General features: G+C 47.8%; 326 protein-coding genes, 4 tRNA genes, 1 pseudogene, 1 riboswitch and 1 other annotated feature. Of the genes and pseudogenes, 278 read left to right on the forward strand and 53 right to left on the reverse strand.

Annotated elements, in window-relative coordinates:
* Positions 1–151 precede the first annotated feature (151 nt).
* Positions 152–1,435 carry an extracellular solute-binding protein gene (locus AAIH57_RS17370; RefSeq protein ID WP_430022510.1) on the forward strand — a complete coding sequence of 428 codons (1,284 nt, stop codon included), beginning with the start codon at positions 152–154 and terminating at the stop codon, positions 1,433–1,435.
* On the opposite strand, the gene AAIH57_RS17375 is transcribed toward AAIH57_RS17370, so the two are convergent.
* Both AAIH57_RS17375 and AAIH57_RS17380 read right to left on the reverse strand, forming a co-directional pair.
* On the reverse strand, positions 1,427–2,506 hold the full coding sequence (locus AAIH57_RS17375) for a coiled-coil domain-containing protein (protein WP_430022511.1): 1,080 nt from the start codon (positions 2,504–2,506) through the stop codon (positions 1,427–1,429). The two genes, AAIH57_RS17370 and AAIH57_RS17375, sit on opposite strands and share 9 nt — an antisense overlap.
* A gap of 199 nt (positions 2,507–2,705) precedes the next feature.
* Positions 2,706–2,942: a DUF2626 domain-containing protein gene (locus tag AAIH57_RS17380; RefSeq protein ID WP_095289941.1), complete on the reverse strand. Its 237-nt coding sequence runs from the start codon at positions 2,940–2,942 to the stop codon at positions 2,706–2,708.
* A gap of 315 nt (positions 2,943–3,257) precedes the next feature.
* On the opposite strand from AAIH57_RS17380, the gene AAIH57_RS17385 reads away from it, so the two are divergent.
* From AAIH57_RS17385 to AAIH57_RS17570, 38 genes are all read left to right on the forward strand, one after another.
* Positions 3,258–3,908 carry an RsfA family transcriptional regulator gene (locus AAIH57_RS17385; protein WP_175397523.1) on the forward strand — a complete coding sequence of 217 codons (651 nt, stop codon included), beginning with the start codon at positions 3,258–3,260 and terminating at the stop codon, positions 3,906–3,908.
* Positions 3,909–4,050: 142 nt separating this feature from the next.
* Positions 4,051–5,013 (forward strand): ketopantoate reductase family protein, encoded by a 963-nt coding sequence (locus AAIH57_RS17390; RefSeq protein WP_430022512.1) that lies wholly within the window; start codon positions 4,051–4,053, stop codon positions 5,011–5,013.
* Positions 5,013–5,387, forward strand: a complete 375-nt coding sequence (locus tag AAIH57_RS17395; protein WP_175397525.1) for a DUF3397 domain-containing protein — start codon at positions 5,013–5,015, stop codon at positions 5,385–5,387. Before AAIH57_RS17390 ends, AAIH57_RS17395 begins: the two co-directional genes overlap by 1 nt.
* 151 nt (positions 5,388–5,538) lie before the next feature.
* The gene (locus AAIH57_RS17400; protein ID WP_430022513.1) at positions 5,539–7,236 is read left to right on the forward strand and encodes a peptide ABC transporter substrate-binding protein; all 1,698 of its coding nucleotides are present in this window, start codon (positions 5,539–5,541) and stop codon (positions 7,234–7,236) included.
* Positions 7,237–7,426: 190 nt separating this feature from the next.
* Positions 7,427–8,359, forward strand: a complete 933-nt coding sequence (locus AAIH57_RS17405) for an ABC transporter permease (protein ID WP_095289949.1) — start codon at positions 7,427–7,429, stop codon at positions 8,357–8,359.
* A 47-nt stretch (positions 8,360–8,406) separates the two neighbouring features.
* Positions 8,407–9,288 (forward strand): ABC transporter permease, encoded by an 882-nt coding sequence (locus AAIH57_RS17410; protein WP_376768976.1) that lies wholly within the window; start codon positions 8,407–8,409, stop codon positions 9,286–9,288.
* 17 nt (positions 9,289–9,305) lie between these two features.
* The gene (locus AAIH57_RS17415) at positions 9,306–11,075 is read left to right on the forward strand and encodes an ABC transporter ATP-binding protein (protein WP_175397528.1); all 1,770 of its coding nucleotides are present in this window, start codon (positions 9,306–9,308) and stop codon (positions 11,073–11,075) included.
* A 152-nt stretch (positions 11,076–11,227) separates the two neighbouring features.
* Positions 11,228–12,859 (forward strand): bacillithiol biosynthesis cysteine-adding enzyme BshC, encoded by a 1,632-nt coding sequence (bshC, locus tag AAIH57_RS17420; protein ID WP_430022514.1) that lies wholly within the window; start codon positions 11,228–11,230, stop codon positions 12,857–12,859.
* 59 nt (positions 12,860–12,918) lie between these two features.
* Positions 12,919–14,184 carry an adenosylhomocysteinase gene (locus AAIH57_RS17425; protein ID WP_430022515.1) on the forward strand — a complete coding sequence of 422 codons (1,266 nt, stop codon included), beginning with the start codon at positions 12,919–12,921 and terminating at the stop codon, positions 14,182–14,184.
* A gap of 273 nt (positions 14,185–14,457) precedes the next feature.
* Entirely contained in the window at positions 14,458–14,895 is a 438-nt protein-coding gene (mraZ, locus tag AAIH57_RS17430; RefSeq protein ID WP_017687291.1) for a division/cell wall cluster transcriptional repressor MraZ, read from the forward strand.
* Between the two features lie 18 nt (positions 14,896–14,913).
* On the forward strand, positions 14,914–15,864 hold the full coding sequence (gene rsmH, locus AAIH57_RS17435; RefSeq protein WP_175397531.1) for a 16S rRNA (cytosine(1402)-N(4))-methyltransferase RsmH: 951 nt from the start codon (positions 14,914–14,916) through the stop codon (positions 15,862–15,864).
* A 27-nt stretch (positions 15,865–15,891) separates the two neighbouring features.
* Positions 15,892–16,320, forward strand: coding sequence for a hypothetical protein (locus AAIH57_RS17440; RefSeq protein ID WP_175397532.1), 429 nt, complete (start codon positions 15,892–15,894; stop codon positions 16,318–16,320).
* A 12-nt stretch (positions 16,321–16,332) separates the two neighbouring features.
* Positions 16,333–18,651 (forward strand): penicillin-binding transpeptidase domain-containing protein, encoded by a 2,319-nt coding sequence (locus AAIH57_RS17445; protein ID WP_430022516.1) that lies wholly within the window; start codon positions 16,333–16,335, stop codon positions 18,649–18,651.
* 92 nt (positions 18,652–18,743) lie between these two features.
* Positions 18,744–20,708 carry a stage V sporulation protein D gene (locus tag AAIH57_RS17450; RefSeq protein ID WP_175397534.1) on the forward strand — a complete coding sequence of 655 codons (1,965 nt, stop codon included), beginning with the start codon at positions 18,744–18,746 and terminating at the stop codon, positions 20,706–20,708.
* A 124-nt stretch (positions 20,709–20,832) separates the two neighbouring features.
* The gene (locus tag AAIH57_RS17455) at positions 20,833–22,320 is read left to right on the forward strand and encodes a UDP-N-acetylmuramoyl-L-alanyl-D-glutamate--2,6-diaminopimelate ligase (RefSeq protein WP_430022517.1); all 1,488 of its coding nucleotides are present in this window, start codon (positions 20,833–20,835) and stop codon (positions 22,318–22,320) included.
* Positions 22,320–23,735, forward strand: coding sequence for a UDP-N-acetylmuramoyl-tripeptide--D-alanyl-D-alanine ligase (locus tag AAIH57_RS17460; RefSeq protein ID WP_430022715.1), 1,416 nt, complete (start codon positions 22,320–22,322; stop codon positions 23,733–23,735). Before AAIH57_RS17455 ends, AAIH57_RS17460 begins: the two co-directional genes overlap by 1 nt.
* A gap of 12 nt (positions 23,736–23,747) precedes the next feature.
* Complete coding sequence (gene mraY / locus AAIH57_RS17465; protein WP_095289967.1) at positions 23,748–24,716, forward strand: phospho-N-acetylmuramoyl-pentapeptide-transferase; 969 nt, start codon at positions 23,748–23,750, stop codon at positions 24,714–24,716.
* Between the two features lie 3 nt (positions 24,717–24,719).
* Positions 24,720–26,141 (forward strand): UDP-N-acetylmuramoyl-L-alanine--D-glutamate ligase, encoded by a 1,422-nt coding sequence (gene murD, locus AAIH57_RS17470; protein ID WP_430022518.1) that lies wholly within the window; start codon positions 24,720–24,722, stop codon positions 26,139–26,141.
* 48 nt (positions 26,142–26,189) lie between these two features.
* Positions 26,190–27,287: a stage V sporulation protein E gene (gene spoVE, locus AAIH57_RS17475; protein ID WP_430022519.1), complete on the forward strand. Its 1,098-nt coding sequence runs from the start codon at positions 26,190–26,192 to the stop codon at positions 27,285–27,287.
* A gap of 7 nt (positions 27,288–27,294) precedes the next feature.
* Positions 27,295–28,404, forward strand: a complete 1,110-nt coding sequence (gene murG / locus AAIH57_RS17480) for an undecaprenyldiphospho-muramoylpentapeptide beta-N-acetylglucosaminyltransferase (RefSeq protein ID WP_430022520.1) — start codon at positions 27,295–27,297, stop codon at positions 28,402–28,404.
* 140 nt (positions 28,405–28,544) lie between these two features.
* Positions 28,545–29,450, forward strand: coding sequence for a UDP-N-acetylmuramate dehydrogenase (murB, locus tag AAIH57_RS17485; protein ID WP_430022521.1), 906 nt, complete (start codon positions 28,545–28,547; stop codon positions 29,448–29,450).
* Between the two features lie 17 nt (positions 29,451–29,467).
* Entirely contained in the window at positions 29,468–30,751 is a 1,284-nt protein-coding gene (murA, locus tag AAIH57_RS17490) for a UDP-N-acetylglucosamine 1-carboxyvinyltransferase (protein WP_430022522.1), read from the forward strand.
* 65 nt (positions 30,752–30,816) lie between these two features.
* Complete coding sequence (locus AAIH57_RS17495; protein ID WP_175397542.1) at positions 30,817–31,584, forward strand: cell division protein FtsQ/DivIB; 768 nt, start codon at positions 30,817–30,819, stop codon at positions 31,582–31,584.
* Positions 31,585–31,879: 295 nt separating this feature from the next.
* A complete protein-coding gene (gene ftsA, locus AAIH57_RS17500; protein ID WP_430022523.1) occupies positions 31,880–33,160 on the forward strand; it encodes a cell division protein FtsA in 1,281 nt (426 codons plus the stop codon).
* Between the two features lie 149 nt (positions 33,161–33,309).
* Positions 33,310–34,422, forward strand: a complete 1,113-nt coding sequence (gene ftsZ, locus AAIH57_RS17505) for a cell division protein FtsZ (protein ID WP_175397544.1) — start codon at positions 33,310–33,312, stop codon at positions 34,420–34,422.
* Positions 34,423–34,673: 251 nt separating this feature from the next.
* A complete protein-coding gene (gene spoIIGA, locus AAIH57_RS17510) occupies positions 34,674–35,654 on the forward strand; it encodes a sigma-E processing peptidase SpoIIGA (protein WP_175397545.1) in 981 nt (326 codons plus the stop codon).
* Between the two features lie 11 nt (positions 35,655–35,665).
* Positions 35,666–36,388, forward strand: a complete 723-nt coding sequence (gene sigE / locus AAIH57_RS17515; RefSeq protein ID WP_095289983.1) for an RNA polymerase sporulation sigma factor SigE — start codon at positions 35,666–35,668, stop codon at positions 36,386–36,388.
* A 111-nt stretch (positions 36,389–36,499) separates the two neighbouring features.
* Positions 36,500–37,282, forward strand: a complete 783-nt coding sequence (gene sigG / locus AAIH57_RS17520) for an RNA polymerase sporulation sigma factor SigG (RefSeq protein WP_095289985.1) — start codon at positions 36,500–36,502, stop codon at positions 37,280–37,282.
* Positions 37,283–37,534: 252 nt separating this feature from the next.
* On the forward strand, positions 37,535–37,927 hold the full coding sequence (locus AAIH57_RS17525) for a YlmC/YmxH family sporulation protein (protein ID WP_246310997.1): 393 nt from the start codon (positions 37,535–37,537) through the stop codon (positions 37,925–37,927).
* Between the two features lie 51 nt (positions 37,928–37,978).
* The gene (gene pgeF, locus AAIH57_RS17530; protein WP_430022524.1) at positions 37,979–38,878 is read left to right on the forward strand and encodes a peptidoglycan editing factor PgeF; all 900 of its coding nucleotides are present in this window, start codon (positions 37,979–37,981) and stop codon (positions 38,876–38,878) included.
* Between the two features lie 6 nt (positions 38,879–38,884).
* Positions 38,885–39,586, forward strand: coding sequence for a YggS family pyridoxal phosphate-dependent enzyme (locus tag AAIH57_RS17535; protein WP_430022525.1), 702 nt, complete (start codon positions 38,885–38,887; stop codon positions 39,584–39,586).
* Positions 39,577–40,044, forward strand: a complete 468-nt coding sequence (locus tag AAIH57_RS17540; RefSeq protein WP_175397548.1) for a cell division protein SepF — start codon at positions 39,577–39,579, stop codon at positions 40,042–40,044. Before AAIH57_RS17535 ends, AAIH57_RS17540 begins: the two co-directional genes overlap by 10 nt.
* 7 nt (positions 40,045–40,051) lie before the next feature.
* Positions 40,052–40,315 (forward strand): YggT family protein, encoded by a 264-nt coding sequence (locus AAIH57_RS17545; RefSeq protein ID WP_281366150.1) that lies wholly within the window; start codon positions 40,052–40,054, stop codon positions 40,313–40,315.
* A gap of 19 nt (positions 40,316–40,334) precedes the next feature.
* Positions 40,335–41,117, forward strand: coding sequence for an RNA-binding protein (locus AAIH57_RS17550; RefSeq protein WP_175397549.1), 783 nt, complete (start codon positions 40,335–40,337; stop codon positions 41,115–41,117).
* Positions 41,118–41,238: 121 nt separating this feature from the next.
* Positions 41,239–41,391, forward strand: a complete 153-nt coding sequence (locus tag AAIH57_RS17555) for a hypothetical protein (RefSeq protein WP_175397550.1) — start codon at positions 41,239–41,241, stop codon at positions 41,389–41,391.
* Entirely contained in the window at positions 41,363–41,872 is a 510-nt protein-coding gene (locus AAIH57_RS17560) for a DivIVA domain-containing protein (RefSeq protein WP_056696170.1), read from the forward strand. Before AAIH57_RS17555 ends, AAIH57_RS17560 begins: the two co-directional genes overlap by 29 nt.
* A 58-nt stretch (positions 41,873–41,930) precedes the next feature.
* Positions 41,931–42,220: a binding site (T-box leader), on the forward strand.
* Between the two features lie 86 nt (positions 42,221–42,306).
* On the forward strand, positions 42,307–45,405 hold the full coding sequence (ileS, locus tag AAIH57_RS17565) for an isoleucine--tRNA ligase (protein ID WP_430022526.1): 3,099 nt from the start codon (positions 42,307–42,309) through the stop codon (positions 45,403–45,405).
* Positions 45,406–45,549: 144 nt separating this feature from the next.
* Positions 45,550–45,900, forward strand: a complete 351-nt coding sequence (locus AAIH57_RS17570; RefSeq protein ID WP_175397551.1) for a DUF5665 domain-containing protein — start codon at positions 45,550–45,552, stop codon at positions 45,898–45,900.
* 16 nt (positions 45,901–45,916) lie between these two features.
* Here AAIH57_RS17570 and AAIH57_RS17575 read toward each other — a convergent pair whose 3' ends face one another.
* Positions 45,917–46,666 carry a TraR/DksA C4-type zinc finger protein gene (locus AAIH57_RS17575; protein WP_175397552.1) on the reverse strand — a complete coding sequence of 250 codons (750 nt, stop codon included), beginning with the start codon at positions 46,664–46,666 and terminating at the stop codon, positions 45,917–45,919.
* Positions 46,667–46,885: 219 nt separating this feature from the next.
* Here AAIH57_RS17575 and lspA point away from each other — a divergent pair, with 219 nt between their 5' ends.
* The 8 genes from lspA to AAIH57_RS17615 all read left to right on the forward strand — a co-directional run bounded on the left by lspA (position 46,886) and on the right by AAIH57_RS17615 (position 53,459).
* Positions 46,886–47,380 (forward strand): signal peptidase II, encoded by a 495-nt coding sequence (lspA, locus tag AAIH57_RS17580; protein WP_430022527.1) that lies wholly within the window; start codon positions 46,886–46,888, stop codon positions 47,378–47,380.
* 55 nt (positions 47,381–47,435) lie between these two features.
* Complete coding sequence (locus AAIH57_RS17585; protein WP_430022716.1) at positions 47,436–48,356, forward strand: RluA family pseudouridine synthase; 921 nt, start codon at positions 47,436–47,438, stop codon at positions 48,354–48,356.
* A gap of 109 nt (positions 48,357–48,465) precedes the next feature.
* Positions 48,466–49,719 (forward strand): LL-diaminopimelate aminotransferase, encoded by a 1,254-nt coding sequence (locus tag AAIH57_RS17590; RefSeq protein ID WP_110821237.1) that lies wholly within the window; start codon positions 48,466–48,468, stop codon positions 49,717–49,719.
* A gap of 180 nt (positions 49,720–49,899) precedes the next feature.
* The gene (locus tag AAIH57_RS17595) at positions 49,900–50,814 is read left to right on the forward strand and encodes a decaprenyl-phosphate phosphoribosyltransferase (RefSeq protein WP_175397556.1); all 915 of its coding nucleotides are present in this window, start codon (positions 49,900–49,902) and stop codon (positions 50,812–50,814) included.
* A gap of 32 nt (positions 50,815–50,846) precedes the next feature.
* Positions 50,847–51,479: an HAD family hydrolase gene (locus AAIH57_RS17600; protein ID WP_175397557.1), complete on the forward strand. Its 633-nt coding sequence runs from the start codon at positions 50,847–50,849 to the stop codon at positions 51,477–51,479.
* Positions 51,476–51,796, forward strand: coding sequence for an EamA family transporter (locus AAIH57_RS17605; RefSeq protein ID WP_430022717.1), 321 nt, complete (start codon positions 51,476–51,478; stop codon positions 51,794–51,796). Before AAIH57_RS17600 ends, AAIH57_RS17605 begins: the two co-directional genes overlap by 4 nt.
* On the forward strand, positions 51,783–52,103 hold the full coding sequence (locus tag AAIH57_RS17610; protein ID WP_430022528.1) for a permease: 321 nt from the start codon (positions 51,783–51,785) through the stop codon (positions 52,101–52,103). Before AAIH57_RS17605 ends, AAIH57_RS17610 begins: the two co-directional genes overlap by 14 nt.
* A 54-nt stretch (positions 52,104–52,157) precedes the next feature.
* Positions 52,158–53,459, forward strand: a complete 1,302-nt coding sequence (locus AAIH57_RS17615) for a DUF6080 domain-containing protein (protein ID WP_430022529.1) — start codon at positions 52,158–52,160, stop codon at positions 53,457–53,459.
* A 137-nt stretch (positions 53,460–53,596) separates the two neighbouring features.
* Here AAIH57_RS17615 and AAIH57_RS17620 read toward each other — a convergent pair whose 3' ends face one another.
* Positions 53,597–56,272: a YhgE/Pip family protein gene (locus tag AAIH57_RS17620; protein ID WP_430022530.1), complete on the reverse strand. Its 2,676-nt coding sequence runs from the start codon at positions 56,270–56,272 to the stop codon at positions 53,597–53,599.
* Between the two features lie 657 nt (positions 56,273–56,929).
* On the opposite strand from AAIH57_RS17620, the gene pyrR reads away from it, so the two are divergent.
* From pyrR to AAIH57_RS17695, 15 genes are all read left to right on the forward strand, one after another.
* The gene (gene pyrR, locus AAIH57_RS17625) at positions 56,930–57,493 is read left to right on the forward strand and encodes a bifunctional pyr operon transcriptional regulator/uracil phosphoribosyltransferase PyrR (RefSeq protein WP_413035634.1); all 564 of its coding nucleotides are present in this window, start codon (positions 56,930–56,932) and stop codon (positions 57,491–57,493) included.
* Positions 57,493–58,404, forward strand: coding sequence for an aspartate carbamoyltransferase catalytic subunit (locus AAIH57_RS17630; RefSeq protein WP_430022718.1), 912 nt, complete (start codon positions 57,493–57,495; stop codon positions 58,402–58,404). Before pyrR ends, AAIH57_RS17630 begins: the two co-directional genes overlap by 1 nt.
* 125 nt (positions 58,405–58,529) lie before the next feature.
* Positions 58,530–59,834 (forward strand): dihydroorotase, encoded by a 1,305-nt coding sequence (locus AAIH57_RS17635; RefSeq protein ID WP_413035633.1) that lies wholly within the window; start codon positions 58,530–58,532, stop codon positions 59,832–59,834.
* Between the two features lie 390 nt (positions 59,835–60,224).
* On the forward strand, positions 60,225–61,367 hold the full coding sequence (gene carA, locus AAIH57_RS17640) for a glutamine-hydrolyzing carbamoyl-phosphate synthase small subunit (RefSeq protein ID WP_413035632.1): 1,143 nt from the start codon (positions 60,225–60,227) through the stop codon (positions 61,365–61,367).
* A 1-nt stretch (position 61,368) separates the two neighbouring features.
* Entirely contained in the window at positions 61,369–64,587 is a 3,219-nt protein-coding gene (gene carB / locus AAIH57_RS17645; protein ID WP_175397564.1) for a carbamoyl-phosphate synthase large subunit, read from the forward strand.
* A gap of 101 nt (positions 64,588–64,688) precedes the next feature.
* Positions 64,689–65,429 (forward strand): orotidine-5'-phosphate decarboxylase, encoded by a 741-nt coding sequence (gene pyrF, locus AAIH57_RS17650; protein WP_430022531.1) that lies wholly within the window; start codon positions 64,689–64,691, stop codon positions 65,427–65,429.
* The gene (gene pyrE, locus AAIH57_RS17655; protein ID WP_430022532.1) at positions 65,426–66,067 is read left to right on the forward strand and encodes an orotate phosphoribosyltransferase; all 642 of its coding nucleotides are present in this window, start codon (positions 65,426–65,428) and stop codon (positions 66,065–66,067) included. The genes pyrF and pyrE overlap by 4 nt, the downstream gene beginning before the upstream one ends.
* A 439-nt stretch (positions 66,068–66,506) precedes the next feature.
* Positions 66,507–67,280, forward strand: a complete 774-nt coding sequence (locus tag AAIH57_RS17660) for an ABC transporter ATP-binding protein (RefSeq protein ID WP_430022720.1) — start codon at positions 66,507–66,509, stop codon at positions 67,278–67,280.
* Positions 67,243–68,358, forward strand: coding sequence for an efflux RND transporter periplasmic adaptor subunit (locus AAIH57_RS17665; protein ID WP_430022533.1), 1,116 nt, complete (start codon positions 67,243–67,245; stop codon positions 68,356–68,358). Before AAIH57_RS17660 ends, AAIH57_RS17665 begins: the two co-directional genes overlap by 38 nt.
* Positions 68,358–71,282 carry an ABC transporter permease gene (locus AAIH57_RS17670; protein WP_430022534.1) on the forward strand — a complete coding sequence of 975 codons (2,925 nt, stop codon included), beginning with the start codon at positions 68,358–68,360 and terminating at the stop codon, positions 71,280–71,282. Before AAIH57_RS17665 ends, AAIH57_RS17670 begins: the two co-directional genes overlap by 1 nt.
* A gap of 2 nt (positions 71,283–71,284) precedes the next feature.
* Entirely contained in the window at positions 71,285–72,148 is an 864-nt protein-coding gene (locus AAIH57_RS17675; RefSeq protein ID WP_175397568.1) for an ABC transporter ATP-binding protein, read from the forward strand.
* 20 nt (positions 72,149–72,168) lie between these two features.
* Positions 72,169–73,617 (forward strand): ABC transporter substrate-binding protein, encoded by a 1,449-nt coding sequence (locus tag AAIH57_RS17680; RefSeq protein ID WP_175397569.1) that lies wholly within the window; start codon positions 72,169–72,171, stop codon positions 73,615–73,617.
* 143 nt (positions 73,618–73,760) lie between these two features.
* Positions 73,761–73,925: a hypothetical protein gene (locus AAIH57_RS17685; protein WP_175397570.1), complete on the forward strand. Its 165-nt coding sequence runs from the start codon at positions 73,761–73,763 to the stop codon at positions 73,923–73,925.
* A 71-nt stretch (positions 73,926–73,996) separates the two neighbouring features.
* A tRNA-Met gene (locus tag AAIH57_RS17690) sits at positions 73,997–74,070 on the forward strand.
* Positions 74,071–74,126: 56 nt separating this feature from the next.
* Positions 74,127–74,200 (forward strand) — tRNA-Ile (locus AAIH57_RS17695).
* A gap of 91 nt (positions 74,201–74,291) precedes the next feature.
* Here the strand turns inward: AAIH57_RS17695 and AAIH57_RS17700 are convergent.
* Complete coding sequence (locus AAIH57_RS17700) at positions 74,292–74,963, reverse strand: SOS response-associated peptidase (RefSeq protein ID WP_430022535.1); 672 nt, start codon at positions 74,961–74,963, stop codon at positions 74,292–74,294.
* A gap of 242 nt (positions 74,964–75,205) precedes the next feature.
* Here AAIH57_RS17700 and AAIH57_RS17705 point away from each other — a divergent pair, with 242 nt between their 5' ends.
* The 5 genes from AAIH57_RS17705 to AAIH57_RS17725 all read left to right on the forward strand — a co-directional run bounded on the left by AAIH57_RS17705 (position 75,206) and on the right by AAIH57_RS17725 (position 79,083).
* On the forward strand, positions 75,206–75,631 hold the full coding sequence (locus AAIH57_RS17705) for a hypothetical protein (RefSeq protein ID WP_175397572.1): 426 nt from the start codon (positions 75,206–75,208) through the stop codon (positions 75,629–75,631).
* A 196-nt stretch (positions 75,632–75,827) separates the two neighbouring features.
* Positions 75,828–77,384: a tetratricopeptide repeat protein gene (locus AAIH57_RS17710; RefSeq protein WP_430022536.1), complete on the forward strand. Its 1,557-nt coding sequence runs from the start codon at positions 75,828–75,830 to the stop codon at positions 77,382–77,384.
* 298 nt (positions 77,385–77,682) lie between these two features.
* Positions 77,683–78,369 (forward strand): hypothetical protein, encoded by a 687-nt coding sequence (locus AAIH57_RS17715; protein ID WP_430022537.1) that lies wholly within the window; start codon positions 77,683–77,685, stop codon positions 78,367–78,369.
* Between the two features lie 94 nt (positions 78,370–78,463).
* Positions 78,464–78,589: a YjcZ family sporulation protein gene (locus tag AAIH57_RS17720; RefSeq protein WP_430022538.1), complete on the forward strand. Its 126-nt coding sequence runs from the start codon at positions 78,464–78,466 to the stop codon at positions 78,587–78,589.
* 164 nt (positions 78,590–78,753) lie between these two features.
* Complete coding sequence (locus AAIH57_RS17725) at positions 78,754–79,083, forward strand: DUF1904 family protein (RefSeq protein WP_430022539.1); 330 nt, start codon at positions 78,754–78,756, stop codon at positions 79,081–79,083.
* Between the two features lie 93 nt (positions 79,084–79,176).
* Here the strand turns inward: AAIH57_RS17725 and AAIH57_RS17730 are convergent, their stop codons facing one another.
* Both AAIH57_RS17730 and AAIH57_RS17735 read right to left on the reverse strand, forming a co-directional pair.
* Positions 79,177–80,412, reverse strand: coding sequence for an MFS transporter (locus AAIH57_RS17730; protein ID WP_430022540.1), 1,236 nt, complete (start codon positions 80,410–80,412; stop codon positions 79,177–79,179).
* A gap of 172 nt (positions 80,413–80,584) precedes the next feature.
* Positions 80,585–80,773 (reverse strand): DUF6199 family natural product biosynthesis protein, encoded by a 189-nt coding sequence (locus tag AAIH57_RS17735; protein WP_175397578.1) that lies wholly within the window; start codon positions 80,771–80,773, stop codon positions 80,585–80,587.
* Between the two features lie 286 nt (positions 80,774–81,059).
* Here AAIH57_RS17735 and AAIH57_RS17740 point away from each other — a divergent pair, with 286 nt between their 5' ends.
* Both AAIH57_RS17740 and AAIH57_RS17745 read left to right on the forward strand, forming a co-directional pair.
* A complete protein-coding gene (locus tag AAIH57_RS17740) occupies positions 81,060–82,214 on the forward strand; it encodes an ATP-binding protein (protein ID WP_430022541.1) in 1,155 nt (384 codons plus the stop codon).
* Between the two features lie 115 nt (positions 82,215–82,329).
* Entirely contained in the window at positions 82,330–82,815 is a 486-nt protein-coding gene (locus AAIH57_RS17745) for a NucA/NucB deoxyribonuclease domain-containing protein (protein ID WP_175397580.1), read from the forward strand.
* A 78-nt stretch (positions 82,816–82,893) separates the two neighbouring features.
* On the opposite strand, the gene AAIH57_RS17750 is transcribed toward AAIH57_RS17745, so the two are convergent.
* Positions 82,894–83,130 (reverse strand): hypothetical protein, encoded by a 237-nt coding sequence (locus tag AAIH57_RS17750; protein ID WP_175397581.1) that lies wholly within the window; start codon positions 83,128–83,130, stop codon positions 82,894–82,896.
* Between the two features lie 220 nt (positions 83,131–83,350).
* Here AAIH57_RS17750 and AAIH57_RS17755 point away from each other — a divergent pair, with 220 nt between their 5' ends.
* The 7 genes from AAIH57_RS17755 (at position 83,351) to AAIH57_RS17785 (ending at position 89,843) form a co-directional block, all read left to right on the forward strand.
* Positions 83,351–83,809 carry a general stress protein gene (locus tag AAIH57_RS17755; protein ID WP_175397582.1) on the forward strand — a complete coding sequence of 153 codons (459 nt, stop codon included), beginning with the start codon at positions 83,351–83,353 and terminating at the stop codon, positions 83,807–83,809.
* 292 nt (positions 83,810–84,101) lie between these two features.
* Positions 84,102–84,187 (forward strand) — tRNA-Leu (locus AAIH57_RS17760).
* A gap of 262 nt (positions 84,188–84,449) precedes the next feature.
* Positions 84,450–87,371 carry an insulinase family protein gene (locus tag AAIH57_RS17765; RefSeq protein WP_430022542.1) on the forward strand — a complete coding sequence of 974 codons (2,922 nt, stop codon included), beginning with the start codon at positions 84,450–84,452 and terminating at the stop codon, positions 87,369–87,371.
* 306 nt (positions 87,372–87,677) lie between these two features.
* Positions 87,678–88,346, forward strand: coding sequence for a uracil-DNA glycosylase (gene ung / locus AAIH57_RS17770; RefSeq protein WP_175395746.1), 669 nt, complete (start codon positions 87,678–87,680; stop codon positions 88,344–88,346).
* 18 nt (positions 88,347–88,364) lie between these two features.
* Positions 88,365–88,784 carry a hypothetical protein gene (locus tag AAIH57_RS17775; RefSeq protein WP_175395745.1) on the forward strand — a complete coding sequence of 140 codons (420 nt, stop codon included), beginning with the start codon at positions 88,365–88,367 and terminating at the stop codon, positions 88,782–88,784.
* Positions 88,785–89,008: 224 nt separating this feature from the next.
* Entirely contained in the window at positions 89,009–89,596 is a 588-nt protein-coding gene (locus tag AAIH57_RS17780) for a TIGR00730 family Rossman fold protein (RefSeq protein WP_175395744.1), read from the forward strand.
* Positions 89,597–89,711: 115 nt separating this feature from the next.
* A complete protein-coding gene (locus AAIH57_RS17785) occupies positions 89,712–89,843 on the forward strand; it encodes a YjcZ family sporulation protein (RefSeq protein WP_217506391.1) in 132 nt (43 codons plus the stop codon).
* A gap of 172 nt (positions 89,844–90,015) precedes the next feature.
* Here AAIH57_RS17785 and AAIH57_RS17790 read toward each other — a convergent pair whose 3' ends face one another.
* On the reverse strand, positions 90,016–90,309 hold the full coding sequence (locus AAIH57_RS17790; RefSeq protein WP_430022543.1) for a hypothetical protein: 294 nt from the start codon (positions 90,307–90,309) through the stop codon (positions 90,016–90,018).
* Positions 90,310–90,547: 238 nt separating this feature from the next.
* Here AAIH57_RS17790 and AAIH57_RS17795 point away from each other — a divergent pair, with 238 nt between their 5' ends.
* The 5 genes from AAIH57_RS17795 to AAIH57_RS17815 all read left to right on the forward strand — a co-directional run bounded on the left by AAIH57_RS17795 (position 90,548) and on the right by AAIH57_RS17815 (position 94,905).
* Positions 90,548–91,285 (forward strand): glycerophosphodiester phosphodiesterase, encoded by a 738-nt coding sequence (locus AAIH57_RS17795; protein WP_430022721.1) that lies wholly within the window; start codon positions 90,548–90,550, stop codon positions 91,283–91,285.
* A 234-nt stretch (positions 91,286–91,519) separates the two neighbouring features.
* Positions 91,520–92,575 (forward strand): FecCD family ABC transporter permease, encoded by a 1,056-nt coding sequence (locus AAIH57_RS17800; protein WP_430022544.1) that lies wholly within the window; start codon positions 91,520–91,522, stop codon positions 92,573–92,575.
* 2 nt (positions 92,576–92,577) lie between these two features.
* Entirely contained in the window at positions 92,578–93,606 is a 1,029-nt protein-coding gene (locus tag AAIH57_RS17805) for a FecCD family ABC transporter permease (RefSeq protein ID WP_175395740.1), read from the forward strand.
* A 291-nt stretch (positions 93,607–93,897) separates the two neighbouring features.
* Positions 93,898–94,212: a hypothetical protein gene (locus tag AAIH57_RS17810; protein WP_175395739.1), complete on the forward strand. Its 315-nt coding sequence runs from the start codon at positions 93,898–93,900 to the stop codon at positions 94,210–94,212.
* Positions 94,213–94,317: 105 nt separating this feature from the next.
* Entirely contained in the window at positions 94,318–94,905 is a 588-nt protein-coding gene (locus AAIH57_RS17815; protein ID WP_430022545.1) for a DUF3221 domain-containing protein, read from the forward strand.
* Positions 94,906–95,076: 171 nt separating this feature from the next.
* On the opposite strand, the gene AAIH57_RS17820 is transcribed toward AAIH57_RS17815, so the two are convergent.
* Complete coding sequence (locus AAIH57_RS17820) at positions 95,077–95,979, reverse strand: manganese catalase family protein (protein WP_175395737.1); 903 nt, start codon at positions 95,977–95,979, stop codon at positions 95,077–95,079.
* 274 nt (positions 95,980–96,253) lie between these two features.
* Between AAIH57_RS17820 and AAIH57_RS17825 the strand changes: the two genes are divergently transcribed.
* From AAIH57_RS17825 to AAIH57_RS17835, 3 genes are all read left to right on the forward strand, one after another.
* Complete coding sequence (locus AAIH57_RS17825; RefSeq protein ID WP_430022546.1) at positions 96,254–96,574, forward strand: DUF3889 domain-containing protein; 321 nt, start codon at positions 96,254–96,256, stop codon at positions 96,572–96,574.
* A gap of 263 nt (positions 96,575–96,837) precedes the next feature.
* Positions 96,838–97,050: a hypothetical protein gene (locus AAIH57_RS17830; protein WP_175395735.1), complete on the forward strand. Its 213-nt coding sequence runs from the start codon at positions 96,838–96,840 to the stop codon at positions 97,048–97,050.
* Positions 97,044–97,325, forward strand: a complete 282-nt coding sequence (locus AAIH57_RS17835; protein ID WP_430022547.1) for a hypothetical protein — start codon at positions 97,044–97,046, stop codon at positions 97,323–97,325. The genes AAIH57_RS17830 and AAIH57_RS17835 overlap by 7 nt, the downstream gene beginning before the upstream one ends.
* A gap of 192 nt (positions 97,326–97,517) precedes the next feature.
* Here AAIH57_RS17835 and AAIH57_RS17840 read toward each other — a convergent pair whose 3' ends face one another.
* From AAIH57_RS17840 to AAIH57_RS17850, 3 genes are all read right to left on the reverse strand, one after another.
* Positions 97,518–97,754 carry a DUF3892 domain-containing protein gene (locus AAIH57_RS17840; RefSeq protein WP_175395733.1) on the reverse strand — a complete coding sequence of 79 codons (237 nt, stop codon included), beginning with the start codon at positions 97,752–97,754 and terminating at the stop codon, positions 97,518–97,520.
* 109 nt (positions 97,755–97,863) lie between these two features.
* Positions 97,864–98,307, reverse strand: a complete 444-nt coding sequence (locus AAIH57_RS17845; protein ID WP_175395759.1) for a GNAT family N-acetyltransferase — start codon at positions 98,305–98,307, stop codon at positions 97,864–97,866.
* A gap of 237 nt (positions 98,308–98,544) precedes the next feature.
* On the reverse strand, positions 98,545–98,793 hold the full coding sequence (locus AAIH57_RS17850) for a hypothetical protein (protein ID WP_175395732.1): 249 nt from the start codon (positions 98,791–98,793) through the stop codon (positions 98,545–98,547).
* 139 nt (positions 98,794–98,932) lie between these two features.
* Here AAIH57_RS17850 and AAIH57_RS17855 point away from each other — a divergent pair.
* The 9 genes from AAIH57_RS17855 (at position 98,933) to AAIH57_RS17895 (ending at position 103,825) form a co-directional block, all read left to right on the forward strand.
* A tRNA-Val gene (locus AAIH57_RS17855) sits at positions 98,933–99,005 on the forward strand.
* A 314-nt stretch (positions 99,006–99,319) separates the two neighbouring features.
* Positions 99,320–99,739 carry an organic hydroperoxide resistance protein gene (locus tag AAIH57_RS17860; protein WP_175395730.1) on the forward strand — a complete coding sequence of 140 codons (420 nt, stop codon included), beginning with the start codon at positions 99,320–99,322 and terminating at the stop codon, positions 99,737–99,739.
* A gap of 191 nt (positions 99,740–99,930) precedes the next feature.
* The gene (locus AAIH57_RS17865; RefSeq protein ID WP_430022548.1) at positions 99,931–100,494 is read left to right on the forward strand and encodes a YdhK family protein; all 564 of its coding nucleotides are present in this window, start codon (positions 99,931–99,933) and stop codon (positions 100,492–100,494) included.
* Positions 100,495–100,594: 100 nt separating this feature from the next.
* A complete protein-coding gene (locus tag AAIH57_RS17870; protein WP_175395728.1) occupies positions 100,595–100,777 on the forward strand; it encodes a hypothetical protein in 183 nt (60 codons plus the stop codon).
* Positions 100,778–100,928: 151 nt separating this feature from the next.
* Positions 100,929–101,582, forward strand: a complete 654-nt coding sequence (locus AAIH57_RS17875) for a TetR/AcrR family transcriptional regulator (protein WP_430022549.1) — start codon at positions 100,929–100,931, stop codon at positions 101,580–101,582.
* Between the two features lie 4 nt (positions 101,583–101,586).
* Positions 101,587–102,327, forward strand: a complete 741-nt coding sequence (locus tag AAIH57_RS17880; protein ID WP_430022550.1) for an SDR family oxidoreductase — start codon at positions 101,587–101,589, stop codon at positions 102,325–102,327.
* Between the two features lie 99 nt (positions 102,328–102,426).
* Positions 102,427–102,627, forward strand: coding sequence for a hypothetical protein (locus AAIH57_RS17885; RefSeq protein ID WP_175395726.1), 201 nt, complete (start codon positions 102,427–102,429; stop codon positions 102,625–102,627).
* A gap of 227 nt (positions 102,628–102,854) precedes the next feature.
* The gene (locus AAIH57_RS17890; protein ID WP_175395725.1) at positions 102,855–103,409 is read left to right on the forward strand and encodes a copper amine oxidase; all 555 of its coding nucleotides are present in this window, start codon (positions 102,855–102,857) and stop codon (positions 103,407–103,409) included.
* Between the two features lie 98 nt (positions 103,410–103,507).
* The gene (locus AAIH57_RS17895) at positions 103,508–103,825 is read left to right on the forward strand and encodes a DUF1292 domain-containing protein (RefSeq protein WP_095290091.1); all 318 of its coding nucleotides are present in this window, start codon (positions 103,508–103,510) and stop codon (positions 103,823–103,825) included.
* Between the two features lie 183 nt (positions 103,826–104,008).
* Here AAIH57_RS17895 and AAIH57_RS17900 read toward each other — a convergent pair whose 3' ends face one another.
* A complete protein-coding gene (locus tag AAIH57_RS17900; protein WP_175395757.1) occupies positions 104,009–105,484 on the reverse strand; it encodes an aminotransferase class I/II-fold pyridoxal phosphate-dependent enzyme in 1,476 nt (491 codons plus the stop codon).
* Positions 105,485–105,661: 177 nt separating this feature from the next.
* On the opposite strand from AAIH57_RS17900, the gene AAIH57_RS17905 reads away from it, so the two are divergent.
* Entirely contained in the window at positions 105,662–106,954 is a 1,293-nt protein-coding gene (locus AAIH57_RS17905; protein ID WP_430022551.1) for an MFS transporter, read from the forward strand.
* 120 nt (positions 106,955–107,074) lie between these two features.
* Here AAIH57_RS17905 and AAIH57_RS17910 read toward each other — a convergent pair whose 3' ends face one another.
* Positions 107,075–107,701 (reverse strand): YktB family protein, encoded by a 627-nt coding sequence (locus tag AAIH57_RS17910; RefSeq protein WP_430022552.1) that lies wholly within the window; start codon positions 107,699–107,701, stop codon positions 107,075–107,077.
* Between the two features lie 218 nt (positions 107,702–107,919).
* Between AAIH57_RS17910 and AAIH57_RS17915 the strand changes: the two genes are divergently transcribed.
* The 3 genes from AAIH57_RS17915 (at position 107,920) to AAIH57_RS17925 (ending at position 110,853) form a co-directional block, all read left to right on the forward strand.
* On the forward strand, positions 107,920–108,519 hold the full coding sequence (locus AAIH57_RS17915; protein ID WP_430022553.1) for a hypothetical protein: 600 nt from the start codon (positions 107,920–107,922) through the stop codon (positions 108,517–108,519).
* A gap of 171 nt (positions 108,520–108,690) precedes the next feature.
* Positions 108,691–110,100, forward strand: coding sequence for an NADP-dependent phosphogluconate dehydrogenase (gndA, locus tag AAIH57_RS17920; protein ID WP_430022554.1), 1,410 nt, complete (start codon positions 108,691–108,693; stop codon positions 110,098–110,100).
* 243 nt (positions 110,101–110,343) lie between these two features.
* Positions 110,344–110,853 (forward strand): shikimate kinase, encoded by a 510-nt coding sequence (locus tag AAIH57_RS17925; RefSeq protein ID WP_246310846.1) that lies wholly within the window; start codon positions 110,344–110,346, stop codon positions 110,851–110,853.
* 223 nt (positions 110,854–111,076) lie between these two features.
* On the opposite strand, the gene AAIH57_RS17930 is transcribed toward AAIH57_RS17925, so the two are convergent.
* Positions 111,077–111,382 carry a rhodanese-like domain-containing protein gene (locus AAIH57_RS17930; RefSeq protein ID WP_175395719.1) on the reverse strand — a complete coding sequence of 102 codons (306 nt, stop codon included), beginning with the start codon at positions 111,380–111,382 and terminating at the stop codon, positions 111,077–111,079.
* A 146-nt stretch (positions 111,383–111,528) separates the two neighbouring features.
* On the opposite strand from AAIH57_RS17930, the gene aroA reads away from it, so the two are divergent.
* The 4 genes from aroA (at position 111,529) to ptsP (ending at position 117,166) form a co-directional block, all read left to right on the forward strand.
* Complete coding sequence (gene aroA, locus AAIH57_RS17935; RefSeq protein ID WP_430022555.1) at positions 111,529–112,824, forward strand: 3-phosphoshikimate 1-carboxyvinyltransferase; 1,296 nt, start codon at positions 111,529–111,531, stop codon at positions 112,822–112,824.
* A gap of 36 nt (positions 112,825–112,860) precedes the next feature.
* Positions 112,861–113,295 (forward strand): CoA-binding protein, encoded by a 435-nt coding sequence (locus AAIH57_RS17940; protein WP_175395717.1) that lies wholly within the window; start codon positions 112,861–112,863, stop codon positions 113,293–113,295.
* A gap of 233 nt (positions 113,296–113,528) precedes the next feature.
* Positions 113,529–115,409: a glucose PTS transporter subunit IIA gene (locus tag AAIH57_RS17945; RefSeq protein WP_175395716.1), complete on the forward strand. Its 1,881-nt coding sequence runs from the start codon at positions 113,529–113,531 to the stop codon at positions 115,407–115,409.
* Positions 115,406–117,166: a phosphoenolpyruvate--protein phosphotransferase gene (gene ptsP / locus AAIH57_RS17950; protein ID WP_175395715.1), complete on the forward strand. Its 1,761-nt coding sequence runs from the start codon at positions 115,406–115,408 to the stop codon at positions 117,164–117,166. The genes AAIH57_RS17945 and ptsP overlap by 4 nt, the downstream gene beginning before the upstream one ends.
* A 119-nt stretch (positions 117,167–117,285) precedes the next feature.
* Here ptsP and AAIH57_RS17955 read toward each other — a convergent pair whose 3' ends face one another.
* Positions 117,286–117,816 (reverse strand): type 1 glutamine amidotransferase domain-containing protein, encoded by a 531-nt coding sequence (locus AAIH57_RS17955; protein ID WP_175395714.1) that lies wholly within the window; start codon positions 117,814–117,816, stop codon positions 117,286–117,288.
* A 238-nt stretch (positions 117,817–118,054) separates the two neighbouring features.
* Between AAIH57_RS17955 and AAIH57_RS17960 the strand changes: the two genes are divergently transcribed.
* From AAIH57_RS17960 to AAIH57_RS17975, 4 genes are all read left to right on the forward strand, one after another.
* Positions 118,055–118,498 carry a hypothetical protein gene (locus AAIH57_RS17960; RefSeq protein WP_430022556.1) on the forward strand — a complete coding sequence of 148 codons (444 nt, stop codon included), beginning with the start codon at positions 118,055–118,057 and terminating at the stop codon, positions 118,496–118,498.
* Between the two features lie 122 nt (positions 118,499–118,620).
* Positions 118,621–118,968, forward strand: coding sequence for a bacillithiol system redox-active protein YtxJ (ytxJ, locus tag AAIH57_RS17965; RefSeq protein ID WP_430022557.1), 348 nt, complete (start codon positions 118,621–118,623; stop codon positions 118,966–118,968).
* A 92-nt stretch (positions 118,969–119,060) separates the two neighbouring features.
* Positions 119,061–120,068 carry a catabolite control protein A gene (gene ccpA, locus AAIH57_RS17970; RefSeq protein ID WP_095290204.1) on the forward strand — a complete coding sequence of 336 codons (1,008 nt, stop codon included), beginning with the start codon at positions 119,061–119,063 and terminating at the stop codon, positions 120,066–120,068.
* A 141-nt stretch (positions 120,069–120,209) separates the two neighbouring features.
* Positions 120,210–120,905 (forward strand): 5'-methylthioadenosine/adenosylhomocysteine nucleosidase, encoded by a 696-nt coding sequence (locus AAIH57_RS17975; protein ID WP_175395711.1) that lies wholly within the window; start codon positions 120,210–120,212, stop codon positions 120,903–120,905.
* Positions 120,906–121,083: 178 nt separating this feature from the next.
* Here the strand turns inward: AAIH57_RS17975 and AAIH57_RS17980 are convergent, their stop codons facing one another.
* Positions 121,084–121,716, reverse strand: coding sequence for a GNAT family N-acetyltransferase (locus AAIH57_RS17980; RefSeq protein WP_430022558.1), 633 nt, complete (start codon positions 121,714–121,716; stop codon positions 121,084–121,086).
* Positions 121,717–121,986: 270 nt separating this feature from the next.
* On the opposite strand from AAIH57_RS17980, the gene acsA reads away from it, so the two are divergent.
* The gene (gene acsA, locus AAIH57_RS17985) at positions 121,987–123,711 is read left to right on the forward strand and encodes an acetate--CoA ligase (RefSeq protein WP_175395709.1); all 1,725 of its coding nucleotides are present in this window, start codon (positions 121,987–121,989) and stop codon (positions 123,709–123,711) included.
* A 143-nt stretch (positions 123,712–123,854) separates the two neighbouring features.
* On the opposite strand, the gene AAIH57_RS17990 is transcribed toward acsA, so the two are convergent.
* Both AAIH57_RS17990 and rpsD read right to left on the reverse strand, forming a co-directional pair.
* Positions 123,855–126,971, reverse strand: a complete 3,117-nt coding sequence (locus AAIH57_RS17990; protein ID WP_430022559.1) for a transglycosylase domain-containing protein — start codon at positions 126,969–126,971, stop codon at positions 123,855–123,857.
* A 219-nt stretch (positions 126,972–127,190) separates the two neighbouring features.
* The gene (gene rpsD / locus AAIH57_RS17995; protein ID WP_175395707.1) at positions 127,191–127,790 is read right to left on the reverse strand and encodes a 30S ribosomal protein S4; all 600 of its coding nucleotides are present in this window, start codon (positions 127,788–127,790) and stop codon (positions 127,191–127,193) included.
* Between the two features lie 466 nt (positions 127,791–128,256).
* On the opposite strand from rpsD, the gene AAIH57_RS18000 reads away from it, so the two are divergent.
* The 5 genes from AAIH57_RS18000 (at position 128,257) to AAIH57_RS18020 (ending at position 133,313) form a co-directional block, all read left to right on the forward strand.
* Positions 128,257–130,236 (forward strand): sensor domain-containing diguanylate cyclase, encoded by a 1,980-nt coding sequence (locus tag AAIH57_RS18000; RefSeq protein ID WP_175395706.1) that lies wholly within the window; start codon positions 128,257–128,259, stop codon positions 130,234–130,236.
* A gap of 127 nt (positions 130,237–130,363) precedes the next feature.
* Entirely contained in the window at positions 130,364–131,233 is an 870-nt protein-coding gene (locus AAIH57_RS18005; protein ID WP_430022560.1) for a hypothetical protein, read from the forward strand.
* Positions 131,234–131,339: 106 nt separating this feature from the next.
* A complete protein-coding gene (locus tag AAIH57_RS18010; protein WP_430022561.1) occupies positions 131,340–132,455 on the forward strand; it encodes an aminopeptidase in 1,116 nt (371 codons plus the stop codon).
* Between the two features lie 96 nt (positions 132,456–132,551).
* Positions 132,552–132,797 carry an HPr family phosphocarrier protein gene (locus tag AAIH57_RS18015; protein WP_175395703.1) on the forward strand — a complete coding sequence of 82 codons (246 nt, stop codon included), beginning with the start codon at positions 132,552–132,554 and terminating at the stop codon, positions 132,795–132,797.
* Between the two features lie 222 nt (positions 132,798–133,019).
* Entirely contained in the window at positions 133,020–133,313 is a 294-nt protein-coding gene (locus AAIH57_RS18020; RefSeq protein WP_095290224.1) for a YlaN family protein, read from the forward strand.
* A gap of 178 nt (positions 133,314–133,491) precedes the next feature.
* Here AAIH57_RS18020 and cax read toward each other — a convergent pair whose 3' ends face one another.
* Positions 133,492–134,562: a calcium/proton exchanger gene (cax, locus tag AAIH57_RS18025; protein ID WP_175395702.1), complete on the reverse strand. Its 1,071-nt coding sequence runs from the start codon at positions 134,560–134,562 to the stop codon at positions 133,492–133,494.
* Positions 134,563–134,745: 183 nt separating this feature from the next.
* Between cax and AAIH57_RS18030 the strand changes: the two genes are divergently transcribed.
* A complete protein-coding gene (locus tag AAIH57_RS18030) occupies positions 134,746–135,108 on the forward strand; it encodes an Asp23/Gls24 family envelope stress response protein (RefSeq protein ID WP_095290227.1) in 363 nt (120 codons plus the stop codon).
* Between the two features lie 126 nt (positions 135,109–135,234).
* Here the strand turns inward: AAIH57_RS18030 and ftsW are convergent, their stop codons facing one another.
* Together ftsW and AAIH57_RS18040 are read right to left on the reverse strand one after the other, a co-directional pair.
* Positions 135,235–136,524 carry a putative lipid II flippase FtsW gene (gene ftsW / locus AAIH57_RS18035; protein WP_430022562.1) on the reverse strand — a complete coding sequence of 430 codons (1,290 nt, stop codon included), beginning with the start codon at positions 136,522–136,524 and terminating at the stop codon, positions 135,235–135,237.
* 13 nt (positions 136,525–136,537) lie between these two features.
* Positions 136,538–136,885, reverse strand: a complete 348-nt coding sequence (locus tag AAIH57_RS18040; protein WP_175395700.1) for a YugN family protein — start codon at positions 136,883–136,885, stop codon at positions 136,538–136,540.
* Between the two features lie 210 nt (positions 136,886–137,095).
* On the opposite strand from AAIH57_RS18040, the gene AAIH57_RS18045 reads away from it, so the two are divergent.
* From AAIH57_RS18045 to AAIH57_RS18080, 8 genes are all read left to right on the forward strand, one after another.
* A complete protein-coding gene (locus tag AAIH57_RS18045) occupies positions 137,096–138,265 on the forward strand; it encodes a M20 family metallopeptidase (RefSeq protein WP_175395699.1) in 1,170 nt (389 codons plus the stop codon).
* A 182-nt stretch (positions 138,266–138,447) separates the two neighbouring features.
* Positions 138,448–140,139, forward strand: a complete 1,692-nt coding sequence (locus AAIH57_RS18050; protein WP_175395698.1) for a DNA repair helicase XPB — start codon at positions 138,448–138,450, stop codon at positions 140,137–140,139.
* Positions 140,140–140,184: 45 nt separating this feature from the next.
* Entirely contained in the window at positions 140,185–141,960 is a 1,776-nt protein-coding gene (locus tag AAIH57_RS18055) for a helicase-associated domain-containing protein (protein ID WP_430022563.1), read from the forward strand.
* Between the two features lie 124 nt (positions 141,961–142,084).
* On the forward strand, positions 142,085–142,525 hold the full coding sequence (locus AAIH57_RS18060; protein WP_175395696.1) for a YlbF family regulator: 441 nt from the start codon (positions 142,085–142,087) through the stop codon (positions 142,523–142,525).
* An 87-nt stretch (positions 142,526–142,612) separates the two neighbouring features.
* The gene (locus AAIH57_RS18065; protein WP_095290540.1) at positions 142,613–142,876 is read left to right on the forward strand and encodes a YlbG family protein; all 264 of its coding nucleotides are present in this window, start codon (positions 142,613–142,615) and stop codon (positions 142,874–142,876) included.
* Positions 142,877–143,426: 550 nt separating this feature from the next.
* Complete coding sequence (locus AAIH57_RS18070; RefSeq protein ID WP_175395695.1) at positions 143,427–144,416, forward strand: ABC transporter permease; 990 nt, start codon at positions 143,427–143,429, stop codon at positions 144,414–144,416.
* A 13-nt stretch (positions 144,417–144,429) separates the two neighbouring features.
* A complete protein-coding gene (locus tag AAIH57_RS18075) occupies positions 144,430–145,338 on the forward strand; it encodes a carbohydrate ABC transporter permease (RefSeq protein WP_175395694.1) in 909 nt (302 codons plus the stop codon).
* Between the two features lie 39 nt (positions 145,339–145,377).
* Positions 145,378–146,997 carry an extracellular solute-binding protein gene (locus AAIH57_RS18080; protein ID WP_175395693.1) on the forward strand — a complete coding sequence of 540 codons (1,620 nt, stop codon included), beginning with the start codon at positions 145,378–145,380 and terminating at the stop codon, positions 146,995–146,997.
* A gap of 99 nt (positions 146,998–147,096) precedes the next feature.
* Here the strand turns inward: AAIH57_RS18080 and AAIH57_RS18085 are convergent, their stop codons facing one another.
* A complete protein-coding gene (locus AAIH57_RS18085; protein WP_430022722.1) occupies positions 147,097–149,379 on the reverse strand; it encodes a helix-turn-helix domain-containing protein in 2,283 nt (760 codons plus the stop codon).
* A gap of 142 nt (positions 149,380–149,521) precedes the next feature.
* Between AAIH57_RS18085 and AAIH57_RS18090 the strand changes: the two genes are divergently transcribed.
* From AAIH57_RS18090 to AAIH57_RS18120, 7 genes are all read left to right on the forward strand, one after another.
* Entirely contained in the window at positions 149,522–150,808 is a 1,287-nt protein-coding gene (locus AAIH57_RS18090; RefSeq protein WP_430022564.1) for an alpha-L-fucosidase, read from the forward strand.
* Between the two features lie 14 nt (positions 150,809–150,822).
* A complete protein-coding gene (locus AAIH57_RS18095) occupies positions 150,823–151,860 on the forward strand; it encodes a carbohydrate-binding family 9-like protein (RefSeq protein WP_430022565.1) in 1,038 nt (345 codons plus the stop codon).
* Positions 151,857–154,511: a transglutaminase domain-containing protein gene (locus tag AAIH57_RS18100; protein ID WP_430022566.1), complete on the forward strand. Its 2,655-nt coding sequence runs from the start codon at positions 151,857–151,859 to the stop codon at positions 154,509–154,511. The genes AAIH57_RS18095 and AAIH57_RS18100 overlap by 4 nt, the downstream gene beginning before the upstream one ends.
* Positions 154,508–155,554: a glycoside hydrolase family 18 protein gene (locus AAIH57_RS18105; protein WP_430022567.1), complete on the forward strand. Its 1,047-nt coding sequence runs from the start codon at positions 154,508–154,510 to the stop codon at positions 155,552–155,554. Before AAIH57_RS18100 ends, AAIH57_RS18105 begins: the two co-directional genes overlap by 4 nt.
* Before the next feature lie 319 nt (positions 155,555–155,873).
* On the forward strand, positions 155,874–156,311 hold the full coding sequence (locus AAIH57_RS18110; RefSeq protein WP_175395687.1) for a hypothetical protein: 438 nt from the start codon (positions 155,874–155,876) through the stop codon (positions 156,309–156,311).
* Positions 156,312–156,446: 135 nt separating this feature from the next.
* Positions 156,447–157,376 carry a selenium metabolism-associated LysR family transcriptional regulator gene (locus tag AAIH57_RS18115; protein WP_175395686.1) on the forward strand — a complete coding sequence of 310 codons (930 nt, stop codon included), beginning with the start codon at positions 156,447–156,449 and terminating at the stop codon, positions 157,374–157,376.
* Between the two features lie 39 nt (positions 157,377–157,415).
* Positions 157,416–158,273: a PHP domain-containing protein gene (locus AAIH57_RS18120; protein ID WP_175395685.1), complete on the forward strand. Its 858-nt coding sequence runs from the start codon at positions 157,416–157,418 to the stop codon at positions 158,271–158,273.
* Between the two features lie 101 nt (positions 158,274–158,374).
* Here the strand turns inward: AAIH57_RS18120 and AAIH57_RS18125 are convergent, their stop codons facing one another.
* Positions 158,375–160,120, reverse strand: a complete 1,746-nt coding sequence (locus AAIH57_RS18125; RefSeq protein WP_430022568.1) for an Rqc2 family fibronectin-binding protein — start codon at positions 160,118–160,120, stop codon at positions 158,375–158,377.
* A 441-nt stretch (positions 160,121–160,561) separates the two neighbouring features.
* Between AAIH57_RS18125 and AAIH57_RS18130 the strand changes: the two genes are divergently transcribed.
* The 19 genes from AAIH57_RS18130 (at position 160,562) to spoVM (ending at position 181,972) form a co-directional block, all read left to right on the forward strand.
* On the forward strand, positions 160,562–163,375 hold the full coding sequence (locus tag AAIH57_RS18130; protein WP_430022569.1) for a calcium-translocating P-type ATPase, SERCA-type: 2,814 nt from the start codon (positions 160,562–160,564) through the stop codon (positions 163,373–163,375).
* Positions 163,376–163,525: 150 nt separating this feature from the next.
* Entirely contained in the window at positions 163,526–164,359 is an 834-nt protein-coding gene (gene dapF, locus AAIH57_RS18135) for a diaminopimelate epimerase (protein WP_175395682.1), read from the forward strand.
* A gap of 139 nt (positions 164,360–164,498) precedes the next feature.
* On the forward strand, positions 164,499–166,388 hold the full coding sequence (locus AAIH57_RS18140; RefSeq protein WP_175395681.1) for a bifunctional homocysteine S-methyltransferase/methylenetetrahydrofolate reductase: 1,890 nt from the start codon (positions 164,499–164,501) through the stop codon (positions 166,386–166,388).
* A gap of 19 nt (positions 166,389–166,407) precedes the next feature.
* Entirely contained in the window at positions 166,408–167,307 is a 900-nt protein-coding gene (locus AAIH57_RS18145; RefSeq protein WP_430022570.1) for a YicC/YloC family endoribonuclease, read from the forward strand.
* 51 nt (positions 167,308–167,358) lie between these two features.
* A complete protein-coding gene (gene remA / locus AAIH57_RS18150; protein WP_006209218.1) occupies positions 167,359–167,619 on the forward strand; it encodes an extracellular matrix/biofilm regulator RemA in 261 nt (86 codons plus the stop codon).
* 14 nt (positions 167,620–167,633) lie between these two features.
* On the forward strand, positions 167,634–168,206 hold the full coding sequence (gmk, locus tag AAIH57_RS18155) for a guanylate kinase (protein WP_090901057.1): 573 nt from the start codon (positions 167,634–167,636) through the stop codon (positions 168,204–168,206).
* Positions 168,207–168,363: 157 nt separating this feature from the next.
* The gene (rpoZ, locus tag AAIH57_RS18160; RefSeq protein WP_024631120.1) at positions 168,364–168,579 is read left to right on the forward strand and encodes a DNA-directed RNA polymerase subunit omega; all 216 of its coding nucleotides are present in this window, start codon (positions 168,364–168,366) and stop codon (positions 168,577–168,579) included.
* Positions 168,580–168,698: 119 nt separating this feature from the next.
* Positions 168,699–169,934, forward strand: a complete 1,236-nt coding sequence (gene coaBC / locus AAIH57_RS18165) for a bifunctional phosphopantothenoylcysteine decarboxylase/phosphopantothenate--cysteine ligase CoaBC (RefSeq protein ID WP_430022571.1) — start codon at positions 168,699–168,701, stop codon at positions 169,932–169,934.
* 2 nt (positions 169,935–169,936) lie between these two features.
* Positions 169,937–172,486: a primosomal protein N' gene (gene priA / locus AAIH57_RS18170; protein ID WP_430022572.1), complete on the forward strand. Its 2,550-nt coding sequence runs from the start codon at positions 169,937–169,939 to the stop codon at positions 172,484–172,486.
* Between the two features lie 171 nt (positions 172,487–172,657).
* The gene (def, locus tag AAIH57_RS18175; RefSeq protein WP_095290270.1) at positions 172,658–173,146 is read left to right on the forward strand and encodes a peptide deformylase; all 489 of its coding nucleotides are present in this window, start codon (positions 172,658–172,660) and stop codon (positions 173,144–173,146) included.
* 6 nt (positions 173,147–173,152) lie between these two features.
* The gene (gene fmt, locus AAIH57_RS18180; RefSeq protein ID WP_175395677.1) at positions 173,153–174,112 is read left to right on the forward strand and encodes a methionyl-tRNA formyltransferase; all 960 of its coding nucleotides are present in this window, start codon (positions 173,153–173,155) and stop codon (positions 174,110–174,112) included.
* The gene (gene rsmB, locus AAIH57_RS18185; RefSeq protein ID WP_430022573.1) at positions 174,109–175,605 is read left to right on the forward strand and encodes a 16S rRNA (cytosine(967)-C(5))-methyltransferase RsmB; all 1,497 of its coding nucleotides are present in this window, start codon (positions 174,109–174,111) and stop codon (positions 175,603–175,605) included. The genes fmt and rsmB overlap by 4 nt, the downstream gene beginning before the upstream one ends.
* 189 nt (positions 175,606–175,794) lie before the next feature.
* Positions 175,795–176,835, forward strand: coding sequence for a 23S rRNA (adenine(2503)-C(2))-methyltransferase RlmN (rlmN, locus tag AAIH57_RS18190; RefSeq protein WP_175395675.1), 1,041 nt, complete (start codon positions 175,795–175,797; stop codon positions 176,833–176,835).
* Positions 176,836–176,842: 7 nt separating this feature from the next.
* Entirely contained in the window at positions 176,843–177,619 is a 777-nt protein-coding gene (locus AAIH57_RS18195) for a Stp1/IreP family PP2C-type Ser/Thr phosphatase (RefSeq protein WP_175395674.1), read from the forward strand.
* The gene (gene pknB, locus AAIH57_RS18200) at positions 177,616–179,799 is read left to right on the forward strand and encodes a Stk1 family PASTA domain-containing Ser/Thr kinase (protein WP_430022574.1); all 2,184 of its coding nucleotides are present in this window, start codon (positions 177,616–177,618) and stop codon (positions 179,797–179,799) included. Before AAIH57_RS18195 ends, pknB begins: the two co-directional genes overlap by 4 nt.
* A 91-nt stretch (positions 179,800–179,890) precedes the next feature.
* Positions 179,891–180,808, forward strand: a complete 918-nt coding sequence (gene rsgA / locus AAIH57_RS18205) for a ribosome small subunit-dependent GTPase A (protein WP_175395672.1) — start codon at positions 179,891–179,893, stop codon at positions 180,806–180,808.
* 1 nt (position 180,809) lies between these two features.
* Positions 180,810–181,469 carry a ribulose-phosphate 3-epimerase gene (rpe, locus tag AAIH57_RS18210; protein WP_095290279.1) on the forward strand — a complete coding sequence of 220 codons (660 nt, stop codon included), beginning with the start codon at positions 180,810–180,812 and terminating at the stop codon, positions 181,467–181,469.
* A 3-nt stretch (positions 181,470–181,472) separates the two neighbouring features.
* A complete protein-coding gene (locus tag AAIH57_RS18215; protein ID WP_175395671.1) occupies positions 181,473–181,724 on the forward strand; it encodes a hypothetical protein in 252 nt (83 codons plus the stop codon).
* Positions 181,725–181,891: 167 nt separating this feature from the next.
* Complete coding sequence (spoVM, locus tag AAIH57_RS18220; protein WP_019424875.1) at positions 181,892–181,972, forward strand: stage V sporulation protein SpoVM; 81 nt, start codon at positions 181,892–181,894, stop codon at positions 181,970–181,972.
* A gap of 195 nt (positions 181,973–182,167) precedes the next feature.
* Here the strand turns inward: spoVM and rpmB are convergent, their stop codons facing one another.
* Positions 182,168–182,356: a 50S ribosomal protein L28 gene (gene rpmB, locus AAIH57_RS18225; protein WP_024631107.1), complete on the reverse strand. Its 189-nt coding sequence runs from the start codon at positions 182,354–182,356 to the stop codon at positions 182,168–182,170.
* A gap of 294 nt (positions 182,357–182,650) precedes the next feature.
* On the opposite strand from rpmB, the gene AAIH57_RS18230 reads away from it, so the two are divergent.
* The 10 genes from AAIH57_RS18230 to glsA all read left to right on the forward strand — a co-directional run bounded on the left by AAIH57_RS18230 (position 182,651) and on the right by glsA (position 194,693).
* The gene (locus tag AAIH57_RS18230) at positions 182,651–182,869 is read left to right on the forward strand and encodes a hypothetical protein (protein ID WP_175395670.1); all 219 of its coding nucleotides are present in this window, start codon (positions 182,651–182,653) and stop codon (positions 182,867–182,869) included.
* A gap of 125 nt (positions 182,870–182,994) precedes the next feature.
* Complete coding sequence (locus AAIH57_RS18235) at positions 182,995–184,803, forward strand: DAK2 domain-containing protein (RefSeq protein ID WP_175395669.1); 1,809 nt, start codon at positions 182,995–182,997, stop codon at positions 184,801–184,803.
* Between the two features lie 32 nt (positions 184,804–184,835).
* Positions 184,836–185,699 carry a DegV family protein gene (locus tag AAIH57_RS18240; protein WP_175395668.1) on the forward strand — a complete coding sequence of 288 codons (864 nt, stop codon included), beginning with the start codon at positions 184,836–184,838 and terminating at the stop codon, positions 185,697–185,699.
* 10 nt (positions 185,700–185,709) lie between these two features.
* Positions 185,710–187,755 (forward strand): ATP-dependent DNA helicase RecG, encoded by a 2,046-nt coding sequence (recG, locus tag AAIH57_RS18245; protein WP_430022575.1) that lies wholly within the window; start codon positions 185,710–185,712, stop codon positions 187,753–187,755.
* 113 nt (positions 187,756–187,868) lie between these two features.
* A complete protein-coding gene (locus tag AAIH57_RS18250; protein WP_095290289.1) occupies positions 187,869–188,156 on the forward strand; it encodes a stage VI sporulation protein F in 288 nt (95 codons plus the stop codon).
* Between the two features lie 778 nt (positions 188,157–188,934).
* The gene (locus tag AAIH57_RS18255) at positions 188,935–190,602 is read left to right on the forward strand and encodes a sensor histidine kinase (protein WP_175395666.1); all 1,668 of its coding nucleotides are present in this window, start codon (positions 188,935–188,937) and stop codon (positions 190,600–190,602) included.
* A 10-nt stretch (positions 190,603–190,612) separates the two neighbouring features.
* The gene (locus AAIH57_RS18260) at positions 190,613–191,404 is read left to right on the forward strand and encodes a LytR/AlgR family response regulator transcription factor (RefSeq protein WP_430022576.1); all 792 of its coding nucleotides are present in this window, start codon (positions 190,613–190,615) and stop codon (positions 191,402–191,404) included.
* Positions 191,405–191,639: 235 nt separating this feature from the next.
* Complete coding sequence (locus AAIH57_RS18265; RefSeq protein ID WP_430022577.1) at positions 191,640–192,929, forward strand: L-lactate MFS transporter; 1,290 nt, start codon at positions 191,640–191,642, stop codon at positions 192,927–192,929.
* 226 nt (positions 192,930–193,155) lie between these two features.
* On the forward strand, positions 193,156–193,638 hold the full coding sequence (locus AAIH57_RS18270) for a GNAT family N-acetyltransferase (RefSeq protein ID WP_175395663.1): 483 nt from the start codon (positions 193,156–193,158) through the stop codon (positions 193,636–193,638).
* A 113-nt stretch (positions 193,639–193,751) separates the two neighbouring features.
* A complete protein-coding gene (gene glsA, locus AAIH57_RS18275) occupies positions 193,752–194,693 on the forward strand; it encodes a glutaminase A (protein ID WP_430022578.1) in 942 nt (313 codons plus the stop codon).
* A 243-nt stretch (positions 194,694–194,936) separates the two neighbouring features.
* Here glsA and AAIH57_RS18280 read toward each other — a convergent pair whose 3' ends face one another.
* Positions 194,937–195,278, reverse strand: coding sequence for a YolD-like family protein (locus AAIH57_RS18280; protein ID WP_430022579.1), 342 nt, complete (start codon positions 195,276–195,278; stop codon positions 194,937–194,939).
* Positions 195,275–196,519, reverse strand: a complete 1,245-nt coding sequence (locus tag AAIH57_RS18285) for a DNA polymerase IV (RefSeq protein ID WP_430022580.1) — start codon at positions 196,517–196,519, stop codon at positions 195,275–195,277. The genes AAIH57_RS18280 and AAIH57_RS18285 overlap by 4 nt, the downstream gene beginning before the upstream one ends.
* An 862-nt stretch (positions 196,520–197,381) precedes the next feature.
* Between AAIH57_RS18285 and AAIH57_RS18290 the strand changes: the two genes are divergently transcribed.
* The 6 genes from AAIH57_RS18290 to AAIH57_RS18315 all read left to right on the forward strand — a co-directional run bounded on the left by AAIH57_RS18290 (position 197,382) and on the right by AAIH57_RS18315 (position 205,539).
* The gene (locus AAIH57_RS18290) at positions 197,382–199,607 is read left to right on the forward strand and encodes a hypothetical protein (RefSeq protein WP_430022581.1); all 2,226 of its coding nucleotides are present in this window, start codon (positions 197,382–197,384) and stop codon (positions 199,605–199,607) included.
* 26 nt (positions 199,608–199,633) lie between these two features.
* On the forward strand, positions 199,634–200,842 hold the full coding sequence (locus tag AAIH57_RS18295) for a HEAT repeat domain-containing protein (protein WP_413035536.1): 1,209 nt from the start codon (positions 199,634–199,636) through the stop codon (positions 200,840–200,842).
* A 22-nt stretch (positions 200,843–200,864) separates the two neighbouring features.
* A complete protein-coding gene (locus tag AAIH57_RS18300) occupies positions 200,865–202,262 on the forward strand; it encodes a glycosyltransferase family 2 protein (RefSeq protein ID WP_430022582.1) in 1,398 nt (465 codons plus the stop codon).
* A 107-nt stretch (positions 202,263–202,369) separates the two neighbouring features.
* Complete coding sequence (locus tag AAIH57_RS18305; RefSeq protein WP_430022583.1) at positions 202,370–203,176, forward strand: response regulator transcription factor; 807 nt, start codon at positions 202,370–202,372, stop codon at positions 203,174–203,176.
* A gap of 63 nt (positions 203,177–203,239) precedes the next feature.
* Entirely contained in the window at positions 203,240–204,607 is a 1,368-nt protein-coding gene (locus AAIH57_RS18310) for a nucleotide sugar dehydrogenase (protein WP_430022584.1), read from the forward strand.
* Positions 204,608–204,633: 26 nt separating this feature from the next.
* Positions 204,634–205,539, forward strand: a complete 906-nt coding sequence (locus AAIH57_RS18315; RefSeq protein WP_430022585.1) for a hypothetical protein — start codon at positions 204,634–204,636, stop codon at positions 205,537–205,539.
* 109 nt (positions 205,540–205,648) lie between these two features.
* Here the strand turns inward: AAIH57_RS18315 and AAIH57_RS18320 are convergent, their stop codons facing one another.
* Positions 205,649–206,521: an AraC family transcriptional regulator gene (locus AAIH57_RS18320; RefSeq protein WP_430022586.1), complete on the reverse strand. Its 873-nt coding sequence runs from the start codon at positions 206,519–206,521 to the stop codon at positions 205,649–205,651.
* Between the two features lie 438 nt (positions 206,522–206,959).
* Between AAIH57_RS18320 and AAIH57_RS18325 the strand changes: the two genes are divergently transcribed.
* The 6 genes from AAIH57_RS18325 to AAIH57_RS18350 all read left to right on the forward strand — a co-directional run bounded on the left by AAIH57_RS18325 (position 206,960) and on the right by AAIH57_RS18350 (position 213,644).
* Positions 206,960–208,162: an LLM class flavin-dependent oxidoreductase gene (locus tag AAIH57_RS18325; RefSeq protein ID WP_430022587.1), complete on the forward strand. Its 1,203-nt coding sequence runs from the start codon at positions 206,960–206,962 to the stop codon at positions 208,160–208,162.
* 30 nt (positions 208,163–208,192) lie between these two features.
* Positions 208,193–209,467, forward strand: a complete 1,275-nt coding sequence (locus AAIH57_RS18330; RefSeq protein WP_430022588.1) for an ABC transporter substrate-binding protein — start codon at positions 208,193–208,195, stop codon at positions 209,465–209,467.
* 3 nt (positions 209,468–209,470) lie between these two features.
* Entirely contained in the window at positions 209,471–210,343 is an 873-nt protein-coding gene (locus AAIH57_RS18335; RefSeq protein WP_175395650.1) for a carbohydrate ABC transporter permease, read from the forward strand.
* 43 nt (positions 210,344–210,386) lie between these two features.
* Complete coding sequence (locus tag AAIH57_RS18340) at positions 210,387–211,202, forward strand: carbohydrate ABC transporter permease (RefSeq protein ID WP_175395649.1); 816 nt, start codon at positions 210,387–210,389, stop codon at positions 211,200–211,202.
* Positions 211,203–211,314: 112 nt separating this feature from the next.
* Positions 211,315–212,532, forward strand: a complete 1,218-nt coding sequence (locus AAIH57_RS18345) for an MFS transporter (protein ID WP_430022590.1) — start codon at positions 211,315–211,317, stop codon at positions 212,530–212,532.
* A 524-nt stretch (positions 212,533–213,056) separates the two neighbouring features.
* Positions 213,057–213,644: a cell wall hydrolase gene (locus AAIH57_RS18350; protein ID WP_430022723.1), complete on the forward strand. Its 588-nt coding sequence runs from the start codon at positions 213,057–213,059 to the stop codon at positions 213,642–213,644.
* Between the two features lie 165 nt (positions 213,645–213,809).
* Here AAIH57_RS18350 and AAIH57_RS18355 read toward each other — a convergent pair whose 3' ends face one another.
* Positions 213,810–214,583, reverse strand: coding sequence for a hypothetical protein (locus tag AAIH57_RS18355; RefSeq protein ID WP_430022591.1), 774 nt, complete (start codon positions 214,581–214,583; stop codon positions 213,810–213,812).
* Positions 214,584–214,920: 337 nt separating this feature from the next.
* Between AAIH57_RS18355 and yaaA the strand changes: the two genes are divergently transcribed.
* The gene (yaaA, locus tag AAIH57_RS18360; protein WP_430022592.1) at positions 214,921–215,673 is read left to right on the forward strand and encodes a peroxide stress protein YaaA; all 753 of its coding nucleotides are present in this window, start codon (positions 214,921–214,923) and stop codon (positions 215,671–215,673) included.
* Between the two features lie 183 nt (positions 215,674–215,856).
* On the opposite strand, the gene AAIH57_RS18365 is transcribed toward yaaA, so the two are convergent.
* Both AAIH57_RS18365 and AAIH57_RS18370 read right to left on the reverse strand, forming a co-directional pair.
* Positions 215,857–217,077 carry a right-handed parallel beta-helix repeat-containing protein gene (locus AAIH57_RS18365; RefSeq protein ID WP_430022724.1) on the reverse strand — a complete coding sequence of 407 codons (1,221 nt, stop codon included), beginning with the start codon at positions 217,075–217,077 and terminating at the stop codon, positions 215,857–215,859.
* Between the two features lie 476 nt (positions 217,078–217,553).
* Positions 217,554–217,776: pseudogene (locus tag AAIH57_RS18370) on the reverse strand (catalase); the annotation flags it as partial.
* Positions 217,777–217,950: 174 nt separating this feature from the next.
* Between AAIH57_RS18370 and AAIH57_RS18375 the strand changes: the two are divergent.
* Complete coding sequence (locus tag AAIH57_RS18375; protein ID WP_430022593.1) at positions 217,951–219,933, forward strand: ATP-dependent DNA helicase; 1,983 nt, start codon at positions 217,951–217,953, stop codon at positions 219,931–219,933.
* 134 nt (positions 219,934–220,067) lie between these two features.
* Here the strand turns inward: AAIH57_RS18375 and cysK are convergent, their stop codons facing one another.
* From cysK to AAIH57_RS18395, 4 genes are all read right to left on the reverse strand, one after another.
* Positions 220,068–221,018, reverse strand: a complete 951-nt coding sequence (gene cysK, locus AAIH57_RS18380; protein WP_430022594.1) for a cysteine synthase A — start codon at positions 221,016–221,018, stop codon at positions 220,068–220,070.
* Between the two features lie 118 nt (positions 221,019–221,136).
* On the reverse strand, positions 221,137–221,523 hold the full coding sequence (locus tag AAIH57_RS18385; RefSeq protein WP_430022595.1) for a hypothetical protein: 387 nt from the start codon (positions 221,521–221,523) through the stop codon (positions 221,137–221,139).
* A 392-nt stretch (positions 221,524–221,915) separates the two neighbouring features.
* Positions 221,916–222,149, reverse strand: a complete 234-nt coding sequence (locus tag AAIH57_RS18390; RefSeq protein ID WP_095290332.1) for a hypothetical protein — start codon at positions 222,147–222,149, stop codon at positions 221,916–221,918.
* Positions 222,146–223,183, reverse strand: coding sequence for a nucleotide-binding protein (locus AAIH57_RS18395; protein WP_175395642.1), 1,038 nt, complete (start codon positions 223,181–223,183; stop codon positions 222,146–222,148). The genes AAIH57_RS18390 and AAIH57_RS18395 overlap by 4 nt, the downstream gene beginning before the upstream one ends.
* An 841-nt stretch (positions 223,184–224,024) precedes the next feature.
* On the opposite strand from AAIH57_RS18395, the gene AAIH57_RS18400 reads away from it, so the two are divergent.
* The gene (locus AAIH57_RS18400) at positions 224,025–224,747 is read left to right on the forward strand and encodes a YitT family protein (protein WP_175395641.1); all 723 of its coding nucleotides are present in this window, start codon (positions 224,025–224,027) and stop codon (positions 224,745–224,747) included.
* 124 nt (positions 224,748–224,871) lie between these two features.
* On the opposite strand, the gene AAIH57_RS18405 is transcribed toward AAIH57_RS18400, so the two are convergent.
* Positions 224,872–225,324, reverse strand: coding sequence for a DUF2188 domain-containing protein (locus tag AAIH57_RS18405; RefSeq protein ID WP_430022596.1), 453 nt, complete (start codon positions 225,322–225,324; stop codon positions 224,872–224,874).
* A 204-nt stretch (positions 225,325–225,528) separates the two neighbouring features.
* Between AAIH57_RS18405 and AAIH57_RS18410 the strand changes: the two genes are divergently transcribed.
* Positions 225,529–226,329: a lipid II flippase Amj family protein gene (locus AAIH57_RS18410; RefSeq protein WP_430022597.1), complete on the forward strand. Its 801-nt coding sequence runs from the start codon at positions 225,529–225,531 to the stop codon at positions 226,327–226,329.
* A 164-nt stretch (positions 226,330–226,493) separates the two neighbouring features.
* Here AAIH57_RS18410 and msrA read toward each other — a convergent pair whose 3' ends face one another.
* Positions 226,494–227,456, reverse strand: a complete 963-nt coding sequence (gene msrA / locus AAIH57_RS18415; protein WP_175395638.1) for a peptide-methionine (S)-S-oxide reductase MsrA — start codon at positions 227,454–227,456, stop codon at positions 226,494–226,496.
* Between the two features lie 238 nt (positions 227,457–227,694).
* Complete coding sequence (locus AAIH57_RS18420) at positions 227,695–228,306, reverse strand: TVP38/TMEM64 family protein (protein WP_175395637.1); 612 nt, start codon at positions 228,304–228,306, stop codon at positions 227,695–227,697.
* A gap of 198 nt (positions 228,307–228,504) precedes the next feature.
* Between AAIH57_RS18420 and AAIH57_RS18425 the strand changes: the two genes are divergently transcribed.
* Positions 228,505–229,443, forward strand: coding sequence for a Gfo/Idh/MocA family protein (locus tag AAIH57_RS18425; RefSeq protein ID WP_430022598.1), 939 nt, complete (start codon positions 228,505–228,507; stop codon positions 229,441–229,443).
* Between the two features lie 46 nt (positions 229,444–229,489).
* The gene (locus tag AAIH57_RS18430) at positions 229,490–229,804 is read left to right on the forward strand and encodes a hypothetical protein (RefSeq protein WP_430022599.1); all 315 of its coding nucleotides are present in this window, start codon (positions 229,490–229,492) and stop codon (positions 229,802–229,804) included.
* A 21-nt stretch (positions 229,805–229,825) separates the two neighbouring features.
* Here AAIH57_RS18430 and AAIH57_RS18435 read toward each other — a convergent pair whose 3' ends face one another.
* A complete protein-coding gene (locus tag AAIH57_RS18435) occupies positions 229,826–230,644 on the reverse strand; it encodes a helix-turn-helix domain-containing protein (RefSeq protein ID WP_430022600.1) in 819 nt (272 codons plus the stop codon).
* A 159-nt stretch (positions 230,645–230,803) separates the two neighbouring features.
* Here AAIH57_RS18435 and AAIH57_RS18440 point away from each other — a divergent pair, with 159 nt between their 5' ends.
* From AAIH57_RS18440 to AAIH57_RS18465, 6 genes are all read left to right on the forward strand, one after another.
* Positions 230,804–231,916: a Gfo/Idh/MocA family protein gene (locus AAIH57_RS18440; protein WP_175395633.1), complete on the forward strand. Its 1,113-nt coding sequence runs from the start codon at positions 230,804–230,806 to the stop codon at positions 231,914–231,916.
* 211 nt (positions 231,917–232,127) lie between these two features.
* On the forward strand, positions 232,128–233,096 hold the full coding sequence (locus AAIH57_RS18445; RefSeq protein ID WP_175395632.1) for a sugar phosphate isomerase/epimerase family protein: 969 nt from the start codon (positions 232,128–232,130) through the stop codon (positions 233,094–233,096).
* A 24-nt stretch (positions 233,097–233,120) separates the two neighbouring features.
* Positions 233,121–233,849 carry a ThuA domain-containing protein gene (locus AAIH57_RS18450; protein ID WP_413035503.1) on the forward strand — a complete coding sequence of 243 codons (729 nt, stop codon included), beginning with the start codon at positions 233,121–233,123 and terminating at the stop codon, positions 233,847–233,849.
* 322 nt (positions 233,850–234,171) lie between these two features.
* Positions 234,172–234,468: a winged helix-turn-helix transcriptional regulator gene (locus AAIH57_RS18455; protein WP_148565210.1), complete on the forward strand. Its 297-nt coding sequence runs from the start codon at positions 234,172–234,174 to the stop codon at positions 234,466–234,468.
* Between the two features lie 232 nt (positions 234,469–234,700).
* On the forward strand, positions 234,701–235,429 hold the full coding sequence (locus AAIH57_RS18460; RefSeq protein WP_175395630.1) for a hypothetical protein: 729 nt from the start codon (positions 234,701–234,703) through the stop codon (positions 235,427–235,429).
* A gap of 187 nt (positions 235,430–235,616) precedes the next feature.
* Positions 235,617–236,327 (forward strand): hypothetical protein, encoded by a 711-nt coding sequence (locus tag AAIH57_RS18465; RefSeq protein ID WP_430022601.1) that lies wholly within the window; start codon positions 235,617–235,619, stop codon positions 236,325–236,327.
* A gap of 90 nt (positions 236,328–236,417) precedes the next feature.
* Here the strand turns inward: AAIH57_RS18465 and AAIH57_RS18470 are convergent, their stop codons facing one another.
* Entirely contained in the window at positions 236,418–237,134 is a 717-nt protein-coding gene (locus AAIH57_RS18470; protein ID WP_175395628.1) for a Crp/Fnr family transcriptional regulator, read from the reverse strand.
* 431 nt (positions 237,135–237,565) lie between these two features.
* Between AAIH57_RS18470 and adhE the strand changes: the two genes are divergently transcribed.
* The 17 genes from adhE (at position 237,566) to AAIH57_RS18555 (ending at position 262,123) form a co-directional block, all read left to right on the forward strand.
* Positions 237,566–240,178, forward strand: a complete 2,613-nt coding sequence (adhE, locus tag AAIH57_RS18475; RefSeq protein WP_175395627.1) for a bifunctional acetaldehyde-CoA/alcohol dehydrogenase — start codon at positions 237,566–237,568, stop codon at positions 240,176–240,178.
* A 542-nt stretch (positions 240,179–240,720) separates the two neighbouring features.
* Positions 240,721–242,979, forward strand: coding sequence for a formate C-acetyltransferase (gene pflB, locus AAIH57_RS18480; protein ID WP_430022602.1), 2,259 nt, complete (start codon positions 240,721–240,723; stop codon positions 242,977–242,979).
* A gap of 121 nt (positions 242,980–243,100) precedes the next feature.
* Positions 243,101–243,850 carry a pyruvate formate-lyase-activating protein gene (pflA, locus tag AAIH57_RS18485; protein ID WP_175395625.1) on the forward strand — a complete coding sequence of 250 codons (750 nt, stop codon included), beginning with the start codon at positions 243,101–243,103 and terminating at the stop codon, positions 243,848–243,850.
* A gap of 262 nt (positions 243,851–244,112) precedes the next feature.
* Positions 244,113–245,477: an ABC transporter substrate-binding protein gene (locus AAIH57_RS18490; RefSeq protein ID WP_175395624.1), complete on the forward strand. Its 1,365-nt coding sequence runs from the start codon at positions 244,113–244,115 to the stop codon at positions 245,475–245,477.
* A 55-nt stretch (positions 245,478–245,532) separates the two neighbouring features.
* Positions 245,533–246,417: a carbohydrate ABC transporter permease gene (locus AAIH57_RS18495; RefSeq protein WP_175395623.1), complete on the forward strand. Its 885-nt coding sequence runs from the start codon at positions 245,533–245,535 to the stop codon at positions 246,415–246,417.
* Positions 246,417–247,247, forward strand: a complete 831-nt coding sequence (locus AAIH57_RS18500; RefSeq protein ID WP_175395622.1) for a carbohydrate ABC transporter permease — start codon at positions 246,417–246,419, stop codon at positions 247,245–247,247. Before AAIH57_RS18495 ends, AAIH57_RS18500 begins: the two co-directional genes overlap by 1 nt.
* A gap of 30 nt (positions 247,248–247,277) precedes the next feature.
* Positions 247,278–249,113 (forward strand): cache domain-containing sensor histidine kinase, encoded by a 1,836-nt coding sequence (locus AAIH57_RS18505; protein WP_430022603.1) that lies wholly within the window; start codon positions 247,278–247,280, stop codon positions 249,111–249,113.
* Positions 249,114–250,739, forward strand: a complete 1,626-nt coding sequence (locus AAIH57_RS18510; protein ID WP_430022604.1) for a response regulator transcription factor — start codon at positions 249,114–249,116, stop codon at positions 250,737–250,739. It begins immediately after the preceding gene.
* A gap of 20 nt (positions 250,740–250,759) precedes the next feature.
* Positions 250,760–252,349, forward strand: a complete 1,590-nt coding sequence (nagZ, locus tag AAIH57_RS18515) for a beta-N-acetylhexosaminidase (protein ID WP_430022605.1) — start codon at positions 250,760–250,762, stop codon at positions 252,347–252,349.
* A gap of 253 nt (positions 252,350–252,602) precedes the next feature.
* Positions 252,603–254,864, forward strand: coding sequence for a stalk domain-containing protein (locus AAIH57_RS18520; RefSeq protein WP_430022606.1), 2,262 nt, complete (start codon positions 252,603–252,605; stop codon positions 254,862–254,864).
* A gap of 370 nt (positions 254,865–255,234) precedes the next feature.
* On the forward strand, positions 255,235–255,699 hold the full coding sequence (locus AAIH57_RS18525) for a Fur family transcriptional regulator (protein WP_175395617.1): 465 nt from the start codon (positions 255,235–255,237) through the stop codon (positions 255,697–255,699).
* Between the two features lie 2 nt (positions 255,700–255,701).
* Positions 255,702–255,953 (forward strand): membrane protein insertion efficiency factor YidD, encoded by a 252-nt coding sequence (gene yidD, locus AAIH57_RS18530; protein WP_175395616.1) that lies wholly within the window; start codon positions 255,702–255,704, stop codon positions 255,951–255,953.
* A gap of 414 nt (positions 255,954–256,367) precedes the next feature.
* The gene (gene metG, locus AAIH57_RS18535; protein ID WP_430022607.1) at positions 256,368–258,419 is read left to right on the forward strand and encodes a methionine--tRNA ligase; all 2,052 of its coding nucleotides are present in this window, start codon (positions 256,368–256,370) and stop codon (positions 258,417–258,419) included.
* Between the two features lie 319 nt (positions 258,420–258,738).
* Positions 258,739–259,698, forward strand: a complete 960-nt coding sequence (locus tag AAIH57_RS18540) for a metal ABC transporter solute-binding protein, Zn/Mn family (RefSeq protein WP_430022725.1) — start codon at positions 258,739–258,741, stop codon at positions 259,696–259,698.
* A gap of 56 nt (positions 259,699–259,754) precedes the next feature.
* Positions 259,755–260,513 carry a metal ABC transporter ATP-binding protein gene (locus AAIH57_RS18545; RefSeq protein WP_175395613.1) on the forward strand — a complete coding sequence of 253 codons (759 nt, stop codon included), beginning with the start codon at positions 259,755–259,757 and terminating at the stop codon, positions 260,511–260,513.
* A gap of 46 nt (positions 260,514–260,559) precedes the next feature.
* Positions 260,560–261,363 carry a metal ABC transporter permease gene (locus tag AAIH57_RS18550; RefSeq protein WP_175395612.1) on the forward strand — a complete coding sequence of 268 codons (804 nt, stop codon included), beginning with the start codon at positions 260,560–260,562 and terminating at the stop codon, positions 261,361–261,363.
* A gap of 46 nt (positions 261,364–261,409) precedes the next feature.
* Positions 261,410–262,123 (forward strand): cytochrome c biogenesis CcdA family protein, encoded by a 714-nt coding sequence (locus AAIH57_RS18555; protein WP_175395611.1) that lies wholly within the window; start codon positions 261,410–261,412, stop codon positions 262,121–262,123.
* Between the two features lie 103 nt (positions 262,124–262,226).
* On the opposite strand, the gene splB is transcribed toward AAIH57_RS18555, so the two are convergent.
* Positions 262,227–263,297 carry a spore photoproduct lyase gene (gene splB / locus AAIH57_RS18560; RefSeq protein WP_430022608.1) on the reverse strand — a complete coding sequence of 357 codons (1,071 nt, stop codon included), beginning with the start codon at positions 263,295–263,297 and terminating at the stop codon, positions 262,227–262,229.
* A gap of 220 nt (positions 263,298–263,517) precedes the next feature.
* Between splB and mntR the strand changes: the two genes are divergently transcribed.
* The 3 genes from mntR (at position 263,518) to AAIH57_RS18575 (ending at position 266,843) form a co-directional block, all read left to right on the forward strand.
* Positions 263,518–263,946 carry a transcriptional regulator MntR gene (mntR, locus tag AAIH57_RS18565; RefSeq protein WP_175395609.1) on the forward strand — a complete coding sequence of 143 codons (429 nt, stop codon included), beginning with the start codon at positions 263,518–263,520 and terminating at the stop codon, positions 263,944–263,946.
* Between the two features lie 213 nt (positions 263,947–264,159).
* Positions 264,160–265,758, forward strand: coding sequence for a family 10 glycosylhydrolase (locus tag AAIH57_RS18570; protein WP_430022609.1), 1,599 nt, complete (start codon positions 264,160–264,162; stop codon positions 265,756–265,758).
* Between the two features lie 83 nt (positions 265,759–265,841).
* Positions 265,842–266,843, forward strand: coding sequence for a patatin-like phospholipase family protein (locus AAIH57_RS18575; protein ID WP_430022610.1), 1,002 nt, complete (start codon positions 265,842–265,844; stop codon positions 266,841–266,843).
* Positions 266,844–266,905: 62 nt separating this feature from the next.
* Here AAIH57_RS18575 and AAIH57_RS18580 read toward each other — a convergent pair whose 3' ends face one another.
* The gene (locus AAIH57_RS18580) at positions 266,906–267,250 is read right to left on the reverse strand and encodes a hypothetical protein (RefSeq protein ID WP_175395606.1); all 345 of its coding nucleotides are present in this window, start codon (positions 267,248–267,250) and stop codon (positions 266,906–266,908) included.
* Positions 267,251–267,255: 5 nt separating this feature from the next.
* Positions 267,256–268,248, reverse strand: a complete 993-nt coding sequence (locus tag AAIH57_RS18585) for a DUF1385 domain-containing protein (RefSeq protein ID WP_413035484.1) — start codon at positions 268,246–268,248, stop codon at positions 267,256–267,258.
* A 213-nt stretch (positions 268,249–268,461) separates the two neighbouring features.
* Here AAIH57_RS18585 and AAIH57_RS18590 point away from each other — a divergent pair, with 213 nt between their 5' ends.
* The 5 genes from AAIH57_RS18590 to AAIH57_RS18610 all read left to right on the forward strand — a co-directional run bounded on the left by AAIH57_RS18590 (position 268,462) and on the right by AAIH57_RS18610 (position 272,962).
* Positions 268,462–269,037, forward strand: coding sequence for a YqhR family membrane protein (locus AAIH57_RS18590; RefSeq protein WP_430022611.1), 576 nt, complete (start codon positions 268,462–268,464; stop codon positions 269,035–269,037).
* A gap of 77 nt (positions 269,038–269,114) precedes the next feature.
* A complete protein-coding gene (aroQ, locus tag AAIH57_RS18595; protein ID WP_076291868.1) occupies positions 269,115–269,558 on the forward strand; it encodes a type II 3-dehydroquinate dehydratase in 444 nt (147 codons plus the stop codon).
* Positions 269,559–269,597: 39 nt separating this feature from the next.
* Positions 269,598–270,671, forward strand: a complete 1,074-nt coding sequence (locus AAIH57_RS18600; RefSeq protein ID WP_430022612.1) for a M24 family metallopeptidase — start codon at positions 269,598–269,600, stop codon at positions 270,669–270,671.
* Between the two features lie 289 nt (positions 270,672–270,960).
* Positions 270,961–271,518 carry an elongation factor P gene (efp, locus tag AAIH57_RS18605; RefSeq protein ID WP_095290413.1) on the forward strand — a complete coding sequence of 186 codons (558 nt, stop codon included), beginning with the start codon at positions 270,961–270,963 and terminating at the stop codon, positions 271,516–271,518.
* Between the two features lie 190 nt (positions 271,519–271,708).
* Complete coding sequence (locus AAIH57_RS18610; protein ID WP_413035480.1) at positions 271,709–272,962, forward strand: aspartate kinase; 1,254 nt, start codon at positions 271,709–271,711, stop codon at positions 272,960–272,962.
* A gap of 74 nt (positions 272,963–273,036) precedes the next feature.
* Here the strand turns inward: AAIH57_RS18610 and AAIH57_RS18615 are convergent, their stop codons facing one another.
* Positions 273,037–273,786: a 2-phosphosulfolactate phosphatase gene (locus tag AAIH57_RS18615; protein WP_430022613.1), complete on the reverse strand. Its 750-nt coding sequence runs from the start codon at positions 273,784–273,786 to the stop codon at positions 273,037–273,039.
* 265 nt (positions 273,787–274,051) lie between these two features.
* Between AAIH57_RS18615 and spoIIIAA the strand changes: the two genes are divergently transcribed.
* The 26 genes from spoIIIAA to AAIH57_RS18745 all read left to right on the forward strand — a co-directional run bounded on the left by spoIIIAA (position 274,052) and on the right by AAIH57_RS18745 (position 297,291).
* The gene (gene spoIIIAA / locus AAIH57_RS18620) at positions 274,052–275,056 is read left to right on the forward strand and encodes a stage III sporulation protein AA (protein ID WP_175395600.1); all 1,005 of its coding nucleotides are present in this window, start codon (positions 274,052–274,054) and stop codon (positions 275,054–275,056) included.
* Positions 275,049–275,567 carry a stage III sporulation protein SpoIIIAB gene (gene spoIIIAB, locus AAIH57_RS18625; protein WP_430022614.1) on the forward strand — a complete coding sequence of 173 codons (519 nt, stop codon included), beginning with the start codon at positions 275,049–275,051 and terminating at the stop codon, positions 275,565–275,567. The genes spoIIIAA and spoIIIAB overlap by 8 nt, the downstream gene beginning before the upstream one ends.
* Before the next feature lie 29 nt (positions 275,568–275,596).
* A complete protein-coding gene (spoIIIAC, locus tag AAIH57_RS18630) occupies positions 275,597–275,800 on the forward strand; it encodes a stage III sporulation protein AC (protein ID WP_017687585.1) in 204 nt (67 codons plus the stop codon).
* Between the two features lie 32 nt (positions 275,801–275,832).
* Positions 275,833–276,222, forward strand: a complete 390-nt coding sequence (gene spoIIIAD, locus AAIH57_RS18635) for a stage III sporulation protein AD (protein ID WP_095359283.1) — start codon at positions 275,833–275,835, stop codon at positions 276,220–276,222.
* Positions 276,223–276,243: 21 nt separating this feature from the next.
* A complete protein-coding gene (gene spoIIIAE, locus AAIH57_RS18640; RefSeq protein ID WP_175395598.1) occupies positions 276,244–277,434 on the forward strand; it encodes a stage III sporulation protein AE in 1,191 nt (396 codons plus the stop codon).
* 29 nt (positions 277,435–277,463) lie between these two features.
* Positions 277,464–278,330, forward strand: a complete 867-nt coding sequence (gene spoIIIAF / locus AAIH57_RS18645; protein ID WP_430022615.1) for a stage III sporulation protein AF — start codon at positions 277,464–277,466, stop codon at positions 278,328–278,330.
* A 16-nt stretch (positions 278,331–278,346) separates the two neighbouring features.
* Positions 278,347–278,985: a stage III sporulation protein AG gene (gene spoIIIAG / locus AAIH57_RS18650; protein ID WP_175395596.1), complete on the forward strand. Its 639-nt coding sequence runs from the start codon at positions 278,347–278,349 to the stop codon at positions 278,983–278,985.
* A gap of 66 nt (positions 278,986–279,051) precedes the next feature.
* Positions 279,052–279,885: a SpoIIIAH-like family protein gene (locus AAIH57_RS18655; protein ID WP_175395595.1), complete on the forward strand. Its 834-nt coding sequence runs from the start codon at positions 279,052–279,054 to the stop codon at positions 279,883–279,885.
* Positions 279,886–280,023: 138 nt separating this feature from the next.
* Positions 280,024–280,491, forward strand: a complete 468-nt coding sequence (gene accB / locus AAIH57_RS18660) for an acetyl-CoA carboxylase biotin carboxyl carrier protein (RefSeq protein WP_175395754.1) — start codon at positions 280,024–280,026, stop codon at positions 280,489–280,491.
* Between the two features lie 56 nt (positions 280,492–280,547).
* Complete coding sequence (gene accC / locus AAIH57_RS18665; RefSeq protein ID WP_175395594.1) at positions 280,548–281,891, forward strand: acetyl-CoA carboxylase biotin carboxylase subunit; 1,344 nt, start codon at positions 280,548–280,550, stop codon at positions 281,889–281,891.
* Between the two features lie 223 nt (positions 281,892–282,114).
* Positions 282,115–282,525, forward strand: a complete 411-nt coding sequence (locus tag AAIH57_RS18670) for an Asp23/Gls24 family envelope stress response protein (protein WP_024630996.1) — start codon at positions 282,115–282,117, stop codon at positions 282,523–282,525.
* Between the two features lie 145 nt (positions 282,526–282,670).
* Complete coding sequence (gene amaP, locus AAIH57_RS18675) at positions 282,671–283,210, forward strand: alkaline shock response membrane anchor protein AmaP (RefSeq protein WP_175395593.1); 540 nt, start codon at positions 282,671–282,673, stop codon at positions 283,208–283,210.
* A gap of 14 nt (positions 283,211–283,224) precedes the next feature.
* Entirely contained in the window at positions 283,225–283,458 is a 234-nt protein-coding gene (locus AAIH57_RS18680) for a DUF2273 domain-containing protein (protein ID WP_175395592.1), read from the forward strand.
* 219 nt (positions 283,459–283,677) lie between these two features.
* Positions 283,678–284,130: a transcription antitermination factor NusB gene (nusB, locus tag AAIH57_RS18685; RefSeq protein ID WP_175395591.1), complete on the forward strand. Its 453-nt coding sequence runs from the start codon at positions 283,678–283,680 to the stop codon at positions 284,128–284,130.
* A 46-nt stretch (positions 284,131–284,176) separates the two neighbouring features.
* Positions 284,177–285,034: a bifunctional methylenetetrahydrofolate dehydrogenase/methenyltetrahydrofolate cyclohydrolase FolD gene (gene folD / locus AAIH57_RS18690; protein ID WP_430022616.1), complete on the forward strand. Its 858-nt coding sequence runs from the start codon at positions 284,177–284,179 to the stop codon at positions 285,032–285,034.
* An 8-nt stretch (positions 285,035–285,042) separates the two neighbouring features.
* Positions 285,043–286,407 carry an exodeoxyribonuclease VII large subunit gene (gene xseA, locus AAIH57_RS18695; RefSeq protein WP_175395589.1) on the forward strand — a complete coding sequence of 455 codons (1,365 nt, stop codon included), beginning with the start codon at positions 285,043–285,045 and terminating at the stop codon, positions 286,405–286,407.
* Positions 286,397–286,654 (forward strand): exodeoxyribonuclease VII small subunit, encoded by a 258-nt coding sequence (gene xseB, locus AAIH57_RS18700; RefSeq protein WP_175395588.1) that lies wholly within the window; start codon positions 286,397–286,399, stop codon positions 286,652–286,654. Before xseA ends, xseB begins: the two co-directional genes overlap by 11 nt.
* Complete coding sequence (locus tag AAIH57_RS18705; RefSeq protein WP_175395587.1) at positions 286,647–287,552, forward strand: polyprenyl synthetase family protein; 906 nt, start codon at positions 286,647–286,649, stop codon at positions 287,550–287,552. Before xseB ends, AAIH57_RS18705 begins: the two co-directional genes overlap by 8 nt.
* A gap of 284 nt (positions 287,553–287,836) precedes the next feature.
* A complete protein-coding gene (gene dxs, locus AAIH57_RS18710) occupies positions 287,837–289,744 on the forward strand; it encodes a 1-deoxy-D-xylulose-5-phosphate synthase (RefSeq protein WP_175395586.1) in 1,908 nt (635 codons plus the stop codon).
* Positions 289,745–289,808: 64 nt separating this feature from the next.
* Positions 289,809–290,654 (forward strand): TlyA family RNA methyltransferase, encoded by an 846-nt coding sequence (locus AAIH57_RS18715; protein WP_430022617.1) that lies wholly within the window; start codon positions 289,809–289,811, stop codon positions 290,652–290,654.
* Between the two features lie 82 nt (positions 290,655–290,736).
* Positions 290,737–291,225, forward strand: coding sequence for a hypothetical protein (locus AAIH57_RS18720; RefSeq protein WP_430022618.1), 489 nt, complete (start codon positions 290,737–290,739; stop codon positions 291,223–291,225).
* Positions 291,226–291,260: 35 nt separating this feature from the next.
* Positions 291,261–291,710: a transcriptional regulator AhrC/ArgR gene (gene ahrC / locus AAIH57_RS18725; RefSeq protein ID WP_175395584.1), complete on the forward strand. Its 450-nt coding sequence runs from the start codon at positions 291,261–291,263 to the stop codon at positions 291,708–291,710.
* Between the two features lie 54 nt (positions 291,711–291,764).
* Positions 291,765–293,501 carry a DNA repair protein RecN gene (gene recN, locus AAIH57_RS18730; RefSeq protein WP_175395583.1) on the forward strand — a complete coding sequence of 579 codons (1,737 nt, stop codon included), beginning with the start codon at positions 291,765–291,767 and terminating at the stop codon, positions 293,499–293,501.
* A gap of 102 nt (positions 293,502–293,603) precedes the next feature.
* Positions 293,604–294,935 (forward strand): SpoIVB peptidase, encoded by a 1,332-nt coding sequence (gene spoIVB / locus AAIH57_RS18735; RefSeq protein WP_175395582.1) that lies wholly within the window; start codon positions 293,604–293,606, stop codon positions 294,933–294,935.
* A 192-nt stretch (positions 294,936–295,127) separates the two neighbouring features.
* Positions 295,128–295,943 carry a sporulation transcription factor Spo0A gene (gene spo0A / locus AAIH57_RS18740; RefSeq protein WP_175395581.1) on the forward strand — a complete coding sequence of 272 codons (816 nt, stop codon included), beginning with the start codon at positions 295,128–295,130 and terminating at the stop codon, positions 295,941–295,943.
* A 310-nt stretch (positions 295,944–296,253) separates the two neighbouring features.
* Positions 296,254–297,291 (forward strand): NAD(P)/FAD-dependent oxidoreductase, encoded by a 1,038-nt coding sequence (locus AAIH57_RS18745; protein WP_430022619.1) that lies wholly within the window; start codon positions 296,254–296,256, stop codon positions 297,289–297,291.
* An 89-nt stretch (positions 297,292–297,380) separates the two neighbouring features.
* Here the strand turns inward: AAIH57_RS18745 and AAIH57_RS18750 are convergent, their stop codons facing one another.
* Positions 297,381–298,154, reverse strand: a complete 774-nt coding sequence (locus AAIH57_RS18750; protein WP_430022620.1) for a FlxA-like family protein — start codon at positions 298,152–298,154, stop codon at positions 297,381–297,383.
* A gap of 209 nt (positions 298,155–298,363) precedes the next feature.
* On the opposite strand from AAIH57_RS18750, the gene AAIH57_RS18755 reads away from it, so the two are divergent.
* Both AAIH57_RS18755 and AAIH57_RS18760 read left to right on the forward strand, forming a co-directional pair.
* A complete protein-coding gene (locus AAIH57_RS18755; RefSeq protein ID WP_246310842.1) occupies positions 298,364–299,008 on the forward strand; it encodes a hypothetical protein in 645 nt (214 codons plus the stop codon).
* A gap of 538 nt (positions 299,009–299,546) precedes the next feature.
* Entirely contained in the window at positions 299,547–300,023 is a 477-nt protein-coding gene (locus AAIH57_RS18760; protein WP_017687614.1) for a hypothetical protein, read from the forward strand.
* 170 nt (positions 300,024–300,193) lie between these two features.
* Here AAIH57_RS18760 and AAIH57_RS18765 read toward each other — a convergent pair whose 3' ends face one another.
* Complete coding sequence (locus AAIH57_RS18765) at positions 300,194–300,787, reverse strand: thymidine kinase (RefSeq protein ID WP_413035455.1); 594 nt, start codon at positions 300,785–300,787, stop codon at positions 300,194–300,196.
* A 179-nt stretch (positions 300,788–300,966) separates the two neighbouring features.
* Here AAIH57_RS18765 and AAIH57_RS18770 point away from each other — a divergent pair, with 179 nt between their 5' ends.
* On the forward strand, positions 300,967–301,179 hold the full coding sequence (locus tag AAIH57_RS18770; RefSeq protein WP_175395577.1) for a hypothetical protein: 213 nt from the start codon (positions 300,967–300,969) through the stop codon (positions 301,177–301,179).
* An 8-nt stretch (positions 301,180–301,187) separates the two neighbouring features.
* On the opposite strand, the gene AAIH57_RS18775 is transcribed toward AAIH57_RS18770, so the two are convergent.
* Both AAIH57_RS18775 and AAIH57_RS18780 read right to left on the reverse strand, forming a co-directional pair.
* The gene (locus AAIH57_RS18775) at positions 301,188–301,535 is read right to left on the reverse strand and encodes a potassium channel family protein (protein ID WP_175395576.1); all 348 of its coding nucleotides are present in this window, start codon (positions 301,533–301,535) and stop codon (positions 301,188–301,190) included.
* Positions 301,536–301,682: 147 nt separating this feature from the next.
* Entirely contained in the window at positions 301,683–302,000 is a 318-nt protein-coding gene (locus AAIH57_RS18780) for a DUF2627 domain-containing protein (protein WP_430022621.1), read from the reverse strand.
* 232 nt (positions 302,001–302,232) lie between these two features.
* Between AAIH57_RS18780 and lpdA the strand changes: the two genes are divergently transcribed.
* The 5 genes from lpdA (at position 302,233) to lipB (ending at position 308,119) form a co-directional block, all read left to right on the forward strand.
* Positions 302,233–303,657 carry a dihydrolipoyl dehydrogenase gene (gene lpdA / locus AAIH57_RS18785; protein ID WP_430022622.1) on the forward strand — a complete coding sequence of 475 codons (1,425 nt, stop codon included), beginning with the start codon at positions 302,233–302,235 and terminating at the stop codon, positions 303,655–303,657.
* A 140-nt stretch (positions 303,658–303,797) separates the two neighbouring features.
* A complete protein-coding gene (locus AAIH57_RS18790; protein ID WP_095290473.1) occupies positions 303,798–304,826 on the forward strand; it encodes a thiamine pyrophosphate-dependent dehydrogenase E1 component subunit alpha in 1,029 nt (342 codons plus the stop codon).
* 2 nt (positions 304,827–304,828) lie between these two features.
* The gene (locus AAIH57_RS18795; RefSeq protein WP_175395573.1) at positions 304,829–305,815 is read left to right on the forward strand and encodes an alpha-ketoacid dehydrogenase subunit beta; all 987 of its coding nucleotides are present in this window, start codon (positions 304,829–304,831) and stop codon (positions 305,813–305,815) included.
* 75 nt (positions 305,816–305,890) lie between these two features.
* On the forward strand, positions 305,891–307,294 hold the full coding sequence (locus tag AAIH57_RS18800; protein ID WP_281366033.1) for a dihydrolipoamide acetyltransferase family protein: 1,404 nt from the start codon (positions 305,891–305,893) through the stop codon (positions 307,292–307,294).
* Positions 307,295–307,411: 117 nt separating this feature from the next.
* Positions 307,412–308,119, forward strand: coding sequence for a lipoyl(octanoyl) transferase LipB (gene lipB, locus AAIH57_RS18805; RefSeq protein WP_430022623.1), 708 nt, complete (start codon positions 307,412–307,414; stop codon positions 308,117–308,119).
* 26 nt (positions 308,120–308,145) lie between these two features.
* On the opposite strand, the gene prli42 is transcribed toward lipB, so the two are convergent.
* On the reverse strand, positions 308,146–308,247 hold the full coding sequence (gene prli42 / locus AAIH57_RS18810; protein ID WP_095290480.1) for a stressosome-associated protein Prli42: 102 nt from the start codon (positions 308,245–308,247) through the stop codon (positions 308,146–308,148).
* Between the two features lie 84 nt (positions 308,248–308,331).
* On the opposite strand from prli42, the gene AAIH57_RS18815 reads away from it, so the two are divergent.
* Positions 308,332–309,465, forward strand: a complete 1,134-nt coding sequence (locus AAIH57_RS18815) for a M20/M25/M40 family metallo-hydrolase (RefSeq protein ID WP_175395571.1) — start codon at positions 308,332–308,334, stop codon at positions 309,463–309,465.
* 128 nt (positions 309,466–309,593) lie between these two features.
* On the opposite strand, the gene AAIH57_RS18820 is transcribed toward AAIH57_RS18815, so the two are convergent.
* A complete protein-coding gene (locus tag AAIH57_RS18820; RefSeq protein ID WP_175395570.1) occupies positions 309,594–309,728 on the reverse strand; it encodes a Z-ring formation inhibitor MciZ in 135 nt (44 codons plus the stop codon).
* A 122-nt stretch (positions 309,729–309,850) separates the two neighbouring features.
* On the opposite strand from AAIH57_RS18820, the gene AAIH57_RS18825 reads away from it, so the two are divergent.
* The 12 genes from AAIH57_RS18825 to sigF all read left to right on the forward strand — a co-directional run bounded on the left by AAIH57_RS18825 (position 309,851) and on the right by sigF (position 318,879).
* Positions 309,851–310,435 carry an NUDIX hydrolase gene (locus AAIH57_RS18825; RefSeq protein WP_430022624.1) on the forward strand — a complete coding sequence of 195 codons (585 nt, stop codon included), beginning with the start codon at positions 309,851–309,853 and terminating at the stop codon, positions 310,433–310,435.
* 2 nt (positions 310,436–310,437) lie between these two features.
* Positions 310,438–311,652, forward strand: coding sequence for an endonuclease Q family protein (locus AAIH57_RS18830; protein WP_430022625.1), 1,215 nt, complete (start codon positions 310,438–310,440; stop codon positions 311,650–311,652).
* Between the two features lie 132 nt (positions 311,653–311,784).
* Complete coding sequence (gene spoIIM, locus AAIH57_RS18835) at positions 311,785–312,414, forward strand: stage II sporulation protein M (protein WP_430022726.1); 630 nt, start codon at positions 311,785–311,787, stop codon at positions 312,412–312,414.
* A gap of 107 nt (positions 312,415–312,521) precedes the next feature.
* Positions 312,522–312,989, forward strand: coding sequence for a Fur family transcriptional regulator (locus AAIH57_RS18840; protein ID WP_024630961.1), 468 nt, complete (start codon positions 312,522–312,524; stop codon positions 312,987–312,989).
* A 155-nt stretch (positions 312,990–313,144) separates the two neighbouring features.
* Complete coding sequence (locus tag AAIH57_RS18845; protein ID WP_430022626.1) at positions 313,145–313,387, forward strand: DUF4227 family protein; 243 nt, start codon at positions 313,145–313,147, stop codon at positions 313,385–313,387.
* Between the two features lie 74 nt (positions 313,388–313,461).
* Positions 313,462–314,352 carry a tyrosine recombinase gene (locus tag AAIH57_RS18850; RefSeq protein ID WP_430022627.1) on the forward strand — a complete coding sequence of 297 codons (891 nt, stop codon included), beginning with the start codon at positions 313,462–313,464 and terminating at the stop codon, positions 314,350–314,352.
* Between the two features lie 183 nt (positions 314,353–314,535).
* A complete protein-coding gene (locus tag AAIH57_RS18855) occupies positions 314,536–315,360 on the forward strand; it encodes a purine-nucleoside phosphorylase (RefSeq protein WP_430022628.1) in 825 nt (274 codons plus the stop codon).
* A gap of 187 nt (positions 315,361–315,547) precedes the next feature.
* Positions 315,548–315,766: a hypothetical protein gene (locus AAIH57_RS18860; protein ID WP_430022629.1), complete on the forward strand. Its 219-nt coding sequence runs from the start codon at positions 315,548–315,550 to the stop codon at positions 315,764–315,766.
* Between the two features lie 275 nt (positions 315,767–316,041).
* On the forward strand, positions 316,042–317,163 hold the full coding sequence (locus tag AAIH57_RS18865) for a D-alanyl-D-alanine carboxypeptidase family protein (protein ID WP_246310849.1): 1,122 nt from the start codon (positions 316,042–316,044) through the stop codon (positions 317,161–317,163).
* Positions 317,164–317,306: 143 nt separating this feature from the next.
* A complete protein-coding gene (spoIIAA, locus tag AAIH57_RS18870) occupies positions 317,307–317,660 on the forward strand; it encodes an anti-sigma F factor antagonist (protein WP_036663380.1) in 354 nt (117 codons plus the stop codon).
* Positions 317,657–318,112, forward strand: coding sequence for an anti-sigma F factor (gene spoIIAB / locus AAIH57_RS18875; RefSeq protein WP_175395563.1), 456 nt, complete (start codon positions 317,657–317,659; stop codon positions 318,110–318,112). The genes spoIIAA and spoIIAB overlap by 4 nt, the downstream gene beginning before the upstream one ends.
* Positions 318,113–318,123: 11 nt before the next feature.
* Entirely contained in the window at positions 318,124–318,879 is a 756-nt protein-coding gene (sigF, locus tag AAIH57_RS18880; protein WP_095290500.1) for an RNA polymerase sporulation sigma factor SigF, read from the forward strand.
* A 70-nt stretch (positions 318,880–318,949) separates the two neighbouring features.
* Here sigF and AAIH57_RS18885 read toward each other — a convergent pair whose 3' ends face one another.
* A complete protein-coding gene (locus tag AAIH57_RS18885) occupies positions 318,950–319,897 on the reverse strand; it encodes a DMT family transporter (RefSeq protein WP_430022630.1) in 948 nt (315 codons plus the stop codon).
* Positions 319,898–320,006: 109 nt separating this feature from the next.
* On the opposite strand from AAIH57_RS18885, the gene AAIH57_RS18890 reads away from it, so the two are divergent.
* Positions 320,007–320,924 (forward strand): AraC family transcriptional regulator, encoded by a 918-nt coding sequence (locus tag AAIH57_RS18890; protein ID WP_430022631.1) that lies wholly within the window; start codon positions 320,007–320,009, stop codon positions 320,922–320,924.
* Between the two features lie 159 nt (positions 320,925–321,083).
* On the opposite strand, the gene AAIH57_RS18895 is transcribed toward AAIH57_RS18890, so the two are convergent.
* Entirely contained in the window at positions 321,084–322,445 is a 1,362-nt protein-coding gene (locus AAIH57_RS18895) for a TolB family protein (RefSeq protein ID WP_430022632.1), read from the reverse strand.
* Between the two features lie 147 nt (positions 322,446–322,592).
* On the opposite strand from AAIH57_RS18895, the gene AAIH57_RS18900 reads away from it, so the two are divergent.
* The 25 genes from AAIH57_RS18900 to AAIH57_RS19020 form a co-directional block, all read left to right on the forward strand.
* A complete protein-coding gene (locus tag AAIH57_RS18900; RefSeq protein WP_430022633.1) occupies positions 322,593–323,528 on the forward strand; it encodes a copper amine oxidase N-terminal domain-containing protein in 936 nt (311 codons plus the stop codon).
* A 303-nt stretch (positions 323,529–323,831) separates the two neighbouring features.
* Positions 323,832–324,488, forward strand: coding sequence for a stage V sporulation protein AA (locus tag AAIH57_RS18905; RefSeq protein WP_175395559.1), 657 nt, complete (start codon positions 323,832–323,834; stop codon positions 324,486–324,488).
* Complete coding sequence (locus AAIH57_RS18910) at positions 324,469–324,897, forward strand: stage V sporulation protein AB (protein ID WP_376768953.1); 429 nt, start codon at positions 324,469–324,471, stop codon at positions 324,895–324,897. The genes AAIH57_RS18905 and AAIH57_RS18910 overlap by 20 nt, the downstream gene beginning before the upstream one ends.
* Positions 324,898–324,983: 86 nt before the next feature.
* Positions 324,984–326,591, forward strand: a complete 1,608-nt coding sequence (locus AAIH57_RS18915; protein ID WP_246310848.1) for a spore germination protein — start codon at positions 324,984–324,986, stop codon at positions 326,589–326,591.
* Positions 326,592–326,694: 103 nt separating this feature from the next.
* Positions 326,695–328,026: a diaminopimelate decarboxylase gene (lysA, locus tag AAIH57_RS18920; RefSeq protein ID WP_430022634.1), complete on the forward strand. Its 1,332-nt coding sequence runs from the start codon at positions 326,695–326,697 to the stop codon at positions 328,024–328,026.
* 205 nt (positions 328,027–328,231) lie between these two features.
* Positions 328,232–328,663, forward strand: a complete 432-nt coding sequence (locus AAIH57_RS18925) for a peptidylprolyl isomerase (protein ID WP_175395555.1) — start codon at positions 328,232–328,234, stop codon at positions 328,661–328,663.
* A gap of 154 nt (positions 328,664–328,817) precedes the next feature.
* Positions 328,818–328,982, forward strand: a riboswitch (FMN riboswitch).
* Between the two features lie 355 nt (positions 328,983–329,337).
* Positions 329,338–330,441, forward strand: coding sequence for a bifunctional diaminohydroxyphosphoribosylaminopyrimidine deaminase/5-amino-6-(5-phosphoribosylamino)uracil reductase RibD (gene ribD, locus AAIH57_RS18930; protein WP_175395554.1), 1,104 nt, complete (start codon positions 329,338–329,340; stop codon positions 330,439–330,441).
* 47 nt (positions 330,442–330,488) lie between these two features.
* Positions 330,489–331,157, forward strand: coding sequence for a riboflavin synthase (ribE, locus tag AAIH57_RS18935; RefSeq protein WP_175395553.1), 669 nt, complete (start codon positions 330,489–330,491; stop codon positions 331,155–331,157).
* 43 nt (positions 331,158–331,200) lie between these two features.
* Positions 331,201–332,439: a bifunctional 3,4-dihydroxy-2-butanone-4-phosphate synthase/GTP cyclohydrolase II gene (locus AAIH57_RS18940; protein WP_217506384.1), complete on the forward strand. Its 1,239-nt coding sequence runs from the start codon at positions 331,201–331,203 to the stop codon at positions 332,437–332,439.
* An 86-nt stretch (positions 332,440–332,525) separates the two neighbouring features.
* Positions 332,526–332,993 carry a 6,7-dimethyl-8-ribityllumazine synthase gene (gene ribH, locus AAIH57_RS18945; protein ID WP_095290516.1) on the forward strand — a complete coding sequence of 156 codons (468 nt, stop codon included), beginning with the start codon at positions 332,526–332,528 and terminating at the stop codon, positions 332,991–332,993.
* A 102-nt stretch (positions 332,994–333,095) separates the two neighbouring features.
* On the forward strand, positions 333,096–333,896 hold the full coding sequence (locus AAIH57_RS18950; RefSeq protein WP_095290518.1) for a segregation and condensation protein A: 801 nt from the start codon (positions 333,096–333,098) through the stop codon (positions 333,894–333,896).
* Positions 333,865–334,530 carry an SMC-Scp complex subunit ScpB gene (gene scpB, locus AAIH57_RS18955; RefSeq protein ID WP_430022635.1) on the forward strand — a complete coding sequence of 222 codons (666 nt, stop codon included), beginning with the start codon at positions 333,865–333,867 and terminating at the stop codon, positions 334,528–334,530. Before AAIH57_RS18950 ends, scpB begins: the two co-directional genes overlap by 32 nt.
* Before the next feature lie 193 nt (positions 334,531–334,723).
* Positions 334,724–335,443, forward strand: a complete 720-nt coding sequence (locus tag AAIH57_RS18960) for a DUF2953 domain-containing protein (RefSeq protein WP_430022636.1) — start codon at positions 334,724–334,726, stop codon at positions 335,441–335,443.
* Positions 335,444–335,634: 191 nt separating this feature from the next.
* Positions 335,635–336,126 (forward strand): GerW family sporulation protein, encoded by a 492-nt coding sequence (gene ytfJ, locus AAIH57_RS18965; RefSeq protein ID WP_175395550.1) that lies wholly within the window; start codon positions 335,635–335,637, stop codon positions 336,124–336,126.
* Positions 336,127–336,261: 135 nt separating this feature from the next.
* Positions 336,262–337,449 (forward strand): D-alanyl-D-alanine carboxypeptidase family protein, encoded by a 1,188-nt coding sequence (locus AAIH57_RS18970; protein ID WP_430022637.1) that lies wholly within the window; start codon positions 336,262–336,264, stop codon positions 337,447–337,449.
* A 77-nt stretch (positions 337,450–337,526) separates the two neighbouring features.
* Positions 337,527–338,153 carry a nucleoside recognition domain-containing protein gene (locus AAIH57_RS18975; RefSeq protein ID WP_430022638.1) on the forward strand — a complete coding sequence of 209 codons (627 nt, stop codon included), beginning with the start codon at positions 337,527–337,529 and terminating at the stop codon, positions 338,151–338,153.
* Between the two features lie 7 nt (positions 338,154–338,160).
* Complete coding sequence (locus tag AAIH57_RS18980) at positions 338,161–338,694, forward strand: spore maturation protein (protein WP_175395547.1); 534 nt, start codon at positions 338,161–338,163, stop codon at positions 338,692–338,694.
* A 66-nt stretch (positions 338,695–338,760) separates the two neighbouring features.
* A complete protein-coding gene (locus AAIH57_RS18985) occupies positions 338,761–339,579 on the forward strand; it encodes a S1 family peptidase (RefSeq protein ID WP_430022639.1) in 819 nt (272 codons plus the stop codon).
* A gap of 228 nt (positions 339,580–339,807) precedes the next feature.
* Entirely contained in the window at positions 339,808–340,557 is a 750-nt protein-coding gene (locus AAIH57_RS18990; RefSeq protein WP_095290531.1) for a pseudouridine synthase, read from the forward strand.
* A gap of 132 nt (positions 340,558–340,689) precedes the next feature.
* Positions 340,690–341,217 (forward strand): redoxin domain-containing protein, encoded by a 528-nt coding sequence (locus AAIH57_RS18995; protein WP_175395545.1) that lies wholly within the window; start codon positions 340,690–340,692, stop codon positions 341,215–341,217.
* A gap of 14 nt (positions 341,218–341,231) precedes the next feature.
* A complete protein-coding gene (gene resB, locus AAIH57_RS19000; protein WP_430022640.1) occupies positions 341,232–342,905 on the forward strand; it encodes a cytochrome c biogenesis protein ResB in 1,674 nt (557 codons plus the stop codon).
* Complete coding sequence (gene ccsA, locus AAIH57_RS19005; protein ID WP_175395543.1) at positions 342,902–344,164, forward strand: cytochrome c biogenesis protein CcsA; 1,263 nt, start codon at positions 342,902–342,904, stop codon at positions 344,162–344,164. Before resB ends, ccsA begins: the two co-directional genes overlap by 4 nt.
* Positions 344,165–344,305: 141 nt before the next feature.
* Entirely contained in the window at positions 344,306–345,022 is a 717-nt protein-coding gene (locus tag AAIH57_RS19010; RefSeq protein ID WP_175395542.1) for a response regulator transcription factor, read from the forward strand.
* A gap of 55 nt (positions 345,023–345,077) precedes the next feature.
* Positions 345,078–346,475 carry an ATP-binding protein gene (locus tag AAIH57_RS19015; RefSeq protein WP_175395748.1) on the forward strand — a complete coding sequence of 466 codons (1,398 nt, stop codon included), beginning with the start codon at positions 345,078–345,080 and terminating at the stop codon, positions 346,473–346,475.
* Positions 346,476–346,671: 196 nt separating this feature from the next.
* Positions 346,672–348,333: collagen-like repeat preface domain-containing protein (locus AAIH57_RS19020; protein ID WP_430022641.1), on the forward strand; the 1,662-nt coding region annotated here is incomplete at its 3' end.

The raw sequence follows: 348,333 nt of genomic DNA on the forward strand, positions 1-348,333 counted from the left end.
AAATTGAAAAAGAGATATTACACAGAACTCTGTATTCTCTTAGTATGCAAAAGCTCAAAAATCTGTTTTTTGGCAGGATAGGACAGGAGCACTACTATTTTGTTACAATAAACTTTACAGGAAAAATATAGGGAGTGAGGAGGAGAAGTTAATGAAGCGTAGGCATCAGGTCGTATTATTCGCAGTGCTGCTGCTTTCTTTGACCATTCTGTCTCCGAGCTTTGACTTTAGAGGGACACCTCAGAACCAGGAAGGGGATCAGGATAATAGTTCGTTTCCTAATACTTCATCCCGCAATGAGAATCAGCAAGTCCCGGTTGAGATCGTAGTTTCCATGTCTGAGAAGGAGTTTCAGGTCTTTTCCAAGATTGCTAACCAAATAGCAGATGCGCGTATGGTCGAGATTGATCTTCGAAATCTGGAAACGGATACATATCAAAATGTGCTGGAGGATGAACTTGCGGTAGGGGACAGCGGGGATATTATCCTGCTTGATAGTGCGGAGGTGCAGGGTTATGCAAAAAGAGGGCATTTATATCCTCTGAATGCAACAAGCCTATCTAAAACACTCGGTGAATCAGTATCCCGTTTACGGGAAAAGACCGAATGGAATGGATATCAATGGGGGATGCCATTTGATTTTGACCCCTACGTGCTTGCATCAGGGTCTGATGTAGCTGCAGAGGCTGGTTTGGAGAGATTGCCACAAAATCTGGACGAGTGGACCAAGCTGCTGAATCAAATGGAGGAGAAGACCAGAGGATTGCTCACTATTAACATAAATGATCCTTTTGCCGCAGATGCTTGGTTAAATGAATTTGGGCCGGGAGTTGCTCCATCTACTGTAAGAAATATACCAGAGGCATCTACACATGTTGGAGATGAACAGGTGAAGAGGGTACTGAATCGGATTCAGCCTTATATAAAGCCTCTGGACGCTGACCCAGAGTTTAATGATTCGGCCATGCAGGAGCAATCATTGTTGATTGTGACACGGTTTTCCAAGCTGTTGGAGGGAGATCAAGGGCTAAACGGGGATAAAAGATCACCAACAAACCGGGTCATGTTTAAACCGCTCGCCGCCATAAAATCCAGAAGTTTTGTGATTACATCCGGTTCTCATGAAGCGGAGCAGGCAAGCCGATGGATCGAAGGCATGATATCCGCTTCAGCGCAGTCGGATTGGTACCAACAAGCCCATCATCTGCCTGCCAAACAGCAGCAATTGAACCTGGAGTCCAAAAAGCTAACGGATGGAGGACAAATGATCGGTGGTCAGGAATGGTTTGCGTCCGAGATATCTGAGAATGATGTTATTGAGAGCCCCATGCAGTTGTTACAGTACAAGAAGAAGATTCAACAGTTCCTTCAAGGAGAAATTTCAGCGAATCAGTATGTGAGTGGCATTCTTCAGATACATCATTCATCAAAATGAGATGGCAAGTTTAACTTCCAGTACACCTTTGCTTGTGGATACATCTGTAGCTTTCACAAAAGACAAAATTTTCTGTGGATAAAAACCGAGATCGAATTCCTTTTCAAGCATTCGTCGTGTCGTATCCGGTAGTTCCAACTGGTTAAAAACGAGTTTATCTACATGAAAACGGATGGAGTTTTGTGGCTCGTTTTCTACTGTATAGTGACCTTCGATGCTTAATTGTAACTGATCACGTTGTCCGGAAGCCGTAATTCGGTCCTCGTCAAATTGAAAGGCGAAATCTTCAAAGATCGGATTCTGCTCACGCAGAAATTGATTTAGGTCATCTTGTCCAATTTGGATCGTGTAAGCTGTTCCTGTCGTGGAAATTCCACCGTTCTGTTCTTGTATAAACTCCGGAAGATTCTGCATGGCTGTTGCTAATGCCCTGAAATAGCGTTTAACCTCGTGTATACCCACATTCTCCCAATAAATCGTCAACTCATCCATCAACTTTTGGATGGCCGCCGGATTTCCGCTGGCTGAAACTTGCCCGTCCACTTCCTTTTGCAATGCGACTACACGCTCCCGCTGACTCTCCAAATTGGATTTTAATTCGTCCAGTTCTGCTGTGGTCTGACTAATTTTGGCGGAGGTCTCCTGTATACTCTGATAACGATCCTGATATTTGTTTAGGACTGCCTGGTCTCTGCCAATGATAATTTGGTAGTAATCATAAAGGATGAACAGATCTTTAAGCGATCTGGCGCCAAGCACAGTCATAAGAAGGTTGTCCCGTTCCCCTGTGTAATAGGACCTAACTACAGCACCTGCCCGATCTTGCTGGATATGTATTTGCTCTTCCTGTTCCTTTAGCTGGATCTGCAGCTCTTGTTGTTGTAGGTCAAGTTCCTTTTGCCTGACCGCAATACGTTCAATTTCATGATCGATCTCCACGATGGACAGACTCTTTTGCAAAATTTCACGAGTTTCCTCTGGTGATGCTTCTCCAAAGGCATATGTCGATGTGAGCTGGACAAATAGTAGGGTGAAGATAAATAGGGCGCTAATGCTATATCGACGGTTCACCGCATCATTCTCCTTTCCATATTTCAATATCCATTGTACAGGCTTCTGTCTTTCAGACAATATATGAAATGAAATCTTAAAATATCCTTAGTGGATACATAACGCTGAAAACAATCATTTAATCAGATATCCTATGTATTGAGAAACAACAAAAAAGCGAACCGGCCTATGGCCGGATCGCTTTGATGCTGTTGGCGGATTAAAGCGGCAACCCCATTTGGAACACAGTCCAGTAGCTGAACCCTGTGAAGGTAACGATCATATAACCCCAGAAGAGCAATATGTACGTTCTTTCGGTAAATTTTAAATACCCCAAAATGACGAAAAACGCAGTCTGCAGGAAAAAAAGTAAAGCCATCTCGACCAGATCTCCTGCAAAAGCCATCAGGCCAATCGTAAGCGTGAAGAACCCGAGTACCCGAAACATGCGTGCCACGGTTAGTCCTCCTCTCTATGTACGATCATAGATTGTCTACACAACATTATACCGGGAAAGGAAAATGGTGTAAACAGAATTGGATATGAAAGCGAATTCTTTTTTTTGCTTCTCAGGAGTGTTTATAGGACATCTTTTGCATATATAACGTATGAGTACTGGCGAATATGGAAATACATTTTAGTATGAAATCAATTCTATGAACTCTATGAGAGGCATAAGAATGAATGAAGCAGCTTTTATACCTAATTCACAAGCCGGGAAACCGGTAATGAGGACGGTTATTTTAGGATGTTGTTAGGAGGGTATTATAGCATGACTGCAGTGAGACAGGATGCTTGGAGTACAGAGGACGATTTGATCTTGGCCGAGGTAACTTTGCGGCATATCCGGGAAGGCAGCACACAATTGGCAGCATTCGAGGAAGTTGGCGAAAAAATAGGCAGAACTTCTGCCGCTTGCGGTTTTCGCTGGAACAGCTGTGTACGCAAAAAGTATGAGTCGGCCATCAGCAATGCGAAGGCACAACGTCAAAAGAGAAGTTATCTTCGAAAACAACCGGCTTTGCTTGGACCCCAGGTCGCAGCTCTAACTACACTTGATACGGAAGAAAACTTGTATAAGGCCGATGGAGTATCGGAAGACTCGCTTTCTATTGATGCCGTGATTCGCTTTTTGCGCCAATGGAAAGGCACTGTACAGGAAAATGGACGACAACTCAAAATGCTCGAGAAGGAGCTTCGTGAAAAAGAAGATGAGCTCCATGAACTTCGCTGTGAGAATGACCGTCTGTCCAAAGAAGTGAATGAAGTACAGACTGATTATCGTGTGGTGAATGACGATTATAAAGCGTTGATTCAGATTATGGATCGTGCACGCAGGCTTGCTTTCCTGGCTGAGGAAGAAGAGGAACTCAAAACCCGTTTCAAAATGGACGCAAACGGAAACTTGGAACGAATTGAATAACGGATCAAGCTCTTTGAATGATGATTTTTGATCTGACCCGTCACATCTCCGTTACAAACGGCAGGTAAGACGGGTTTTTTGTTTGAAGTTTTTGTTCTATTATATATAGAAGTGATTATTGAGAGTGGAAGAGGGATGTCCCATGGTTATTGACGTTGTAGGAGCAGGCTCACTTGGCCTTTTATATGGAGGAAAACTTCAGGCAGCCGGATATCCTGTGCGGTTTTGGACCAGGACATCAGAACAAGCCGAAAAACTGCGTATGTACGGGTTAGATATCATGGAGCGGGGAGCGAAGGTAAAGTTGCTTCCTGAGTATATTCAGGCTTATCCGATATCGGAATTATCTGCCCGTTGGCATCATCAGCCTGGGGACTGGCTCCTCCTCATGGTTAAGCAGACAAGTATAGATGAGGTCCTTCATATCATGAAGACAATGAAGAATCATCTCATTAACATAGCCTGTTTTCAGAATGGGATGGGCCATATAGAGAAGATACATGCAGCCATGCCGTTGTCCCATCTATATCGTGCAGTAACTACTGAAGGTGCCAAAAGGGTGGAGAACGGGGTTGTTCGTGCTGGTGAGGGGGAAACCTGGATTGGCAGAGATGTACATAGTACAGCACTACACGAAGGCACAAAAGGAAATCTGGAAGACATAAGCTTGGAAGTACTATTGCAGCAGGCAGGATTTAACTGTACAGTGTCGAATCAAATCGATAAGCTGATATACAGAAAGCTGCTAATTAATGCTGTCATTAACCCTCTCACGGCCATCTGGAGAATAACAAATGGGGAGTTGCTTCAGAATGAGCAGCGTATAACAGTTATGCGCCAACTCTATGATGAAGCTGCAGCCATTTATAAAGCCAATGAAATCATATTGGATTTCAATATGTGGGAGGAAGTTTTGTCCGTCTGCCGATCGACAGCCACTAATACGTCTTCAATGCTTGCAGATGTTATGCATGGGCGGCGTACTGAAGTGGAATCGATCAGTGGGCATATAGTCAGCATGGCACAACGGACTGGTTTGACTGCTCCGCTGCATGAAACAATGCTTCATCTGATCGAAGGAATTAGGCCGGAAGGAGTGAGTTAATGGGATTTTTTATCGTGCTGAGCATACTGCCGTTTTTTCCGTTTTTTATTGTGTATTGGGCCATGTATGGGTGGAAAAAGGATAAACGAGCTTCACTTCGCACCGCGATGGATGTAACGACTGTATTTCTGATTTTCTCCGTATCGGCGTTATTCAACTTAACATTTGATTCGAATTTTGGTTTTTATTTGACATTATTACTCATACTAATTGCACTCGGATTGATTGGGGGAGCTCAAAATAGGTTGAAAGGGAAAGTTGATGGGGGTCGAATGTTCCGGGCCGTTTGGCGCATGGCCTTTGTATTGATGAGTTTTGGGTATGTCTTATTTACTATATTTGGCTTATTTAGATACTTAATGAAACAGATGTGAGGTTACATAACGCAAAAAGGCTAAAAAATGTGTCGATTTTGTCGAAAACTGAAAAAAACATTACTTTCTGAAAAAGTAATGTAGATTTTTTTGACCGGTGGTTGTATAATCTATAAACATAAACCACATCAATTTAGGGGGAAAGTGTTAGATGAAAAGGAAAAGTCTATTAGTCCTTTTGACGCTGATTCTGGCGTTCGGTACCGTACTTGCAGCGTGCGGATCGAAAAATGAAGGCACAAGTAACACGGGAACTGGCTCTGCAGGCGAGGAAAGCGGTCTCGCAAAAAATCAAGTGCTGAAAATTAACCTGACAGCTGAACCTCCTACGTTGGACCCGGCTCAGGCAAAAGACAGCCAAACCAACACTGTTCTGAAATTCTTGTATGAAGGTCTTGTACGCATCGACGAGAATGGTAAAGAAGCACCAGGCGTTGCGAATGACTGGAAAATTTCCGAAGATGGTTTGAAATATGTGTTCAACCTGAACCCGGATGCGAAATGGAGCAACGGTGATCCAATCACTGCTGAAGACTTCGTTCGTTCTTGGGAACGTGCACTGAAACCTGAAACGGCTTCTCCGTACGCGTACCAATTGTACTACATCAAAGGTGCTGAGGGTTTCAACCTGAGCAAAGACGAAACTTACAAAGGTACTAAAATCACAGATTTCTCCCAAGTGGGTGTAAAAGCTACTGATGAGCACACACTGGAAGTAACGTTGGAAAACCCAACACCTTACTTCTTGGGTCTGACAGCATTCTACACGTACTACCCAGTACACCAATCTGCTGACACAAATGATAAATTCTTCACAGACTACAAAAACATGATCGTTAACGGACCATTCACTATGGATCAATACGCTAAAGGTCAAAAAATCGTAGTTAAGAAAAACGAAGGCTACCATGCAGCTTCTGATATCAAATTGTCTGAAATTAACATGTCCTTGACAAGCAGCAGTGCTTCCGAACTGCAAGCATACAAGTCGGGACAACTGGATTACACAGGTGCACCTAACGGTGAAATCCCAACCGACCAAATTCCTTCTGTAAAAGCGGAATTGCCGGATGAGTTCAAAGCAACTGGTATCGCAAGTACTTACTACTACCAGTTCAACGTTAACGAAGCACCATTCAACAATGCTAAAATCCGTAAAGCTTTTGCAATGGCGATCGAGCGTCAACTGATCGTTGACAAAGTTACACAAGGTGGACAAGTTCCAGCTTACGGCTTTGTACCTCCAGGTATCCGCGGTGAAAACGGCGAGTTCCGTGATGAGCACAAAGACGACTACTTCACTGAAAATGTTGAAGAAGCAAAAGCATTGCTTGCTGAAGGTATGAAAGAAGAAGGATACACAACATTGCCAGCAGTTACACTGATCTACAACACTAGTGATGCTCACGCGAAAATCGCGCTTGCTGTTGCTGACATGTGGAAGAAAAACCTTGGTGTTGATGTGAAAACAGAAAACCAAGAGTGGGGCGTATTCCTTGAGAACCGTCAAAACCAAAACTTCCAAGTGGCTCGTGCGGGCTGGTCTGCTGACTACAACGATCCGTACAACTTCCTGGAAATGTGGACTACTGGTAACACAAACAATGACTCCAAGTTCAGCAACGAACAGTATGACAAAGATGTTAAAGAAACTGTGAAATCTGCTGATCCAGCTGCTCGTATGGCTGCATTTGCTGATGCTGAGAAAATCCTGATTCAAGATGAAATGGGCGTAATGCCAATCTATTACTACACTAACGTATCTTTGACTAAGCCTTACCTGAAAGGTGTACAACTTGATTTCAGTGGAGCAATTGACTTCACTCGTGCATATCTGGAAGAGAAATAAGTTGTTCTGAAGTCTATATGATTACTTCGGGATATATATGTGGAATTCCATATATATCCCGATTTTTTTGTATGTGCACCGATTTTCCTTATAATTCTTGAAATTTCCGATAAATGGATTGGACTTTATTCATGTCTAATTCTACAATCGATTTGTATACAAAATATTGTTTTTTGGAGGTGTGCAAGGGTTGGTTAAGTACGTGCTGAAAAAACTGCTATTTATGCTGCTATCGCTTTTCATACTCGCATCAGCAACCTTCTTCCTGATGAAGGCCATTCCGGGTGACCCTTTTACATCCGAGAAAAAAGTATCGCCTGAAATTCGGGCACTACTGGAAGAGAAGTATGGGCTGGACAAACCGATGTATGAACAATACCTGAAGTATATGGGTGGAATTCTCAAAGGTGATTTTGGTGTTTCGATGAAATATCTGAATCAAGAAGTAACCGACATGATCACTCAAACGTTTACAGCATCTCTGAAACTGGGGATCTTTGCAATTGTGATCTCAGTAGTCGTTGGGGTTCTGCTAGGACTTATCGCTGCGGTTTACCATCGTAAGCTGATAGATGATGTCACGATGATCCTGGCGGTAATTGGTATCGCAGTACCGAGCTTCTTGCTCGCATCCCTGCTTCAATACGTTTTCGCCTTCAAACTGGGCTGGTTTAACGTTATGGGATTCGACGGACCGCTTGACTATGTACTTCCGGTTGCGGCATTGTCTGCATCCCCGATTGCCTTTATCGCACGTTTGACGCGTTCCAGCATGCTCGAAGTGCTGCACGCGGATTACATCAAGACAGCTAAAGCCAAAGGTCTGAAATGGCCTGCAATCATGTTTAAACACGTTATTCGTAACGGTATTCTTCCCGTTGTAACTTATGTGGGTCCGATGACAGCTAACATCATCACGGGTTCCGTAGTTATTGAGCAAATCTTTAACATCGGGGGAATTGGTAAAGTATTCGTAGAAAGTATCACGAACCGGGATTATACAATGATCATGGGGATTACGATTTTCTATGGTATCCTCCTGATGTTGGCACGTTTCCTTACAGATATCGCATATGTGCTGATTGATCCTAGAATTAAGCTGGAAAGCCGGAAGGGGGCATAACGTTGTCTGGCACGAACAATAACAATAAAGCAACGGCGAACACTGCCCTGGATAGTCAGGCAGCGGTGAAATCGCAAGAAAGTGTATCGTTATGGAAAGACGCCATGTACAGACTTGCAACCAACAAGGCCGCGATGATCAGTTTGGGCGTTCTGGTTCTTGTTGTCATTTTCTCTTTGATTGGTCCAACTTCGTTGTTTACAAGTTATAATTATTATTCTAATGATTTGCTTAATGCCAATGCAGCGCCAAGTGCGGAGCACTGGTTCGGAACGGACGAGCTCGGTCGTGATGTGTGGGTAAGAACCTGGGTAGGTGCACGTGTATCCCTTACTGTAGGTTTGGCTGCTGCCTTGATTGACCTTGTCATCGGGGTAATCTACGGAGCGATTATGGGTTTCTACGGCGGACGTGTTGATGGAATCATGAACAAGTTCTCCGAAATCCTTTATTCCCTGCCGTACATGCTCGTTGTAATCTTGCTGCTGGTTGTTTTGGAACCAAGTCTTACGACCATTATCATTGCCCTTACGATCACGGGCTGGATCAGTATGTCCTGGATTGTACGTGGTGAGATCATGCAGTTGAAAAACAGAGACTTTATTCTTGCCGCACGGTCCATGGGTGCAAGCACAGGACGTCAATTGTTCCGTCACCTGTTGCCAAATGCAGTAGGACCAATTCTCGTAACGCTGACGTTGTCTATTCCAAATGCCATCTTTGCCGAAGCGTTCCTGAGCTTCCTCGGACTGGGTGTTTCTGCACCGAAATCTTCCCTGGGTTCTATGATCAATGACGCATTGACAGGCTGGACGCTGTATCCTTGGCGGATGTGGTTCCCTGCAGGTCTGATGGTACTCACAATGCTTGCATTCAACTTGCTCGGTGACGGTCTGCGTGATGCACTCGATCCGAAATTGCGTAAATAGAAATAGGAGGTGGGATTATGGAGCCAATCTTAACAGTCAAGGACCTAAGCGTGTCGTTTACAACACGTTCTGGTGAATTTGATGCCGTTAAAAATGTAAGTTTTGAACTTGGCAAAGGAGAGACGCTGGGGATTGTTGGTGAATCCGGTAGTGGTAAGAGTGTTACCGCCCAAACCATCATGAAGCTGATTCCCTCCCCGCCTTCGAAGGTCAAAAGTGGAGAGATTACTTTTCACGGGCAGAGCCTGCTTGGAAAAACAGATAAACAAATGGAAGCCATCCGTGGTAAAGACATCGGGATGATCTTCCAGGATCCAATGACTTCATTGAATCCTACAATTAAAGTCGGTAAGCAAATTACAGAAGTACTTCGTAAACACCAAAATATGTCCAAAAAAGAAGCTGAGAAGCGTGCTTTGGAAATGTTGGAGCTCGTGGGTATCAAAAATGCGGCAATTCGCATGAATCACTACCCACACCAATTTTCCGGTGGTATGCGTCAGCGTGCAATGATTGCCATTGCCCTGGCGTGCCGTCCATCCCTTCTCATTGCGGATGAGCCGACAACAGCACTTGATGTAACCATTCAGGCGCAAATCCTGGATGTCATGAAGGATATGCAGCAAAAGCTTGGAACATCCATCATGCTCATTACCCATGACCTTGGTGTAGTAGCTGGTATGTGTGACCGCGTTGTTGTTATGAAGGAAGGCGAAGTAGTGGAGACGGGAACGACAGCTGAAATTTTCAGCAATCCTAAGCATCCATATACAATCAAATTGTTGAACGCCTTGCCTCGTTTGGACGAGCCTAAGAAAGAAAAACCTACTCCGGTTGGTATTATCAAAGGTGCCAACAAGCCGCTAGTTGAAGTGAAGAACCTGAAACAATACTTCAATCTGGGTAAAGGTAACATTCTCAAAGCGGTTAATGATGTCAGCTTTGATATTTTTGAAGGCGAAACCCTTGGAGTTGTAGGGGAATCCGGATGTGGAAAATCCACAACGGGACGTACAATTCTTCGCCTTTATGAGCCAACAGGCGGAAATGTTAACTTTAACGGAACAGATATCTATAAGCTGTCTCCGCGCAAAATGAAAGAAATGCGCAAAGATATGCAAATGATTTTCCAGGATCCATATGCATCGCTGAATCCACGTTTCAACGTTATGGATATTATCGGCGAATCGCTTGATATCCACGGCCTGGCTTCCAGCGGTAAAGAGCGGAAGAGACGTGTAGAGGAATTGCTGGATCTCGTAGGTTTGAATCCAAGCCATGCGCTCCGTTATCCGCATGAATTCTCTGGTGGTCAAAGACAACGGATCGGTATTGCACGTGCGCTGGCAGTTGACCCTAAATTCATCATTTGTGATGAGCCTTTGTCAGCACTCGATGTATCCATCCAAGCCCAAGTGGTTAAGTTGCTTGAAGAGCTGCAGCAGCGTCTTGGTTTGACTTACCTCTTCATCGCGCATGACTTGTCCATGGTTAAGCATATCAGTGACCGTGTTGCGGTTATGTACATGGGTAAAGTAGTGGAGCTGGCTGAGAGTGAGGAGTTGTATTCCAACCCGGTTCACCCTTATACCAAAACATTGCTTTCTGCGATTCCCGTACCTGATCCGGAAGTGGAAGCAAACAAACGCCGCATTTTGCTGCCGGATGAACAGTCTGGTCCAATCCAAAATGCAGGCAGTGGTCCTGTAAACGATCCTTATAACCTGGAGAATGCTCAATTGATTGAGATTTCCAAAGGTCACTGGGTTTCAGAACCTTACGTATAAGAGATTATTACACCGCTTGAACTCATTTATGTTATCAAACCGTCGGCTTGTCCGGCGGTTTTTGTTTTTTCAATTACTTTCTTTTGACGAAGAGGCCTGTAATTCGGTACAATCAAGAAAGGCTCTTTGAAGCAGAATAGGAGGCAGACCTCATGAAGGCTATTACCGAGGCACTCCGCAGTGGAACGCAACTTGCAGAAGATTATATCTGCTCACGTGATGCTGCGCGGGGCCTTTACGAGTATGACATTCACTGGGAGTCTGGACTTCATGCGCGTGCCGAATGGTTGAATCAATCGGAGAACACACGTGTGAACCGCCAGAACCTGGTAGAGTATTTACGCATATATAACAAACGTTTGAATGATCACGAAGCTGTACATCACTCCATCTCCCGTCTGGCTGAGGAAGGTACGTTTGTGGTTACGGGGGGACAGCAGAGCGGATTGCTTACAGGTCCGCTATTCGTTATCTACAAAGCTGCGAGCGTGGTTGCAGCTGCCCGTGAAGCGGAGGCCACACTTCAGCGTCCGGTAGTTCCTGTATTTTGGATCGCTGGCGAAGATCATGACTGGGACGAAGTGAACCACACCTATCTGCCTGATCGCAATGGAGAAATGACCAAAGTCAAGCTGCATGGTCGATTTGATGGCCGGAATTCGGTGAGTGGTGTCGAAATTGCAGTGGAACAGTGGATGAACGTACTTGAGCAGGTGGAGCACCTGCTGCCGGATACTGTACATAAACCTGGATTAATGGAGATGCTCAATCGTATCCATCAATCCAGCTCGAATCTTAGTGATGCGTTTGCCAGAATGTTGTCAGCTTTGTTCGGCAATAGTGGACTTGTCCTTATGGATGCGGCAGATCCCGGATTACGCGAACTGGAACAGCCTGTATTTGAACGATTGATTCGTGAGAACACCTCGTTGCGCGAAGCTTATTTGCAAGGGGCAAGCATGGTGCAGGAGTCGGGGTACTCCATGCCGGCCGAGGTTGCTGAAGACGGAGCAAATCTGTTTTATATTCACGATGGGGCTCGTTTGCTTTTATTCCTAAAAGATGGTTTGTATACGGACCGAAAAGGATTAGTGTCTTTTACGGAAGAACGACTACTTCAGGAGCTTGGAGAACATCCCGAGCGTTTCAGTAATAATGTATTAACCCGTCCGCTAATGCAGGATTCCGTACTACCTGTAGCTGCGGTAATTCTGGGACAGGGTGAGATTGCATACTGGGGATTAACCAGAACTGCATTTCGCCAGTTTGGTCTGCAAATGCCCATCTTGCTACCACGGTTGTCTTATACCATCCTGGAAGATGTACATCACAAACATATGAATCAGTACGAGCTCTCTTTTCAAGATGTGCAATACCGTATGGAAGAAAAAAGAGAGCAGTGGCTCGCTGGACAGGAAACATTCCAAGTCGAGGAACAATTTGAACAGGTCCAGCAAACATTTGCTGAGCTCTATCGCCCATTGCTCGATCAACTTGCGCAAATTCACGCCGGACTTGATCGGATCGGAGAGACGAATCTGAGGAAGATTAATGAACAGATTCAATATCTCGAAAAGCAAACACAGAAAGCGATCATGGACAAACATGAGGTCGGACTGAGACATTGGAATGGCATACAGAATTCTCTCTTTCCTATGAATAAACCACAGGAACGAGTGCACAATGCGCTCTTCTATTTGAACCGTTATGGAACAAAGTGGATTGAGGAACTGATTGAGAACGGACGTGAATTCCGTGGGCAACATCAAGTGATTACGTTATAACCATGTGCTTAGCAGAAGACCTTTATAATAGAAGAAACAGATAAACGAGGAGGATGTGCATGACTACATCTGCATTGCAAAACAGTATTGTCAAGGATATGGGACTTGCTTCTGAAGGTCATCTGAAAATTGATTGGGTTGAGGCACATATGCCGGTGTTGAACCGGATTCGCCGCCAATTTGAACAGGATCTGCCTTTCAAAGGTTTAAAGGTTGCCATTTGCCTTCACCTTGAAGCCAAAACAGCTTACCTGGCCAAAGTTATTCAGGCTGGGGGTGCAGAAGTTACCATTACACACAGTAACCCATTGTCGACCCAGGATGATGTATGTGCGGCTCTTGTGGAAGATGGAGTTACCGTTTATGCCAAATACAATCCGGGGCCTGAAGAGTTCAAACAGCTGCAGCTTCGTGCACTGGAAGTTAAACCTGATCTGATCATTGATGACGGTGGTGATTTCGCTACCATTATTGCCTCTGAACGTCCTGACCTTGCTGCTACCATTCGTGGAGGCGCAGAGGAAACGACAACAGGGATTATCCGTCTGAAAGCATTGGCGAAAGAAGGACAACTGCAATTCCCGATGGTGGCAGTTAATGACGCTTATTGCAAATACCTGTTCGACAACCGTTACGGTACAGGGCAATCTGCTTTTGATGGCATCATCCGTACAACCAATCTGGTTGTAGCCGGAAAGAATGTAGTTGTAGCGGGTTACGGCTGGTGTGGCAAAGGCGTGGCGATGCGCGCCAAAGGGCTCGGAGCAAATGTAATCGTAACAGAAATTGATCCAATCAAAGCAGTAGAGGCACATATGGACGGTTTCCGCGTAATGACCATGGTGGAAGCAGCCAAACTGGGAGATTTCTTTATCGCTGTTACCGGCAATAAGGATGTAATCACGGGTGAACACTATGATGTGATGAAAGATGGAGCGATCCTGAGCAATGCGGGTCATTTTGATGTGGAAGTTAATAAACCTGAACTTGCCAAACGGTCAGAATCGATTCGTACGGTGCGTCGCAACATTGAGGAATATCGCTTCAAGGATGGACGCAAAATGTACCTTCTGGCAGAAGGTCGTCTTGTGAATCTGGGTGCAGCTGACGGCCATCCTGCTGAGATCATGGACACGACATTTGCATTGCAGGCTTTGGGTCTGCGCTATGTGAGCGAGAACTATGCTGCTTTGGGTAAGACGGTTGTTAATGTACCTTATGAGATCGACCAACAGGTGGCCAGCTACAAACTGGAAAGCCTGGATATTTCGATTGATTCCCTGTCATCCGAGCAAGAAAAATATTTGGATAGCTGGAGATTTTAGTGTGATCCAATAATTACAAGCTGATGAACTGAGTCAAAGGGTATAGAATAGTGTATTGATGATATGGCTCATATGCGGTTGTATGTAGGATAACCATTACTGGGGAAACGCCTTTGATCCTGAGCGACAGGATCAAAGGCGTTTTTTAATGCTGTAGAATGAAAAAAAATCAAACTGGCAAGAAGGGTTTTGATTTTTTAGTGCGAATCTATTATGCTTAGGTGGTGGAAAGTGGGGCAAAGTGGGAGAAACGGGTGAGGAGTGAGTGGGCCAATGTTTATGGGGGAGTTCCAACATAGCATTGATGACAAGGGTCGGGTTATTATTCCGGCCAAATTCCGCGAATCTCTGGGACCCTCTTTCGTTGTCACACGGGGTTTGGACCAGTGTCTTTTCGTGTACCCCATGGAGGAGTGGGGGGTCATGGAACAGAAGCTCAAAGCACTGCCTTTGATGAAGTCGGATGCACGTGCGTTTACCCGCTTTTTTTTCTCGGGTGCTACCGAATGTGAATTGGACAAACAGGGCAGGGTAAATTTGCCGGGCAATTTACGGGAGTATGCCAAACTGGACAAGGATTGTGTTGTTCTTGGCGTATCGAACCGGGTGGAGATCTGGAGCAAAGGCATATGGGAGAGTTATTTCAATCAATCCGAGGAAGCATTCAACGACATTGCCGAAAAGCTGGTCGATTTTAATTTTGATTTATAAAGTCAGGAGGGGTGCAGGTTGTTTCACCACATAACCGTACTCAAAGAAGAGGCAACAGAGGGATTAAACATCAAGCAGGACGGTATATACGTGGACTGCACTTTAGGTGGAGGAGGACATAGTTCCGTCATTGCTTCCAAGCTCGGTCCAGGGGGAAGGCTTATCGCACTGGATCAGGATGATTGGGCTTTGGATAATGCACGCGAAAAGCTTGCTTCATATGGAGATCGTGTCACGCTGGTTAAAACGAATTTCCGCGATTTGGAACAGGTATTGAAAGAACTAAATGTTCCAATGAAGGACGGCGTGCCACAAGTGGATGGCATTTTGTATGATTTGGGCGTGTCATCACCTCAATTCGATGAAGGAGAACGTGGGTTTAGTTACAATCACGATGCTCCGCTGGACATGAGGATGGATCAGGATGCATTCCTTACAGCCAAAGAAATTGTCAACGAATGGCCTGAAGAGGAGATTGCCCGGATTCTATACCGTTACGGTGAAGAGAAATTTTCAAGACGAATTGCGCGTGTCATTGTGGAGAAACGAAGCCAATCTGTCATTGAGACCACAGGAGAGCTAGTGGAGTTAATCAAGGAAGGCATCCCGGCAGCTGCTCGCCGAACAGGTGGCCATCCTGCGAAACGCAGCTTCCAGGCTTTGCGGATTGCAGTAAATGATGAGCTGGGTGCGTTCGAGGAAGGATTGCATCAGGCGGTTCGGTGCCTGGCACCAGGTGGACGTGTATCTGTTATTACCTTTCACTCGCTTGAGGATCGGATTTGTAAACAAATATTCAGCAGTTATCTGGAGAAGTGTACATGCCCGCCTGATTTTCCGTTATGTGTGTGCGGCGGTAAGGGCATATTGCGTTTAGTCAACAGGAAGCCGCTGATTCCAACGGAAACAGAGCTGGCCGAGAACTCCCGTGCACGTTCAGCGAAGCTGCGCGTAGCCGAGAAACTGTAATCCAAGAGCGAAGGAGAGAGCCTTTGTATGGCATATACACGTGGTAACCTTGCAGTAAAAGAAAAAGCAACCCAGGAACGTGTGACACAGCAGCGTTACAAGGAAACCACCAAAGTGGTTACTCGTCGTACCGGTCTTCCGGCACGCGAGAAGTTTCTGTATCTGATGACATTAATGATCTGTATTGTTATTGGTGGTGCACTGATGTGGCGTTATGCTCACATCTATGATCTGAACAAGCAGGCTCAAGTAACGCTCTCCGAAATGAGAGAAGCCGAGAAAACTATTGCAGATCTGCAAGTGGAAAAAGAGAAGCTGAACAATCTGGTCATCGAAAATGCACGTGAACTGGGCTATGTGGAGGCATCCGACAAGGATGTAATTTATGTGCCTCGTTCAACAAGTGCAACAAGCTCGCAGGATACAGAGTCGTCTTCGGATACAGCAAGTAAGTAAAGAGGTGTACCGATGGTAAAAAGAATAAAGATGCGCACGCTGCTTATAGGGGGATGTATTACCCTCTTTTTTCTTGTACTGATAACCCGAATCTTCTTCATTCAAGTTGTGAACAGCAGTACCTGGAAAGGATATGCATCCGAACTTGTGGAACGTGAACAGACCATTAAGGCAAGCCGTGGGTCCATCACGGACCGGAATGGCAACATTCTGGCAACGGATGCACCGGCATATACGGTATCGGTGAATCCCGAGTTGATCCATGAGCTTGGGATTGAAGATGTCGTGACAACAAAGCTTGCAGCGATACTTGGTAAAAATGAGAGTGAACTGCGTGCTCTGGTAACTGCTAAGAATAAAGATGGCGAATTTTACAAACAACGCGAAGTTCGAAGCGAAGGTTATAAAATAAGCCCGGAGCTTGCAGCAAAAGTAACTGCACTTCGTGAGGAACTGAAGGAAGATTACAAGGCTCAAAACGCCATTGTAATGGCACAGGAGTCGAAGCGGTTTTATCCGGAAGAAACGCTCGCTTCGCATCTCCTGGGCTACATGAGCCGTGATGGAAAAGCTGTGAACGGGCTTGAGGTTTCTTACGATGAAGAGCTGACGGGCACGGATGGTTACCTGAACTATCAAAAGGATGCAAAAGGTGTCAAACTTCCTGATTCCCAGGATAACTATCTTCCACCGCAGAACGGAAACAACCTGAAGCTGACGATTGATGATACCATTCAGTTTTACATCGAAGATGCAATGAGAGAGGCAGTTGCTCAGTACAATCCGCTGAGTATGACCGTCATTGCGGCAGACCCCAACACGATGGAAATACTGGGCATGGCGAACTGGCCGAATTTTAATCCTAATACGTACTGGGAAACACCGGACCAGAAAAACTTTATCAACCATGCAACACAGTCCATCTACGAACCAGGGTCAACATTTAAAATTGTTACACTTGCTGGGGCTGTAGAAGAAAAATTGTTTGATCCGAATGCAACGTTTGAATCCAAACGGATCTATATTGGTGGATATCCAATCAGTGATAATGGTCATGCTTATGGTCGGATTTCATATCTGGAAGGCGTTAAACGCTCAAGTAACATTGCATTTGTAAACCTGGGTTACAACATGCTTGGTGGCGAACGTCTGCGTCATTACATAGACGAATTCGGCTTTGGCCAAAAGACAGGCATTGATCTGCCAAGCGAGTCGGCTTCACCGATCAAACCATTGGTCTACAAGTCCGAAATCGCAACAGCAGCCTATGGTCATGGTCTGGTTCAAGTAACCCCAATCCAGCAGGTGGCAGCTATTTCGGCCATTGCTAACGGCGGTAAACTGATGGTTCCACATTTGGTGAAGGAAATCATCAATCCAAATGATGGAACGACTGAAGTGATTAAGCCCAAAGAGGTTCGCCAAGTCATTTCCAAGGAATCTGCGAAACTCGTAAGTGGATATTTGGAACAGGTTGTGGCTGACCAACAGATCGGCACTGGACGCAACGCTTACATTGATGGATATCGGGTTGCAGGTAAAACCGGTACGGCCAGAAAAGTGGTAAACGGGGAATACAGCAAATCCAAAGACGTTGTTTCGTTTATCGGATTTGCACCTGTGAACAATCCCAAAATTGCTATGCTGGTGGTGATTGACCAACCTAGTGGTTCCAATATTGGTGGAGGTACCGCCGCTGCACCTGTATTCAAGAAAATTGTAAGTCAGACACTTCAATATATGGGCGTTCCAAAAGATACAGCCAAGACGACGGACAAAAAGGCATCTACGGTCATCCAGACGAAGACTCCTGACTTGACTGGGAAAACAGCCAAACAGGCCAGAAGCCAGCTTCTGAACGCAGGAATTGCTTACGAGACCCTTGGGAAGGGCGAGAGTGTTATTCGCCAGTACCCTGCGGCAGGCGAATTTATGAACCCGGGCCAGCGAATCTACCTGCTCACGGAAGACAGCAGCAGTATGAAAGTTCCTGATCTGACAGGCGAATCACTTCGTGATGCCATGGAAGTTCTTTCACTCATGAAAGTAGGAGTGATCGTCAAGGGTGAAGGCTATGTTGTGAGTCAGAAAGAGCAGGTCTCAGGGGAACAGCGGACCATACAGCTCACATTGCAGACAGCCAAAGCAGCGGTTACAGGGATAGCGGATGAAGATCCCGAGTCTTCCGATACAGCACTGGAGGATGAAGGTAAGGAGACATCAGAAGAGTCAGGCAAAACAGGAGAAACGAGCAGCTCTGATGAAACCAAGACTTCAACCAATGAGACAGAACCGTCTTCCGATGCGGCGGTCGATCCCGTCCTTCCATAGCAATCCTTTACAGCTTGTTCTAACCCCCGGTTGTCCCGAATATTCATGAATGAACGAGGTCATGATTTTGGGACGAGTGGGGGGATCTTTTCGTGAAGGGTTCAAGTGTAAATCTACGGCGCAGACTGTTATGGAGTTTGCTCATTTTGGTTTTGTTATTTTCGGCCCTGGTCATCAGGCTTGCTTATGTACAACTCGGGAAAGGACCGGAATTGTCTGCAAAAGCGGAGGAGTCCTGGCGGCGTAATATTCCTTATTCAGCCAAACGGGGAGAGATTCTGGACCGCAATGGTACCTCTCTTGCCTATAATGTGACTACTCCGACGATTATGGCAATTCCTGCTCAGGTCAAGGAAGCAGAGACTACGGCGAAAGCGCTGGCGCCTTTGCTTGGAATGACGGAAGAGAAAGTGCTGGCAACCATCAAGAAAAGAGAACTGATTGTAAGACTACAACCCGGCGGCCGCAAAATTACGATGGAGAAAGCTCAGCGCATTCGTGATTTGAAGCTTCCGGGTATCGTTGTTGCAGAGGATAATAAACGCTTTTATCCTTATGATGACCTGGCTGCTCATATTCTTGGTTTTACAGGTATTGATAACCAAGGATTGACCGGAGTTGAGAAAAGATATGACGAGAAGTTGACCGGTTTAAATGGCAGTGTGTCCTACTTGTCCGATGCGGCCGGAAGGCTTATGCCGGGCTCATCTGAGAAGTATGTGGAACCAAGGGATGGTCTAAACCTGGAGCTGACCATCGACAAATCAATTCAGTCCATCATGGAGAGAGAATTGGATCAGGCCATGGTCAAATTCCAGGCTAATTCCGCTCTGGCCATCGCAATGAATCCCAAAACGGGCGAAGTGCTCGGCATGGCCAGCAGGCCTGGGTATGAACCAGCGGATTACCAGCAGTACCCGTCTGAAATCTATAACCGGAATTTACCGATTTGGATGACATACGAACCCGGTTCAACCTTTAAAATTATTACCCTGGCAGCAGCACTGGAAGAGAAAAAAGTAAATCTGCAGCAGGATCAATTTTTTGACCCAGGATATGTTGAAGTCGGAGGCGCCCGCCTGCGCTGCTGGAAGAAGGGTGGGCATGGCAGTCAGACATTTCTGCAAGTCGTGGAAAACTCCTGCAACCCCGGGTTTGTGGCCCTTGGTCAAAAGCTGGGAAAAGAGTCCCTGTTCTCTTACATCAAAGACTTCGGATTCGGAACCAAAACGGGTATTGACCTCAGTGGCGAAGCGAGTGGTATATTGTTTAAACTGTCTCGAGTGGGTCCTGTCGAACTTGCAACGACTGCTTTTGGTCAAGGTGTCTCCGTTACGCCAATTCAGCAAGTGGCGGCTGTATCAGCGGCCATTAATGGTGGCAAGCTCTACAAACCTTATGTGACGAAGGCATGGGTTCATCCTGAAACGGGAGAAGTCATGGAAGAAGTCAAGCCTGAGCTTGTACGGCAGGTCATCTCCGAGGATACCTCCAAGCAGGTTCGTGAAGCTTTGGAAAGTGTTGTTGCAAAGGGTACAGGAAGACCGGCTTTCATTGATGGATACCGGGTAGGTGGCAAAACGGGTACAGCCCAGAAGGTTATTAACGGACGTTATTCCTCTACCGAGCATATTGTATCCTTTATTGGGTTTGCTCCAGCAGATGATCCGCAGATCGTGGTGTACACGGCTGTCGATAATCCCAAAGGGATTCAGTTCGGGGGCGTTGTAGCCGCTCCAATTGTACAGAATATACTTGAAGACTCGCTGCATTACATGAATGTCCCGGTACGTAAGGATCAGGTCGCAAAAGAATACAAGTATGGTGAAACAAAAATTGTCACCGTGCCCGACCTGACAGGTGCAACGGTTGAGGATCTGTACGAAGATCTCAACATGAACTTTATGCTGGCAAAGTCCGGCAGCGGGAAGTACGTAATTAACCAGGCTCCGAAGCCTGGAGCAAGGGTAGAGCAGGGTTCAACCATACGAATCTACATGAGTGATGTGCTGAATGATGCACACGAGCATACGGAAGAAGAAGGACAGGAGCCTTAACCGGCTCCGGTTCCTACCGCAACAAAATTCAAAAAGTTGCGTTTCATTAAATGGCTATATGGACGATATTAATAAAATGAATTGCCCTGTGCAGAAGTAAACTTGGAGAAGTGAGGTTATTCATGTGCTTTTAAAACAATTTGCATCAAAGCTGACAACTGCCCGCCTGATTGGCGAGCCAAATACAGAATGCCAGAACTTACAGACAGATTCCCGCCAGGTACAACCGGGAGATCTGTTTATCTGTCTTCCGGGACATACCGTAGACGGACATGATTATGCAGAGAAAGCTGTTAACGCTGGAGCTGTAGCATTGGTTGTGGAACGACAACTGGAATTGCCTGTGCCACAGCTGTTGGTCAAAGACAGTCGTTTTGCAATGGCTGTACTGGCGGACTCCTTTTTTGACTCACCAAGTCACAAGATGAATATGATTGGTGTAACAGGAACCAACGGCAAAACAACAACCACATATCTGATTGAAAAAATCATGAGTGATCATGGACAAAAAACGGGTTTGATCGGTACCATTCAAATGCGTTACGACGGCCGTACCTATCCGATGTCAGGAACAACGCCAGAAGCTCTTGATCTGCAGCGGAGTCTGTATGATATGGTTCAAGCAGGCACGAATTGCTGTGTAATGGAAGTTTCGTCGCATGCTTTGGAGCAGGGACGTGTAAAAGGAACGGATTTCCGGACCGCTGTATTCACCAATTTGACCCAAGACCATTTGGACTATCACAATTCCATGGAAGAGTACCGCGCAGCCAAAGGTCTCTTCTTTGCAAGACTTGGCAACGAGTACACTGAGGATGCTTCCCGTCGCAAATTTGCAATTATTAACGCGGATGATCCTTCTGCAGATTATTTCAAATCTGTCACCGCAGCTGAAGTGATTACATACGGCATGGAAGAGGGCGCTGATGTACGGGCATCCAAAATCTCGATCACATCACAGGGCACGTCTTTCCATGTGGATACATTCGCAGGCAGTACAGATATTAGCTTGCGCATGGTAGGAAAATTCAACGTCTATAACGCCATGGCTGCAATCTCTGCTGCACTTGTTGAAGGTGTACCATTGGAAGAGATCAAACGCAGTCTGGAGACTGTGCCTGGTGTAGACGGACGTGTTGAAGCCGTAGACGAAGGTCAGTCGTTTGCTGTCATTGTTGACTACGCTCATACGCCGGACGGATTGGAAAACGTGCTGCGGACGGTAAAAGAGTTTGCAGAAGGACGTGTCATCTGCGTGTTCGGATGCGGGGGAGACCGGGATCGGACCAAACGTCCATTAATGGGGAAAATTGCAGCAAAGTACAGTGACATTGTTTTTGTCACTTCCGATAATCCACGGACGGAAGATCCGGATCTGATCCTCAAAGATATTGAAGTGGGTCTGGTGGAAGAAGGTGTATCATCGGATCGTTACCTCATGGTTGTAGATCGTCGTCAGGCGATTCATGAGGCTATTGAAATGGCAAGCCCAGCCGATGTAGTATTGATTGCGGGCAAAGGTCATGAGACCTATCAAATCATCGGAACAACCAAAACGGATTTTGATGATCGGATCATAGCCAAAGAGGCGATAAGGGGCAAATCCAATTGATAAAAAGAACATTGGCACAATTAGCCGAAATGTGCGGAGGAACATTAAGCGACCTTGCTGCTTATGGAGCAGTTCACGTTGAAGGCGTGTTTACAGATTCACGCAAGCCTGTAGAAGGCAGCTTGTTCATCCCGCTTGTAGGCGAAAGGTTTGACGGGCACGAATTTGTGCAAGCCTGTTTAGAAAAGGGAGCCGCAGGGGCATTATGGCAAAAAGACCATGGTGATGCCCCGCAGGGCGGTGGCGTCATTGTAGTCGATGACACGTTGACAGCTCTACAGACACTTGCATCTGCTTATTTAGCTGAAAGCAAAACCTCTGTCGTTGGCATCACGGGAAGTAATGGCAAAACAACAACAAAGGACATTGTGGATGCCATTCTGTCTACCACCTTCAAGGTGCATAAGACACAGGGCAACTTCAATAATCATATCGGACTGCCGCTTACGGTGTTAAGCATGGAGCAGGATACCGAGATTGTGATTCTGGAGATGGGCATGAGCGGCCGAAGAGAAATCGAGGCATTATCTTTGATCGCCCAGCCTGACATCGCCATTATTACAAACATTGGTGAATCCCATCTGCTGCAGCTTGGCTCCAGACTGGAGATTGCCAGAGCAAAAGCTGAAATTGCTGCAGGCATGAAACCAGGCGGACTGTTGATCTATAACGGAGACGAGCCGTTGATCAAGCAAGTGCTTGCTGAAGCGGAGACGAAGCAGCCCGAGGGTCTTGAGCGATTTACGTTTGGACTGCAAACAGACAATGATGATTATCCGACCGGACTCATGAATGCGCAGAACGGAGTTGTATTCACCACAAAACAATCCGGGGAACAGGCTCTTACGCTTCCTTTACTCGGCACACACAACGTCGTTAATTGTCTTGCTGCGCTTGCTGTTGCACGTCATTTTGGTGTGAAAGCTGAACAGATTGCTTCAGGGTTGTCGCAATTGAAATTGACGGGCATGCGCATTGAGGTTCTTCAGGGGGTCAGCGGACTGACGATGCTCAACGATGCATACAATGCCAGTCCAACCTCGATGAAAGCTGCTATTGATGTGCTGGATGGCCTGAAAGGGTATCATTCCAAAGTAGCTGTACTTGGAGATATGTTGGAGCTGGGGCCTCAGGAAAAAGAACTTCACCACGGCATAGGGGAATATATAACTCCAGCAAAAATGGACTTGGTGCTGACCTATGGACCGTTATCAGCAAACATAGCTGAAGGGGCAAAACTTCATATGCCTGCAGAAGCTGTACATTCATTTGAAAACAAGGAAGAGATGACCCGTTACCTGCTGGAGAACTTGCATTCCAGAGACGTAGTCTTGTTCAAGGCCTCCCGGGGTATGAAGCTGGAGGACGTGGTCGAATCACTAAAAATAGCACCATTACAGAATCGAGTAGACTAGAGGGGTGAACCCATGGATTTTCAGGTATTACTGTTAACAATCGGTGTTTCATTTATTTTGGCGGTGATTGCCGCACCGCTTTTGATTCCATTACTGCGCCGAATGAAATTCGGTCAGCAAGTTCGGGAAGACGGGCCGCAGAGCCATTTGAAAAAAAGCGGGACACCGACGATGGGCGGGGTTGTCATCCTGCTTGCCTTTACATTAGCCTTTTTGAAATTTTCGGCAGTCAAGAATACGGATTTTTACGTCCTGCTCGTAGCTACACTCGGTTTTGGACTGATCGGCTTCCTGGATGACTATATCAAAATTGTATTCAAACGTTCACTGGGACTGACCGCCAGACAAAAAATGCTGGGGCAACTGTTTTTCAGTGCAGTGATGTGTTTCTTGCTCATCCAGAATGGGCACAGCACAGCGATCTCCATTCCCGGAACATCTGTCTCCTTCGACTGGACTGGATGGTTCTATTATCCGTTTGTGGTGTTCATGATGCTCGCCATCACCAATGCCGTTAACTTTACGGATGGTCTGGACGGTTTGCTGTCCGGAATTAGCGCTATTGCTTTTGGTGCATTTGCAATTGTGGCGATGCAGGCAACTTCCATGCCGGCAGCCGTGTGTGCAGCAGCAATGATTGGTGCTGTGCTTGGTTTTCTCGTGTACAATGCGCATCCGGCCAAAGTATTTATGGGAGACACGGGCTCGCTCGGCATTGGTGGTGCCATTGGTGCAGTTGCCATTGTTACGAAGACAGAGCTTCTCTTTGTAATCATTGGCGGTGTGTTCGTCATCGAGATTCTATCCGTTATTATTCAAGTGGTTTCCTTCAAGACTCGGGGCAAGCGTGTATTCAAAATGAGTCCCATTCATCACCACTTTGAATTAAGCGGCTGGTCGGAATGGCGGGTTGTTATTACCTTTTGGGCGGTAGGTGCTATTTTGGCCGCTCTTGGACTTTATCTCAACAAGGGGTTGTAAATCATGAACCATCCTGAATCATATCGCGGACAACAGGTTGTTGTGCTCGGACTGGCCAAGAGCGGCGTGCAGGTTGCCAAAGTGCTGGACCGTGCGGGAGCGAAGGTCACAGTTAATGATAAAAAAGAGAGGGAACAGTGTCCCGAAGCATCCGAATTGGAGGCTTTGGGAATTTCTGTTGTATGCGGAGGTCATCCGGATGATCTGATTCACACCGGTGTGAAGCTGGTGGTCAAAAATCCGGGCATCCCTTATCAGGCACCTCCAGTGCAGCAGGCCCTTTCATTAGGAATCGAAGTCGTGACAGAAGTGGAAGTTGCATACCATCTCTGTGCTGCGCCAATGATTGGCATTACAGGCTCCAACGGTAAAACAACGACAACGACATGGGTTGGCAAAATGCTGGAGCAAGCAGGTTTGAAGCCAATCGTTGCCGGAAATATCGGTACGCCACTCAGCGAAGCCGCAGAACAGGCTGCTGCCGATAACTGGATGGTCGTTGAACTCAGCAGTTTCCAGCTTAAAGGGACTGTTGACTTCCGTCCTCGGATCGCGAGCTTGCTTAACGTTGCAGAGACACATTTGGATTACCATGGGGACATGGATGATTATGTGGCTTCCAAGGCCAAAATATTTGCCAATCAGCATCCCGACGATGTAGCCATTCTGAACTGGGATGATCCTGTGTGCCGGGGGCTGGTTCCTTATATTAAAAGCAGGCTGCTTCCGTTCTCCTTGACAGAGAAGCTGGATGCTGGCGTGTACGCTGATCCTCCTTACGTGGAAGGAGAAGATGATGATGTGAAGCGTCAGGTGATATATGCCGACGGGCAAGGCAATCATCACATTGTCATTGATGTGGAGGACATCGGCATTCCTGGACGCTTCAATGTGGGAAATGCGCTAGCCGCGGTAGCCATTGCTGTAGCGGCTGGAGCTGACCCTGCTGTGCTTGCGGGGCCCCTCTCCGAGTTTAAGGGGGTTGAACACCGTTTGGAGTATGTACTGCAGCATAACGGTGCAACGTACTACAACAATTCCAAGGCTACCAATTCGAAGGCTACAGTGATGGCACTGAACTCCTTCAAGGAGCCGGTTGTATTGATCGCTGGAGGACTGGATCGAGGCTCAGACATGATGGAGCTGTTACCTGTGTTCCAAGAACGGGTGAAAGCGGTCGTTGCTCTCGGAGAAACACGTCAGAAAATCGCCAAGGTTGCTGAGCTGGCGGGATTAAAGCAAATTAAGGTCGTCGATAATGAGGAGGATGCTGCCCGGACGTTAACCGCTGCAGTAACGGAAGCGTCGCTGCTTGCGGCCCCAGGTGATGTTGTCTTACTGTCACCAGCGTGTGCAAGTTGGGACATGTTTGCTTCTTATGAAGAGCGGGGACGCATTTTTAAAGAGGCGGCGCATAACTTGTAAGTAGGGGGGTGGAAAAGCCCCTACTTCCATGCAAGGGGTGGCCTCCTGATGAAACAGACGCGACCGGCGCCGGATATCTGGCTCCTGATTTGTATTGTGGCATTGCTTGCCATCGGCATTATCATGGTCTATAGTGCAGGCTCGGTGCTTGCCTTTCATGACTATGGCGATTCATTTTATTTTGTCAAAAGACAGCTGTTATTCGCAGGACTCGGACTGGCTGCCATGTTTGTTACAGCCAATGTGGATTACCGGGTCTGGCGGAAATATGCGAAGCCGATATTGATTGCCTGTTTTATTATGTTGATCGCGGTGTTGATCCCTGGGATCGGTGTGGTTCGAGGTGGGGCGCGAAGCTGGCTCGGCATTGGTTCATTCGGTATTCAGCCTTCTGAATTCATGAAGCTGGGCATGATTTTGTTTTTGGCCCATTGGTTAAGCAAGGAGCCGGGGAAGATCAAAACATTCACAACGGGCCTGTTGCCTCCGCTCGGATTGATTGGGCTCGCTTTCGGAATCATTATGCTGCAGCCCGATTTGGGGACAGGCACCGTGATGATGGGTGCATCCATGCTGATTATTTTTACGGCAGGAGCGCGGATGAAACATTTGCTGCTGCTTGCCCTTGGCGGTGCTGCGGGATTCGCTGCATTGATTGCGGCTGCTCCCTACAGATTGAAGCGAATAACGGCTTTTCTGGACCCCTGGTCAGATCCGCTTGGTGCCGGTTATCAAATCATACAATCGTTATATGCGATCGGTCCTGGCGGCCTGGCGGGATTGGGACTGGGGATGAGCCGGCAAAAATACAGCTACGTGCCTGAACCGCAAACGGATTTCATTTTTTCCATTTTGGCTGAAGAGCTTGGTTTTATCGGTGGTCTGATTGTACTCCTCTTGTTCCTGGAGTTGGTCTGGAGGGGGATGCGTGTTGCGATGACCGTACCGGATCCTTTTGGCAGTTTGCTGGGTGTCGGCATTATCGGAATGGTGGCAGTACAGGTCATTATTAATATCGGCGTTGTCATCGGGCTCATGCCGGTTACAGGGATAACCCTTCCACTGATTAGTTATGGCGGATCATCCCTAACCTTGATGCTGACAGCATTAGGCATATTATTGAACTTATCACGTTATGCGAGGTGACTATGCGATGCGAGTCGTACTAAGCGGCGGCGGTACCGGTGGACATATCTATCCGGCCGTTGCCATAGCAAGGCAATGTGAGGCGGAAAATCCCGACTCGACATTTTTATATATTGGAGGTACCCGCGGGCTGGAGAGCAAATTGGTGCCGCAGGAGAACATTCCGTTTCAATCCATTGATATTACAGGTTTTCGCCGAAAGTTGTCCGTGGACAATCTGAAGACGGTGATGAGATTTATTCAGGGCGTTCGTAAATCGAAAAAAATGCTGAAGGAATTCAAACCTGATGTAGTCATTGGTACGGGTGGCTATGTATGCGGACCTGTCGTCTATGCGGCAGCCAAGCTTGGTATTCCAAGTGTTATTCATGAGCAGAATGCGATTCCAGGCTTAACCAATAAGTTTCTCACTCGTTATGTAGATACCGTTGCGGTTAGCTTTGAAGGGTCCGAGAAGGCGTTCTCCGGTGCCAAAAGAGTAGTATACACGGGTAACCCGCGGGCAACTACGGTAGCCAAGGCCAGTCGGGATCGGGGCTTTGCCACATTGGGGGTGCCGATGGACAGCAGAGTTGTGCTGGTTGTTGGTGGCAGCCGGGGGGCAAAAGCGATCAATAAAGCGATGGTGGACATGGCTCCCATGCTCGAGAAACTGGACGATGTACATGTGGTTTATGTAACGGGCGAATCCTATTTTGACGAAACACGGGAAGCGATCCGCAGTTCACTTGGAACGATGCCAAACCATTTGCATGTGCTTCCTTATGTTCACAACATGCCTGAAGTGCTTGCCTGCACTTCGTTAATTGTGAATCGTGCAGGGGCTTCATTCCTGGCAGAAATTACATCGCTCGGCATCCCGTCCATTCTGATTCCGTCACCCAACGTGACAAACAATCACCAGGAAGCCAATGCGCGTACTCTGGAAGGCGGGGGTGCGTCAGTAACCATGCTGGAGAAGGATCTGTCGGGAAAGGTACTGTATGAAGCTATTGCCAGCATCATGAATGATGAAGCAGCACGCAAACGCATGGCAGCTGCTTCCCGGGAGCTTGGCAAGCCGGATGCGGCCGAGGTGCTGGTGAGTGAGATTCGAAGGCTTGCTGTACGCGAGTAAAGTGCGTTCTGGGCGATTGTCACACACAAGGCAGGACTGACATAAGATACCGTATAAATTGTGACAATCGTTCCATGGCGCCATATCACGGTTTGCTCAGAGACTGTGCTCGGCGGTTTGAGGCAAAGGAGGATTCAAGCATGCATCAGTGGATATCAATACTATCCCAGAATAATGTCGGTATGATCCTTGAAAACGAGCCGCTGGCCAAATACACCACATGGAAAATCGGCGGTCCTGCGGACGCGCTGGTTATACCGGAAAACAAGGAACAGATGGTTCATCTCGTTCAATTGCTGCATCACCATCAGATACCCTGGATGCAGCTTGGACGCGGATCAAACATGCTGGTGTCTGACAAGGGAATACGCGGCATTGTCGTGAAACCAGGGAATGGCTTCGATTACGCGGAGTTTCACGATGACGGCGTAACGGCAGGAGCAGCACATTCCTTTGTGAAACTCAGTGTGGTTGCTGCCAAAAAGGAGTGGACCGGACTGGAGTTTGGCAGTGGTATTCCCGGAACCGTCGGTGGAGCTGTGTATATGAACGCTGGTGCCCATGGATCGGATGTGTCACGCATATTTCATTCCGCTGAGATTGTGCTGGAGACAGGCGAATTGGTACGTTACAGCAAGGAGGACATGGAATTTGCGTATCGCCACTCTGTACTGCATGAACGGAGAGGCATTGTGCTTGAAGCTACATTTGTCCTTCGGCAAGGCGAGCGCAAAGTCATTTCGGAAACGGTGGCGGCTTACAAAGACCGCAGACGCCTAACCCAGCCACTGCAGATGGCTTGTGCAGGCAGTGTATTCCGAAATCCACCCGGTGACCACGCGGCCCGGCTGATTGAAGCAGCAGGGCTAAAAGGATTGACACAGGGAGGCGCACAGGTATCCACCATGCATGCCAATTTTATTGTCAATACCGGTCAAGCAACAGCAGAGGACGTTATCACCCTTATGCAGCAAATTCAGAGCACTATATCATCTCAAAACGGTATTAACCTGGTACCGGAAGTCTTCGTAGTGGGTGAGCGGTAAACCCCGGAGGTGATACATTGGACAAATTGGTGATTGAAGGCGGGAAACCCCTCTCAGGATCCATACGCATCCATGGAGCAAAAAATGCCGCTTTACCGATCATGGCTGCAAGTTTGTTGGCAGATGGAGAGGTTACCCTGCACAACGTTCCGCACTTGCTGGACATTGAAGTAATGCTGTATATCCTGGAACGGCTTGGATGCACGTGTCGGCATGAACAGGGAACAGTGACGATAGATACGTCGTCCATCCGGTCATATGATGTGCCTGAGGATCTAATGAAACAGATGCGTTCTTCCATTTTTTTGATGGGGCCATTGCTGGCTAAGTTTGGGCAAGTATCCGTGTATCAGCCAGGTGGTTGTGCTATTGGAGAACGCAAGATTGATCTTCACCTCCGGGGCCTGGAAGCGCTCGGAGCATCGATTGAAGAGCAGGATCAACAGATCATCTGCCGTGGACCTGAGCTGGTGGGTACCGATATCCATCTGGACTTCCCGAGTGTGGGAGCCACGGAGAATATCATGATGGCAGCCGTTATGGCTGAGGGCACAACTACGATATTTAATGCAGCCCGAGAACCTGAAATTCAAGATTTACAGCATTTTCTAAACGCTATGGGTGCAAGTATTATTGGAGCTGGTACCAATACAATCACGATTAACGGTGTGGATAAACTGAGTCCATGTTCCTATGAGATCATACCTGATCGGATTGTGGCTGGAACGGTTATGATTGCAGCTGCAGCAACACGAGGTAATGTCACCCTGACGCACTGTAACCCGGCACATCTTACTTCACTTATACATGTGTTGAAGCGCACTGGTGTTCAAATCACAGTCTGCAATGATATAATGACGGTGAGCTGTATGAGCCGTCCCAAATCCGTGGACCGCATTGTGACATCGCCGTACCCTTCGTTTCCTACAGACTTGCAGTCTCAAATCATGGTTTTGCTAAGTCTGGCGGACGGGTTCAGCGTGATGAAGGAGACGGTATTCGAGGGACGTTTCAAACACGTGGATGAGCTTAACGTTATGGGTGCAGATATTTCAGTCGATCTGAATGCAGCCTTTATCCGTGGTGTCCCCCGATTATACGGAGCTACAGTTGAAGCAACCGACCTGCGAGCAGGTGCAGCTCTGGTTATTGCTGGCCTTGCAGCCCAGGGAAAAACGGTTGTCGAGCAAGTGCATCATATTGACAGAGGGTACGACCGTATCGAGAAGCTGTTCCAAAGTCTTGGAGCTTCGGTTGAGCGACAGTCCCCCGTTTCGAAACAGCTGGATTTTGCCAATTAACGTCCTTTGAGTCCCCTTCTTCGTGAGTTGCGGGAGGGGACCGAAGGCTTTGTGGAGCGCGACCTATGCCTAAAAGTCAAATTCCGGTTCTGAAGAAGAACCGGCCCAAAGGAAACACAAGCCGTAAAATTGTTCTTATTCTGTTACTTCTTTTTATTGTATTGCTTGCCGTGCTGTTCTTTCGCTCTTCCATGAGCCGGATTTCGAGCATTGAGATTACGGGTAATGTATACACGACAACTTCCGAACTACTGGAGAAAAGTGGTCTGAAGGAAGGCGATCAGTTTTTCGGGACAAGCTCCGCTGAGGTGATCGAGCGTTTGAAGATGTTTAAGGCGGTAGCGAATGTAACGGTGGATAAACAATTCCCTGGCATTGTTCATATTAAGATTCAGGAGTACCCGACCGTTGCCTATGAACTTGGCTCGGATGGTACACTCCAGGCCATCCTGGCCAGCGGGACAAGCTTGACCGTCCCGGCCAATATTGGAATTGCTGTGGAGAAGCCCATTTTGACACAGTGGAAAGCGGGTGATCCGCTCAAGGAAAAGCTGAGTGAGACTCTTGCCAAGATTCCAAATGAATTGACGACGGATATATCGGAAATTATTCCAAACCCGACGCCTTCATTCCCGGATCAGATCCGGTTGTACACCAAATCACAGTTTGAAGTGATTACCACGATCTCTAAGCTGCCGGATAAGGTGGAGTATTTGAACCAGGTTATTGAGACCGAGAGGCCAGGGAAGATCACGATGCTGGAGGCAGATACCTATGTGCCTTTCATCGCAGATGACCCTGAAGATGATGCAGAGCTGGGAGCAACACCCTGATGTTCTTGCTAATCAGCTGCGACAGGTAATCAAAAGTCCAAGCAGGGTCGGGGTTTGACCCTGTTTCATCCGTGAAAGTTATTCTTTCTGAGATGGAGAAAAAATGATACACTTGAACTTATGGCACATCAGTTGTCTCCTTCTTTTTTCTTCAAGGTTTTATGTCTCGCAACCAGATCTTGCCACCCAAAAAAATTGTAGAAAAAAGAGGGAAAGCCTAACGTGTGTTGAATATGTTTTAAGAGTGTTTAAACCCGAACGTATTTTACTATTGGAGTCAGGAGGTGCCACAGACTTGAGCAACAATGACATCATTGTTAGTTTGGACATCGGTACATCCAAAATTCGCGCTATTATTGGGGAAATTAATAATGGAACCTTTAATATTATTGGAGTTGGATCTGCCGACTCGGAGGGAATTCGCAAAGGTGTAATCGTAGATATCGATCAGACGGTGCAGTCGATCCGCAATGCAGTGGATCATGCAGAACGTATGGTAGGTATTCAAATATCCGAAGTATATGTTGGAATCTCGGGAAATCATATCGGACTGATGAGCAGTCACGGCGTCGTGGCAGTGTCTAACGAGGATCGTGAAATCGGAGAAGAAGACATGGAACGGGTGTTGAAAGCAGCCGAGGTGATTGCGGTTCCGCCGGAACGGGAAATTATTGATGTTGTCGCCAAGCAGTATGTTGTAGACGGCTTGGAGGGCATACAGGACCCCCGTGGTATGATTGGTGTTCGACTGGAAGTTGAGGCAACGATCATTACGGGTGCAAAAACCGCGATACATAATCTTTTGCGCTGCGTTGAAAAAGCGGGTCTGAAGGTAAGCGATCTGGTGCTCATGTCACTGGGAGCAGGTCAGCTTGCTTTATCCAAGGATGAAAAAACGATGGGATCTGTTCTTGTTGATATTGGAGCAGGTGCAACAACCATCGCTGTCTTTGAAGAAGACAGTCTTGTTGCAACGTCAACGCTGCCTATTGGCGGTGAGTTTGTTACGAACGACATCGCATATGGATTGCGTACGCTAACAGATCAAGCCGAAAAGGTGAAGTTGAAGTACGGTTGTGCATGGCTTGATGATGCTGCGGCCGACGTCATGTTCAAAGTAACACGAATCGGTAGCAATGTGGACAAGGAATTCTCTCAGGAAGACCTCGCCGCAATTATCGAACCGCGTGTTCAGGAAATATTCCAGATGATTTCCCAGGAAGTGAAGCGCCTGGGTTACACAGAGCTTCCCGGAGGTTATATACTAACGGGAGGGACCGTCTCGATGCCAGGTGTTCTGCAAGTAGCACAGCATGAGCTTGCTGCATCGGTTCGAATTGCAGTTCCGGATTATATCGGTGTACGCGACCCGGGCTACACAAGCGGGGTCGGCATTTTACACAGTGTAATTCGCAGTTTGCGTATTCGTCCATCGATCAGCAGCGGCGGTGGCAGCAACAATAATAACAACAACAAGAAACCGACCAACCGTGTTAAACCGAGTGCGTCTCCGGAATCGGAGCAAAAACCGGGTTTGTTCGAACGGCTGAAAAATATGTTCAGCGAATTTATATAACAGGTTGAATCTATTTCATACTTCTAGAAGCCGTCTGAATGCGCTGGTATTAATATATACGCTTTCGTTCGTCGATATATGAAATTGATTCGGTTCAATCAAAAAATTGGACGGGCCATCCATGCACATTGAGGGGGAGATGGAATAATATGTTGGAATTTGATTTCGAGATGGAGAGCTTGGCTCAAATAAAAGTCATCGGTGTAGGCGGCGGCGGCAGCAACGCAGTCAACCGTATGATCGAAAATGGTGTACAAGGTGTGGAATTTATAACGGTGAATACGGATGCGCAAGCATTGCATCTGGCTAAATCCGAACATAAATTGCAAATCGGTGATAAATTAACTCGAGGTCTTGGCGCGGGTGCCAACCCGGACGTAGGTAAAAAAGCAGCGGAAGAATCCCGTGATCTGATCATGAACACATTGAAAGGTGCGGACATGGTATTTGTTACAGCCGGTATGGGCGGTGGTACAGGTACGGGAGCAGCTCCAGTTATTGCTGAGATTGCCAAAGAATGCGGTGCACTTACCGTTGGTGTGGTTACTCGTCCATTTACATTTGAAGGACGCAAACGCTCCAGCCATGCAGAGCAAGGGATTGAGGCTCTCAAGGAAAAAGTCGACACGCTGATTGTCATTCCAAATGACCGTTTGCTGGAGATTGTGGACAAAAAGACACCAATGCTTGAAGCGTTCCGTCAAGCAGATAACGTATTGCGTCAAGCGGTACAAGGTATCTCGGATTTGATCGCTGTACCGGGTCTGATCAACCTTGACTTTGCAGACGTAAAAACCATTATGACTGAGCGTGGATCTGCCCTGATGGGAATCGGGGAAGCAACTGGTGAAAATCGTGCGGCTGAGGCAGCTCGCAAAGCGATCATGAGTCCTTTGCTGGAGACGTCTATTGAAGGTGCGCGCGGGGTTATCATGAACATCACCGGTGGCATTAACCTGTCACTCTATGAAGTCAATGAAGCCGCAGAAATTGTCACGTCTGCTTCCGATCCGGAAGTGAACATGATCTTTGGTGCCATCATTGATGAAAATCTGAAAGAAGAAATCAAGGTTACGGTTATTGCAACTGGTTTTGAAGACAAGCCTGTTTCACCACCACCAGGACGCAAACCGACACCTGCGAGTGAGCCTGCTGAAAACCGCTCGCCGAATCTGCGCCCATTCGGGAATCAGCCGAGCAACGATCAGCTGGATATTCCGACATTTTTGCGCAATCGTTCACGCAATAATAACAACGACTAAAACTGCATTTATTTTCAATCCAAACCCGGTTCTCCTTATGGAGATACCGGGTTTTTCTGTCTATATACAGCGTATCACACACGAATGAACAAATTCTGAACAATGGGCATGAGGAATTCCGACAAAAAAAGTTGAAACGATGCCCCCATGATTAGACAGACTTTGAACAGGGAGCTCCTTATACTTGTGTGTATGCTCATAGAATATCGGAACAACGTTAACCCGATATTTGGTACGAGGCAGGTGAAGAGTTGGTCGTTTATGTAGATCTTATTTTTTTGACAAACCTGTGTATTGACGGTGCACTCATCGGACTTACAGCCTGGATGCGCAAAACGAAGCTGGTCTGGTGGAGATGGCTGCTGTCTTCCATTGTGGGGGCCCTCTATGTCGTCATGATGTTTGTGCCGGAGTTTGATTTTATGTTCACCTTTTTGATCAAGTTTGGTTTGTCACTGGTGATGCTGTTTATCGCATTTGGTTTTAAGGGCCTCCAGGTTTTCATGAGGAATTTGGGCACCTTCTATGTCATTAACTTCGTCGCTGCCGGAGGCATTTTAGGGATACACTATATGCTTCAGAGTACAGGCGAGCTGTTTAACGGTATCTGGTTTACAGCTTCGGGCGGAATGACTTTTGATCTGAAGATCGCCTTCTGGTTTACCTTTATCGTATTCTTTGCCGTGCTGTTTTTATTCAAAGCCGTGCAAAGTTCCAAGCGCAAATCAGACCGTATGACAACCTATCTGGGACAAGTGCAGGTTTTTATCGACGATGTAAATATTTCTTGTACAGGCCTCGTGGATACCGGTAATCAACTAACGGACCCCCTGTCCCGTTTGCCGGTTATGGTGATGGAGGTTTCACTGTGGCAAGACATGCTGCCAGCTTCCTGGAAAGGAAGGTTGAAGGAAGAATCGCCGGACAACCTTATCATGGAGCTGGATCAGGAGGACTTCCGCTGGCAGGGTCGATTAAGACTGGTGCCCTATCGAGGTATTAACAAAGGGACTGCATTTATGCTGGCGATCAAGCCTGATCGGGTGAGAGTGACATTGGATCAAATGTGTTACGAGACAACAAAGGTTTTAATCGGGCTGGATGGCGGAGTATTGTCGTCAGAAGGAAAGTACCGTGCGGTCATTCACCCTGAGCTTGTGCAAGACGCTGCCTCTGCGCAGTCTACGGCTCTCTCTGCGGGAGCAACAGAAAAGCCGCTGAATGTGGTATAGGAGGAACGTACATGCTTGTGAAATGGAAACTGGTGGCGCAGCTGCAGTATTACCGTCTGTTATTTCTGCTTGGTTTGAAAAGTGAGGAAATTTATTATATTGGAGGCAGTGAAGCCCTGCCGCCCCCTCTGACACGGGAAGAAGAAGAGTTTTTGCTGCAAAAGCTCTCTTCAGGGGATGCGGCGATTCGTGCCATGTTGATTGAACGAAACCTTCGCCTGGTTGTGTATATCGCTCGCAAGTTTGAAAACACAGGCATTAACATTGAAGACTTGGTTTCCATCGGAGCCATTGGGCTCATCAAGGCCGTCAACACGTTTGATCCGGAAAAGAAGATCAAGCTGGCAACGTACGCCTCCCGTTGTATTGAGAATGAAATATTGATGTATTTGCGGCGTAACAGCAAAATTCGTACAGAAGTTTCTTTTGACGAACCACTCAACATTGATTGGGACGGAAACGAGCTGTTATTATCGGATGTCCTCGGAACCGAGAACGATACAATCTATCGGAATATTGAAGAGCAGGTAGATCGAAAGCTTCTGCACAAGGCATTGGAAAAATTAACCGAACGCGAGCGAATGATTATGGAGCTTCGCTTTGGCTTGACGGACGGGGAGGAGAAAACGCAAAAAGACGTTGCGGATCTGCTCGGAATCTCCCAATCCTATATTTCTCGTTTGGAAAAAAGAATCATTAAAAGACTCCGCAAGGAGTTCAATAAGATGGTCTGATGGAGAGTAATTTTTATAATGGGTATTAATGGCAGGGATGCCAGGGACGAATAAAAAAGCCTGCCCCGGAGATAATGTACATTAATGTTTCTCCTTGGGAGGTAAATCACGATGACCCGAAACAAAGTCGAGATTTGTGGTGTGGACACCGCAAAATTGCCTGTCCTTACCAACACAGAAATGCGGGAATTGTTCCATTCCCTTCAGCAGCACCATGATCGCTCAGCAAGAGAGAAATTAGTGAATGGCAACCTGCGGCTTGTACTCAGTGTCATTCAGCGCTTTAACAATCGGGGGGAGTTTGTCGATGATCTGTTCCAGGTTGGATGTATCGGCCTGATGAAAGCCATTGATAATTTTGATTTATCCCAGAATGTCAAATTTTCAACGTACGCAGTACCGATGATTATCGGTGAGATCCGTCGTTATCTGCGTGACAATAACCCGATCCGGGTATCCCGTTCTCTGCGGGACATCGCATATAAGGCGCTTCAGGTTCGTGACAGCCTGACCAATAAAAATTCTCGTGAACCGACAATATTCGAAATCTCCGAAGCATTAAATGTGCCCAAGGAAGATGTTGTTTTTGCACTGGATGCCATTCAGGATCCGGTATCACTCTTCGAGCCGATCTATCATGACGGTGGAGATCCAATCTATGTGATGGATCAGATCAGTGATGACAAAAACAAGGATGTGTCCTGGATTGAGGAAATAGCACTGCGGGAGGCTATGCATCGTCTTGGTCAGCGGGAAAAAATGATTCTGTCCATGCGTTTTTTCGAAGGGAAAACACAGATGGAAGTCGCCGATGAGATCGGAATTTCCCAGGCTCAGGTATCCCGTCTGGAGAAATCCGCGATACAGCAGATGCAGAAACACGTGAAGACGTAAACTTGTCTTAATTCATGAAGACGATCAAACGGGTGTGATACTCGGTTGGTCGTTTTTTTATTTATAATTATTCGACATCAGAAATGAAGATAATCACAATCCAATAAACGCCATAAACAAAATGCTCAATCTCAGATCAAGGATTACTTATTTCAGCGAGGTGCCGAAAAACAGGACATTTTTCGCCCATAAAACATATATTGTATAGAAGCGGTGAACGGTATAAGCGGATTAGGCAGGGGGCGAGTACAGATGAAAGTGAACACAGGTGAGTCGGCGGCAAGAGGAATGAAGATCTCGGATTTTCAGACCAAAGATGTCATTAACATAACGGATGGCAAACGTCTGGGTCAGATTAGCGATCTGGAGCTGGATTTGAAGCAGGGGCGGATTGAGGCCATCGTTGTACCTGGATACAGCCGTTTCATGGGGTTGTTCGGAGGAGGCACGGATCTGGTTATTCCATGGAGGAACATTGTTAAGATTGGTTCGGACGTCATTTTGGTCAAAATGGATGAAGTCAGAGAAACGACCTACGATGAGCGAGATCGTGAAGCTCGAATGTATGATGAGCAGCAAAGCAGCCGCGTGGAGCGGGTCGAACGCCTTGAGCGATTGGACCGCTCCCAGCGCCGAACGATATAATCGAGACAGAACGTGGCTCATTTGGTACACTGGAAGCTGTGAGGTGAGATAATGGAACCCTTTATTCTGAACAATCAAAATTTCGAACGGGCTGAGGATCAACAGTCAAATGGAGGCCCAGATCCGTTGTTGTTATATGTGGAACCGTGGAGGCAACAGTTTAACCGGATGACGGCGGGATTTACTACAAGGCAGGGCGGAGTCGGTAGTCAACCATACGCCAGTCTAAACTGTGCGTATCATGTTGGCGATGATCCTTCAGACGTACTGACAAACCGCCGTCTTGTGGCTGAGAAGCTGGGCTTTTCCGTGGAAGCCTGGACGTGTGGAGAGCAGGTGCACGGGAAACATGTGGCTGTGATAAGGGCTGAGGATCAAGGCAGGGGCTTGCTGGATCGACAGTCAGCACTGCAGGATACAGATGGTCTTGTCACCAATGTACCCGGTTTGCTGTTGACTTCTTTTTACGCAGACTGTGTCCCGCTGTATTTTTACGACCCAGTGCAGCAAGCTGTAGGGCTTGCTCATGCGGGATGGAAAGGGACCGTAGCCGGTATTGCCCAGTCGATGGTGGAAACGATGGAACGTGAATACGGAAGTCGGCCGCAGGATATCCGTGCAGCCATTGGTCCGTCGATCGGGGATTGCTGTTATGAAGTGGATGAAGCCGTCATGCAGCATGTACGGGTTTGGTTTGAATCTTCTCCGGGTAATGATGAATACAATAACTCTGCGCATGGCCGCGTGTATCATTCATCTGGAAACGGGAAGACGATGTTAAACTTGAAAGAATGCAATCGACACATTATGATGAAAGCAGGAATATTGCCGGATCATATCGAATGTACAACGTGGTGTACAAGCTGCCACCCGGAACTGTTTTTCTCATATCGCAAGGAAAATGGAACAACCGGAAGAATGGCGAGCTGGATTGGGCTGGAAGAGAGGTGACCCTCTGTGTCATTGGAGGAGCGGATTCAACAGGTAAATCAGAAGATCGAAGCTGCGTGCCAGCGCAGTGGCCGTCAGCGCGAAGACGTGAATGTGATTGCGGTTACGAAATACGTCTCGCTTGAAACGACAGGCGCTGTGCTGGATAGCGGCCTTGAGCATATTGGAGAGAATCGCTGGCAGGATGCACAGGCCAAGTGGGAAGCATTCGGTCAGCAAGGGACCTGGCACTTTATTGGTCATTTGCAGACCAACAAAGTGAAGGACGTTATTGGCAAATTTCGCTACATACATTCACTGGACCGTTTGTCTTTGGCGAAGGAGCTGGACAAAAAGGCAGCTGCCTTAGGTACACAGGTGGAAACATTTTTGCAGGTGAATATTTCGGGTGAGGAGAGCAAATATGGATTGCAGCCTGAACAGGCGAGTTCATTTTTGCGTGAGATCAGTAACTTCAGCAACCTGAAGGTCATCGGTCTGATGACTATGGCTCCCCATGAGGAAGATCCGCAGCTTACACGTCCCGTTTTTCGTGGACTTCGTGAGCTAAGAGACCATTTGAATGGACAAGCCCTGACATCGGAACCATTGACTCAGCTATCGATGGGAATGTCCAATGATTTTGAAGTGGCCATTGAAGAAGGGGCGACATGGGTAAGGCTGGGATCAATTCTCGTAGGAAAAGAGGAGGGTTCACGATGGGCGTAATGAATAAATTTATGAATTTCCTTGGACTTCAGGAAGAGGAAGAAATTGTGGAACGCGAACGTCTGGCTGCACAAGAGGACTCAGAGCCGGATCAACAGGAAGCTGAAACCTCCAGTCTTGATAAACGTAGAAACCAAAGGGGGAATAATGTTGTGAGCATTCATTCCCAGAAAAATGTTAAAGTTGTCCTGTATGAACCTCGTTCCTATGACGAAGCTCAGGAAATTGCCGACCACCTTCGTTCACATCGTACAGTCGTTGTGAACTTGCAGCGGGTGCGCCAAGACCAGGCACTGCGTGTTATTGATTTCTTGAGTGGTACCGTATACGCACTGGGCGGGGGTATTTCAAAAATTGGCGGCAACATTTTTCTCTGTACGCCGGATACCGTTGAAATTCAGGGAGCAATTACGGAAATACTGGCTGACAGCGAGCAAGATTACAACAGAATGAGGTGAGCCGCTTTTGTATCAACTTCAACTCGTAGTGTTTTACCTGTTTGAGATTTATTTCTACATGATTATTGGATATGTATTGATGTCGTGGCTTCCGAATGCACGGGAGAGCGTCATTGGTGAGTGGCTTGCCAAATTGGTGGAACCGTATTTGAGTCCTTTCAGACGTTTCATTCCGCCTTTGTTCGGCATGCTGGACATTTCACCAATTGTTGCGCTAATTACTCTTCAACTGGCGAGATCAGGTTTGCTCTCGATCATCAGCTACTTCTGATAGGGTAGGGTGAACATAGATGAGTGGTGAAATTTACGAACATTTTAGCCATGATGAGCGTGATTTTGTGGATAAGGCCTCGGATTGGGTGGAACGTGCAGGCAAGCTTCATGACATGAAGCTAACGGATTTCCTTGATCCAAGACAGGCTTTTATATTGCAAACGCTTGTCAATCGTCGCAATGACGTCCAGATTCGTCTGGACGGAGGCTACGAGGGAGCTGAACGCAAACGTGCGTTGATTGCACCGGATTATCGGTATCTCGATGATGAGGATATGGGTATGCAGGTGCTCAGCATTACGTCAGACGATCAGAAAATTGCTGAGCTGGAGCATGGGGACTACATGGGGGCCCTGCTCGGGCTTGGACTGAAACGCGGCAAGATCGGAGATATCCAAGTGCTGGATGACGGGTGCCACACCGTGGTGGCCGCGGAAACCGGCGCTTTTTTATCGCTTCAATTGAATCAGGTACATCGGGTTCATGTGTTTACAGAGCTTCTTCCCCTGGATCAGATGAAATGGTCTGAGAGCAAGCTGGAGACGATGGATATTACCGTTGCATCCCTGCGTCTGGACGGAATTTGTGCGGATGTGTACCGACTGAGTCGCAGTAAAGTTCTGATTCCCATCAAGGCCGGTCGATGCCGGGTGAATTGGAAAGTGGAGGAAGATCCGTCCAAACCGCTGAAAGCTGGGGACGTGGTTTCCATTCAAGGTTTTGGCCGTTTTAAGGTACTGGAACAGGACGGTATGACCAAAAAGGGACGTTGTCGTGTAAAAATCGGCAAATTTGCTTAGCGGCGTTGCAGGAAAACCCGTTTTCTTGTCGAAATGTTTAAGATAAAGGTGTAAAAAACATTCGCTGTTTCCGATATACATTGAAGTACAAGGTTGTTGTGACCGTATTGGAATCAGAACGTTGATTCTGCAATTGCAAATCGTACAAGTTGCCAGATGGCAGCTTGTTCACGGCCCTTTGGGTCGTACCCATGTGCTGCAAACCTTCTCGGTACGGGAAGGAACTTTAACAGGAGGTGGACAGCATGCCATTAACGCCGCTGGACATACATAACAAGGAATTTTCCCGACGCTTGCGCGGGTATGACGAGGATGAAGTCAATGAGTTCCTGGATCAAGTCATCAAAGATTACGAAGGCGTCATTCGCGAGAACAAAGAGCTGAGCAATCAGTTGCTGTCCGTTCAGGAGAAGCTTGATCATTTTGCCACAATTGAAGAGACGCTCAGCAAAACGATTATCATAGCGCAGGAAGCAGCCGACGATGTGAAGAACAATGCGAAGAAAGAAGCGCAGCTCATTGTGAAGGAAGCAGAGAAGAATGCTGACCGGATCGTGAACGAGTCTTTGGCGAAGTCCCGCAAGATTGCTCTTGAAGTGGAAGAGCTGAAAAAGCAGGCTTCCATCTATCGTGCCCGTTTCCGTACACTTGTTGAAGCTCAGCTCGAACTGTTGTCCCAGGATGGATGGGAAGCACTGGAGAGTCGGGAACAGGAAGTCCGTGACCGTGAGCGGGAAATGAAGGAAATTTATTAGTCAGCCTGCCCGGTTGACTTTTGCCTCTAAAGAGGCTATAACTATATTCATAATGAATAATGATTCCATGACGGGTTCAGTACGTTATGATCTCATCCCTCAGAGAGTTGGCGTTTTGGTGCAAGCCAATGGATGAGTTATAGCCGAATATCTCCCCGGAGAAGTGACGCTGAAGCGGTAATGCATTGCCGTGCGTAAGCGAAACCGTAAGCCGAACGTTATATCGGCACCCTGCTGTAGTGAAGCGGGGCATAAGTGCTGTTGATGACAAAGCCTACCCATGTGATTGGATATGGTTTGTGATGAACAGAATTAGGGTGGTAACGCGAGCATAACCTCGTCCCTTTCCAGGGATGAGGTTTTTTTGTGTCCAAAAAAAGAAGTGATGTGAATTGTGGACGGTCCACGATCCAATTATTGAAAGGAAGATCATAATGCAAAGAGTGGATGTCAAAGAGAAAGCACGTGCCAGAGAACTGCGCATGTTGAACAAGTGGAAATCGGAAAATACGTTTAAAAAATCCATCGAAAACCGCGAAGGCAAACCGAACTTCGTCTTTTACGAAGGACCGCCTACCGCGAACGGCAAGCCGCATATCGGCCACGTGCTGGGACGCGTCATCAAGGATTTTGTGGGACGTTACAATACCATGAAAGGTTACCGTGTTGTTCGTAAAGCAGGCTGGGATACACACGGTTTGCCAGTGGAGCTTGGCGTGCAGAAGAAGCTGGGCATCTCCCACAAGTGGGAGATCGAAGATTACGGTGTGGAGAAGTTCATTAACGAATGTAAAGCGAGTGTATTTGAATATGAGCAGCAATGGCGTGATCTGACAGAAGGCATTGCTTACTGGACGGATATGGATAACCCATATATTACGCTGGACAACAATTACATCGAAAGCGTATGGAACATCCTGGCGACGATTCACGAGAAAGGACTTCTTTATCGGGGACATCGTGTTAGTCCATACTGCCCATCATGTCAGACTACCCTGAGTTCCCATGAAGTGGCACAAGGATACAAGGATGTCAAAGACCTTAGTGCCACAGCCAAATTCAAGCTGGACGACAGCGGCGAATTTGTACTTGCCTGGACGACTACCCCTTGGACACTTCCTTCTCACGTTGCACTTGCCGTTAATCCGGACATGGATTATTCCCGTGTACGTCAGGACAATGAAGTATACATCATGGCAACAAATCTCGTGGAGAAAGTCATGAAGGACTCCAAAGGCGAGTATGAAGTCATCGGGGCACTGAAAGGCTCCGATTTGGTTGGTAAAACGTATGATCCGCCATTCAACTACGTACAGGCTGAGAAATCCAATGTCATTCTGGGTGCAAGCTTTGTAACGGATGCAAGTGGTACAGGGATTGTACACATGGCTCCGGCACATGGTGAGGATGACTACCGCGTATGTCGTGAAAATGGCATCAGCTTTGTCAACATGGTGGACCTTGAGGGTAAGTTTGTGGCTCAGGTTACTGATTTTGCGGGACGTTTCGTGAAGGATTGCGATATTGATATCGTGAGATACCTGTCCGAGAAAGGGCGCTTGTTCAGCAAAGAAAAATATGAGCACAGCTACCCGTTTTGCTGGCGTTGTGATACTCCACTTCTTTACTATGCAATGGACAGCTGGTTTATCCAAACTACAGCGATCAAGGATCAGCTGATTGCAAATAATAGTGAAGTGGAATGGTACCCAGGACACGTCCGTGAAGGACGTTTCGGGAAATTCCTTGAGGATCTGGTGGATTGGAACATCAGCCGTGACCGCTACTGGGGCACACCGCTGAACATCTGGGTGTGTGAAGAAACAGGAGAACAATTTGCTCCACACAGCATTGCTGAGCTGCGTGCACGTGCTGTAGGAGATGTACCAGAGAACCTTGAACTCCACAAACCTTATGTAGACGAAGTCAAGGTACTCAGTTCCTGTGGCAAATATGAAATGAAACGTACACCGGAAGTGATTGATGTCTGGTTTGACAGTGGTTCCATGCCGTTTGCCCAGCAGCACTATCCGTTTGAAAATAAGGAAACATTTGAGCAGCAATATCCGGCTGACATGATCTGTGAAGGGATTGACCAAACTCGCGGCTGGTTCTACAGCTTGCTGGCAGTGTCTACCCTTTTGACAGGCAAGGCGCCGTACAAAGCAGTAATGGCAACAGGACACGTCCTGGATGAAAACGGACAGAAGATGTCCAAATCAAAAGGCAATGTTATCGATCCGTGGGAAGTTATTGAAGAATATGGAACAGATGCGTTCCGGTGGGCCTTGCTGTCTGACAGTGCACCGTGGAACAGCAAACGATTCTCCAAAGGCATCGTTGGCGAAGCCAAATCCAAAATGGTGGACACGTTGGTTAACACACATGCTTTCCTGACGTTGTATGCAACCATCGATGGATTTGATCCACAGGAGCATCCGTTCAAGCCATCAGCGCACAAGCTGGATCGCTGGATTCTGTCCAGATTGAACAGCCTGATTCTGGTTGTGGAAAAGGCACTGTCCGTTAATGACTACCTGAACTCTTCCAAAGCGATTGAAGCATTTGTTGATGAGCTGAGCAACTGGTACATCCGTCGTTCCCGTGACCGTTTCTGGGGCAGCGGATTGACGGAAGATAAACTGGATGCTTACCGCACACTTACAGAGGTGCTGGTGACTACAGCCAAACTGGTTGCACCATTCACACCAATGCTCGCGGAAGATATCTATCTGAACCTCACTGCAGGTGAGAGTGTGCATATGGAAGATTACCCGGCAGCAAATGAAGCGTTGATCGATCTGGATCTGGAGCAAGATATGGAGACAGCTCGCCGAGTGGTTGAGCTCGCACGTAACGTGCGTAACGAAACAGGCATCAAGAACCGTCAGCCGCTGTCCGAGTTAATCGTATCGCTCGATAAAGGATTTGATCTGGCAAGCTATGAAGAGATCATCAAGGATGAAATCAATGTCAAAGGTATTCGTACCGAGCATAACGATGCCGAATTCGTTAATTTTACTTTGAAGCTGAATCTGAAAGTAGCAGGGAAAAAATACGGCAAGAACGTTGGCTTCCTGCAGAATTTCTTCAAGGGCATGTCAGCGGATGAGACTCGTAAAGTGGTGACGGAAGGTGTGCTTAACGTGGTTTCTCCGGAAGGTGAGGAACTGCAAGTGACGAGTGAAGAGCTGCTGGTGGAAAAACAAGCCAAATCCGGTTTTGCCTCAGCGTCCGGGTATGGTCTGACGGTAGCCCTCAACACCGAAATCACAACGGCATTGGAACAGGAAGGTTGGGTTCGTGAAGTTGTTCGTTCCGTACAGGATACACGGAAGAAACTGGACCTGCCGATTGAAAAAAGAGTCCGTCTCACATTGGATGTTGATCCTGAGCTTCAGGCGGCAATCGAGGCATTTGATGAGGTGCTGCGTGAGAATGTACTCGTTACTGAAGTTACATTCGGTACCCATGCAGACATGCAACGCATTGATGCAGGTGGCAAAGCGATTGGGGTTTATATCGAGGTGTAATTAGGACAGAATATAGAGAATAAGCCAACGAGCCTTAGACGCAGGGAGGGATTCCCTGTATCTTGGCTCGTTTGGTTTTTGTGCAAATGGGCAATGATTTCTATTGTGCAGACTCTATAGATACCAAAGGAACTGAGCGAACTCATGAATGAAGACAAGCAGCCATCATCCACTTCACAATCTGCAACGTCAGAGAGCCATAATGACAAAATTGAGGAACTTCATACACTGACCAATCGGCTCGCGAATGAGCTTGAGCGTTCACGTATCGCACAGTATACGGAATTGCTGAATCGGCCGTGGAAACTGATAGGGCTCAATCTTTTGTCAGGTGCAGCGCGAGGTGTGGGGATCGCCATCGGGTTTACGTTTTTTGCAGCTACGATCATTTATGTGTTGCAGGTACTGGGTGCGCTCAATCTGCCGATCGTCGGAGATTATATTGCCGATATCGTACGCATTGTTCAGCGTCAGCTTGAACTGAACACATATTAGTGATCTTCAAGACAGGTTAGTACAGGTCGTTCGAATCCGGGTCCGAGTCCATATCTGGCTCAAGCAAGCCTTCACCCTCGCGATTCTCCATATACTGCCGGTACTGTCGGTTGCGAACGATAGACACGTCATGACCGTAAATATCGGTCGCGACAAAGCTCTCATATGCTTCGACGCAGCCCTCAACCTCGTCTGTAGCTTCAATGGCCATGACATCGTAACTGTCGATGTCGCGGCCTTCAGCCATGGCTGGTGTGTTTGACGTGCCCCAGCTCTCAACGATCTGCCAGGCATCTTCACCATCGAAGCCGTTTTGATCATCACGCTCATCAAGGCTCGTGCGTCCAAAGGCCGGAGCAAGAAATTCCTCCTCGACCGGACGATTATCGGAAACGACAGTTTCAGGCTGATGTTTTTTGCAGTACTTGGTGTAGGGAACAGCTTGCATCCGCTCATAAGGGATGGGCTGCTGACAAACTGCGCATGTACCGTAATGTCCTTCCTCGATGGAATGCAGGGCAGAGTCAATACGCTCCAGTTGAAATTCATCATGCTCTAAAAGGGAAATATCTTTCTCGCGGTCATACATCTCGGTGGCTACATCACCGGGGTGATTATCAATAGGAGACAATTCACCCGTCTGAAATCTCATTGACCCGCTAAGGCCATAATGGTCATTTTGCTCAAGCCGATGTTCAATTCCACGTTTCTCAACCAGCAATTGGGATCGTAAGGATTGTATTTGTTGTGAAGTAAGATGTGCCATCGTTTTCCCCTTTCTGTCCGAATGGAATCCGAAATTTGTCTCTGGTCTAGGATGTACCAATCAGCTCGGGAATACAGAAGGGAATTGTTATCGTTTTTGCCATTTGGATTGGGGAAAAGCACTTCGTGGACGACTTCCAAACAGCTGTGCTACAATGAACAAGTCTGGCGTAAAGCCTGGTATGGTTTGGAAAAGACGAGAACGGAGTGACGAACAAACGTGGTGTATTATATCCTCGCTTTTATCGTATTTTTGGTGGATCAGGGAACGAAGTATTTAATTGCGACCCGAATGGAGCTTAGGGAAGAGATCCCCGTCATAGGCAATTTCTTTGTTATTACTTCACACCGGAACACGGGTGCGGCTTTTGGCATTTTGCAGGACCAGCGTTGGTTCTTTATTGTTGTTACCGTGATTGTGGTAATTGCCTTGATCTGGTATTTGCAAAAGGTGAAAGATACTCCGCACAAATTGCTGCCTGTGGCATTAAGTTTGGTGCTTGGTGGTGCAATCGGCAATTTCCTTGATCGGGCTTTGACCGGAGAAGTTGTGGACTTTGTCCAGCTTAATTTTGGCAGTTACACGTTTCCCATCTTCAATATCGCCGATTCAGCGATCTGCATCGGGGTAGCGCTGATTATTGTGGAGACGTTTCTGGAGGGACGGCGCGAAAAAGCCGCCGCGAAGATTGAAGGGAATGAACATCATGAGTAAAATGCACAACGAAGAACAAACTAATGGGGACACGTCTGCACATGACGAGGACCTGATGAATGACAATGAACGACTGGAATGGACCGTTTCCTCTGAACACAAGAAGGAACGCATTGACAAATATATTACCGAAGCAATGGACGATGTATCCCGCTCCCAGGTTCAATTATGGATCGGAGACGGTCTGGTAACCGTGAACGGAACCGTAGTGAAGGCGAATGCCAAATTGGCGGAGGGTGATCTGATCGAGCTTCAGATTCCTGAGCCGACGGCTGTAGAGATCATTGCCGAAGATATTCCGCTGGAAGTGGTTTATGAAGATAGTGATGTCATTGTCATTAACAAACCGCGTGGTCTTGTGGTGCATCCGGCACCAGGACATACGTCGGGTACACTCGTTAATGCACTCATGTATCATTGCAAAGATCTTTCGGGCATTAATGGCGAGTTGCGTCCCGGAATCGTGCATCGGATCGACAAGGATACTTCAGGCCTGCTGATGGCTGCCAAAAATGATCGTGCACACGCCTCATTGGCTGCGCAGTTAAAAGACCACAGTGTAAACCGCCGGTATATTGCACTTGTCCATGGTCATTTAAGTCATGATCAGGGAACGATCGATGCACCCATTGGACGAGATACGTATGACCGTAAAATGTATACAGTGACAGAACGCAACAGCAAACATGCGGTCACGCATTTTAACGTTACGGAAAGAATCAACGACTACACTTTGCTCGAACTGAAGCTTGAGACAGGTCGAACTCACCAGATTCGTGTTCATATGAAATTTATTGGACATCCGCTTGTTGGAGATCCGATCTATGGACGCAACAAGGGCATCAAAATGAATGGGCAGGCGCTGCACGCGGCGATTCTAGGTTTTGTTCATCCAACCACAGGTGAGTACCTGGAATTCACCGCTCCGCTTCCGCAAGACATGGAAGATGTCCTTGCCTCACTGCGCAGTCGCTGACCACTCGGGAAAGTACAAATGTTCGGATACTTTGTCCATGGTTAAACATGGGCAAATGCTTCATATTAGATTGTAGAAATTTGCGTCAAATGAGGAGATGAACATAGGTATGAGTATCGATAAATATCAAGAAACTTACATTCAAACCAATTTTGCCGACCGTATTGGCGGCTCCAACTATGGTAAAGACACCAACATTTATAAATTCGAGAAAATCAAACGTGCGAAAGCTTCAGCCAAAAAAGATTTCCCGAATGTGGAACTGATTGACCTTGGCGTGGGTGAACCTGATGAGATGGCAGATGCAGGTATTGTAGCTGCACTGGCACAAGAAGCCTCCAAACCGGAGAACCGTGGTTATGCGGATAACGGGATTCCCGAATTCAAGGAAGCAGCTGCCGCTTACCTGAAAAATGTGTTCAACGTTGAAGGCATCGATCCGGCAACGGAAATTGTACACTCGATCGGTTCCAAGCCAGCTCTGGCCATGATGCCTTCCTGCTTTATCAATCCAGGTGACGTAACAATCATGACAGTGCCTGGTTATCCGGTTATGGGTACTCACACCAAATACCTGGGCGGCGAAGTGTACAACATTCAGCTGACGAAGGAAAACAACTTCCTGCCGGATCTGACAACGATCCCTGAAGATATCGCAAAACGTGCCAAATTGCTGTATCTGAACTATCCGAACAACCCAACTGGTGCAGGTGCAACGGTTGAATTTTTCACTAAAGTGATTGAATGGGCGAAAAAGTACAGCGTAGTTGTTGTTCATGATGCTCCATACGCTGCACTGACTTATGACGGCAATAAACCGTTCAGCTTCCTGTCTGTACCTGGAGCAAAGGATGTTGGCGTAGAGCTGCACTCCTTGTCCAAGTCTTACAATATGACAGGATGGAGAATCGGATTTGTCGCAGGGAACCCACTCGTTGTTAAAGCCTTCAGTGATGTGAAGGACAACAACGATTCCGGTCAATTCATCGCGATCCAGAAGGCTGCTGCCTACGGTCTGAACCATCCGGAAATCACGGAGAAAATTGCAGAGAAATATTCCCGTCGTCATGACCTGCTGGTTGCTGCACTGAATGAACTGGGATTCCAGGCCGAGAAACCGAAAGGTTCTTTCTTCCTGTATGTTGAAGCTCCAAAAGGTGTAGTAGGCGGACGTCGCTTTGAATCCGGGGAAGACTTCTCCCAATTCCTGATCCGTGAAAAATTGATCTCGTCTGTACCTTGGGACGATGCAGGTAACTTTGTACGTTTCTCCGTTACTTTTGAAGCCAAAGGCGAAGAAGAAGAGAAACGCGTAATTGCTGAAATCAAACGTCGCCTGAGTGACGTGCAATTCGAATTCTAATTGGAATTCACCTTGACATGTGAATAAGATAAAAGATAAGAGACCGGAGACGGTCTCTTTTTTTGTGCGAAAATAAAAAAAATTCCATTTACTCTCTTTACAAAATTATACAAGCAACATATGATTAGATCTTTACGTTATTTTATAGACAGAAGTAGTTTTAGAAGGGAGTCATGGAAATTGTTGTCTTCAAGAACAAATACGGTATCCTCACATGCAGCAGGAACTGGCAATGCCATTTCAGGTCTGTTCAAACTGCTGAGGCCGAAACAGTGGACTAAAAATTTGCTGTTATTTGCTGCATTACTGTTTTCCTTTGAGGAAATACGCACTGAAACCATTGTATCGACTTTGCTTGGTTTTATTTTATTTAGCCTTGTTGCAGGCTGCGTGTATATTTTAAATGATTACGTGGATCGGGACAGGGATCGGCAGCATCCAGTGAAGCAGTTCCGGCCGATTGCCTCTGGGCAGGTTCAACCTGGCTATGCTCTGTTGTTTGGTGTTGTCCTGTTGATCCTCTCGGTGGGAATTGCTTTTGTAATAAACCCGCTTTTCGGTGGACTATGTATAGTGTATTTTCTGTTGAATGTGTCTTACTCTTTTATACTGAAACATCTCGTGATTGTGGATATGATGACCATTGCAGCCGGATTTGTACTTCGTGCCATAGCAGGTGGAGTATTAATTCATGTGCCCTTTACGCCTTGGTTTCTGATCTGCACCATGCTATTGTCATTATTTCTTGCAATTGGCAAGCGGAGAAATGAACTGACACTGCTCGAGGGCAATACCGGATCGCATCGTAAGGTGCTGGATAACTACTCCGTCACATTGTTGGATCAATTTAATACCATTGTAACGACAGCGACCATTATTAGTTATTCCCTGTTTACCTTCACGTCTGACCGTACCATTCATCTGATGTGGACCATTCCGCTGGTGATATACGGCATGTTCCGTTATCTGTATCTCATTCATATGAAAAACCAAGGGGGCTCGCCGGACCGCGTTTTGTTTGAGGACAAGCCCATTCTGATTACCGTAATTTTGTATGTGATTAGTGTGGTCGCCATTTTTGCGATTTTTGAATGAAAATATAGATTGAGGGTTAGAGGGGGATCAGGGTGAAAAGCACCAAAATTGCCATCTTTGATATTGATAAAACGATTATACGCAGGGACTCCATGTTTCAGTTTGTGCACTATGGTGTTCGTCGCTACCCTGGTCAGGTATGGAGACTGCCGCTCATCGCCATTCATACTGCAATGTTCAAGGCAGGTCTGATGAGTGTGGAACAAGTCAAGCGTTCGTACTTTAAAAGCATTGAGCGCATGTCTGAGGAAGATCTGGAGCATTTTTTTGATACCCGGTTGCGTACCGCCATTTTTGCTGAAGCCAGTGTGGAGATGCAGCATCGCAAGGAGGCTGGTTATCATGTGTTGCTGGTAACTGCGTCTCCGCATGCCTATATGAAATATTTCAGCAGTTTCCCTTGGGTAGATCATGTGATTGGCACCGAACTGGTCCGGCATCAGAATGGATACACCTGTACCATTGAGGGCGTCAATTGCAAAGGGGAAGAGAAGGTGCGCCGCATACAGGCCTATCTGCAAGAGAAAAACATGGTCATCGATTATGAGCAGTCCTGCTCTTACTCGGATTCTCTGTCCGATCTTCCAGTGATGCAGCTCGTGGCACAGCGATATTTTATTAACAGACGTGTTCCGGAAATGGAGGCATTATCGTGGGGGAAATGAAGGGACGTCATACGGGCAAATGGTTCATGCTTGCATCCGCTTTTCTAACGGCAACGGGACAGCTGTTCTGGAAATGGGGGCTGACAGAGTGGAGCTATCTTGGCATTGGATTTGTCTGCTATGGGCTTGGAGCCATCTTGATGATTAAGGCCTTTGCTCTGGAAAAGCTGTCTGTGGCTTATCCGCTGATGTGTGCAAGCTATGTTTTTGCACTCATTTATGGTCACTTTTTGCTGGGAGAAGAAATGACGTTACAGAAGCTCGCAGCGGTTGTGCTGCTCGGAATTGGGGTGACATTAACCAGTGTTGACCGATAGCTGGATGGTGGTTGTACTGATTGCGATGACGCTGTGCGGAGCAATGGGTGGTGCTGGCTTGAAAGCCTATGCGACAAGCCGCAGAAAGCTGCATGTTCTCGTGGGGCTCGGATTTTATGGAACGGGCGCTTTGCTGAATATTGTGCTGCTGAAATTTCTTCCCTTGACCGTGGTGCTGCCTGCCAATGCGCTGACATATGTATGGACCCTGTTGATTGCAAAATTTGCTTTCAAAGAGACCGTTGGGCGGCTTCGCTGGCTGGGGGTGATATGCATTATGGGTGGTTTGTGTTTTTTGGTTTGGTAACGCGTATAAGAATAACGCAGAGAATTTTGAATATGACATACTGGATGTGATTGTATGAAGTTTCTGGATTACATATTTTATAATCGTAAAACGAATTGGACGGCACTATGCCTGTTTGCGGGATTCACTCTTTTTTACGCTCTGATGAATGCATCTTACGTGATGTACATTGCGGATCAGGGACAAGTTCTTGGAGCATATACACCATTTAATACTCATGAATTTCCAATCAATTTGTTTAATTTTGATCCTTCCATGTATTATGGTGCGAACAGCTCCTCGGTCATTCACCCGTTAATATCCTTTCTTGTTGTTACCCTGGGAGCCGCAGCGGAGCTGCTGGGAGGGAACTGGTTCTTTCTAATTCTGCAATCTCTCGTGAACGCCGGATCCGTGGTGCTGGTTTTTCTTTTTCTCAATCAAAAAGACAGACAGATCACCACACCACTGCTCTTCGCGCTGTTGTTTGGATGTAGTTCCTACCTGATGTTTACCGCACTGATTCCGGACTCCTATCCGTATGTGCAGTTTTTTATCCTGTTGTCGGTGCTTTACATGCAATATACGCGTGATCGAAATGACGTGCGTTATATGCCGAATGCATTGCTTGCATCCATCAATTTTGGGCTGACTTCCACGAATATCGTTCCTTATGCCGCTGCGATGTTTTTCAATCTGCGAACCTGGCGTAAGGCTTCCGCTTGGAAAAAGTACATCGGGATTATGGCACTCGCGGTTGCTTTCATTATCGTATTAACGGGTATTCAGTATGTTGCGTTTGGGGGAAGAAGCTGGGTTAGCAATTGGCTGCTCGGGATACAAAATGGAGGGACAAGCTATGCAACGCCTTTTCAGTTTGCAGTCCATTGGAAGGCATTGACTCTGTTGACGATTAATCCGATGCTGTCTCCCAAAGTACACCTTCTCGATCCGGGTCTGGTTGCATTTGTAACGGACCTGTCTCGTTCCAATCCAATCCATGTTCAGATTGTCGGTATTTTTATATTGCTGCTGGCGCTAGCCGGTTTTATCCAAGGTATTCGTGAACGTGAAGTGTGGACACTTGCTCCGTATATTTTATTCGCATTTTTGCTTCATATTGTAGTTGGGTTCGGGCTGGCTGTTTTCCAATATGATATGTATCTGTATGCAGGTCATTATCTGTTTGCGTTTTTCCTGCTGGGTGGGGGATTGGTGATCCGTCTTCATCCGGGACTCGGAAAAAAAGCAATTATTGGTATACTTTTCATATGTCTACTGGTAATGGTGACGAACAATATTTATCGTCATGTAGAGACATTGACCACAATCAAACAGTCTTACAATCAGTTGGAGAAGACGCACAACTTGAACTGATTGGAAGAAGTTTCTCGTGAGTTATAAAAGGGACAAGCAATTTGATGATATCCATAGGTTGTCTCTTTTCCTGATTTGATCTGAATGACAAAATAAACCCTCCACATACGTTATGCGGAGGGTTCTACTTATTTGAATTAAGCTATGATTTTGGTCTTCTTCGCATTCTCGGCTGAACGCTTGGTGAGACTGCTGAGGGGCCGTTTCAATACGAGAGCTAGGACGAGGCTAAGGGCAATAAATACACATAGCCAGAGAATATCCTTCAAGGCTGTAGACCACAAAATGCCACCAACCGATTCACGAAGAAGACTTATGGCATACGTGAAGGGCATGAATGGGTTCAATGCCTGGAAAAAAGGGGAAGTCATACTGATCGGAAACGTTCCTCCCGAGCTGGAGAACTGAAACACCATGAAGATTATGGCAATTCCTTTCCCGATGTTTCCAAATACGGACAGCAGGGTGTATGTGATCGTGACGAACACGGCACTCACCAGCATGGCAAATAAGACGAACCACACTTTATCCGCAACATAGGTTCCGAGAATCAACATATCTCCCAAGGTTACGCATACGGCCTGAAGCAGCCCTATCGTCAGGAATGTGCCCAAACGGCCGAGATACAATTGATATCCGCGAAACTTGCCGTCCGGATTTTCTGCTTCTGCCCGAAGCAGGGAAATCAGCAATGTAGAGCCGACCCAAAGGGACAATACGCCATAAAATGGCGACATGGCCGAACCGTAATTCGGGATGGGATACAATTGGTTTTCCTTGATGTGAACCGGACTTGCAAGGAAAGCACTCTCATCCTCGATATCACCGCGCAGCAGCTTGGCAAGTTCGGCAAACTGATTATTGCCTTCCACATCCCTGAGTTTATTTGCAGCCTTACTGATCGCACTTTCCAGAGCGGGCAGATCCTCTCGTACAAGTGTGGCCACGCGGTGCACGCCTTTTTCGACTTCAGGCAGCTGATGCTGTACAAAATCGGATGCCTTTCCAATCTGTTTCTCTGCAATGGGCAGGTCACTTCGGACAAAATCGGCTGCCTCGTTCAGCTTGGCTCCTACTTTGGGAAGGTCGTTCTGAATTAATGGAGCTACCGTGTTCAGCGCTTGAATGAAAGCTTCACTTTTGCTCTGAAGTGTCTCGGAAATTTCATGTATTTTGGTCTGGATTTGAGGCAGATCGCTTTGAATTTTTTTCAGTTCCGTCTGTCCAAAAGTAATCCCTTCCTTGGTTGCGGACAGTATGTCCGCAACATCCGGAATTCGGTCTTGGGCACCCTGTAAAGTGTCTGCTGATGCCGATAGGATGGATTTCAGTTTATCTGACTCAGCAGAAAGGGCAGGCGCGATTTCAAGATCATACACACCAAGGATTTGGCCAATGCCGCTGTTGATGTCCTCAGACAATGCATTGAGCTGAGCGATAATATCGGCAGGCGGAGTTGTATGGCGACGCATGGCATCACTGATGATGCCTGCGAGTTTTATTTGAAGTTGAAGCTTGTCCGAAACAGTGTTCAACCGGGTAATGTTGTCGGCTAACGGGTGGCTTGGAAGGAAGTTGTCCATTTTTCCTAATAATTCAGCCATACTATCAACCAATTTTACAGCTATTCCAAGCCGAACAGCTATTCTGTCCAGATCGTCTGCTGTTGGAAGTGCACTGAGGTCCGTATTTTGCAATCGTCCGAACATGTCTCCCCCAGCACCAGCGATTTGCTGTACCAGCAATAGATTTTGCCGGATAACCGGCCCGATAGCCTGAAACGCTTCTTCGCTCGAATCCAGGAAACGGTTCAACCCTTCAGATAGTTCTACTCCGTTTCCCGCGATGCTGGATAACGTGTCGAGATCATCCTGGGCAGCTAGTACGATGGTAAGGGCCTTGTCCATTTTGGATAATGCCGTATCGATGACACCTGATACTTCACCGAAATGTTGATCCACTTCCTGAATACGTTCCACGGCTTGGCGAATATCAGGGATTCGTCCTTGAATGGCGAGTACCTCGGAGGAAGCTTCCATGATCTGCGGCCAATATTTCTGTACCTTAAGTATATATTGTGCTGCTTCGTTAATTTCGGGCAATCGTTTTTCAATCTCTACAATTTTTTGGGCTTCTTCTACAATGGCTGGCATTGCTTTTTCGACTTCCAGCACTTTTTGTCCCGCAGACTGTATGGCTGGAAGATTGTTTTCTAGCGCAAAAATTCCATTCTCCATCTTACGCAGGGTTGGCAGCTGAGCATGGATCTCCACACCAGCTTCCTTTAATTTGGTCAACACTGCCTCGCTGACCGCTTCGGTAAAACTCTCATTAATTTGCGTTGTAATGGCAGAGACGCCAGAGCCTGTAATTTTGGGCGCAATGGCGTTGACCTTTTCATTGACCGTGTAGATGACTTCGGGGCGGTCCAGTTTTCCATCAACGATGCCGGTAATTTTAGATGAAAAGTCACCTGGGATCAGCAGGCTTGCATAATACTCACCAGTCTGAACGCCGCGATTCCCCTCAGTCTGATTCACGAATGTCCACCCCAGCTTATCGTTCTGCTTCAGGCTGGACACCAATTCTTCTCCAATATTAACTGTTGTCCCGGCAACTGTTGCCCCTTGGTCTTCCGTTGTCACCGCGATTTTAATCCCTTGTGTATTGCTGTATGGGTCCCAAACCGATTTGACATTGACCCAGTCATAAACCCCAGGCAGTAAAATAATCGCCACAATTAAAAATATGCCAGTAGGTACTTTTAAAATATGCAGCCAATCTGTTTTGTAAATACGCCATATGTTACGCATGATTTCCTCCTAATACCAATCAAAGTTCAGGTCCTATATCATTCCCATCTCGGGAATATACAAATCTATATGTATATCGGTTTCTTAGAACGGAATATAAACTGATCCGCGTATAAGTCTTTACCCTCTTCATTTGAGCATAATCGGACCTATATTCAATCTTTGATACGAAAACAGAAGGGTTATATTGCCTGCATCCAAGTTTGCAATTACCTATGGATAAATATACAGAATTATTGTATAATTATTAACAATGAATGAAATGTGAAGGTTGTGGATGCTTTTCAGCCGAACTGTTGATTCTAAGTGGAATACAGCAGGGGGGTTCGCCTGTTAAGGTGAGGTGTTGACAGGGGGTTGTCTTTCTGTCATAATTCATGAAGATAAACGGACATATTGATCAACAGCGCACTGTGAGGCACTGCGATATGAACGACATGAATAGCACCTTTAAATCAGTCCCGTGAGACTGGCAAGGTAACGTGAACGATACATCGTTTTTTGCTGCGGCAATAGAACGGTGCATCCCGAGAGTAAACTTTCTTCAGAGCGGTCTGAAGTTCGGAGACTCCTTGCCAATAAACACGGCAAGGAGTCTTTTTTGTTCTCCTGTCACGGGGCCATGATCTGGAGGGAAATCCTGAGGAGGCTGAACGCATGAGCACAGAAACACATGTCATTATGGATGAAACGGCGATCCGCCGCGCATTAACACGGATTGCCCATGAGATTTTGGAAAAAAACAAAGGGATCGACGGTTGTGTGCTGGTCGGGATCCGTACGCGGGGTGTTTATCTCGCAGAACGGATCGCCGCGAAAATTGAAGAAATCGAGGGCGCCAAGGTCCCCTGGGGAGAACTGGATGTAACTCCTTATCGCGATGACCGCCTGGACGATAACCAAGCGAATCGCAAGGAACTGTTGACGATGACACCTGAATCACTGTCGATTCATAACAAGAAAGTGATTTTGTTCGATGATGTGCTCTATACCGGAAGAACGATTCGTGCGGCGATGGATGCCCTGATGGACTGTGGTAGACCGCAGAACATTCAGCTGGCAGTACTCGCGGATCGCGGACACCGGGAACTTCCGATCCGACCTGATTTTATCGGCAAAAATGTGCCGACTTCCAAATCGGAGGAGATTGAAGTAGCACTGATGGAAACGGACGGACAGGACGAAGTCAAAATCATTCAGAACCGGGGGGAGCAGGCATGATGATTACACAGACAGCATTGAAGGACCGGAGCTTGCTTGGACTGAAGGAACTTAGTCGCAGTGAAATTGAATCGATTCTTAACAGAGCAGCCCACTGGGAAGCTCAGTCGAATAAATTGGTCCCCGTACTTGAATCACGCTTCGTTGCCAACATGTTCTTCGAGAACAGCACGCGTACTCGCTTCTCATTTGAAATGGCTGAGAAACGATTGGGTGCACAGGTGCTGAACTTCACGGCAGCTGCTTCGAGTGTAGAGAAGGGCGAGTCCATCTATGATACGGTGCGAACACTTGAGTCGATGGGCATTGATGCAGGAGTCATCCGGCTGAAACCGGCAGGTGTTCTGCAGCAGCTAGCTCAGAAGGTGAATGTTCCACTGGTAAATGCGGGTGACGGGAATAACGAACATCCAACCCAGGCACTACTGGATCTGTACACCATGCGAAAAGCTTTCGGTGAGCTGAAAGGTTTGCGTGTATCGATTATTGGCGACATCCTGCACAGCCGGGTTGCACGCTCCAACTTGTGGGCCCTGCAAAAGTTCGGAGCAGATGTACGCTTCTGTGCACCCCAGACGATGCAGGCACCGGAACTGGCAGAGCACGCTCCTTATGTAGGTCTGAATGAAGCACTGGATGCGGATGTAGTCATGATGCTTCGGGTTCAGCTCGAACGTCACAAACATGGTCTCATTACCTCGGCTGAGGATTATCGCGAACACTACGGATTGACGGAAGAACGGGCGGCACGCCTGAATCCCAACACCATTATCATGCACCCTGCACCAGTTAACCGGAATGTTGAAATCGACGATTCGGTTGTGGAAAGTACAGCATCGCGGATTTTCCCACAGATGGCGAACGGTGTTCCAATTCGCATGGCGGTTATGGAACGCGCATTAAAGCTGTAACAGGGTCTGGCTATGGGTCATAGGCTGACGAAGACGGAACTTTCTATAGGACGGTAAGAGTACACGATAAATCAAATTATCCGGATTCTCCCGGAATCCGGTCAGAACCGAAGCGGAGGGCAATTATGCTACAGATTATTAAAAACGCGAATGTCTTGAATGGTCAAGGGGAACTTGAACGGAAAACGATCGTTATAGATGAAGGCAAAATTCAAAAGATCGCTGGTGTGGAAGATGAAGTGGTTCTTAAAGCAGAACAATCGGCACACAGCGTAACGGATGCGTCAGGCAAATTGGTCATTCCCGGTTTGATCGACATGCACGTACATTTGCGTGAACCTGGATTCGAACACAAAGAGACCATAGAGACAGGTGCCCGTTCAGCGGCACAAGGCGGTTTTACGACAATCGCCTGCATGCCTAATACAAGACCGGTAACAGATAGCCCGGATGTAGTTAAGCTGGTTCTGGATAAAGCCAAAGAAGCCGATTTGGTCAAAGTGCTGCCTTATGCAGCCATTACCAAAAATGAGCTTGGCCGTGAACTTACCGATTTCGCAGCTTTGAAAGAAGCAGGGGCAATTGGCTTTACGGATGACGGTGTAGGTGTGCAAAACGCACAAATGATGAAAGACGCGATGAGCCTTGCTGCAAGTATGGATATGCCAGTCATCGCCCACTGTGAAGACGACTCATTGGTAGTCGGTGGGTATGTCACAGAAGGAGAATTCTCGAAGCGCCATGGTATCAAAGGCATTCCGAATGAATCCGAAGCGATCCACGTTGGCCGTGATATCCTGCTTGCCGAAGCAACGGGTGTCCACTACCACGTCTGCCACGTAAGTACGGAACAATCCGTTCGCCTGATTCGTCTGGCGAAGTCCATCGGCATTAAAGTGACAGCTGAGGTATGTCCTCACCATCTGGTACTGTCGGATGAAGATATCCCGGGCATGGATGCCAACTGGAAGATGAACCCGCCACTGCGCTCACCGCGTGATGTGCAGGCTTGTATCGAAGGTTTGCTGGACGGCACGCTGGACATGATCGTAACGGATCACGCACCGCACAGTGAAGAGGAGAAAGCCAAAGGCATGGAGCTGGCACCGTTCGGAATCGTTGGGTTCGAAACAGCCTTCCCGCTGCTGTACACCAAGTTTGTGGAAACAGGGCTCTGGAGCCTGGACTTCCTGGTTAAACGCATGACAGCCGATCCGGCACGGGTATTCCGACTGGATACAGGCAAGCTGGAAGAGGGAGCGCCTGCGGACATCACCATGATTGACCTGAACGAGGAAAAAGCAGTCGATCCTGCAACGTTTGCAACCAAAGGAAGAAACACCCCGTTCACAGGCTGGAAGCTGAAAGGCTGGCCGGTACAGACCTGGGTAGATGGCAAAAGCGTGTGGAGCAACACGGTACAACAGTAAATTGGTATCTTAGTAAATCGATAAACCTTACATCTTTAATTCTTTAAAGATAAATAAGTCTTAATAACTCTAAATCTACAACCTTACACCAGTAACATCTTTACAACTAACTTGAGGCAGATCATGCCGAGAGTTCAATATACGAAACAAGCAAGTTGAATGTCATGGTTTTGAACTTGGACACCAACGTAACTGCGGAGCGGACAGAAAAGACCCGAAGAAACGAAGTGTTCGCCTTTATCAACAGATTCAACCCTGTGAGGGTTAAATTCAAATGAATCTGTTGATAACAGCGATCGAAGGGTTTTCTGTCCGCGGAGCCGCACAAATGTAACTCCATGTTCAACTCGAGTGCATTCAACGTTGATAAACACAGAGGAGTGAAATGGGATGCAGGCACAGGCAAGATTATTGTTGGAAGACGGCACACTGTTCACCGGGAAAGCATTCGGTGCTGAAGGTGAAACGACAGGAGAGGTCGTTTTTAATACGGGAATTACAGGCTACCAAGAGGTGCTTTCGGATCCTTCTTATTGCGGTCAAATCGTAACCATGACGTATCCGCTGATCGGTAACTACGGGATTACGCGTGACGACTTCGAGTCCATCCGTCCATTCGTCCATGGCTTTGTGGTTCGTCGCCATGAACCGGTGCCAAGCAACTGGCGCGCTGAATACAGCGTGGACGATCTGCTCAAGGAGTATGGCATCGTGGGCATCAGTGAAATTGATACACGTATGTTGACTCGCCGGATTCGTCATCACGGAACAATGAAGGGAATTCTCACAACAGGATCGAAGCCTGTGGAAGAGCTGCTGGAGATGATGGGAGATACGAGCATCGCCGAGCTTCGCAACCAGGTTCCCCTGACGTCCACACAGCATGTATACAACAGCCCGGGAACGGCTGAACGCATCGTCCTGGTAGACTATGGTGCAAAAACAGGGATCTTGCGCGAACTCAGCAAACGCAACTGTGACGTTGTCGTTGTGCCTCATGATGTAACAGCAGACGAGATTCGTCGCCTGAACCCGGATGGCATTCAGCTGTCCAACGGCCCTGGGGATCCGAAAGACGTGCCACATGCCGTTAACATGATCAGTGAGCTGCTTGGCGAGTATCCGATCTTCGGTATCTGCCTCGGTCATCAACTGTTTGCACTGGCAGCAGGTGCTGATACAGAGAAGCTTAAGTTTGGACACCGCGGTGGGAATCACCCGGTCAAAGAACTGGAGAGCGGACGCTGCTTCATCACATCCCAGAACCATGGCTACACCGTTAACGAAGAGTCAGTGAAGAGCACTGACCTGGAAGTTACACACATCAATAACAATGACAAGACCATTGAAGGTCTGAAACATAAAACATTCCCGGCGTTTTCGGTACAGTATCACCCGGAAGCTGCGCCAGGACCTTACGATAACAGCTATCTGTTCGACCGTTTCATCGAAATGATCCGGGAGCACAAGATCACTAACCCGCAAAAGCCGCGTCAAGCCGTATTGGCAGCCGCAGTGAAAGGAGCGCAATAACATGCCGATTAACAAAGACCTCAAAAAAATCCTGGTGATTGGTTCCGGTCCAATCGTCATCGGTCAAGCGGCCGAGTTCGACTATGCCGGTACACAAGCTTGCCAGGCACTGAAAGAAGAAGGCGTGGAAGTTGTACTCATCAACAGCAACCCGGCAACCATCATGACTGATACCAACATGGCTGACAAGGTGTACATCGAGCCGATTACACTCGACTTCGTAACTCAGATCATTCGTCAGGAACGTCCAGACGGATTGCTGCCTACACTCGGCGGTCAAACCGGTCTGAACATGGCCGTGGAACTGGCTCGTGCCGGTGTCCTGGAACGTGAAAATGTGAAACTGCTCGGAACACAGCTTACGTCCATCGAGAAAGCGGAAGACCGTGACCTGTTCCGTGATCTGATGCGCGAACTGGAACAGCCTGTACCCGAGAGTGTGATCGTAACGACACTCGAAGAATCCCTTGATTTTGCAAATGAGATTGGTTATCCAATCATCGTTCGTCCTGCCTATACGCTTGGCGGAACAGGCGGCGGTATCTGCGCCAGTGAAGAAGAATTGCGCGAAACAGTGGTAGCGGGTCTGCGTTACAGCCCGATTGGCCAATGTTTGGTCGAGAAGAGCATTGCGGGTATGAAAGAAGTCGAGTATGAAGTGATGCGGGACAAAAACGATAACTGTATCGTTGTCTGCAACATGGAAAACTTTGATCCGGTAGGTGTTCATACAGGCGACAGTATCGTCGTAGCACCAAGCCAAACCCTGTCGGACCGTGAATATCAAATGCTGCGTTCAGCTTCCCTGAAAATCATCCGTGCCCTGAACATCGAGGGTGGATGTAACGTACAGTTTGCACTGGACCCACACAGCTTCCAGTACTATGTCATTGAAGTAAATCCACGGGTAAGCCGTTCCTCGGCACTGGCTTCCAAAGCAACCGGTTATCCGATTGCCAAAATGGCTGCCAAGATTGCCATGGGTTACACGCTGGACGAAATCGTAAACCCGGTAACAGGTCAAACTTATGCTTGCTTCGAACCAACACTGGATTATATCGTAAGCAAGATTCCCCGCTGGCCGTTCGATAAGTTTGTTTCAGCGAACCGCAAGCTGGGGACACAGATGAAAGCGACAGGCGAAGTTATGGCCATCGGCCGTACATTCGAAGAGTCGATTCACAAAGCAGTCCGCTCCCTGGAGATCGGTGTACATCGCTTGTATCTGAAGGATGCAGAAACGCTGGATGAAGCTACGTTGAACGAGCGTTTGGTCAAAGCGGATGATGAACGCATATTCCTGATTGCGGAAGCGTTCCGCAGAGGTTATACATTGCAGCAACTTCAGGATCTGACCAAGATTGACTGGTGGTTCCTGGACAAAATTGAGGGCTTGATCGGCTTCGAAGATCGCATTCGTGAGGAATCCGAGTTGTCTTCCGAGACACTGTATCAAGCGAAACGCCTCGGATTCACGGACCGTGCCATTGCTGAGCTGCGTGCTGAAGGTCAACCAGGCAGCAAGCTGACAACAGAAGCAGAGGTAAGAGCACGTCGTGAGCAGGAAAACCTGCGTCCGGTATACAAAATGGTGGATACATGTGCAGCCGAATTCGAAGCAACAACGCCATATTACTACTCGACTTACGAAACCGAGAATGAAGTGACCCCTTCAGACAAGAAAAAAGTGGTCGTGCTTGGTTCGGGTCCAATCCGGATTGGTCAAGGAATCGAGTTTGACTATTCAACAGTTCACGCGGTATGGGCGCTGCAAAAGGCAGGTTACGAAGCGGTTATCATCAATAACAACCCGGAGACGGTTTCTACGGACTTCAATACATCGGATCGTTTGTACTTCGAGCCTCTGTTCTTCGAAGATGTCATGAACGTGATTGAACAGGAACAGCCGGTAGGGGTTATCGTACAGTTCGGTGGTCAAACGGCCATCAACCTGGCAGCACCACTGCGTAATGCAGGTGTAACCATTCTCGGAACAGATTTGGAAAGCATCGATGAGGCAGAGGATCGCAAGAAATTTGAACGTCTTCTCTCCCGTCTGGAAATTGCACAGCCTAAAGGTAAAACAGTCATTTCCGTAGATGATGCGGTAGAGACGGCACAAAGCTTGGGTTATCCGGTACTGGTTCGTCCTTCCTACGTACTCGGCGGTCGCGCCATGGAGATTGTATACTCCGATGCCGAATTGCTGACATATATGGAACAGGCGGTTAAAATCAATCCGGAGCACCCGGTACTTATTGACCGTTACATGATGGGTAAAGAAGTCGAGGTTGACGCCATCTGCGATGGTGAAACGGTATTGATTCCGGGGATCATGGAGCATATCGAGCGTGCAGGGGTTCACTCTGGTGACTCCATCGCGGTATATCCTCCTCAACATCTGTCCCAGGATATGAAAGAGAAAATTGTAGAGATAACAATCAAAATTGCGAAAGAACTGAAAACGGTAGGTTTGGTCAACATCCAGTTTGTTATCCATGATGGCCAAGTGTACATTATCGAGGTGAACCCGCGTTCATCCCGTACCGTGCCATTCCTGAGCAAAGTAACCAACATTCCGATGGCGAACCTGGCAACACAAGCCATTCTGGGTGTGAAACTGAAAGATCTTGGTTATGTTGACGGTCTGTGGCCAGAGTCGGATCATGTATCTGTCAAAGTGCCGGTCTTCTCCTTCGCGAAGCTGCGTCGTGTGGAACCAACCCTCGGACCTGAGATGAAATCCACAGGTGAGGTTATGGGTCGTGACCCGAATTACGCCAAAGCGTTGTTCAAAGGCCTCATCGGAGCAGGAATGAAAATTCCGGCAACCGGAGCGATTGTAGTGACTGTAGCAGACAAAGACAAGGATGAAGCTGTACCATTGCTCGAAGGTTTCTACAGACTGGGTTACAAAATCATGGCTACTGGCGGAACAGCAGCTGCGCTTGAAGCAGCGAACATTCCGGTAACGACTGTGAACAAATTGAGTGAAGGTTCGCCGAACATTTTGGATATGATTCGCAGCGGCGAAGCGAACTTTGTCTTCAACACACTGACCAAAGGTAAAACGCCACAGCGTGACGGGTTCCGGATTCGTCGTGAAGCGGTAGAGAACGGCATTGTATGTATGACTTCATTGGATACGATTCGCGCCCTGCTGAGAATGCTGGAAACGATCAACTTCTCCTCTGAGGCCATGCCAGCCTTTGTTGAATAAGTAATCTCTGATGAAGGACATCAGTCAGCCTGAGGGTTGGCGGGATGTCCTTTATATCGGGCAAAAACGGAAAAACAAGCATGTGGAAGGAGCGGGACTGGATGAATCAACCTGAATTCAATGAAATGGCTGGCCGATTAATGGTCGCCCTGGATTATCCTGATGCGGAACAGGCGCAGGAACTGGTACAGGCATTAGAGGGCATTCCCTGTTATCTAAAAGTGGGGATGCAGCTGTTCTACGCAGCGGGTCCGGATTTTATCCGGGAGTTGAAAGCGAAAGGGTACTCCGTGTTTCTCGATGTGAAAATGCACGATATCCCCAACACCGTTCGCGGTGGTGCCGAAAGTATAACCCGACTTGGCGTGGACATGTTCAATGTGCACGCAGCTGGCGGTACGAGCATGATGCGTGCTGCACGTGAAGGAGCGGAAGCGGCCCTGGCTTCAAACCCTTCTCTTAGCCGACCGGAGATTATCGCGGTTACCCAGCTTACCAGTACAAGCCAGGAAACGATGAACCGTGAGATCGGCATCGAGGGAAGTGTGGAAGCGGCAGTGGTTCGTTATGCTGGACTGGCCCATGAGGCAGGTCTGGATGGCGTAGTTGCTTCTCCCCTTGAGGTGCCGGCCATTCGGGCAGCCTGCGGCAGTGATTTCCACACCGTTACTCCGGGAATTCGGCCAGCAGGAAGTGGGTTGGGTGACCAGACCCGTGTCCTCACACCGGGTGAAGCCATTGCCAGAGGCAGCCATTACATTGTTGTAGGCAGACCAATTACAGGTGACCCCAATCCACGTGAAGCAGCAGAAACCATTTTGAAGGAGATGTTGAACGCATGATCGCACTGAACGAGATTCCCAACCACATTGCTTCCCAACTTTTGAAAATTAACGCCGTGGCACTGCGCCCGCAGCAGCCATTTACCTGGACATCGGGTATAAAGTCTCCAATCTACTGTGACAACCGTTTGACGATGTCCTATCCGGAGATCCGCAATGATATTGCTGAAGCCTTCGCAAGTATCATTCGTGAGCAATATCCTGATGCAGAAGTTATTGCAGGTACAGCAACCGCGGGAATCCCGCATGCAGCCTGGGTGTCTCAGAAGCTCGATCTGCCAATGGCCTACATTCGTGACAAAGCAAAAGGGCATGGCAAGGAAAACCTGATTGAAGGCATCATTACCGAAGGTCAAAAAGTGGTTGTTATTGAGGACCTGATCTCTACAGGAGGCAGTTCCATCAAAGCCGCAGAAGCGGTACGTGCAGCAGGGGCAACGCCATTAGCCGTGCTTGCGATTTTCAGCTATCAGCTGGATAAAGGGGTAAAAGCATTTGAAGAAGCTGGCATTCAGCTGCAAACTCTTTCCAATTATACAGCTCTAATGGACGTGGCACTGGCTCAGGGGACGATCCAGGAGAGTGATTTTGAGCTGCTCAAATCCTGGCGTGAAGATCCTTCTTCATTTGGTAAATAATATCATCTGCTAATCAACAACTGCTCCTTTGTAAACAGTATCAAAATTGTAATGATTGGCGTTATAGAGGCAAATTCATGGAATAGGCAAGAAGCATCCCGCACTTTGGGATGCTTTTTTCGTTTGTTCATCAAAATATTAACTTTTTCCCGGCAACGTTGTAAAAAGCTTGTAACTTTTAGTTGGGATCGGTCGTTTATAATGCAGTGTAGTATGGAATAGATTTCTATTTTTAGTACCCTTAAAGAAATGAACGGGATGTTAAGAGAGGATGAGCGTGATTGCTGGCATGAAGAAGTTATTTTCCAGAACCAGATCTGCCAAAAGCCAGTCTGGAGAGACCCATGCAGAGGGACAAACGGAACAGCAGAACACAGCCGGGCAGGAGAACTTGGCATACATAAGTAAACCCGAAAGTCCTTCAAATAACTCGCAACCCATGACCGATGGAGCAAGCCAAGATGAGGTGGCTGTTGCCGCTGCTGAACCGGAAGCGAAGTCCAAGCCTGTGGAAAAGGCCAGTTTGCTGCCTCCGTATGATGGGCCTGTGCTGGAAGTTCGCAATGTACATCGCAGCTTTCAGACGGGCAGCCGGATTATCCATGTTCTCAAAGGCATTGACATGGAAGTCAACCCACAGCAGCTTGTCATGCTAAAGGGGAGATCCGGCTCAGGCAAAACGACTCTGCTTAATATGCTTGGTGGGCTGGATCAGCCTTCAAGTGGTGACATTTTATTTTCCGGGCAGCCTTTGCAGGATTGGGGTGACCGGAAACGGACTGCTCTGCGGCGCAAGGAAATTGGCTTTATTTTTCAGGCGTATGCACTGATGCCCTTGCTGTCGGCTTGGGAAAATGTCGAGTTATCACTGCGAATGGCGGATGTGCCTCGTTCAGAATGGAAGGAACGGGTAGGCCATTGTCTGGATCTGGTCGGACTGACCAAACGGGTGAAACACCGGCCATTCGAAATGTCCGGGGGGGAACAGCAGCGGGTCGCGATTGCCAAAGCCATTGCGCATAGACCCCGACTGCTGCTTGCGGATGAGCCGACAGCCGAGCTGGATTCCAAAATGGGCGCACAGGTGATGGCCGTATTTCGCAATATTATTGAAGTGGAACAAGTAACAATATGTATGACGACACACGATCCTACGATTTTGGAGGTTGCGGACCATGTTTATGAAATGGCGGACGGCAGATTTATCAAGTAAAGGGGCCGCTCCGAAAAGGGGGAAACGTGCAGCACTTGTTGTGATTGGTGCAATCGTGGCTGCAACGATGACAGGCTGCTCATTGCTGCCGGCAGAAACAGAGGAAGAAGTACTTCCGCCGATTACACCGCCTACGATTTCCAAAAAGCCGGAATATGAAGTCCGGACAGAAACACTGGAGAAAAAGGTTAGCGGCAGCGGCAAAATGATGAGTCAGCGGGAAGAAAAGGTGTATTTCACGCTGGACGGCATGCACATCAAGGAATTGAATGTGAAGCCGGGGGATAAAGTGAAAAAGGGCCAACTCCTCGCCGTACTTGATGTGGAGAGTGTGGAGAAGGAAATTCGAGCCAAGAAACTTCAGATTCGGAAATCGGAAGTGCAAATGAAAGAAACGCTTCGCAAGCGGGACGAAATGGATCCGGTGGAATTCGAAGAAGCCACCATCGCATTTGAAGAGCTGCGCCAGGAACTGGCTGATCTGGAGGAACAGATTGGCAAAGCGACGCTGACCGCTCCCTTTGGGGGAACGATTATTGCGGTCCAGGTGGAGAAAGGCGCAGCTGTCAAAGCCTATGATCCAATTGCAACCATTGCAGATACATCGAATCTGGTTGTAGCAGCTACGTTTGCGAAGGAAGATCTGGAAAAGTTCTCAGCTGGCATGAAAGCAGATGTGGACATCAACGGAGCAGGCAAGGTTTCTGGCAAAGTTAAAGTAATGCCTGTCGCTCAAGCAACTGGAAATGGAAGCGGAAACGGTGAAGGTAGCGGCGAAGGCGGAACGCCTCCGGTCAAAGAGACCCTCGACCAATATGTCATCGTCTCACTGACGAAAATGCCCAAGGGTGTGGAACGCGGAACCCCTCTAACGGTATCCATTGTAACCCAGCGTACGGAGGATGCCATTGTCATTCCTGTCTCGGCGCTGCGCTCCATCGGTTCCAGAACATACGTGCAGGTCGTTGAGAGCGATGGCAGCAAACGTGAAGTGGATGTTGAAGTGGGACAGCAGACCTCTACGGATGTAGAAATTCTGAAAGGTCTGACCGTTGGACAGAAAGTGGTGGGCCGCTAATGGGGCTGCCATTGCTCAGGCTGTTGTTCCGCAAAATGTGGAACACCCGTTGGATGACATTCAGCACGCTGATCGGACTGATTGTGGCGGTTGCGTTCACCGTCAGTATTCCGATGTATGCTGATGGTGCGTTGAAACGGGTGGTGGCACAGACCCTGCAGGATAACAGTGAGGGGTTGCCTGCAGGTTCATTGCTTATGAGTTATCAGGCACCGGGTGGAGTCAAGACAGACACGCTCGGTCTCGATGAGGTGGATCGTTATATTCGTGAGGATGTGCCTCGCGATATCGGTTTTCCGTTCCATACGTATGTAAACTCTAGATCCATTCGCAGTACGGAGGTGAATCCGGAGGATCCAACCAAGGTGGATGCCAGTCGGGTTCGAAGCATGACGCTTGGCACGATGAGCGGACTGGACGCACAGGTGAATTACTCTGCCGGTGTGAAGCCGGGCAATCAGGTCAAGGATGACATTATTGAAGCGGTCATGCTGGAGGAAGGCATGTATCGGAATGATCTGCACGTCGGAGACATTCTGGAATACCCGGTGTACAGTGGATTGGATATTACGCTGCGTGTCAAAATAACCGGCTCCTTCAAGGCGGATGATCTGAACAGCCCGTACTGGGTTCAAGGATTTGATGGCATGATGAACGGTCTGTATGTGGATGAGTCGGTATTTAACGATGTTTTATTGAAGGAAAAAGGGATTCCGCTTCAGAATTCGCGCTGGTATTATGCGTTTGATCTGAAGGAAATCCAAACCAGCCAGCTGCCGGGTCTGACTTCCATGCTGGAACGGCTTGATATTGATCTGTACCAGCGGCTTAAGGATACGAAGGTGGATATTACATTTGGCGATCTGCTGAAGCAGTTCCGCAGTCAGAGTCTGCAACTGCAGACGATGTTATTCACATTGGCCGCACCGATGATTGCCATGGTCTTTTATTTTATTGCCATGAATGCCAGGCAGTCACTGCAGAAGCAGGAAAGTGACATTGCGGTATTGAGAAGTCGCGGAGCTTCTGCCCGGCAGATTTTCTCCCTGTACCTGCTGGAAGGTATCTTTCTCGGGGCAATTGCACTGGTGATCGGACCCATGCTGGGTTGGTTCATGGCCAAAAGCATCGGTTCAGCCAGTGGATTCCTGTCATTCGTGGATCGCAAATCGATTCCGATCGGTGTATCAAAAGAAGCCATTCTGCTTGGCCTTGTGGCAGTGCTCGTAGCGATCATTGCTTCACTCATTCCGGCAATAACCTATGCACGAGCGACGATTGTTTCAGCCAAAAGACGTCAGGCACGTACGGATCGTGCTCCGGTATGGCAGCGCTGGTTCCTGGATATTGTACTGCTGGGTCTCGCAGGTTATGGATACTACCTGTTCTATGAGCGTCAGATGTTGACTTTCCAGACAGGCATGACGACAGATCAGCTGCAGGTACAGCCATTCCTGTTTTTTGTACCTGCACTGGCCATCTTTGCTCTGGGTCTGTTCTTTCTGCGGTTGTTCCCGTGGATTCTGAAACTCATACAGTTGATCGGGCGCAAGTTTTTGCCGGTTCCGCTGTACTTGACCCTGACGCAGCTGTCACGTTCATCGTCGTCATACTACCCATTGATGATTCTGCTTGTCTTGACTCTCGGGCTTGGTGTGTACAATTCGGCTGCAGCCCGGACGATTGATCTGAACTCCACCGAGCGTACGCTGTACCGTTACGGCTCCGATGTGATCATGCAAACGGTGTGGGAAGGGACACCCGAGGTTAAGCCTGGGGGTTCCGGTCAAAACGGCGGGTCAGGTGGAGGTCAACAGGGTGGTGGAAACGGTGGCGGTGGCGGTTCTGCTGGCGGCGGAGCTTCCGGTGGAGGCAATGGTGGTGGCGCCCCAGGTGGGGGCGGCGGAAACTCACAGCCATCCAAAGTCATCTATTCCGAACCGCCATTCGAAGTATTCCGCAGGCTGGACGGTGTGGAACATGCAGCAAGAGTGCTGCAGACGAAAGGGAATATCATTGTATCCGGCAAATCCGGCGGCCAGGGCATGCTGGTCGGGATTGATAATGTGGACTTTGCTAAGGTGGCCTGGTTCCGTAACGATCTATTCCCTGCACACCCTTATAAGTATCTCGATTTGTTGGGCAAATATGAAGGTGCGGTTTTGATCTCCTCCAAATTTGCCGATAAGTTCAAGCTCAAAACCGGGGATCTGCTCTCCATCGGTGTTCAGGGCCAGGCGATTGAATTTGTGGTCTTTGGCATCATTCCTTACTGGCCTGCCCAGTACCCGGATCAGACGCCATTCTTTGTGGCCAATCTGGACTATATCTATGATCAGGTGCCTCTGATCCCTTATGAGGTTTGGCTGAAAATGGAGCCGGATGCGAAGGTTGCACCATTGATGGAGAAACTTGCGGCGGAGGGCATTGAGCTATCGTCCGTACGAGATGTGCGTACTGAATTGGTATCCCAGGGCAAACATCCGTCACGTGGTGGTGTGTTCGGCATACTGAGTCTGGGCTTCCTGGTATCGGTCATTATCTCCCTGATCGGATACATCCTGTACTGGTTTTTCAATCTCTCAGGACGTGTCGTGCAGTTCGGGGTGCTACGGGCCATGGGATTATCACGTGCACAGCTGAGCGGTATGCTGCTCCTGGAGCAAGTGTTTACCGCTGGACTATCCATCCTGCTCGGGATTGGAATCGGCCAGGTATCCAGTCGTCTGTTCCTGCCATTCCTTCAAACGACGGACAATGTATCTGCACAGGTGCCTCCGTTCCGGATTGTGTTTGAACAACAAGACATGCTGCAGCTGTATGGCGTGACGGTGGTCATGCTGGTTGTTGGAGCAACAATGCTGTTGTGGCAGATTCGCAGACTGCGGGTTCACCAGGCGGTCAAAATGGGAGAGGAGAGGTAAACGTGATCCAATGCGAAGGACTTGTGAAAATTTTTAAATCCAGCGATGTGGAAGTCGTTGCCCTTCAAGGTCTCAACCTGACCGTCAATCAAGGTGAAATGATGGCGATCATCGGCAACAGCGGCAGTGGTAAATCCACACTGCTTAACATTCTTGGGGGGCTGGATCGCCCGACAGCCGGTACCGCAGTTGTGGGAGACTGGGACTTGCTCAAAATGACGGATGCCCAACTGGTAGAGTACAAACGTCATACTGTAGGTTTCATCTGGCAAAATAACGGACGTAACCTGCTGCCTTATCTAACGGCACTGGAAAATGTGGAAACACCCATGATTCTTGGGGGCAAGCGGGATCGCGCCTATGCGATGCAGCTGCTGGAGTGGGTTGGTCTCAAGGACCGGATGCACAACAAGCTGCATCAATTATCGGGGGGAGAACAGCAGCGGGTGGCAATTGCCATCTCGTTATCCAATCGTCCCAAAATTCTGCTTGCCGATGAACCCACAGGCTCGGTTGATTCCGAGACATGTGATACGATCATGAACATTTTTCGCAAGATGAACAAGGAACTGGGCGTTACGATCGTCATCGTTACCCATGACTTGACGCTTGCCGGCAAGGTGGACCGAATTGTAGCCATTCGTGATGGCTTGACCAGTACCGAATTTGTGAAGCGCAATCCGAATCTGGATGATGAACATGGACTATCTGAAGCAGGTGCGCCGGATATCCATGAAGCCTTTGTCATCATAGATCGGGCGGGACGCCTGCAGGTACCCAAAGAGTATTTGGAGGCACTGTCCATCGACAATCGGGCAACATTGGAATTTGACGGTGAACGTATTGTGATCACACCGCCAAGATAAATTTGAGGGGGAATTGGGAGATGAAGAACAGGTTTTGGGGAAAACGTGTGCTGGCCGTACTGGCTACAGCCAGTCTGGCATTGCCGCTGATTGCGGGCTGTACAGCAAGTGAGGCGAAGGATACAGAGCAGCGTGTATTGCGTGTGGCTACGTTATGGGGAAACCAGGATGATAGTTATTTCCGCCAGCAGTTTACCGATGCGTTTGAATTGACACACCCGAATGTCACGATTGAAGTGGTCGCCGCAGTAGACCAGGGAAGCATGTATGGTTATGGAAATCAGGAAGAACAGCAGGAAATGCCGGACAGCCTGGAAAATCTGAAGAAAATCATGACTGGGGATAATCCTGTAGATGTTGTCGTGGCTGACACGGCTACGATCAAATCACTCATCCAGGAAAATATGGTAAAACAGCTGGACCCGCTGATCCAGGAGGACAAATTCGACACCAGTGATATTGTGCCAAGTGTCCTTGAAGGCATCAAGGATTTGGGTGATCAGAGTATTTACGCACTGACACCGACCTTTTCTTCGTCCGCCCTGTTCTTTAATAAGGCGATGTTCCAAAAAGCAGGCGTAGAGCCGCCAACAGACAATATGACTTGGGATGATATTTTCAACCTGGCAACACGTCTTACAAAAGGTGAAGGCAAGGACCATGAGTTTGGTTTCTCCTTCACAACATATCAAGGAGGTTCTCCATACTACTCCATGCAGCAATACTATAATTCTTTGCAATTAAAAATATTTGATGACAAAGCAGAGAAGATGACCGTTGATTCGCCGCAATGGGAGAAAGTATGGAGTACCATCAGCAAACTCGCTATCGATAAAGTTATTCCTAAAGGTGACGAACCACAGGATCAGGATCCAAACGGGCGTTATAACCCCCTTCAAGGCGATCTGTTCCTGAGCAGCAAGGCAGCCATGGTAATTGGGGACTACAGCTACATTAACCAATTGATTGATGCCAACAAAAATGCAGATAAAATGGAAGGCTTCACTAAGGTAGACTGGGACGTAGTAACTCCTCCTGTTCACCCGGAAGCACCTGAAATCGGGGGCAACATCTACTTGAGCAGCCTGATGGCGATCAACAGTTCGGCTCAGAATCCGGATGATGCTTGGGAATTGATCAAGTATATGAACAGTGAGGATTGGGCGAAGATCAAGGCCCGCAGCAGCTACGAGATGGTCTCACGCAAAAGCTTCATTAAACCGAAGGACGGTTTGGATTACAATATCCAAGCGTTCTATACACTGAAGCCTGTGCCTCCGACCAATACGAACATGGATAAACTGTACCAGAAAATGCCTAATCTCTGGCAGGTGAGCGACAAAGGCATGGAATATTTCACTCAGGTGCTTGAAAACAAGAAAACACCAAAAGAAGCGCTGGGCGAGTGGGCCGCCAAGGGTAACGAAATGCTGGAGAAATTGAAGAAAGACCCTAAGGCTACATTCTAAAAGCTTTACAATTTTAATTTTATTTTTAAGCATCATAAAGAATTAGTCGCTGGAGTTTTGACCCTCCGGCGGCTATTTTTTTTGAAATTGGGGTACTCTACAATTAACAGAGATGAAACATAACTTCGGAAAGGAAGAGAAGGATGCGCTGGGTTTACTTCAGCAAGCTATATACAACCAAATTTCAGGCGGGATGTCTTGCCAAACGCATGGAGCAGGATGGGTGGATTTACGGTCATAATGAGCCAGCAGAGGTCGAGGTGTACCGCTCGAAAAAAGGAAGATACGGCGTACGTTTTATTCCCTGACATTACCCCTTGACTTATTAGGAGGTTATGGTGTATATTAATTAAGTCGCTGTTTTAATATTTTTTACTGACGCGGGGTGGAGCAGCCCGGTAGCTCGTCGGGCTCATAACCCGAAGGCCGCAGGTTCAAATCCTGCCCCCGCAATTTAGTTTCACCTGGATGATTCACAGCCATCATCTGCACGTTATACATTATGTCTAGGGCCCTTAGCTCAGTTGGTTAGAGCGGTCGGCTCATAACCGATTGGTCGGGGGTTCGAGTCCCTCAGGGCCCATTCTCTTAAAACCCTTGCGGCAGCAAGGGTTTTTTTCTGTTCCCTTTTAAGTAAACGGTAGAAACGTAGGGGTATGAAATTGCTGCTAATTCTATTCCACTGCCTTCAACAATTCTACTGAATTATTTCTAACGTTGCCTACATCCCTGGAAACCTTGTATGCCCGCATTTCAGAGGCTTTGTATGGCTTCAGCAGTCCAAGCAGGGAAGAAACATCGTTATGACTTCTTTCCAGCCATTCACCTTCATCCTGCGGTCGTAAGATAACCGGCATCCGGTTGTGTATACCTGACATCAATTCATTAGGTTCCGTCGTAATAATTGTACACGTGCTTAACTTGTTGCCTTCCGGGTCTGCCCAGATGTCGTATAATCCAGCGAGCGAAAAGATGCTTTCGTCCTTCAGCAGAATGCGGAGAGGCTGATTGTGGGTTCCTTCCTTTTTCCACTCATAGAAACCATTCGTGGGAATAATACAACGCTTGGAGCTAATGAGGTGTTTGAATGAGGGCTTCGTGTCTATGGTCTCTGCCCGTGCATTGATCATTTTGTTTCCGATTTTGTCATCTTTGGCCCATGCAGGGACCAAGCCCCAGCGGAGAGAACCGAGTCGATTTCCTTGTTTGCTACCGATTATGGCTGGAATGTATTGCATCGGTGCTGCATTATAATTGGGTTGGTATTCGAAGCCATCACTTATTGAAGCCATATACCTGTCCATTAATTCCTCTATAGGATCAACAATTGTAAACCTGCCGCACATACGAATCACCTCCTCAAGTATCATTATCATATTTAATCATACATCTAAAGGATTAAACACGGAAATAATTAGATGGGCAGCATCATTGTGAAGCCGAATAATGGTTAATGTCTGTAATACAATTTGATCTAAGCGGCCCGTATAAGTTTTCATATGTCTTTTTTTTCTAAAAATCATTGTCTGTCCATGCCATCTCTGTACTCTCGCATATACTATCCTATTCCAACATAGGAGGTAGATTCATGAGTCAATTTATTGATGCGAGAACTTCGCAGAATGCCAGCTTGGCAAACTCCATTTCCGTACCTATTCTAGTAACTAACACGCCCCAATTATTTGGACAAATTGGATTGGTAACGACTGCCGGCATTGGAGCGAACCCGCGTGTACAAATGAAAGGAACGGTCTCCGTACAGCTCCCATTGGCACTCGTAGGAATCACAATTACAGTTGTTCGTGGTACTGCTCCAACGGACCCAGTCATTTATTCCGCAACGTCCACATTCAGCTTAAGTGTTCTGGCACCTCAAGTTATTACGTTCTCCGCTGATGATTTCAATCCACCGGTTCTGCCGCAGCTGACGTACACTGCTTTTATCAGCTCCAACTTGCTGGGTACTGTTCGAGTAGGTCCCGAGAACTTCGATGGAGCACTGTACTCGGATTAATAGCCTGGCGTTCTTGCCTACCGGATGATTATAAAAAAGGTTATCGTCTAACAATAATTGAAATTCGTGTTTATCGCTGCCTGCCTGTTAAGGTGGGCTTTTTTGTAATGGGAAGCTGCCATCCTGGGGTCGTGTAATGCTTATGATATAATAAGAACCAGTGAATTTATTAGACAGAAGGCGGGTTTTATATCACATGATGAAAAACGAAGGACAGCGCTTCCGCTTCAGCGAAGCTCCGGTATGGGATTGGCAGCGGGCGTATTATGAACAAAAAGGATTGAAGGCCTGGACGGATAATCAGGTTCCGCAATACATTACGAGCAATCCCATGATTGCAACTGCCTATGCGGAAATGATTTTTGGGTTTCTCCAAGACCTGGCTGCCAAGGGGAAGACAACTGAGACGGTAACCATTCTGGAATTGGGAGCTGGTGTAGGTCGCTTGGCTTTTCAAATTTTGATTAAACTATGTGAGTTGAGGGACTACGCTGCCACAGAGCTGCCTTCCTTCCGTTATATAATGACGGATCTTGCCTCAGACAATGTTTTCGGCTGGAAGAACCATCCGTCCATGCAGTCTTTTATTCAGCAGGGACTGCTTGATTTTGCGCAATTTGATGCCATGCATGACACGGAACTGAACTTGGCCGCAGCAGGTACGGTTATTCGCCCTGGTGAGCTGATGCAGCCATTACTGATCATTGCAAACTACTTTTTTGATAGCATCCCTCAAGAATTGATTTATGTTGGTGAAGGCAAAATTTATGAATGTGATGTGATGCTCTCCAACGCTGACAGCTCCTCGAACCTTCAGCCTGTTGAAAGGTTGGAGAATATGGGGCTGAGTTATGCCTACCGCCCTGCCCCCAAATTCAGTGCAGATACCTATCCGTACAGGGACGTCATCTCACTTTACCAGGAGGAACTGGAGGATTCTCATATTCTGTTTCCGGCAGCCGGGCTGGCCTGTCTTGATCGTTTGGAGACGCTATCCCAATCAGGGTACGTGTTGATCACAGCTGATAAAGGGGATCATCGACTCGATAACTGGAAGTTTGCAGAGCCGCCTGAATTTGTTCTTCATGGAAGCTTCTCATTAACAGCGAATTATCATGCAATACAACACGTTCTGGAGCAGCGTGGGGCCCATACTTGTTTTACTTCACATCATTACAAAGATCTTAATATCGGATGTATGTTGATGGTGAAAGAGCCCATGAGCTATGTGAATACGAGGCTTGCCTATCTGCGGGAAGTGGAGCGTTTTGGGCCGGATGATTTTTTCAGTATAAAAGAATGGTTCGACCATCAGGTGAGCAGGATGGAACTCAAACAGCTCTTGCCTTTTTGGCGTTTGGGCAGATATGATGCGGAATTTTTGATACATAGTGCTCAGCGAATATCCGATCTCATTCCGGATGCGAGCGATGAAGAGATGCTCGATATCCAGCAGGGTATTCACACGATGTGGTCTTCCTATTACACTATGGAGCAGATGGGGGATATTGCATTTCTGGCAGGGCAATTGATGAATGAAATGGCTGTGTATGAAGATGCCAAGCATTTTTTGGAGTTGTCTCTGCAAGCCGATGAATTGAAACACAACCCGGCAGTATTATACGATTTGGCAGTTTGCTGTTACGAACTGGAACTGGAAGAAGAAGCGTTGGATTATACCCGCAAGGTGCTGGCTATGGATCCGGATCACGAAGAAGCGCGTTCCTTGCTTCAAAGTTTTGAAAGCAGATGATCGCTCTGTATTTCACCAGCATCCTTCAATGAAGGAAGATTACTTCGAGATGTGGTTACGGATTGAAGCTATCATGGACAAGTGCTATATGATAAACTAGAACACAGAAATAAGTAATCACATTCCTTAACCACATACCACGTGAACTGTAAAGCTAATTGTTTTTTACATGTTGTGTAATAGACAGTTACTCTTGAAGCGATGTGCAAGTAGCAGTGAATCTGCTGTGCAGCCTTTAAGCCGGTTTCGTACCTACACAGGTATGAACCGGCTTTTATTGATAAATGGGGGACATGAGATGAAGATTATGATCGGGCAACCGAAGCTGGAACAGGCACTTGTACAGTTGGAAGGAGAACTGAGATCCCATCCTGAAGTGGATATTTTGCTGTATCCGGAGGGTTATCTCAATCAAAATGTGGAAGAGGCATGCAGGTTGGCTGCGAGATATGAAACGATGATTATATCGGGGCACCGGAGATTGGACGAACGCCCCAAGGATCGAACTATCATCATCAACAAAACGGGAGAGATCGTTCTCGAAAAGGCAAAGTACACACCTGCTGCATTGATTGTGGAAGAGGGCTGGACCATCAGTACGTTGTTGTGCGACGAGATCGTGCTGCAGGGTTTTCGGAATGAGCATATTGGACATGTGCATTTAATCATGCACTCTATCGGTGTCGGGATGTTCAGTGAGGAGCAATATATGGAGTGGCTGGAGAAGGCGCGGCAGATTGCCGTGACTGAGCAGTCCGTTATCATGGGAACAAGTCATGCGGACGGGTCTTACCGGGATTGTGATACCAGTATTCCAATTGCCTACTGCATTGCGCCTAATGGTGAAATCCTCCTGCAGTCAAAAAAGGATACAAGAACCCGGATCATTGATCTGGAGTTGACGGGTATAGAGGATGGAGGCAAGGCAATAACAACTGGAACCGGTGTGAACATCAGTGTACGTCACGTGGGGGAATCCATATAGGAATGGGCGCTGCAGATTGGGGAGATGCCCGGTCATTTGTGCTGAATTGGCATATGTTATGGCATACCTTGAAATTCAAAGGAGGCCAATCAAAATGAGTCAAGTTGGATACGGTTGTAATAATGTAGGAGGAGCTGGGTACGGTATGTGTACTTCCACTGCCGCAATTCTGGTACTCTTCATCCTGCTCGTCATCATCACAAAATCCTTCTGGTGTTGAGTCACATTTAGTTAGAAATGGATGGTTACACCAAGCTCCGCTGAAATTTCAGCGGGGCTTCCTGTGTTAGCGAAGTGAGCAACAACGAGGCTTTCATTTGACAACCGAAAACAATGTGCTTAAAATCACATAAGAGACTAAATTTAGAGATTGAAGGGATCGTAATGCCGTTTATTCGCTTTAGAGGATTCACAGGTCACCAACTGGAGGAAGTTGTTCCCCGGATTACCGAGCAGATGGCTCTTATTTCCAATATTCCACGAGAAAGAATGAAGGCCGAGCGTTATGATGTACAAGCTCTTACGCCATCTCCCGCATCGGTAGAAATTTTAATGTTCCAGCGTGATCAGGACGTTCACAATCGCATTGCATCTTCCATCCATGGTATTCTCGCAGACGAAGGCCTTTCAGATGCTCATATTTTTTTCAATATCCTGTCCCCAACTTTATATTATAAGCAAGGCAAGCCGCTAACCGATTACCCATTGGATTAAATATGAATAAGACCAGTGCATGGTTTGCAAAATAAAATGGCTGTTCCGCCTGTGTTCGGAACAGCCTGGGACGAGCGGTAATCTGCTCGTCTTTTATTTTATCCAGGAAACACCTTTACCCCCATCGGAACTGCTCTGCTGGCGTACTTGGTTCAATCCGGACATGCATAGCACAGAGATGACTAACGGGGCTCCGCCAATGAAGTAGACCAGCCTCACACCAAACTGATCTGCAACAAATCCGAAGAAAAGGGCAGACAAGCTGATGGATGCAGTCAGGAGCATGCTTCGGGCTGCATATACATCGGACAGTGATGCTGCAGGAACAGCATTTTGATACGCATTCTGTAGTTCGGATTCCCGTATCTGGCTAGCGGAACCCATGAAGATGCTCAGTACAAGTGCTAGCCAGGGAAGGCTGTTTAACCCGAAAGCCAGGGTCGATAAGATGAAGAGAAGCGAACTGACAGCCATGCTGGAGATCAGGTGTCGCTGACCGAGGCCGGTCAGACAACGTGTGAGAAAAACGCCGAGGATGGCGCCGGCAGCGTAACTTGAATGAATGAGGCCCCACCAGTCCTCTCCTTGTCCAAGGGCTTCTTGGACAAAAGCGAGTGTAATGGCACCGGTCCAGATGGATCCGGCCAGTGCTTTGAACACATCCACATAGGTAAGCAGCCGCAAGGGACGATTATTCCGTAACAGAGACCAGCCTTCCCGCAGTATGTTTCGTTTGACATGGGTATTGTCCGCTTGTCCCACTACTTCACTCGATAGCAAGGCGATGGCGATCATCAAAACCAAGTTGGCCCATGACATGGCAACAGCTGCCCAAAATGTCTGTGAAGCGCCCCAGTGAAAGACGACAAAGCCCGTTATCGCATATCCAACCATTGTTGCGGTTTGATTGGAGAAGGTTAACAGGTTGTTCGCCTTCACGAGTTCCTCGCCTTGAGCGAGACGTGGGGGTAAACTGTTAAGGATTAGCGATTCCCAGCCCTCCAGAAAGGAAAGAACAGTGATGATACCCAGTAAGACAGGGATATGTACATTCAGATAAGCAAATGAGATGCCGATTCCAGTGAGTATGAGAGTCTTCGCTACAGCAATGCCGGTGATGAATTTGGCGAAAGAGAAACGGTTCATAACCCATGGAGAGGTTACGCCTGCCACGATCCGTACAGACATCTGAATAAAAGGGAAGAGTGCGGCATAGAGCACCGAGCCAGTCTGACCGTAGATCAGTAAAGTCATAACCATAATATATACAACTTGAATGAAGGATAGGAGTGTCTTGGCAGCCCAGTATGGATAGAAAGTGATGTTCATGCATAGATGCCCTTTCACGAATCATATATATTCATTACATATAAATAACAATACTAATAGTAATGGGACGGAGGGCAACGCACCACAAATAAAATTATCATATTCTCTTCATTGATAGCACAAAAAAGCAGTTATCCACGTGGATAACTGCTTCGTTAAGTATAGGAAACCTTTAGGCGGCTGCAAGTGTAAAAGCGATAAGCAGCATGACTAGACTGGTCATTCGGGTGAACGTCATATAAGGCTTGCTCGGCTCGGACTCTCCCCTGGAAATCCATCCATAGCGCAAATACCATCCAAACTTGGGGAAACACAGATTAATAATGCAAAGTGTCATGAAAATAAAAAAGAGGGTTCTCATGCCCGATCTTCCTTCCTTGTTTTGCATGACCCGGATTGGTATTAACGACCTCTGCGTCTGGTGAAGAAGAACAATACCAGAATAATGATAATAACGATTAACAGAAATTTCATGATGTTTTCCTCCTGACGGATTGGTGTGAGTTATTCGTATTTACCCACGAACCACACCATTTGAATAACTGTGTTACAATTAATTATATTGATTTCCGTTGATCAAAGACCCAATTCTTACATGATTATATATGTACTTACCGGAACGGACCATAAGAAACAGGAGGGGAAGCATGAGCATCCAAAATCGGCACTCCATACCCATTCAGTGGGAGTTTTTAATATCAAAACTTAAATCTTCCGTAACTGTGGTCGACGCAACCTCACCAGAACTGCCTTTGATATTTGTCAATGAACAATTCACGGCTCTTACCGGTTATACCTTCGAAGAAGTGGTTGGACAAAACTGCCGATTTCTTCAGGGCAGAGACACGAATCCCGAAACCGTAAGCAAGATTCGTGAGGCACTCAAGCAGCGGGTATCCATTAAAATCGATATTTTAAACTATACTAAAAGCGGTCAGCGATTCTGGAACGAATTGAACATTGATCCCATTTTTGATGATGAAGGACAGTGTCTCTTTTTTGTGGGCATCCAATACGATATTTCTGAACGGAAATATGCCGAGGAACAGCTTCGTAGGGCAGCCAAATTGGCGGAGATGAACAGCAGGGGGCATCTGGAGTTTATCGGGAAATTAAGTCATGAACTGCGCACACCACTCAATGGAATTATGGGCATGATCGAGTTAACGAGCATGGGTGAAATCAGTGAGGAGCAAAAAGAATATTTGGAGCTCGCCCGTCAGTCGGGTGAAGCCTTGCTGAACATAGTGAATAACAGCCTCGATATGGCGAAGCTGGGGCGCGGTAAGATGAAAGTTGAACAGATAGAATTCCAGCCACTCAAGCTCGTTCAACAGATTGTTAGAACGCACGAACCAGCGGCTGAACAGAAAAAGATTCATTTGCGTTGTCAAGCTGACATGCAGGTGCCAGACGTTTTGATCGGAGATCCGCTGCGCTTGCGTCAGGTGTTGGATAATTTGCTGAGCAATGCAATTAAATTCACTGAAGAAGGTGAAGTGTTATTGCAGCTGGATGTAAAGGAACAACATGGAGACGAGGTTACCTTGGTGTTCTCCGTAAGTGATACGGGAATCGGTATTCCGGAAGAGAAGATCAATCAGTTGTTCGAAGCGTTTACCCAAACGGATATCTCTCATGCTCGCAGATTCGGTGGCAGCGGACTGGGATTGACGATCTGCAAGGAACTGCTTGAATTGATGCAGGGGGACATAACAGTAGAGAGTGTACTAGGACAGGGTACACAATTCCATGTTACACTGCCGCTGTTACGGCAGCATGTTATTCCGCACGTGGGATAACAGCCTGGTAGAAGTGAACGTTGAGGACAGTTCGGAGTTGCTGCGGACTGTCTTTTTAGTATTGTTTCGCGAACGAACGTTCTGGTATAATGCAAGAGGGAACGGGGGAAACAGCATGAAGAGAAAGCGCACAAGGAAGAGAAAAAACAAAGTCATAAGCAGGCTCAAAAAATCGTTTATTACGCTGGCGACCCTCATGGTTGTGGCGTTCTTTGCCTGGTTTGAGGGAGAATTACCGCTGGATCTGCCATCACCGTTCAGTGGGAGCAGTCAGGGTGTGGATCACACCATTACCTTCCCATCCGACCGATACCCGGAGACGGCCAATCATATCAAGGCTGCCATCAAGGCAGGTCACTCGGATGTATGCACGATTGATCGTAATGGCGCAGACGCCAATCGCGATTTGTCACTCAAGGGTGTGCCTGTGAAGAAAGGGAAAGATCGGGATGAGTGGCCAATGGCCATGTGTGCTGAAGGCGGGGCGAATGCAGACATTGAGTACATTACGCCCAAGGATAATCGCGGTGCGGGGTCGTGGGTTGGTAATCAGCTGAGTACATATCCGGATGGAACGCGGGTGAAGTTTGTTGTGAAGTAGCTAGTAGTAGTACAGAAACATAGAACAGACAAGAGCCAGACCGTTGTGGGTCTGGCTTTTGTCTGTTCATCTATACCATTACAGATCTGCAATACATAAGTGCATACCATTCATGTGATGGGAACGGATGCTCAACAAGCGGGTAATCTGCTCCACCTCATCAAAAGGGATCCAAAGGTTTCCCTGTACCGTGCGCAGGGTAAGAATGGATGAGTCGGCAGAACGCTCGGGGTAACCGGTCACGGTTTGCCCGCTGGTATTACGAACAACGATTTGCTGCTTGCGACGAATGGCAATTTCTACCTCTTTTTTCATAAGACATTGCTCCTGGTTATGGGATAGTTACTTAATATGTCGATAATTTCAATGGTTAATTTGTCTTCTTTATCTAGTCTATCAGAACTAGGTATGGATTTCCAGAAAAGAAATGATGTTTCGGGTTGGGAGGATTGACTTATTGTAAGGATTGGGTTTTTGAGCGGTTAGGTTATACAAAATATTGGGTTATGGACGATTGATTAAGGGAGGAAACGGAATGACACAATTACTGGTTGGACTGGTCCGTACGGAGAACGAAGCGATTGTGATGCTGGGCAAGCTTAAAGAGGAAGGGCTTGAAGCAGATTCATTGGGTGTAGTAGCCAAAGAGCATTTGGATCTCGATTTGATCAGCGAAAAAGCAGGTCTGGCCAAGCCTTTGAAGGGGGCAGGTACAGATGGCGCATTTGGCGTCTTCAAGGGTGTGCTGGCAGCGTTGGGGAAACGAATGGATCAGACGATCTCTGCCGGTAAAGTGGTTCGCCGATTGGCAGGCAATGAAATTGGAGGAGAAACGGACGATCTTGTACTTACCCTGGCAGAAGCAGGGGTAGCCGAAGAGGATGCCCAGTACTATGAACAGTGGCTTCTTCAGGATCATTTACTTGTCGTGGTGGAATGCAAAGAGGACGATGCTGCCCGCATTGCACCCATTGTGAAGGGGAAAGACTCATAAACAACAGGCTGTACACTTTTTTTAGTTTAATTTAAGCCTGATTTTAGGTTTCTTTAATGTTGGGGAGGTATTATGATCTCACACCTCCCTTAATATAGATGGTTTATAGAAAGTCCGGGACCGCAACTCGGACTTTCTAGGCACTGTTAGCTGACGCTGGCAGTGCCTTTTCATTTTCGTGATATTCGATTTTGAAAAAATGAGAAATTTAATAAAATATGTGTTGCATAATGTTTAATCCTATGTTAAGATATTTCTTGTCGCCTCAAGTGATAAAGTTATACATACATATGCCGGGGTGGCGGAATTGGCAGACGCACAGGACTTAAAATCCTGCGGTAGGTGACTACCGTACCGGTTCGATCCCGGTCCTCGGCATCTATTTAAAGAAGATCGCATGACGCTTGTTAAACAAGCTGTCCATGCGATCTTTTTTTATGCCAATATATGATGAAATTGCAGCTTTTCGGGTTCATAAACCCAAACTGTACATAATACATATCAGAAGACGCTTATATGCCTCAGACTGTAAGTTATGAAGACATGAATCGATGGTGTATACTATCCATAGGCATAAATTACCTTTATCTTGCGGAACTCAAGGAAGCAAAATAAATTTCTTTTGATGGAGGATCAGCACATGTTGAAACAGCTTCAGCCTTACCAGGTTTTACAGGAACGCAGGATGGAAGAACTGAAATCAGATGGTTATCTGCTTGAACATAAAAAGTCAGGCGCCAGAATCGTCGTTTTATCCAACGAGGATGACAATAAAGTATTCAGTATCGGTTTCAGAACTCCTCCAAGTGATAATACGGGCGTGCCACATATTTTGGAGCATTCCGTGCTGTGCGGGTCCAAAAAGTTTCCCGCGAAGGATTCCTTTGTTGAACTGTTGAAGGGTTCACTCAATACCTTCCTGAATGCCATGACATACCCGGACAAAACGATCTATCCGATCGCCAGCCGCAATGATCATGATTTTCACAACTTGATGGATATTTATTTGGATGCGGTATTGAATACCAACATTTATGAGAACGAGAAAATATTCCTGCAAGAAGGCTGGAATTACAATCTGGCTTCGGCAGAGGATGAATTGACATATAACGGTGTGGTATACAACGAGATGAAGGGCGCATTTTCTTCACCGGAGCGTGTTGTACGCAGAGCCGTACTGAATTCACTTTTCCCGGATACGACCTATTCCTGCGAATCAGGAGGCATTCCGGATGAGATAACCGATCTGACCTACCAGGGATTATTGGATTTCCACACGAAATACTATCACCCTTCCAACAGCTACATCTACCTGTACGGGGATATGGATATGGAAGAAAAGCTGAAATGGCTGGATGAAGCGTATTTGAACCAATATGACCGGATCGTGACAGACTCGGAGATTGGGTTGCAGCAAGCCTTCAGTGAGCGGGTTGATGTGGTCAAAACCTATTCTGCGGGAAGTACCGAGTCGGAAGTGGATAACAGCTTTTTGACTTATAATGCGGTGATTGGAACAACTGTGGATCAGGAACTGAACATCGCCTTTCAAATTCTGCAGTATGCACTCCTGAACGCACCAGGAGCTGTTTTGAAGCAGGCACTGCTAGATAAGGGCATTGCGAAGGAGGTCTATGGCTCGTATGACGACAGCTTGTATCAGCCTGTACTGACCATCGGTTTGAAGAAAAGTAACCTGGAGAGCAAACAGGTATTTTTGGATACAGTGAACGAAGTTCTACAGCGTGTTGTGAAGGAAGGAATCGATCCCAAAGCGCTGCTTGCCGGAATTAATTCCTATGAATTCAATCATCGTGAAGCCGATTTTGGAAGAATGCCAAAAGGGCTCATCTATGGTTTCTATGCACTTCAGAGCTGGCTCTATGATGATCAGGCGCCATTTGCCCATTTGGAGGCCAACGAGGTATTTGCGACGTTGCGTACGAAAATGAATGAAGGATACTTCGAGCGGTTGATCGAGCAGTATTTGCTGCAAAATACACATACTTCGTTTGTCGCGGTTACCCCGGATAAAGGATTGAATCAGCGGAAGGAAGAGGCGCTGCGTACCCGATTGAAATCCTATCAGGCAAGTTTGAGTGAGGCAGAAATCGCGCAGCTGGTGCAAAAAACGAAAGAACTCGCGGATTATCAGAATGAACCTTCGACCAAAGAGCAGCAGCAGGTTATTCCGACCTTGTCGATTGAAGATATAGAGCCCAAAGCATCTACCTTGTACCAAACCCTGAGAACGGTAGAAGGTACAACCATTCTGCATCACAATCTTTACACCAACGGGATAGGTTATCTGAAGCTGTTATTTGATATCAAGGAGATTCCGCAGCATCTGCTGCCTTATGCCGGTCTTTTGAAAAGCGTGCTCGGTTATGTGGATACGGCCAACTTTACCTTCAACGAGCTATCCAATGAAATTCATATTCATTCGGGCGGGATCAGTGCAAGTGTAGGTGCGAGTGCCGATGCGAAACAGTATAACGCCTACCGGGCCAACTTTGAATTTGGGGCCAAGGTTTTATACAGCAAACTCGGTTTTGCCTTTGACATGATCAAGGAGATCATTCTGACCTCCCGTTTCGATGATTCAAAGCGCTTGTATGAGATCATTTCCCAATTGAAGGGGCAATTGCAGCGCAGTCTGATTAATAGCGGACATTCTGCAGCAATGGGCAGATCATCTGCCAAACATTCAGCTGTGGCTGCCTTCCGGGAAGCGGTTAGCGGAATCGCTTTTTATCAATGGCTCGAAGAGCTTCAGGCAAATTATGAGGATAGAAAAGAAGAACTTGCCACCCGTCTTCAGGAATTGACAGGCATCATCTTCAGACCTGAGAACCTGCTCGTCAGCTATACCGCGGATGAGAAAGGATATGAAGGATTGGAGGAACAGGTGTCTGACCTGAAATCGAAGCTGTTCACACATGAGGTGTCTAAAGAGCAGGCTGTGTTCACGGCGGTTCATCATAACGAGGGCTTCAAGTCACCGTCGGAAGTGCAATACGTGGTTCAGACAGGCAACTTCATTACGAAGGGATTCAGGTATACAGGCTCACTGCGTGTTCTTCAGGGAATTTTATCGCTTGATTATCTGTGGACCAATATCCGTGCTAAGGGTGGAGCTTACGGGTGCATGAGCGGTTTCAGACGGAATGGTGACAGCTATCTGGCTTCATACAGGGATCCCAACCTTGAGAAAACCTACAAAGTGTATGAAGACATACCGCAATATTTGAAAAATTTCAAAGCGGATGCTCGTGAAATGACGCGGTATATTATTGGTGCCATTCAGGATCTGGATACCCCGAGAACACCTTATTCGGAAGGAACTTTCTCGCTTGAATGCTACTTGTCCAACGTTACCGAAGCGGACCTTCAACAAGAGCGCGATGAAGTACTGCGCACAACAGAAGCGGATATCATTGATTCGGCTGCCTTGGTATCTGCTATCCTTGAACAAGGGAATCGCTGTGTTGTCGGCAATGAAGGTAAAATAGAGGAGCAGAGCTCTTTGTTCGACGAGACATTGGATCTGATCAAGTATTAATCGCAGTAGTTGCGCAAGTATTTTCGTAAGACGAAGGTAATCATAAAAAGCGGGTTCCTGGTTGCTTGGCCACCTGGGAGCTCGTTTTTTTGTTTATTGCACATGAAATTTGCTTATAGAGTAAACAGAGTGTAAATCGTCAATTGCGTGGAGGAACGTACGCCTGAAGCACATTTCTGGCCTGCCGCCCGGAGGTATGTTAAAATGATGGATAGTCTACGAGCTGTTAAGACAAGGCTCGCTCAGGGGCAGCCTATGATTTCCGGCTGCACGGGTATAATTCATCTGGGAAAGGAGCACATACATATGTTTGGAAACGATTGGGACACCGTTCTTAAAGAAGAGATTGAAGCGGAGTATTTTAACCATATACGTTATGCACTGGCAGGGGAATATAAAACACAAACGGTCTATCCGTCCAAAGAAAACCTGTTCTCCGCATTAAAGCTGACCCCTTATCATCAGGTCAAAGCCGTTATTCTGGGTCAGGATCCTTATCATGGTGTTGGTCAGGCCCACGGACTCAGTTTTTCGGTCATGCCCGGTGTACGTATTCCGCCTTCACTGCTAAATATATATAAGGAACTCCATGCGGACCTTGGGCTGCCGATTCCCAAACACGGATATCTGGTGCATTGGGCGGAACAGGGGGTACTGCTGCTCAATAATGTGCTTACGGTCCGCGAGGGACAGCCGAACTCTCATCAGGGGCTGGGCTGGCAGACATTTACCGATGCGGTCATCCGTGCATTGAACGAACGCTCGGAACCGATGGTATTTATGCTGTGGGGCAGTCACGCACAGAAGAAAGGCGCTTTTATTAACCGGGACAAACATCTGGTACTGGAATCAACACATCCCAGTCCACTTGCGGCCCATCGTGGATTTCTCGGCAGTCGTCCGTTCTCCAAAGCCAATGACTTCCTGACCTCCAAAGGTATTCAACCGATTGATTGGACCATACCGGAAAACTAGATAAGTGGGGTGAGGACATTGCGACATTGGGTAGGACGAAAAGTGGCAGTATATCGGGCAACCGGCATACGGGAGCCGCTGAAGGGGACGCTGGTAGAGTGGGATGAGGAAGCGGATTGCGTGCGAATTGGACCGAAGCGGATTAAGGTATCGTTCGACAATATCGCAATGATCAGACCTCTGCCCGAAGAGAGCCTTCCCTTAAAGAAAGCACGTTCTGAGGTGCATAAGGTCGGATATGTAATAAAAAAGGCAATTCAGTTTGACAATGCGATCTATTTTAAATCACAGGTGATGATATGGCGCCGGGGCAAGATTATAGCGTTATCTACGACAATTCTTCGTCATGATGAAGATCATGTCGAGCTTGCAGATGGCCGGATGCTACGCAAGGATAAGCATCTGTTTGTTGTGCGTTCCAGAAGAGGCATACGCTAATACGCCGATATTTAATATTCATTTCATGTAAAGATCATATGGATTTAATCTTCGGGCTTTATATTAAATGTAACAACCCCTTCTAAATGATGTGTAATAACATGGGAGCCCGGCCGGCTGCAAACGGTCGGGTTTTTTTGTCCCCAGAGGCCGTGAAGGGTAACATAGCAATGACATTTTTGTTATATACTAATGAGATAGACAACGAGAAGGAGTGAAGCCCCTTGAAACGTATATGTGTTTTTGCAGGTTCCAACCCCGGGAATCACCCGGACTATACACAACAGGCAGCCAACTTGGGCAAACAGATTGCGGATAACGGATTTTCACTTGTATATGGCGGTTCATGTATGGGATTAATGGGTGCGGTTGCCGATGCTGCTCTGGAGAATGGTGGAGAAGTCATTGGCGTTATGCCGACAGGACTGTTCCGTGGGGAAATTGTACATGGAGGCCTTACACAACTGATCGAAGTGGGAACCATGCACGAGCGGAAGGCAACGATGGCTGAGCTTTCGGACGGATTCATAGCCCTTCCTGGTGGCATGGGTACCTTTGAAGAGTTGTTCGAAGTGCTGTGCTGGGCTCAGATCGGCATTCACCGCAAACCGGTCGGTTTATTGAACGTAAACGGATACTATGAGCCATTGATGAAACTGGTGGAGCATAGTGTACATGAAGGGTTTTCGAATACCTCGCATCTCAGCCTATGGAGTCTTGAATCCGAACCGGCCGAGCTGCTTGCGAAGATGTCGGCTTACGTTCCCGCACAGTTAACTCAGAAATGGACTCAGCTTAATGAACAAAAGTAATCCAAGAGATTGGATTTAACCAGCGGCATTCGCGGAAAACTTTCCGTTCTGCCCAATCAAGTTGTGGCCTGAGGCATAGTCTATAGTGTACTTTCTTAAGAGGGGAGTGTCACTCATGAGCGAAATCAAAGGCACAGGTTACGGGTATGGATACGGAGGCTTCGGCGGCGGAGCATGGACATCTACAGGCGCAATTCTGGTATTGTTCATTCTGCTGGTTATTATCTCCCGTACCTTCATTCTGTAATTCGGTCAGCCATTCCCGGATGGGGACGGCTTCATCTGAAGCGCACCGGATGAGGGATTAGCCTTTCCAAAGAAACGCCGGCAGCTGTCGGCGTTTCAGGGGAACGGTTTTTTTTGTTTGTTGGAAAAGAAAAACCCTGTTTCCCGGAAACGGTATACAGAGTCAGAACAGGTTAGACGGCGACAACCGTACTGTTATCACCAGGTATAATTAGTGTCTTCCAGGCGATGTACAGACCAATAACAGCGGCGATCAGCGCTAGAATCGCGGCAATTAGAGCTAACTTATCAAGTTCACGCTGTGCGTCGGCAACAGAAGACTGATTACTTGTTTTATCGGGCACAGCCAGACCTCGAACATATGCATGACCCATTCTCCGTTTTAGCCCTGGTGAGGTTCGTTTCTTGCGAATGGGGGTGTTGGAATATTTGCTTATTGTATTTTTCTCGGAAGATATACGCTTCAATAGTCAACCTCCTTATGGCGGAGTACGGAACATCTATCGCTCATACTATGTTATGTCGATTTGCAGATTGAGTTCGCAAAAATGAGTGAATCCCCAGCCTGGCTGGATATTTCTCTATACCTGTTGAATTGGATGTAGAACCGAACATGCATTAAACGTTCTGTTAATACAGGAATGACAAATCAGTCGTATAGTGGAAATGGTAGAGTTGACGTTTGAATTTCGAGGAGGTGCTGGAATAATGGCTATTGAGATTATTGCTCATAGGGGAGCTTCCGCCGTCTGTCCCGAAAATACGATGGCTGCATTCGAACGTTGCCTGCAGCTGGGAGCGACGGGCATAGAAACGGATGTTCAGATGTCCAGTGACGGCAGGTTGGTACTGATTCATGATGAGACACTAAACCGTACTGCGGGTGCACCCGGCTGGGTTAAGGATACAACGTACGAACAATTGCGGTCACTCGATGCGGGAAGCTGGTTCCATTCGGATTTCGCCCAGGAGCGCATTCCTTCCCTGGAGGAGCTGTTTGATTTGATTCAAGGGAAAAAAATTCTGCTTAATCTGGAACTGAAAAATGGAATTGTCGGTTACAAGGGCATGGAAGAAAAAATCGTGCAAGCCGTTCGGGATTGGGATCTGGAACAGCAAGTCATCCTTTCCAGCTTCAATCATGCGTCATTGGTAAAGTGCAAACGTCTTGCTCCGGAGATTCGGACAGCACTTCTGTACATGGAAAAACTGTATCGTCCTTACGACTATGCAGCCAAATTGGAGGCTTCTGCCCTGCATCCCTATAAGCTGGCTGTAACGCAGGAGGAAGTAGCTGCCGCACAGGCTCAGGGAATTTCGACACATCCTTTTACCGTGAATGATCCTGCAGAGATGCAGGCTCTGATTCAGATGGGCGTGGAAGCCATCATTACCGATGTGCCGGATGTACTATTTGCTTTGGTAGGAGTACATAGCCGATAACACTAAAAAATGGTCAGCTGCATCTGAGCTCTAACGCTCGGTGCAGCTTTTTTTGTATCAAAAATGATTAATGCTATAAACTTGTCCCATTTGTCCATTGCCAGCGAGAGCTTGTTGACATACAATGATGTATGGGAATGAGAATCAATATCATTAACAGATCGGCAATAATAGAGGGGTGATTGTTATGTACATAGGATTGGTCTACTCCACTCATAACGAGGGTGGGCGCATATGAGTTCGAACGCTTCATCGGCAGGTCACGATACGGAATCTCCGACAGCCAAAATACATACTCGTCCCTGGGCTGCTACCCTGATCCTGACAGGAGGTCTTGTGCTGCTCGCCCTGGGCATGGCTCTGTCCATTTCCTTTGGCGCTGCAGATATCAAGCTTGGCGTGGTATGGCAAGCCATCTTCAACTTTAATCCGGATCTTACCCCGCATCAGATTATCTGGGAGATTCGATTGCCGCGTATTCTTGGCGGGGCGATGGTGGGTGCCTGCTTCGCCGTAGCTGGTGCGATCATGCAGGGCATGACCCGCAATCCACTGGCGGATTCGGGCTTGCTCGGACTGAATGCCGGGGCGGGATTCGCCCTTGCACTGTGTTTCGCTTTTTTCCCGGGCATGCCTTACATGCATATCATCATGTACTCCTTTATCGGCGCAGGACTGGGCGTGCTCCTTGTATACGGATTCGGAGCCGCGTCCAGATCGGGCCTCACGCCCCTCAGACTTGTGCTGGCAGGAGCAGCTGTATCCGCCATGCTGTCTGCGCTTAGTGAGGGGATTGCATTGTATTTCAAAATCGGACAGGACCTGGCCTTTTGGACAGCTGGCGGTGTTGCTGGCACGAAGTGGTCTCAGCTGGAGGTCATGTTCCCTTGGGTTTTGGCTGCACTCATTGGAGGCTTACTCATCTCCCGTTCCATAACGCTCCTGAGCCTCGGAGAAGAGATTGCCGTTGGACTGGGACAGCGTACGGGCCTAATCAAACTGATTGGTCTTATCGTTGTGCTTATTCTTGCAGGTACGGCTGTATCCGTGGTTGGGGCAGTCGGTTTTGTTGGACTCATCATTCCCCATCTTACACGTAAAATCGTTGGGGTCGATTATCGCTGGATCATTCCATGTTCGGCCGTGATGGGCAGTTTGCTGCTGGTGTTCGCCGATCTGGCTGCACGCATGATTAATCCACCATACGAGACGCCAATCGGCGCTCTGGTTGCCTTGATCGGGGTGCCTTTCTTCCTCTATCTGGCACGTAAAGAAAGGAGGTCTCTGTAATTATGGGATCCTCAACTCTCGCTGGTGCAGAGCGGAAAAAGAGAACAAAAAGCACCATTGTCATGATTGTACTTGGTGCGTTGATTATTACGGCTTTTATTATCAGCATGAACACCGGGTATATCCGGTTGAGCCCGCTTGAGGTGCTTCGTACTTTCTTTGGCGGTGGGACGGCGAAGCAGGAGCTCATTCTGTTTGAGTTCCGCCTGCCCCGCATCGTGATTTCAATCATGGTTGGTGCTGGTCTTGCATTGTCCGGATGCATTCTGCAGGGCGTATCCCGCAATGCACTCGCGGATCCCGGTATCCTTGGCATTAATGCAGGTGCCGGACTGGTCGTCATGCTGTTTGTATCCTATTTCCCGACAACAACGGCGGCTCCTGTATTTCTGCTGCCGATTCTGGCCCTGATTGGGTCAAGCTTAGCCGCTTTCCTGATTTATGTGCTTTCGTATAAAAAGGGAGAGGGCATCATGCCTACCCGCATGCTGCTTACAGGGATTGGTGTAGCCGCTGGGATCAGTGCTGCGATGATTGTGCTTACGCTGCGACTTAGCCCTGAGAAATATCAGTTTGTGGCGACTTGGATGGCGGGCAGCATTTGGGGCTCAAACTGGAAATTCGTCACCGCACTTCTGCCATTCCTCGCTATTCTCGTACCACTTGTTCTGTATAAGGCGCGTGTGCTGAATGTGCTGAACCTTGGGGATCAAACAGCGAGTGGTCTCGGTGCGCCTGTTGAGCGTGAACGGCTGATCCTGCTGGCTGCTGCTGTAGGTCTTGCCGGATCGTGCGTATCTGTTAGTGGAGGAATTGGTTTTGTGGGCCTGATCGGGCCTCATTTGGCAAGACGTCTCGTGGGTCCAAAACATCAGTTTCTTTTGCCTGCATCGGCATTAGTTGGTTCGCTGCTTGTTCTTGTTGCGGATACATTAGGTCGCGTCATTCTGTCTTCCGAAATTCCAGCCGGAATTCTGGTGGCAATCCTCGGTGCACCGTACTTCCTGTATCTGTTGAGCAGATCTAAATAGCAATTCTAATTGTAAAGGAACGCCTTCGGCTGGCTCTTGTAGAGCAATTCGAAGGCTTTTTTTGTTTCAGTATTTTGCATATTCGATTCCACTCGCTCCAATGCAAGACGAATAGATCATTTCGATCTCTATATTGGTCCTTGGAAGTCCTCTTGGGGTTTATGCAAATTGTTTGTTTGGATTATTTTCGATGTGATTAATTACCGGAGAGGGGCGAAAATACAATAGATGGACAGGTGGAAAAGCTTTGTATAAAAATAAGAGAATTTACTTTCCCGGGAGGCGAACGAGATGCTGCAGATTCTAGGCACTTGGCTGATATTTATTCTGCTTCTGATCATTCTGCATCGAGGCATCAAAAAGCATTCTGAAATGGATGGAAAGACGGGATTCAGAGGTTGGCGTGGCTGGTTGACCGGACTATTTGTTGTGGGAGCCCTGCCACTGGGTTTTGCTTCATACACCGAACTGACCGATGAGCGTCTGGATGCCAATATTGGGCTGGGTATTGCGATGCTGTTTGCTTGGGGATATTGTGCTCTTTTATGTTGTGTCGGATTGATTGTATGGGGAAGGTATGGGTACAAAAGATTCCAAAGGAAGTGAACGATGACCATAGCTCTTTTGTTGCAACATTGGGCCGTTAGAGGACGTCTATTTAGAGAGAAAGAATGGCCATAGTTGTTGGATCACAAAGAGGGGGATTTACATATGTCCAATCGTGTTGCAGTTCTCGTATTGCTCTTGGTCATCAGTCTAACAGGATGTGCGGGACAGATTCAAGATGAACAAGCACAGCCGCCATCCGATGATCCTAAAGAGAAAGGGTTTACCGGCTATGTAGTGGATCGCAAAGAGGACTCTATCCTTGTTGTAAGTCCGGAATATGAGGATTTCGGTTCCAATGGAGGAGCAAGTCGATATTACCCGGCAAAATGGTTCTCCAACGCACCTGATCCACAGGTGGGATCCTATGTTGAAATCTGGACGGACGGAGGCCCTGAAAATGAGCCTTATCCAGGTCGTGCAAGAGCAGAATCCATTGCGGAATATACAGCCGCTACTCCGGATGGGGCAAAGATCAGTGAGGCAGATGCAATTCGAGGCGGACTTTATCTACCTGATGGAGAAAAGATAAGCGTTCCCGTCATTGAAGATGTTGAGTTTCAGGCGGATACAGGGACATGGAAAGTGCGCATGCGAGATGCCATGGCAGTGGATCAAGATCAGTCGCACGTTGAACTCGAGGTTCGAGACGTGGAGCCGGTAGAACCGGTGCAAGAGCATGAAAGCGAATGAAGAGTGCTGATCAATTGTGGGATCGAGAAGGATAGAAATGGGGCACTGATCCATAGATCCATAGATAATGCTAGACGAGATTCAAGAGTAAATACAAAACAAAGGCCCTCAGATCCCTGTTTGGCAGGATACGAGGGCTTATATAAGTTATGGCATGACTATACTTATCAATCAATCCGCAATGTTACCCGCCATTTTCAGGCGACGTGCAATTTCTGCGAAGTCCTCATGGGAAATGCCAGGAGCAAATTCTTCTTCCACCGCAGGAGCTTCAGGAATCGGGAATCCTTCTGGAACACCTTGAATGACTTCCAGAGGTTGTCCATCTTCAGGGTGTGTTCCTTTCCAAATTTGGCTGATGGCATTAAAGTCTTTATCGCTATAGGTATACAGTTTCGTGTGTACACCCTTTTCTTCGTATTTCCGGGCTTCGGTGAACGCTTTGTTGTTCAGGGAAGGGATCGGAACCAACTTGGTTACATTCACCCCGGTTGCAATTTCAAGTGCTTTGGCATAGGCGACTACGTGTACACCGCCGCGTACGAGCAGAAAACCAACAACTTCCCGGGCTGCTGGGTGGTCGGTCATCTCGTAAACTTTCATCTTATGTGTTCGTGCTCCACATTCGAGGAAAAAGTTATGCAGCAGGTCCTCGACCAGGTTACCGCTGTTGAACACATTCGCACCGGTCCACGGATTGCCCATGGAGTCAAAAGGCATGGCTCCCTGTGCCCCTGCCAGGTAGTGATAGGATAGACGTGCGTCCTTCACGGAACCCAAAGGAGTATCATCTGGCTCCTTGTACTGGGTGGAACCTCTGAGACATTGGTTAATCCCGTGGGACACCAGCTCCACGTGACCCAGCTCTTCGGCTGTAATACTCATGACGAGGTCATAGAAAGGCTTCAATTTTTCCTTGGAACGAAAATTAAACGACTGGTAGAGGTAATTGTTCAACGTTGACATCTCTCCAAATTTGCCACCTAGCAGTTCCTGTATGGATGCTGCTGCATTTGGATCGGGCTTCTCGACATTGGGGATCTCAATCAAGATTTCATCCATTCGTTTGAACATTCGGGTATAACCTCCTCGAAATAGATGTTCAGATAATAGCGTACTCTATCAAGGCCTATTACACATAGAAGATGGAAATCAAACCCAAAAATTCATAGTTGGGCCTTAAGACGTACGCAGGATATGGAACTTCTGGTTTCCAATTAGATACAATACAAGTACAATCAGAACAACTATATATTTTTTGCTATGGATACTTAATCAACTACCTGATGGTGTAAAACGAACTCCCGCAGGGCAGGCTAACGAAAACAAGCCCCAAGGAGTGATTGATATGAGAATATTCATTGTTACGCTGATGACGGTTATGCTGAGTTTGACGGGACTAACCACCAGTTCAGCGGCACCCGTTCCCGATTATGCGAAATGGGGAATCATCGCGGTAAAAGAAACCCAGACCAAGTATAATGTGGACATCTTGGACTACAAACACATTGGACGCACCTCACTGACGGCCAATCAATCCCGAGAACAGTTCAAGTTGTGGGTGCGGGGCAAAGACGGAAAACAATATGCGGTGTATGTCAATGTTGATTTTAATCCGAATACGCAGCAGTTAAAAAAAGTCCAATTTAGTGAATCGGACCGACACTGAAGAAATAAAACCAGAGTTCCCTGATACAGAGGTGAAGTCTGGTTTTTTACTGTCGTTATGTTGCATTATTCCATTCTTCTGGCTCACAGGTGCACTATATAGACGAAAAGAACCACCTTGATCTATATATTGAATATTGGAAATCGCTCACTGGATTTATGCAAAATGCCCAGTATAAAATCCTTTTTTTAGTTATTGAATAAAGAACTTATGTTCGCATATAATAAGATATACAAACAAACGTTCTTATTGGAGGGATGATTATGCTGGGAAAGTATATTGGTCAGATGGTGGAACTCGTGTACATGGATCGTGCAGGGCATATCACGCAGCGGCAAATTCGAATTAACAGTGTGCATGGGGGGAGGATCAGAGCATCCGCAGGCGCAGACGGGTCACCCCGAACATTTCTGGAGCAAGGCGTTCTGGCATGGCGTCCGGTACTTCATAAGGATGGGGAGGCAGGGATATGTTAAACGATTTTGAACGTAAAATTTTACGAATTATCGTCAATTATGCTGGACAGCGGCGACGTGTACCCCGAATGGATGAGCTGGAGAATAAGACGGGACGCAGTCGGGCTCTCATTCATGAATCATTGCTGGAACTTGAACGGAGGCAGTATATTGTATGGGAGAACAAGTCCACTCTGGAAGGGATACAAATCGTGCAGGCATGGGAACAGGAGACGCAGCCGATCCGCAAAAGCCAGCCTGCTGGCGATGCTGTAAAATACTTTTTGGAGTACTAGGAAAGACATCATATAGAATTAAAAACGCCAACCCGGTATGCCGGATTGGCGCTTGCTGGCGTTCATTTATTTGAGCATTTTGTATAAATCCAATAAGCGACTTCCAATCTTCAATATAGAGATCGTAATGGTCCTATTCGTCTATATATTGTACCCCGGAGCGAGTGGAATCGAATGATGCAAAATACTGATTTAAAAAGTAGGGAGTTGGTCGAGATTGTTGGATGGATCGCCGTCCGCATCACCACGAATGTACATTTCCCCATCCTTACCTTTGAAGACATTCACACCAGCAATGGCGCCTGCCTGCACTTCGGTCAGGGCTTGTTGGTAATCCAGTATGCGTCCGGATGAAGTTTGAAAGCCAGTCAGATCGCCGTCACCATTTTTTTGTACTGCTGTGAAGCTTTCGCGTGTCGTTTGATCCATAATGTCACACTCTCCTTGTCTGACTAAATGGGAATTTGAGTTCCTCTTTAGCCTGTCCGAATCAAAGATAAGTATGCATCACATCGTAGATTTACACCCGAATAAGGTTTTACAAACTCTTTCTCATGCGGACATGGAGAATGTCTGCGTCATAAAAAGGCTCTTCCGAAATCACTTCATAACCGAGTTTCTCATAGAATTTCTGTGCCTGGCATTGAGCATCCAGTACAGAGTAGGCCAGGCCAAGCTCGCGTGCCCGCTCTTCCATGGCCAGTAGGAGAACACGTCCATAACCGAATGAACGATGAGACTCGAGCACAGCGATTCGCTGCATTTTGGCGGTGTCCTTGCTGTAGTAGATAAGGCGTCCTGTGGCTACAGCCTTTCCGTCTGTACTTAATAACACATGGTGTACGTCAGGGCTGATGACGTCATATTGATCAATTTCAATTTCTGCAGGCACCTGCTGCTCCAATACAAAAACGTGATGGCGAATGCCCAATGCTTGCTGGAGTTGTTCTTCTGTCGTTACATAACTAATTTCGGCTGCCAATTCCATTCCTTCTTTCTGCACATGCGAGACATATCAGACTGCATTATACAAAAAATTGCTTTTCCTGTATAGTTGAGTCTGGAACATAATGGGAGAGGAGGTGTGGGTAATGGGCATGGCAGGAATTATGACCATTACACTCTTGATGTCCGCGGGAATGATTGCTTTATTGTATTACGTAACCAAAAAAGCCTACTCCAGAAAATGGGATGAAGATGAGTGAGGAGTTGTAGCAGGTCAGGGCAAAAATTCACTGTTTCCCTGGGGTGAGTAAACATCCTGATTGACGGATTTGGAATAGACGTCAAGCCATACCGGTAGATCGTCTGTTTCATTGGGATGCTGTAATTGTTGGAATTGTACTGTATGTTCATCTCGCTCCAGACCGCAGCCGGAAATCGTGAGAACGACGAGTATGATAAGGGTCAGTGTAAAGCCAAATCTTTTGTTATGTAACTGCGGCTTACGATCTTTTACGTTTTGCACAAAGTTCACCTCTTGTTGAAATGGTAATCATTCCTTAGTTTGCTCTAATTTCAATGATTATAACCAACAAAACTATTGACATTGTACGCGTTTACTTGGTATGATACTGTTACTTCATTGAAAAACCATATGATATCATGATCTGTTAGCTCAGCTGGGAGAGCACTATCTTGACAGGGTAGGGGTCAGTGGTTCGAGCCCACTACAGATCATAACGAAAAGTCCTTGCGTAGCAAGGGCTTTTTCTTGTTTAGAGTGAGCATGAAAGGAAGTTAGAGAGATCTTTTAGAGCGGATTGAGGAGGAACGATTATATTCGTTCAAATCTGATAGGCAGTAAGGTCTTCCTTTCATAGTGAGAAAAGTTTAAAATACGAAAACTAGAAGTCGCCAGATGAGCGGCTTCTTTTTTTATTACAAATAATCATTTACAACCACAATTAAATTGTGTACAATCAAATTGTAAACAAAACAAAATAATAATCACTTACAAAAAATAAATTAATCATGCAGAGGAGTAAAACCAAATGAAAACATTATATGAAACAACAGTAATTAATACAGGTGGACGTCAAGGGATTGTGCAATCGCCGGATAACGTGTTTATGCTGGATGTTGCTGCACCTCCAGAGCTTGGGGGCCAAGTGACCACGGCTACGAATCCGGAGCAGCTGTTTGCAGCCGGATACAGTGCTTGCTTTAACTCGGCCTTGGAGTTTCAATTGAAGAAACATAAGGTGGAAATTGAGAGAAGCACCGTAGCTGCAACCGTCATGCTTGTTACGGATCCTTCAGACAACGGAGTGAAGTTGGAAGTTGAGCTGGAAGTTAAAATCGAAGGCTTGGACGAGGAGACAGCAAATAAGTTTGTCAAACTAGCCCATGACTATTGCCCATACTCCAAAGGCATCAAAGGTAATGTGAATGTAACTGTAGGAATGGCGTAATTACGGAGTCATATACTCGCTCAGAAATCTCAAGCACCTTCAAACGGCTGTCCTTTGGCACAAAAAGGGATACCGAAGTTGAAGGTGTTTTTTTATTTTTTAAACCAGTAATGGGGAAGAATGATGATTGAAATATACCCATATGGGGTATATTATTAAGATTGAGATTCATAACCCAAAGGAGTGCTACTATGAAGAAGTACGCAATGATGATGATGACGCTATTGATCACTGGAAGTCTAATGGTAAGTGGATGTGGCAAAAAAGAAAGCGCAGATCAGAACCACAGCAGTAACGATCATGCAGCCACTGCGGGAGAAATGCACCATTCCGACTCGGGAGAGCTGCCAGAAGGGATTAAGGAAAAGACCGATCCTACATATCCTGCCGGCAGCCAGGTGATAATGAGTGCCGACCATATGTCCGGAATGAAAGGGGCCAAAGCGACAATCGTTGGAGCGTATGAAACGACCGCTTATGCTGTTACGTATACACCGACAACGGGGGGAGACCCGGTGAAGAATCACAAATGGGTGATCCAGGAGGAAATCCAGGATCATACAGATCAACCTTATGCAGCTGGAACGGAGGTTGTACTGAATGCTGATCATATGTCTGGTATGAAAGGGGCTAAGGCGACCATTGATTCTGCCGAACAAACAACAGTTTATATGGTGGATTACACGCCATCCAGCGGCGGGAATTTGGTGAAAAATCATAAATGGGTTACAGAGAGTGAATTGTCTGCCGAATAGAATACTGAATCACCAAGATTAGCCTAATAATTAATTCTGTACTCATTTATGGGTTATAATGGAATTGGATGGTGAAAAAAAGTGGGAGAGGGGGATGCATATGATGGATTTTAGCAAGCCACCCCATGCCTCGGAGACCGAAACACACAGTCAGCGTCATCATGAGCGTGAACAACAGCTTGTGTCGGGTGGAGGCAAGGGCATTTGGTGGGAAATCAGCAACTGGCTGATTCTTGCCGGAATCCTGGTGGTTCTATTCTTATTGTTTAAGTACGTTTTCTAAGTTCAATTCATAAGTGAAAGATAGGTAGAGAGCTCATTGATGGGCTCTTTTTTTGTTTTGAACAATCCAAACATACTCAATCGATAACAAATGACAAAAATCATTATTTGTCATTTGTTAAAATCTGTGATAATCTAACCTCAGGGTGGAGGTGACAAGTAGATGGTTAAACGTAAATCATCTCGTTGATATGGCAAAAGACAAAGCTTCTGAATTTCTAACTAAAGAGCAAATCATTACAGCTGCGCAGGAAACGATCAGGCGTTATGGCGTTTCCAAAACTTCCGTTACAGATGTGGCCAAATTACTTGGGGTGAGTCATGGAACCATTTACAGACATTATGCCAGCAAGAAGGAATTGCTCGAAGGCGTAACTGCGCAGTGGCTGGAAGATGAGATTATTGCTCCACTCGGGAAAGTCGTACGGGAGAGGAGTAACCCGAAAGAAGGAATACAACATCTAAAATTATACATCGAGACTTTGATTCAACTTAAGCGTCATTATGCGAGTTCGGACACAGAGTTATTTGAAATGTATGCCAGGGTCACACAGGAATCAGCAGATATTATTTACAGACATGTGGAGCAGTTAACACAGCATTTGACTGAGATTATACAGCAGGATGACCATCTTAATATAAAGAGCCCTGGAAAAGTAGCGGCAGCAATTTTACATGCAACGGCTCGCTTTCATCACCCGGCACATGCTTATGAATGGCATAGTCAGACGATTGATGAGGAATTCGAGCAGGTCTGGTTGCTGGTGGTGCTAGGAATGCTTCATCTAAACATAGGGAGGGATTAATTTTATGAAAAAATTATCAGGTAAAGTCGCCATCGTAACAGGTTCGTCGCGGGGAATTGGACGGAGCATTGCGGAACAGCTCGCGGAGCTTGGAGCAGATGTCGTCATCAACTATGCGAACAGCCCAGACAAGGCTGAGCAAGTGGCAGAAATTGCACGGCAAAAGGGCGTTCGTGCCATTACCATTCAGGCTGATCTGGCACGAAAAAATGAGGTGGAGCGTTTATTTTCCGAAACGATTAACCAGCTGGGCAAAGTGGATATTCTGATCAACAATGCGGGGATTATGAAAACGACCCTTCTGGCGGAAGTGACCGAGGAAGAGTTTGACGAGCAGTTTGCGATTAATGTGAAGGGCACGTTTTTTGCCTGTCAGCAGGCGCTGAATTATATGGAGGACAAAGGGCGCATTGTGAACTTCTCGACTTCCGTGAATGGACAGATGTTCCCTGGATATAGTGTGTACGCAGGAACTAAGGGGGCAGTGGAGCAAATTACCCGTCAGCTTGCAAAAGAGTTTGGGTCTAAACAAATTACGATTAATGCCGTAGCACCGGGTCCTGTGAATACGGAACTGTTTACCGTCGGCAAGACCGAACAGCAGCTTGAAGGGTTGCGTAAAATGAATGCATTTGGTCGCTTAGGCGAGCCGGAGGATATCGCAAGCGTCATTTCTTTCCTCGTCAGCCCTGAATCCCAATGGGTCACTGGACAGACAATGCGTGTAAACGGCGGTTTTATCTAACTTTTACATCGGAACAGTTCACGGCTTTGACACCAAACCGGGCGAATCCCCATATGATGCACTACATCAGTAAGCACTTGCGGAAATGGGGAATCCGGGATGGCAAAGGCAAAAGGCAAAAAAGCACCAGCGTTAAAAAGTGACAAAATCCGAGTATCCATGAAATTGGTTACTTCAGATGTATGTGAGCGATGTAAGACACCCTGTGTAAGAGGCATGGATTATGCTGCACGCATGCGGACGCCAGGGGCAGTAGGTAAAGGAGTCCCTTGCATCCTGACTCGACACACCACATCCTAACCATGTAACGCTGAAGTTTCCCAGAATAAGTTCGTGTAAGCACGGATTTACAATAACCTAGTAATAGAGGCGATCTCGAATGAGAAATGCCTCTTTTTTGATCATTCCAAGGGGTGGAAAATTTTCTGGATAAAAAATGAAAAATGATGAAAAACAGCGCAACTTTGTAGTGAAACCTGCAGTATAAATGTACAACAGCTTGCAGCAGGGGAGGGAATATTGACGGAATGAAATGGAAAAGAATATTGCTGTGTGTCACGGTATTCTCCTTGCTCGGCGGGTCTTTATTGTTTGCGGATTCCGTAAACGAGAAGATTCGGGTTCTCATTAACGGCAAGGAAGCAGCTGATGGAGGTTATCTCATTGATGGAACGACCTACGTACCTGTGAGAGAAGCAGGAGGGATCGCCAAATGGGATAACAGCAACAAGCGAGTAACGGTGATTAAGCCGAATGTACATATTTTTCTGTTTAAGGGAGACACGGTATTTGGCAATGTGAACGTTGGCAAATTGAAATTCAATGTGTTTTCTCAAGTGGACAGCTTAACAACGGATGTAGCTGCAGTGAAGGTAACCATCACCAATCCGAGTGGACAGGTGAAGGATATCCAATCTCAGGAGCTCAAAACCCAGAAGGATAATTTCTGGTTCCGAACGTACGATTTTACGTATGATTTCAGCCGTGCGGGCAAATACCAGGTCGGCTTTTATATTAAAGAAAATGCAAACAGCAATTACGTGCTGGTGGCTGAGAAAATCATTACCGCGCTAAACGATTGAAGCGAAAAATAACGTTGCTGAGTAAATTGACCTAGCTCTGCGAACATGTTACGATATGCAAGGTTACACAATTTCTATTTACAAAGCGAGGTATATCAATGAGCGATCACACACATGAACACGGCGATGCCTGCGGCTGCGGTCACGACCATGACCACGACCACGAGCATGAAGAAGTTCTTCTGACTCTGACAGACGAGAACGGAAATGACGTGGAGATGGTTTTGGTGGAGACGTTTGACGTGGAAAACCATGTTTATGCGCTCCTACTGGAACGTAACAATCCTGAAGCTGACGGCATCATCCTGCGTATGGAAGAAGAAGACGAGGAAATGGTGCTCTACAATATTGAAGACGAAGCCGAGTGGAACCGTGTTGAAGCGGCATACAACGAACTCGTTGCAGGACAAGAGTAATTTAATTTATGGAATAGAACAACGAGGCTCCTTGATTTCAGGGGGCCTTTTGTTTGTTTTCTTACGTGTATTTGTACGTATTCCAGTGCATTTTGCATGCGCTCCAACAACAAAAGGACCAAGCCGGAGCTTGGTCCTTCAATATCGTTACTTCTCGCTCGAGTCGAACCTCAGGAAGGATCGTTAGAAAATCGCATCTGCTTCCACAATGACTTTGACATTGGTCACGCTGCGGTCTTCAGGACCTTTAACCGGCAATCCAACCTCGACATGATCGATGATGTAGTCGATGTTCTCTTGAGTAATAACCTCACCCGGCAGCAGGATCGGAATTCCCGGCGGATACACGTAAATAAATTCAGAGATAATGCGTCCTGCCGATTCCTTGAAGGGAATGACTTCCGTATCCCCATAGAACGCATCACGTGGTGTGAGCATCAATTGTGGCACGTCTGGAACCTTAACCACCAATTCATGTGCAGGGTTCACCTGATAATACGTACGGGACAAATCCTGTAGTGCGTTCAGCAGGATATCCACAGATTCATCCGTATCGCCAGGAGTGATCAGGCACAGAATATTGTACATATCACTAAGCTCAACCTCGATGTTGTAATGTTCCCGCAACCAGTTCTCCGTTTCATAACCTGTGATACCCAGGTGGCGAACATGAATGGTTACTTTGGTTGGATCATAATTGAAGGTTGCCTCAGTACCGAGCAGCTCTTTGCCGAAGCAGTATAGCCCGTCAATATCATTAATGGTGCGTCTGGCAAACTGGGCCAGATCAATTGCCTTTTGGGCCATTTCGTGACCGTGCAGTGCCAGATTGCGTCTTGACGTATCAAGTGAAGCAAGCAAGATATACGAAGTGGACGTTGAAGTCAGCATACTGAGAATAGTCTGTACACGCTGCGGATTCACGAATCCATTTTTGGTGTTCAGGTTCAGCACGGAACTCTGTGTCATGGAACCGCCCAGCTTGTGCACACTGGTTGCAGCCATGTCTGCTCCGGCAGCCATTGCAGACAGCGGCAGATCCTCATGGAAATGAATGAGCACGCCATGTGCTTCATCCACCAGTACAGGGACCTGGTAGCTGTGTGCCAGTTCGACAATCTCTTTCAGGTCTGTACATACACCGAAGTACGTTGGATTAATGACCAGCAATGCCTTGGCGTCAGGATGGCGCTCAAGCGCACGTCGTACAGCACCTGTAGTCACGCCATGATCGATACCGAGATTGGCATCCTGTGCAGGAGAGACAAATACAGGCTTCGCACCTGAGAAAATAATGGCAGACATGACCGATTTATGCACGTTACGGGGCACAATAATCTTGTCACCCGGTTCACATACCGACAAAATCATGGTCATGATCGCACTGCTTGTGCCTTGCACACTAAAATAGGTATAATCGGCTCCGAAAGCATCGGCTGCCAGAATCTGCGCTTCCTCAATGACACCGGTAGGCTGATGAAGGTCATCCAGCGGAGCGATGTTGATCAAATCTATGGAGAGGGCATTATCGCCGATAAATTCACGAAATTCGGTATCCGTTCCCAACCCTTTTTTATGTCCCGGGATATGAAATTGCACCGGATTGAGTGCCGCGTGGTTTTTTAAAGCGGTAAACAGCGGCGTACGGCGGTGATCCATCAGTGCTGTCACAACCTTTCCTGATAAAATGTCAAACAAAGATGAGTATAGCAAATTAGGAACCGAATGCAAGCGGTCGGCTTGACAAATTTTCAAATTGCTAAGATTTGGGCGTATTCCTGACGGTTACAATATGGATAGGAAATGGGCCAGTGAACACCGGAAAGGGGAAAAAGAATGCAAACAGAAACAAAACCAGCCAAAATTTTGCGATCACCGTTTTTTATCGCAATGTGGCTGACACTTTTTTTGGTTGAAGTGATTAAAGGAGCTCTGCTGGTCGCCATTCTGCCAGTGTATATGGATAATATTTTGGGATTGTCTGCAGGAGTAATTGGTGTGGCCTTTGCCCTGCAATACCTGGGTGATAATCTGTTCCGTGCTCCATCGGGCTGGGCAGCCGAACGAATCGGGTTTCGTGCAACGATGGTAACGGCCCTGATCTGCACATTGATCGCTGTAATCATGATTATATTTTTCAAAAGTGCATTTGGACTTGCCATGGCCTGTTTGATTCTTGGTGTGGGGACTTCACCGCTCTGGCCTTGTGCCATGACCGGGGTGACTGCGCTATCAGGACCTCAGAACAAAAACGGAACAGCCATGGGGGCGCTGGAAATGGCCGCTCTGGGTGGAACGGGACTTGGACCGGTGGGCATGAACTGGCTGCTTGAGCGTACGGATCATGATTACCGTACCGTATTTCTGGTGCTTCTTGGCTGTGCAGTTCTCGTTATTTTGGTCGCCATGATTCTTCCGGGCCGCGTCGTGGTGGAAGGTCAGCAGACCGCAGCAGAATCGAAGGGAACAGCGGTTAAGGTTCCGCCGAAGCCGACCCTGCTTACACCATTGATCAGGCTCAAAGAGAGCGTTCAGGGCACGCTGCAGCGGGTACGCAGCACGCTTAATGTGAACCCACTCGTATATCCGGCCCTGTTCATGCAATCTTTTGTGATTGGCCTGCTCAGTCCGGTCATTACGTTGTACACCCGAACAGATCTGCATATTTCCCCCAACCTCTATAGCTTGCTGCTTATCGCAGGTGGCGGGATAACGGTCATTGCATTGCTGCCCGTGGGTAAATTGGTGGATCGGTTCGGGACATCCCTATTTCTGCATATGGGCTTTTTGCTGGCCTCCGCAAGTTTGTTCGCATTTGCGTTAATAACATCCATACCGGTTGTTTTTGGTATTGTCATGCTGGTAGGGGTGAGTTATGCGATGATTTTGCCGGCATGGAACACCTTCGTGGCTACTCTCATCCCGAAGGGAGAACGCGGAGCGATCTGGGGATTTTTCCTCACCCTCCAGGGATCCGGCATGGTCGTAGGGCCAATCGTTTCAGGATTGCTGTGGGATCATATCAGCCACCCCGCGCCATTTTTCGGAAGTGCCGTTGTTATGGCAGGGCTTGCCATTGTGCATTTTGTATTATCAAGAAGACCGTATCGCACAGCACCGGCCAAATGAAATAAAAGGAGTTCTTGTACCGGTTTAACCGGTATTGGAACTCCTTTTGTTATAAACGCTGCAACATTTCGAGAGTCATTTCTAACTGAAATGTTGTAGAGGGTCAGAATTTTTGTCCGATTAAGCAAAAGACATCTTGTACAGCGGGAGTAACGTCGTGAACGTCGAGCGCACCGTTTCCACAAACTTGTCCCCGTCAGCAACAAGCGGATCATCGCGATCAATGCGCAGACCGCACATCACCTCGGCTTTTTTTACCGTCTTCAGCTTTGTAATGATTTTATCAAAATCCTCATCCTGCATGTCCTTCTGCAGTGTACCGTGGGGCGTCATATGATCCATGGACCAGTAATACGTCCCAGGCAGGCTGCTGCGGACTTCGTTCAACTGGCGTTCAAGGCCATCTGCGAACGTTGTCTTGTTCGGACTTTCGTAGATGAGAGCAAAAATGACAAACACATGCGTATCGAACATGCCCACTTCGAAGTGAGGCAGTGCTTTGTATCCACGTTTGGAAGCTGCCCAGGCTACCCACGTATCTTTTGGCGGATTGACAGTACGGCGCGCGTGTTTGGCCACATGAACAAACATCTCTTCTCCACTTAACTCAGTAAGAAAAGGTGTAAGCTCTGTACCGAGCTCTTCCAGCTTGGGCCGGACCCGTTCAATCAGCATTTCCATACGCGGTTCCAACCCGGGAACCTGAAATACATCAAAATCGGTGCTGTCAAAACCCGAGAAAGTCATCTGTATTCCTCCATTTCGCGTCCATTATATCATTAAATTCGGGGGCTTGCCCCTGTGCATCCGCGGAAACATCAATTCCCCCGCTTCATTCGATGAAAAATAGTCAAATAACCAAGTACCCTTACATAAAATGAAGTATAAAATAGGGTAAGCCGATACGGAAGAAGCAATGGAAGAAGAGGACCGGAACACATCCGGTACAGATGGAGGGGAGTGCCGTGAATAAGAGTTATGAAGTTGAATATTGCAATCTGGAGCTGCGGTTCAACCGTCGGCATATCCAAAATTTGATCAAAGACCTTATTCGTGAAGGGTATTCACTATATTGGAGCGAGGATGAATCCTTTTTTATTCTGTCTGTCCGCACCGGGCGCAAACTGGTAAAGCTCCGTTTTCAACAGACACGCAGTGGGAACTACAAAATGACAGGCGATTACATTATTAAGGACGCCAAGCTGGCTGAATGGCTGGAGAAGCTGATTGGGGATACACGTGGGCATGCGGTTGTCAAACGTTTCAAGGATCAGCAGATGACGGTGGAGAACATATTGTTTGGTGAGGTTATACGTCTCGTGGAAGTATCCGGATTCAAACAGCGTGTCATTTTTCAAAAGGAACCCGCGCCGACGGCGGAGGAGATGGAAGAGATGTTTCTATCGCGAGAAGGAGAAGAGCGGCTCATGCTTCTGCGGATGGAAATTGATGATGAACTGGAGCGTCTGCACGCTGCCATTCAGATGGATAACGTGGAGAAAGCCGACATCTGCCGGGAAGCATTAAAGCGTCTGTCCGGACTTATGCTGATGCTCGAAGGTTGAGCACGAAGGCCGTATTTATGAAAATACGATGAACACCTCAGACATTTGGGGTGTTTTCTCGTTGCGCAGCAGGGGTACGGGGTTCACTTCCATGCGTAAAACCGTTAAAATGGGGGTATTGTTGAGAGTCAATTTCAATAAAATTATTGGAGCAAAGGATGGAGGACCCAGATGGCAAAACAACAGATCGGTGTCATTGGACTTGCAGTAATGGGCAAAAATTTGGCCCTTAACATTGAAAGCAGAGGCTTCACGGTATCGGTATTTAACCGTTCCCCGGAGAAAACCAATGATCTTTTGAAAGAGGCTGAAGGCAAAAACCTCACGGGCACGTTCTCCATTGAAGAGTTCGTGGCATCCCTGGAATCCCCGCGCAAAATCCTGATCATGGTACAAGCCGGTAAAGCTACCGATGCGACCATTGAGCAATTGCTGCCTCACTTGGATGAGGGTGACATCATTATTGACGGAGGTAACGCATACTTCCCTGATACCCAACGCCGCAGCAAAGAGCTGGAAGACAAAGGCATTCGCTTCATTGGTACAGGTGTATCCGGCGGTGAAGAAGGCGCGCTGAAAGGCCCTTCCATTATGCCAGGCGGACAGGAAAGTGCGTATAAGCTGGTTGAACCGATTCTGACAGCCATCTCTGCCAAAGTTGGTGACGATCCTTGTTGTACATATATCGGACCGGACGGTGCCGGACACTATGTGAAAATGGTCCACAACGGCATTGAATACGGAGATATGCAGTTGATTGGTGAAGCTTACCACCTGCTTAAGTCCGTACTGAATGTGTCCGTTGAGGAACTGCACGAAATCTTCACGGAGTGGAATCAAGGCGAATTGGACAGCTATCTGATCGAGATTACGGCTGATATCTTCTCCAAATACGATCCGGAAACCGGCAAACCAATGGTTGACGTTATTCTGGATGCTGCCGGACAAAAAGGAACAGGCAAATGGACAAGCCAAAGCGCGCTGGATCTCGGCGTACCTCTGTCCATGATTACAGAATCCGTGTTCTCACGTTTCCTGTCCGCGATGAAAGACGAGCGTGTAGCTGCGAGCAAAATCCTGAATGGTCCGAAGGCAGAAGCTTACTCCGGAGACAAAAAGGCATTTATCGAGAGCGTACGCAAAGCGTTGTTCGCAAGTAAAATCGTATCCTACGCACAAGGCTTTGCCCAAATGCGTGCAGCTTCCGATGAATATGGCTGGGATCTGAAATACGGCAACATCGCCATGATCTTCCGCGGCGGTTGCATTATCCGCTCACAGTTCCTGCAAAACATCAAAGAAGCGTACGACAAAGATGCAGAACTCAAAAACCTGCTTCTCGATCCGTACTTCCAAAACATCGTTGAATCCTACCAGGATGCTTGGCGTGAAGTCGTAGCAGCTGCAGTACAACAGGGTATTCCGGTGCCTGGCTTCTCCAGTGCGTTGTCCTACTACGACAGCTACCGCACAGAGCGCTTGCCTGCAAACCTGCTGCAAGCTCAACGTGACTACTTCGGCGCTCACACCTTTAAACGGGTGGACAAAGAAGGCAGCTTCCACCACAACTGGATGGAATAGTGTACTCATTCTAAGTTTAATTAGGTTGGAGTGCTCCTGAAGCTGATTCGGGGGGTACTTTCTTGAAGAATGGCCTGGGGTTCCGGCATGCCGGATGACTCCAGGCCATTTTTTCATTTCAGGTCAGATTTGGCAGGAGCTCCCTATCTCCCTCAGGGGCTATGGCCTTCCCCCGTCAGCAGGGCTGTGTTATGATAGGACAAAAGTGCTCATGAAATGCTTGAAATAAAGGAGTGTACACCCTTGAGCAAGTCTAACAATATTATTCTCATAGGCATGATGGGAACCGGCAAATCAACGGTCGCCGACATGCTTGCACGCGAGCTGGGTTACCGACTGATCGATGTGGATGCCGCGGTGGAGAAAGAGGAAGGCTGTACGATTCCGGAATTGTTCACAGGCAAGGGAGAATCGTATTTCCGCGATGCCGAGAGCCGAATGTTATGTTCCGTATTAGAAAAAAAGGCACAGGTCATCGCGACCGGAGGCGGCGTGGTGCTTCGCTCTGATAATTGTGACGTGATGTCCAAGAACGGCTGGGTTGTCGCACTGACCGCTGATCCCGCAGTGATCGTACAGCGTGTGAGCGGCAGCGATAATCGTCCCCTTCTGGCTGGCAATGCGGAGGAACGGATCCAGACCATTATGGAAGAACGGAAGGACGCATACCGGTTTGCACATTACACAGTGGATACAACGGAGTTATCCGCAGCTGAAGTGACTCGTTTAATTTTAGCGCATTACCGCGTCTAAGCTTGTATCCACTGCATTTTGGTGTTTGAACATCATGGATGGAATCAGCCGAGAGCAGCTTGGTGAAGTGAACAGCGAAGGGTTTGACGTAGGGAAATAACAAAACGGGCCATATGGCCCGTTTGAGACTGAATGTGGAGGAGAGGGGTCCAGATAGACCTTTCTGAAACTGCTGGTTGCAGTCCAATGATGTCTGTGCGTTTTGGTCCTACTCCAGAAGGATTTAGTCTTCCTGCTGCCATTGCAGCATGCCGCCAACCATGTTGGTGCAGCCATCATAACCGAGCTGCTGCAAATACTCAGCGGCACGCTCACTGCGGTAACCGCTGCGGCAGATCAGTATGATCTCACCGGACTTCTCGATTTCCGACAATCTGTCCGGAATCTGTCCGAGCGGGATATGCTTGGCTCCTTCAATCATGCCTTGCGCGACCTCTTCATCCTCACGGACGTCTATCATCTGTAGCTTCTCTCCTGCCTGTAAACGGCGGCGAAGCTCGGATGTTTCAATTTCTGCAATTTGAGTCATATTCAGGTCCTCTTTTCTGTATGGACTTAACGCCTATAATGATACCCAAGCAGTGTGGGCAATGTCAATTTGGTGAATTGGCTCCGTGCCATATTTAATCGTTTTACCTAGCAGCTTAATCTGACCAATGAAGGAGAATTTCACCCATGGACGTAATCGTTAAACCAACCCCTACCCTGAACGGGGAATTTGGAGCCCTGTCTTCCAAAAACTATACTACCCGTTACCTGCTCGCCGCAGCACTGGCAGAAGGTACAAGCACCATCCATTTCCCGGCTCACAGCGAAGACAGTGATGCGATGCGCAGATGTATCCGTGATCTCGGAGCTGTGCTCGAAGAAGATGATAGCAAAATCGTCATTCAAGGCTTCGGCAGCCATCCGCGTGACGTGCGCGAGTTGAATGTAGGCAACGCTGGTGCAGTGCTCCGGTTCCTGATGGGAGTAACTGCCCTCTGTCCTGAAGTTACCTTTGTGAATACTTATCCGGATTCCTTGGGCAAACGTCCACATGACGACCTGATTGATGCCCTTGGACAGCTCGGTGTTGAAGTGCAGCATGAGCAAGGGCGCCTGCCAATTATGATTAAGGGCGGAAATGCCAAGGGCGGACATATCCGTGTGTCCGGTTCGGTCAGTTCCCAATATCTGAGTGCATTGCTTTTTGTCACTCCTCTTCTCGCGGAAGACAGCACGATTGAAGTGCTGAATGACCTTAAGTCCAAAGTGGTTATTGGTCAGACGCTCGAAGTGCTTGAACAGGCAGGGATCGTCATTCATGCGAGCGATGACTACATGTCTTTCCGCGTACCTGGTGGGCAGGCTTATCAACCGCAAACGTATACCGTTCAGGGAGACTATCCTGGTTCGGCTGCGGTACTGGCTGCAGCAGCTGTTACACAATCGGATGTGAAAATTCTGCGTTTGATGGAGCAGAGCAAACAGGGAGAGCGTGCCATTGTTGACGTTCTGCGCATGATGGAAGTTCCGCTGACCCACGAAAACGATGTGGTACATGTGCAGGGTAACGGTCGGTTGAAAGCCATCGAATTTGACGGAGATGCGGCAACGGACGCGGTTTTGGCGATGGTAGCCGCAGCTGTATTTGCGGAAGGCACCTCACGGTTCTATAATGTAGAGAACCTGCGTTACAAGGAATGTGACCGAATTACGGATTATTTGAACGAGCTGCGGAAGGCGGGAGCTAACGTAGAAGAGCGTCAGGCCGAGATTATCGTTCACGGTCGCCCGGAAGGCGTGGAAGGCGGCGTTGAGATTAATGCTCACTTCGATCATCGCGTCATCATGGCGTTGACGGTGGTTGGCCTTCGTTCCAAGGAGCCGCTTCGTATTCGGGATGCACACCATGTAGCCAAGTCGTATCCGCAATATTTCGATCACTTGCAGGCGCTTGGCGCCTCGGTTCAATGGGTAAAAGAGTAAAATAACACGTTAAGCAGAAAAGGATGGTGCTTGGACATGGAATTTAACAACCCTACTCGTGAAGAAATTGGGCAAATTTTACGCAAGGCAGGCAACATCGCAGTCGTCGGCTTATCGGACAAATCGGATCGTACTTCCTATATGGTAGCGGAAGCCATGCAGAGCAGAGGCTATCGGATCATTCCGGTTAACCCGCAAGCACAGGGTGAAATCCTTGGCGAGAAAGTATATGCAACCCTGGCGGATATCCCCGAGCCGGTAGATATTGTTAACGTATTCCGTCGGAGTGAATATACCCCGGAAGTGGCACGTGAAGCGGCAGCAATCAAAGCGAATGTATTGTGGCTCCAGCTTGGTATTCACAATGATGAGGCGGTACAGATTGCGGCTGAGAATGGAATGACTGCGGTAACGAATCGCTGCATCAAGGTGGAGGATTCCATCGTTCTGCGCGGTGCTGGACGCGGTTAAGCGTTATAAGATATAAGCATGATCCCGTTAACTTCAAGTTAACGGGATTTTCCTGTTGTAGAGGTGGCAGAAACTCCTCAAGTTTGGTTGCATTTTGTCGTCAGGCCGCATGCTGCTGTGGTCTTTGGGCTGTACGCTTGAAGAGTCAAAATCAAATTTCCGGCAGCTTACTGTTTTGCTTTGACAAAACGTTTCGTAAAGCTTACCATCTAGGATAGAAAGGAGAGGTCGCCATGAATTGGCTCGGATCCTTGCAGCAGCTCGGACGAGCGGTAATGCTGCCTACAATGGTCCTGCCTGCCGCCGCAATTTTGCTGAGTGTTGGCAGTTTGCCCTGGGACGCCTGGGGATTGAAAGTTGTTGGTGAAGTGTCTACCGTGGCCGGACACGGTATTTTTTATTTTTTGCCGTATTTGTTTGCTGTCGGTGTAGCACTGGGACTCTCCAACCAGGCCGGACAAGCGGGACTCGCTGCACTAGCCGGTATTGTTATATATGATCAGGTGACTCGCCATTTCGGGGATGGAACCATTCAGCCCGCTTCTTTAATTGGAATTATTCTCGGCGCTCTCGCCGGGGTGACACATAATCGGTTCAAAAGCATCAAGCTGCCTGAAATTTTGCAGTTTTTTGGCGGCTCCAGGTTTGTTTTGCTTATCGTCGGGCTCTGTTCGGCGCTGTTCTCCTGTTTCATGCTGTGGGTCGCTCCCATATTACAGCATGGATTGAACGCAATTGCTGCTTGGGAATACAGTCTCGGCGGGTTTGGTTTGTTCATTTACGGGGTTCTGTACAGAGTGCTGGTCGCCTTTGGACTTCATCACTTGCTTAACAATGTGTTCTGGTTTCAACTGGGGACGTTTGAAACGCCAGACGGGAACATTGTGCAGGGAGATTTGCCGCGCTTTTTTGCAGGCGATCCAACAGCAGGTTATTTTATGGCAGGCTTATTTCCGATCATGATGTTTGCCATACCGGCGATTGCCTTCGCCATTATTCAGGAGGCAAGGGAAGATCTGAAACCGAAGATCAAAAAGACGTTTCTCACGTCCGCACTGGTTTGTTTTCTGACGGGCGTTTCCGAGCAGATTGAGTTTGCCTTTTTGTTTGCGGCACCTTATCTGTTCATTGTACATGCTGTCATGTCGGGACTTGCGATGTGGATCGGTTACTGGCTCGATATCCGGCACGGCTTCTCGTATTCCGCGGGCATTATCGATTACATACTCAACTTCCATCTATCAGAGAATGCTTGGAAGCTCATTCCGATTGGCATACTATATGGGCTGGTCTATTATTTCCTGTTCCGCTGGGCAATCCGTACGTTCAAGATTCCAACGCCAGGACGTGAGGAAGGCTCCATGCTGGAGGACTGGGTAGGCAATATTCCATATCAGGCTCCGCTGATCCTGGAAGCATTGGGTGGTAAGGAAAACATCGTACAGGTAGAGGCCTGCATTACACGGCTTCGTCTGACGGTGCACAATGACCGTCTCATCGATACGGGCGCTATGAAGAATATGGGGTCTGCCGGGCTGATCAAGCTTGGTGGAGGTAACGTCCAGGTTGTATTTGGCACGTATTCGGAACTGATTCGGGAAGAGATCGCCAAACTGCTTGAGAGAGATCTGCCGCAGGTGCTGTTCTGTGCACCGGTACAAGGCAAAATGCTGCCAATCGAAGAGGTGCCCGACCAGATTTTTGCTGCGAAGCTTGTCGGGGATGGGGTAGCCTTTGTTCCGGAAAAAGGAGAGCTGGTATCGCCTGTATACGGGACGATCATGCACCTTTATCCAACAATGCACGCTTTGGGCATTTCAACCCGGGAAGGACTTGAGGTGCTGCTGCATATCGGGATCGATACCTCGCAGCTGAAAGGCCATTTTGAAGCCTTCGTTCAGGAGGGGGACACCGTGGAGCCAGGACAGCTGTTAATCAAGTTTGATCTGGCCGTACTGCGGGCGGAGGCAGCATCGCTGACTACACCAATGGTGATTACGAACCCGGATCGTGTCAAATCATGGAGCTTTGCTCCATTTAAGCAAGTCAAGAAAGGTCAGGCATCCGTCATGTCCGTGGTGCTCTATGACAGGAACGTTGGAGGGGTAGAATGAAGATACAAGGCATCAACGGCGCTGCAGGCATAGCCATCGGCAAAGCATTTGTCCTGCCCAGTTGGGAATGGGATCTGCCGGATCAAAAGATGGATTCGGTGGATCTTGCCCAGGAGTTCGAACGGCTGTATGAGGGAATACGGACATCGAAGGATGAGATCGAATTTATCAAGAATGAGTTCAAGGAAGTCGTCGGACCGGAAGAGTCCAGCATCTTTGATGCGCATCTGGCGATTCTGGAAGATCCCGTGTTTATGAACGAAATTCGCGGCATTATTGAACGGCAGTACAAAGCGGCAGAAGTGGCAGTAAAAGAAGCCATAGACCATTTTGTGACCATGTTTGATTTGCTGGATGATGAATATATGAAAGAACGGGCTATCGACATCAAGGATGTGGGTAACCGACTGCTGAAGCATCTGCTGGGAGCCCCGGAGATTACGCTCCCTTCGGATACGCAGCCTTATATCCTTGTAGCCAAGGAATTGTCCCCATCACAGCTGGCGCACCTAAATCCCACTCATGTACTGGGTATCGTGACCCTGATCGGTGGCAAAACGTCACACTCGGCGATTATGGCCCGTGCGCTTGGCATCCCCCTCGTTTCCGGTCTGGAAGCGAGTGTTGGCATGCCAGTGGAGACGGGAGATATGCTGGTGGTGGATGGTGATAACGGATTGGTATTTACGGAACCGGATCGCAAGACGATTGAACGATACACGATGATTCGCAGCAAGCAGCTGAAGAAAAAGGAACAGCTTCAGGTGCTCGCTACAGTGGATGCGATCACCAAGGATGGCGCTGTCTTGCAATTGGCTTCCAACATCAGCTCTGTCAAGGAGCTGGATCTGGCTCTAAAACACGGGGCAAAAGGGGTAGGTCTGTTCCGTACAGAATTTTTGTACATGGACCGTGCCACCTTCCCGGGTGAGCAGGAGCAGTACGAGGTGTATCGCCTTGTGGCAGAGAAAACGGCAGGTCAATCCGTGGTTATTCGTACATTGGATATTGGCGGTGACAAACAGCTCGATTATTTTGAACTGCCTGAAGAGGATAATCCATTTTTGGGCTATCGGGCGATTCGCATTAGTCTGGACCGCAGGGATCTGTTCAAGACCCAGCTCACAGCGATTCTTCGGGCCAGTGCAGCGGGGAATGTCAAGATCATGTATCCCATGATCTCTTCCGTGGAAGAACTCAGACAGGCCAATGAGATTCTGCGTGAAGCCATGTCCGATCTGGATGAGCGCCAATTAGCTTATGATCCACATATTCAGGTGGGAATTATGATCGAAGTGCCGGCAGCCGTAATGATTGCCGACCTGCTTGCCGAGGAAGCGGACTTCTTCAGTATTGGTACCAATGATCTTGTACAGTATGTACTGGCTGTAGACCGGATGAATGAACAGATTGCTCATATGTATCACCCCTATCATCCGGCTGTCCTGCGTATGCTGCGTGCAACGGTAGACGCGGCTCATACGGCGGGAATTGAGGTCAGCGTGTGCGGGGAGATGGCAGGGGACGAACGTTCCGTTCCACTCTGGCTGGAGCTGGGCATTCGTAATCTGAGCATGTCGCCGCAATCTTTGCTGCGTGTGAAGCACAGAGTACTGAACACATCAGCGGCGGCGGCGAAAGAGGCGGCACGGGATTGCTTTGCCCTGAGAACAAGCGCGGATATTGAGCAGCGATTGCAGGTTTATAATGACTCGACAGGAAATCCGGATGAGCAGAGCGGGTCCAATGCTTCGTGAAGGAATGATTGTATAAAAATACCTCTACATTAATATATTTACTTTTATTCTATTTCATATAGAGGTAAACAAATAAAGCCTTTCGCGATGAGCGAAGGGCTTTATTTGTTTTAAAGGTATTATTTTTCCGCAAGAGCATCACAGAATGCTTTGCCATAGGGAGGAAGATCCGGTGGACGACGAGCCGAAATAATATGTCCATCGACAACAACCGCTTCATCTTTCCAGATCGCTCCGGCATTCTCCATGTCATCTCGAATACCCGGTGTGGAAGTTACGGTGACACCATCCAGAATTTTGGCGGATATCAGTACCCAGCCCGCGTGACAGATCTGTCCGATCGGCTTGCGATCTGCATTCATTTCCTTAACCAGTTCAAGGACTTTGGGATAACGGCGGAGCTTGTCGGGTGCCCACCCGCCTGGTACAAGAATACCATCATATTGTGAACTGTCCAGTTCATCAAAGCTGTATTCCGCCTCAGCGGGAACACCGTATTTTCCGATGTAGGTTTTGCCTTTTTTTTCTCCGGCCAGATGTACCTCTGCGCCTTCTTCACGAACTCGATGTACCGGGTACCACAGCTCCAGATCTTCAAATTCTTCATCGACCAGGGCGATGACTTTTTTTCCTGTTAATCTCACAACCATCTCTCCTTTTGCGGTGATTAGGATGTCGCAGCTTTTATTGTAACAGATTCTGTGCAGCACTTCATGATTGTGCATGTTCTCTTTGCGGAAATCGGTTACATATGAATGTATGCCTATATTCGACAACCTGCATTTGGGGAGAGTGGTAATTTGTACAACCTCTGGTTTGTAGCAGGATTTAAGCGGAAAAAGGTCGAATGGTAACGTATACGAGTATAGAACGAATGAGGTGATGACTGTGCGCAAATCATGCAGATGCGGACATGTGATGGAATTGGAATTAAGAACGGTGGTTTATGCCAAGAAAGTGGAAATTCGGAATGTGCCTGTTTTCGCATGTACGGATTGTGTTTCCTACGAAGTACTTCAGCCGGTCAAGCCGGATTTGAAAGCATGCATCAGTAAGCTGGGTGAACAACCCGTGAAACAGGATGTATCTTTTGGCAAGCAAAATGAACTTGCAGATCTCCTTCATGAACAATTCCTGGCCTGGCCAGATGCAACAGATCGAGAGATGGAACATCATATGCAGCAAGCTGTGAGCGAACGCATTAATTTGCTGCTTGATATTATGGGATACGCTCAGAAGTCAGGCGACGAAGAATGGATGGAAACAACGGAACGCAGACTGAGCCAATTATCCGGTTTTGTCTGGCAGGCACATTTTTCGAATGCTGTCTAATTTTGACGTGTAAAATGCTTGTTTTCATGAAAATTGGCTTTTTCGTGCGCTTTTTGTTAAGATATCGTAGAGTGAAAACGCTCAACATAGCGGTATTCCTGATAAAGGGGGATGTATATCAAATGGCTGACATGACTAAAATGACAAGTATTGAACAGCTAAACTCCGCAGTGGAGGCTACCGAAGACCAACCCTTGCTTCTGTTTAAGCATAGTACACGCTGCCCGATCAGCTCTAATGCTTATCAGGAGATGAATGATTATTTGCAAAATAATCCTAATGAAAATGTAAAGTATGGCATCATTTATGTTGTGGAAGATCGTCCTGTGTCCAATGAAGCAGCGGACAAGCTGGGAGTTAAGCACGAATCTCCGCAAGCGATTCTAGTCAAAAAAGGAATTCCTGTATGGCATACTTCCCATTCGGATATTACTTCGTCTGCACTCACGAATGTTTTAAGTGAGTCCTAAAGCCTATTTTAATTGATTAATGCAAAAATTTGTCGTAATATAAATCTTAATGAAAATGGTATGAAAATTTACTGGTAATGGAGAGAAGTACTGTGACGGTAACCATTTATGATGTGGCACGTGAAGCTGGTGTGTCCATGGCCACGGTATCACGGGTTGTTAATAATAACCCCAATGTCAAGCCACAAACGCGCAAAAAAGTATATGAAGCCATCGAGCGGTTGGGATATCGTCCGAATGCGGTAGCCAGAGGTTTGGCGAGCAAGAAGACGACAACGGTTGGGGTTGTTATTCCGGATATTTCAAACTCGACTTTTGCAGAGATTGCCCGCGGGATCGAGGATATTGCGAATATGTATCACTACAACATTATTTTGTGTAACGCGGACAAGAAAAAGGAAAAAGAGATTCGTGTCATTAATACCCTGTTGGAAAAACAGGTAGATGGCCTGCTTTTCATGGGTGGAACGGTGACGGATGAACATATCCAGGCGTTCCAGTCAGCAGCGGTACCGATCGTACTCTGCGCAACAAGTGATGAGAAGGGAACTTATCCTTCCGTTGACATCGATCATGAAGCAGCGGCATTCGATGCGGTGAATACCCTGATTCGTCATGGTCACAAGGAAATTGCTATGATCAGTGGTACACTGCAGGATCCTGCGAACGGTTATGCACGTTTCCAAGGTTACAAAAAAGCGCTTGAAGCCGCAGGAATGGAATACCAGGAGGATCTGGTACGGATCGGTAACTATCGCTACGAGTCCGGTGTGGAAGCGATGAAATATTTCCTCGGACTGAAGAAAAGACCATCTGCGATCTTCGCGGCAACGGACGAAATGGCCATTGGTGCCATTCACTCCATTCAGGATGAAGGCTTGAAGGTTCCTGACGATTTCTCCATCATTAGTGTGGATAACATTCGTATGGCTTCCATGGTCCGTCCGCAGCTGACAACGGTGGCACAGCCGATGTATGACCTTGGCGCAGTAGCCATGCGTTTGCTCACCAAGTTGATGAAGAAGGAAAATGTGGAGAACCCACGGGTTATTTTGCCGCATGAAACCATTCTTCGTCTGTCTGTAAGCCATGCAGGCTAAGTAAAAGCAATAAGGAAAGGGAGAAGAGATTCTCTCTACATAGTGGATATACGGAAGCTCCGGAGACGGAGCTTTTGTGCTTCATGAATGGATAAACCGGGTGAGATGCATGGGTCCGGCAGTAAACTGGAGGTATCGAAGATGAGCGAAACGATTGGTATTATTGGAGCAATGGATGAAGAAGTGGAACTTTTGCTGGCCGGCATGAAGCAATTGGAGACGGTGAAGCAAACCGGCATCACTTATGTGGCAGGCGAATGGCTGGGTAAGCAAATTGTGGTCTGCAAATCGGGAGTCGGCAAAGTGAATGCAGCGGTAACAACGCAAATTTTGATCGATCGTTTTCAGGTTGATCGGATTATTTTCACTGGTGTCGCAGGTGCGGTGAATCCGGAACTGAATATCGGAGATATCGTGATCTCTTCCGTGTGTGTTCAGCATGACATGGACGTGACCCCGCTTGGATTCGAACGAGGAGTAATCCCGTATCAGGAAACCTCTGCATTCCCGGCAGAACCTGCACTGATTGCTCTGGCGGAAGAAGCATGTAAAGCGCAGGGAGCTAACTACCTGATTGGCAAGGTATTGTCCGGGGATCAGTTTATTGCAAATAAAGAGACCGTAGACATGCTGTATACCGAAATGGATGGGGCATGTGCCGAGATGGAAGGAGCAGCTGTGGCGCAGGTAAGTTTCATGAACCGTGTTCCTTTTGTTGTGCTGCGTGGCATGTCAGATAAAGCGGATGGTTCGGCTGATGTGAATTTTGCTGAATTCACCGTACAGTCTTCACAGCGTTCCCACCGAATTGTGGAACACATGCTTGAGAACATGTAATCTGTATCCCAATTCACTAGACTCATGAACGAGAACGATACAAGTCAAATAAACAAACCGCCTATCGTGGGCAGATTCCAACTTGCAACATGGAACTGCCGTAGAGAAGCGGTTTTTTTCAATGTATTTCAGCATTTTACATCATTCGAATTCATCGTTCCCGAATGATGCTCATGTATTAATACATAAAGCGATGACGAAACCGTACACGGTCGAATTGTTCTTCCGACGATAGAGGTACTTTACTTCCGATGCGCACCATTAGACAGTTTGCCGGATGGGAGCAGATTTCAGGGTCATCCGTAGCGTACCAGGTCATGTCCACGGTCTGCATCAAGCGTTCCATCATTTTGCGGTAATCCCATACCGAGAGACCGCTGCCTTTCAAATCCCAATGCCAATAATATTCTGTGGTGAAAACGATATATTTCTCCATTTGACCATTCTCAAATGCAGTGAGCAGCATCTCGCGTCCGATACCAAGTGAACGGTATTCGTCCGCCACTTCAATAGCGCCGAGCTCAATGAGATCCATCATGTTACCTTCGGACCAACGCTCACATTCATCAGCGTAGTGGAAGGTGACATATCCAATTATAGTCTCATTTTCGCGCGCGATGATGATTCTTCCTTCAGGTAATGCCGCGATCACTACCAGTGCCTCCTGCTGCTCAGAAGGGCGACGAAAGGCATCCAGATCGGGATGAAAAGCAAGCTCGGTAAGTGCCTCGGGAGGCACGGGTCCCTCTACAGTAACTCGGTGGCCGGACTTGAAGATGGAACGCATATGATACTCCTTGATATGCTCCATGGTTCATGCTCCTCTCTCCCCCTACTTATAGCAAAAAACCAAAAAATTGAAAAGCCATAGACGATGATTGTGAAGATTTGCTATAATTGCTTAGACAAAAAACGTTCACAATTCAAGCAGGTTTAAGTTCATCGGTTTGGCCAGGCAGGTACATGGTGAGAATTTCTCTCTATTAATGTAAGCGCTAACTGGAAGTTCAGTCAACACCAAGGCAATGAGAAGCAACCCATAACGGGAATCGAAATGTCGAGTTGAAGGAGGCTGGCAAGCATGAGTCAAGCACATGGTGAGATGCTGCAAACGGTTGTGTCTGAATCTAACCTGGGCGATTACACAGAGGCCCGAAGCCGGTTTGATTGGGAATCGGTGGAGAGGCACTTTACGTGGCACGCCAGCGGAAAAGTCAACATGGCGCATGAAGCGATTGATCGTCATGTACTGGAGGGGAGAGGCGGAAGGACGGCTCTGTTATACAGTGATGCTTCGCGCGAAGAAGCGTATACCTTCGCTGATCTGAGTGAGCAATCGAGCCGTTTCGGGAATGTCCTCCGCAAATATGGCATTGCCAAGGGAGACCGCGTATTTATTTTTATGCCAAGAAGTCCTGAGCTGTATTTTAGTCTGCTGGGCGTATTGAAAGCAGGGGCTATTGTAGGCCCCCTGTTTGAAGCTTTTATGGAGACGGCAGTGAAGGATCGACTGGAAGACAGCGGGGCTGTAGCACTCGTCACAACGCCGGAACTCCTCGGACGTATTAAACGTGCGGAACTGCCGGAACTGAAGCATATTTTTGTGGTGGGTGGAGGTCCGCAAACGGAAGAGGGACTCATTGATTTTGATGCAGAGATGTCTGCAGCCTCGGATGAAATGGAAGTGGAATGGCTGAATCGTGAGGATGGTCTGATCATTCACTATACATCAGGCTCTACTGGCAAACCCAAGGGTGTCTATCACGTCCAGAATGCAATGATTCAGCATTACTATACAGGCAAGGTTGTTCTTGATTTACGGGAGAATGACGTGTACTGGTGTACCGCTGACCCCGGGTGGGTAACAGGCACATCATACGGAATCTTCGCCCCGTGGCTGAATGGCGTGACCAATGTTATCCGTGGTGGACGATTCAGCCCGCAAGACTGGTACAGTACGATTGAAAAAAACAAAGTCAGCGTCTGGTATAGCGCACCGACCGCTTTTCGTATGCTGATGGGCGCAGGGGATGAGACCATTGCTCAGCATGATCTGAGCAGTCTTCGGCATGTCATGTCGGTTGGGGAACCGCTCAATCCGGAAGTGGTTCGTTGGGGCTGGAAAGCCTACGGTCAGCGCATCCATGACACTTGGTGGATGACTGAGACCGGGGCACAGCTGATTTGTAACTATCCGGAGATGCCCATTAAGCCAGGCTCGATGGGACGGCCGCTGCCGGGGATTGAAGCTGCGATTATTGATGACCGGGGGCAGGAGCTTCCTCCATACAGCATGGGTAACCTGGCTATACGAACGCCATGGCCATCGATGATGGCGAAGATCTGGAACAACCCGGCCAAATATGAAGAATACTTCAGGCTTTCTGGGTGGTATGTATCTGGGGACTCGGCTTATATGGATGAAGAAGGATATTTCTGGTTCCAGGGCCGGATTGATGATGTGATCAACTCTTCGGGTGAACGTATTGGTCCATTTGAAGTGGAGAGCAAGCTCGTAGAGCACCCTGCTGTAGCCGAGGCGGGAGTTATTGGCAAGCCGGATGTAACACGCGGAGAGATCATCAAAGCCTTTGTAGCACTGCGTGAAGGCTATGAAGCCACACCTGAGTTGAAGGAAGAGATCTATCGTTTTGTAAAAGAGGGCTTGTCAGCCCATGCTGCACCTCGTGAGATTGAGTTTAAGGATAAACTGCCCAAGACCCGTTCCGGCAAAATTATGCGGCGTGTGTTGAAAGCGTGGGAGCTGGATTTACCGACAGGGGATCTGTCCACAATTGAAGACTAACAGCCGAATATGTCCAGGCTGCATATGAAATAAAGAGCCTGATTCGCGTAAGATGCGGATCAGGCTTTTTTTGCTATGCGAAGAAAAACCCCGATCCTCTTTGGTGAGGATCGGGGTTTAACGGGGTAGTGCAAAGCCAATTCCTATGGTTGATATGGAACAGCAACGGAAGGCTCGGATTCTCCTACACTGTTGATGGCGGATACTTTGAACCATCCGGTCGTGGAGGCAGGAACACCGTAATCCATTGAAGTGCCAGAGGTCGTTCCGATCTTGGTGTAAGGGGCAGAGCCTGTTTCACTGTAATACACGGCATAACTCTGCACACCTTCAGTTTCCGGATTGGAGGCCCATTGAATGCGCAGTCCTTGAGAGAGAGCTGCAACGCTTACCTGGCCTGGTGTACCAGGAACCGTCGTTGCGGCGCTGTCATCCTGGTTATCTTCCGGGTCAACCACGGTTCCGGGAACAGTGATTGGTTCCTTAGTCTCCTCATCCGGGAGTGGATCTGCCATTCCTCCACTGCTTACCGAAGCACTAGGAGCAGATTCTTTGCCAGCCACATCCACAGCAGTGACATAGAAGGAGAAGTTTCCGCCTTGGGCGTATGCTGTAAATGATCTGGATTCACCTGTCAGGACAACTTGCCCCTGATTCTGGAATCCGCCACCATTTACGGAGCGATACAAGCGATATCCAACGACATCATTTTCAGGTGTTGCGTTAAACGTAATTACAGCTTTGCCATTGGCAACGGATATCCTCACATTGCCTGGTGCATCTGGTGCCTTGCCATTGTCTGATCGTGGATCGATCTGTGTTGGCATGTCTGAATCTGCATCCTCTGGCAGGTAATAGGCAAGAGACTCGTGCCGGCTCATCCGTGAGAATGCGCTTTGCAATTCCTTGATGAGATCGGAGATCGGTTTCTTCCGTTTGATGACCGTCTTTTCCTTCAGCATGTCTGCAGGTGTTTCATCACGCGGGATGTAGTTTACACCATTGTAGGTAATGTATTTTGCTTTTGCGACACCATCATCGCTATCTTTCGGAACAAATTTGCTGTTGAAAATATCTGTAACAAATTTGTCAGTCAGTGATGTTGGCAATTTGCCGCTATAAGCCGATACCGTGCGTGTCTCAATCCCGGACGGCTTCTTGAATGAATCTGTCACGAACAGTTCCTTATCTGTTGCAACGACTTCATTCAAAATTTGAGACCAGAGCTGCTGCGCACGTTTGCGCTGAGATTTCGTTTCCAACGTGTTTACAGGCTGTTTGTACCCGACCCACACACCAAGCGTGACATCAGGCGTATAGCCTTCAAACCAGACATCCGCATAGTTTTGCGTTGAACCGGTTTTTCCTACGATAGGTGCACTTTTGGTGTACTTATACGTTTCACGAACCTTATCAGCAGTACCTTCGGTGATTACGGTTCTTAACATATCCGTCATCAGGTACGCCGTTTGTTCGGAGAAAGCCTGAACAGGTTCTGCTTCATGCTTATAAACGATATTTCCTTTGGAATCCACAATTTTACTAATCATATAAGAGTCATTATAAACCCCGTTGTTTGCAATAGCTCCGTAAGCGTTCGTAAGTTCTTCCACGGTTACGCCGTACTGGAGTCCCCCGAGAACACCGGTCTGTGCCTGGTAGTCCTGCTGCTGAATGGTTGTTATGCCAAGCTTCTTGGAAAATGCCCAGGCTTTTTCGATCCCGACGTCTTCATTAAAGAGTTTCAGCGCAGGAACGTTCAGAGAGTAGTTGAGTGCTCTTCGGGCGGTTACAAGTCCCTGGTAACGATTGTTCGCATTCTTCGGAATATGGAACCCGTTTGGGCCATCCTTGAGAATAATCGGTGAATCATCAATGATGGACGCGGGTTGAACGAGTCCTTCTTCCAGAGCTGGCAGATATGCAGCAATAGGTTTCATGGTTGAACCAGGCTGACGGATCATTTGGGTCGCATAGTTCATCTGTTCATCCTGGAAATTGCGACCTTCGATCATGCCTAGAATGGCTCCGGTTTTGTGATCGATCATTATGGCTGCGGTCTGTTCTTTACCTTTTTTGGGATCATCCGCTGCGAAATTGCTGTCATCTTCGGCGATGGTACGCATCGTTTTGTACACACTCTTGTTAATCGTGGTGTATATACGGTATCCGCCTGTACGCAATTGCTGCTGGGCTTCTTCCAACAAAGCGCCGCTTTCCTTTTGAGTTGCTTCCTCACTGGAATCTGCGCCTTCAGAAGATCCTGAGTCGGCAGCAGCATCCGAATTCAGCTGTTTCATCAAAATTTGTGCAGCCTGGCGTTCGGTTTCCATCATAAGATATGGATAAGTGTTGTAAGCCTTGACGGTTTTCGGTGCCAGAGAACTCTTGATGTCAAAAGCAAGTGCCTCGTCATACTCGGTTTGATTAATTTTTCCAAGTTCAAGCATACGGCGTAATACCAGCTGCTGGCGATTAATTGCACGCTCAAAATTCTCCTCTACAAAGTCGCCTTTTCCGTTAAAGGCAGAATAAGAAGAGGGGAGCTGAGGCAATCCGGCGAGATAGGCAGCCTGTGCCGTGTTAACTTTCTCCAGATCGTTAATATTAAACAATCCTTTGGCAGCTGCCTTGATTCCATATACATTGTATCCACTGGAACCATTACCAAATGGGACCTTGTTCAGATAGGCGGTCATGATCTCGTTTTTGGTCAGAAATCGCTCGAGCCGCAAAGACAGCAATATTTCCTTTACTTTGCGGTCTTCGGTACGATCCAGATTCAAGAACACGCGCCGTGCCAATTGTTGAGTCAGTGTGCTTCCGCCCGTTTGTACAGATTCTTTCAGCACTTTCTGTTTCACGGCCCGGAGCGTTCCGCTCATATCCACACCTTTATGTTCGTAAAAATGATTGTCTTCAATCGATATGACAGCATCAATAACTTTCTGCGGTATCTGGTCAAAAGTGACCGGACGCCTGTCTTCTTCCGTACGTAATTGACCGATCGGACTACCGTCGGCAAAGTAAGCAAAGCCTGTGATGGAGTTTTCGCTGACTTTTTGCTCAATCAGGGCCCTGGAGCGGACGGGCTCGTCTTTCACAATGGAACTGACGTATCCCATCAGAGCACCGCCAACAAATAGCGCCCCCATGAATCCCAGGACAACCATCCATTTGACGACACTGCCCAGTCTGCGGGCGAAGCTGCGCTTGCGGGCAGGCTGTTCATCGGGCTTTTTCTTATTAACATCAACCATTCAGTGTCTTCCTCCTTTTAACAGCACTTATTATAGCATAAAAAGGCGGGTTTGCATGCCTGAGAAATACAAGCAATGGTCGAAAATTGCCATTATTTTATGGAATATGAAATTTTTCATGCTTACTAAATCCTGTATGTAGAAAGTGAGCACAAAAAAAGCTGCCGAGAAGATCTCGGACAGCTTTTTGGAGTGAAGCTTTTAATGAAGTTCCAACGATTAACGGTTGTAGAACTCGACGATTTGTTTTTCGTCGATGTCTTGGGACAACTCCGAACGCTCAGGCAGACGGATGTATTTACCTTCTACAGCAGTGTCGTTGAATTCCAGGTATGCTGGAAGATGCGAACGGTTTTCCAAAGCTTCCTTAACGGAAGAAAGACCGCGGCTTCTTTCACGCAAGCTGATTACATCGCCAGTGCTTACTTGGTAAGAAGCAATGTCGACTTTTTTGCCGTTTACAGTCACGTGACCGTGGGATACCAACTGACGTGCTCCTGCACGGGAGTTAGCAAAACCAAGACGGTAAACGAGGTTATCAAGGCGGCACTCAAGCAAGAACATGAAGTTTTCACCCGCGATACCTTGCATTTTTTGCGCTCTAGCAAACAGAGTGCGGAATTGTTTTTCGCCCAAACCGTACATGTGGCGAAGTTTTTGTTTTTCTTGCAACTGCATACCGTAGTTGCTCATTTTTCTCCGTTGGTTAGCTCCATGCTGACCTGGAGGGAAAGGACGTTTCAATTCTTTGCCTGTACCGCTCAGGGAAATGCCGAGACGACGGCTCAATTTAAATTTAGGACCAGTGTAACGTGCCATGTTTAAAGTAGCTCCTTTTTAGTTAAAGTTCATATAGGGCTCTGTTTGCGCTCCAATTTGTTGATGCGGGCAAGGGCTCGCATACGTCAATCAGGAAAGTTCAGCCGCTGTCCTGAAAGCAACAAAAAGAATGAGGGTGACACAACCGGTAATGCCCAAATTTAAAGACCCATTAGTAGTCTTCATCAACAATTTATATTACAGTTTAAGAGAGACAAAGTCAAGAGTAGGATAAATGCAAAAAAACGTCTAAATTTGTCGATAGGTCATTAGGCCCAAAAAAATGGGACGATTTTCTGAAATATGGATGCAAAAAAGCTTTGAAGAGAGTAAAATAGAATGTATCTTAACTTTAAATGATCATGTACATTAAGGTTATCGTAAGGTTTTTGCAGGTTTGCGATAACGTATGCAGATTAATGCATCCCATAAATGGATGCAAAAACGGTGCAAAGGAGCGCCTGACATGTTAGAACATCTAGGAAGTTTACCGGCTAGCTTGAATTCGCCAAGTTCGGGCGATTCCGCATCTTCTGCAGCTCGGCACAAAGAGCATGCGTTCTGGATGCAACAAATGGATATTACACCTTTTGATTTCTCATATTTGGGAAACTTGCTGCAGCAAGCCTACACTGATTGGCAAGCCCAGCATGATTCGGACTTGGACAAGTCATCTAGAATATACAGCGTTTGGAATACGGAAGGCATTTGTATGGGGTTCGCAAATGAGTTCGAGAATGGGTCTATACCAAGGGAAACGGTGATGGCGTGTCTTGAAACTGGAAAGGCACAATCTGTGCGAGGTTCTGATCAACATGGCGAGTTTCATTTTATGGCCGAACCTTTGTTTTCCAGAATCAACAAGGATATGTTCGCCGTGTTTACAGCTTTAGTTTACGAGCCTAATCGATATGAAACGTCTGAAGTGATTGTTCGATCTGAGGCAGCACATTATCGTACTTGCTTTTACCGAAGATTTGAATACATATTTATGGCGGATCTGTTAAAAGCTCATGAGCAAACGGCGCGTGAAGAGCATCGGAGATCGATTCTGTTTCAGATCGTCCAGCGGATGCATGACAAAATGGATGTGGATGCCATATTGGACGAGGTTTTCGACAGCATTGATTATTTGTATCCGACCACCAGTATGAATCTGTACATGTCCCAGGATCGGAACAGTTCCAATCCAAGGATCAGACCTTTGCTGTTTCATGAGCAGGGGGAAGATATCTGTGTTCGTTCGTTTAAAGATGGCCAAACGATCATAATCCGATCAGATCAGGGAGAGAGTCGTATTGTCGAGGTTGGGCTTCCGCTGAAAGGGAAGCAGGGCATTTATGGTGTATTTCACATTGAGATGAATGAAGAGCTCATGGAAGATCCCGACTTGCAGCTGATTACAATGATGGCTGATACAGCAGGAACCGCTTTTGAGAATGCCAAACTGCACGAGCAATCGAACATGTTGATTCAGGAACTTCGTCTAATCAATGATCTGACACAACGTTTGAATAAAAGTCTGCAGCTGAAAGAGATTTATCAAATCTCCGAGTTGGAGTTAAAGGACATATTTCAGGCTGAATCCTGTTGTATTCTTCAATTGAATGACAGTACGAATCGTTTCGAGGTAATGTCATCAAATGTTGGAGAGATGCGTCATAAGTCTTTTCCACTGGACTATGGTATCACTGGCATGCTGTATCAGACTGAAGAACCTCTCATTCTTTCTAATTATGCGCAGTGTACGAAAGTGTCTTCCGTATTTATGGAGGTTACGAGCTCCATGTCACTAATGGCCTCGCCAATTCGGGTGAATGGTCAAATGAAGGGTACCATTTTGCTTGGGCACCCCAAAGAACATTTTTTCTCATACGATAATTATCGCCTGTTGCAGATGCTTTCCATCCACGTAGGGTTGGCCCTCTCCAATGCGACGCTGCATGCCGAGGTTCGACGCTTGGCCAATTTGGATATGTTGACAGGGCTCTACGTTAGGCATTATCTGGATAGTGTTATACACGAACGACAGACACATGAATTTTGCGGTTCATTAATTGTAGTGGATATCGATCAGTTCAAGCAGGTGAACGATACATTCGGTCATCAAACCGGCGATCAGGTGCTGAAGCAGGTAAGCGATATTGTTACAACTTCTGTTCGTTCCGAGGACGTCTGTGCCAGGTGGGGTGGCGAGGAACTGGCCATTTACATGCCGCAGCTGGGTATCCGCCAGGCAGTGGAATATGCAGAGGTTATTCGCAGACGAGTGGCGGAAGAGACCAGACCGCCCGTGACCGTCTCCAGTGGCATTGCCGAGTGGAATTGGATGGATGACAAGGTTAGTGTAGAGTCATTGTTTTACCGGGCAGATATGGCCCTCTACGAAGCCAAGCACGGTGGACGCAACCGAATTGTGCTGGAAGAACAGGAAGTTACACGCTAAGAGAGAACTATTCCACATTGGAGTCGTTCTCTCTTTTTTTGCAGCAAAGTTTGCGTTCCAGGGAAGTATAAGGGCATACAGGAGGGGCAGGCTATGGAGAACGTTGGACGGAAGGAAGGTATTGCACATGATTACACGGCAGGGTATGCGCACATTATTGTTGCTTCTAGGTGTGGTTATCATTTCCGCACCAGGCTGCGGGCTAATACAGCGTGAGCGAAGTGCTGAAGAAGTATTCTCAATGGCCTTATCGGGGATTGCTGGCAAAGAAAAGCTGGACTTTGTAGGGGAAGCCGGTTTGAGACGTGAGAGCAGCGGCCTATTTGAGAATCAGTTCAAATTCGAAGGGAAGCTGGAAAACCATGACCAGCTGACTCTACAGACAAGACTTCCAGGAGCGGTGACCACAGCGGGCACAGGTTCAGCAGGTGGCATGAGTGCTGCTTCAGCAAACCTTAATGGACGACCAAGCGGATTCAGCGCTTCTTTTCAACGAAAACATGGACAATGGATGGCATTGACTGCAGAGCATGAACCTCTCCGGGGATCCCTGTCCCGCTATAATCCGATTGCACAACTGGAAAATATCGACCGGATGAACAAAACGATAAAATCCGAATACGGTTCCGGTCGAAGAACACGGATTCTTCGGATTGAGCTTGCTCCTGATGATGCAAAGGCCTGGGCAACAGCCCAGTTAAAAGACGAGATGAACTCAATCAAGGCAGAATATATGCACAAGGCTAGTACATTTAAAGGAACAAGTCAGGCAAAGCTTGAGAAGGATTTGAGCAAAGTATGGCAGCAAGGTGAAACCAGCATGGAACAAATGATGAAACAGGCGAAGGTGCAAACCGTGTATCATCTTACTGTGGATCGCAAAACCAGTTTGCCGCTGCGGCTCTCCTCGGAAAGTCAGGTGACCTATAGGGATTCAAGCAACAAAAGCAATAAGGAAGCTCTGGTGATGGACGTTAATTTCAAAACATATGATTAAGAGGTTGGGGTCTGCCTGCTGACGGGATTGCTGTGGCGTGCTACAATAGTATCGTAATTTACCGTTGTTCAATTATAGAATGACAGATGACAGGAGGATTTACGAGATGAAGGACCCACGAATTCAGAAGCTTGCAGCCAATCTGGTTGGCTACTCTGTAGATGTACAGCCTGGCGAGAACGTGCTGGTTGAGATGATTGGATCGGAGCGTGATCTGATCAATGCCATTATTGAAGAAGTAGGAAAAAAAGGCGGCAATGTCTTTGTACAGCTGACGGATAAGACGGTACAGCGCGCGATGCTGAAAAATGCTACAGAAGAGATGATGAAAACCTGGGCAGAGATTGACCTGAACCGAATGAAACAAATGGATTGTTACATTGGTATTCGTGCAGGCGAGAATGTAAACGACCTGTCCGACGTGCCGGAAGAAAAAATGAAAATGTACAATTCACTGTATTCCCATCCGGTACATAGCGAGCAGCGGGTTAAACATACGAAATGGGTTGTACTTCGTTACCCGAATGCCAGTATGGCGCAGCTGGCGAATACCAGCACGGAAGCATTCGAAGATTTCTATTTCGATGTGTGCAACCTGGATTATGCCAAAATGGACAAAGCACAGGATTCCCTGGCAGCCCTGATGAACCGTACGGACAAAGTTCGTATTACAGGACCAGGCACGGATTTGAGTTTCTCCATTAAAGATATCGGTGCAGTGAAGTGTTCCGGTCAAAAAAATATCCCTGATGGTGAGGTTTACAGTGCACCTGTGCGTGACTCAGTAAACGGAACAATCAGTTATAATGCAGCTACCCTCTATAACGGGGTTACGTTTGAAAATATCAAATTCACCTTCAAGGATGGCAAAATTGTTGAAGCGACAAGCAACGATACGGAGCGCTTGAACGAAATTCTGAATTCCGATGACGGTGCACGTCATATTGGTGAATTTGCGATTGGGTTCAATCCGCATATTCTTCATCCGATGAAAGATATCCTGTTTGATGAGAAAATTGCAGGCAGTCTGCACTTTACTCCAGGGCAGGCATATGAAGAAACGGATAATGGAAATCGCTCGTCCATTCACTGGGATCTCGTGCTGATTCAGCGCCCGGACTACGGCGGTGGCGAGATTTATTTCGACGATGTGCTGATTCGCAAAGACGGCATCTTTGTGATTCCGGAACTGGAATGCCTCAATCCGGACCAATTGAAGTAACAGCGGGATTTTGCTGTTGCTAGGAAAGCGGATTCACGGTATCATGTAGTGGTAATTAATAGATGATACCAAATGTGAAAAGACGGAGGGATTCCTATGTCGAGTAATAACGCGGCTGTAGTGGAAATTGCTCAAACAGCAGGCAAGTTTACTTCTTCAATCGTGCTTCATTCGGAGAACAAGTATATTGACGTCAAAAGTATTCTCGGGTTGTTTACCACGCTGATCAGCACACACAGCTATGAACTGCACGTTCATGGACCAGATGCTGACGAAGCCAAAACAGCCATGTCCGAAGTATTTGCCAAACACGGACTGAACGTGAGCATCGCGTCCGAGTAATCGTTTCAGGGAGCATCTCCGCCTGTCTTGGCGGGGGTGCTTTTTTGCGTATGAAGATGTACAGGTTCTGTTAGCCCTTGCAAAGGACTTGAAATACACACTGACAGAGCCTCCACTTTGCGTGGTTATTTTGGTCAGGTTCTTGTATTAGCTCCTGATTTCGTCTAATATTAGAGGTAGAACGTCTTTACGCGATTTTTGGGACATAGGGGGGAAAAATGCATGACTTCATCTGATCTGCAGGACCAGCTGAACATGAAAGCGATCAGTCTTCTTCAAGAAGATGCAGATAAAATACAGAAGCTTATTGAAGTACAGATGGAGAATCTGGCTACCCGCTACTGCCCTCTCTATGAGGAAGTATTGGATACACAGATGTATGGGTTCTCCAAGGAAGTCGATTTTGCTGTTCGTGCAGGGCTTCTTCCGGAAGGTGCAGGTAAGCAGCTGGTAAGTGCGCTTGAGCGGAATCTGGCAATTCTATATGAAGCTTTGAACAAAAAGAATGAGCAATAGCCTGCTATAGCGCGGGTCAGAATAGAAGGCATGCAGGAGTTTTGCATGCTTTTTTTGTGTGTTTGAACGCGGGAAGGGATTGAGCCTTAAAGTTTAAGATGAAAAAAACAGTCCGGAATGAAATTCCGGGCTGCTTTTGGTTGATGAATTTTTTGTTTGGTTCTGCAAGGTTCCAGCGTTACACCAAGAAGAAGGAAACCCCCAAAATAATGTACACCACCAGCAGGAGCAATCCCTCATACCAGTTCGTTGAACCATCCTGGGTAATCGATTTGGCGATAAACACGGATACCCCAATGGCGACCAGCTCAATGGTTGTAAAGACGATATCCATGGTTCTGCCTGTAAAATAACTTACAAAAATCAGCACGGGTGCAACAAAGAGTGCGATTTGCAAGCTGCTGCCGACTGCAATCTCCACCGCAGCGCCGATTTTGTTTTTCATCGCAAGCATGATGGCTGCACTGTGTTCAGCGGCATTACCGATGATGGCAACCAAAAATGCACCGACGAACAGTTCGCTCAGACCAAACTCTTCGGTAAACACCTCAAGCGTACCCACGAGCCATTCACTGACAAAGGCCACCATGACCGTTGCCACGACCAGATATAGAATCGATTTTTTCTTGGACCATGCCGGTGCATGTTCGTGCGGCAGCTCTTCATCTTCATCCACAGTGACATCTGCGAGATAATTCTTATGGGTGACCATGGAGAACAGCAGCCAAGCGATGTAGGCAAGGATCAGCAAGCCTGCGACAATCAGGCTAAGCGTGTCGGTATCCTTTTGTGTAATGGAATGGGTATTGAGAAAGACAGCCGGGATAAACAGGGCAATAATCGCCACAATCATCAGAGAGCCGTTTAAACCTGCAAGCGATACGTTGTAATTTTGAATTTTGAACTTGAGACCTCCGGCAAAGATGCTCAGTCCGAGCACCAGCAGCAGGTTCCCGATAATGGAGCCAGTCAAGCTGGCTTTCACCATGTCGAACAATCCTTCTTTTACGAGGAAAATGGCAATGATCAGTTCAGCTGCGTTACCGAACGTTGCATTCAGAAATCCGCCAAGCCGTTGTCCGGCATAGTGCGCAACATTTTCGGTGGCTTTTCCTAAAAAACCGGCCACGAAAATAACCGAAATGGCTGAAATCACAAACTGCAGGATCGGATTCCAATGCAGATAGTGGGCGATGGCGCTGAGAGCAAAGGTGACAATCAGCAAAATGGATGAAATCCGGTTTCTCACAACAAACACCTCGGTTTAATAATTATTTTGTTTTGATGACCATAATAAATCTTTATGAGATTATTTTCATATTTCAATATAACCAAATGGTGGTAGGTTGTAAACGCATGTTTTTGAGTTTAATTTGCTTTTTGGGGTGGAAAGGATTTAAAATACGAGTAACGAAGTGAAGGAGGATGTGGCATGGCAGAACAACTTCAACTAGAAGGCGGGAACATCCGGATTGCCGATGACGTGGTGGCGAAAATTGCCGGAATGGCTGCGATGGAGACACCCGGAATTGCCGCAATGTCTGGAGGATTGTCAGAGGGCTGGGCCAAACGTCTCAGCGGTAAAAACGTACAGAAAGGCGTAGGCGTTGAGGTCGGCCAGCTGGAAGCAGCCATTGATCTGCGCATCATCGTCCTGTACGAGACACCGATTCATGAAGTATCCCGCATGCTTCAACAGAATGTGAGAGAAGCGGTAGAGACCATGACCGGATTACGCGTTGTCGAAGTGAACGTGAAGGTAGAAGGCGTATCCTTCAAAGGCGACGACCTGTAGGCTTATAACCTCCAATTGAACTGGAGAGCCAGATGACCAGATAATGGTCGCTGACTCCAGTGAACCAAAAAAGACTTCACATCCCAGGGATGCGAAGTCTTTTTTTTATTATTCTCGAAATAAATGTTAACGAATGCGGCGAATGGATTCCCGTGAACGTACAGCCGGAGATGTGCGTGTTTGCGTTTGTACCGTTACGGATTTCGTTCGCTCTTCCTTGATGACATCCTGATTGTTGGTACGCGAGATACTGAGCAGAATGCCCATGGCGACCATCATCACAAAGAGTGAGGTTCCTCCATAACTGATAAACGGAAGGGTGACCCCCGTTACCGGAATCGTCTGGGTCACACCTCCGATGTTAATGAACGCCTGAATGGCGATCAGGCCCATAATTCCGATACCGACCAGCGTTCCGAACGGATCAGGACAGCGCAGGGAGACGATAATGCCCCGCCAGATAAAGTACAAGTAAACCAAAAGGAACAATGTACTTCCAAGGAATCCGAGCTCTTCCCCAATCACGGAGAAAATAAAGTCATTATATGCATTCGGCAGATAATGAAGCTTCATCGTACCTTGTCCAATCCCGGAACCGGTCATGCCGCCATCACCGATGGCCACAAGAGAGCGGAAAAGGTTAAGACTTCCTCCGCTAGGGTCCGATAACGGATTGAGGAATGCCTGGATCCGTCCAATCTTGTAGTTCTGCTCAGCACTGGCTGTTGTCGTATCGGTAACACTGTCTGAAGGAGACACAGAGGAGAAAAGGGCATTCGCCCCAAGTGCAAGCGCCCCTCCTAACACGACAAGCATGATCGAACCCATAATATGCTTCATGCTGGCCCCGCCTGCATAGATGACGAGACCACAGGTGGAAACCAGAATGAAGCAGGTACCGAAGTCGGGCTGCAGCATGATTAGTCCTGCAATGAAACCGACGATCACGAGGACCGGAATATAACCTGTCTTGAGATCCCTGAATCGTTCCCCTTTTTTGGTGATCAGTGCAGAGAGATACAGAATAATGGCAATTTTGGCAAACTCCGCAGGCTGAACACTGAAGCCAAAGATGTGAATCCAGCTTCGTGCACCATTTAACACCTTGCCTGTAACCAAAACAAGCAGGAGCATTACGGTAGTGAACAGGAAAAAGGGTGCATAAAGCTTCTTGTATTTGTTAAAACGAATGTTCATGGCAAAAAACATACCAACTAAACCGATAACCGCCCACATCAGTTGTTTTTTCGTGAAGTATAGGGCATCATTGTTAAAACTTTTGCTTGCAATTGCAATGCTGGAACTGGAGCTAAACACCATCACCAGTCCAAAGCCCACCAACAATAAAGTGAGGATTAGCAGTTGAAAATCCGGCGTGCCTCTCTTCGTTTTCGTTTGGGCCGTTTGTTGTTTCATGGTTTGGCCCAGCCTAAGCTTCCAGCAGTTCTTTGAGCTGCTGCAATTTTTGGGCTGCCAGCTTCACGACTGGCTGCGGAACAGAAGAGTCATAATCCAGACCGTGCGGGAAGGTTGCTTTTCCGAGATAAACAGCCTCGACAGAGAGCACCGTATCCGGTTTTTCAAGTTTGCCATCCACTACACGGGTATTGATACGTACAAAGTATTCCGATTTTGTGTTGTCATCTTCGATTTTGTAGTCATATGTAGCACGGTAATACTCCCATTGCCACCGGACAAATCCGACTTTCTCGGCGCTCTCATCCAGGTATGCCAAGTCGCTTTTCAAGCCATCCAAGCCTGTATTCTCAAAAATCATAAGCGTCTGATCCTCCTCATAAGCTTCCGAGTATAATTCTCGTGCATTTCTCTAGTTCATGATAGTATGTTTCCCCTTCCCGTGCAAGCTTTCGAAAGGCGTTTCGTATCGGTTTTCTTCCAATTCTGCTACAATATACAGCAATAGGTTTGATGAGGATGGTTCGGACTTGATGAAAGTTCCGTTCAAGATCGAAAGGATGGGGAGAAAATGACAAATAATATATGGTGGGACGATCTGCAAATCCATATGGTGGAATGGCGGCGTCATCTTCATCGCAATCCCGAGGTTTCCTTTCATGAGGAGAAGACATCCTCTTTTGTGGCGGATATGCTGGAGAGCTTCGGAGCTGAAGTGAAACGTCATGTAGGCGGTCATGGTGTGATTGGTACGATTCGGGGGGACAAGCCTGGTCCGGTCGTCATGCTTCGGGCTGATATGGATGCACTGCCGATTCAGGATGAGAAGGACGTTGAATATGCTTCGCAAAAGGCAGGAGCAATGCATGCGTGTGGTCATGATGGGCATGTGTCCATTTTACTCGGAACGGCATTGTATTTCAGCAAGCACAAGGCTGATATCCAAGGCGAGATCCGCTTCTTGTTTCAGCCTGCGGAAGAGCTGCTTCCAGGCGGGGCTGTAAAAGTCATTTCGGATGGTGCGCTTGATGGTGTCGATGTGATCTATGGCATCCATCTGTGGACGCCTCTTCCGGTGGGAGTGGCAGCCAGCAAGGAAGGACCGCTCATGGCGGCTGCGGACGACTTTTACATTGAGATCAAAGGAAAAGGCGGTCACGGAGGCATGCCGCAGTCGACCATAGACAGTCTGGTCGCAGGTTCTGCACTTGTCATGCAGCTGCAGACGGTCGTCAGTCGTTCCGTGGATCCGCTGCGTCCTGCAGTATTGACCATCGGCACAATGCAGGCGGGATCTGCCCAGAATGTTATTGCAGAGTCCTGCAAAATGAGTGGAACTGTCCGAACATTTGATGAAGAAACAAGAGCAGAAATGAAGGAACGTGTACACACCATCGTTTCCCAGACGGGTGGAGCGTATGGAGCACAGACAGATGTGAATTACATCATGGGTTATCCGCCTGTCGTGAACGATGAGCGAGAAACGGCCCGGTTCTTCCGGAGTGCGGTCCAGGTGTTTGGGGAGGAACAAGTGCAGACATCGCCTATGTTGATGCCAGCAGAAGATTTCGCTTACTATTTACAGAAGGTTCCAGGCTGCTTCATGTTTGTCGGTGCGGGCAATCCGGACAAAGGCGCCATTTATCCGCATCATCACCCCAAATTTGATTTTGATGAAGATGCCATGCAGCATGCTGTAAAGCTCTTTATTGCCATGGCTACCGATTATATGGCGGATTAACAGAATGTTTTGGGTATAGTTGGGCATCCTACTCTTAGAAGTAGGGTGCTCTTTTTTGTATGACCAGGATGGGAGTGTCGGCTGCGAAGGTTCATTTCTGGGTTTGCCGGAACTGGACTTTTTGTTATGCATGCTTATCCGTAGAGAGCACAACGTAATTCCATCAGACAGGAGGAGCAGGGATGGAGACGACAGATGCATGTATTGTTCAGCGGGATTTTACGATACTGCTGGAAGTGGGTCATCCCGGATTCGAGCAGGCCCGCGCACGACTAGGAACATTCGCCGAACTTGTGAAGACCCCTGAGGGCTTCCATACCTACCGCATGACATCATTATCTCTTTGGAATGCTGCTGCACTTGGATGGAGTGCTGATCAAGTCATTAGCAGTCTGGAGTCCGTTTCTCGCTGGAACGTACCAGCGGCCCTCATACAGGATATTCGAAGGATTATGGGTCAATACGGGAAGTTGAAGCTCAATTGGGAAAAGGACCATCAGCGTCTGCGCCTGGTCGGAGACAGTGAACAACTGCTTGACGAGTTGACTGGGCTAAAGACCATTGCAGCTTTTCGTATGGAACGTGTGGCTCCGGACGAGCTTGTGGTTCGCGGAGAACAGCGAGGATTACTTAAGCAAGAATTGACGCGTTTGGGCTACCCTGTACTGGATTATGCCGGATACCGCCCCGGAACACGTCTTTCTTTTGGCTGGAAAAGTGAAGCGAATGACCTTCATGAAACCGATTCGGATCAGGAAGCTTTTGGGCTGCGTTCATATCAGAGAGAAGCCGTTGACGCTTTTGAGGGAAGTGAAGGCATGGGTGGCAGCGGTCTGCTCGTATTGCCTTGTGGAGCTGGAAAAACCGTCATTGGCATGGCTGTTCTGGAAAGGCTTCAATGCGAATGCCTCATATTGACCTCCAACACAACCTCGGTTCGGCAGTGGATCCAAGAGTTACAGGATAAGACGACGCTTACCTGTGATCAAATCGGTGAATACTCCGGTCAAAAAAAACAGGTGCGGCCTGTCACCGTGGCAACCTATCAGATCCTTACCCACAGAAAATCCAAAGATTCCGATTTTACTCACATTAAATTGCTGAGTGAGCGGGAATGGGGGCTCATCATTTATGACGAGGTGCATTTGCTGCCAGCACCCGTATTTCGGGCTACGGCAGATATTCAAGCTACGCGAAGACTGGGATTAACCGCAACCCTGGTAAGGGAAGATGGGTGTGAGCAGGATGTATTCTCCCTCATCGGTCCTAAACTGTATGATATGCCATGGAAAGACCTAGAGCGGCAAGGCTGGATTGCCAATGTGCAGTGCCAGGAAATCCGCATTCCTTTTTCGACGGATCTGAAAACAAGTTACCTGGAGGCTGAAGCAAAACATCAGTTTCGTCTTGCGGCTGAAAATCCGGCAAAGCTGCAAGTGATAAGGCGATTGCTGCGTCAACACCATGATCTGCCTGCACTTGTGATAGGTCAATATCTGGATCAGCTCGAAACCATTGCCCGGGAAATTGACGCGCCACTGATTTCTGGCATGATGTCCCAACATGAACGGGTGAAGTGGTTTGAATCCTTTCGCCGGGGCGAGATCAAAACAATTGTGGTTTCCAAGGTGGCGAACTTTGCCGTGGACCTTCCGGATGCAGCTGTAGCGCTTGAAATATCGGGAAGTTATGGCTCAAGGCAGGAAGAGGCACAGCGACTGGGCAGGATTTTGAGGCCTAAGCCGGGAGATAATAAAGCCTATTTTTATACGCTCGTATCGGAAGATAGCAGGGAACAGGAGTTTGCATTGCGTCGCCAGATGTTTTTGGTGGAGCAAGGTTATGAATACTCCGTTATCCATGAACATATGTAACTGCCACCAGGCGTAAGTGTGGTATAGAAAGGCAGGGCAAAGCCAATGCGAGTATACGAAGCATCGGAACCAAAAGAGCTAACGGAACTTTTACCTTCAGAGCAAGTAGTACTGGGTGCTCTTTTTCACAAACATGCAGGTCAACCCTTTTCCACAATGATGACAACGTCCGAGTCAGCGGCAGAAGGACTGAGCGGGGTGGAAGCCAGGTCAGCGTTTATTCGTCTAAGGCAGAAGGGGTGGATTAGGGCTGTACGCAAGACATGGGGGGAGAGCTTATACTACATCCCGGTTCACCTCATCCCCGCATTAACGGCAGCATACGCACAAAGGATCAGGGATAACGGTTTGCCGGAGCGGGATATGGGGCGGGATGGACTTGAACTTAAGATGACCCAGAGTAATCCAATTCAAGTAATCCAAGAAGCCAAACCGGATATCGCTGTTGAAATCATTCATATTCTGGCCTGGATCGCCAGAGAAAATCTCACATTAACCAGTAAAGGTACAGTCCACAAAAGAATGCTGCAGCGCTTAAGTGCCATGACTCATTGGTGTGCCGAAGATTTTGTCGGGTTAAACTTGCAGTACGAACATCCGGGTGTGTATCCTGCCCATGTTGCCATCCTTTTGGATATGCTGCTCAGCCTGGGGCTTCTCCATAAGGATCAAGAAAAAATACAGGTAGATGCTGCCTCTCTGGGTTACTGGTTAAAGCAGTCTTGGCCCTTCATGCATCGCGAAATATTCAAGGTGTGTATGGGTCGATATGGTATATCGAGCCCAGAGGTACAACATTTTCGCTACCGTTTGATATTGTTAGGTGCAAGCCAGAATACGTGGTTCGATATTGCAGATGTGATTCTGCAGCGTAACAAGAACGGGGAAACCGGGGATGCTGGACAGTCAGAATATGTCCGGAGCTGGCTCAATGCTCTAGCTGGATGGGGATACGGCGAGATTGGTGAAGATGCTTCTGGCAACTTGTTTTATCGCTGGCTGGTTGATCCTGAAGCGTTGTTACACTCGGAGGTACAGCAAGCCATGGATACTGGCAAGGAAGTCTTCTTTGTGCAGCCTGACTTCGAAATTATGGTCCCACCAGAGGTGATTCCACAATTTCGCTGGAAACTGGAGTACTGCGCCGAATTGATCAGCCTCGACCGGATGAGTATTTATCGTGTGACCAAAGAACAAATCATGAATGCGTCACGAAACGGGTTTACGTGTGACAAAGTGATGGAATTCCTTGACTGTTATGCTGCCACGAGAGTCCCAGAGCATGTACGTATGGCGATCCAACAATGGGGAAGTGAATGGGATCGCTTGAAGACGCAGAGTGATAAAAATGCAGCGAATAATCAGATTATAAAGTCGATTGACTCCTTTTTGAACGACAAGGATGATCACGTGATTGAACCTGGTGATTCACAAGCAAGCTTTTATGTACAGGGTAGGGAGGGACTATTCCATCTTGGGCCGGATTCGTTTATATATGAGCAAGAGCAGTTCATAGTGGAGCCATCGGATCTTTTACCAGAGTACGGGTCAATTCCGGACATGTGGCATAACGATTGGCGGCGGTATCACATGTCCACAACTCGTCAGATTACGGCAAAAGCGATAGAATGGCAGACCAAGCTGAGTCTGAAAAAAGATCAGTCCGTGGTATACATTATTCCGGAACAAATCCAGGGTCATGACGATTGGACGCTGACAGGCTGGGTTGTCCCTGGGACAGACGAGAGAGCAATAGAGCGGTGTACCATCTCGCCTATGGACTGGGACAAGATACGACTGATCGTACCAGAGCAGATATGACGCATGAAGCTCATGTTCCCCTATTTTCTAATTGCAGGAAAAACTCTTCTTAACTATCGGGGGATATGCTATGATAAAGTAGTCTACCTTACGTAGAACTTTATATATAGATAGGATGAATTTCATGAGCGTAGCGGAATTGAACACGGTCGATATGGCCCAAGTGTTGACGGGCGCATATGAACTGGGCGACATGATTAACCAATCTGCCGAAGTATCGGATTATTTATATTGGAAGCAGCAAGTTGAAACCAATCCGGAGATCCAAGCTGGAATACGCAAGCTGAATGCCAAAAAGGAACTGTTTGAAGAAACACAGCGTTTTGGGCACTTCCACCCGGATTATCATGCTGCAAAAGACCAGGTAAGAGCTCTGGAACAGGAATTGGAACAAATTGAGGCAGTAGCCCGTTTCAAGCAGGCGGAGAGAGCGCTGGATGAGATGCTGCATCAGATGTCGGAGACCATTGCTTACGCAGTGTCTACCACCATTAAGGTTCCAAGCAATGACCCGAATCCAAAAGGTGGCGGCTGTGGCAGCGGCGGCAAATGCAGCTGCGGTTAACCGAATTCCAATAAATTAAATTCCATATAGACCGGACCTTCTCCTCGGAAGTGTCCGGTCTCCATTATAAGAGAGGCGGGGAAGATGATGTTTGCGGAAAGGACAGGATTTATTATTTGGGTTAGTGATTTAAAAGCGGCCCGCAACCTCGAAAAGTATGGTACCGTTCATTACATTTCCCGCCGAATGCATTATGTCGTCATGTACGTTAATGCAGAGCGGGCTGAAGATACGATGAAAAATGTGAAGCGGCTTTCCTATGTGCGCAAGATTGAACGTTCCTATCGGAACGAGATCAAAACAGAGTATGCCAGCAAAACGATGGACAAAACAAGTTTTTACGGGATATAACCAATACGTTCACCAATAAAAATGGGCTGACATAAGTGTGGAAATACAAAAACATATTTGCAATAGAAGTCGCCCCATTGGCGGCTTTTTTTTGTTTGTAGGAATAAGGCTCGATCTCATCTAAGCAATACGTGCTGTACATACCGAATAGGGGGATGTTCCATTACTTTAAAAAAGTCAAACTTCTCACTTAACCAATCTAATATTTGTTAGGAGTATGTAATTTAAATTAACACATCAAAGTCACGTTCGCTCAAGAGAAAGTAAAAATGATGTAAAATAGATCGTATGTATGCCAATTTTTCAATTGGTAATTTTCCACTTTTACAAATGGAATCGCTTTCTTTTAGGTGAAAATTACACATTTTACGATTGTAAAAATGGAGTTAAAATCTTATAAAACCTTGGTACATCAATGTTTATGCGCTTTGACAAAATGACATATTTACGAAAAAATGCGTGATCCTCTATTGTTAAGCTAAAGCTGCGCCAACAAAACTAACATGTAAAATGAATCTTTCAATCTTTTCCTGCGGCGCACGACCCAAACATGAGAAACGACAGAAGGAGGCGATCCTGTGTGCAGGAAGTAAAAACGGTCAATCAGCAACAGACGTTATACCAGCCGAAAATCAGCAGGAAGCGATGGCAAAAAATCTGGAGGAACTGGGAGCTGTATTTGTTTATCGCACCCGCATTTCTGTATTTTCTCATCTTTCACTACGGACCCATGTACGGTATCCAGATTGCGTTCAAAAATTACAATCCGGTACGGGGAGTATTCGGGAGTTCCTGGGTAGGTTTCGATCACTTTGTTCGATTCTTTGAATCCTATTATTTCTGGGATTTGATGTGGAACACACTAAGCATCAGTTTGTATGAGCTCGCTGTCGGGTTTCCAATTCCGATTATTCTAGCGCTGGCGTTCAATGAATTGAAACACAAGCGATTCAAAAAGCTGGTCCAGACGGTTACTTATGCGCCTCATTTTATCTCTGTTGTCGTGATGGTTGGTATGGTGATTGCCTTTTTGTCTCCATCCACCGGAATTTTGATCCGTTTTGTGGAATGGATGGGTATCGATGCGCCTGCATTTCTGACAAGCCCGGCATGGTTCAAGACGGTATATGTGCTTTCCGGCGTGTGGCAGAGTGCGGGCTGGGGTACAATCATCTACCTTGCTGCGTTGTCGGCAGTGGATCCTGGCCTACATGAAGCAGCGATTATAGATGGGGCAAACAGACTGCAGCGAATTCGGCACATTAACATTCCCGTGCTGGTACCAACAATGACGATTCTGCTCATTTTGAACATGGGAAGTCTGCTTGGAGTTGGGTTTGAGAAAATCCTGCTCATGCAGAACCCGCTAAATATGGAATCGTCAGATGTCATTTCCACTTTTGTATATCGTTCAGGTCTCGAAAATGCACAATACAGCTTCTCCACTGCTGTGGGCCTGTTTAACTCTGTGATTAATGCGTTCCTGCTCGTTACGGTCAATCAGATTGTACGCAAGACGAGTGAGAACAGTCTTTGGTAAAGGAGGGGGAACCATGTTAACCGGTATACAAGAAACGAGACAAGACAAAATTTTTCTGACCCTGAACTATATCTACGTTACGATTGCGTTTCTCCTTGTAGCCTATCCGCTGGTCTATATGATCAGTGCTTCAATCAGCAATCCGAAAGAAGTTGCTTCGGGTGCGATGTGGCTCTTTCCCAAGGATATCACGTTTGAAGGGTATCAAAGAGTACTTCAGGATCAACGGATCTGGTCAGGTTATGCAAACACCATTTTGTATACGGTTGTGGGTACTGTTGTAAACCTGATATTCACCATTCCGGCGGCGTATGCGCTCAGCAGAAGAGACTTGGTTGGCAGAGGGTTCTTTATGGGTGTCTTTATGTTCACGATGTTCTTCGGCGGAGGGTTGGTACCGAGTTATCTGCTGATTAAGGAGCTCGGCATGATTAACAGCATGTGGGCACTGATTTTGCCTTCCGCAGCTTCGGTATGGAACATCATCGTCTCCCGTACCTTCTTCCAGGGAACGATCCCGAGTGAGCTTCAGGAAGCCGCACAGATTGATGGTTGTTCTAATTTCAAGCTGTTTTTCAAAATCGTACTTCCGCTGTCCATGCCGATCATAGCCGTTATGGCGCTCTTCTATGGTGTAGGGCACTGGAACAGTTATTTCTCAGCGATGATTTATTTGAATGATTCGGCAAAATATCCGCTTCAGCTCGTATTAAGACAGATCCTCGTGCTGCAGGAAATGTCGGCCCAGGGCTCCGGCATGATGGACAGTTCAGCTGCCTCAGCACTGAATAACAAAGCCGAAGTAGCGGCACTCGTTCGCTATGCAGTCATCATTGTATCCACACTGCCGGTTATTATTGTATATCCGTTTTTGCAGCGTTACTTTGTTCAGGGTGTCATGATTGGTTCCGTCAAGGGCTGATCTATACCATATAAATCATCCGAAAAGGGAGTTGTTGTCATGAAGAGAGCTCACAAGAAGTCAACGGTTCTTCTAAGTTTGATCCTTGCTGCAAGCATGCTTGCGGCATGCGGAACCTCTCCTGATGGCGGTTCAACCGCTGAACCGGGGACACCGGAAGAGACAGGGGTAAAACAAGAGGGTTTTCCTATTGTGGAGGAACCGATCACATTGACCATGATGTCTCAGGATGTAGGCGTTGCGGATTGGAATACGATGCCGGTCATTCAGGAAGCGGAAAAGCTTACGAACATCAAGTTTGAATTCCAGCTCACTCCGATTGACAGCTTTGCAACCAAGAAAAACCTTGTCTTTGCAAGTGGTGATTTGCCTGATGTACTGTACGGAGCCGACCTTACACCTGCAGAGCAGGTGACCTACGGTACCCAAGGTTCGCTTGTTCCGCTTGAGCCGTACATTGATGGGGGATATGCTCCAAACATTAAAAAGTTGTTTGATGAAAATCCGGACATTCGAAAATCGTTCACAACTCCCGAAGGACATATTTACGCCCTTCCTTTCATTGACAGTGCTGCAGTCTGGTATCGCAGCCCGATGTGGTATAACGGCAGTATGCTGGAAGCGCTTGGCGTGAAGGAACTGCCGAAGACGACAGAGGAATTGTATGCATTACTGAAGCGGGTAAAGACTGAAGATCCGAATGGCAACGGCCAAGCTGATGAAATTCCGCTGACTTCCGTGAAGCTGGACGATCTGAGAATGTACTTTCTAGGCTTCTGGGGGATCTATGACCCTGTTGTATACGTGGATAAACAAGACAAGGTGTTCTACAGTCCGATGCAGGAAGGTTACAAAGGTTATCTGGAATTCATGAATCGATTGTGGAAAGAGGATCTGCTGGATCACGAGACTTTCTCCCAGACGCCTGAGCAGAAAAAAGCCAAGGGAGAAAACAATCAAATTGCTCTCTTTAATGACTATTTCTCCTACTTTACGCTGGGCGGCGACCCGGACGCGGCAATGAAGAATCCGCTGATGACACCGGTGGCGAGTGATATTGCAGGAACTCCTGTTTATGGAATGCATCCGGGCCTCTCCGCGAATGGGACATTTGCCATCACAAGTGTGAATGAGCATCCGGAAGCAACCATGCGCTGGATCGACTATTTGTATTCCGTTGAGGGGCAAACGCTCTTTAATCAAGGTCCTGAAGGCACGCTGTGGAAGTATACCAACAAAGACACGCATGAAAAAGAATGGTTGCCTGTTCCGGGAGGCGGCGACCGTGAAGAGTACAGAGGCACCATTACTCCAAACTTTGGCATGTTGACTCCAGGGCATAATTCGCCGGAACTCACGAAGGGCCTTACGACTGAATTTGACGAGTGGATTGCAAAGGAAAATCAGGAAAAGCTCATACCGATTGGTAAAGCACCGTTCCCGAATGCTTATTTGACCACCGAACAGCAGGATGAAGCTTCAGCACTGTTGTCTGACCTGAATACGTATGTCAAGCAGATGGAAGCGAAGTTTGTAACCGGGGAAGAGCCATTGTCCAATTGGGATGGCTATGTCGAACAAATGAAGAAGATGGGCGGAGACCGGATTCAGGAAATCTATCAGGAAGTTTACGATACCTGGAATGCTGCGGGTCAATAATCGTCAGCGAATTCCATTAACCGTCCTTTGGAAATGAAAAAAAAAGAAAGCCAACATCGACCGCAATCCTTAACGATCGCATGTTGGCTTTCCTATTCATTAGCTGGCAGAGTCAGCCCCTGCATCACTGGTTGTGGTGCGATGAAGCTTGCGGTATTGTCCCGGGGTAAGCCCAGTTTCTTTCTTGAATTTGCGGATAAAATTTGGTGTATCCAGATACCCGACTTCCTGAATGAGATCTTTCAAGGGGGTATCCGTTGTTTTCAACTGATGAAACACTCTGTCGAGTCGTTTTTGCCAAATGTATTGGATGAAATTAATGCCAGTCTTTTCCTTGAAGGAACGGCTGACATGTGAAGGAGACACTTCGAATTCATAGGCAAGCGTATCCAGGCTTAGATTGTGATCCGTAAAATGGGTGTCGATATAGTCTACAATTCGGTCTATTAATGTTTGTTCTTCCTGCTGTGTATCCTGGTTCACCTCGGCGCATAGCTGGGAGGCAAGCGAGAGCAGGACCGATTCAAGCTCGTCCAGCGAGCTGCTAAATACCATGTTGGGAGCAATCTGTTGGAGCATATGATGCTCTCCGAGCTCCGAAGCTGTCTTTAATATCGTGTTCAGCAGATCAAAGCTGATACAGCGTACAAGCAGTGCTGGCAGCATGGAAGACTGCAGACTACTCACGGAAGAGCGAATCATTTGGGAGGCGACATCGGAATTACCCTGCTTCAGACTCTGGGCCAGCTTTAGCTGCATGTGGTTCGGAATCCAGAAGGAATGGCTTGGTGTCTTGGACATTTCTTCAAATAGCGCAGAGGTCCCGAATTCCCCTGGCACGAGCAGATCAAAGGCAGAGCAGGCCTCGATGTACGATTGATTCAACTCGTGAAGCTGCCGATAACCGCTTCCGGCAGCGATCATCGGTGCGATGGACAATGTGTCCAGCAGCATGCGGCGAACGTGCTCCATGATTTGTTTGATGGAGGATATCTCCTCCAGTCCTTCTAGTGCATCAAAACTCATGATCACACCGAATCGATCCAGCTGTGGCAGTTCAACACCATAACCTGTTGCTTGCAGGTCCGGCAGCTCGATATGGGCAAGACAACTCGCAATACGGCGGCGCAACTCCATATCGGAGTGCTTGGACCCATTCCAGCCGATGACCATGACAAACAGAGTGTCCTTGTCCAGCTTCAGATCGAACAGCTGCATCAGTTCAGGGGACAACGGATCTGAATTTCCGAAATTGATCAGTGTGGACAAGTACTGATTGCGGGCAAACGGTTCCTGTAAATCGATGCGGGAGCTGTAATTTTGCAAAGCGGAACGAATCCGTTCCAGTTCATTGGCATATCCAGGCTCTCCGGCATTCTTCTTTTCCGGAAAGCGGGAGGAGGCGAATTCGACCAGGGTAGAGATCGGCTGATACTGCATTCTGGCCAGAACGAGAGCTACGGCGACTCCGACTAGCACTACGATGCCTAGGATCAGCATCATGAAACTGCGGACATCCAGTACACTGCTGAAGAATTGGGAGCTTGGCATCACAGTCATATAGGTCCAGCCGTTGGATTCGGATTGGACAGATACGATGGAATGATCTTTGCCGTCCAGCCTCCGTTCCTGGATGCCTGGTGTGATGGTATTGAATAAGGCAGCGGATGCATTTGTGCTAAGTGTATCCCCCTGATAGTTGGCGGCAAGAATCTGTCCTTCAACATCAAGAACAAAGGTCAAGCCTTGATAGTTTCCCAGAATGGAATCAATCAGATCTGTAATCTGTGACTCCTTGATAAAAACCATGACAGTGGCATGCGGGTTCAGACTGTTTGGAGTTATGGGAATAAGATAGGCGAGCTTGCGGTCCCGCACTCCCCCGGTTTTGGTCACCACGTCGGCCGGTCTTACGGTAGGATGCTTGGTTTCGTTTAGATCGTTATACAAGGATTGCTTGTCCCAGCTCTCAAAGCTGAGATTGTCGGCAAACACCTCAAAGTCGGTCAGGCCTTTGCTGGAGTATATGCGTTTGTCATCATGGAAATAAAGATAGATTTCATCAATCATGGAGCTGGTCGCCTTGTACTGATCCAGTGCGCGAATGGCTTCAGGGCTGGTCTGCGTATTGGTGACCCGATAGGAAGAGAGTCGGTTGTCGTACGAAATCCGGGAAGCGATCTCGCTGAGCTCTTTCATGCGACTGTCAATGGTTACTTTGGTTTGAGATAGCTGGGCCAGACGTGAGCTTTCAATTTCAGTGCGGAGGGTTTTGACGGCATTTTCATAGATGAACACGGTCATGAACGCGAGAGGAATTAGCAGAATGAACAGGTAGGACCAAATGTACTTCAGGAACAGCTTGGATTTGAAATAGTCCATTCGCACGTAAAATGCTGCCTCCTTCCATTGGAGAATCGCCATTTCTTATAAATGATAGCAATAAAAAAATGGTTTGCACATAGCTTTTTTGAAAGGGTTACGCACGGGTTTCAATATCGTAGAGGAAAAGGTGTGGATGATCATGCAAAAATGGTTCGAGGATGCGAAGCTGGGGATTTTTATTCACTATGGAATTTATGCAGTTGACGGGGTAGCGGAATCGTGGTCATTCTACAATGGACGCATGACTTATGACGATTACATGAAACAGATGGAAGGATTTACTGCCTCCAAATTTGATGCGTCTGCGTGGGCTGACCTGATAGAGAAATCGGGTGCCAAGTACGCTGTGCTGACAACCAAGCATCATGACGGGGTAGCTCTGTGGGACACACAGTACAGTGATTTGAACACCGTAAAGAAGACAGCGGCTGCACGTGATATCGTCAAAGAATATGCGGATGCGGTCTCGGCAAGGGGACTTCGGCTCGGACTCTACTACTCGCTGATCGACTGGTCTCACCCGGATTACCCAAGTGTATATGAAGGTGGCAAGGTTCCGGATGATCCTGGTTCTGCCAATCCGTTTTCTTCTCCCGTGGACGGGATTCAGGATGAAGCAAAATGGCAGAAGTTCCTTGAGTTTAACAACCATCAACTGAAAGAACTGCTTACCGGGTTCGGTAAGGTAGATCTGCTGTGGTTTGACGGGGATTGGGAACGAAGCGAGGAGCAGTGGAACCTGCCTGAATTCAAACAGTATTTGAAATCGCTGCAGCCGGACCTCATCATCAATTCACGCCTGCAGGGGCATGGGGATTACAAGACACCGGAACAGGGGCTTCCGATTACGCGGCCGGACGGGCCATGGGAATTTTGCACAACGATCAACTCCTCTTGGGGGTACGTTCCAACAGATCAACATTATAAATCACTGCATCAGATCGTACGCATGTTTTGTGACTGCATCTCCATGGGCGGCAACATGCTGCTTGATATCGGGCCAAAGGAGGACGGTACGATTGATGAGAGACAGGAAGCGATCCTGCTTGGACTCGGCGACTGGATCAGAGCGCATGAAGAAGCGGTCTATGGGTCAAGGGAAGGGATCATGAGCCGGTATTACGGAGACGGAAGTACGCTTTCGGCAGATGAAAAGACGCTCTATCTTTTTGTACATGGGGATCCGAAGGAAACCATCTGTGTGAAGGGACTTTGCAATAAAATCAAAAAAGTATCCGTACTGCATTCTGGCAAAGAACTGACGTATGACATTCATGGCGGAGTGCCATGGTTCCAAATCCCCGGAACAACTTGGATTCATCTGACCGGTGAAGATACACATGAACTGACCACTGTAGTGAAGCTGGAGTTTGATGACAAGGTTAACATGTACGGTGGATCAGGAGCGGTCGTTACTCATAACTAAATGGAGGGATCGTAATGATGCTAAGTGGCGTACCCATTCCTCATATGGATGCCTATCAGCCCAAACACTATATTTGCCGCCGCGCAGAAGGTGAGCTGGTGCTTGATGGAAGGCTGGACAAACCTTTCTGGAATCAGGCGGAATGGACGGACACGTTTGTCGATATTGAAGGAGACCTTCGTCCTGCTCCCGCGAAGGATACACGGGTTAAGATGCTGTGGGATGATGAACATTTTTATTTCGGGGCCGAGCTTTGGGAAGACCAGATCTGGGCGACGTTAACCGAACGCGATTCCGTCATTTTTTACGACAACGATTTTGAAATCTTCATTGATCCTGACGGGGACAGCCACGGTTATTATGAATTTGAAATCAATGCGCTTGGTACGGTCTGGGATCTGCTCTTGGTCAAGCCTTACAGGGACGGAGGTCCGCCGCTGGACAGCTGGGATCTGAAAGGGCTGAAGACAGCCGTATATATTGATGGTGAGCTGAATCGCCCGGAAGTGAATAACCGGAAATGGTCTGTTGAGGTTGCTATTCCATGGACCAGCCTGAAAGAGTGTGCGAAGGAACACCGGGCACCGCTGCCAGGTGAATTCTGGAGAGTCAATTTCTCACGGGTGGAGTGGCAGGTAGAAGTGGTGGAGGGTACTTACCGCAAAGTGATTAATCCCGGTACTGGAAAGCCGTATCCCGAGGACAACTGGGTCTGGTCACCGATGGGACTCATTAATATGCATTATCCCGAACTGTGGGGGTATGTTGTGTTCGTAAATGAAGACGGTCCGGACGATTTTGTAATGCCGCAGGACGAACGCATTAAATGGGAGCTGAGAAAGCTGTATTACCTGCAGCGTAATTACAGGGCGCTGAATGGGACGTTTACGCAAGATCTGTCACTGCTCGACTGGATTCCGGATGTGGAAGTACATCCTGAGGTTTATGCTGCGGACCACCTGTTTCAAATTTCAGCTTCAACTGCGGACGGGGCCGGAAGATGGGTCATTCGCGAGGACGGAAACCTGTGGAAGGAGAGGGATATGGTATGAGTGTGCAAACGTCGGTATTTTCACTTACTCCTGAAGAGATGAATCGTATTGAAGACAAGCTTCGCATCAAAAAGGAGCTTGTCGGAGCCCGGGCTGACGAAATTTTTTCCGTGTTTCGGGAGCCGCTGTCTGAGGAAGAAGAGTGGGCACTCAAGTTTGTGTATGCTTACAGTCCGCTTCAGGATCTGGCAGATGTTCCGGGTGCGCTTTTTCTGAGTCATGTGAGATCAACACTGCAGATACGGCGTGAGGTTCCGTGGGGCCAGCGGGTACCGGATGAATTGTTCCTGCATTTTGTCCTGCCATGCCGGGTGAATACGGAAAATATAGAGGATTGCCGAGGGATCTTCTACGAAGAACTGGGACAGCGCATCATGCCGCTCACGATGGCAGAAGCGATACTGGAGGCTAACTACTGGTGTCACGAAAAGGCAGTCTATACCGGTAGTGACCTTAGAACCGTTTCCCCGCTGACGATGATACGGAGTGCAAAGGGCCGCTGCGGAGAAGAATCAACGCTCGCGGTAACCGCACTGCGCAGCATTGGAATTCCTGCCCGTCAGGTATATACCCCTCGCTGGGCCCACTGTGATGACAATCATGCCTGGGTGGAAGCGTGGGCTGACGGAATCTGGTATTATATCGGGGCATGTGAACCGGAAGCGAGGCTAAACCAGGGATGGTTTACGCCGCCTGCACGTCGCTCGATGCTGATGAATACGAGAGTGCTTGGCAACTATCATGGTCCGGAAGATGTTACGCTTGCGACAGAATGGTACACCGAGCTGAATCTCCTGGAGAACTATGCCCCGACAAGAGAGGTGACTGTTTCGGTCAAGGATCAAACCGGAGCAGCAGTGAAGGGAGCTGCCGTGCGATTCGAGCTGTACAACATGGCTGAATTTTATCCGATTGCAGAACTCGTGACAGAAGAAGACGGACAAGTGGTCTTCAAAACGGGATTCGGAGATCTGCTTATTCGTGCGGTATTTCAAGGGCAGTGGCAGGAGCGCAAGGTGACGATTGCTGAAACGGATCGGTTGGAACTTGTGCTGGACCTGCAAAGACAGCCCAAGCAAGAGAGTGGAATCGTCGATTACGATATGGTTCCTCCGTCCGAGACGGAGGGCGAGAACCTGCCGGAACTTACAGAAGAAGCAGAGTCGCTGCATCAGCAGCGGTTGAAAGAGGGAGCAGATATTCGCAAAGCGTTTGAAGCTGCATTTATAACAAAGAGGGAGAGCATGAATCTATCCCGGCAGCTGGGTCTTCCAGAGGCAAGAGTATGGGACGTTATGCAAAAAGCGCGCGGAAATGGACAGGAAATTGCCGAATTTCTCAAAGAAAGCACCCCGGAGCACGGGGAGTGGCCGCTGCTCCTGCTGGAATCGCTGAACAGTAAGGATTTGATTGATACGTTCCGCCCGGTGCTGCATGATCACTTGAATTATTCGCTTCCTCTCCGCGGCATGCTGCCGGACACCTTGTTTATTCCCTACGTACTATGTCCACGCGTTTCATTCGAAATGCTTGGCGAATACAAAGAGCCGTTTCAGACAGCCTTTACTCAAGAAGAGAAAGATGAAATGGTGAAAAATCCTTCACTTCTTGCTGCAAGACTCAAGGAGAAATACGTTCATTCGGAGGATCTGCCCAATCTGAAAGGCAAGGGTACAGCAGCAGGGACCTATCGGTTAATGGCTGGAGATGAAGAGTCTCTGGCAATCCTGTTTGTTTCGATTTGTCGCAGTCTCGGCATTCCTTCCCGTCTGCATCCAAGTGAACGCAAGCCGCAGTACTGGCATGGAGGCAGCTGGATCTTTGCAGATCTTGGCGGCAAGGAAGAGGTGAAGCAGCGGACAGGGACTATTCGTCTTGAGCAGAAAGAGGCAGAACGGAACACGCCGGTGGCTTCCTATTACCAGAATATTTCCATTGCCCGCCTTGTTCAGGGGAAATACGTGACTCTGCACTTTCCGTATGGAGAGACGAAGCTGTTTGCCGAGCCTCTGGCAGCAGAGGAAGGATTTTATCGCATGACAACAGGGATTCGTCTGAAAGATGGCACGGTGAGATCACGATTTACTTATTTTGAGTTAAAAGAAGGGGAGGAAGTCCGAGTTACCGTAACCTTCCGCAGCACAGAAGAAGAGATTCCTGTCCTTGGAACAGTGGATCAGAATATGGAACTGCAATGGCAGGATGGAAGCGCAGCTGCACTTGAACACAGTCTGAGTGGAACGGCTTCAAGCGTATTGCTGTCCTGGATTGAACCAGAGCGAGAACCGACCATGCATTTGCTGAAAGAACTTGCTGATCTTAGGGAGGAACTGGCGGAGCGGGATGTGCCGATAATATTAATTACAGGCTCTTTGGGTACAAGCAAAAAATTGAAAAGCGAACAGCAGGAGATGCTGCCGCCACAAATCAGACTGGGAGAGGCAAATGCTGGTTCATTGCCTGAACTGCTCCGAAGCTCTGGAGCGACAGAGTCAGGGTATCCTCACCTTGTTGTGCTGGATAGGTCCTATCGGATTCGTTATGTCTCATCCGGTTACCGGATTGGTGCTGTGAAGGAAGCCCTTCAGGTTAGCTCACAGCTGAACGGACAGCACAGTAAAGAAGCTGATTATGGAGGAGACGGCAAATGAGCAAAAGATGGATTATCGGATATGTCGGCCATCGTGATCTAAACGAAGTAGCAGAGACTGATTTGAGTCGGATGACGCATATCAATATTGCTTTTGGCCACATTCAGGACGGTGTCATTCAGACCAGTCATCTGCAGAATATGGAACGGATTTCGACGATGAAGAAGGCCTTTCCGGATTTGAAAATAATACTGTCTGTCGGGGGCTGGAGTGCAGGCGGTTTCTCGGAAGCGGCAGCGACTGAGGAAGGCAGGCAAAGGCTGGCGGCGTCTGCAGTCCTGGCAGTGACAACCTATGGACTGGACGGCATTGATTTGGATTGGGAATACCCGTGTTATGGGGAAGCTGGTATTGCTGCTTCCGCGGAGGATAAACCTAACTTCACGCTGCTGCTGAAGGCGATGAGGGCAGCTTTGACGAAACTGGGTGAGCAAGATGGAAGGTATTACATGCTGACCATTGCGGCCGGTGCTGACCAGTATTACATTGACGGCACGGAAATGGATCAGGTTCAGCAATACCTTGACTATGTGCAGCTGATGACCTATGACATGCGCGGGGGATTTCAAGTCCTGACAGGACACCATACCAATCTCTATACTGCGACAGGTGATCTGTATCGGATCAGCACGGATGCCTCGGTACAAATGTTCCTTAATGCAGGAGTACCCCGAGACAAACTTGTCATCGGTGCCGCATTCTATTCACGGATGTGGAAGGGTGTACCTGACCGGAACAACGGGCTGCATCAGATGGCTGAGACGACCGGAGGCTACGGCCCGGAATATACGGAGTTAAGTAAAAAGTATATTGGCCTTAACGGATACATTAGATATTGGGATGATGAGGCGAGGGCACCTTATTTGTTTGACGGGAGCACGTTCATCTCTTACGATGATCCGGAATCGATCAGAGCAAAATGCGAGTATATCATTGAACATGACCTTGCCGGGGTGATGTTCTGGGAATATAAATGTGACGCGTCCCATCAGCTCCTGAAAACGATGGGAGACGAGCTCGGTGCCGGGCAGCATGCACTATAGACCATGATAGGCCCGGCGAGCAAAAATCATAGCATTCTCCAGAGGAGTATTGACGCTGACAAAAGAGGTGCAGAACCGAAAAAGGAAGTTCACCAATGGAATCCGGCTTTTCGCGGGTTCCTTTTCTTTCGAAAAAGGATTAAGATAGAAAGAGATGGCAGCAGATTATCCCTGATTTTCGGCCGCACTTTGGATGAATGAGGCACAAAACGGATTTTGTGAAAAAATCTGCACTTATGCCTTGAGCTTGCGGGACTTATGTTGTAATATATTTGGTAATAAATAGATAGAAAGTCCTATCTGGTGGAGAGTGATTCCCATGCGTGATAAGGTGATGCAACGTTGGAGCACCTATGAGCCGTTTTTCGTAGCTCTTGGAGACAAAAAAGTGGCCGACATCGTCATTACCCATCATGCCAAAATGCGGTACGCAGACCGTATTGAGCCCACACGTAATGATGATGACCATATTGCGGCTTGGTTATGGGAGTGTCTGAAGCAGGACCGTATTACGCCATACTACCGTAATGAGCAGGACGTCTACCTCATCGACGAAGATGTGGTAGTGGTTGCGGAATTTTCCGAGCTTGAAGGGGAATATGATATCGCCGGCAATCCTCTTCACAAGATGATTGTAGTTACCTTTTTGGGGCGAATGTCAGAGACGATTGAGCTTCGTGATCTGAAATCATATTATTCCTGGCTGAGACATTCGAGACGAATGACTCTGGTTAAGAACAGTCGTAAGCACAAGTAGTGATTTACAGGAGCATTCACATTTTTGCAATGATATATTTAAGCTACATCGCATGCAGACAAGCTGCATGCTTTTTTTGTTGGAATTCAGAAAATCGGCTACAATGAGGGAAGCGGACAGAAGAGGGGCGAAGATATGAATTTTCATCAATTGCATATTTTTTACACCGTGGCAGAAAAGGGGAGTTTCTCAGCAGCTGCGCAAGCCTTACATATGACACAACCTGCGGTGACGATGCAGATTCAATCGCTGGAAGACTATTTCGGCACGAAACTACTGCACCGTTCAACCAAAAAAATAGAATTATCCGAAGCCGGACGAACATTACTTCCACATGCCAAGCGAAGCGTGGAGCTGGTCAGGCAGACCGATGAAGCAATGTCGGCATTTACGCAAATGCTTCAGGGAAGGTTACAGCTTGGGGCCAGTTTGACCATTGGCGAATATGTATTGCCACGGATGCTCGGTCCATTTGCACGTCAGTATCCGGATATCTCCATCGTAATGAAAGTCATGAACACTACACAAATTATGGACGATATTTTGAAACACCAGTTGAACTTTGGTCTGATCGAGGCACCGATCCATCATCCCGACATGATTGTGGAACCTGTGATGCAGGATGAACTGAAGCTGGTTGTTCCGGCAGGCCATGCACTTGCTGATCGCGGAGAAGTGGAGCTGGAAGAGGTTATGACTTATCCGTTTGTATTGCGGGAAAAGGGATCTGGTACAAGACAGGTCATGGAGGATCAGCTGCAAAAGAAAAACATCGATCCTCAGGACATGAACGTAGTGATGGAACTAGGAAGTACAGGGGCGGTGAAATCGGCAGTGGAAGCCGGTGTGGGTATTACCATGTTATCTCCTTCATCTGTTCAACATGAACTTGCCCTTGGTCTGGTCCATATTGTCGATATCCGGGGACTTACGTTCAAGCGACAATTCTATGCGATTCATCTGAAGTCTTCCTTGCTTCCTCTATCGGCAGTAGCCTTTCTAAACTACTTGAGACAGCAGGAGCACGCGGGGGTGGAGGGAGCCATAGAGAAAGGAAACAAATAATCGCTATCCGATAACACATATACAAGGGAGATGTTGTTAATGGATCAACTTAACGGACGCTGTGACCTTCATACTCACAGTCAGGCTTCAGACGGCATGCAGTCACCTGCTGAGAACGTGAAGCTGGCAAAACAAAAAGGACTGTCAGCACTAGCAATCACGGATCATGATACGGTAGCAGGTGTGGCAGAAGCCCGGCAGACCGGTCTGGAACAGGGCATCGATGTTGTTGCTGGCGTAGAGATCAGTACTCGTGCAGGAGGCAAAGACATTCATGTGCTGGGGTATTATGTGAATATAGAGGATCAACTCTTTTTGGAACGGCTGCATGGTCTCCGCGAAGCGCGTGAGGAACGGAATCATCGCATCATTGCCAAACTGCAGGAGCTCGGTCTTGCCATCAGCTGGGAAGAAGTCATTGAGGGGCTGGGGCGTCCTTTGGAGCCGGACGAGAGCATTGGCAGACCGCACATGGCTGATGTTTTGGTCAGCAAAGGATATGCTGTCGATATGCGGGATGCATTCGATCGTTATCTGGCCGAAGGCAAACCGGGTTTTGTATCGGTTCCGCGTGTAGCACCTGAAGATGCCTGCCAGTGGATCAGAGAGGCGGGAGGAGCTGCGGTTATTGCCCATCCGGGTCTCTACGGGAACGATGAACTGGTTCGTCAAATTATCGAGAAATCCCAGCCGGACGGGATCGAAGTATTTCATTCGGATCATGGCCCGGAAGAGGAACGCAGATATGCCGAATTGGCACGTGAATTTGAATTGATTGTGACAGGCGGCTCAGATTATCACGGTGTAAGACAGGGAGTTGTTTTTCACGGGGATCTGGGGAGCAAGACGGTTGCGGTTGACGTGCTGGATCAGCTTCGTGCGGCGGCAAAACGTTAATATTGCTGCCAAGTAATATAAGGGTAAAAATACAAAGCCCCGGAACACGAGATACTCTGTTCTGGGGCTTTGTTTTTTTACAATGGGTATGAAGCCCTGCCTTATCCGTTTTTAATGGTGGATGGCAAGCTTTTGACCAGCTCTTCATTAGGCGTCACAAACAGTGTCTTTTGATGATCATAGATGACAAAGCCTGGTTTGGCACCGCTTGGTTTGCGTACGTGACGTATAAAGGTATAGTCCACGGGAACACTGCTCGATTCCTTGGCCTGACTGAAGTAGGCTGCGAGCTGTGCTGCTTCCTCCAACGTAGCCTCGCCAAAGTCCGTACTGCGAATGACAACGTGTGAGCCTGGAATGTCTTTGGTGTGGAGCCAGGTATCGTTGGCACTGGCCAGACGGTTAGTGACATACTCATTTTGCAAGTTGTTTTTCCCCACCAGAATATCAATGCCTTCTGTAGAAGTAAACTGATGTACCGTTGGACGATCATTTTTCTTTTTCTTCTTGCCTTTTTTGTTCCGGTCGCGAAGGTATCCCTGCTGCACAAGCTCTTCACGGATCTCCTCAATATCGTTCATGGAGGCGATGGACAGCTGCTGCAGAAGGTTGTCCAGATAGACGATCTCCTCCTTGGTTTTGCCCAATTGTTCATGAATGACAGCCAGACTGTTCTTATATTTATTGTACCGCTTGAAGTAACGCTGAGCATTGTCTGATGGTGTAAGCAGGGGATCGAGTGTAATGGTAATGGTTGCCTGATCTTCATCATAGAAGTTTACAAGCTCCACACTTTTATCCCCTTTACTGATCTGATGGAGAGAAGCAAATAACAGTTCGCCCCATAATCTGTATTTTTCCGCATCGTCGGCTTCCAGCAGATCCTTGTTCAGATTGTCGAGTTTTTTGACGTTTTTGCTTCGTTCATTTTGCAGAAACCGCAGCAGGTCGCTTACCTTCTGCTTCACCGTATCCCGTTCGGCTTTATCTCCGTAATAATCTTCCATGCACTTGCTCATCGTGTCATAGGTTTTTTCCGCCTCTTGAATGCCCTGAAGACGAACAGCAGAGAAAATCATTTTTCCTTTGGCATTCAGCCCGGTTACAGGCGTGTAGCTGTTTTCTTTTACAGGTCCCATCACAGATTCAAATGCATTCCACAATGCACTCGCCTCTGGCTGGGCGTCCCCATGATTAGTAGCAGATGCCCGAGCAGTAATCTCTCCTGCAATCAGTGGGCTTAGTCCACTAAATGAATTGACAAGCCAGCGGGAAGCTTCATCTTCCGTTTCGGTATAACCCTTGGCAAAATCAGCTTGGTTCACCTCAAGCGGGTTGGTTTTGTGCTGTTCCGGTGGGGCTGTGTAGGAAAAACCAGGCATGATGACCCGATAGCTGCTGATTGAAGGGGTTACATGATGTATGCCGTCCAGAATCGTTCCGGTGACTGGGTCCAGCAGTACGATATTACTGTGACGACCCATCAGCTCAATGATGATTCGTTTCACGGACACGTCACCGAGCTCGTCGCGCTGGCGAACGTCAATGTGAATGATCCGCTCCATGCCGATCTGACGAATTTCTTCTATAATGGCTCCCTCACAATGCTTTCGCAGGAGCATACAGAACATCGGTGCTTCTGTAGGGTTTAAAAATGTTTTCTCCGTAAAGTGCACACGGGGATACGTCGGACTGGCCGATATCAGCAATTTGCTGTTTCCGCGCTGTGCACGGAGGGTCAAAACGACATCATGACCATTAGGCTGATGAATTTTGCTGATGCGGCCGCCTTTGCAGCCCTGCAGTTCATGTACGATCGCTCGTGTAACAATGCCGTCCAATGCCATATTTTTCAACTTCCTCTCTATCTATAACTGAAACGCACAACTGGAATATGTAAAAAATAGAACCGGTTGCAGTTCGTTGTCACTTGTCTCTTGCATACAGCAATTTGCATCCTTCGATTCCGCTCGCTCCCGAGTACAGTATATAAACGAACAAAACCATTTCGAATTATATATTGGAGTTTGGAGGTCACTGTTTGGATTTATGCAAAATGCTCAATAAGTTAACTCGGCTTCCGCTGCGTTATGACCGCAGACCTTTATTTTAGCCTATTCTGTCCATCAGGGAAAGGATTCACCATCCGGGTGCTATTCGGGGTCCTGTCCGAATACATATAGAGCAGGTAGTTTGTCCGGCGTAACATGCAGCTGCCGTTAGCAAGCCGGTGCAGATGTATGAACGTCTTTTACAGGAAATATAGACTGGGAGGGGAACCTTGAAGCATGGAACAGACCAAGTGGCATCAACTAAGCGTAGAGGAGCTTCACAGCACGCTTGACGTCAATCTTGAGGAAGGGCTGACGGATGAGGCTGTCGCACAGAAAAGGAAAGCAGCGGGTTCAAATGAGCTGAGTGAAGGGAAACGCATATCTCCCATTACACTGCTGCTAAATCAATTCAAGGATTTTATGGTACTTGTCTTGATGGGGGCAACACTGGTATCCGGATTGCTTGGAGAATATTTGGATGCCGTAACCATTGTGGCCATCATCGTACTTAATGCAATTCTGGGCTTTGTGCAGGAATTCCGGGCTGAGCGTTCCCTGCGCGCATTGAAGCAGCTGTCTGCTCCACTTGCCAAAGTGCTTCGGGCCGGTCAGGAAGTGCAGCTTGCTGCCAAACAGCTGGTCCCTGGCGATATCATCCTTGTCGAGAGTGGAGACCGCATTCCGGCGGATGTACGTTGGCTGGAGACGAACAGTCTGGATGTGGAGGAATCCGCACTCACCGGGGAATCAGTCCCTGTAAGCAAGCATTGCAATATCATTAAGGATGATGCCGTGCCGCTTGGAGACCAGAAAAATATTGGCTTTATGGGTACCATGGTCACCCGCGGGATAGCCAGAGGTGTTGTCATTCGGACGGGCATGGACACCGAGATGGGCAAAATTGCCGATCTGATCCAAAATACCGAGGAACAGGAAACACCGTTACAGCATCGCTTGGAGCAGCTTGGCAAAATACTCATTTTTGTCGCGCTGGGGCTTACCGTGATGGTGGTTGTGGCTGGTATTTTGCATGGACAACCGGCTGTGGGGATGTTCCTTGCTGGCGTGAGTCTGGCAGTAGCTGCCATACCGGAAGGTTTACCGGCCATCGTGACGATTGCACTCGCGCTGGGTGTACAGCGGATGATCAAGCGCAAAGCCATTGTACGCAAGCTGCCTTCTGTCGAGACACTTGGTTGTGCTTCAGTTATATGTTCGGACAAGACAGGCACGTTAACCCAGAACAAGATGACGGTCACTGATGTATGGCTGGAAGGGCGCAGTATCAAGGTTACCGGGGACGGGTACGCTCCGGAAGGACAGATGCTGGAGGACGGCCGCACGGTGGAGCTGAAGAGTGACCAGACGCTGCGAAGACTGCTTCAGATCAGTGCACTATGTAATAACGCCAGTATTGTGGAGAGCTTTTCGGAGGAACGCAGTAAGAAGAAGGGGAAAGATGGCAAGAAGGAAATCGTCAAAGAAGATGGCGTGGTATGGGAATTGAAAGGTGATCCAACCGAAGGAGCACTCGTCACCCTCGCTTCCAAAATGGGCCTTACCCCTGCCGGACTCAAAGAGTTATATGCACGTCAACAGGAATTCCCGTTTGATTCGGATCGCAAACGGATGTCAGTCCTCATCCAACATCAGGGAGGCCGCATGATCTATACGAAAGGCGCCCCCGATGTGTTGATCGGACAGTGCAGCTATATTCTGTGGGAAGGCAAAGTTGTGCCTTTCACCGGAACATTGAGACAGAAAGTGATGGCTGCAAACGAGAAGATGGCCGGGGCAGCCCTGCGGGTTCTTGGAATGGCATATCGTGAGGTGCGTCCTGATGAAAAGGTGGACGACGAACATACAGCCGAGAACCAGCTTGTATTCGTAGGGCTCGCGGGCATGATTGATCCACCGCGTCGTGAAGTCAGAGATGCGATTGCTACCTGCCGCAGAGCAGGCATTCGGACCGTCATGATTACGGGTGATCACGGAACCACGGCTGAGGCCATTGCCCAGCAGCTGGGTATTCTTCCGCGAGGTGGAGGCTCGTTAAGCGGACAGCAACTGGCAGGACTGACGGACGACGAGCTGGATAAACAGGTAGAGGGCATCTATGTCTTCTCCCGGGTGTCACCTGAGCACAAACTCCGGATTGTAAAATCACTGCAGCGCAAAGGCCATGTTGTAGCGATGACAGGAGACGGTGTCAACGACGCACCAGCGATCAAAGCGGCTGATATCGGCATCGCGATGGGCATCACGGGTACGGATGTGACGAAAGAGGCATCCGCGTTAATTCTCAGTGATGATAATTTCTCTACTATTGTAGCGGCCATTGAAGAAGGACGTAATATTTACGAGAATATTCGCAAGTTTATCCGATATTTGCTTGCTTCGAACGTGGGCGAGATATTAACGATGTTCTTTGCCATGATGATGGGGTTACCGCTGCCGCTCGTGCCGATTCAGATTCTGTGGGTGAATCTCGTGACAGATGGCTTGCCTGCCATGGCGCTCGGTGTGGATCAGCCGGAAAAAGATCTGATGGAGCACAAACCAAGAGGTGCCAAGGAAAATATTTTTGCCCGGAGACTGGGGTGGAAAATTATCAGCCGAGGTGTGTTAATTGGCTTGTGTACACTGGGTGCGTTCTGGCTTACGCTTCAAGCAGCTCCGGATCAACCGGGTCAGCTCATCAAGGCACAGTCCGTGGCTTTTGCAACACTCGTTCTGGCTCAGCTTATTCATGTGTTTGACTGCCGCAGCTCTCGCTCCATCTTCCACCGAAATCCGCTTCAGAACAAATATCTGGTTCTCGCGGTCATTTCATCGGTGGTACTGATGCTGGTCGTTATGTATGTGGAACCGCTGCAGCCGATCTTCAAAACGGTACCGCTTGGCTTCCGTGAATGGGCAATTTCCATTGTCGCCGCAGGGATCCCAACGTTCTTGATGGGAGCAGGCAGTGTCTGGGGAGGCCGTCGTAACCGCCGCCGGATGGGTCCTGGAAGCTTCGTACCGAAAAGTACAAAGTTTTCAGCATAAAATCAATAGCTTTTCCTTATTGTTTTCGATATGCTATCCTCAAAATGATTCGAGGCGAGAGCCTTCGGCATTTTGCAGGATAGCTTTTTTCTGTAAAAGGGCAAGTATAACGCTTTGGCAGCAAGACTGCCAAAAGGAGTGGGCAAGGATATGGAATTTACAAAGATGCACGGACTTGGCAACGATTTTATTGTTGTATTTGGAGAAAAACAGCTTCCGGCTGATGCAGCAGAGCTGGCTGTGAAATGGTGCAACCGTTTCTTCGGCATCGGCGCGGATGGGCTCGTTTATATACTGCCTTCCGAAAAGGCGGATTTTCAGATGCGCATTATGAACTCCGACGGCTCGGAAGCAGAGCAATGCGGTAATGCCATTCGCTGTGTAGCCAAGTATGTCTATGATCATGGTCATGTGACATCGGAGCAAATTACGATTGAAACGATTGGTGCGGGTGTACAGCCGGTAACCCTCAATGTTCTTGACGGGAAGGTGGCAACCGTTCGAGTGGATATGGGCGAGCCTATTTTGGACGGGCTTCAGGTCCCGACAACCGTGGATGCCAATCCTGTCGTTGATCATTCCATTGAAGCGAATGGACAGGAGTTCAAATTCACAGCGGTTTCGATGGGTAACCCTCACGCCGTCATTTACGTGGATGATGCGGTGAATTTCGATCTTGCGACTTGGGGGCCGCTGCTGGAAGTTCATCCGATGTTTCCGAAAAAGATCAACGTTGAGTTTGCCACTGTCCGCGATCGCGGATTCGTGGATATGCGCGTATGGGAACGCGGGGCTGGGCCAACACTGGCCTGTGGCACCGGTGCATGCGCAACACTCGTATCCTCTGTTCTGAACGGACACACGGATCGTACAGCAGTGATTAGCCTCAAAGGCGGAGATCTGCACATTGAATGGAACGAAGCTGACAATCATGTCTATATGACCGGACCAGCCGAGGTTGTTTTCAAGGGATACACTTCATAAGATGACAGTTTAAGCCAAGAGGCCTTCGGGCCTCTTTTTTTGACTGAATTTCATGGGAATCCTGTGTTTTTCTACGTTATTGATCGGTTTTTGTGTTACATTAGTATGAAATGATCACAGCTAGGCAGGGGGAAAAGGGATGAAGGCGGATTTGCGGAGTGTCTTGCAGGAACGAGTTCTCATTGGGGATGGGGCGATGGGAACATATCTGTACCAAATGGGTTTCCCGGTAGGAATTTCATATGAAGAATTAAACCTCGTTTCACCTGAAGTGGTGGCAGACGTACATCGTCGTTACTTGGAGGCAGGTACTGAAATATTTGAGACTAATACGTATTCTGCCAACTTTGATAAATTGTCCAAGTTCGGACTGGAGTCGAAGGTAGCCGACGTCAACCGTGCAGGCGTACGCATTGCCAAGGATGTTGCCGGTGCGAACGGTTACGTTCTGGGTGCTGTGGGCTCCATTCGCGGAGGCAAGCGGACCAACGTATCAACAAGTGAACTTAAGCGCTTCTATGAACAACAGATTTTTGCCCTGCTTGATGAAGGGGTAGATGGCATTTTGCTTGAAACCTTCTATGACATCGAGGAGATGGATATCGCCCTGCTGCAGGCTCGCAAGCTGAGTGATCTGCCGGTGATTGGACAGTTCGCAGTTGAGGATATAGGACATACACTGGACGGATATACGATGCCTGAAGCTTTCCGGATCATGCGTGAGCAAGGTGCGGACGTAATAGGTTTTAACTGCCGTTCCGGTCCAAACGGAATTATGCGCGCCATGGAAACCGTATCCGGACGAATCGGAGTTCCAATGTCTGTTTACCCTAATGCGGGTGCGGCAGACTATGTTGATGGCCAGTTCCGCTACGGTGCTACACCGGAGTATTTCGGTCAGACCGCAGTGCAATTTGCTGATCTGGGTGCCCGTATTATCGGTGGGTGCTGCGGTACAACGCCTGATCATATTGCAGCTATTGCGCAGGCTCTTACTGAATACGCACCAGCGCCAATTGCCCAGCCTGACCCTGCAGAAGCGAAACCGCGTATCGTCCTGCATGAAAATGTGGATGAACGTTCCGGCCGCGGCGGCCAGCCGACCATCGTGGATCTGGTAAAGCAGCGCCACACGGTTATCGTTGAACTTGACCCGCCTCGTGACCTTGATATCGCCAAATTTATGAAGGGGGCCGAAACGCTGAAAGCAGCTGGTGCGGATGCATTGACGCTGGCTGACAATTCTTTGGCGGTTACCCGCATGAGTAATATGGCTCTTGGTCATCTCGTTCAGGATCGTACAGGCTTGCGTCCGCTTGTACATATTGCCTGCCGCGACCGGAATCTGATTGGGACCCAGTCACACATGATGGGTTTTGACGCTTTGGGCATCAACCATGTGCTTGCCGTTACAGGTGATCCGGCACGTTTTGGTGATCTGCCCGGATCCAGTTCCGTATACGATCTGACTTCTTTTGAAATTATACGTATGATCAAGCAATTGAACGATGGTGTGGCTTTCTCCGGAAAACCGCTCAAGCAGAAGGCCGGTTTTGTGATCGGCGCTGCATTTAACCCGAATGTGAAGTATCTGGACAAGGCAGTACAGCGCCTAGAGAAAAAGATTGCCTCCGGAGCCGATTACATTATGACGCAGCCTGTCTATGATCCGCAGTTAATCGTGGCGATGCATGAAGCGACCAAACATCTGGAAGTTCCCATTTTTGTTGGCGTAATGCCACTGGCAAGTGGACGGAATGCAGAGTATTTGCATAACGAGGTTCCAGGAATTCAGCTGTCGGATGAAGTGCGTTCCCGCATGGCGGGTCTCGAAGGGGAAGAAGGCCGCGCCATGGGAGTGAAGATTGCCAAAGAGCTGCTGGATGTGGCAACCGCCCACTTTAAGGGAATCTATTTAATGACTCCATTTATGTTCTATGACATGACAGCCGAACTGACCCAATATGTATGGGAGAAGTCCGAGCACCAATGTCCTACTTGTTTCAACCCTAATAATCAATTACAATAGTGTAACGGATGTGATGCCGATGTCATTCAGTATGACCGGATACGGTCAATCCGCCTTTCAATTTGGGGGCTATAAGGTACAATTGGAGATCAAATCAGTCAACCATCGTTACTGTGAAGTCATGATGCGCATGCCCAAGGAGTGGACATGTTATGAAGACGGATTGAGGAAAATGGTACAGAGCCGGCTGAAGCGCGGGCGGATTGATGTTTATGTAATGAAAGAAAAAGATGAAGACCAGGCTCTTCCCGCCGTGCTCAATGAGCAGGCAGTCAGGGCCTATCTGCAGGCGGCAGAGCAGCTGGAGTCCCGCTTTGGGATGCAGGGCAAACCTAGCATTATGGATATGCTTGCGCTGCCGGATGTCATGGTTCATTCCGATGGGATGAATTTCATTCCTGAGGAAGATAAGGACGAATGGGAGCGTGTGTTGCAACAGAGCTTGGAAGAAGCCCTGTCCAGTTTGGAGCAAATGCGCGCCCGCGAGGGTCTTCATCTGGCCAGTGATCTGGAACGGCGGCTGAGTCGTCTGGAGTCACTGCATGCCGAGATGTTTGCTCTTGCACCTACGGTGGTATCGGATTACCGCAACAAGTTAAGACAAAGGCTTACGGAAATGCAGGAGGAAGGCTCTTTCCCTTTTGACGAGCATAAATTGGGTATGGAAATTGCCGTATTTGCCGATCGTTCTAACATAGAGGAGGAGCTTACGCGTCTACTCAGCCACTTCGGACAGAGCAGGGAGCTGCTGAAGAGTGAAGAGCCGGTAGGCCGCAAGTTGGACTTTCTTATTCAAGAGATGAATCGGGAAGTCAATACGATTGGATCAAAAGCCAACCATTTGGCTCTGGTGAACCGTGTTGTCGAGATGAAGGCGGAGCTGGAGAAAATTCGCGAGCAGGCGGCGAATATCGAATGAACGGCCATGTTTCGGCAAAAGAGTCGCATGTATAGGGGGAAGAACCTGATTATGGCAATCAAACTCATCAACATTGGATTCGGTAACATCGTGTCGGCGAACCGGATAATTTCCATCGTAAGTCCGGAATCGGCGCCGATCAAGAGAATTATACAAGAGGCAAGAGATCGTCATATGCTGATTGACGCAACATATGGAAGACGTACTCGCGCCGTAATTATTACGGATAGCGACCATGTCATTCTGTCGGCGGTTCAGCCTGAGACGGTCGCCCATCGTCTTTCTTCGAAAGATGATGACAACGACGAATAAAAATGGAGTGTAATATGTCTAAGGGATTACTGATAGTGTTGTCCGGCCCATCTGGGGTCGGGAAGGGTACAGTATGCAGCGCTTTGCGCAAACGTGTGCCTGAGTTGATTTATTCTGTGTCTGCAACGACTCGTCAGCCTCGTCTGGGTGAGGAGCATGGTGTGAATTATTTCTTCAGAAGTCATGAAGAGTTCCTGAACATGATTGCTGAGGATCAGTTGCTTGAACACGCGGAATATGTAGGTAACTATTACGGAACACCACGTGATTTTGTGGAGAAAACCATTAATGAGGGCCGCGACATCATTCTTGAGATTGAAGTTCAAGGCGCGTTAAAAGTGAAAGAGAAGTTCCCGGAAGGGATCTTTGTATTTCTGCTGCCTCCTTCATTGGACGAGCTTAAAGATCGCATTCAGGGACGTGGTACGGAAAGTCAGGCGACCATTGATCACCGGATGTCCGTTGCAGTGGATGAGATTAGCCTGCTGGAGCAGTACGATTACGCTGTCGTTAATGACGAAATTGATTTGGCGTGCAAACGAATAGAAAGCATTATTATCGCCGAACATTGTAAGATCAATAAATAATTCTTCTTGGCCGTCTCGGAATGCAATAATTCAGACAACTGCTGTCATATAACTATAGATGGTCAGATCATGCCGGTTCGCATAAACAGGCTGAACAAGTTGCATTCTGTCAGGCGGCAAGTGGAATTATACTAAAGCAAAGAGGTGTTTTGTAAATATGCTGTATCCTTCTATTGATGAAATGATGAACAAAGTTGACAGCAAGTATTCGCTTGTTGTTGCCGCTTCCCGCCGGGCCAGACAGCTTCGTGAAGGTGAGAAAACGGATTTGAGAAATGCCAGATCCCATAAACAGGTTGGCGTTGCACTCGAAGAAATTTATGGTGATCTGCTCGTTGTCATCAAAGGACAGGACGAAGAGGAAGAAGAGTAAGCCGCTAGCGGCGCTCTTCAACTGCATACGGTGCAAGCCGGATTTATTTGACAACCGCGAGGTTGTTATTTTTTTCTCTATTCATCGTTTTAACGTCGTATATATCGGGGGAAATAACCATGTTGAACGGTAAAAAAATCGTACTTGGTGTGACAGGCGGCATAGCCGCATACAAGGCGGCTACATTATGCAGCAGACTGGTGCAAAAAGGGGCAGACGTTCATGTCATTATGACGGACTCTGCCAAACAGTTTATTACCGAATTAACGCTGCAAACGTTGACCCGAAATGTAGTTTATAGCGATACATTTGATGAGCGAGAGCCATCGGTTGTATCCCATATTCATTTGGCCGATATGGCGGATCTGGTCCTTGTTGCCCCGGCGACAGCCAATGTCATTGCCAAAATGGCACACGGTATGGCCGATGATATGCTCTCTACAACTCTGCTGGCAACCACTGCACCGGTCATGATTGCACCCGCCATGAATGTTCATATGTATGATCACCCGGCGGTACAGCACAATATGCGTTTGCTCGTCGATCGAGGAACACTGATGATTGAACCGAGCGAAGGACAGCTGGCGTGCGGTTATGTGGGCAAGGGGCGGCTGGAGGAGCCGGAGACGATTGTTGAGGTAGTTGAGCAGTTCTTTGAAAGCAAGGAATCAGCCAAACAGGGCTTGAATCAACCTGTCTCATTGTTAAAGGGCAAGAAAGTGGTTGTGACGGCCGGGGGTACCATTGAGCGCATTGATCCTGTCAGATATATTACCAATGACTCCTCGGGCAAAATGGGATTTGCCATTGCAGCAGCAGCGCGTGATTTGGGAGCAGAGGTCACGCTGGTTATGGGCAGTACGCAAGTTCAGCCGCCAGCGAATGTAGACGTGATTCGGGTACAGTCCGCACAGGATATGTATGAAGCGGTATCGCGTCACTGGGGTCATGCGGATATCGTGGTCAAGGCTGCGGCGGTCGCTGACTACCGGCCCAAAGAAGTGTTTGAGGAGAAAATGAAGAAGAAAGGCGATACGTTATCGCTGGAACTTGTTAAAAATATAGATATTCTTGAAACGCTGGGCAAGCAAAAGAGTCATCAATTTTTGATTGGTTTTGCCGCAGAGACCCATTCGGTAGAAATGTACGCAAGGGAGAAGCTGGAACGGAAAAACTGTGATCTGATCGTAGCCAATGACGTTGCCCGTCCGGGTATAGGATTTGGAGCAGATACCAACGAGGTTCATATTTACGACCGTGAAGGGTTGGTAGAAGAGCTTCAGGTGATGTCTAAGGAAGACATAGCTCACCGATTGCTTGCGATTGCGGCGGAGCGCATTGCCGGGAGGAATTAAATATGGAGATCGCCAAGGTTATTGTCGATGTTCCGGTGAAACAGACCGATCGGCCTTTTGATTATCTGGTGCCGGATTCGATGCGTGAATGGATCGAGATTGGCAGTCGGGTGGGCGTGCCTTTTGGACACCGTACCGTGCAGGGGTTTGTAATTGATCTTGTACCGCGCACGGGTACGGAGTCCTTTAAGTTGAAACCGATTCAGGAGCTGCTGGACATCGTACCGCCCTTGTCTGAAGATCTGGTGCAGCTCGCGGAATGGATGAGTGAACGTTATGCCAGCAACCGCATTTTGTCACTACAGGTTATGGTACCGACTGCACTGAAGGGTAAAGCGGAGCGATATATTTCAATTGGAGATGCAGTGGATGGACAGCATGCTGGAGCACAGTCGGATGAAGAAGTCCTTTTTGTGTGGGGGGAGGAGTCCACATCCGAGAAAGTACAGCAGGACATTATACGTTTTGTAAAAAGTCGGGGGCAGGTTCCCCTGCAACAATTGAGCCGGAAATATCCCAATCATGCAGCATTGATCAAAAAGCTTCTACTTAGCGGTGTATTGCTGGAAAGCCAGGCAATCAAGGACAAGCTGAACAAAAAGACGATGAAAGCTGTTGATCTGGCGATAGATGCAGCTGCTGCACAAGAAGCCCTTACATCCTTTCCGGCGAAGGCACAGCGTCAGAAGGAAGTTCTCGCTTTTTTGCTGGAAATGAAAGAGTTGCTGCCGATGCCGATGAAGGAATTGCTGGCTACACTTCAAGTGTCTGCCGCTACAGTCAAAGGACTGGAAGAGAAAGGATTGCTTGTAACGGAGGACGTGGAGGTCTTTCGCGATCCTTACCAGGGCAGAACGTTTCGTGCGACCGAGCCACTCGCTCTTACAGCCGAGCAGCAGAATGTGTATGACAAAATTAATGGGCGATTACAGGAGAGGCGCCATGGCGTCTTTTTGTTACATGGTGTAACAGGAAGCGGTAAGACGGAGGTATATCTGCAGACGATTCAGCAGTGTATTGAGCAGGACCGGCAGGCGATCGTTCTTGTACCGGAGATTGCACTTACACCACAAATGGTGGAGCGGTTTAAAGGGCGCTTCGGAGACCAGGTTGCCGTCATGCACAGCCGTCTGTCGGGTGGAGAGCGTTATGATGAATGGCGCAAAATCCGGGAAGGCCAAGTGAAGGTAGCCATTGGAGCGCGTTCCGCCGTCTTTGCTCCTTTTGATCGCCTTGGTCTGATCATTATGGATGAAGAGCATGAGACCTCCTACAAACAGGAAGAAACGCCGAAATATCATGCCCGCGACGTGGCTGTAAAAAGAGCGCAGCAGCACCAGGCAGTCGTGGTTCTGGGTTCAGCGACACCATCGCTGGAAAGTTATTATGCGGCACGTTCGCAGAGTAATGATGATTTTGCTCCGCTTCTGCTGGAGATGCCTACCCGGGCGCTCGGCAATAACTTGCCGGATGTACGGATTATTGATATGCGCGAAGAGTTGAAGGATGGCAACCGTTCGATGTTCAGCCGGGCTCTGCACAAAGGACTGGAGGAACGTTTGGAGCGTGGAGAACAGACGGTTTTGCTATTGAACCGCCGGGGCTATTCTACTTTTGTGATGTGCCGCAGCTGTGGTTATGTAGCCGGCTGTCCCGAGTGTGATATTTCACTCACGTATCACCAGCGTTCCAACAATCTCCGGTGCCACTATTGTGGATATGCGGAGGCAGCGCCTGAAGTATGTCCGGAATGCGGCAGTGAACATATCCGCTATTTTGGTACAGGTACGCAGCGAGTGGAGGAAGAACTGGCGAAGTTGTTTCCGGGGATTCGTGTGATTCGCATGGACGTGGACACAACGACGGAGAAAGGCTCGCATGAGAAACTGCTGAAACAGTTTCGGGAGAAAAAGGCGGATGTGCTGCTGGGTACCCAGATGGTTGCCAAAGGACTGGACTTTCCGGATGTAACCCTTGTGGGTGTGATCACGGCAGACTCGGCGCTGAACTTGCCCGATTTTCGGGCTGCCGAGAAGACGTTTCAGCTGCTGACTCAGGTGGCAGGTCGGGCGGGACGGCATCAATTACCTGGCGAGGTGTTTGTTCAATCCTATACGCCGGAGCACTATTCCATCGGGCATGCGAGCCAGCATGATTATGTTTCTTTTGTACGTGAGGAATTGCTTCATCGCCGCAATCTGCAATACCCGCCGTATTGTCGCCTGATTCTGGTGACCTTTTCGCATGAGCAGCTTCCTGTACTGATCCGGCTAGCTGAAAATTACACGCGTTTGTTAAAAGAACGTGCAAATGCAGCCGGCTGGTTGGGAAGTCTGGACCGTTTCAGTAATGAAGCCTTTGACGTGCTTGGTCCTGTAGCCTCACCCATCCCGCGCATCAAGAATAGATACCGATTCCAATGTATGATAAAATGGCGGGGGGATGTAGACGCCATCGGAATCGCTCTGGAGACGGCCCGGCGCATGGATGATGATGTTCAGGCGCAAAAACTGCTCATTAGTCTGGATGTAGACCCGCAAATGTTAATGTAAGCATGTTGCATCATTTTCCAAGGAACACTTCGCACCATACTAAGTGGTGAAAATGAATAGCGCAAAATGTGGATGTGAACAAGCGGTATAAACATAGATTAAAAACAAAGCAACAAAAAAACAAAAGAATGATACCCGATATGAGATTTGGGTTAGGAAGGTGCTTACAACATGTCGATTCGTATTATCGTTAAAGAACCGGATGAGGTGCTTCACAAAAGAGCCAAGGAAGTTACAAAAGTAACACCCAATGTACAAAAACTGCTGGATGATATGGCAGATACGATGTATGACGCTGAAGGTGTAGGTCTTGCCGCACCACAAGTGGGCATTTTAAAACGCCTGATTGTTATTGATGCCGGGGATGAACAAGGTTTGATCAAAATGATTAATCCTGAAATCATCGCGAGTGAAGGTGAGCAGTTCGGACCGGAAGGCTGTCTGAGCATTCCTGGGATTAACGGCGACGTTCGTCGTTTCGAAACAGTTACCGTTAAAGGCCTGGATCGTGAAGGCAATGAACTGATTATTACGGGCAGCGGTCTGTTGTCCCGTGCATTCCAGCATGAAATTGATCATCTGGATGGCGTACTCTTTACGGATATCGCTGAGAAGGTGTACGAAATTGCAGCGGATCAGACTGGACCGCGACGTAATTAAGGAGTGATGGATTTGAATATTGTTTTTATGGGAACCCCGGAATTCGCTGTTCCTTCCCTGGATATGCTTATTGCTGAGGGATATAACGTGGTGGGTGTTGTGACCCAACCCGATAAACCGCAGGGCCGCAAAAAAGTGCTTACGCCAACGCCTGTGAAGGCCGCGGCTGAGCGCCACGGATTGCCTGTATTTCAACCGGTAAAGCTGCGTGATCCGGAGTCAGTGGCTAAACTAGCTGAATGGAAGCCGGACCTGATTGTCACGGCTGCATTTGGACAGATTCTGCCGAAGGCTGTGCTGGATATGCCTGTTCGGGGATGTGTGAATGTGCACGGTTCCCTTTTGCCAAAATATCGCGGAGGTGCTCCAATTCAGCGCTCCATCATCAATGGGGAGCCGGTAACAGGTGTTACACTGATGTTCATGGCAGAAGGTTTGGATACCGGAGACATGATCTCACGTGTGGAAGTGCCGATCACCGATGAGGATACTTCTGGCACCATGTTTGTGAAGCTCAGCGATGCAGGCTCCAAACTGCTGCAGGCAGAAATGCCCCGCCTAATTGCGGGGGAGACTACGGCTGTCCCTCAGGACGAAGCCGAGGCTTCGTATGCCCGCAATTTGACCAGAGAAGACGAGAAAATGGACTGGACTCGTTCATCCCGTGAACTCTTTAATCAGATCCGTGGTCTTGTTCCGTTTTCCGGTGCATTTACGATGTGGGACGAGCAGGTGTTCAAAGTATGGGCTGCTGCCAACCCCAATCAGTCAGGTGCTTCAGAAGCTGCAACCAATGGACAGGCTGAGCCGGGCACGGTGCTGCAGCTGGGGGCAAGGGGCATTGAAGTGCGAACGGGTGACGGTTCACTCTGGCTGACGGAAGTTCAGCCTGCAGGCAAGAAAGCGATGAAAGCTGCTGACTTCGCTCGCGGTGGCACGCTGAAGCCGGGCACGGTGTTACGATGAGCGGGAATACATCTGGACGATCAGCAAATAGCCCAAATAAAGGTAACGGCAACCCGAATCGTCGTCCTTATGCAGGGAAGTCGACTGGTTCCAAAAACACGGGATCCCAATCCTCTGGAGGAGCTGCGCGTACCGAAAGACCTAAGACTTCTCCACGCGCGCTCGCAGTGAAGGTACTTAGTGCAGTGGAGCAGGAGGGGGCCTACAGCAACCTGGAACTCAACCGGCGTCTGAAAGAAGCTGAGCTTAGTCCGGCAGATGCCGGGCTGGCTACCGAGTTGGTGTACGGAACAATCGCACGGCTGAACACACTTGATTATTTTCTGGAACGTTTTGTGGCCAAAGGGATAGCCAAACTCCAGCCATGGGTACGCAGTTTGCTGCGGATCAGCGTCTACCAGATGATGTATCTGGATCGTATTCCGGAACATGCTGTTGTAAGTGAAGCCGTCAATTTGGCGAAAAAACTGGGACACCAGGGAATCTCGGGCATGGTGAATGGCGTTCTGCGCAACATGATCCGCAGTCGGGACGAACTTCGAATACCGGATGACCTGCCAGCTGCTGAGCGTATTGCACTGGAGCATTCCCACCCGCAGTGGATGGTCCAACGCTGGATCAGCCAATATGGTGAAGAGACAGCAGAAGCAATCTGCAAGGCAAATAATGAACCGCCGGCAGTGAGTGTGCGGGTAAATACAACGATGACCACGCGTGACAAACTCATGCGCGAAATGGAGAGCACGGGTGCAGTAGTAGAGCCTTCGCAGATAAGTCCCGACGGTATTCTTGTTCGCAGTGGTGGGAATATGGCACTAACGTCATGGTACCGGGATGGACTGTTCTCTGTGCAGGACGAAAGTTCCATGCTTGTGGCCGAAGCGGTCGCACCTGAAGAGGGTCAAACCGTGCTGGATTGCTGCGCAGCTCCGGGTGGTAAAACGGCTCATATGGCCGAGAAAATGCAGGACCGTGGTCAAATCATTGCCAATGACGTGCATGCACACAAGCGTCAGCTTATCATGGATCAGGCGAATCGATTGGGACTGGGCTGTATCGATGCGGTTACAGGAGATGCACTGGATCTGGATGAACGTTATCCTCATGCTTCGTTTGACCGTATTCTTTTGGATGCACCTTGTTCCGGTCTGGGTGTCATACGCCGTAAGCCGGATGTCAAATGGACCAAATCCCCTGAAGATATTGAAGATATCTCAGGACTGCAGCGTCAATTGCTGGATCGGGTTGCACCGTTATTGAAGCCAGGCGGCGTTCTGGTGTACAGTACTTGTACCATTGAGCCGGCTGAGAACGAACTCATGGTAGCTGACTTTTTGAAGCGGCATCCCGAATACCAAGCGTTGGATTCTGCTTGGGCTGGAACAGAGATGGAAAAGTGGAAGTCAGTGAATGGGGGTGTGCAGATCTTGCCACAGTATGCACACAGTGACGGCTTTTACATTGCAAGGTTGACACGTGCAGCCGATGAATAAATCCATAGCATGCAAGGATGGCCGCCGAGGGGAACTTCGGCGGATTTCTTTGTAATGGGGTGCGGCATACGCGCCGAGGTGTTATAATGCATGAAGTGCAGGACTGTAGGGCATACATGGATGTAAAGTGGTCTTTGTGATAGAATAGGAAGAATGAAAAGAAAAGAAGGAATAGGTGTTGACAACAAAATGAAACCTTTTATATATGATTATTCCCTGGAAGAGCTGCAGCAATGGGCTGTTGAAAATGGGGAACCCGCTTTTCGCGGTGGTCAGATTTTCGACTGGATTTATGTAAAGCGAGTGAATGATTTTAGTGAAATGACGAATCTGTCCAAAGCACTGCGCGAAAAGCTGGCAGAGCAATTTGAATTCGTAACCCTTACCGAAATTACGAAGTTTGAATCCAAGGATGGAACGGTGAAGTTCCTGTTTGGTCTTCATGATGATCATGCGATCGAAACGGTTATTATGAAACATAACTATGGTAACAGCATCTGCGTAACGACACAGGTGGGATGCCGAATCGGTTGCACGTTCTGCGCGTCCACGCTGGGTGGATTGAAGCGTAACCTTACTGCAGGCGAAATTGTTGCCCAGGTCGTACAGGCTCAGAAAATTCTGGATGAGCGCGGCGAACGAGTCAGCAGCATTGTTATTATGGGTTCGGGTGAACCGTTTGAGAACTATGAAGCTACAATGACTTTCCTGCGCATCATGATTCACGAAAAGGGTTTGAATATCGGTCAGCGTCACATCACGGTATCCACAAGCGGGATCGTACCGAACATCTACAAGTTTGCTGATGAAGATACACAGATCAATCTGGCAATCTCCATTCATGCACCGAATGATGCGCTTCGTTCCAAATTGATGCCGGTAAACCGTCGTTTTCCTTTTGACGATGTGATGGAGTCGCTTCGCTACTACCTGGCCAAAACGGGCCGGAGAATTACGTTTGAATATGCCCTGATCGGTGGCGTGAACGATCAGCCGGAACATGCGGCAGAACTGGCAAGTGTGCTGAAAAACATGCTCTGCCACGTGAACCTGATTCCAGTCAATCACGTGCCTGAACGCAAGTATGTAAGAACATCGAGAAGCGACATTTTCAATTTTCAGAAGATTCTCTCGGAGCAGGGTGTTAATGTAACCATTCGTCGTGAACAGGGACATGATATTGCTGCCGCTTGCGGTCAGCTTCGTGCAAAGCATATGGAGTTGAGGTGAGAACATTTTGATCAAAACAGTTCATGTGAGCCATATCGGACGCGTGCGTTCGGTTAATGAAGATTCAGCCTGGATTCGCAATTTGGAGACAGGATATATTCTGGGCATTGTCGCTGATGGCATGGGCGGGCATCTCGCAGGAGATACCGCGAGCCGTCTGGCAGTGGAGACTTTGGTACATGACCTCGGGACACTGGAACCGGGGTTGTCACATGCGTCCTTGTCCGCTGCCCTTAGCGATGCTATTTTGCATGCCAACGAAGTGATATATCGTACTGCATCCGGAGATGACAAGTACCACAACATGGGAACGACCGTGGTTGCTGCCTTGTTGAACGATGCAGAAGGCGTTATCGGTCATATCGGAGACAGCCGAGCTTACAAAATTGCAAACAAACAAGTGATCCAGTTAACGGAAGACCATACATTGGTGAACGAATTGTTTAAAAATGGTCAGATCAGCAAGGAAGACGTATCTCATCATCCGCGTCGTAATGTGCTGACTCGTGCCCTTGGAACAGATGCCGAAGTAAAAGTCGATCTGGATGCGGTCAAGCTGGAAGCAGGTGAAGTTCTGCTGTTATGCAGCGATGGACTCAGCAATTTGGTCAGCAATGAACAAATGGTTCAGGTGGCGGGCAATCAGGATTTGCCGCTTGAAGAGCGGGCAGATCGGCTGCTTCAGTTGGCACTGCTGGCTGGCGGAGACGATAATATCACGGTTGCGCTGTTTGAAGTGCAACAGGAAGGTTCCGTGGTGACGGAAACGGGGTGTGAGTCATGATTGGGCACCAGCTAGGCGGACGCTATGAAGTCATTGAGCGTGTTGGCGGTGGCGGCATGGCACTTGTGTACAAGGCCCAGGACCTTCTGCTGAACCGTAATGTGGCGATTAAAGTATTGAGGCAGCAATTTGTACATGATGAAGAGTTCATCCGTCGTTTCCGTAGAGAAGCGCAGTCTGCTGCATCCTTATCTCATCCCAATGTCGTCAGCATCTATGATGTTGGCCAGGAAGATGACGTTCATTATATCGTCATGGAGTACGTGGAAGGCAAAAACCTGAATGAGATCATCAAAGAGCGGGCCCCTCTGCAGGTAGACGAAGCTGTTCGGATTGCTTCCCAAATTGCAGACGCCCTGGATCATGCACATCATAACCAGATTATTCATCGGGATATTAAACCGCATAATATATTAATTGGCCGTAACGGCCGCGTGAAGGTTACCGATTTCGGAATTGCCCGAGCGGTGACATCCACAACGATTACACAGACTGGCTCGGTAGTCGGTTCCGTACATTACTTTTCACCGGAGCATGCCAAGGGGATCGTTACTGGCGAAAAGTCGGATTTATACTCTCTCGGTATCGTACTCTATCAAATGCTGACTGGGCAGCTTCCATTTCTTGGTGAGAGCCCTATTAGCGTTGCATTGAAGCATTTGCAGGAAGAATTTGATGAACCTCGCAAATTCAACCCACTGATTCCGCAAAGTGTGGAGAATGTCATTTTGAAATCCATGCGGAAGAACCCGCAGGAGCGTTATCAGTCAGCAAAAGAAATGCAGAATGATCTGGAAACGTGTTTGTTACCTGAAAGACGCAATGAGTCCAAAATCGACTTTCCGGATGAAGATGATGTGGATCAGACGCGGGTCATGCCTGCGATCAAACCGGAACCACGAGGAATTACTTCTACGGGCGCTACTCCAATCATGGAACCTGATGAGGACAACAATAAGGGCAAACCCAAAACGAAGAACTGGAAAAAACCAACGCTATTGATCTCATTGACTGTTCTAATTCTCATAGCCATGGTTGGTGTTGTATGGTATGTCAAAGGTATGCTTGTTGTGCCTGAAGTCACTGTTCCAAATGTCGTTAACCAGACTGAAGAAAAGGCTCGTCAGATGCTGCAGGATCAGGGTCTTGTTGTTAGCGATGATGTCATCCGGATGTACAAGGAAGGTATCGACCCAGGCATCGTATTTGAACAAAGCCGAAATGAAGGCGACGTGGTGAAGGAAGGTTCCGAGATCCAACTTAGTGTTGGAGCTGAAAAGGAACTAACCAAAATGATCAGCGTTGAAGGGGATTCCTATGAGGATGCGGTCAAGGATCTGAAGAATCTGGGCATTAGCGAGGATCGAATTAAGCGTAAGGACGACTTCTCCAATGATGTTGCTTCAGGCATTGTCATTTCCCAGACACCTGGCGCTAATGAAGAATTTGATCCGGAACAGACCGAGATTGTTTTAACCGTTAGCAAAGGCGCGGAGACGGTGAAGATGCCTGATCTGAAAAATCGCACCCGCAACGAAGCTGAGCAGATGATTAAGTCTGCCGGACTGGTTCTGGCTCAGGTTCAGGAAGAATCAAGCTATACGGTTGATAAGGGGAAAGTGACCCAGCAATGGCCTGTGGAAGCCGGAGCCGATGTGAAACCTGGTGACAAAATCACCATTTTCGTCAGCACGGGTTATCCGCCTGAGGCATTGGAGTACTCCTTCAATATCAATGTTTCGCCAAAAGAAGAGGGCAAGAACAGCAAGATTCGGATTACATTCGAGGATGCCCGCGGCAAGAACCAGGAATGGGGAACCCGGACCATTAACAAGTCCTATCAGGCACTGACCATCCCACTTGTTCTTGCTCCGAATGAGAACGGTGCTGTATCTGTATATCGTGATGGTCAATTCCTGGATACGTATGTAGTTACCTATGCTGAAGCCAAAAATGGTACCGTAGTGGTGCCTACCATTGAGCCGGAGATTGGCAATCAGCCAACACCTCCAGCAAACGAACCTGAAGAAGGTGGCGGTGGTGACGAAGGCAGCGTGGATACGAATCAGGAAGGTGAGTCTGAATCGATTCCTGGTGATGGTGAAGAGAATAATGAGGGCGAAGATACGTCTGCCATGAATAACGGCAAGGGTAAAGATCATGGAAAAGACAAGAAGTAGGATGTCGTTAACGCATCGAGCCGTCCGTAAGGACGGCTTATTGCTGACGTTAGGATGAGTGTACCGAAAATCAAAGGAGGGCGACGGAGCTATGCCAGAAGGTATCATCGTAAAAGCGCTGAGCGGTTACTACTATGTCATGCCACTGTTAGAAAACGGGGTGCCTTCGGTGGAAGGCTCCGCCGTTACATGCCGAGCAAGAGGGATATTCAAAAAGAGAGGCGTTTCTCCACTTGTCGGTGACCGTGTGAGCTATATGCTGACAGAGAATGGTGAAGGAACAGTAGATGAGATTCGGGAACGGGAGAATGAACTGATTCGGCCCCCTGTTGCCAATGTCAGTCTGGCTGTTCTTCTGTTCTCCGTTAAAGAACCGGACATGAACTTGAACCTGCTGGACAAATTTCTTGTACATATTGAGCAGGCGGGGCTGGATGCTCTAATTGTATTAACAAAGCAGGATCTGGCTGATCCACAAAACGATGCGAGTGATACTGTGGCCGAGGTTAAGGCATTGTATGAGCAGGTCGGGTATGAAGTTATTTCGACCAGTTCGCGAACTGGCGAAGGAAATGAGCTGCTCAAAGAACGTCTTGCAGGCAAGATAAGTGTATTCTCGGGTCAATCGGGAGTAGGCAAATCTTCTATGCTTAATGCCCTAATGCCAGGGCTGACGCTGGAAACGAGTGAAATCAGCATGCGACTTGGTCGAGGCAAACATACGACCAGACATGTAGAATTGATTCCGCTGGATAATGGCGGATTTGTCGCAGATACACCCGGATTCAGCCAACTGGACTTTCTGGAGATCGGTGTAGAAGAACTCTCCACCTGTTTCCGGGAATTTGCCCAGTATGCTGACCAATGTAAATTCCGCGGCTGTACCCACACGCATGAGCCCCAATGCCGAGTACTTGCAGCTAAGGAGGAAGGTTTAATTTCCGAAAGCCGTTATCGGCATTATGAGCAGTTCCTTACAGAAATGAAAGACAAGAAGCGGAGGTACTAACATGATTAAAATTGCTCCATCCATATTATCTGCTGATTTTGCCCGTCTCGGTGCTGAAGTGGCCGAAGCACAGGCAGCTGGCGGTGACTGGATTCACGTTGATGTCATGGACGGTCATTTCGTCCCGAATATTACGCTTGGTCCTGCCATTGTAAAAGCAATTGCTCCTCATACCAACCTGCCACTGGATGTGCATCTGATGATCGAAAATCCTGAGCGATATGTTGAGGAATTTGCTAAAGCCGGAGCGGCGGTAATTACTGTACATGCCGAGGCTTGTGTACATTTGCACCGTGTGATTCATCTAATTAAGGAACAGGGAGTCAAGGCGGGGGTTGCCCTGAATCCGGGGACGCCGGCCAGTGCCATTCAGGAAGTGCTGGATGATGTGGACATGGTTCTTGTCATGACCGTGAATCCTGGGTTTGGCGGACAAGCCTTCATCTCGGGAACGATGAACAAAATCAGACAAATTCGCAGCTGGCTGAATGAAAAAGGACGCCATGATGTTCATATCGAAGTGGATGGGGGAATTGCAGCCGATACAGCCCCACTCGTTGTGGAGGCAGGCGCAGATGTCCTCGTAGCGGGAAGCGCGGTATTCGGGCGCGAGGACCGTGCAGCGGCCATTGCAGAGATTCGTAGCAGCTACGGAGGCTGATCTATGAACCTTAAGGAGACGCTGTTGACGATGGCTGCGAGCCTCGTGACGGGATTGGTGCTTGCGTTATTTGCAGTCATTCAATCCCCTTACAATGCGCTTACCTCACTGATTGGGGTGGGCGTTGTCATTATGTATTTTCGCAAATTTGATCGTACTAGATCACGTGTTACTTTCGTCATATTCAGCATACTGTATTACTTGCTGAGCGTATTCATGATCGCTGTTTATCAGTATGTTCCTGCCCAAACGTAAATGGGCTGTTCTTCGGGCTCGTCATGTTGGAATAGGGACAGGGCGTTCCGCATAAATATGGTTACATGAGCAGGTTTCTCATGTAGCCTTTTTTGTCGTGTTTAAGGTAAAGAAGGCCTGAAGCATAGGATACGGCGGACGCATGAGCATGATGGGGAGGGTGAAGTATGAAATTTTACACATTCAAACTGCCAAAGTTTTTGGGAGGTTTTGTAAAGGCGATTCTTAATACGTTTCAAAAGAACTGATACGATTGAGAACAGGCTCAAAGGCGAATACCGCCGCTATGGCTTCAGAAGATCGGGGACTCCGGCCTGAGAAGCACCATGCGGCGGGCATTCACATGCTTGCGCAGGTACTTGTGTACTTTTTTGAATACCAAAAAAGCACCTGCAAGGAACAAGGTGCTTTTTGCTTATCCGATTTATAGTAGCTTTGCGTGATTATACGCGAGTCACTTTACCGGCTTTCAGTGCACGGGTGCTTACGTATACACGTTTTGGTTTACCGTTCACGAGAATGCGGACCTTCTGAACGTTTACGCCCCAAGAACGACGGTTACGGTTGTTAGCGTGGGATACGTGGTTACCGGTGCCCGGTTTCTTACCTGTCACATAACATTTGCGAGACATAGATTACACCTCCTATCCTAAAATAACCAGTTGCCTTCGGAGAGACGAAAGTCATTCTCTAAAGGCTAAATTGTTCTTCCTGACCATAATAGTCAGGCTCCAGTAGCTAATGGCGTTGTTCAAGCCGGCATGGCCGGATCATTTCCATTACTTAACCTGCATAAAACAATACTTGAATATAATATCATACCCAAAAAAGCTTCGTCAACTGATCCAAAAACTTTATTTATTTCTCCTGTCTAATATAGTACAATGTTGAATAGTCCATAATACAGCGGTGAACAGGCTGTTGCCGTGGGAAAGCCGGAGATTAGACCGGCCCAAGAGGTCGGTGGTCTGCAATTTGGCAACGCTGTGCGCTGTGACATTTCCATCATTGGCACCAGTCTCCATGCGGCATTCATGCCGGCTCTCGATACCGGTGCATATCCGTATGCCCCGAATTGGGGCTTCAGAGGTTGCAGGATATCGGTGGCCCGGCCGCCCAGACCGTCGATCCGGATGACATGTTGATTTGTATGCCTTTGCCGGACAAGGTATGGACGAAGAATGACGCAGTAAGCGTCAGCGCATGAACAGACCAGATAACATCTTGGTGCAAGATGTTCGTGTATCAAGCTAGGAAGGGGAATTCTCACTTGAGTATACGTTCTTTAAATGGAACAGATTTCACCGCAATGGTACTTGCCGGTGCGGAACAACTTGGACAGCATGCAGAGCACGTCAATTCCCTGAATGTTTTCCCTGTGCCGGATGGTGACACGGGAACGAACATGAATTTGACAATGAGTGCAGGAGTTGCAGAGATTAAACGCAAGAGTTCTGCCTCCATCGGAGAAGCTGCCGGTATTTTATCTAAAGGCCTGCTCATGGGCGCACGGGGGAATTCAGGCGTTATTTTATCGCAGTTGTTCCGTGGATTCAGTCGTTCAGCTGCTCCTTACGAGGAACTGAATACGCTCCAATTTGCAGCGGCCCTCCAAAACGGTGTGGATGCAGCGTACAAAGCTGTTGTAAAGCCCGTTGAAGGAACCATTCTTACCGTGGCAAAGGAAGCAGCGAAACACGCCAGCTACTATGCAAGACGGACGAATGATATTACTGAATTAATGAATGAAGTATTGTTAAAAGCAAAAGAGGCACTGGCATCGACTCCGGAATTGCTGCCTGTTTTAAAACAGGTCGGTGTTGTGGATTCGGGTGGACAGGGGCTTGTATATATTTACGAAGGTTTTATGGAAGTTTTGCTGCAAAGTGACGGCGTCAGCCGTGCATCCCTGCAGAAAGACGTACAGCCAGCTGTAGCATCATCTGCCTTAAAACCGGCTGTACCGTCAGAAGAGCTGCCTGCCAATCCCGTACAGCAGGTTATTGCACCGGAGATGCCGTTGTCTGCACAAGCCAGACTGGAAACGGAAGATATTGAATTTCTGTATGACATGGAGTTCTTCATTAATCGCCAGCTGGGGGATAACGCAGGAGTTGCATTCGATGACGAGGCATTCCGGAAAGCGTTGTCAGCAAATGGGGATTCCATCATCATTATTGCTGACGATGAAGTGATCAAGGTACATGTGCATTCCAAGACACCTGGGGATGTATTGAATCTGGCACTTCGCTACGGTGAAATTACACAGATTCACATTCTGAATATGCGAGAACAGCACCGGGATCTGCTGACGGCGGGTATGGACATTGCGCCTTCTCCTGAATTGTTTGCAGAGATTCCGCCTGAGACTACGCGCAGTCACGAAGAAGCTGTGCCTCCTGCAGATGAAATGGCGCCCTATGGTTTTATCGCCGTATCTTCCGGTGAGGGCATTGCTGAAATCTTCCAAAGTCTCGGAGTGGATGTTGTACTGTCCGGTGGACAGACGATGAATCCGAGTACAGAGGACTTTGTGAATGCAGTTCGTTCGATTGCTGCGGAACAGGTGTTTATTTTGCCGAACAATTCCAATATTGTTCTTGCTGCCGAACAGGCACGCGAATTGCTTGAAGATGAACGCCGGATCACGGTTATACCGAGTAAGACAATTCCTCAAGGGATGGCAGCCGCTTTTGCTTTCCAGGAAGATGAGTCTGCCGACGCGAACCGTGATCAGATGCTGGAAGCAATTAGCCGGGTGCAATCGGGTCAAGTTACGCATGCCGTAAGAGACACTCAGTATGATGAGCTGGATATCAAGGCTGGCAATTACATTGGTATCCACAATTCCAAAATCGTTGCGACAGACGAAAGCCTGCTGCGGGCATGTGAAGGATTGCTGCAACAGATGATGGAGAGTGGAGATGAAGTGGTTACGATCCTTGAAGGGGAAGAGGCTGACTCCGAGGTCACCACTGCGCTTGCAGCATGGGTAGAGTCACAATACCCTGAAGCTGAGGTGGAGGTACATGCCGGAGGACAGCCAGTGTACTATTATTTGTTCTCTGTGGAGTCCTGATATGCACTCACGCAAGGAGGAGGTGATCTCGTTTGAGCCATAAGGTTGCAATTGTAACAGACAGCACCGCAGATATACCGGAAGAACTTGTCCGTAAATACGGGATTCATGTGGTTCCACTGAATGTTCTGTTTGGGGAAGAGAGTTATGCGGACGGCGTTGATCTGTCTTCGGAACAGTTTTATGCAAAGTTGGAGAAGGCCTCGGCGCTGCCTACCACGTCACAGCCTTCCCCTACGGAATTCATGAACATATATCAGACGCTGCTGGATGAGGACCCGGAACGTCCGATTGTCTCCATTCACCTGTCATCTGGCATGAGTGGAACGTATCAATCGGCGCTGCTCGGCAAATCTCTGTTGGAGCGTGAAGGTGACATTACGGTGCTGGACTCCAAGTCGGCATCTTATGGATATGGCTTGATGGTTGTCCAGGCAGCCGAACTTGCCAGTCAAGGCAAGTCGGCAGCCGAGATTGCTGCAGCTGTAGAAGCGATGCAGAAGAGCCGCAAACTGTTTTTCCTTGTGGATACGCTGGAGTATTTGCAAAAAGGCGGCCGAATCGGGAAGGCTGCGGCTATCCTGGGAACATTACTGAATATCAAGCCCATCTTGTCCATTGATGAGGAAGGTGTCATATACGCCGTTGAAAAAGTCAGAGGACACAAGAAAGCAATGGCACGCATTATTGAACTGTTCCAGCAGGATCTGGCGGGCAAGCGTGTGAATGTGGCCGTAGGCCATACCGCAGATCCCGGATCAGCGATTGCTTGTGCAGAGCAGTTACGTGGGCATTTTACACTGAATGAAGTGGTGTACACCAATATTGGAGCCGTCATCGGCAGCCATGTTGGGCCAGGCGTTATTGCCATCTTTATGTGGCCTGTTCCGGAATGAGGGATTAGAAATGAAATTGGAAGAAATATCGGTTAAGCAAATTAACGGCGTGAGTGCTCTCAAAGAGGGGGAGCTTCACGCCTTTGGCATCTCTACTGTAAAAGACCTGCTTGAATATTATCCGTTCCGTTATGAGGATTATCGTCTGCGTTCCCTTAGTGAAGTGAAGGATGGGGACAAGATTACGGTCCAGGGCAAAATCATGGGCATTCCCGTATTGCAGCGCTATGGCAAAAAGTCCCGTCTCACCTGTAAGGTGATGACCGAAGAGTGGATGATCACGGCGACCTGGTTCAATCGGCATTTTTTGAAAGACCAGCTTACGCCGAACCGTGAGATTGTGCTTACGGGCAAATGGGAACAAAAGCGCATGCAAATGACGGTTTCGGACTCGGAGTTTCCGGATAAGGGAGATGGTCGCTCGGGTACACTGCAGCCGGTATATTCGGTAACGGGCAAGCTGACCCAATCCTGGATGCGTAAGACGATTAATCAGGGGTTAATCCAATTCGGAGACATGATTCCCGAGATTTTGCCCCCATCGCTTATGAAGAAATACGGACTGATGCCTCGGAAACAGGCGATTGCCGGCATTCATCGTCCGCAGGATAATCAGGAAGGCCAGCAGGCCAGACAGCGCATGGTATATGAAGAACTGTTTTTGTTCCAACTGAAAATGCAGGCTTATCGTGCATTGAACCGGAATCGGATGGATGGCGTCGTGCATACAACGGATAATGCAACCATTCGCGAGTTCGTGCGCAGCTTGCCGTTTGAACTGACCGATGCTCAGAAAAAGGTAGAGCTTGAAATTCTTCATGACATGCGTTCACCTTACTCCATGAATCGTTTGCTCCAAGGGGATGTTGGCTCTGGTAAAACGGTTATCGCCGCTATCGCCCTGTACACCTCGGTCCGGTCCGGTTTCCAGGGGGCTCTGATGGTCCCTACAGAGATTCTGGCTGAGCAGCATATGCGATCACTGCAAAAGCTGTTTGAACCTTTTGGTGTAACCGTGGGCCTCCTAACGGGCAGTGTGAATGGACGGAAACGAAAAGATCTGATTGCTTCGCTGCAAATGGGCATGATTGACATCGTAGTGGGCACCCATGCGCTGATTCAGGAAGATGTATTTTTCCGCGATCTGGGTCTCGTCGTTACGGACGAGCAGCATCGCTTTGGTGTAAACCAGCGCAGCATTTTGAGGCGGAAGGGATATAATCCCGATGTGTTAACGATGACAGCAACGCCGATTCCGCGTACGCTGGCCATTACGGCATTTGGCGATATTGAAGTATCGACAATCTCGGAACGGCCAAAAGGGCGGATTCCCATCTCCACATACTGGGTGAAACATGACATGATGGAGCGGGTGCTCGGTTTTATCTCCCGCGAAGTGGATCAGGGACGTCAGGCGTATCTCATCTGTCCTTTAATTGAGGAATCCGAGAAGCTGGATGTACAAAATGCGATTGATCTGCATATCCAGATGCAGCAGAATTTTCCGGATTACCGTGTGGGCCTGCTGCATGGACGAATGACCGCTGGGGAGAAAGAAGAGATGATGCGTGCGTTTTACAGCAACGATATTCAGCTGCTTGTCTCAACCACCGTTGTAGAAGTCGGTGTCGATGTACCGAATGCTACGTTAATGGTCATTATGGATGCCGACCGTTTCGGTCTGTCTCAGCTTCACCAGCTGCGCGGCCGGGTTGGCCGGGGAGCTCATGCATCCTACTGCGTGCTCATTGCTGATCCCAAAACTGAAGTAGGGCAGGAACGAATGAAGGTGATGACGGAGACGGAGGATGGGTTTGAAGTATCCCGTCGCGATCTGGATCTGCGGGGACCGGGGGATTTCTTCGGTACCAAACAAAGTGGATTGCCGGAATTCCGTCTTGCCGACATGGTTGCTGATTTTGCCGTATTGGAGCAGGCGAGAGATGACGTATCCGCTCTAATCGCCGAGCCTAACTTCTGGACGTCTGTGGACTACACTGCTTTACGTGATTATTTACAGCAGCAGCAAGTGTTCCAGGGTGATCTGATCGACTGATTGGTGCCTCGAATGCATAGTTTCCTACGTTTACTGCGAAAAAGGTCAAGTGAACAAGCCCTCCCGTCATATGAATAGAAAGTGAGTTCATTATTCGGGAGGTGCTGTACGTTTTGAGTTATCAACAATATGGAATCAGTCCGCAGCTGGTGGAGCGGATCAAATTAAAGATGAAAAATCCGGCTGTCAAAGATCGCATCAAAAAGCTGATTGACGGAATTACCAAGTCCGATCTCCAGGACCGGGCCAAGGTTCGGAGATTGGTCAAGTCATCTGCTGTCATTTTGAATGAAAACTTCTCGTCCGCTCAGGAGGAGCAGTTTGTTGCTTTTGTCATCGCCCAGAAGATTGATCCAAACAATACGTTTCATCTGATTAAGTTGTGGGGGATGTTTCGGTGAGGTCGCTGTAGGTTTGAGGGTATAAAATGAACTACGCATTCACATTAGAACACTACGATGCCAGAACAACCTTCCGATCGCTGTTATTCCCGGATTTCTTTAAACTCCCTTTTTCAAAGGGGAAATCCGGGAATAAAGGCGAGCGCTCCGCTTCTTCAGGTTTATTCTGTCCTCTCCGTTTTGTGTGAATGTTACATTCACTTTATATAAAACTCAAGACTACACCGAAGGTGTAGTTTGGTTAAAGGGCGGGACAGTCCATAAGTCATTTTCCTGACTTATGGACTGTCTCTTTTTGCGGTTAGCACCAGACAAGTTTGCGTGCTGCATGATACAAACATGTTTCACGAAAAGCAATTGAGTTGTCAGGAACACGAGCGCACGCTATCTAGGTAAATTCCTCAGGTTTGGTGTGGTAAGAATCACAGAACAGTTATTTTGTCTTGTCGCGATGATATTTCAGATTTTACTGAAGTAGCGTGGCTTATTAGGTTTGTTAAAATCTCATTACACGCTAATTCTCGTAAGTAAGGGGTAACCGATTCCTTAAATTCTGTCTGAAAGGAGATAAAGATATCCGCTGCATTCTTTGCATCTCATTTCCGACTGATGACTTTGCTTTCTCCCTGGCGGAGGGGTAAACTGGTGCATACGAGCATAAAGGATGAACGGGAGAATGAGGACCAGGATAGGAATCCATATGGCCATGCAAAATGAACGAACACAGATGATGCAAAGATAGCGTTGATTTTCAATTGATTTGGAGGAAGTAGGATTCATGGAAATGTTTACGATGCTGCTGGGTTTGTTTGAACGGGCGGCGCTGCTGATTATCTTTTTATTCTTTTTGTCGAGGGTACCTCGCTTTAGACAGATTCTGCAAAAGGGGAAGTTAAGACCCCAGGAATACGCGGCGGTGACGCTGTTGTTCTGTGCTTTTGCGATCTTTGGTACCTATACCGGGATTAATGTGGAAGGTTCACTGGTGAATGTGCGGATTATCGCCGTGCTGTCTGGTGGCATTTTATTTGGAGCACCGGTGGGGATTATTACGGGGATTGTATCCGGGGTGCATCGTTATTTAATTGATATGGATGGGGTAACGGCCATTCCGTGTCTGATTACGAGTGTCATTGCGGGTCTGGTGTCGGGTTACATTCACAAGTATACGCCCAAGTCGAAGCGATGGATGGTTGGTATTGCGGCCGGGATGATCTGTGAAGCGCTCACGATGCTGCTGATCCTGCTGTACTCCTATCCCGACCCGCTCGGTGCGGATATCGTATCCAAGATTGCATTGCCCATGATTCTGGGGGAGGTCAACATTGGACTGATCGTGCTGCTGGTACAGAGTGTGGAAGGGGAAAAGGAAATGATTGCCGCACGCCAGGCCAAACTGGCGCTGGAGATTGCGAACAAAACCCTGCCCTACTTCCGCTCCATTGATGAGGATTCCCTGCGGACCATCTGCCGGATCATTCAGGAGGACATTCAGGCCGATGCGGTTGCGATTACGGATACCCGGAACGTGCTGGCCTATGTTGGGTTCGGGGAGGAGCGATATCACATCGGCAACGAGATCATTAGTGAGATGACGAAACAGACGATCTCCAGCGGGGAGATTACCATCAGCAATGATGTGACCGATGAGAAAACGCCGGATATTCATTCCTTGTTGATTATTCCGCTGAAAGAGCGGAGTGAAGTAACGGGAGCACTTAAAATTTATTACCGCAAAGCCTATAAAATTACGTACCCGCTGCAAACGATGGCTGTAGGACTTTCGCAGATTATTTCCACCCAGATGGAAGTATCCCGAGTGGAAGAGATTAAGGCAGCCGCCAACAAAGCGGAACTGCGGGCATTACAAACGACGATTCATCCACATTTTCTCTTCAATGCGCTGAACGCGATCGCTTCGTCCATTCGAACGAAGCCGGATCGGGCGCGTGAGCTGATTGTGAATCTGTCGGGATATATGCGTTATAATCTGGAGCTGTCGGACGAGCTGATTGATATTCATAAGGAACTGGAGCAGGTCCGCAATTATGTGGAGATTGAGAAGGCCCGTTATGGGAGCAGGCTTCATGTGATCTATGAGATTGATGAGGTGGCTGTGCATATCCCCAGTCTGGTCATTCAGCCGCTTGTTGAGAATGCCATTATTCATGGCGTCCTCAAGGTCAAAGGGCCAGGAACGGTTCGGATCCGGGTACAGGATTACCCTGATTTTGTCCGAATAGGAGTCAGGGATACAGGTGCCGGTATTGACCCGGATATCATTGAGAAGGTGTATCATGACCGGATGCCGGGGAATCAGATTGGTTTATATAATGTCCATCGACGGGTGAAACTCATTTATGGGCAGGGTGTAACGATTACGCGGCTGGAGCAAGGAACCGATATTATTTTTGATGTACCCAAAGGAGATGTCGTGACAAGGTGATGATTGGTCAATGAGAGCCCTTATTGTGGAAGATGAAATTCCGGCAAGTGAAGAACTGAATTATTTGGTCCAGGAGCATAGTCAGATTGAAGTGGTTGCCTGCCTTGAAGATGGACTGGATGTGCTGAAGTTTCTGCAGGAGCAGGAAGTCGACGTTATTTTTCTCGATATTAACATTCCCTCGCTGGATGGCATGATGCTGGCACATCATATTGGCAAATTCGCCAGAAAGCCTTATATCGTCTTTACGACAGCCTACAAGGAGCATGCAGCAGAAGCATTTGAGCTGGAGGCCTTCGACTATATACTAAAGCCTTATGATGAGAAACGCATTGCAGCCATGCTGCATAAGCTGGAGACAACCTTCAAACGCGACCATGCGGGGGAGGAACAAGGTGAAGATGGACAAACCCATTTGACGGATGAACCTCCCATCCAGGGAGCAGTGCATACGGCATCCGACGCAGGGACGGGAAAACGAATCAATCTGCTGCGCAACGACAACATTATTGTGACGGATACGGCAGATATTTATTATGCGGAGGCACAAGAGAAAGTAACGAAGGTGTATACCAAAAATGGTGAGTTTACGATGCCGGTGAGCATTACGGACTTCCATGGCCGACTGCCTCAGGAGACATTTTTCCGCTGCCATCGTTCTTATCTGGTCAATCTGTCTCAAATCCGTGAAATTGTACCCTGGTTTAACAATACGTACCTGCTCCGTTTGCGCGATTTGGAAGCTGAAGTGCCGGTAAGCCGGGGCAAGGTCAAGGAATTCAGGCAGCTCATGCGCATATAGAGGCATTTCATTCCGGATCTGATGCAACTCATGCTTAAATCGGTGTTATGAATCCCCTTTCATGTATGATTACATTGTGAACGCATTCAAAGAGGCATTTTGCATCATCGATTCCAAACACTAGCGGGTACAATCTGTAGACGAATAGAACCATTTCGACCAACAGATTGCTGAATTAAAGCCGTTCTTTGGATGGATGCAAAATGCTCCAGACATCGGCAAAGGGGAGATCACGATGAAAGCAGCTATTTCATCAGCACCTAATTCAACATCTACACCTAAAAAAATGAATCGGTGGCTTATTGTACTGGGAACCATTATTGTACAAATGGGCCTTGGAACCATCTACACCTGGAGTTTATTTAACCAACCGCTATCTGATCGTTTCGGATGGGACGTCAGCTCGGTCGCGATAACTTTTTCAATTACCAGTTTTGCGTTGGCATTTGCCACACTATTTGCAGGCAGGCTGCAGGAACGTTGGGGGCTTCAGCGGTTGATCCGTATAGCCGGGATCGTTCTGGGTCTGGGACTTGTCCTAAGTTCCCAAGTTACTTCATTAACACTGCTCTATATTTTGGCGGGATTTGTGGTTGGGTTCGCGGATGGTACGGCGTATATTACGTCTTTGTCCAACCTGATTAAATGGTTTCCGGAACGCAAAGGTCTGATTTCGGGTATTTCCGTTGGTGCTTTTGGTACAGGCAGTCTGCTGTTTAAATATGTGAACTCGGCATTAATTGGTGCTGTAGGTCCTGCTCAGGCGTTTATGTATTGGGGCATCATTGTGCTGATTCTGATCGTGGCTGGATCATTTCTGATCCGCGAAGCGGTTGTTCGTGAACAGGCTCCTGTCAGCAAGACGGAGGGAGCGAAGCAGGAAGCAGCCCGTCATCAGTATACGGTAAAAGAGATGCTCCGAACCAAAGAAGCCTATATGCTGTTCGTTATTTTCTTCACGGCATGTATGAGCGGACTGTATCTGATCGGTATTGTCAAAGATATTGGCGTGCAGCTGGCAGGTCTCGACGTGGCTACGGCTGCGAATGCAGTCGCGATGGTTGCGATCTTCAATACGGCTGGGCGCATCATCCTGGGAGCGTTGTCGGACAAGGTCGGACGGATGAAGGTTATTGCTGGAGCACTGCTGGTTACGGCAGCAGCCGTCATGACGCTGAGTCTCGTTCCGCTGAGCTATGGCGTATTCTTCGCCTGTGTGGCTGCTGTCGCGTTTTGTTTCGGTGGTAACATTACCGTCTTTCCTGCAATTGTCGCGGATTACTTTGGACTGAAAAATCAGAGCAAAAATTACGGCGTCATCTATCAGGGATTTGGAATTGGTGCCTTGGCTGGATCGTTTATCAGTGCTCTGCTGGGCGGGTTCCATCTGACGTTTATCGTCATTGCCATACTCTGTGCAGTCTCCCTGCTGCTGGCTTTGATGATTACACCTCCGGGTCAAAATCGTCGCACGCGTCAGCAAGAAGGACAAATGAGTCTCAAGCCTTCATCCCGGGCAAGCTGATTGAATTTGATTATGAATTCTTTGATGACATTCGATTCACATCATAAATGAAAGTTTGGGCGGTCTCTGTGGAGGCCGCTTTTTTTATTAAGGGTAGATAGACAGACAGGCATTGCTTGATGGAACTCAATCGATCGGTGGCTGCGTGCAATGTATCCTGTGCTTCTGCTATACTCTAGGGGAATTGAAAGGAACTACATCCGTTTGGACCTGGAGGAGGATTTCAATGAATTTCGTTAAATATGCTGAAACTGATTTTGAGGATTATTATGCTCTCGTTTCCAATATGGAAGTCATGAAACAAATTACGGAACGTACACTCCCGGAGGATGAAGCGAAAACGCAATTCCAGTCCATGCTCGATTATAATCTGGGCTACAGCTGCGGATATTACCGGATATCTGGTGAAGATGGAGTAGGGATGGCATATGCCAAACTGATTCCGGATGAATCCGATCCGTCCCGGGCGGAAATGGGTTATATGGTTTTGCCTGAATATTGGGGCCAAGGTCATGGTACGTCCATAGCGGCGCGCCTCATTCTAAAAGCACAGGCAGCAGGAATCGGTGTACTCTACGCGGTGATCGATCCCTCTAACGCAGCATCACGCCAGATATTAAATAGACAGAACTTTGTTTCCACGTGGACAGGGGATATGGAAGGCCTTCCCGGTGAAATTCTGGAATTGAACCTTCAAGTGCGGCGGTAATGGATCAATCCTGAGGGTAATGAATAGACATACCTGCATTTGCATTATTCGGGTTGGAGTTTGCCTCCTGAATCCATGCAAGATGCGCATACATAGATATGGAGGAGATGGAGATGAGCAATACGGTAATGGAGCGTCTGAACGAATTGCTGCCGGAATGGCTGGAGACCAGCCGGCTGCACACGGGACAGGGAAAGGTCGCATCTTATATCCCGGAGCTGGTCAAAGCCTCACAGGATGAGCTGGGCATACATATCATGGATGCCGAAGGCAATCATGTATCTGCCGGAGATTGTGGTGTCCCCTTTACGATGCAGAGCATCTCCAAAGTCTTCACGCTTATATTGGCCCTGATGGATCATGGGGAAGAAGCGGTTTTCTTTAATGTAGGAAAAGAGCCTACGGGTGACGATTACAATTCGATGATCAAGCTGGAGCTCGTTGAACCCGGTATTCCGTTTAATCCGTTAATCAATGCGGGAGCCATTACAGTCTCCTCCCTGGTCGCCGGGGATTGCAAGGAAGAGAAGTCACGGCGCATTTTGGAGTTTTTCCGCAAGCTGGCCAACAATGATCACCTGGATTATAACGAAGAGGTGTTTCAGTCCGAATGGGAAACAGGTCATTTGAACCGTTCGCTTGCTTATTTTCTGAAGCATAATGGCGTAATTAAGGATGACGTTGAAGATGTGCTTGCTGTCTATTTCCGTCACTGTTCAATCGAGGTGACTTGTTCGGATCTGGCCCGTATGGCACTGGTGCTTGCCTATGACGGAACAGATCCGATCACCGGAAACGAGCTCATTCCGCGTCGCTATGTACAGATTGCCAAAACGTTCATGACCACCTGCGGTATGTATAACGCATCCGGTGAATTCGCCATTGAGGTTGGACTTCCCGCCAAGAGCGGGGTGTCCGGGGGAATTATCACCCTTGTACCTGGTCAGTTTGGCATCGGTCTTGTCGGGCCGGCCCTGAATCGGAAAGGGAACAGCATTGCGGGTGTTCATTTGCTTGAGCGCCTTTCCAAGGAATTTGACTGGAGTCTTTTTTAAAGGTTTCCCTTATACCCATCAAAGTGGCTGATGAATCACATATCGGTCATTTTGCTTCTTTTGAACGACGTTAAGTTGAAGCAAATAGGGTTCTCGGCTCCATCCGGGAGCCCTAAGGGAGTGTAGGAAAACGGTCCTGCATGTACCGATTAGGCTGCATCTATTGCGGAATATTCGCTAATGAGTGTCTCAGGTTCATCGTTCGGATTGACGATATGAGCATGGCTTGTGAGTGCTGCAGCGTCAGTCGTTTGCTAATTCAACATTGGTAATCAGATTCATCTGAATGTCCCGGGTCCCATTTTTCGTCAGCAGTCTGAGGGTACGGGCAGATGGATCCAGCTTCAGAACCTGTCCGGTATAACGGATATCGTCATGTTCATGGAACAGGGCGATGGTCACAGCATCTCCAAGCATCATTGAATGGCTGAGCAAACGGGACATTTCTTCCGCTGCCTGAGCATCCAGAGACGGGCGGGTACGGGGAGCAAGCTGTTCCTGATGAAGAATGTAAGCTTCCCGGTGTTCGGGAAGCATCATACGGGAAGACTCGAAGAGTCCGTTTTGCTGTAATTTTTTACTCATTTATAATGACCTCCAATTTTATGAGAACGGTCCTGTGCCTGCGCGGACGAGCAGAGCGAGGAAGCCCGCATGATGGCGGTGTCTCCGAACTTGCGCTTGATGTCATCTGTGGCACGTTCCAGTTCTCTTTTGCGTTCACGATCATCGAACCAGGACAGCTGCACTTCGGAATCGGGCACCAGCCCAGTCAGTGACACGCTGATCCGGCGGATGGGTAATCCGTCCCAATGGCGAAGAAAGAGTGCCGCGGCCGCATCGTATACTTCATCCGTAATGTTGGTCGGTTCATTTACCTTCATCTGGCGTGAGAAGCCCGTCGGACGATCGTAATCCTGCCCGCGGCATCCAACCGAGACGACGTTGCCCATGAGCGATTTGTCCCGGGAACGCCGGCAGACGAGCTCTGCCAGTTCAAGCAGGACAACCTTGATATCCTCCCAGGACTCATAGTCCCGGGGAAGGGTCATCTGATGTCCGATGCCTTGCTGCTGATGTGTGTATGTCCCGGGTTTCACGGGTGAATCGTCAATGCCGCGGGCAATGCGCCACAATACCTCACCATTTACTCCCCAGCGTTCTCTCAGTCTGGACAGCGGAGTCTGTGCCAGGTCACCAATGGTGTGAATCCCCATCTTGTAGAGATGTTTTTCCATCCGGGAACCGACCATAAACATCTCTCGGACAGGTTTCGTCCAGATGGTTTTCTCCATGTCCTTGCGATTCAGGACACAGATGCCGCCGGGAACTTTTTTGGCATATAAATCACAGGCCATTTTGCTCACTACTTTGGTATCGCTGATGCCAATCCGAATATACACACCTGTCTCATCCATGACTCTGGATTGAATGCTGCGGGCAATTGTCTCAGGACTGCCGAACAGATCCAGGCTTCCGGTGACATCGAGAAACTGTTCGTCAATGCTATAGGGCTCAACGAGATCTGTGTAGGATTGAAGAATCCGGGTGATGTGCAGGGAGACACGAATGTACTCCGCCATCCGGGGGCGAATGACGACGACGTCCGGACATTTGGCAAGGGCTTCACCCAGTCGTTCAGCCGTGGTAATTCCGTAGGATTTGGCGAGAGGGCAGGCTGCAAGAATGATACCGGAACGGCGTGCCGGATCTCCCGCTACCACGAGAGGACGGTCTTTGTATTCGGGATGTGAAGACTTCTCTACACTGGCATAGAATGACTGGCAGTCTGCGAGCATAATGACACGTCCGTCTTTGCGGGACATAACAGGTCTCTCCTTTGAGCCATGATTCGGCTGTTCACGAACAGAAAGAGGATTCAGCCGCATGTTTTTTTACAGTTTATTTACAGTACGGAACAGGTGTTCCTGTTTTAATAGCATATCCCGAATGTTCAAATGCGGCAACCGGAATTATTTTGCAAATTGGACACAATTGTGGAATCGCAATAATAGAGTCAAAATTTAGGAAATAAGATGTACTTTTTTACATTTGATGTAAGAGATTCGTGACTTCAGGGTGATGACCCGGTGTTCATTCCGTTTTTTGTAAAAGCAGTATAAATGGGCACAGTCCTATAGAGGGGGACTGATGTCCTTTTTTACTTTTCTGCACTTTTCAGAAAACCTTGACAGGCCGCGGGTTTTCACTGATGCGTTATCGGACTATAGTATCAATTTTGTAATCTTTATGGTTAATACTGTAAAAACGGCCGCAACTTTAACATATTCCCCGCGTTTAATGTGGTAAGTGTTCGGGCGGAAACAGTTGCTGCAAACCGCGTTGCATATAACAATAACGGGTAGAGAAGTGCAACAGGTTTGAGCGTTCAAGTAACTGTTTCATTAAGAAAAATGGTGTCCATGAGGCAGGGGAGCCAGAAGTGTTTTGGAATGCTAGTTCATGGTCATTTTTACGAATTATGGGCAGAATGTTGCATTTCACGTTTGCTTCCATCAGCCTAGTTACAAAAGCGGAGTTTTGGAGCTATAGTGAGAACTACACCGCTGGCATCTCTACCCAAAGCGGACATCCAAGCGGCGTTTACTGCTGCATGCCTGTATATTTTATTCAGATTCAAACGGAAACAGGCAGGATGCATATTAGAGAGGTGAGCAATCAAGAGCCATGAGCAGACGAAGACGAAAGCGCTGGATGTTAACGATGTTGACCGGAGCCGTGGTACTGACCGGCGGAATATTAGCCGGCTGGCACTACATGCAACCTCAGCTCGTTACGTACACAGCGGAGAATGGCACGGAGATGAAATTCAAGACCGAGGGAGACCGGTTCATGGAATACGGGCCGGATGGATCCTGGAGGGAGATGTTCGTTAAGGGTGTTAACCTGGGTGCAACTTCGCCGGGATATTACCCGGGAGAATTTCCCCTGACCGAAGAGGATTACCTAAGGTGGTTCCAGCAGATCCAGGAGATGGGGGCCAATGTCATACGGGTGTATACGGTCCACGAACCGATTTTTTACTCTGCGTTGGTCGATTATAATCGCGGCCGGGAGCAACCGTTATATTTTATACAGGGCATATGGTCGCCAGAAGAAGAGTTGATTGAGAAGCAGGATGCCTATGCCGATCATATTGAGCAGACATTCAAGCAGGAGATTGAAAAAGCGGTGTCAGCTGTCTATGGGGATGCGGACATTCCCGATAAGTCCGGAGCCTCAAGCGGCAAATATAAGGCGAATGCAGGCAAATACCTGATGGCCTGGCATGTTGGTACCGAGTGGGACCCCGCGATGGTAGACAACACGAATGAGAAACATCCGGATGTGCCGCAATACAAGGGAGTTCATTTTTCCGGGACAGCAGACGCCTCGCCCTTCGAGAATTGGTTAGCCGAGCTGCTGGACTACACGGCCGTTCTGGAGAAGAAGTATGGCTGGGAACATCCCATGACGTTTACCAATTGGGTGACAACCGATGTGCTGGAACACCCGGGCGAACCGTTGTTTGAGGAGGACCTCGTCAGTGTCGATGCCCGTCATATTCAGCCGGAGGAGTGGCAGGGTGGATATTTTGCGGCATATCATGTGTATCCCTATTACCCGGACTTGTTCCATACGGACGAGACCCTTCAAACGATCAAGGATGCAAACGGGGAGTACAACACATACAAAAGTTATCTGCGCAAGCTCAAAGCCGAGTATTCCGATATGCCTGTAATGGTTACAGAATATGGCGTGCCTTCTTCCCTTGGGATCTCACATTTGGGTATGGGGGGCCGGGACCAGGGTGGACATAATGAGGCAGAGCAGGGAGCCATTGATGCTTCACTGACTCAGGATATTTATGATGAAGGGTATGCGGGAGCCATTTTGTTCATGTGGCAGGATGAGTGGTTCAAGAAAACCTGGAACACGATGCCATTTGAAATCCCGGCAGATCGGCGGGCCTATTGGCTAAACGTGCTGACCAACGAGAAAATGTTCGGCCTTCTCGCGATGGACCCCGGCAAACAGGAACAGCTGACCATCGACGGGAAATTGGATGACTGGGATGGGATGACCGCTGAGGAAGTTACGGTTTGGCAGGGCAAGGTGAACGGCATCCAAGAAATGAAGCTGACCCACGATGAAGCCTATCTGTACATTGGCATGACGCTGGATGAGCCGTTTGATCCCAATAAAAAGGTGCTCCGCATAGGGACGGATACGCTGGCAGGTGGCAATCAGCCTGGTGCGCGGCTTCCGGAACGAACGCTCAGTGACGGCCTTGAAACGGTCATCACGCTGGGGCAGGATGACGAATCCCAGGTGGAAATCGCCAAAGATTATGATTTTAATCAGCGTCTGTATGGCAAGGAAGGATACAATATGCTGCCTGATAAGCAGGCTAATTCCGCTGATCCGTTCCATCCATGGAACCTGGCGGTCAGCCTGAAGATGACTCCGCCTGATACGAGGTCGGCTCATCCGTTCATGAATGAGAAGGTGGGTATCCTGAAGCGGGGAACAACAGCTCCCGGGCAGTCGGATACCGATTCATTGACAACGTGGCAGTATGACGGCAATCAGGTGGAAATGCGAATTCCCTGGATGCTGCTTGGATTCGGTGACCCGAGTTCACTGCAAGTGATTGATTATGAACCACTGCAGGACGGACGGGAGTTTAAGACGGTTACGACCGAAGGCATAACGCTGGTTCCATGGCTGATGGATCGTTCGACTGGCGATGTATCCTGGCCTGCTGGCAATCAGACTACACTGGATTTGAAAACATTGCCTTTGTATAGCTGGCAGTCGTGGGAACAGGTGAAATACAGTGAACGACTGAAACTGAGTTATGAAGAGATGAAGAACGTCTTCGGACAAATTCCTAGTTTTCAGATTGATTAAATGAGTATAAAGGAGGACCTTTTCACATGTTTTCGAGTTTGGCTGTGGCCTATCTATTTCTATACATCTGCATAGCGCTTGTCGCTCTGGGTGTGATTCTGCTGTTTGCCATGAAAGTGTCCCACAACGGCAAACGGCGCAAGATTGAATTTTATAAACGGAAGCAGCGGGATTACTTCACCTATCTGCAAACGGCACTGACTGAGAATCGTCCGCTGAGGCTGCCGCCAGGCAAGCTGGCTCCTGTGGAACGGCAGGTGATCCAGAGCAAACTTATTGAATGGATCGACCAATTCAAGGGAGAGTATCGCGACAAATTGATTGCGCTCTGTCGCGAAGCCGGGTTTGTAGAACGAGATCTGAAAGAACTGGGCCGACTGCGTTATGGTCGGCAGATCGATGCAGCTTATCGTTTGGGCGGCATGCGCTGTCCGGAAGCTGTTCCGGGCTTGATGGAACTGCTCAAGGATGAGAAGCCTGGACCGATGGCATTCATGATCGGACGTTCCATTGCGAGAAGTACAACCCGTCAGGGTGAATTGAAGGACATGCTTGAACTGTTATTGACAAAAGGAAAGTCGATCCATCATCTGGCCGCAGACATCTTGCTTGAGACCAGCCTGGATACGAGCAGACTACTCATTGAATTGCTGGAAGACCGCAATCCTGATTTTGTGAAGGTTGGACTTGTCGCCATGTGGGGACAGGCTGTACCGGAAGTCATGCCGGCACTTGACCGATTGGTTGGTGCAGAGCATCAGGATGTACGGGCAGAAGCAGTGAAGCTGTATCTGAGTGCAAGTCCGGCCCTTCAGGATGAGACGATTCTGAAGCTGATGAAGGATGCTGATCCGGAAGTCCGGGCAGAGGTGGTGCAGGCGCTTGGTTCGAAGCATGCGGCAGGCAGCATTCCACTGCTGCGCAAAGCGCTGCGTGATGAAGACTGGCGAGTACGCTATAACAGTGCGGAGAGCTTGAGCATGTTGGGTGAACCCGGATTCGAAGCCTTATGTCAAGCAGCTGTACAAGGTACAGGTGTTGAACGTGAGATTGCAATGCAGCAGATCGAGAGCACGATGAAGCAATCGGGAGCCGACCACAAAGCGGTAGACCAGATGATTGTACACAACAAGAGAAGGCTGCTGTATGACCAGTATTTTGGCCCTGTTCCGGGTAACCGAACAACCAAGAGACGTACGGGTGTGGCTGCGGTAGGAGGGGATTACACTGCTTAGGGATCTGTTATTAATTTATGGCATGGTGGCCATTTACTATGTCATTTCTGTAAACTTGCTTTATTTTTCCATCTTGGCTCTGTCATTTCGCAACATTTGGACCATTTTCAGAAGGTCACATTATTCCAAATACAATACATTATCAGGCTCGGAGCTTGTACCTTCGGTATCGCTGCTGGTCCCGGCTTACAACGAAGAATTGACAATTATTGAAAATGTGAACTGTCTGATGACGCTGAACTATCCAACGTATGAAGTGATCGTCGTAAATGACGGCTCGAGCGACAGCACCCTGAACGTGCTGCTGAAGGAATATCGTCTGAAACCCGTTCCTGACACGAAGATCCGGGGCAAGATTCCCTGTCAGGCGATTCGCGGGATATACCATAATCCGGAATTCCCGGATCTGTACGTGATCGACAAAGAAAATGGCGGAAAGGCAGATTCACTTAATGCGGGGATCAACCTGTCCCACTACCCGCTGATTTCTTCGATTGACGCCGATTCCCTGCTGGAAAAGGATGCTCTGATCCGCATGGCTCGCATGTACATGGAGAATCCGGAAGAGACTGTGGCGATCGGCGGCGATGTTCGCATAGCCAATGGCTGCAAAATCGAAAATGGAGCTGTACAGGACGTTTCACTGCCACGAAAAATGTGGCCTATGTTCCAATCCATTGAGTACCTCAAGGCCTTTCTGGGTGGACGGATTGGTTGGAGTCACATGAATGGTTTGATCATCGTGTCGGGTGCCTTCGGTATGTTCCGCAAGGATGCAGTCATTGCCGTTGGTGGATACCGGGATGGTTATCCTGGGGAAGACATGAACATTATTATCAAGCTTCATCGCTATATGCTCGAGAACAAACTGAAATATCGTGTAGCCTTCTGTCCTGAAGCCGTCTGCTGGACACAAGCACCAGATTCCTACCGGATCCTGTCCAGTCAGCGCAAACGCTGGGGACGCGGAAATTTGAAGAACATGATTGAGAATCGGGGCATGCTGTTCAATCCGAAATATAAGGTGATGGGCATGTTGACCATGCCGTACAATGTCATTTTTGAAGCACTCAATCCGTACTTCCGGATCACCGGCCTTTTGGCCCTTGCCGGGTATGTGCTCTTGGATATGACGCAATGGCCGATTCTGGTTCTGTTCGGATTGCTGAACTTTGTGAGTGGTTATCTGCTCAGCGTAGGGGCGCTCATTCTGGAGGAAATTGCATTCCGCAGATACAACAAGCTGTCTGATATGGTCAAAATGCTGGTCTATTCCGCTCTCAAATTTGTGGGCTACCACCAGCTGGGTGTTCTGTGGAGATTGCAGGGGCACATTCAGTTCATGCAAAACAACAATTCCTGGGGAACCATGACACGCCAAAGCTGGTCCGAAGAAGAAAAGGGAACTGAAGCAGCCTGATTCGCAGCCTGCATCGGAGTAAGCGTTCATGGACAGCATCTTTGATTCATTAATGGCAATACAGCAGCAACAGGATAGATAACCAAGGGAGAAGGGTGGAAAAGAACATGCCTAATACGGCAACATTGCAGCGTGAGGCTGCCGTTAATGTGTACCAAAGTGTAGAACAGGGATTGAAGGATACGGGTGCCGGATCATGCGGCTTAATGTTCATCCATTGCGGAGGAGGACAAGCCCAGCCGGAGCAGCAGGTCAGGAACTATCTCGAGCAAACGAGCGAGTTCGCCTTCCAGCTGTGGAAGGATGGGGCGACCCAGACGCTTGCGGTCCTGCTGCCTGGTTTGACACTGAATGAAGTTCACTATGAGGGGCTTCGCATCAAGCATGAGCTGCAGGAGACGGTCCCTGGGGCGGAGCCGCAGATTACGCTGGCGAGCTTCAAGGATAGTGAGCGTCCTTCGCAGGCGACCATCCAGCATATGGCTGAATCGGCGAAGCTGGTCGATGCCTCGGAGATTCACATCTACACGTTGGATAAGACGGCAGACGAGCCTGGGAAAATTTTGATTGTGGATAACGATCCGACGGTTCGTGAGTTTCTGCAGCTGCGTTTAAAAATGCAGGGTTATGAGACTTACGAAGCTGTAGATGGTCTGGCTGCGCTGGAGCTGATTGAGAAGGTAATGCCTGACCTGGTGCTGACGGAATTGAATCTGTATGGCATCGACGGTCTGCCGTTCATTCACCATATTCAGAATCTGGGAGTGAAGCATCCGCCCAAAATCGTTGTGCTGACCGAGCAGCGTGTCGAACAGACGATCAGCCAATGCTTCCGCAGCGGCGTGGACGACTATATGACCAAACCGTTCTCCCCTGTGGAGCTGGATGCACGAATCCGGCGCTGCCTGCACTAGATACGATCATCAACCGAACGGATTTACGGAACATTACAAATACATTAACCTGGAGGGAATATCATGGAGAATCAACAATTCCATACTTTACTGAATGCCATTGAAAACAAAGAAGCGGTGCTCGGCGTGGTCGGGCTCGGTTACGTAGGACTTCCACTTGCCGTGGAAATGGTAAATCAAGGCTTCACAGTAATCGGAATTGACCTGGATGCGTCCAAGGTCGACAGTATCTATAACGGAGATTCCTATATTCACGATATCTCGTCCGAGGAATTGAAAAAAGTGATGCAAACGGGCCGTTTTCAGCCCACAACGGATTACAGCATGCTGCGCGTCATTGATGCCCTGAGCATCTGCGTGCCGACACCACTCAGTGAAAATCAGGATCCGGATACATCCTACATCGAGACAGTGGTCGATCAGATCAAGCTGCACATGAAACCGGGCATGCTAATTACGTTGGAGAGCACCACGTACCCGGGTACGACAGAAGAACTGATTCAGCAGAAACTGGACAAAATCGGCCATGAAGCCGGCAAGGACTATTTCCTCTGCTTCTCGCCTGAACGTGTGGACCCGTCCAACGGACGATTCACCACGTACAATACGCCTAAGGTCATTGGCGGGACAACGGAAGCCTGCCTCAAACTCGGAACAGCGCTGTATAGCAAGTATGTACAAACGGTTGTACCGGTATCTTCACCAAAAGTGGCGGAGATGTCCAAATTGCTGGAAAATACATTCCGCAGTGTAAACATTGCATTTGTGAATGAAATGGCGATGATGTGCGACCGCATGGGCATCGACATTTGGGAAGTCATTGATGCAGCTGCGACGAAGCCGTTTGGCTTCATGCCGTTCTACCCGGGCCCAGGCATCGGCGGTCACTGCATTCCGCTTGATCCGATGTATCTGTCGTGGAAAGCGAAAGGATTCCGTTTCTACAGCAAATTCATTGAGCTGGCGCAATCGACCAATGATAACATGCCATATTATGTTTTGAATAAAACATCAACGATTTTAAACGAGTACGCGAAGTCTATTCGGAATTCCAACATTCTCCTGCTTGGCATGTCGTACAAGCCGAATATTGCAGACCTGCGTGAGTCACCGGGACTGGAAGTATACGAACTGTTCAAGGAAAGCGGAGCGAATGTCAGCTATTACGATCCATATGCCGATTCTTTCCGTGACAAGCATGACGATACAGTGCACAGCGAAGCATTCAACCTGGAGCAATTCAGAAAGTATGATTGCATCGTGTTGATTACCAACCATAGAGATCTGCCTTATAGCGAAATTGCCGATTTGGGTGTGCCAATTCTGGATACACGCAATGCGTTCCGGACATTCACACAGCCACACATTTACAAAATTGGTCACTCGGTGCAGCATCCTGTGCTGGAACCAAGTGAAGCGTTGCTCGTCTGAGAAACAAGATGATTCGCTGGGGCAGGATGTCGGTGAGGACAAAATGGATTCTGCTGGCTCTGACCTTTTGCCTGCTGCTTTTGCCCTGGCTGTTCAAATGGTTTTCGGCGGAGGAGAAAAAAGCGACCTGGCTGTGGGATGCTTCCATCATTGCAGAACAGACCCCGGATATTATCTCCTTTTCCAAAGAGCAGGGTGTGGATGTCATTTTTCTGCAGCTGCAGGATGAAGTACCCGATGATACGTATCGCAAATTCATTGCGTCTGCCCGGCAGGCAGAGATCCAGGTGCATGCCCTGAACGGTCATTCCGATTGGGCCTATCAGGAAAAACGGGAAGAAGGACTCGCTTTTATCGAGCGGATTCGGGCGTATAATGCCGCTTCGGCCAAAAATGAGCGCTTCGAGGGCATTCAACTGGATGTGGAGCCTTACCAGCTGCAGCGCTGGGAAGATGAGCAGGACAGCGTAATTGCAGAGTGGAGTGACAACATGAAGGCCTGGACGACAGCCGGCAAGGATGCAGGGCTCTATATGAGCGCAGCCATCCCTTTCTGGCTGGATGCCCGCCAGGCATCTGAAGGCGGAGGTTCACTCAGCCGCTGGGTCATTTCCCAGTTTGATGCAGTCGCCATTATGGCATATCGGGATAGTGGTCAGCAGATGTATGATCTGTCCAGGGAAGAATTGGACGAAGCCGATGAGTTGGGCAAGGACGTGTGGATCGGAGCCGAGCTGGCAGATACCCATGAGGGTGAGCACCTGACCTTTTTCAGAAAGTCCATAAGCAACATGGACGAAGAGATTGCGAAGGTGTTTAACCTGGGATCGTCCCATTCCTCTTTTGCCGGAGTAGCTGTGCATCATTATGAAGCGTGGTACGCAAAGGAAAACGGTATTCCCCTGGCTCGCAAGAGCGATGAGAAGGAGTAACGGGTGTTATTGAAGAAAAGTATAGGACAGCAAAAGGCAAGTTTCCGGTTAATGGAGACTTGCCTTTTTGTCTTTTATTGATGACTGTTGCAGCACGGGTCAGCGCGAATCAGTTTTTGCCGTTTTCATTTGTCCGATACCGATTGGGTGGCAGACCTACCTGTTTTTTAAAAGCTTTAGAAAAGGAAAATAAATCCGGGTATCCTACCGAATGAGCTACCTCGGTCAGGGTTAGCGGGGTCTGTACGAGCAGACGCTTGGCCTGATTCATTTTGAGCTGCTGGATATATTGTACAGGAGATAATCCATAAGCTTTGCGGAACTGTTTGGCAAAATGGGTTCGATCCACGCCTGCATGAGCAGACACACCTTCTACCGTGATCCCCCCGGCAAAATGAATATCCATGTATTCCTTGCCTTTTTGCAGCCAGGGAATAGCCGAATCAGGCTGCAGTCCCTTGGTGGCAGATGAACGTGCAACTCGGTCGAACAGGCCAAGAAACCGGGTGAGACGTCCCAGGTCGCTCGCACCCCCCTGAGGTTTGCGGACTTCCTCCATAAAAGCACGCATTCCACTTGCTGTCTCTGGAGTAAGTACGCCTGAACGGTGAGGGGAGTCTGGCGTAAGTCCAATCCGCGACAGCAGTTCAGCTGCATGGGTTCCATCAAACGCGATAAAGATTTTCTGCAGCGGTTCCTGCGGGTCAGTCCAGTATTCATGAGTGACATGCGGAAACAGACAGTATGCATCCCGGGCCCTGAGGGGGTAATGATGTCCGTTCTGAATAAATGTGCCCTCCCCCTCCAGCACAAACAGCAGGTAATGGTACGGTGTGGTACGAGGGCCGATATGATAGTTGTTCTTGGCTATATTGCGTCCGATTCGTATAGGCCAGGCGCCACCGGCTTTCTCGAATTCAGACGGAGTAAAAAAAATAATATCCAAAAACTCGTGGTGGTCCTCCTTCATGCTCTCCGTCATCAGGAACACCTCTTTTAATAAAAGTTTAATTTGTAATGTCTGTCATTTTCTCTTATAACCTATTATACAGGTGGGTTTTGTTTATATTCAAGATCAGGATGACTTATTTCTGTAAGTTGACCACAAAATGACAAAAACAAATTGTCGTAAAATGACATTGATCACAGACAAATCAATTGATATGATGTCCATACCTATTAAACCAAGTTAATTAATCGGCATTTACATTTATATGATTTTACAACTCAATGAGAATTTGGCCCAATCTTAAAATTAGTTTGTTATATACGAAAGAGTGGAGGGGACGAAATCGATTATGAGGAAGTGTAACGCTCGCCTTTATCAGAAGAACGATTCGTCACCGGAACGGCCAATTCGCAAATGTCCATTTGATTTTTGAAATGGAATTTTATTTATCAACAGAGAGGAATGACTTGTGTGAGCGAACAGGAAGAACTGAAATTTGGATGGTTTTTGCCAACGGCTGGAGACGGAAAATATGTTGGGGTCGCCCCGGAACGGGAACCAAGCCTGGATTATTTGATTCAGGTGGCACAGACAGCGGAGACGGCAGGGTTTGAATTTGTACTGATTCCGACCGGTGGCGCCTGTCTTGATGCTTGGGTTGTCGGTTCTGCAGTAATGAGCCATACTCAAACGCTGCGTCCTCTCGTGGCTATCCGGCCAGGCTTGGTTACACCGGTGCTCGCCGCACGGATGGGAGCGGCTCTTGATCAGCTGTCGAATGGACGCGCGATGATCAATGTCGTTACAGGCAGTTCAGTTCGGGATCTGGAGGAACTGGGAGATCCGCTGGCACATGCCCATGACGAACGTTATGTACGGGCGAGTGAGTATATGGACGTGATGAAGCGTTCATGGACCCAGTCGACCGGGCTGAACCTGACCGAATTTGCCGGAAGTGGTACCAAAGCGGACGCGGAAGCATCAAACGATGATAATCAGGAGTTTAACGGTCAATATTACCATTTTAAAGGACCGGTAGGCATGCCTGAAACGGTACAGAAGCCTTATCCGCCATTTTATCTGGGTGGAAGTTCACCTATTGCCAAGAGAGTTGCAGTAGAACATGCGGATACGTTCCTCATGTGGGGGGAACCGCACGACTGGATTCAGGAGCAAATTGAGGAAATTGAAGTGATCCGTGAACAGGTAAAACAGGAAACAGGGCAAGATCGCCAGCTGCGTTACGGTATGCGGGCACAGGTACTCATTCGGGATACCGAAGAAGAAGCTTGGGCGGCAGCGTGGGAGATTATTAGCAAGGTTCCACCTGAAGCGATTGAGAAAGCCAAAGCAGCTTTTGCGGAGACCGATGCAACCAACCAGCGCAGACAGAATGAACTTCGTGAATTGTCCGAGAAGCAGCAATTCGTGGTTGGCCCAAACCTGTGGACAGGCTTGTCCGTTGTTCGTTCCGGCGGGGCAATCCTCATCGTAGGCACGGCAGATCAGGTTGCCGAACGTCTGATGGAATACGCCGATCTTGGTGTGACCACATTTATTTTGTCAGGTTACCCGCATCTGGAAGAAGCCGAAATTTTTGGCCAAACCGTGATGCCGATTATTCGCAGCAAATGGAGTACAAGAAATGCGAAGCATCAGCTAAGCAACACCTAATTAAATCATTTACTCAGGAGGTCGTCTTTCATGAGAAAAAATAAAAAATTAATCCTTCCTCTGGTCAGTATGCTGGTCATGTCATTGCTGCTGTCCGCTTGCGGGGGCGGGGATAATTCTGCAGCAGGAGAGAACGGCTCCTCCGGTTCAGGCAAAGTTACCATCAGCTTCATGCACTGGCGGGGTGAAGATGCAGAAGCGCTGAACAAGACCATTGACGCGTTTGAAAAGGAAAACCCGAACATACAGGTGGAGATGCAGACGCTTCCTTCCGACCAGTATCAATCCACGGTGCAATCCAAAATTAGTGACGGTTCAGTAGGGGATGTATTTGCGTCTTTCCCTGGTGCACAGTTCGAAGCCTTTACGAAAGCAGGATTGTTCACGGACCTGACAGGGTCATCCTTTCTGTCTGCCTATAACTCCAAGCTGATTGAGGCAGGCCAGCTTGATGGCAAGCAATATGCCATACCGTATCAGCTTGTGTACAACGATCCAATCTACAATGTGAAACTGTTTGAAAAATATGGACTAACACCACCGAAGGATTGGGAGAGTTTCCTGGCACTCTGCCAGACGCTGAAAGACAACGGCATTATCCCGATCGCCTTTGCCGGCGCGGACATTGGTCCAGGTCAATTCATGAACACCATGGTTATGAATAATGCACCGAGTGACGACATTTTTACCAAAGTGGAAGCCGGGGAGGCGAAACTGACGGATGAGTTTTGGGTGAAAACACTCACACAGATTAAGGAACTGAACGATAAAGGCTACTTCCAGCAGGATGCACTGGGTACCAAAGATCCGGCAGCGGGGGCGCTGTTCATTCAGGAAAAGGCAGCCATGCTTGCAAGTGGTTCCTATCAGCTGGCTCAGAACAAGCTGCAAAACCCGAATCTGGAGCAGAAGCTGCTTGCACCGATTACGGTAGGTGCAGATCAGGCGAAGTATGAAGGGGTTCATACCACAACATTTATGCTCGCGGTGAACAGCAAATCCAAACATCCGGAAGAAGCGAAGAAATTCGTCGAGTTTCTGAGTAAACCGGAAGTGGCAGGGGAGTATGCCAACTCGACGGGACAAAACGTGACCGTAAATGACGTGAAGTACGACTCTGCCGAGCTTCAGGTTGCCGGAGAGTGGGCGAGCAAAAAAACCGTGTTCCAGCCGCGGTTCACCATCCTGAACGGAGATAATCAGAAGGCAGTCACGAACTCCATTCAGGCCGTGCTTAGCGGGACTTCCCCTGAAGAAGCCGCCAAGCAGGCGCAAGCGATCATTGATCAGCATATCGGGAAGTAAGCGATGAAGAACCGTATTCAGCTATCCCTGTTTCTGTTACCTGGGTTGCTGCTGTACGTGGGACTGTTCGTATTTCCTACATTGACGGGGCTGTTCTACTCCTTTACGGATTGGGACGGGGTATCCCCGTCGTATGCGTTTGTAGGGCTGGATAACTATAAGGACAGTCTCAGCAGCATCGTCTTTCGTAAGGCTTTTGGCAACAACGTTGAATTCATGTTGACGGTGGTTATTGCCCAAACCTTTATTTCACTTGTCCTGGCCCTGTTGCTGGTTAAAAACACCAAGACACGTGTCGTACTTCGTGCGCTGTATTTTCTCCCTGCCATTTTGTCCTCCGTATCGGTTGGACTGATCTGGGCCTTTATGTATGATCCATCCATTGGATTGATTAACTATGGGCTGAACGGAGCTGGCATGGAGAGTCTTGCACGAAATTGGATTGGTGATCCGAAAATCGCAATCTACTCCATTGCAGCCGTACAGGTCTGGGCACATGCCGGACAGATGATGATTGTGTTTATCGCGGGTCTGCAAGGCATTCCGGCTGAGCTCTATGAGGCGGCTCGAATGGATGGCGGCAGCAAATGGCAGGTATTCCGTACCGTGACCTGGCCGCTGCTTGCTCCTTCGGCTACAATTGTCGTTGCTTATACAACGATTCAATCGTTCAAGGCATTTGACCTCATTTTCACCATGACGGACGGAGGCCCGAACTACGCTACTGAAATTTTGACTACTTATATTTATCATACCGCCTTTGGCAGCTATTCATTTGGTCTCGCTTCTGCGGGTTCGATGATCTTCCTGGTTCTGCTGGCCTTGCTGACGTTCGTGCAGTTCAAGGCGTTGCGTGCCGACCGGGTAAGCTATTGATGCTGGAACGTTCGTCTCGCACAAGAGGCAGAAGGGAGTGCATATGTTTCTAAAATGGTTCAATCGCCTGATCTTGTTGGTGTACGCGATGCTGATCATCGTGCCGCTGTACTTCGTGTTTGTATCATCATTCAAAACAAGCAGCAACTTCTTCACCAGTCCATTCAGCTGGCCTGACCCGTTTACGTGGGATAACGTTACGGGCATGTTTCGCAATCAGCCGATGTGGCAATATTTCGGCAACAGTCTTGTCGTGACGCTGGGTACGGTTGTGATTGAATTGCTGCTGAGCAGCATGATCGCTTATGCCATTGTCCGCTGGGGCGGCAGTGTGGGCAAAATCGTATTCGCCCTGTTCGTGGCGGGCCTTATCGTTCCTTCCCAGGTCAGCATGCTGCCGATCTATTCCCTTACGCGTACGCTGGGATGGTCGGACAGTCTCACAGGATTGATCGTTGTATCAGCCGCGATGCTGATGCCTGTCTCCGTATTCATGCTGACTGGATTTATGCGCATGCTGAATGCCGAAATTCTGGAGGCGGGCAGCATGGATGGGGCGAGCGAGTGGCGGCTCTATACACGGATTGCGCTTCCACTTGCCGCACCTTCACTCGCAGCAACGGCTACGTTTCTGCTTGTCATGGTGTGGAATGATCTGCTTATTCCGATGCTGATGCTCAGCAGCAAATCCAAGCTGACGTTACCGCTGGCACTCATGCAGTTCCGCGGGGAGTATGTGACCAACTATCCGATGATGCTGACCGGGGTGCTGGTGACCGCCATTCCGATGATTGCGCTGTTCATTTTGCTTCAGCGTTATTTTGTTGCAGGTCTGACAGCGGGTTCACTCAAGGGGTGAGCTATTCAGTGATGGCGGGTATAAGAGCGTATTTTTCATTGATTTCTGGATCATTCTGCATAATAATGGTTTAGTGTCAGAATGACTACTTAGAGATCAAGGAGCTATCGTTATGACTAAACTGGAAGTGCTGCGGAATCCCAAGCAGCGCAAGCTGCTGTTCAGTGCCGGCATGAGCTGGCTGTTTGATGCAATGGAAGTCGGCATGATCTCCTTCATCGTGGCGGCCCTCGCCAAGGAATGGAGCCTCAGTCCCGGACAAGTCGGTGTGCTGACCAGTATCAACTCCATCGGTATGGCACTGGGTGCACTGCTTGCAGGTGCACTTGCTGACCGTTTTGGCCGTAAGGCCATCTTGATGTGGACCCTGCTCATCTTCACGATTGCGAGCGGGTTATCTGCCTTGGCGACTGGCTTTGCCGTATTGTGTGTACTGCGCCTGATTGCAGGGATCGGACTCGGCGGAGAGCTGCCTGTAGCATCCACGCTGGTATCGGAGTCCATGCCAACCGCGGAACGCGGCCGTGCTGTCGTGCTGCTGGAAAGTTTCTGGGCTGGAGGCTGGATTGTATCGGCGCTTATTGCCAACTTCGTCATCCCGGAATACGGATGGAGAATTGCATTTGCCATTGGTGCTGTTCCGGCGTTCTATGCACTGTATCTGCGCCGTGTCATTCAGGACCCGCCGCGTTACAAGCATAACAAGACCATCCGGAAGACAACGTTCCGGGAGAAGGTGGCTGCGGTCTGGTCTGCTCCGCATCGCCGGACAACCATCATGCTCTGGATCTTGTGGTTTACGGTGATTTTCTCGTATTACGGCATGTTCCTGTGGCTGCCTTCCGTCGTGATGGCCAAAGGCTTCACGCTGGTCAAAAGCTTCCAGTACGTGCTGATCATGACCTTGGCACAGCTGCCAGGTTACTTCACAGCAGCTTATTTTATCGAGCGGTACGGACGTAAATTCGTCTTGGTCGTTTACCTTACACTCACGGCAGTGAGCGCAATCGCTTTTGGGCTCGCGACGACCGAAGCGGCGATTCTCACCGCAGGCATCTGTCTTTCTTTCTTCAATCTGGGGGCATGGGGCGGTCTCTACGCGTATAGTCCGGAATTGTATCCAGATTCGGTTCGTTCGACAGGCGTAGGTCTTGCCACATCGGTAGGCCGCATCGGGGGCGTGCTTGCTCCATTGATGGTCGGTATGCTGGTTCAGCGTGAGGTGGAAATCAGCCTGATTTTCACGATTTTCTTCGTGACAATCCTGATTGGCGCAGCAGCTGTGCTGTTCCTCGGCCGGGAAACCAAGGGTCAGGAACTGGCTGAGTAAATGTAAATAAATTCAAGCGCAACTTTTGTGCGGGTCTGCCTGCCTACGGAAATGACGGGTTGGACAAGCGGCAGAAGGTTGATACAAGAAGGGGTATGACCATGACGTGACCATGGGCTCATACCTCTTTTTGTTGTATTCAAAGCCCTGTTTTTCATGCTCCATCGGTCCGATAGACGGCACTTTGGCTATATCCTATAATGACACTCGGGATGTCCATAAGGGAGGGTTCAGGGGAAGATATGGAGTCTGGACTCAGAATAATGGAGGTTAATTAAATCATGAAGAACGATAGTAAAATGGATCAAACGAATAAAATGAATGAAAAGAATAATGTGAGTAGAACAAAAAGTGCCAATGAACTGATTAAAGCTTATAGGTTAGAATTATGTAAAAGTGCTGGAAATATGGAACCTATCACCGTGAGTCGGGCAGTAACTCATCAGAGGGGGAAAAAGGCTGGCAAAAGAGCAGGGCGAGTCAGTGTGTTTCTCGGTGCCTTCGCGATGGCTCTCGGTCTCACGATGGCAGCTCCGTCTGCGGGAGCACAGAAACTGGAGCAGGGCGTTCAAAGTGAGCATGTGCTGCAATTGCAGGAGCAATTAAGTGATCTGGGATACTTCTATGCGGGATTGACCGGATATTACGGTTCCATTACCAAAAGCGCTGTACGCAAGTTCCAGCAAGCTCAGGGGCTAAGTGCGGATGGGATTGCAGGTCCGGCGACACTGAACAGGTTGAACAAGAAGGCCAAAGCTGAAGGTGAGACGCTGCGTCAGTTGGCGAAGCTGATCCACGGGGAAGCGCGCGGGGAATCCTTTGAAGGACAGGTTGCTGTAGGGGCCGTCGTCTTGAATCGTGTGCAGTCGGACGCATTCCCATCCTCCATTCCGAAGGTGATTTTCCAGAAAGGGCAGTTCACTGCGATTGACGACGGTCAGTTTAATCAAAAGCCGACGCAGACGTCCTACCGCGCAGCTCGCGCGGCGCTAAATGGTGCAGACCCCACGAACGGGGCGCTGTACTACTATAATCCGAAAATTGCTACTTCCGTATGGAGCAAAAGCAGGCCGACGTTGCTGACCATTGGGCAGCATGATTTTACGCAGTGAGATAGGTGGAGGCGTTAAATAGAGCAAATACGATTTCTTAATATAACAAGGAACCCCAGCTGTGTATGGTATGCTGCTCTTCTGCAGGTACGTGGCTGGGGTTTAACCATTATTATATCGTTGACAAATGATATCTTAGCATTTGAAGCAAATATCAGTTTAATATTACTTTTGGACCGTGAAAGGAATATTCAACGAAGTAGGCTCTACAATGGTTTCTCCGGTGTCGTAGTCATAGATTCTATTGAAAACCAATTCAATGGATTCCAGCTTGTCGGGGTCATCTGTATATACTAAACCATAGCCCATATTATCCATGACTACGCCGTCATATTGATGATAAACATAAGGTTTCCTCATGAAATTACGATCTGCTGAGATGGGATAACCCGTGTTCGGATGAATGGAATTCAAACCGTAAAATCCGATATTTTGATCCGTTGTATTTTCTACACTGTAGATGATTTTGATATAAGTCATATCAGGACCGATATCTTCTTGATTCAGAATAGAAATGTTTTCTCGGGAATCCTCAGGAATCCCACGAGCCTCTAACAATTGAACATCCATAATATGAATAGTTAATGGTCCGAATTCAATACTTTGCTGCTTCAGAGGGACAGCGTTTAACAATTTGAATTGTCCGCCGTAATCAAATGTACCTGTATCTCCGGGTTCAGATAGAAGCGGAGATGGTGCACTTTCAAAAAGCTTGTCCTGAAGATCGCTGGCGGCCTGCTCGAATGGATTATAATCTGGCTTAAGTCCTTTGTAGGTTAGTTCAGACCGGAAAGGCTTTAAACCGGATTCTAAAACAAGTTCAGAATCAGCAGGGTGAGGCTGTAACGGATTGATTTCCAGTTGTGCAGATGTGGCATCATTGGAGCTGCCCGAACCGCCCAAAAGTGCGAGAGCGAACAGTAAATGAAAAACAAACATAAAAAGCGGCACCCTTTCTCTTTGGAAAATAGCAATTCAAACACATCGTATATAATCATAACAAAACAGCTCATGGTGACCATGAGAATATGGGCCCAACTTCAGCTAATAACATATTGATAAGTTTTTTCTTTGTCTAGTAGCAAGGACCTATGCCAGACAAAGCGGGTTCGATTGATTGTTCATTTCGAAATGTAACCTATACTACAGTCTGTTTGTTCCATGTTATTTTACAAAGGCAAGAGAGGAAAATATGCTTCACCATTGGATTCGCCTGTCCAATCCTGTACAATGGATAACGATAAAAACAACGGTAGATTAAGGATGGATCAGCACGATGAGAATTATCATATCACCTGCCAAAAAGATGAAGATCGATACCGATCTTATGACCAGCGCGCAGATGCCGCGTTTTATAAACGAGTCAGAACAACTGTTGAGTGTACTCCAAAAGTTATCCTATGACGAGCTCAAGGCGTTATGGAAGTGTAATGATGCAATCGCCGAACAGAACATGGAACGGATTCGAAAAATGAATGTAAAAGCCAATCTTACGCCAGCCATCTATGCCTATGAGGGCATTCAGTATCAATATATGGCAGCGGGTGTTTTTCAGCAGGAAGAACTGGCGTATCTGGAGCAGCATTTGCGCATATTATCCGGTTTTTATGGCATGTTACGACCTTCGGATGGAGTTACACCCTATAGGTTGGAGATGCAGGGCAAGTTGCAAGGTCCGGGGTTTAGTTCCCTCTATCAATTTTGGGGCAGCAAATTAGCAGATCAGCTTCAGTCGGAAAGCAACTGTATTCTGAATTTAGCTTCCAAAGAGTATAGCAAAAACATCACGCCTTTTCTGAGAGAGGAAACCCGGTTTATCACTTGTGTTTTCGGACAAATGGTCGATGGGAAGGTTGTTGAAAAGGCAACCCGTGCCAAGATGGCCAGAGGCGAAATGGTACGGCATATGGCAGAGCGCCAGATTACAGATGTGAGGGATATCAGAAACTTTGATCAGTTAGACTTTTGTTTTTCAGAAGAGCTATCCGACGAGAGCACGTATGTTTTCATATACCCAGGGGGAAAGTAGTCTGTTGTACTACTATTGCTTTTAAATGTACATATGGTGAGCAGTTTGTTGTCACGTTTGGATAAGCCAACTCAGAACTCTTACCGGGCAATTATTTTACAGTAATTCAAAAATCCCCTTCTTCAATACCGCCGATTGGGCTGGTATGAGAAGGGGATTTTGCTTTTAATCTCTTATTATCTTTTATCGTGCCCCAATATTTGTACCTGAAGGCGTACCTGACCCAATGAGATCACTGCCGCCTGCAAGTTTCAGGAAATTGCCCAGCACAGGCGTTCCATCGCTGCTCCGGGTTACTGAGGGCACAAGGGAGACAAAGTCGGCTGCGCTTGCAAGCAGGCCTTTGCCGTTCACGCTCTTTTTGTTTTTCCACCAGACGTTGGTGCTGCCGACGTCCGTTCCGCTTGTTTTGTCACTGGCACCGCCTTCGAAGGACAGGTTGTTCGTGAAGATATGTGTGCCTAAATCGAAGGCAAAGTTGCTTTGGCCATTTTTCCAGGACGTGTTATTTTTCATCTGAATGGAGCCGGGGTTGCTGTTATACGTGAAGCCATGCTTTTTATTGTTGAAGGCAATACTGTTCTCCACAATATGATTCACGGCGATTTTCTCACCGCCCAGTTTGAAGCCATTTCCGTCACTGTCGGTGGTGGAGGTGCCGTCCGAAGTTGCACCATTGGCGTAGGCAATACTATTGCGGATCGTCACGACACCAATAGCACCCGTATCCGTTTTACTGTACAGATCCCATCCATCATCCACATTGTAGGCTGCAATACAGCCATCGAAAAGGTTGCCCGGGCCAACGGTCAATTTCGCGGCAAAGCCATCTGCATCCTCGCCATTATCCGGATCGTAATTGTCATGGGAATAGGACCGGATGACTTCATTATAAGCAGGCCATTCACTCTTGGCGGCGGTGGACGCATAACGGCCTAACTGAATGCCTGTATCCCGATTATGATGAGCCTCGATCTGCTCCAGACGGTTGTAGCTGCCCCCGATAAAGATACCGTTGTCGCCGGCACCCTTTACTTCTAGCCCTTTAACGAGCCAGTAATCTCCAAACATTTGCAGGCCCCGATTCGTGGAGGCGAAGGCTTGGGCCGAGAAATCGAAGACAGGCTTTTCCGATCCGTAGGCGACCAGACTTTTCCGCTGTCCCGATGTACCGCTGTTGCCTCTTTCAATTGTAATTGTTTCCGAGAAGTTGTAGGTTCCACCACGCAGATAGATGGTTTTGCCTGGAGCGATCTGGGTCAGTGCGTTTGCCAGTGTTGTTGGACTTTCGAGCGTCCCTGGATTGCTTGCCGATCCGTTAGGAGCTACGTACAAGTCACCTGCTGTAAGTACGGCAGTGGGTGCAGCTACGGATTCAGTGGGATTTGTCACGCCGTTCTCCATGAGTTCCACCGCACCAGCTGATCCACTACTGATCAATAATAGAGGAAAAGCGGCACTCAGGCAGATGTGGGCCATTTTCGATTTCAACGAACGTTCAGCGGGTGCAGATGCATGAGCAGAAGAAAAAGGGAATAATTTCATTACGCAAACCTCCTTGGTTAATGGGATATGGAATTCGTTGTGGCACAGGTCCATGGTAAATGTTGTAAGCGTTATCATCAATAATCATTTGATTGGGTGAGCTATACAAGCTGATGCATCAAGCATTACAGCCCTGAACGTAGCCTGTTGAAGTGGGAATGTATAATCCTCTCATTAGCTGATAACCCTGATTTAACGACCAATCGTCCAATATGAACGTGGATAGGAACCCGTGATCTAAGAAATGGCATGAGAAAAACACATGATCCACCGAAATGAACCTGTAGCTGTTTTAAAAGAGGAGAGCGGACCTGTGTAAAAGTGAAGTTTTCTACTTTAAATAGGGCTTGAGCGTCAGCGCCACGGGCATGGACAACCTGCTCAGGAATGCGTTCACGGTCAAAATGGGTGATCCTTTTGAGAAAGTGAGAGTTCCAGCGTAGTTGGTCTCCGGCTGCCAACGGTTCGAACATTTTGATTAACTGTGATGGGATGACCCTGTCGATCCGTTAATGTCTCATTGTGCCGAGTCTGGGGAATGCGCTGGTTGTGAAGAATGGTTATTCATGGAGCACTGCTACTCCTATGATGGATTCGAATGTATATTTTTTCTAAATTATATATGCATCGTAGTAAAAAAAGCTTGTCACCCACTTCATGACGTGGGATAATTAACTTTTGCCCAGCGGCCTTTTTTTGAACGGAAACAGAACGGGGACCGCTTGTATAAGAATGGAGGCTGACCAAGGATTGTCTACACAACGTTATCCTTTTGCATATGATCCGGCAGAACCTTTTGTATCCCGTTTGGGGGAATGGGTTGCCGATGTGTTTTACGATATTTTGCCAGAGTCCGGCTTTGAGGTACGGGATGAACAGATTTTTATGGCGTACCAGCTCGAACGGGCCTATGGAGATAAAAAGACCATTATGGCTGAGGCCGGTGTAGGAACAGGCAAGACATTAGTCTACCTGCTCTACGCGGTCTGTTATGCGCGTTATACGGGCAAACCGGCAGTGATTGCCTGTGCCGATGAGTCATTGATAGAACAACTGGTGAAGCCAGGCGGAGATATTGCGAAGCTTGCTGAGCATCTGGATTTGCAAGTGGACGCCCGTCTCGGCAAGTCACCCGATCAATACGTTTGTCTGAACAAATTAAGTGCAGTGAGATTCGCGGACGAGGATGCGCCTGTCATTGAAGAAGTGCATGAGAGTCTACCGGATTTTGTGAATACGCCGGGTACACTTCAGGCTTTTCATCCGTATGGTGATCGCAAACAGTACCCGCATCTGAATGATCGCCAGTGGAACAAAATCAACTGGGACCCGTTCCAGGATTGCTTCGTCTGTCCAAAACGTCAACGCTGCGGCCTAACGCTGTCTCGCGACCATTACCGTCGTTCCAAGGACATCATCATCTGTTCCCATGACTATTACATGGAGCATGTGTGGACCTATGAGGCTCGCAAACGCGAGGGACAACTGCCACTGCTGCCAGATCACAGCTCGGTTGTATTTGATGAAGGGCATCTGCTGGAAGAAGCAGCCCTGAACGCACTGAGCTACAAACTGAAGCACCGCATCTTCGAGGAACTGGTAACCCGGCTCCTGGAAGGGGAGATTCGTGAATCGCTTGCCGAACGTGTAGATGAAGCGATTGAGAGCAGTGAACGACTGTTTGCGCTGTTGGATACGTACACGGTGGCTATTCCCGGATCGGATCGGAAGGAAGTTCGGGTGGAGGCACCGCTGCTGCGTGAGATTGAACGCCTGACCAGTGTGCTGGATGCCATTGGCGAAGAGTTGGTGTTTGAGAGCGGCTTGTTCTCGCTCGATGGGTATCAGATGCGTGTTGTGGAAGAGCATTTGGACATGATTCAGACCGCGCTGTCCCTCTTCCGCAAGGAAGACGGGTACATCTGCTGGGCTGAAGAGAATGAAGATGAGACGACATTGTCCATCATGCCACGCACGGTAAAGGAAATCCTGAACGAGCGTGTGTTCAATACAGGCATCCCCATCGTATTCTCTTCCGCGACGCTATCTGTGGACAATTCGTTCCGTTATGTGGCAGACAGCCTGGGAATTAATGATTTTGTATCGTTCTCCGTTGCTTCTCCATATGACTATGCGGACAAAATGCAGATGAAAATTACAGATGAAGCTATACCAGGTCACCCGGAAAACGAAAATCGGTTGCGGGACGCGGTGTCCTTGCTGCAGGAGAGTGGAGGCCGTGCGCTCATTCTGTTCCGTACTATGGAGGAGCTGCGCACGTTTAAACAGGACATTGTTCATATTCCTGAAGCCCAAGGACTGCGCTTTATGTACGAGGGAGATCGGGAAATCAGTGACTTGATCGCGGCGTTCCAACAGGACGAGGAAAGTGTGCTGTGCTCCGTCAATTTGTGGGAAGGGCTGGATGTTCCAGGACCTTCATTATCCAATGTCATGATCTGGTCGCTTCCATATCCACCACAGGATCCTGTATTTAACGCAAAACGCAGTGCATCGGAAGCGCCTTATGAAGAAATCGATCTTCCATATATGCTCCTGCGCGTGAAACAAGGTCTGGGACGTTTGATCCGGACGAGCAGTGATTCGGGTTCTGCGGCCATTCTTGATGAATCGCTGTATACCAAAAAGGAAGCCAAAGACCGCATTGCAGCCCTGCTTCCCAAAGGTGTCGAATGGACGACGCTGACACACTAATTTCGTATATTTTTAGAAATTGAACGGCTCCTTACCGAATTAAGTTCCTGTTCTCTGCGGATTAACCGTCTGTAAGAGAGCAACAGCTTATTTTGGCAGGAGCCGTTTTTTTGCGAAGAGCTCTTTCTGTGATGTTAAAAAATACCCATGCTCAGATACCGTTCCCCGGTATCCGGCGCAATGCAGAGCACCCGGTGCCCCGGCCCCAGTTCCTTCGCAATGCGAAGGGAGGCCCACACCGAAGCACCGGATGAAGGGCCGAGCAGCAGCCCTTCTCGTGCAGCAAGCTGCCGCATCGTATCCAGTGCATCCTCATCGGACACCTGGATAATGGAATCCCACACGTCGGTATTCAGAATGTCCGGTATGAATCCGGGACTTGTACCGACGAGCTTGTGTGGCCCGGGCTCGCCGCCGGACAGCACGGGTGAACCTTTGGGCTCCACCGCATAGATCCGGATGCCCGGCAGCTGCTTGCGCAGCTCTTCTCCGGTTCCGGTGATGGTTCCGCCCGTTCCCGCAGTGGCAATGAAGGCGTCGAGCTTGCCTTCCATCTGCTGCACAATTTCGGGTGCGGTGGTAACCCGGTGAATGTCGGGATTGGCTTGATTTTCGAATTGCTGAGGAATGAAGCTGCCCGGAATGTCAGCGTGAAGCTCCTTCGCTTTGCGGATCGCCCCAGGCATCCGTTCAGCCGCAGGGGTAAGTACCACATCTGCACCGTAGGCTTTCAGAATATTGATGCGTTCCTTGGACATATTATCCGGCATGACGAGAATGGCTTTATAGCCTTTGGCAGCAGCATTCATTGCAAGACCGATCCCGGTGTTGCCGCTGGTTGGTTCGATGATTGTCGCTCCGGGGAGCAGAAGTCCTGCACGTTCAGCCTGAACGATTAGGTTATAGGCAGCTCGGTCCTTGACGCTGCCGCTTGGATTGAAATATTCCAGTTTGACATATACGTCAGCAGAGTCGTTACCTGTGAGCCTGTTCAGTCTTACAGCGGGTGTCTGCCCGATCAGTTCGGTGATATCTGCGGCAACGCCAATATATCTGGATATTTGGTTAATCGAACTCGAATTCATAAAGTACAGCTCCTTGAGTGTTGAGACGTATGAAGGAATTTCAACCAGAGAAGTCTGGGCGCTCCATTCCATCTTAATGAACTCGGCCTTCCCGGGTCAACCTGTATTCCAATTCATCCTATAGTCGCTGTGTCAGATCAATGTTTAGATGCCGGCTGAGTTCTTGTTTAACTTCATTACGCGCGAATGTCCACAGCATGTAGAATCGCTGCCAGTATCCTCTGCACAGATAGATCGTTTCAATTCCTTCCGTTTCACGTTTCTCTTCAAGAATCTTGACACCACGTTTGCGCATCTGTTTACGAACCGCCAGCATTTCTTTGAGTACCTGATTTTGAATCCGATTCAGGGACAGGACGTAGACTTCAGGCATTTTCAACAGCAGTGTATCCAGAGTACGAATATCCCGTTCAAGCACATCCAGCAGCAGGGTACGTACAACAAGGCCTTTAACCAAACGGTGGTCTTCATCCGCGGGGGATGGGGCGGAAGGGGAGGATGACATACATTCACTTCCTTAACCTTGAATTCGAACATGTTTTATATTTACAGAACGTATGTTCTTATATTATAATCAATATATGCAATGATGATACGGAATACAACCGGAAAAAATTGGAGCGGTTTTTCTGCAGGTCATGTACGACGATTGAAGGCGGGAGGGCAGGACAAGTCAGCTCCAAAATAAGGTATAATTTTTGGGTTTTGCAGGAAACCTAAGGACGTAAAAGAGTAGCTGATGCTTCCCGAAGTTAATTTTGCGGTCTTTCCATCACGTTGTGGGAAAAGGACTGCAACCTAAACAAAAGATTCCAACAAAAAAGCCCCTGCCTTGGGCGGCGGGGCCTATCCATGACTGCCGATTCAGCGGCAGGCTTGAGAACGTTGCTTAGCATGTTAAGCCAAATATTGGGGCTTCTCGTACAATGCTTCTTTTTCCAGGATAACCTTATAGGGGCGTTCCTTCCCCTTCAGTGAAGGGCCAATCGTAATTAGCGGTACGGCCGGTTTGTGGAAACGATCTTCTTCCTTGGGTTCCGGAACCGGTCGTGATGATTCGGGCGCAGAACTGAGGCGTACCTTTTTCTCGCTGCCCCAGCGCTTGCTTATTTTTTTCATTTCCGGTTTCATTCCGGTTCGCCTCCTAACAAATCGTTGATGGCGTTAAACAGTTGACGATTTTGTAAATCAATCTGTTGAAATACCGCCTCATCCGCTTCTATATGTCCAATAATATGAACCGTAATCACATACCTCTTGGCTACAGGATAGCATAGCAGATATTCTTTCTCAAGGTAATCGTCATACAGGTTAATCTTGATTTTATTTTCGCGGTAAGAATCAATGACCAGAATGCGCTTGGGGTCATCTGGCTGCAAGTCGTCGTTGGCAGACAGTTCATATTTTCTCCCCGGTTCTCCTACATTACCACATAATTGCTCGATATAACCACTGTCATCTGTCCGGTATATGGCTGTACCACGTACTGCGAATGGAGGATGGGACACAAAAGCTGTACGAAGGGCATCGCTCATCCGATTAAGCATGGCGGCATCGGCTTTGCGAACCCGCAGCAATTCTCTGAAGAATCGCAGCAGCTTGAGCAATTGCAAACGTGCTTCTCCTTCAGCCACTTTATGCCGGGTGATGATTTCTTCCAATTCCGGATCACTCCAGCGCCCCTGTTCTTCAATACTGTCAGCGATTTTGGAACAAGCGACCGAAACGGCTGGCGCCCACTTCCCATCCGAACGAATTTCATAGACCAGTGGATTCAATCCCAGCAGATCTGTAGGCATGCGCAATCCTTCAACTTTTGTGGCATCCTTGATGTCCGTAATATCCTCAGGAAGAATGAAAAAAATACGCTTTCGCCCCAAGCGGCCCATAAACAGACCCATTTCAAGCATTGTATTATCTCGGACAGATGCATAGTACTTCCCGCGAATCTTGGATATGTCATCCGGATGAAAGATAAAAATGGCAAAGTCTGTCGTGCGTACCTCAGTTTCCAGATCGTCCATGGTGTAGCTGCTTGGATTAAAAACACCGGAGTACCAAGGAGTAACTTCGGCAGAGAAACGCAAGTTTTCGTGTACTGCGGCTGCAATCGGCTTCGCTTCCAGCGAGCAGCCAATAAAGACTCTTGGCTTTAACGTTTTCATCAATCCGCCTCGCTTAAACGGTAGTGGGAATCAATTGTTATATTATACCATAAAAAGCAGAGTAAGTTTGAAAACGTCTGCACCCGGACAAGAATAAGCCGATTTTCGTTTGCTATAGTGTATGTGGAAGCGGCCGATGATTCCTTCAAAATTCGCACAAATATAAAAATTGGACCCAAATTGTCACAGTTGGGTGACTGACAGTTATATTCGGAGTCATTGGTCATAGAATGAAGGAGCAGGTTGCACCATTAGCAAGCATTGATTGTCCTGGTGTGGCTGTTTGACTGCTGGAGCAGTCAAGAACCTGCTTTATGCGCTTTTTTGGAGGGTCTGCTGTTTAGACCCGCACTCGTCGGTGGTATATAATAGAAGAACAAGCAAGTTAGCTATAGAAGTTTAAACTAAACCTTTACACGTTAACGGAGAGTGTAGACCGTCTGAAGAAACGAAGTGCTCGCCTTTATCACAGGATTTTTCCCTTAGGAAAGGGAATCAAAAAAATCCGGGGATAACAGCGATCGGAAGATGGGCTACAATCGAAGTGGTTAGTGTAAAGTATACGTTTAATTGGCATAGCTAACCACAACAGACAGAAAGGATCAGGATACCATGAGTTCCCGAAGGACAATCTCCCCAAGGACGATCTGGAAACGTTACGATCTCTCATACACATAGCGCCCCTTGTAGAGTAAACCAACCGTATTCAAAAAACGGCTGACTCTGCGAAAGAGGGGATTGGAATGAATATTCGAAGGACAAATACGATGATTTCTTCCAGGCTTGCCTTTTGCAGGGTACGGTCGGTTTAAACCAACCTACAAACTGCGAGGGAACCTGAATGAAGAGAACATCGTTAACAAAACAACACGTTAAGGCTGAGGCGGGAAAGCTCGTCATCATGCTGCTCGGTACTTTTATTTTGGCATTCGCCTACTATCACATTAATTTTCAGAATCATTTATCGGAGGGCGGATTTGTCGGTCTGGCCCTGCTCGGAAAATATGCGACAGGATTATCACCTGCCATCGGCATGCTGCTGCTCGATATTCCGGTCATGATTCTGGCCTGGTTCATCAAGGGCTGGAAGTTCATGATTCAGGCGCTGATTGGCGTCGGTGCATTCTCCCTGTTCTATGACGGCTTTGAGCGATACTCAACACTTGTGATGTCGTTTGGCGGTAACCTGTGGATTCCAGCAGTCTTATCCGGTGTACTGACGGGTATAGGGGCAGGAATTGTGCTTCGTTTCGGCGGAGCGACAGGCGGAGACGATATACTCGCCGTGCTGGTTAGCCGCTGGAAGGGATGGAAACTCGGAACAGTTTTCTTTGTCAGCGATGCGTTTGTGCTGGGATTATCCCTTTTCTTTCTTCCGGTAAAAGAAACTTTATATACCATTCTGGCCGTGTGGATTGCCAGTAAAGTCATTACGTACGTGGTCAGTGTTCCGGCTCGCCGGACGGTGACAACTTCAGCTGTGAAGGTGACGATGCCTTCTGCAGCCAAGGTAGTGAGTACCTCTGCACCTCGAGCTTCGGTAGCTAGAGGGGTCACCCATTAATGGAGACCACAAAAAAAGTCCTTTTGACTGCCTGAGCGGCGGTGAAAAGGACTTTTTTTGCTTTATACTCTAACGATCGATTGTATACCTCACACGGGTCCAAGAGTATGGCGTTCCCAAACTGTCACGATTTGATGGAAGAGGCAATCTGTCCATCCTGATTATGAATAATGGCCCGAATGTTCCGTTTGCTGCTGATTTCTTTGGCGGCGTCCACGGCTTCGGCTTTTGTATCGAACGTCGATACATGCCCGGATTTGCCTTCTTCCTTAATCGCCCAGCCTGAATCCGTAGGCACCACGTGAATATTGTCATGGCTTTTCGATGAGGATATCGGTTCTGAGTGATGTCGTCCAGAAGATGATCTGTTATGATCGGATGATTTGTCCGAATGGGATGAATCTGATGTGGGATGATTCTCATCCCACTCCTCGGCTTTGGAAGTCGCAATGGCAATTGAGCGTCCTTCCTCGTACCCGTCATCCAACAAGGCATTGGCAATTTCAATTGCCTTATGTCTGACGCGAGGCTCCAGATTTTTCATGGATACTGGATAATCATGTTTATTCCAAGGCATGCCTGAATCCCTCCTGTAATAATAATGAGTTAGTTGTATATTACCCTGTGGGAGGAGGGATAAACGACAATTCGGCGGTGGGAGAACGGTAATGAATCATCCTATGGGAACTGCCATTTCTATACTTTTGCTAGCTGGGGGAGTATAATGCTGTCACATACATAAAAAGGTACAATAACAGGAAGATAAAGGAGTTCAAACCATATGTTCAGTCTGAGTTTGGCTATTCCCATGCTGTTTACCATGCTTATTCATACCGCAGACAGCCTGTCCTATGCGCTTCGCCTTGGTGGGCTGCGAACCCGCAGAATTGCACTGGCCCTGTCTTTGTCAGGGATCTTGCTGCTGGTCTCCCGAACATCCAACATGGCTCAGGGACCGATGGTAGGGAATCTGGTGGATACCGCAGCGAGTGGAGGAAACACAAACTTTGCTGCGCAGCTGCACTGGCTGATGGGTGCGGCGACAGCGGGAACCGCAATCGCCATATTGTGTTTTCCGACCATGGTGAAGCTCGCGTCCAGAATGGTTGTGCATTTTGAAGCAGCCGGGTCCATTCCGTCGATGGTTCGGGGGATGTTGAACGGTACCAAGATCAGAAACGCAGCCTATTATATTACGCCACCTTCCTGGAAGATGGCTAAGCGATTAGTACAACATGGGATGCCGAGGCGCTTAATGACGCTAAATGTAGCGGTAACAGCCATTTATACGACGGGTGTATTATCCAGTTTGTACGCAGCGTACCTTTATCCAGGGCAGGCAGTGGCTGCATCCCAATCGACCGGGTTAATCAACGGAATTGCCACCATTTTGCTGACCATCCTGATTGATCCGCGAATTTCCCTGCTCAGTGACAAATCACTGCGAGGTGAGATCCGCCTGGATCGAATGAATCAGATCTATGGCTGTATGCTGGTTTCCCGTTTATTCGGCACTCTTCTGGCACAGTTGTTGTTGATTCCGTTTGCCTACTGGATCGGCTGGGTCGTTGGTTGGATGTAGATTCATTAATCCCCCGTCGTCCTGTATTTACGCATCTGAATCCATTCGAACTCTTTACACCTATACTCCCAGAAAATTTGCACGAAAAAAAGAGCAGCGGACACAGCCCGCTGCTCTTGCCATTTTTGAATGTGGTTTGGTTCACGGCCCTTACTTGAACCCTGTTACTTGAAAAGAACAGCGTATTCGCCGTACCCCTCTTTTTGCAGGTCTTCCTTCGGTACGAAGCGAAGAGCCGCCGAATTAATGCAATACCGCATGCCTCCAGCTTCGGCAGGACCGTCGTTGAACAGGTGCCCCAGATGGGAATCTCCTTCACGGCTTCGGACTTCGGTACGAATCATGAAGTGGCTGAGGTCTGTTTTTTCCTTCACGTTGTAGTCACGCAATGGACGCGTGAAGCTTGGCCAGCCGCAGCCGGAGTCGTATTTGTCAGTGGAACTGAACAGAGGCTCGCCAGAGACGATATCCACATAGATTCCATCGCCATGGTGATCCCAGAACTCGTTGTGGAACGCCGGTTCCGTTGCATTATTCTGGGTTACTTCGAATTGCAGCGGCGTCAGACGCTCTTTCAGATTACTTTTATCCACATTGCCCGACCAGTTGCGCTCGATGAAATCTTCGCGTCCAGATCCCTTGCGATACCGTTTGTAGTGAGCCGGGTTTTTGTGATGGTAGTCTTGATGGTGTTCTTCGGCCTCGTAGAATGGTTTGGCAGGCAAAATGGGTGTGAAGATGGGCTTGTCAAAACGTCCGCTCTGCTCCAGAGCCGCCTTGGAAGCTTCCGCAATCTGACGCTGTTCCTCACTGTGATAGAAAATTGCCGTCTGGTAGGATGAACCCCGGTCATGGAATTGACCGCCCGTATCGGTTGGATCAATCTGCTGCCAGAACAACTCAACGAGTTTTTCATAAGGGAAGATGGCAGGGTCAAACGTGATTTGAACGGCCTCAACATGTCCTGTTGTTTCCGAACAGACTTCCTCGTACGTGGGATTCTCGGTATGTCCTCCTGTATAACCCGATACAATTTTATGGATACCAGGCAGTTCCTCAAAGGGGGATACCATACACCAGAAGCATCCGCCTGCAAACGTTGCTTTTTCAATTGAATGTTGTTCCATGCTATATTCACTCCATTTCTGATGAAGATCCAGTGCTCGTGTTCGAGCTGTCGCTTCGCTTGTTTTGGACATTCATCCAAAGCCAAAAGTCGCTCCCTTTCGATCACTCGCTACCGTATTTATTGAAATTTGTTACACAAGAATTTGGCTTGCTCTTCTATTATATCCTGAATTGGCAAGCCAACCAAGCCGGACCAGGACAATGACTGTCATGAGATGCATTTCGGATAAAAATGATTCAGACTTTTTTTCGCGAACGAAAACGGAACAGCAGCAAAACAATGCTCATAAATCCCAGATATCCCACCAGAATGAGCAAACTTAGCCAGATGGATGTTTCCGCTTGAGCACCCGCATAGGCAAAAACAAAAATCGCAGGCATCTTGCCAATGGCTGTGGCGGCCATGAAGACCCAAAATGGCGTGTAGGTAATGCCAGCATAAATATTGACCGCGGTTTGAGGTACAACAGGCAGCAATCGAAGCGACATGACGCCCATGAAAGGATGAGCCTCCATCCAGTTGGTGAACCGATTCAGTCCACGGATGCGATCCAGGTAAGCTCTGGCCTGTTTGCGAAAAACATATCTGGCCCCGGCGTAAACGAGAAGCGCTGCGAGCGTGGTACCCACCCAGCATACCCAAGCTGCTGTCGTGGTGCCGTAACTGTACCCGAACGCTGCAATAACAAACTTGTAGGGAATGACGGGAACCAGGGCAAACAATGCTGCTATTCCAATAAGAAGAGGGATGGACGGATTCAGATCGGTCCATGCCAGCAGTTCATATCTGTAAATAAACGTGACTCCGGCGAGCAAAACATATAACAGGAGCCATAACCATTTTCGCAAATCCCAAACGCTCCTTTCAGGTCAGGATATTCTTCGAACGTCCTGTTCCTATAAGCCTTTCTTCCCAAGTGTACCACGTTCGCCCATGAACCGGATAATCCATTCCTGGTCTCCTGCTGATCACTGGCATGTTGCTGCCTGAAGGGTTACACTATAGGACGTGGAACTTAGAACTCATCTGAAGGTGGAATGCTTATCATGGAAACAACAAAGCGAACCCGTGCTGCGATCATCGGACTCGGGGATATTGCACGTAAAGTGTATTTGCCCCTCCTAACCGCTCATCCGGAAGTGGAGATTGCAGGGATAATGAACCGATCAGCCGAGCCGGTCAAGGCTATTCAGCATACGTATAGATTAGACAACGGAACGACGGATCTCAAAGAACTGTTATCCTGGGATCTGGATGCCGTGTTTGTACATACAGCGACGGAAGCACACTTTGATATTGTGATGCAATGTTTGGAATGGGGACTGGCTGTATATGTGGATAAGCCGCTGTCCTACACGCTCCGTGAATCGGAAGAGATGACTGCATTTGCCGAGGCACAGGGGTTGCTGCTCGCCGTGGGATTTAATCGCAGATTCGCACCTATGTATCAAAAAGCGAAAGCATGGATGGAGGGCGGACAAGGATACGAATCCCTGACGTTAACGAAGCATCGGACAGGCATTCAGGATCGCCCTGCAGCAGAAACCATCTATGACGATCTGATTCATATGCTGGATCTGTTGTTATGGTATTCAGATCACAATGTGGAACTGGTTCATCAATGGGTACGCAAGAATGAACTGAACCAGCTGCTGCATGCTGCAGGATCAGCCAAGCTTGGAAGAAAAGCTTATGGCCAGTTTGAAATGGTACGTGAGGCGGGGGCTGATCTGGAGAAGATCGAACTCCACGGCGGCGGTAGATCGGTAGAAGTCCTAAATATGGAAACAGCTAGATATTCGGAACGTGGAGAACTTGAACGCAAGGAAACATTCGGCAGCTGGGATTCCGTATTAACCCGTAGAGGGTTTAGCGGGGCCGTGGATCATTTTCTGGCCAACCTGAATACACCCGACGATTGTATCATTAGTGCGAGTCATGTGATGGATAGCCATGAACTGGCTGAGCAGCTAATTCGAAAATAATGTTTTTGCAAATGGTATGAGAATAACTATATGGAGGAACGACATCATGGATGAATATGAAAAAGAACGCAGGAAACAAATCGAGGAAGCGGTCGTTGAAACCTATAAACAGGAAGAGGAAATGATGATTCTGGTCTTCGCCCAGTGGTGTGCCAATCACGGACTGGACCCAGAAGAGATGTACCGGCAAGCCTATCCTGACCAGCAGAGCAATGAACGACTGCAGCAAGTGCTGAAGCTGGTTGTGCCGAAAGAGGAAGCCGGGGAGATCCCCGACCATACCGTTCTGGGTGTGTTGTCCATGTTTGGCAACGAAGATCTGGCCATGGTCGTATCCGAGGCGATCGCTGCGCGGAAATAAGCAGAATTGACGTATGATACCTTACATCTGTTCCCGGTGAATAAGGCGAAATTCCTTGGGCGACATGCCGAACCGGGAGCGGAAGACGCGGTGGAAATACGTATAATTGTTAAATCCGGACGATTCGGCTACATGTTCCAGTGTCATCGGACTGAAAATGATCCGTTCTCTGGCCATGTTCAGCCGTACATCCAGGGTGTATTGCATAATGCTTTTGCCAAACGCTTCTTTGAAGAGGTGAACTCCGCGTGAAACGCTGATGCCAACATGAGTTGCCACATCTTCAAGCTTGAACAGGGAGGAAGCATTCTCCTCGATATAATTTTTTATTTCATATGCCACATAATTGGTATTCGTAATCGTTGGATGCTCAGCGAGCAGTCGGTCCACTTCCAAACACAGGATACGCATGTAGTAACTTGAGATCTCAGGATACGGATTGGAGATTCGGCGCTGCTCCAGCACGAGTTGACGGAACAGGGTCAGCAGGCTTTCGGTCAGTTCGACCTTAATCCGGTTAGGCCTCTTGTGGCGTTCCCACCATTCATCCACCCAGGAGCCATTGAAAAAGATATGGTAGTCACCGCTCTCTACAAGCCGTTCCCCCATTGGATTGCGTTCATTGTCTACTTTGAGTTCATAAGGCTCGTCCGGACTGAAAAGAAGCAGATCGCCCGCATCAATGAGTGACATCTCGCCATTGATCCGTGCCCGGCAGCGTCCATCGGTTTGCAGCCTCATAAGATAATTCTTAACCCCTTCGGGATGAATACCCGCATAGGGTTTGCGGTGAAATGAGAAGCCTGCTGTAAGAACCTGGCAGGAATAATCGGTCGGCATTGGCATACTCCTTGCAATTTGAAAATTATGACCAGATAGTTCATGTTTCGATCATATTATTCATTTTAATTGAACCCAAAACGGAATACCATAGTATTAAATTCAAGGCACAACATTCATGCACAGCTTCTCACCATGCGTAAGGAGATGAACGTCACATTGGAGAAAATAAAAGCAGGCATCATCGGGTGCGGAAACATCAGCGCCATCTATCTGGAGAATCTCAAAAACAGTCCCCTTATAGAAGTTGTAGCTGTAGCGGACTTGATTCGTGAACGCGCTCAGGAACGGGCAGATGAATTTAATATCGCAAACGTTTACAATGTAGATGAGTTGCTGCAAAATAAGGAAATCGAGCTTGTGCTGAACCTGACGGTACCTGGCAGTCATGCCATGACCGATCTGGCTGTGCTCGAGTCAGGCAAACATGTGTATGCCGAGAAACCGCTGGCCATTTCTCTAGAAGACGGTCGCAAGGTTATTGAGCTTGCTGAAGAGAAGGGGCTGTATGTCGGATCCGCACCAGATACCTTCCTTGGGTCGGGCATCCAGACTGCACGTCAGGCCATTGAAGATGGTATGATCGGGAAGCCGATTGCGGCTACTTCATTCTTCATGGGTGGCGGACCAGAAGCATGGCATCCCGATCCGGAGTTCTTTTACATTGCCGGAGGCGGACCTATGTTTGATATGGGACCTTACTACCTGACCGCCCTGGTTACACTGCTTGGACCGATTCGGAGAATCAGTTCCTCTGCAGGCATCCAGATTACGGATCGCGTCATTGGATCGGGTCCGAAAGAAGGGACGCCTCTGCGGGTACAGACTCCGACCCATCTGGCAGGGACCATCGATTTTACGGACGGTGCCATTGCAACGATGATTACCAGCTTCGATATCCGTGGAGCATCGGACCTGCCGCGAATTGAGATTTACGGCACTGAAGGCACGCTGAGTGTACCTGACCCCAACTTCTTCAATGGGGAAGTGAAGCTGCGCAGATTCGGTCAGGACACGTGGGAGACGGTAACCCCAGTTTTCGAGAGCAGACAAAATGAACGTGGAATTGGTGTTACCGAAATGGTCGAATCCATTCGTGCCGGACGTGAACACAAAGCCAGCGGCAAGCTTGCATATCACGTGCTTGAAGCCATGCACGCATTCCAGCGCTCTTCATTAGAGGGCAAGCACATCATGCTTGAGAGCACCTATGATCCAATTGCAGCAACCAAAACGGATGAAGATCAGACAGAAATTGTACAATCGCATTAGCAATCACATGTTCAAAGTGAAGTAAGTGCCAGCACATAAGGATGGTTCTTCCACGGGAATAACCAGTATTGTTACGTTTAATTTCAGGATAGAAACGCTCTTGATTTTCCACACTATTAAGACAAACTTGTGATCTGAACGGTACATTTATGCAGTTCTTGGTTCATTTAATCAGCAATTATACGACATTTAATCCAGGGAGGAATCGCACTTGAAACTCGGCGTATTTTTGGTATTATTCGGAGGACGTAAATTGGAGGATGCACTTGATTACGTAGCATCCAAGGGCTTGAAAGCAGTGGAGATCGGAACTGGAGGTCACCCGGGCAATGCACATTGTAATCCGGAGGAGCTTTTGAACAATGAGGCAGCACTGAAAAACTTCAAAAACGCGGTGGAATCGCGCGGTCTGACCATCAGCGCACTTAGCTGTCATGGTAACCCGCTGCATCCACAAAAAGATATCGCTAAAGGTTTCCACGATGATTTCGTCAAAACCGTTCAATTGGCTCAAAAACTGGAAGTTCCAGTAGTCAATACATTCTCCGGTTGTCCGGGAGACCATGAAGATGCGAAATATCCGAACTGGCCTGTTGCCCCATGGCCGAATGACTTCCAGGAAGTTCTGAAATGGCAATGGGAAAACAAAGTGATTCCTTACTGGACAGAGTGGGGCAAGTTTGCAGCTGATCACAATGTGAAGGTTGGATTGGAACTGCACGGCGGATTCTCGGTGCATACCCCAGCTACATTGCTGAGACTGCGTGAAGCTGCTGGTGAGGTCATTGGTGCCAACCTGGATCCAAGTCACATGTGGTGGCAAGGAATTGATCCTGTGCAGGCGATCCACATTCTCGGACGCGAGGGTGCCATCCATCACTTCCATGCAAAAGATACAACCATTGATCCGGTGAACGTAAACAAATATGGTTTGACAGATATGCAGGATTACACGAATATGCTGGACCGTGCTTGGCAATTCCGGTCGGTTGGCTACGGTCACGATAACAAGACTTGGGCAGATATTATCAGTGCCTTGCGTCTGGTAGGTTACGATTATGTTGTAAGTATTGAACACGAAGACGGTCTGATGTCGGTTGAAGAAGGATTCTCTAAAGCCGTGCAAAATCTCCAGCAAGTATTGATCGAGGAACCGCTGGGAGACATGTGGTGGGTTTAGGGTTACACTAGGGGGAAATTGAATATGATTAACGTCACCATTTGGAATGAATTTGTCCATGAGAAAATTCACGATGAAGTAAGAGAAGTCTATCCGGATGGTCTGCACCGGGCGCTGGCAGACGGACTTGGCGGCGAAGGATTCGCGATTCGGACAGCTACACTGGATCAGCCTGAACACGGATTAAGTGATGAAGTGCTGAATTCCACAGACGTGCTTATATGGTGGGGACATATGGCACATGATCGCGTAAGCGACGAGATCTCACAGAAGGTTGCACAGCGTGTATTGAACGGCATGGGACTGATTGTCCTGCATTCCGGGCATTTCTCCAAACCGTTCAAGACATTAATGGGTACCAGCTGTGATCTGAAATGGCGTGTAGCTGACGAGCAGGAGATCGTATGGTGTGTCAATCCATCCCATCCGATCGCGGACGGGATTGAAGGCAAGATTGTACTCGAAAAGGAAGAAATGTACGGTGAGTTCTTCGATATTCCGGTACCGGATGAACTTGTGTTCGTAAGCAACTTCCAGGGTGGGGAAGTGTTCCGGAGCGGCTGTACGTTCCGTCGCGGCGAAGGCAAAATCTTTTACTTCCGTCCAGGCCATGAAACGTATCCGACGTATTACAAGCCGGAAATTCTGAGAGTCATCAGCAATGCGGTAAAATGGGCGTACCCTGCCCGCAGCTTCAAGCCGGAATTCGGCAGAAGTGAACCTGTAAGACCATTTGGTGGCGTGCTGGTCTAGGCAGCAAAATTGGTATCGTGACGGACAAATGAATTGGAATACCAGAGGAACCCTTCTCCGAGTCAAGTATGACTGTGGCAGCTGGGTTCTTTTTGGGTAAAATAGCAATAGGCGAGTTATACGATATTTGCCATGGTTCATCGATTCGTCCTGAGGTATACTGTGTTGTATAGTCGAAGTAGAATAATGCCTATAAAATTTTAACTTTTTGACGGCAGACGTTTTCTTTGAGACGTAAATGTGTTATTATGAAATATACTAACAAAATGTAAGTTGAGTGATCTCTAAAGAGGTGATTAATGTGGAAGGCCAAGATTTGCGGATGTGTCCGCGTTTTGAGACAGCATTCTCGTTTTTGGGCAAGCGCTGGAACGGTTTGATTATTCAAACGTTGATGAGTGGGTCAAAACGATTCAAGGATATTTCCAATCTGATTCCGTCGATGAGTGACAAGATGTTATCTGAACGGATGAAAGATCTGGAGAGTGAAGGTATTCTGATTCGTCATGTTTATCCCGAGACGCCTGTTCGTATTGAATACGAGCTAACAGAAAAAGGGAAAGCACTTCAGCCTGTAATGAACCAAATTCAGGACTGGGCAGAGCAATGGGTAGATTAAACAACAGATATCCAGGCTCGGCTGAACGACCTGATTACAAAGAGCTCTTGATTTCCATGGGAATCAGGAGTTTTTTGTCTTATAAAATCAGAAGTCGTAACACGTGCACGTTCCGGTATCCTGGTATGACAGAAACCAGCTTTTTCCTGCAGGTCCTGCACATATTGACACGAGTTGTAGTATAATTTAAGAAAAATGGCCGCAGGCGGCCGGAGCGAGGAGGCCACTTGTCATGAGAGAAGAAAGCTTATCCCGTGAAGTACGCTACGGCAAACAAGATATTGCGGAACTTGAGAACGCATCCATTCAGGTACATCTGATTTACAAAAAAGCTGCGGAACTATTCAAATACTATGTTAGTCCCCGACTGGAGAATCGTGATCTTGAGGAAGGGAATCGGTCAGGAACGAGCAATGGTCAGGAACTGGCTCCGGTCGTCCTGCAGAAATGGATCCAGACTTCTTCAGGCTGGAAGTGCATTGGTTGTGAGTTGAAGTATCCGGAGTCTATGCTGGATAAGCACGAAAATGAGTTTTCCCGTGGTCATTATGCCATGGCCTCAGGTGAACGAAGAAATGTGAAACCGGAGATGCTAATTCAGGCCATTGTATGGTCTCAATATGAAAAAATCAGGCTGCTGGCGCCTTGGCTTGGCGATGAAGCTTTCTATACTACACAGGAACTGGACGTCATTGCCCGGTATATTGTACCCACCTATTTCTCTGAACGCCCGCTGCATGAACAGGGCAAACTCTTTAAGGTTCATCATCCATACGGTCAGATTCCGTTGTATCAGGAATATGTGGCTGCTCCTTCTTTCTGCGTACAGATGGATGGTGAACTGTTGGAAGGGCGATTGCTGACAGGAGTTTATGTATCCGAGGAGCAGTTCTATGGACTTAATCCGTATCTGAAGAATGGAGACGGAGGCAGGACCTATATGCAGGCTTGCGTTCAATAAATGGTAAATGAATAAAAGGGTTTAAGGACCCGAGCGAAGGAGCCCGTAAATGCGGGCTCTTTGTGCTATTAGGAAGAAATATGGAAGAATAGTAACGGCATTGACACTTTTTTTGCATGAATGTTGTGCCATAATAGAAGTTATGGACAACAGGGTGAAGATTTTTACGCAGGGTGGTGTTACCGACATGAAGAAGAAGATCCCCGGTTACATCGGTTTATGTTTGCTTATTTTAGCTATTCTGGCCGGATGTACTGAGACACAGCCTTCTGAACAGCCAGTGGTCAAGGAGACCGATACCTCCAATACCATTACCGTGGCTGTCGATGGAAGTACTTTTTTGCCTGATGCAACGAAGTCCATCAAGAGGGATTTTAGTGAAGGACTGACGCTCAAGAAGGCCCTACAGAACAGCGGACTGGTCGATTTTACAGCCGACGGCAAACGGATTCAATCCGTAGGGGAAGTTTCACTCGATTCCTCGCTTAGTTGGGCAGTTAAACTAAACGGCAAGGATATTGATCCGGAAAATTGGGACAAGGAGCTTCATGCCAAAGATGAAGTGATCATATACGTAAAAGCCGCCGACAGTACAGGAGAAGGTGTTGCCTATCAGACAACCCTGCTCAAGATCAGCGGCGGCAATATTATGCCAAATCTCAATCGTCAATATGCGGGCGTCTATATCCAGGAATGCACGGTTCGTGATGTACTCAAGTCCAGCGGTATTGTAAGAATGTCGGAAAATAACAAATACGTTGTTTCGGTTGAAAATGTTGTTCCACGAATGAACCAGCGCTGGGTAATCATGGTGAATGACAAGGAACTGATGGAGAACGGTTTGGATATGAAGTTAAATCCTCGTGATGCGGTTAAGCTACAGTTAACGGCATCTTAAACATACTAAAAGCCCGATCCTTGGCAGAGGACGGGCTTTTTTCATACCATAACAGTTCTCGGCAGGAGTCGAAAATGCCGGATTTATGGCTTAGATGCGGCAGATTTCATTGGGACATAGTTCACAATGGCAGATACCTTGAAGCATCTTGAGGTCTTTGATGACAATCATGCCGTTGTCATATTCAATGGCATCCTTTTTGCGCAGATCGCTTAACATGCGATTTACACTTTCCCGGGTCGCACCAATCATATTGGACAGGTCGGTGTGGGTGATTTTTTTGTGAATGATCACATGCTCACCATGGGGCTCGCCATAGGAATTGGACAAACGAATCAGGGTGGAGCAGAGCGCACCTGGTTTGCCGTATAACATCAAGTCCCGGAATTTGGTCTGGGTTAAGCGATGATGAATGCCCATCCATTTCATAAAGTCAATGGCGAAGTCGCAATGCTGGCAGATCAGCATCTCCAGATCTTTGTGCTCCAGGACACCAATTTCACTGTCTTCAAGGACTTCTGCCGAGAACGTATGCTTGGAGCCGAAGAATGGGTCGGCCTGGCCAATCATATCACCAGACTGATACATGTACATGATGAGTTCCTTGCCTTCATCCGTTGATTTGGTGATCTGGGCACGGCCCCTTTTCATATAATAAAGTTTGTCGGACACATCTCCTTCCCAGTACAGGTGGGTCCCTTCAGGATAAGTACGATCCTTCATGGTAACGAGCAGATGGTTGAAATTCACTTCCGAGAAACAGTTCGTATTGCCGCGTTTTTCCATTACACTTAGTTGTTCTCTCATAAGTCTATCTCCCCTTTGTGTCCATCGGAGGGGCTGCCCCATGCATTTCCCGCCCCGTGGTTCGCCGCAACCGTTACCGTCCTGATCAGGGTCATCTCGGCCGGGAGGACGGTACAAATTGCGGTGGTTCAATTTTTAAGTTCAGTATATACCTAATCTTACCGTTTGAGGGGCATGGGAAGGGGGCAAAAATGACGAAATTTCAAACATTGTGATTAAATTCACTTTCGTTTGGGAAGGATGCAATTGACAGCCCTATAGTTTAAATAGGAAATGAAAATGAGCTGTGAAGAAATCACAAAAAACTTAAATTAAATTTGTTATACTTTGTGAAAATAATCACATAATTATGCTTTTCGACATGTTACGATGTGTACGTAAAGAAGAGAGACAAACCAAAACCAATACGAACCTTTAGGAGGATGAGGGAGATGGCTGTAAAGAACGAAGTCGCCCCAGCAAAAGAACCGACAGCAGGTCAGTATATTCAAACGTTAATTGACAAAGCGAATAAAGCACACGCTGCATTCATGTCCATGGATCAGAAACAGATTGACCGTATCGTGCAGGCCATGGCACTGGCAGGTCTCGACAAACACATGATGCTCGCCAAGATGGCGGTGGAAGAAACCGGCCGTGGTGTGTATGAAGATAAAATCACCAAAAATATATTTGCAACAGAATATGTGTACCACAGCATCAAATATGACAAAACCGTAGGCGTCATTGAAGATAACGAATACGAAAGCTTCCAGAAAATAGCGGAGCCTGTCGGCATCATCATGGGGATTACACCGGTGACCAACCCGACATCCACCACGATGTTCAAGGCATTGATTTCCATCAAAACGCGTAATCCGATTATCTTTGGCTTCCACCCATCAGCACAGAATTGCAGCCGCGAAGCTGCCAAAATTCTGCTCGAAGCAGCCGTGAAGCATGGTGCTCCGGCCGACTGTATTCAATGGATTGATGATCCTTCCATGGATCGTACGAACGCACTGATGAATCATAACGATGTGGCACTCATTTTGGCGACAGGTGGATCAGCGATGGTACGTGCAGCGTACAGCTGCGGTAAACCGGCACTCGGCGTAGGACCAGGAAACGTACCTTGCTTTATCGAAAAATCTGCGGATATTAATCAGGCGGTCACAGATCTGATCTTGTCCAAATCATTCGACAACGGCATGATCTGCGCTTCCGAGCAGGCAGTCATCATTGAAGAGCCGATCTTCGATCAGGTGAAAAAGAAAATGATTGCGAACGGTTGTTATTTCGTTAACAAGGATGAGGCTGCGAAACTGACAGCAGGCGCCATCAATGCCGAGAAATGTGCGGTTAACCCGGCCATCGTTGGTCAATCCGCGTCCACCATCGCGCAAATGTGCGGGATCGAGGTTCCGGCTGGCACCAAAATTCTTGTAGCAGAAATTGAAGGTGTTGGAACCAAGTTCCCGCTGTCTGCCGAGAAACTAAGTCCGGTACTGGCTTGTTATAAAGTAAAAACAGCAGCTGAAGGCATTGAGCGTGCAGCAGAAGTGGTTGCTTTTGGCGGCATGGGTCACTCCTCGGTTATCCATTCAAATAACGAAGAAGTCATCAATAAATTCGCGGATCGTCTGCAAACCGGACGGATTATTGTGAACTCACCATCCACACACGGTGCCATTGGGGACATTTACAATACCAACATGCCATCACTGACGCTGGGATGCGGTTCGTATGGACGTAACTCGACCTCTTCGAATGTAACTGCCGTGAACTTAATCAACGTGAAAAGGGTGGCTCGCCGTACCGTGAATATGCAATGGTTCAAAGTGCCAAACAAAGTATACTTCGAAAAAGGAGCAACACAGTATCTTGCCAAAATGCCTGATATTACTCGCGTAGCGATCGTTACAGATGCGATGATGGTCAAACTGGGCTATGTGGAAAAAGTAGAGCATTATCTTCGTCAACGCCAAATGCCGGTTGCGATCGAAGTATTCTCGGATGTCGAGCCGGATCCATCCACAACGACGGTGGACCGTGGTACGGAAATGATGCATCGCTTCCAGCCGGACTGCATTATCGCCCTTGGTGGTGGATCGCCAATGGATGCCGCCAAAGCCATGTGGTTGTTCTACGAATATCCGGATACAGACTTTAACGATCTGAAGCAAAAATTCATGGATATCCGCAAACGGATCTACAAATATCCACGCCTTGGATCCAAAGCCAAATTCGTCGCCATTCCGACAACGTCGGGAACAGGTTCGGAAGTCACATCGTTTGCCGTAATCACAGACAAAAATCTGGGTAACACCAAATATCCGCTCGCAGACTACGAGCTGACGCCAGACGTAGCGATTGTAGACCCAGAATTTGTATATTCGCTCCCTAGAACTGCCGTAGCCGATACAGGTATGGACGTACTGACTCATGCGATCGAAGCCTACGTGTCTGTCATGGCGAATGATTATACGGATGGCCTGGCCATCAAAGCCATCCAGCTGGTATTCCAATACCTGGAGCAATCGGCGCTGCAAGGTGACAAGTTGGCACGTGAGAAAATGCATAATGCATCAACGATTGCCGGTATGGCTTTTGCCAATGCATTCCTGGGAATCAACCACAGCTTGGCGCACAAATGGGGCGGTCAGTACCACACAGCACACGGACGTACCAATGCGATCTTGATGCCGCACGTCATTCGTTACAACGCGAAAAAACCGACCAAATTTGCTTCGTTCCCGAAATATTCGCACTTTGTAGCAGATGAGCGGTATGCTGAAATCGCCCGCATTCTGGGATTGCCTGCACGTACCACGGAAGAAGGGGTGAACAGCCTCATCAATGCGATTCGCAAACTGAACAAAACACTGGGCATTGAGGAATCGTTCCAGGAAATCGGATTCGATGCAAAAGACTTTGAAGCTCACGTGGACTATCTGGCCGATCGTGCATTCGAAGACCAATGTACAACAGCTAATCCGAAACTGCCGCTGGTGACTGAACTGGCCGACGTTTACCGGAATGCGTTCTACGGACGTTTTGAATAAACCATAGTCCAAAATAGAAAACAATTAATTTGAGGTTAAGGCAATAGGTGCAGGGTTCCCCAAAAGGGGAGCCCCAATTGCCGTCTTTGGTCGATGACGGAATCCTTTGGGATCCGTTGAATTTAACAATTTACACGACAACGGAGGGGCAGAAATAACCTGTAAAAGCGAAGCGTTCGCGTTTATTCCCGGATTTTTCCCTTTGAAAAGGGAATGAAAAAATCTGGGGATAACAGCGATTGGAAGGTTGTTCTGCCACGCAGTAATCCGGTGTAAACTTTTACCTTCACCATGATCCAGCAACGGTGGAGTGAGGTAGTTCACGGACTTTGTGACAAAAATCACAGATGGTGAAACACGGAAGACGTATACTGAAAATGTAAGAAAAACATCCATCCCGCGGTTCCGGTTACCAAGTAGAGAGAACATGTTCCGGCTTACATGTGAAAATGTTCACATTTAATCGCGGCTCTGGGCACAGATGAGACGATTGATGTACCCTGTCATGTGTCCGGAAATCCAAATTTTGTGGAGGGATTACTATGTCGGTGATCGAAAAAGATGTCAAACAACAAACAGGCTGGAGAAGCTTTACGAAAGGCACATGGACCAAATCCGTGGATGTGAATGATTTTCTGGCACATAATTTATCTCCGTATTACGGGGATGAAGCATTTCTTGCAGGGGCAACGCAGAACACCAAAGACCTGTGGGATATCGTATCTGATCTGACCAAAAAAGAACGGGACAACGGCGGCGTACTGGATGTGGACGTAAACACCCCGGGTACGATCGTATCTCACCAACCAGGGTATCTGGATCAATCCAAAGAACAGATCGTCGGTGTGCAAACCGATGCTCCATTCAAACGCTCCATTCAGCCAACAGGCGGAATTCGCATGATGATTGATGCATGTCAAGCATACGGCTTCGAAATGCCTCAAGAAGTCATTGATATATTTACCAATATTCGCAAAACACATAATCAGGGTGTATTTGATGCTTACACATCCGAAATGCGTGCAGCTCGTAAAGCCGGAATCATTACAGGTCTGCCGGATGCTTACGGCCGCGGACGGATCATCGGTGACTATCGCCGGGTAGCTCTTTATGGTGTAGACTTCCTGATTCGTGCCAAAAAAGGAGAACTGAACGCACTCGAAGTGGATGTGATTGATGAAGACGTAATCCGTCTGCGTGAAGAGTTATCCGAACAGATTCGAGCACTGCAGGAATTGAAGCAGCTGGGTGAAATGCATGGTTTTGATATCTCCCTGCCGGCTACAACAGCGAAAGAAGCATTCCAGTGGTTGTACTTTGGATATCTCGCTGCAATCAAAGAACAAAACGGCGCGGCCATGTCCCTTGGACGTGTATCTTCGTTCCTGGATATCTACATTGAACGTGATTTACAGGAAGGTAATCTGACTGAGGAACAGGCACAGGAACTGGTTGACCACTTTGTCATGAAACTGCGGATCGTCAAATTCCTGCGTACACCAGACTATAACGAGCTCTTCAGTGGTGATCCAACGTGGGTAACCGAGTCCATTGGCGGAATGTCCGTGAACGGAGAAACGCGTGTAACGAAAAACAGCTTCCGTTTCCTGCACACGCTGCACAATCTGGGGCCAGCACCGGAACCAAACCTGACTGTACTCTGGTCCACCAAACTTCCGGAAGCTTTCAAACAATATTGTACGAAAGTTTCGATTGAAACCAGCTCCATCCAGTATGAAAACGATGATCTGATGCGTCCAATCTACGGTGACGATTACGGTATTGCCTGCTGTGTATCGGCCATGAAGATCGGTAAACAAATGCAGTTCTTTGGCGCCCGTGCGAATCTGGCGAAAGCTCTGCTGTATGCGATCAACGGTGGCCGTGACGAGAAATCCGGAGCACAGGTCGGACCGGAGTATCCGGCAATTACAGGCGAAGTGCTGGATTACAATGAGGTCATGAAACGTTTCAAACCGATGATGGAATGGCTGGCTAAACTGTACATGAACACCCTTAACGTCATCCACTACATGCATGACAAATACAGTTACGAGCGCATTGAAATGGCTCTGCATGACCGTGATATCGTACGTACCATGGCCTGTGGTATTGCTGGCCTGTCCGTTGCTGCCGACTCCTTGAGTGCAATTAAGTATGCAAAAGTTAAACCGATTCGTAACGAGCAAGGAATCGCCGTTGATTTTGAAATCGAAGGAGACTTCCCTTGTTACGGAAACAACGAAGACAGTGTCGACAGCATCGCGGTTGAACTGGTGGAAAGCTTCATGGGCATGATTCGCAAACACAAAGCGTACCGCAATGCCGTTCCAACGCAATCCGTTTTGACCATTACTTCCAATGTGGTATACGGCAAAAAAACCGGTACTACACCGGATGGACGTAAAGCAGGCGAGCCGTTTGCTCCAGGGGCGAACCCTATGCACGGCCGTGACAAAAAAGGTGCACTGGCATCTCTGGGCTCTGTAGCCAAATTGCCTTACGAACACAGTCTTGACGGGATCTCCAACACGTTCTCGATTGTACCTAAAGCGCTCGGAAAAGAGTCCGATACCCGCAAATCCAATCTGGTTGCCATGATGGACGGTTATTTCGGTCAAGGTGCTCACCATCTGAACGTGAACGTATTTGATCGTCAGCAGCTGATTGATGCCATGGAGCATCCGGAAAATTATCCACAATTGACAGTACGTGTATCGGGCTATGCCGTAAACTTCATCAAATTGACGCGTGAACAACAGCTCGACGTCATCAACCGTACTTTCCACGGTTCGATGTAATAGGAAGATGAAGTCGTGGCCGTATCGAAGTCGCTTTCATAGGACTTCGTGAGGCCAGGGCTTTGGATCGAAGTGACAACATAAACGCACAGCGGATGCGGATAAGAAAGGAAGAGGCAGCATGGTAAACGGACATATACATTCACTCGAAACTTTCGGGACGGTTGACGGCCCCGGCATCCGCTTCGTGCTTTTTATGCAGGGATGTCACCTGAAGTGCCAATATTGCCACAACCCGGATACATGGGCGCTTGATGGAGGCAGGGATATGAGCGTGGAAGAAGTTCTCGCGGAAATTGAACCGTACTTGACCTACTATCGCAGCTCAGGAGGCGGACTTACCATATCCGGAGGGGAACCGACGCTGCAGGCTCACTTCGTTGCCCAGGTTTTCAAAGAAGTAAAGCGGCGGTGGGGGCTGCATACAACTTTGGACAGCAACGGTTACAATGAACCGGATCGTATTCTTGACCTTTTGGATCATACTGATCTTGTGATGCTGGACCTGAAGCATATTGATGATGCAAAGCATATCAAGCTTACCGGGAAATCAAATGAAAGAACGCTCCGTATGGCTCGGTGGTTATCGGATCATGGTCGGAAAATGTGGATCCGTCACGTCTACGTGCCCGGCATTCATAACGATGAGCAAGATCTTCTTAATCTGGGGCGTTACATCGGTACATTGAACGGAGTCGAAAAGTTTGAAATTCTGCCTTATCACCAGATGGGGATCTACAAATGGCAGGCTCTAGGCAAGGTATATCCACTTGACGGTGTACCTTCTCCGACCGAAGAAGAAGTGGAACGGGCGTATCGCCTGATTGAACAGGGCCGGAAGGAAACAGCTGGTACGGTTTGTTCCAAATAGATAATCCACCAAAAGATCCATCGAATGATCCATCCATTGATCAACATCTAATATATATTGATCCATCAGCCAAGCAGTCTTTGCGACCCGTGTCGCAGAGGCTGTTTTTATTGCATTTTACATGAAGATAACGAAGAGAGCCTGTTCAGTGAAGGATTTTATCCCCTCATTGATGAATTGTCATCCTTACGATGGGAGCTTCGTCTTTTTATAATCAGAGTGTAAAACCAAATGTGCAATATGCTGAGGAGGGTCAACGACGATGAAAAAAAGAATGATAATGCTGCTCTCACTACTGCTTGTAACATCCTGGACGCTGGCTGCATGTTCGGGCTCAGGGAACGAAAGTCCACAAGGGGCTGCAGGCTCAGACACAGAGACCAGTAAGGAACCGGTCGAGATGCTGCTGCGCCACACCCAGGTAGGTGCGGATAAACAGAAAAGGCTGGCCATACTGCAGGACGTCGTCGACAAGGTAGAGAGTGAAGTACCCAATCTGACCTTTACTCTGGACGGAGTGGAATCCGATGTGAACCGCAAGGAGAAGCTTCGCGGAGAGATGGCTGCCGGCAATCCGCCGGATATATTCGAACTCTTCGGCAGTCCGGATTCCAAGGTGTATGCCAAGGAAGGCATGCTGCTGGATCTGACACCGATTCTGCAAGAACTGGGTATCCAGGATCAGTTTACATCCCTTGAACCGTTCACGTATGAAGGCAAAGTATATGGACTGCCAATTGGTGGCTCGGGCGAAGGCTTTTTCTACAACAAGGAATATTTCGCACAAAAGGGCTGGCAAGCGCCAACGACCATGGCTGAACTCGATAACATGCTGGCCGAGATCAAAGCGGATGGCAAAGTACCCCTTGCTTCGGCTTCCAAGGCAGGCTGGGTTCCGCTGATGCTAACGAACCATCTGTGGTCTCGCTATGCCGGGCCGGAGATTACGGCGAAGTTTGCAACAGGTGAAGCCAAGTGGACCGATCCGGGTGTAGTTCAAGGCTTTGCGAAGCATAAGGAATGGGTCGATAAGGGCTATTTCAAAAAAGGCGAGCTTGGATTCGAATACGCAGAGTATACGACTCAATTTACAAGTGGTGAAGCTATCCTGATGTATGACGGCACATGGAAATCATCTGTATTCAAAGAAGGTCAGAGCGGGGAATCGCTCATTGGAAAGGTTGGATTTTTCAATATGCCGCCGGTAGAGAACGGAGTAGGGGACCAGACTTCCCTCATGCGTGACGTTAACAATGGGTACGGCTTCTCGGCATCGGTAGCGGACGATCCACAGAAGCTGGAGGCGGTAAAAGCTTTCATCAAAAATTTCTACAATGAAGACATGCAGGTGCGTGGACTTGTGGAGGATGGTGTACTTCCTGCCATGAAGCTGGATGAGAAGGTATTAACCGACAGCATCACCGATGAACTGATGAAAGAGATCGTTGCTGTCCTGAATGCGTCCAAAACGTCATTCCCGGCATTTGATGCGCTTGTGCAGGCAGACGTGACTACCGAAATCAGCAATCTGCAGATCCAAAAACTGATTGGTGGACAGACCACGCCGGAGAAGATGGCGGAGGAGCTGCAAAAAATCCAAGAGGAAGCCAATGCTTCCGTGGAATGATCGAATGCATGAAGGCCATAGCTGCTGCAACTGAAGTCACTGAAGGAGGCTGGACATGAATACTTCACTCCGCAGCCCGCTCATTTATGCTCTGTTTGTATTGCCGGCACTGATCTTGTTTGTGATGTTTTTTCTGTATCCGATTGGCAGCTCTCTATACTACAGCTTGACCAGCTGGAATGGTGTTTCGACAGACCCACGATTTGTGGGTTTGTCGAACTACGCCAAAGCTCTGACCGATGAACGGTTTTGGATTTCCACGCGGAATAACGGATTTTTTATCGGATTTTCGGTATTCATTCAGGTTCCGCTGATTGTGTTGTTCTCGCTCTTTATTGCGAACGTCAAGCGATTAAAGGGGTTATACAAAACGGCTGTTTTTTTACCTTCCATCATGTCCACGGCTGTAATCGGAATTTTGTGGGGATTTATCTATGAGCCCAACATCGGGCTGTTAAATCAGCTGCTTGACATGTTTGGCATTCCACCGGTGTACTGGCTCTCGGATAATCGCTTTGCGATGCTGTCCATCCTTGTAACGAATGCCTGGCAGTGGACAGGTTTTTACATTGTCATGGTGCTGGCGGCCATTCTTGCCATTCCCCGTGACCTGGACGAAGCTGCGGCAATTGATGGGGCTACGGCAGTACAGCGCGCAACCCGAATCACATTGCCATTGATCAGACCCATTATTTCGGTTGTCATTATGCTGTCCATTGCCGGAGCGATGAAGGCAGCGGATATTGTACTTGTCATGACCAAAGGCGGTCCCGCCGGGTCCACTGAGGTTCTCGCCACGTATATGATCAAATACGCGATCACCAATTTTAAATACGGTTATGGCAATACAGTTGCAGTCCTGATCTTTGCTCTGACACTTGTGCTGACGGCCGTATATCAGCTGTTGGTAGCAAGGCGCAACGAAAGGGTGGAGTATTGATGGCGAAGAGCATAAGAGGCACCATTCCCCATGTGATGTTAATGCTGTATTTAATCGCAATTTTGTTTCCATTTTTGTTCGTCATCTTCTCTTCATTTAAACAGGATAACAATGAGATCGCTCTCCATCCATTCGGTTTGCCAACGACTTGGGTATTCAGCAATTACGTGGAAGCCTGGGTCAACGCCAAAATCGGTACGTATTTCTGGAACAGCCTGTACATCTCAGTCCTGTCTTCGGCAGGTACCATTATACTGGGCGCCATGTTTGCTTTTGCCGTAACCCGGATGAGACACCGCAAATGGAGCCTGTTTCTGTACAGTCTCATTCTGGCAGGTATGCTCATTCCGAATAATGCACTGATGCTGCCCATTTATTTGCTCGTTCGCAAGCTGGGCATATTGGACACACATCTGGCTTTGATTGTTCCTTATGTAGCAAATGCGATTCCATTCACGATCATTATTCTGGCTGCATTTATGAGATCACTCCCCGGAGAGATTGAGGAAGCGGCGGTCATGGATGGCTTGAGGGCCCCAGGGATCTTTGCTAAAATAGTGATACCTCTTACGGTTCCAGCCATCGTTACGGTATTTATCGTGAATTTCCTCGGCAACTGGAACGAATTTTTGCTCGCCAACTATTTCCTATCTACAGATAAGCTGCGTACCCTGCCTGTAGGCATGGTCCAGTTTCGAGATCAGTACCAGATGAACTATGCCCAGATGTCCGCAGGAATTGTATACAGCGTTGTACCTGTTGTTGTCATTTACGCCATACTGCAGGAGAAAATTATTGAAGGTGTGACCGCAGGCGGTGTCAAGGGTTGATGAACGAGGCGGTTGATGGGGAGAACGGATATGAACTTGCGCATGAAGCTAGCTATGGCATTTCTGCTGCTGATTATTGTACCGATGTGCGCACTTGGCATTGGCATGTTTCTGGTCACATCACATACGATTGAGAAAAAATACAACCAGCAGGCCGAATACGCCCTCCAGGCCATTAGCTACAATATCGAGAATGTTTTTCAGCAGATTAACAATGTCACCGATAACGGAATTGCCACTTCAGTATTCCAAATGGCACTTAACGCCAAAGACCCGACCAAGCAGGACCTTGGAACCGGCAATCAATTGTCGCTTAATGCCAGCCAGCGCAATTTTCGTTCTCTTCTATATAATTATCCGTTTATTAGCTATGCCTTTTTGTATGATTTGCGTTCATCAGAGAACAATCAGATCGTATCGATATTCACCAAAGAAAATTTTGAAGCTCTGCCTTTTCAGCAATTCAAGGTACACCCCTTATTTCAGGAAATTCAGCAGCTCAACGGTGTGCCCAAATGGCTTGCTCCACTTGAATATCCCGAACTTACCGGTGTTGATCCTGTTTTTACTCAGATCAGGCTGGTCAAGGAACTCAGTTACTTTCAAAATATCGGGATTCTTGTGGTTCAGATCAAAAAAGGAGAGATTGACCGGATCTTCCGGCATCTGCAGATTAGCGACTCCGCACAGAATACATCCTTTCTATTAACCAATGAAGAAGGTTTAGTTGTCTATGATCCTTCCGGGCGGTACAGCGGAGAGAAGATGGAGAACCTGGGAGTCAACGCTAGGAGTTACGGGCCCGGCTTCAGCAGTATCCGAACCGTATTTGATGGCACGGAGAGTATCCTGTCCCAATATCATCTAAAAAACTATGGCTGGAACTTGGTCAGCGTAACTTCTTGGGAAGCGCTGTCAGCAGAGACCAATGTATTTGCAGGCTGGTCGGTGATCATTATTCTGATCTGTCTTCTTGCCGCGATGGTCTTCAATCTGTTTTTCATGAACCGTATTACCGGCAATATTGCCGTACTGGTCCGCTTCATGCGGCGAGTGGAGGATGGAGACTTCAACGCAAGGGTAGAGGGAAAAGGTTTCGATGAGATGCAGCTTCTTGCCCACGGGTTTAATGAACTGCTGGACCGGATTGGCAGCCTGTTTCGTCGTGTAAGGGCAGAGCAGCAGCAGAAGGCCAAGGCTGAGCTGCGTGTGCTGCAGGCCCAGATCAAACCACACTTTCTGTTCAACACGCTGGAATCGATTAACGGCCTCGCTATGCGGGGAGAAGGACGGAAAGTCAGTGAAATGGTAACCCGTCTGGGCAATATTCTTCGCATCAGCATCCAGGACCAGGAGGAAATTCCGCTGGGTGAGGAAGTAAGGCATCTGCAGAGCTACCTAGAAATTCAACAATACCGATTCAGTGAATTGTTCACGTATGAGGTCGATATTCCTACTCATCTATATGCATCCTCCGTACTTAAACTGACCTTGCAGCCGTTAGTGGAAAATAGCATCCAGCATGGCTTCGAGGGCATTGAGTATAAGGGCATACTTCGGATCAGTGCATTTGAGGACCTCAATAATCTGGTACTGCGCGTGGAGGATAACGGACTTGGCATTCCCCAGGAAATAATGGGGAGATTTGAATACATGGCAGAGGACCCGCCAGATCATATGCAGGGACAAGAAGGAGAGCAGCAGCTATCTTCTATGACTGAGCGCCGAGGATTGGGTTTACGAAGTGTAGCGGACCGGATACGAATTCGGTATGGGGCTGGATATGGCATATTTATATGTTCAGCTTCAGGTCATGGGACAGTCATTCAATGCATAATTCCACGATATGAGCAGGAGGATGCCTAGATGAATCTGACCGCAATGCTAGTTGATGACGAACTTCCGATTTTGGAAAATTTGAGTTTGATCTTACCGTGGGAGGACATGGGAATTGAAATTACCGGCACCGCCAGAAGCGGGGTGGAAGCCCTGGATAAGGTGGCTGAATGTCATCCGGACATTATGCTGTGTGATATTCGCATGCCAACCATGGATGGCTTAGAGCTCATTCGCATACTGCGGGAACGAGGGGAGTCATGCGAAATTATTTTGCTCACCGGATATCAGCAGTTTGAATATGCCCGAACCGCCATCCGTTACAATGTTCATGAATACATATGTAAACCGATTGATTATTTGAGTTTGGAAAACAAGCTGCGCGAGTTAACCGAACAGATCCATAAGAAGCGTATGGCAAGTGAGTCTGAACGTCATCGCAATGTAGAGATGGAAAACTGGATTAGACAGAAACAGGTGACCGATCTGCTGGCTGGTGAGAAGAAGATGTCAATCGGTTATCCGGCACAAGCTCCGGAACAGCTGGTGTCTTCTGTTCGTTATATTCTGATCCTGGTGGATGTGGAGGGTTACTTCCGTTATTCCATCGGCTGGTCTAGTGACCAGCATCAGCAATGGCATGATGAGATCCTTTCCAGCCTGAGAGTCTTAACGGGAGAAATGGAAGGAAGCATGATAATATCCGTCCGCAAGGGGGAATGGGGCATTTTACTGGAGGCTTCAGGTGCATGGGAGTTCCAGGCAGATGAAATAGCTCAGCGTGTCCTGCTAAAGCTTGATGCCATGTTTGCTGCGGAATCAGCAATGAAGGTAAGGATTGTTCAGGACGTTATGCCTGTATGTCTGGATCAGCAGATCGCCGAGCGATACCGACACTGTCAGCGCATGTTAATGAATCCATCCGATAACAGAGATGATATTAGGTCTGTGACAACGTCAGTTTCATCGCAATTACAGCCCAACGAAGTATCCAAAAAAGCAGCATGGATTACCAGAGAGGAACTGGAGCTGTTCACGCGCTGGATTCGTCAGGGGAACAAGCAGGAATTAGTTCATCTGCTGCATTCGCTTAAACATCGATTGAGCCAATTGGAAGTTTCGTCAGACAGCATAGGCGAAAGTAATATTCGTTTTTTGCTGGTACACATGCTGCGTGAACTGCGCGAAGTTCATGCGATTGCTGAACAGGAAGAAAAACAGTTCTGGGATGCACTTCAGATGGCTGCTTCCATGAAAGAACTAGTTGAACTTACGGAGGCGATTGCCCATGCTTGGCATAGTAAGCAAGGTGTATCCAGACCTTCAGTTTATGAATTGATAAAGTCTGCATGTGAGTATATGGATACACGTTTGGAACAAGATCTTGGCATAGATGAGGTTGCGGATTGGCTGGGAATCAGTTCGAGTTATTTTTGCCAGCTGTTCAAAAGCCATGTAGGGGTCACGTTTGTTGAATATATGACTCATAAACGGATGGAAAGTGCTGCATTATTGTTGAGTACAACGGAGTGGAGTATTACAGCCATCGGGGAAGCCACCGGCTACAAGGAACGGCGTTATTTCTCCAAAGTGTTTCATAAACATTTCCACATGAAGCCATCGGAATACAGGCAAAGCAAACGAACTGGCACTTGATTTGAGGAGGGAATGCGTACATGAAATCGGTGCAATTGACGCTGGAACAGAAGGTAGGCCAGCTGTTTATGTGCGGCTTCCATGGGCAGGAAGCGGATGCACAGATCACCCGATTAATTCAGGACTACCATGTTGGAGGCGTCATTTATTTCAGACGTAATGTGCAGAGTGTGGAACAATTGACCCGTTTATCTGCAGAACTGCAAAGGATGGCCGCGAAAAACGGTGAGTTGCCGCTTGTGATCTCGGTGGATCAGGAGGGCGGCATGGTTGCCAGAATTGATAAGGACGGGGTTACAAGAGTGCCTGGAAACATGGCTTTAGGGGCCACAGGCAACCCGGACTACACCTATCAATGTGCACGAATTCTGGGTGGTGAGTTAAAACAGATAGGAATCGATATGAACCTTGCGCCAGTCGTTGATGTGAACAATAACGTTCTCAATCCGGTCATTGGAGTACGATCCTATGGGGAGAATGCCGAAAGAGTGGCCGCTCACGGTGTGGCAGCCATTACGGGTTACCAGTCCCGTGGCATAGCAGCCACAGCGAAGCATTTTCCAGGGCATGGAGATACTGCAGTGGATTCTCATCTGGGAATGGTAACTGTTCCACATGAACGGGAAAGACTGCAGCAGGTCGAACTGCTGCCGTTTCGCCGGGCCATTGAGGCGGGTGTGGATGCCATTATGACAGCACATGTCATTTTCCCGACGATCGAACCTGAGCCCATTCCCGCCACATTATCACGTAAAGTGTTACATGGATTATTACGCGAAGAAATGGGATTCGAAGGAATAATCATTACGGATTGTCTGGAAATGCATGCGATCTCCAAACCATATGGGGTAGCAAAGGCTGCTGTTCTTGCTGTGGAGGCAGGCGCAGATTTAATCCTGGTCAGTCATACCCTTGAGGAACAGATTGCTGCTATAGAGGCAGTAGTTGAAGCGGTTCGTCATGGGCGAATTGACGAGCAGGTCATAGACCAAGCGTTAGAGCGTGTCGTGAACTGGAAGCAAAAACGCTGTGGTCATCAACCGAGTGAACGAACAGATATGCCACATTTGTCTCCAGCGGCCCCGGGTGAGGCATTGTTACATGAAATCGCATGCCAGAGCATTACCGTGGTGCACAATGACGGCTTGCTGCCATTAAAACCCGAACAGGGCGTATTTGTTGTATGGCCCGAAGTTGTGCAGCGAACAGAGGTGGATGAACCGTGGTCCCATTCGGATTCGCTCGGTAGGGTACTCAGTCAATCCAGAGCTCATGTCCGAGAGCATAAAATGACGACGCAGCCGTCTTATGAAGAGGCAGACCGAATTCTGCAAAATGTGCTAGAGGGAGAGCAGGTCATCGTATGCACCTATACCTCAACAGGTTATCTTCCCAAGGGTCAGCGCCATCTGGTTGAGCGGCTGAGCGAGAAACATTCATTGATTGTCATTGCGCTGCGTAATCCCTATGATCTGCTGGAAATTCCCCGGCCAGGAGCCTATGTATGTACATACGAAAACACGCCTGCTGTGGTACGTGCATTATCACTTGCCATTACGGGAGAGCTGGAACCAAGTGGAAGCCTGCCAGTCCGATTGAGTCAACAGTAATGTAGGGCAACCTTTTTGCTATGTGGTTTTAATATCCATATAGTGGAAAGGTTTTTTTGTTGAAAACAGGGAGAAATCTATGAAAGAGTCCTGTAATGATAACCAACTATTTTCATAGTGTTTTCGTTCTATTAAAACTTTACATTTCTCATCAAATATTTTTAGCAACTTTTCCCGGTTACAAGCGTCTAATAGTATGACTTTTTGAGGGGGATATTTATAAAATGGGAGCAGAAGGAGCCAAAGAAAAAGAATGAATCTGAAGAAGAAATTGTCCATACTTACCGCTTTAGCTGTTTTTCAAGCGTTTGCAGTCATTCCTGCGAATGCACAGGCAGCCGATCAGAGCGATTCGACACCAGTGAATACAGCCAAAGTTAAATCCGTTGAGGTTGTGAAAAAAGAACAAACCATCGCGGAATCGGAAGTGAAGAATCAAACTGGTACGCAGTCTTCCGATGACGAAACAACCGAGGTAACGAGCCCGGAATCAACAGAATCAACAGGTACAGATGTTGCTCCGGTTGATCCTGCAGCGGAACCTGCTGAACCTGAAGATGCAGAAGATACTACAGAAGAAGAGACGCCAGCACCTACGCCAGTAGAGGTTGAGCAACCTTCCACAAGTGGTCAATCTGTAACGGGAACGAACGGTGGAGACCTGACACTGTACATGAACAGCAATAAAATGATGCAGGATGGAAAAACGTATCTTGCCGGACAGCCGATGGCTGTCAAGAACGGTGTATCTTATGTAGCGATCCGCGCATTGGTTGACCGGGTTGGTTATGAAGTGAAATACGATAACACCACCAAGGAAACGATCATTATTAGTGGCGAAGATGAGCTGCGTTTCAAAACCAACAGCAAAATCTACACCGTTAATGGTGAAGAAAGAACGATGAAGGGCGCTGCTTATCAACAAAAGAATACGTTCATGGTGCCGCTGACTTCGATTACTCAGGCATTGAACATTACTTATAAAGTAAACCAATCCGCCAAAACGGTTGTACTGAACCTGAATACCAAGCCGGTAGCCAGCTTCACGGTACAAAAAGAAATTTTTGCCGGAGATACCGTGACATACATGACCAATTACAGTTCCCCCAAAGGAATGGAGATCGTGGATGAGCGCTGGACTGGCCGTCAGGATTCGTTCGACCAACCAGGTACATATACGGTAACGTATGCTGTCCAGGATTCAAGTGGTCAATGGAGTGATCCGTATTCTGTAACGATCCAGGTCCAAAAACCGAACCTGCCTCCTGTAGCGATGTTTACTACAGATAAAGAAGAATACAAAATGGGTGAAAAGATCACTTACATTGATCAAAGCACGGACGATGTGAAAATCGACAAAACAGAGTGGGATAATAACGCGCTGGCATTCTTTGTCCCTGGACCGAAGACGATCACAATCACCGTTACAGACGAACAAGGTCTGAGTAACAGCTATTCCAAAATCATCAATATCACGGGTGAAACATTGTACACCCTTTCTGATTTTAATCAGTTGTTCACACCAGTAGGTGACAAATTCACCTTTAATGGTGGAGAAGTCCCAGCCATGGAGAAAGTGCCGTACACTTACTACGATGAACAAAGCAATCTTATTCGCAGTAACAGTCCGGAAACCGTGAATACAGAAGGCATTGTGTACAAAGAGTCTTCCATTGGTCAGACTCGTTTCATGATTCACCACGTGAATAACACGGGCAAAAGAGTAAAAATGTATGTTATTGCAACAAATAACAACCCATATACGGCAGTATTCGAACAACAGAATATGGGCTTCGCGGGGCCTACACCGTATGCTACCGTAGCCGGTAAATTGTCTATTGATAAATGGTTCAAGTCGATTCAGACAGGAGCCGATCAAAAGAAAGTGTATATTGAACCTGGAGAAAGCAAACTGATTTTGACTGAACTAAATGCAATTCCGATGAAGGAAGGTCAAGTCATTTCCCTGTACTCCGACGTATTCAGTGATTACAGACTGGATTACAACATTATCATGATTGAAGAAAATAAAGATCCGATGGAAGTTTGGTCCACGCTGCCTGTATTGGATCGGGATGGTGTTCATAACCGGGGTACATACCCGAATGCAACACGTGTCATTACGTATAATCAAGAAGTAGGTTCGAAGCCTTCCCGCCTTCCGCTTGGTGATAACGCAAGTGATCCAAACCTGGTCGGAACTGACCCTATGGCATACACAGATGCTTCCAACGCGGGTAACTTCGGTGTACTCTACAAAATCACATTGAATAATGTGGCTCCACGTACTCTGATCTCGTTCAACCCACGTGGTGGTAAGTACTCGGGTGTGGCACTCGTTAATGGTCAGGTTGTTCAGATTGCGACTGGAAAATCGCTGAGTGCGCCGAATGAACAAGGTGTACTCTATCGCACTGGGTCGTATGGTGAAAGTGTAACCATTCTGTTCTCTGCTGCACCAGGAAGCAATCTTCCTGTCAACCTGCTGTTTACACCGCTTCCGGCTGAGAAGTAATCATCTCCTGGCAACAAGGAACGGACGGTTTGGAGTGAAAGCTTATATCTTATATACCCGGTCACCCCAAAAGTCGCCCGAAGAAATGATCTTCTGAACCGTCAGAGAAGGACTCCATGTGAATGGGGTCCTTTTTCATGATCCTGACGATGATTCGTGCGCTAGCCCTTTCGTTGACTCTAATCGGGATTTGAGGCATTATTAGAAGTAGAATAACAAGCATAAGTTACAGCATTTTGCATCATTCGATTCCACAGGTTAAGTGGACGAAAGATTTGGACGTAGAACCATTCCGATCCGGTTCTTGCTAATTTGAAATCGCTCTTTGGATTTATGCTAAATGCTCGTATGACAGGAGGTGCTTTAAGTCATGCTATCAACAGAACAGATTATTAATACCATGTCCTCACAGGGACTTCGCATTACGGATCAGCGGAAAACACTGGCCCGGTTATTTGCTGAATCCCCTGGGTATCTTGCACCCAAGGACGTCTATGAATATATGGGTAAGACTTACAGCGGACTGAGTTTTGACACGGTGTACCGGAATTTGCGTGTGATGCAGGAATTGGGTGTGCTGGAGCAGGTTATCTTTGAAGATGGTGTAAAATTCAGAGCGCATTGCAGTGAAGATCATCATCACCATCATATGATCTGTCTGAATTGCCAGAAGACCTATCCGATCGTTTTTTGTCCGATGCAGCTGGCAGATGCCCCAGAGCAGTTTCAGGTAGTAGACCATAAATTCGAAGTTTTTGGGTACTGCAAAGATTGTGCTGAACATGTTCCGGCGAAAGTGTCATCCGGACATCAGCATACGCACGGGAAACATTAAGCATGAAGTTATCCCGCAGACTGGTTCAGGCACCCATTCGGGTATACCGGAACTATATTTCTCCCCTGAAACCACCTACGTGTCGCTTTTATCCGACTTGTTCGGCTTATGCGATGGAAGCAATTGAGGTCCATGGAGCTTTGAAAGGTTCACTGCTGGCGGCCAAGCGTATTGCCAAATGCCATCCGTTTCATCCAGGAGGCGTTGATTTGGTTCCGCCCAAGGCAGAGAAATCGGTCATGGTATCCGATTAGTGGTGGAGCTGTAATCTTCTCATGACATGAGTGAATGGAAAGAGTACTAGGTAGCTGACGACTTGACAAAGAGGGCAGCATTTCAGTATATTTTTCGTATAATGATTTCCAGTGAAGGGATAAGTACAGACACACCCCCAGTGCAGAGAGCCGGATAAGCTGAGAACCGGTCTGGGAGGAGGATGGAATATGGTCCCGGAGGAACCTCTTCCGAGCGTGCAGGCGTTGAATTCAGACACTGTCGTAAGGCTGGGGCGTGATCCAGCGTTAATGGGCGGTCGAAGGACCGGCAGAGCCTGTGGTTTGCAAAAAGCACGGGGAATTTGGGTGGTAACACGTGAGATCAACTCTCGTCCCATAGGGGCGGGAGTTTTTTGTGTTCTTTTTTAAAGAACGCGCAAAGAAGCAGGACAATTGAAGGAGGAGAAGTCATTTATGACGGACCAAAAAACATTTTATCTGACAACGCCGATTTATTATCCGAGTGACAAATTGCATATTGGGCATGCGTATACAACGGTTGCTGGTGATGCCATGGCTCGTTACAAACGTCTGCGCGGTTATACGGTGCGTTACCTGACGGGAACAGATGAGCACGGACAGAAAATTGAGCGCAAGGCGCAGGAAAAAGGACAAACGCCACAGGCATTTGTAGATGATATCGTAGTCGGCATCAAGGATCTGTGGAACAAGCTGGACATCTCCAATGACGACTTCATTCGTACAACAGAAGAACGTCACAAAACAGTCGTACAGGATATTTTCGATCGCTTGCTCAAGCAGGGAGATATCTACAAGGGCGAATACGAGGGCTGGTACAGTATCCCGGATGAGACCTATTATACGGAAACTCAACTGGTTGATGTGGAGAAAAACGAAAAGGGCGAGATTGTTGCTGCCAAAAGTCCGGATAGCGGGCATCCGGTAGAGCTCGTCAAGGAAGAATCCTATTTCTTCCGCATGAGCAAATATGCAGACCGTTTGCTGAAATACTATGAAGAAAATCCTGGGTTCATTCAACCGGAATCACGCAAAAATGAGATGATCAACAACTTTATTAAGCCGGGGCTGGAAGATTTGGCCGTTTCGCGGACGACTTTTGAGTGGGGCGTTAAGGTTAAAGGCGATCCAAAGCACGTTGTATACGTCTGGATTGACGCGTTATCCAACTATATTACAGCCTTGGGTTATGGTTCATCCGATTCGTCGCTGTATGACAAGTTCTGGCCTGCGGATGTTCATCTGGTGGGCAAGGAAATCGTTCGTTTCCATACGATCTACTGGCCGATCATGCTGATGGCGCTTGACCTTCCTTTGCCGAAAAAAGTATTTGCACATGGCTGGTTATTGATGAAAGACGGCAAAATGTCCAAATCGAAAGGAAACGTGGTTGATCCGGTGACCCTGATTGACCGTTATGGCCTCGATGCACTGCGTTATTATCTGCTGCGCGAAGTTCCATTCGGTTCGGATGGTACGTTCACTCCGGAGAGCTTTGTAGAACGCGTAAATTCGGATCTGGCCAACGATCTGGGGAATTTGCTCAATCGCACCGTGGCTATGGTGGATAAGTATTTCGAAGGCAAGGCACCAACATTTACTTCAGGTGTAACCGAATTTGATGCTTCGCTGGAAGAAGCGGGCCTGGCAGCTGTGGACAAAGTCGAACAGGCGATGGAAAATCTGCAATTTTCCGTAGCCCTGACTGCGATCAGTCAGTTTGTTAGCCGCAGTAACAAATATATCGACGAGACACAGCCTTGGGCTTTGGCTCGCGATGAAGCGAAACGGGATGAGCTGGCTTCCGTCATGTCCCACCTGATTGAAAGTCTGCGTATTGCTTCCATCCTGCTGCAGCCGTTCCTGACCCGTGCTCCCCACAAAATCTGGGAACAGCTTGGGATTCAGGAAGGCGAACTTACGGCTTGGGATACAGCGAAGCAGTGGGGTGTCATTCCAGCTGGAAACGCCTTGCAAAAGGGAGACCCAATCTTCCCGCGTCTCGATTCGGAGCAGGAGGTTGCGTATATTGCTGAAGCGATGACAGGAGGCAAAAAAGCGGAACCGCAAGCTGAGACCACTCAGGCTGATGCAGGAGATTCTGCCCAAGCATCCGAACCGGTGACAGCACCAGAAGGCAAGGAAGAGATCGGCATAGACGATTTTGCCAAAGTGGAACTGCGTGTTGCACAGGTTATCGCCTGTGAACCGGTCAAAAAAGCGGATAAATTGCTCAAATTACAGCTGGATCTGGGTTATGAGCAGCGTCAGGTCGTATCGGGGATTGCCAAATTCTATTCCCCGGAAGAGATGGTTGGACGCAAAGTCATTTGCGTAACGAATCTCAAACCCGTGAAATTGCGTGGCGAGTTGTCCCAAGGCATGATTTTGGCGGCTTCTCATGGGGATCAATTGACACTGGCTGCGGTACCGGACAATATGCCTAATGGTGCACAAGTAAAATAAGTCAGTCTAATATAAGACATCTGATAGATTAGAAGGTGGCCCGATGAATCGGGTCACTTTTTATTTTCTTATGGATAAGCGTGCTAATAACGTGAGAAAACAAGCATATACTGTTATGAACTCTGTGCTCTCGGGGAGACTGAATAGAGGTGGATCGCTTGACAACCGCGTTCAGGTTACCTATAATTCTTTCAGTAATGTTTACGATTAAGAGATGCGGAGTGAAGCAATAGTGAAACAGTATAATGAAACCAATCAAACCAACGGTACTCGGATACAACATACTGGCAGAAGCAGAATCAAGTGGTTATGGAGCAGCATGCTGATTCTCAGTTTGTTGGTATTGTCAGCGTGTGGACAGGGGAATTCGGAAAGTGCCAAGATCGTGGAAGGCAAAGTGAACGTAGTCACGAGCTTCTATCCTGTCTATGCATTTACCACTGCCATTGGTGGCGAAGACGCGAACGTTATTAATTTGCTGCCAACCGGTGTCGAACCCCATGACTGGACTCCTAAAAGCCAGGATATTGTCAACACCTCCAAAGCCCAACTGTTTCTGTACAATGGTGCTGGCCTTGAAGGCTGGGTGCCTAACTTTCTCAAGTCGCTTAACAGTGATACACAAGTGAAGTCTGTTGCTGTAAGTGATGGGGTAAGTCTGCTGACCGCTGAAGGCGACGATGGACATAATCATGGCGAAGAGCATGAAGATGAGCACGCGGAAGAGGAAGCAGGCACAGAAGATGTGGCAGATCATCATGTTGACCCTCACACATGGGTTAGTCCCAAGTCGGCATTGGTTATGGCAGAAAATATTAAAAACAGTCTCGTTGAAGTTGACCCTGATCACCAAGAGGGTTACGAGCAGCGTTACGAGGAACTGCGTACCAAACTTGAAACACTGGATCAGCACTTTACGGATGAATTGTCCAAGGTCTCCAACAAGGAAATCGTTGTATCCCATCAAGCTTTTGGATATCTCGCCCGTGATTATGGTTTAACCCAGCACGCCATTATGGGACTTTCCCCGGATGCAGAACCAACAGGTCAGGACATTGTGAATTTGTCCAAGCTCGTGAAGGAAGAGGGCATCAAATACATTTTTTTTGAAGAGCTGGTATCAGACAAGCTGGCCAAAACATTGGCAGGGGAAGCAGGCGTGGAAACCATGGTACTGAATCCGGTTGAAGGATTAACCAAGGAGCAGGCAGCCAATGGGGATGATTATTTCACCCTGATGGAGAAAAATTTGCAAAATCTGCTGATCGCATTAAAATAAGATAGACTGAAGGATTCGCTCTGCAATCCTTATATATAATGAAGGGCGGCTTTGCCATGCAGCAAATCATGCCACTATGTCATGATCCAATCATAGAGATTGAGAAATTATCGTTCTCTTACGGTGACCAGCGGGTGATCGAAAATCTTGATTTTATGGTCAAGGAACGGGATTTTGTCGGAATTATCGGTTCAAACGGGGCTGGAAAAACGACATTGCTGCGCATGCTGGTTGGACTTTTGCCTCCAGCGCAGGGAGATATCAAATTGTTTGGACAGTCGATTCGCAGATTCAAGGATTGGGAACGAATTGGATATGTCCCGCAAAAAAATGCGTTCAATCCATTGTTCCCTGCAACCGTACGGGAAGTGGTCATGTCAGGCTTGTATAACAACAAGAATATGTTCCGCCGAATGACACGCAAATCTCAGCAGCAGTGCACAGATGCGCTTGAGGTCATGCGTATTGAAGATCTGGCGAACAAACGGATCGGACAATTGTCCGGGGGGCAGCAGCAGCGTGTATTTTTGGCACGTGCGCTCATTAATCACCCGGATTTGTTGATTTTGGATGAACCAACGGTGGGGATTGATGCCGAGTCTCAAGCGAGTTTCTTTGAACTCATTACCCACATGCATGAACACCACCGGATGACATTTCTGATGGTTTCGCATGATATGGACCGGATGGAAAATTATCTTGGTTCAGAAGCGGCAGTCACCAACGGTAAAATTAACTTCCATGTTCGTCATTCACATGAGGTGGAGGATTGTGCCGAGACCAATTTGCAGCATACTACTGCCCAGGTACGATAAGGATATTGTACAACTAGATTAGACGAGGCTGAAGGAGTCGTGTGTTTTGGAGATTTTGATGAGTGATTTTTTTCAGCGGGCACTGGCAGGGGGATTGCTGATCGGGATTACAGCTCCGCTAATTGGACTGTTTCTGGTGCTGCGGCGGTTATCCATGATCGGGGACACCTTATCGCATGTGACCATTGCCGGGGTAGCTCTCGGTTTTTTAATTGAGGTTTATCCGATTGCGGTGGGCCTTATCTTTGCCGTGCTCGCATCCTTTGCGATAGAAAAGCTTCGCAAAGCATATAAAACGTATGCAGAGTTATCGATTGCGATTATTATGTCCGGTGGTGTTGCACTGGCTTCGTTGTTCTTCACACTGGGCAAAGGATATAATACCGATGTAATGAGTTACCTGTTCGGCAGTATTTACACACTCGACTCTACAGATTTGAAACTGGTTGGTGTGGTGACGTTGATTGTCGTTGTCGTGGTAGCGCTGTTACATAAGGAGTTTTTCCTGCTCAGTTTTGAGGAAGATGCGGCGGCAGTTACGGGGCTGCCCGTACGATTGCTCAACATGCTGATTACGGTGATGACGGCTCTGGTCATAAGTACAGCGATTAAAATCGTGGGTGCACTGCTGGTGTCGGCACTCCTAACCATTCCAGTAGCGGTAAGCCTGTTAATGGCACGCAGTTTCAAATCGGCTATTATTCTGTCTGTAGTCATCGGGGAGATTGCAGTAGTGATTGGTTTGGTAGTTGCAGGGATCTGGAACTTGGCTCCAGGAGCAACGATTGTTCTATTGCTTATCATGATGCTGATCCTTACGATGATAGGGAAAAAAGGGTTCCGAGCCTAAAGAGTAAACGTGTGCAAGTGAGCCCAGGAAGGGAGACAACCGATTCATGCCTGATGTTAATGTGTGGCTGGCTTTTGTCGCAGGATTGGCTTCATTTATATCACCGTGCTGTCTTCCGCTCTATCCTTCATATCTGTCCTACATCACGGGAATGACAGTACAAAGGTTAAAAGACGATCGCAACCAGCGTGAAGTCCGGCTTAAGACGTTAACGCACACGCTGGCGTTTATTTTGGGTTTCTCGGCAGTATTTTATTCGCTGGGCCTGGGGGCAGGGTTGTTCGGGCGCTTTTTTAACGATAATCGTGATTTGATTCGTCAGCTTTCGGCTATTTTAATTATGTTGATGGGCTTGTTCCTGTTAGGGGTATTCAAGCCACAGTTTCTGATGAAGGAACGCAAGCTGGATATGAAATGGAAACCAGCGGGGTACCTGGGTTCGTTTATTTTTGGGATAGGCTTCTCGGCTGGATGGTCACCGTGTATCGGCCCCATTCTGACTGCAATCATCGCGATGGCAGCGAGTGAACCGACAACCTGGTTGGCATTAATTACTGGCTATACGGCTGGCTTTGCATTACCTTTTTTCATTCTTGCTTTCTTCATTGGTTCCACTCGCTGGATCTTACGTTATTCCAATGTCATGATGAAAGTCGGGGGAGCACTGATGCTGTTTCTGGGTGTGCTGCTGTTTACAGATCAAATGACGAAAATCACCATATGGCTGCAGCAGATTACACCAGATTGGATGATTATCTAGCGTAGAAATAAAAGCAGGCTACATGAAGGCCAGAGAATATTCTGACCCATGTGTCCTGCTTTTTTGATCTCTACCTTTGATAAATTCGATATGTTGTCAGTGCTTAGGTGAAATAATCAATATTGGCTAACGGAAAATGTTCGAAAATTTGCTCGGTGATGAACTCGCGCAGCGCGTCTTGCTGGTCATCCTTATACACATATTTATATTGACCCCAGCGTCCCCATTTCATCTTTCTTTTTTCGATGTCCATTTCGAGTTTGGTTTTGGGGTACCGTTTCTCAATCGTTGCTTTCGCCGTTTTGGTAAAACGATGCTGAATCATTTCAAAAGTAAGATCCTTCGTTGCTTCTTCCGGTAGGGTATGGGCAAGCTTCTGCAGAAGCTCGGCGTATCCTTCCTGCCAACCGTCATACCACATGATCGGAGCGATAATAAACCCTAGCGGGTAACCGGCATGTGCAATTTTGCCTGCAGCTTCAATTCGTTCTTCAAACCTTGAAGTGGCAGGTTCGAAGTTTTTAATGACATAATCCGAATTGACGCTGAACCGGATACGGGTATGACCGTTATGTTTGATGTTTAATAATGGATCCACATGATGATACTTTGTCACAAAGCGCAAACGTCCGTATTCCTCATTCGCCATAAACCGGATCAGATCACTCAAATTTTCAGTTATATGTTCGAGTCCTACCGGATCGGAAGTACAGGCTGCTTCAAATCGGGTAATCTCAGGCGCACGTTCATCAATATACCCTTTGGCTGCCTGAATGATCTCCTCGGTGTTTACATATACCCTGACATAAGGCTTGGCTCCGAGCGTGGTTTGAAGATAGCAATAATGGCAATGGCCCATGCATCCTGTGGAGATCGGGATGGCGTATTCGGCTGAAGGTTTCGACTGATCGAATTTGAGTGTTTTACGTACACCTACAACCAGGGTACGCTTAGCCATGCGGTATTTTTCTTGTTCCGTTTCACCAGGAAGATTGGTAATCCGGTTATGGGAAGTTGTCATCTGATACGGGATATCCTTGGATGTAACCCATTCCATGATCCGTTTTCCCTTCTCATATTCCAGCGCACCGGGTTCAAAATAGACCAAATCGGGAATAAAGGGTTTAGTGCCTTTTGCTTTGCGAACCGGGGGCTGAGCTACGCTTGTACTCACGAAATCACTCCTTTCAATACGAAACCTTGCTTAGTTTGCCTCACATGGGTTTAAGTCACGCTTGGCAATACTTTCGTACAGAGACAGGAGCATGGATGTGTTATAACGTACATAGCGATGGATTCGTACAAGACTTGCCAATGCGTATTGATAACATGTATCATTATAAGATAGGGACCAGGCAAGAATATTGCTGGTCAGAGAGAAGAGAGGGAAGCAGATGCCAACGCCCAGTATGGAAGATTATTTGGAGCGTATATACAAATTGATTGATGAAAAGGGCTATGCTCGCGTGTCAGATATAGCTGAAGGATTGGAAGTGCATCCTTCATCGGTGACCAAGATGATCCAAAAGCTGGACAAAGACGAGTACCTGATTTACGAAAAGTACCGTGGGTTGGTGCTTACTCCAAAAGGGAAAAAGATGGGGAAACGTTTGATGGAGCGCCATCATCTGCTTGAACAATTTTTGACAACCATTGGTGTTCAGGAGGAGAATATCTACAAGGATGTGGAAGGCATTGAGCATCATCTGAGTTGGGACTCCATTACCTGCATCGAGTCTCTTGTGGAATATTTCCGTCAAGATGAAAATCGGTTGCGTGATCTTCAAAATATTCAGGAACTCATGAGTAACACCGAATCCTAAGGCAGCACAGGACTTTTGCTTTTGTTCCTATTGTGCGGCAGAAAAACAAAAAAACAGAGGGTGTATCTTTGTCGTTTGTACATGACGGAGAATCACTCTCTGTTTTTTTGTTGTCCATAATTTGGCGATTAATCGCAACTAACTTATCGTTTGGAGCGTCTATTAAACTAGCAGAATTTGCCGAGAATTTTATGATGATGGAGGATTGCACTGATGAAGTTTCGTAATGGATTGATCCTGCTGCTCATTTTCATCCTAGGCTTACAAACCGCTGGACTGAGTGCGCAGGCTGCTTCAGCAAAAGAAATTGTTATTAATCTGGATGGTCAACGATTGGAATCCGATGTCTCGCCTTACATTTTGCCCAAGGTGAATGTGACGATGGTCCCGCTGCGTGTGATTAGTGAAGGATTGGGTGCGTCCGTGCTTTGGTCACAGGCATCAAGAACCGTAACGATCAAGAACTCCGATTCGGTCATCACCATGACCAGCGGCCGCCAGCAAGCAACGGTTGATGGTGCACTGGTTGGCCTGGATGCAACGGTTGAATTAAAAAAGGGCCGTGTTATGGTTCCGATTCGATTCGTCAGTGAAAACCTCGGTATTACAGTGAATTGGAATCAGTCGGCACAGACGATTAATCTGACTACAGGAGATGCGCCTGTACCCGATCCGGCTACTCCTGCAAACCCAGGGGGCACAGGCAGTACTCCAAGCACGGATGACATGCGTGGTGCATGGATCTCAACGGTGAATGGCGATTGGCCTTCCTCCAGTGCGAAAGGGAATGTGGAGAAGCAGAAGCTGGAATACACTCAACAGCTGGATACACTTCAAAGCATGGGAATCAACGCTGTATTTGTTCAGGTTCGGGCCAATGCGGATGCCATCTATCCTTCAGGTCTCGTGCCATGGAATAGTGTGCTTACAGGGACCCAAGGCAAGGACCCGGGATATGACCCGCTTGCCTTCATGATTGAGGAAGCTCACAAACGGGGCCTGGAATTCCATGGTTGGTTTAATCCGTTCCGTGCTACCAATCTTGCAAGTACAGCGGGTCTGGCAGCCAACCATGTTTCCAAACTGCACCCGGACTGGATTGTGAATGCATCCGGCAAACTTTACATTAATCCCGGAATCCCTGAAGCCAGACAGCATATTATTGACACGATCATGGAAGTGGTCAATCAATATGACATTGATGGTGTTCATCTGGATGATTACTTCTACCCGTCCAACGTAACGTTTAACGATGACACCGCCTTTAAGGCTTATAACACATTGAATACCAAAGACCGTGCTGAATGGCGGCGGGATAACATCAATCAGTTTGTTAAACAGCTTGGAGAGAGCATTCACCAAGTAAAAGCTGGTGTGGAATATGGTATTAGTCCTTTTGGTGTATGGCGTAACAAAGCTGTGGATATTACAGGTTCCGATACCAAAGCAGGAGTCACCGCTTATGACAGCATGAACGCGGATGTGAGAACTTGGATCAAGCAGGAATGGATTGACTATGTTGCACCGCAAGTCTACTGGAGCATGACGTTAAGTGCTGCACGCTATGACAAAGTGGTGGACTGGTGGGCAAATGAGGTCGCTAATACGGATGTAAAGTTGTACATTGGGCATTCACCTTATAAGCTCGGTACACCTGAAGTCGGCTGGCAGACATCTCAGGAAATTATTGATCAGCTCGTATACAATGAGAAGTATGATACGATAAAAGGAGATATATTCTTTAGTTCACAATATTTGACGAAGAATCCGCTGGGTTTGATCACCAAACTAAAAACCTATTATGGACTTTAAAACATTTTAGCGTAATATGACCAACCCTTGTTCTCATAGAGTGGCAGTAGTAATGGACTGCCTGGAGAACGGGGGTTTTTATTATGCTAATCAATGGGGTGTTTGAGGGCGGTGGCGTAAAGGGGATTTCGCTTGCGGGTGCAGTGCAGAGTGCTCAGGATTATGGAGCTCAGTTTAACCGTGTTGCCGGAACTTCTTCCGGATCGATCGTGGCTGCGTTGATCGCCGCCGGTTATCGTGCGGAAGAGATGAAATCCATTATAGAACAAACGCCATTTGCCTCTTTACTGCGCCGTTCACCCATATTTGATACACGCTGGATTGGACCAGCTGCAAGGTTGTTTTTGAAAAAAGGATTATATTCTGGAGAAGCGCTTGAATCCTGGATTGGCACAATGCTCAAACAAAAAGGAATCAGGACATTCGGGGACCTTCCACAAGGTAAGCTTCTGATCACCGCCTCAGACATCTCTAACGGGACCATTCTGGTGCTGCCTGATGATATACGTCGGTTCGGCATTGATCCTGACAAGTTCGAAGTAGCCAAAGCCGTCCGAATGAGCTGCAGTATTCCGTATTTTTTCGATCCGGTGGTCATTCGCAAGTCACCCGTGATGTCCAAAGGCATGCGTTTTCCGGATCAGTTTGTATATATAGTGGATGGAGGGTTACTTAGTAATTTCCCCTTATGGCTGTTTGATGGTGAACGTACAGCGCGTGGTGGAGACATCATACCTGTGGTCGGTTTTAAAATGGTTGGTAAAACAGAAGGGGAGCCGAGCAGGGTCAAAGGCCCGCTAAGCATGCTTCAGGCGCTGGTTGAAACGATGCTCACGGCCCATGATGAGCGGTATATTGAACAGATTAATCGTTTCCGAACGGTTAAAATACCAACCTTGGGCATTAAACCAACACAGTTTAACCTATCTGTGCAGGACAGTACGGCATTATATTTATCGGGTGTTGCCGCAGGTACGGAGTTTTTCAGTCACTGGAGCACGAAGCTTTACGATGAACAGCTGGAGAAACAAAAAAGAGAGCAGCGGAAGAAACTGCCACAAACACCGCCGCTAACGCCAGTATAAAAAAAAGCACTGCTTCGTTGCTAAGAAGCAGTGCTTTTGCTTTCCAATATTCCATATCGAAACTAGTGAAACTTGGGAATATCTTCGTCGCTTTTTCCTTTATTTCCTTGAATGACATGAAAGGGATAATCTTTGCGTTTTTTGGAAGAACCGCTGCTCTTTCTTGCTCCGGTTCCGGATTGGGCTTTCACTTTGGCCATGGTACGTGCCGAAGGTTTAATCTTCGGCTTGGTTTTGCGTGCCCAACGCCGCGGCGGGTATTTATACAGCAGGAAAATGGCTCCAAGAACGACAACAGGAATAACTAGACCGAACAAACCTTTACTTCCCAGTGAACTTATTATTCCAAAGGCAGCAAGAGCAATGGCTGCCCAAAAAACAATAGTCATGACCGCCTGCTTGTTCATATCAATCACCCTTTCACAGGATCGAGTGTGGCAACGGGCACTTCCGACGTAGCTGATACATTGGCAAGCTGGGCATCCAGTTCACGCATACGGTTAAACGAAGCGATAGATACTTCCACCTGTTCGTTAGTTGGCTCTTTGGTGGTAAGTAATTGCAGCCATAGTCCAGGATATCCGAGATAACGCAGTACAGGAATGTCACGTACCGAGTTGGTCATCTTCAATAGTTCGAAGGAAATCCCCAGAACTACAGGCAGCAGCAGCAAGCGCTGTCCCATCCGTTCCCATAGGTTGTCGTAGGTGAAAAGCGAGTACAGGAATACACCGATAATCACCGTCAGCATAATAAAGCTGCTTCCACAGCGGTAATGCAGTCGACTGTATTTCTGAACATTTTCAGGTGTAAGCTCTTCGCCGGCTTCATGAGCACTGATTACCTTATGTTCTGCTCCGTGGTATTGGAACAGGCGTTTAATCATCGGCGTCTGTGAGATCAGCCACAGATAGGCAAGCAGCAGAATCAGCTTGATGCCGCCTTCCAGTAAATTATGCAAAAACTGATTGTCGAATGCATTTTTGAACAAGAAATTCTCAATGACAACAGGGAGAAGCGTAAGCACAATTTTACCAAAAAGGAATGAAAGGATGGCTACGGCGGTGACACCAATAATCATGCTAAGGCTCCAGCCGGAACCTTCTTTTTCTTTTTGTTTCGCTTTCTCTTCAGGTTCGAGTTCATCATCAGCATAAGCGTCAGCAGAGTAATTGAGATGTTTGCTTCCTTTGACACTTGAATCTATAATGCTGACAATCCCGCGCAGTAACGGAATCCGCCGCAATTTCATGACCCAGGTCTTGTCTTGCTTGGGAACTTCCAGATACGTTATTTCGCCGTCTTTTCTTCGAACAGCTGTAACGTTGACATGTTTACCGCCAAACATTACGCCTTCAATGACAGCTTGCCCCCCGTAGCTGACAGGCTTGGATTGTTGAGGCAAATTATTCACCTTCCTATTCTGTTCTATACCCTCTGGTTCAAAGGTAGTTTGATATCCCTATTGTATCGAATTTTGAGACCAATTTCTAGTTTGCAGGACAATCCGGAGATGTTGTTGTTAAGTTTGTCCTGTTCTGAACATACTACCCGGTAGAGAATGAATGAAATCCGGTTTTATAGCGTCACAGCAGACTGAGAGCAAAGGAGAATATAGATGGCAGAATATACAGACAGTCACGCATCTCATATGGATACAAAACATGGGGATGTGAAGGATGATAAGAATCGGGGCAGACGCTCAAAACAGCGCCAGGGGCAGCATTATTATACCAAGCCGTTTCCTTTTGCAGTAGAGCTCGGATTTTTTGCGGGTTTCATCTGGGGGGGAGTGCATTGGCTAAACTACCTGCTGCACTTCAGCGTTGTGCCGTTGGGATTTTTGGCAGAGCCCTTTTACAAACATGACTATATATATACCGCTGCAGGGCATCTGACAGGCTGGCTGTTTTTTATCGTGTTTTCCATTGTGGCCGCATTGATTTACACATTTACTCTGAGAAAATGGAAAGGTCCCTTACCCGGCATTGGCTACGGGATCGTTTGGTGGCTGATCATCTTTGTTCTGGTAGGTCCTAAACTGGGGATGGTGAAACCTATAGGCAGTTTGACATGGGATTCAATCATTACGGAATTTTGTTTCTTTTTGCTGTGGGGACTGTTCATCGGCTATACCGTAGCCATGGAGTTCACGGACGAACGGAAACGCGAGCCCGAGAAAGCGGGAGCATAGCCGCAAAAAAGCTTCTCAATCCGGCAATGGCTGTGTTAAAATAGCAGATGGTTATTTGCAGAAAGGATGGAGCAGCTATGAAACGGATTGTTGTGATCAATGGCCCGAACCTGAACATGCTCGGCGTACGTGAACCCGGCATCTATGGAACGCTTAGTCTGAAGGATATTGAGGACAAAATTCGCAGACAGGCAGAGGAGCTTGGCGTCTCCATCGCTTTTTATCAATCCAATCACGAAGGGGACATCATTGATCGTATTCACGCAGCGATGGGCGATGCAGACGGAATCATGCTGAACGCCGGAGCGCTAACCCACTACAGCTATGCTGTACGTGATGCCATCAATGCAGTGAAAGTGCCTACCGTGGAAGTTCATCTATCCAACATTCATGCACGTGAAGCTTTCAGACATCATTCAGTAATTGCTGCAGAAACAATCGGGCAGATTGCCGGATTTGGTGAAGTAAGCTATGAACTGGGACTGCTGGCTCTCGTGCGTCATCTGGACAAACAAACCTGAGCCGGGGACCCGGGAATGTGAGAGAAAGAAGGGTTACCGATGGAAAACAAACGAGTAAATAAGTTGCGTGAGGCCATGCGTGAGCGCGAACTCACAGCAATGCTAATTACGAACCCCATTAACCGCCGTTATATGACGGGCTTTACAGGCTCAGCGGGATATGTGTTGATTACGGAACAGGAAGCATACTTGCTGACCGATTTCCGTTATATGACACAGGCACCGCAGCAAGCTAAAGGATTTACTGTAGTAGAGCATGGACCGAAACCGATGGAATCGGTGCGAGAACTGCTTGCATCAGCGAACATCAAAGAGGTTGGCTTCGAACAGGATACGGTTACGTTTGGCACGCACGCGTCTTATGCTGAGGCGCTTCAGTCCATTGAACTGAAAGCCGTTTCCGGAATTGTGGAACAACTTCGTATCTTCAAGGACGAGGATGAAATCGCTGTAATGCAAAGAGCCGCTGATCTGGCGGATGTAACGTTTAGCCACGTTTTACAGTTTGCCAAACCAGGCATGACTGAGCGTGAAGTGGATCTGGAAATGGAGTTTTTCATGCGCAAGCATGGGGCGACATCATCTTCCTTTGACACCATCGTAGCTTCGGGTGAACGTTCCGCGATGCCGCATGGCGTAGCGAGCAGCAAGGTGATTGGACAAAATGAGTTAATTACATTTGACTTCGGTGCTTTGCTTGACGGATACTGTTCAGATCTGACACGCACCATCGCAACGGGTACACCTGTACCAGAGCTGCGTAAAATTTATGACATTGTACTGGAAGCCCAGTTACATACGCTTGAGAACCTGAAACCGGGCATGACCGGACGGGAAGCAGATGCACTGGCACGTGATATCATTGCAGGATACGGATATGGAGATCAATTCGGACACAGCACGGGCCACGGCCTGGGTATGGAAGTCCATGAAGCTCCACGCTTGTCTAAGCTCAGTGACGATGTATTGAAACCGGGCATGGTTGTTACCGTTGAACCGGGGATTTACATTGACGGACTTGGCGGCGTACGGATCGAGGATGACGTGGTAATCACGGAAACAGGCATTCATATCTTAACGAAGTCGGACAAGAAGTTTACCGTTATCGGCTAACATTCTAGCCACTAGCGATATAAGACGATTTTTAATGTGGATTAAATTGAAAAGTTAATTACACCATAACGGAGAGTGCAGAAACAATCTGTAGAAGCGCAGCGTTCGCCTTTATCCCCGGATTTTCCCCTTGAAAAAAGGAATCAAAAAATCCGGGGATAACAGCGATCGAAAGATGGTTCTGCAATCGGAGTGAACTAGGTGGAATCTCTTCTCTTTCATTTTACGAACATCATTAACCCATCGTCTTATATCGCCTACTTTTCAACCATATCAGGAGGGATTTTTCGTGATTTCAGTAAACGATTTTAAAACAGGCTTGACCGTACAAGTGGATGGAGACATCTTCACCGTACTTGACTTCCAACACGTTAAACCGGGTAAAGGCGCTGCCTTCGTACGTTCCAAATTGAAAAACCTGCGTAACGGTAACACCGTTGAGCGTACATTCCGTGCAGGTGAAACGATCGGACGTGCCATCATCGAAAACCGTGGTGTATCTTACCTGTATGCAAGTGGTACAGAGCACACGTTCATGGACAACGAAACGTATGACCAGTTCACGCTGACAAGTGACCAACTGGAATGGGAATTGAACTTCCTGAAAGAAAACATGAACGTAAAAATCGTTAGCTACCAAGGTGAAATCCTCGGTATCGACCTGCCAACAAGCGTAGAGTTGAAAGTTATCGAGACTGAGCCAAGTGTTAAAGGTAATACAGCTCAAGGTGCTACCAAAAACGCTAAAGTGGAAACTGGCCTGAACGTACAAGTGCCATTGTTCATCAACGAAGGCGACGTGCTGTTGATCGATACACGTGAAGGTAAATACTCTTCCCGCGCGTAACTTTCACAGGGTGTAAGTTAAATACACAATGATTTCAACCCTTTGCCAACCATTTGGCAGAGGGTTTTTTCGAAAAAAGATTAGCCTATCGCACGCTTTCGTAATATACTGGGTTAAAGTCATTTTTCGGAGAGAATAATGGCGATGGACATAATTATGCATACTGCACAAGGTAGGGAGTGGATTTGCGTTGTCATTGTACGTCATGAAGTTTGGGGGCAGCTCGGTCGGAGATACGGAACGCATGAAGCGTGTAGCCGGACGTGTTGTAGAAAAAGCTGATGAAGGACATCAGTGTGTAGTTGTGGTTTCGGCGATGGGAGACACCACAGATGATCTGATTGACCAGGCGAAGCTGTTGAATAGTGAACTGCCTGCACGCGAAATGGATATGCTGTTAACCACAGGTGAACAGATCTCAATTTCGTTATTGTCCATGGCCATTCAGGCACTGGGACGTAAAGCGATTTCGTTCACCGGATGGCAAGCGGGATTCCGTACCGAACCTGTACACGGAAAAGCTCGTATTAACGATATCCATCCGGAACGTGTGAATGAAGCGCTTGCTGAAGGCAATATTGTTATTGTTGCAGGCTTCCAGGGCATGACTGAAGATGGAGAGATTACAACCCTTGGTCGCGGTGGATCCGACACAACGGCTGTAGCACTGGCAGCAGCCATCAAGGCGGATGCGTGTGAGATCTATACGGATGTAGATGGAATCTATTCTACAGACCCGAGGATTGTAAAAGTGGCGCGCAAACTCAAGGAAATTTCGTATGACGAAATGTTGGAGCTTGCAAATCTCGGAGCAGCGGTACTGCATCCGCGTGCGGTTGAGTACGCGAAGCATTCCGGTGTACCTTTAATTGTAAGATCCAGCTTTAACCATAATGAAGGAACGGTTGTGAAGGAGGAAGCAGCAATGGAACAAGGCGTCGTGGTGAGCGGAATTGCCTATGACAAAAACGTGGCTCGTATCAGTATTTTGGGAGTTCCGGATGTACCGGGAGTTCTTGCCGAGGTATTTGGTGCGCTGGCATCTGAACAGATCGATGTCGACATTATCGTGCAAAGTGGTGTAATGGACGGTAAAGCAGATTTTTCATTCTCGGTTGCACTGTCTGATCGCGAGAACGCGCTGCGTGTCCTTGAAGGCCTCCACAGCCGTTTGCCATACCGTGAAGTCACGTCTGAAGAAAATCTGGTCAAAGTATCTATCGTTGGCGCAGGCATGGTCAGCCATCCGGGCGTTGCAGCTAAAATGTTCCAGGTGATTTCCTCTGAAGGCGTAAGCATCAAAATGGTCAGCACGTCCGAGATTAAGGTATCCTGTGTCATTGATGGTGATAAACTTCATGAGGTAATTAAGGCACTGCATACAGCGTACGATCTTGACACGGCAGAACAGGCCGTTGTTGGTGGTCCGCAAGTTCGCAGATAATCTGTCTCAATAGGAAATGAACTTTAAGGTGTTCTGCATCGCCATCAGGCGGCAGAACACCTTTTTTCTACGGATTACAGCAATTTGGACATCCTCTCCCCTTCCATGCCCCGAAACAATTCCATACGATAATCTTCTCTCATCTCCGGTACGCAGTCCAGCAAGTTTAATTGCGAGCAGTAGGTGACATCATGCATCCTGCCCAGTTTTTCAAGTCGCCTTGCGCCTGTGGATACCCGGACAAGATCCGGCAGCGTGTCTTCACATTGAGCAGCAGCCTGATGAAGCACCCTGCCCAGGTCGTTTAGCCTGATCGGGAAAAGGGACTGCCGATACAGCTCTTCAATAATACATCCTGCACACAAGCCATCCTCAAGTGCGAATTCATCCTGATCCCCTGCGCATAACAATAGAACGTCTCTTCGGAGCAGACAGAGAGCAGCGGCGACAGCCTGCACGTTCAGAAACGAGCCCGCCAGCACATGTTTAGCCCTGGCAGCTTTGATCAAAGCGCGCGTCCCATCGGTTGTGGTCAGTATAACGGTTTTGCCTGCAATGTCCTGCGTCATATATTCATAGGGGGAATTGCCCGCCTCGAACCCAGCGATTTTTTTGTTGAAACGCTCCCCGCCACGAATCGAATCCTTTACTGTCATCTGTTTGGCTTGAGGAACGGTCTCCACTGCGATGACAGCCGCGGCATCATTTGCCAGAGCGGTAACGATAGTACTTGTTGTACGCAGTACGTCGATTACTACGGCACTCCGACCTGCGATATCGATTCTTCGGACTTCATTCACATTTCCTACCACATCGACTTGCACTCCCCACAACTCCTCTCTTCATTTGGGGATAGGTGGTTCTGTCTTCCTTCCGGAATGGATTTCACCTGTCTGCAAGCACTATATGCACAATGATATAGACGGGTGCCTAGAAGAGGCATCGATCTATGATTTTTGACTCTCACCCCAGTTCTGAAGAAATGCTAGATTTCAGCGTCATAAATTGAATGTACAGGCATAAACTTGAGATAGGAACAAGCACCAGAAACGCGGTAAATATGATTTCAAGGGTTGGAGGGGCCTATTCATGAAGGTGAACTGGAAGGATCTCTTTCCGGAACCGATTCGAACCATTTTGGGAAGGATACCGCCCGCTTTATTGGAGCAAGTTGAGGAAGTGCGCATCCGTGAAGGAAGGCCGCTCGAGATCAATGCAGGGAACTCCTATCACTTCCTTACCGCACAGGGCAGCCCGACAGCTAAGCCTGAAGAAGCCTACATTCCTTTAAAAGAGGTGACACACAGGCTTCTGGATCTGATCAGCAACCATTCGCTTTATACATTGGAAGAGGAGCTGCGCAAAGGATTCATCACGATTCCGGGAGGGCACCGAATTGGATTAGCTGGCAGAACCGTACTTAGCGGCGGCCGAGTGGAGTATTTGCGCGATATTAATGGTTTCAACGTCAGGGTTGCTCGGGAGGTACATGGGGTAGCTGATCGAATCCTGCCTCATCTTCTGGATATGAAGAGCGGACAGGTATTCCATACTTTGATACTTTCTCCTCCCCAGCAAGGGAAAACGACGCTGCTTCGTGATCTGGCCAGGCAGATTAGTAGTGGAACCAAACTTACAGGTGTGAGCGAGCTGGTTCAGGGGCTGAGACCCCGTCTCAAGGTTGGCATTGTGGATGAGCGATCCGAGATCGCCGGAAGTTATAAAGGTGTACCCGGCTTCGACATAGGTCCTCGGACGGACGTCATGGATGGTTGTCCAAAGGCCGAAGGCATGATGATGATGCTTCGTTCCATGTCTCCGGATGTGCTGATTGTGGACGAGATCGGTCGTCCGGAAGATGCTGAAGCCGTAATGGAAGCTCTTCATTCCGGTGTTTCGGTTATTGCAACCGCGCACGGCCGAGACCTCGCCGAGCTGTCTTCCAGACCGGCTTTGCGTACCCTGATCGAAGCGCAGATGTTCCAGCGTTATGTTCAGCTACAACGGACGAGCCAAGGGATGAGTTTCAGACTGGCAGATGCTAAAATGCGAGGTCTTCAGCACTCGGGGGCAGGAGGTGAGGCATTTGGTTAACATGCTCGGTGCCGTAATTATCCTGCTGGCCAGTACACTCGCCGGCTTCTACCGTGCGAAGCAGTATGCGCTCAGGCCTAAGCAGCTGCGAGAATTGATTGCAGCCCTGCAGCGATTGATGACTGAAATCAATTACGGACTAACCCCGCTTCCCGATGCGATGGGGAAAATGGGCGCACAAACCAGAGAACCCATCAAAACGCTGTTTCTCCATGCAGCCCGACAGATGGAGCCCCCTCTGGGTCATACTGCGCGAGAGAGTCTACAGTCCGGAATTGAACAAGCATGGGGAAAATCAGCCATGAAAGCGGATGAGAGGGAAGTTATGCTGCAACTAAGCTACAGTCTTGGCACCAGCGACCGTCAGGATCAGACCAAACACATTTCGCTAGCCATTCAACAACTTATGCATGAGGAATCCCGTGCTCAGGCCGATCAAATGAAATACGAACGGATGAGCCGCAGTCTCGGGATGCTTGTCGGAGCGTTAATCGTCATTCTGATCTTTTGAAATTGCCGGGATAGCGAGGTGCCAAGGTCATGAACTTAGAAGTGAACGCAATTTTCCAAATTGCGGGCATCGGAATCATCATTGCGATGATTCATACGGTGCTGAAACAAATGGGAAAGGAAGATATGGCGCACTGGGTGACCGTAATCGGATTTGTCGTTGTATTGTTCATGGTTGTTCGCATGCTGGACAGCCTGCTGCAAGAGATCAAATCGATATTTCTGTTCCAATGAAAACGGTCATGAAGCCGGGATGGTGGTGACCTGTGGAAATTATTCAAGTCGTGGGTCTGGCCCTGATTGCAACAGTTCTTATTCTCATCGTTAAAGAACAGAAGCCGATGTTTGCCTTTCTGATTGCCGCTGCGACAGGCATTGTGATTTTCATGCTGCTCATTGGCAAGATTGGCGCAGTGATTGAGGTACTGAAGCGGCTGGCCGAAAATTCAGGCATGGAAAATATCTATCTGAAAACCGTGCTGAAGATCATTGGCATAGCCTATATTGCCGAATTTGGTGCACAGATTGTCAGGGATGCCGGCCAGGAGAGCATTGCTTCCAAAATCGAGCTCGCCGGCAAGGTGCTGATCCTCGTACTCGCTATTCCAATCATCAGCATTATTATTGAAACCGTCATGAAGCTGATGCCGGTCTAGGAAGGAGGCGAGCGGAAGCAAATGAACATCATGCAAGACAAGCCGCGATGGCCCCTTACAATCGTGCTGGTGCTGTGTTTTCTGTTTGCCATTATGGGACAGGTTGCAGCAAGCTCGCCTTCGGATGAATGGATGCAGCAGCAGGCTGACCAGCTTCCCAAGGATCAGGTGGAGAAATATTGGGACCAGCTCATGCAGCAATACGGAGGTTTTTTTCCAGACGGGAAAACACCTTCTTTCATGGATATGCTTATTCCTGGTAATGAGGGATTTAGCCTGAAATCGGTGTTTGTTGCCATTGGGACCTTCATGCTGCATGAGATTTTATATAACGGCAAACTCTTGGTCACCATTGTGATGCTGAGTGTGCTGAGCATGATTTTAGAGACTTTGCAGACGGCATTTGAGAAAAACAATATTAGTAAAATCGCCTACTCCATTTGTTACATGGTCATTATCGTCATTGCAATTAATAGCTTTAGCGTGGCTATTGGTTATGCCAAGGAAGCCATCGAAGGCATGGTTAACTTCATGATGGCTATGGTGCCTTTGCTTTTCACGCTGCTGGCCTCCATGGGCAATGTCATCACCGTCTCTGTAACGCATCCGTTGATCATTTTCATGATCCATCTGGTCAGCACTTTGATTCACATCGTGGTGTTTCCGCTATTGTTCTTCTCGGCTGTACTGCACCTTGTCAGTTCGATATCAGACAAGTACAAGCTGACCCAGCTCGCTGATCTGCTGCGCAACATTAGCATTGCCTTGCTCGGCATTCTGCTGACCATGTTTCTGGGCGTTATTTCCGTGCAGGGTGCATCAAGCTCCGTTGCCGATGGTGTGAGTCTCAAAGCAGCCAAGTATATTGCAGGCAATTTTGTCCCGATTGTGGGAAGAACATTCGCGGATGCAACAGACACGGTCATTACCGCTTCAATGCTGGTTAAAAATGCCATTGGACTAACAGGTGTCATCATCATCTTGTTTTTATGCGCGTTTCCGGCACTAAAAATATTGACACTTGCCCTCATTTACAACATTACCGGAGCGATTATGCAGCCGCTCGGAGATACGCCGATTGTTGGGTGCCTGCAGGCTATCGGAAAATCAATGATCTATGTATTTGCAGCTTTGGCGGCCGTAGGCTTGATGTTTTTTCTTGCCATAACGATCCTGCTTACGGCAGGGAATCTGACAATCATGATGAGGTGAGCGGGTGACACAGGAAAGGAGCTGGAAGGATGGGGTGGCTGAGCAGCTGGCTCCGGGAATTAATCATGATCGTTCTGCTGGCAACATTTGTGGATATGCTGTTGCCCAATCGCTCCATGGAGCGTTACGTCAAGCTTGTGCTGAGCCTCCTTATCCTCCTCACGCTCCTGTCGCCCATCACCAAGCTCCTGCGGAGTGATCCGGTGGGTGAACTGAAGCGGGCCATGACAGCCATGGATTCGCCAGCTGATGGGAATGTCACACTGGAACAGATTCTGGCACAGGGCAGAAGGTTGCAATCGAATGAGCAGGAACAATCGCTGCAGTGGACGGCACGAGAACTGGCAAATGTGATGAAAGGACAGATCGAGGAAACGACGGGAGAGCGTGTTCAATCCGTAGAAGTCCAGTTGGTCATGTCAAACCTTCAAACCAACACAGAAGCTTCTTCCGCGGTGGATCTGCCTGTGATTGAAAGAGTCATGGTGGAAATGTCCTCACCTGGAAGTATCAAGCAGAATGATTCTGAACAGCAAGATGAGGCGGTAAACTCCAGTCCGGTGTTCGAGTCTGAAAATGGTACTGGACCTAATGCACCCTCAACCTCCCCGAAGCCAATCGAGATAGGACAGGTACAGGTGCCTGAAGTTCAGATTGAGGTGGGAAAAGAGAGGGATAACCCAGATGAAGCGAATGAAGGTTCTCCCGATCAGGATGAAGCGAATGGAGCAGAATCCGAGCCTGTTAACGGTGCTTCCGGAGGCAGTCACCAAGAAGAGCAGAGTTCATCCCGCTCAGAACGGGCCGTACAGATTATTACACTGCTGACCGAAAAGTGGGATATCGATGCGACCAAGGTACAGGTAATGGAACAGAAAAACGCTGAGGCGCTGTAAAAAAGGAGGGTATCCGATGAAGCAATGGCTAAAAAAGATTGAAGCCCTGCTCGGCGGTGGGGAAGGCGGAGCCAGGCGAAGCCAGACGTTCCGCTGGCTTATTATTCTGGGCTTGATCGGGGTAGGAATTATGCTGTTCAACTCGTTCGTCAATGTTAAAAAAATTGATTCCGAGAACATCGGCCGGGAACCTCCAGATCCGGTAGCATCCATGGCATCTTTACCAAATGATCCGGCAGATCAAAATCCATTTCAGGCCATAGAATTTGCATTTGAAGACAAGATCAAAGGCGTGCTTGAAAACATCGTTGGTGTAGGAACTGTGGATGTCATGGTCACCGTGGATTCAACCGAGGAACTTGTCGTACAGCGCAATGTAAAAGATTCACAGCAACTTACTGAGGAGACCGATGCCAACGGGGGTAAACGGCACATGACCCAATACACCCGGGATGGCGAGATCATTACTTATGAAAGCTCAGGGGATCAGACACCGATTGTTACGAAAAAACTCAAACCACAGATCAGGGGGGTGCTCGTTGTTGCCAAAGGCGCCGAAAACAAGGTTGTAAAAGATCTGATTACAGATGCCGTGGAAAAAGGACTGAATGTCGCAGCTTACCGAATATCGGTTGTTCCGCGTAAACAGGACTAGTCAAGATCGATCATTTGCATGGCCCATTATCATATGAATCAAGCTAATTTTGAGGAGGAAGTTCTTATGAATAACAAACGCCAAACGGTATGGCTCGTTTCCATGCTGAGTCTGATGGTCATTTTATCCGCTTACTATCTGTTCACTGAGGATTCAGGGCCGGTTAATGCACCAGTTGCCGAGAGTCAGCAGGTGGATGGCATGAAGGAGGGGGAAGTGAAAGAGGCAGCCGGCATCCTTGATCCTACAGAGGGGCTGGTTATGAACGAAGTAGTTCATGAGGGCGAAGTAACAGGTACAGATGCTGCCGAGCAGCCAGCTTCCGAGTCGACTGAAAATCCAGCGGCCACAGATGGGCAGGAAGCTGCTGAAACGGAGCAAGCTCCTGCAACTGAACCGGGGGCTAGCGAGGCAGAAGCAAATCAAGAAACGGATAAAGGGACAACTACAGCGCCTGACGCTGCAGGCAGCGAAACAGAGGGAAGTGCAACCAAAACGGATGAAGAAGTATTGAAGGAAATGGAAGAACAAAATACAGCAGCATCCGCCAGCAGCCAGTTCCAGAACTATCAATGGCAGCGTGAAGAGAGCAACAATCGTAAGTATGAGGAGCTTATGACGATCGCCGGCGATCTGAGCAAAACGCCAGAGGAAAATGCCAAAGCGACTGAAGAGCTCCGTACGCTGGAGGAAAAAGAAGCCAAAATCAACGGCATTGAAGAAACGTTGTCCCAACAGTTTGCCAACGCGATCGTACAAGAAGATGCTGACAAGTATAAAGTGGTCGTGCTTAGTGATAAACTGGATGTAAAGCAGGCGGTTTCTATCGTGGATCTGGTCATGAAAGAGCTTGCTGTAACGCAAAACAAAATCAGCGTGCAGTACGTAACGGAACAGTAATCCAATCCATGGAGAAGTGCCCCGGGAGCTTGTTAAAGTCTCGGGCTCTTTCCATTTTTAATGATTATGATATAATACATAAAGCCATATGACCGTCCTAGTGAGACTGGCATGATGCCGAAGGAGTGAATAATGGAAATGTTTAAATTGAGTGAGATCAAAGAACTGATCAAACTGGTGGATGAAAGTTCCGTTCAGGAGTTGGAAATTGAAAATGAAGGGTCACGTTTGTCGATCCGCAAACCGGGTAAAACCGAGTACGTTCAGGCAGCTGCGGTTCAACCGCAAGTGATTGCTGCTCCTCAGGTGCAACAACCTGCTGCAGTGGTAACAGAAGCAGCTCCGCAAGTCGATACTACAAGCCATTTACATAAAATTGTATCTCCGATGGTGGGTACTTTTTACAGAGCTTCCTCGCCGGAAGCGGGTCCTTTTGTAAGCGTTGGTGATAAAGTTGTTGATAAAACAACGGTATGTATCATTGAAGCGATGAAGCTGATGAACGAGCTTGATGCCGACATCAAGGGAGAAATCGTTGAAGTGCTGGTTGAGAACGGACAGCTGGTCGAATATGGACAGCCCCTGTTCCTGGTTAAACCGGAATAACGGTAAATCGCCGGAGAGCGGCAACCGCATGAGCTTCGAAGGAGGACAATAACGAAATGAAATTTCAAAAAATACTAATTGCGAACCGTGGCGAGATTGCGGTACGTATTATTCGTGCCTGTCGTGAGCTCGGTATTTCGACAGTAGCGGTCTATTCGGAAGCGGACAAGGATTCATTGCATGTACGTCTTGCAGATGAGGCTTATTGTATTGGACCTACACTGTCCAAGGACAGCTATCTGAATTTTACAAACCTGATGAGTGTAGCGACATTGACCGAATGTGATGCAATACACCCTGGGTATGGATTCCTTGCGGAGAATGCCGATTTTGCGGAAATTTGTGATTCCTGCAATATTACCTTTATCGGTCCTTCCCCTGAAGCGATAACCAAAATGGGTGACAAGGCTGTCGCGAAGCAAACGATGAAAGATGCAGGCGTTCCGGTTATTCCGGGATCTGACGGTCTCGTCGAAAGCATGGAAGAAGCGATTATGATTGGCCGGGATATCGGCTATCCTGTCATTATCAAAGCTACCGCAGGTGGCGGAGGTAAAGGAATCCGTATTGCGGAAGATGAAGAAGCGCTGATCAAGCAGATTACGGCTGCCCAGCAGGAAGCACAGAAAGCTTTTGGCAATGGCGGAGTTTATCTCGAGAAGTTCCTGACAGGTATGAAACACGTGGAAATTCAGATCATTGCGGACAAGCACGGGAATGCAGTACATCTAGGCGAGCGTGATTGTTCTGTTCAACGCCGCCGTCAGAAGCTGGTGGAAGAAGCTCCTTGTCCTGTTATTAATGAAGAAGTACGAACACTGATGGGTGAGGCCGCAGTACGCGCAGCACTCGCTGTGAACTACTCGGGAGCAGGTACACTTGAATTTTTGCTCAGCCCTACTGGGGAGTTCTATTTCATGGAAATGAATACGCGTATTCAAGTGGAACATCCGGTTACGGAAATGGTGACAGGTGTGGATCTGATTCGTGAAATGATTTCGGTTGCTGAGGGTAATCCATTGTCATTCCGTCAGGAAGACGTTGTGATCAACGGCTGGTCGATCGAATGCCGTATCAATGCCGAAGATCCGGATCGAAACTTCATGCCTTCGCCAGGTAAGATTGGCTTCTATCTTGCACCAGGTGGTCCAGGTGTGCGCGTGGATAGTGCAGCGTATCCGGGCTATACGATCTCTCCATTTTACGACTCCATGATTGCAAAATTGATTGTATGGGGTGCGAACAGGGAAGAGGCAATTGCCAAGATGAAACGTGCGCTCGGTGAGTTCGCCATCGAAGGCATCTCCACTACGATTCCTTTCCATCAGAAATTGCTGGAACATCCAACGTTTATTCGGGGTGATTTTGATATTAAATTCCTCGAGGAAAACGAGATTTAACAGGCATATTGGACTTGTTTGTCATAAACTAGCCCAAATGATATAGTATGTAATAATAAGAGCGCATGTCTCCTGCAAGGGATAAGCCCGCACATTTGTGGTGAAGTTTGCAGGAGTTCCGGTAAAGCCGGACCGGAAGGGTGCCCTGAGGCCATCAAGCCCGTAGGACAGCGCCCTGACGGATGGCCGCAAACTTATTACGCGAAAGGTGTGTTGAACAGTTATGAGTACACTGCCGACAGAATTTGAACGAACGGATATCGGTGAAATCCAGATCGCACCTGAAGTTATCGAAGTGATCGCTGGACTGGCTACGGTTGAGGTAAAAGGAGTAGCTGGCATGAGCGGCGGTTTCGCTGGTGGATTTGCTGAATTGCTTGGCCGCAAAAACCTCTCCAAAGGCGTAAAAGTGGAAGTAGGTCAACGTGAGGCTGCAGTGGATGTATCGGTTATCATCGAGTATGGTTATCGTCTTCCACAAGTGGCAACTGAAATTCAACAAAATGTTAAACGTTCCATTGAGAATATGACTGGATTGAATGTGAACGAGGTTAATGTGCATATTCATGACGTTCAGTTCAAGAGCACCGAGAAAGTCGAAGAGATTGACCTGAACAGTCAGCGTGTAAAATAAAAGAAGACAGATTCCCCCGGCATAGCTGCCGGGGGTTATCCCGTCTTGGACAGGTGTTCATGGTGATCTTTTCCATGAGGGCTGTTGATTTAATGCATAGTACTGGTTAAGAGCAATGTAGTGAGCAAGGGAGGCTGTGCAGTTCGTGGCGAAAATACTGGATCGGCTTCTGTTGTTTATATACAGCATAAGCGTTGGAGCAATATCGGCAGTTGTTATTCTACTCATTAGTGGAGTACTGCCTTACGAATTGAATTACCAGCAAGAACAGAACGTCATTGTTGCGGCCGTTATTGCAGCTGCGATTTTGTTTATCCTGAGTTTGCGCTTTTTTTACATCTCGGTACGGCGTGGACGTGCTTCGTTGCCATCTGTAGATCAGCGTACGGAATACGGTGATGTGCAGATCTCAATGGAGACGATTGAAAATCTCTGTCTGAAAGCGACTTCCCGCTTCCGGGGAGTACGTGATGTCAAGGCACGTATTCGTGTGGTTGAATCGGGATTGGAGATCATGATCCGTGCAGTGGTGGATGGCGAGACACCCATTCCAACGCTGACATCGGATTTGCAAAAGGCGATACATGATCATGTACATGAGATTACGGGTATTCCGGTGTCTTTTGTTACCGTGTATATTGCCAATGTTACCCAGTCGCCTAACTACAAGAGTCGAGTGGAATGAGGTGAGTTTCACTGATGCTGTGGAGAGAGATTTGGGATAGTCACAGAGGCCGGATAACCGGAATTGTGGGCGGCATCTTTTTTGGATTTCTTTATTTGTTTACCGGGTTTTGGGATATGTTGTTCTTTGCACTCTTGGTGTTCATCGGTTATACGTTAGGCAGACGAAGCGATTCGAAGCTGGGCTCTTTCATTCCCTGGAGGGAATGGGGACAATGGCTCGGGGAGCGCTGGCGTCCGTTTAAGTGAGCCACCTGAACCCTGCAATATGTTTCTTCCGAAAATAGAGCTTAGTTTAATATGCCCGTTTTTTGGAGGAAACGTACTGCAGGTTTTTTTGTGAAAAGGGATAACAATAACAATACCGTGAGGGCCACTCCAACATGCGTCAGAAATGTGATGCGCGATGGTTCTTTTATTTTAAAATAAGCATGATGACGCTCCAAAGAGCGCTGCAGGAGGCAGGACATGAAAAGACGTTTGGCAAGGGAAATTGCAGTACAAAGTCTGTATCAGATGGAAATGAATGAAGTAGGTGCAGCAGAAGCGGTTAATATGCTGATTAATGAAGCTGCAGACGAGAATGAAACTGAAGTTGTCATTCACGATGCAGATGTGATGCGCAGCTATGTAACCGAAATTGTGCAAGGAGCATGGAATCACAAGGAAGCTATTGATGGATTGCTTGTGGACTATCTCAAAGGCTGGCAGATCAGCCGTCTGTCTCGTGTAGACCGCCAGATTTTGCGGCTGGCAACCTATGAAATGGTCTTCCGTGATGATGTTCCGGCCAAAGTATCGGTCAATGAAGCGATCGAACTGTCCAAACATTTTGGAACAGATGAATCCGGGAAGTTTGTCAACGGTGTGCTTGGACGCATGATCCAGGAAGTTAGCACGATCAAAGAAAAATTGTCCTAAACTTGCGATTTACTTATTAAAGTTCACATAAGGGAGAGAGAGTACAATGACAGTATCTATTATTAACGGTAAAGAAGTGTCCCAGGAGATCCGTGCAGGCATAACTGAAGAAGTAAAGCAGCTTAGCGAACAGGGGGTTGTGCCTGGTCTGGCTGTTGTGCTCGTCGGGGAAGATCCGGCATCCCAGGTATATGTGCGGAATAAGGAAAAAGCTTGCCACGATCTCGGGTTCTACTCCGAGGTACATCGTCTGGATGCAAATACATCCCAAGAGGATTTGCTTGCTCTGGTGGACAAGCTGAACAATCAAAAATCGATCAACGGTATTCTTGTTCAGCTTCCATTACCGAAGCATATTGAGGAGAAAGCCGTTATTGATGCCATTGCGGTTGACAAAGACGTTGACGGTTTCCATCCGGTCAATGTTGGTAATCTTGTGATTGGTGATGACAGCTTGCTGCCATGTACTCCTGCTGGAGTGATTGAACTGATCAAACGGACAGGTCTTGAAATGTCGGGCAAGCATGCTGTAGTCATCGGACGCAGCAATATTGTCGGAAAACCGGTATCCTTGCTGCTTCAACGCGAGAATGCAACAGTTACAATGTGTCATTCCCGCACGGCTAACATGAAAGAAATTACACGTCAAGCGGACATTTTGGTAGTGGCGATCGGTCGTGCAAACTTCGTGGATGCCGATTATGTAAAACCAGGCGCTGTAGTCATCGACGTTGGCATGAACCGTTTGGACAATGGCAAATTGGCTGGAGACGTGGATTTCGAGAGTGTGAAGGAAGTCTCAGGTCCTATTACGCCGGTTCCAGGCGGCGTAGGTCCGATGACAATCACCATGCTGATGCAAAATACACTGATCGCTGCCAAACGCGCTCACGGATTGGCCTAGGTTTAACCGTGGCAGAGCGGCAGATCTACTCCATCAAAGACCTGAATCGGTATATCCGGATGAAACTGGAATCCGATCAGGTCCTGTCGGACGTCTGGCTGCGTGGAGAGATATCCAATTTCACACATCACTCCAGCGGTCACATGTATTTTACATTGAAGGACAAGGACAGCCGAATTAAGGCGATTATGTTCGCGTCCCACAATCAGCGATTGCCCTTTGTACCAAAAGAGGGTGCAAGGGTTGTTGCTCGTGGCAATGTCTCGGTGTATGAGCGGGACGGTCAATATCAATTCTACGCCACTCATATGCAGCCTGACGGTATTGGAAGCCTTTATCTGGCCTATGAGCAGCTGAAGAAGAAGCTTGAGGAAGAGGGGCTTTTCTCTTCGTCCAGAAAACGGGCTATTCCTCGGTATCCCGGAACGATTGGTGTTGTTACCTCACCTACGGGAGCTGCAGTACGAGATATCATGATTACATTGCAACGCCGATATCCTTCTGCCAAAGTGCTTTTGTATCCCGTATTGGTACAGGGCAAGGGCGCTGCGCCTTCGATCGTAAAAGCTATTCGCAATCTGAATCTTCTTGGTGAGGCTGATGTGCTGATCGTGGGCCGAGGCGGGGGCTCACTTGAGGAGTTATGGGCTTTCAATGAAGAGATGGTCGCAAGAGCCATCGTAGGTTCAGACATTCCTGTTATTTCTGCAGTAGGACACGAAACGGATTTTACCATTGCAGATTTTGCAGCAGATCTGCGTGCTGCGACGCCTACAGCTGCTGCTGAACTGGCCGTACCTAATCGTGCCGAGTTGTTGGACCAGATTGCGCTAAGGCAGCGTCAGCTCCAGCATAGTCTTCGTCAACGTGCTGTCCATAACCGTGAGCGCCTTGCGAGATTACAACGTTCGCCGGTCCTTGTTCATCCAAGGCGGACATTGATGCAGCACACCGAGCGATTGGATATGATGCATCAGCGCCTTTTGAGGACTGTGGATACACGAGTGAAATGGACTGCAGAAAAACAGGAGCGTCTCCGTGCAGCCCTGCAGCGATTTAATCCACGAGAACAAGTCAATACAGCACAACGTGAGAATGCGGCAGCACGTCGTCAGCTGGAACTTGCGATGAGGTCTATCGTCAGATCAAAGCAGCAGCAATGGAAATCTTCCGTACGCCATCTCGATGCTCTTAGCCCGCTAAAAGTCATGTCCCGCGGATATAGTCTGGTATATGACGAACAGGAGCAGAGGCTAATCAAATCGTTAAAGGAAGTACAGCCCGGAGATTCTATCAAAATCAAATTAACAGACGGACAGCTGGACTGTCAGGTTTGGGGAATGAAGGAGGACGACAACATCCATGGCGAATGAACCGGAACTGAATTTTGAAGAGGCAATGGCGGCACTTGAGGATATCGTGGCTCAGCTGGAGCATGGAGATGTTCCGTTGGAGCAGGCGATTGATCTGTTTCAGCGAGGCATGAAACTTTCGCAGCTGTGCGGACTCAAGCTGGAACAAGTGGAACGTAAGATTGAGATGATCGTAGAAGAAGATGGGGAACTTCGCAAGAAGCCGTTCGGAGCTACCGAAGTTGAGAGCGGTGAAATTAATGAGTAGTCGTCTTTCCTTTGAACAATATCTTCAAAATACAACGGATCAGGTAACGGAAGCATTAAAGGAAGTTATTCCAGTTCACTGGGATGTACCTCAGTCCTTACGTGACGCGATGCAGTATTCACTTATGGCCGGAGGCAAACGCCTTCGTCCTCTTCTGGTCGTCGCTGCGGCGGAAGCCCTCGGTGCGCAGCGTACAGCTGCGTTTCCGGTAGCCTGCGCCGTGGAAATGGTACATACCTATTCTCTTATCCACGATGACCTGCCTGCAATGGATAATGATGACTACCGTCGGGGAAAATTAACGAATCACAAGGTTTATGGTGAAGCAACGGCTATTCTTGCTGGAGATGCCTTGTTAACGCATGCTTTTTATTGTGTTGTGCAGGCTGGCCGCAAGAGTGGTGTGCCGGCAGAAGCATTGCTTTCCATTGTTGAAGATCTTTCCGAGCTAGCTGGGGCCCGCGGCATGGTAGGCGGACAAGTGGCTGATATGGAAGGCGAGCAGGGAATGACGGATCTGGAACAACTGCAATACATTCATATGCACAAAACGGGTGACCTGATCGTATTTTCCTTACTGGCTGGTGCTCGTATCGGTGGCGCAACTGAGGGGCAATTAGAAGCATTGCGTGTGTTCGGACGTGATCTTGGTCTAGCATTCCAGATTCAGGATGATATCCTCGATCTCACTGGGGATGAACAGAAAATGGGCAAGAAAACCCAAAGTGATGTGAATCAGCAAAAGGTGACTTATCCATTCTTTATTGGCATGGAAGCTTCACTGGAGCAGGTGAGACTCCTGACACAATCAGCAAAAGACGCCCTTGGCAGAGCTGAGTTGCAAGATTCATCGCGTTTGATGGAAATTGCTGATTATTTAATGCGCAGAGATCACTAGGCACTTGCCATGAAACTCTTTTGTTGCTGATTCGTAAGATTCAGATCGGTGTAATTATATTAATGTGCTTTTTGCACACCGTTTGTACTTTTGACATTACGGATACATAATGATGGGTCAATCCATTTGGCTTGCTGGCGAAAATGCTCGTAAACTGGAGTATGGTGCCGCAAATTATGATTCCTGTTCTTTTATGTTATAATGATTTAATGTCATTTAATAAATTATGTAATAAAAAGCATTACCCAAACAATCAAACAATCTAGGAAAGCGGGGAGATTCTCGTGCTGCTTCCACAAATTAAACAACCCAGTGATCTAAAATCGTTGTCCCAGGATGATCTTGTTTTATTGTCCGCAGAGATTCGGCAGTTTCTGATTGAGAAATTGTCCGTGACCGGGGGGCATCTGGCACCGAATTTAGGCGTGGTTGAGCTCACGGTAGCCCTGCACTACTGCTATAACAGTCCGGCAGACAAAATGATATTCGATGTAGGGCATCAGGCGTATGTGCATAAAATTCTTACCGGACGAATGGACCGTTTCGATACGTTGCGTCAGCACAATGGATTGTGCGGATTTGTCAAACGTAATGAAAGCGAACATGATGTATGGGAAGCTGGTCACAGCAGTACTTCATTGTCTGCAGCCATGGGGATGGCGCTTGCGCGTGATCTCAAGGGTGAAGAGAATCAGGTCATCGCCATGATTGGGGATGGGGCGCTTACGGGTGGTATGGCCTTCGAGGCACTCAATCACATTGGTCATGAGCAGAAAAAGCTGATGGTCATTCTTAATGATAACGAAATGTCCATTGCTCCCAATGTCGGGGCGATGCATAAATATTTAAGCAAAATCCGTTCCGATCGTCATTATCTAAAAGCCAAAGATGATGTGGAAGGAATTCTCAAAAAGATTCCTGCCATTGGAGACCGTCTGGCCAAATCGGCGAGCTGGATCAAAGACAGTGTCAAATACATGATGGTTCCGGGTGTCTTGTTTGAGGAACTGGGTTTCACTTATTTGGGACCCATAGATGGACATGATATTCCCAAATTGATTGAAACGTTTAAACAGGCGGATAACGTTGAAGGCCCTGTCCTCGTTCATGTTCTTACAACCAAGGGGAAAGGATACCAGCCTGCTGAGGCAGACTCACACAAATGGCATGGTATCTCGCCGTACAAAATTGAATCCGGTCAGGTTCTTAAGGCAGTGGGCAAACCAATGTATACCGAAATATTCGGGCAAACACTGGTTGAGCTTGCCAAGGAGGATCAGCGAATTGTGGCTGTTACACCTGCCATGCCAACAGGCTCAGGACTTATTCCGTTCAGCAAGGAATTCCCGGATCGCATGATTGATGTGGGGATTGCTGAACAGCATGCTGCAACCATGTGTGCAGCACTTGCCATGGAAGGGCTGAAGCCGATCTTTGCTGTATATTCTACGTTTATGCAGCGTGCTTATGATCAGATCGTGCATGATATTTGTCGCCATAACGCCAATGTGATTTTTGCCATCGACCGTGCGGGTTTTGTGGGACCAGATGGTGAGACACACCAAGGGGTTTATGATGTGGCCTTTATGAGACATATCCCGAACATTGTACTCATGATGCCAAAAGATGAGAATGAACTGCGCCATATGATGAAGACGGCGCTTGATTATAATGAAGGCCCGATTGCTTACCGGTACCCTCGGAACAATGTGGTAGGCGTACCTATGGATGAGCAGCTCGTACCGATTCCAATCGGTACATGGGAACAGCTGCGGCCATCTGAAGGCTATGCCGTCATAGCTTCAGGTTCCATGGTTCAAATCGCTGAAGAAGCAGCCGAAACCGTCAAAAAGGAAGGCATTACAGCTGGAGTTATCAATGCCCGTTTCCTCAAACCACTCGACGAACAAATGCTTCGTGATCTGGCGGTTCGTGGCACGAAACTGATTGTGCTTGAAGAAGCTTCGCAAGCGGGCAGTATGGGTAGCGCTGTTCTTGAATTTTACGCTGAGCAGGGTCTCCATGATGTACATGTTCAGCTTATGGGCATCCCGGATCGCTTCATTGAACACGGCAGCATCAACGAACAACGGGCTGAGGTTGGACTTACTGTGGAAAATGTATGTGTGCAGTTGCGCAGTTTGGCAGCTCAATCCTCTTATGGTATGTCGAGAACCCGTTTTCCTTCTTAATTGAAAAGAAAACATGGATGTATCATCAAAATAAAATGAATGAACGATAGGATAGGAGAAAGACATGTCACTCCCGAAAGAACGAATCGATGTTCTGCTGGTCGAGCAGGGTTATTATGAGAGTCGTGAGAAGGCAAAAGCGGCAATCATGGCTGGACTGGTGTATGCCAACAATGAACGAATCGAAAAGGCAGGCATGAAAATACCGCGGGAAGCTGAACTGAAAGTCAAAGGCTCGGTGCATCCGTATGTAGGCCGAGGCGGATTGAAACTTGAAAAAGCCATTCGACACTTCGGTCTCGACATGAACGGTCTGGTCATGCTCGATATCGGCTCGTCAACTGGTGGATTTACAGATTGCGCTTTACAGCATGGAGCCTCTCATGTATATGCGATTGATGTAGGTTATAATCAGTTGGACTGGTCCTTACGCAATGATGACCGGGTTACCGTGATGGAAAGAACGAATTTTCGTTATGTAACTCCTGAAGACCTCATTGGGCCTGTACCGAACTTTGCCAGCATAGATGTATCCTTTATATCTCTGCGCATTATTTTGCCTCCGCTGCTAGCACTTCTGAAGCAGCCGGCAGACATTGTTGCTTTGATCAAACCTCAATTTGAGGCAGGACGTGAAAAGGTGGGCAAGTCGGGAGTCGTGCGAGATCCAAAAGTACACAAGGAAGTGCTGGAAACCATGCTCCATTTTGCGAATGAGCTTGGGCTAAGTCTTCAGGGTTTAACCTTTTCCCCTATCACAGGTGGAGAAGGTAATATCGAATTTCTCGCTCATTGGCGTCTGGAAGAACCGGGCGCATCACAACAAGAGAAGGACCCGGCTTCACTTGATGCACTTGCGCATCAGGTTGCAATGGAAGCTGCTCATACTTTTACGGGAAACTCATCATAGGATGGGTTTCTTTTCGCTGGAAAGGTGATCCTAATAACAGGAGATTGACTGCTGGACCTCGAATAAGTCTTCGAGGTGAACGATGATGAATGGGCATTCTGACACGATCGTTATTGGTGTACTTGCTGTCATTTTAATCATATGGCTGTTCTACGGCTTACGTAAATGGCTCAATCGACCGTTACCGGTAAGTTTGTCAGGGATTCAACTGAATTCCGATATTCAGCATTCCCCGGCTGTTGATCTGCTTGAAGCAGAAGGGTATGAAGTCATCGGAGGCAAAATGAAAATACCGCTCGCCTTTGAAGTCAATGAGTCCGTTTTTTACAGTCGGCTGTTCGTTGATTATGTTGCTGAGCGTGATGAGATCAGGTATCTGGTAAAGACCTCCCGGCGCAGACAGCCGGTTGATTTTACAGGTCCGGCCATAAGAGATCGTTTTTTGTATTATTTATTGCTGTATCCAGGCTGTGAAGGCCTATTGTATGTGGATACGGAAGAATCCAGCGTTAATGTCATCCGATTGATGGATTATGAGGAAGATGTATACGATGGTGATGATTTGGACTGAAAGATCAGTGGCAACTATTTGAACTGGAGGCATGTATGAAAGGACAACGACACATTAAGATACGTGAAATTATTAGTCAGAATGAAATAGAAACCCAGGATGATCTGGTTGAAGCGCTGCGTCAAGCCGGTTTTCAGGTGACTCAGGCCACGGTATCCCGTGATATTAAAGAATTGTTATTAATTAAAATACCGATGGATGATGGACGGTATAAGTATTCTCTGCCAACAGACCAACGGTACAATCCCATCCAAAAGCTGAAGCGGGCATTGGTGGATAATTTTCTCCACATAGACCATACCAACAATCTGGTTGTGATGAAATGTCTGCCTGGAACGGCAAATTCCATCGCGGCATTGCTCGATAATATCGAATGGACGGAAGTCATGGGTACAATCTGTGGTGACGATACGATTCTCATCATCTGTCGTACTGAAGATAACAGCGTCACGGTTATTGAGCGAATTATGGGTTACATTTCCTAAAAATACGATTCAAAACATAATTGCTGAGTTTGTCATCCGGAGGTGCTTTGGCTGATGTTAGTTACATTATCGATTCGTAATCTGGCTGTAGTAGAAGAAGTGGACGTTGTATTCCACGCAGGGTTTCATGTGTTGTCTGGAGAAACGGGTGCAGGTAAATCGATCATTATCGATGCGCTCGGTTTGATCGCTGGTGGCCGGAGTTCGGCTGATCTGATTCGTTACGGTTGTGACAAGGCCGAAATGGAGGCTCTTTTTGAGATGGAGCAGGGTCACCCGGTGTGGGAAACCCTTGAAAAGCTCGGTATCCAATGTGAACCTGAAGAACACCTCGTCATTAGACGGGAATTGAATACCCAGGGTAAAAGTACATCCCGCATTAACGGGCAGTTGGTCAATCTGACGATGCTGCGTGAAGTGGGGGAAAAACTGATTAATATCCATGGTCAGCATGAACATCAAAGTTTACTTCGTGCTGAGAGCCATTTGGGGTTGTTGGACACCTACGGTGCTGCAGTGATTGGTCCAGTGAAATCGGAATATCAGGAACGGTACAGCCGGTTTATTACTGCTGAAAAAGAACTGCGTGCCCTTCAGGAGTCGAGTCAGCGGGCTTATCAACTGTTGGACATGTATCGTTTTCAACTGGAAGAGATCGCTGCAGCCGGACTGACACATGGGGAAGATGAATTACTCGGTGAAGAACGGGTCAAACTATCCCATAGTGAGAAAATGATGGACAGTGTTGCCGGTGCCTATGATCTGCTCAGTGGTCAACGCGGGCTCGAGGCAGTTAGTATTGCCCTGTCACGTATTGAAGATATCTCCGGTTATGACAGTAAAGGACTCCAGCCTATAGTGGAGCAGCTGCAGTCCGCGTTTTATCAATTAGAGGATGCTACATTCCAGCTGAGGGATTACCGTGAGAAAATTGAGTTTAACCCCGGCAGACTGGAGGAAGTGGAGCAGCGCTTAAACCTAATCTCTGGACTGAGACGGAAGTATGGGGACAGTGTTGAACTCATTCTCAATTATTATGAACAAATCAGCCATGAAACCGACCAGCTGGAAAACAAGGATGAGCGGTTGGAGAAGCTCCGTGCAGAGCGCGACAAGCTGCTGGTTCTGGTGATGGATTCTGCAGAGGATTTGAGCCGAGTCCGGAAACAGTGTGCCGAAGAACTCGCTGCACAGGTGGAGAGTGAGCTGAAGGATTTACAGATGGAGCGTACAACGCTGCGTGTGCAGATTACGCCGTCAGAAGATCCCAAGGGGATTGAATGGAACGGTCGCAGGCTTCGCCTAAGTCGTCAGGGAGCGGATAATGCGGAATTCCTCATATCGCCGAATCCGGGTGAACCTTTGCGTCCGCTTGGTAAAATTGCATCGGGCGGTGAGCTGTCCCGAATGATGCTTGCCATGAAGAGTATTTTCGCACGACATGACCGAATTCCTGTGTTAATTTTTGACGAGGTGGATACCGGTGTAAGCGGAAGAGCAGCTCAATCCATTGCGGAAAAGTTGTTCCGCTTATCTTCTACCTGTCAGGTATTTTCGATTACGCACTTGCCACAAGTGGCCTGTATGGCAGATCACCAGTATCTGATCGAAAAACATGTCGTTGACGGGCGTACCATGACGCAGGTGGAATCGCTGTCAAACGAGGGCAGAGTGAAGGAATTGGCACGTATGCTGGGTGGTGTTGAAATTACAGAAAAAACGCTGCATCACGCACAGGAAATGCTGAATTTGGCGGAAGCCAAAAAAGGGGGAAACGAGCGGCCGGCGTAATGATTGACAGTAATAAAAGCCTGGGGGCAAGGTTATCTTATAGGTACGCAATTGGCGACCACCTTTCGTCAAGCGAAAGAAGCAAAGGGAGTGTGACAGCCATTGAATTCCCCCCTCAGGAAGAAATTGCTAGGTCTTTTATTTGCCTTCTTTCTATGTGTGATCAGCCAGGCGATTCAGCCTGTGCAGAGTTATGCCTCATTGCCTGACGAATTACAGGTATTTGCAGGCAGGCAAGCTGATGTACGACTCGCTGTACCGGCTGCTTCAAGTGCCGTTGTAGACAGACCAGATATCGTCGGTTTGGATGGGCAGGAGCAAGCTGTACATGTCACGAAGCAGCAACCGTTGCATTTGCATCCCCAGCAGACGGGGCAAGCAAAATTAACGTTGAAGTTGTGGGGCAAAATTCCGGTCAAAACGGTGAATGTAAACGTCATTCCGGATTTGCGAGTTGTACCCGGGGGTCAAACCATTGGCGTAAAAGTGAAGTCAGCTGGCATATTGGTTGTAGGTCATCACTTGGTACGTGCTGAAGGAGATCAGAGGGTCTCCCCAGGAGAAGCCGCAGGAATTAAGCTTGGCGATCTGATTACCCATATGAATGGTAAACGTCTCGATGGTGTTGCAGGTGTTGCAGAAGCTGTGGAGCAAGCGGGAAAAAGCAAAAAGGGCATCGATGTTGTATTGAAACGCGGGAAGGAAACGGTTAAGACGCAATTAAAGCCAGCATATGATGCCGAAGATCAAGCCTGGAGACTTGGATTGTACATTCGTGATTCTGCCGCTGGAGTAGGCACTTTGACGTTCTATGCGCCTGATCAGGGCGTATATGGTGCATTGGGACATGTAATTACAGATATGAATACTCAAACGTCCATTGTTGTCGGCAGTGGTCAAATTGTTCAGTCGAATGTCACGTCCATTTCGAAAAGTGAATCCGGCGATCCGGGTGAGAAGCGTGCACATTTTCTTAAGGAAAGCAAAATTTTAGGCAATATTGAGCGTAATACGGCTTTTGGCATATTCGGCAAGATGTCTGACAATCCAGATCACAGTTTATACTCCAAAGGAATTCCTGTTGCTTTCTCACATGAAGTGAAGGAAGGACCGGCAGAAATTTTGACTGTTGTGGATGGACAGCAGGTTGAGCGTTTCTCTATAGACATTGTACATGTGGCCGATCAATCGGAACCTGCAACCAAAGGTCTGGTCCTTCGGATTACCGATCCGAAGCTGCTTGATAAGACTGGCGGCATTGTACAGGGAATGAGCGGAAGCCCAATCGTACAAAACGGCAAGCTGGTTGGTGCAGTGACACATGTGTTTGTGAATGATCCGAAATCAGGTTATGGATGTTTTATTGAGTGGATGTTACAGGATGCGGGAGTCATGATCAAAAAGGAAAAAGCAAAAAATCTTAAGGCTGGTTAAACCGCCTTAAGATTTTTTGTCGAATGGAAAAGATTATTATCACATAATGAAATAAATTATTTATTATATAGTAACGCGAAAAAAAAATAAAGAAAAATAATTTTCGACAGAAGGAATTTCCTCGCCTGTGTCGAAAATTTAACCTGTAAGGAAATGTACGAAACCGTGGTTAAACCAAAGGAGGATACCGTTTTGCAAAAAATTGAGGTATTGCTGGCTGATGATAATCGTGAATTTACGAATTTGCTTGCCGAATATATATCCGAACAGGAAGATATGGAAGTTACCGGAATTGCCTACAACGGTGAAGAAGTACTGCAGTTGTTGGAGCAAAGCCGTGATGTACCGGATGTATTGATTCTGGATATTATTATGCCTCACCTGGATGGATTGGGTGTCTTGGAACGTTTGCGCAATTTGAACCTGAATCCGCAACCGAAAGTGATCATGCTTACGGCATTCGGTCAAGAGAATATCACACAGCGTGCCGTGCAACTCGGAGCTTCTTATTACATCCTCAAACCATTTGACATGGAAGTGCTCGCTAACCGGGTACGCCAGCTTGTTGGATCCCAGTCAACCGTCTCTTCAGGCACCAGCAGCAGCTCATCCATGTTTATGAACAAGTCCAATGTGGTGCCTATGGGCAAACACAAAAACCTGGATGCCAGCATCACGTCCATCATACATGAAATCGGCGTTCCTGCGCATATTAAAGGATATCAGTATTTGCGCGAAGCGATTACAATGGTATATAACAATATCGAAATTTTGGGTGCGATCACCAAAACGCTGTACCCTGCCATTGCCGAAAAATTCAAAACAACGCCGTCCCGCGTCGAACGTGCCATTCGCCATGCGATTGAAGTAGCCTGGACACGCGGAAACATCGACAGCATCAGCCACCTCTTTGGCTACACCATCAACATCAGCAAGTCGAAACCAACCAATAGCGAGTTCATCGCAATGGTTGCAGACAAGCTGAGAATTGAGCATAAAGTCTCCTGAAAGGGTCAGGAGTAATTAAGCTAATACGAAAGCGATAGCAAAAATAAAAGCCACTATTTATGAGGTCTGTTTGGACCAATAAATAGTGGCTTTTATTTTTGGCTTCCTTTATAGAATGACATGTGGATTCATAAGATTCTACATTAGCCGAATAGCTTTTAATGGAATGATCGTTGTTTTGTGCAAAAATTGTTTTGTTTTTATCCATTGTATTTTGATAAGATTCCCATTAAACTAAGAATTAAGTGATAATGAGAATCGATATCAAATACTCGATGTTCTGGATCGAATTAACGGAGGTAACTTTTAAATGGAGCAGCAGTTGGAACTATATGATGTAACCATTATCGGCGGAGGCCCTGCCGGGATGTACTCAGCCTTCTATAGCGGTATGCGGGATATGAAAACTAAATTGATTGAAGCCCGTGACAGACTGGGCGGTCGTATGCTCTTTTATCCGGAGAAAATGATCTGGGATGTTGGTGGGGTGACGCCGATCTTGTGCGAAAATCTGATCAAACAGTTGGAAGAACAGGCGAGAACGTTTGAACCAACGATTATCTTTGAACAGCAGATCGAAGGCTTCGAACGTCAACCTGACGGTACGATTATTCTCACTTCTGCTACAGGTGAGAAACATTGGACACGAACAGTGATTATGGCCATTGGTTACGGAATATACAAGATGGCTAAGTTGGAACTTGAAGGAGCTGATCGTTACGAGGTAACCAACCTGCACTACACGGTGCAGGAATTGGAGCCTTTCCGGGGAAAACGTGTGCTTATCTCTGGTGGAGGCGATTCAGCAGTAGACTGGGCCAACGAGCTTGAAGCTCTCGCAGAACAAGTCACGGTTGTCCATCGACGTGATCGTTTCGGCGGACTGGAACGCAATGTGATCCGCATGAGAGAGTCCTCTGTGGATGTTCGAACGCCTTATGCGGTGGATACGTTACACAGTGTTAGCGGTGAGGTTATTGAGCATGTGACGATTTCCCATGTGGAAACAGGTGAAAGTGAAATGCTTGAGGTCGATGCGATTATCGTCAACCATGGCATGAAGAGTGACTTTGGTCCGATCCGTGATTGGGGATTGGATCTTGGAGAATGGCATGTGACCACAACAGAGAAGCTGCAAACGAATATTCCTGGTGTATTCGCTGCAGGTGACTTTGTGGACTATGGCAGCAAGCTGTATCTCATTGCAGGGACATTTACAGATGCTGCCCTTGCGGTGAACAGTGCAAAACTGTACATGGATCCTGAGGCGGATAAAGTAGCTTATGTATCTTCTCATAACAGCCGGTTCAAAGAGAAAAATAAAGCCCTTGGTGTTGTAGAAGAGTAAAACACAAATAAAAAACCATAACCTTGATTACCTTGATGAATTCAGGTATTAAGGTTGTGGTTTTATTTTTTGCGTTGTAACGAAAATATTTAAATTAAAACGTCGATCGATGTATTTTTGTTTGAAATTGCAGGTGAATTAGATGGATGGTCGTTGTCCTTAGACTGGTTGTTATCCGCAGGAATATTGTCCGTTTTGTCTTTTTCCACTTTATCTACCTCTGTACGCGATTTCTCTGCGGTCTGGTCATTGCGTGGAGCTGTATCATTTATATCTTTGAGTAATTCCCCTATTTTTTTATCCGTACTTCTGATGTGGGATTTAATTTCCTGCACCATTTCACGCTTCATTTGAAAAACGGTATGCTCTGCATTTTCGAGCATTGCTGATTTTCCGCTATCTTGATGAGGGTTACTGTCTAGTAGAGTGCGATCAAATCGAACGCCGCCTTCAAGCGTGTTAATAGAACCCTGCATTTTCTCACGGGATCCGACCAGTTTCCCCAATTGATCGTATGTATTGCTGTTCTTGATTACTGAACCGAGTGAGACCGTATCTTCAGGTTGGGGTTCAGAACTTTTGGGTTGATCAGTCTCTTTTTGGCGAGTCTTTTCCTGAATTTCTTCTGCTTTAATTTGAGCAATTTGAGCGTCGATTTCCTGGATGCTGGAGGATAGGGTTTGAATGCGCTGCATTTTGGTTTTTGTGTCCAGTTTTTCATTGGATCTTACGGTTTGCATTTCTTCACTCAGTCTTGCCTTTTGTTTCATCAGATCCTGAATGATCTTGTCCGTTTTAGAAGCTGTATTGCTGCTGCTCTGGTTTGTTCCGGTGCTTCTGTTTGATGAAGAAACGGATAGCATATTGGATTCCTCCTAGGTTTGAATGTCGCATGATTTTTTTATCATACTTATTATAATATCGGAAATTTGGGTTATTCTGTTAAGGGGGAGACTTGAGCATAGTGCTGCTAATATCGAATGATCGTAACAGTTTGATCAGTTCCTAAACGGAAACTATAATATGTAAAATAGACAAATCAATTGACAGAGTGCAGAATACGGGGTGAGGTATGTCTAAATTGTTTCGGAATTTCATTTCTTCTGTCCTCAGATCTACTAAGGGAAAAGGAAAGAAACGTATCAAATACGCAGCAATCTATCTTGCTGTGGCTGGTGCTTTGCATCGATTGCTGGTTGAAGGCCGGCGGGAACGATACGCAGCCAAACGGCTGCAACAGGATCTCCCTGTTACAGAGCTTGGTCAGATGGACCTGAAACCTGGAGATATTGTCTATACACCGAGCTCGGAGTCAACCTACTATGCAGGACACATGGGGATTATTGGCCTCGACGGAAAAGTGTACCATGTGCATCCGTATGGGCCTGTATTTGCCGATTCACTGGAGTGGTATCTTACACGTTTTTACGAAGGGGATCGGTTCATTGTGTTTCGTTCCCGTTTTAATGAAGCTGGACAACGGGCGGCCGAATGGGTGCAGGAACACTACAAGCAGGTGAAGTTTTATCGCTTGCAAACCAACCTGCGAAGCATTGAACGAAACTATTGTTCCAAATTTGTATATCAGGCTTATCAATTCACCTCCGGGCTGGATCTGTGGAGCCGCAGGTTTAGCAGGTTTAATCAGGGATACATCTATCCGTTTCGAATTGAGCGCTCGTCCGCACTTGAAGTGCTGGGTACTTTTTATAAATAAAGAATCTTCACCGACATCATCTCTATTCTTCGTAAGAAGGGTTGTAGCTTTGTCGGTTTTTTTAATATGTGTAATGATTAAAGACAGGAAAAAGGATCAAAACGTCGAATAGATGTATGAGATAGGCGTGCACAACTGAGAAATGTATACATAATTTTTACAAAGACAGTTTTAGACTCAGAGAGAGAATGAGAATGGTTACAAAATAGGTTAAAGAGAGAGTTGAGAGTGAGATGAAATGGCTGAGCTTCTTACGCGGTTACAAACACAAACAAAACGTAGTGAAGCTATCGGACTACACTCCTAAAAAAGAAAGGAGGCACTACTGTTCCCTTTGCAAGAAACAGGTGAAATCCGTCGTGCATTATGCGGCTCCGGAGGGAAATGTTGCAGGTGTATGCAGTTCTTGTAAGCTTCTTGCTGATAAACGAGGAATGTTCCCCATTTAATAGGAAAAATTGCGCTCAGGAAATAACATTGCTTTGATTTATGAGCGTTTTTGTAGTACATTAGCAAATGTATTCGAAGGAGGATTCTAATGTACTCAGGTAGACAAGACGATACTTTATACATCATGACCTACACCTTAAATAGCGGTATCAAGGGTACGGTTCCACTGTCTAATAAGCAGATTATTGAGTGGCTGGATTGCTACAGAAATGAGAAGCGCTTCGTGACCGAGATTGGGAAAGAGTTCTTTGGATTGAATGCAGGCCTCGTGGCAGACTTCAAAGTTCAAAATCATTTATCCGATTATCAACAGACCATCATGCCCACACAGCAGCAGGATAATCTGGAACGCTTGTCCAGTGCATATAAATCAACCGAGCTATTGATGAAAATTGATTGTAAATGCGGCACGGCATATGTAACGGAATCTCCATATAAGCGGACCAAATGGTATTGCACGAAGTGTAAAGAGATTGTATTTCTGGATGCCAAAAAAGGAATGGTAGAAACGTCGCGCGGTGACGCATACTACATGACCAACAAATATTTTGTTTCCCGAGACTAGCGGGGAGACTACGAATTAGAGCATCGCTAATAAGCGGTGCTTTTTTGTTATAGATTGAAACAACGAATAGATCGTTTGGAAACGTAAAGCAAAAAAAGCCCTTCAGGGCTTTTTAAGATTACGCAGGATTCTGCCTTACAGCGCCTGCCGAATGTATAATGAAAGCTGAATCAGCATTCTACTTTGTGAGGAGGAATGAAACAGCAGCGGCAGCGTGGTTCATAGGCTTCTGAATCGCCGATCATGACAACCGGGCCTAGGGTAACGGGCTCTCCGTTCACAATACGCTGGGTAAAGGCCGCATCCGGGCTTCCGCAAACTGCACAAAACGCGGAGAGCTTCTCGATGTCATCTGCCATGGCGAGCAGACCGCCAACATATCCGAATTCTTTGCCTCGGTAATCCATATTCAGTCCATCCACAATGACGTGTTTGCCACAGTAGGCAAGCTCGGAGACCAGATCCATAATGGCACTGCTGAAAAATTGAACCTCATCAAAGGCAACTACATCAGCATCTTTGGTCTGAGCAAGAATCATGTCCACAGATTCCGGAGTCAACTGCCGGGGAATGGAATGGGCGGGAAGTCGATATCCAATTCGGCTGACAATCTCGTCCTGGGCAAACCGATCATCTTCGGCTGGTTTGTAAGCAACGACCTTTTTACGGCCAAATTGAATCAATTTCTGACAACGGCGAATGAGTTCACCGGATTTTTCACTGAACATGGGTCCAGTAATTACGGTAATACGTCCTGTTTGCACGGTGCTGCTACTCCTCTCACATACGGATTCAACAAAAAAAGCGACCATTACAGAGTACCACAAAAACTTCGGTCAGAGCTAGAACTAATCCAAGCTGCTTTGTGTTACTATATGGATTATTACGCTGTCGGTAACGGCAGTTGTTAGTCAAGTAGTATTTGAAAAGAGGTGTTTTACGAGTGAGTGAAGCGATAAATGAACTGCAGCAGCGATATGAGAAGTTAAAAGGACAGGCTGTCCTTGATGAGGGTGCGGAGGCGTTGATAGCCGATCTGTTTGCTGAAGTGGAGCGACTGCAGGCCAGCAATCTAACCTTGCGCAAAACGATTTTGAAGACTTCTTCCAAAGAGTCCCGCATGTCAACGAAGCTGAGGGATGCACTATACGAATAACCCGGAGATTACTCCGGGTTCTCTTCTGTCTGCAATTTGCGAGGAAATAGAATACCTGCTGTAATTCTGGCAATCATGGCAAAGGTAAGGCCAATACCTGCGAACATGTAGATCACGGTAAATGCTTTGCCGAATCCGGTAGTAGGCACAAATTCAGGATGACCTACGGTGGTCAGGGTTACGGCACAAAAGTAGAGTGCATCAATCCAGTGCAGACCTTCAACACGGGTATAAAATAAGGTTCCGGAGAGCAGCGTTGCTGCAGTTAAGGTAAACAGCGCGAGAAACTTGGGGTCCTTGAACGCGTGGAAAATGCCTTTGAGCAATCTTTGGAGCGTAATGAGAAACGATACCATGATGAACCATCCTGTCTGTTTAAATGTCAGAGCTTCGCATAATTTCTTTTATACTGTATTATGCAGAAATATCAACGTAATAAATAAGCATTATACCTGATCCTGCATGAATGATAAAGGTTAGGGAAAACGGCAAAAAGCCCGGACTCAGGAAGGCTTGCCGGGTGTCTCTGCCTGTTCGGTTGCACTTTTGGAACGGAAACGGGGACCCACATAATTGCGTTTACGGTCACGGAAGAGAATCCAGCCTCCGAGGAAGCTCATGCCTGCTGCAAACAAGAGAAGTCCACCTCCAAAGGAAAGCCACTGGAAACCGGGTGAAATCTGCTCGTTCCCGTGCTCGGCATAAAATAAGAAAAGGGCGTCTTTCATCATTAAAAATCCCTTCATGGCCATTAGACCGGGAATAACCAGTATCATAATCGCCAAAAACCGTGCAAAGACCAGTCTAGTATTCATCACCATAGAACCCCTTCTGCCAAATATCGACGAAAAATAAAGGTTGCGCTTACAGGTCATGCCTGATTCCATCATAGCTTGGTTTCTGTGCGCTGTCCATGTGTCATTGGACAAACTTTGAGTTGACTGCCCAAGGGGAGTACAATGGAATATAGAATTGTTATGCAAAAGAGAAATCATTTTAAGAATCATCGTTCCATTCATAACGAAAACATATTGATAGAGGAGAACATAAAAGATGCCAATTACATGTGATGTTGCCATTCTCGGAGGAGGAACCGGAGGTTACGTTGCCGCAATTCGTGCTGCCCAGTTGGGTAAACAGGTCGTCATTATCGAGAAGGACAAGCTTGGGGGAACCTGTCTGCATCGCGGTTGTATCCCAAGCAAGGCGCTGCTGAGAAGTGCAGAGGTTTACGCTGAGATTCAAGAGAGTGAAACTTATGGAATCGAGACGGCGGGAGCAACGCTGGTATTCCCCAAAGTGCAGGCACGCAAGGATGCCATTGTGGAACAGCTGCATCAGGGTGTCCAATATTTGATGAAAAAAAATAAGATTCAGGTCGTACACGCCCAAGGCCGTGTGATCGGACCATCCATTTTTTCACCTCAGAGCGGAGCAGTAGCTGTAGAGTTTGAAGATGGCGAGATGGATACGGTTGTGCCAACCAATCTCATCATTGCTACCGGGTCACGTCCACGTGTACTGCCTGGTCTGGAGCCGGATGGCCGCTACATTATGAGCAGTGACGAGGCTTTACGTATGGATGAACTGCCTGCATCGCTCATCATTGTGGGTGGGGGCGTGATTGGATTGGAATGGGCATCCATGCTGAATGACTTCGGTGTTGAAGTAACCGTTGTCGAAGCTGCCGATCATGTATTACCTGCAGAAGATGAAGACGTTGCGCGGGAAATGCAGCGGTTGCTGGGGAAACGTGGAGTCCGCTTCCTGACGAAGGCTAAGATCATGCCAGAGTCATATCAAGCAGGAAATGAAGGCATTCGGATTGATGTTCAAAGCAGTAATGATCAGCAGGAGACGCTCCGTGCGGACAAGATGCTGGTATCGGTTGGCCGGCAGGCAAATGTCGAAAACATTGGACTGGAAAACACGGATATTAAACTGGATCGTGGCTTCATCGCGGTTAATAAACATATGCAGACCGGTGAGGGACACATTTATGCCATTGGAGATTGTATTGGTGGATTACAGCTAGCACATGCTGCGAGTCATGAAGGCATTCTGGCCGTCAATCATCTGGCAGGTGAAACCGTTCATGCAGTCGAATCCCATCGAATTCCGCGGTGTGTGTACACTCGTCCGGAAGCAGCGAGCATCGGATATACGGAGCGTGAAGCGAAAGAGCGCGGCCACGAAATCAAGACTGGCAAGTTTCCGTTTCAGGCGATTGGTAAATCGTTGGTTCATGGAAACCGGGACGGTTTTGTGAAGGTAATCGCAGATGCCAAGACGAATGATATATTGGGTGTACATATGATTGGTACCCATGTGACGGAATTGATTGCAGAGGCTTCTCTGGCACAAATGCTGGATGCTACGCCTTGGGAAGTGGGGCAGACAATTCATCCTCACCCTTCCTTGTCCGAAATTATGGGTGAAGCGATGCTGGCTGTAGATGGAAAGGCCATTGGAATGTAGGTCTGGACAGGCTTATGAGAAAGGTCCTTTCCTTTTTTGGGCAAAAGGGATTATAATAAGGTTAAGCCAAGTCTTAGTACCAGGTTATAAGATCGGGTTGTAAGACGGGCACAGGCTCTGATTAAAAGGAGGTACCTCATATGAGTTCACAAGGTACTGCAGATGCGGTCCACCGGCATGAACAGCTGGGACTAAGCGATGGAGAAGTATTGGACATGTACAAATACATGCTGCTTGCGCGCAAGTTCGATGAACGTTGTTTGCTATTGCAGCGGGCCGGCAAAATTAACTTCCACGTATCCGGTGTAGGACAGGAAGCGGCACAAGTGGGTGCTGCGTTTGGACTGGACCGGGATCACGATTATTATTTACCTTATTACCGCGATTACGGCTTCGTATTGGCTGTAGGCATGACGCCTCGTGAGCTAATGCTCTCCGCCTTCGCCAAGGCGGAAGATCCGAATAGCGGCGGCCGGCAGATGCCGGGACACTTTGGTCACAAAAAACTGCGGATTGTTACGGGCTCCAGCCCGGTAACAACTCAAGTTCCACACGCTGTTGGTTTTGCACTGGCAGCCAAAATGCAGAAAAAGGAATTTGTTTCTTTTGTCACGTTTGGCGAAGGTTCGAGCAACCAGGGGGATTTCCACGAAGGCGCCAATTTCGCAGGAGTACACAAGCTGCCTGTCATTATTATGTGTGAGAATAACCAGTATGCCATCTCGGTTCCGGTCCATAAGCAGCTTAGCGGTAAAATATCGGATCGAGCATTAGGTTACGGCTTCCCTGGACTTCGAGTTGACGGCAATGATGCACTTGAAGTGTATGCTGCTGTCAAGGAGGCACGCCGCCGTGCAATTGCCGGTGAAGGCCCTACCCTGATTGAAGCGATGATGTATCGCTTGTCTCCTCACTCCACTTCCGATAATGATCTGGCTTACCGGACCAAGGAAGAGGTTGACGAGAACTGGAAGAAGGACGGCGTTCTTCGGATGAAAAATTATTTGATAGATTGCGGCATCTGGGACGAAGCCCGGGATGCGGATCTGGCTTCCCAGCTTGCGCTGGAAATGAAAGAAGCAACTGAATATGCTGACAACGCGCCATATCCGAAACCTGAGGACACTCTGACGCACGTTTATGCGGACAGCGAAGAAGGGGGACGGTAATCATGGCGGTTATGGAATATATTGATGCGATCCGTCTAGCGATGAAAGAAGAGATGGAGAGAGACGAGAATGTCTTTGTACTTGGGGAAGACGTCGGTGTAAAAGGCGGCGTATTTACCACAACCAAAGGTTTGCAAGAGCAATTCGGCGAAATGCGTGTGATGGATACACCTTTGTCCGAATCGGCCATTGCCGGGGTAGCTATTGGGGCAGCCATGTATGGCATGAAGCCAATTGCGGAGATGCAGTATTCAGACTTTATGCTGCCGGCAACGAACCAGATTATCAGTGAAGCGGCCAAAATCCGTTACCGTTCCAACAATGACTGGAGTTGTCCAATTGTCATCCGTGCGCCAATTGGCGGAGGCATTTTCGGAGGATTGTACCATTCGCAATGTCCGGAATCCATTTTCTTCGGTACACCTGGGCTGAAAATCATTGCACCTTATTCGGCATACGATGCCAAGGGACTGCTCAAGGCAGCCGTTCGTGATCCGGATCCGGTACTCTTCTTCGAGAACAAAAAGTGCTACAAGCTGATTAAGGAGGATGTACCCGAGGACGATTACATCGTTCCGATTGGCAAAGCAAACGTGCTTCGTGAAGGTGCGGATATTACCGTGATCGGTTACAGCCAGCCGTTGCATTTTGTTATGCAGGCTGCGGAGGAGCTGGAGCGTGAAGAGGGCATTACTTCCCACGTCCTGGATCTGCGAACGCTGCAGCCGCTTGACCGTGAAGCAATTATTGCTTCGGCGCGTCAGACAGGCAAGGTACTCATCGTTCATGAAGACAACAAAACAGGTGGTGTCGGCGCCGAAGTTGCAGCTATTATCAGTGAGGAATGCCTGTTCGACCTGGATGCGCCAATCCAGCGCCTGTGCGGACCGGACGTACCTGCAATGCCAATCAGCCCAACACTGGAGAAATTCTACATGCTGAGCAAGGATAAAGCGAAGGAAGCCATGCGCGCACTTGCAGAGTATTAATTCAGTTTGGTGCCATTAAGTTTCGACAACCTATTCGAAAAAAGGTTAAATGCAAAGTTTGGAGTGATATAACAAATGGCTGAACGTATGAAATGGATCGAGGTCATTATGCCGCAGCTGGCAGAATCGTTGGTCTCGGCTACCATTGGCAAATGGTTAAAAAAACCGGGCGACCGGGTTGAACAATACGAGCCGATCTGTGAAGTAATCACCGATAAAGTCAATGCAGAAATTCCGTCGACCGTTGATGGAATCATGGGTGATCTTCTGGTGGAAGAAGGTACGACCATTGCTGTTGGCGAAGCCATCTGCCGAATGCAGGTAGCCGCTGCCGACGATGAGCAAGTGGAAGAGCAAGTGACGCAAGTCTCTGAGCAGAACAGTGTGCAGCAAGGAGCGGTGACTCCAGTAGGCCATGATCCCAATCAGCCTATGCGTAATCGGTATTCTCCTGCAGTACAGTCACTTGCAGCAGAGCACGGTCTGAACTTGCAGAGCATTCAAGGCACAGGAGCAGGCGGACGCATCACACGCAAGGATGTACTGGCTGTTATCGCTCAAGGAGGCCATACGGGTTCGCCGTCTGCACAGTCTTCCTCTGCGGCTACGGCATCCGCTTCACCGTTTAGTGGAGTGAACAAAAGTGGTGGAGAAACGGGAATGTCCGCAAGAGAAGCTGTCTCTGCGGCGGATGCAGGCGTTCCCGTGAGACATTCAGGGATTCATCTGACCGAATCTCCGAAAATCCCGCAGATTGAAGTGGAAGGTGGCGGGCAGGGAAGATCGGAATATTTTATCGATGTTACCCCTGTGCGCAATGCGATCGCCCGGAATATGCGTCAAAGTGTATCGGAAATTCCTCATGCATGGACCATGATTGAAGTGGATGTAACCAATCTCGTGATGCTGCGCAACAAGCTCAAGGATGAGTTCAAGCGTAAGGAAGGCATTAATCTGACCTATCTCTCCTTCATGATGAAGGGTGTCGTTAATGCCATCAAGGATTACCCGATCATGAACTCGGTTTGGGCTGTTGACAAAATTATCGTTAAACGGGATATTAACCTGTCTATGGCGGTAGGTACAGAGGACTCTGTATTGACGCCAGTCATCAAGCATGCGGATCAGCGCAATATCGCAGGTTTGGCCCGTGAAATTGAGGACCTGGCTCGCAAAACCCGTGAAGGTACGCTGAAGCTGGATCATATGCAGGGTGGAACGTTTACGGTCAATAATACAGGATCGTTTGGTTCGATCCTGTCGCAGCCGATTATCAACTATCCTCAGGCGGCAATCCTTACATTTGAATCCATCGTCAAGAAGCCTGTAGTCATTAACGATATGATTGCTGTTCGTTCGATGGCCAATCTGTGCCTGTCTCTGGATCATCGTATTCTGGATGGAGTCATCTGCGGCCGGTTCCTTCAGCGGGTCAAAGAAAATCTTGAAGGATACAATATGGAAACCAAGGTGTATTAATGAAATAGGTGTCTCAAGGGAAAGTGTATGTGCCGATGGCCGTGCACTTTTCCCGCTGTCTGCGGTTAAACGCTCGGATAATATATGGACAATGAAGCAGAAGGGTGTGGGGAAATCATGAACAAGCCGCTGGATGTTACATACGTACCGATGCTTGATTATGAACAGGCTTGGAACCGCCAAAAAGCAATTGTACAGCAGCTGGACGAAGGTGAGGGTGTGGAGCAGATGCTTCTGCTGCAGCATCCACCGACGTACACGATCGGATCACAAAACCATCCTGAGCATCTGCTTCTCAGCCAGGACGAACTGGATGCAAAGGGCATCACTTTGTTTCAAATAGACCGTGGCGGTGATATTACTTATCATGGTCCAGGCCAGCTTGTGGGTTATCCGCTGCTGATTCTCGGTCGTGATGAGGCGCTCGATCTACACGGATATTTGCGCAGACTGGAACAGGTAATTATTGATTATCTGGCAGATAAGGGGATTGAGGCAGGCCGGAAAGAAGCTTATACAGGTGTGTGGGTTGGCGATATGAAAATTGCTGCAATCGGGGTGAAATTCAACCGCTGTAAACATCGGCGCGGCTTCGTGACGAGTCATGGGTTTGCTTTTAACATTACCTCAGGCATTCAGCATGAAGGCTTTCAGGGGATTGTTCCTTGTGGTATCGAGCAGTACGGTGTGACCTCTCTGGAGGACATCACTGGCAGAACCTACACCGTAGAGCAAGTTGCACAGCAAATTGTTCCGTACTTCGGCCGCATTTTTCCATATGAGATCACCTGGATCACGGAAAAAGAAGCCAGTGCCCGTCTCTAGATTCAGACAGTCAAAGGCTTCAAATTCTATCCAAACAGTAGAGGTTCAAGCGCGATGAAAAGGGTGGACCCGATCATGGCGATCAGCATCAGATAGATCACGATTTTGAACCATTTCTTTTTTTGCATGAAGAGAGAACTCCTTTCAACAATGAAAAGTAAACAAGCATATTAATTGTATTGTACCGTATCCACGAGAGGGAGGAAAGTCCTATGATTAAGCAGCAGCGTGTCGTAGATCAGTTTATGGAACTGGTGCAGATCGACAGTGAAACGAAAAATGAACAAAACATTTCTAACGTATTGAAGGAACAATTTACCCAGCTGGGTCTTAGCGTATATGAGGATGATACCAAGGAGAAAACCGGGCATGGCGCGGGAAACCTGGTGGTTACCTGGGAAGCGGATGGTGCATTGGAGGCGGCGCCGATCTTTTTTACATGCCACATGGATACGGTAACCCCTGGACAAGGGATTAAACCCGAGCTCGGAGAAGACGGCTGGATTCGCAGTGATGGAACGACGATACTGGGTGCAGATGACAAGGCAGGGATTGCTGCACTGCTTGAAGCCATTCGTGCTATCCAAGAGAATAAAATTCCACATGGAAAAATCCAGTTCGTCATTACCGTCGGTGAAGAATCCGGTCTGGTTGGCGCTCGCGCGATGAATCCAAAAGATATTGAGGCTGAGTTCGGATATGCACTCGATTCCAATGGTGCCGTGGGTACGATTTGTGTAGCTGCCCCAGCGAGAGCCGAGATCCAGATGAACATCTATGGAAAATCCGCACATGCGGGGGTCAACCCCGAAGATGGCATCAGTGCCATACAAGTGGCGGCCAAAGCTATCGCAGCAATGACGCTGGGACGGATCGATGACGAGACCACAGCGAATATTGGCAAGTTCCAGGGCGGATCCGCTCTTAACGTCGTTTGTGATTTTGTACAGATTGAAGCAGAAGCACGCAGTATTGTTCAGGAGAAAGTGGAAAAGCAAATTGCCCAAATGCGTGAAGCCCTGGAAACAACCTGCCGCAAATACGGTGCAACGGCTGAATTCCGCAGTGAGATTCTGTATCCGGCGTTTGGATTCCATGATGAGCATGAGGTTGTCCAGCTTGCACAGCGTGCCATTCGCAGCCTAGGGCTGGAGACAAGTACTTTTGCTTCGGGTGGAGGCAGTGATGCCAACATCTTTAACGGTTTCAACATTCCGACCGTGAATTTGGCCGTAGGATATGAAGATATTCATACGACAAAAGAACGCATTCGTGCTGATGATATCGTAAAACTGTCCCAGGTTGTTGTAGCCATCATTCAGGAAACAGCTTCGGGCAACAAATAAGGTGATGTAAGGGGACATGCTGCATAGCATACACCTCTTAGGCAAAAGTCCGAACCCGGTTTGCATCGGATTCGGACTTTTTGTAAATTTATGTTATATTTCATGGGAGATGTGGGTGTAAACAGAAATTATTTACGTCCAGCAATCAAATCACTTAGTTTGGCATCAGGACCCCATTCACGCAACCACTGTTTCAGTATAAGCTGAACTTGACGGGCTTGTCCGACTACATGTACCGATTGCGGCGTCACATAACTGTTCATTGAATATCCCCCTGATTAGTTTTATATTTTTTTGAATACGCTATAGGCTCACGATATGCACAAAAACAGAGGTTTATACGTGCGATAGATAAAAAATCCAAAAGAAGTGGAGTTGAACATATATGAATCAAACTAACCAAAACAGCTCAGCGCACCCGTCTAACCCCAAGCTGGATGAAGTAACCGTCTCCACCAAGCCGATCTTCGAGGGTAAAGTCATTTCTCTTCAAGTTGATACTGTCAAGCTGCCCAATGGACAAACGGCAACACGTGAAATTATCCGTCACCCTGGGGCTGTAGCTGTACTCGCCTTGAACGGAGATCGTATGCTGGTGGTGGATCAGTATCGTCAGGCGATGGGGCGTACCGAAGTGGAGATACCGGCAGGTAAACTCGATCCCGGAGAAGAACCGGAGATTGCAGCAGCACGCGAGTTACGCGAAGAAACTGGTTATGTAGCCAAGTCGCTGCGTCATCTGCGTTCGTTTTATACATCGCCGGGGTTTGCGGACGAGATCATTCACTTGTATATCGCCGAGGAATTGGAAGTTGGGGACATGGCGCTGGATGAAGATGAATTTCTTGAAGTATCTGAAATTACGCTTGAAGAAGCCTATCAGCTCATGGATCAGAACCGGATCAGTGATGCCAAAACGATGATGGCTGTGTATGCATGGGATATCTACAGAACGACAGGGCGGTTTTAACGATGGTAGATCAACAGGCAACTTCCGCTTCATGGGAGTCTTGTTATGCAGACCTGCATATCCACATTGGGCGTACGTCCCGTGGTGAAGCTGTTAAAATCAGCGGCAGTAGGGATTTGACCTTTGAGAATATTGCTCGTGAGGCGTCAGATCGCAAAGGTATTCATCTGCTGGGTGTCATAGACTGCCATTCTCCGGTTGTTCAGATGGATATCGAGCAGTTGCTGGAGAACGGTACGATGTCCGAACTGAAGGATGGAGGCATTGCTTACCAGGACACAACAATTCTGCTCGGTACGGAGCTGGAACTGCGCGAACCGGAGATGCGGGAATATCATATGCTGGCCTATTTCCGTGATTTAAATACGATGAAGTCTTTCACGGAGTGGATGAAGCGTTATATGAAAAATGTAAACCTCAGCTCACAACGGGTGTATGTTTCTTCCCTTGAGATGCAGGCTGAGATTAAGGCCCGTGGTGGACTCATTGTGCCCGCACATGCTTTTACACCTCACAAAGGCATATATGGCAGCACAGCTCCACGTATGGCAGATGTGCTAGATACAAGTCTGATCGATGCCGTGGAGCTGGGATTAAGCTCTGATTCATCCATGGCCAGCTATATTCAGGAGCTAGATCAGCTTCCTTTTCTAACCAATTCGGATGCGCATTCCCTTGGCAAAATCGGGCGGGAATATAATGAGCTGCACTTGGCCCATCCTTCTTTTGATGAATTCAGCATGGCACTGAAGGGGGAGAGAGGAAGAAGGATCGCAGCCAATTACGGGTTGAACCCGAGACTTGGCAAATACCACCGCACGTATTGTGCAGCCTGTGGCAGCATCCTGGATGAACAGTCAATGTCGGCGGAACGATGCCCCTATTGTGGCAGTACGAAGCTTGTGCAGGGCGTACTGGACCGGATACTGGCCATAGCAGACCGGGAAAGTCCACATGTACCTGAATACAGGCCACCCTATCACTATCAGGTGCCACTCGAGTTTATCCCGGGCCTGGGCAAGGCCAAGCTGCGCCAGCTGCTGGAACACTTCGGCACGGAAATGAACGTGCTTCATCGTACAAGTGAAGAAGAGCTTGCAGGAGTAGTTGGCCCAGTACTGGCAGGTCTTATCGCTGCTGCACGAAACGGACGACTGGAGTTGTCATCCGGAGGCGGGGGAACCTACGGCAAAGTTTCCGGTAAAGGCGCAGAGTAACACAGAAAGACTGAAAGTACAGGGCGGGATCTGGACAAGGAGTCATACGCACGAACTCCGGTTCATAGAATGACTATGTGGATTTCTTAGGAATCCTGCAGCATGATAACCGGAAAGGGGACTCGTACCTGTATGCGTTCTTCCTACTTCACGTTCAAAGGTCAAACCTCGTTATATGTATTTGTGGCTGTCTTGTTTCTGGTCGGTGTCATTTTTGGCGCCTTGATGGTTAATGCCCTGTCTCTTGAACAACGACAGGATCTGGAGGGATATCTGGGCAATTTTTTTATGACAGTCCAGCATAATGGCCAAGTGATCGAATCCGGAACCTATTGGGATATTGCGATGCTTCATTTGAAATGGGTGGGTCTCATCTGGGTTCTGGGCCTATCCGTCATCGGATTGCCAGGAATACTGGTTCTGGATTTTCTTAAAGGAGTGCTAATTGGATTTACCGTTGGATATCTCGTTGGACAGTATTCCTGGAAAGGGCTGCTGTTTGCCCTGGTATCCGTTGCACCGCATAATTTATTCGTTATCCCGGTACTGCTGATCTGCAGTGTGTCGGCCATGACTTTTTCCTTATATATCATTCGGAATCGTGTTCTCATGCAGCGCACACCAGGTGGACAAAGGCCATTTGCTTCTTATGTGCTGCTAACTCTGGTTATGGCTGGACTGCTGTTAGGTGTTGCGTCTTTTGAAACATGGATAACACCTGCAATGATGCGCTGGGTTACGCCAATGCTGCTGCCCGCGTAGCACGCACCGGATAGTGTAAAATGTTGACTTTAATTACGCACTCCCCCTATAATGAAAGAAGTGGGTTAAGTTGCAGTGTGCAGTGATTTCCTAGGGGGAGGGAGAAAATGGAAGCACGGATCGATAAAATTAAGCAGCAACTACAGTCCCAAGGTTATAAATTAACGCCCCAGCGGGAAGCCACCGTAAGAGTACTTCTTGAGAATGAAGAAGATCATCTGAGCGCGGAAGACGTATTCATGCTCGTTAAAGAAAAAGCTCCCGAAATCGGTCTGGCAACCGTGTACCGTACCCTCGAACTGCTGAGTGAGCTGCATGTTGTAGAGAAAATCAACTTCGGCGACGGTGTAGCGCGTTATGATCTGCGCGGAGATACATCCAAGCATCACCATCATCACTTAATCTGCGTTCAATGCGGAAGTATGGATGAAATACGTGAAGACTGGCTTGGACCGCTTGAAGAGCGTCTGGAGCGGGAATTTAACTTTTCGGTAGTAGATCACCGTCTGGATTTTCATGGGATTTGTTACCGTTGCAAAGCTAAAAATGACCAGAAGCCCAAAGATGAAGAATAACATAGCATATCTTCAAGCTCTCACCGGCGGTTTTGACGGGAGAGCTTTTTTGGTCCAGCATGTGATGTGAGGTTATCCCGGATGTCATATTCCTGGGTTTGTCATCATACCCTGATTCTAGATGAATCGGATTCAGACCAGGAGGGGGACAACCCATGATTATTTCACTGCGACGAGGACTTCGTTTTATACGATTTATAATATTATTTGCAGGATTGGTTTATCTGTTCTATCATGTTCTGGATTTGTTTAATGGCTGGATCTCACCTGTGGACCAGTATCAGATGCCGACAGGAAATGCGGTGAAAGTATTTCAGGAGACGGATTGGCCAGGCATTGGGGAAGCACGTCCTACGCTGGCGGAGAGACTCCGTTTATTTTATTGGTATGGGGAGTAGCCCGGACAGCCAGGGATGCAAATACGGAAGCAGATTGCCAGCTCGGCAATTCTGTCAGATGAGGAGCGTTGTGCATGAAACAGACGATACACGCCTATGCCTTATACTTGGAAGAAGATAAAGGGATGTCAAGCAGTACGCTGGAGTCGTATCTTCGGGACGTGGACAAGTTCATCGAATTTGCAGATAAGGAATACGGTATCCGTGAGGCGGAGCAGGTACGTCGTACTCATGTCATCCTGTTTATTGGCAAGCTCAAGCAGGCAGGTCGTGCCAATGCAACCATTGCACGCAGCGTTGTATCCCTGCGTTCGTACTTTCATTTTTTGATGCGCCGGGGTGAAATTCTGCAAGATCCAACGTTTGACGTCGAGGCTCCCAAGGCAGACAAAACGCCGCCACAGGTGTTAACCGTGGACGAAATTGAACTGCTTCTAGCTTCGCCTGATACTCATTCAGCCCAAGGAGTGCGTGATCGCGCCATGCTTGAACTTCTGTATGCTACCGGTATTCGTGTTTCGGAACTGATTGCGCTGGATATTCGGGATGTGCAGCCGGGCATGCGGTTTATTCGCTGCGGTGGGGCAGGCAAGGAACGCATTCTGCCGATTGGTGCGCCAGCCGCACACTGGGCAAGTGTGTATGTCAATGACTTTCGTAACCAGCTGCTCAAAGCAGACTCGGACGAGCAGGCGCTCTTTGTCAATGTGTCCGGCAGGCGTTTAACCCGCCAGGGCTTCTGGAAGCTGCTTAAAAAAGCGGCGGTGGATGCAGGAATCTCGGAAGAGATTACGCCGCATACGCTGCGTCATTCCTTTGCTGCTCATCTGATTGCAAGCGGAGCAGATACACGTGCGGTGCAGGACATGCTCGGTCATGTGGAGCAGCCTGGACAACAATATGGGCATCATGGTCGCAAAACGATGAAAGAAATCTACGAATCCCATCATCCGCGAGCGAAATAGTTTGCTGAAACGATAAAAAATTCAATAAAAGATGCGGAACATACAGCCGATTTAGGATAAAATAAATTGTACACATTTAAACGCCGTTATACATAAGCGATGCATCATTTGAGTGATTCATTTGCTGAAGGATGCATCTGGCTGATACAGACGGAACGTTTCAACTCAAGGGGGAACATCGAAATGACAGCATTAAATCAACAGATGATTCAGGAAGCTGCATCTTACATTCAAAGTAAAAGCTCCATCAAGCCGGAAGTCGGTTTGATTTTGGGTTCGGGTCTGGGTATTCTGGCCGACCTGATTGAAGATGGCGTTAGCATTGCCTATCAGGATATTCCTCACTTCCCGGTCTCCACAGTAGAGGGACATGAAGGAGAATTACTGGTGGGAACCATCAAAGGTCGTCCGGTCGTTATGATGAAAGGCCGTTTCCATATGTACGAAGGGTATGGCCCGGAACTTACAGCATTCCCTGTACGTGTCATGAAAGAACTGGGCGTATCCTCTTTGCTCGTAACGAACGCAGCAGGTGGAGTGAACACATCGTATGAGCCAGGCGATCTGATGCTGATCTCCGATCATTTGAATATGACAGGCAAAAATCCGTTGATCGGACCTAACGATCCGGCTATGGGCGTACGTTTCCCTGATCTCTCTGAAGCCTACAGCCGCCGTCTGCGTGCGCTGGCGAAGGATACAGCGGCTTCACAAGGGTTTAACGTGCGTGAAGGCGTATATGCAGGCTTGCTGGGTCCCAACTATGAGACACCGGCAGAGATCGTGATGCTGCGTACATTGGGGGCAGATGCGGTGGGCATGTCCACGGTATCCGAAGTGATCGTGGCACGCCATGCTGGTCTGGAAGTGCTCGGAATTTCCTGTATCAGCAATATGGCAGCCGGTATTCTTGATCAGCCGTTGTCCCATGACGAAGTCATGGAAACGACAGAACGTGTGCGTGAATCGTTCCTTGCGCTTGTTTTGGCCCTCATTCCGCAAATGTAATCGTAAAGCTTCAGTAAGACACCCTCTTGTGATCCTTCGGGATCATACAAGAGGGTGTCTTTTTTTATTTTTATTACAAAAAAGTGAAATTCAGAAAATAATTAAAGGGTAGCATGAAAATATCTGTCCAATGAGAAATCTTTCAGTGTAGCTATAACGATCTACATGTCATGTAAGGAGGTTTGATATGAATATTGACCGTGTCATAGGCGTAATACATATCGGAGTGTTGTTGCTGCTTTTCACTTTTAAAACGAATATCGCGTTTTTGGCTGCCAGTATGATTATCGTTTTGATCATGATTTATCAAACCTATGCTTCTCCGACAAAGTGGAATATCCGTTTGTTTGTTGCATTGACTTCGTTTCTCATCTTTTGGAATATCTATTCATGGGATTGGGGTTGAGAAGGAAGTATTGGTCCCGCGTTTCACTGGCATAGTACGATAAATTGGCATGTTCTCCCTTTGACGGGAGGGCATGTTTTTTTGTTTACCTGATCGGGTTACAGAAAAAGTTCGGGAAATCATTCTTTGTATGGAATAATTTGCTGGAAACGCGCCGACAATGATTAGCAGTACATGCATGGAGCATGCAGTAAGCAAGTCATTTGAGGAGGTTAACCCTAGTGAAGAAACGAATAATGGCATCGTTCATGACCCTATGTATTCTGCTGCCCCTAATGGCATCAACAGCGCTGGCTGAAGAAACACCCAAAGCAGCAGGTGCGACAGAGCTGGCCCCGTCGGCACGTTCTGCTATTTTGATGGATGCAGATACGGGGACGGTGATATTTGAAAAAAACAGTCATGATCAGCTGCCTCCGGCTAGCATTACGAAGATTATGACCATGCTGCTGACGATCGAAGCCATCGATTCCGGAAAACTGAAGCTGACGGACAAAGTCAGAACAAGTGAATACGCTGCATCCATGGGCGGCTCACAGATTTTTCTGGAGCCTGGTGAAGAAATGACCGTGGATGATATGTTAAAAGGAATCGCCATGGCTTCCGGTAATGATGCCTCTGTCGCTATGGCCGAGAAAATTGCCGGATCGGAAGAAGCTTTTGTGCAGCTTATGAATGAGCGTGCCAAAGAGCTCGGCATGAAGGATACCCATTTTGCCAACTGTAACGGACTCCCTGTGGAGAATCACTATTCCTCCGCACATGACATTGCCCTGATGAGCCGTGAATTGCTGAAGCACTCGGGAATCACGAAATATACGGGAGCTTATCAGGATTACCTTCGCAAAGATACAGAGAAGCCCTTCTGGCTGGTAAACACGAACAAATTGGTTCGATTTTATTCCGGCGCAGACGGTTTGAAAACGGGCTATACGTCTGAAGCCAAATTCTGTCTCTCGGCTACTGCGATGAAGGACGGACTGCGTACCGTTGCTGTGGTGCTCGGGGAACCGAACACAAAAACTCGGAATGCCGAAGTGTCTTCGATGTTCGATTATGCATTCGGACAATACACGATGAAACCTTTGTACAAAGCAGGGGATCAGCTCGGAAGTCTGAAGATCGAAAAAGGGGAAGTCGCTGAATTACCTCTGACGGCTGCGCAAAATTATAGTGTACTGATGCGTAAAGGGGCAAAATCGGATGAGTTCCGCCATGAGCTGTTAATGGCAAAAGAAGTGAAAGCACCGATCAAGGCAGGTCAAAGTATAGGTAAGCTTGTGGTGTACCAAGGGAACGAGGTTATCAAGGAATTCGATATTCAGGCCCCTCAGGATGTGAATAAGGCGGGCTGGTGGAAACTGTTCAAGCGGACGACATCCAACCTGTTTGATTAACGCTGATTTTACGCGTTCTGCATACATTCTTTGAACGTATTTTGTAGTTAAATAGGGGTTTTCTTCTAGTTTTGTCGGGGGGCAGGAAAAGCCTTCGGAAACGTAGAAATCCTTGTTCAAGACTGGGAGGAGAGTGAGCAAACGTGAACTTGCATGTGGAAATGGAGCATCACCGCGGAATTCTGATTGTGCGATTATCCGGGGAGCTGGATCACCATACAGCCGATATGGTACGAATGCAAATGGATGAGGCCATCCAGCGCAGACAGTGCGAACATTTGGTGCTTAGCCTGAAAGATCTGCAATTCATGGACAGTTCAGGTCTGGGTGTCATTTTGGGCAGATACAAACTCATTAAAAATAAAGGCGGCAAGATGGTTGTATGTGATGTCAATCCGCCGGTGTATCGTTTGCTGGAAATGTCGGGTTTGTTCAAGATCATGCCGATTTACGAAAATGAGGGAACAGCTCTCTCGGGTCTGGAGGTCGTCTCATGAATGAAGGAACGGGAACAAATTTCATGAATCTGCAATTTGCGGCCAAGTCGGAGAACGAATCGTTCGCACGGGTAACGGTTGCGGCTTTTATCTCCCAGCTTGATCCTACGATGGACGAGCTAAGCGATCTGAAGACGGTTGTCTCGGAAGCGGTGACGAATAGCATCATCCACGGGTATAACAACAATCCCGAGGGTGTCGTATCCATTCAGGCGCAAATTCGCGAAGACATGATTACGATTATTGTGGAAGATCGCGGAGAAGGAATTGAAGATCTCGAACTGGCCAAACAGCCGCTATATACGTCCAAACCCGAACTTGAGCGGTCGGGCATGGGCTTCACCATTATGGAAAACTTCATGGATGAATTCGAAGTCAGCAGTGAGCCCGGCAGAGGCACCTCCATCAAGATGAAGAAGAGGATTGAATCCAAGAAAGCATTGTATAATTAGGGGTTGGTCTTATGGATGCTGAAGTGAAACAGTCTTCACAGACCTATTTGGACGATGCCGAGGTCAAACGGCTGATTGCGCTCAGTCAGTCGGGTGACCATGTCGCACGGGATACGCTGGTGAACTGCAACATCAGACTTGTCTGGTCCGTTGTACAGCGGTTTATGAACAGGGGGTACGAACCAGAAGATCTGTTCCAGATTGGTTGTATCGGTCTGCTTAAATCGGTGGACAAATTCGATCTCAGCTATGATGTGAAATTCTCCACCTATGCGGTCCCCATGATCATCGGAGAAATTCAGCGTTTCCTGCGGGATGACGGAACCCTCAAGGTTAGTCGTTCCCTGAAGGAAATGGCGAATAAAGTCCGCAAAAAAAGGGACGAACTGTCCAAACACCTTGATCGTCTGCCAACGATCAAGGAAGTTGCTGAACAGCTGGGGGTGACCCCGGAGGAAGTTGTTTTTGCACAGGAAGCGAATAAACCGCCGACATCCATTCATGAGACCGTGTTTGAGAATGACGGGGATCCGATTACGTTGATGGACCAGATTGCCGACGAATCCCAGGAACGGTGGTTTGACAAGCTGGCACTGAATGAAGCGATTGGTGGTCTTAGTGAGCGGGAACGATTGATCGTCTACCTGCGGTATTACCGGGATCAGACGCAGTCAGAGGTAGCTACCAGGCTGGGCATTTCTCAGGTTCAAGTTTCACGGCTGGAGAAAAAAATACTTCAATCCATTCGCGATCAGATCGCGCAGTAGCTGTTGGATTGCAAGCCGCAGCATGGGTGCAGTATCACCAATATACGACAAATAACAACCTTTTAACGCGCTAATCACGCGATAAAGGTTGTTTTTCTTTGGTGCGAATAGACCCTGAACGATTGAACTGCATTATTAAGATCATTCCAATAATACATGCCGTACCCATCCATTGATAGAAACCAAACGGTTCATGGAGCCAAATCACGGTTGTTCCAACGGCGGCCAGGGGCTCTGCGCTCCCCAGTAGGCTGGTTTCCTTAGGTGTAAGACTTTTTAAACTGGCAATATAGAACCAGAAAGCAATCATGGTTCCAAAAATGATCGTGAATATTAAATAGCTGTAGGTTTCGAGCGTTATGCCGGCGAAGTCGGCCTTCCACGGCGGGTGGATAAAACTCAATCCCAGACCGCCGATGATCATGGCCCAGCCAACCACAACAAGTGAATTGAATTTTTTAATCAGTTTTACGGCATAAAGGGTATAAAATGCAGCTGAAACGCCGGATAACAGACCCCAGATCACTGCAAGCCAGGAGACAGATAACCGGGTAACGGAGCCGTTAGTCAACAAGAGTAAACAGCCCCCGAGAGCCAGAACGGCACATGCAAGATCCTTGCGGTTGAGAGCAGACTGCTTGCGCAGCACAATGTAAATCATGATCATGACTGGCGAGAGGTATTGCAGGAGTGTAGCAACCGCAGCATTGCCATATTTAATGGATGCCATGTACGTGTACTGGACGGCAAGCATACCTACTAATCCGAATAGGATCAGTTGTGCAGCTGTTTTTTTATTTCTCCATACATCAATAATCTGAGATCGTTCGCGTGTACAGGATTGAATAAGCAGAAGCAGCAAACCAGCACTCAGCAATCGAACGGTTACATACCAGTTGACTTCAATTCCATCCAGTTGAAACAGTTTTTGTGATACGGTACCTCCAATGCCCCAACAGATTGCTCCGGTCAGAACGAGTAGAATACCTGATATCTTGGACCTTGCTTTGGTTGTCACTCTTGATCGCCTCACCTTAAATATAAGAATAGTGCTATATTAAGGAGAAATGCGGTACATTAATATCAATATCACACATAAAAATATAAATATATTGAGATGAGGCTCTATGCAGAAGAATGGATTTATCATCGATCAAAATTTGAAGGAAATGACCGAGCACCGCACCGATACCTTAGCCGTAGCCTGTTATGAAACAACCATTGCACAAAATGTCCATGGACACATCCCCCTGCACTGGCATGATGAATTGCAGGTTGTTGCGATTCTTCAGGGTACGGCGTTGTTCCATATCAACGATCAGAAAATGGTCATACCAAAAGGAGACGGAATATTTATCAACAGTGGGACGATGCATATGGCAGAAGATCATAGTGAGAATGAAAACTGTATTTATCTATGTCTGAATATGTCCCCGCATGTTCTGCTGCCTTCAGATTTGTACGTGAAGTATGTGCATCCTTATGCAACGGCCACCAATCTGCCTTTTCTGTACTTAGAAGGTGCTGTTTCCTGGGGAGAGCAGATTCTGGGTGCCATCGGTCTCATTAGAAAGGAACTTGTGGAACAGGCTCCTTATTACGAAGTGAATGTTGCTTCGGCGCTGCTGAACATGTGGAAACTTCTGATTACAAACGGATACTCTTTGGAACATGATCCATCGGAGATGAACCGAAACAAGCGAATGAAGGACATGCTGCAATGGATTCATCTGAATTATTCGGATCCCATCAAGTTAGAGGATATTGCAAGGACCGGGCAGTTAAGTCGATCGGAGACGTGCCGGTATTTCAAGCAAATGCTGAGAACCACCCCGATGCAGTATGTTATGGATTACCGTATCCAAAAAAGTATTGAGCTTTTGCAGCTCTCCGAGCGTAACATCACCGAAATTGCGTACGACGTCGGTTTTAACAGCACGAGCTATTACATTAATCAATTTCGTAAAACCATGAATGTGACCCCTTTACAATTCAGAAGGAAGGTCACCCAGAAGAAAATTCTGAAAAAAAGATCTTCTGACTGAAAGGGAGTTTCAGGGTATTGATGTCACAGACAAAGTCATGGCCCGAGTCCGTAAGCTGGGACTTCCCCTCATTTCCTCAATCCTGCTGCGGTGCAAAACGATGATTTCGTTCTGCACCCTTTTTCCTGTATGAGTTTATAGTTAGATATCAGTATTATGTTAAATAAAAGTAAGTGTCTTTCCCAGTGAAATCAAGTGATTTTGATCAGTCCATAAGATGAAATATGAATACGGATTTCCTTGAATCACAACAGGAGCAGGATATTTTACAATAAGTGCCGCCTGATTTCTCATTTCCACGGGTTGGTCTTCCGAAGGGAATATGAAACAGGCTTCTTGTGCTTGAATAAAAGCATGGAAAATTCGGGGGTTTGCCCCATAGGGTTTCAACATATGAAAAGCTTCCGCTCTGCATACCTCGTGAATTCCTTCCTCAGAAGAGATCGCGGATATCTGGAAAAATCCGTCCGCTCCTTCGAATCGTTCTTCGGTAACTTTGTGCCAGCTTCGCGGATAATAGAAAGATACCTTGTATACCTGATTGAGATATAATCCATACGGATGAACATCATGCACTCGTGGTGACCATCTAAGAGCTGTAATCCACCTTGCTTCAACAATGTTGATCGGATTATTAGGGTTTCTTACATCAATAATCCAAATTTCGGTTGCTTGTTCTTGATTATTGCACCCTGATAAGTAAGCGATTCGGTTCCCATCCGGCGACCAACTTAAAGGGGTAGAGAAGCAGGTGGAGACCGCCCATGTTTTTTGTTGCCCTCCAACTGGGCTGTCGGTCTGGATTAAAGAAACATATTGATTATCCACGAAGTCGGTGGCACTGTATGCGATGAGTGAAGAGTCCGGGGACCATTCGGGGTAATAGTTTTTCGCCTGAGGGCCACCATTAAGTTGGTGGCTCGCTCCTGTTGTCAGGTTCACCGTAGTGATCAACGAAATGCTGGCTCCCGGGGATGTATATAGGGCAAACTCTCCGTTAGGTGATATTCTGACATTGTGGAGAGGCCCCTCCGTATTTTGAGTTAATTGCTGTTTGTTCATGCCATCTCGGTTAATTTTATATAGTTGGGTATTGCCTGCTTCATCCGGAGCTGCAAACAGGAGAGCCTCTCCTGAAGGAAACCACTGGACATCGGTGGCTCCTTGTTGAACGATTGAACCGCTGGCATGGGAGTTGATATTGTAGATCACAATCCGTCCGTTTTTTACATAACTCAAGTATAGACTATCCGGCGACCAGCTCAGTAAAGTATAAGGGTCAATTTGATCAATTTGTGCCCATGCCCTGCTGTTTAGATTGAATACATACACGATATTTTTCTTGCCGATAAAGGCGAAGTTCCGGATATCTGGCGACCAATATGGAATTGAAAATTCCTCACCAAGATCTTGGGTCAGCTTAATCGTCTGACCTGTTAAAGGTTGATAAAGCCAAATGTCGTACGAATCACCCCCAACATTTGAAGTAAAAAGCATCGCTTCACGATAAGCAAAATTCATATTTGATGCCGCCCTTCAGGTTTGATTTCACTACAATGTATTCAAGAAAAGGAAATAGGCGAATTATTCGTAACATTCCTATCAGAATGTATTTATTCTACCGATAATGAAGGAGCATATATTTTTTTACTTCAGGAGGAACCGTCAATGAAAAAAACAATCACCTTGCTAACCAGTCTGGCGCTAATGCTTGCCACCGCCGCAGGCACAACCTCAGCCAAACCGGGAAACACTCCACCCGGACAATCAGGTAAAGAGATATCGTCAAAAGCACCCAAAGACAAAGAAACTCCAATTGAGGAGAAACAGACCGAGGAAGTCGAGTCTTCTGACACGGTCAGCACTGAAGAAGACAAAGTTAAGGATCCCTCAACATCGGAGACAGAGAATACAACCAACAATACAACCGATCCAACCGAATCCAAGAAAAAAGGCTCCAAAGGATACAAAGGTTTGCTAAATGCTATTCAACATGTGGAAGATAAACCGGCAGGTGCTGTACTAGCCGATATTTTGCTTACAAAATATGCGACTGAGCTGACGCACGAACAAATCAAAGAACTTGAAGCCATCATTGAAAAGGACAAGGCGTTGGAAACTGCGGCAGAAATGCTCGAAAAAAACGGTAGTGTGACTGACGCGGTGTATTTGCAGGAAGAGGCCATTAAATCCAATTTTAAAAACCTGGACCTGTACAAAACAATGGGAAAACTCAATGAAAAGGCGGGTAAAAAGAATGGGGTGAAGCTGTATGTGAACGGGGAAGCTTCTAACTCCGAACCTTTTGTCAAAAAGGGCAACACGTTTGTTCCTTTTCGCGCCATAGCTGAGTCTTTGAAAGCCCAAGTGGCATGGAATCCCGAAGAACGCTCCATCATTGTTACGAAGGATGGGGTGAGCATTAAACTTGTGGTTGACAGTAAGACTGCAACAGTTAATGGCAAAAACGTCTCTTTGGATGCGCCAGCCACTATTACAAAAGGCAGTACTTATGTACCCGTACGTTTCATAAGTGAGGCATTGGATGCAACCGTGCAATGGGAAGAAGAAAGTAAAACCGTCGTTGTTTATGAAGAAGAATAATATTGGATGATTGTATTAAAATTCGACCAGGGAATCATATTTCATATATTCTTTAAGAAGCCTCCATTTTGGGGGCTTTTCGTTTATCAGGTTAGCCAGAAACTCCTGGTTGGCCTTTTTTTATGGTCGTTTTACGATGGGGGAGCCGGGAGAGCTTGGTGGCTTACCTTCGAAGAACAGCGGCCGATGACCGATCCATTCCGGAGCGCCCGTAGGGTTCCCAACCTTTTTCCAACCCGAATGTAATAAATTTGCACATTCTTCAAATACTAACCTAAATTACGCAGTAAAGGAGTGTTTCGGATGTCTCTGACACCCACTCCAACGGTCTACATTCGTCTGCGCAGCCGTATTCGTATCCAGAGGGGCAGAGAGGTGAAGCTTGGTGATATCGCTCACGTGTTAACCTCTCCGGAAGACGGGGAACGAAGGCTGCTTGAACTTGAACTGCTGCGCCCGGGACCGGAGGACGGCAATCTGATCCTGATTGATATTTTGCAGATCATACCTCAAATTCGGCGCATGTTGCCCGAGGTTACAGTCGAACTAATCGGTTCGGGCCATACGCTGGTTGAGGTCGTTGCGGGGACTGGAAGACCTTCCAAATCCCTGTTCATCCTGGTCTGGTTGCTGCTCTTCTTTGGCTCAGCACTGACCATCATGAATTTCCATGCAGACGTGAACATGCAGGAAGTACAGATCCGCATTGTGGAGATGATTACGGGTCGCCGGGATGAGCATCCCTATCTGTTTCAGGTGGCGTACTCCATCGGGATCGGATTCGGTATGGCTGTATTTTTTAATCATTTATTTAAGAAAAAGTGGAATGAAGAACCCACTCCGCTTGAAGTGGAAATGTTCTTATACCAGCAAAATGTAGACAAGTTTGTCGTCATTGAAGAAACTGAACGAATGCACGAGCAGGAACGCGGGGAGATGAATGCCGATGAGCGTTCTTAACGGAGCGATCAGCATCGTATTAGGCATTGCAGGAGGAATTGCAGTAGGAAGCGGCGTGATTGCCCTCATTCTCGTGCTTGATATGATTCCCAGACTTGCACAGCTAACCCGTTCCTATGACAAAACCCACTGGTATGAAGGGGCATTGATCGGAGGATCGTTGGTCGGAACCATTGCCGATTTCTGGCACTGGAAAGTGCCTGGAATTTGGGTGCTTAGTCCGATCATCGGATTGTTTTGCGGGGTGTTCATCGGCTTGCTCGCTGCGGCACTGACGGAAGTGCTCAATGTGCTGCCTGTACTGGCAAAACGATTGGGCATGAAATCGTATCTATTCGGACTGCTGCTAGCCATGATTCTGGGTAAAATGACAGGTTCCCTGTTCGACTTTTTTGTATATCAGCGTTAGAACAAGGAATCGAAGGAGGATGGAAAATGGATGTAAGATCAGACAGTACCGGGCACGATTCAGGTGAAGGAGTACCCGAAGAGCTGATGCACAAATCACCTTATGAAATTCAAAAGGAAGAGGAGCAGCGGGCGTACGAAAAAAAGAAACAGGATGAGATGTCAGACAGCGTTGAGGAATCCGTACAGTACTGGCAGGATAACGATGATATCTCCCCTCGCATGAGCGATAACAAATATACATTGAAGCAGATTCTGGGCCTTGGAGAGTCTTTTGACGTCAATATGAGAGAGATGGTTCTGGGCGGCAAGCACGTTGGATTACTGCTGTTGACCGGGTTTGCCAAGGACGGGATTTTGCTGGAAGTGTTAAAAAGACTAACCTACCTTTCACCGGATCAGGTAACAGGACATGCGCTCAAGTCGTATTTTGAATGCTACATCCCTCATATTCAGGTGGAGAGAGTCGATAAGATGAGCGCGGTCATTAACAAAGTCCTCACCGGGATGAGTGCCATGTTTGTCGAAGGGGATCGCTCCGTATTGATCATGGATACACGGAGTTATCCGGTACGTTCTCCGGAAGAGCCTTCCCTGGAGAGAGTGGTCCGGGGCTCAAGAGATGGCTTCACGGAAACCCTTTTGACCAACGTTACTTTGGTACGCCGGAGGATACGTGATCCTGGATTGAAGTTCGAGATCATGCAGGTGGGCCGAAGAACCCAAACGGATGTCTGTGTGGTTTATATCGATGATATTGTGGATAAAGTACAGGTGGACTCGGTTCGTGAAAAAATCAAACGGGTGGATATCGATGGAATACCCGCAGCGGACAAACAGCTGGAGGAAGCGATAATCAATAAAGGGTGGAATCCGTTTCCGCTGGTCCGGTATTCCGAACGACCGGATGTGACGGCATCTCATCTGCTTGAAGGAAGGGTTGTCATATTTGTTGACACTTCGCCAAGTGTAATGATTTTGCCTACAACCTTTTTTGACCTCTGTGAACATGCCGAAGAGAACAGACAGACTGCCTTTATGGGAACGTACCTGCGCTGGGTTCGCTTCGCGGGCATTTTAATCTCCCTGTTTTTGCTGCCACTATGGATGTTGATGGTGATTGATCCTGCGCTTAAACCGATAGGACTGGATTTTATAGGTCCACAAGAGAATGTGAAGCTGCCCATCATTCTGCAGTTTCTTTTAATTGAGCTTGGGGTGGATTTGCTGCGGATGGCAGCAGTTCATACCCCTACACCTCTGGCATCGGCCATGGGTTTGATTGCGGCAATTCTCGTCGGGGATATCGCCGTTAAGACGGGATATTTTGTGAATGAAGTCGTTCTCTACATGGCTATTGCGGCGATCGGTATGTTCGCCACACCGAGTTATGAGCTTGGGCTTGCGAATCGGCTCGTGAGGCTGGTCCTGTTGATCGCCGTTGCCATTTTCAAAGTACCCGGATTTGTGGTCGGTACAACCTTGCTTATTTTGGCGCTCACCATACACCGGTCCTACAATTCATCTTACTTGTGGCCGTTCATACCGTTTAATGCAAAGGCTCTGGGGAACTTTTTGTTCCGATTGCCACTCCTGGAAAGTAAAAAACGTCCATCGTTCAACAAGACACGCGACAACACAAAAATGCCTGACGATCCGGACGGTGAAAAGCGGAAAAGTAAAAAACACAAATGATCTGCCTAAAAATCCATTCTTCTCGCTGTCTAATTTGGTATACTGGTGTAAAATCATTGGAGTAGAAACTATTCCAGTATATAAAAAGTGAGGAATGCTGATTATGTATTTACATGGTACAAGTAAAATAAATGCTCAAGGCCATCTGGAAATTGGCGGAGTGGATACAACAGACCTGAAAGAACAATTTGGAACACCACTTTATGTAGTGGACGAGCAATTGGTTCGCGATCGCTGCAGAGAATACATGGATGCATTCCGTGCTTCCGGACTGGGTTTCCAGGTTGCTTATGCAAGTAAAGCGTTCTGCGTTATGGCTATGTGTGCTCTTGCTGCGGAAGAAGGACTCTCCCTGGATGTTGTATCCGACGGTGAATTGTTCACAGCTCTGCAAGCTGGATTCCCTGCTGAACGTATTCATTTCCACGGCAACAACAAAACACTGGAAGAGATCGAAATGGCACTTGATGCCGAAATCGGCTGCTTCGTTGTGGATAACTTCAATGAACTGCATTTGCTGCAGGCTGTAGCCGCAGAGAAAAATCGTCAGGTGAACATCTTGCTTCGTGTGACTCCTGGTGTGGAAGCACATACACATGAATATATCTCTACAGGTCAGACAGATTCGAAGTTCGGATTCGATATCGGTAACGGAACAGCGTTCGAAGCGATTGAGCTCGCTTCCAAACAGTCCAACCTGGTTTTGTTGGGTGTCCATTCCCACATCGGTTCTCAAATCTTTGAGGTGGAAGGTTTCCAGATGGCCATTCAGCGCGTAGCTGAATTTGCTTCGAGTGTATATGAGCGTCTTAAAGTAGCGTTCAAAGTGGTTAACCTCGGCGGCGGGTTCGGTATCCGCTATACCGAAGGAGATACTCCACTTGAAGTATCACAATACGTAAAAGCCATTACGGATGCAGTCAAAAATCATTTCGCCCAAATCGGTTACGATGTGCCCGAAATCTGGGTAGAGCCAGGCCGCAGTATTGTTGGTGAGGCAGGTACGACTCTGTACACTGTAGGTACCAGCAAAGATATCCCTGGGGTACGCAAATATGTGGCTGTGGATGGCGGGATGACGGATAACCCGCGTCCGGCTTTGTATGAATCCAAATATGAAGCGGTACTCGCCAATCGTGCGAATGAGTCTGCTCAGGAAACCGTATCGGTTGCCGGCAAATGCTGTGAGAGTGGCGATATGCTGATCTGGGATCTGGACCTGCCTAAAGTTCAGAGCGGTGATTTGCTTGCCGTAGCCTGCACGGGTGCGTACAACTACTCCATGGCAAGCAACTATAACCGGATTCGTCGTCCGGCGGTCGTGTTTGTTAAAGACGGTCAAGGTGATGTTGTTGTACGTCGCGAAACGTATCAGGACATCATCCAGAATGACCTTGTGCCGGAGCGTATTGCCAAGCAGCCAGTAACCCGTTAATCTATTGAATATAATTTAAAGAAGACCAAAAGGGACATCCCTTGGTCTTCTTTTTGATTTTAAGGATATTTTCTCAAAAAATATGCTGATTATTTTGCGATCAATCCCATTTCGGTGTACACTAAGAAAAGTGCTATAAAGCTTGGCCCATGCCATGCGTTCTGGCACCATTAACGATGGTCAATACGAAAGGAGTCATTTACATATGGCGAAACAAGCGAAAATCAAAATGGCAAACGGCGGAGAAGTTCTGATCGACCTGTTCGATCAAGAAGCTCCAAACACAGTGGCAAACTTTGAGAAACTGGCAAACTCCGGTTTCTACAACGGACTTGTATTCCACCGCGTTATCCCGGGCTTCGTAGCTCAAGGCGGATGCCCTAACGGTTCCGGTGCAGGTGGCCCTGGCTACACGATCAACTGTGAGATCAACCCGAACAAACATGAGCGTGGAACGTTGGCTATGGCGCATGCAGGCCGTAACACAGGCGGAAGCCAGTTCTACATCTGCTACCAACCACAGCCGCATCTGGATGGACAACATACCGTATTTGGTAAAGTAACCAAAGGTATGGAGTTCGTAGATGCTTTCGAAGGTCGCGACAAAATGGAAACTGTTGAAGTCGTAGAAGTTTAATTGTTATTCTTGCAAGACAAGAAAGAGCCGTTTCGTTTTGAACGAAGCGGTTTTTTTGTATTCTCTAGCTTATTAAAAGTTAGTATGTGACAAAAAGGAACAAAAAACAATTGATTTTTTGGCGTTAAAGTGCTAACATCCAATTAATAACGCAACGATCCTTCAGGGCAGGGTGCAATTCCCTACCGGCGGTGATGCATAGTGTAAGGATATCAATCCAGCACCTGGTGCAAAGTCCGTGACCTGTCTGCCTGTGGCAGATGGCTGATCTGGTGTAATTCCAGAACCGACAGTATAGTCTGGATGGGAGAAGGAGAGGGTGCAGCCCATATGGACTGCATTCCGCAGATGTGTTGCTGCACCAGAAGTCTGCTTCTGTGCAGGGAGAGTCGGTTATCCCGACATTTTCCGTACATATGCCACATCATAGAAGCTCTTTACCTGTAATTGAAGTTCATTAAGGTATGTGTCTGCTTTCACTTGCCTGAAATGGAGTTTTGGGCAAAGTGCTGTTGGCAAACGTATCAACGACATCCTGCTGGTGACACATGTCTCTCATCATCCCCATCGAACGATTGTTCGGGTGGGGATTTTTTATTATGGATATGGTACAACCACCTCTCTGATGGAAGGGAGGTCTCTAACTTAAGATATTAACCGTGGGGTGAACGGACTTGGAAATGATCAATGATGAATTTTATATGGGGCTTGCGTTGGATATGGCAGAACGTGCACAAGGGCAAACAGGAATTAATCCTGTCGTTGGTTGTGTAGTTGTAAAAGAAGGCAGGGTTGTGGGTCTGGGGAGTCACCTCAAACGGGGTACAGGCCACGCAGAAGTACATGCACTGAATATGGCAGGCAGTGATGCCGAGGGCAGTACGGTTTACGTAACCCTCGAACCTTGCAGTCATTATGGCAAAACGCCGCCGTGCAGCGAACGTCTGATTCACGAAAAAGTGAAGCGAGTCGTGGTGTGCTGTGAAGATCCCAATCCGCAGGTATCCGGCAGAGGGATCAGCATGTTGCGTCAACAAGGCATTGAGGTCGAAGTCGGCGTTTTGCGCGAGCGCGGAAGACGTTTGAACGAGAAATTCATTAAATTCATTACCACGGGCCTACCGTTTGTTACCTTAAAAACAGCATCTACGCTGGATGGCAAAATTGCTACCCGCAGTGGAGACAGCAAATGGATCTCCAACGAACCTGCACGCGAAATCGTACATGCGCTGCGTCATCGTCATCAGGGTATTATGGTTGGCGTGGATACGGTTATTGCAGATAACCCAGAGCTCACCACTCGCCTTCAAGTGGAAGGGATCAGCCCTGTACGAATCGTTGTGGATTCCAAGCTCCGCCTTCCTGTAGGTTCAAAAATGGTCAAGGACGGACTTGCACCAACCTGGGTGCTTACGACGGATGAGGCAAGCGCTGAGGCGGCCGAGCGTCTGGAAGCCTATGGCGTGGAAATTATACGTTGTGGTCCAGGACCAAGAGTGGATTTGCTGAGTGCGCTCAGCAAGCTGGGCGATCGAGAGATTGGTTCCATCCTGCTTGAAGGCGGCGGCACATTGAACGGTGCGATGCTGGAAGCGAAATTGGTGGATCGGCTGTTGATGTTTATCGCTCCAAAAATTGTGGGCGGGTACGATACACCGGGCAGCTTCCGATTCGAAGGTGTGGAACGCATGAGCCAAGCCATCCAATTGAATCAGCTGGAAATCGAGCAAGTTGGAGATAATATCAGTATTGGTGGAATCCCTGTCTGGCCTGAGTAACGGAAATGAAATTGCAAGAAGAGAAACGAGAATAAGGAGGCGGCAGCATGTTTACCGGTTTGGTGGAAGAAGTCGGTCAGATTCGGCGTATTGGTCGAAAAGGCGAAGCAATGGTCCTGAACATCGGAGCTTCCGCCATCATGGATGATTTGAAGATAGGCGACAGCGTGTCTGTGAACGGAGTTTGCCTAACGGCAACGACTTTGGAAGGTGGAGGATTCACTGCAGATGTCATGCCTGAAACCTACCGGCATACTAATCTCAGCCAGCTGCAATCCGGGAGCAAAGTGAATCTGGAGCGGGCCATGCAGTCAGGCGGCCGTTTTGGCGGACACATCGTGCAAGGGCACGTGGATGGCACGGGAGTGATCGGCAGTATCACACGTGATCAGAACGCTGTTGTATTTGAGATTAAACCGGACGACCATCAGATGTTTAAATACTTGATTCCCAAAGGGTCGGTAACACTGGATGGTATTAGTTTAACTGTGGTGCAGACGACACAAACCTCGTTTACCGTATCGATTATTCCTCATACCATTGGGGAGACTGTACTTCAAGTGAAAAAGCCGGGCGATACCATTAATATTGAATGTGATATTTTGGGGAAATATGTGGATCATCTGCTCCAGTACGGCAAAGGACATCCGGAAACCGGTGGAGGCAAACCCAAAAGCATTAGTGAGGAATTTCTGGCCAACCACGGCTTTGCATAAATGAAGGTGTACATTTTATAGAGAGACAACTGGAGGGGAACTTATGTCAGATCAATCCATACTTGATCCCATAGAGGAAGCCATTTACGATTTGATGCGCGGAAAACCCGTTATCGTTGTGGACGATGAGGACCGGGAGAATGAAGGGGACTTTATTGCACTGGCCGAGAAGGCTACGCCTGAAGTGATCAACTTCATGATTACCGAGGGCAGAGGCTTGGTGTGTGTTCCCATTACACAGCAGCGTGCTGATGAGCTCAATCTGAAACCGATGGTTCAGCAAAATACCGATTTTCACGGGACGGCGTTCACTGTTTCTGTGGATCATAAGGATACCACGACAGGCATTTCTGCACATGAACGCTCCATTACGGTGAAAGGTCTAATTGATCCGGAAGCCAAGGGTAGTGATTTCCGCAAGCCGGGTCACATGTTCCCGTTAATTGCAAAAGACGGCGGAGTGCTCCGTCGTGCCGGACATACGGAAGCCGCTGTTGATCTCGCCATTATGTGCGGTTCCTATCCCGCAGGCGTGATCTGTGAGGTTATCAAGGAAGATGGAACTATGGCCAGACTTCCTGATTTGCAGGAGATCGCGCGCAAGCATGATCTAAAGTTGATCAGCATACAGGACATGATTCGTTACCGTAATGAGAAGGAGCAGCTGGTTCAACGTGAAGTAGCTGTTCGCATGCCGACAGATTTTGGTGAATTTCAGGCTGTGGCGTATACGAATGCAGTAGACAACAAAGAGCATGTGGCGTTGGTCAAGGGTAAAATTGACTCTTCCAAGCCTGTCTTGGTCCGCGTTCACTCCGAATGTCTCACAGGCGATGTATTCCATTCACACCGCTGCGATTGTGGGCCGCAATTTGATGCAGCACTCAAACAGATTCATGAGGAAGGCAATGGTGTGCTGCTCTACATGAGACAGGAAGGCCGCGGCATCGGACTGATCAACAAACTCAAAGCTTATAAGCTGCAGGAAGAGGGTCTGGATACCGTTGATGCTAACCTGAAACTGGGGTTTGCCGCTGATCTGCGGGATTACGGCATAGGTGCACAGATTTTGAAGGATCTCGGTGTTCGCCAAATTCGTTTGTTAACGAACAATCCCCGCAAAATCAAAGGTCTTGAAGGCTATGGTCTTGAAGTGGTGGAACGTGTTCCCATCCAAATGGAAGAGAACGAGGATAATACACTTTACCTGCATACCAAGCAGGCGAAGCTTGGGCATATGCTGAAGTTCGATGATATCGAACAAAACGAAGAGAAAAACTAGTCATTCATTTCATGTAATTTATGGAAAAATGGATGCTCAATAATCGGTTAATAAACATTACATTTTACTTTAAGGAGATGACTTGCATGCCGAACTTTTTTGAAGGACATTTGGTATCGGAAGGTTTAAAATATGGAGTGGTTGTAGGACGGTTTAACGAATTCATCACGAGCAAATTGCTTAGCGGGGCCTTGGATGCTTTCAAACGTCACGGAGTACAGGATAGTGAAGTGGATGTGGCTTGGGTTCCAGGAGCATTCGAAATCCCTTTAATCGCGCAGAAAATGGCGGAGAGCGGCAAATATGACGCTGTCATTACACTTGGAACCGTTATTCGTGGTTCAACAACTCATTATGATTATGTGTGCAACGAAATGGCAAAAGGTGTTGCTGCAATTAACCTCAAAACGGGAGTGCCGACCATCTTTGGTCTGGTTACAACAGAGAATATCGAACAGGCGATTGAACGTGCTGGTACGAAGGCTGGTAACAAAGGCTGGGATGCTGCCACGGCTGCAATTGAAATGGCGAACTTGACGAAACAGCTAAAATAGTGCTTATTTAATGTAGTGCCCTGCTTTGCGCAGACGAAATCGGGAGACCGGATTCGGCGGCTTAGCGGGGTTTTGTATTTTTCTGGCGGGAGGATTCGTCTAGTGACGGTAGTTACATATAAACTGGAAACTTTTGAAGGGCCTTTGGATCTGCTGCTTCATCTGATCGATAAGGCAGAAATTCATATCCAGGATATTCCCATCAGCGATATTACCGATCAATATATGGCGTATCTGCATTCGATGCAGGAACTGGAGCTGGATATTACAAGCGAATTTTTGGTAATGGCAGCAACGCTTCTGTCCATCAAGAGCAAACTTTTACTGCCCAAACCACCGGTGATTGAAGACTTTGAGGATTATGATTATATGGAAGAAGAAGATTATGATCCACGTGCGGAGCTGATTGCACGTCTGATAGAATATCGCAAATATAAGGGAATTGCCCGTCATCTGCATGAGCGTGAATGGGAACGGAGCCTTATTTTCTCCAAAGAGCCAGAGGATCTGAGACCGTATATGCCTGTCGAAACCCAGTCGAATCCGGTAGAAGGTTTGCATACTTCCGATCTGATTGCCGCTTTTCAGAAGGCCCTGCGCAAGGCGGAGAAGCGTACGACGGTTACTCGAATCCAGCGGGATGAGATCTCAGTGAAAGATCGTATACGCGATGTCGTTGGGGCTTTGGAGAGTATGGGGCCTGGAGGAAGGTTGTTGTTTTCCAAACTGCTGGATGATCAGATTTACCGGCATGAGATTGTTGTAACTTTTCTGGCAGTACTGGAGCTGATGAAGATGAAACAGATTGTCTGTTATCAGGAGCGGATGTTTGAGGATATCGTTATGGAGTGGAGAGGGGAAGCAAGGAATCATGGATTTTCCGAAATTGAAGTCGATTATTGAGGGGCTGCTCTTTTTGTCCGGAGAGGAAGGTCTGAGCATTAAACAAATCGCCGAGATCGTGGATCAGCGGGTAGAACTGGTATCAGATGCGGTGGAGGAAATGATCGCTGACTTCGTGAACCAGGGGAGAGGCGTTCAAATCCTCAAAATTGCGGGAGTGGTCCAATTAGGAACGTTACCCGAGCATGCTGCGTATTTTGAAAAACTGGCTTACTCTCCTGCACGGACCTCACTATCTCAGGCTGCACTTGAGACACTGGCCATCGTTGCTTATCGCCAGCCTATTACTCGTGTAGAGATCGAGGAGATTCGTGGTGTAAAATCCGAACGGGCCATCCATACATTGGTCAACAAGGATCTGATCGAGGAAGTCGGACGAGCGGAGGCAATTGGACGACCTATTCTATATGGAACAACCAAGTCGTTTCTGGATTATTTCGGTCTATCTTCACTTAAAGACCTTCCGGAACCAGGCTTGTTTGAGGATTCTGAGAATCTGGAAGAAGAGACTCAAATGCTGTTTAACAAGCTGGACGGTCAACAGTTGGATTCGGGAAGCACCGACGAGAACGATGTTGATGATGAAAATGGTGAGAACAACCATGCGGTTTATGACGAGAAACCGGACTCCTAAAATTGGATGGCAACCATTGAACACTGAAAAACTGGTACCTTTATAGGGAACCGGTTTTTTTGTATCCTTGAATCTTGAAATAACCTGGAAAATGGGTCTTCGAGAATGGGATTTTCAGGTCACCCGTGAATTTTTTCCTATATAGAGTGCCATACTAGACTTGTAAAGAATCGAGGGCTTGGAGGTAAGGCCTGTGTGGATTTGGCTTGGAGGAATCGGCTTGTTTGCCGCACTGCTGATTGCCGCTGTTCTCATCTCGAATGTCCATGTGCATTTTACGTTCCGTAAACATAAAAGCGATGATTACGCCCGGATCAACGTTCGTCTCCTCTATGGAATTGTTCGAATTAACTATGAAATACCCAGCATCGTCTTTCGCAACATGAAAGAAGGTTTTCTGGTGAAAACTGAACAGCATGTGAATCATACGCATGGAGGAGCTGAAGGGCATGAGCGTATCAACAAACGTAAAGTCCAAAAGTGGGCAAAAGAAGTAAAAATCATGATGAGGGCTACGGATGCGCTCAAAATTTGGATGCAACAAACGCTAAGCCGTGTACATATGACCCAGTTGTCCTGGTCCACACGAATAGGCATCGGAGATGCAGCTTATACAGCGATTCTCACAGGCTGGGTGTGGAGCATCAAGTCCATTATTATCGGATTTTTGTCGTATCAGATCCGGTTTAAGCGTACACCCATGCTTGAAGTAATTCCTGTTTGGGAAGATGAGATGGAGTTTCAAACGGAACTGGATTGCAGAATGAAGATTCGTATTACGGCGGTTATGTTGGCGGGTTTGAGGCTAATGACACGGGTTCTGGAAGTAGAAGGTGGATGGCGGGTGTGGCTGAGAGTTTTACGGGAACAACGGCGCAAACATAAACAAAAACTAAAGGGACAAAACGGATAATGATGTGAAAGGTCAGTAAGCATTATTTGTGAGTGGCTGCTGTTGTGCTTATTCGCCAGGTGATTTGCAATCATGAGTACTGGGTGCTGTTTCCTTTGTTGTTCTGCTCTCGGACTTACATAGTCTGTGCAGGTTTGGGGATGATATGGTTAGATCAAACCTAGTTCAAATTGAAACTGGAGGGAATTCAAATGTCAGATCATCCAATTCAAGGCTTAATGGAAACCGCAATGGAGAATATCAAGGCCATGGTGGATGTTAATACCATTGTTGGCGATCCGGTTGAAACACCTGATGGAACCGTCATTCTGCCAATCAGTAAAGTTGGGTTCGGATTTGCCGCTGGAGGCAGTGATTTCCATGTGAATGATGGAAAAAGCAAAGAGGTTGGTTCCGGGTCCGTTACAGGAGCAAAAACAGAGAGTGCTCATTCCGCAAACGTTGCTTCTCCTTTTGGTGGGGGCAGTGGCGGTGGTGTATCCATTCGTCCTATTGCTTTCCTTGTCGTTGGAAAACAAGGCGTGCATATCGTACCACTGGATAACTCTACTCATCTGTTTGAGAAACTCATTGATTCCACACCTTATGTTCTTGATCGAATTCAGGGCATGTTCCAGCGTAATGCTACACAATCGAATGGGACCGAAGTGCACCATACACCGGATCATACCACTTACAGCTAAACTGAGTTTAACCTGGATCCCTTATCACAGCACGTTTGTGAAAGGGATTTTTGCTGTTTTTGACGGATGGACATACTTTAGGTTGTCCAAACATAAGCTAGTACAAGATTCCAAGTGACCCGGAGGAATGAAGAGATGCGAATGTTAACCAAAGTAATGATTTGTTTGCTTGTACCCCTGCTTCTTTTGCCTTCCTTGCAGGTTGTAGAAGCAAGAGGAACGATCCCTGGACCATCAACTCATGCACAAAGTGCTGCTCTAATTGATGTGACATCTGGACGAATCCTGTACAGCAAAGACGGGGATAAGGAACTGCGTATTGCCAGTTTGACTAAAATTATGACGGCAATTGTGGCGATTGAACAAGGGAAACTTGACGATAAAGTGAAAGTAACTTCATCGGCGTTTGCCAAGGAAGGATCATCCCTGTACCTCAAATTGGGTGAAGAGATGACCCTGGAAAACATGTTATACGGGTTAATGCTGAGATCAGGAAACGATGCTGCTTCGGCCATCGCTGAGCATGTTGGTGGTTCAGAAGAAGGATTTGTACTGTTGATGAACAAAAAGGCTGAGGAAATTGGACTTACCCATTCGCATTTTATGAATCCGCATGGTCTCGATGCAGAGGGTCACTATTCCACGGCCAACGACCTGGCACGTCTTACAGCTTATGCGCTGCACAATCCGGTGTTTAAACGCATCGTTGCTACAGAAAACAAATCTGCTCCAAATCCGAATGAGAGTTGGGAGTATTCCTGGCATAACAAAAATAAGATGCTGCGTCTGTATGAGGGAGCGGACGGGGTGAAGACCGGATATACCAAAAAGGCATTCAGGTGTCTGGTTAGTTCCGCTACCCGCAATGGACAACAGCTAGCTGCCGTTACACTGAATGATGGTAATGATTGGAATGATCATGCACGCATGCTTGATTTTGGCTTTGAGAATTTTCCTTTGGTGGAGGTCGCGAAGAAGGAGCAGCCTGTGGCTAACACGGACGTGGTGACTGGAAGAGGGTTCACTTATCCACTTGCGGAAAGTGAGAAGGCTTCCGTGACCAAAAAGCTGGTGTTGACGAGCAATCGAAACGAGGTTGGAAGCGATACGGAGGACGAGCAAATGGACCCTTCCTTTGGCTTGGCCGGGCGTATTGATATGCAGCTTGAAGGTCAATTTATCGGCTCCATTCCGGTATACCGCAAAGGGAGCTATATCCCTCCTGAGCCGAAGACAGAAGACGCTGCCATTGGTGGTATTGGTGAAATTTCAACATGGGCAGCAGCATGGCGCGAGGTTTTAGGTCATTTGTTATCTCCATAATCAACAGGGAGCATGAGCGGTATATCATCATCTTGTAACTTGATGGCAAGCCGTGCTTCCGGAGGAGGTTTGACGTCATGATTAACGTAATCTGGCTTATGATGATCGTTGTCGGGTTTGGATTCGCAGCTGCAAAGGGCAATATTGAAGTCGTAACCCAGGCTGCTTTTGACGGTGCAGCAACGGGCGTAACGGTATGTTTTGGACTCATCAGTGTGCTTGTGTTCTGGATGGGAATGATGAAAATGGCAGAGGATGCAGGGTTACTTGGCAAAATAGCAAAGCTGCTGGGTCCGGTGGTTGCCTTTCTGTTCCCTGATGTACCTCGAAATCATCCGGCCATGGGTTATATCCTGTCCAACATGAGTGCAAATCTGCTTGGTCTCGGCAATGCTGCCACTCCCATGGGAATCAAAGCGATGCAGCAGCTGCAGGAGCTTAACCCGGATAAACAAACCGCATCTCCTGCGATGTGCACGCTTCTCGCTCTGAATACGGCAAGTATAACTATCATCCCGACCACGCTCATTGCCATTCGTTTGAACTACCATTCTGCCAACGCCACTGAGATTGTGGGCACAACTCTTATGGCAACGATTATTGCCACACTTGCTGCGATTATGGCCGATCGATGGTATAGGAACAGGACTTTAAATAGACCGCCACGTGTTATGAAAAGCGGTAATCCCAGCATGAAAGGATGAGTCCATCGTGTTAACCTTCATCAACTGGATCTCTGTCTGGGCCATTCCGGTTATTATCGCGTTCGTTCCATTATATGCGTTTACCAAAAAAGTCCCGGTCTACGAATCCTTTGTTGACGGAGCAAAAGATGGATTCTCCACGGCGATTAGCATTATTCCTCATCTGGTAGGCATGATGGTTGCGATCAGTGTTTTCCGAGCTTCAGGTGCTTTGGATTATGTGATCAGTTTGTTTGCTCCACTGGTATCCTGGATGGGAGTTCCAGGAGAAGTGCTGCCACTCGGCATTTTACGTCCGTTAACCGGGACGGGTTCGCTTGCTTTTACAACCGATCTCATTAAAACATACGGTCCGGACTCCATGATTGGACGTATGGCTTCCACGATTCAGGGCAGTACGGATACGACCTTATATGTCCTGACCGTATATTTTGGAGCAGTTGGCATACGAAATGGTCGTTATGCGCTCAAGGTCGGTCTGTTTTCAGATTTGGTTGGTTTTGTTGCTGCTCTGGCTATTTGTTTGATTGTTTTTGGTTAAAAGATAACGATTCTCCTTCCGATATACTAGATATGCTAGAATGATATCGGAGGAGGAGAGTGAGAAATGCAGAAAAGATGGAGACAAGTGCTCCGCTTGGGCATGTCAGGTTTAATTGCTGTTTCTTTGCTTGCTGGACAGGCGGGGATGGCGGCCGCTCAATCGGTCAATACGATTCATTTTACAGGTTATTTTGACAAGCAGCTGCGTGCACAGCTGGCGGACACAGCCGATTCATTTCCTGTTGTAAACGTTCGTCTGGTCAAGCAGGATGAACCGGATATGGTTTACTATGATGTGGGAACCTCGATATTGATCTCCAAGGATGAAGTCCTTACCAACTATCATGTAGTTCAGGAGTTTGCTGAAATGCCGGATGGAGATGAAGGAACGTTAACCGTAGCGAGCCCTGGTCATTTGGATCGCCCCATTAAGGCGAAAATAATCAAGACCGACCCAGTAACGGATATAGCTTTACTGAAGCTGGAAAAGGAAATGGATGCGGAGCCGGTCACTTTCACAACGGCGAGGGATAACCAGATCGTGTATACGATCGGATTCCCCAAAAATCCTGCCGGGGATCTCGTGCTGCTTGACGAAGAATTTCCTTCAACATACAATACCATTGCCAAAAGCAGGGTCTATAGCAACCAAGCTTCGGATGTCCCGGGCAAAAAAGGTATTGGCAGTATTGTAAAAGCTATGGCGCAAGGCAATTCGGGTGGCCCAGTTCTGGACCAAAATAACCGGGTCATTGGAATGATGACCTTTGTATATGGTGGGAAAACGTATTATATTACGTCAAAAACATTGCAGTCGTTTATTAAAGACACCAAATCACCTGCCAAAAAACAGATTGCTGTCGCTGGCAAAGTAACCAGTTAACTTCTTCATTCTAATGAAGTGAGTTACATATCCGCAAAATCAGAACCGGCTCATCTTCGTTGTTTCCTGTCAGCTGCAGGAAGCAGGGAGGTGGGCTTTTTTAAGTTGAAAGGACACAAGAGTGCCGCTTAAAATGGGTATTCTCGCCTCCTGTTTACATTTTCCTTGGATTATCCTTGTGATTTCCCGGCTTGATGGGTATCATTAGTGTGAGGTGACATGACAAACATGGAAAGATTACAAAAAATTATCGCACAGGCAGGCATTGCTTCTCGCCGCAAGAGCGAGGAACTGATCCTGTCCGGCAAAGTGGAAGTTAACGGGGAGGTCGTAACCGAACTGGGTACAAAAGCGAACCCCGAAGAGGATATGATTACGGTTAATGGAAAACCCATTCGCAGTGAAAAGAAAGTGTATTTGATGTTGAACAAACCCAAAGGTGTTATCACAAGTGCATCTGACCCTGAAGGCCGGAAAATTGTATCCGACTATCTTAAAGGTGTCAAAGAACGTGTGTATCCAGTGGGACGACTGGACTATGACACAGAGGGACTGCTTATTTTGACCAATGATGGCGAGTTCGCCCACTTGCTGACGCATCCGAAGCACCATGTACCCAAAACGTATCTGGCAACAGTCAAAGGCGTTCCACATGGTACCGCTCTGGAGAAATTAAAGACAGGCATTATGCTTGACGATGGGATGACCGCTCCGGCCGAGGTAGAGTACAAGGATGTGGACACAGCTAACAATGAAGCTGTAATTTCCATTACCATTTACGAAGGTCGTAACCGCCAGGTAAGACGTATGTTCGAGGCGATTAACCACCCGGTAACGCGTTTGAAACGGATTTCGTTTGGTGGCATTTTGCTGCAAAACCTGAAACGTGGACTGACTCGCAACCTGACCAAAGAGGAAGTCAACAACCTAATTACACTCGCAAAATCGGAACCCGCCAAAAAAATGAAAAAAAGGTAATGTGAGGACACATAATTTTCATAAAACCGCCGCAGTTTTGTGACGAAATTCGCTATAATTGTTCATAGGATGTTCACAGTTGGGAGAGACCATGATCAATTACGAGTCAGTCACTGCAAAGGGGAGCAGCACATGGGGAAATCAAGAAGAACGGTGCAAATCGTCATTTTGTTATTGATCCTGGTGTTGGGCGGATATGCGATTACCACGTCGGTATCCGGCTCGAACGGCAAGCCGAAAGAAGGGGACAAGGCTCCTTCTTTTGAATTGCTGGGCCTGGACGGTCAAGTGCATACGTCTGAAGAGTACAAAGGCAAGGCCATGGTGATCAATTTTTGGGGCACATGGTGCGAGCCATGTGTAAAAGAGATGCCGGCGCTTCAAGCTCAAGCAGACAAGTGGAAAGATCAGGGTGTTCAATTTATTGGCATCAATGCAGGGGAAGATCAAATGACCGTGGATAATTTTGTTCGCCAGGTGGGAGTTAACTTTCCCATTATGCTTGATCGGGACAAAGATTCAATACGGGATTTCGGAATCTCTCCGATGCCTACCACTTTCTTTGTGTCGAGCACAGGCAAAATCTCGACCATTCATATCGGTCAACTAGATTTAGACACGCTTGACGCTCAAATTTCACAACTGGCAAAGCAGCCCTGACAGGAGGTCTAGTCGTGTTCCAGAATACCAAATGTGAATGTGGACATCAGAATCCGGTTGGTACTGTGCTGTGTGAAGCCTGCGGTAAACCGCTGCTCGAAGCAGAGGCAACATCGAAAGAAGTTTTGGAGATGCGCTACGATGGGATGGCCCGGCGTTCACAGCGCAGCAATCCGAATATCATCGACCGTGTGTGGAACTTTTTTTCATCCGTCAAGATTGCTGTATATTTGATTGTGTTCACCTTAGTAGGGTCAATGTTGGGCACAATTTATCCTCAAGAGAGCACATTTCTTAATATTGATCCTTCTGTATATTACAAGGAAACCTATGGCCAGTTAGGTCATATCTACTATCTGCTGGGTTTGTCCCATACATACGAATCCTGGTGGTTCATCCTGCTGCTTGTCATGATCGGGGCATCACTCGTCATATGCAGTCTTGACCGGGTGCTTCCGCTCTATAAAGCACTCAACAAGCAAAAAATCCGCAAACATATGCAATTTTTAACGAGGCAGCGTCTGGTGTACCAAGGTCCCATTGAAGAGGGGGCGGAAGAATGGATTACGAAAGCGGTTACGCCACTTAAGAAGAAAGGATACCGTGTGCATACCGAGGGAAATGCGCTGCTGGCCGAGAAGCAACGTTTCGCCCGGTGGGGACCTTATGTTATCCATATTGGTCTGATTATATTTCTTCTGGCTGTTCTGGCCCGCGGGCTTCCAGGCTTAAATCTGGACGAACATGTTGCCTTTCCTGAAGGCGAGATAAAAAAAATTCCCAACACCTCTATGTATTTGAAAAACGAGCAGTTTAACGTTGAATTTTACAGCGAAGAAGAAGTTCCCGAACAGTTTCGCAATTTGAACAAAATTGTCCCCAAACTGTTTGAAACCAAAGTTGTGTTATATGAATGTACTGCCGATTGCTCTGATCTGTCGAAGAAACCCCAATTGAACGAAGTTGCCAGACATGACGTCAGGGTGAATCATCCATTGAATTACAATGGCTTGAAAGCGTATCAGTTTGATTATGATCTGACGCCCACGATTCGTTCGGTAACACCTGACCTGGTAAATGCCAAAACGGGAGAGAAGTACGGTGCAATCCAGATTGACATGGTGGATACTGAGCGAACCTTTCAGGCTGGGCCATATCGTCTGACTGTGAAAGATAAATTTATGGATTTTGGACTGGATGATAACGGTCAGCCCAAATCTTTATCCCCTTCACCAAATGCTCCAGCCTTTCTATTTGTGATCAAGGGACCAGATCTGCCTGAGGAAGGTATTCAATATTTATATTTTGCAAAACAGGTGGATAAGCAGCGTTTTCAACAGGATGCAATTAACCAACAGCTTGTAGGGGGAGAGATTCCTTTGCAGCTCGAAGTCGATAGCATGGATAAAGTAGATATCATACAATCCGTAAGTTATCTGAATATTCGTATAGATAAGGCAATGCCGTTTGTCTGGGTTGGAGCCGGAATCGTAATGTTGGGTCTGGTCATGGGTTTTTACTGGCATCACCGCCGCATCTGGATCCGCATTGACGATGGGCAGCTTACGCTGGGAGGACACACCAACAAAAACTGGTTTGGCTTCAAACGTGAAGTATCTGGTGTGTTAAAACAGATGCATGTGGAAGTGGATGAGAAGTCGTTGGATAACGGGGGGAACCAAGCATGAGTTTATTGGATTTCAGCAGCGACGCATTTATCGTTTCTTTTTTTCTGTATTGTGCTGCATTTTTTTTATATGGCGTTGCTGTTATGGGCAAGAAGTGGAGTAATCGGGACCCTCAGGCTCATGTAGAAAGATGGGGAAAAAGGGCCTTTATTGCGTCGATCGTTGCACTGGCAGCACATCTTGTGTTCTTTTTTACACGCTGGGCTGGAGCAGGCCATATCCCGGTCAGTAACATGTATGAATTTATGACCTTTTTATCCATGATGGTTATGGTCGCATTCATAGTGGTATATGCCATCTATCGCAAGTCGTTGCTCGGATTGTTTGCCTTGCCACTTACGATCATTATTATGGCGTACGCAGCCGTATTTCCGCAGGAGGTACAACCGTTAATTCCGGCACTGCAGTCGATCTGGCTGAAAATCCATGTCACGCTCGCTGCGCTTGGTGAAGCATTCTTCGCAGTTGGTTTTGCAGCGGGCTTTATGTATTTGCTCCGTACAGTCGATTTCAGTGGCAAAGACAAATCATCCAGACGTCAGCGCGGCTGGGTGGAGTTCACATTGATTACAATTGTCGTTGTAGTCGGGTTTATTGGAACGGTTTTCGCCTTCCGGGCCTCTGGGTACGAGACGGTTTTTGTCCAGAAAACGGCCAGCATTGACACAGAGGTACAGGAAGATAGTACAATAGAGAAAGTGATTTATCGCATGCCTCCTATTTTTGCGCCATACAATAGCGAAGTGGAGAGCATGACACCGTTTCTTGGGATGAAGGAACCTCTGCTTGAGACGCCATCCTGGATGAACGGAGTTAACGCCGGGCGCAAATTGAATACGGTGGTCTGGTCATTGATTGTAGGTCTGATTCTCTACGGAATAGTAAGATTACTTGTGAGAAGACCGCTTGGACAAGCACTACAACCTATGCTGGACGGCATTGATGCCGATGATCTGGATGAAATCAGTTATCGTGCGATTGCCATCGGGTTCCCGATATTTACGTTAGGGGCATTAATTTTTGCCATGATCTGGGCTCAGATAGCCTGGAGCCGCTTCTGGGGCTGGGACCCCAAAGAAGTGTGGGCTTTAATTACATGGCTTTATTATAGTGTGTACCTGCATTTGCGTTTATCCCGAGGATGGCAGGGCCGGAAATCTGCCTGGCTTGCTGTGCTTGGATTCCTGGTCGTCATGTTTACGCTGGTTGGTGTGAATCTGATTATTGCTGGACTGCATTCATATGCAGGAGCTGATTAGGATAGACAGTTTGGCCGAAGTATGGGAGAAAATCCATGAAACAATGCGCGGCCCCTGCGTTAAAAGTGGGCATTCAAATATTGTTCGCCAGATCGAACATAATAGAAGTGATAGGAGTTATTGCAAAGGGGCTGGAGTGGAATGGCAGAACATGAGAACCGGATACTGGTCGTCGATGATGAGGAAAGAATCCGCAGGCTTTTGAAGATGTATCTTGAAAAAGAAGGTTATGAAATTGATGAAGCGGAAGATGGGGAGACAGCACTGCGAAAAGCAACAGCTGGAGAGTACGGCCTGATTTTGCTTGATGTAATGTTACCGGGCATGGACGGTGTTGAAGTGTGTACCCGATTGCGTCAAGTAAAATCGACCCCGGTATTGATGCTGACAGCAAAAGGTGAAGAGATCAACCGTGTTCAGGGATTTGAGGTTGGGGCAGATGATTACGTCGTGAAGCCTTTCAGTCCGCGTGAAGTGATTTACCGGGTAAAAGCTATTCTGCGTCGTTCTTCTGCGACTGCATATCTGTCCAAGGAAAGTAATTCAAGCAACAATATCGTATTCCCTCACCTTGTTATTGAGCATGACGCTCACCGGGTAACGGCGGGAGGGGAAGAGATCAGTCTTACCCCAAAAGAATATGAGTTGTTACATTACCTGGCGACCTCTCCGGATAAAGTGTTTTCCAGAGAGGAATTGCTCAAGGATGTATGGAACTACGAGTTTTTCGGTGATCTCCGTACCGTGGATACGCACGTCAAGCGTCTTCGTGAAAAGTTGAACAAGGTGTCGCCTGAATCGGCGGCTATGATTACGACAGTGTGGGGTGTGGGTTATAAACTGGAAGTACCGAAATAGCTTTAATTTCTGGAGATCACTGGTCGGAAAGTTATGGATAACCATTATATGCCTTGTGGGCTGTGTGCTCATCGCGCTGGGTCTTTTTTTGCTTCCGTACATTGATACCAATTTTGCGGAGTCCGAGTCCAGAGATATTAAGCGCCTGTTCACGTATGTCTGTATCATCGGTTTCAGTTTGACGACTTTTTTCGCCCTGTTTCTGTTCACGAAAATCACTCAACCGATGCAACAGCTGATTCAGGCTGCCAATGCGATCCGCAAAGGAAACTATGGGACAAGGCTCTCTCTTGTGACAAGCGATGAGATTGGTGAGCTGGCTAACACATTTAATCATATGGCTGCTCAGCTCGAGGACAACATTCGGAGCCTGAACCACGAGAAGGAACACTTGGCTAGTGTACTTCGGAGTATGACGGACGCCGTGGTTACCTTCGATGGTGAAGGTAAAGTGATTCTGACCAACCCGCCAGGGGAAAAGATCATGCAGGCTTGGTGTGATCTGGACTGGGCACAGGACGAAGAGGGACAGGAAATGAACAAGGGAGAAAACTCTTCCCGTGATGTTCCAGAACCTCTGGTTCCTTTGTTTAAACTGGTTATGGAGCATGGCGGCGATCAGAGCTCGAATGTACATGTTCAGCAGGGGGTATGGTCGGTGCAGATGACACCTCTGTATGCGGACAGTGTTGTTCGCGGTGCGGTTGCCGTCCTGCGTAATGTGACAGAAGAGGTTCGTTTGGAAAAAATGCGCCGTGATTTTGTCGCCAATGTATCTCATGAGATACGAACGCCTTTATCCATGATGCAAGGTTACAGCGAAGCTCTTCTGGATGGCATGGCAGCCTCTCCTGAGGAGAGTGAAGAGTTGATTCAGGTTATCCATGATGAGTCACTGCGCATGGGCAGATTAGTCAAGGATCTGCTGGATCTGGCCCGAATGGAAGCTGGACATACCGACATGGCAATGAAGGAAGTAGATCTGGTGGAACTCTTGGAGCGGGTGTATCGGAAATTCTCTGTACGTTCGAAAGAACAAGATATAAGACTTCATTTTGAGTGCAACCTGCCTAGCCTTGTGCTTCAACAAGCTGATGAGGATCGGCTCGAGCAGGTATTTACCAATCTGCTTGATAATGCTTTTCGTCATACGCCTCCTGATAAAAATGTTATTATTGCAGCAAAGCTGCTTGAAGATCATCGAACGTCGGTAGCTAAAGTGTCAATCAAGGATGAAGGTGCGGGTATTCCGACTTCCGATCTGCCATTTATTTTTGAGAGATTCTACAAAGCGGATAAGGCACGTGTTCGCGGAGAGAGTGTGGGTACTGGACTAGGTCTGGCCATTGTAAAAAATATCGTTGATGCCCATCACGGTATCATTCAAGTGAACAGTACGCTTGGGGAAGGGACAGAGTTTATTTTACAATTTCCGGTGAATTCCTCGAAATAGCCTGATTTCATACAAAAAGTGCAGAAACACCCCCTCTGGAGGGTGTTTTTTTGTTGAAGTATTCCGTTTAATCTTGTTCAACGTGGAACAAAAGAATGAGGTTATTTTGAAAACAAAAATAGTGTCCAAGATAAATTTCCTTCCAATGTCACATAAGCTTGAAAAACAAGGAAGTCAGAGGAGGTTTGGATAACGCATGTCCGATAGGCGTAAACGGGTAAATATAAAAGCATTTTTGGAAGGTAGATCGTTCAGGGCGGGGTCCCCCTTCATTCCGATAACAACAAGTGAGCAGGAACAGTTGGAAACGTTGCTTCGATCATTAGCAATCATCATTCCTGCAGCAATTAGCCAGCCTGTAGCCGCTAACATACTCGCACTGCAATCAGGTTTGCGGAATCTGCTCACTTTCGTCAACGTGTCAGGTTTCCGTGCTGGAGTTAAAGCCGAACTTCAAGCTGTGTTGGAATTAACCATAGCGGCATCAGAGATTGTACCTGTTGCATTGATCAACTTGGTTGGCAACTTGCAGAATCTGCTCGATGATTTGTTGAGTGTGACCTTATTACTCGAAGTTCCCCCACCAGAGAAAGATAAACTGGTAGCGTTGATTCGATCCACATCCATTTCACTCAGCCGAGCGACCACAGGGATTGGCTCATCCGGAATAACGGGACCGGCAGGCCCCCCGGGGGTCCCCGGAGTTCCTGGCGTGCCTGGAGTTCAGGGAGTGCAGGGACCAGCCGGTCCTCCAGGGGAGGCAGGCTTGGCTGGTCCGGTGGGTCAAGTGGGTCCGATCGGACCGACCGGGCCCGTAGGACCTGTGGGACCACAAGGCGCTCAGGGACCAGCAGGAGCAACGGGCATAGGGCTAAATAATGTAACGCCATACGATCCAGCACAGGGTCCAAGTTATACTCAAGGCCAAGTACTCAGTTATAATGGGAACCTTTATGTTGTTAATGTAAATGGCCCAACGGGTATCCCTGGAAGTTCGCCAGATTTCACATTACTGTTAGCGGGTGGAACAACTGGTGCAACAGGAGCAACTGGCGCAGGTTTATCAGGTATTGTTCCTTTTGATCCTGCGCTCGCACCGGCGTATGCTTCAGGACAAATTGTGACTTTTGCTGGTGGAACATATATTACCAATGTGGCATCGCCAAGTGGGACGCCTGGGAGTTCCGCAGATTATACATTACTTGCGGGTGCTGGTCTAACGGGCTCCACCGGGGCAACGGGGGCAGGATTAGATGGTGCTGTGCCTTTTGATCCAGTAGTAGCACCGACCTATCCTGCCGGTCAGGTGGTAACGTTTAACGGGAGTACATACATTGCAAATGTAGCGTCTCCTACGGGTACGCCAGGTACTTCTCCGGATTTCACATTAATTGCAGGAGCAGGCCCATCAGGTCCTACAGGAGCGACAGGTGTAGGGCTCAGTGGTATTCTGCCGTTTGATCCGGCCGTGGCACCAACGTATCCAGCCGGTCAGGTAGTAACGTTTAACGGGAGTACGTACATTGCAAATGTGGCTGCACCAGCCGGAACACCGGGAACGTCCCCGGACTATACGTTACTGGCAGGAGCAGGAGCAACAGGCGTTACTGGGATTACCGGCGGAACGGGTGGCACAGGTGAAACGGGAGCGACAGGGATAACAGGGATCACGGGAGCAACGGGTATCGGTTTGAGTGGCATAGTGCCATTTGATCCGGCCGTGGCACCAACGTATCCAGCGGGTCAGGTGGTTACGTTCAACGGCAGTACCTATATTGCCAATGTGGCTGCACCAGCCGGAACACCGGGAACGTCCCCGGACTATACGTTACTGGCAGGAGCAGGAGCAACAGGCGTT

Source organism: Paenibacillus sp. MABNR03 (assembly GCF_050455445.1).
Lineage (GTDB): Bacteria > Bacillota > Bacilli > Paenibacillales > Paenibacillaceae > Paenibacillus > Paenibacillus xylanilyticus.

Bases quoted from the DNA above. Each gene is read 5' to 3' on its own strand.
- acsA (WP_175395709.1), top strand. From the start codon at position 121,987: ATGAGTCAAGCACATGGTGAGATGCTGCAAACGGTTGTGTCTGAATCT.
- AAIH57_RS17785 (WP_217506391.1), top strand. From the start codon at position 89,712: ATGAGCGAAATCAAAGGCACAGGTTACGGGTATGGATACGGAGGCTTC.
- AAIH57_RS18110 (WP_175395687.1), top strand. From the start codon at position 155,874: ATGCGTGATAAGGTGATGCAACGTTGGAGCACCTATGAGCCGTTTTTC.
- AAIH57_RS18145 (WP_430022570.1), top strand. From the start codon at position 166,408: ATGTCATTCAGTATGACCGGATACGGTCAATCCGCCTTTCAATTTGGG.
- AAIH57_RS17715 (WP_430022537.1), top strand. From the start codon at position 77,683: ATGAAGATTATGATCGGGCAACCGAAGCTGGAACAGGCACTTGTACAG.
- folD (WP_430022616.1), top strand. From the start codon at position 284,177: ATGACAGTATCTATTATTAACGGTAAAGAAGTGTCCCAGGAGATCCGT.
- AAIH57_RS17930 (WP_175395719.1), bottom strand. From the start codon at position 111,382: ATGACTCAAATTGCAGAAATTGAAACATCCGAGCTTCGCCGCCGTTTA.
- AAIH57_RS18670 (WP_024630996.1), top strand. From the start codon at position 282,115: ATGAGTACACTGCCGACAGAATTTGAACGAACGGATATCGGTGAAATC.
- AAIH57_RS18310 (WP_430022584.1), top strand. From the start codon at position 203,240: ATGGAGAATCAACAATTCCATACTTTACTGAATGCCATTGAAAACAAA.
- AAIH57_RS18895 (WP_430022632.1), bottom strand. From the start codon at position 322,445: ATGAATTTTGCTTATCGTGAAGCGATGCTTTTTACTTCAAATGTTGGG.
- AAIH57_RS17560 (WP_056696170.1), top strand. From the start codon at position 41,363: ATGCCATTAACGCCGCTGGACATACATAACAAGGAATTTTCCCGACGC.
- ileS (WP_430022526.1), top strand. From the start codon at position 42,307: ATGCAAAGAGTGGATGTCAAAGAGAAAGCACGTGCCAGAGAACTGCGC.
- AAIH57_RS18590 (WP_430022611.1), top strand. From the start codon at position 268,462: ATGGCAGAATATACAGACAGTCACGCATCTCATATGGATACAAAACAT.
- recN (WP_175395583.1), top strand. From the start codon at position 291,765: ATGTTAGTTACATTATCGATTCGTAATCTGGCTGTAGTAGAAGAAGTG.
- AAIH57_RS18580 (WP_175395606.1), bottom strand. From the start codon at position 267,250: ATGAACAAGCAGGCGGTCATGACTATTGTTTTTTGGGCAGCCATTGCT.
- AAIH57_RS18800 (WP_281366033.1), top strand. From the start codon at position 305,891: ATGGCTGAACGTATGAAATGGATCGAGGTCATTATGCCGCAGCTGGCA.
- AAIH57_RS18720 (WP_430022618.1), top strand. From the start codon at position 290,737: ATGATGAATGGGCATTCTGACACGATCGTTATTGGTGTACTTGCTGTC.
- AAIH57_RS18385 (WP_430022595.1), bottom strand. From the start codon at position 221,523: ATGTCATCCTCCCCTTCCGCCCCATCCCCCGCGGATGAAGACCACCGT.
- spoIIAB (WP_175395563.1), top strand. From the start codon at position 317,657: ATGAATGAAGGAACGGGAACAAATTTCATGAATCTGCAATTTGCGGCC.
- AAIH57_RS17660 (WP_430022720.1), top strand. From the start codon at position 66,507: ATGACCGATGGAGCAAGCCAAGATGAGGTGGCTGTTGCCGCTGCTGAA.
- AAIH57_RS18525 (WP_175395617.1), top strand. From the start codon at position 255,235: ATGCTATCAACAGAACAGATTATTAATACCATGTCCTCACAGGGACTT.
- mraY (WP_095289967.1), top strand. From the start codon at position 23,748: ATGGATTTTCAGGTATTACTGTTAACAATCGGTGTTTCATTTATTTTG.
- AAIH57_RS17540 (WP_175397548.1), top strand. From the start codon at position 39,577: ATGGGCGTAATGAATAAATTTATGAATTTCCTTGGACTTCAGGAAGAG.
- AAIH57_RS18335 (WP_175395650.1), top strand. From the start codon at position 209,471: ATGAAGAACCGTATTCAGCTATCCCTGTTTCTGTTACCTGGGTTGCTG.
- AAIH57_RS18745 (WP_430022619.1), top strand. From the start codon at position 296,254: ATGGAGCAGCAGTTGGAACTATATGATGTAACCATTATCGGCGGAGGC.
- AAIH57_RS17630 (WP_430022718.1), top strand. From the start codon at position 57,493: ATGATTACACAGACAGCATTGAAGGACCGGAGCTTGCTTGGACTGAAG.
- AAIH57_RS18860 (WP_430022629.1), top strand. From the start codon at position 315,548: ATGAATATTGACCGTGTCATAGGCGTAATACATATCGGAGTGTTGTTG.
- AAIH57_RS17820 (WP_175395737.1), bottom strand. From the start codon at position 95,979: ATGTTCAAACGAATGGATGAAATCTTGATTGAGATCCCCAATGTCGAG.
- AAIH57_RS18300 (WP_430022582.1), top strand. From the start codon at position 200,865: ATGGTGGCCATTTACTATGTCATTTCTGTAAACTTGCTTTATTTTTCC.
- spoVE (WP_430022519.1), top strand. From the start codon at position 26,190: ATGAAACAGACGCGACCGGCGCCGGATATCTGGCTCCTGATTTGTATT.
- priA (WP_430022572.1), top strand. From the start codon at position 169,937: ATGGAGATCGCCAAGGTTATTGTCGATGTTCCGGTGAAACAGACCGAT.
- AAIH57_RS18465 (WP_430022601.1), top strand. From the start codon at position 235,617: ATGAAGAAGAAGATCCCCGGTTACATCGGTTTATGTTTGCTTATTTTA.
- AAIH57_RS17830 (WP_175395735.1), top strand. From the start codon at position 96,838: ATGCTGGGAAAGTATATTGGTCAGATGGTGGAACTCGTGTACATGGAT.
- AAIH57_RS18705 (WP_175395587.1), top strand. From the start codon at position 286,647: ATGAGTAGTCGTCTTTCCTTTGAACAATATCTTCAAAATACAACGGAT.
- AAIH57_RS17700 (WP_430022535.1), bottom strand. From the start codon at position 74,963: ATGTGCGGCAGGTTTACAATTGTTGATCCTATAGAGGAATTAATGGAC.
- sigE (WP_095289983.1), top strand. From the start codon at position 35,666: ATGCTTGTGAAATGGAAACTGGTGGCGCAGCTGCAGTATTACCGTCTG.
- AAIH57_RS17425 (WP_430022515.1), top strand. From the start codon at position 12,919: ATGACTACATCTGCATTGCAAAACAGTATTGTCAAGGATATGGGACTT.
- ribH (WP_095290516.1), top strand. From the start codon at position 332,526: ATGCCGAACTTTTTTGAAGGACATTTGGTATCGGAAGGTTTAAAATAT.
- spoIIIAE (WP_175395598.1), top strand. From the start codon at position 276,244: ATGAACATCATGCAAGACAAGCCGCGATGGCCCCTTACAATCGTGCTG.
- accB (WP_175395754.1), top strand. From the start codon at position 280,024: ATGTTTAAATTGAGTGAGATCAAAGAACTGATCAAACTGGTGGATGAA.
- AAIH57_RS17975 (WP_175395711.1), top strand. From the start codon at position 120,210: ATGAGCGAAACGATTGGTATTATTGGAGCAATGGATGAAGAAGTGGAA.
- AAIH57_RS18985 (WP_430022639.1), top strand. From the start codon at position 338,761: ATGCAGAAAAGATGGAGACAAGTGCTCCGCTTGGGCATGTCAGGTTTA.
- AAIH57_RS18015 (WP_175395703.1), top strand. From the start codon at position 132,552: ATGTCGAGTAATAACGCGGCTGTAGTGGAAATTGCTCAAACAGCAGGC.
- aroA (WP_430022555.1), top strand. From the start codon at position 111,529: ATGGACGTAATCGTTAAACCAACCCCTACCCTGAACGGGGAATTTGGA.
- AAIH57_RS18040 (WP_175395700.1), bottom strand. From the start codon at position 136,885: ATGATTTTTGAGAATACAGGCTTGGATGGCTTGAAAAGCGACTTGGCA.
- AAIH57_RS17945 (WP_175395716.1), top strand. From the start codon at position 113,529: ATGAATTGGCTCGGATCCTTGCAGCAGCTCGGACGAGCGGTAATGCTG.
- AAIH57_RS18845 (WP_430022626.1), top strand. From the start codon at position 313,145: ATGATTATTTCACTGCGACGAGGACTTCGTTTTATACGATTTATAATA.
- recG (WP_430022575.1), top strand. From the start codon at position 185,710: ATGAAATTGGAAGAAATATCGGTTAAGCAAATTAACGGCGTGAGTGCT.
- AAIH57_RS18090 (WP_430022564.1), top strand. From the start codon at position 149,522: ATGCAAAAATGGTTCGAGGATGCGAAGCTGGGGATTTTTATTCACTAT.
- AAIH57_RS18460 (WP_175395630.1), top strand. From the start codon at position 234,701: ATGAGAGAAGAAAGCTTATCCCGTGAAGTACGCTACGGCAAACAAGAT.
- AAIH57_RS18395 (WP_175395642.1), bottom strand. From the start codon at position 223,183: ATGAAAACGTTAAAGCCAAGAGTCTTTATTGGCTGCTCGCTGGAAGCG.
- AAIH57_RS18505 (WP_430022603.1), top strand. From the start codon at position 247,278: ATGAACTTGCGCATGAAGCTAGCTATGGCATTTCTGCTGCTGATTATT.
- AAIH57_RS18890 (WP_430022631.1), top strand. From the start codon at position 320,007: ATGCAGAAGAATGGATTTATCATCGATCAAAATTTGAAGGAAATGACC.
- rlmN (WP_175395675.1), top strand. From the start codon at position 175,795: ATGAAACCTTTTATATATGATTATTCCCTGGAAGAGCTGCAGCAATGG.
- AAIH57_RS18600 (WP_430022612.1), top strand. From the start codon at position 269,598: ATGGAAAACAAACGAGTAAATAAGTTGCGTGAGGCCATGCGTGAGCGC.
- ptsP (WP_175395715.1), top strand. From the start codon at position 115,406: ATGAAGATACAAGGCATCAACGGCGCTGCAGGCATAGCCATCGGCAAA.
- pknB (WP_430022574.1), top strand. From the start codon at position 177,616: ATGATTGGGCACCAGCTAGGCGGACGCTATGAAGTCATTGAGCGTGTT.
- AAIH57_RS18410 (WP_430022597.1), top strand. From the start codon at position 225,529: ATGTTCAGTCTGAGTTTGGCTATTCCCATGCTGTTTACCATGCTTATT.
- AAIH57_RS18355 (WP_430022591.1), bottom strand. From the start codon at position 214,583: ATGTTTGTTTTTCATTTACTGTTCGCTCTCGCACTTTTGGGCGGTTCG.
- AAIH57_RS18865 (WP_246310849.1), top strand. From the start codon at position 316,042: ATGGCATCAACAGCGCTGGCTGAAGAAACACCCAAAGCAGCAGGTGCG.
- AAIH57_RS18750 (WP_430022620.1), bottom strand. From the start codon at position 298,154: ATGCTATCCGTTTCTTCATCAAACAGAAGCACCGGAACAAACCAGAGC.
- AAIH57_RS17385 (WP_175397523.1), top strand. From the start codon at position 3,258: ATGACTGCAGTGAGACAGGATGCTTGGAGTACAGAGGACGATTTGATC.
- AAIH57_RS18065 (WP_095290540.1), top strand. From the start codon at position 142,613: ATGTTTGCGGAAAGGACAGGATTTATTATTTGGGTTAGTGATTTAAAA.
- gmk (WP_090901057.1), top strand. From the start codon at position 167,634: ATGTCTAAGGGATTACTGATAGTGTTGTCCGGCCCATCTGGGGTCGGG.
- AAIH57_RS18575 (WP_430022610.1), top strand. From the start codon at position 265,842: ATGCTAATCAATGGGGTGTTTGAGGGCGGTGGCGTAAAGGGGATTTCG.
- AAIH57_RS17910 (WP_430022552.1), bottom strand. From the start codon at position 107,701: ATGACTTTCTCGGGTTTTGACAGCACCGATTTTGATGTATTTCAGGTT.
- AAIH57_RS18010 (WP_430022561.1), top strand. From the start codon at position 131,340: ATGAAGGACCCACGAATTCAGAAGCTTGCAGCCAATCTGGTTGGCTAC.
- AAIH57_RS18905 (WP_175395559.1), top strand. From the start codon at position 323,832: ATGTCTCTGACACCCACTCCAACGGTCTACATTCGTCTGCGCAGCCGT.
- AAIH57_RS18490 (WP_175395624.1), top strand. From the start codon at position 244,113: ATGAAAAAAAGAATGATAATGCTGCTCTCACTACTGCTTGTAACATCC.
- AAIH57_RS18425 (WP_430022598.1), top strand. From the start codon at position 228,505: ATGGAAACAACAAAGCGAACCCGTGCTGCGATCATCGGACTCGGGGAT.
- AAIH57_RS18995 (WP_175395545.1), top strand. From the start codon at position 340,690: ATGGGGAAATCAAGAAGAACGGTGCAAATCGTCATTTTGTTATTGATC.
- AAIH57_RS18840 (WP_024630961.1), top strand. From the start codon at position 312,522: ATGGAAGCACGGATCGATAAAATTAAGCAGCAACTACAGTCCCAAGGT.
- AAIH57_RS18435 (WP_430022600.1), bottom strand. From the start codon at position 230,644: ATGCCGACCGATTATTCCTGCCAGGTTCTTACAGCAGGCTTCTCATTT.
- AAIH57_RS18975 (WP_430022638.1), top strand. From the start codon at position 337,527: ATGATTAACGTAATCTGGCTTATGATGATCGTTGTCGGGTTTGGATTC.
- pyrE (WP_430022532.1), top strand. From the start codon at position 65,426: ATGATCGCACTGAACGAGATTCCCAACCACATTGCTTCCCAACTTTTG.
- AAIH57_RS18375 (WP_430022593.1), top strand. From the start codon at position 217,951: ATGGAGGCTGACCAAGGATTGTCTACACAACGTTATCCTTTTGCATAT.
- AAIH57_RS18820 (WP_175395570.1), bottom strand. From the start codon at position 309,728: ATGAACAGTTATGTGACGCCGCAATCGGTACATGTAGTCGGACAAGCC.
- AAIH57_RS18005 (WP_430022560.1), top strand. From the start codon at position 130,364: ATGATTACACGGCAGGGTATGCGCACATTATTGTTGCTTCTAGGTGTG.
- AAIH57_RS18555 (WP_175395611.1), top strand. From the start codon at position 261,410: ATGCCTGATGTTAATGTGTGGCTGGCTTTTGTCGCAGGATTGGCTTCA.
- yaaA (WP_430022592.1), top strand. From the start codon at position 214,921: ATGAGAATTATCATATCACCTGCCAAAAAGATGAAGATCGATACCGAT.
- AAIH57_RS17940 (WP_175395717.1), top strand. From the start codon at position 112,861: ATGGAATTTAACAACCCTACTCGTGAAGAAATTGGGCAAATTTTACGC.
- nusB (WP_175395591.1), top strand. From the start codon at position 283,678: ATGAAAAGACGTTTGGCAAGGGAAATTGCAGTACAAAGTCTGTATCAG.
- AAIH57_RS18060 (WP_175395696.1), top strand. From the start codon at position 142,085: ATGAGCGTAGCGGAATTGAACACGGTCGATATGGCCCAAGTGTTGACG.
- AAIH57_RS17825 (WP_430022546.1), top strand. From the start codon at position 96,254: ATGAGAATATTCATTGTTACGCTGATGACGGTTATGCTGAGTTTGACG.
- AAIH57_RS18020 (WP_095290224.1), top strand. From the start codon at position 133,020: ATGACTTCATCTGATCTGCAGGACCAGCTGAACATGAAAGCGATCAGT.
- AAIH57_RS18030 (WP_095290227.1), top strand. From the start codon at position 134,746: ATGGCAGAACAACTTCAACTAGAAGGCGGGAACATCCGGATTGCCGAT.
- remA (WP_006209218.1), top strand. From the start codon at position 167,359: ATGGCAATCAAACTCATCAACATTGGATTCGGTAACATCGTGTCGGCG.
- AAIH57_RS18760 (WP_017687614.1), top strand. From the start codon at position 299,547: ATGTACTCAGGTAGACAAGACGATACTTTATACATCATGACCTACACC.
- murB (WP_430022521.1), top strand. From the start codon at position 28,545: ATGCATCAGTGGATATCAATACTATCCCAGAATAATGTCGGTATGATC.
- AAIH57_RS17400 (WP_430022513.1), top strand. From the start codon at position 5,539: ATGAAAAGGAAAAGTCTATTAGTCCTTTTGACGCTGATTCTGGCGTTC.
- def (WP_095290270.1), top strand. From the start codon at position 172,658: ATGTCGATTCGTATTATCGTTAAAGAACCGGATGAGGTGCTTCACAAA.
- AAIH57_RS17905 (WP_430022551.1), top strand. From the start codon at position 105,662: ATGCAAACAGAAACAAAACCAGCCAAAATTTTGCGATCACCGTTTTTT.
- fmt (WP_175395677.1), top strand. From the start codon at position 173,153: ATGGATTTGAATATTGTTTTTATGGGAACCCCGGAATTCGCTGTTCCT.
- AAIH57_RS18105 (WP_430022567.1), top strand. From the start codon at position 154,508: ATGAGCAAAAGATGGATTATCGGATATGTCGGCCATCGTGATCTAAAC.
- ribE (WP_175395553.1), top strand. From the start codon at position 330,489: ATGTTTACCGGTTTGGTGGAAGAAGTCGGTCAGATTCGGCGTATTGGT.
- AAIH57_RS17870 (WP_175395728.1), top strand. From the start codon at position 100,595: ATGATGGATTTTAGCAAGCCACCCCATGCCTCGGAGACCGAAACACAC.
- AAIH57_RS18130 (WP_430022569.1), top strand. From the start codon at position 160,562: ATGGAACAGACCAAGTGGCATCAACTAAGCGTAGAGGAGCTTCACAGC.
- prli42 (WP_095290480.1), bottom strand. From the start codon at position 308,247: ATGCAAAAAAAGAAATGGTTCAAAATCGTGATCTATCTGATGCTGATC.
- AAIH57_RS18520 (WP_430022606.1), top strand. From the start codon at position 252,603: ATGAATCTGAAGAAGAAATTGTCCATACTTACCGCTTTAGCTGTTTTT.
- gndA (WP_430022554.1), top strand. From the start codon at position 108,691: ATGGCAAAACAACAGATCGGTGTCATTGGACTTGCAGTAATGGGCAAA.
- AAIH57_RS18085 (WP_430022722.1), bottom strand. From the start codon at position 149,379: ATGGACTATTTCAAATCCAAGCTGTTCCTGAAGTACATTTGGTCCTAC.
- AAIH57_RS18680 (WP_175395592.1), top strand. From the start codon at position 283,225: ATGCTGTGGAGAGAGATTTGGGATAGTCACAGAGGCCGGATAACCGGA.
- AAIH57_RS17740 (WP_430022541.1), top strand. From the start codon at position 81,060: ATGAGCATCCAAAATCGGCACTCCATACCCATTCAGTGGGAGTTTTTA.
- aroQ (WP_076291868.1), top strand. From the start codon at position 269,115: ATGAAACGGATTGTTGTGATCAATGGCCCGAACCTGAACATGCTCGGC.
- AAIH57_RS18990 (WP_095290531.1), top strand. From the start codon at position 339,808: ATGGAAAGATTACAAAAAATTATCGCACAGGCAGGCATTGCTTCTCGC.
- AAIH57_RS18285 (WP_430022580.1), bottom strand. From the start codon at position 196,519: ATGTCCCGCAAAGACGGACGTGTCATTATGCTCGCAGACTGCCAGTCA.
- AAIH57_RS18915 (WP_246310848.1), top strand. From the start codon at position 324,984: ATGCACAAATCACCTTATGAAATTCAAAAGGAAGAGGAGCAGCGGGCG.
- AAIH57_RS18450 (WP_413035503.1), top strand. From the start codon at position 233,121: ATGATTAACGTCACCATTTGGAATGAATTTGTCCATGAGAAAATTCAC.
- spoIIIAA (WP_175395600.1), top strand. From the start codon at position 274,052: ATGAAGGTGAACTGGAAGGATCTCTTTCCGGAACCGATTCGAACCATT.
- AAIH57_RS17550 (WP_175397549.1), top strand. From the start codon at position 40,335: ATGAGTGGTGAAATTTACGAACATTTTAGCCATGATGAGCGTGATTTT.
- ftsZ (WP_175397544.1), top strand. From the start codon at position 33,310: ATGTTGGAATTTGATTTCGAGATGGAGAGCTTGGCTCAAATAAAAGTC.
- AAIH57_RS17415 (WP_175397528.1), top strand. From the start codon at position 9,306: ATGGAGCCAATCTTAACAGTCAAGGACCTAAGCGTGTCGTTTACAACA.
- AAIH57_RS18125 (WP_430022568.1), bottom strand. From the start codon at position 160,120: ATGGCATTGGACGGCATTGTTACACGAGCGATCGTACATGAACTGCAG.
- pyrF (WP_430022531.1), top strand. From the start codon at position 64,689: ATGAATCAACCTGAATTCAATGAAATGGCTGGCCGATTAATGGTCGCC.
- adhE (WP_175395627.1), top strand. From the start codon at position 237,566: ATGGCTGTAAAGAACGAAGTCGCCCCAGCAAAAGAACCGACAGCAGGT.
- AAIH57_RS17670 (WP_430022534.1), top strand. From the start codon at position 68,358: ATGGGGCTGCCATTGCTCAGGCTGTTGTTCCGCAAAATGTGGAACACC.
- pflB (WP_430022602.1), top strand. From the start codon at position 240,721: ATGTCGGTGATCGAAAAAGATGTCAAACAACAAACAGGCTGGAGAAGC.
- AAIH57_RS18855 (WP_430022628.1), top strand. From the start codon at position 314,536: ATGACAGCATTAAATCAACAGATGATTCAGGAAGCTGCATCTTACATT.
- AAIH57_RS18265 (WP_430022577.1), top strand. From the start codon at position 191,640: ATGAAAGCAGCTATTTCATCAGCACCTAATTCAACATCTACACCTAAA.
- AAIH57_RS18305 (WP_430022583.1), top strand. From the start codon at position 202,370: ATGCCTAATACGGCAACATTGCAGCGTGAGGCTGCCGTTAATGTGTAC.
- AAIH57_RS18270 (WP_175395663.1), top strand. From the start codon at position 193,156: ATGAATTTCGTTAAATATGCTGAAACTGATTTTGAGGATTATTATGCT.
- AAIH57_RS17440 (WP_175397532.1), top strand. From the start codon at position 15,892: ATGGCATATACACGTGGTAACCTTGCAGTAAAAGAAAAAGCAACCCAG.
- AAIH57_RS18850 (WP_430022627.1), top strand. From the start codon at position 313,462: ATGAAACAGACGATACACGCCTATGCCTTATACTTGGAAGAAGATAAA.
- AAIH57_RS19010 (WP_175395542.1), top strand. From the start codon at position 344,306: ATGGCAGAACATGAGAACCGGATACTGGTCGTCGATGATGAGGAAAGA.
- AAIH57_RS18345 (WP_430022590.1), top strand. From the start codon at position 211,315: ATGACTAAACTGGAAGTGCTGCGGAATCCCAAGCAGCGCAAGCTGCTG.
- pgeF (WP_430022524.1), top strand. From the start codon at position 37,979: ATGGAACCCTTTATTCTGAACAATCAAAATTTCGAACGGGCTGAGGAT.
- AAIH57_RS18290 (WP_430022581.1), top strand. From the start codon at position 197,382: ATGAGCAGACGAAGACGAAAGCGCTGGATGTTAACGATGTTGACCGGA.
- AAIH57_RS17895 (WP_095290091.1), top strand. From the start codon at position 103,508: ATGAGCGATCACACACATGAACACGGCGATGCCTGCGGCTGCGGTCAC.
- dapF (WP_175395682.1), top strand. From the start codon at position 163,526: ATGGAATTTACAAAGATGCACGGACTTGGCAACGATTTTATTGTTGTA.
- ytxJ (WP_430022557.1), top strand. From the start codon at position 118,621: ATGGCTGACATGACTAAAATGACAAGTATTGAACAGCTAAACTCCGCA.
- ytfJ (WP_175395550.1), top strand. From the start codon at position 335,635: ATGTCAGATCATCCAATTCAAGGCTTAATGGAAACCGCAATGGAGAAT.
- murG (WP_430022520.1), top strand. From the start codon at position 27,295: ATGCGAGTCGTACTAAGCGGCGGCGGTACCGGTGGACATATCTATCCG.
- AAIH57_RS18095 (WP_430022565.1), top strand. From the start codon at position 150,823: ATGATGCTAAGTGGCGTACCCATTCCTCATATGGATGCCTATCAGCCC.
- AAIH57_RS18215 (WP_175395671.1), top strand. From the start codon at position 181,473: ATGAACCTTAAGGAGACGCTGTTGACGATGGCTGCGAGCCTCGTGACG.
- glsA (WP_430022578.1), top strand. From the start codon at position 193,752: ATGAGCAATACGGTAATGGAGCGTCTGAACGAATTGCTGCCGGAATGG.
- AAIH57_RS17585 (WP_430022716.1), top strand. From the start codon at position 47,436: ATGAATGACAATGAACGACTGGAATGGACCGTTTCCTCTGAACACAAG.
- AAIH57_RS17725 (WP_430022539.1), top strand. From the start codon at position 78,754: ATGCCGTTTATTCGCTTTAGAGGATTCACAGGTCACCAACTGGAGGAA.
- bshC (WP_430022514.1), top strand. From the start codon at position 11,228: ATGAAGGCTATTACCGAGGCACTCCGCAGTGGAACGCAACTTGCAGAA.
- AAIH57_RS17445 (WP_430022516.1), top strand. From the start codon at position 16,333: ATGGTAAAAAGAATAAAGATGCGCACGCTGCTTATAGGGGGATGTATT.
- AAIH57_RS18510 (WP_430022604.1), top strand. From the start codon at position 249,114: ATGAATCTGACCGCAATGCTAGTTGATGACGAACTTCCGATTTTGGAA.
- AAIH57_RS18340 (WP_175395649.1), top strand. From the start codon at position 210,387: ATGTTTCTAAAATGGTTCAATCGCCTGATCTTGTTGGTGTACGCGATG.
- AAIH57_RS17880 (WP_430022550.1), top strand. From the start codon at position 101,587: ATGAAAAAATTATCAGGTAAAGTCGCCATCGTAACAGGTTCGTCGCGG.
- AAIH57_RS18295 (WP_413035536.1), top strand. From the start codon at position 199,634: ATGTTTTCGAGTTTGGCTGTGGCCTATCTATTTCTATACATCTGCATA.
- cysK (WP_430022594.1), bottom strand. From the start codon at position 221,018: ATGAATTCGAGTTCGATTAACCAAATATCCAGATATATTGGCGTTGCC.
- carB (WP_175397564.1), top strand. From the start codon at position 61,369: ATGCCGATTAACAAAGACCTCAAAAAAATCCTGGTGATTGGTTCCGGT.
- AAIH57_RS17765 (WP_430022542.1), top strand. From the start codon at position 84,450: ATGTTGAAACAGCTTCAGCCTTACCAGGTTTTACAGGAACGCAGGATG.
- AAIH57_RS17955 (WP_175395714.1), bottom strand. From the start codon at position 117,816: ATGGTTGTGAGATTAACAGGAAAAAAAGTCATCGCCCTGGTCGATGAA.
- AAIH57_RS18780 (WP_430022621.1), bottom strand. From the start codon at position 302,000: ATGGTGATGAATACTAGACTGGTCTTTGCACGGTTTTTGGCGATTATG.
- spoIIIAC (WP_017687585.1), top strand. From the start codon at position 275,597: ATGAACTTAGAAGTGAACGCAATTTTCCAAATTGCGGGCATCGGAATC.
- scpB (WP_430022635.1), top strand. From the start codon at position 333,865: ATGGATTTTCCGAAATTGAAGTCGATTATTGAGGGGCTGCTCTTTTTG.
- AAIH57_RS17615 (WP_430022529.1), top strand. From the start codon at position 52,158: ATGAAGTTTCTGGATTACATATTTTATAATCGTAAAACGAATTGGACG.
- AAIH57_RS17805 (WP_175395740.1), top strand. From the start codon at position 92,578: ATGGGATCCTCAACTCTCGCTGGTGCAGAGCGGAAAAAGAGAACAAAA.
- AAIH57_RS18430 (WP_430022599.1), top strand. From the start codon at position 229,490: ATGGATGAATATGAAAAAGAACGCAGGAAACAAATCGAGGAAGCGGTC.
- AAIH57_RS17755 (WP_175397582.1), top strand. From the start codon at position 83,351: ATGACACAATTACTGGTTGGACTGGTCCGTACGGAGAACGAAGCGATT.
- AAIH57_RS17685 (WP_175397570.1), top strand. From the start codon at position 73,761: ATGCGCTGGGTTTACTTCAGCAAGCTATATACAACCAAATTTCAGGCG.
- AAIH57_RS18830 (WP_430022625.1), top strand. From the start codon at position 310,438: ATGGTAGATCAACAGGCAACTTCCGCTTCATGGGAGTCTTGTTATGCA.
- accC (WP_175395594.1), top strand. From the start codon at position 280,548: ATGAAATTTCAAAAAATACTAATTGCGAACCGTGGCGAGATTGCGGTA.
- AAIH57_RS18540 (WP_430022725.1), top strand. From the start codon at position 258,739: ATGCTGATTCTCAGTTTGTTGGTATTGTCAGCGTGTGGACAGGGGAAT.
- pyrR (WP_413035634.1), top strand. From the start codon at position 56,930: ATGAGCACAGAAACACATGTCATTATGGATGAAACGGCGATCCGCCGC.
- ahrC (WP_175395584.1), top strand. From the start codon at position 291,261: ATGAAAGGACAACGACACATTAAGATACGTGAAATTATTAGTCAGAAT.
- AAIH57_RS17860 (WP_175395730.1), top strand. From the start codon at position 99,320: ATGAAAACATTATATGAAACAACAGTAATTAATACAGGTGGACGTCAA.
- AAIH57_RS18365 (WP_430022724.1), bottom strand. From the start codon at position 217,077: ATGGAGAACGGCGTGACAAATCCCACTGAATCCGTAGCTGCACCCACT.
- AAIH57_RS17710 (WP_430022536.1), top strand. From the start codon at position 75,828: ATGATGAAAAACGAAGGACAGCGCTTCCGCTTCAGCGAAGCTCCGGTA.
- AAIH57_RS17745 (WP_175397580.1), top strand. From the start codon at position 82,330: ATGAAGAGAAAGCGCACAAGGAAGAGAAAAAACAAAGTCATAAGCAGG.
- AAIH57_RS18500 (WP_175395622.1), top strand. From the start codon at position 246,417: ATGGCGAAGAGCATAAGAGGCACCATTCCCCATGTGATGTTAATGCTG.
- spoIIM (WP_430022726.1), top strand. From the start codon at position 311,785: ATGCGTTCTTCCTACTTCACGTTCAAAGGTCAAACCTCGTTATATGTA.
- AAIH57_RS18075 (WP_175395694.1), top strand. From the start codon at position 144,430: ATGTTAACCGGTATACAAGAAACGAGACAAGACAAAATTTTTCTGACC.
- AAIH57_RS18070 (WP_175395695.1), top strand. From the start codon at position 143,427: ATGAGAAACGACAGAAGGAGGCGATCCTGTGTGCAGGAAGTAAAAACG.
- AAIH57_RS17990 (WP_430022559.1), bottom strand. From the start codon at position 126,971: ATGGTTGATGTTAATAAGAAAAAGCCCGATGAACAGCCTGCCCGCAAG.
- murD (WP_430022518.1), top strand. From the start codon at position 24,720: ATGAACCATCCTGAATCATATCGCGGACAACAGGTTGTTGTGCTCGGA.
- AAIH57_RS17885 (WP_175395726.1), top strand. From the start codon at position 102,427: ATGGCAAAGGCAAAAGGCAAAAAAGCACCAGCGTTAAAAAGTGACAAA.
- msrA (WP_175395638.1), bottom strand. From the start codon at position 227,456: ATGGAACAACATTCAATTGAAAAAGCAACGTTTGCAGGCGGATGCTTC.
- AAIH57_RS18320 (WP_430022586.1), bottom strand. From the start codon at position 206,521: ATGACGGAGAGCATGAAGGAGGACCACCACGAGTTTTTGGATATTATT.
- AAIH57_RS18330 (WP_430022588.1), top strand. From the start codon at position 208,193: ATGAGAAAAAATAAAAAATTAATCCTTCCTCTGGTCAGTATGCTGGTC.
- spoIIIAG (WP_175395596.1), top strand. From the start codon at position 278,347: ATGAAGCAATGGCTAAAAAAGATTGAAGCCCTGCTCGGCGGTGGGGAA.
- AAIH57_RS17705 (WP_175397572.1), top strand. From the start codon at position 75,206: ATGAGTCAATTTATTGATGCGAGAACTTCGCAGAATGCCAGCTTGGCA.
- AAIH57_RS18655 (WP_175395595.1), top strand. From the start codon at position 279,052: ATGAATAACAAACGCCAAACGGTATGGCTCGTTTCCATGCTGAGTCTG.
- AAIH57_RS17395 (WP_175397525.1), top strand. From the start codon at position 5,013: ATGGGATTTTTTATCGTGCTGAGCATACTGCCGTTTTTTCCGTTTTTT.
- AAIH57_RS17720 (WP_430022538.1), top strand. From the start codon at position 78,464: ATGAGTCAAGTTGGATACGGTTGTAATAATGTAGGAGGAGCTGGGTAC.
- AAIH57_RS18925 (WP_175395555.1), top strand. From the start codon at position 328,232: ATGGCGAAACAAGCGAAAATCAAAATGGCAAACGGCGGAGAAGTTCTG.
- xseB (WP_175395588.1), top strand. From the start codon at position 286,397: ATGGCGAATGAACCGGAACTGAATTTTGAAGAGGCAATGGCGGCACTT.
- rpoZ (WP_024631120.1), top strand. From the start codon at position 168,364: ATGCTGTATCCTTCTATTGATGAAATGATGAACAAAGTTGACAGCAAG.
- AAIH57_RS17810 (WP_175395739.1), top strand. From the start codon at position 93,898: ATGCTGCAGATTCTAGGCACTTGGCTGATATTTATTCTGCTTCTGATC.
- AAIH57_RS18260 (WP_430022576.1), top strand. From the start codon at position 190,613: ATGAGAGCCCTTATTGTGGAAGATGAAATTCCGGCAAGTGAAGAACTG.
- yidD (WP_175395616.1), top strand. From the start codon at position 255,702: ATGAAGTTATCCCGCAGACTGGTTCAGGCACCCATTCGGGTATACCGG.
- AAIH57_RS18775 (WP_175395576.1), bottom strand. From the start codon at position 301,535: ATGGTATCGTTTCTCATTACGCTCCAAAGATTGCTCAAAGGCATTTTC.
- AAIH57_RS17680 (WP_175397569.1), top strand. From the start codon at position 72,169: ATGAAGAACAGGTTTTGGGGAAAACGTGTGCTGGCCGTACTGGCTACA.
- sigG (WP_095289985.1), top strand. From the start codon at position 36,500: ATGACCCGAAACAAAGTCGAGATTTGTGGTGTGGACACCGCAAAATTG.
- AAIH57_RS17590 (WP_110821237.1), top strand. From the start codon at position 48,466: ATGAGTATCGATAAATATCAAGAAACTTACATTCAAACCAATTTTGCC.
- nagZ (WP_430022605.1), top strand. From the start codon at position 250,760: ATGAAATCGGTGCAATTGACGCTGGAACAGAAGGTAGGCCAGCTGTTT.
- AAIH57_RS18000 (WP_175395706.1), top strand. From the start codon at position 128,257: ATGTTAGAACATCTAGGAAGTTTACCGGCTAGCTTGAATTCGCCAAGT.
- AAIH57_RS17665 (WP_430022533.1), top strand. From the start codon at position 67,243: ATGTTTATGAAATGGCGGACGGCAGATTTATCAAGTAAAGGGGCCGCT.
- AAIH57_RS17980 (WP_430022558.1), bottom strand. From the start codon at position 121,716: ATGGAGCATATCAAGGAGTATCATATGCGTTCCATCTTCAAGTCCGGC.
- AAIH57_RS17620 (WP_430022530.1), bottom strand. From the start codon at position 56,272: ATGCGTAACATATGGCGTATTTACAAAACAGATTGGCTGCATATTTTA.
- AAIH57_RS17865 (WP_430022548.1), top strand. From the start codon at position 99,931: ATGAAGAAGTACGCAATGATGATGATGACGCTATTGATCACTGGAAGT.
- AAIH57_RS18570 (WP_430022609.1), top strand. From the start codon at position 264,160: ATGAAGTTTCGTAATGGATTGATCCTGCTGCTCATTTTCATCCTAGGC.
- AAIH57_RS18045 (WP_175395699.1), top strand. From the start codon at position 137,096: ATGACAAATAATATATGGTGGGACGATCTGCAAATCCATATGGTGGAA.
- AAIH57_RS17840 (WP_175395733.1), bottom strand. From the start codon at position 97,754: ATGGATCAAACGACACGCGAAAGCTTCACAGCAGTACAAAAAAATGGT.
- AAIH57_RS18350 (WP_430022723.1), top strand. From the start codon at position 213,057: ATGGCAGCTCCGTCTGCGGGAGCACAGAAACTGGAGCAGGGCGTTCAA.
- AAIH57_RS18495 (WP_175395623.1), top strand. From the start codon at position 245,533: ATGAATACTTCACTCCGCAGCCCGCTCATTTATGCTCTGTTTGTATTG.
- AAIH57_RS17575 (WP_175397552.1), bottom strand. From the start codon at position 46,666: ATGGCACATCTTACTTCACAACAAATACAATCCTTACGATCCCAATTG.
- AAIH57_RS17525 (WP_246310997.1), top strand. From the start codon at position 37,535: ATGAAAGTGAACACAGGTGAGTCGGCGGCAAGAGGAATGAAGATCTCG.
- AAIH57_RS17800 (WP_430022544.1), top strand. From the start codon at position 91,520: ATGAGTTCGAACGCTTCATCGGCAGGTCACGATACGGAATCTCCGACA.
- AAIH57_RS18940 (WP_217506384.1), top strand. From the start codon at position 331,201: ATGTCAGATCAATCCATACTTGATCCCATAGAGGAAGCCATTTACGAT.
- sigF (WP_095290500.1), top strand. From the start codon at position 318,124: ATGGATGCTGAAGTGAAACAGTCTTCACAGACCTATTTGGACGATGCC.
- AAIH57_RS17835 (WP_430022547.1), top strand. From the start codon at position 97,044: ATGTTAAACGATTTTGAACGTAAAATTTTACGAATTATCGTCAATTAT.
- rsmB (WP_430022573.1), top strand. From the start codon at position 174,109: ATGAGCGGGAATACATCTGGACGATCAGCAAATAGCCCAAATAAAGGT.
- AAIH57_RS17730 (WP_430022540.1), bottom strand. From the start codon at position 80,412: ATGAACATCACTTTCTATCCATACTGGGCTGCCAAGACACTCCTATCC.
- AAIH57_RS18050 (WP_175395698.1), top strand. From the start codon at position 138,448: ATGGAGACGACAGATGCATGTATTGTTCAGCGGGATTTTACGATACTG.
- coaBC (WP_430022571.1), top strand. From the start codon at position 168,699: ATGTTGAACGGTAAAAAAATCGTACTTGGTGTGACAGGCGGCATAGCC.
- AAIH57_RS17900 (WP_175395757.1), bottom strand. From the start codon at position 105,484: ATGGATCACCGCCGTACGCCGCTGTTTACCGCTTTAAAAAACCACGCG.
- ccsA (WP_175395543.1), top strand. From the start codon at position 342,902: ATGAGTTTATTGGATTTCAGCAGCGACGCATTTATCGTTTCTTTTTTT.
- AAIH57_RS17890 (WP_175395725.1), top strand. From the start codon at position 102,855: ATGAAATGGAAAAGAATATTGCTGTGTGTCACGGTATTCTCCTTGCTC.
- rpmB (WP_024631107.1), bottom strand. From the start codon at position 182,356: ATGTCTCGCAAATGTTATGTGACAGGTAAGAAACCGGGCACCGGTAAC.
- spoIIIAF (WP_430022615.1), top strand. From the start codon at position 277,464: ATGGGGTGGCTGAGCAGCTGGCTCCGGGAATTAATCATGATCGTTCTG.
- AAIH57_RS18910 (WP_376768953.1), top strand. From the start codon at position 324,469: ATGCCGATGAGCGTTCTTAACGGAGCGATCAGCATCGTATTAGGCATT.
- pflA (WP_175395625.1), top strand. From the start codon at position 243,101: ATGGTAAACGGACATATACATTCACTCGAAACTTTCGGGACGGTTGAC.
- rpsD (WP_175395707.1), bottom strand. From the start codon at position 127,790: ATGGCACGTTACACTGGTCCTAAATTTAAATTGAGCCGTCGTCTCGGC.
- rsgA (WP_175395672.1), top strand. From the start codon at position 179,891: ATGCCAGAAGGTATCATCGTAAAAGCGCTGAGCGGTTACTACTATGTC.
- AAIH57_RS18120 (WP_175395685.1), top strand. From the start codon at position 157,416: ATGGATCAACTTAACGGACGCTGTGACCTTCATACTCACAGTCAGGCT.
- rpe (WP_095290279.1), top strand. From the start codon at position 180,810: ATGATTAAAATTGCTCCATCCATATTATCTGCTGATTTTGCCCGTCTC.
- AAIH57_RS18455 (WP_148565210.1), top strand. From the start codon at position 234,172: ATGTGTCCGCGTTTTGAGACAGCATTCTCGTTTTTGGGCAAGCGCTGG.
- ftsW (WP_430022562.1), bottom strand. From the start codon at position 136,524: ATGAAACAACAAACGGCCCAAACGAAAACGAAGAGAGGCACGCCGGAT.
- AAIH57_RS18825 (WP_430022624.1), top strand. From the start codon at position 309,851: ATGAATCAAACTAACCAAAACAGCTCAGCGCACCCGTCTAACCCCAAG.
- AAIH57_RS18315 (WP_430022585.1), top strand. From the start codon at position 204,634: ATGTCGGTGAGGACAAAATGGATTCTGCTGGCTCTGACCTTTTGCCTG.
- AAIH57_RS18280 (WP_430022579.1), bottom strand. From the start codon at position 195,278: ATGAGTAAAAAATTACAGCAAAACGGACTCTTCGAGTCTTCCCGTATG.
- AAIH57_RS17750 (WP_175397581.1), bottom strand. From the start codon at position 83,130: ATGAAAAAAGAGGTAGAAATTGCCATTCGTCGCAAGCAGCAAATCGTT.
- AAIH57_RS17370 (WP_430022510.1), top strand. From the start codon at position 152: ATGAAGCGTAGGCATCAGGTCGTATTATTCGCAGTGCTGCTGCTTTCT.
- lysA (WP_430022634.1), top strand. From the start codon at position 326,695: ATGTATTTACATGGTACAAGTAAAATAAATGCTCAAGGCCATCTGGAA.
- carA (WP_413035632.1), top strand. From the start codon at position 60,225: ATGCAGGCACAGGCAAGATTATTGTTGGAAGACGGCACACTGTTCACC.
- AAIH57_RS18970 (WP_430022637.1), top strand. From the start codon at position 336,262: ATGCGAATGTTAACCAAAGTAATGATTTGTTTGCTTGTACCCCTGCTT.
- AAIH57_RS18100 (WP_430022566.1), top strand. From the start codon at position 151,857: ATGAGTGTGCAAACGTCGGTATTTTCACTTACTCCTGAAGAGATGAAT.
- AAIH57_RS18715 (WP_430022617.1), top strand. From the start codon at position 289,809: ATGTCACTCCCGAAAGAACGAATCGATGTTCTGCTGGTCGAGCAGGGT.
- mraZ (WP_017687291.1), top strand. From the start codon at position 14,458: ATGTTTATGGGGGAGTTCCAACATAGCATTGATGACAAGGGTCGGGTT.
- lpdA (WP_430022622.1), top strand. From the start codon at position 302,233: ATGCCAATTACATGTGATGTTGCCATTCTCGGAGGAGGAACCGGAGGT.
- AAIH57_RS18470 (WP_175395628.1), bottom strand. From the start codon at position 237,134: ATGAGAGAACAACTAAGTGTAATGGAAAAACGCGGCAATACGAACTGT.
- AAIH57_RS18405 (WP_430022596.1), bottom strand. From the start codon at position 225,324: ATGCCTTGGAATAAACATGATTATCCAGTATCCATGAAAAATCTGGAG.
- AAIH57_RS18115 (WP_175395686.1), top strand. From the start codon at position 156,447: ATGAATTTTCATCAATTGCATATTTTTTACACCGTGGCAGAAAAGGGG.
- AAIH57_RS18755 (WP_246310842.1), top strand. From the start codon at position 298,364: ATGTCTAAATTGTTTCGGAATTTCATTTCTTCTGTCCTCAGATCTACT.
- AAIH57_RS17570 (WP_175397551.1), top strand. From the start codon at position 45,550: ATGAATGAAGACAAGCAGCCATCATCCACTTCACAATCTGCAACGTCA.
- AAIH57_RS18080 (WP_175395693.1), top strand. From the start codon at position 145,378: ATGAAGAGAGCTCACAAGAAGTCAACGGTTCTTCTAAGTTTGATCCTT.
- AAIH57_RS18140 (WP_175395681.1), top strand. From the start codon at position 164,499: ATGAAGGCGGATTTGCGGAGTGTCTTGCAGGAACGAGTTCTCATTGGG.
- spoVM (WP_019424875.1), top strand. From the start codon at position 181,892: ATGAAATTTTACACATTCAAACTGCCAAAGTTTTTGGGAGGTTTTGTA.
- AAIH57_RS18055 (WP_430022563.1), top strand. From the start codon at position 140,185: ATGCGAGTATACGAAGCATCGGAACCAAAAGAGCTAACGGAACTTTTA.
- AAIH57_RS18790 (WP_095290473.1), top strand. From the start codon at position 303,798: ATGAGTTCACAAGGTACTGCAGATGCGGTCCACCGGCATGAACAGCTG.
- AAIH57_RS18900 (WP_430022633.1), top strand. From the start codon at position 322,593: ATGAAAAAAACAATCACCTTGCTAACCAGTCTGGCGCTAATGCTTGCC.
- lipB (WP_430022623.1), top strand. From the start codon at position 307,412: ATGAACAAGCCGCTGGATGTTACATACGTACCGATGCTTGATTATGAA.
- AAIH57_RS17390 (WP_430022512.1), top strand. From the start codon at position 4,051: ATGGTTATTGACGTTGTAGGAGCAGGCTCACTTGGCCTTTTATATGGA.
- AAIH57_RS18795 (WP_175395573.1), top strand. From the start codon at position 304,829: ATGGCGGTTATGGAATATATTGATGCGATCCGTCTAGCGATGAAAGAA.
- mntR (WP_175395609.1), top strand. From the start codon at position 263,518: ATGCCAACGCCCAGTATGGAAGATTATTTGGAGCGTATATACAAATTG.
- AAIH57_RS17495 (WP_175397542.1), top strand. From the start codon at position 30,817: ATGCCTAAAAGTCAAATTCCGGTTCTGAAGAAGAACCGGCCCAAAGGA.
- ung (WP_175395746.1), top strand. From the start codon at position 87,678: ATGTTTGGAAACGATTGGGACACCGTTCTTAAAGAAGAGATTGAAGCG.
- AAIH57_RS18390 (WP_095290332.1), bottom strand. From the start codon at position 222,149: ATGAAACCGGAAATGAAAAAAATAAGCAAGCGCTGGGGCAGCGAGAAA.
- AAIH57_RS17635 (WP_413035633.1), top strand. From the start codon at position 58,530: ATGCTACAGATTATTAAAAACGCGAATGTCTTGAATGGTCAAGGGGAA.
- AAIH57_RS18545 (WP_175395613.1), top strand. From the start codon at position 259,755: ATGCAGCAAATCATGCCACTATGTCATGATCCAATCATAGAGATTGAG.
- AAIH57_RS18815 (WP_175395571.1), top strand. From the start codon at position 308,332: ATGATTAAGCAGCAGCGTGTCGTAGATCAGTTTATGGAACTGGTGCAG.
- AAIH57_RS17605 (WP_430022717.1), top strand. From the start codon at position 51,476: ATGAAGGGACGTCATACGGGCAAATGGTTCATGCTTGCATCCGCTTTT.
- AAIH57_RS17735 (WP_175397578.1), bottom strand. From the start codon at position 80,773: ATGAGAACCCTCTTTTTTATTTTCATGACACTTTGCATTATTAATCTG.
- AAIH57_RS17815 (WP_430022545.1), top strand. From the start codon at position 94,318: ATGTCCAATCGTGTTGCAGTTCTCGTATTGCTCTTGGTCATCAGTCTA.
- AAIH57_RS18255 (WP_175395666.1), top strand. From the start codon at position 188,935: ATGGAAATGTTTACGATGCTGCTGGGTTTGTTTGAACGGGCGGCGCTG.
- AAIH57_RS18400 (WP_175395641.1), top strand. From the start codon at position 224,025: ATGAAGAGAACATCGTTAACAAAACAACACGTTAAGGCTGAGGCGGGA.